464 protein-coding genes, 8 pseudogenes, 8 riboswitches and 2 other annotated features (2 of these 482 cut by a window edge) are annotated in these 461,373 nt (G+C 41.0%); of the genes and pseudogenes, 75 read left to right on the top strand and 397 right to left on the bottom strand.

Going from position 1 to position 461,373, the window contains the following annotated elements; all coding sequences use genetic code 11:
• From NSQ64_RS09300 to NSQ64_RS08720, 117 genes are all read right to left on the bottom strand, one after another.
• On the bottom strand, positions 1-1,168 hold the 5' portion of the coding sequence (locus tag NSQ64_RS09300) for a competence/damage-inducible protein A (RefSeq protein ID WP_159159630.1). The gene continues 83 nt to the left of window position 1, outside the view; 1,168 of the gene's 1,251 nt are visible here — the first part of the coding sequence; it begins with the start codon at positions 1,166-1,168; the stop codon falls past the left edge of the window.
• A gap of 16 nt (positions 1,169-1,184) precedes the next feature.
• Positions 1,185-1,766 (bottom strand): CDP-diacylglycerol--glycerol-3-phosphate 3-phosphatidyltransferase, encoded by a 582-nt coding sequence (gene pgsA / locus NSQ64_RS09295; RefSeq protein ID WP_008358030.1) that lies wholly within the window; start codon positions 1,764-1,766, stop codon positions 1,185-1,187.
• A 75-nt stretch (positions 1,767-1,841) separates the two neighbouring features.
• Entirely contained in the window at positions 1,842-2,753 is a 912-nt protein-coding gene (locus tag NSQ64_RS09290) for a helix-turn-helix domain-containing protein (RefSeq protein WP_178930164.1), read from the bottom strand.
• Positions 2,754-2,776: 23 nt separating this feature from the next.
• The gene (locus tag NSQ64_RS09285) at positions 2,777-3,568 is read right to left on the bottom strand and encodes a DUF3388 domain-containing protein (RefSeq protein WP_039166619.1); all 792 of its coding nucleotides are present in this window, start codon (positions 3,566-3,568) and stop codon (positions 2,777-2,779) included.
• Between the two features lie 131 nt (positions 3,569-3,699).
• On the bottom strand, positions 3,700-3,957 hold the full coding sequence (locus NSQ64_RS09280) for a DUF3243 domain-containing protein (protein ID WP_003211590.1): 258 nt from the start codon (positions 3,955-3,957) through the stop codon (positions 3,700-3,702).
• 72 nt (positions 3,958-4,029) lie between these two features.
• Positions 4,030-4,758: an elongation factor P 5-aminopentanone reductase gene (gene ymfI, locus NSQ64_RS09275; protein ID WP_341016094.1), complete on the bottom strand. Its 729-nt coding sequence runs from the start codon at positions 4,756-4,758 to the stop codon at positions 4,030-4,032.
• Between the two features lie 29 nt (positions 4,759-4,787).
• Positions 4,788-7,907 carry an MMPL family transporter gene (locus NSQ64_RS09270; RefSeq protein WP_341016093.1) on the bottom strand — a complete coding sequence of 1,040 codons (3,120 nt, stop codon included), beginning with the start codon at positions 7,905-7,907 and terminating at the stop codon, positions 4,788-4,790.
• On the bottom strand, positions 7,885-8,361 hold the full coding sequence (locus NSQ64_RS09265; RefSeq protein WP_024720380.1) for a MarR family winged helix-turn-helix transcriptional regulator: 477 nt from the start codon (positions 8,359-8,361) through the stop codon (positions 7,885-7,887). The genes NSQ64_RS09270 and NSQ64_RS09265 overlap by 23 nt, the downstream gene beginning before the upstream one ends.
• A gap of 151 nt (positions 8,362-8,512) precedes the next feature.
• On the bottom strand, positions 8,513-9,805 hold the full coding sequence (gene yfmH / locus NSQ64_RS09260; protein ID WP_024720379.1) for an EF-P 5-aminopentanol modification-associated protein YfmH: 1,293 nt from the start codon (positions 9,803-9,805) through the stop codon (positions 8,513-8,515).
• The gene (gene yfmF, locus NSQ64_RS09255) at positions 9,802-11,082 is read right to left on the bottom strand and encodes an EF-P 5-aminopentanol modification-associated protein YfmF (protein ID WP_268382645.1); all 1,281 of its coding nucleotides are present in this window, start codon (positions 11,080-11,082) and stop codon (positions 9,802-9,804) included. The genes yfmH and yfmF overlap by 4 nt, the downstream gene beginning before the upstream one ends.
• A 145-nt stretch (positions 11,083-11,227) precedes the next feature.
• Positions 11,228-14,344 (bottom strand): MMPL family transporter, encoded by a 3,117-nt coding sequence (locus NSQ64_RS09250; protein ID WP_100325014.1) that lies wholly within the window; start codon positions 14,342-14,344, stop codon positions 11,228-11,230.
• A 319-nt stretch (positions 14,345-14,663) separates the two neighbouring features.
• Positions 14,664-15,893, bottom strand: coding sequence for an MFS transporter (locus NSQ64_RS09245; protein ID WP_227820623.1), 1,230 nt, complete (start codon positions 15,891-15,893; stop codon positions 14,664-14,666).
• A gap of 102 nt (positions 15,894-15,995) precedes the next feature.
• Complete coding sequence (locus NSQ64_RS09240; RefSeq protein ID WP_008344706.1) at positions 15,996-16,721, bottom strand: GntR family transcriptional regulator; 726 nt, start codon at positions 16,719-16,721, stop codon at positions 15,996-15,998.
• 164 nt (positions 16,722-16,885) lie between these two features.
• Positions 16,886-19,261, bottom strand: a complete 2,376-nt coding sequence (locus tag NSQ64_RS09235) for an FtsK/SpoIIIE family DNA translocase (protein ID WP_341016087.1) — start codon at positions 19,259-19,261, stop codon at positions 16,886-16,888.
• A gap of 110 nt (positions 19,262-19,371) precedes the next feature.
• A complete protein-coding gene (locus NSQ64_RS09230) occupies positions 19,372-19,608 on the bottom strand; it encodes a YlzJ-like family protein (RefSeq protein WP_008344712.1) in 237 nt (78 codons plus the stop codon).
• Entirely contained in the window at positions 19,605-20,333 is a 729-nt protein-coding gene (locus tag NSQ64_RS09225; RefSeq protein WP_341016085.1) for a ClpP family protease, read from the bottom strand. The genes NSQ64_RS09230 and NSQ64_RS09225 overlap by 4 nt, the downstream gene beginning before the upstream one ends.
• A gap of 121 nt (positions 20,334-20,454) precedes the next feature.
• The gene (gene rnjB / locus NSQ64_RS09220) at positions 20,455-22,122 is read right to left on the bottom strand and encodes a ribonuclease J2 (protein ID WP_008344715.1); all 1,668 of its coding nucleotides are present in this window, start codon (positions 22,120-22,122) and stop codon (positions 20,455-20,457) included.
• A 171-nt stretch (positions 22,123-22,293) separates the two neighbouring features.
• A complete protein-coding gene (dapA, locus tag NSQ64_RS09215; RefSeq protein WP_268382641.1) occupies positions 22,294-23,160 on the bottom strand; it encodes a 4-hydroxy-tetrahydrodipicolinate synthase in 867 nt (288 codons plus the stop codon).
• Positions 23,161-23,190: 30 nt separating this feature from the next.
• Positions 23,191-24,405: an aspartate kinase gene (gene dapG / locus NSQ64_RS09210; protein WP_019744173.1), complete on the bottom strand. Its 1,215-nt coding sequence runs from the start codon at positions 24,403-24,405 to the stop codon at positions 23,191-23,193.
• A 92-nt stretch (positions 24,406-24,497) separates the two neighbouring features.
• Positions 24,498-25,517 (bottom strand): aspartate-semialdehyde dehydrogenase, encoded by a 1,020-nt coding sequence (asd, locus tag NSQ64_RS09205; RefSeq protein ID WP_017359063.1) that lies wholly within the window; start codon positions 25,515-25,517, stop codon positions 24,498-24,500.
• Positions 25,518-25,656: 139 nt separating this feature from the next.
• Entirely contained in the window at positions 25,657-26,250 is a 594-nt protein-coding gene (gene dpaB / locus NSQ64_RS09200; protein WP_017367267.1) for a dipicolinate synthase subunit B, read from the bottom strand.
• The gene (gene dpaA / locus NSQ64_RS09195) at positions 26,247-27,149 is read right to left on the bottom strand and encodes a dipicolinic acid synthetase subunit A (RefSeq protein WP_017359065.1); all 903 of its coding nucleotides are present in this window, start codon (positions 27,147-27,149) and stop codon (positions 26,247-26,249) included. Before dpaA ends, dpaB begins: the two co-directional genes overlap by 4 nt.
• Before the next feature lie 328 nt (positions 27,150-27,477).
• Positions 27,478-27,750, bottom strand: coding sequence for a YlmC/YmxH family sporulation protein (locus tag NSQ64_RS09190; protein WP_008344726.1), 273 nt, complete (start codon positions 27,748-27,750; stop codon positions 27,478-27,480).
• Positions 27,751-27,819: 69 nt separating this feature from the next.
• Positions 27,820-28,740, bottom strand: coding sequence for an aminoglycoside phosphotransferase family protein (locus NSQ64_RS09185; RefSeq protein ID WP_024720373.1), 921 nt, complete (start codon positions 28,738-28,740; stop codon positions 27,820-27,822).
• Positions 28,741-28,813: 73 nt separating this feature from the next.
• Positions 28,814-30,043 (bottom strand): M16 family metallopeptidase, encoded by a 1,230-nt coding sequence (locus NSQ64_RS09180; protein ID WP_007499520.1) that lies wholly within the window; start codon positions 30,041-30,043, stop codon positions 28,814-28,816.
• A 33-nt stretch (positions 30,044-30,076) separates the two neighbouring features.
• Positions 30,077-31,030, bottom strand: a complete 954-nt coding sequence (locus NSQ64_RS09175) for a polysaccharide deacetylase family protein (protein WP_375830612.1) — start codon at positions 31,028-31,030, stop codon at positions 30,077-30,079.
• Positions 31,031-31,155: 125 nt separating this feature from the next.
• On the bottom strand, positions 31,156-33,273 hold the full coding sequence (gene pnp, locus NSQ64_RS09170; RefSeq protein WP_007499522.1) for a polyribonucleotide nucleotidyltransferase: 2,118 nt from the start codon (positions 33,271-33,273) through the stop codon (positions 31,156-31,158).
• A 183-nt stretch (positions 33,274-33,456) separates the two neighbouring features.
• On the bottom strand, positions 33,457-33,726 hold the full coding sequence (gene rpsO / locus NSQ64_RS09165) for a 30S ribosomal protein S15 (RefSeq protein ID WP_008354438.1): 270 nt from the start codon (positions 33,724-33,726) through the stop codon (positions 33,457-33,459).
• Between the two features lie 155 nt (positions 33,727-33,881).
• Entirely contained in the window at positions 33,882-34,832 is a 951-nt protein-coding gene (gene ribF, locus NSQ64_RS09160; RefSeq protein WP_058337341.1) for a bifunctional riboflavin kinase/FAD synthetase, read from the bottom strand.
• Between the two features lie 18 nt (positions 34,833-34,850).
• Positions 34,851-35,780, bottom strand: a complete 930-nt coding sequence (gene truB, locus NSQ64_RS09155; RefSeq protein WP_024720372.1) for a tRNA pseudouridine(55) synthase TruB — start codon at positions 35,778-35,780, stop codon at positions 34,851-34,853.
• 68 nt (positions 35,781-35,848) lie between these two features.
• Positions 35,849-36,199, bottom strand: coding sequence for a 30S ribosome-binding factor RbfA (rbfA, locus tag NSQ64_RS09150; RefSeq protein ID WP_007499525.1), 351 nt, complete (start codon positions 36,197-36,199; stop codon positions 35,849-35,851).
• A 17-nt stretch (positions 36,200-36,216) separates the two neighbouring features.
• On the bottom strand, positions 36,217-36,495 hold the full coding sequence (locus NSQ64_RS09145; RefSeq protein WP_017359071.1) for a DUF503 domain-containing protein: 279 nt from the start codon (positions 36,493-36,495) through the stop codon (positions 36,217-36,219).
• Positions 36,492-38,612, bottom strand: a complete 2,121-nt coding sequence (gene infB, locus NSQ64_RS09140; protein WP_007499526.1) for a translation initiation factor IF-2 — start codon at positions 38,610-38,612, stop codon at positions 36,492-36,494. The genes NSQ64_RS09145 and infB overlap by 4 nt, the downstream gene beginning before the upstream one ends.
• Before the next feature lie 19 nt (positions 38,613-38,631).
• On the bottom strand, positions 38,632-38,934 hold the full coding sequence (locus NSQ64_RS09135) for a YlxQ family RNA-binding protein (protein WP_007499528.1): 303 nt from the start codon (positions 38,932-38,934) through the stop codon (positions 38,632-38,634).
• Entirely contained in the window at positions 38,927-39,211 is a 285-nt protein-coding gene (gene rnpM / locus NSQ64_RS09130; RefSeq protein ID WP_008344742.1) for an RNase P modulator RnpM, read from the bottom strand. Before rnpM ends, NSQ64_RS09135 begins: the two co-directional genes overlap by 8 nt.
• A 15-nt stretch (positions 39,212-39,226) precedes the next feature.
• Complete coding sequence (gene nusA, locus NSQ64_RS09125) at positions 39,227-40,342, bottom strand: transcription termination factor NusA (protein ID WP_007499530.1); 1,116 nt, start codon at positions 40,340-40,342, stop codon at positions 39,227-39,229.
• A 32-nt stretch (positions 40,343-40,374) separates the two neighbouring features.
• The gene (gene rimP, locus NSQ64_RS09120) at positions 40,375-40,848 is read right to left on the bottom strand and encodes a ribosome maturation factor RimP (RefSeq protein WP_008344744.1); all 474 of its coding nucleotides are present in this window, start codon (positions 40,846-40,848) and stop codon (positions 40,375-40,377) included.
• A gap of 241 nt (positions 40,849-41,089) precedes the next feature.
• On the bottom strand, positions 41,090-42,220 hold the full coding sequence (locus tag NSQ64_RS09115) for a glycoside hydrolase 5 family protein (RefSeq protein WP_341016075.1): 1,131 nt from the start codon (positions 42,218-42,220) through the stop codon (positions 41,090-41,092).
• Positions 42,221-42,243: 23 nt separating this feature from the next.
• Positions 42,244-43,470 (bottom strand): endo-1,4-beta-xylanase, encoded by a 1,227-nt coding sequence (locus tag NSQ64_RS09110; RefSeq protein ID WP_341016073.1) that lies wholly within the window; start codon positions 43,468-43,470, stop codon positions 42,244-42,246.
• A 79-nt stretch (positions 43,471-43,549) separates the two neighbouring features.
• The gene (locus NSQ64_RS09105; protein WP_341016071.1) at positions 43,550-45,658 is read right to left on the bottom strand and encodes a glycoside hydrolase family 48 protein; all 2,109 of its coding nucleotides are present in this window, start codon (positions 45,656-45,658) and stop codon (positions 43,550-43,552) included.
• 17 nt (positions 45,659-45,675) lie between these two features.
• Positions 45,676-47,526: a glycoside hydrolase family 9 protein gene (locus tag NSQ64_RS09100; protein WP_035392050.1), complete on the bottom strand. Its 1,851-nt coding sequence runs from the start codon at positions 47,524-47,526 to the stop codon at positions 45,676-45,678.
• Between the two features lie 420 nt (positions 47,527-47,946).
• Positions 47,947-52,260: a PolC-type DNA polymerase III gene (locus NSQ64_RS09095; protein WP_412055229.1), complete on the bottom strand. Its 4,314-nt coding sequence runs from the start codon at positions 52,258-52,260 to the stop codon at positions 47,947-47,949.
• 75 nt (positions 52,261-52,335) lie between these two features.
• Positions 52,336-54,033: a proline--tRNA ligase gene (locus NSQ64_RS09090; protein WP_024720366.1), complete on the bottom strand. Its 1,698-nt coding sequence runs from the start codon at positions 54,031-54,033 to the stop codon at positions 52,336-52,338.
• Positions 54,034-54,113: 80 nt separating this feature from the next.
• A complete protein-coding gene (rseP, locus tag NSQ64_RS09085; protein WP_007499546.1) occupies positions 54,114-55,379 on the bottom strand; it encodes an RIP metalloprotease RseP in 1,266 nt (421 codons plus the stop codon).
• A 6-nt stretch (positions 55,380-55,385) separates the two neighbouring features.
• On the bottom strand, positions 55,386-56,537 hold the full coding sequence (gene dxr / locus NSQ64_RS09080; RefSeq protein ID WP_017359078.1) for a 1-deoxy-D-xylulose-5-phosphate reductoisomerase: 1,152 nt from the start codon (positions 56,535-56,537) through the stop codon (positions 55,386-55,388).
• Between the two features lie 39 nt (positions 56,538-56,576).
• The gene (locus NSQ64_RS09075; RefSeq protein WP_007499550.1) at positions 56,577-57,371 is read right to left on the bottom strand and encodes a phosphatidate cytidylyltransferase; all 795 of its coding nucleotides are present in this window, start codon (positions 57,369-57,371) and stop codon (positions 56,577-56,579) included.
• 12 nt (positions 57,372-57,383) lie between these two features.
• Positions 57,384-58,166: an isoprenyl transferase gene (locus tag NSQ64_RS09070; protein ID WP_007499552.1), complete on the bottom strand. Its 783-nt coding sequence runs from the start codon at positions 58,164-58,166 to the stop codon at positions 57,384-57,386.
• A gap of 129 nt (positions 58,167-58,295) precedes the next feature.
• Positions 58,296-58,853 carry a ribosome recycling factor gene (frr, locus tag NSQ64_RS09065; protein WP_008344764.1) on the bottom strand — a complete coding sequence of 186 codons (558 nt, stop codon included), beginning with the start codon at positions 58,851-58,853 and terminating at the stop codon, positions 58,296-58,298.
• Position 58,854: 1 nt separating this feature from the next.
• Complete coding sequence (pyrH, locus tag NSQ64_RS09060; protein WP_008344767.1) at positions 58,855-59,577, bottom strand: UMP kinase; 723 nt, start codon at positions 59,575-59,577, stop codon at positions 58,855-58,857.
• Between the two features lie 134 nt (positions 59,578-59,711).
• Complete coding sequence (gene tsf / locus NSQ64_RS09055; RefSeq protein WP_341016065.1) at positions 59,712-60,593, bottom strand: translation elongation factor Ts; 882 nt, start codon at positions 60,591-60,593, stop codon at positions 59,712-59,714.
• A 91-nt stretch (positions 60,594-60,684) separates the two neighbouring features.
• On the bottom strand, positions 60,685-61,419 hold the full coding sequence (rpsB, locus tag NSQ64_RS09050) for a 30S ribosomal protein S2 (protein ID WP_007499561.1): 735 nt from the start codon (positions 61,417-61,419) through the stop codon (positions 60,685-60,687).
• Positions 61,420-61,574: 155 nt separating this feature from the next.
• The gene (locus NSQ64_RS09045) at positions 61,575-62,114 is read right to left on the bottom strand and encodes a hypothetical protein (RefSeq protein WP_045034267.1); all 540 of its coding nucleotides are present in this window, start codon (positions 62,112-62,114) and stop codon (positions 61,575-61,577) included.
• Positions 62,115-62,135: 21 nt separating this feature from the next.
• Positions 62,136-62,903, bottom strand: a complete 768-nt coding sequence (locus NSQ64_RS09040; protein ID WP_007499565.1) for a FliA/WhiG family RNA polymerase sigma factor — start codon at positions 62,901-62,903, stop codon at positions 62,136-62,138.
• Between the two features lie 24 nt (positions 62,904-62,927).
• Positions 62,928-63,428 carry a chemotaxis protein CheD gene (locus NSQ64_RS09035; RefSeq protein WP_007499566.1) on the bottom strand — a complete coding sequence of 167 codons (501 nt, stop codon included), beginning with the start codon at positions 63,426-63,428 and terminating at the stop codon, positions 62,928-62,930.
• Positions 63,428-64,054, bottom strand: coding sequence for a chemotaxis protein CheC (locus NSQ64_RS09030; protein ID WP_007499567.1), 627 nt, complete (start codon positions 64,052-64,054; stop codon positions 63,428-63,430). Before NSQ64_RS09030 ends, NSQ64_RS09035 begins: the two co-directional genes overlap by 1 nt.
• Before the next feature lie 12 nt (positions 64,055-64,066).
• Positions 64,067-64,528, bottom strand: coding sequence for a chemotaxis protein CheW (locus tag NSQ64_RS09025; RefSeq protein WP_045034266.1), 462 nt, complete (start codon positions 64,526-64,528; stop codon positions 64,067-64,069).
• A gap of 24 nt (positions 64,529-64,552) precedes the next feature.
• Positions 64,553-66,580 carry a chemotaxis protein CheA gene (locus tag NSQ64_RS09020; RefSeq protein WP_341016060.1) on the bottom strand — a complete coding sequence of 676 codons (2,028 nt, stop codon included), beginning with the start codon at positions 66,578-66,580 and terminating at the stop codon, positions 64,553-64,555.
• Between the two features lie 5 nt (positions 66,581-66,585).
• Complete coding sequence (locus tag NSQ64_RS09015) at positions 66,586-67,668, bottom strand: protein-glutamate methylesterase/protein-glutamine glutaminase (protein ID WP_008344775.1); 1,083 nt, start codon at positions 67,666-67,668, stop codon at positions 66,586-66,588.
• The gene (locus NSQ64_RS09010; RefSeq protein ID WP_326111780.1) at positions 67,665-68,570 is read right to left on the bottom strand and encodes a MinD/ParA family protein; all 906 of its coding nucleotides are present in this window, start codon (positions 68,568-68,570) and stop codon (positions 67,665-67,667) included. Before NSQ64_RS09010 ends, NSQ64_RS09015 begins: the two co-directional genes overlap by 4 nt.
• Positions 68,567-69,685, bottom strand: a complete 1,119-nt coding sequence (gene flhF / locus NSQ64_RS09005) for a flagellar biosynthesis protein FlhF (RefSeq protein WP_326111778.1) — start codon at positions 69,683-69,685, stop codon at positions 68,567-68,569. The genes NSQ64_RS09010 and flhF overlap by 4 nt, the downstream gene beginning before the upstream one ends.
• Positions 69,685-71,718, bottom strand: a complete 2,034-nt coding sequence (gene flhA / locus NSQ64_RS09000) for a flagellar biosynthesis protein FlhA (protein ID WP_008344782.1) — start codon at positions 71,716-71,718, stop codon at positions 69,685-69,687. The genes flhF and flhA overlap by 1 nt, the downstream gene beginning before the upstream one ends.
• Before the next feature lie 29 nt (positions 71,719-71,747).
• Positions 71,748-72,836, bottom strand: coding sequence for a flagellar biosynthesis protein FlhB (gene flhB, locus NSQ64_RS08995; protein ID WP_041507303.1), 1,089 nt, complete (start codon positions 72,834-72,836; stop codon positions 71,748-71,750).
• Positions 72,833-73,612, bottom strand: a complete 780-nt coding sequence (gene fliR, locus NSQ64_RS08990) for a flagellar biosynthetic protein FliR (RefSeq protein ID WP_007499578.1) — start codon at positions 73,610-73,612, stop codon at positions 72,833-72,835. Before fliR ends, flhB begins: the two co-directional genes overlap by 4 nt.
• A gap of 6 nt (positions 73,613-73,618) precedes the next feature.
• Entirely contained in the window at positions 73,619-73,888 is a 270-nt protein-coding gene (fliQ, locus tag NSQ64_RS08985; RefSeq protein ID WP_003211206.1) for a flagellar biosynthesis protein FliQ, read from the bottom strand.
• 16 nt (positions 73,889-73,904) lie between these two features.
• Positions 73,905-74,570, bottom strand: a complete 666-nt coding sequence (gene fliP, locus NSQ64_RS08980) for a flagellar type III secretion system pore protein FliP (RefSeq protein WP_007499580.1) — start codon at positions 74,568-74,570, stop codon at positions 73,905-73,907.
• On the bottom strand, positions 74,563-75,222 hold the full coding sequence (gene fliZ, locus NSQ64_RS08975) for a flagella biosynthesis regulatory protein FliZ (protein WP_041090515.1): 660 nt from the start codon (positions 75,220-75,222) through the stop codon (positions 74,563-74,565). Before fliZ ends, fliP begins: the two co-directional genes overlap by 8 nt.
• A gap of 18 nt (positions 75,223-75,240) precedes the next feature.
• The gene (locus tag NSQ64_RS08970) at positions 75,241-75,603 is read right to left on the bottom strand and encodes a response regulator (RefSeq protein WP_003212360.1); all 363 of its coding nucleotides are present in this window, start codon (positions 75,601-75,603) and stop codon (positions 75,241-75,243) included.
• A gap of 27 nt (positions 75,604-75,630) precedes the next feature.
• A complete protein-coding gene (gene fliY, locus NSQ64_RS08965; RefSeq protein ID WP_007499588.1) occupies positions 75,631-76,752 on the bottom strand; it encodes a flagellar motor switch phosphatase FliY in 1,122 nt (373 codons plus the stop codon).
• A complete protein-coding gene (gene fliM, locus NSQ64_RS08960) occupies positions 76,742-77,740 on the bottom strand; it encodes a flagellar motor switch protein FliM (RefSeq protein WP_008354483.1) in 999 nt (332 codons plus the stop codon). Before fliM ends, fliY begins: the two co-directional genes overlap by 11 nt.
• 32 nt (positions 77,741-77,772) lie before the next feature.
• A complete protein-coding gene (fliL, locus tag NSQ64_RS08955) occupies positions 77,773-78,201 on the bottom strand; it encodes a flagellar basal body-associated protein FliL (RefSeq protein ID WP_007499592.1) in 429 nt (142 codons plus the stop codon).
• On the bottom strand, positions 78,198-78,413 hold the full coding sequence (locus NSQ64_RS08950) for a flagellar FlbD family protein (RefSeq protein ID WP_008344794.1): 216 nt from the start codon (positions 78,411-78,413) through the stop codon (positions 78,198-78,200). Before NSQ64_RS08950 ends, fliL begins: the two co-directional genes overlap by 4 nt.
• Positions 78,414-78,450: 37 nt before the next feature.
• The gene (gene flgG, locus NSQ64_RS08945) at positions 78,451-79,242 is read right to left on the bottom strand and encodes a flagellar basal body rod protein FlgG (protein ID WP_144665400.1); all 792 of its coding nucleotides are present in this window, start codon (positions 79,240-79,242) and stop codon (positions 78,451-78,453) included.
• Between the two features lie 17 nt (positions 79,243-79,259).
• Positions 79,260-79,706, bottom strand: a complete 447-nt coding sequence (gene flgD / locus NSQ64_RS08940) for a flagellar hook assembly protein FlgD (protein WP_268382625.1) — start codon at positions 79,704-79,706, stop codon at positions 79,260-79,262.
• Entirely contained in the window at positions 79,706-81,019 is a 1,314-nt protein-coding gene (gene fliK, locus NSQ64_RS08935; protein WP_341016054.1) for a flagellar hook-length control protein FliK, read from the bottom strand. Before fliK ends, flgD begins: the two co-directional genes overlap by 1 nt.
• Positions 81,020-81,706 carry a MotE family protein gene (locus tag NSQ64_RS08930; RefSeq protein ID WP_268382621.1) on the bottom strand — a complete coding sequence of 229 codons (687 nt, stop codon included), beginning with the start codon at positions 81,704-81,706 and terminating at the stop codon, positions 81,020-81,022.
• Between the two features lie 12 nt (positions 81,707-81,718).
• On the bottom strand, positions 81,719-82,162 hold the full coding sequence (fliJ, locus tag NSQ64_RS08925; RefSeq protein WP_024720352.1) for a flagellar export protein FliJ: 444 nt from the start codon (positions 82,160-82,162) through the stop codon (positions 81,719-81,721).
• Between the two features lie 8 nt (positions 82,163-82,170).
• Positions 82,171-83,487 (bottom strand): flagellar protein export ATPase FliI, encoded by a 1,317-nt coding sequence (fliI, locus tag NSQ64_RS08920; RefSeq protein WP_008344803.1) that lies wholly within the window; start codon positions 83,485-83,487, stop codon positions 82,171-82,173.
• Entirely contained in the window at positions 83,484-84,248 is a 765-nt protein-coding gene (gene fliH / locus NSQ64_RS08915; protein ID WP_024720351.1) for a flagellar assembly protein FliH, read from the bottom strand. Before fliH ends, fliI begins: the two co-directional genes overlap by 4 nt.
• A complete protein-coding gene (gene fliG, locus NSQ64_RS08910) occupies positions 84,241-85,257 on the bottom strand; it encodes a flagellar motor switch protein FliG (protein ID WP_034281776.1) in 1,017 nt (338 codons plus the stop codon). The genes fliH and fliG overlap by 8 nt, the downstream gene beginning before the upstream one ends.
• 11 nt (positions 85,258-85,268) lie before the next feature.
• Positions 85,269-86,861: a flagellar basal-body MS-ring/collar protein FliF gene (gene fliF / locus NSQ64_RS08905; RefSeq protein WP_268382619.1), complete on the bottom strand. Its 1,593-nt coding sequence runs from the start codon at positions 86,859-86,861 to the stop codon at positions 85,269-85,271.
• Positions 86,862-86,911: 50 nt separating this feature from the next.
• Entirely contained in the window at positions 86,912-87,229 is a 318-nt protein-coding gene (fliE, locus tag NSQ64_RS08900) for a flagellar hook-basal body complex protein FliE (RefSeq protein ID WP_007499609.1), read from the bottom strand.
• 11 nt (positions 87,230-87,240) lie between these two features.
• Positions 87,241-87,693: a flagellar basal body rod protein FlgC gene (gene flgC, locus NSQ64_RS08895; protein WP_024424179.1), complete on the bottom strand. Its 453-nt coding sequence runs from the start codon at positions 87,691-87,693 to the stop codon at positions 87,241-87,243.
• Positions 87,693-88,082, bottom strand: coding sequence for a flagellar basal body rod protein FlgB (gene flgB / locus NSQ64_RS08890; RefSeq protein ID WP_017359092.1), 390 nt, complete (start codon positions 88,080-88,082; stop codon positions 87,693-87,695). The genes flgC and flgB overlap by 1 nt, the downstream gene beginning before the upstream one ends.
• Before the next feature lie 289 nt (positions 88,083-88,371).
• Complete coding sequence (gene codY / locus NSQ64_RS08885) at positions 88,372-89,151, bottom strand: GTP-sensing pleiotropic transcriptional regulator CodY (RefSeq protein ID WP_341016047.1); 780 nt, start codon at positions 89,149-89,151, stop codon at positions 88,372-88,374.
• Positions 89,152-89,185: 34 nt separating this feature from the next.
• The gene (hslU, locus tag NSQ64_RS08880; protein WP_217815754.1) at positions 89,186-90,586 is read right to left on the bottom strand and encodes an HslU--HslV peptidase ATPase subunit; all 1,401 of its coding nucleotides are present in this window, start codon (positions 90,584-90,586) and stop codon (positions 89,186-89,188) included.
• Between the two features lie 16 nt (positions 90,587-90,602).
• Positions 90,603-91,148: an ATP-dependent protease subunit HslV gene (gene hslV / locus NSQ64_RS08875; RefSeq protein ID WP_007499614.1), complete on the bottom strand. Its 546-nt coding sequence runs from the start codon at positions 91,146-91,148 to the stop codon at positions 90,603-90,605.
• A 14-nt stretch (positions 91,149-91,162) separates the two neighbouring features.
• Entirely contained in the window at positions 91,163-92,080 is a 918-nt protein-coding gene (gene xerC, locus NSQ64_RS08870; protein ID WP_341016043.1) for a tyrosine recombinase XerC, read from the bottom strand.
• A 62-nt stretch (positions 92,081-92,142) separates the two neighbouring features.
• A complete protein-coding gene (trmFO, locus tag NSQ64_RS08865) occupies positions 92,143-93,447 on the bottom strand; it encodes an FADH(2)-oxidizing methylenetetrahydrofolate--tRNA-(uracil(54)-C(5))-methyltransferase TrmFO (RefSeq protein ID WP_007499618.1) in 1,305 nt (434 codons plus the stop codon).
• A gap of 70 nt (positions 93,448-93,517) precedes the next feature.
• Positions 93,518-95,593, bottom strand: coding sequence for a type I DNA topoisomerase (topA, locus tag NSQ64_RS08860; RefSeq protein ID WP_008344821.1), 2,076 nt, complete (start codon positions 95,591-95,593; stop codon positions 93,518-93,520).
• Positions 95,594-95,787: 194 nt separating this feature from the next.
• The gene (dprA, locus tag NSQ64_RS08855) at positions 95,788-96,690 is read right to left on the bottom strand and encodes a DNA-processing protein DprA (protein ID WP_041090524.1); all 903 of its coding nucleotides are present in this window, start codon (positions 96,688-96,690) and stop codon (positions 95,788-95,790) included.
• 63 nt (positions 96,691-96,753) lie between these two features.
• A complete protein-coding gene (gene sucD / locus NSQ64_RS08850; protein WP_007499624.1) occupies positions 96,754-97,656 on the bottom strand; it encodes a succinate--CoA ligase subunit alpha in 903 nt (300 codons plus the stop codon).
• Between the two features lie 22 nt (positions 97,657-97,678).
• Entirely contained in the window at positions 97,679-98,839 is a 1,161-nt protein-coding gene (gene sucC / locus NSQ64_RS08845) for an ADP-forming succinate--CoA ligase subunit beta (RefSeq protein WP_008344824.1), read from the bottom strand.
• A 176-nt stretch (positions 98,840-99,015) separates the two neighbouring features.
• On the bottom strand, positions 99,016-99,291 hold the full coding sequence (locus NSQ64_RS08840; RefSeq protein ID WP_008344827.1) for a FlhB-like flagellar biosynthesis protein: 276 nt from the start codon (positions 99,289-99,291) through the stop codon (positions 99,016-99,018).
• Entirely contained in the window at positions 99,288-101,021 is a 1,734-nt protein-coding gene (locus NSQ64_RS08835) for a glycosyltransferase (RefSeq protein ID WP_341016038.1), read from the bottom strand. The genes NSQ64_RS08840 and NSQ64_RS08835 overlap by 4 nt, the downstream gene beginning before the upstream one ends.
• A 28-nt stretch (positions 101,022-101,049) precedes the next feature.
• Positions 101,050-101,814: a ribonuclease HII gene (locus tag NSQ64_RS08830; RefSeq protein WP_024720347.1), complete on the bottom strand. Its 765-nt coding sequence runs from the start codon at positions 101,812-101,814 to the stop codon at positions 101,050-101,052.
• 76 nt (positions 101,815-101,890) lie between these two features.
• Positions 101,891-102,739, bottom strand: a complete 849-nt coding sequence (gene ylqF, locus NSQ64_RS08825) for a ribosome biogenesis GTPase YlqF (RefSeq protein ID WP_268431952.1) — start codon at positions 102,737-102,739, stop codon at positions 101,891-101,893.
• A 90-nt stretch (positions 102,740-102,829) separates the two neighbouring features.
• The gene (gene rplS / locus NSQ64_RS08820) at positions 102,830-103,177 is read right to left on the bottom strand and encodes a 50S ribosomal protein L19 (RefSeq protein WP_008344834.1); all 348 of its coding nucleotides are present in this window, start codon (positions 103,175-103,177) and stop codon (positions 102,830-102,832) included.
• A 137-nt stretch (positions 103,178-103,314) separates the two neighbouring features.
• Positions 103,315-104,049 (bottom strand): tRNA (guanosine(37)-N1)-methyltransferase TrmD, encoded by a 735-nt coding sequence (gene trmD, locus NSQ64_RS08815; RefSeq protein WP_007499635.1) that lies wholly within the window; start codon positions 104,047-104,049, stop codon positions 103,315-103,317.
• Positions 104,046-104,570 carry a ribosome maturation factor RimM gene (rimM, locus tag NSQ64_RS08810; RefSeq protein ID WP_008344836.1) on the bottom strand — a complete coding sequence of 175 codons (525 nt, stop codon included), beginning with the start codon at positions 104,568-104,570 and terminating at the stop codon, positions 104,046-104,048. Before rimM ends, trmD begins: the two co-directional genes overlap by 4 nt.
• An 8-nt stretch (positions 104,571-104,578) precedes the next feature.
• Entirely contained in the window at positions 104,579-104,965 is a 387-nt protein-coding gene (locus NSQ64_RS08805; RefSeq protein WP_341016034.1) for a YlqD family protein, read from the bottom strand.
• Between the two features lie 103 nt (positions 104,966-105,068).
• The gene (locus tag NSQ64_RS08800) at positions 105,069-105,314 is read right to left on the bottom strand and encodes a KH domain-containing protein (protein WP_012009937.1); all 246 of its coding nucleotides are present in this window, start codon (positions 105,312-105,314) and stop codon (positions 105,069-105,071) included.
• Complete coding sequence (rpsP, locus tag NSQ64_RS08795; protein ID WP_003212139.1) at positions 105,314-105,586, bottom strand: 30S ribosomal protein S16; 273 nt, start codon at positions 105,584-105,586, stop codon at positions 105,314-105,316. Before rpsP ends, NSQ64_RS08800 begins: the two co-directional genes overlap by 1 nt.
• Before the next feature lie 105 nt (positions 105,587-105,691).
• Positions 105,692-107,035, bottom strand: coding sequence for a signal recognition particle protein (gene ffh, locus NSQ64_RS08790; RefSeq protein WP_008344842.1), 1,344 nt, complete (start codon positions 107,033-107,035; stop codon positions 105,692-105,694).
• A gap of 13 nt (positions 107,036-107,048) precedes the next feature.
• Positions 107,049-107,381: a putative DNA-binding protein gene (locus NSQ64_RS08785; RefSeq protein ID WP_008344844.1), complete on the bottom strand. Its 333-nt coding sequence runs from the start codon at positions 107,379-107,381 to the stop codon at positions 107,049-107,051.
• Between the two features lie 141 nt (positions 107,382-107,522).
• Positions 107,523-108,509, bottom strand: coding sequence for a signal recognition particle-docking protein FtsY (gene ftsY, locus NSQ64_RS08780; RefSeq protein WP_017359097.1), 987 nt, complete (start codon positions 108,507-108,509; stop codon positions 107,523-107,525).
• Positions 108,510-108,530: 21 nt separating this feature from the next.
• Entirely contained in the window at positions 108,531-112,091 is a 3,561-nt protein-coding gene (smc, locus tag NSQ64_RS08775) for a chromosome segregation protein SMC (RefSeq protein WP_274660266.1), read from the bottom strand.
• Between the two features lie 105 nt (positions 112,092-112,196).
• Positions 112,197-112,940: a ribonuclease III gene (gene rnc, locus NSQ64_RS08770; RefSeq protein WP_017367233.1), complete on the bottom strand. Its 744-nt coding sequence runs from the start codon at positions 112,938-112,940 to the stop codon at positions 112,197-112,199.
• A gap of 184 nt (positions 112,941-113,124) precedes the next feature.
• Positions 113,125-113,358 (bottom strand): acyl carrier protein, encoded by a 234-nt coding sequence (acpP, locus tag NSQ64_RS08765; protein WP_003212028.1) that lies wholly within the window; start codon positions 113,356-113,358, stop codon positions 113,125-113,127.
• Positions 113,359-113,439: 81 nt separating this feature from the next.
• Positions 113,440-114,183: a 3-oxoacyl-[acyl-carrier-protein] reductase gene (fabG, locus tag NSQ64_RS08760; protein WP_168948692.1), complete on the bottom strand. Its 744-nt coding sequence runs from the start codon at positions 114,181-114,183 to the stop codon at positions 113,440-113,442.
• The gene (gene fabD / locus NSQ64_RS08755) at positions 114,183-115,127 is read right to left on the bottom strand and encodes an ACP S-malonyltransferase (protein ID WP_341016026.1); all 945 of its coding nucleotides are present in this window, start codon (positions 115,125-115,127) and stop codon (positions 114,183-114,185) included. The genes fabG and fabD overlap by 1 nt, the downstream gene beginning before the upstream one ends.
• A 15-nt stretch (positions 115,128-115,142) precedes the next feature.
• Positions 115,143-116,141, bottom strand: a complete 999-nt coding sequence (gene plsX, locus NSQ64_RS08750; RefSeq protein ID WP_017359101.1) for a phosphate acyltransferase PlsX — start codon at positions 116,139-116,141, stop codon at positions 115,143-115,145.
• A gap of 15 nt (positions 116,142-116,156) precedes the next feature.
• Entirely contained in the window at positions 116,157-116,723 is a 567-nt protein-coding gene (fapR, locus tag NSQ64_RS08745; protein WP_008344859.1) for a transcription factor FapR, read from the bottom strand.
• Between the two features lie 112 nt (positions 116,724-116,835).
• A complete protein-coding gene (gene recG / locus NSQ64_RS08740) occupies positions 116,836-118,884 on the bottom strand; it encodes an ATP-dependent DNA helicase RecG (RefSeq protein ID WP_008344861.1) in 2,049 nt (682 codons plus the stop codon).
• Complete coding sequence (sdaAA, locus tag NSQ64_RS08735) at positions 118,862-119,764, bottom strand: L-serine ammonia-lyase, iron-sulfur-dependent, subunit alpha (RefSeq protein WP_008354543.1); 903 nt, start codon at positions 119,762-119,764, stop codon at positions 118,862-118,864. Before sdaAA ends, recG begins: the two co-directional genes overlap by 23 nt.
• A 20-nt stretch (positions 119,765-119,784) precedes the next feature.
• On the bottom strand, positions 119,785-120,447 hold the full coding sequence (gene sdaAB / locus NSQ64_RS08730; protein WP_017367229.1) for an L-serine ammonia-lyase, iron-sulfur-dependent subunit beta: 663 nt from the start codon (positions 120,445-120,447) through the stop codon (positions 119,785-119,787).
• Positions 120,448-120,596: 149 nt separating this feature from the next.
• Positions 120,597-122,270 carry a DAK2 domain-containing protein gene (locus NSQ64_RS08725; RefSeq protein WP_341016021.1) on the bottom strand — a complete coding sequence of 558 codons (1,674 nt, stop codon included), beginning with the start codon at positions 122,268-122,270 and terminating at the stop codon, positions 120,597-120,599.
• Between the two features lie 15 nt (positions 122,271-122,285).
• The gene (locus NSQ64_RS08720; protein WP_008344871.1) at positions 122,286-122,648 is read right to left on the bottom strand and encodes an Asp23/Gls24 family envelope stress response protein; all 363 of its coding nucleotides are present in this window, start codon (positions 122,646-122,648) and stop codon (positions 122,286-122,288) included.
• A gap of 271 nt (positions 122,649-122,919) precedes the next feature.
• Here NSQ64_RS08720 and rpmB point away from each other — a divergent pair, with 271 nt between their 5' ends.
• On the top strand, positions 122,920-123,108 hold the full coding sequence (gene rpmB / locus NSQ64_RS08715; RefSeq protein WP_003212514.1) for a 50S ribosomal protein L28: 189 nt from the start codon (positions 122,920-122,922) through the stop codon (positions 123,106-123,108).
• Positions 123,109-123,177: 69 nt separating this feature from the next.
• Here rpmB and spoVM read toward each other — a convergent pair whose 3' ends face one another.
• The 17 genes from spoVM to NSQ64_RS08630 form a co-directional block, all read right to left on the bottom strand.
• Positions 123,178-123,258, bottom strand: coding sequence for a stage V sporulation protein SpoVM (gene spoVM, locus NSQ64_RS08710; RefSeq protein ID WP_008354550.1), 81 nt, complete (start codon positions 123,256-123,258; stop codon positions 123,178-123,180).
• Positions 123,259-123,329: 71 nt separating this feature from the next.
• Positions 123,330-123,974, bottom strand: coding sequence for a thiamine diphosphokinase (locus tag NSQ64_RS08705; RefSeq protein ID WP_047947055.1), 645 nt, complete (start codon positions 123,972-123,974; stop codon positions 123,330-123,332).
• 59 nt (positions 123,975-124,033) lie between these two features.
• Positions 124,034-124,684 (bottom strand): ribulose-phosphate 3-epimerase, encoded by a 651-nt coding sequence (gene rpe / locus NSQ64_RS08700; protein WP_017367226.1) that lies wholly within the window; start codon positions 124,682-124,684, stop codon positions 124,034-124,036.
• Positions 124,685-124,687: 3 nt separating this feature from the next.
• Positions 124,688-125,584 (bottom strand): ribosome small subunit-dependent GTPase A, encoded by an 897-nt coding sequence (rsgA, locus tag NSQ64_RS08695; RefSeq protein WP_017367225.1) that lies wholly within the window; start codon positions 125,582-125,584, stop codon positions 124,688-124,690.
• Positions 125,585-125,596: 12 nt separating this feature from the next.
• Entirely contained in the window at positions 125,597-127,552 is a 1,956-nt protein-coding gene (gene pknB / locus NSQ64_RS08690) for a Stk1 family PASTA domain-containing Ser/Thr kinase (RefSeq protein WP_341016016.1), read from the bottom strand.
• On the bottom strand, positions 127,546-128,316 hold the full coding sequence (locus tag NSQ64_RS08685) for a Stp1/IreP family PP2C-type Ser/Thr phosphatase (RefSeq protein WP_034647887.1): 771 nt from the start codon (positions 128,314-128,316) through the stop codon (positions 127,546-127,548). The genes pknB and NSQ64_RS08685 overlap by 7 nt, the downstream gene beginning before the upstream one ends.
• A gap of 3 nt (positions 128,317-128,319) precedes the next feature.
• Positions 128,320-129,408, bottom strand: a complete 1,089-nt coding sequence (rlmN, locus tag NSQ64_RS08680; protein WP_024720337.1) for a 23S rRNA (adenine(2503)-C(2))-methyltransferase RlmN — start codon at positions 129,406-129,408, stop codon at positions 128,320-128,322.
• Between the two features lie 3 nt (positions 129,409-129,411).
• Entirely contained in the window at positions 129,412-130,755 is a 1,344-nt protein-coding gene (gene rsmB / locus NSQ64_RS08675) for a 16S rRNA (cytosine(967)-C(5))-methyltransferase RsmB (RefSeq protein ID WP_341016012.1), read from the bottom strand.
• Positions 130,742-131,695, bottom strand: coding sequence for a methionyl-tRNA formyltransferase (gene fmt, locus NSQ64_RS08670; RefSeq protein WP_041090553.1), 954 nt, complete (start codon positions 131,693-131,695; stop codon positions 130,742-130,744). Before fmt ends, rsmB begins: the two co-directional genes overlap by 14 nt.
• Before the next feature lie 5 nt (positions 131,696-131,700).
• Positions 131,701-132,183, bottom strand: coding sequence for a peptide deformylase (def, locus tag NSQ64_RS08665; RefSeq protein ID WP_017359337.1), 483 nt, complete (start codon positions 132,181-132,183; stop codon positions 131,701-131,703).
• Positions 132,184-132,198: 15 nt separating this feature from the next.
• Positions 132,199-134,607 carry a primosomal protein N' gene (gene priA / locus NSQ64_RS08660; protein ID WP_047947053.1) on the bottom strand — a complete coding sequence of 803 codons (2,409 nt, stop codon included), beginning with the start codon at positions 134,605-134,607 and terminating at the stop codon, positions 132,199-132,201.
• Entirely contained in the window at positions 134,604-135,821 is a 1,218-nt protein-coding gene (gene coaBC / locus NSQ64_RS08655) for a bifunctional phosphopantothenoylcysteine decarboxylase/phosphopantothenate--cysteine ligase CoaBC (RefSeq protein WP_341016007.1), read from the bottom strand. The genes priA and coaBC overlap by 4 nt, the downstream gene beginning before the upstream one ends.
• A gap of 115 nt (positions 135,822-135,936) precedes the next feature.
• Complete coding sequence (rpoZ, locus tag NSQ64_RS08650; RefSeq protein WP_008344896.1) at positions 135,937-136,140, bottom strand: DNA-directed RNA polymerase subunit omega; 204 nt, start codon at positions 136,138-136,140, stop codon at positions 135,937-135,939.
• Positions 136,141-136,143: 3 nt separating this feature from the next.
• Positions 136,144-136,758 carry a guanylate kinase gene (gmk, locus tag NSQ64_RS08645; RefSeq protein WP_007499680.1) on the bottom strand — a complete coding sequence of 205 codons (615 nt, stop codon included), beginning with the start codon at positions 136,756-136,758 and terminating at the stop codon, positions 136,144-136,146.
• A gap of 9 nt (positions 136,759-136,767) precedes the next feature.
• Positions 136,768-137,037 (bottom strand): extracellular matrix/biofilm regulator RemA, encoded by a 270-nt coding sequence (gene remA / locus NSQ64_RS08640; protein ID WP_008344898.1) that lies wholly within the window; start codon positions 137,035-137,037, stop codon positions 136,768-136,770.
• Positions 137,038-137,113: 76 nt separating this feature from the next.
• A complete protein-coding gene (locus tag NSQ64_RS08635) occupies positions 137,114-137,989 on the bottom strand; it encodes a YicC/YloC family endoribonuclease (RefSeq protein ID WP_178896654.1) in 876 nt (291 codons plus the stop codon).
• Positions 137,990-138,072: 83 nt separating this feature from the next.
• Positions 138,073-140,748 carry a calcium-translocating P-type ATPase, SERCA-type gene (locus NSQ64_RS08630; protein WP_178896655.1) on the bottom strand — a complete coding sequence of 892 codons (2,676 nt, stop codon included), beginning with the start codon at positions 140,746-140,748 and terminating at the stop codon, positions 138,073-138,075.
• A gap of 165 nt (positions 140,749-140,913) precedes the next feature.
• Between NSQ64_RS08630 and NSQ64_RS08625 the strand changes: the two genes are divergently transcribed.
• Complete coding sequence (locus NSQ64_RS08625) at positions 140,914-142,623, top strand: Rqc2 family fibronectin-binding protein (protein WP_327872177.1); 1,710 nt, start codon at positions 140,914-140,916, stop codon at positions 142,621-142,623.
• 31 nt (positions 142,624-142,654) lie between these two features.
• On the opposite strand, the gene NSQ64_RS08620 is transcribed toward NSQ64_RS08625, so the two are convergent.
• From NSQ64_RS08620 to NSQ64_RS08330, 59 genes are all read right to left on the bottom strand, one after another.
• Complete coding sequence (locus NSQ64_RS08620) at positions 142,655-143,158, bottom strand: precorrin-2 dehydrogenase/sirohydrochlorin ferrochelatase family protein (RefSeq protein WP_039166748.1); 504 nt, start codon at positions 143,156-143,158, stop codon at positions 142,655-142,657.
• The gene (locus tag NSQ64_RS08615) at positions 143,139-143,924 is read right to left on the bottom strand and encodes a sirohydrochlorin chelatase (protein ID WP_017367214.1); all 786 of its coding nucleotides are present in this window, start codon (positions 143,922-143,924) and stop codon (positions 143,139-143,141) included. Before NSQ64_RS08615 ends, NSQ64_RS08620 begins: the two co-directional genes overlap by 20 nt.
• Before the next feature lie 76 nt (positions 143,925-144,000).
• Positions 144,001-144,756, bottom strand: a complete 756-nt coding sequence (gene cobA / locus NSQ64_RS08610; protein ID WP_024720329.1) for a uroporphyrinogen-III C-methyltransferase — start codon at positions 144,754-144,756, stop codon at positions 144,001-144,003.
• Between the two features lie 28 nt (positions 144,757-144,784).
• The gene (gene cysC / locus NSQ64_RS08605) at positions 144,785-145,378 is read right to left on the bottom strand and encodes an adenylyl-sulfate kinase (protein ID WP_008344911.1); all 594 of its coding nucleotides are present in this window, start codon (positions 145,376-145,378) and stop codon (positions 144,785-144,787) included.
• Between the two features lie 13 nt (positions 145,379-145,391).
• A complete protein-coding gene (gene sat / locus NSQ64_RS08600) occupies positions 145,392-146,528 on the bottom strand; it encodes a sulfate adenylyltransferase (protein ID WP_045034247.1) in 1,137 nt (378 codons plus the stop codon).
• A 57-nt stretch (positions 146,529-146,585) separates the two neighbouring features.
• Entirely contained in the window at positions 146,586-147,650 is a 1,065-nt protein-coding gene (locus NSQ64_RS08595; protein WP_008344915.1) for an inorganic phosphate transporter, read from the bottom strand.
• 13 nt (positions 147,651-147,663) lie between these two features.
• Positions 147,664-148,365: a phosphoadenylyl-sulfate reductase gene (locus NSQ64_RS08590; protein ID WP_008344917.1), complete on the bottom strand. Its 702-nt coding sequence runs from the start codon at positions 148,363-148,365 to the stop codon at positions 147,664-147,666.
• A gap of 45 nt (positions 148,366-148,410) precedes the next feature.
• Positions 148,411-148,557, bottom strand: a complete 147-nt coding sequence (locus NSQ64_RS08585; protein ID WP_008344920.1) for a YezD family protein — start codon at positions 148,555-148,557, stop codon at positions 148,411-148,413.
• 74 nt (positions 148,558-148,631) lie between these two features.
• Positions 148,632-148,734, bottom strand: a riboswitch (SAM riboswitch).
• Positions 148,735-148,892: 158 nt separating this feature from the next.
• The gene (gene pyrE, locus NSQ64_RS08580) at positions 148,893-149,531 is read right to left on the bottom strand and encodes an orotate phosphoribosyltransferase (protein ID WP_017359346.1); all 639 of its coding nucleotides are present in this window, start codon (positions 149,529-149,531) and stop codon (positions 148,893-148,895) included.
• 7 nt (positions 149,532-149,538) lie between these two features.
• The gene (pyrF, locus tag NSQ64_RS08575; protein WP_024720326.1) at positions 149,539-150,243 is read right to left on the bottom strand and encodes an orotidine-5'-phosphate decarboxylase; all 705 of its coding nucleotides are present in this window, start codon (positions 150,241-150,243) and stop codon (positions 149,539-149,541) included.
• Positions 150,215-151,147 (bottom strand): dihydroorotate dehydrogenase, encoded by a 933-nt coding sequence (locus NSQ64_RS08570; RefSeq protein WP_341015992.1) that lies wholly within the window; start codon positions 151,145-151,147, stop codon positions 150,215-150,217. Before NSQ64_RS08570 ends, pyrF begins: the two co-directional genes overlap by 29 nt.
• A complete protein-coding gene (locus tag NSQ64_RS08565; protein ID WP_171465313.1) occupies positions 151,141-151,917 on the bottom strand; it encodes a dihydroorotate dehydrogenase electron transfer subunit in 777 nt (258 codons plus the stop codon). The genes NSQ64_RS08570 and NSQ64_RS08565 overlap by 7 nt, the downstream gene beginning before the upstream one ends.
• Positions 151,914-155,129, bottom strand: a complete 3,216-nt coding sequence (carB, locus tag NSQ64_RS08560; RefSeq protein ID WP_039166760.1) for a carbamoyl-phosphate synthase (glutamine-hydrolyzing) large subunit — start codon at positions 155,127-155,129, stop codon at positions 151,914-151,916. Before carB ends, NSQ64_RS08565 begins: the two co-directional genes overlap by 4 nt.
• On the bottom strand, positions 155,114-156,208 hold the full coding sequence (locus NSQ64_RS08555) for a carbamoyl phosphate synthase small subunit (RefSeq protein ID WP_326241493.1): 1,095 nt from the start codon (positions 156,206-156,208) through the stop codon (positions 155,114-155,116). Before NSQ64_RS08555 ends, carB begins: the two co-directional genes overlap by 16 nt.
• On the bottom strand, positions 156,205-157,491 hold the full coding sequence (locus NSQ64_RS08550) for a dihydroorotase (RefSeq protein WP_035392124.1): 1,287 nt from the start codon (positions 157,489-157,491) through the stop codon (positions 156,205-156,207). Before NSQ64_RS08550 ends, NSQ64_RS08555 begins: the two co-directional genes overlap by 4 nt.
• Positions 157,475-158,398 carry an aspartate carbamoyltransferase catalytic subunit gene (locus tag NSQ64_RS08545; protein ID WP_017367206.1) on the bottom strand — a complete coding sequence of 308 codons (924 nt, stop codon included), beginning with the start codon at positions 158,396-158,398 and terminating at the stop codon, positions 157,475-157,477. Before NSQ64_RS08545 ends, NSQ64_RS08550 begins: the two co-directional genes overlap by 17 nt.
• 130 nt (positions 158,399-158,528) lie before the next feature.
• Entirely contained in the window at positions 158,529-159,857 is a 1,329-nt protein-coding gene (locus NSQ64_RS08540) for a uracil-xanthine permease family protein (protein ID WP_039166762.1), read from the bottom strand.
• A 155-nt stretch (positions 159,858-160,012) separates the two neighbouring features.
• Complete coding sequence (pyrR, locus tag NSQ64_RS08535) at positions 160,013-160,555, bottom strand: bifunctional pyr operon transcriptional regulator/uracil phosphoribosyltransferase PyrR (protein ID WP_007499718.1); 543 nt, start codon at positions 160,553-160,555, stop codon at positions 160,013-160,015.
• Between the two features lie 170 nt (positions 160,556-160,725).
• Complete coding sequence (locus NSQ64_RS08530; protein ID WP_024720321.1) at positions 160,726-161,640, bottom strand: RluA family pseudouridine synthase; 915 nt, start codon at positions 161,638-161,640, stop codon at positions 160,726-160,728.
• Positions 161,637-162,104, bottom strand: a complete 468-nt coding sequence (lspA, locus tag NSQ64_RS08525) for a signal peptidase II (protein ID WP_008344942.1) — start codon at positions 162,102-162,104, stop codon at positions 161,637-161,639. The genes NSQ64_RS08530 and lspA overlap by 4 nt, the downstream gene beginning before the upstream one ends.
• A gap of 94 nt (positions 162,105-162,198) precedes the next feature.
• Positions 162,199-162,573: a TraR/DksA family transcriptional regulator gene (locus NSQ64_RS08520; RefSeq protein WP_008344944.1), complete on the bottom strand. Its 375-nt coding sequence runs from the start codon at positions 162,571-162,573 to the stop codon at positions 162,199-162,201.
• A 160-nt stretch (positions 162,574-162,733) separates the two neighbouring features.
• Entirely contained in the window at positions 162,734-165,499 is a 2,766-nt protein-coding gene (gene ileS, locus NSQ64_RS08515) for an isoleucine--tRNA ligase (RefSeq protein ID WP_341015983.1), read from the bottom strand.
• Between the two features lie 59 nt (positions 165,500-165,558).
• Positions 165,559-165,796, bottom strand: a binding site (T-box leader).
• A 59-nt stretch (positions 165,797-165,855) separates the two neighbouring features.
• Positions 165,856-166,350, bottom strand: a complete 495-nt coding sequence (locus NSQ64_RS08510; protein WP_008344947.1) for a DivIVA domain-containing protein — start codon at positions 166,348-166,350, stop codon at positions 165,856-165,858.
• A gap of 26 nt (positions 166,351-166,376) precedes the next feature.
• Positions 166,377-167,153 carry a YlmH family RNA-binding protein gene (locus NSQ64_RS08505; RefSeq protein ID WP_017367204.1) on the bottom strand — a complete coding sequence of 259 codons (777 nt, stop codon included), beginning with the start codon at positions 167,151-167,153 and terminating at the stop codon, positions 166,377-166,379.
• Between the two features lie 54 nt (positions 167,154-167,207).
• Positions 167,208-167,489 (bottom strand): YggT family protein, encoded by a 282-nt coding sequence (locus tag NSQ64_RS08500; RefSeq protein WP_024720319.1) that lies wholly within the window; start codon positions 167,487-167,489, stop codon positions 167,208-167,210.
• A gap of 6 nt (positions 167,490-167,495) precedes the next feature.
• Positions 167,496-167,954 carry a cell division protein SepF gene (sepF, locus tag NSQ64_RS08495; protein ID WP_017359354.1) on the bottom strand — a complete coding sequence of 153 codons (459 nt, stop codon included), beginning with the start codon at positions 167,952-167,954 and terminating at the stop codon, positions 167,496-167,498.
• A gap of 1 nt (position 167,955) precedes the next feature.
• Entirely contained in the window at positions 167,956-168,645 is a 690-nt protein-coding gene (locus tag NSQ64_RS08490; protein WP_026050091.1) for a YggS family pyridoxal phosphate-dependent enzyme, read from the bottom strand.
• Positions 168,646-168,651: 6 nt separating this feature from the next.
• Entirely contained in the window at positions 168,652-169,515 is an 864-nt protein-coding gene (gene pgeF, locus NSQ64_RS08485) for a peptidoglycan editing factor PgeF (protein ID WP_035700679.1), read from the bottom strand.
• Between the two features lie 212 nt (positions 169,516-169,727).
• Positions 169,728-169,964 carry a YlmC/YmxH family sporulation protein gene (locus NSQ64_RS08480; protein WP_008344958.1) on the bottom strand — a complete coding sequence of 79 codons (237 nt, stop codon included), beginning with the start codon at positions 169,962-169,964 and terminating at the stop codon, positions 169,728-169,730.
• 79 nt (positions 169,965-170,043) lie between these two features.
• Positions 170,044-170,820: an ABC transporter ATP-binding protein gene (locus NSQ64_RS08475; protein ID WP_327878347.1), complete on the bottom strand. Its 777-nt coding sequence runs from the start codon at positions 170,818-170,820 to the stop codon at positions 170,044-170,046.
• 128 nt (positions 170,821-170,948) lie between these two features.
• Positions 170,949-171,305: a PTS glucitol/sorbitol transporter subunit IIA gene (locus NSQ64_RS08470; protein ID WP_007499733.1), complete on the bottom strand. Its 357-nt coding sequence runs from the start codon at positions 171,303-171,305 to the stop codon at positions 170,949-170,951.
• A gap of 26 nt (positions 171,306-171,331) precedes the next feature.
• Positions 171,332-172,342, bottom strand: coding sequence for a PTS glucitol/sorbitol transporter subunit IIB (gene srlE / locus NSQ64_RS08465; RefSeq protein ID WP_024720315.1), 1,011 nt, complete (start codon positions 172,340-172,342; stop codon positions 171,332-171,334).
• A gap of 13 nt (positions 172,343-172,355) precedes the next feature.
• Positions 172,356-172,886, bottom strand: coding sequence for a PTS glucitol/sorbitol transporter subunit IIC (gene srlA / locus NSQ64_RS08460; RefSeq protein WP_003210918.1), 531 nt, complete (start codon positions 172,884-172,886; stop codon positions 172,356-172,358).
• Positions 172,887-172,903: 17 nt separating this feature from the next.
• Positions 172,904-173,335, bottom strand: coding sequence for a transcriptional regulator GutM (locus NSQ64_RS08455; RefSeq protein WP_008354650.1), 432 nt, complete (start codon positions 173,333-173,335; stop codon positions 172,904-172,906).
• A 12-nt stretch (positions 173,336-173,347) separates the two neighbouring features.
• Positions 173,348-174,592 carry an NAD(P)H-dependent oxidoreductase gene (locus NSQ64_RS08450; RefSeq protein ID WP_007499740.1) on the bottom strand — a complete coding sequence of 415 codons (1,245 nt, stop codon included), beginning with the start codon at positions 174,590-174,592 and terminating at the stop codon, positions 173,348-173,350.
• A 243-nt stretch (positions 174,593-174,835) separates the two neighbouring features.
• Positions 174,836-175,774, bottom strand: coding sequence for a sugar-binding transcriptional regulator (locus NSQ64_RS08445; RefSeq protein WP_212360453.1), 939 nt, complete (start codon positions 175,772-175,774; stop codon positions 174,836-174,838).
• 150 nt (positions 175,775-175,924) lie between these two features.
• Positions 175,925-176,704: an RNA polymerase sporulation sigma factor SigG gene (gene sigG, locus NSQ64_RS08440; RefSeq protein ID WP_003211879.1), complete on the bottom strand. Its 780-nt coding sequence runs from the start codon at positions 176,702-176,704 to the stop codon at positions 175,925-175,927.
• Between the two features lie 143 nt (positions 176,705-176,847).
• On the bottom strand, positions 176,848-177,567 hold the full coding sequence (gene sigE, locus NSQ64_RS08435; RefSeq protein ID WP_007499746.1) for an RNA polymerase sporulation sigma factor SigE: 720 nt from the start codon (positions 177,565-177,567) through the stop codon (positions 176,848-176,850).
• A 59-nt stretch (positions 177,568-177,626) separates the two neighbouring features.
• Positions 177,627-178,556, bottom strand: a complete 930-nt coding sequence (spoIIGA, locus tag NSQ64_RS08430; protein WP_017367198.1) for a sigma-E processing peptidase SpoIIGA — start codon at positions 178,554-178,556, stop codon at positions 177,627-177,629.
• Between the two features lie 249 nt (positions 178,557-178,805).
• Entirely contained in the window at positions 178,806-183,125 is a 4,320-nt protein-coding gene (locus tag NSQ64_RS08425; protein WP_445684641.1) for a S8 family serine peptidase, read from the bottom strand.
• 300 nt (positions 183,126-183,425) lie between these two features.
• On the bottom strand, positions 183,426-184,571 hold the full coding sequence (gene ftsZ, locus NSQ64_RS08420) for a cell division protein FtsZ (RefSeq protein WP_007499752.1): 1,146 nt from the start codon (positions 184,569-184,571) through the stop codon (positions 183,426-183,428).
• A 33-nt stretch (positions 184,572-184,604) separates the two neighbouring features.
• Positions 184,605-185,927, bottom strand: a complete 1,323-nt coding sequence (ftsA, locus tag NSQ64_RS08415) for a cell division protein FtsA (protein WP_007499754.1) — start codon at positions 185,925-185,927, stop codon at positions 184,605-184,607.
• Positions 185,928-186,086: 159 nt separating this feature from the next.
• Positions 186,087-186,455 (bottom strand): small basic family protein, encoded by a 369-nt coding sequence (locus tag NSQ64_RS08410; protein WP_003210988.1) that lies wholly within the window; start codon positions 186,453-186,455, stop codon positions 186,087-186,089.
• A complete protein-coding gene (locus NSQ64_RS08405) occupies positions 186,455-187,180 on the bottom strand; it encodes a DUF881 domain-containing protein (RefSeq protein ID WP_007499758.1) in 726 nt (241 codons plus the stop codon). Before NSQ64_RS08405 ends, NSQ64_RS08410 begins: the two co-directional genes overlap by 1 nt.
• 20 nt (positions 187,181-187,200) lie before the next feature.
• A complete protein-coding gene (locus tag NSQ64_RS08400) occupies positions 187,201-187,890 on the bottom strand; it encodes a DUF881 domain-containing protein (protein WP_046527247.1) in 690 nt (229 codons plus the stop codon).
• Positions 187,887-188,666 (bottom strand): cell division protein FtsQ/DivIB, encoded by a 780-nt coding sequence (locus NSQ64_RS08395; protein ID WP_341015974.1) that lies wholly within the window; start codon positions 188,664-188,666, stop codon positions 187,887-187,889. Before NSQ64_RS08395 ends, NSQ64_RS08400 begins: the two co-directional genes overlap by 4 nt.
• 136 nt (positions 188,667-188,802) lie before the next feature.
• Positions 188,803-189,714 (bottom strand): UDP-N-acetylmuramate dehydrogenase, encoded by a 912-nt coding sequence (gene murB, locus NSQ64_RS08390; protein WP_341015972.1) that lies wholly within the window; start codon positions 189,712-189,714, stop codon positions 188,803-188,805.
• 30 nt (positions 189,715-189,744) lie between these two features.
• Positions 189,745-190,839, bottom strand: a complete 1,095-nt coding sequence (gene murG / locus NSQ64_RS08385; protein ID WP_268382597.1) for an undecaprenyldiphospho-muramoylpentapeptide beta-N-acetylglucosaminyltransferase — start codon at positions 190,837-190,839, stop codon at positions 189,745-189,747.
• 198 nt (positions 190,840-191,037) lie between these two features.
• The gene (spoVE, locus tag NSQ64_RS08380; RefSeq protein WP_039166797.1) at positions 191,038-192,138 is read right to left on the bottom strand and encodes a stage V sporulation protein E; all 1,101 of its coding nucleotides are present in this window, start codon (positions 192,136-192,138) and stop codon (positions 191,038-191,040) included.
• Positions 192,139-192,197: 59 nt separating this feature from the next.
• Positions 192,198-193,544 carry a UDP-N-acetylmuramoyl-L-alanine--D-glutamate ligase gene (gene murD / locus NSQ64_RS08375; RefSeq protein WP_445684655.1) on the bottom strand — a complete coding sequence of 449 codons (1,347 nt, stop codon included), beginning with the start codon at positions 193,542-193,544 and terminating at the stop codon, positions 192,198-192,200.
• Positions 193,545-193,553: 9 nt separating this feature from the next.
• A complete protein-coding gene (gene mraY / locus NSQ64_RS08370; RefSeq protein WP_007499771.1) occupies positions 193,554-194,528 on the bottom strand; it encodes a phospho-N-acetylmuramoyl-pentapeptide-transferase in 975 nt (324 codons plus the stop codon).
• A 136-nt stretch (positions 194,529-194,664) separates the two neighbouring features.
• The gene (locus NSQ64_RS08365; protein ID WP_178930118.1) at positions 194,665-196,140 is read right to left on the bottom strand and encodes a UDP-N-acetylmuramoyl-L-alanyl-D-glutamate--2,6-diaminopimelate ligase; all 1,476 of its coding nucleotides are present in this window, start codon (positions 196,138-196,140) and stop codon (positions 194,665-194,667) included.
• A gap of 211 nt (positions 196,141-196,351) precedes the next feature.
• Positions 196,352-198,271, bottom strand: a complete 1,920-nt coding sequence (locus NSQ64_RS08360; protein ID WP_019743279.1) for a stage V sporulation protein D — start codon at positions 198,269-198,271, stop codon at positions 196,352-196,354.
• 125 nt (positions 198,272-198,396) lie between these two features.
• Positions 198,397-200,547, bottom strand: a complete 2,151-nt coding sequence (locus NSQ64_RS08355) for a penicillin-binding protein (RefSeq protein WP_341018264.1) — start codon at positions 200,545-200,547, stop codon at positions 198,397-198,399.
• Positions 200,548-200,554: 7 nt separating this feature from the next.
• On the bottom strand, positions 200,555-200,902 hold the full coding sequence (gene ftsL, locus NSQ64_RS08350; protein WP_268382595.1) for a cell division protein FtsL: 348 nt from the start codon (positions 200,900-200,902) through the stop codon (positions 200,555-200,557).
• Positions 200,903-200,938: 36 nt separating this feature from the next.
• Positions 200,939-201,871 (bottom strand): 16S rRNA (cytosine(1402)-N(4))-methyltransferase RsmH, encoded by a 933-nt coding sequence (rsmH, locus tag NSQ64_RS08345; RefSeq protein WP_007499781.1) that lies wholly within the window; start codon positions 201,869-201,871, stop codon positions 200,939-200,941.
• Between the two features lie 66 nt (positions 201,872-201,937).
• Positions 201,938-202,369: a division/cell wall cluster transcriptional repressor MraZ gene (mraZ, locus tag NSQ64_RS08340; protein ID WP_003211163.1), complete on the bottom strand. Its 432-nt coding sequence runs from the start codon at positions 202,367-202,369 to the stop codon at positions 201,938-201,940.
• A gap of 128 nt (positions 202,370-202,497) precedes the next feature.
• Positions 202,498-204,117, bottom strand: a complete 1,620-nt coding sequence (bshC, locus tag NSQ64_RS08335; protein WP_337902703.1) for a bacillithiol biosynthesis cysteine-adding enzyme BshC — start codon at positions 204,115-204,117, stop codon at positions 202,498-202,500.
• Positions 204,118-204,182: 65 nt separating this feature from the next.
• Positions 204,183-205,076 carry a 2-dehydropantoate 2-reductase gene (locus NSQ64_RS08330; protein WP_159159609.1) on the bottom strand — a complete coding sequence of 298 codons (894 nt, stop codon included), beginning with the start codon at positions 205,074-205,076 and terminating at the stop codon, positions 204,183-204,185.
• Between the two features lie 210 nt (positions 205,077-205,286).
• On the opposite strand from NSQ64_RS08330, the gene NSQ64_RS08325 reads away from it, so the two are divergent.
• Complete coding sequence (locus NSQ64_RS08325) at positions 205,287-205,766, top strand: N-acetyltransferase (RefSeq protein ID WP_007499784.1); 480 nt, start codon at positions 205,287-205,289, stop codon at positions 205,764-205,766.
• A gap of 53 nt (positions 205,767-205,819) precedes the next feature.
• On the opposite strand, the gene gerR is transcribed toward NSQ64_RS08325, so the two are convergent.
• The 3 genes from gerR to NSQ64_RS08310 form a co-directional block, all read right to left on the bottom strand.
• Positions 205,820-206,359: a sporulation-specific transcriptional regulator GerR gene (gene gerR / locus NSQ64_RS08320; RefSeq protein ID WP_268355678.1), complete on the bottom strand. Its 540-nt coding sequence runs from the start codon at positions 206,357-206,359 to the stop codon at positions 205,820-205,822.
• 138 nt (positions 206,360-206,497) lie between these two features.
• On the bottom strand, positions 206,498-206,671 hold the full coding sequence (gene rpmF / locus NSQ64_RS08315) for a 50S ribosomal protein L32 (protein WP_008354700.1): 174 nt from the start codon (positions 206,669-206,671) through the stop codon (positions 206,498-206,500).
• 21 nt (positions 206,672-206,692) lie between these two features.
• Positions 206,693-207,211 (bottom strand): YceD family protein, encoded by a 519-nt coding sequence (locus tag NSQ64_RS08310; protein ID WP_268355677.1) that lies wholly within the window; start codon positions 207,209-207,211, stop codon positions 206,693-206,695.
• 206 nt (positions 207,212-207,417) lie between these two features.
• On the opposite strand from NSQ64_RS08310, the gene NSQ64_RS08305 reads away from it, so the two are divergent.
• A complete protein-coding gene (locus NSQ64_RS08305) occupies positions 207,418-208,665 on the top strand; it encodes a nucleotidyltransferase (protein WP_445684640.1) in 1,248 nt (415 codons plus the stop codon).
• Positions 208,666-208,697: 32 nt separating this feature from the next.
• On the opposite strand, the gene NSQ64_RS08300 is transcribed toward NSQ64_RS08305, so the two are convergent.
• Complete coding sequence (locus NSQ64_RS08300; protein WP_017359372.1) at positions 208,698-209,726, bottom strand: SepM family pheromone-processing serine protease; 1,029 nt, start codon at positions 209,724-209,726, stop codon at positions 208,698-208,700.
• A 4-nt stretch (positions 209,727-209,730) separates the two neighbouring features.
• Positions 209,731-210,510, bottom strand: a complete 780-nt coding sequence (locus tag NSQ64_RS08295; protein ID WP_017367186.1) for a patatin-like phospholipase family protein — start codon at positions 210,508-210,510, stop codon at positions 209,731-209,733.
• A gap of 156 nt (positions 210,511-210,666) precedes the next feature.
• On the opposite strand from NSQ64_RS08295, the gene ylbJ reads away from it, so the two are divergent.
• Entirely contained in the window at positions 210,667-211,875 is a 1,209-nt protein-coding gene (ylbJ, locus tag NSQ64_RS08290; RefSeq protein WP_039168604.1) for a sporulation integral membrane protein YlbJ, read from the top strand.
• A gap of 13 nt (positions 211,876-211,888) precedes the next feature.
• On the opposite strand, the gene coaD is transcribed toward ylbJ, so the two are convergent.
• From coaD to NSQ64_RS08245, 9 genes are all read right to left on the bottom strand, one after another.
• Positions 211,889-212,371, bottom strand: coding sequence for a pantetheine-phosphate adenylyltransferase (coaD, locus tag NSQ64_RS08285; protein WP_341015953.1), 483 nt, complete (start codon positions 212,369-212,371; stop codon positions 211,889-211,891).
• A gap of 3 nt (positions 212,372-212,374) precedes the next feature.
• A complete protein-coding gene (gene rsmD / locus NSQ64_RS08280) occupies positions 212,375-212,932 on the bottom strand; it encodes a 16S rRNA (guanine(966)-N(2))-methyltransferase RsmD (RefSeq protein ID WP_058337380.1) in 558 nt (185 codons plus the stop codon).
• Between the two features lie 312 nt (positions 212,933-213,244).
• Entirely contained in the window at positions 213,245-213,517 is a 273-nt protein-coding gene (locus NSQ64_RS08275) for a YlbG family protein (RefSeq protein WP_008345023.1), read from the bottom strand.
• Between the two features lie 65 nt (positions 213,518-213,582).
• Entirely contained in the window at positions 213,583-214,032 is a 450-nt protein-coding gene (locus tag NSQ64_RS08270; RefSeq protein ID WP_017359375.1) for a YlbF family regulator, read from the bottom strand.
• Between the two features lie 57 nt (positions 214,033-214,089).
• A complete protein-coding gene (locus tag NSQ64_RS08265; protein WP_007499810.1) occupies positions 214,090-214,497 on the bottom strand; it encodes a hypothetical protein in 408 nt (135 codons plus the stop codon).
• Positions 214,498-214,570: 73 nt separating this feature from the next.
• Positions 214,571-214,819 carry a YlbE-like family protein gene (locus NSQ64_RS08260; RefSeq protein WP_017359376.1) on the bottom strand — a complete coding sequence of 83 codons (249 nt, stop codon included), beginning with the start codon at positions 214,817-214,819 and terminating at the stop codon, positions 214,571-214,573.
• Between the two features lie 19 nt (positions 214,820-214,838).
• The gene (locus NSQ64_RS08255; RefSeq protein WP_341015949.1) at positions 214,839-215,252 is read right to left on the bottom strand and encodes a YlbD family protein; all 414 of its coding nucleotides are present in this window, start codon (positions 215,250-215,252) and stop codon (positions 214,839-214,841) included.
• Between the two features lie 109 nt (positions 215,253-215,361).
• The gene (locus NSQ64_RS08250) at positions 215,362-216,405 is read right to left on the bottom strand and encodes a CAP domain-containing protein (protein ID WP_058337381.1); all 1,044 of its coding nucleotides are present in this window, start codon (positions 216,403-216,405) and stop codon (positions 215,362-215,364) included.
• A gap of 122 nt (positions 216,406-216,527) precedes the next feature.
• Positions 216,528-216,950 carry a CBS domain-containing protein gene (locus NSQ64_RS08245; protein WP_034646433.1) on the bottom strand — a complete coding sequence of 141 codons (423 nt, stop codon included), beginning with the start codon at positions 216,948-216,950 and terminating at the stop codon, positions 216,528-216,530.
• A 161-nt stretch (positions 216,951-217,111) separates the two neighbouring features.
• Between NSQ64_RS08245 and NSQ64_RS08240 the strand changes: the two genes are divergently transcribed.
• Positions 217,112-217,477, top strand: a complete 366-nt coding sequence (locus tag NSQ64_RS08240) for a YugN family protein (RefSeq protein ID WP_008345035.1) — start codon at positions 217,112-217,114, stop codon at positions 217,475-217,477.
• Positions 217,478-217,508: 31 nt separating this feature from the next.
• On the opposite strand, the gene ctaG is transcribed toward NSQ64_RS08240, so the two are convergent.
• The 6 genes from ctaG to cyoE form a co-directional block, all read right to left on the bottom strand.
• Positions 217,509-218,387 carry a cytochrome c oxidase assembly factor CtaG gene (gene ctaG, locus NSQ64_RS08235; RefSeq protein WP_326111703.1) on the bottom strand — a complete coding sequence of 293 codons (879 nt, stop codon included), beginning with the start codon at positions 218,385-218,387 and terminating at the stop codon, positions 217,509-217,511.
• Positions 218,388-218,417: 30 nt separating this feature from the next.
• On the bottom strand, positions 218,418-218,747 hold the full coding sequence (ctaF, locus tag NSQ64_RS08230) for a cytochrome c oxidase subunit IVB (protein WP_003211520.1): 330 nt from the start codon (positions 218,745-218,747) through the stop codon (positions 218,418-218,420).
• A gap of 2 nt (positions 218,748-218,749) precedes the next feature.
• Positions 218,750-219,370, bottom strand: coding sequence for a cytochrome c oxidase subunit III (ctaE, locus tag NSQ64_RS08225; protein WP_007499822.1), 621 nt, complete (start codon positions 219,368-219,370; stop codon positions 218,750-218,752).
• Entirely contained in the window at positions 219,370-221,241 is a 1,872-nt protein-coding gene (ctaD, locus tag NSQ64_RS08220; RefSeq protein ID WP_007499823.1) for a cytochrome c oxidase subunit I, read from the bottom strand. Before ctaD ends, ctaE begins: the two co-directional genes overlap by 1 nt.
• Before the next feature lie 188 nt (positions 221,242-221,429).
• Entirely contained in the window at positions 221,430-222,497 is a 1,068-nt protein-coding gene (gene coxB, locus NSQ64_RS08215) for a cytochrome c oxidase subunit II (protein ID WP_039168612.1), read from the bottom strand.
• A 278-nt stretch (positions 222,498-222,775) separates the two neighbouring features.
• The gene (gene cyoE, locus NSQ64_RS08210) at positions 222,776-223,693 is read right to left on the bottom strand and encodes a heme o synthase (protein ID WP_024720296.1); all 918 of its coding nucleotides are present in this window, start codon (positions 223,691-223,693) and stop codon (positions 222,776-222,778) included.
• Between the two features lie 388 nt (positions 223,694-224,081).
• Here cyoE and NSQ64_RS08205 point away from each other — a divergent pair, with 388 nt between their 5' ends.
• Entirely contained in the window at positions 224,082-225,005 is a 924-nt protein-coding gene (locus tag NSQ64_RS08205) for a COX15/CtaA family protein (protein WP_024720295.1), read from the top strand.
• Between the two features lie 39 nt (positions 225,006-225,044).
• On the opposite strand, the gene NSQ64_RS08200 is transcribed toward NSQ64_RS08205, so the two are convergent.
• From NSQ64_RS08200 to glsA, 5 genes are all read right to left on the bottom strand, one after another.
• Complete coding sequence (locus NSQ64_RS08200; protein WP_268373305.1) at positions 225,045-226,478, bottom strand: cryptochrome/photolyase family protein; 1,434 nt, start codon at positions 226,476-226,478, stop codon at positions 225,045-225,047.
• Positions 226,479-226,777: 299 nt separating this feature from the next.
• Complete coding sequence (gene pyc, locus NSQ64_RS08195; RefSeq protein WP_341015940.1) at positions 226,778-230,224, bottom strand: pyruvate carboxylase; 3,447 nt, start codon at positions 230,222-230,224, stop codon at positions 226,778-226,780.
• 79 nt (positions 230,225-230,303) lie between these two features.
• On the bottom strand, positions 230,304-231,515 hold the full coding sequence (gene ftsW / locus NSQ64_RS08190) for a putative lipid II flippase FtsW (RefSeq protein WP_008345051.1): 1,212 nt from the start codon (positions 231,513-231,515) through the stop codon (positions 230,304-230,306).
• Between the two features lie 210 nt (positions 231,516-231,725).
• Positions 231,726-232,007, bottom strand: coding sequence for a YlaN family protein (locus tag NSQ64_RS08185; protein ID WP_003212509.1), 282 nt, complete (start codon positions 232,005-232,007; stop codon positions 231,726-231,728).
• Between the two features lie 122 nt (positions 232,008-232,129).
• Positions 232,130-233,059, bottom strand: a complete 930-nt coding sequence (glsA, locus tag NSQ64_RS08180; protein ID WP_019743436.1) for a glutaminase A — start codon at positions 233,057-233,059, stop codon at positions 232,130-232,132.
• A gap of 120 nt (positions 233,060-233,179) precedes the next feature.
• Between glsA and NSQ64_RS08175 the strand changes: the two genes are divergently transcribed.
• Positions 233,180-233,662: a hypothetical protein gene (locus NSQ64_RS08175; RefSeq protein ID WP_008345056.1), complete on the top strand. Its 483-nt coding sequence runs from the start codon at positions 233,180-233,182 to the stop codon at positions 233,660-233,662.
• Between the two features lie 15 nt (positions 233,663-233,677).
• Here NSQ64_RS08175 and NSQ64_RS08170 read toward each other — a convergent pair whose 3' ends face one another.
• Entirely contained in the window at positions 233,678-235,000 is a 1,323-nt protein-coding gene (locus NSQ64_RS08170) for a PhoH family protein (protein WP_039168623.1), read from the bottom strand.
• Positions 235,001-235,140: 140 nt separating this feature from the next.
• On the opposite strand from NSQ64_RS08170, the gene NSQ64_RS08165 reads away from it, so the two are divergent.
• Positions 235,141-235,758 carry a YhcN/YlaJ family sporulation lipoprotein gene (locus NSQ64_RS08165; protein WP_045034229.1) on the top strand — a complete coding sequence of 206 codons (618 nt, stop codon included), beginning with the start codon at positions 235,141-235,143 and terminating at the stop codon, positions 235,756-235,758.
• Positions 235,759-236,066: 308 nt separating this feature from the next.
• Positions 236,067-236,297: a YlaI family protein gene (locus NSQ64_RS08160; RefSeq protein WP_008345063.1), complete on the top strand. Its 231-nt coding sequence runs from the start codon at positions 236,067-236,069 to the stop codon at positions 236,295-236,297.
• A gap of 29 nt (positions 236,298-236,326) precedes the next feature.
• Here the strand turns inward: NSQ64_RS08160 and NSQ64_RS08155 are convergent, their stop codons facing one another.
• The gene (locus NSQ64_RS08155) at positions 236,327-236,608 is read right to left on the bottom strand and encodes a YlaH-like family protein (protein WP_045034298.1); all 282 of its coding nucleotides are present in this window, start codon (positions 236,606-236,608) and stop codon (positions 236,327-236,329) included.
• Positions 236,609-236,704: 96 nt separating this feature from the next.
• On the bottom strand, positions 236,705-238,543 hold the full coding sequence (gene typA / locus NSQ64_RS08150) for a translational GTPase TypA (RefSeq protein WP_012009833.1): 1,839 nt from the start codon (positions 238,541-238,543) through the stop codon (positions 236,705-236,707).
• A 113-nt stretch (positions 238,544-238,656) separates the two neighbouring features.
• On the opposite strand from typA, the gene NSQ64_RS08145 reads away from it, so the two are divergent.
• Together NSQ64_RS08145 and NSQ64_RS08140 are read left to right on the top strand one after the other, a co-directional pair.
• Entirely contained in the window at positions 238,657-238,836 is a 180-nt protein-coding gene (locus tag NSQ64_RS08145; protein ID WP_003211596.1) for a DUF5325 family protein, read from the top strand.
• A 273-nt stretch (positions 238,837-239,109) separates the two neighbouring features.
• The gene (locus tag NSQ64_RS08140; protein ID WP_072367717.1) at positions 239,110-239,745 is read left to right on the top strand and encodes a hypothetical protein; all 636 of its coding nucleotides are present in this window, start codon (positions 239,110-239,112) and stop codon (positions 239,743-239,745) included.
• A 43-nt stretch (positions 239,746-239,788) separates the two neighbouring features.
• Here the strand turns inward: NSQ64_RS08140 and NSQ64_RS08135 are convergent, their stop codons facing one another.
• The 6 genes from NSQ64_RS08135 to NSQ64_RS08110 form a co-directional block, all read right to left on the bottom strand.
• Complete coding sequence (locus NSQ64_RS08135) at positions 239,789-240,082, bottom strand: anti-sigma factor family protein (RefSeq protein WP_025207277.1); 294 nt, start codon at positions 240,080-240,082, stop codon at positions 239,789-239,791.
• Positions 240,079-240,597: a sigma-70 family RNA polymerase sigma factor gene (locus NSQ64_RS08130; protein WP_072367728.1), complete on the bottom strand. Its 519-nt coding sequence runs from the start codon at positions 240,595-240,597 to the stop codon at positions 240,079-240,081. The genes NSQ64_RS08135 and NSQ64_RS08130 overlap by 4 nt, the downstream gene beginning before the upstream one ends.
• Positions 240,597-240,860, bottom strand: a complete 264-nt coding sequence (locus NSQ64_RS08125; RefSeq protein WP_327872186.1) for a hypothetical protein — start codon at positions 240,858-240,860, stop codon at positions 240,597-240,599. The genes NSQ64_RS08130 and NSQ64_RS08125 overlap by 1 nt, the downstream gene beginning before the upstream one ends.
• Positions 240,850-242,703, bottom strand: coding sequence for a hypothetical protein (locus NSQ64_RS08120; protein ID WP_341015929.1), 1,854 nt, complete (start codon positions 242,701-242,703; stop codon positions 240,850-240,852). Before NSQ64_RS08120 ends, NSQ64_RS08125 begins: the two co-directional genes overlap by 11 nt.
• Positions 242,704-242,886: 183 nt before the next feature.
• Complete coding sequence (locus NSQ64_RS08115) at positions 242,887-243,693, bottom strand: inositol monophosphatase family protein (RefSeq protein ID WP_039168628.1); 807 nt, start codon at positions 243,691-243,693, stop codon at positions 242,887-242,889.
• A gap of 133 nt (positions 243,694-243,826) precedes the next feature.
• Positions 243,827-244,015 (bottom strand): hypothetical protein, encoded by a 189-nt coding sequence (locus NSQ64_RS08110; RefSeq protein WP_008345085.1) that lies wholly within the window; start codon positions 244,013-244,015, stop codon positions 243,827-243,829.
• A gap of 286 nt (positions 244,016-244,301) precedes the next feature.
• On the opposite strand from NSQ64_RS08110, the gene NSQ64_RS08105 reads away from it, so the two are divergent.
• Positions 244,302-244,937 carry a DUF1054 domain-containing protein gene (locus NSQ64_RS08105; protein ID WP_341015927.1) on the top strand — a complete coding sequence of 212 codons (636 nt, stop codon included), beginning with the start codon at positions 244,302-244,304 and terminating at the stop codon, positions 244,935-244,937.
• A 226-nt stretch (positions 244,938-245,163) separates the two neighbouring features.
• On the opposite strand, the gene NSQ64_RS08100 is transcribed toward NSQ64_RS08105, so the two are convergent.
• On the bottom strand, positions 245,164-245,433 hold the full coding sequence (locus NSQ64_RS08100) for a UPF0223 family protein (RefSeq protein WP_008345089.1): 270 nt from the start codon (positions 245,431-245,433) through the stop codon (positions 245,164-245,166).
• 190 nt (positions 245,434-245,623) lie between these two features.
• Between NSQ64_RS08100 and NSQ64_RS08095 the strand changes: the two genes are divergently transcribed.
• Positions 245,624-247,096 (top strand): aminotransferase class I/II-fold pyridoxal phosphate-dependent enzyme, encoded by a 1,473-nt coding sequence (locus NSQ64_RS08095; RefSeq protein ID WP_341015924.1) that lies wholly within the window; start codon positions 245,624-245,626, stop codon positions 247,094-247,096.
• Positions 247,097-247,139: 43 nt separating this feature from the next.
• On the opposite strand, the gene NSQ64_RS08090 is transcribed toward NSQ64_RS08095, so the two are convergent.
• Positions 247,140-247,259 carry a GapA-binding peptide SR1P gene (locus tag NSQ64_RS08090; protein ID WP_003212464.1) on the bottom strand — a complete coding sequence of 40 codons (120 nt, stop codon included), beginning with the start codon at positions 247,257-247,259 and terminating at the stop codon, positions 247,140-247,142.
• A gap of 316 nt (positions 247,260-247,575) precedes the next feature.
• On the opposite strand from NSQ64_RS08090, the gene NSQ64_RS08085 reads away from it, so the two are divergent.
• Positions 247,576-247,956 carry a hypothetical protein gene (locus NSQ64_RS08085; protein ID WP_223255627.1) on the top strand — a complete coding sequence of 127 codons (381 nt, stop codon included), beginning with the start codon at positions 247,576-247,578 and terminating at the stop codon, positions 247,954-247,956.
• 125 nt (positions 247,957-248,081) lie between these two features.
• Here NSQ64_RS08085 and lpdA (NSQ64_RS08080) read toward each other — a convergent pair whose 3' ends face one another.
• The 5 genes from lpdA (NSQ64_RS08080) to NSQ64_RS08060 form a co-directional block, all read right to left on the bottom strand.
• Entirely contained in the window at positions 248,082-249,494 is a 1,413-nt protein-coding gene (gene lpdA / locus NSQ64_RS08080) for a dihydrolipoyl dehydrogenase (protein ID WP_003211097.1), read from the bottom strand.
• A gap of 4 nt (positions 249,495-249,498) precedes the next feature.
• Positions 249,499-250,842, bottom strand: coding sequence for a dihydrolipoamide acetyltransferase family protein (locus NSQ64_RS08075; protein WP_327878361.1), 1,344 nt, complete (start codon positions 250,840-250,842; stop codon positions 249,499-249,501).
• Positions 250,843-250,950: 108 nt separating this feature from the next.
• Positions 250,951-251,928, bottom strand: a complete 978-nt coding sequence (gene pdhB / locus NSQ64_RS08070) for a pyruvate dehydrogenase complex E1 component subunit beta (RefSeq protein ID WP_007498597.1) — start codon at positions 251,926-251,928, stop codon at positions 250,951-250,953.
• A gap of 3 nt (positions 251,929-251,931) precedes the next feature.
• Positions 251,932-253,047, bottom strand: a complete 1,116-nt coding sequence (pdhA, locus tag NSQ64_RS08065) for a pyruvate dehydrogenase (acetyl-transferring) E1 component subunit alpha (RefSeq protein WP_007498599.1) — start codon at positions 253,045-253,047, stop codon at positions 251,932-251,934.
• A gap of 567 nt (positions 253,048-253,614) precedes the next feature.
• Positions 253,615-254,283 carry a YkyA family protein gene (locus tag NSQ64_RS08060; RefSeq protein WP_041507359.1) on the bottom strand — a complete coding sequence of 223 codons (669 nt, stop codon included), beginning with the start codon at positions 254,281-254,283 and terminating at the stop codon, positions 253,615-253,617.
• A 235-nt stretch (positions 254,284-254,518) separates the two neighbouring features.
• Here NSQ64_RS08060 and NSQ64_RS08055 point away from each other — a divergent pair, with 235 nt between their 5' ends.
• Together NSQ64_RS08055 and def (NSQ64_RS08050) are read left to right on the top strand one after the other, a co-directional pair.
• A complete protein-coding gene (locus NSQ64_RS08055) occupies positions 254,519-254,698 on the top strand; it encodes a YjcZ family sporulation protein (protein WP_026050085.1) in 180 nt (59 codons plus the stop codon).
• 112 nt (positions 254,699-254,810) lie between these two features.
• Positions 254,811-255,368, top strand: a complete 558-nt coding sequence (def, locus tag NSQ64_RS08050) for a peptide deformylase (RefSeq protein WP_008345111.1) — start codon at positions 254,811-254,813, stop codon at positions 255,366-255,368.
• A gap of 38 nt (positions 255,369-255,406) precedes the next feature.
• Here the strand turns inward: def (NSQ64_RS08050) and NSQ64_RS08045 are convergent, their stop codons facing one another.
• The gene (locus NSQ64_RS08045; RefSeq protein WP_024719544.1) at positions 255,407-256,186 is read right to left on the bottom strand and encodes a Cof-type HAD-IIB family hydrolase; all 780 of its coding nucleotides are present in this window, start codon (positions 256,184-256,186) and stop codon (positions 255,407-255,409) included.
• Positions 256,187-256,580: 394 nt separating this feature from the next.
• Between NSQ64_RS08045 and NSQ64_RS08040 the strand changes: the two genes are divergently transcribed.
• On the top strand, positions 256,581-256,790 hold the full coding sequence (locus NSQ64_RS08040; RefSeq protein ID WP_008345114.1) for a DNA-dependent RNA polymerase subunit epsilon: 210 nt from the start codon (positions 256,581-256,583) through the stop codon (positions 256,788-256,790).
• A 5-nt stretch (positions 256,791-256,795) separates the two neighbouring features.
• Positions 256,796-258,463: a ribonuclease J1 gene (gene rnjA, locus NSQ64_RS08035; protein ID WP_012009818.1), complete on the top strand. Its 1,668-nt coding sequence runs from the start codon at positions 256,796-256,798 to the stop codon at positions 258,461-258,463.
• A 99-nt stretch (positions 258,464-258,562) separates the two neighbouring features.
• Here rnjA and ade read toward each other — a convergent pair whose 3' ends face one another.
• The 5 genes from ade to NSQ64_RS08010 all read right to left on the bottom strand — a co-directional run bounded on the left by ade (position 258,563) and on the right by NSQ64_RS08010 (position 263,845).
• Positions 258,563-260,293: an adenine deaminase gene (gene ade / locus NSQ64_RS08030; protein ID WP_341015916.1), complete on the bottom strand. Its 1,731-nt coding sequence runs from the start codon at positions 260,291-260,293 to the stop codon at positions 258,563-258,565.
• 263 nt (positions 260,294-260,556) lie between these two features.
• Positions 260,557-261,225 carry a potassium channel family protein gene (locus tag NSQ64_RS08025; RefSeq protein WP_008345123.1) on the bottom strand — a complete coding sequence of 223 codons (669 nt, stop codon included), beginning with the start codon at positions 261,223-261,225 and terminating at the stop codon, positions 260,557-260,559.
• Between the two features lie 37 nt (positions 261,226-261,262).
• Positions 261,263-262,105 carry a gamma-glutamylcyclotransferase gene (locus NSQ64_RS08020; RefSeq protein ID WP_073413361.1) on the bottom strand — a complete coding sequence of 281 codons (843 nt, stop codon included), beginning with the start codon at positions 262,103-262,105 and terminating at the stop codon, positions 261,263-261,265.
• Between the two features lie 27 nt (positions 262,106-262,132).
• The gene (locus tag NSQ64_RS08015; protein ID WP_341015912.1) at positions 262,133-263,422 is read right to left on the bottom strand and encodes an ATP-binding protein; all 1,290 of its coding nucleotides are present in this window, start codon (positions 263,420-263,422) and stop codon (positions 262,133-262,135) included.
• Positions 263,423-263,566: 144 nt separating this feature from the next.
• Complete coding sequence (locus NSQ64_RS08010) at positions 263,567-263,845, bottom strand: AbrB/MazE/SpoVT family DNA-binding domain-containing protein (protein WP_017359400.1); 279 nt, start codon at positions 263,843-263,845, stop codon at positions 263,567-263,569.
• Between the two features lie 276 nt (positions 263,846-264,121).
• Between NSQ64_RS08010 and mreBH the strand changes: the two genes are divergently transcribed.
• From mreBH to NSQ64_RS07995, 3 genes are all read left to right on the top strand, one after another.
• Entirely contained in the window at positions 264,122-265,129 is a 1,008-nt protein-coding gene (gene mreBH / locus NSQ64_RS08005) for a rod-share determining protein MreBH (RefSeq protein WP_017359401.1), read from the top strand.
• 74 nt (positions 265,130-265,203) lie between these two features.
• A complete protein-coding gene (locus tag NSQ64_RS08000) occupies positions 265,204-265,335 on the top strand; it encodes a protein YkpC (protein ID WP_003210922.1) in 132 nt (43 codons plus the stop codon).
• A 106-nt stretch (positions 265,336-265,441) separates the two neighbouring features.
• On the top strand, positions 265,442-266,674 hold the full coding sequence (locus tag NSQ64_RS07995; protein ID WP_268382290.1) for an aminopeptidase: 1,233 nt from the start codon (positions 265,442-265,444) through the stop codon (positions 266,672-266,674).
• Between the two features lie 40 nt (positions 266,675-266,714).
• On the opposite strand, the gene NSQ64_RS07990 is transcribed toward NSQ64_RS07995, so the two are convergent.
• Positions 266,715-268,334 carry an ABC-F family ATP-binding cassette domain-containing protein gene (locus NSQ64_RS07990; RefSeq protein WP_007498620.1) on the bottom strand — a complete coding sequence of 540 codons (1,620 nt, stop codon included), beginning with the start codon at positions 268,332-268,334 and terminating at the stop codon, positions 266,715-266,717.
• Between the two features lie 144 nt (positions 268,335-268,478).
• On the opposite strand from NSQ64_RS07990, the gene NSQ64_RS07985 reads away from it, so the two are divergent.
• Entirely contained in the window at positions 268,479-268,754 is a 276-nt protein-coding gene (locus tag NSQ64_RS07985; protein ID WP_024719551.1) for a hypothetical protein, read from the top strand.
• Between the two features lie 63 nt (positions 268,755-268,817).
• On the opposite strand, the gene lepB is transcribed toward NSQ64_RS07985, so the two are convergent.
• From lepB to NSQ64_RS07945, 8 genes are all read right to left on the bottom strand, one after another.
• Positions 268,818-269,390, bottom strand: a complete 573-nt coding sequence (gene lepB / locus NSQ64_RS07980; protein WP_034647709.1) for a signal peptidase I — start codon at positions 269,388-269,390, stop codon at positions 268,818-268,820.
• Positions 269,391-269,600: 210 nt separating this feature from the next.
• Complete coding sequence (locus NSQ64_RS07975) at positions 269,601-271,493, bottom strand: PTS fructose transporter subunit IIABC (RefSeq protein ID WP_008345139.1); 1,893 nt, start codon at positions 271,491-271,493, stop codon at positions 269,601-269,603.
• 13 nt (positions 271,494-271,506) lie between these two features.
• On the bottom strand, positions 271,507-272,418 hold the full coding sequence (gene pfkB, locus NSQ64_RS07970) for a 1-phosphofructokinase (protein WP_268356721.1): 912 nt from the start codon (positions 272,416-272,418) through the stop codon (positions 271,507-271,509).
• Entirely contained in the window at positions 272,415-273,170 is a 756-nt protein-coding gene (locus NSQ64_RS07965; RefSeq protein ID WP_138278468.1) for a DeoR/GlpR family DNA-binding transcription regulator, read from the bottom strand. The genes pfkB and NSQ64_RS07965 overlap by 4 nt, the downstream gene beginning before the upstream one ends.
• 335 nt (positions 273,171-273,505) lie before the next feature.
• On the bottom strand, positions 273,506-274,699 hold the full coding sequence (locus NSQ64_RS07960) for an ABC transporter permease (RefSeq protein WP_160757736.1): 1,194 nt from the start codon (positions 274,697-274,699) through the stop codon (positions 273,506-273,508).
• Positions 274,686-275,387 (bottom strand): ABC transporter ATP-binding protein, encoded by a 702-nt coding sequence (locus NSQ64_RS07955; protein ID WP_047946876.1) that lies wholly within the window; start codon positions 275,385-275,387, stop codon positions 274,686-274,688. Before NSQ64_RS07955 ends, NSQ64_RS07960 begins: the two co-directional genes overlap by 14 nt.
• Entirely contained in the window at positions 275,384-276,490 is a 1,107-nt protein-coding gene (locus NSQ64_RS07950; protein WP_173407976.1) for an efflux RND transporter periplasmic adaptor subunit, read from the bottom strand. Before NSQ64_RS07950 ends, NSQ64_RS07955 begins: the two co-directional genes overlap by 4 nt.
• Positions 276,491-276,513: 23 nt before the next feature.
• Positions 276,514-277,131 carry a YIP1 family protein gene (locus tag NSQ64_RS07945; protein ID WP_341015901.1) on the bottom strand — a complete coding sequence of 206 codons (618 nt, stop codon included), beginning with the start codon at positions 277,129-277,131 and terminating at the stop codon, positions 276,514-276,516.
• Between the two features lie 517 nt (positions 277,132-277,648).
• Here NSQ64_RS07945 and NSQ64_RS07940 point away from each other — a divergent pair.
• Entirely contained in the window at positions 277,649-278,026 is a 378-nt protein-coding gene (locus tag NSQ64_RS07940; RefSeq protein ID WP_039168668.1) for a Rok-like winged helix domain-containing protein, read from the top strand.
• Positions 278,027-278,073: 47 nt separating this feature from the next.
• On the opposite strand, the gene moaD is transcribed toward NSQ64_RS07940, so the two are convergent.
• Genes moaD through NSQ64_RS07910 form a run of 6 tightly spaced genes read right to left on the bottom strand, consistent with a single transcriptional unit; the run spans position 278,074 to position 282,204 of the window.
• Complete coding sequence (gene moaD, locus NSQ64_RS07935) at positions 278,074-278,307, bottom strand: molybdopterin converting factor subunit 1 (protein ID WP_008345159.1); 234 nt, start codon at positions 278,305-278,307, stop codon at positions 278,074-278,076.
• The gene (locus NSQ64_RS07930; RefSeq protein WP_212362510.1) at positions 278,300-278,791 is read right to left on the bottom strand and encodes a molybdenum cofactor biosynthesis protein MoaE; all 492 of its coding nucleotides are present in this window, start codon (positions 278,789-278,791) and stop codon (positions 278,300-278,302) included. The genes moaD and NSQ64_RS07930 overlap by 8 nt, the downstream gene beginning before the upstream one ends.
• Complete coding sequence (gene mobB, locus NSQ64_RS07925) at positions 278,784-279,311, bottom strand: molybdopterin-guanine dinucleotide biosynthesis protein B (RefSeq protein ID WP_041507370.1); 528 nt, start codon at positions 279,309-279,311, stop codon at positions 278,784-278,786. The genes NSQ64_RS07930 and mobB overlap by 8 nt, the downstream gene beginning before the upstream one ends.
• Positions 279,293-280,567 (bottom strand): molybdopterin molybdotransferase MoeA, encoded by a 1,275-nt coding sequence (locus NSQ64_RS07920; protein WP_341015894.1) that lies wholly within the window; start codon positions 280,565-280,567, stop codon positions 279,293-279,295. Before NSQ64_RS07920 ends, mobB begins: the two co-directional genes overlap by 19 nt.
• A gap of 9 nt (positions 280,568-280,576) precedes the next feature.
• Entirely contained in the window at positions 280,577-281,593 is a 1,017-nt protein-coding gene (locus NSQ64_RS07915) for a MoeB/ThiF family adenylyltransferase (protein WP_024719562.1), read from the bottom strand.
• 29 nt (positions 281,594-281,622) lie between these two features.
• Entirely contained in the window at positions 281,623-282,204 is a 582-nt protein-coding gene (locus tag NSQ64_RS07910) for a molybdenum cofactor guanylyltransferase (RefSeq protein ID WP_019743805.1), read from the bottom strand.
• Positions 282,205-282,287: 83 nt separating this feature from the next.
• Between NSQ64_RS07910 and NSQ64_RS07905 the strand changes: the two genes are divergently transcribed.
• A complete protein-coding gene (locus tag NSQ64_RS07905) occupies positions 282,288-283,205 on the top strand; it encodes a hypothetical protein (protein ID WP_008345172.1) in 918 nt (305 codons plus the stop codon).
• Between the two features lie 62 nt (positions 283,206-283,267).
• Here NSQ64_RS07905 and NSQ64_RS07900 read toward each other — a convergent pair whose 3' ends face one another.
• The 3 genes from NSQ64_RS07900 to ahpA form a co-directional block, all read right to left on the bottom strand.
• On the bottom strand, positions 283,268-283,849 hold the full coding sequence (locus NSQ64_RS07900; protein WP_007498648.1) for a Rok-like winged helix domain-containing protein: 582 nt from the start codon (positions 283,847-283,849) through the stop codon (positions 283,268-283,270).
• Positions 283,850-284,331: 482 nt separating this feature from the next.
• On the bottom strand, positions 284,332-284,790 hold the full coding sequence (locus NSQ64_RS07895) for a TlpA disulfide reductase family protein (RefSeq protein WP_008345174.1): 459 nt from the start codon (positions 284,788-284,790) through the stop codon (positions 284,332-284,334).
• A 275-nt stretch (positions 284,791-285,065) separates the two neighbouring features.
• Entirely contained in the window at positions 285,066-285,608 is a 543-nt protein-coding gene (gene ahpA, locus NSQ64_RS07890; protein WP_007498654.1) for a biofilm-specific peroxidase AhpA, read from the bottom strand.
• A 271-nt stretch (positions 285,609-285,879) separates the two neighbouring features.
• Here ahpA and NSQ64_RS07885 point away from each other — a divergent pair, with 271 nt between their 5' ends.
• Positions 285,880-286,689, top strand: a complete 810-nt coding sequence (locus NSQ64_RS07885; RefSeq protein ID WP_008347975.1) for a mechanosensitive ion channel family protein — start codon at positions 285,880-285,882, stop codon at positions 286,687-286,689.
• A 22-nt stretch (positions 286,690-286,711) separates the two neighbouring features.
• On the opposite strand, the gene NSQ64_RS07880 is transcribed toward NSQ64_RS07885, so the two are convergent.
• The 15 genes and pseudogenes from NSQ64_RS07880 to fadH form a co-directional block, all read right to left on the bottom strand.
• Positions 286,712-286,954, bottom strand: coding sequence for a YkuS family protein (locus NSQ64_RS07880; RefSeq protein ID WP_003211408.1), 243 nt, complete (start codon positions 286,952-286,954; stop codon positions 286,712-286,714).
• Between the two features lie 50 nt (positions 286,955-287,004).
• Positions 287,005-288,183, bottom strand: a complete 1,179-nt coding sequence (locus NSQ64_RS07875; protein WP_178930102.1) for an N-acetyldiaminopimelate deacetylase — start codon at positions 288,181-288,183, stop codon at positions 287,005-287,007.
• Positions 288,184-288,217: 34 nt separating this feature from the next.
• Positions 288,218-288,928 (bottom strand): 2,3,4,5-tetrahydropyridine-2,6-dicarboxylate N-acetyltransferase, encoded by a 711-nt coding sequence (gene dapD / locus NSQ64_RS07870; RefSeq protein ID WP_008347987.1) that lies wholly within the window; start codon positions 288,926-288,928, stop codon positions 288,218-288,220.
• A 109-nt stretch (positions 288,929-289,037) separates the two neighbouring features.
• Positions 289,038-289,496, bottom strand: a complete 459-nt coding sequence (locus NSQ64_RS07865) for a flavodoxin (RefSeq protein WP_008347989.1) — start codon at positions 289,494-289,496, stop codon at positions 289,038-289,040.
• A gap of 16 nt (positions 289,497-289,512) precedes the next feature.
• Complete coding sequence (locus tag NSQ64_RS07860) at positions 289,513-290,406, bottom strand: hypothetical protein (protein ID WP_047946368.1); 894 nt, start codon at positions 290,404-290,406, stop codon at positions 289,513-289,515.
• Complete coding sequence (locus tag NSQ64_RS07855) at positions 290,396-290,872, bottom strand: flavodoxin (RefSeq protein WP_268382299.1); 477 nt, start codon at positions 290,870-290,872, stop codon at positions 290,396-290,398. The genes NSQ64_RS07860 and NSQ64_RS07855 overlap by 11 nt, the downstream gene beginning before the upstream one ends.
• Positions 290,873-291,072: 200 nt before the next feature.
• Positions 291,073-291,479, bottom strand: a pseudogene (locus tag NSQ64_RS07850) (DUF4275 family protein).
• Between the two features lie 102 nt (positions 291,480-291,581).
• A complete protein-coding gene (locus NSQ64_RS07845; RefSeq protein ID WP_039168691.1) occupies positions 291,582-292,463 on the bottom strand; it encodes a LysR family transcriptional regulator in 882 nt (293 codons plus the stop codon).
• A 96-nt stretch (positions 292,464-292,559) separates the two neighbouring features.
• Entirely contained in the window at positions 292,560-293,003 is a 444-nt protein-coding gene (gene cbpB / locus NSQ64_RS07840) for a cyclic-di-AMP-binding protein CbpB (protein WP_007498671.1), read from the bottom strand.
• Between the two features lie 146 nt (positions 293,004-293,149).
• Positions 293,150-293,341: an antirepressor AbbA gene (abbA, locus tag NSQ64_RS07835; protein WP_008347999.1), complete on the bottom strand. Its 192-nt coding sequence runs from the start codon at positions 293,339-293,341 to the stop codon at positions 293,150-293,152.
• 149 nt (positions 293,342-293,490) lie between these two features.
• Complete coding sequence (locus NSQ64_RS07830; protein WP_024719568.1) at positions 293,491-294,006, bottom strand: ribonuclease H-like YkuK family protein; 516 nt, start codon at positions 294,004-294,006, stop codon at positions 293,491-293,493.
• Between the two features lie 139 nt (positions 294,007-294,145).
• Positions 294,146-294,388, bottom strand: a complete 243-nt coding sequence (locus tag NSQ64_RS07825) for a YkuJ family protein (RefSeq protein WP_003212254.1) — start codon at positions 294,386-294,388, stop codon at positions 294,146-294,148.
• Positions 294,389-294,572: 184 nt separating this feature from the next.
• Positions 294,573-295,469 (bottom strand): manganese catalase family protein, encoded by an 897-nt coding sequence (locus tag NSQ64_RS07820; RefSeq protein WP_019743902.1) that lies wholly within the window; start codon positions 295,467-295,469, stop codon positions 294,573-294,575.
• Between the two features lie 262 nt (positions 295,470-295,731).
• Positions 295,732-296,952: an EAL domain-containing protein gene (locus NSQ64_RS07815; RefSeq protein WP_268373881.1), complete on the bottom strand. Its 1,221-nt coding sequence runs from the start codon at positions 296,950-296,952 to the stop codon at positions 295,732-295,734.
• 64 nt (positions 296,953-297,016) lie between these two features.
• Complete coding sequence (gene fadH, locus NSQ64_RS07810) at positions 297,017-297,781, bottom strand: 2,4-dienoyl-CoA reductase (RefSeq protein ID WP_061418951.1); 765 nt, start codon at positions 297,779-297,781, stop codon at positions 297,017-297,019.
• Positions 297,782-297,920: 139 nt separating this feature from the next.
• On the opposite strand from fadH, the gene NSQ64_RS07805 reads away from it, so the two are divergent.
• The 3 genes from NSQ64_RS07805 to NSQ64_RS07795 all read left to right on the top strand — a co-directional run bounded on the left by NSQ64_RS07805 (position 297,921) and on the right by NSQ64_RS07795 (position 300,783).
• Positions 297,921-298,778, top strand: coding sequence for a metallophosphoesterase (locus NSQ64_RS07805; protein WP_144678868.1), 858 nt, complete (start codon positions 297,921-297,923; stop codon positions 298,776-298,778).
• Positions 298,779-298,934: 156 nt separating this feature from the next.
• The gene (locus NSQ64_RS07800) at positions 298,935-299,432 is read left to right on the top strand and encodes a L,D-transpeptidase family protein (RefSeq protein WP_041507380.1); all 498 of its coding nucleotides are present in this window, start codon (positions 298,935-298,937) and stop codon (positions 299,430-299,432) included.
• A 73-nt stretch (positions 299,433-299,505) separates the two neighbouring features.
• Positions 299,506-300,783, top strand: coding sequence for an MFS transporter (locus NSQ64_RS07795; protein ID WP_268382302.1), 1,278 nt, complete (start codon positions 299,506-299,508; stop codon positions 300,781-300,783).
• Between the two features lie 209 nt (positions 300,784-300,992).
• Here the strand turns inward: NSQ64_RS07795 and NSQ64_RS07790 are convergent, their stop codons facing one another.
• Together NSQ64_RS07790 and NSQ64_RS07785 are read right to left on the bottom strand one after the other, a co-directional pair.
• Positions 300,993-302,348, bottom strand: a complete 1,356-nt coding sequence (locus tag NSQ64_RS07790) for an IS1182 family transposase (protein ID WP_268357090.1) — start codon at positions 302,346-302,348, stop codon at positions 300,993-300,995.
• Positions 302,349-302,472: 124 nt separating this feature from the next.
• Positions 302,473-302,649, bottom strand: coding sequence for a hypothetical protein (locus NSQ64_RS07785; protein WP_268382305.1), 177 nt, complete (start codon positions 302,647-302,649; stop codon positions 302,473-302,475).
• A gap of 165 nt (positions 302,650-302,814) precedes the next feature.
• On the opposite strand from NSQ64_RS07785, the gene NSQ64_RS07780 reads away from it, so the two are divergent.
• Together NSQ64_RS07780 and NSQ64_RS07775 are read left to right on the top strand one after the other, a co-directional pair.
• Positions 302,815-303,030, top strand: a complete 216-nt coding sequence (locus NSQ64_RS07780) for a hypothetical protein (protein WP_268382307.1) — start codon at positions 302,815-302,817, stop codon at positions 303,028-303,030.
• A gap of 474 nt (positions 303,031-303,504) precedes the next feature.
• Entirely contained in the window at positions 303,505-303,729 is a 225-nt protein-coding gene (locus NSQ64_RS07775) for a hypothetical protein (RefSeq protein WP_268382310.1), read from the top strand.
• A 154-nt stretch (positions 303,730-303,883) separates the two neighbouring features.
• On the opposite strand, the pseudogene NSQ64_RS07770 reads toward NSQ64_RS07775, so the two are convergent.
• A pseudogene (locus NSQ64_RS07770) lies at positions 303,884-305,018 on the bottom strand (response regulator aspartate phosphatase).
• 400 nt (positions 305,019-305,418) lie between these two features.
• On the opposite strand from NSQ64_RS07770, the gene NSQ64_RS07765 reads away from it, so the two are divergent.
• Positions 305,419-305,931 carry a hypothetical protein gene (locus tag NSQ64_RS07765; RefSeq protein ID WP_268382311.1) on the top strand — a complete coding sequence of 171 codons (513 nt, stop codon included), beginning with the start codon at positions 305,419-305,421 and terminating at the stop codon, positions 305,929-305,931.
• Between the two features lie 72 nt (positions 305,932-306,003).
• Here NSQ64_RS07765 and NSQ64_RS07760 read toward each other — a convergent pair.
• The 3 genes and pseudogenes from NSQ64_RS07760 to NSQ64_RS07750 form a co-directional block, all read right to left on the bottom strand.
• Positions 306,004-306,453, bottom strand: a pseudogene (locus tag NSQ64_RS07760) (peptidoglycan recognition protein family protein); the annotation flags it as partial.
• A gap of 45 nt (positions 306,454-306,498) precedes the next feature.
• Positions 306,499-306,633 (bottom strand): hypothetical protein, encoded by a 135-nt coding sequence (locus tag NSQ64_RS07755; RefSeq protein ID WP_341015875.1) that lies wholly within the window; start codon positions 306,631-306,633, stop codon positions 306,499-306,501.
• Positions 306,634-306,818: 185 nt separating this feature from the next.
• Positions 306,819-308,021, bottom strand: a complete 1,203-nt coding sequence (locus NSQ64_RS07750; protein ID WP_341015873.1) for a recombinase family protein — start codon at positions 308,019-308,021, stop codon at positions 306,819-306,821.
• Between the two features lie 139 nt (positions 308,022-308,160).
• Between NSQ64_RS07750 and NSQ64_RS07745 the strand changes: the two genes are divergently transcribed.
• The 4 genes from NSQ64_RS07745 (at position 308,161) to NSQ64_RS07730 (ending at position 312,214) form a co-directional block, all read left to right on the top strand.
• On the top strand, positions 308,161-308,994 hold the full coding sequence (locus NSQ64_RS07745; RefSeq protein ID WP_341015871.1) for a hypothetical protein: 834 nt from the start codon (positions 308,161-308,163) through the stop codon (positions 308,992-308,994).
• Positions 308,995-309,185: 191 nt separating this feature from the next.
• A complete protein-coding gene (locus NSQ64_RS07740; protein ID WP_268382322.1) occupies positions 309,186-309,845 on the top strand; it encodes a hypothetical protein in 660 nt (219 codons plus the stop codon).
• Between the two features lie 293 nt (positions 309,846-310,138).
• On the top strand, positions 310,139-311,851 hold the full coding sequence (locus NSQ64_RS07735; protein WP_341015869.1) for a T7SS effector LXG polymorphic toxin: 1,713 nt from the start codon (positions 310,139-310,141) through the stop codon (positions 311,849-311,851).
• Positions 311,852-311,869: 18 nt separating this feature from the next.
• Positions 311,870-312,214: a hypothetical protein gene (locus tag NSQ64_RS07730; protein ID WP_268382325.1), complete on the top strand. Its 345-nt coding sequence runs from the start codon at positions 311,870-311,872 to the stop codon at positions 312,212-312,214.
• Positions 312,215-312,298: 84 nt separating this feature from the next.
• On the opposite strand, the gene NSQ64_RS07725 is transcribed toward NSQ64_RS07730, so the two are convergent.
• From NSQ64_RS07725 to NSQ64_RS07705, 5 genes and pseudogenes are all read right to left on the bottom strand, one after another.
• Complete coding sequence (locus tag NSQ64_RS07725) at positions 312,299-313,108, bottom strand: N-acetylmuramoyl-L-alanine amidase (RefSeq protein WP_268382328.1); 810 nt, start codon at positions 313,106-313,108, stop codon at positions 312,299-312,301.
• Positions 313,109-313,199: 91 nt separating this feature from the next.
• A pseudogene (locus NSQ64_RS07720) lies at positions 313,200-314,358 on the bottom strand (IS3 family transposase).
• A 30-nt stretch (positions 314,359-314,388) separates the two neighbouring features.
• The gene (locus NSQ64_RS07715) at positions 314,389-314,694 is read right to left on the bottom strand and encodes a hypothetical protein (protein ID WP_268382332.1); all 306 of its coding nucleotides are present in this window, start codon (positions 314,692-314,694) and stop codon (positions 314,389-314,391) included.
• A 138-nt stretch (positions 314,695-314,832) separates the two neighbouring features.
• Positions 314,833-315,105, bottom strand: coding sequence for a hypothetical protein (locus tag NSQ64_RS07710; RefSeq protein WP_243173006.1), 273 nt, complete (start codon positions 315,103-315,105; stop codon positions 314,833-314,835).
• On the bottom strand, positions 315,092-315,292 hold the full coding sequence (locus tag NSQ64_RS07705; RefSeq protein WP_243173037.1) for a helix-turn-helix domain-containing protein: 201 nt from the start codon (positions 315,290-315,292) through the stop codon (positions 315,092-315,094). Before NSQ64_RS07705 ends, NSQ64_RS07710 begins: the two co-directional genes overlap by 14 nt.
• Positions 315,293-315,562: 270 nt before the next feature.
• Between NSQ64_RS07705 and NSQ64_RS07700 the strand changes: the two genes are divergently transcribed.
• From NSQ64_RS07700 to NSQ64_RS07685, 4 genes and pseudogenes are all read left to right on the top strand, one after another.
• A complete protein-coding gene (locus NSQ64_RS07700; RefSeq protein WP_106032416.1) occupies positions 315,563-315,868 on the top strand; it encodes a helix-turn-helix domain-containing protein in 306 nt (101 codons plus the stop codon).
• A gap of 12 nt (positions 315,869-315,880) precedes the next feature.
• The gene (locus NSQ64_RS07695; protein ID WP_268382261.1) at positions 315,881-316,354 is read left to right on the top strand and encodes an ImmA/IrrE family metallo-endopeptidase; all 474 of its coding nucleotides are present in this window, start codon (positions 315,881-315,883) and stop codon (positions 316,352-316,354) included.
• 44 nt (positions 316,355-316,398) lie between these two features.
• Positions 316,399-317,555, top strand: a pseudogene (locus NSQ64_RS07690) (tyrosine-type recombinase/integrase).
• A 166-nt stretch (positions 317,556-317,721) separates the two neighbouring features.
• Positions 317,722-318,183 (top strand): YkyB family protein, encoded by a 462-nt coding sequence (locus NSQ64_RS07685; RefSeq protein WP_007498684.1) that lies wholly within the window; start codon positions 317,722-317,724, stop codon positions 318,181-318,183.
• A gap of 237 nt (positions 318,184-318,420) precedes the next feature.
• Here NSQ64_RS07685 and NSQ64_RS07680 read toward each other — a convergent pair whose 3' ends face one another.
• From NSQ64_RS07680 to NSQ64_RS07670, 3 genes are all read right to left on the bottom strand, one after another.
• Positions 318,421-319,329, bottom strand: coding sequence for a chemotaxis protein (locus NSQ64_RS07680; protein ID WP_024719666.1), 909 nt, complete (start codon positions 319,327-319,329; stop codon positions 318,421-318,423).
• 73 nt (positions 319,330-319,402) lie between these two features.
• Positions 319,403-320,713, bottom strand: coding sequence for an MFS transporter (locus tag NSQ64_RS07675; RefSeq protein ID WP_341015859.1), 1,311 nt, complete (start codon positions 320,711-320,713; stop codon positions 319,403-319,405).
• A 125-nt stretch (positions 320,714-320,838) separates the two neighbouring features.
• Positions 320,839-321,378, bottom strand: a complete 540-nt coding sequence (locus NSQ64_RS07670; RefSeq protein ID WP_045035146.1) for an RDD family protein — start codon at positions 321,376-321,378, stop codon at positions 320,839-320,841.
• Positions 321,379-321,678: 300 nt separating this feature from the next.
• Here NSQ64_RS07670 and NSQ64_RS07665 point away from each other — a divergent pair, with 300 nt between their 5' ends.
• Positions 321,679-321,831 (top strand): hypothetical protein, encoded by a 153-nt coding sequence (locus NSQ64_RS07665; RefSeq protein WP_017367142.1) that lies wholly within the window; start codon positions 321,679-321,681, stop codon positions 321,829-321,831.
• Positions 321,832-321,895: 64 nt separating this feature from the next.
• Here the strand turns inward: NSQ64_RS07665 and NSQ64_RS07660 are convergent, their stop codons facing one another.
• Complete coding sequence (locus NSQ64_RS07660; protein WP_017359428.1) at positions 321,896-322,780, bottom strand: cation diffusion facilitator family transporter; 885 nt, start codon at positions 322,778-322,780, stop codon at positions 321,896-321,898.
• A 294-nt stretch (positions 322,781-323,074) separates the two neighbouring features.
• Between NSQ64_RS07660 and NSQ64_RS07655 the strand changes: the two genes are divergently transcribed.
• A complete protein-coding gene (locus tag NSQ64_RS07655; protein ID WP_217967270.1) occupies positions 323,075-324,247 on the top strand; it encodes an aminotransferase A in 1,173 nt (390 codons plus the stop codon).
• A gap of 25 nt (positions 324,248-324,272) precedes the next feature.
• On the opposite strand, the gene NSQ64_RS07650 is transcribed toward NSQ64_RS07655, so the two are convergent.
• Both NSQ64_RS07650 and NSQ64_RS07645 read right to left on the bottom strand, forming a co-directional pair.
• On the bottom strand, positions 324,273-326,099 hold the full coding sequence (locus tag NSQ64_RS07650; RefSeq protein WP_041507383.1) for a PAS domain-containing sensor histidine kinase: 1,827 nt from the start codon (positions 326,097-326,099) through the stop codon (positions 324,273-324,275).
• Between the two features lie 156 nt (positions 326,100-326,255).
• Positions 326,256-328,382: a peptidoglycan D,D-transpeptidase FtsI family protein gene (locus NSQ64_RS07645; RefSeq protein WP_045035143.1), complete on the bottom strand. Its 2,127-nt coding sequence runs from the start codon at positions 328,380-328,382 to the stop codon at positions 326,256-326,258.
• Between the two features lie 336 nt (positions 328,383-328,718).
• Here NSQ64_RS07645 and NSQ64_RS07640 point away from each other — a divergent pair, with 336 nt between their 5' ends.
• Complete coding sequence (locus NSQ64_RS07640; protein WP_341015853.1) at positions 328,719-329,516, top strand: CAP domain-containing protein; 798 nt, start codon at positions 328,719-328,721, stop codon at positions 329,514-329,516.
• Between the two features lie 114 nt (positions 329,517-329,630).
• On the opposite strand, the gene NSQ64_RS07635 is transcribed toward NSQ64_RS07640, so the two are convergent.
• From NSQ64_RS07635 to NSQ64_RS07560, 16 genes are all read right to left on the bottom strand, one after another.
• Entirely contained in the window at positions 329,631-330,503 is an 873-nt protein-coding gene (locus tag NSQ64_RS07635) for an NAD(P)-dependent oxidoreductase (protein WP_341015851.1), read from the bottom strand.
• 13 nt (positions 330,504-330,516) lie between these two features.
• Entirely contained in the window at positions 330,517-331,302 is a 786-nt protein-coding gene (locus NSQ64_RS07630; protein ID WP_341015849.1) for an SDR family oxidoreductase, read from the bottom strand.
• Between the two features lie 76 nt (positions 331,303-331,378).
• Positions 331,379-333,340, bottom strand: a complete 1,962-nt coding sequence (locus tag NSQ64_RS07625; protein WP_268382274.1) for a methyl-accepting chemotaxis protein — start codon at positions 333,338-333,340, stop codon at positions 331,379-331,381.
• Between the two features lie 115 nt (positions 333,341-333,455).
• A complete protein-coding gene (splB, locus tag NSQ64_RS07620) occupies positions 333,456-334,484 on the bottom strand; it encodes a spore photoproduct lyase (protein ID WP_007498710.1) in 1,029 nt (342 codons plus the stop codon).
• Positions 334,485-334,564: 80 nt separating this feature from the next.
• Positions 334,565-334,807, bottom strand: coding sequence for a transcriptional regulator SplA domain-containing protein (locus NSQ64_RS07615; protein ID WP_034646394.1), 243 nt, complete (start codon positions 334,805-334,807; stop codon positions 334,565-334,567).
• A gap of 99 nt (positions 334,808-334,906) precedes the next feature.
• On the bottom strand, positions 334,907-336,625 hold the full coding sequence (gene ptsP, locus NSQ64_RS07610; protein ID WP_008348058.1) for a phosphoenolpyruvate--protein phosphotransferase: 1,719 nt from the start codon (positions 336,623-336,625) through the stop codon (positions 334,907-334,909).
• Positions 336,625-336,891: a phosphocarrier protein HPr gene (locus NSQ64_RS07605; protein WP_003211078.1), complete on the bottom strand. Its 267-nt coding sequence runs from the start codon at positions 336,889-336,891 to the stop codon at positions 336,625-336,627. Before NSQ64_RS07605 ends, ptsP begins: the two co-directional genes overlap by 1 nt.
• Positions 336,892-336,984: 93 nt before the next feature.
• The gene (gene ptsG / locus NSQ64_RS07600) at positions 336,985-339,084 is read right to left on the bottom strand and encodes a glucose-specific PTS transporter subunit IIBC (RefSeq protein WP_024719659.1); all 2,100 of its coding nucleotides are present in this window, start codon (positions 339,082-339,084) and stop codon (positions 336,985-336,987) included.
• Positions 339,085-339,286: 202 nt separating this feature from the next.
• Positions 339,287-340,141, bottom strand: a complete 855-nt coding sequence (gene glcT / locus NSQ64_RS07595) for a glucose PTS transporter transcription antiterminator GlcT (protein ID WP_017359435.1) — start codon at positions 340,139-340,141, stop codon at positions 339,287-339,289.
• 55 nt (positions 340,142-340,196) lie between these two features.
• A complete protein-coding gene (locus tag NSQ64_RS07590; protein ID WP_285527703.1) occupies positions 340,197-341,186 on the bottom strand; it encodes a LacI family DNA-binding transcriptional regulator in 990 nt (329 codons plus the stop codon).
• 292 nt (positions 341,187-341,478) lie between these two features.
• Entirely contained in the window at positions 341,479-342,573 is a 1,095-nt protein-coding gene (locus NSQ64_RS07585; RefSeq protein ID WP_047946009.1) for a M24 family metallopeptidase, read from the bottom strand.
• 104 nt (positions 342,574-342,677) lie between these two features.
• Positions 342,678-344,597, bottom strand: coding sequence for a heavy metal translocating P-type ATPase (locus NSQ64_RS07580; protein WP_047946008.1), 1,920 nt, complete (start codon positions 344,595-344,597; stop codon positions 342,678-342,680).
• 295 nt (positions 344,598-344,892) lie between these two features.
• A complete protein-coding gene (stoA, locus tag NSQ64_RS07575; protein ID WP_216895011.1) occupies positions 344,893-345,381 on the bottom strand; it encodes an endospore biogenesis thiol-disulfide oxidoreductase StoA in 489 nt (162 codons plus the stop codon).
• Between the two features lie 54 nt (positions 345,382-345,435).
• Positions 345,436-346,752 carry a polysaccharide biosynthesis protein gene (locus NSQ64_RS07570; RefSeq protein ID WP_041507392.1) on the bottom strand — a complete coding sequence of 439 codons (1,317 nt, stop codon included), beginning with the start codon at positions 346,750-346,752 and terminating at the stop codon, positions 345,436-345,438.
• Positions 346,753-346,865: 113 nt separating this feature from the next.
• Positions 346,866-347,519, bottom strand: coding sequence for a cell wall hydrolase (locus NSQ64_RS07565; protein WP_045035134.1), 654 nt, complete (start codon positions 347,517-347,519; stop codon positions 346,866-346,868).
• A 306-nt stretch (positions 347,520-347,825) separates the two neighbouring features.
• Positions 347,826-348,020, bottom strand: coding sequence for a hypothetical protein (locus NSQ64_RS07560; RefSeq protein ID WP_008348081.1), 195 nt, complete (start codon positions 348,018-348,020; stop codon positions 347,826-347,828).
• Positions 348,021-348,187: 167 nt separating this feature from the next.
• Here NSQ64_RS07560 and NSQ64_RS07555 point away from each other — a divergent pair, with 167 nt between their 5' ends.
• Positions 348,188-348,376, top strand: a complete 189-nt coding sequence (locus tag NSQ64_RS07555) for a YkvS family protein (RefSeq protein ID WP_003211747.1) — start codon at positions 348,188-348,190, stop codon at positions 348,374-348,376.
• A 124-nt stretch (positions 348,377-348,500) separates the two neighbouring features.
• On the opposite strand, the gene NSQ64_RS07550 is transcribed toward NSQ64_RS07555, so the two are convergent.
• From NSQ64_RS07550 to NSQ64_RS07525, 6 genes are all read right to left on the bottom strand, one after another.
• A complete protein-coding gene (locus NSQ64_RS07550) occupies positions 348,501-348,719 on the bottom strand; it encodes a hypothetical protein (protein ID WP_017367128.1) in 219 nt (72 codons plus the stop codon).
• A 258-nt stretch (positions 348,720-348,977) separates the two neighbouring features.
• Complete coding sequence (queF, locus tag NSQ64_RS07545; RefSeq protein WP_003211403.1) at positions 348,978-349,475, bottom strand: preQ(1) synthase; 498 nt, start codon at positions 349,473-349,475, stop codon at positions 348,978-348,980.
• Positions 349,476-349,490: 15 nt separating this feature from the next.
• The gene (gene queE / locus NSQ64_RS07540; protein WP_341015837.1) at positions 349,491-350,222 is read right to left on the bottom strand and encodes a 7-carboxy-7-deazaguanine synthase QueE; all 732 of its coding nucleotides are present in this window, start codon (positions 350,220-350,222) and stop codon (positions 349,491-349,493) included.
• Complete coding sequence (gene queD / locus NSQ64_RS07535; protein WP_024719651.1) at positions 350,215-350,655, bottom strand: 6-carboxytetrahydropterin synthase QueD; 441 nt, start codon at positions 350,653-350,655, stop codon at positions 350,215-350,217. The genes queE and queD overlap by 8 nt, the downstream gene beginning before the upstream one ends.
• On the bottom strand, positions 350,656-351,312 hold the full coding sequence (gene queC, locus NSQ64_RS07530; RefSeq protein ID WP_268382282.1) for a 7-cyano-7-deazaguanine synthase QueC: 657 nt from the start codon (positions 351,310-351,312) through the stop codon (positions 350,656-350,658).
• Between the two features lie 159 nt (positions 351,313-351,471).
• Positions 351,472-351,516: riboswitch (PreQ1 riboswitch) on the bottom strand.
• Positions 351,517-351,587: 71 nt separating this feature from the next.
• Positions 351,588-352,631 carry a YkvI family membrane protein gene (locus NSQ64_RS07525; protein ID WP_268382284.1) on the bottom strand — a complete coding sequence of 348 codons (1,044 nt, stop codon included), beginning with the start codon at positions 352,629-352,631 and terminating at the stop codon, positions 351,588-351,590.
• Between the two features lie 245 nt (positions 352,632-352,876).
• On the opposite strand from NSQ64_RS07525, the gene NSQ64_RS07520 reads away from it, so the two are divergent.
• The 3 genes from NSQ64_RS07520 to motB all read left to right on the top strand — a co-directional run bounded on the left by NSQ64_RS07520 (position 352,877) and on the right by motB (position 357,099).
• On the top strand, positions 352,877-354,982 hold the full coding sequence (locus NSQ64_RS07520) for an ATP-dependent Clp protease ATP-binding subunit (protein WP_061418800.1): 2,106 nt from the start codon (positions 352,877-352,879) through the stop codon (positions 354,980-354,982).
• A 562-nt stretch (positions 354,983-355,544) separates the two neighbouring features.
• A complete protein-coding gene (gene motA, locus NSQ64_RS07515) occupies positions 355,545-356,339 on the top strand; it encodes a flagellar motor stator protein MotA (protein WP_008346088.1) in 795 nt (264 codons plus the stop codon).
• Complete coding sequence (gene motB / locus NSQ64_RS07510) at positions 356,332-357,099, top strand: flagellar motor protein MotB (RefSeq protein WP_024719648.1); 768 nt, start codon at positions 356,332-356,334, stop codon at positions 357,097-357,099. Before motA ends, motB begins: the two co-directional genes overlap by 8 nt.
• Before the next feature lie 186 nt (positions 357,100-357,285).
• Here the strand turns inward: motB and NSQ64_RS07505 are convergent, their stop codons facing one another.
• Positions 357,286-357,741: a MarR family winged helix-turn-helix transcriptional regulator gene (locus NSQ64_RS07505; RefSeq protein WP_003211701.1), complete on the bottom strand. Its 456-nt coding sequence runs from the start codon at positions 357,739-357,741 to the stop codon at positions 357,286-357,288.
• Positions 357,742-357,945: 204 nt separating this feature from the next.
• On the opposite strand from NSQ64_RS07505, the gene NSQ64_RS07500 reads away from it, so the two are divergent.
• A complete protein-coding gene (locus tag NSQ64_RS07500; RefSeq protein ID WP_007498739.1) occupies positions 357,946-359,445 on the top strand; it encodes an ATP-binding protein in 1,500 nt (499 codons plus the stop codon).
• Positions 359,446-359,496: 51 nt separating this feature from the next.
• Here NSQ64_RS07500 and NSQ64_RS07495 read toward each other — a convergent pair whose 3' ends face one another.
• The 6 genes from NSQ64_RS07495 to NSQ64_RS07470 form a co-directional block, all read right to left on the bottom strand.
• Complete coding sequence (locus NSQ64_RS07495; protein WP_024719647.1) at positions 359,497-359,739, bottom strand: aspartyl-phosphate phosphatase Spo0E family protein; 243 nt, start codon at positions 359,737-359,739, stop codon at positions 359,497-359,499.
• Positions 359,740-360,040: 301 nt separating this feature from the next.
• On the bottom strand, positions 360,041-360,571 hold the full coding sequence (locus tag NSQ64_RS07490) for a 1,2-dihydroxy-3-keto-5-methylthiopentene dioxygenase (protein ID WP_024719646.1): 531 nt from the start codon (positions 360,569-360,571) through the stop codon (positions 360,041-360,043).
• Between the two features lie 16 nt (positions 360,572-360,587).
• A complete protein-coding gene (locus tag NSQ64_RS07485; RefSeq protein ID WP_060832278.1) occupies positions 360,588-361,220 on the bottom strand; it encodes a methylthioribulose 1-phosphate dehydratase in 633 nt (210 codons plus the stop codon).
• Complete coding sequence (locus NSQ64_RS07480) at positions 361,184-361,879, bottom strand: 2-hydroxy-3-keto-5-methylthiopentenyl-1-phosphate phosphatase (RefSeq protein ID WP_017367123.1); 696 nt, start codon at positions 361,877-361,879, stop codon at positions 361,184-361,186. The genes NSQ64_RS07485 and NSQ64_RS07480 overlap by 37 nt, the downstream gene beginning before the upstream one ends.
• Entirely contained in the window at positions 361,880-363,097 is a 1,218-nt protein-coding gene (mtnW, locus tag NSQ64_RS07475; RefSeq protein ID WP_096881331.1) for a 2,3-diketo-5-methylthiopentyl-1-phosphate enolase, read from the bottom strand.
• 99 nt (positions 363,098-363,196) lie between these two features.
• Positions 363,197-363,298: riboswitch (SAM riboswitch) on the bottom strand.
• 44 nt (positions 363,299-363,342) lie between these two features.
• A complete protein-coding gene (locus NSQ64_RS07470) occupies positions 363,343-364,533 on the bottom strand; it encodes a pyridoxal phosphate-dependent aminotransferase (RefSeq protein ID WP_341015825.1) in 1,191 nt (396 codons plus the stop codon).
• 164 nt (positions 364,534-364,697) lie between these two features.
• Positions 364,698-364,855, top strand: a riboswitch (SAM riboswitch).
• Between the two features lie 80 nt (positions 364,856-364,935).
• On the opposite strand from NSQ64_RS07470, the gene mtnK reads away from it, so the two are divergent.
• The gene (mtnK, locus tag NSQ64_RS07465) at positions 364,936-366,129 is read left to right on the top strand and encodes an S-methyl-5-thioribose kinase (protein WP_341015822.1); all 1,194 of its coding nucleotides are present in this window, start codon (positions 364,936-364,938) and stop codon (positions 366,127-366,129) included.
• Positions 366,130-366,135: 6 nt separating this feature from the next.
• A complete protein-coding gene (mtnA, locus tag NSQ64_RS07460) occupies positions 366,136-367,197 on the top strand; it encodes an S-methyl-5-thioribose-1-phosphate isomerase (protein ID WP_138278450.1) in 1,062 nt (353 codons plus the stop codon).
• Between the two features lie 24 nt (positions 367,198-367,221).
• On the opposite strand, the gene NSQ64_RS07455 is transcribed toward mtnA, so the two are convergent.
• The 3 genes from NSQ64_RS07455 to NSQ64_RS07445 all read right to left on the bottom strand — a co-directional run bounded on the left by NSQ64_RS07455 (position 367,222) and on the right by NSQ64_RS07445 (position 370,134).
• Complete coding sequence (locus NSQ64_RS07455) at positions 367,222-367,356, bottom strand: hypothetical protein (RefSeq protein ID WP_285856272.1); 135 nt, start codon at positions 367,354-367,356, stop codon at positions 367,222-367,224.
• An 89-nt stretch (positions 367,357-367,445) separates the two neighbouring features.
• On the bottom strand, positions 367,446-367,937 hold the full coding sequence (locus NSQ64_RS07450) for a methylated-DNA--[protein]-cysteine S-methyltransferase (protein WP_019743074.1): 492 nt from the start codon (positions 367,935-367,937) through the stop codon (positions 367,446-367,448).
• A gap of 1 nt (position 367,938) precedes the next feature.
• Positions 367,939-370,134: a PAS domain-containing sensor histidine kinase gene (locus tag NSQ64_RS07445; protein WP_024719640.1), complete on the bottom strand. Its 2,196-nt coding sequence runs from the start codon at positions 370,132-370,134 to the stop codon at positions 367,939-367,941.
• Between the two features lie 293 nt (positions 370,135-370,427).
• Here NSQ64_RS07445 and NSQ64_RS07440 point away from each other — a divergent pair, with 293 nt between their 5' ends.
• Positions 370,428-371,447 carry an acyltransferase family protein gene (locus tag NSQ64_RS07440; protein WP_341015817.1) on the top strand — a complete coding sequence of 340 codons (1,020 nt, stop codon included), beginning with the start codon at positions 370,428-370,430 and terminating at the stop codon, positions 371,445-371,447.
• 29 nt (positions 371,448-371,476) lie between these two features.
• Here NSQ64_RS07440 and NSQ64_RS07435 read toward each other — a convergent pair whose 3' ends face one another.
• The 5 genes from NSQ64_RS07435 to htpX all read right to left on the bottom strand — a co-directional run bounded on the left by NSQ64_RS07435 (position 371,477) and on the right by htpX (position 374,832).
• Positions 371,477-371,662 (bottom strand): hypothetical protein, encoded by a 186-nt coding sequence (locus NSQ64_RS07435; protein WP_039169158.1) that lies wholly within the window; start codon positions 371,660-371,662, stop codon positions 371,477-371,479.
• Entirely contained in the window at positions 371,655-371,819 is a 165-nt protein-coding gene (locus tag NSQ64_RS07430; RefSeq protein WP_008346124.1) for a hypothetical protein, read from the bottom strand. Before NSQ64_RS07430 ends, NSQ64_RS07435 begins: the two co-directional genes overlap by 8 nt.
• Positions 371,816-372,343 (bottom strand): DUF421 domain-containing protein, encoded by a 528-nt coding sequence (locus NSQ64_RS07425; protein WP_017359458.1) that lies wholly within the window; start codon positions 372,341-372,343, stop codon positions 371,816-371,818. The genes NSQ64_RS07430 and NSQ64_RS07425 overlap by 4 nt, the downstream gene beginning before the upstream one ends.
• Before the next feature lie 99 nt (positions 372,344-372,442).
• A complete protein-coding gene (locus NSQ64_RS07420) occupies positions 372,443-373,789 on the bottom strand; it encodes a TrkH family potassium uptake protein (protein WP_007498761.1) in 1,347 nt (448 codons plus the stop codon).
• 143 nt (positions 373,790-373,932) lie between these two features.
• The gene (gene htpX / locus NSQ64_RS07415; protein ID WP_008346130.1) at positions 373,933-374,832 is read right to left on the bottom strand and encodes a protease HtpX; all 900 of its coding nucleotides are present in this window, start codon (positions 374,830-374,832) and stop codon (positions 373,933-373,935) included.
• A gap of 279 nt (positions 374,833-375,111) precedes the next feature.
• On the opposite strand from htpX, the gene NSQ64_RS07410 reads away from it, so the two are divergent.
• Both NSQ64_RS07410 and NSQ64_RS07405 read left to right on the top strand, forming a co-directional pair.
• Positions 375,112-375,828, top strand: coding sequence for a DUF1836 domain-containing protein (locus tag NSQ64_RS07410; RefSeq protein ID WP_058337426.1), 717 nt, complete (start codon positions 375,112-375,114; stop codon positions 375,826-375,828).
• A 124-nt stretch (positions 375,829-375,952) separates the two neighbouring features.
• Positions 375,953-376,147 (top strand): alpha/beta-type small acid-soluble spore protein, encoded by a 195-nt coding sequence (locus NSQ64_RS07405; RefSeq protein WP_008346135.1) that lies wholly within the window; start codon positions 375,953-375,955, stop codon positions 376,145-376,147.
• 39 nt (positions 376,148-376,186) lie between these two features.
• Here the strand turns inward: NSQ64_RS07405 and NSQ64_RS07400 are convergent, their stop codons facing one another.
• The 4 genes from NSQ64_RS07400 to NSQ64_RS07385 form a co-directional block, all read right to left on the bottom strand.
• Positions 376,187-377,380: an anti-sigma factor domain-containing protein gene (locus NSQ64_RS07400; RefSeq protein ID WP_058337427.1), complete on the bottom strand. Its 1,194-nt coding sequence runs from the start codon at positions 377,378-377,380 to the stop codon at positions 376,187-376,189.
• A complete protein-coding gene (gene sigI / locus NSQ64_RS07395) occupies positions 377,377-378,132 on the bottom strand; it encodes an RNA polymerase sigma factor SigI (protein ID WP_008346139.1) in 756 nt (251 codons plus the stop codon). Before sigI ends, NSQ64_RS07400 begins: the two co-directional genes overlap by 4 nt.
• Positions 378,133-378,347: 215 nt before the next feature.
• Positions 378,348-379,139 (bottom strand): TerC family protein, encoded by a 792-nt coding sequence (locus NSQ64_RS07390; RefSeq protein ID WP_024719637.1) that lies wholly within the window; start codon positions 379,137-379,139, stop codon positions 378,348-378,350.
• Positions 379,140-379,171: 32 nt separating this feature from the next.
• Positions 379,172-379,342: riboswitch (yybP-ykoY riboswitch) on the bottom strand.
• Positions 379,343-379,420: 78 nt separating this feature from the next.
• On the bottom strand, positions 379,421-380,035 hold the full coding sequence (locus tag NSQ64_RS07385; RefSeq protein WP_072367680.1) for a DedA family protein: 615 nt from the start codon (positions 380,033-380,035) through the stop codon (positions 379,421-379,423).
• Between the two features lie 248 nt (positions 380,036-380,283).
• Between NSQ64_RS07385 and NSQ64_RS07380 the strand changes: the two genes are divergently transcribed.
• Complete coding sequence (locus NSQ64_RS07380; RefSeq protein WP_058337428.1) at positions 380,284-382,707, top strand: EAL domain-containing protein; 2,424 nt, start codon at positions 380,284-380,286, stop codon at positions 382,705-382,707.
• Between the two features lie 30 nt (positions 382,708-382,737).
• On the opposite strand, the gene NSQ64_RS07375 is transcribed toward NSQ64_RS07380, so the two are convergent.
• The 3 genes from NSQ64_RS07375 to NSQ64_RS07365 all read right to left on the bottom strand — a co-directional run bounded on the left by NSQ64_RS07375 (position 382,738) and on the right by NSQ64_RS07365 (position 383,917).
• Entirely contained in the window at positions 382,738-383,202 is a 465-nt protein-coding gene (locus NSQ64_RS07375) for a MarR family winged helix-turn-helix transcriptional regulator (RefSeq protein ID WP_088004396.1), read from the bottom strand.
• 356 nt (positions 383,203-383,558) lie between these two features.
• Positions 383,559-383,723: a hypothetical protein gene (locus NSQ64_RS07370; RefSeq protein ID WP_008346148.1), complete on the bottom strand. Its 165-nt coding sequence runs from the start codon at positions 383,721-383,723 to the stop codon at positions 383,559-383,561.
• 38 nt (positions 383,724-383,761) lie between these two features.
• The gene (locus NSQ64_RS07365) at positions 383,762-383,917 is read right to left on the bottom strand and encodes a hypothetical protein (RefSeq protein WP_008346151.1); all 156 of its coding nucleotides are present in this window, start codon (positions 383,915-383,917) and stop codon (positions 383,762-383,764) included.
• Positions 383,918-384,109: 192 nt separating this feature from the next.
• Here NSQ64_RS07365 and NSQ64_RS07360 point away from each other — a divergent pair, with 192 nt between their 5' ends.
• Positions 384,110-384,439: a MerR family transcriptional regulator gene (locus NSQ64_RS07360; RefSeq protein WP_007498778.1), complete on the top strand. Its 330-nt coding sequence runs from the start codon at positions 384,110-384,112 to the stop codon at positions 384,437-384,439.
• A 258-nt stretch (positions 384,440-384,697) separates the two neighbouring features.
• Here NSQ64_RS07360 and NSQ64_RS07355 read toward each other — a convergent pair whose 3' ends face one another.
• Complete coding sequence (locus NSQ64_RS07355; RefSeq protein WP_081105410.1) at positions 384,698-385,060, bottom strand: cupin domain-containing protein; 363 nt, start codon at positions 385,058-385,060, stop codon at positions 384,698-384,700.
• A 208-nt stretch (positions 385,061-385,268) separates the two neighbouring features.
• On the opposite strand from NSQ64_RS07355, the gene NSQ64_RS07350 reads away from it, so the two are divergent.
• Positions 385,269-386,132, top strand: coding sequence for a LysR family transcriptional regulator (locus tag NSQ64_RS07350; protein ID WP_039170301.1), 864 nt, complete (start codon positions 385,269-385,271; stop codon positions 386,130-386,132).
• A gap of 145 nt (positions 386,133-386,277) precedes the next feature.
• Here NSQ64_RS07350 and NSQ64_RS07345 read toward each other — a convergent pair whose 3' ends face one another.
• From NSQ64_RS07345 to NSQ64_RS07305, 9 genes are all read right to left on the bottom strand, one after another.
• Positions 386,278-386,676 (bottom strand): hypothetical protein, encoded by a 399-nt coding sequence (locus tag NSQ64_RS07345; protein WP_058337429.1) that lies wholly within the window; start codon positions 386,674-386,676, stop codon positions 386,278-386,280.
• A gap of 101 nt (positions 386,677-386,777) precedes the next feature.
• Complete coding sequence (mgtE, locus tag NSQ64_RS07340; protein WP_007498785.1) at positions 386,778-388,136, bottom strand: magnesium transporter; 1,359 nt, start codon at positions 388,134-388,136, stop codon at positions 386,778-386,780.
• Positions 388,137-388,343: 207 nt separating this feature from the next.
• A riboswitch (M-box (ykoK) riboswitch) is annotated at positions 388,344-388,507 on the bottom strand.
• Positions 388,508-388,638: 131 nt separating this feature from the next.
• Positions 388,639-388,782, bottom strand: a complete 144-nt coding sequence (locus tag NSQ64_RS07335; protein WP_008346168.1) for a hypothetical protein — start codon at positions 388,780-388,782, stop codon at positions 388,639-388,641.
• A gap of 174 nt (positions 388,783-388,956) precedes the next feature.
• Positions 388,957-389,475 (bottom strand): PepSY domain-containing protein, encoded by a 519-nt coding sequence (locus NSQ64_RS07330; protein ID WP_008346169.1) that lies wholly within the window; start codon positions 389,473-389,475, stop codon positions 388,957-388,959.
• 93 nt (positions 389,476-389,568) lie between these two features.
• Positions 389,569-390,258: a PepSY domain-containing protein gene (locus tag NSQ64_RS07325; protein ID WP_047945988.1), complete on the bottom strand. Its 690-nt coding sequence runs from the start codon at positions 390,256-390,258 to the stop codon at positions 389,569-389,571.
• Positions 390,259-390,324: 66 nt separating this feature from the next.
• Positions 390,325-391,674, bottom strand: a complete 1,350-nt coding sequence (locus NSQ64_RS07320; protein WP_024719631.1) for a sensor histidine kinase — start codon at positions 391,672-391,674, stop codon at positions 390,325-390,327.
• Positions 391,675-391,677: 3 nt separating this feature from the next.
• The gene (locus tag NSQ64_RS07315; RefSeq protein ID WP_019743445.1) at positions 391,678-392,364 is read right to left on the bottom strand and encodes a response regulator transcription factor; all 687 of its coding nucleotides are present in this window, start codon (positions 392,362-392,364) and stop codon (positions 391,678-391,680) included.
• A gap of 199 nt (positions 392,365-392,563) precedes the next feature.
• Positions 392,564-392,767: a helix-turn-helix transcriptional regulator gene (locus tag NSQ64_RS07310; RefSeq protein WP_008346178.1), complete on the bottom strand. Its 204-nt coding sequence runs from the start codon at positions 392,765-392,767 to the stop codon at positions 392,564-392,566.
• Between the two features lies 1 nt (position 392,768).
• On the bottom strand, positions 392,769-393,071 hold the full coding sequence (locus tag NSQ64_RS07305; RefSeq protein ID WP_041092341.1) for a hypothetical protein: 303 nt from the start codon (positions 393,069-393,071) through the stop codon (positions 392,769-392,771).
• A gap of 460 nt (positions 393,072-393,531) precedes the next feature.
• Here NSQ64_RS07305 and NSQ64_RS07300 point away from each other — a divergent pair, with 460 nt between their 5' ends.
• The 3 genes from NSQ64_RS07300 to NSQ64_RS07290 all read left to right on the top strand — a co-directional run bounded on the left by NSQ64_RS07300 (position 393,532) and on the right by NSQ64_RS07290 (position 397,853).
• Positions 393,532-394,491 (top strand): S8 family peptidase, encoded by a 960-nt coding sequence (locus NSQ64_RS07300; protein ID WP_007498796.1) that lies wholly within the window; start codon positions 393,532-393,534, stop codon positions 394,489-394,491.
• Positions 394,492-394,603: 112 nt separating this feature from the next.
• Positions 394,604-394,796, top strand: a riboswitch (cobalamin riboswitch).
• Positions 394,797-394,952: 156 nt separating this feature from the next.
• A complete protein-coding gene (gene metE, locus NSQ64_RS07295) occupies positions 394,953-397,241 on the top strand; it encodes a 5-methyltetrahydropteroyltriglutamate--homocysteine S-methyltransferase (protein WP_024719629.1) in 2,289 nt (762 codons plus the stop codon).
• A 141-nt stretch (positions 397,242-397,382) separates the two neighbouring features.
• Complete coding sequence (locus NSQ64_RS07290) at positions 397,383-397,853, top strand: nucleoside deaminase (RefSeq protein ID WP_008346184.1); 471 nt, start codon at positions 397,383-397,385, stop codon at positions 397,851-397,853.
• Between the two features lie 72 nt (positions 397,854-397,925).
• Here NSQ64_RS07290 and NSQ64_RS07285 read toward each other — a convergent pair whose 3' ends face one another.
• On the bottom strand, positions 397,926-398,345 hold the full coding sequence (locus NSQ64_RS07285; RefSeq protein ID WP_008346186.1) for an organic hydroperoxide resistance protein: 420 nt from the start codon (positions 398,343-398,345) through the stop codon (positions 397,926-397,928).
• Positions 398,346-398,506: 161 nt separating this feature from the next.
• Between NSQ64_RS07285 and NSQ64_RS07280 the strand changes: the two genes are divergently transcribed.
• Complete coding sequence (locus NSQ64_RS07280) at positions 398,507-398,953, top strand: MarR family winged helix-turn-helix transcriptional regulator (protein ID WP_008346188.1); 447 nt, start codon at positions 398,507-398,509, stop codon at positions 398,951-398,953.
• 34 nt (positions 398,954-398,987) lie between these two features.
• Here NSQ64_RS07280 and NSQ64_RS07275 read toward each other — a convergent pair whose 3' ends face one another.
• The 6 genes from NSQ64_RS07275 to purU form a co-directional block, all read right to left on the bottom strand.
• Positions 398,988-399,416, bottom strand: coding sequence for an organic hydroperoxide resistance protein (locus tag NSQ64_RS07275; RefSeq protein WP_341015801.1), 429 nt, complete (start codon positions 399,414-399,416; stop codon positions 398,988-398,990).
• Between the two features lie 176 nt (positions 399,417-399,592).
• Positions 399,593-399,727, bottom strand: a complete 135-nt coding sequence (locus NSQ64_RS07270; protein ID WP_008346190.1) for a hypothetical protein — start codon at positions 399,725-399,727, stop codon at positions 399,593-399,595.
• A complete protein-coding gene (locus tag NSQ64_RS07265) occupies positions 399,717-400,853 on the bottom strand; it encodes a Rap family tetratricopeptide repeat protein (protein WP_024719625.1) in 1,137 nt (378 codons plus the stop codon). Before NSQ64_RS07265 ends, NSQ64_RS07270 begins: the two co-directional genes overlap by 11 nt.
• Before the next feature lie 125 nt (positions 400,854-400,978).
• Positions 400,979-402,226, bottom strand: coding sequence for a glutamate-5-semialdehyde dehydrogenase (locus NSQ64_RS07260; protein WP_041092333.1), 1,248 nt, complete (start codon positions 402,224-402,226; stop codon positions 400,979-400,981).
• 12 nt (positions 402,227-402,238) lie between these two features.
• Positions 402,239-403,336 (bottom strand): glutamate 5-kinase, encoded by a 1,098-nt coding sequence (proB, locus tag NSQ64_RS07255; protein WP_138278441.1) that lies wholly within the window; start codon positions 403,334-403,336, stop codon positions 402,239-402,241.
• Between the two features lie 56 nt (positions 403,337-403,392).
• Positions 403,393-403,612 (bottom strand) — a binding site (T-box leader).
• A 43-nt stretch (positions 403,613-403,655) separates the two neighbouring features.
• On the bottom strand, positions 403,656-404,558 hold the full coding sequence (purU, locus tag NSQ64_RS07250; RefSeq protein ID WP_341015797.1) for a formyltetrahydrofolate deformylase: 903 nt from the start codon (positions 404,556-404,558) through the stop codon (positions 403,656-403,658).
• Between the two features lie 163 nt (positions 404,559-404,721).
• Here purU and NSQ64_RS07245 point away from each other — a divergent pair, with 163 nt between their 5' ends.
• The gene (locus NSQ64_RS07245; protein ID WP_341015795.1) at positions 404,722-404,907 is read left to right on the top strand and encodes a hypothetical protein; all 186 of its coding nucleotides are present in this window, start codon (positions 404,722-404,724) and stop codon (positions 404,905-404,907) included.
• A 33-nt stretch (positions 404,908-404,940) separates the two neighbouring features.
• Here NSQ64_RS07245 and NSQ64_RS07240 read toward each other — a convergent pair whose 3' ends face one another.
• On the bottom strand, positions 404,941-405,255 hold the full coding sequence (locus NSQ64_RS07240; protein ID WP_017367096.1) for a DMT family transporter: 315 nt from the start codon (positions 405,253-405,255) through the stop codon (positions 404,941-404,943).
• A complete protein-coding gene (locus tag NSQ64_RS07235) occupies positions 405,252-405,581 on the bottom strand; it encodes a DMT family transporter (protein ID WP_024719620.1) in 330 nt (109 codons plus the stop codon). The genes NSQ64_RS07240 and NSQ64_RS07235 overlap by 4 nt, the downstream gene beginning before the upstream one ends.
• Before the next feature lie 66 nt (positions 405,582-405,647).
• Positions 405,648-405,757: riboswitch (guanidine-I (ykkC/yxkD leader) on the bottom strand.
• 199 nt (positions 405,758-405,956) lie between these two features.
• On the opposite strand from NSQ64_RS07235, the gene NSQ64_RS07230 reads away from it, so the two are divergent.
• Positions 405,957-407,000, top strand: a complete 1,044-nt coding sequence (locus NSQ64_RS07230; protein WP_341015792.1) for a bifunctional transcriptional activator/DNA repair enzyme AdaA — start codon at positions 405,957-405,959, stop codon at positions 406,998-407,000.
• An 18-nt stretch (positions 407,001-407,018) separates the two neighbouring features.
• Here NSQ64_RS07230 and NSQ64_RS07225 read toward each other — a convergent pair whose 3' ends face one another.
• The 5 genes from NSQ64_RS07225 to NSQ64_RS07205 form a co-directional block, all read right to left on the bottom strand.
• Entirely contained in the window at positions 407,019-407,564 is a 546-nt protein-coding gene (locus tag NSQ64_RS07225; protein ID WP_341015789.1) for a GNAT family N-acetyltransferase, read from the bottom strand.
• A gap of 16 nt (positions 407,565-407,580) precedes the next feature.
• Entirely contained in the window at positions 407,581-408,069 is a 489-nt protein-coding gene (locus NSQ64_RS07220) for a small multi-drug export protein (RefSeq protein WP_007498817.1), read from the bottom strand.
• Positions 408,070-408,179: 110 nt separating this feature from the next.
• A complete protein-coding gene (locus NSQ64_RS07215) occupies positions 408,180-408,932 on the bottom strand; it encodes an HAAS domain-containing protein (protein WP_142154844.1) in 753 nt (250 codons plus the stop codon).
• Positions 408,933-408,936: 4 nt separating this feature from the next.
• Positions 408,937-409,263 carry a PadR family transcriptional regulator gene (locus NSQ64_RS07210; RefSeq protein WP_045034946.1) on the bottom strand — a complete coding sequence of 109 codons (327 nt, stop codon included), beginning with the start codon at positions 409,261-409,263 and terminating at the stop codon, positions 408,937-408,939.
• Between the two features lie 114 nt (positions 409,264-409,377).
• Positions 409,378-409,899, bottom strand: coding sequence for an acyl-CoA thioesterase (locus NSQ64_RS07205; protein WP_008346212.1), 522 nt, complete (start codon positions 409,897-409,899; stop codon positions 409,378-409,380).
• 179 nt (positions 409,900-410,078) lie between these two features.
• Between NSQ64_RS07205 and NSQ64_RS07200 the strand changes: the two genes are divergently transcribed.
• Positions 410,079-410,939 carry a dimethylarginine dimethylaminohydrolase family protein gene (locus NSQ64_RS07200; protein ID WP_341015781.1) on the top strand — a complete coding sequence of 287 codons (861 nt, stop codon included), beginning with the start codon at positions 410,079-410,081 and terminating at the stop codon, positions 410,937-410,939.
• 61 nt (positions 410,940-411,000) lie between these two features.
• Here the strand turns inward: NSQ64_RS07200 and NSQ64_RS07195 are convergent, their stop codons facing one another.
• The 10 genes from NSQ64_RS07195 to proG all read right to left on the bottom strand — a co-directional run bounded on the left by NSQ64_RS07195 (position 411,001) and on the right by proG (position 421,396).
• On the bottom strand, positions 411,001-411,969 hold the full coding sequence (locus NSQ64_RS07195) for an ABC transporter ATP-binding protein (RefSeq protein ID WP_035700468.1): 969 nt from the start codon (positions 411,967-411,969) through the stop codon (positions 411,001-411,003).
• Positions 411,959-412,876 (bottom strand): C40 family peptidase, encoded by a 918-nt coding sequence (locus NSQ64_RS07190; protein ID WP_341015778.1) that lies wholly within the window; start codon positions 412,874-412,876, stop codon positions 411,959-411,961. Before NSQ64_RS07190 ends, NSQ64_RS07195 begins: the two co-directional genes overlap by 11 nt.
• Positions 412,876-413,955 carry a dipeptide epimerase gene (locus tag NSQ64_RS07185; RefSeq protein WP_341015775.1) on the bottom strand — a complete coding sequence of 360 codons (1,080 nt, stop codon included), beginning with the start codon at positions 413,953-413,955 and terminating at the stop codon, positions 412,876-412,878. Before NSQ64_RS07185 ends, NSQ64_RS07190 begins: the two co-directional genes overlap by 1 nt.
• Positions 413,952-414,893 carry a S66 peptidase family protein gene (locus NSQ64_RS07180; RefSeq protein WP_341015773.1) on the bottom strand — a complete coding sequence of 314 codons (942 nt, stop codon included), beginning with the start codon at positions 414,891-414,893 and terminating at the stop codon, positions 413,952-413,954. Before NSQ64_RS07180 ends, NSQ64_RS07185 begins: the two co-directional genes overlap by 4 nt.
• Positions 414,894-415,007: 114 nt before the next feature.
• Positions 415,008-416,627, bottom strand: coding sequence for a peptide ABC transporter substrate-binding protein (locus tag NSQ64_RS07175; RefSeq protein WP_341015770.1), 1,620 nt, complete (start codon positions 416,625-416,627; stop codon positions 415,008-415,010).
• Positions 416,624-417,637 carry an ABC transporter ATP-binding protein gene (locus NSQ64_RS07170; protein WP_007498841.1) on the bottom strand — a complete coding sequence of 338 codons (1,014 nt, stop codon included), beginning with the start codon at positions 417,635-417,637 and terminating at the stop codon, positions 416,624-416,626. Before NSQ64_RS07170 ends, NSQ64_RS07175 begins: the two co-directional genes overlap by 4 nt.
• A 7-nt stretch (positions 417,638-417,644) precedes the next feature.
• Complete coding sequence (locus tag NSQ64_RS07165; protein ID WP_024719611.1) at positions 417,645-418,607, bottom strand: ABC transporter permease; 963 nt, start codon at positions 418,605-418,607, stop codon at positions 417,645-417,647.
• Positions 418,604-419,539 carry an ABC transporter permease gene (locus NSQ64_RS07160; RefSeq protein WP_048001639.1) on the bottom strand — a complete coding sequence of 312 codons (936 nt, stop codon included), beginning with the start codon at positions 419,537-419,539 and terminating at the stop codon, positions 418,604-418,606. The genes NSQ64_RS07165 and NSQ64_RS07160 overlap by 4 nt, the downstream gene beginning before the upstream one ends.
• Positions 419,540-419,557: 18 nt before the next feature.
• Complete coding sequence (locus tag NSQ64_RS07155) at positions 419,558-420,382, bottom strand: M55 family metallopeptidase (protein ID WP_061418779.1); 825 nt, start codon at positions 420,380-420,382, stop codon at positions 419,558-419,560.
• Positions 420,383-420,571: 189 nt separating this feature from the next.
• A complete protein-coding gene (proG, locus tag NSQ64_RS07150; RefSeq protein WP_061418776.1) occupies positions 420,572-421,396 on the bottom strand; it encodes a pyrroline-5-carboxylate reductase ProG in 825 nt (274 codons plus the stop codon).
• A 169-nt stretch (positions 421,397-421,565) separates the two neighbouring features.
• Here proG and NSQ64_RS07145 point away from each other — a divergent pair, with 169 nt between their 5' ends.
• Positions 421,566-422,885 (top strand): S1C family serine protease, encoded by a 1,320-nt coding sequence (locus tag NSQ64_RS07145; RefSeq protein ID WP_047945973.1) that lies wholly within the window; start codon positions 421,566-421,568, stop codon positions 422,883-422,885.
• 241 nt (positions 422,886-423,126) lie between these two features.
• Here the strand turns inward: NSQ64_RS07145 and NSQ64_RS07140 are convergent, their stop codons facing one another.
• Entirely contained in the window at positions 423,127-424,077 is a 951-nt protein-coding gene (locus NSQ64_RS07140) for a ring-cleaving dioxygenase (protein ID WP_025207212.1), read from the bottom strand.
• Between the two features lie 329 nt (positions 424,078-424,406).
• Between NSQ64_RS07140 and NSQ64_RS07135 the strand changes: the two genes are divergently transcribed.
• Positions 424,407-425,732 (top strand): APC family permease, encoded by a 1,326-nt coding sequence (locus NSQ64_RS07135; protein WP_341015765.1) that lies wholly within the window; start codon positions 424,407-424,409, stop codon positions 425,730-425,732.
• Between the two features lie 13 nt (positions 425,733-425,745).
• Here NSQ64_RS07135 and NSQ64_RS07130 read toward each other — a convergent pair whose 3' ends face one another.
• The 18 genes from NSQ64_RS07130 to ggt all read right to left on the bottom strand — a co-directional run bounded on the left by NSQ64_RS07130 (position 425,746) and on the right by ggt (position 443,082).
• Positions 425,746-426,075, bottom strand: a complete 330-nt coding sequence (locus NSQ64_RS07130; protein WP_024719605.1) for a hypothetical protein — start codon at positions 426,073-426,075, stop codon at positions 425,746-425,748.
• 63 nt (positions 426,076-426,138) lie between these two features.
• A complete protein-coding gene (locus NSQ64_RS07125; RefSeq protein ID WP_007498849.1) occupies positions 426,139-427,095 on the bottom strand; it encodes a sugar-binding transcriptional regulator in 957 nt (318 codons plus the stop codon).
• A 92-nt stretch (positions 427,096-427,187) separates the two neighbouring features.
• Positions 427,188-427,973 carry an SDR family NAD(P)-dependent oxidoreductase gene (locus NSQ64_RS07120; RefSeq protein ID WP_072367659.1) on the bottom strand — a complete coding sequence of 262 codons (786 nt, stop codon included), beginning with the start codon at positions 427,971-427,973 and terminating at the stop codon, positions 427,188-427,190.
• Complete coding sequence (locus NSQ64_RS07115; protein ID WP_335352669.1) at positions 427,951-428,646, bottom strand: SDR family NAD(P)-dependent oxidoreductase; 696 nt, start codon at positions 428,644-428,646, stop codon at positions 427,951-427,953. Before NSQ64_RS07115 ends, NSQ64_RS07120 begins: the two co-directional genes overlap by 23 nt.
• 31 nt (positions 428,647-428,677) lie before the next feature.
• The gene (gene lpdA / locus NSQ64_RS07110; RefSeq protein ID WP_096881316.1) at positions 428,678-430,060 is read right to left on the bottom strand and encodes a dihydrolipoyl dehydrogenase; all 1,383 of its coding nucleotides are present in this window, start codon (positions 430,058-430,060) and stop codon (positions 428,678-428,680) included.
• Positions 430,061-430,072: 12 nt separating this feature from the next.
• Positions 430,073-431,395, bottom strand: coding sequence for a dihydrolipoamide acetyltransferase family protein (locus tag NSQ64_RS07105; RefSeq protein WP_144678895.1), 1,323 nt, complete (start codon positions 431,393-431,395; stop codon positions 430,073-430,075).
• A 17-nt stretch (positions 431,396-431,412) separates the two neighbouring features.
• Complete coding sequence (locus NSQ64_RS07100; RefSeq protein ID WP_026050078.1) at positions 431,413-432,393, bottom strand: alpha-ketoacid dehydrogenase subunit beta; 981 nt, start codon at positions 432,391-432,393, stop codon at positions 431,413-431,415.
• A gap of 31 nt (positions 432,394-432,424) precedes the next feature.
• Positions 432,425-433,408 carry a pyruvate dehydrogenase (acetyl-transferring) E1 component subunit alpha gene (gene pdhA / locus NSQ64_RS07095; protein WP_048001645.1) on the bottom strand — a complete coding sequence of 328 codons (984 nt, stop codon included), beginning with the start codon at positions 433,406-433,408 and terminating at the stop codon, positions 432,425-432,427.
• Between the two features lie 179 nt (positions 433,409-433,587).
• Positions 433,588-434,619 (bottom strand): alcohol dehydrogenase catalytic domain-containing protein, encoded by a 1,032-nt coding sequence (locus NSQ64_RS07090; protein WP_017367078.1) that lies wholly within the window; start codon positions 434,617-434,619, stop codon positions 433,588-433,590.
• Entirely contained in the window at positions 434,616-435,062 is a 447-nt protein-coding gene (locus NSQ64_RS07085) for a hypothetical protein (protein WP_008346260.1), read from the bottom strand. Before NSQ64_RS07085 ends, NSQ64_RS07090 begins: the two co-directional genes overlap by 4 nt.
• 62 nt (positions 435,063-435,124) lie before the next feature.
• Positions 435,125-435,403: a PTS sugar transporter subunit IIB gene (locus NSQ64_RS07080; protein WP_017367077.1), complete on the bottom strand. Its 279-nt coding sequence runs from the start codon at positions 435,401-435,403 to the stop codon at positions 435,125-435,127.
• Between the two features lie 19 nt (positions 435,404-435,422).
• Positions 435,423-436,796, bottom strand: coding sequence for a PTS galactitol transporter subunit IIC (locus NSQ64_RS07075; RefSeq protein ID WP_035700436.1), 1,374 nt, complete (start codon positions 436,794-436,796; stop codon positions 435,423-435,425).
• Between the two features lie 50 nt (positions 436,797-436,846).
• Positions 436,847-437,314 (bottom strand): PTS sugar transporter subunit IIA, encoded by a 468-nt coding sequence (locus tag NSQ64_RS07070; protein WP_008346265.1) that lies wholly within the window; start codon positions 437,312-437,314, stop codon positions 436,847-436,849.
• A gap of 240 nt (positions 437,315-437,554) precedes the next feature.
• On the bottom strand, positions 437,555-438,286 hold the full coding sequence (locus tag NSQ64_RS07065; RefSeq protein ID WP_268381671.1) for a sulfate/molybdate ABC transporter ATP-binding protein: 732 nt from the start codon (positions 438,284-438,286) through the stop codon (positions 437,555-437,557).
• 15 nt (positions 438,287-438,301) lie between these two features.
• Positions 438,302-439,171, bottom strand: a complete 870-nt coding sequence (gene cysW / locus NSQ64_RS07060) for a sulfate ABC transporter permease subunit CysW (RefSeq protein WP_041507422.1) — start codon at positions 439,169-439,171, stop codon at positions 438,302-438,304.
• 5 nt (positions 439,172-439,176) lie between these two features.
• Positions 439,177-440,022 (bottom strand): sulfate ABC transporter permease subunit CysT, encoded by an 846-nt coding sequence (gene cysT, locus NSQ64_RS07055; protein WP_144666491.1) that lies wholly within the window; start codon positions 440,020-440,022, stop codon positions 439,177-439,179.
• Between the two features lie 11 nt (positions 440,023-440,033).
• On the bottom strand, positions 440,034-441,065 hold the full coding sequence (locus tag NSQ64_RS07050; RefSeq protein ID WP_045034931.1) for a sulfate ABC transporter substrate-binding protein: 1,032 nt from the start codon (positions 441,063-441,065) through the stop codon (positions 440,034-440,036).
• Positions 441,066-441,327: 262 nt separating this feature from the next.
• Positions 441,328-443,082: a gamma-glutamyltransferase gene (gene ggt / locus NSQ64_RS07045; RefSeq protein WP_035700423.1), complete on the bottom strand. Its 1,755-nt coding sequence runs from the start codon at positions 443,080-443,082 to the stop codon at positions 441,328-441,330.
• A 228-nt stretch (positions 443,083-443,310) separates the two neighbouring features.
• On the opposite strand from ggt, the gene NSQ64_RS07040 reads away from it, so the two are divergent.
• The 6 genes from NSQ64_RS07040 (at position 443,311) to NSQ64_RS07015 (ending at position 446,900) form a co-directional block, all read left to right on the top strand.
• Positions 443,311-443,769 carry an ASCH domain-containing protein gene (locus tag NSQ64_RS07040; RefSeq protein ID WP_073414248.1) on the top strand — a complete coding sequence of 153 codons (459 nt, stop codon included), beginning with the start codon at positions 443,311-443,313 and terminating at the stop codon, positions 443,767-443,769.
• A 206-nt stretch (positions 443,770-443,975) separates the two neighbouring features.
• Positions 443,976-444,593, top strand: coding sequence for a DUF47 domain-containing protein (locus NSQ64_RS07035; protein ID WP_017359157.1), 618 nt, complete (start codon positions 443,976-443,978; stop codon positions 444,591-444,593).
• A gap of 15 nt (positions 444,594-444,608) precedes the next feature.
• The gene (locus NSQ64_RS07030) at positions 444,609-445,607 is read left to right on the top strand and encodes an inorganic phosphate transporter (RefSeq protein WP_017359158.1); all 999 of its coding nucleotides are present in this window, start codon (positions 444,609-444,611) and stop codon (positions 445,605-445,607) included.
• Positions 445,608-445,753: 146 nt separating this feature from the next.
• Positions 445,754-446,524 (top strand): type II toxin-antitoxin system SpoIISA family toxin, encoded by a 771-nt coding sequence (locus NSQ64_RS07025; protein ID WP_017359599.1) that lies wholly within the window; start codon positions 445,754-445,756, stop codon positions 446,522-446,524.
• Positions 446,493-446,669: a type II toxin-antitoxin system SpoIISB family antitoxin gene (locus NSQ64_RS07020; protein ID WP_281215410.1), complete on the top strand. Its 177-nt coding sequence runs from the start codon at positions 446,493-446,495 to the stop codon at positions 446,667-446,669. The genes NSQ64_RS07025 and NSQ64_RS07020 overlap by 32 nt, the downstream gene beginning before the upstream one ends.
• A gap of 99 nt (positions 446,670-446,768) precedes the next feature.
• Positions 446,769-446,900: a hypothetical protein gene (locus NSQ64_RS07015; RefSeq protein WP_255290884.1), complete on the top strand. Its 132-nt coding sequence runs from the start codon at positions 446,769-446,771 to the stop codon at positions 446,898-446,900.
• On the opposite strand, the pseudogene NSQ64_RS07010 reads toward NSQ64_RS07015, so the two are convergent.
• Positions 446,889-447,700, bottom strand: a pseudogene (locus tag NSQ64_RS07010) (N-acetylmuramoyl-L-alanine amidase). The gene NSQ64_RS07015 and the pseudogene NSQ64_RS07010 overlap by 12 nt on opposite strands.
• 311 nt (positions 447,701-448,011) lie before the next feature.
• On the opposite strand from NSQ64_RS07010, the pseudogene NSQ64_RS07005 reads away from it, so the two are divergent.
• A pseudogene (locus NSQ64_RS07005) lies at positions 448,012-448,595 on the top strand (ImmA/IrrE family metallo-endopeptidase).
• On the opposite strand, the gene NSQ64_RS07000 reads toward NSQ64_RS07005, so the two are convergent.
• Positions 448,586-449,209, bottom strand: coding sequence for a poly-gamma-glutamate hydrolase family protein (locus NSQ64_RS07000; protein WP_024719586.1), 624 nt, complete (start codon positions 449,207-449,209; stop codon positions 448,586-448,588). The pseudogene NSQ64_RS07005 and the gene NSQ64_RS07000 sit on opposite strands and share 10 nt — an antisense overlap.
• A 244-nt stretch (positions 449,210-449,453) precedes the next feature.
• Here NSQ64_RS07000 and NSQ64_RS06995 point away from each other — a divergent pair, with 244 nt between their 5' ends.
• Positions 449,454-449,825: a DUF5412 domain-containing protein gene (locus NSQ64_RS06995; protein WP_144740398.1), complete on the top strand. Its 372-nt coding sequence runs from the start codon at positions 449,454-449,456 to the stop codon at positions 449,823-449,825.
• Positions 449,826-449,864: 39 nt separating this feature from the next.
• Here NSQ64_RS06995 and NSQ64_RS06990 read toward each other — a convergent pair whose 3' ends face one another.
• Positions 449,865-450,689 (bottom strand): methyl-accepting chemotaxis protein, encoded by an 825-nt coding sequence (locus NSQ64_RS06990; RefSeq protein ID WP_019743472.1) that lies wholly within the window; start codon positions 450,687-450,689, stop codon positions 449,865-449,867.
• Between the two features lie 221 nt (positions 450,690-450,910).
• On the opposite strand from NSQ64_RS06990, the gene NSQ64_RS06985 reads away from it, so the two are divergent.
• Positions 450,911-452,380 carry an NAD(P)/FAD-dependent oxidoreductase gene (locus NSQ64_RS06985; RefSeq protein WP_341015753.1) on the top strand — a complete coding sequence of 490 codons (1,470 nt, stop codon included), beginning with the start codon at positions 450,911-450,913 and terminating at the stop codon, positions 452,378-452,380.
• A 32-nt stretch (positions 452,381-452,412) separates the two neighbouring features.
• On the opposite strand, the gene hag (NSQ64_RS06980) is transcribed toward NSQ64_RS06985, so the two are convergent.
• The 4 genes and pseudogenes from hag (NSQ64_RS06980) to NSQ64_RS06955 all read right to left on the bottom strand — a co-directional run bounded on the left by hag (NSQ64_RS06980) (position 452,413) and on the right by NSQ64_RS06955 (position 456,665).
• Positions 452,413-453,234, bottom strand: a complete 822-nt coding sequence (gene hag / locus NSQ64_RS06980) for a flagellin Hag (RefSeq protein WP_024719584.1) — start codon at positions 453,232-453,234, stop codon at positions 452,413-452,415.
• A 287-nt stretch (positions 453,235-453,521) separates the two neighbouring features.
• Entirely contained in the window at positions 453,522-454,427 is a 906-nt protein-coding gene (gene hag, locus NSQ64_RS06975) for a flagellin Hag (RefSeq protein WP_341015750.1), read from the bottom strand.
• Positions 454,428-454,652: 225 nt separating this feature from the next.
• Positions 454,653-455,990 (bottom strand): annotated as a pseudogene (locus NSQ64_RS20960) (Kelch repeat-containing protein).
• A gap of 60 nt (positions 455,991-456,050) precedes the next feature.
• Positions 456,051-456,665: a TetR/AcrR family transcriptional regulator gene (locus NSQ64_RS06955; RefSeq protein WP_259254711.1), complete on the bottom strand. Its 615-nt coding sequence runs from the start codon at positions 456,663-456,665 to the stop codon at positions 456,051-456,053.
• A 214-nt stretch (positions 456,666-456,879) separates the two neighbouring features.
• On the opposite strand from NSQ64_RS06955, the gene NSQ64_RS06950 reads away from it, so the two are divergent.
• Positions 456,880-457,992 carry an NAD(P)-dependent alcohol dehydrogenase gene (locus NSQ64_RS06950; RefSeq protein ID WP_007498906.1) on the top strand — a complete coding sequence of 371 codons (1,113 nt, stop codon included), beginning with the start codon at positions 456,880-456,882 and terminating at the stop codon, positions 457,990-457,992.
• A 77-nt stretch (positions 457,993-458,069) separates the two neighbouring features.
• On the opposite strand, the gene alr is transcribed toward NSQ64_RS06950, so the two are convergent.
• The 3 genes from alr to NSQ64_RS06935 form a co-directional block, all read right to left on the bottom strand.
• Entirely contained in the window at positions 458,070-459,251 is a 1,182-nt protein-coding gene (gene alr, locus NSQ64_RS06945) for an alanine racemase (RefSeq protein ID WP_341015738.1), read from the bottom strand.
• Between the two features lie 340 nt (positions 459,252-459,591).
• Entirely contained in the window at positions 459,592-459,894 is a 303-nt protein-coding gene (locus NSQ64_RS06940; RefSeq protein WP_052472189.1) for a hypothetical protein, read from the bottom strand.
• A gap of 1,097 nt (positions 459,895-460,991) precedes the next feature.
• Positions 460,992-461,373, bottom strand: partial view of a GNAT family N-acetyltransferase gene (locus tag NSQ64_RS06935; RefSeq protein WP_341018254.1) — the 3' portion only. The gene runs 38 nt beyond the window's last position; 382 of the gene's 420 nt are visible here — the last part of the coding sequence; its start codon lies off the right edge, out of view — the gene reads right to left on this strand; it ends in the stop codon at positions 460,992-460,994.

Raw genomic sequence — 461,373 nt, 5'->3', positions numbered from 1 at the left:
ACATCCATTCAAACACGTCTGTCTGGTCTTTTGTCGATAGCCCGATAAATACTTTTCCAACCGGCTGTCCTTCGTGTGGTTCAGGACCTGCCACACCTGTAAAGCTAATACCGATATCGCTTCCCGTCAGTTTTCTAACGCCTTCTGCGAGCTCTAACGCACACTCTTTGCTGACAGCACCATGAGAAGACAATGTTTCTTCACGGCAGCCCAGCACTTGCTGCTTGACTTGATTTGTGTAACAAACCACACTGCCGTTTAAAATGGATGATGCCCCTTCGAGATCTGTCAGCCACTCTGAAAACATACCACCAGTCAGGCTTTCAGCCGCTGCTACTGTTTTCCCGTGTTCATGCAAGGCCTTTGAAGCTTCAAAGGCAAGAGATGTATTACCATATCCGTAGAAGTACTCGCCGACCCGTTCTAAAATTTGTGCTTCTGTTTCTTTTAACAGACGCTCTGTTTCTTTTTCATCCTCATGCTTGGCTGTCAGCCTTAGCGTCACTTCCCCGTCAGCTGCAAGCGGTGCAATCGTTGGATTGGTCTGTGCATCAATTAAATCTTCAAGATCTGTTTCCAGCTGAGATTCACCGATGCCAAAGAAACGCAAGACAACAGACACGATTTTTTCCTTTAGGCCGAGTTTTTCAGAAATAAGCGGCTTCGCTTCGTTTTCAAACATCGGGTGCAATTCACTTGGCGGTCCAGGGAGCAGAATGTAAAACGTATCTCCCTCTTGTATAAACATACCAGGTGCCATTCCGAAACGGTTTACGAGCACATCAGATCCCTCTAGAACGAGCGCCTGTTTACGGTTGTTCGGCGACATATCACGTCCGGTTTTACGGAAGTATTCTTGAATAGACTCAAATGCTTCTTCATTTAGCACAAGCTCTTTACCGAGCGTACTCGCAATGGTTTCTTTTGTTAAATCGTCTTTCGTTGGTCCAAGACCACCTGAGAAGATAATAAAATTCGATCTTTCCTGTGCCACTTGAATGGCCCTTTTTAAACGCTCTGGATTGTCACCAACTGCTGTGTGGTAATAAACATTCACACCAATTTCAGCTAGTTGTTTGCTGATGAATTGTGCATTCGTATTCGTAATTTGCCCTAGCAAAAGTTCGGAACCGACTGCAATAATTTCTGCTTTTCTCTCTGACTTCAAAGCGTACACGTCCTTTTTAGTTAGAATTCTTTAAGGCTTCCCAGTTTTTCGCAAAGTAATCCCATCCTGAGACAACAGTGAAGAACACCGCTACCCACATGGCAAGATCACCAAATGGGAATGATACAAGTTCAAACGGCAGGTTATGCAAAAGAAGTGCCGAAATCGCAATGATTTGCGCCCACGTCTTCACTTTTCCAAGCATATTGGCTGCGACCACTTCACCGCCTCCAGCTAAGACAAGCCTTAGGCCCGTTACAGCAAATTCACGGCTAATGATCACAATTGCCATCCATGCCGGTGTGAGATTGTATTGAACAAGTATAATTAAAGCCGCTGAAACAAGCAATTTATCTGCAAGCGGATCTAAAAATTTACCAAAGTTTGTGACTAAATTGAGCTTACGTGCATAGTAACCATCAATCCAGTCGGTTGTCGAAGCGACAATAAACAAGATCGCTCCAACAAGGTGAGTGACTTCGATGCTGACGTCACCAAAGCGCGCAACACCCCAATCTAATGGAGCAAGCATAATGATCATAAAAACAGGGATCAAGGCGATCCTAGAAAGAGTTATTTTATTCGGTAAGTTAAACATGAATTTCAATCCTCCAATAAGCCATTTTTTTATGTATATATAATAGTAGGAACAAAAGAAAAGTCATCTACTTGCTTAAGATGACTTTTCCTTTCCTTTATTCACAATCACAATGTTTTGTGTCATGGTGTTTTTAGGGTCTAATTCGTACTTCAGCGTTTCGTCATTGACTTTGATATCGATTCCTGTTGCATTTCCTAAGCGGATATCGACTTGGGAAAGATCAGTTAAGTCTGTTTTAAACGATTCGCCATCTTTCAATTCACCCATCTTCAGCACTTTTCCAGATTCGTCTCTCACACGAAGCCATGAAGCTTGTGAGGCAGAAATGGTTAGCTCCATCTCTTCTGCACCTGATACTTCATACGTTGTCGTAGAACCCTCTGTATTCGTCGCCTTCAAAGAAACATCTTCATCGTCTTTAGATGAATCCTTTGAGGAATCGTCTTTTTCAGATGATTTTTCTTGATCATCTGACGAAGCTTTTTCCTTTTTCTTTTGATCCTTTGCAAGCGATGAATCCTCAGACACTTCGTATTTTGATTCTGATTGCTGAGGAGCCGCCTGATTATTTTTCTGTCCGCTATCATGATTAACCGCTTGAACGATCACATAAATGATAGCGATCACCACAAGGATCCCTCCAATGATTAAAATCGTCGGAAGCAGCTCCAGTACCTTTGAGGCAGGCTTTGGCAGCTCTCTTTGCGGTTTAATATTTGATAATTTATCAGACACTTCATCGTTATACGTACTTGGTACATCTTTACGAAACTCTTCGAACAATTGTTCAGGATTCAGTCCAACGGCTTCGGCATATTGTTTAATAAACGCTCTGACGTAAAATTTACCTGGAATGATATCATAATTTCCTTGTTCTATTGCTAGCAAATAGCGCTTTTGGATTTTGGTTGCCGCCATCAGATCCTCCAGCGACATCCCTTTTTCCTCTCTGGCCTCAACGAGCCGTTTTCCCAATTCAGTCAAAACAAACACCTACCATTACCATATTAAAAATCGAAGCCAGAAAAACCAGAATGATCAAACACTTGTGGTTCTTCAGCGTGCTCGTATGTAATTTCTTCGTCTGCACTATTACGCAATTCAATGATGTAGTCGAAATCATCCATTGTATATTCTGAATTTTGAATAAAGATATCTGGATGCTCTACAACCTTTGTAGCAGGCAGTCTCATAATTTCTCTTAAAAGCTGCAAGTGCTTTTCAGAACCTCTTCTTGTCGACACAATCCCATCAATAATAAAGACGTTATCTGGGCTGTATTCATCTGCAATCAGCTGACTGCGAATGGTCTGTTTCAAAAGAGTAGACGATACAAACAGCCATCTCTTACTTGCACATACACTTGAAGCAACAATTGATTCTGTTTTTCCAACCCGCGGCATTCCGCGAATTCCAATCAATTTATGTCCTTCTTTTTTAAATAATTCAGCCATAAAATCAACAAGTAGACCCAGCTCGTCCCTTTCAAAACGGAACGTCTTTTTGTCATCCGCATCACGCTGAATGTATCTTCCATGACGAACAGCTAAACGGTCACGAAGTTTTGGCTGTCTTAGTTTCGTTACTTTTATCGTTTCCATTGTATTTAAAATTGATTCAAGCCGCTTAATTTGTTCTGTGTGGTCACATCGAAGAAGCATGCCGCGTCTTGATACATCAACACCATTAATTGTCACAATATTAATTGAAAGCATCCCCATTAAAGAAGAAATGTCTCCTAAAAGTCCGGGACGGTTCACCTGTATCTCATATTCAAAATACCATTCGAGCTTTGCCAAATGATATTACCCCCTTCATTGTGGCAAATTTTTACCTTCCTTTATCATAAAGCATTTTCACATTTTTAGAAAGCACAATGTTGTGAAACAGTTAAAATAAAAAGAGAGGCACAAACGACCCCTCTTTTTGTTTAGTGCGAGCTATTATTTTCAACCAGTTTGACCATCATATTGGCAATTGCGCGCTGCTCATCTTCTGATGCGACGCTCCAAAGGTCAGCAAGTACTCTTTCTTGCTCATTCTTTGCTTCAACTTCATTAGCCAGGTATCCGCCAATTTCATACGCAAGGTTATTGATAGTATCATCTTTTAAGCCTTTATCCTGCGCATGATTTAAACGGTCTCCTAAAAAGTTTTTCCAATGGTCCCAGTTCTCAAGTACTGACATGTCGATTCCTCCATTCGAAAAGATGAATTACAGCCATAGCTTTTGTCATGGAGTGACGAATTATACACGTTTTTAACAGTACCAGCCGCCATTAACGGATAAAATTTGACCTGTCATATAACTTGACTGCTTTGAGGCGAGAAACCAAATGACATCGGCTATCTCTTCAGGTGCGGCAAGACGGCCGAGCGGAATCTCCTCTTCCATCATCGCAAGGTCTTCTTGTGTGAAGCTTTTCATCATATCAGTTTGAACAGCACCTGGTGAGACTGCATTTGCTCTAATTCCACTTGGGGCAAGCTCTTTGGCAAGCCCTTTAATGAAAGCATTTTGAGCACCCTTGACCATACTATACAGTACTTCACACGAGGCACCCGTTTCACCCCATATCGAGCTAACTGCAATAATACGACCTGACTTTTTTTGGATCATGGCAGGCAAAATAGATTGGGTAAGCTCATATGGACTTGTCACATGAAGCTGCACCATGCTGGCTAAAATTTCTTTTTCAGTATCTGTCACTAAACCAACATGACTCTTTCCGCTATTTAAAACAAGAATATCTGGATCAAGCGGCAGGCGGCTGACAAGCTCTGCTGCTCCGCCTGTTTTCGCTAAATCAGCTTGAACGACGTGCGTTTCTACTTGATATGTTTCTTTGAGATCAGCGGAAAGACGACTAGCCGCTTGTTCATTTTGATGATAATGGAGCATCAGATGGCAGCCTTCTTGGGCAAGCTTTTTGGCTGTCGCCTGCCCAATTCCGCCACTGGCACCAGTAATCAGTGCCCAACGACTCATACTTTGTTCCTACTTTCTTTATGGAATCCTTATTCTTTTCGTTTAAATGGGAACCAATTCGCTGATCCGAACAATTTGACCATCACAGGTACGAACAATGGTAGCACAACGAGTGCATACAATAAAAGCCCTGTGAGAACAAGTGTTGCAATCTGTAGGAGTGACAATACACCTGATGGCAGCATCGCTGCAAATGTTCCTGCCAAAATGACGGCAGCAGACATAATAACAGATCCCATATTTTTCATTGATTCAGTCATGGCAAACTGAATGTCTTTCGTTTTGTATTCATTGAACCGTTCCATTAAGAAAATCGAATAATCGACTCCTAGTGCCATTAAGATGACAAAGCCAAAGAATGGAACAGCCCAGTTGATGCCCGGATATCCGAAGAAATGGGTGAAAATAAATTCTGTTACACCAATAGCGGTAAAGTACGTTAAAATCAGCGATCCAACTAAGTAAAGCGGCATCACGAGAGAACGGAAGAGAATCACTAGTATTAAGAAAATACCGATCATCATGTAAAAAACCGTCTTATTGAAGTCTTGGTCTGACAGCTGTTTTAAATCAGCGTTCATACTTGATACACCAGATACGCCAAATGAAACATCTTTTAAGTTTGTTTCAGGAAGTGCACGTTTGACGGAAGCCTCTACTTGTTTAATCGTTTTCATGGCGTCGTTTCCATATGGATTGTCTTCTAAGATGACGTCAATCTTTGTCATCTTGCGGTCATCAGACATATAGGAATCGAACACTTGCTTGAAAGCTTTGTTTTTCAGGACATCTTTTGGAATAAACCAACCGGCCATGTCTTGATCTGGTGCGTTTTTCAGTTCATCTAAGTAGTCTCCTGCACCCATTAAGCCGTTTGAAATTTTCTCAAGTCCGTCGACACTTTTGTTTAGACCATCTGTCAGCTTGGTCAGATCGTCACCAAAGCCGCCAATTTTTTCTTTCATTTGTTTTTGACCATTAATGATGTCGCCGGCTCCATTTGCAAGTTTAGGCATACTATCAGCTAACTGCCCTTGGCCTTTAGACGTTTGATCTAGCCCGTTTTCAATGGCTTCTAAGCCAGCAATCAGCTCATCAATTTGATTTGTAAACACTTTTTGCTGCTCTGAAGCTTTTGCGATAAAAGCATCTGCTGCTTCAAGCTGTTTTTTTGCTTCTTTTGCTTGTTTTGCATAGCTGTCAGCCTGTTTGGCTCCTTCTTGCAAGGTAGTAGAAAGTTCCTTATATGAAGCTTTGATGGCTTGATATGATTGGTTTTCTTTCACTTGCGGAATTTGCTGCTCAAGTGTACTAAACTGTTTATTCGCTTGACTGATCAAAGCTTTCACATCCGCTGCGGCAGAGGATGACGTATCGACTTGTGCCAATGCTGCTTTTAATTCTTTGGAAATGCTTTTATACAGTGCCACTTGCTGATTCACTTGTGCGACTTGATCTGTTAATTCTTTTTTCGCACCCTTTATTCTTTCTTTAATTTCAGAAACACCTTTTTTGTTTTGATCGATATAGGTTTGCAGTTCTCTCATCGATTTTTCGACGTTTTGAATACCTGATTTTACGGATTCGGTTCCAGAAATCAATTTGTTAATGCCTTTTCCAGATGATTTAATTTGTGGTGTTTGATCCTCGATTGATTTACTCATGGTTGTAAGAGCATCTTGGATCTTTTTCAACCCTTCGTTACTTTTATCAAGCCCGCTATTTAGCTCTTTGGCTTGAGATTTCACGTACAGATCATTCAGTCCTTTTCCAACAGGGCGTGTCGCACTTCTTACTTTACTCACGCCATCTGTTTGTTCAATCGCACGACTGAGTTTTTCAACAGCAATCAGACCTTCGTTATTGTCTAAAAGATCGGATGATTTCACGACAACGGTTGCTGGAAGGGCTTCACCTGGTCCAAATTTGTCAGAGATCGTATTAAATGCATTGACGGATTCGTATTTATTGCCGATTTCGTCTAGGTTGTTATATGAAAGTGTTCCTTTATACATAAGAATCGCTGGAAGGGTAATAATTGCAACGATTAGCAAGCTGAGAAATGGTTTCTTAAATGAAAAACGACCGGCTGTTTCCCACATTTTCGATTGCGGGTGGGCAATATCGCCTTTGATTGGCCAAAATAACACTTTTCCTAAAACCGCCATAAAGAATGGAACGACAGTGAGCAGTGCCACAATTAACACGGCGACACCAACCGCCACGGCGACAGCTGATTTATACAGTTGGAATTGGGCTAAACCGATACACGTAAAACCAATGAGGACAGCAATTCCGCTGAATAAAACGGTTTTACCTGCCGTCTTATATGTTGTAATAATCGCCTCAATCTTATCTTTTCCGTGAGATAGTTCTTCTTTAAACCGGCTTAGCAACAGGATGCAGTAGTCGGTTCCAATCCCAAACATGATGGCGACCATAAAAATTTGGGTAAAGGTCGAGAGCGGAAAATCAACATACTTTACTAGGTAAGCCACAATGGATTGGCTGACCAAATAGGAAAGCGCCACAGCCACTAAAGGAACGAACGGTGCCACTGCGGATCTAAAGACAAGCACAAGAACAATTAAAATAAACCCTATTGTAATGAATTCTGTTTTTTTCAGACCTTCTTGTGAGCTTGTGATGACATCATCGTCGATTAGCGGCTGCCCTGTCATTTCAAATTTCAGGTTCAGGCTCTTAAGCTTTTCATTGACTCTTTCTTTAAAATCGGATGCTTTGATTTTGTTCGAGTCGTATGTAACTGGAACAAGAAGTGTTGTTTGATCTTTAGAGAGCATCTGTTTTTTGATATCTTTGTTTGCATCAAAATAAGAAGTGATGTCTTCAACATGGAGATCTTGATCCTTTTCTAAAATCTCCATCGCTTTCTTTAAAGAGGCTTCTCTTTCTTTGACGATATCCTTTCCTTGAAAGACAATGACGATCGATTTTTCCGTATCCCCATTTTCAGACATGTTCTTTAATAATTGATCGGCGTAGGAAGAGGGATAACCATCTGGAACAGAAATCTGCCCTTTTTCTTTTGTTAATTGCGCCATATTAGGAGCGGTGATTAATAATACAGCCGCTAGTACGACCCAAAGGATCGTGATCAGCCATCTACCCTTTATGATTGCTCTCATTACTATGTTGTGCCTCCTCTTCGATGATAATTTGATAAATCTTTTCATATGTTTGAATAAATGATTCTATTTCTTTTTCATCAAATTTTTCTAAATATGACCGAACAAGATCCTGAAGCTGCTTTTCCATTCGGCTGACCACTTCTTTTCCTTCGGGTGTCACATAAAGATGAACGTTTCTTCGATCAGCTTGATCATGCTCTCGATAAATATAATCTTTATTAAAAAGACGATTGGTCATGGATGTCACAGCACTTTTGTTGACATTACATTCGATGGCAAGGTCTGTTGATGTACATCCTGGGTGTAAATTGATGTATCGAAGCGAGTAATATTGATCAAGTGTCAGTTCTTTATCGAGCTTTTCCGTGATCATACTCGATACTTTTTTCTCCATCATGAGATAGACGTCCGCATATCTCTGGATGAGCTGGGCAATTTTATTTTGTACCATTTGCTGCTCCTTTAGTTTGATTGTTTAACTATTAAAGAGTTTAACTAAATCCTCAAACAATTGTCAAACAATATCTTCGCATATAAAGCGCTTTCTTTAGCTGGACACAAAAAAGACAAACTCTTATACGTTGAGTTTGTCTTTTTTTCATTTATTTTGCTTTCGGTACGACTTTAAAAACTGACATTCTTTCTTCATCAATTTCTTCGTCTAAGATTTGCTGAATATCTGTTAATTGGATTTGCTCCAGTACTGGCACGACATCAAATAAGCTCATTTCTAAGAATGCGTATCGAGTGAATTGATTGGCGATGTACTCCGGGGAGTTCATTGCTTTTAAAAAGCTGCCAATTTTTTTCTTGCGAGCAAGTTCAATCTTTTCTTCTGTGATCAGGCTTTTTGCTTGAAGAAGCGTTTCTTTTAATTCATCTGCGAGTTGATCAGGGTCATTTGTATCTCCACCAACTGAAGTGAAGCCAAAACCGCCTTCTTCCGTATAATCGTAGCTGAAGGTCTCATCAATTAAGCCTTTTTCATACATCTGTTCATATTGTAAGGAGCTTTTACCAAACAGCGTCTCTAAAATGAGATTCATTCCGAGCTCATGTTTTAACAGTTCATTGCCTTTTTTATGAGGATTCTTTGTTTTTAATCCAAACATACATTTTGAGCCTTGTACGTTCATTGGAAGTTCGTATTCTTTTCGGTACACACCTTCAGGCTCATTGATGTCTTTTCGTTTGATCTCTGGCTGGTCTGTAAATGGCTTTTTCGCCTGATTCGCTCGAACTTGATCTAATATTTGCTTCGGATCAACGGGACCGACAACAAATAGAAGCATATTGCTTGGGTGATAGAACGTTTCATAGCATTCATACAAATGATCTTTTGTAATCGGAGCGATGCTTTCTACTGTTCCAGCTATATCAATTCTCACAGGATGCTCTTGATATAGATTTTCAATCAAACCGAAGAATAAACGCCAGTCGGGATTGTCATCATACATGTTAATCTCTTGACCAATGATGCCCTTTTCTTTTTCGACTGTTTTTTCAGTAAAATAAGGTTCTTGCACAAAATCAATGAGTGTCTCAAGGTTTTGTTCGACATTTGAGGTGCTTGAGAATAAGTAAGCTGTTCTCGTAAATGTCGTAAAAGCATTTGCGGATGCTCCTTGTTTACTAAATGTATGAAACACATCTCCATCTTCTTTTTCAAACAGCTTGTGCTCTAAGAAATGGGCAATTCCATCAGGCACTCGGATCATGTCTTCTTTGCCAAGCGGCACAAATTCATTGTCGACAGAGCCGTATTTTGTTGTAAAGGTTGCATAGGTTTTGTTAAACCCTTGCTTTGGCAGTACATAGACGTCAAGTCCGCTCTCCATTTTTTCGTGATAGACCGTTTCTTGCAGCTGGTCGAATTGAATTGTTTTCACTGTCATGAAGCACCCTCCGTTCCTTTAAGAAAATAGGTCGTATCCCATTCGATTTTTTGACCCACTTTGATGATGTCCTCTTTTGTCACTCTGTCTAACGCTTCTAAAAAGGAATCGAGGCTCTCCCCTGTTGGCACGACGGCATGCTGATATAAGTATTCCGCTGTTCCATAAGACGTATCAATGGTTTCGAGTAGCTGATTTTTGACGACAGCCTTTGTCTGTTCAATTGCTTCATCAGAAAAATCGCCTTTTTGCATGGCATCAAATTGTTCTTTGATGATGTCTACTGCCTGCTGATAGTTGCCGACTTCAATTCCTGACATGACCATCATCAAACCTTTAAAGCTCTCAAGTCTAGAGACAGCATAGTACGCAAGACTTGCTTTTTCCCGCACATTGATAAATAGCTTTGAATGAGAGAAGCCGCCGAATATGCCATTAAATAAATGCAGCGCCGGATAATCTTCATCTGCTATCGTTGTATGTGTGCGAAAGCCAATGTTCAGCTTTCCTTGTTTTACGTCCTCTTCATCAATGACTTCTTTTGGCTCTATTTGTGATCTTGATGATTCGGTATTTTGTTTGACTGGCTCTCTTTCACTTGTTTTAAAGTATTGCGAGACCATTCGATTGATGTCTTGTTCATCAACGTCTCCCACAACATAGAGATCCAGCTGGTTGGACTTAAGTGCATGTTCGTATGCTTTAAAGAGCGCTTCTGCCGTAATCGCTTCGACGTCTTCCATTTCACCATTAACGTGCAGTGCATATGGCTCACCTTTACACATTTCCTGTACAAGTCTTAAGTTTGAATAGCGCATTTTGTCATCATAAACGGCTTGAATGCGCTGTTTCAATGTTCGTTTTTCTTGCTCAACGTACAATTCATGAAATAATCCGTTTTCCACGTACGGGTGGAATAATAGTTCAGAAAGTAAGGCAATCCCTTTTTCTAGTAAAGGGGTTTGATCCTTTAAATATTTTTCATTCGCCATTTCTAGACGGAAGGTAATGATGTGATTTTCACCTTTTTTCGCCATGTCTGCGGAAACGGTCGCCCCATAGAGCTCGTCGAAATAAGCACGAAGCTCTCCCGTTTTCGGCATTTTTTCTGTTCCTCTTAAAAGCACATGCGGGAAAAGGGAACGCATGGTGACGTCATCTTTGGATAAAGGCGCAAGCATTTTAAAAAGGATCGTCACGGTTTTAAATTTTTCTGTTTTGACAATATGAGTATGAAGACCAGGTGTATCAAATGTCTTCTCTTGTAAGTACGTCATGAGAAACCTCCTTTGTTCATCCTATTTATTATGTATTAGAACATAGCTGATATATACGTGAAACAGCCATTTAATAGTCATTATATCAATCAGAGGAAAGGATAGGAAATAAAAACGCCTCTGCTAAAAGCAGAGACGCAGGTTGTTATTTCATTCTAAACGGCCACCAATTCCATTTTCCAAAGATGCGAACCATGACCGGGATAAAGAGTGGTAGAACAACAAAAGCATATAATAAAAGTCCAATGAGTACGACCGTTGCAATTTCAACTAATGACAATACACCCGAGGGCAGCATCGCAGCAAAAGTACCCGCTAAAATAGCAACTGCTGAAATAATGACGGACCCCATATTTCTCATCGCTGATATCATGGATGCTTGAACATGCTCTCCCTTCCATTCATTAAAACGATCCATCAGGAAGATCGAATAATCAATGCCGAGGGTCACAAGGATCACAAAGCTGAAAAATGGAACAGCCCAGCTGACACCATCGTAGCCAAAGAATGTTTTGAAAATCCATTCTGTTAAGCCAATGGATGTAAAATACGTTAATATGAGTGAAAGTGTTAAGTATATTGGCATGACGATTGACCTTAGTAATAAAACTAAAATAATAAAGATACCAATTAACATGAAAATAACCGTTCTGATAAAGTCACCGTCTGACGTTTCTTTTAAGTCAACATTTAAACTGGAGATACCAGATACACCGTAATTGGCATTTTTCAAACCACTTACAGGTAAATATTGATCAAGGGTTTCTTCGATTTTTGCTACACCTTTCATTGCTTCATTGCTGTATGGATTTACATTTAAAATTACTTCAAAGGTTGTTAATTTGCGATCTGGGGACATATACGTATTAAATATTTTCTTAAACTCATGGCGTTTCAATACTTCTTCTGGTATAAACCAGCCCGTTACTTCTTCATCTGGTGCTTCCTGAAGCTGTTTTAAGTAGCTGTCTGCCTCGGTAAAGCCGCTTTTTACTTGCTCAAGTCCGGAAATACTTTCATCTAATCCATCTGTTAATAGTGATAGTTTAGATGATAGCTGGTTAAACCCTTTTTTCACGGCTTTTTGGCCATCTGTCAGCTGATCTGCGCCATCTTCAATTTTAGGCATTTCTTTGATGAGCTGTTTTTGGCCTTTATTCGTTTCATCAAGACCATCATAAATTTGATCTAGACCTGTCATCAGCGCCTTTACTTGTTGTTTGATTTCTTTTTGCTTGCTTGAGAACGTTTGAATGACTTGATCTGCTTTCTTGATCTTTTGTTTAAAGGCAGATGCTTCCTCTTCATAGACACTCATTTGCTCTCCAGCTTGATCGAGCATTCCTTTTGTGTCTTTGAATACTTTTTTGATTTCTTTATATTCATTCATGTCTTTGATTTCTGGAAGCCGGTTTTCAAGCCCTTCAAATGATACGTTTTCATAGGATTGTTTCACTTTTTTAATCGTTGTCATCAGCTGCTCATTTGATGTTGCGTGACCTTCCAGTGTGCTTACGACTCGTTCAAGATCTTGAATCATGGTTTCACTTCTGCGGTATTCTTGCTCTAATTCTTTTTTCGCTTGTTTGATTTCAGTGCGAATGGTTCCTACGCCCTCTTTACTGCGCCTCACACCATCCTCTAAAGAAATGAGTGATTTCCTCACTTCTCCGATACCGCCTTTGATGGCTTTTGTCCCATCAATCAATTGATCAATCCCTTTAGCGGATTCTTCAATTTTTGGTTTTTGTTTGAGAAGCGCTAAGTTTGTTTCGGTCAAGCCATCTGTAATTTTCCCGATGCCCTCGTGACCTTTCCCGAGCTCTCCTCCCAGCTCTTTCGCTTGAGAGGTAACGTAGAGCTGACTTAACCCGTCTCCGACTGGGCGAGTGACACTGCGAACCGCTTTCACTTCCTCAATGTCATTTAACTTACGGGTCAGTTTTTCAATCATGACAATCTTTTCTTGATTATCGAGCTCATTGTCACTTTCGACAAGCACATTCAGCGGCAGCGCTTCACCAAAGCCAAATTGCTCAGATATCGTATTAAATGCAGACACTGACTCATACTTTGTCCCAATCTCATTTAAACTATTATAAGAAAGAGTGCCGTCATACATCAGAATCGGAGGAACAGTGATGAGTGCAACTACACCTAAGCTGATGAGCGGTCTTTTAAATGAAAAGCGCCCAGCCCATTCCCAAATCTTACTTTGTGGATGACGAATGTTTTCTCTTTTAGACGGCCAAAAAAGGGATTTTCCGAAAACCGACATAAAAAAGGGAACGATTGTGACAAGTGCAATGAGCAGAATGCCAACGCCTACGGCAACGCTGACGGCTGATTGGTACAATTGGAATTTTGCGAAACCAATACTTGAGAAGCCGACTAACACAGCTAAGCCGCTGAAAAAGACTGTTTTCCCTGCACATTGATACGTGATGATAATCGATTCTTTGACATCACGCCCCTGACCAATCTCCTCTTTAAAACGGCTTAAAAGTAATATACAATAATCCGTTCCTATACCGAACATAATAGCTACCATAAAAATCTGAGTGAAATTAGAAATAGGAAATGGTGTATATTCTACGAGAAAAGCCACAATACACCGGCTGACAGCATAAGAAATGCCAATCGTAATAAGCGGAACAACAGGTGCCAGTATCGATCTGAATACAATTATTAAAATAAAGAAAATAAAAATCATCGTGATAAGTTCAGTTTTCTTCAGACCTTGTTGAGAGCTTTTAATGACATCTGAGTCCACAAATTTTTGACCTGTCATTTCATATGAGACGTTGTAGGGCTTTAAAACTTCCTCAATTCGTTCTTTAACCTTCACAGCTTTTGTTTCGTAGTGGTCGAATTTGAATGGAACAAGAAGTGTACTTTTATCCTTTGATAAAAGTTGTTTTTGAATGTCACGATCTACATGAAAATACGAAGTAATTCCGTCAATGTGGAGTTCTGGGGCATGTGTCATGAGTGCAGCTAAAGCCTTTTTTAATTCCTGCTCTTTGGCAGGGAACAAATGTTGTTCGGAGAATACAATCACACCAGTATCTTTTTTCCCATTATGATCTGAAAGCTTATCCAATAAGTGAAGTGCCTCAGCTGTTGGTGTCCCCTCTGGAACCTTTAACTGCCCTTTTTCTCTTGTTAATTCCTCTAAATCGGGCGCAGTAATAAACAGAATCACAGCTGTTATCATCCACACCATTAATACAATCCATCTTGCTTTAATTATTTGCAACATAGCTGCTTCAAGCTCCTTCTAGTTCATCAATCAATTTGCTGTTTTTGAGCGTGTCTGAAGTGCTGACTTCGTCTCCTTCAACGTGCTAATGGCAGGATGACCTATTCAATTGTCCTTTCGTGTTGAAGAAACGCATATCCATCATCAGCCACGAGCTCAATTTCTGCCTTAAAACAAAGACAGAAAATGAATGTTTTTGAACACCTCCTATTTGGGATAATTTAAAAGATATTACTATACATTAGTTTAACTATCAAAATTTTACATGTCAATTTATAAAAAAGAAAAAAGATGGCAAAATACCGTCTTTTTTCTATGTTTAAACCGTTTTCAATTGTTCACTTTCATCCTTTTCATCTGGCTGGATGAAAAAGAGGACCAAAAATAATGAAATGAGACTACATATGGTCGATAGAATAAAAACGATGGCGTCTCCTTTATCCATAAGAAATGCGTAAATTGGAGGTCCTAAAGCAACACCGATAAAACGCATGCTGCTATAAAATGACGTAATGGTTCCGCACTGCTCTTTTTCAATCCCTTCTGTTATCAACGCATCAAGTGCTGGAAGCACAATGCCAATCCCTACGCCGCCAATACTTAAGCAGACAAACAACACGTAAAAACTGTGATTCCACCATAAAAATATATACGAAAGTGATAAAAGAGCCATACCAACGATGAGAAATATCCTCATTTTCCCCTTTTCTTTCCCGATTGTTTTCCCCGCAATATACGAGCTGATTGATAAGAAAAGGAGCGGGATACTTAGCAGCAAGCCTTTTTTGACACCCGTTATTTGATACGCTGCCTCTAGGTTATCTGATAAATAAAAGAGCACGCCAAAAAGAAGAAACATAATAAAACCACCAATAGCAAAAATGGCATAAAGCCAGCGTCCCTCATGTTTAAAAATCGTCTTTGTTGATTTTAAAAACTCTTTAAATGTAGGCGGATCTTCCTCTTTCTTTGCGGATTCAACCATAAACAGAACCATCACAAAACTGATGATTGAAAAGAATGGAATGAACCAAAACGGCACAAACCAAAACCAAGAAGCGAGAAGTGCCCCAATAATAGGACTGAGTACCTTTCCAGCTGTATTAGAAGTTTCAATTGCTCCAAGTCCCGCACTTACCTCTTCATCATCGTGAAACAAATCGCCAATAAACGGCATAACGACAGGTGCTGCCCCGGCTGAGCCAACTCCTTGAAGGACCCTGCCAAATAGAATCCACATGTACGGTTCTTTCATGATGGTTGAGGCAACAGCTGCAACAGCTCCTCCAAGCCCTGCGATTAAAAGACAAGGCAAAAGCACCTTTTTCCGCCCAATTCGGTCAGATAAATAACCGGCAATCGGAATACACAAAATCGCCACAACGGAGTATACCGTAATAATGAGTGACACTTGAAAGGAAGTGATTGAGAGTTTCTTTTCTATCTCTGGTAATACGGGTATTAGCATCGAGTTCCCAAGCGTCATGATTAGAGGCACTGATGATAATGCAATAATATTCTTTTTACTGACTGTTTTCTCGCCCAACATCATTCACCCAATTCTATATACTGTTACGTATTAGTGTGGCACGTTTCACGGGTTTTATGTATAGACAAACAAAAAGCAACCGCCTATGGAAGCGACTGCTTTTTAAAATCGTTTACGTATGACATGAAAGCTGAATTTATCCGCTCGAAAATAATTGAGCGAGTATAAGACCGGCTGATCGTCTTGATCATAGTGCATTTGTTTCAGTAAGAGTAACGCTGTTTCTGGGTCACATTCTAATATCGGTGAAACCTGATCGTGATAACCAATCGGTTCGATGTCTGCCACTGCATATTTAATTCCGCTGTGCGGTTCTCTGCCAAACAGCTCAAAAAGCGATTCTTCCTCATGAGTAAAAGAAGCGGGAAGATGTTTAACCGGAATTTTATCTAAACAATAGACGACTGGCTGTCCATCTGCTGTTCGAACGCGTTCCATTGAAAAAACCTTCTCGGATTCATCACACTGAAAACGAATGACATCATTCTCCGTCGGCTCCCCTTCTTGTGAGGACAAAAAGATGGTACCTGGTGTCATATTGACCTGTTCAATCATTTTTGTAACACTTGTCAGCTGTTCAATGCCAGTAGAAAAAAGCGGTCTTGAGTTGACGAAAGTCCCCACACCATGCCTTCTTATTAAATATTTCTCTTCTTCTAATATACGAAGGGCTTCACGAAGGGTCGCTCTGCTCACGCCTAAAAGCTTTGAGAGCTCAAATTCAGAAGGTAGCTTTTCTTTTTCGGCATATACGCCTGTTTGAATATCTTCTTTAATACGGTCAATCACTTTCAAATATAAATGGCGATTGTCTGTTTTGGTCGACATGTTTTCCCTCCGTCTAATCAATGCAAATGATAAGATGAGAAATCTCTATTCCGAGATAAGATGAACATAACTATATCATGTTTTTGCAAATAAATAAATAGTCTGACATCCAGTTAACATAATCAATATATTGTTAACTTTATGTTAGGAAAGCTCTCTTCGAATTATGAAGAGAGCTCGTCATGTTGTTCTTTTGAGAGGAGGACTTCTCTCGGTTTACTTCCTTCATATGGTCCGACAACCCCGCGCTCTTCCATTGCGTCAATAAGACGTGCAGCACGAGTATAACCGATGCGGAACCTCCTTTGCAGCATAGAAACAGAGGCCGTCTGCATACCAATGATCAGTTCAACTGCTTCATCATATAAGTCGTCGTCCACAGCCCCAAGCTGATCTTGCGTTTCTTCACTTGGGATCATTTCATCTTGATATTGTGCTTTTTGCTGTGTGATGACATGATCAACGACATGTTCCACTTCTTCATCTGATAAAAAGGCGCCTTGTACACGAACTGGTTTGTTCGCACCGACCGGTAAGAACAACATATCCCCTCTGCCCAACAATTTTTCTGCGCCTCCCATATCAAGAATGGTCCTTGAATCGGTTTGTGACGATACGCTAAATGCAATACGGGATGGAATATTGGCTTTAATGACACCAGTAATGACATCAACCGAAGGTCTCTGTGTGGCGATAATTAAATGAATCCCTGCAGCACGTGCCATTTGAGAAAGCCTTGTAATGGAATCTTCCACATCAGAGGAAGCAACCATCATTAAATCAGCAAGCTCGTCTACAATGACGACAATATAAGGGAGTTCTGGCTGCTTCGCCTCTTCTGATTGATTCATTCGTTTAATGTAATCATTGTACCCTTCAATATTTCTTGTACCCGTATGAGAAAACAATTCATAACGGCGCTCCATTTCACTAACCACTTTTTTAAGTGCCTGTGAGGCTTTTTTAGGATCGGTTACAACTGGAGCCAACAGATGCGGGATGCCGTTATAAACATTTAATTCAACCATTTTCGGGTCAATCATCATCATCTTCACTTCATGAGGTTTTGCTCTCATGAGAATACTTGTGATAATGCCATTGATACATACGCTTTTTCCGCTTCCTGTCGAGCCAGCCACAAGTAAATGCGGCATTTTGTTCATTTCAGCCAGCACAGCTTCACCAGAAATATTTCGGCCCAGTCCGATGAGTAGCTTGGCATTTGGGCGGTCATTTTGTTTCGATTCTAAAACCTCTTTTAAAGAAACCATCGCAATTTCTGCGTTGGGAACTTCAATTCCGATGGCGGATTTACCAGGAATCGGCGCCTCAATTCGAATGTCTTTTGCTGCTAATGCAAGGGCTAAATCATCACTCAAGTTGACGATCTTACTTACCTTCACGCCGACATCAGGGTATACTTCATATTTTGTGACGGCCGGACCTAAATGAACTTGTGTCACTTTTGCTTTTACACCAAAGCTTTGGAAGGTCTTTTCAAGCTTTCTTGCATTTTCATAAATATTCTTCTTATCTGTTTGCTGACCTGAATGCTGCGGTTCAGCTAAAATATCAAGCGATGGCAGCTCATAATCCTTATTTTCAAGCTCCGTAAACGTCATAGGCGGAGCTTCTTTCGGTTCATCCCCTGTATCATGAGACGGAGTGCCTTGTACAGTTTCTTGAAGAGGATCTGGCTCTTTGACCGGCTGATCTTTTTGAACCGGCGGTGTGAGCATGTCATCTCTATCAGCAAAACTTGAGATAATCGGCTGACGATTGTCAGAAGCCTGCTCTTCTTCCTCGATCAAGATATGATCATGATCTTCTTCGGCCTCTTCTTGCAAGCGTGAACGTTTTTTCTTTTCACTTGTTCTCTGCGCAGGTGCATTCTTTTTCGCCTGCCTTATGCCTTTCATATCTTCAATAAATGCTTTCCACTGCTTCACCAAAAATTGTGATACAGGTAGCGTCACTTTTTTGACCATTTCTTGCAGTGACCGGTTTGTGATCAGAACAATGCCGATCAGCATTAGCACAATGGCCATGATTTGAGATCCTGCTTGTGCAAACAAGAAATAGGAGGCCGCAAATAATACAGCACCGATCATACCGCCTCCTAAATCGGGCGAGCCTGTCTCACCTTTCATATCCATTAAGAATAACTCAAACGTATTTCTGATTACACTTTGAGAGCCTATCACGCCTGCAGCTGAAAGATGCTGAAAAAGCTTCACATGGGACAAAAGCAAGATACTCGCAATGATGCAGTATAAACCTGCTTTTCTTCTTGTCAGTAAATCAGGAATTTGTTTTTTCCAAAAAATCGTTACACCAAAAAGAAATAATCCGATAAGGCAGAGAATAAACCATTCACCTGCAAAGAATCGGAATAGATGTACAAAGGTTTGTCCAACTACACCTAGCTGTAAAATGGCAATGATCGCTATGGCAATACAGACTAACCCATTTAGTTCATATTTCAGTTTTAGCTGTTTATTTTGTTTTTTTCTTGTTTTACGTTTTCTCTTTTTCGCCATACTCATCACCTTACTACAAAAGAAAATATAACCTACGAAAAGATCAGAAAGAAAGCAGCCTGGTTTTGGCTGCATCTTGTTGTAAGTTTTCCCTTTATTATAGCATAGAATCATTCATATGAGTCGGTTTGATTGGTGCCTAAATGTAACTTCAATCGCTTACCTGGTGCAAGCTCCTGATTCAAAAAATCCATTGGATTCGTACTCATTACTTGAACGATTTCCGCTTCATCTTCTTTCATTTCAACCATCACTGGCACGCCCTGAATGTTTACCTGCTGGAGTTTGCGTTCTCCTTGTTCCTCAGCGTAAATGGCTTCATAAGGCATAGGTGTATATAAAATCATTGGATCAGCCCCTCGTTTTGTGCTGTCCGTTCTCCAATGAGCTCGTTCAGCTTTTTAATCGCTTGTCCAACGCCGCCTACTTCATGCATCAACCCGTATTCCGCCGCCTCATGGCCAACGACATTTGTCCCGATGTCTCTTGTTAGATTGCCTTTAGAGAACATAAGCTCTTTAAATTTCTCTTCTGTAATGTTTGAGTGACTCGTGACAAAATTTATGACTCTTTCCTGCATTTTATCTAAGTATTCAAAGGTTTGCGGAACACCGATGACTAGACCGGTTAAGCGTACAGGGTGAATGGTCATCGTTGCTGTTTCGGCAATGTATGAATAATCACACGATACGGCGATTGGGACCCCAATAGAGTGGCCGCCGCCAAGCACAATGGATACAGTCGGTTTGGATAAAGAAGCGAGCATTTCTGCAATAGCTAGTCCTGCTTCTACATCGCCGCCCACTGTATTTAAAATGATTAGAAGCCCTTCAATTTTTGGGTTTTGTTCAACTGCTACGATTTGTGGAATGACATGTTCGTATTTGGTTGTTTTATTTTGTGGCGGCAGCTGCATGTGCCCTTCAATTTGTCCAATAATAGTCAGGCAATGTATGTTTGTATCTTGTGACAACTGCGGGACGGCTGTTTCACCAAGCTGTTGTATTTTGCTCATAATGCTATCTTTTTCTTCTGGTTTTCGCTCAGGCTGCTGTTCATTCTGTTCGTCCATTTGTCTCCATCCTTTCCTAAAAACTCTCCTCCTATTATGAACAAGATCGTCACATTCCATCCGCATTCATCATGTCACATCAAAAAAGCCCAAAGAGCTTGTGCTCTTTGGACTTTTCTCATCACACTTCCATAATAATTGGAATGATCATTGGCTTACGTTTTGTTTTTTCATATAGGAATTGATTTAGTACATCGCGCATGGATTGTTTCAGTGTTGACCATTCAACAATTGAGTTTTCCGTTTGCTCTTTCACAATCCCTTTGACCATTTCTGTTGCTTTCACAATCAGCTCTTCGGATTCTCTCACATAAACAAATCCTCTTGTGATGATCTCAGGTCCAGAAATTAATTGTTTCTTTTGTTTATCGAGCGTAATGACCACAATTAAGATGCCATCTTGAGACAATAGTCGTCTATCACGCAAGACAATATTCCCAATATCACCAACACCAAGACCGTCGATCAAAATGTTCCCTTGATGTACTTTTTCACCGATTTTGACGTTTTGACCTCTAAATTCCACAACATCCCCTTTATCAATTAAGAAAATGTCGCTTCGTTTCATGCCCACTTCTTCAGCAATACGAGAATGTGCTTTTTGCATGCGATATTCGCCGTTTACTGGAATTAAATACTTTGGCTTCAGTAAGTTCAGCATGAGCTTTAACTCTTCTTGACAGCCATGTCCAGATACATGCACACGTTTTTGAGCAAAAATCACTTGTGCTCCGCTTCTTGTAAGGAAATCCACCGTTTTTGAATAGGTGAGTTCTTGTCCTGGAAGAGGTGTAGACGCAATCACAACCGTGTCATCTTTTTCAATATGAAGCTGTTTGTGATTTTGTTTCGCCATTTTTGTTAAAGCAGCGAGAGGCTCACCGTGGCTTCCTGCTGTGAGAATGACCACACTGTTTTTCGCCATTTTTTTCACTTCTTGGACTGGAACAAATAATTCTTCGTCTGCTGTCACATAACCAAGTTTGATCGCAAGCTGAAGCGTTGTCATCATATTTTTCCCTGCTACTGCAAGCTTACGGCCATTTTGGTTTGTGGCATTAATGATTTGCTGTACACGATTAATATTTGATGAAGATACAGCGACAATCACACGATTTTCAGCATTGTACATCGCATTTGAGATTTCGTCTTGGACGAGCGCCTCAGAAGGTGTATAGCCTGGTTTTTCAGCATTTGCACTGTCTGAAAGAAGTGCTAAAACGCCATTGTTTCCAATTTTCGCAATCTCTCCGATGTCACAGGCTTGGTTAAGCGCTGGGGTTTGATCAAATTTAAAATCACCTGTGCATACGATTGAACCAAGAGATGTTTTGAAGCTGATTCCGACTGAATCAGGAATACTGTGATTCGTTCTAAAGAACGATACCTTTGTTGTTTCAAATGTAATGACTGACTTTGCATGAACCTCTCGCAAATCAGCTTTTTGATTGAAGCCGTATTGCTTTAACTTTTCTCGAAGTAACGCAAGGGTCAGCTTCGTGCCGTAAACTGGTACAGACAATTTGCTTAAGCAATGGAATACGCCTCCGATTGCTTCATCATGTCCGTGGGTAAGAAAAATTGCTTTCACCCGATCAGCTCGTTCTGTTAAATAAGAGATATCAGGAATGACCACGTCAATGCCTAGCATTTCGTTTTCTGGATGCATGAGTCCTGCATCTACAACATATATGTCGGAATCAATCTCAATGACATATAAGTTTTTCCCGATTTCTCCAACGCCTCCCAGTGCAATAATTCTTACGTTCTCTGTATTTTTCTTTTTCAAAATTCTTATCCTCCTAGTCTCAAGCCCGTCCATCATCGCTTAATGCTATTATAACTGAATCTAATTTTAGAAAACAAGATGAAGTCACATTTTAAGAAAGTGTTTATGTATAAAAAACGGTCATACTCAGGGACATCTGAGAATGACCGCTTACGAATTTTTTTGTTTTGATCAGCTGTTTAATACGCTGCTTAAATTCAGTCTCTCTTCTTCTGATAAAGGTAAAAGCGGGAGTCGAACGGATCCGACATCTAATCCTTTCAGCTGAAGAGCTGTTTTGACAGGCGTTGGATTTGGCGCTGAGAACAGCTGGTTCATAATCGGCACCAGCTTTTGATGAATCAATGCCGCATTCGCTGTTTGTCCTGAAGCGTAGCTTTTTAGCATTTGCTGCATATCAAGGCCTACGATATGAGAAGCCACAGAGACGACCCCTTTTGCACCAACCGCAACCGCAGGAAGCGTTAGGCTGTCGTCACCAGAGTAAACGTCAAAATCTTCTGGTGTCTCTGCAATGATTTTTGTCATGGCATCTAGATCACCGCTTGCTTCTTTGATTGCGACAATGTTCGGTATTTGCGCAAGCTTAATCGTTGTTTCTGGTGCTAATGAAGCAACCGTTCTTCCTGGTACATTGTAAAGCATGACAGGAAGAGATGTAGACTCGGCAATTGCTTTAAAGTGTGCATACATGCCTTCCTGTGATGGCTTGTTGTAGTAAGGTACGACAAGCATCACTGCATCAACGCCCGATTCTTCTGCTTTTTTCGTTAGTTTAATAGACGCATTTGTGTTATTACTGCCTGTTCCTGCAATGATTTTACAACGACCATTTGCTAATTTCACCGATTGCTGAAAAAGAGCGACTTTTTCTTCAGTCGATAAAGTTGGCGATTCGCCTGTTGTCCCTGCAACGACTAAAGAGTCACTGCCGTTTTTTAACAAGTAATCAATGAGAATTGATAGCTTTTGGAAATCAATGTTGCCCTTTTTATCAAAAGGTGTAATCATAGCTGTTGCGATATTTCCGAAATTCATTTTTTTCACCTCATCATGATTCAATCACATTTATCTTGAAAGTTCAAACACTTCATGAAGGGCATTAACAGCCGCTCTCATGTTTTCTTCGTTCACTAACACCCAAATCGTCGTATGACTGTCAGCGGACTGTAAGATCGGAATATTTTGCTCAGATAGTGCAGATACAATTTTAGATGTGACACCTGGTACACCCATAATGCCTGCTCCAACAGCTGATACCTTTGCACAGTTTGTCGTGACAATCGGCGTATAGCCCAGATCTTTTAGGATCGCCGTTGCTTTTTCAGTCATTGCACCTGTCACCGTATAGACGATTTCGCTCGGTGTAATGTTGAAGAAATCGACACTGATTTGGGCATTTGCCATTGCTTTAAAGACTTCTGTTTGTACGCTGTACTGTCCCTCTTTAGCTGGGACTTTGATTTGTGTGACATCATTGACATGTGCAATACCCGTAATCAGGCGGTCGTACACATCATGACTCATTTTATCTGAGTAGTGTGATGTCACGAGTGTGCCCTCATCATCAGAGTATGTTGAACGGACCCTCATTGGTACTTTTGCTTGCATGGCAATTTCAACAGCTCTAGGGTGAATGACTTTTGCCCCTTGGTATGCGAGGTTACAAATTTCTGTGTATGTCACGACTCTCAGTGGTTTTGCATTTTCTACGATACGTGGATCTGCTGTCATGACCCCTTCTACATCTGTAAAAATATCGATGAAATCTGCCTGCAATGCAGCGCCTAACGCAGCAGCTGACGTATCACTGCCGCCTCGTCCGATTGTTGTCACGTCTCCATTTTTTGCAGCGCCTTGGAATCCAGCAACGACAACCACATCATGCTCTGAAAGTGCCGCCTCAAGACGTTCACACTTCATGTCAATAATTTTCGCATTTGTATGTTCTTTATCTGTCACAAAGCCTGCCTGTGATCCTGTCATCGCAACAGCCTTTAGCCCGTTTTCATTCAGCATACTTGAAAAAACAACAGCTGAAATATTTTCTCCGCAAGACACGAGTAAATCTTTTTCTCGGTTTGTCATATGCTGCGCATTGCCGTAAAGCAGACCAAGTAGCGTATCTGTCGCATAAGGATCGCCTTTTCGTCCCATCGCAGACACGACAACGACCGATTTATAGCCTTTCTCTTTTGCAGATAGGATATGTGCAAGTGCCCTTTTTCTCCCTTGATCATCTTTGACAGATGTACCGCCAAATTTTTGGACAATTATTTTCACTGTTTTCACTCCAAGTTCATTCTGACGTAACAGAAGAGAGCAGGCGAAAGATGCCTAACTCTCTTCTATTCGTCCTCATCATCCATTGAATGTTAAACTAATTTTAATGCTCGTAAGCTTTCTGCAATTTGAACGGAGTTCCATGCAGCGCCTTTTAGCAGGTTATCAGATACAATCCACATATGGAAGCCATTTGGACGATCCAAATCCTTCCGAATGCGGCCGACAAATACGTCGTTTTTACCAACAGCATCTGCAGGCATTGGATAAATTTGCTGAGACGGATCATCTTGTAATGTGATGCCTGGTGCATCTTTTAGGATGGACTTGACGTCATCAACCGTTGCGTCATTTGATTCAAGTTCAACGTAAACCGATTCTGAATGACCCGTTTCAATTGGCAGTCTCACACATGTTGCCGCTACTTCTAGCTCTGGCAAGTGCATGATTTTTTTCGTTTCATTGATCATTTTCATTTCTTCAAATGTATAGCCATTGTCTTGGAATTTATCAATTTGCGGAATCGCATTAAAGGCAATTTGATAAGGCATGACTTCTGGTTTCACATCTTCTTTATTTAAAATGGCTTGCGACTGGCTGTACAGTTCGTCAATGGCTTCATGTCCTGCACCTGATACTGCTTGGTAAGTAGACACAATGACTTTTTTCATGCCATACGCTTGACGAAGCGGTTCTAGCGCCGCCACCATTTGAATCGTTGAACAGTTAGGGTTTGCAATGATCCCTTGATGGTCATGCAAATCTTTTTCGTTTACCTCTGGTACGACAAGAGGGGTATTTTCGTCCATACGAAAAGCACTTGTATTATCGACAACAATTGCACCTCGTTTGACCGCTTCAGGAGCTAGCGCTTTGGAAACATTTCCTCCCGCACTGAATAGTGCAATATTGACCCCTTCAAAGCTTTCAGGTGTTGCTTCTTGAACGGTATACTCTTGACCTCTGAATGTCACTTTTGTTCCAGCAGAACGTTTTGAGGATAGTAGAGTAAGTGTATCCATTTCAAAATCTCTGTCAGCTAGTGTTTTTAACATTTGTTGACCGACAGCTCCAGTCGCTCCAACTACAGCTACATGCAATCCTCTTCCCATCAGTAAAACTCCTTCCGACCCATCCATGATTCTTTTCTTTCGGATGGCCATCCTATGACTTTTTACATTTTATTTTACCATAGAAAAGCAAGGCTTGAAGTACCTTTTTTGAATCTTTCATGATTTTCTAGTGAATCTATTATTCGTTTGATCCAATTAAAATGGGCTGAATTTGTCTATGCTCGAGCGCCTCTTCTACTGTTTTCGTCAGTAGATCCATATGCGCTACCATGGAAGTCGGTTTTTTGAATGGATCATCTTGGCCGAATGGAATAAAGAAAATGTTCTTTGTCGACATGAGTCTCATGAGATTTGTACCATTTAAACCTAATGCATCATTGGTGGAAATGCCTAAAACGACAGGGCGATGATTACGAATGGTCGCCTTAGCAGCCATTAAGACTGGACTGTCTGTCAGTGCATTTGCAAATTTCGCCATTGAATTGCCTGTTAAAGGCGCAATGACCATACAATCAAGTGGAAGTTTTGGTCCAAGCGGCTCTGCTTTGACGATTGAGTCAATCGCTTGAAATCCTGTCAGCTTCTCAATCCGCTCAATCCAGTCCGCTCCTTCTCCGAATCTCGTATTCGTATTTTGCACCGTATATGACACGACAGGACGCACTTCTGCCCCTTCTTTCACGAGTGATTCGATTTGCGGAAAAACGGCTTCGTACGTGCAGTGAGAACCTGTTAAACCAAAGCCGATTCTTTTCCCTTTTAGTGTAGTCATGATTCCATCCCCCTTTTTTCCTCCGCAAGTTCACATAAGAGACCAGAAAGCACTTTTGCAATGATCTGCCCGGCTGTCTTTGGTGCCACAATCCCTGGAAGTCCTGGTGCAAGAAGCGCCTTCACTCCATGCTTTTGTGCAAAGTCAAAGTCTGTTCCACCTGGGCGGGAGGCGATATCCAAAATGAGTGTCTTTGGTGTCATGCTGACGATGACAGATGAATCTAATACTAAGCTTGGAATCGTATTAATGATGATGTCGACATCCGTTACTTCATCTTTTAAACGGTCCATTGAAAATGGATCAAGTCCCATCTCAAAGGCTCGCGCTAAATGGGCTGTATCCGCAGCACCAACTTTCACTTCCGCACCTAGCGCCCGAAATGTGCGGGCAATGGTGAGCCCTGTTCGACCAAGTCCGAGAACAGCGACATGTGACCCATGAATCGTATAGTCCGTTTGCTGAATGGCCATCATGATAATCCCTTCAACTGTTGGAATAGAGTTATATATGGCAATATCATCTCGCTCAAACAGCTTCACAAGCTTCCGGTTCACCTGCTTTGCCATATTGTCTAAGTACATATTAGAAATACCTGAGTACAAGGTACAATGTGCAGGGGTTCTTTCTAAATATTTAGCTTCTAGCACGACCTTCTCATTTGAAAAAACGGTGGCAACGACCCCTTCGTCTGTAGCACCTGATACCGGAAGGATCATACTATCCACTTGTTCAAATGGAAGCTCTGACATTTTCAGCTTTTCAGCACCAATAAATCCATGATCCAGCTGATCAAATCCGACCAAAAACACTTTGGCATGCTGCTGTGACAGCTTGCGAATGATTTCAAGCTGCCTAGCATCTCCCCCGATCACCGCAACCGTTAAACCGCTCAACATACTGACCGTTCACCTTCTTTATTTAAAAAAGTCTGTAATATTTTCCGAATCTCCCTTTCAGCATATGAGGAGAGGATTCAGCCTGTGAACAAATCGGGGAGAGAAAAGAAAAAGAGCACCCATTTATTGTGGGTGCCCTTTCAAATCATGGACAAAGAGCTAAAACGATCTTGATTTTAGCCCTTTGTCTTTTTTTCAGCGTGATAGAAAACCTTTGCAGCCCTAGGAAGGACGAGTACTGGCGCGGAGCGAATTTGACATTCGTGAGCACCAGCACGCAGGACTGATAAAGAATGCGAGAGTTTGTCTACACGCTGAGAGCACCCTTTTATGATGGGTGCTCTTTTTCTCCGTGCGGCTGAAGTTCTTCAGGCACATCGAGAATGATCATATCTGATCCTATTTTTTGAATGTGATTCCACGGAACGCGGATGTCATTTCCTTGTTTTCGAAAGCCAAACCATTTGACGGAAGGTATGATGAGTGCTGTAATTTGACCGTCCTGTTCATTTATTTCAAGGTCGGTTTGTCCAAGCACGCCAAGCCGCTCCGCTCTTTTAATATCGACGATCTCTTTTCCTGACAGCTCACTCAGCCTCAAAATCGCATCACTCCCCTTCCATATCATATATGCAGCAGGGAGGGGGAATAGACCGTCCCGTTCTACACGTCACGAATGAAGCCAATCTGTATACCAAACTGGCGTCAGTTGAGTAAAACGCTTATGGTCTGTCAGCATTCTCTCCACTCGATTCACCATGTCTTTTACATGCCCCGGGTCATAGGATAACGTCCAAACAATAGAAGAAAAACAGCTCATGGCTGTATAGATGGAAAAAAGAAGCCAAAAATCATGTGTTGTCTGCGTACTTAAATAGGCATCCAATTGCCCGGCTGAAAATGGAATGCTTCTTTCTCGACTAAATAAAGACAGTTTATAAAAGTCATGAATCGGATCGCCCCAGTCGGATTGATCAAAGTCGATCGCCCCAGCATATTGATGACGCTGTATAATGATATTCCCTAAATGAAAATCATCATGCTGGAACTGGTTTGGCCTCCCTTTTACCGCATCAGCATGTGACTGAATAAAATCTAATACGAACTGATCATGGGAAAAGGTCACTCCGCTTGATTGATAGGCATGTACATACCGTTCATGTTTCGCTAATACCTTCTTATCCCAGGGGGCTGCATAAAAAGGGGCATCGCATGTATGCATGATACTCAAGTCTCTGCCTGCCCGCCTTCCGATTTCATACTGCTCTTCTTCTGTGAGCAGATGAATGGATGCTCTAGCAATCTCTCCTTCGATAAATGGAAAAATACGAAAGGTACAGTTTTGTTCAGCACTCACTCCGACCTCCATCACTTCAGAACAAATAACGCCTCGATTTTTTAACTTCTGCTGAATGGACGCTTTCTTTTTCAAACTGGAATATTTCTGAATGTCTGATAGCTTGAGTACTAGCTTTTCACTAGGCGTTATGACCAAAAAGGTGCGGTCTCCCGAAAATCCAGATGTCATCGGCTGGAAAGAGATGGCTTGTTTAAGAAGCGGAGATAGCTGTTTCAGTTTTTCGTGTTTCATGAACGCAGGGCCCCTTTCTTCTTGGTATACAATAAACGGCAGACCTCTTGAGAAGTCTGCCGTGTTGTTTACATTATGATGGCTGATCACCCGTTGGACTAATAAGCGAGAGAGCATAATCTTCTGTAAAGATTCTTTTCGATAAATTGTTCACGCCGTCTAATGAGACGCGATTGATTTCATCAATAATTTCATCAAGCGTACGATGTTTGCCAAGGAGTAATTCATTTTTACCATTTCGGCTCATCTTGCTGTTTGTGCTTTCAAGACTAAGCATGAGGTTGCCTTTCATTTGCTCCTTAGAGTTTTCAAGTTCTTTCTGCGTAATTCCCTCACGTTTTAAGACGTCTAATGTTTGTAAGATGGTTTCAGATAGCAGATTTAGCTGCTTCGCTCCAGTTCCACCATAGATCGTCAGCATTCCGTTATCTGCAAATGAACTATGATAGCTGAATACAGAATACGCAAGTCCTTTATCTTCTCTTACATCTTGGAACAACCGGCTGCTCATGCTACCGCCTAGAACATTATTTAAGACGATTAAGTCATAGATGCCCTGATCTCCAGCAGGAAGTCCGTTAAAGCCCATGCAAAGATGCGCCTGTTCTGTTTCCTTTTTGCGTGTCAGTTTGTCATAGTGGAATTGCGGGGCTTCGACAGGCTGCTTTTTCCCCTTTCCTTCATACGAGCCAAATAATGTTTCGACCTCACGAATGAAGGTGTCATCGACGTTCCCTGCTACAGAGATGACGACGCGATCCGGCGTATAGAATTCGTCCATATATTTTCTAAGGGAATCTCCGTTAAAAGTAGAGAGTGTTTCCTCTGTCCCTAAAATCGGATAACCTAATGAATGATCACCGTAAATAGCTTTGCTTAACAAATCATGAACGATGTCATCAGGAGTATCTTCATACATTTTAATTTCTTCATAGACCACATTTTTTTCTTTCTTCAGCTCTTCTTCGTCAAAAGCAGAGTTGAAAAACATGTCACTCAACACATCGAGGGCATACCCAGCATGTGAATCAAGTACCTTTGCATAATAGCAAGTATATTCTTTTGACGTAAAGGCATTCACTTGACCACCAATGCGGTCAAAGGATTCTGCGATATCACGTGCAGATCTCGTCTTTGTTCCTTTAAAGAACATATGCTCTAAAAAGTGTGAGATCCCATTTACTTCTGGTGTCTCATGTCTAGAACCTGTTCCAATCCAGACGCCAATTGCGACAGACCTTACAGTGGGATTGTTTTCAAGTACAATTCTTACTCCGTTTTGGCATGTATACGTTTTGACCAAGTTTTGCTCCTCCTATTCAACAAACAGATCGCATCACGGATGTCTTTTTTCACTTAGGAGGTCAGAAACCGTTCCTAATTCATATCCTCTTTCTTTGATTTGAGTGATAAGTGCGTCAAGACTTCTCGCTGTTGCGTCTGTTGGATGCATTAATATCATCGCCCCATTGTGAATTTTCCCAAGCACTCGTTTTTGTAATACAGCTGGTGATGGTTTTTGCCAGTCGATCGTGTCTACTGTCCACATAATGGTTTCCATTCCTTCTTGTTTCGCAAGCTTTACTGTTTCTTCTTTAAAGCTGCCACTTGGAGGCGCAAACCATATCGGTTTTTTTCCAAGGGATTCTTCAATTTGGCGATTTGTTTTAATCATCTGCTCTAATGCTCGTTCTCTTGTCAGTGTGCGCATATCCGGGTGATTGTATGAATGATTTCCAATTTCATGACCATCTGCCACGATTTTTTTAGCAAGGTCTGGACTGTTTTTCACCCATTTGCCTTCTAAGAAAAAGGTTGCCTTCACTTGATGCTTTTCTAGTGTATTCAACATCTTTGTTAAATGCTCGTCGCCCCAAGCTACATTGATCAGGAATGCATTCATCTTTTTGTCTGGATGTCCCTTATAGATAGGTTCAGCACCAAGTTCATGTAAATGGACAGATGGTTTTGTTTCTTTAAAAACAAGCAGCTTTTCATTAAAAGAGCCCTGTTTTTTCATTTTTTCGTAAGAAGCATCGATATCGACTGTCTGTCCGTTTAAACCAGGCATCTTTTTCCACACTTTATCAATCTTAGCATTTTGCGGCTTCTCTTCATAGTCAGAAGACTTCGATTCGATCTCTTGATACAGAATATCTTTTGAAACAGATGCTACCTCGGCGTGCTCTTTCATTGAATTCATATATGTAACAGCAGCCGGCTGCTTCATCGTTTGATATGACACGAGCAGTAAAAATACAAACACAAAGAATGGTATCGTTTTTTTCAATGGTTGTCCCTCCCCTTTACCACAAATTATGATGGGGAGAAACAAGCTAGAACTATTGTTGCGCGCAAGAAAAGAAAGAAGCCTGGCACGGATACCTGGCTTCTAACACATTTTATTTGTTCTCATTAAGACTGCTTTTCTTCTTTTTCCTTTTCTTCACGTAAAACAGCTTTACGAGAAAGGTTCACACGGCCTTGTTTATCGATCTCAGTGACTTTGACGAGTAGCTCGTCACCAATCTTCACGACATCTTCTACTTTGCCAACACGTTCAAGTGCAAGCTCAGAAATATGAACAAGTCCATCTTTGCCGCTGAAGATTTCAAGGAAGGCACCGAATTTTTCAATTCGTTTTACTTTACCTAAGTAAAGTTGGCCAACTTCAACTTCTCTGACAAGATCTTCAATGATTTTTTTAGCTTTTTGATTCATGTCTTCTTCAGTAGAAGAGATAAAGATTGTACCGTCTTGTTCAATATCAATTTTCACACCGGTATCTTCAATGATTTTATTGATTTGTTTACCGCTTGGTCCAATGACATCGCGAATTTTATCTGGATTGATTGTCATCGTTAAGATTTTTGGTGCATAACGTGACAATTCTCCTCTAGAAGCTGGAATCGTTGACAGCATGCTATCTAAAATTTCCATTCTTCCTTTTTTCGCTTGTTGAAGTGCTTCTTCTAAAATGTCTTTTGATAGACCATCGATTTTGATGTCCATTTGAAGCGCTGTTACACCTTTAGATGTACCTGCTACTTTAAAGTCCATATCTCCAAGTGCATCTTCCATTCCTTGAATGTCTGTCAGCACTGTGTAGTATTCACCAGATTTAACAAGTCCCATTGCAATCCCTGCAACTGGTGCTTTAATTGGAACACCTGCATCCATCATCGCAAGTGTGCTCGCACAAATACTTGCTTGTGAAGTAGAACCGTTTGATTCTAACACCTCAGACACAAGGCGAACCGTATAAGGGAAATCTTTTTCAGATGGAATGACTGGCTCTAATGCACGTTCGCCTAGCGCACCATGTCCAATCTCACGACGGCCTGGACCACGCATTGGACCGGTCTCACCAACACTGAATTGCGGGAAGTTATAATGGTGCATGAATCGCTTAGACTCTTCAACACCAAGACCATCAAGAATCTGTACATCACCAAGTGCACCTAATGTACAAATACTGAGTGCCTGTGTTTGGCCTCTTGTAAACAATCCTGAACCGTGCGTTCTTGGAAGAAGTCCTACTTCTGAAGAAAGTGGACGGATTTGATCGACGCCGCGTCCATCTGGACGTACCTTCTCTTCAGTAATAAGGCGGCGAACTTCGTTTTTCACAAGCTTATTTAAGACATCCTTCGCTTGTTTAATCGTTGCTTCGTCACGCTCTTCTTCTTCAAATTTTTGAACGACAGCTTTTTTCACAGCACTGATGGCATCTTCACGAGCATGCTTCTCATGTACTTGAATCGCTTTCAGTAGATCCGCTTCAGCAAGTTGTTTTACTTCCTCTGCTAATGCTTGATCGACTTCATATAAAGGAATATCGATTTTTTCTTTACCGACAGCTTTCACAATTTCTTCTTGGAATTCGATTAAGCGTTTGATCTCTTGATGGCCGTACATGATGGCTTCAAGCATTGTTTCTTCTGGTACTTCATCAGCACCAGCCTCTACCATGTTGATTGCATCTTTTGTTCCAGCTACAACAAGGTTGATATCGCTTTGTTCAAGCTGCTCAACATTTGGGTTGATGATGAGTTTTCCATCTACTCGTCCTACTGTCACGCCAGCGATTGGTCCCTCAAATGGAATGTCAGACACACATAAAGCTAAAGATGAGCCAAACATTGCAGCCATTTCAGATGAACAATCTTGATCCACACTCATGACAATACTAATGACTTGTACTTCATTTCTAAATCCGTCTGCAAATAGTGGACGGATCGGTCTGTCAATTAAGCGGCTCGCAAGGATTGCTTTTTCACTTGGGCGGCCTTCTCTTTTAATGAAACCACCAGGAATTTTACCAACTGCATATAATCTTTCTTCGTAGTTTACAGTGAGCGGGAAAAAATCAAGTGGTTTTGGTTCTTTAGAAGCTGTTGCTGAGCTAAGCACAGCCGTATCTCCGTAGCGTACGAGAACCGCTCCGTTTGCTTGCTTTGCAAGCTGGCCAGTTTCAACTGTCAGTTGACGTCCAGCCCAGTCTATGGTGAAGACTTGTTTCTCTTGTCCCATTCTGAGATAAACTCCTCTCTTGTCGTAAAGTTTTTAGGTTATTTCTTATTATGAACAAAATGATTTTCACATATCAATGTGAAAGCTGTATGTAGAAGGGTTTTTGCCATTCTTTCAACATTTTAACCATAAAATATTAGTGATTATACGATAAAAAAGCGGGAATCCTCCCGCTTTTTACGATTATCGACGTAAGCCTAGTTTGTTAATTAACTCACGGTAACGAGTTACGTCTTTATTACGTAGATACGTAAGAAGATTACGACGTCTACCTACCATTTTCAAAAGACCGCGACGTGAGTGGTGATCTTTCTTATGAGTACGTAAATGCTCGTTCAAGTTGTTAATTGATTCTGTTAGGACAGCGATCTGAACTTCTGGAGATCCAGTATCAGATTCGTGTGTTTTGAACTCATTAATTAATTGAGTTTTACGCTCTTGAGTAATAGCCATCCTGTTTCACCTCCAAATCATGTTAGCCCCATCTACCTCGCAACCGTCGGTGAAGTCGGCCTGCCAAGTAAGTGGTTTTAAAGCTACAGGAATTATCATACTAAAAATATGCCGATTTTGCAAATGATAGAGCGGTTTTTCTGCGATTTTTTTGTTTAATGAAGATGATCTTGAAAAAACTGAATCGCTTCTTCTTTATCTTGACTAATTTGAGCCGTTAATTCTTGGATACCGTTAAATTTTTGTTCACTGCGAATCCGTTTGTACCACTGTAATTTAATCGGTTCACCATAAATTTCTTCGTTAAAATCAAAAAGGTTCACTTCAATCGCAGGCTGATCAGGACGTTTTTCATAAAATGTTGGTTTGTAGCCAACGTTACAAACACCGTCATACACCTTGCCTTTCACTTCCGCTCTCACTGCATATACGCCTGTTGGCGGGATGATGTATTCAGCAGATAAACCAACATTGGCGGTTGGAAAGCCAATCGTGCGTCCTCGTTTATCTCCATGAATCACAATGCCGCGCAGCTGATACGGTTTCCCTAAAAGCTCACTCACATATTCAACGTCTCCATTTTTCAATGCGGAACGTATAAGGGTCGAGCTGACTTTCCGGTCTTGGTTGGAAAGCTTAGGTACAATGGTCGCAGCAATCCGCCCTTTCCCGTATTCGTCAAACGTTTCCATTGTGCCTGCACCAAACCGGCCGAAGGTAAAATCGAAACCAGCGACTGCATGCTTCACATTCAGTTCGTCCAAATATTGATCGACAAACTCTTGAGGAGACAGTGCGGCAAAGCTTTCGCTGAATTGCACAATGTATAAGTAGTCAGCACCTAATTGTTCGATAAAATCAATCTTATCTTCAAGCGGTGTGATTAAGTCTTTTGGTTCACGTGCTTTTTGCAGAACATGTGATGGATGCGGATGAAAAGTCATGACAGCTAGAGCTAAACCCTCTTTTTCCGCAATGTTTTTCGCTACATCAATCACTTTTTGGTGTCCGAGGTGAACACCGTCAAAATACCCTAAAGCCATCACAGACGGGACTTGATCCTTTTGATTCAATGTATGTGGGTGTGAAATATGTATAGTCTTCACGAGATGGTCACCTTTTCTTTAAGATTGCTTGTCCTGTGATAAAATCTTCGCCGGCTTCATCAGGTTCTGTTTGGTCGGGTGCTTCATATAAATCGCCATACAACGGCCTGAAGGAGCAAAGACAGCGACACGATCTTCCTCTGCAAAATGAGCAAATTCATCAGGCATAGGTAGGACTGCACCGTTTTCCACTTTACTTGCTAATGTATCATTTATCTCCCATTTCGGCAAATGATTGAGCGCACGCTCGATCGGCACAAGATGTTCCTCAACCGTTCCTTCCTCGCTGATCTCCCGCAACTCATCAAGAGTGATACATTCATCTAACGTAAAGTCACCAGATCCTATGCGAATGAGGTGAGACATGTGGGCTGGAAACCCGAGTTTTTTTCCGATATCGACGGCTAACGTTCTCACATATGTGCCTTTTGAACACAGTACGGTGAATCTAAAGGATACCTTTCCATTTTCAAATGTGACAGGTGTTGTCCGCTCGATGCGATGAATGGTAATTTCACGGCTTGGACGTTCAATTTCAATGCCTTGCCTTGCATATTCATAGAGCTTTTTTCCGCCAATTTTGACAGCAGAAAACATGGGGGGAATCTGTTCAATGGTTCCTTCAAATTGTTTCAACGCAGCATCAATGTCATCTTCTGACATCGGTACCGGCACCTTTTTTTCTTCTACTACTTCACCTGTTTGGTCTTCTGTTGTTGTAGAAAATCCAATGGTGATTTCCGCATCATACGTTTTCGATTTATCTGTTAAGTACTCCACAATTTTTGTCGCTCGTCCAATACAAATAGGCAGAACACCTGAAACCTCTGGATCGAGTGTCCCTGTATGTCCCACTTTTTTTGTGTGTAAAATCTTTCTCACTTTAAACACACAGTCGTGAGAGGTCATGCCTCTTTCTTTATGTAATAAAAGAACACCGTTTTGCACCTGCGTTCTCTCCTTTCATAAACGATGAAAAAGGACAGACGATCATCGCCTATCCTTATTTCAACGTCTTATTCGTGATCTTTTGTGTTTAGTTCAGCAATCAGGCTTTCAATTCGGTTACCGTAATCTACAGACTCATCGAATTCAAAGTGAAGCTCTGGTGTTTTGCGAAGTCTGATTCGATTGCCAATTTCAGAGCGGATATACCCTTTCGCCTTTGCAAGGCCTTTTAAGGTTTCCTCTCTTTTCTTCTCGTCGCCAAGAACAGAAATATAGACTTTGGCAATTTGCAAATCACCGGATACTTCAACATCCGTTACAGTCAAAAAGCCGATTCTTGGATCTTTTAGCTTTCTGCCAAGGATGTCGCCTAATTCTTTTTTCATTTGCTCACCCACACGGGTTGCTCTCATACTCATGATCTTATCACCTCTAGTTAAAACCACTCAGTTTTCGTGATCGTTCGTTCAATTTCCGGAAAAGAATCAATAAAGCTTAACACACGCTGAAGTTCCTTTTCCACTTGAACCCGGGAGGAGGAAATGACGGCGATTCCGATCGAAGTACGCTGCCATGTATCCTGATAGTCCATTTCAGCAATGGTCACATTGAATTTATGGCGCGTTCTTGTCATGATACGCTGCAGAACCGCACGTTTTTCCTTCAGTGAGGATGCATCATAGATCATACACTCACACTCGGTATAACCGATCATTTTCTTTCGATTTCTTGCATAACGAATGATTCCATGACATCACCTTCACGGATATCATTGTATTTCTTAATGGTAATACCACATTCATAGCCTTGTGAAACTTCTTTCACATCGTCTTTGAATCGTTTTAATACGTCGACTTCACCTTCAAAGATAACGACGCCATCACGAATTAAGCGGATACCACTGTCTCTAGTAATGGTACCTTCAGTGACATAGCCACCAGCAATTGTACCGATTTTTGATACTTTGAACGTTTGACGAACTTCAACTTGACCGATGACTTTTTCTTCATATTCAGGGTCAAGCATCCCTTTCATCGCAGCTTCAATTTCATCGATGACTTTGTAGATGATGCGGTGTAAGCGGATATCTACGTTTTCTGTTTCAGCTGTGCTCTTCGCATTGCCATCAGGACGTACGTTAAATCCGATCACAATCGCATTAGAAGCACTTGCTAAAATGATATCAGATTCTGTAATCGCTCCAACACCCGTATGGATGATTTTCACTTTGACGCCTTCTACTTCAATTTTTTGAAGAGCTGCCGTCAGTGCTTCAGCAGAACCTTGTACGTCTGCTTTTACGATTAAGTTGATATCTTTCACATCACCTTGTTTGATTTGCTCAAATAGGTCATCGAGAGATAATTTCGCTTTGTCTGAACGCTGTTCATCAAGTTGTTTAGACGCACGCGCCTCACCGACTTGACGAGCTGTTTTTTCATCTTTGAATACGAGGAACTGATCCCCTGCATGCGGTACATCATTTAAACCAGTGATTTCAACAGGTGTAGATGGTCCTGCTGTTTTCACGCGGCGTCCGATGTCATTGACCATTGCACGTACACGGCCAAATGTATTTCCGACAACGATTGGGTCACCTACTTGAAGTGTACCTGTTTGAACAAGAAGGGTTGCAACAGAACCTCTTCCTTTATCAAGCTCAGCCTCGATCACAGTTCCTTTTGCCGCACGATTTGGGTTGGCTTTTAGTTCTGCTACTTCGCTGACAAGAAGGATCATTTCGATCAATTCATCAATACCTTCACCTGTTTTCGCAGATAGTGGAACGAAAATCGTTTCGCCGCCCCAAGCCTCAGGTACAAGACCATGCTCAGTTAACTCCTGCATCACACGGTCAGGGTTCGCTGTTGGTTTGTCAATTTTATTGACAGCCACAATGATTGGCACCTCTGCCGCTTTTGCGTGGTTGATCGCTTCAATCGTTTGCGGCATGACACCGTCATCTGCTGCAACGACCAAGATCGTCGTATCTGTTACTTCAGCACCACGTGCTCGCATCGTAGTGAAAGCTGCGTGTCCTGGTGTATCAAGGAACGTGATTTTCTTACCGTTTTCTTCAATTTGGTATGCACCAATATGCTGCGTAATTCCACCCGCTTCGCCTTCAACAACTTTCGTTTTACGAATGCTGTCAAGAAGCGTTGTTTTCCCGTGGTCAACGTGTCCCATGATCGTTACTACTGGAGGGCGTACTTGCATATCTTCTTCTTTATCTTCAACTTCATACTTTTCAAGTTCAGTTTCTTCTAAAATGATCACTTCTTCTACTGGAACACCATATTCAGAAGCAATTAATTCGACTGTATCTTTGTCGAGCTCTTGGTTGATCGTAGCCATGACACCAAGCATCATCAGTTTTTTGATGATTTCAGCAGTTTCTTTGCCAAGCTCGTCAGCAAGCTGGCCGACTGTCATTGAATTTGTAAATTCAATTTTTTCAGGAAGCTCTTTTTTCGGCTTCACAGGTCTTGCTTGCTGATGCTGCGCCTTGTTGTTGCCGCCGCGTTTATTTTTGTTTTTGTTTTGGTTGTTGTTTTTTTTGTTTTTATTAAATTGATTATTCTGCACGTCATTCTTCTTTCTATCATTGTTTTTGTTAGATGATTGTTTTTTTTGTTCTGCGGGTTTCTCGTTAGCTGTCTCTTTTGCTTTGGCTTTTTTATAGATAGCGTCTAGCTTTTTCACAGTGTCGTCTTCAAGCGTCGCCATGTGGTTGTTCACTTCCACGTTCATATCCTTAAGCGCTGCTATAATATCTTTACTTGAAACATCTATGGCTTTTGCGTATTCATATACTCTCACTTTAGCCATTCGTTCACCCCCAAATAAATTAATCGAGCAAGCTTATGAGCTTCTTAGCGAAGCCTTGGTCAGTGACAGCGACAACTACGCGAGCTTCCTTCCCAATAGAACGTCCGAGAACGGAACGGTCTTCAACTTTTCTAACCGGAACATTGTAAAATTTGCATTTGTCAGATACCTTTTTCTCTGTGTTGGATGAGGCATCTGCTGCAAGAAGAACCAGCTTAGCACGCGCATGTCTAATTTCTTTGATCACCAGATCTTCTCCTGACACGACTTTACGAGCTCGATTTGCTAGACCAAGCAAAGGATACCATTCAGATTCAGTCATTAGGTTTTTTCACCTTTTCAGCTAGTTCTAGTAATTCTTCAAAAATGTGTTCGTCAATCTGTGTCTGAAATTGCTGCTGTAAACTACGTTTGTTCTTCGCCGCAAGAATGGTTTCTTTATCGAGAGAAAGGTAAGCGCCGCGCCCGTTCATTTTTCCGGTTGCGTCAACAGACACTTCACCTTCTTTTGAACGAACAACGCGAATCAGTTCTTTCTTTGGTTTCATTTCTCCCGTCACGACGCATTTTCTAAGCGGGATTTTTTTTCGGCTTTTCACCTTTTATATCACCTCTTATTCGTCAGATTCCTCAGCTACTGGTTCAGCCTCTAAGAAAAGAGATTCAGAGTCTTCAGTTCTTGGGAAAATACCGAGTTCTCTTGCATCTGTTTCGCTTTTAATGTCAATCTTCCAGCTCGTTAGTTTCGCTGCAAGACGCGCATTTTGACCTCTTTTGCCAATGGCTAATGACAGCTGATAATCAGGGACAATGACAGTTGTCGCCTTATCTTCTTCATTTACAATGACATCAAGAACTTTTGATGGACTTAACGCATTGGCAACAAATTCAACCGGGTCATTAGACCAATGAACAATGTCAATTTTTTCGCCTTTCAGCTCATTGACAATTGCTTGTACACGCTGACCTTTAGGTCCAACACAAGAACCAACTGGATCAACATCAGGATCATCTGTACGAACAGATATTTTAGAACGGTCCCCTGCTTCTCTAGCGACAGATTTAAGCTCTACAGTACCATCATAAATTTCTGGCACTTCGATTTCAAATAAACGCTTTAAAAGACCTGGGTGTGTTCTTGATACATAAATTTGTGGTCCTTTTGTTGTTTTTTCTACTTTCGTAATGAACACTTTAATGCGGTCATGTGGTTTGTAGTCCTCATTTGGCATTTGTTCGTTGACCGGAAGAAGGGCTTCGATTTTGCCAAGTGACACGTAAATGAATTTACTGTCAATTCGCTGAACGATTCCCGTCATGATGTCTTCCTCACGATCGATAAATTCAGTGTAAATCACACCTCGCTCTGCTTCTCTCACTCGCTGCGTCACGACTTGTTTCGCTGTCTGAGCTGCAATGCGTCCGAAATCTTTTGGTGTGACTTCAATTTCAACCACGTCACCAACCATGTAATTTGGGTTGATATTTGCTGCATCATCTACAGAGATTTCAAGACGAGAATCATACACTTCATCTACAACATCTTTTCTTGCGAATACGCGAATCGTTCCCGTTTCACGGTTTAAATCAACACGCACATTTTGTGCTTGGTTAAAATTACGCTTGTATGCAGAAATGAGTGCAGCTTCTATCGCTTCAATAATAATTTCTTTACTAATGCCCTTCTCTTTCTCAAGAACAGTCAGGGCATCTAACAACTCACTACTCATTTTTATGGTTCCCCCTTATATCAATGAAAAGGTTAATTGAACGAAACTGCTAATCTTGCGTTAGCAATTTTTTCATATGGAATATTGATCTCTTTCTTTCTTGTCTTGATCTTCACTGTCACTGTTGCAATCTCACCATCAAAGCTTGTAAGCTCACCTTCAAATGCCTTTTCACCATCAATTGGTTCGTATGTTTTCATGAAAACATTTTTTCCAAGTGCTTTTTCAAAATCAGCTTTTTTCTTTAATGGGCGCTCCGCTCCAGGAGAGGACACTTCAAGAAAGTAGTTTTGGCTAATTGGATCTGCCTCATCAAGCTTTTCGCTCAAGGCTTCGCTCACTTTGGCACACTCCTCGATATCGACGCCTTTGTCAGAGTCAATAAATACGCGAAGGAACCAGTTTTGACCCTCTTTGACAAATTCAACATCAACGAGTTCAAGCTGTAAGCCATCTAAAATTGGCTGTACCATGTCGCTTACGATGTCCACTACTTTTTTGCTCATTCTCTTCCTCCTTGTGCTTTCGATAAACGCTCTTATCAATCATTCTGCATAAAAACCCTGCTTTATTGTGAGCAGGGGGAGCAGAAAACGGATGAATAATGTCGAGACAAAAATTGCCTGTTCAATACAAAAGAGCGGGTTTCCCCACTCTTGTCTCGGTAATCGTTAGCATTTCCATAAAAACTATACCATATCCAATTTTTTTATGCAAATGAAGTTCCTTATAAACAGGCATTCTTCATCAGTTCTTTCCATTCATTCTTTTGGCGTGTTCACGAATGATTCCTGCCTCCCGGCTCTCCTTTAAAACTCGAAAACCGTCATAATCCGGGTAGAGGGAATCATCGTCTTGAATGCTTGTTAAAATCCAAAATTGGCTACCTGCGCCTCCGAGCTGTTCAATTGTCTTCAGCCAGCTATCATATACATCAGGACGGGCTACTTGATTTTGATAGCCAAACTCTTCTAATACAACAGGTTTGCCAATTGCGTTTCCTCGGGTGATATGATCTTTTATCCATTTCACTCCCCATGCAGCAGACTGATTCCAGTGATCCGGGTATAAATGATAGGTTCCATAATCAATATGAGGGAGAGCAGTCAAACGATCCCAATCAACACCTTCTCCCCCACTGTAAAACCAATCGTCATGACCTGTCATGCGAAAGAACCCTTCGTCTCCTACTGCAACAAGGTGATTCGAGTCAATTGATTTGATCCATGCACTCATTTCATCTGCCCAGTTTACTAGTATATCTCCCGGAGGGTCTGACTGAGCGCGCGGCTCATTGGCGAGCTCCCATGTCATGATAGCAGGATCATCTTTATATTGAACACCTGAGTACGTATTGGTTCTCTCTAATACATAGCGCACATAGTTTTTGTAAGCTGTTTTAATCCGAGAATCTGTATAAAAGTGATCATGTGATCCTGCCTGAAACCACTTCACATATTGATTCATCCCGCCAAAGTCATCCCAATTGTTCACGAGTGGGATGACCAGCTTGATTCCTTCCTGCCCTGCTTTATAAATCGCATAGTCTAGTTTTTGAAAACCGGATTCTTCATAAACACCTGGACGAGATTGTAAGACTGAGTTTTCTTGAGGGGTACCATCGTGAAATCCCCAAATACGAATAACCTTTAAATCCATTGCCTTCATATCGTCAAAAACAGCATCTACCATCTTTTTTGATTTGTAATGGAAATAATAATTATTTGTGCCAGCAAAGTAAAATGGGTGGTTGTTCAATACAAAATGTGTACCAGATGTTTGCACATAGGAGGAGGCCTTTACGGTCAGAGTGAACCAACCCGCCCATAAAGTGATCAGCAGCATAAAACAAGCCACCCGTTGAACCCATTTTTTCATTCCATTTTCCTCCTCACAATCTCTTATTCTACTGATACGATAATATCTAGTTGAAGCGGTGTTTGTTTAGTTGAATCAAGTTCAATCGTCTGCTGCTGCAACATTTTACTTTCTTCACCAATTCGAACCTCATACGTCCCGTGAAACGCTGGACATGTCACTTGGCCATTCGCATCTGTTTTTTCCACTCTTTGTGTCGTCCATTCCTGTAGTAGCTTTTCATAACGCCTGCCTGCTTCATTTAACGACCAATCATGATTCACGATGGCTGCGTGCTCACCTCTCCAATGAGCACCCGCCCAAAATCCCCACATCAGCACACCTTTTACGGCTGGATGACTAAAGGCAACCCGATATAAAGCTTCTAAGTTATCCGCTCGTCTATTGGCATCCGGATGAACAGAGTCATACTCTGTCACCCATATCGGCAGACCAAGCTCAGCAAGCACATCTAGTCTTTGTTTTACAACGACTGGATCCACTCGATCTTCAAAGTGACCTTGAACTCCAATGGCCTCAACTGGTGCCCCCAACTGACGAAGTTCATTGATATGTGCTTTATATGCGTGATGTTCGCCGTATGAGATTACATTATAATCATTGACAAACAGCAAGGCTTGAGGATCAATTTTTTTCGTTTCTTCATACATCCATTTCCAAATCTGTTTCCCAAACCGGTCTTTAAAAAATGAACCATGCATCATTTCGTTGTTTACATCCCAATGACGGAATTTCCCTTTGAAATGATTCCCTGCATGCTCAAGCCGCCTTTTCATGGCTTCATATACTTCGTGATTCGGTAACGACTTCAGCCAGTTTGGATTCGCATCCTCTACCTCCCAAAATAAGGCGTGCCCCCTCACTGGAATTTGGTGTCTATTGGCAAAATTCAGCATGGCATCTGCTTTTTCGTAGGTTATTTTCCCTCTTTCAGGCTCATTTGCATACCATTTCGCCTCATTTTCAAACACAGCCCAATTAAAATGTTGAACAAAAAAATCAGCATACGTTTGATTGAATAGTACTTGGTCATTCATTGCTGAACCAAATGCAAATTCATGTCTGATTTGTTTTATTTCCACCTCTATTCCGGCAACTGGCTTTTGTTCCTTATTGATGACGTTTATGACAAGCTCTCTTTGTCTATGTTGTAAGATTCGATTATTTGCTTCTTTTCTCCAGCTTTGATTTTCTTGTTCCTGTGATTCGCCATTCGATGAATGATTCATAAATTCTTTCTTATTAACCATGATGACATCACCTTTGCTTTCATTTCATTTATCTCATGAGGAGACCGCCGACTAAAAAAGCCGGCAGCTTTACTACGTTCTATTCGTTTATGAGACGATGGTATTCTGCATAAGCCGTAGCCATATCAACTTGCGACCAGAAACGGTGATAGGTGAAACTTGGCGCTCCGTTTTCCCATTTGCCTGTTGCTTCATTAAAAGATGATTGATATTTACTCTCCAGGGCTGACCAAGCTGGGTCTTGCTTGATTTTCGGACGAAGATCTGCAAAGCTCGTATACACTCCGTTACCTCCTCGCTGCGGGTCAGAAGGAATGGTGCTGGAACCAGGGATCTGATTTCCTTGACCAAATGTTCCGTTCCAGCCATTTGGGAAGTACACTTCTTTTTTAAAGAAACGGTGGTAGTCTTCTCTGTCTTCCTCTGTCACAATCCCTACACCATCATTGTAATTCCAAGCAACCTCAAGAAGCTGTGCCGCTGTCTCTTTTGCTCTTATGCCAAGTGCTGTGTAGTTTCCTGTCTCTTTCTGTGTTGCAGCAGCAAAGAATGTGAGTGCTTTGATTAGACTGCCCAGTACACCAGTATCTTGAGTAGGATCTTTTGTAACTGCCGTTAAATTTGGATTACCTGTTGCAGATTGGAACCCGCTCCAAGTGTCAGGCTGACCGCTCCATTCTATATTCCCAGGAATCCAAAACTCTCCCGGTGCACTCGTCGTAGCAACAGCAACATTGGTCCCCCCTAGAATCCTTTGACCCTGACCATCTAAAAAATACCCATCTTGATCCGACACAGGACGCGTGCCAATAAAAATATAATCTAGTGAATAGTTGACCCATTTTGTGATGACAGATTTGGTCATTTGGAAATTTTCAGATGTTTTGTCGCCATCTTTTGCAAAGATATAATAAAGCTCTGCTACACGCTCAATCGGCCATGCTTGCATTCCAAACCAGTTATTGGACGGAGGATCATGGTAAACAGGCGCATCTTCATAAGCCATATCATAAAATGTACTTCTTCCTGCTGGATAAGCGCTATAGTCTCCATTCCAGCTGTTGGTAGCACCTCCTGCAATCGCTCCCTCTTTTGATTGAAGCCAGACGTAAAATTCAAGCTGTCTCTTTAACGTCTTTTCCCAATCACTTGCAGCAGTCGGTGACGCTGGCTTTAAGCCTCCCTTATCTGAGGATAAAGCGTAAGCAGCGACTGGATTTTGATACCCTTGATGACAATGGCTCGCACCGATACGCCATGACCAATTTGCATATTCGCCAAGTCCCCCGCCCCAAGAGGTATACCATGCCATTAAGTGATGACATGCACTTTTTCCATTCCCAGGATACGGATTACCTTGCTTGCCGCTTCCAATTGTTTGAAAATATTTATCATACATTCCGTAGCGAAGGAAATCACCCATCTTTTTCGCTTTATTAAGATAGGCTGACCCATTATAGCCAAGTTCCTTTGCCCAATACATTGCCTGTATTGCACGCGCATCAGCATCCGTCGCATTTGTGTAGCGCCACTGGGCGGCTGGCGCTTGATTTTCTTTTGTGAACAAGCTCATGAAACCTTCATTGGGCTTTCCGGCTGTTTTATCATCTTGTGATGGATGAGGGATGGCCTCCCATACGGATTCTTGCGGACCCCGCTGGAATGTGTTTACATATGCGGCTGTATGTGATGGGTTGAGCAAATTCCCATATTCATACCAGTTGTCTACATCAAGAAGCCAGTGCATTAAATACGTTTCATTCGTTCCGTAAGTTGACCTCAGTTCTTGATCAATTGGATCTTGACCAGCAGGGCGAGCACCCGTCAACTGGCTCGGATATTGATCTGGATATGGTTTTTCTGAAGCGTATGTGGCTGGGCTGGATGGATTGTAAGAACTCATATGCGGCTGTTCGTCATGTCCATCTTCGTTTACTGGAATGATAAACTTCTCCATATTATCCCAAGCCGCTTCTAGTTTGCTCCAATCGCCTGTGTAGTGACCATACAATGCTTCAAGCCATAACCAATAGCTGTAAGCTTCTGAAGTTGTCATATGCCCGTAATCAGGTGCCTCACAAATGAGTGTCTCAACGGAATGATACGGAATGCCTTCTTTTGAAAAATATCCATTCGTCTCGTTTTTCATTTGATGATAAAGTGTTAAAAACCGTTCTTTATTTGTCATGTCCTCACCCTTTATATTTATTTATTCGGAAGCGTACCAAATACTAAATCACCTTGATCAAAAACAGGAATTCTCGCTGTTTTTTGCATATTAGATGTTAATCCTTGAAAGGAATAATCATTTGAGGCATCCCATATATTCGCACCATTTGGCGCAGATAACCGGAACTGTATTTCCTTCTTATGAAGCGATTCGCCTCCTGGAAAAATAGCTACGCCAGTAAAATCGATTTCTGTAAAATAGATATGGGATGATGCGTCATACACCGTTAACGGAGATAAGGAAGCGCCTTCATTGTAGACAGCTGTCACTTGGATATCTTTATCAGTGAATCCCTTCGCAAATATCTCGCTTAGATTGACATAATATCTAAAAGAAAGTGATTGACTACTTCTGGCCGGCCAGCCTGAACGATTGTATAGAATGGCTTTGATCTGAGTAGATGTTGTATCGTTACTCATGACAGCTGCCTCTACAAAAAACTCATCTTCCACTTTTTCTTTAGGCGGAAAATTCGGCAGCTTTGACTGCCCCTGACCAAACAGCTGCACCATTTTGGCTACATTTCCAGTAAAGGCGGCATTATAGTCTGTTGCTACCTCGTTTGATACATAGTCAGAGATGTCATCGGTATACTGATCCTGTGCATTAGGCCCACCAACAAGCGCTCCATAAAGCGTGTGCCGATGAGAAGAAGGAGTTGTCAGCTGATTAGACCATGAGCCATGTGCAGTTCGATGGTGTGGATGCATCGGCGGATTTTTGCCAAACCCAACGACATAGCTTCTATTTTGCGGATTATCCCCTAACATATAGTGTGTTTGCCTGATCGCAAACGTTTGGTATCGATTCTTTTTTTCTTGATCAGAGACCCAATCTGCGTACACAAACGCTAAAAATGCAGCATTTGCTGTATAACGAAGTGAACCCCATTGATCTAACCACGCTAGTCCGCCAGGCGTATAAGTGATTCTTTCTACTTTTCCATTTTGAACAAAACCCGTCGACCAGTAATCGAGATTACGCTCCGTCGATTCGATAAACCTTTTCTCCTTTGTGATTCTCGCAAGTAAAATTTGCGAAGCAAAAAAGGTATTGTCCCACGACATCGTAAACGTATAGTCCCAATCCTTCGGCCATTCTTCTACTGCTTTTAGTGCTTTGTTTAAATAGGTCTGGTCATTTGTCGCCAAGTAGAGCCATATTCCACCCCAAATGAGCTCATCAATATAGCCGCTCCAAGAGTTATAAAATGGCTGCGCATTGGTGACACAATCTGTATACTCACCGCGATATTGGTCAGCAAATGCATAAAGCTGTTTTGCATGGGTGAGAAGCTTTGCTGCATAAGGCGCATCAGTTTCTTTAAAAATAATTGAACCTGCTGCTAAAGCGGCTGCGGTTTGGGCAGCTACTTCTGTTCCTGGACAATGTTCATCAATTTTAAATGCCGGCCGGTTCATCGGCATCACTTCTGCTGGACCCCACCAGCCATGATCCGCGTTCCCATCGCCTACTTGTGCCCAAAATTCATTTGGACCTGTATGGGCTTTCAAAAAATAATCGGTTGCCCACTTGATTTGATCTAACATATCATCAAGCAGCTCTGCCTCTTCGTAAGCTTCTCGGTACTCATAGACTGTCCATGCAAGCACGGCTGCCGAGTAAGCCATCGGAAGTCCGAACTTCACATGATCACCAGCATCGTACCAGCCGCCTGTTAAATCATGACCAACATCTTTCCCATCCTCTAGTCCAGAATCCCCTCGCCAGTTAAGACGATTGCTTTCAGGAAGCTTTCCGGAACGCTGGGCTTCGTAAAACAAAATGGATTTTTGAAGCACCTCTACATAGTTGTAATCTGACATGTACCTACTTCTCACCCCTTCTTTTTTCTTAAACGTGAAACATTGAACAAGAAATGACCACCTCCTTGTCATTCCGTTCGTGTTTTGTACAGTGTTGAAAAGAATCAAGCGTGTTTCAAAAATGTGCATAGTAAACAGCCATCAGCTTGACGCTCACCGAGGGTTTTCTCCTGATTCTTCATGTGACTGTACCCAAAATGATCATATGTCGTATGAGAACATTTCAGACGGCTAAATTCTCTTTTTTGCTCTATTTGGGTAGAAAGAATGACATACAATCTCTTCTCTCAAAACACGACGTTAAATCAAGATATATGAACAAACAAGAAAATAATTCCAGTTAAAATATTTAGTTAACATAATAATATTATTGTATATACAAAAAAGAACGCCCTTTAAGGGCGCTCTTCATTTTTCACATTAGAACAAAGAAAGCTGGTTTTGATCAGGAAGTGCTTCTAAACAGCCTTGACGATCCAAATACTCAAGGATGGTCTTAGACACTTTTCCTCGTTTTTGTAAATCTTCTTTTGAAAGGAATTCACCATCTTGGCGTGCGCGTACAATATTTAACGCAACGTTTGTTCCAAGTCCAGGGATGGAGTTGAATGGCGGGATTAACCCGTCTCCATCAATGATAAACTCAGTGGCACTTGATCGGTATAGGTCTACTTTTTTAAAGTGATAGCCTCTTTCACACATTTCAAGTGCAAGCTCTAGTACAGTTAATAGGTTCTTCTCTTTCGGTGATGCATCAAGACCTTTTGAGTTAATATCGTCCATGACTGCTCGAATCGCATTCGATCCTTTTGTCATCGTTTCGATATCAAAATCATCAGCACGAACGGTAAAATAAGCCGCATAGTACAGAAGTGCATGGTGCACCTTGAAATAAGCAATCCGAACAGCCATTAATACATAAGCAGCCGCGTGGGCTTTAGGGAACATGTATTTAATCTTTTTACAAGAATCAATGTACCAGTTCGGTACGTTATTATTCTTCATTTCTTCTTCCCATTCAGGAGGAAGTCCCTTCCCTTTACGAACAGATTCCATGATTTTAAAGGCAAGTGACGGCTCTAAACCTTGATAAATCAGATATACCATAATATCATCACGACAGCCAATCACTTCGCTTAGTTCACACGTTTTATTATGAATCAGCTCTTGGGCGTTGCCGAGCCATACATCTGTACCGTGAGATAGACCAGAGATCTGAACAAGCTCCGAGAAGGTGGTCGGTTTTGTATCCTCAAGCATCTGACGAACAAATCTTGTGCCAAACTCTGGGATCCCAAGTGTTCCCGTTTTACATCCAATTTGTTCTTCTTTGACACCGAGAGGTTCCGTTCCTTGGAAGATTTTCATGACCTCAGGATCATCTGTCGGAATCGTTTTTGGATCAATTCCGCTCAAGTCCTGAAGCATCCGAATGACCGTTGGATCATCGTGTCCAAGAATATCTAGTTTCAGCAAGTTATCATGGATTGAATGGAAATCAAAATGCGTCGTTTTCCAATCAGAACCTGTCGCATCTGCTGGATATTGTATTGGTGAGAAATCGTAAATGTCCATATAATCCGGCACGACGATAATACCGCCTGGATGTTGGCCTGTTGTCCGTTTGACGCCCGTACAGCCCTGTACGAGCCGGTCAATTTCAGCACCTCTCATATGAAGGTTATGATCTCCTGCGTAGCCTTTCACATAACCATATGCCGTTTTTTCTGCAACGGTACCGATTGTACCTGCACGGTATACATACTCTTCACCAAACAGCTCTTTCGTATAGTTATGGGCAATCGGCTGATATTCTCCTGAGAAGTTCAAGTCGATATCAGGCACTTTATCTCCTTTAAAACCTAAGAACGTTTCAAACGGAATATCGTGTCCGTCTTTTTTATACGGCGTCCCGCATTCAGGACAGTCTTTATCAGGAAGGTCAAATCCTGAGCCAACCGATCCGTCATTAAAGAACTCAGAGTGCTTGCAACTTGGACATACATAGTGCGGTGCAAGCGGGTTTACTTCTGTAATCTCTGTTAATGTCGCAACGAGAGATGAACCAACTGATCCCCTTGAACCAACTAGATATCCATCATCAAGTGATTTCTTAACAAGCTTATGAGAAATTAAATAAATAACAGCGAAACCGTGACCAATAATACTCTTTAATTCTTTCTCAATCCGGTCTTCTACAATTTTCGGTAAATCGTCACCGTAGATGCTGCGAGCCATGTTATAGCTCATTTCCCGAATTTCTTCATCTGCACCTTCGATTTTTGGTGTATAAAGATCGTCTTTGATTGGTTTAATACTTTCGACCATCTCAGATACTTTTTGCGTATTCGTCACGACAATCTCTTTCGCCTTCTCGTCTCCAAGGAAAGAGAATGCTTCTAGCATTTCATCAGTTGTTCTAAAATGAACTTTTGGCAGTTCATGACGATTAAGCGGATTCGCCCCGCCTTGTGATGAAATTAAGATTTTGCGATAAATTTTGTCTTCTGGATGCAGGTAGTGCACATTTCCAGTCGCCACGACTGGTTTATTCAGTTTTTCACCAAGTTTCACAATGTTTGTGATGATCTCTTTTAATGCACGGTCATCCCGAACAAGCTCCAGCTGGAGTAAATGCTGATACACTTCTGGCGGATGAACTTCTAAATAGTCGTAAAATGCGGCAATGTCTTCTACCTCATCAGGTGACTTCTGCATCATCCCTTCAAACACTTCACCCTTATCACAAGCAGACCCAACAATTAAACCTTCTCGATATTTCTCAAGCTGTGAGCGAGGGATACGCGGCACGCGGTAGAAATAATGAATATGAGAAAGTGAAACAAGCTTAAATAAATTCTTTAGACCCGTCTCATTTTGTGCAATCACGGTTGCATGGTAAGGACGTGAGCGCTGATACGCATTGGACTGTCCCATGTTTTCATTCAATTGATCGTGGTAAGCAATCTCTTTTTCAGCCGCATCTTTTAGCATCTTCAGCATGAGGTAACCAGTTGCTTCTGCATCATAAATCGCCCGGTGATGCTGCGTGAGTTCAATATCGAACTTTTTACACAGGGTGTTCAGCCGGTGATTTTTAAATTCAGGATAAAGGAATCGGCCGAGTTCTAGTGTATCAATGACAGGGTTTGACGCTTTATCTGTTTTTAACAGTCGCTTATATGCTGCATTTAAAAAGCCCATATCAAAGCTCGCATTGTGAGCAACAAGGATATCTTGTCCAATCCACTCTTTGAAATCTCGAACAACATCGACCACATCTGGTGCATCTCTCACCATATCGTCCGTGATACCGGTTAGTTCAATGGTTGTTGCTGATAACGGATGATGAGGGTTTGCAAATGCCTCAAAGCGGTCAATGATTTCCCCGCCTTTGATTTTCACAGCTGCAAGCTCAATGATCGTATCATACACAGCAGAGAGTCCCGTTGTCTCAACATCAAATACGACAAACGTCGCATCTTCTAACAAGCGGTGCTCTGGATTATACGCAATCGGTACCCCGTCATCGACTAAATTGATTTCCACCCCGTACATCATTTTGATGCCATGCTTTTTACTTGCTGCATACGCATCTGGAAAGGATTGTACAACGGCGTGATCTGTCAGGGCAATGGCCTCATGCCCCCATTTTTTTGCTTGTTCAACAAGTCTACCGATGCCAGTGACAGCATCCATCTGGCTCATTGGCGAATGCAAATGAAGCTCAACACGCTTTTCTCCCTCTGGTGCAGTATCTTCTTTCAGCTGAGGTTTCATTTCATTGACGTCATTTGCGATCATGACAAGATCTCTCACAAACGTATCGTTTTGAATGCTTCCTCTTGCTTTGACCCACATCCCTTTTTTCAAGGATTTCATGAGCTGGGCATCTTCTTTTTCTCTCGCAAACATTTTGATCAAAATACTATTCGTATAATCGGTAATTTTAAAGATACAAAGGGTTCTGCCGCTTTTTAGTTCGCGCGTTTCTGCATCAAACACATACCCTTGGACGGTGATTCGTCTTTCTTCGTCCATAATACTATCAAGCGTACGTATTTCTTCATTGTCTTTGATTTGATAGCCAATCATCAGAGGACCAGAAGGGGCTTCCTCTTGATCCTCACTTTCCTTCTTCTCCATCTCAACAAGGGCTTGCATGGCTCTTTCTTGATCTTCAGCAAGTTTTTGTTCTCTGAACTTCTGAATCTCTTGATCTGATACAAAAATTTCTGTATCAAATTGAAGTTCTGGAAAACCAACTTGTTTAAATGCAGCCTGAAGCATTGGGCTATATTTCTTCTTGATGGCCAGAGCCTCAGTTTCGCTTTTTGTTTTGATGATGATCTTATGTCCAGACAGCGCTGGTTTTTGCTGTTGAAGCAAGCTGATGATTGGGGGAGAAATTCCTTGAAGCTCTTCCACACAATGTGACCAATACGATTGAACGAGCTCTTCAGATATGTGCGGATCATTGACTTCAATCGTACAAGTGACTTGTGCGATATGAGAAAATGCATTTGTCAACCTGCTTAAAAACATTGCATATACTTTGTAAGGCAAAAGCGCCTTAAATTTAAAATGGAAATGCCACGTTTTTGCCGCCTTATGCACCGTCAATTTGACGATCTCGCCTTCTTCAAAGTAACGGCTGAGGTCATCATCTGTCATTTGAATCTGATTGAGTAATATATGAAATTGCCGCCGGGTAATCGGTAATTGTTCATCCAAGACAGGACCCTCCTTTTGCAAATCAGAAAGGTACCTCTTTTTTGCAGGAGGTACCTTCATTTTTTTGTTCGTTTTTTATGCTTGGCGTATAAATGAAATCAGTTCATCAACAGATACTTCGTGTGATTCACCTGATTTTCTGAATTTCACTTCGACAATACCTTCTTCTGAACGTTTCCCGCAGCTAATGCGAATTGGCAGTCCAATTAAGTCACTGTCGGCAAATTTGACGCCTGCACGCTCTTGGCGGTCATCGAAAAGGACTTCATAACCCTCTTCCTGTAAACGCTCATACAGCGTTTCAGCCAGTTCCTTTTGTGCATCGTTTTTCATATTTAAGGCAAGTAGATGAAGATCATATGGTGCAACTGTTTCTGGCCAAATAATCCCCTTATCATCATGATGCTGTTCAACAATCGCAGAAAGGGTTCTAGAAATTCCGATGCCATAGCATCCCATGATCATTGGCTGCGCACGTCCATTTTCATCGAGGTATGTTGCATCCATTGCCTCTGAATAACGTGTGCCTAGCTTAAAGACTTGTCCTACTTCAATTCCTTTTGCGAACTGGATTGTGCCTTCACCATCTGGAGAAACGTCTCCTTCTTGAATCAAGCGAAGATCTGTGTATTCCTTCACTGACAGATCACGAGCAGGATTAACATTGACATAGTGATAATCCGATTCATTTGCACCTGCAACTGCATTTGTCATTCCTTTTACAGCGTGGTCTGCATAAATCGTTACTTCCGCTTCAAGCTTCACTGGTCCAACAAATCCTGGTTCTGTTCCGATCACGTCTAGTACTTCCTCACGTGAAGCAAGCTCTACAAGCTGTGCTCCAACTAAGTTTTTCACTTTCACATCATTTACTTCATGATCGCCTCTTGTCAGGACAAGTACATACGCATCGTCCGCTTTAAACAAGACAGATTTGATACATGTAGAAGGAGCCACTTCTAAGAATGACGCAACATCTTGTATCGTCTTCACCTGCGGCGTGTGTACTTTCTCAAGTTCTTTGAAGTCCGCAGGGTTTGCTTCTTCTCCGTGATACACAGCCTCAGCCATTTCAATGTTCGCAGCGTAGGAAGATGTGTCAGAGTATGCGATTGTATCTTCTCCTACTTCTGACAGTGCCATAAACTCATGTGTATCTTTTCCTCCCATTGCCCCAGAATCGGCAATGACGGGTCTAAAGTTAAGACCTACTTTTGAAAAGACATTCGAGTAAGCTGTAAACATTTTGTTGTATGTGTCATCAAGGCTCTCTGGTGAAGAGTGGAATGAATAGGCGTCCTTCATAATAAATTCACGTCCGCGCAATAACCCAAAGCGAGGTCTTTGTTCATCACGGAATTTAGATTGGATTTGATAAAGTGTCAAAGGAAGCTTTTTATACGATTTGACTTCACTGCGTACGAGTGATGTGATCACTTCTTCGTGTGTTGGGCCAAGTGCAAACTCGCGGCCGTGGCGATCTTTCATACGCATGAGTTCTGGACCGTATGTATACCATCTTCCTGACTCTTGCCACATTTCTGCTTGCTGCAGCACTGGCATTAACAGCTCAGCTGCACCCGCCTTTTCCATTTCCTTGCGAACAATGGCTTGAATGTGCTGAATCACTTTATGTGCTAGCGGCAGATAATGATAGATACCGCTCGTGTTTTGTCTAATAAATCCAGCTCTTACTAATAGCTGATGACTTTTTGCCTCAGCATCTGCCGGCACCTCTCGAAGAGTTGGAATGAAAGTCAGGGATTGTCTCATGTCGTTACACCTCATTTAAGAAATAGGACTTCTCACAAAAACTCTTGTTTCCCAGAATGAGAAACAAGAGACATTGGTTTTTATAAAAATAATCGCTGGATGTCATTCCATGTCACTACTAGCATTAATAGCATGAGGAACGCAACACCAATGAAGACAACAAGTGCCTCTTTCTCACGATTAATTGGTTTGCCGCGAATGGCTTCAACGAATAGGAAAAGTAATCTTCCTCCGTCTAATGCAGGAATCGGTAATAAATTCACGATTCCTAAGTTGATACTAAGAAACGCAGCAAACTGCATTAATGTTAACACACCTTGTTTCGCTACTTCTCCTGTCATATCATATATTCCAACAGGACCTGCAAGCATATCTAATGAAAATTGTCCTGTGACAATCTTTTGCAAGTTCGTTAAGATGAGACCTGCTGTTGATATCACTGTCGTTCCTGAGGATGAGATGACTTTGAGAAAGCCATTTTCCGTTGGCGGGTAAGAGCCAAAACGGCCAATGGTTTTTCCTTCGGCCTTCACAGCTTCTGGTACAACTTGGATGGTGCTTTCTTTGCCGTCTCGATCAATGACGACATTCATTTTTTTATCTGGGTTCTTTTGAACCGTTTGAACAACGTCTGTCCAAGAATTCATTTTATCCCCATTAATTGAAACGATATGATCTCCCTGCATAAGCCCAGCTTGCGCTGCCCGGCCGTCTTTTGTCAGCTTACCAAGTACAGGATCATCCACGGTTACACCTTGAATAAATCCTAAAGCTACTAGAATCACATATGCCAGGATAAAGTTCATAATCGGTCCAGCTGCAATGGCTTTAATACGCTGCCATACTGTTTTTGAACCAAACTGACGGTTGTATGGCGCAATTTGAATTTCTTCACCATCTGCAATATAGAAGCTTGTTTGGCTTACATTGTAGCCAGTCAGAATGTCTTCATTTCCAGCCTCATATCCTGAAATTCTCATCGCATGATCTAAATCAATTTGTTCAACTTCAATGACAAGTGCATCAGGATATTTTTCTTTATCATTTAAAATGATTTTTTCTACTTCATTTTGCTCATTGAATAAGAGCCCCACTGTATGACCCGGTTTAATTTCAATGACTTCAGGGTCTTCTCCAGCCATTTTAACAAATCCGCCGATTGGCAGAAGTCTGATGGTATAGACAGTTTCTTTTCGTTTAAAGGAGAAAATCTTCGGTCCAAAACCAATTGCGAACTCGCGGCATAAAATGCCTGCGCGCTGCGCCATAATTAAATGGCCAAGCTCGTGGAAAAAAACGAGCGTTCCAAAAATAATAATAAACGCAATCACTGTATTCACGAACATACCACCTTATGCGAGGATTGATTGAACAAAGTCTCGTGTATCTTTGTCCACTTCATGGATATCTTGCAAACTAGGCGTTGAAATCACATGATGTCTGTTCAGTGCCTTTTCAATCAATTCTTCAATTTGCAGGAACGTTACTTTGCCTTTTAAAAATGCATCAACAGCTATTTCATTTGCTGCATTAAGCACAGTAGGCATTGTCCCTCCTATTTTACCTGATTCATAAGCAAAATGTAAGCAGCGATACCTGTCAAAATCCGCTTTTTGGAAATTTAATTGTCCAATCTCCCAAAGGTTTAATGATTTCGCTTCTTTTAATGGCGCTCTATCAGGATAAGTGAGCGCGTATTGAATCGGAACCCTCATGTCAGGTGTACCTAACTGAGCCATGACACTTTTGTCATGGAATTCCACCATGGAATGGATGATGCTCTCTTTATGTAACAGCACATCAATTTGATCGTATGGGATATCAAACAGCCAATGCGCCTCAATCACCTCAAGCCCCTTATTCATCATGGTCGCTGAATCGATCGTGATTTTTGCGCCCATGGACCAGTTCGGATGATTCAGCGCTTCTTCTACCGTTACACCTTCAAGCTCCGTGCGTTTTTTATCTCGGAAACTGCCGCCTGAAGCTGTGACGATTAAGCGTTCAATGTTTTTAGCTTGTTCACCTTGCAGGGATTGAAAAATAGCGGAGTGTTCACTATCGACAGGAAGTAAAGGCACATCATACTTTTTGGCGTACTCTTTTACTATATGACCAGCTGTCACAAGTGTTTCCTTATTTGCAAGTGCGATCGTCTTTTTTTGTTCAATGGCTTTTAATGTCGGCACAAGTCCGACACTTCCTACCAGTGCATTGACCACAACATCCACTGCATCATAGGTCGCTGCTTCGATGTTTGCTTCATCACCCGCAGCCATTTTGACATCGTATTGAAATGAATGACCTTTTAACGTGCGATAGGTCGCTTCGTCTACACATCCAACAAATTCAGGCTGAAATTGTTCAATGATAGGGATGGCCTTGTCTATATTTCTGCCAAACGTCATCGCTTTCAACTTGAATTTGTCTGGATGCTGCCTGATCACATCTAATGTTTGTTCTCCAATTGATCCTGTTGCGCCTAATAGCGAAATATATTTCAAATTGCCACTCCTTCTCTCGTTCAATTAGTTTCTATGAGGTTAGCTAGCAAACGTGGCCAGCAATAAATATAAAAACGGCAGAACGAATAAAAAGCTGTCAAACCTGTCCAAAATTCCGCCATGACCTGGGAGGATTGTCCCTGAATCCTTCACATGGTAATGACGCTTTAAAGCAGATTCCACAAGGTCGCCAAGCTGTCCAAAAATACTGAGCAAAAGAGTAATAAACATAACAAGCAGATATGATGGCAAAAATCCTGTAACCGCCTGGAACACAAGTGACAGCACGACCGCTGTGACGATTCCGCCGATAAATCCTTCTACTGTTTTGTTTGGGCTGATCTCTGGCCAAAGCTTTCGTTTCCCCATAGATTTCCCAATAAAATAGGCACCTGAGTCAGTGGACCAAATAATCACCGCTGCGAAGAAGATCGCACTCATGCCATACAAGCCTCTAATTTGAATAAAATAATAGAAACTAACGCCAATATATAATGTGGCTAATATAACAAAAGCAACCTCATCGAATGTGAAAGAGTTTTTGCTCAGAACTGTATAAGTTAAAAGGATTAAGACTGCAAATAAAGCAATCTGCATTTTTGATGCGTCTACGTTCGGGAAGAAGCTATTTTCTCCGCCCATTAAAAGCCAAAGCAATATTAAGCTGACAATGCCAGGAAAGCTGAAAATCGAAATCTTTTTCATTCTAAGAAGCTCAAAGAGAGCGACACTTCCCATTAAATAAATCAGCAGGGTAAATGGCATTTGTCCATAAATCACTGCAAGTAAAAACACTGCAGCTGCCAGAACACCCGTCAAAATTCTTTGTTTCATCTGCACCACCCTCTAAATTCCACCGAACCTCCGGCCGCGGCGCTGGTACTCTCCGATAGCGCCTATGAGATGCTCATCAGAAAAGTCAGGCCAAAGCACATCCGTAAAGACAAACTCGCTGTATGCAATTTGCCAAAGCATAAAGTTGCTTAATCTAATTTCTCCACTCGTACGAATAAGCAAATCCGGATCTTGAAGAGATTCTGTCATTAAATAAGCTGAAAACATCTCTTCTGTGATGTCTTCTGCTCGAAGCTTGCCTTCTTTGACTTTTTCAGAAATTTGTCTGCATGCAGAAATAATTTCTGTCCGTCCTCCATAATTGAGCGCAAAATTTAAAATGAGTCCGTCATTATTCGCCGTACTCTTTACTGCGTTCTCTACCGCTTTTTTCGTATGCTGCGGGAGGCCGTCTGGATCACCTGTTAAACGTACACGGACATTTTCCTCGATGAGTTCAGGCAGATAGATGTTTAGAAACTCTTCAGGAAGCTTCATTAAAAAGTCTACTTCTAATTTTGGACGTTTCCAATTTTCTGTAGAGAAAGCATACAAAGTCAGCACTTTGACATTCAGCTCATTTGCAAGCTTGGTCATGCGCTTGACAACTTTCATTCCTTCATGATGTCCTGCTACCCGTGGAAGCGCACGTTTCTTCGCCCATCTTCCATTCCCATCCATGATAATGGCGATATGTTCAGGAATTTCTCCATTTAATATGTCTTCTTTTGTCAGGCTTTCTAAGTTGGAAGCTGCTGTTTGCTGATTCTTCCAATTTTTGAGTATATTGAGCATGAGATTCCTCCATCACCCAAAAAGGTTGCGTTCCCGCTAATAATATAGTCCTCAACAGTATTAACAAAAAAACCCCCTGTAAACATGAAGAGGGTCTTTTCACTATTATCTATTGTACATAGTTTTTTCTTAAACTTCCATGATTTCTTTTTCTTTATCTTTTGTCACTTCATCAATTTTAGCGACATATTCATCTGTCAATTTTTGAACATCCTCTGTAGATGATCTTAATTCATCTTCAGTGATCTCCCCATTTTTCTCTAGCTTTTTCAATTCATCGTTTGCATCACGACGAACGTTACGAACAGCTACTTTTGCTTCTTCTGAGTATTTTCTCACAACTTTTACAAGTTCTTTACGTCTTTCTTCTGTTAGTGCTGGGATCGCAATACGGATCACGTTTCCGTCACTTGTTGGTGTGATACCAAGATCAGACTTTTGGATCGCCTTTTCGATATCACCGATCGCTGTTTTATCGTAAGGTGTGATAATCAGCATACGTGCTTCTGGCACTGTAATTGACGCAATTTGGTTTAGTGGTGTTTGCGCACCATAGTAATCCACTGTTACTTTGTCTAAAAGGGAAGCATTAGCTCTGCCCGCACGGACAGTTGCTAGTTCACGTCCGTATGCTTGAACGGCTTTTTCCATTTTTTCTTTTGTTTGGTTCAACACTTCTTTTGACACGTTATTTCCCCCTCACGATCGTTCCGATTGATTCGCCATTGACGGCACGTTTAATATTTCCTTCTTCCATAATAGAGAAGACGATTAATGGAATGTCATTGTCCATACATAATGAGGACGCAGTAGAATCCATTACAGCAAGCCCTTCTTTTAGTACATCAAGATATGAAAGCTTATCATATTTTACTGCATCCGCATCTGTACGAGGATCAGCACTGTAGACACCGTCTACATTGTTTTTCGCCATTAAAATGACATCTGCTTCAATTTCAGCTGCACGAAGTGCTGCTGTTGTATCAGTAGAGAAATAAGGGTTACCAGTACCTGCAGCAAAAATCACGACACGTTTCTTCTCAAGGTGACGGATCGCTTTTCTTCTTATGTATGGCTCTGCAACCTGTCTCATTTCGATAGAGGTTTGTACTCTAGACTGAATGCCAAGCGTTTCTAGGCTGTCTTGTAATGCCAATGAATTCATCACTGTTGCAAGCATTCCCATATAGTCTGCTGTTGCCCGGTCCATTCCTAAGTCACTGCCTGTCTTACCACGCCAAAGGTTTCCTCCGCCTACAACGACTGCAACTTCAACATCAAGTTCTGCAATTTCTTTTACTTGCTTTGCAATTGATTGAATGACAGTTGGGTTAATTCCATTTCCAGCATCACCAGCTAGTGCTTCTCCACTTAGCTTCAGTACAATGCGATTATATTTCGGTTTGCTCATGATAACCTCCAAGTGTAAACTATACCGTCTCTTATTATGCGTAAGAAACCGTCTTTTGTAAATCAATATCCTCTAAAAAATAGGGAACACAGTGCTTGTGCTCCCTAAAAAAGCCCCAGAGAGCTTTTCAAACATTATTTTTTCACTTGGCTCATGACTTCTTCAGCAAAGTTGTCTTGACGCTTTTCGATACCTTCGCCCACTTCATAGCGAACATAAGTTTGAACAGTTGCGTTTTTCGCACCTACAACTTGTTTCACTTTTTCATCTGGGTTTTTAACGAATGCTTGGTCAAGTAAGCAAATTTCTTCGAAGAATTTGTTTAGACGGCCTTCTACCATTTTAGCAACGATATTTTCAGGCTTTCCTTCTTGAAGCGCTTGTTGTGTTAATACTTCACGCTCACGGTTTGCTTCTTCTTCAGACACTTGGTCACGAGAAATGTATTTAGGGTTTACAGCAGCAACGTGCATTGCGATGTCTCTCGCAAGCTCTTCATCAGTTGTTCCGTTAAGAACCGCTAATACACCGATGCGTCCGCCCATGTGTAAGTAAGAACCGAATGCAGCGTTATCTTCTTTTGTGATGACTGAGAAACGGCGCAGCGTAATTTTTTCTCCGATTTTCGCAATTGCAGAAGTAATATGTTCTTCAACTGTTGAACCATTTTCCATTTTAGAAGCATGTGCTTCTTCAATTGTTGCAGGTTTCGCAACAAGTAAATGATCAGCAAGTTCGTTAAGAAGATTTTGGAATCCTTCGTTTTTCGCAACGAAATCAGTCTCAGAGTTCACTTCTAGGATAACACCAGTGTTGCCGTCAGTTTTAATAAGAGTTAATCCTTCTGCCGCAATACGGTCTGCTTTTTTCGCAGCTTTTGCGATCCCTTTTTCTCTTAGAAGATCGATTGCTTTGTCGATGTCACCATCAGTTTCTGTTAACGCTTTTTTACAGTCCATCATACCTGCACCAGTTTTTTGACGCAGTTCTTTTACTAATTGAGCAGTAATTGCCATTTTACATTTCCTCCTTCTATGTTAAAACACGGATTACTAGGTGAAAAAAAGGTGATAAAAGGCAGTTCCCTCTTATCACCTTTTGAATAGGTTACGCAGTTGTTGTTTCAGTTTCTGTCGTTTCTTCTACAACAGCTTCTTCTTCGCCTTGTTTAGACTCAAGAATCGCATCTGCCATTTTAGCAGTTAGAAGTTTTACAGCACGGATTGCATCATCGTTTGCAGGGATCACAACATCAATTTCGTCTGGATCACAGTTTGTGTCAACGATACCGATAATTGGGATATTCAATTTACGAGCTTCTGCAACTGCAATACGCTCTTTACGAGGGTCGATAATGAAAAGTGCATCTGGAAGACCCTTCATGTCTTTGATTCCGCCTAGGAATTTTTCAAGACGTTCTAATTCTTTTTTCAGTTGAACGACTTCTTTCTTAGGAAGAACTTCGAACGTACCGTTTTCTTGCATTTTTTCAATATCTTTTAAACGTTTGATACGTTTTTGGATTGTTTCAAAGTTTGTTAACGTTCCACCAAGCCAGCGTTGGTTTACATAGAACATACCAGAACGGATTGCTTCTTCTTTCACTGAATCTTGTGCTTGCTTTTTCGTACCAACGAAAAGGATTTTTCCTCCGTCAGCAGCAAGGTTTTTCGTGAAGTTGTAAGCTTCCTCTACTTTTTTCACCGTTTTTTGAAGATCGATGATGTAGATACCGTTACGCTCTGTAAAGATGTAACGCTTCATTTTTGGGTTCCAACGGCGTGTTTGGTGACCGAAGTGAACACCAGCTTCTAGCAATTGTTTCATAGAAATAACTGACATGTTGTTGCCTCCTAATATAATGGTTTTTTTTCCTCCGCTTAAGTCATGTTCACATAAAACTGCGCCACGGCAGCACCTTCATACGAATCATTAAGCGTGTGTATTTAACACCAAGAAATAATATAACACATGATGGACTGACAATCAAGAATCCTTTACAGCTTTCCGCTAAATTTTAATAAAAGCTCGATTTCTGTCTTGCCCGTTTTTAATTCTTTCGCTATTTCTTCTAATGATAGCCCTTGATCATATAAGGCCTTTACTTGATCCTCAAATGTTTCTTCTCTTTCACTTTCAGAAGGCGCAGAAGCTTCTGTTTCGAGACTTGAAACGGGTTCGTTTACCTTCTCTTCCTGCACCTCAACTTCGCTAAGGAGAGCCGACAGGTGCTCTGGAACTGGATCTTCACTTTCTACCGATTGCTGGGATTCAATTGGTGGTTGTGGCTGCTTTGGTGTCTGAAGATCCGATTTCAGCTCTTCAGCAGAAAAATCAGGGGAAGTGGCTGCAGCTTTTGATAGTTTTTCATTCTCTTCTTTGACTTCCATCAAAAATGCAGCCAGGGTATTTTCCGTTTCTTCTAAAAGCTCTCGCTGCTTTTGTTCTGTTGCCTTCAGCGAATTCATTCTCGTGTATAAAATGATCACAAAATAAATAAGTGCAGCATGAAGCATAAAGCTAATCAGCCATAGCATATTTTTTCACTCACTAACTCTTTAAGATTGAATGGCTTTATCAAGCAGATGCTTAAGCTTGAACAATGCCTTTGAATGAATTTGCGAAATGCGGGAGGTCGATAAATTAAGCACTTGACCAATTTCCGTTAACGTCAATTCCTCTTTATAGAAAAGACTAATCACAAGCTTTTCTTTTTCCGAAAGCTCTGTCATTTTTTCGGCAAGCTGTTCAATTAATTCATCTTTCAGCATTTTTTCTTCAGGTGTCACAGTCTTTTCGTCGCGAATCATGACTTGAACGTTTTCTCCGTCTTCTTGATCATGCAGCTTCTCATCAATCGAGAGCAAATTCGCAAAGAACCCTTCATTCATCGTTGTGACCACATCTTGTTCACTCATGCCGAGTTCTTCAGCAACCTCTGTTGGTGTCACATTTCGTAAATATCGCTGTTCAAGCTTTTCAATTGCCGCTTCTACTTTTTTTGTTTTTTCTCTTGATGTACGAGGCAGCCAGTCCTCTTTACGAAGACCGTCGATGATGGCCCCGCGAATTCTGAAGGATGCATATGTATCAAACTTCAGATCTCTTCCGGGGTCAAATTTTTCAAGGGCATCATATAAACCGAGCATCCCTAGACTGATCAAGTCTTCTTTGTGCACTGACTTCGGGAGACCGATGGAAATTCTTCCAACATGATATGTGACGAGCGGCATATAGCGGCGCATAAGATCATCTCCAGCAGCTGGGTCCTTCCACTCTTTCCATCTAGCCCATAGCGCCTGATCTTCGTAATTTAAGGATTGCATCTTTCTCCCCCTATACTTCCTTAGTTATATCTTCATAATGCCTTGTTTCACAGTGCGGATCTCAAGTTCTGTTGTAAGCGGATCGAATTCAATCGTGCGTCCATTGTTTCCGCCCGTGTCCTCACTAATGATCGGGATATGATGAAGAGACAGATGTTCTTTCACAGCTGATACATTTCTAGGTCCAATTCTCATCAGATCATTGGTTGACTTAAATTTAAACATTTCTGCGCCGCCAGCAAGCTTCGCTTTTAGCGCATGTTTGCGCGCTCCTTCTTTTAAGAGCAGATCAATTGTATGCTTGACACCTGTATCTGCATACTTAGCCAGGTTCTCTACCGCTCCTTTTGAAAGAGAGGAGTCTGGAAGCATGACATGGACAAGTCCTGCCAGTTTTTTTTCTTGGTCAAAAAGGACAAGTCCTACGCAAGAACCGAGACCGGATGTCCGAATACGGTCCGGTGTTTTCACAAGCTGAACATCCGCTATACCAACCTTTACAACTGCCGGAATCTGCACGTTCATTATAGGTTACCTAATGCTTTGAACAGTTTTTCAAACGATTCAAAGTCTGGTAATAGAAACATATTTCCTTTCAGCTCTTGCTGATTTTGATCATCAAAAATCGATGTATCAATCACAATCGCCTGATCGCCGAGAGGGCTAAACTGCATTAATCCTTCACTAATGACAGCCCCGAACATGTCGAGCGTGACATCTGGAACACTTGGATGAAGCTGCAGTTTTGTTAAATCGGCAAGTGCTGATAAATAAGAGCCTGCTAAAATATTTCCTAGCTCATGAAGCGCTGATGTTCCTAGCATGTGTTCATGAATCGTATCAATATCAAATGCTGGGTCCTGAACAAGCTCTCTTACAAATTGTTCAGCTTGTTCAAACGGCATAATGAAAAAGATTGAACCGGTAAGATCACCCTCCATTCGCAAAAAGATACTGGCAACTGGAAGGTCTGCTCCACCAAAGAAATCCATTAAATCTTCAAACGAGAGAACTTTGACAAAAGGAACAGCCATATCAATTTTGCGATTCAATAGGCTGGCAAGAGCAGACGCTGCATGGCCTGCTCCGATATTCCCAACCTCACTTAAAATATCTAGCTGTTCATCTTTAATTTCATTGAAAATGCTCATTTCACATCCCCCTTAATGAACAGGTGCATCTTGCACGCTCTTGTCGAGGACCGCACCAGCATGAATGATATTGAATAGACGCTGATCATGCTTAATAATTCCTGTCACCCATGACAGTCCTTCTTTTTCAGCTGAATCAGTAGAAGTTTCTACCTCTTCCTGATGAACAGTAATGACATCATTTGCTTCATCAACGATCCAGCCGACTTCAATGTCACCAACTTGTACAATAATCATTCTTGTTTCGTCTGTAATCTCGTTGTCAGTTGATCCAAGTCTCACTCTAAGATCAATGACAGGTGTCACGACACCGCGTAGATTAATGACACCGCATATATAAGGGGCAACGCCAGGAACTCTTGTCGGCTGCTGCCATTTTTCAATGGACTTTACTTCTGATACTGAAATGGCGTATTCTTTTTTGTTTACGATAAACACAATCATCTTTTCGCCAGTTTTGATATCTGTACTCATTTCAGACCGCTCCTCTATTGTTTTTTACTTAATCAGTGCATTACAGTCAACGATGAGTGCAACCTGACCGTCACCTAAGATTGTTGCGCCTGATATCGCAAATACGTTTGGTAGGTAATCTCCAAGCGATTTCAATACAACCTCTTGCTGACCGATAAACGAATCGACCACAAATGCTGTTAGCTTGTCTCCTTTACGGACAACAATAATGTGCAGTTCTTCTTCTAAATCATTCGCATTTGGTACGTTGAACTGTTTCTTCAAGTACACAACCGGTACGATAAATCCGCGGAAATCAATGACTTCACGATCATGCGTTTGAAGGATGTCACTCTTCTTAATGACAGCCGTTTCTATAATAGAAGAAATCGGAATAGCAAATGTTTCTTCCTCTAGTTTCACAAGAAGTACGGAAATGATCGATAATGTGAGTGGAAGCTGAATTGAGAACAGTGAGCCTTGACCTTCTGTTGAGTTAATACTCACAGAACCACCTAATGATTCCAGCTTGTTTTTCACAACGTCAAGACCTACACCTCGGCCCGAGATATCAGAAATCGTATCAGCTGTAGAGAACCCTGCTGCAAAGATCAATGAATCAATTTGGTGATCTTCAAGCGTTTCCGCTTCTCTTTCTGTAATAACCCCGCGCTCTAATGCTTTCTCAAGGACCTTTTTACGGTTAATCCCGCCGCCATCATCTTCGACTTCAATGAAGACATGGTTTCCGCTATGATATGCTTTTAAAAGAACAGTTCCTTTTTCTGGTTTGCCTTTTTTCACACGTTCTTCTGGTGATTCAATCCCGTGATCGAGACTGTTTCTAAGTAAGTGTAAGAGCGGATCGCCAATTTCATCGATCACTGTTCGATCAAGCTCTGTCTCAGCACCTTCAATGATCAGTTCAATTTTCTTATTGAGCTCTTTCGTCAATTGACGAATCATACGTGGGAATCTGTTAAACACCGTTTCTACAGGCACCATTCTCATGTTCAAGATGATCGATTGCAGGTCTCCAGAAATACGGGACATTCTTTCCACTGTATCCGTGAGTTCGTTGTTTTCAAGTTCTTTGGCAATTTGTTCTAAACGTCCTCTATCAATGACAAGCTCTTCAAACAGGTTCATAAGTGAATCCAGACGATCGATGTTGACACGGATCGTTTTCGTTCCGCCAGCAGCTGCACCGTTATTGCCATTTGCTTTTGGCGCATCGTTTGCTGGCGCTTTAGCAGCAGGAGCTGCGGCTTCTTCATTTTTCTGCTCAGGTTTCTCTGCTTTTGTTTCAGCCTGAGCCACTTCTTCAAAGGCAGAGACTTCAGAAATCTCCACTTGTTCAACCTCTGAGATCGCTGTCACGATTTTTTTCACTTCTTCCATCGGCTGTTTCGATAAGTAAGAAATGCTGAATTCAGATTCAAAATCTTCTGATTCTAAAAGTTCTGCATTCGGAACCGTTTTGACAACTTCTCCTGCTTCGTTCAGTCTTTCAAAAATCATATAGACACGAACGGCTTTTAATAAGCATGCGTCACTTAATGTCACGTTCAGCTCATAACATTTAAAGCCTTGTTCTCTCGCTTCATCAAGAACTGTTCGTTCAAATTCGTTATAGTCTAGGTCGCTTGCAGCTGATGATGCTTCAGCAGTCTCAACGGCAGAGGCTGTTTCTGCATGGCTTCCTGTCACATCTAGTTTTTTACTAATCTCCGTGACATCACGTTTTCCATCCCCGCCCTCTGCAATCGATTGAACCATTGCTTCAAGGTGATCGAGTGCTTCAAACATCGTATCCATTGATTCAGGAGTGACAATCATTTGTTCGTTTCTGATGGCATCAAACATGTTTTCTAAATGATGTGTTAATTGAGCCATATCATCAAAGCCCATCGTTGCACTCATGCCTTTCAGTGTATGAGCGGCTCTGAATATATCATTCACTAGCTGCAAGTCTGTTGGGTTCTTTTCTAATTCAAGAAGTTTTTCATTACAAGTTTGTAAGTGTTCTCTGCTTTCATCTAAAAAGATATCTAAGTATTGGTTTACATCCAACGTGTTCACGCCCTCTCTTTTTTCATGGAGCTTATAATTGCATGTGCGATGTCATCCACATGCCTTGTTTCATGTGCAAGGCCTGCTTTAATGACTGATTTAGGCATTCCGAAAACAACACATGATTCTTCTTTTTCTGCAATGACTTTTGTATGACCGCTTGCGACCATTTTTTTGACACCTTCTGTGCCATCACTACCCATTCCTGTCATAATGACAGCGATTTTCTCGTAACCTTTTATGTTGCTGATGGATTCAAATAAATAGTTAACAGAAGGTTTGTGACGGCTGTCAGTGTCTTCTGGGGACAGCCTGATCACTAAAGCTGCCCCTTGTTCATGAAGTGACATATTCAATCCACCAGGAGCTATGTAAGCCACTCCATTTTTAGCGATGTCTCCATCTTGAGCTTCTTTGATCGTAATTTGTGATAAATGATCTAATCTAGTAGCCAGCGATGCCGTAAATCCTGCCGGCATATGCTGCACAATCAAAATCGGCGCCTCTATGTCTTTTGGCAGCTTCGTTACGACTCGTTGAAGCGCCCTAGGCCCTCCCGTAGAAGTTCCGATTGAAATAATCTTTCGGAGTGATGAACCGCTTCTTACTTCTTGCAGGCGGGGAGCGGCCGCTGGAATTGGACTTGGCGGCTTCATGAACGGCTTAGGAGAAACTTGTTTCTCAGTACGTTTTCTCGACAGGCCTGCCGCAAGTACCCGCTCTACAATTTGACCTCTTACTTTGTGTAAATCGAGCGAAATACTTCCTGAAGGCTTTGTCACAAAGTCAAAAGCACCGAGTTCTAAGCAATGGATGGTTAATTCCTTCCCTTGCTTCGTCTGGCTTGACACCATAATTACAGCAAGGTCGTGTTCAGCCAGAATTTGTTTTAATGCTTCTGTTCCATTTAGAACAGGCATTTCCACATCAAGTGTGACAACATCTGGATTCAATTCCTTAATCCGCTTTAAGGCATCTTCTCCATTTCGCGCCGTTCCGACGACTTCAATTTCTTGCTCGGCACTTAGGAAATCACTGATGAGTTTTCTCATAAAAGCCGAGTCATCTACTACAAGCACTCTAATCATGAGTCCACCTTCCTCCTTTTAAAAAAAGAGGACAACTTATCTATAAACGTATGCTGCTCTCTCCGTGCCTCTCTTATCTGCTGATGATACAGTGTTTCAGCCAGCATTTTAATGGTTTTACTTAGCCTTGAATGAGGCTGCTTCATATAAAATGGAATTTGTTCAGTGACTGCTTTAGGAACAGCAGGATCATCAGGCACCGCCCCAGCAAACACAAGCTTTCGGTGTAGAAAGGATGTCACCACTCCTGCTAATTTCCGGTACGTTTCAGACCCTTCTGACGGGGTTTTACACCGGTTGACGATGATTTGAACAGACTGTTCAAACTGATGAATGGCTAAGTGCTTAATTGCGCTGTAGGCATCCATGATGGATGTTGGTTCTGGCGTTGTCACAACGACCACCTCTCCTGCCGATAAGACAAAAGGGAGTTGATCTTTTGACAAGCCTGCACCCATATCAAAGAATATACAATCAAAGTCATTCAATATTTTCTCCATCTCTTCTAAAAAGAACGACCATTGATCTTTGTCTAAAGAAAACAGCTGCTCAAGCCCGCTTCCGCCAGAAATGTAATACAGATTTTCCGTTCCTTTTGTCATAGCCGCTTGGAAGGATTTTTTTCTAACAAGCACGTCTAATATAGAGCTGGTCGATGTTTTCCCTAGTAAAATATCAATATTCCCCATGCCAAAGTCGAGGTCGATGATGAGCACTTGCTTGCCCGTACTTGCGATAGACAGTGCCATATTCAGCGTCAAATTCGATTTACCTACTCCGCCTTTACCGCTCATGACAGCAATGGTTTTCGCCTGTCCATTCGCATGAAGAGAGTTCGGTACAATCAGTTGATTCTGCTGAACAAGCTTTCTTAAACCTTCGGCTTGGTCAGGCTTCATCATTGTAAGACCATCCTTGTCAAATCAAGGGGGGAACTCTCAAGAATATCCTCAGGTACATTTTGACCATTTGTTAAAAACCCGAGCCCGATTTGAGATTCTGCAATGATTTGAAAGATCGTTCCCATCGTGTCTGTTTCATCAACTTTTGTAAAAATAAATTGATCGATTGGAACGTGTTCAAAACGTTTGACCATGGCTTTCATATCTTGATATTTCGATGTCGCACTCATGACGAGAAAACTTTGAATGCTTTCATCAAATGGAATGATATCTGTCAGCTCTTTGATGTACGCCTCTTCTTTAAAGTTACGGCCTGCTGTATCGATGAAAATATGATCATAGTCTCTAAAGGTCTGCTGTGCTTTCACAAAGTCCTCTCTTGAATAACAAACCTCAAGAGGTGCATTCAGCAGTTCAGCATATGTTTTTAGTTGTTCAATCGCTGCAATCCGGTACGTATCTGTTGTGATAAAAGCAATTTTCTTTTGCTGCTGAATAGCCGTTTTCGCAGCCAGCTTTGCAATCGTTGTCGTTTTACCAGCACCAGTTGAACCAAACAGCACAATGTATTTCGAACGAATCATCGGCTCATCAGAAGTGTGAGCCGGCAGCATCCCTGTGAGTAGTTTTTCAAGTTCTTTTTCAATCTGCTCTTCTTTCACAGCACCTTTTGTTAAAAGACCCTTTAAGCACTCATCTCGAATCTCAGCATCAAGACCTTGATCCTTTAGCTTTTGATCCATTTTCATGAGAGAATCCGGCAAGATCCCTGCATGGCGTTCGTTTCTTGCATATTCTATAGGCTGAGAATGAGAAGGCGCTGCTTTGACTGCTTGAGCAGCAGCCGGCAGCTCTTGTGTAAGGTGTTGAGTCTGCTCCTTTTTCGGTAACACTGGGATAGGCGCAGCTGCTGGTTGTAATCCTTTGCCGGCTCTTTCTTCAAAATCTTGATCCAGCACTGCAATCACTTCGACCATTTGCTGTTTCTTTAAACCGAACAGCTTTCGTTTGACAACGGTTTTCGAATTTAATATGACGGCATCTTTCCCAAGCTGCTGCCTGATTTGAATCGTTGCCTCCTGCATAGAATTCGCTGTGATTTTTTTCATTTTCATTAGATATCCACCACTCCGATGCTCTGTACTTCCACATTTGCTTCTAGTTCGTTATAAGATAGTACCGGTAAATCTGGGAAATATCTTTCTAACAACTGTTTGACGTACATTCTTATAGGAGGTGAGCATAATAGAACCGGCGTTTCCTGACGAAGCGAAAGCTGTTCAATTTCTCTCGCCACTGATTGAATCACACTTTCAGAGGATTCTGGATCTAACGATAAGTAGTTCCCATGCTCTGTTTGCTGCACGCTGTCTGCAATCACCTTTTCGACTCGGCCTGAGCATGTCACGACTTTCAGTGATTCATTTTCTCTTGCATACTGTGCAGTAATCTGTCTTGCAAGTGCCTGTCTAACATACTCTGTTAGCAAGTCTGTATCAGTCGTTAATTTTCCGTAGTCTGCAAGGGTCTCAAAAATGGTCACAAGGTTTCGAATGGAGACCTTTTCTTTCAGAAGTTTTGCAAGTACTTTTTGGATATCTCCGACTGCTAGTGGATTCGGTGTTACCTCATCTACTAGAACTGGATAACTTTCTTTCAGATGATCGATTAATTGCTTCGTTTCTTGGCGTCCAAGCAGTTCATGGGTGTTTTGTCTAATCTTCTCTGTGATGTGGGTAGACACAACAGATGCTGGATCGACCACTGTATACCCAAGCATTTCAGCCTGATCTTTTTCTGCTTCTGATATCCATTTTGCCGGCAGACCAAAGGATGGTTCGATTGTTTCAATTCCTTCAATCGGATCATCATCAGGCGTTGGAGACATCGCTAAGTAATGATCGAGCAGCAGCTCTCCTTTTGCCACTTCGTTCCCTTTTATTTTGAGCCTGTATTCATTCGGGTTCAGCGCAATGTTGTCTCGAATACGGACAACTGGAATGACAAGACCTAGTTCAAGAGCAAGCTGCCTTCTGATCATGACAATTCGGTCTAGCAGGTCTCCGCCTTGATTGGCATCTGCAAGCGGGATCAACCCGTAGCCAAATTCAAATTCAATGGCATCCATTTGCAGGAGATGAATGACGCTTTCTGGACTTTTCATCTCTTCTACCTCTGCCTGTTCTTCCAGTACTTCTTCAATCTCTTCTTGATCCTGTTTGTTTTTCGACATCATGTAGGCACCGAGTGCAAGTAAACCTGCGATCGGCCCTGTCAAAAGTACGCCAATTGGCGTAAACAATCCAAGCAGGAAGATCGTACCTGCTGTGACGTAAAGCATGGCAGGGAAGGCAAAGAGCTGACCCGTAATGTCTGAACCAAGGTTTCCGTTAGAAGCCGCTCTCGTGACAACAATCCCTGTCGCTGTTGAAATAAGAAGTGCAGGAATTTGCGACACGATTCCGTCCCCTACTGTTAAAAGAGTAAAGTGGGAAGCTGATTCTTGAATCGACATTCCTTGCTGAATCATCCCAATAATGATGCCAAAAATAATATTGATAATAACGATGATAATACCTGCGATGGCATCCCCTTTAACGAACTTACTTGCACCATCCATCGCACCATAAAAGTCTGCTTCTCTGGCTACTTTTTCACGGCGGTTTCTAGCTTCACTTTCTGTCAGCATTCCTGCATTCAAATCTGCGTCAATACTCATCTGTTTACCTGGCATCGCATCGAGTGTAAATCTGGCCGCAACCTCTGATACACGCTCTGCCCCTTTGGTGATGACAATAAACTGAATGATGATCAGAATAAGGAAGACAACCAGACCAACGAGTATATTGCCCCCAACAACAAATGATCCAAACGTTTCTACAACCTTACCAGCATCGCCAGTTGATAAAATAGAACGGGTTGTAGAGATGTTAAGCCCTAAACGAAACAGTGTTAAGAGCAAAAGCAAAGATGGAAAAATGGAAAATTGCAGTGGTTCTTGCATGTTCATTGTGGTGAGAAGCACGATAAGCGCAAGAGAAATATTAATAATGATTAAAATACTTAATAGGATGGGCGGAAACGGTATGACCAGCATCGCCACGATTAAAATAACACTGAATAAAACAGATAAATCTCTTGCTGACATGCCTGTTCTCTCCTTTTAAAACCAAAAATTCATAAAATCTTTTGTTTCGTTTTATATACGTAAGCCAAAATTTCTGCGATCGCCTTAAAATACTCTTCCGGCACCGCTTGGTCGATATCCACTTGATCATAGAGGGCGCGGGCGAGTGGCCGGTTCTCTACAGTCATGACATCATGTTCTTTCGCAATTGTTCTAATTTTCAAAGCCAAAATATCTGTTCCCTTTGCTACAACATAGGGCGCGTCCATCTTTTCTTCGTCATATTTCAAGGCAATTGCGTAGTGGGTCGGGTTTGTAATGATGACGTCCGCTTTTGGGACTTCCTGCATCATCCGTCTCATGGCCATTTCCCTTTGCCGCTGTTTAATTTTTGATTTTATGAGCGGGTCACCCTCTGATTTTTTATACTCATCTTTGATGTCTTGTTTAGACATCCGTAAGTTTTTTTCATAATCAAATTTCTGATACATGTAATCAAGCCCTGCTAAGATCATGAGAGCACCTGCTGCATATAGACCCATAATCAAGGTCATATTTGCCACGAAATGAAGAGTTTCCTCTGCTGTTAATAAAGGAAGCCTCAGGATATCGTCAAAGTGCATCCAAAGTGCAATAAATGTCGCAAAACCAATTAAACCAATTTTCAAAATGGATTTTAATAGCTCTACGAGGGCTCGAATACTGTATATTCGTTTAAACCCTTTGATTGGATCGAGTTTTTCTAATTTCGGTTTGATTACTTCTGTCGAAAAGAGAAAGCCAACCTGCAAATAGTTACTAATGATCCCTGCCAGCATACCAACACCAAGGATTGGCATGAGGAGGAGTCCTGTTTCCTGAAGCAATTCCACAAATAGTTGATGAATATTAGATGTGCTAACCTTCATTAGCATCGTTGTTGAATAAAAACGTTCAATGAGCGCAATAATACGCTCTTTCATAAAAGGCCCAATAAAAAAGAATGATAAAAAGATTAGTAGAAATGAGATGGCTGTATTGACGTCGGTACTTTTGGCAACCTGCCCTTTTTTACGTGAATCCCGTCTCTTTTTCGGTGTTGCTTTTTCTGTTTTTTCACCTGCGAAAAATTGCAAGTCGAGTCTAAGTCTTGTCGTCATGACGAACCACCGACCAATGCTAAGAAATTCCTCATGGTGAGCACAATCGTTTCAAATGTATTTTGGACGACCCCGAAGATGACACCCATACAAATGATGATCATAATAAAACTCACGCCCATTTTAATGGGCAGTCCAACGACAAATACGTTCATTTGCGGAACTGTACGTGCCACAATTCCTAATGCCAAATCGACTAAAAACAAACTAGCCACAACAGGTGCTGAGATTTGAAAGGCTATGATGAACATTTGGTTGAAGCTCTTTGCAATAAAGTAAGCAAAGGATTCACTGCCGAAGTTCAGCGCATACTGATCAACTTGAATATATTGAAAACTGTAATAGATTCCATCAAGTAGTAAATGATGTGCATTTGTTGCCAGCATCAGTAGCAAGGTCACCGTATAAAAAAACTGCCCCATCAGCGGCGTTTGCGCCCCTGTTTGTGGATCAATAATATTGGCGATTGCAAAACCCATTTGAAAATCGATGAATGAGCCGGCAATTTGAACTGCGGACACCATGATATATGCAATCAGTCCAAGCAGAAGTCCGACCATTGCTTCTTTCACGGCAAGCATCATATAAAGACCGTCGATATCGAGTGCTGGCGGTTCTTTAATGGTGCTAAAACTAATGACAGCCAAAAACAGTGAAAAACCAACTCTGTGAACTGCTGGTATCGTTCGATGCGCTAATAGCGGCACTGTCACGAAAAAAGCGGTGATCCGAATGAAAACGAGAAGAAAGGCAGGAAATAATTCTATGATTGACATCTCTGATTAACCTGCAAATCGATCTAAATTCGAGAACAGCTCTGTTGTAAATGACACAATTGTTGAAAGCATCCACGGACCAAACACAACAAGTCCAATGAGCACTGCAACAATTTTTGGAATGAACGCAAGCGTCTGTTCTTGGATTTGGGTTGTCGCCTGAAACACACTGACAATTAGTCCCACGATTAGTGCGAGCGCTAGAAGCGGCCCGCTGACAAGTAATACAACATACACTGATCTTTCAGCCATCGTAATGACAAATTCTGAACTCATGTTTTAAGCACCTACTCTAAAAGCTTTGCAGCAAAGATTTAACAATCAAATACCATCCATCAACTAATACAAATAACAATATTTTGAAAGGGAGCGATATCATAACCGGCGGAAGCATCATCATCCCCATCGACATCAGGACACTTGCGACCACCATGTCAATAATTAAAAATGGAATAAAGATCATAAAACCAATTTGAAATGCCGTCTTTAATTCTGAAATTGCAAACGCTGGTACCATCGCCGTTAAGGGAATATCTTTAATCGATTCAGGGGTATCCATTTTTGCGTAACTAAGAAATAAAGCCAAATCTTTCTGTCTCGTATGTTTACTCATAAACTCTTTAATTGGCACTTCGGCTTTTTCATAGGCCTGATTTAACGTAATATCATCATTTAAAAGCGGCGTGAGTGCCTCTTTATTAATCTCTGAGAACGTGGGTGCCATAATAAAAAATGTGAGAAACAAAGCAAGTCCTACAAGCACTTGGTTTGGCGGCATTGAGTTGGTTGCAAGTGATGTTCTGACAAACGAAAGAACAATCACAATCCGTGTAAAACAGGTCATTAAAATAAGAATGCCTGGTGCAACTGAAAATACAGTTAACAATAAAAGAAGACGGACAGATGTGCTAATATTCCCTGCGCCACTGGAATTAAATAAATCGATAAACTCATTCATTTTGTTTCGGGCCTTTCTTTCTGACTTCTGATTGGGTCTTTTTCAATTCGGCTAGCTGCGCCTTTAAATTGGCTGAAAAAGAAGAAGTGGTCGGCTGATCGTGTTTCTTCACTTGCGATGTTAATTTTTGCATCATTTTCGGTAAGTCAGTCTTACTTTCCATCGCTTCTTCGTATTGTTTCACAATCGCTTCGCATTCTTGTTCATCATCGATTTCTTTTAGCAGTTGGATTGAGTCTGCTACTCCGACAACTAATACTCGTTTGCCCACTTTGATCAGCTGAACTGAACGATTTTGACCAACCGTCGTTCCGCCAATATTTTCAACATAGCGAAATGGCTTGAGTAAGCGGTTTTGCTTTCCAACAAATCTCACCAATCCGTAAATGAGCAGGATGACAAAAAGTAAGGCACCAATCATTTTGACAAAATCCATAATGGAGACAGAAGAAGAGGGAACTTCTTCTGCCGGATTCGTTTGATTGTCAGTGGTTTTCTTTTCTGTATCCTTTTTGCTTTCTTTCTCATCTTTGATCCAGTCATTCACCATGCCATTTTCAGGATCTTTTGTTTCAGCAAACAGTGAGGCTGGCTGCGCTGTCAAGAAAAGCATAAAACTGATCATTGCTATACATATCAAACGTTTTTTCAACAAGTCTTACACCCTTTTTTAGCCTAACGTTTTATTAATTGCTTCAAGTACACGGTCTGCCTGGAATGGCTTCACGATAAAGTCTTTTGCACCTGCTTGAATGGCATCAATAACCATTGATTGTTGTCCCATCGCTGAGCACATAATGATTTTTGCAGAAGCATCGATTTGTTTAATTTCTTTTAATGCTGTGATCCCGTCCATTTCTGGCATTGTGATATCCATTGTGACTAGATCAGGAGATGTTTCTTTAAATTTTTCAACAGCTTGTGCGCCGTTTTCTGCTTCTCCTACTACATCAAATCCGTTTTTTACAAGAATATCCTTAATCATCATTCTCATGAATGCTGCATCATCTACGATTAATACCTTAGTAGCCATTTACTTATTCTCTCCCTATATGTTTGTTTATTTTAAATTAGAAAGTCTTTCTGACTGACTTAAAATGTCAGTCACACGTACACCAAAGTTCTCATCAATGACAACAACTTCTCCTTTGGCGACGATTCGTTTGTTGACCAGAATGTCGACTGGCTCACCTGCAAGTTTGTCCAGTTCAATGATACTTCCAGCGGAAAGTTCAAGTACTTCTTTCACACTGCGCTGCGTTCTTCCAAGCTCCACTGTAATGGAAAGTGGAATATCCATCAGCATATCAAGATTACCGAGCTGACTTGTTGTATGCTGAGGCTCACTAAATGCCTCAAATTCAACTGGCGCCACATTGACAGGTTCTGCCGGCTTTGGCTTCGCCTGTCTTTTCGGCGGTGCCGATTGTTGCATAGGAGCAGATTGTGCTTGCGGAGCAGCCTGCTGTGGTTCAGGTGCACTCTGAGGTGCTTCTTGAACCGGCTCTTCTTCCGCTGGGTCTGTTAATTCTGCAATCAAATCTTTCGCAAACGTAATAGGGTAAAGCTGCATAATATTTGAATCTATGAGTTCACCTATTGTTAATCTAAAGGACACTTTGACAAGCATCTCTTCAGCTGGAATGCGGTCTGTGCCTTCTCCTTCTTTCACATCAAGCAACTCAACGCGAGGCGGAGAAATATCAATCTTTTTATTAAAGACTGTTGACATGGACGTCGCTGCTGAACCCATCATTTGGTTCATCGCTTCTTGTACTGCACTTAAGTGAATTTCACTTAACGACGGGTCAGCATTTGTTCCATCTCCGCCCATCATTAAATCCGCAATGACTGCCGCATCGGTTTGCTGGATGACAAGCAGGTTACTAGCGCTGAAGCCTTCCGTATAATTCACTTCAATCGCGACATACGGATGAGGAAATTCCTCATTCAGCTTGCTTTTTTGAATCACTGTGACAGTTGGAGTTGTAATCTCCACTTTTTGACTTAATAGGGTTGAAAGTGCTGTTGCAGAGCTTCCAAATGATATATTTCCGATTTCCCCAATGGCATCTTGTTCCATTGCAGAAAGGAGTGTATCAGGCTCTATATCGTCATTGCTGCCTCCTTTAAGGAGCGCATCGATTTCATCTTGTGATAATTTACTTCCGTTATTCTCCATCTTCTTCACCTCTTATGTCGTGATCTAGAATTTGAATCGCCTGTTTCCGATTCACGCGGCCGGCCTGTCCCAAGAATTTCGGTTTATTTCCGACCATAACAGTAAGAGGCGCATTTACTGGTTTGTCCAAGGCAATACAATCACCAATTTCCAAATTCAAAAACTCTTCCACCGTCATTTCCGATTGTCCAAGCTCTGCGACTACCGGTATTTTCGCCGTCATAATCCGTTTTTCAATGGCCTTTGTTTCTTCTTGTTTCGGTTCATTTCGTTCAGATTGCATCCAGTAGTGTACAGACAGCTTCGGAATAATAGGCTCTAATACTACGTGAGGAATACAGAGGTTAATAACCCCGCTTACCTCACCAATTTGTGTATTAAGAGAAATGACGACAACTGTTTCGTTTGGTGACACCATTTGAACAAACTGGGGATTTACCTCGAAATCTGCCATTTCTGGCTCGATGTCGGTTATGGACTGCCACGCTTCTCTGTAGTTTTCCAAAGCTCCCTCAAACATGTTTGAGATAATCTTTGTTTCGATTTCTGTCAGTGATTCTGTCTTATTATGACTAATGCCAATCCCACCCATCAGCCTATCCATCATGGCATAGCCAATCGTTGGGTTCACTTCAAGCATGATTCTTCCTTCAAGCGGGCTGACGTAAAATAAGTTTAATAATGTCATATTAGGAATCGAACGAATAAATTCTTCATATGGCACTTGGTCAACCGAGCTGACAGAAATTTGAATATATGATCTTAGCTGCGCTGAAAAGTGTGTGGTAAGCAGTCTAGCGAAGTTATCATGAATTCTTGTTAAACTTCGAATCTGGTCTTTTGAAAAGCGCAGTGCACGTTTAAAGTCGTACACTTTCACTTTTTTCGTCGTTTCTTCTTTTTTCAGCTCTTCTGCATCCATTTCGCCTGTTGATATGGCGGATAATAATGCATCGATCTCATTCTGGGAAAGCACTTCTCCTGACATTTCTTCACCTCCATCGTGTCAATTAATCGCCTCTATTGCAGATTAAAGGAGGTTATATAAACTTCTTTCACCTTGCCATCTTGCAAATAGTTATTCACTTTGTTTTTGACCTGTGTTTTAAAATGTTCTCTGCCTTTTTTGCCATCAAGTTCATCTGCATTCGTGTCTGATAAAATGTCGATCACAGCATCTTTCACTTGGAAGCTTCTTTTTTCAAGCTCTTCTTTGGCTTTTTCTGAATCTGTTTCAATATTTAGTACAAGTTTAACCGCATTTCCTTCAGATTTTAAATTGGTCACAATCTCAGGAATTTCAACAGAAGCTTTTACGACTTCATCTGCTGTTGGCTCTTTTTCTGCTTTTGCTTCGTCTGACCCATTCACCAGAAAGACAATACCTGCTCCAATTCCGACGATAGCAATAATCATGATTAGCATTACTACGACTAATTTCTTCTTCATTCAAACTCCTCTATTCCTTGATTCAATGAAATGACTTGGATTTTTCTATAGAAAGAAATGATTTTCTCCTGAAGCTGCTCTTCATCTTCTTTCACAACGAATTTCTTTCCATTGGCGAGTGTAATGGTCGTGTCTGGAAAGCTTTCGATTTGCTCGATATGGAGAGCGTTGAGCATAAATCCTTTGCCATTTAATCTTGTCACTTCAATCATATTAAGCAGAGAAGCGATAAACCGCTCCCCCTACCTCCTATCGTTTCAGATTCACAAGTTCTTGCAGAATTTCATCAGATGTTGTGATCGTCTTTGCATTCGATTGGAATCCACGCTGTGCGATAATCATTTCTGTAAACTCGTCTGTTAAATCAACGTTTGACATTTCAAGTTTACCTGTTTGGACGACGCCCGTTCCTTGTTCACCTGGTACGATTGGATTACTTGGAGCACCTGAGCTTAACGTTTGGCGGTAAAGGTTGTCACCAACTTTGTCTAGCCCTCCTGCGTTACGGAAAGATACGAGTGATATTTGACCAACGGTTCTTGATACATTGTTTTCAACAACCGAAATCGTACCATCTGGACCAACACTTACACTTGAAACTTCGTCTGGAATCGTTATCTTTTGTCCATTCATTCCAAGTAGATAATTTCCATCAGGGGTGACTAAGCTTCCCTCTGAATCAGTGCGGAAATTTCCTGTTCTTGTATAAAGAACTTCTCCTTGAACTTCAATACGGAAAAACCCATCTCCATTGATATAGAAGTCGTAAGGTTCATTTGTATTTTGAGAAGATCCCGCTGACATGATTTTATCGATTGAAGATAAAGATGACCCTAAACCAATTTGCTTTGAGTTGATTGAACCAGAGTTGTTCGTTGGCCCACCAGAACTTCCAATGGTTTGGCTGACCATATCTTTAAAAGTGATACGGCTTTTTTTGTATCCGTGTGTGTTGACGTTGGCTACGTTGTTGGCTACAACATCTAATTTTGATTGGAAGTTTTTCATTCCACTAATTCCTGAGTAAAGTGAGCGTAACATTTATTTTCCTCCTCGAATTACTTCGTTTTTTCTCCAACTGCTGTAACATCCCAAGGGCTGATTTTCGTTCCATCTTCTAAATACAGGAAGTATTCATTGTTTATGTTTTTAACAGATTTCACAGTGCCTGATATATCTTTATCATCCAATTTGCCCGATACTTCTTTACCGATCCACCCTACATACGTCGTAAACGGATCTTGGTGTGCAACAAATGTAGACATGAGCTGATTCAGCTTGGTGATAGAATCGTTCATATTGGTTTGCTGTTCTAAAGATGAAAATGTCGCAAGCTGTGTGACAAACTCACGGTCATCTAGTGGGTTTGTTGGATCTTGGTTTTGAAGCTGCGTGAGCAATATTTTCAAGAATTGATCTTTGCCTAGCGTATCTGTTTTCTTTTCTGCTTTTGAAGAAGTGTCTGTTTGTGCGACTGTTCTATTCATAGCATCAACCGTTGCCATTAGATCTCCTCCTCTTCTTCTTCTGATCCAACAAGCGCATCAAGTACATCTTGGAATTCAGCTTCCTGTTCATCAGGCTGCTGGAAACTTTGTCCTTTTGATGGCTGCTGCTTGCCTTCCTCATTAAATTGTCCAAAAGACGGCTGATCATTTGACTGAAGCGGTATATGGAAACGGTCAACTTGAACCGACATATTCGGTAGCGCCTGCTTGAGCTGCGGCAGATGATGCTCAAGCAGCTCTTTTGCTGCTTGCGTTGAAGCTGTAATTTTACTCGCATACATCCCGTTTTGTTTCGTTAGCTGGATGGTAATAAACCCTAGATTTTCTGGATTTAATCGTACGGTAAACCGTCCGCTTGAATTGCCAAATGGTGTGAACTTCATTTGTTTCCACGTATTTAAAATCTGCTGATCAACCGTACCTGGCTTTTCGTCAGTTGTTTGCGTCTGCTGCACAGGAGCAGCTGATTGCAGTTGGAAGAACTGTTTATGCCCTGGAAGCAGCGTATGGGTGATTGTTTTTTCAGAAGCAAGTGCCGTAGTGCCTTGACCTTTGGTGACTTCTTTTTTCATAAGCCATTCAAGTGAGGCAGCACCTTTTGCTGGAGATGAGAAGGAAGATTCTTGCCTTGGAGCAACCATTTCTTTTAACTCTCCTAAGGAAATTTTCCACTCTTTTTCTGACCCTTTCGCATTCGCCATCATATGATCGATTAACTGATTAAAGTGTTTCAGCTCGCTTTGCGACATATTATTCAGCTTAGGTGCCGATCCTTGCGAGAAGAACTGCTCTTTTACTTGTTGAATGAGCTTTTCATCTGCTCCGTTTTTCGTTAGAAACTTGATGAAATCTTCACCTTTTGCTTGGATATCCTGTACAAGTTTTGCATCAAAGCTCACCGGCTGCTGATTCAGTATTTGATATAAGAAAAAGTGGACTTGTATGAGCTGTTCACTATGTTCAGCAACTGGCTTCTCATCCTGATCGCCATAGATCACCGATTCCATCTTTTGAAATAGCTCTTCAAGTGACTTTAAGTCAGCCCCCTCAAGCTTTTGCCCTTGCAGCGCCTGAAGTGCCGCAAGAAGATCTCCATCTATTCCTTCTTCAGGTGATTGCATCCATATTTCAATGATTTGCATCGCATCATTCATGGATAGATTGGTTTCCGCTGGCGCTGGACCACTTTGAATACCTGCGCCATTTAACAATTGTTTAAACAGTCCACGAGCAGATACTGCCCCCTCTCCCTTTAGTCCCGAGAGACCTTGGGAAGATTGCTGTAAGGCTCCAATGTCCAATAGCTTCACTTATTGTCCACCTCCATTTTCACTTTCTTCTTTTTTGGCAAGCTCCTTCGTGAACGTTGCTGCCTTCTGAGGTGTCAGTTTTGCTAATATGTCCGTCAGTTTATTTTTACTCAGCTCTTCAAGGATCTTCAAAGCTTCTTTATCACTTAGCTCTGATAGAATTTTGGCAGATTTCCCTGCATCCATGCTTTCATAGATGCTGGCGACCTTTCCTTTTGATTGCTGATTAGAAGATGCTGACGAATCAGTTGAAGATCCTGATGCGTTACTACTTGATGATGTACTGTTTGATGAACTGTCACTTGCTGACGTGTTCTCTTTATCAGATGTTTTTTCAAGTGAATTGATTTTTTGATTCAATCGTTTAATCTCTTCATCACTTGTCTTCAAGTCTTTTTGAGCAATTTCAAGTTCATTCTCTTGTTCTTTAATCGTCTTTTTCAACGCTTTCAACTCTGTATCACGTTGATCGTTATTTGAAGATGACGTTTTTGATGTGTCATCTGATCCAACCAAGCTGCTAATCCCTGGAATGTTTTGGAGCGGTTTCTTTAGATCATAACCTGCCATATAAAGGATTGTGCCCGTTACAATCACAAGCACAACCAATGGGATAATGACAATAAACAAGATCCATTGAAATTTACCGCCGCCGCTTGATTCCTTTGTTTTTTCCTTCTTAGGCATTCATCTCGACTCCTAATGTCCTTGAAACATGAATTGGCTGATAGAGATATCATCCATTTCTTTCATTTCAATTGCCTTATGTTCAAGGGAGAACTTTTCAAATTGCTTTTCTTTCATTTTTTCAAACTTTTTAAACTCAATATTTTTTTCTGTTAAATCAGATTGTTTTTCATTCATTTGATGGCGTTTCATGATCACAAGCTGCTGATAATGATGAATGGTGTTATCTAAATTCGTCACAAATTGCTGATAATGACGCATTTCTTGAACACTCATCCCACTTCTCAGCTTTTCTTCTTTGCTCTTTTCCATTAGCTCTTTTTTACTCATATTTTCATAGAGTTTTTCAGCGGCTTGCTCAAATGCCGAAACGGATTGTTGATACGCTGCGAGTGATTTGTCTTTTTCACTTTCTTTCAATTCTAAGAGCTTTTGAAATTTGTATTGATATCTCACTGTTTTTGTCAATCCTCTCTATTCATCAAACTGAGCAATATCCTCACGCTGTCTTCAATCGATACAGCCTCTTCAACATCCTGCTTCAAAAATGAAATCAGTTGTGGGTAAGCTTGCATGGCCTCATCAATATCTTTAGAGGAGCCTTTTTTATATGCTCCAATGTTAATGAGGTCTTCAGCGTTTTGATATGTGGATAAAAGCTGGCGGAACCGGTTAGCCGCTTCCTTGTGATCATGACTTGCGATATTACTCATGACACGACTGATACTTTTCAGAATATTGACAGCTGGAAACTGTCCTTTGTTGGCCAGTGCACGATCAAGTACTATGTGGCCATCTAAAATCCCCCGCACTGTATCAGCGATTGGCTCATTCATATCGTCACCATCAACAAGCACTGTGTAAAACGCTGTGATGGAACCAAGTTGATTTGTACCAGTTCGTTCTAGCAATTTTGGCAGTATAGCGAACACTGAAGGCGTATATCCTTTTGTTGTTGGCGGTTCACCGGTTGCAAGTCCTATTTCGCGCTGTGCCATGGCGACCCTTGTGACAGAATCCATCATAAACATGACATTTTTGCCTCTGTCTCTGAAATATTCGGCAATAGCTGTTGCAGTATAGGCTGCTTTTAATCTTGTCAGTGCGGGCTGATCTGAAGTTGCGACAACAACAATCGAACGCTTCAGTCCTTCAGCTCCTAAATCTTTTTCGATAAACTCGCGAACTTCACGTCCACGCTCTCCAACAAGTGCAATGACATTGAGATCCGCTTCTGTCTGCTTGGCAATCATCCCCATCAAGGTACTTTTACCAACACCGCTTCCCGCGAATATGCCAATTCTTTGACCAGTGCCGACTGTGAGCAAGCTGTCAATCACTCTGACACCAACGCCCATTTTTTCACGAATAGGCGGTCTGTCCATCGGGTTTGGAGGAGATTGTTCTGTTGAGACAGGTGCAAGTCCTTTAGGAAGCATGCTGCCGTCCAGTGGATCACCGAAGGCATCAACAACCTGCCCGATTAAACCAGTTCCTACTTTGACCTTTAACGACTCACCTGTTGCTTCAACAAGACTGCCTGGTGAGATGTTAGAGGCTTCTACGTAGGGCATGAGCAAAATGTTTTCATCTTTAAAGCCAACGACTTCTGCTTTGATTGGATGATTCTTACTCCCTTTTTTGTGAATAAGACATACATCACCGATTGAGCTTTCTGGCCCCTTGGACTCAATCATCAGTCCAACAACTCGATTGACTTTACCAAAACGTTTGTAAGGATCGGCGGTTTCAATCGTTTCTTTTAGCACATCTATGTTCATTTGTGATCACCTGAATCAATGACTTCTAATAACTTTTCTTTTAACTGATTCATTTGGGTATCAACACTCGCTTCCACTTTTCCAAAGCTTGTTTCGACGTAACAAGTACCTTTTGGTGCTTTTTCATCCGAGTAAATTGCAAGATGTGTATTCTTTTGAAGGATTCTATTTAATTCGTCTTTATATTCCATCACATGTTCGTAATGTGCAGGGTCGACATAGATGGAAATATCGTCATATTCCTTCACTTCTGAAACGACCTGCTTCACTAGCGTTAAAAATTGTTCTTTTGTGTCCTCAGCTGCATTCCATACTCGTTTAGCGAGCTCAAACGCAAGTTCGACAATTTCTTCAGCAGAGCTTTCGATTTTTGCTTCATAGTCCTGCTTTGCAAGGCTGACAATGTCATTCGCTTGATCAAGAATCGATTGATACTGTAAATTCGCATCTGCTTCGCCCTTTTGAAAACCATCTTGATATCCTGTTTGTTTCGCTTCTTCAATGAGCTGTACTCTTTCTGCTTCAAAATCAGCTCGCCGCTGATTGATTTCAGCCATTGTTTGTTCCAGCTCACGATTTGCTTGTTCTAAAATACGGCTTGCTTCATCTTGTGCATCACTTAATACAAGCTGAGATGCTTCTGTCTCGTTGACAAGCTCTTCTTCGTGATGTTCTCTTTTGAATTCCACTTGCTGCAAGGGAATGGTTTGACGGCCTTGTTCAGGAATAACAGATGTTTCATGTTTGATAATCCTAGACAATGATATCGTCTCCTCCACCTCGAGCTATGACGATTTCTCCAGCCTCTTCAAGTCGTCTTACGATGCTGACAATACGAGTCTGTGCTTCCTCGACATCTCTAAGCCGGACAGGTCCCATAAACTCCATTTCTTCTTTGAACGTTTCGACCATACGTTGCGACATGTTGCGGAAGACAATTTCTTTGACTTCTTCGCTTGCCACTTTGAGTGCAAGTAGTAAATCGTCATTTTCAACATCTCGAATCACACGCTGAATGGCTCTGCTATCAAGAGTAACAATGTCTTCAAAGACAAACATACGTTTCTTAATTTCATCAGCAAGCTCAGGATCTTGAATTTCCAGTGTATCTAAAATGGTTTTCTCCGTTGCACGGTCTACACCATTCAGTACTTCGACTACCGCTTCGACTCCGCCCGTTTGGGTATAATCTTGCGTAAAGGTTGAAGAAAGCTTTTGTTCAAGAATACGTTCCACCTCATTGATGATCTCTGGAGATGTGCGATCCATTAAAGCAATTCTTCTTGCAACCTCAGTTTGTACTTCCTCGCCTAACTCAGATAAAATCTGTCCAGCCTGTACTGGATCTAAGTAGGAAAGAATGAGCGCAATGGTTTGTGGATGCTCATGCTGGATAAAGTTTAAAATTTGCTCTGGGTCAGCCTTTCTCGCAAAATCAAATGGTTTCACTTGAAGTGAGGATGTTAAGCGATTTAAGATGCTGTCCGCTTTGTCCTCACCAAGCGCTTTTTCAAGCACTTGTCTTGCGTACATAAGGCCGCCTTGTGATATGTAGTCCTGCGCGATGGCAATGCTGTGAAACTCTTCGATGACTTCATCTTTTTTAGCAGTATCTACACTTCGTACATTGGAAATTTCTAATGTTAATTTTTCTATTTCGTCTTCAGACAGATGTTTGTATACAGATGCTGACACGTCTAGCCCTAAGGAAATCATTAGGATTGCTGCTTTTTGTCTGCCTGTTAGTCGATTTGGATCTTTTCTCGACATGTGTATTCCTCCTAATCCTCGGACAGCCAGCTGCGTAGCAATTTAGCAAAGTCTTCTGGTTTATCTTTTGCCATTTTTTCAAGCTGATTTTTTCTCACCATTTCTTCTGTTTCTGGTTCAGTATCGATATCAGGAACATGAATTGGTGTACGTTCATCAAACTCAAACTCTTCTTCCTCATCTTTTCTCCGCTTACGTACGAGAAGAATGATGAGAGCGATAATGGCGAGTAGTAGCACACCGCCAACAATATAAACCCAAATTGGAATATTGTTTGAAGGGTTTTCTGCTGCCGTTTGCTGTTTACCGTCTAATTTTGATACAGATAAAACGATTTTGTTATCTAAGTCAGCTTGAGTGAGCGCTTGACCGTTTGTGTATTCTTTATCAATCGATGTACTAATGATGGTTGATAGAATTTTTTTGATATCATCCTGCCTTTCAGCAGTTAATGAATTCGGATCGTTTGCAGTAGGCGGTTCAACCAGTGCCTGAATGCCAACGTCTCTGATTTTATAAGGACTTTCTTTGATATCTTTATGAATGCGGTTGACTTCATAATTGATACGATCTTCGCTCTTTTCGTAATCTCCGCTTCCGTTCGTTCCATCGGCGCCTTGATAATTTGTGACATCATCGTCACCTGTTCCAGCGGTGCCTCCAGCTGCTGCGCCATTGCCTGAATAAGTTTCAGCAATCTTTTCAGCGCTGACAGCAATTCCTTGCATGTTTTCTTGATCAACTGGTTCGACAAGATCTTCTTTTCTTTTTTCTTCAGTAAAATCAATGTCTGTAGTGACCGATACGGCAACTTTCTCTTGACCCATCATCGTTCCAAGCAGCTGTTGAATTTTTCGTTGAAGATTCTTTTCAATCTCCTCTTTTTTCTGCTGCTGTGCATCCATTCCACTTGCATAGGAATCTGAGCTGTTGTTTAAGTCATAGTAGTTGGAATCTTGGTCCATAATGACAATGTTTTCTGTTTTTAAATTAGGCACACTTTTTGAAATAAGATGATAAAGGCCTTTTACTTGTTGCTGAGTAAGCGTGTAGCCTGGTTGAACTTGCAGCACAATTGATGCTGATGCATTACTTTGCTCTTCTCCAACAAAAACGGAATCTTTTGGCAGGTTAATCATAACCTTTGAATCTTTAATCCCATCAATCGTGTTGATCAGATTGGATAGTTCTGTCTGAGTTGCGTCTACTTTCAGAACATCAAATTCATTATCTGTTAAACCGAAGCCGGAATTGTTCGCAAAGAAGGAGTAATCAATATTCCCCGTTTTAGGAAGTCCTTCTGATGCAAGTGTTACTTTTAAAGTGTCTGCTTGCTTTTCTGGAACTAAAATCGTCGTTCCGTTATTTGCAAGTTCCGATTTAACGTTTTTGCCATCCAGTTCCTGTTTGATTTGTCCTGCTTCTGCCTCAGACAAATCTCTAAACAACGGAACCATTTTTTCAGAAGAAGCAAAGATGCTAACAACCGTAATAATGATTGCTAGGGCAGCTACGCCGCCAATCATGAGTATTTTTTGTAATTTTGATCGATTTCGCCAAAACTCAACTGTTTTTGTTCTTAATTGCATTAAAGTACGATTCATCTTAACCCCCGGTCATTCCATTCAGTCTATTTTTTGTCCACCAGCACCTCCTACATCTGCATTCTCATAATCTCTTGGTACGCTTCGACTGCTTTATTCCGAAACTCGGTTGCAGCTGTGAGTGTCACACTCGCTTTTTGTGAAGCAATCATGACTTCATCGAGATTGACATCTTTCCCTTGTGCGAGAGCATTCGTATACTGGTCTGATTTCAGCTGTGATTGATTTAATGCCTCAATGGAATTCTTCAGCACATCAGAGAAATTCGTTTGACTTTTAGGTGCAGCCGCCTGTACAGACGATGCATTCGTCAATTCACTTGCTTGCTGAGCGGTTTGAAGCTGGAAAGGAGATATTGCGTTAACCAATTCTTTTCACCTTACTTTCCTATTTCTAAAGCTTTCATCAGCATGCTTTTATTCGCATTCAGCGCCGTCACGTTTGCTTCATATGATCTTGAGCTGCTGATGAGATCAACCATTTCCTTTAATGGATCAACGTTTGGTGTTTGAACATATCCATTTTCATTGGCATCGGGATTTGTAGGATCATATTGAAGGTTGAATGGAGTTTCGTCTTCAGTAATTTTTGTTACTTTGACGCCGTTTCCTAATTTGCCGCTCGAATTCATGCTTGAGTTCAATATAGATGAAAATGATTCACCTGACGGCTGTAATGTGACGAGCTTGCGTCTATAAGGCTCCCAATTGCCATCAACCTGTTTAGCTCTTGTTGTATCCATATTCGCAAGGTTAGAGGATACAACGTCCATTCTGAGCCTCTGTGCTGTTAATGCTGAGGCCGAAGCGTTCACGCCTGAAAAAATCGACATCACTTACCTCCTGTCAAAACTGTTTTAAGAGAATTGAACTTTCCGCTCATTCTTTCAACCAACGCATTATACTGAATTTGGTTTTTAGCAAGTTCACTCATCTCTTGATCAATATCGACATTATTTCCGTTTTCTTGATAAGAAGTACGGTTACTCGAAACAACTGAATAATTAGACCCTGTTTTAGAAAAATCAATGTGACCTTGGTATGTTTTTTTAGCATCTAATTTGATTGACGCATCATTTAGCATGTCGTGGAATGCAACTTTTTTAGACTTGTAGTTCGGTGTGTCTATATTCGCGATATTATTGCTTATGACTTTTTGCTTAACATTCGCTCTACCCAAGGCATTCTCAAGGTTACTTATCGTTCCAGAAAATATATCCAAAACCATATACCTCCAATCATATGTATTTCATTCCATTTAATCATGTCGAGATTTGTAAAACCATATGTTCATTGTAAGAAATAATAGGATTAAAGTCTATGATGTAATTGTAAAAAAAACTCGTAATATATATCTATTTTACGAGTAGGCATAAAGACCTAGATTCAAAGCACTACAGAATTGTAAGGGGTTTCTTGGGAAAAAGAGTGTCATTTTTCGGACAAATCCTCTTTTTTCATACAAAAAACCCCTTTTCAACATTTATTTCGGCCGAAAAGGGGTTTTCTGATTAGTGAGATTTTAAATTTTCAAGTTCAATTAAAAATTTATTGTTTAATACTTTGATGTATGTTCCCTTCATTCCAAGAGAACGTGATTCAATAACGCCTGCACTTTCTAACTTACGCAGTGCGTTTACGATCACTGAACGAGTGATTCCTACACGGTCAGCAATCTTACTTGCCACAAGCAGCCCTTCGTTTCCATCAAGTTCTTCAAAGATATGCTCAATCGCTTCAAGCTCACTATATGAAAGAGAGCTGATCGCCATTTGAACAACCGCTTTACTTCTTGCTTCTTCTTCAATTTCTTCCGCTTTCTCGCGAAGAATCTCCATCCCTACAACTGTTGCGCCGTATTCAGCAAGAATTAAATCATCATCTGTGAATGTATCTTGCAAACGAGAAAGGATTAACGTCCCTAAGCGATCTCCGCCTCCGATGATTGGCACAATCGTTGTCAAACCTGATTGGAATAAATCACGGTTCTCAATCGGGAAAGCTGTATACTCACTGTTGATGTCAAGATTTGAAGATGTTTCAGGGATGTTGAATAGACTCTTTGTATATTCTTCAGGGAACTGACGATCTTCCAACATTTTTTTCATACGTGCATTTTCAATCTGCTGGTTAATGGAGTAGCCAAGAAGTTTCCCTCTTCTGCTTAATACGAAAATGTTTGAATCAATGACATCTCTCAATGTTTCTGCCATTTCTTTGAAATTAACCGGCTTCCCCGCTGCATCTTGCAGCATCGAGTTAATAATCCTTGTTTTTTGTAGTAACGCCATAATAATGATCCTCCTAGATTACTTTATTCATTTGTTAAAGTATAAATTGACTTAAGTCTTTATTATTTGCAATCTTTCCTAGCTTCTCTTCTACATACTGAGGGGTAATGGTCACTGTTTCCATCGTAATATCAGGCGCCTCAAATGAGAGCTCTTCTAGCAGCTTCTCAAGTATGGTGTGAAGCCTTCTTGCACCGATGTTATCCGTCTCCTGATTGACGTGATAAGCCACTTCGGCAATCTTATGAATAGCATCGTCAGAAAATTCAAGAGATATACCTTCTGTTTCAAGTAGAGCCTTATATTGCTTTAATAACGCGTTATCTGGTTCCGTTAAGATTTTCACAAAGTCTTCTATACTTAATTTATCTAATTCTACACGGATTGGGAAGCGTCCTTGAAGCTCTGGAATCAAATCCGAGGGTTTCGCCATATGAAAAGCGCCTGCTGCTACAAATAGAACATGATCTGTTTTCACAGCCCCATACTTCGTCATCACAGTGGAACCTTCTACAATCGGTAAAATATCACGTTGAACCCCTTCACGAGAAACATCTGCAGACGATGCACCACCGCTTTTGGCAATTTTATCGATCTCATCGATAAAGATTATTCCTTGCTGTTCTGCTTTTTGCACGGCTTCCTGACCGACTTCATCCATATCAATCAGTTTTGAAGCTTCCTCAGCAGTTAACGCTTTTCTCGCTTCTCTGACGGTCAGCTTTCTGCGTTTTTTCTTTTTAGGCATGAGATTGCTAAGCGCATCCTGCATGTTCATACCCATTTGCTCCATACCCGAGCCTTGAAGCATATCAAACATGGAAGGCTGCTGCTCTTCAACTTCAATCGTGACGTAATGGTCTTCAAGTTCACCCATCGCCAGCTGGTGCGCAATGCGTTTTCTCGTCGACTCAAGCTCTACTTCTTCACTTGAGTGATCTCGATCACTTTCATCAGCATCAGAACCACCAAACAGCATCTCAAAAGGATTTTTCATAGACTGACTTTTTTTCTTTCCAGGAACAAGTAGATGAACAAGCCGTTTGTTTGCTTGTTTTTCCGCTTCTTCTTGAACATCCTTCATTTTTTCTTCTTTGACTAGTCTGATTGCTGTTTCCACTAAATCTCTGACCATTGATTCTACGTCACGTCCGACATATCCAACTTCAGTAAACTTCGTCGCTTCCACTTTAATGAAAGGTGCACCAGAAATCCTTGCAATTCTGCGGGCAATTTCTGTTTTCCCCACACCTGTCGGACCAATCATTAAGATGTTTTTAGGAACGACTTCATCCTTTAGCTTATCATGTAAAAGACTTCTTCTGTAACGGTTTCTTAAAGCCACCGCCACTGCTTTTTTCGCATCAAGCTGACCAATAATGTACTGATCGAGCTTTTCAACTATCTCTCTTGGGGTGAACGGCTTTTTCTCCATACGTCTCATGTCCTTTCTATTCAAGCTCTTCTAAAGTGATTTGATCGTTCGTGTAGACACAGATTTCTCCGGCCGTTTCAAGAGCCGCCTTTGCAATCTCTCGAGCTGAGAGATGGTCACCTGCATGTTTTTTGAGTGCTCTCCCGGCGCTAAGCGCGTAGTTACCGCCTGATCCGATAGCCAAAATGCCATCGTCTGGCTCGATGACCTCTCCTGTTCCAGATACGAGCAGGATGCTTTCTTTATTCATGACGATCAGCATGGCCTCAAGCTGTCTGAGCATCTTGTCACTTCGCCATTCTTTCGCCAGTTCTACAGCTGCTCGTTTTAGGTTACCACCGTATTCTTCAAGCTTCGTTTCAAACTTCTCAAAGAGTGTAAATGCATCTGCAACTGAACCAGCAAAACCTGCGAGTACTTTGCCTCCGAAAAGACGGCGCACTTTTTTTGCTGTGTGTTTCATGACGACAGCCTGCCCAAAAGTGACTTGACCGTCTCCAGCCATCGCACTTTTTCCTTTATGTTGAACGGCAAAGATTGTGGTTGCATGAAATGATGACATGAAAAAACCTCCTTTTAGGATCGTTTAAAAGCCCTTGGGTGATGAGACATGTACGTTTTTCTTAAAGAATCTTTTGATACATGCGTGTACACCTGTGTTGATGATAAATTTGAGTGACCGAGAAGTTCTTGAACACTTCTTAAATCCGCTCCCTCGTTTAAAAGATGCGTAGCAAAGGTGTGCCTTAACATGTGAGGATGGATATGTAATGTGCCAGACGCCTTTTTCATTAATTCAGTTAGAATGAATCGAACGCCTCTGTCTGTAAGAGGAGCTCCGCGCTGATTCAAAAACACATGTGAATCAGCACGATCCTTTCCCTTCACTTTCAGCTTCTGCCTTCCATCCTCTAAATATGTGGAGAGCGCTTCATGTGCATAAGAGCCGAAAGGTACATACCGTTGTTTGCTGCCTTTCCCATGAACAAGCACTGTATCCATCGATAAATCAAGATCAGATTCTTTTAATGAACATAACTCACTGACCCTCATACCTGTTGCATAAAGAAGTTCTAAAATGGCTTGATTTCTTTGACCAGGCGGTGTATTTACATCAGAAACTGTAAATAGCTCTTTTAGCTCCTCTTCATACAAAAATGAAGGAATTCGCTTATCCTGCTTTGGTAAGCTAACGAGTAAAAAAGGATTTTCTTTCACAAGCTGTTCTCTTAATAAAAATTTATAAAAGCTGCGAAGTGCAGAGACTTTCTTACTAATCGTTCTTCTTGTAAGGCCTTTTTCATAAGCTTCTGTTAAATAAATTCTCGTATCTTGATAGGATACCTCTTCAAAACCGTCTATTCCTTGAATGTTCATAAATCTGACAAACTCTTCAATCGCCTCAGTATAACCCGAGATCGTTAAAGCTGAATAGTTCTTTTCAATCTGCAAATATTCAATGAATAAGTGGACAAGACGCTGTTTATCTGTCATTTTTACACCTCTTTAAGGCTTTTAAATGGTATCACATATCTTGCTTCCCGTGCAATGTTTTACTACAGAGATTTCGAAATAGTTTGAATAGTTTCGATTGCGCGTTTAGCGTACTCTGCATAGCGCTCTTGTTTGTTTTTAATTCGAACGCCAAGATCTTTCAGCAAGCCAAAGTTTGCATTCATCGGCTGGAAGCTTTTCTTGTTTGTTGATGTGATGTAGTAAGCCATACTGCCAATCGCTGTTTCTTCTGGAAGTGTCACAAGCTCTTCTCCTTTAACAAAACGAGCTGCGTTGATTCCAGCCACTAGTCCTGAAGCCGCGGACTCAACATATCCTTCAACACCAGTCATTTGTCCGGCAAAGAATAAGTCGTCTCTATTTTTAAATTGATATGTCGGTTTTAGAAGGCTTGGCGAATTAATAAATGTATTACGGTGCATCACACCATAGCGAACAATCTCTGCCTCTTCAAGACCTGGGATCAAACGGAATACTTCCTTTTGATCGCCCCATTTTAGATGTGTTTGGAACCCAACAATATTATATAAAGTACCTGCTGCATCATCCTGTCTTAATTGAACAACAGCGTAAGGTCTTTTCCCTGTTTTTGGATCTTCAAGTCCAACTGGTTTCATCGGGCCAAACAACATGGTTTTTTTCCCTCTTTTGGCCATGACTTCAATGGGCATACAGCCTTCGAAGAAGATTTCTTTTTCGAACTCTTTTAACGGCACAGTTTCAGCAGAAATGAGCGCCTCATAAAAACGATCGAATTCTTCTTCTGTCATCGGACAGTTTAAATAAGCTGCTTCCCCTTTATCATAACGTGATTTCAAGTACACTTTATCCATATCGATGCTGTCTTTCTCGAGGATCGGCGCTGCTGCATCGTAGAAATATAAATACTCTTCACCTGTTAAGGATTTTAATTCTTTTGAAAGTGCTTCTGATGTTAGAGGACCCGTTGCGATAATCGTCGGACCTTCTGGAATGCTTTGCACTTCTTCTTGAAAGACCGTCACATTCGGGTGATTTTTCACGCGGTCTGTGACGTTAGCTGCAAATTCATGACGATCTACTGCAAGCGCTCCACCAGCAGGAACCGAGCTTTCATCTGCTGCTGCGATGATTGCTGAGTCTAAATGACGCATTTCTTCCTTTAGTACACCTACTGCGTTTGTTAAAGCGTTCGCACGCAATGAGTTACTGCATACGAGCTCCGCAAATTTATCAGTGTGGTGAGCTGGTGTTTGTTTAACAGGTCTCATTTCATACAGATGAACTTTAATTCCGCGCTTGGCAATTTGCCATGCCGCTTCACTTCCTGCTAAACCTGCTCCGATCACATTTACAAATTGACTCATTGTACAACTCTCCTATTTCGTAAGTTCTATTTGATGACATAAAAAAGCAGGTGAACAAGGCTGCTCACCGCTATTTTTGTTGTTCCTCTTTATAATCACAGTTCACACATTGAACTTGAATGCCTTTTTTCAGCTTTTTCTCTACAAGCATATTTTCGCATTTTGGACACTTTCTTTCAATTGGTTTGTCCCAAGACACGAATTCACACTCTGGAAAACGATCGCAACCGTAAAAAATGCGGCGCTTCTTAGATTTCCGTTCAACGATATTTCCTTCGTGACAAGTCGGGCATTTGACACCAATATCTTTGACAATTGGTTTTGTGTTACGGCAGTCAGGGAAATTAGAGCATGCCATGAACTTACCGTATCTCCCCATTTTGTACACCATTGGATGACCACACTCTTCGCAATCAACTCCGGCGTATTCAGGCTCGATCTCAACTTCCTGCATCTCTGCTTCTGCTTTTTCTACCCGTTTTGCAAAATCTTGATAGAAACTGTCGATAATGCGTACCCATTCAATCGTACCTTCTTCAACGCTATCAAGTTCTTTTTCCATTTTCGCAGTAAATTCTACGTTAATGATTTCAGGGAAGAATTCAATAATTAAGTTGAGCACAATCTCTCCAAGCTCTGTTGGAATAAACCGTTTGTTATCAAGTGCCACGTAGCCGCGCTTTTGAATGGTATCTAATGTTGGTGCATACGTCGATGGGCGGCCGATACCTAGCTCTTCAAGGGTTTTGACAAGTCTTGCCTCAGTGTAGCGTGGAGGCGGCTGCGTAAAGTGCTGCTCTGGTTCAATATCTTTTGAAAGAACGGTATCTCCCTCTTTCAGATCAGGAAGCATTTTGTCCTTTTCTTCTAACTGGTCGTCCTTCCCTTCAACATATACTTTCATAAATCCAGGGAATTTCACCTTACTCCCATTTGCACGGAAAGTAAGCCCGTTATTTTCAAGATCCACACTCATTGTATCAAGAACAGCTGGTGCCATTTGGCTTGCCACAAAACGTTCCCAAATCAATTTATAAAGACGAAGCTGATCTCTGCTTAGCACGTGTTTGACATCTGCTGGTTTTCTTAGCGTAGAAGTCGGACGGATGGCTTCGTGAGCATCCTGTGCATTTTCGTTCTTTTTGGCAGTACGTTTTGTTGTATTCAAGAAATTCTTGCCGTACGTTTGATCAATGAAAGCAGATACTTCTTCAATTGCCGTATTGGAAATACGTGTTGAGTCCGTTCTCATATATGTAATGAGACCTACTGTACCTTCTTTACCAAGATCAATTCCTTCATATAATTGCTGTGCAATCATCATCGTTTTCTTCGCACGGAAGTTTAGTTTTCTCGCTGCCTCTTGTTGTAAGGTAGATGTTGTAAACGGAACAGCTGGGTTGCGTTTACGTTCTTTTTTCGTCACTTTTTCAACAGAAAACTTGCTTCCTTTTAATTTCGAAAGGATTTCTTTTACATCTTCTTTTGTTTTTAGCGGATGTTTTTTGCCATTTACGCCAAAGAAACTCGCTTCAAAGCTTTCTTTCCCTTTTAGGAAGGTGCCATCAATTGTCCAGTATTCTTCTGGTTTGAATTCATTAATTTCATTCTCGCGGTCAATAATCAGGCGGAGTGCAACTGATTGAACACGACCGGCGCTTAAGCCCTTTTTGACTTTCTTCCATAAAATTGGGCTGATTTTATATCCAACGAGACGATCTAAGATTCGTCTTGCCTGCTGCGCATCAACCAAGTCCATATCGATCATACGTGGATGTTTAAAGGAATCTTTAATTGCATCTTTTGTAATCTCGTTAAAGACAACGCGGCAATCTGAAGAGAGGTCAAGGTCAAGGCTGTGGGCTAAATGCCAAGCAATCGCTTCTCCCTCTCTGTCGGGGTCAGCTGCGAGATATACTTTTTTTGCTTTTTTCGCTGCTGTTTTTAATTCTTTTAAGACTGGACCTTTTCCTCGAATCGTAATATATCTCGGTTCGAAGTCATGCTCAGTGTCAACACCAAGCTGACTTTTCGGTAAATCCCTTACGTGCCCCATTGAAGCCTTTACTTTATACTTTTTTCCTAAATAACGCTCAATCGTTTTCGCCTTTGCTGGCGACTCAACGATGACTAAATAATCAGCCATACTCAAAATCCCCCTTAAGAGGTGTTCTCTCTTTATCCATTTCACAAATTTATATTTATGTTAATTGCACCTATCTAACAGGCAATCGTTAAAAATTCTTTATGATGAACATCATTATAAACACGAAAAACAAAGTGTAAACTTAAATCCTCACTATTATTAAATATTCCGATGTCTTTTGTCAAACGATATTTTTATGGGAGTTCAGTATATTGAACACCACTCAAGGAGAATTCCTCTAAAATATCCTTCGTTGAATGAACAAGCTTGGCACCTTGCTGAATCAGTCTAGCTGGACCTATAGAATTAGAATCAAAGATCGATCCTGCAACAGCAAACACTTCTTTTCCTTGCTCTAATGCCTGATAGGCTGTAATAAGCGAACCGCTCTTTTCTTTGCACTGGACCACGATGGTTCCTCTTGTCAGGGCACTAATTAATCGGTTTCTCATTGGAAAATGCCATTTTTCTGGTTTGATATAAGGCGGATGCTCTGACAACAGTAAATGATGTTCTCCCATATATTGAGCCATTTGCACATGTTCTTTTGGATATACATGTTGAAAGCCGCCAGCTACAACACCAATCGTTTTTCCTTTTTTTCTTATGCACTCTTTGTGTGCAAGTCCATCAATTCCTTTTGCTAAACCACTCACAATCATCCAATCTTCCTCTACAAGTTCTCCAACAATTTTCTTCACGCACGCTTCTCCATAAGAGGATGGCACTCGTGTACCTACTACACCTAAACTTTTTTCTTCATTTAAATAGGTAACGTTTCCTTTAAGGAATAATACTGGGGGAGGATCATAAATGTGTTTTAGTGAGCTGGGATATAAAGGTGATGTGATGGGAATCATGTGAATATTTTGCTTTAAATAGGCTTGAACGATGTGTTGAAAAATGGGGAATTCATTTTCTTCAGCTTGTTGTAAGCGGGTAAAGTCGATCTTTTGTAATGATCGATCCTGTTTGAAATGATGTGTTTCTTCATTTATATATAGCTCAGGATCGACTTTCCACCATTTTGTTAACAAAGAGGGTGAGATGAGGCCTTTTAAGCGGTGAAAAATCATTCTTTCGGACACGTTGTACATACCATTCCTCCAGTTTAAGATAGAAAGAAGAAGACTTGTCAAAGAACAAGTCTTCTTGTGTCATTAATGCGTTTTACAAGCTTCGAAGAGATTCTTCTCTTTTAACACTTTAATTAAGGTTTCTCCCATGACAGATGGTGTCTCTGCCACTTCAATTCCACATTCACGCATTGTTTTTACTTTTTCATCAGCAGTTCCTTTACCACCAGAAATAATGGCACCAGCATGTCCCATACGTTTTCCTGGAGGCGCTGTTTTACCGCCAATAAAGCCAACAACCGGCTTGGTCATATTTGCTTTTACCCATTCAGCTGCTTCTTCTTCAGCAGTACCACCGATTTCACCAATCATGATCACAGCATGCGTTTCAGGATCTTCATTGAAGGCTTTTAATACATCAATAAAGTTCGTGCCATTGACAGGGTCTCCGCCAATTCCTACAGCTGTTGATTGACCAACACCAGCCTCTGAAAGCTGATGTACCGCTTCATATGTAAGCGTTCCAGAACGAGACACAACACCAACATGACCTTTTTTATGAATGTAGCCAGGCATGATGCCAATTTTACATTCTTCAGGTGTAATCACGCCAGGACAGTTCGGTCCAACAAGTCTTGTCTTCTTACCTTCCATATAGCGTTTCACTTTAACCATATCCAGAACTGGAATGTGTTCTGTGATACAAATCACTAGATCCACTTCTGCATCAACAGCCTCTAAAATGGCGTCTGCTGCAAATGGTGCTGGTACATAGATAACAGAAGCATTTGCTCCAGTTGTCTGTACTGCTTCAGATACAGTATTAAATACAGGAACTCCCTCTACTTCAGTTCCACCTTTTCCAGGTGTGACACCGCCAACGATATTTGTTCCATACTCAATCATTTGTTTTGTATGGAATAATGCGGTTGAACCGGTAATCCCCTGAACAATTACTCTCGTATTTTTATTAATAAATACACTCATTTAGGTTCCCTGCCTTTCTGCTCTACTTGACTAAAGATACGATCTTTTCTGCCCCGTCAGCCATAGACTCAGCAGAAGTGATATTTAAGCCTGAATCACTCAGGATTTTCTTCCCTAATTCAACGTTTGTTCCTTCAAGACGTACAACGAGTGGTAATGTTAAGCCGACTTGTTTCGTCGCTTCAACAACACCTTCTGCGATGACATCACATTTCATGATGCCGCCAAAAATGTTCACGAAAATCCCTTTGACATTTTGATCAGATAAGATGATTTTAAATGCTTCCGTTACTTTTTCAGCAGTTGCACCGCCGCCAACATCAAGGAAGTTTGCAGGGTCCCCGCCGTAATGCTTGATGATATCCATTGTAGACATCGCAAGGCCTGCTCCATTCACCATACAGCCAATATTCCCATCTAGAGAAATGTAGCTTAGGTCATATTTAGATGCTTCAATCTCTTTTGGATCTTCTTCATCAAGGTCACGGTATTCTAATATATCTTTTTGTCTATATAAGGCATTGCTATCAAAGTTTAATTTTGCATCAAGTGCCATGACTTTTCCATCACCTGTTACAACAAGAGGATTTATCTCGGCAATTGAACAATCCTTTTCAATAAACGCATTGTAAAGGCTTGTCATAAACTTAACAGCTTGACCAACTAATTTTGTTGGAATATTAATTTTAAACGCAACTTCTCTCGCCTGATAGGCTTGAAGACCAATCGCTGGGTCGATGACCACTTTCACGATTTTTTCTGGCGTTTTTTCTGCTACTTCTTCAATTTCAGTACCGCCTTCTTCAGAAGCCATCAAAACAATTCTTGATGTCGCTCTATCCAAAACGAGTCCTACATAGTACTCTTTTTGAATATCGCAGCCTTCTTCAATAAGTAAGCGTTTTATTTCGCGCCCTTCAGGCCCTGTTTGATGTGTGACAAGTGTCTTGCCGAGCAATTCCTCTGCAAACCCTTTCACTTCATCTTTTGTTTTTGCAATTTTTACCCCACCTGCTTTACCACGGCCGCCTGCATGAATCTGTGCTTTTACGACATATACAGAGCTTCCTAGCTCTTCTGATGCTTTCACTGCTTCATCAGGTGTAAATGCTACTTTACCATTTGGAACTGAAACCCCATATTTTCTTAGGATTTCTTTTCCTTGGTACTCATGGATATTCATTTCCCATCCTCCCAACATATGTAGAAACAAAAATTATAAAATAGACTGCGCTTTCATTTTAAAGAATAAAAAAGAGAATGTCTAGGGTTCTATGTAAAATCGTAAAATCCTTCTAAACATTCAAACTTTTATTTTATTAAAAATATAAATTTTTCAGTCAAAACACTTATTTTACCTTATTTTTTCATTTTTTGATCCAATCGATAGATAAATGAAAATATTTCTGCTACAGTATCGTATAACGCTTCTGGGATTTCCTCATCGAGCGTTAAGTGGCGCATCAGTTCTACTAAATTACGGTCTTCTTGGATAGGGACGCCAGCTTTTTGAGCTTCTTCAATAATATGATCAGCCACATAGCCGCTGCCTGTTGCAACGACTTTTGGCGCTTTTTGTTTTTCTTCATCATAGTGTAGAGCGACCGCTCTTCTAAGCGGTTTTGAATCTTTCATACTCGTAAGTCCAGCCCTTTCTCGCTGATTTTATGAAAGTGTTCATCTAGAAAGTCAGACGGATCAATTGGCTCTTCTCTCTTTTTCGCTGTAATCCCCGTTAAACTATACCCTAGGGCATTTAAATTCTCTCGAACAGCTGGAATCATTGGATTAATGGTCCCTTGCAGTTCGTGAGCCGTCTCGACTGTAATTGACATCACTTTTTGCTGAATCGTACAGTCTATTAACGTTTCTTCTAAGTTCTCCATGTTTAAATAAAACATTAAACGGCACTGAGAAATATCAATAGAGCCATCTTTTTTCTTATGCCCTTTTAGAATAAAGGTTAAATCTTGAACACTATGTTTTGAGAAAAGAGGGTAAGAAACCATCATTTGACTAACTGTTTGGTTTTCCTGATGCACTAGTAACTGCCCATTTAATCTATGGAATAATTGATCCACTTCTTTTTTTACGGGTTCCGGAACATCAGCTTGCCTTGCATCATTTAAAACCATCTTTAATTGGTGAAGCTCTTGGCTTTTGACATCTTGGCTGCCCTTTTCGAGTAATTTCAGCATCCCAATTTCATCTCGTACACCTATCGCTTTTTTCATCGTCATCAGTAAATCAAGTACATCAGTTTTATTGCTTAATGCTGGTTCAGTCTGCTGAATGACCTTTGCCAATGCGTTCGCCTCTGTTTTTGAAAGAAACGGAAATTCCCTTTGAAGCACGGCTGCCTTTGCGTCAGCCTGTGGCCCTGCCTGCTGGACTGCTTGAACCAGTGATGTGAGTTGTTTTACATCAAGCTGCTGCTGTCCGTCTGTGCCTTGCTTTGTGATGCTTGTCAGAATGCGTTCTATTTGCTGAAGCGGGAGCTGTTTTGGACTTAATAATTGCTGCACGCTGTTCTGATTCACTGTATCCACCTGTCGCCCTTGTATAGCGGCGGGCTGGCTCTGCTTTGTTTGCTGAGCCGGATTGACATGAGGCTGCATCTGCTGCAAGCTTTCCCCTTGCTTCGTTTGACCTTCTTTTGCTCCTAGAAGCACCGATAAGAGCTTTTCTGCATGAACAGTTGTCTCAGCATTTACAACCGTACGAACGGCCTGTGTAAGAGCCTGTGTGGCTTCTGATTGCTTCGGAAGCTGTGTTAATCGATCTAGCAGTGCTGTCACATCCTGATGAAGTGCAGTTGGGGATTTCATCGCTAATATTGATTGGAGCACTCCTTGCTGAATCGGCAAATCTTTCTTTAAAGCAAAAAGAAGTGCTTGCAGGCCTTTTTTGATATCCGCGCCTTGAAGTTGTTCAATCCATTTTACTGCCGTTTTTAACTCTGCTTCGTTGATGACCGGTTTTTCTTTTAAAAAGGCTGTAGCTGTTAACATTTGTTCAAGTCCATTTTTAAGCGACAGACCTTCTAGTAGTTTAGCTGCGGCATCCTTTAATGTTTTAGGATCTTGGTCAAATTGCTGAACAGGTCTTAATTTACTCAGACTGCCTCCACCTTCTTGTTCTAATTGGAACCAGTAGAAAGAATCGGCTTTTAGCTGAGCCGCTAGCTGCGCTTTTATTTTGGTCGAACCTATTTGAACAAGTGCTGTATCATCCCCAAGCATTTTCAGTACTTTGCCGAGAATGAGCCGGTGAATATTTTCCTTTCCTTCCGTGTTAAGCGGAACAGATTCTGCTGTATTCAGCCGACTATTCAGTGCAGTATGTATATCTTCAACTCTTGTCATCACAGGCAGCCTCCTTGTGTCAAAATATTTATGAAATAACAGATTTCACTGGTGCAAATGATAACCGGTGGATAGGTGTGGCGCCATGTGTTTGAATGGCAGCCAGGTGCTCTTTCGTTCCATACCCTTTATGTTTTTCAAATTGATACTCAGGGTACTGGCGTCCATACTCTTCCATCATTTTGTCCCTTGTCACTTTGGCAATACATGCACCAGCTGCGATGGATGCGCTTTTAGCATCTCCTTTGATGATATTCTCCTGTTGAGTAGGAAGCGGGAGCGTCATCGCATCTATGAGTAGATAATCAGGTGTGTGAGTGAGCTGCTTTACAGCCTTCACCATCGCCAGTCTTGATGCTTCGTATATATTTATTTCGTCAATCGTTGCCGCATCAACAATGCCGATGCCGATGTCGAGTGCTTCCTTTTGAATGAGCTCATAATAGGTCATTCTTTTTTTCTCAGATAGCTGTTTTGAATCATTTAAACCGAGTAGGACGGTATCCTCTTTTAATATCACAGCTGCCGCAACAACTGGGCCAGCCAGTGGTCCTCTTCCTGCTTCATCTATGCCTGCAATACAATTGTATCCTTGCGCTCTTGCTTTGGTTTCAAATTGCAGCATTTGCTTCCATGCTGCATGCAGTTCTTGCTGCTTTTCTCTCTCTTTGTTCCATTTGTCCATCAGCTTATGGACACTTTTTCTTGTATCGTCTTTCAATAGTTCACGAATGTATGACTCGTCGTCAGCATGTTGTTCTATTAATTCTTTTATTTGTTTGACCGTGTACATTGGCTTTTCCGCAGCCTCCTTCTTTATATCGGCAGTTTTTCGCAAAAAATAAAGACCCGCATGAGCTGCGTGTCTTTTAGCTTTCAGGCTTCTCAAAAGTGAGGGGACCAAATTTTTCCGTTCGAATATCCCGAATAATGATTTCGGTCGTTTTGTCGTAATTAATGAATCCTCCACTCATCAGACAGCCGCGTTTTGTGCCAATGGCATCAAACAGCTCAACTGTATCTTCAGGTATTTCTGCTAAATCATAGCGTTTTTTTAACCGCTCTGGATAGTACTCTTCTAAAAAGCGGAGCGCATACACTGCGACATCCTGCAAGTTGATGATAGAGTCTTTAATCGCTCCAGTGACGGCCAGCCTAAGACCTACTTGTTCATCTTCAAATTTCGGCCAGAGAATTCCGGGGGTATCGAGCAGTTCAAGTTCTTTTCCTACCTTCACCCATTGCTGTGACGTCGTAATACCAGGTCGATCTCCTGTTTTCGCAATATTTTTCTTTGCCAACCGATTGATCAGCGTTGATTTGCCGACATTGGGAATTCCGATAATCAAAGCTCGAATGGCACGCGGCTTAACACCTTTTGCTTTCATTCGATCGAACTTTTCTTTTAAGATTTCTTTTGATGTCGTAATGATTTGATTTAACCCTTGCCCATCGACAGAATTAATGGCAAGCGACCGTACACCTTGCGCTTCAAAGTGTGCCTGCCACTCTTTTGTCATACGAGGATCTGCTTTATCTGCTTTGTTCAAAAGCATAATTTTCGGTTTGTTTTGGAGGATTTCTTCAATCATTGGGTTTCTAGAGGACATCGGAATTCTTGCATCGGTTAATTCAAATACGATGTCGATGAGCTTTAATTTTTCTGTGACTTCCCGTCTTGCTTTTGCCATATGGCCTGGAAACCATTGAATTGTCATATGTGCACCTTCTCTCTTCTAACGGTTGTCTCTATACATTGTACAAAAAAAGAGCCTGTTACAGGTAACAAGCTCTTTCCTTTGATATCATTATCGTCTGATTTCTTTGATACGAGCCGCTTTACCGCGAAGTTCACGTAGGTAGTAAAGTTTCGCACGACGTACCTTACCGTGACGTACAACTTCGATCTTAGCGATTTTTGGTGTGTGTACAGGGAATGTACGCTCAACGCCTACACCGTAAGAGATCTTACGAACTGTGAAAGTTTCGCTGATTCCACCACCACGACGCTTAATTACAACACCTTCAAAGATCTGGATACGCTCACGAGTACCCTCGACAACTTTCACGTGTACACGTAAAGTGTCACCAGGACGGAACGCAGGAAGATCAGTGCGTAATTGTTCTTTTGTGATTTCTTCAATCAATTGTTGCATCGTTTTCAACTCCTTCCAACAGATGCTCATGTCCTCTTTCTTCATTGCAGCGGAACATCGTTTTCAAACTTGAATCGGCAAGCCGTCCAAGTCACAAGTAGTATCATACCACACCTGTATACCTTGTGCAATACAATCTAGTCATTATGAAGCTGCCAAAGCCATCTTTTTTCTTCATCCGTTAATGTTTTGCAAGAATCGATCAAATCTGGCCGTCTTGTATAGGTTCGCTTCAACGATTCTTTACGCCGCCACTCTTCAATTTTGGCATGATTTCCAGAGAGAAGCACATCTGGTACTTTCAATCCTTTATAATCAGCTGGTCTTGTATAGTGCGGATGCTCAAGCAGACCTGTACTAAATGAATCTTCGATATGAGACGCTTCTTTTCCAAGCACATGAGGCAAAAGCCTGACCACACTGTCTGCAATCATCATCGCCGGCAGCTCTCCGCCTGTGAGAACGAAATCCCCGATTGAGATTTCATCTGTGACAAGATGCTCCCTGATGCGCTCATCGTAGCCTTCATAGTGGCCGCAAATGAACATAAGATGCTCTTCTTTTGCAAGCTCTTCTGCTTTCTTTTGTGTATATCTTTCTCCTTGAGGACAGACAAGAATAATGCGGGGCTTCTTGTTTGCTTTTTTCGTTAAATCTTCTACCGCATCAAATACAGGCTGTGCTTTCAGAACCATGCCAGCACCGCCGCCATACGGATAGTCATCCACTGTTTTATGTTTATGATCGGAATACTCCCTAAAATTCACGACATCAAATGAGACCGCATCTTTTTCCTGAGCTTTTTTTAAGATCGATGAGTGAAGCACTCCTTCAAACATTTCAGGAAACAGTGTTAAAAAGTCAATTTTCATTCGTCAATGAGTCCTTCCATCACTTCAATGTGTACTTTCTTGGATGAAATATCAACTGTTTTGACGACAGATGGAATATAAGGGATGAGGGCATCTTTTTTGCCTTTTCTTCCAACCACCCATACATCATTTGCCCCTGGCGTTAAAACTTCTTTGATTTGACCAATCAGTTTGTCCTCTTCATCATATACTTCACAGCCGATGATTTCGTGGAAATAGAATTCCCCTTCATCTAATGAACCAAGATGTTCTTTTTCTACTTTTAAAATCGACTCTTTTAATTGCTCAGCTTCATTTAATGAACCGACTTCTTCAAATGTCAGTAAATCAAATTGTTTGTGCTGTCTATGTGATGCGACAGTCACTTTTAGCGGTTCTTTTTGATTTTGTTTGAAAATATAAAGGACGCTGCCTTTTTTGTAGCGTTCTTCTGGGAAATCAGTCTTTGACACAACACGTACTTCTCCGCGCACTCCATGTGTATTGACGATCTTTCCGACATTCAACCATTCTAGCTCCATGTTCTCAATCACCCCTGACGTATTTCCACAATAGTGCCGTCTTTCACGACGATGACATTGTCTTGCATTTTGTCATCCCATTTTTCACCTATTTTTACTTCAATCAGCGCATCCACTTCTGTTTCTTTCATTTCACTGCCAAGAGGCAAGATATGCAGCTGCTCGACTTGAAAATCAATTTGCCTCATTTTCTCTTGTCTTTTTTCAATGGCTTTTTGAAATTGAGGGATGGCTTCTTGCTGATGTGGTTCTTTTTCATGCTTTTTTAGTTGAAAATATAGTTGATTGCACTCACGTTCTAGTCTTTCTTTTTTCTCCAAAAAAGTCGTTAACAGTTTGTCCTTACTGCTTTCAGTTAATACTTGCATGACGGTGACATGTTGAATGATCTGCATCTTCCTTTTTGTCCCCCTATCCGAAGGCATTTGTCCTCTACAGTATAACGAAAAATAGATTTAAACGTGTAAAAAAAGGGGAGGTCCTAAGCCCTCTCCCTTTTTAGTCAGCAATCTCAAGTTGAACTTTCTTAGAAGACTCTGCACTTGCTGCAAACATGACTGTTCGTATCGCTTTAGCTGTACGTCCCTGCTTTCCGATCACTTTTCCGGTATCTTCAGCATTGACAGACAGTGTGTAAATGACCTGCTCATCTTTTTCTAATGAAGATACGTGAATATCTTCAGGGAAATCAACAAGTGGCTCGACGATGGACACAATCAATTCTTCCAAGGACAGCTCATTCATTATTTGCTGTTTTTCGCATTATGAAATTTTTCAAGAATTCCTTGGCTTGAGAAAAGGTTACGAACTGTATCAGATGGTTTCGCACCATTTTGAAGCCATTTAAGCGCTAATTCTTCGTTGATTTTCACCTCAGCTGGTGATAACACTGGATTGTATGTTCCAACTGTTTCGATGAAACGACCGTCACGTGGTGAACGAGAATCTGCTACAACAATACGATAGAAAGGAGATCTTTTTGATCCCATACGTTTTAAACGAATTTTTACTGCCATTTTACTAGCACCTCCGAAAATATTTCAACAAGATAGTATATTAACAATGATAAAAGGGTTTGTAAAGTGTTTTTTCTTAACAACGGTTTTATCATGTATAACCAATTACATAAATGGTAATTTAAAGCCGCCTTTTTTCTTTCCTTTGGACATATTGGTCATTTGCTTCATCATCTTTTTCATTTCGTCAAATTGTTTTAAAAGGCGATTGACTTCCTGTACAGATGTTCCGCTTCCTTTTGCAATCCGTTTTCTTCGGCTTGCATTGATGACCTCTGGCTGTTCTTTTTCTTCGGTCGTCATTGATTTAATGATCGCTTCGATGTGATTGAGCTGCTTTTCGTCTACTTGGACGTTTTTGAGCCCTTTCATTTTACCGGCTCCCGGCATCATTTGGATCAGTTCATCAAGTGGACCCATGTTGCGAACCTGCCCAAGCTGCTCGAGGAAATCATCGAGCGTGAAGCTCATTGTCCGCATTTTTTGTTCAAGCTCTTTCGCTTTATCTTGGTCAACGTTTGCTTGTGCTTTTTCAATAAGCGTGAGCACATCTCCCATGCCAAGAATTCTCGATGCCATCCGCTCTGGATGGAATGGTTCAATTGCATCAAGCTTTTCACCTAGTGCGGCGAATTTAATTGGCGTATTTGTGACTGCACGAATTGATAGTGCTGCCCCGCCTCGCGTATCACCGTCTAGTTTTGTCAGAACGACACCTGTTAAACCAAGCTGTTCATTAAAGCTTTTTGCGACATTGACAGCATCTTGACCAGTCATCGAGTCAACAACGAGGAAAATCTCTTCTGGATTTGCGACTTCTTTTACTTTCTGAAGTTCATCCATTAAGTCTTCATCAATATGAAGACGTCCTGCTGTATCTAAAATGACATAATCATGATGTTCTTCTTTCGCTTTTTCAATTGCCTGTTTGGCAATTTCGACAGGACTAACTTGATCACCTAATGAGAATACGGGCATATCAAGCTGTTTCCCAAGCGTTTGAAGCTGCTGGATCGCTGCTGGTCTGTAAATATCAGCGGCCACCATCATCGGCTTGCGATTATGTTTTTTGCGAAGTAAGTTGGCAAGCTTTCCAGTTGTGGTCGTTTTACCTGCCCCTTGAAGACCAACCATCATAATGACAGTTGGAGATTTTTTCGCTACAGCGATTTTACTCTCTTCCCCGCCCATTAATTCAGTGAGTTCTTCTTTTACAACTTTAATGACCTGTTGTCCTGGGGTAAGACTTTGCATGACCTCTTGTCCAACTGCCCGCTCGCTTACTTTTTTCACAAAGTCTTTGACTACTTTAAAATTGACGTCAGCTTCAAGAAGGGCAAGGCGTACCTCGCGCATCATTTCTTTTACATCTTGCTCTGACACTTTTCCTTTGCCGCGGATTTTTGAAATCGTCTGCTGCAGTCGGTCGGCTAATCCTTCAAATGCCATACTGTGCCGCCTCCTAATCTAATTTCTCAAGCGATTCAATTAAAGCTTCTGCTTCTTCCTTTTGCGCGGAATCTGCTACAAGCTCTCTCATTTTTGTGAGAAGTTCTTTACGCTCTTTAAATTTCTTAAACAAGAGCAGCTTTTCTTCATATTGTTCAAGCATCGCTTCAGTCCGTTTAATATTATCATAAACAGCCTGTCTTGATACTTCATATTCATCCGCAATTTCACCGAGGGAAAAATCGTCTAGGTAGTAAAGCGACATGTAGCTCTTTTGTTTTGCGGTCAACAACGATTGATAGAAATCAAACAAGTAGTTCATTCTCGTTGTCTTTTCAAGCGTCATGGGCTCTCTCCCCTTTGTTAAGTTCATTCCCTTTACAACAACTAAGTTTACACGGTTCTGATCTATGTGTCAAGTTTTTATCTTGTCACTTCCTGCGGCGATATTTAAATAAAAAAGCCGGCAGTTTTGCCGGCTTTTTGATTAGTCTTCTTGATCAATCATGTCTGAGAATAATCCGTACACATACGATTCAGCATCGAACTCTTGCAGATCGTCTACTTTTTCACCTAATCCGACAAGTTTTACAGGGATGTTGAGCTCATTGCGAATGGCAAGAACAATCCCGCCTTTTGCAGTACCGTCAAGCTTTGTTAAAGCGATACCTGTCACGTTTGTCGCTTTAGAAAATTCCTTCGCTTGCGCCATCGCATTTTGACCTGTTGTCGCATCAAGGGCAAGCAGTACTTCGTGCGGTGCATCGGGCACTTCGCGTTCAATGACTCTCTTGACCTTCTCTAGCTCTTTCATCAAGTTGACTTTGTTTTGCAGTCTGCCTGCTGTATCACAGATCAAGACATCTGCTTTTTTGGCTTTAGCTGATTGAACGGCATCATAGATGACCGCTGCCGGGTCAGAGCCTGCTGTTTGTTTAACGACAGGAACACCAGAGCGCTCGCCCCATACTTCAAGCTGCTCAATCGCCCCCGCACGGAACGTATCACCTGCTGCTAAAATGACGGATTTCCCTTCATTTTTTAGCTTGTTTGCCAGCTTACCAATGGTTGTGGTTTTACCGACACCGTTCACGCCTACGAATAAAATAATATTTAAACGGCCGTCTTCAATGTTCAGTTCAGAAATTTGTTCCTCACCACTATTGTAAATCTCCACGAGTTTTTCAGAGATGACTGCTTGTACTTCACTTGGGTCTTGAATGTTTCTTAATTTCACTTCTTTTTTCAGCTCATCAATCAGTTCCATCACAGTCGTGAAACCAACATCCGCACCGATTAACACTTCTTCTAGTTCTTCAAAAAAGTCTTCATCCACTTTACGATAGCGAGAAATGAGTTCATTTACTTTTCCCTGAAATGAATTTCTCGTTTTTTCAAGTCCATCTTTAAACTTTTCTGATACTGAATCGGTTTGCTGCGTAAATTTTTCTTTTAATTTCTTAAAAAAGCTCATTGGTTCAAAAACCTCCTTTAATTACTGGACAAGCTCTTTCGTTTCCTCTAGTTTGACAGATACCAGTTTTGAGACACCTGACTCCTGCATCGTGACACCGTACAGAACATCTGCTTCTTCCATGGTTCCTTTTCGGTGTGTAATCACAATGAACTGTGTTTCTTGGCTGTATTTCTTTAAATACTGGGCAAAGCGGAACACATTCGCTTCATCAAGTGCCGCTTCTACCTCATCTAGCACACAGAATGGAACTGGTCTCACTTTTAAGATCGAGAATAATAAAGCGATGGCTGTTAATGCTCTTTCTCCGCCTGAAAGTAGGCTTAGATTTTGCAGCTTTTTCCCCGGCGGCTGCGCCACAATATCGACACCTGAGTTTAGTAAATCGTTTGGATCTGTCAACTTAAGGTCTGCTCTTCCTCCGCCAAATAATGCTTGGAAAACAGATTCAAAATGCCCGCGGATTTGAGAGAATGTCTCAGAGAAACGTTTCGTCATCTCCTGATCCATTTCTTCAATGACTTGGAATAACGTATTTTTCGCTTCTGTCAGATCATTGCGTTGTTCAGTTAAGAAGAGAAAACGTTCATTCACACGTTCATACTCGTCAATGCTGCCTAAGTTCACTGTTCCAAGCTCTTCAATGGCTAGTTTGATCAATTTCACGCGTTTTCTTGCTTCATCCGGCGATAGCGTCAGATGATACATTTCTTTTGCTCCTTCAAACGAAAGGGCATACTCTTCGTTTAAATAGGCGATGAGGTTATCAAGTTCAACTTCCATGCGGCCAAGCTTGATTTCTTCATCTTTTAAGCTTGTCGTGAGCTGTTTATACAGGCGTTTTTGCTCTTTCAGTTCACGTTCAGCGAATTCTAATGTTTCAGAAAGAGCCAGGCGCTGTTTGCGTCGCTCTGAGATAAGCGCTGTCGTTTTGTTTTTATGTTCCAGTTTCTCTTTTGCCGCTTCTTCCAGTTGTTCGGCGCCGCTTGAGCTGGATGACATTTCACTTGTTAAGAGGGACAAATCTTCTTTTGTTTCCGTCAGCGTCTTTTCAGCCTCTTCTAATTCAGCCGTTAAGCTCGAAAGTTTTTCTTGTTCATTTGCTAAAGACTGCTCTTTTTTGGCAAGCGAGATTTTCAGCTCTGTTAATTCGGAAGAAATGGTTTCTTTCGTTGAGCTTTGGGTCTGCTTCCGTTTTGTTAACGTGTTGATCTCTTCGTCAAGAGAGGTCAGTTTCTCACCTATAGATGTTTCAAGGGCTGCCTGCTCTTTATCCTTGCTCGCAAGTTCGCTAGAGCGTTGCTGCAACTCTGCTTTTTCTTGATCATAGAGCTCTAGATGAGCGTTAATATTTTTTTCAGCTACTTGCAGTTCATATAATGTCCCTTTTAACTCTTGCTGCTTTTCTCGAAGCATTTCGCCGCGCTGACGCAATTCATTTAATTGGACTTCGCTTTCGGCAATCGATTGCTTCGTTTCTTTTGTTTCTTTTTCAAGGATCGTTGTTTTTTCTTCCATTTCAACGAGCTGCTTTGTTAATGTTTCAATCTCTCGGTTTCTGGACAGGAGAGAATTGTTCTTTTTCTTTACGCCTCCCCCAGTCATTGAACCGCCTGGGTTCACCACGTCCCCATCAAGGGTCACGATACGATAACGATGTCCTAGCATTTTCGCTAGCTCGTTGGCACCTTTTAAGTCTTGAACAATCAGGACCGTTCCAAGCAAATTCCGAATGACTTTTTCATACTTTTCGTCAAAGGAAACGAGCTGACTCGCCACGCCGATAAATGCGTCATGCTGCTCAGCTGTTTGAATATCTCTGAACTGAATGGTTCGTTCTTTGATGACGTTCATCGGCAGGAAGGTCGCACGCCCAAAGGAATGCTGCTTTAAGTATCCAATGGCCTGTCTGGCAGCCGCTTCATTTTCAGTAACGACATGCTGCGTGGCTGCGCCAAGTGCAATTTCAATCGCTGTTTCATGTTGCTGCTCTGTTTGAATCAGCTCTGCAATCGCCCCGTGAATACCACCTAACCGATCCTTTGCCTTTAAAACCTCTTTCACTCCTTGGAAAAATCCTGAGAAGTCTTCCTGCATGGATTCAAGCATTTCTTTTTTAGATTTTGCCTGCTGTACATATTGATAGGCTTGGTAAAGAGCCGTTTCTTTTTTCTCGTATTGACGTTTCATCTGCTCTAGCTTTTGTTCCGCTTCTCTAAAGCGTTTCACCTGAGCCAAAATGTCTTCTTCTCGTTCTGAAAGTTGCTTCTCGGCTTCTGTTTTCTTTTCCTTCACAGATACCCGTTCTTCGATATGTTTCTGATTATTTTGCGTTAACCGCTCTAGCTGCAAGGCTGCTTGGCGCTGCTGTTCTTCTAGTAATTTACGTTCGTTTCGGATAGAAGCTTGCTCGTTTAATAGGTCAAAATAATCGCTTTTCAGCTGTTCAATTTGCCCTTCCACATCTTCACTATGAAGAGACAGCTGATGCTGTTTTGTTTTCACTTCATCTTTTAGCTGCTGCACTTCTGTTTGCAGGCTGTCACGTGTGACTTTCTGCTGTTCAATCTTTTCCGTTAACAACGCCTGTTTTTCGGTTAAACGCACGAGCGTGTCTTCTAGCTGCCCTTGGTTAGCGGCCGCATTTTTTTTCCGTTCTTTTAGAACTTCTTTTTTCCCTTCAAGCTTTTCTAGTTCTTCACTTGTGAAAAGGAGGACTTCTTGGAGGTCATGAATCGAATCGTCAAGCGCCTGAATACGGTCTCTCGATTCTTCGATTTTGGCTTCCTTCGCTTGAATGTCTGTGGACTGCTTCATTTCATCTTGTTTGAACCGCTCGACAGCTTCACCAAGTGTTGTCCATTTTTTGTGCAGTGCTTCAATATCATGGACGGTGAGAGCAATTTCTACATTTTCAAGTTCTTCTTTCTTTTGCAGATAGTCTTTTGCAATAGATGCCTGCATTCTTAGTGGTTCTACTTGATCTTCTAGTTCATGCAGAATATCTTCTACCCGGTTTAAGTTGTCCTGCGTTTCAAACAGTTTATTCTCGGCTTTTTTCTTTCTTGTTTTATATTTCAGGACACCAGCTGCTTCTTCAAAGATGCTACGTCTTTCTTCAGCTTTACTCGATAGAATCTCTTCTACCTTACCTTGGCTGATGATCGAAAAAGCTTCTTTTCCAAGACCTGAATCCATGAAAAGATCAATAATATCCTTTAAGCGGACAGATTGATTGTTAATGAGAAATTCACTTTCTCCAGAACGATAGACTCTTCTTGTCACACTGACTTCGTGAAAATCGATCGGCAAAAAGTGATCTTCGTTATCGAGCGTTAATGTCACTTCTGCTAAGTTGACTCGTTTTCTTGAGTCACTTCCTGCAAAAATGATGTCTTCCATTTTTCCTCCGCGGAGGCTTTTTGCTGATTGCTCTCCAAGTACCCAGCGGATCGCATCAGTAATATTACTTTTGCCGCTTCCGTTTGGTCCAACAACAGCTGTAACCCCTTTGACAAAGTCTACAGTCACCCGCTGTGCGAAAGATTTGAATCCTATCACGTCTAAACGTTTGAGGAACATGAGAGTGATCCTCCTTATGTATTTAAAGTACTATTATCTTACCATATGAACTGAAAAAAGATGATGGAAAACAGAGTGAAATCCCCCTGAATCACGAGGGGGATTTTATTGGTTCATATGATGTTTCTGTAATTTAGCAAGTGCTTCCTGTGCAGCATGCTGTTCTGCTTCTTTTTTTGAACGGCCATTTCCAATTCCGAGCACTTCTCCTCTAAGGGATACATTGGCTTCAAATTCCCGGTTATGTGCTGGGCCTTTTTCATGCAGGATTCGGTATTCAAGTACACCTTTTCCATCTCGCTGAACAAATTCTTGAAGCTGGCTTTTAAAGTCCATGACATGTGAGAATGCCCCGTCATTAATTTTCGGGTACACATAGGCTTCTAGGAATCGTTCAACAGGCTCAAGTCCTTGATCTAAATAAAGCGCTCCGATAAACGCCTCAAATACATCTGCTAAGAGTGCCGGACGCTTTCTGCCGCCTGTCATTTCTTCCCCTTTTCCTAAAAGAACAAGGTCTCCGAAGGACAGCTCATGTGCTAATGACACAAGTGATGGCTCACATACGATCGCCGCTCTCAATTTTGTTAAATCTCCCTCGCTCATGGCTGGATACTTTGCAAATAAGAACTGTGAGATCGTCAATTCTAAAACAGCGTCCCCTAAAAATTCAAGTCTTTCATTATCCTCATAAGGTTTTTTCCGATGCTCATTCACATAAGAGGAATGTGTAAAGGCTTGATAGAGTAGTTTTTCATTTTTAAAGTGTACAGAAATGCGCTGCTGAAATTCTCTGAATTGCTCTAGTTTTTTGCTCTGTTTCTGTTTGTCTTTATAGTGTTTTGGCATAGCAACCTCCAGGTAGGCGTCATCGCCTTTAAGGATACTGATTATATGGAGTCTCTCTTTCTACATGCAAGGAAACCGTGCTCCTTAGCATCTGAAAAAGGCTGACAATTGATCAGCTGAATATGTTGAAACTAACATAAATTTTCAAAGTCCCGCCATGAAAATAGACGGGACTTTGTTACGCTTATTGCTGGCTATTTATGTAGTTCACAGCGTCACCGACTGTTGCAATTTTTTCAGCATCTTCGTCAGAAATTTCCATATCGAACTCATCTTCAAGTTCCATAACTAGCTCAACTACATCAAGGGAATCAGCGCCTAAATCTTCTTTAAATGAAGCTTCCATTTTCACGTCAGCCTCATCAACGCCAAGGCGGTCTACAATAATTTTTGATACACGCTCTAATACGTCTGCCATTGCCTTTCACCTCCCCTCAAAGTATTATAGTTGATTCGTTTTTAAAAAACTAGAGAAAACGTAACGAAATTTTGATATTTCTTAGGACATAACCATTCCGCCATCTACTTGGATGGTTTGGCCTGTAATATAACCTGCTCCTTCTGAAGCTAAAAAGACAACAACGTTGCTTATATCTTCAGGCGCACCAAAGCGTGCGAGCGGGATTTGCTTAAGCATTTCTGTTTGAACATTCTCATCAAGCTTGTCAGTCATATCAGTAGAAATAAAGCCTGGTGCTACGGCATTGACTGTAATATGACGGCTTGCCAGCTCTTTCGCTGTTGTTTTCGTTAAACCGATCACACCTGCTTTTGCTGCAACATAGTTTGCTTGTCCAGGGTTTCCGCAAACGCCGACAACAGATGCTACATTGATGATTCTTCCGCTGCGCTGTTTCATCATTTGACGTGTCACAGCTTTTGTACAGTTGAAGACACCTTTTAAGTTTATGTTAATGACATCATCCCATTCATTTTCTTTCATTCTCATGAGCAGGTTGTCCTTTGTAATTCCAGCATTATTCACAAGAATGTCGATTGAACCAAATGTATCAACGGCTTGTTTCATTAATGCCTGTACTTCTTCTGCATTTGACACATCCGCTTTGACAGAAAAAGCCTGCTGGCCAAGTGCTTTGATCTCATCTACGACTTCATTTGCTTTTGCTTCGTTGCCTGAATAGTTCACCACAACATTGGCACCTTTTTTCGCCAAATCGATCGCAATCGAACGACCAATACCGCGAGATGCACCTGTGACAACGGCTGTTTTATTTGTAAGCATCAAGAATCCCCCTTGAGTGTTTGAATGGCTGCTTCAATTGTTTCTTGATCTGATACGGAAATGGTCGTCAGGCGGCGATTGACTTTTTTCACAAGACCTGAGAGCACTTTACCAGGACCAATTTCAATAAATGTTGTCACGCCTAAGTCAATCAGGCGTTCTACACTTTCTTCAAATCGAACAGGAGAATACAATTGTTCAATCAGCTTCGTTTCAATTTCATTACGTGATGTCACGATGTCTGCTGTTACGTTTGAAATCACTGGCGTCGCGGCATCAGAAATGTCTAATTTAGATAATACATCTGTGAATTTTTCAGCTGCTGGTTTCATTAATGCAGAATGGAAAGGTCCACTCACTTCAAGTGGAATTGCACGTTTTGCGCCCTTTTCTTTCGCTTTCTCTGATGCAAGTTCCACACCTTTTGCTGTACCAGAGATGACGATTTGGCCCGGACAGTTTAAGTTCGCAAGTTCTACAAGATGACCGCTTTCTGTCACTTCTTTTGTCACTTCTACAAGTGCTGCTTGCTCTAAGCCAAGAATCGCCGCCATTGCGCCTTCTCCTGCTGGAACGGCTTCATTCATTAATTCGCCGCGCTTTCTCACTGCGAAAACGGCATCTTTAAACGAAAGAGCTCCCGCTGCAACAAGGGCTGTATATTCACCCAGGCTGTGCCCTGCTGCATAATCTGCTTTGATTCCGCTCTCTTCAAATTTCTTTAAGATCGCGATGCTTGTCGTTAAAAGAGCTGGCTGTGCATTATATGTCAGCGTCAGTTCTTCTGCATCTCCTTCAAAAATCATTGAAGATAAATCAAAACCAAGGGTCTGATCTGCTTCTTCAAACACAGCTTTAGATGCTGCTTCTTGGTCAAATAAATCTTTTCCCATGCCAATTTTTTGAGAGCCTTGGCCTGGGAATAAAAAAGCAATTTTACTCATGCTGCTCTACCTCCATTACGACTCATTCGTGTCTTCTTTTTGAACTTCTTGATGAATGATAGCTGAAACGTCTTTTTTAACGATGTCGCGCGCCTGACGAATGGCATGAAAAATCGCATTTTCATCAGAGGAACCATGCGCTTTAATAACGGGTGCTTTCAAACCAAATAATGCGGCACCACCATATTCGGAGTAATCCATTTTAGATTTCATCTGCATTAATTTTGGCTTCATCATACCTGCTGCTATTTTAGCTGTGAAGCTGGATGTTAAGGTTTCTTTCAGCATTTTAAAAACAGAAAGGGCTGTGCCTTCGATCGTTTTAAGGGCGATATTCCCCGTGAAACCATCTGTGACAACGACATCAGCTACACCCTCTAATAAATCACGCGATTCTACATTTCCTACGAAATTCAAATCTGATGCTTTTAATAATTCAAAGGTTTTTTTCGTTAAATCGTTGCCTTTTTTATCTTCTGTCCCGACATTTAAAAGTCCAACGCGTGGATTGCTCTTCGGGAAGACATGCTCTGCGTAAATAGATCCCATCATGGCATATTGCACAAGATGCTCTGGCTTTGCATCAACGTTTGCGCCGACATCCAATAATAAGAACCCGCTGCCATCAAGTGTTGGCAACGTCGGAGCAAGTGCTGGTCTGTCAATGCCATCAATTCTGCCTACGATAAATAGGCCTGCTGTCATGAGTGCCCCAGTATTTCCAGCTGAAATACAGGCATCTGCTCTTCCTTCTGAAACTTCCTGCGCCATTTTCACCATAGAAGAATCCTTTTTACGTCTCACTGCACGCACTGGTTCATCCGTTGGTTCAATGACTTCTTTTGCATCTAAGATCGTGATGCGTTCATGATTTGTTATGTATGATTTGATCTTGCTTTCATCGCCGACTAGTGTAATCTCGATATCTGAAAATGCTTCTAAGCTTTTTTGCACACCGTCAATAATGGCTTTAGGGGCATGATCTCCCCCCATTGCATCGACTGCAATTCTCATGTTATGTGCCACCTTTTACTTTTGTTTTGAGCGATACATGACGAAATCGCCTGAGAAGACAACTTCCTCACCTACATAGCTGTTTACTTCAACTACCGTTCTGCCTTTTTCTTTATCATGTGAGGCAACTTTGGCTTTTGAGACGACTCTTTCGCCTTGTTTGACCTGCCTTGTAAACTTAATATTTGCTTTTGCTGTCAAAGCCAGTTCATCGTCGATGACGGCTACTGCCAGCGAATTTGCCTGGGCAAAAAGATGATGTCCCCTGGCAATTTGGTTACGGCTGAATACATGCTCTTTTCTTACTTCAAAAATGGAAATCGCTTGATCATCAAGCTCTACATCAATCATTTCTCCAATAACTTCATCCAGCGGAAGAGACTTCACTTCATCCTCTAATGTCTTTTCGGCCACGTGCTTAATTCGTTCGCGTAATTCAGGGATTGACAGCTCCAAACGGTCAAGACGAACTGTTTGAATGCTTACACCGAACTTACTTGCCAATTCTTCATCAGTAATGAACGGAGTCGAGCTGATCGTTTGCTGGAGAAGCCTTTGTCGTTCTTTTTTATTTAGTTTCATATGCAGACACCATCCGTACATTTATGACTAGGTACTAATAGTAGTATATAATCTCATAGATGATAAATCAATCCTTGTTTCAAAAAGACAAGAAAATTCCTCCAGCACTTGATCAGCTCAATTTATCTCCGCCAAGCACACCGCTGTCTACGAGTGTTTGCCTAAGTTCTTTGTATTCAGGGTCTGTCCAAAAGGCTTCAGACTGCACGAGCTCTGCCGCATCTTTTCTAGCGGTTTCAAGCGCTCTATAGTCATGAACCATATCTGCCACTTTAAATTCAGGCATTCCGCTTTGTTTCTTGCCAAAGAAGTCGCCAGGGCCTCTTAGTTCTAAGTCCTTTTCAGACAGTTCAAAGCCATCTGTTGTTTCAGACATGATCCGCATGCGCTCTTTACCGGTCTCTGATTTAGGGTCCGCCATTAAAATACAAAAAGATTGATGCTCTCCGCGTCCGACCCGGCCTCTTAACTGATGAAGCTGTGACAGTCCAAAACGGTCCGCATCATAAATGACCATGATGGTCGCATTTGGCACGTTGACTCCAACTTCAACAACTGTCGTTGACACAAGGATTTGCACTTCATTGGAAGTGAAATCTCTCATCACTTGATCTTTTTCATCACTTGCAAGTTTCCCGTGCATTAAGCCGATCGACCATTTTCCGCGATACGCCTCTGTCAGCATGCTGTGAACATCAATCGCATTTTGGACATCCAGTTTGTCTGATTCTTCTATAAGTGGACAAATAATATACGCTTGTCTGCCTTTTCTCAGCTCTTTATCAACAAAAGCAAGAATCCGCTCAAGCATGTCATGCTTCACCCAATACGTTTCAATCTGCTTTCGGCCGGCTGGCAGCTCATCAATGACAGAGACGTCCATTTCTCCAAATACTGTGATGGCAAGCGTTCTTGGAATCGGCGTTGCGGTCATAAACAAAACATCTGGGTCCTGCCCTTTGCTTCGCAGTTTTTTCCGCTGTTCCACGCCGAACCTGTGCTGTTCATCTGTAATAACAAGACCAAGCTGCTGAAATTCCACTTCGTCCTGGATAAGGGCATGCGTGCCGACTAAAATATCAATATCTCCCTCTTTCAGACGTTCAAGCAGTTCTCTGCGGCGCTTTCCTTTCACTGAACTCGTCAAAAGAGCAATATTTAGCCCCCATTTTTCAAATAGCTGATACAGTGAATCGGCATGCTGTTCAGCCAAGATTTCAGTTGGCACCATCAGCGCACCTTGAAAGCCGGATAAATGGGCGGCATAAAGGGCAATTGCCGCTACAGCTGTTTTCCCCGATCCAACATCACCTTGAAGAAGCCGGTTCATCCGGTACGGGGATGCCATATCTGACATAATTTCATCCAGCACTCTTGATTGTGCTTTTGTCAGCGGGAACGGCAGGCTATGAACAAACTCAAAGACCGCCTCTTTTGAGAACGGATGCTGGATGCCTGATGTTTTTTCTCGTTCTTTTTTTCTGATCGCCTGCATTTTCAGCTGGAAGATGAGAAATTCCTCGTACACGAAGCGTCGTCTTGCTTGCTTGAGCGAGTCTCTCGTTTCAGGGAGATGAATGGTTTTTAGTGCTTCTTGATAAGACATGAGTTTATAAGCAGCTACAAGCTGCTTTGGCAGTGGATCTTCTGCATGGTCTACATAGAGTGACAACGCTTGTTTTACAAATCGTCTCATCATTTTCACGGTTACATTTTCTTTGACCGAATAAACAGGTTCTATACTGCCATCTTGTTCGTGTGTTCCTTTTTTAAATTCCTGAACCATAATGGATTGCCGGTTTTTATCCCACTTGCCTGTGACGGATACCGTATCGCCTAAAGCAAGACTTCTTTTTAAATAGGGGCGATTGAAGCATATGGCTGTAATCAAAAAACGACCGACAAGCAGCCTGAATGTCAGCCTGCTTCGTTTTTTTCCATAATAGGTGAGAACGGGCTCACTGTGCACTTTTCCTTCAACTGTGACACGTTCGTCATGCCTGACTTCTTCTAAGTTGCGAAGCTCATAGTCGTCATATCGATAAGGAAAGTAGCCGAGTAAATCGGCTACTGTGTAGATTCCAAGTTCATTTAGGGTTTTTTCTGTTTCTTCTCCAATCCCTTTCAAGGCAGAGATCTTATCTTGCAGTTTCTGTATCACGAGATGAGGTCACACCTCCGAAAATCTTCTTTTCAAGCTCCCTTGCTGTCGGTGTTGCAGCAAGTCCGCCTTGTGCAGTCTCACGAAGAGCGGTTGGCATCGTTTGACCAATTTTGTACATCGCATCAATGACTTCATCACAAGGGATGCGGCTTGTAATGCCGGCAAGTGCCATATCTGCTGCAATCATCGCATTAGAAGCGCCCATTGCGTTTCGTTTCACACATGGCACTTCCACAAGTCCTGCGACTGGATCGCAAACAAGACCTAGCATATTTTTTAGGGTGATGGCCATGGCTTCAGCGGATTGCTGCGGCGTACCGCCTGCCATTTCTACAATGGCTGCTGCTGCCATACCTGATGCAGATCCTACTTCTGCCTGACAGCCGCCTGCTGCACCAGAGATACTTGCGTTATTGGCGACAACAAAACCAAATGCACCAGATGTAAATAGGAATCTGACCATTTGTTCCTTTGTTGGCTTTAATGTTTCTTTCACCGCAAAGAGCGTTCCTGGCACAACACCTGCTGAGCCAGCTGTAGGCGTTGCACAGATCGTTCCCATTGCTGCGTTCACTTCATTTGTTGCCACTGCCTTACTGACAGCATCTAAAATGGTATGACCAGACAATGTTTTGCCTGATGCGATATATGCTTGAAGTTTCACCGCATCCCCGCCTGTTAAACCAGATAATGATTTCACACCTTTCAGTCCGTTTTCAACGGCCTGTTCCATCACTTCTAGGTTGCGGTACATCTGCGAGAAAATGTCTTCACGTGACTTCCCTGTCACTTCCATTTCTTGAGTAATCATAATTTCTGAAATGGAGGTATTCCGTTCTTCTGTTAGCTGCACGAGTTCTTTGACGTTTTTAAACATCATACATAACCTCCTTGTTGTTACTCTGCAATTTGTGTGACTTGAATAATGTTTGGCAGCGTCTCAAGCTCTGTTAAAACCGCTGGATCAATATTCTGATCCACTTCAATCGTCATGAGTGCTTCTTGCCCGACCTCTTTACGTGCCACTTCCATATGACCAATGTTGATGGCGAATTTCGCTAACACATTGGCAACTGCTGCAATCGTCCCATAACGGTCGTTATGAACCACAAGAATGGCCGGGTGATTCCCTGAGAGTCTCAGTTCAAAGCCATTTAATTCTGTGATTTCAATTTTACCTCCGCCAATGGAAATCCCGATTAATTCAAGGCTTCCATTCGCATCTGAAATTTCTACTTTTGCTGTATTCGGATGCGCTGGCACCGCATCTTCTTCTTTAAACTCAATGTCGATTTCTTTGCTTTTTGCAATATCGATCGCTGTTTTAATTCGTTCATCAAATGTATCAAAGTCAAGAACACCGCCGATAATGGCTACATCTGTCCCGTGCCCTTTATACGTATCTTTAAAAGAGCCATAAAACGATACAGTAATTCGTTTCGGTTCTCTTCCGAACAAGCTGCGAGCCACTCTTCCAATACGAGCCGCACCCGCCGTGTGCGAACTTGATGGACCAATCATGACGGGTCCAATAATATCAAACACACTTCTAAATTTCATAGGTCTTCCCCTCTCATCACCAATCACAGATTGGTTTGTTACTCCCTTTAGACTAATGGATTCATTCGATTCCCGCAACTCATTTCACCGATGAACACATAGTAAAAAAATGCAAAAGAAGAAGAAGGGCTTCATGTGCCCTTCTTTCTTTATTCAACAGCCAAAATATATGAATAAAGCGGCTGTTTTCCATCGTGGACTTCAACTTCTACATCTTCAAATGTTTCTTCAATATATGCTTCTAAAGCTTCCATCTCATCAGATGATGCATCTTCCCCTTTGATGATTGTGACAATCTCATCATCTTCTGTCACCATTTGGGTCAAAAGCTCTTTTGCTGCATCTAATTGATTTTTAGCTGTTAAGGTGATTTTTCCATTGTATAGGCCCATATAATCGCCTTTGGCAATGTCGATCCCATCAATTTGGGTATCTCTCACTGCAAAGGTAATTTGGCCGCTTTTCACATGATCAATCGCTTCTAACATCGCTGCTTCATTGTCTTCATTTGAAGCTGCTTCATTTAGAGAAAGAAGTGCCGACATTCCTTGAGGAACGGTCTTTGTCGGAATAACAACGACCTCACGACTTGAGACAGTTGCCGCCTGTTTAGCTGCCATGACAATATTAGAATTATTAGGTAAGATAAAGACGGTTTCGGCATGAATGCTATCAATTGCTTTGACAATGTCTTCTGTGCTCGGATTCATTGTCTGTCCGCCTTCAATGACGACGGATGCTCCGATACTTTTAAACAAGTCAGCAATCCCTTCTCCCATTGCGACACTCACTACTCCAAAACGCTGTTTTTCAGCAGCTGTTGCTTTTGGTGCAGCAAGCGAGTGATCTTTTTCTTCATTGACGATCGAGCTATGCTGCTCTCTCATGTTTTCAATTTTCATATTAATTAAGCTGCCGTAGCGCTGTGCATATGATAAGACATCTCCTGGCTGCTCTGCATGAATATGAACTTTTGCAAGCGTATCATCAGATACCACAAGAAGTGAATCTCCGAATTCGCTTAATTCTTCTCTGAAGGCATTTTCGTCAAAGGACTGTTTGTCTTCTTCGAATTTCACCATAAATTCTGTACAATAGCCAAATTCAATATCTTCTGTGTTCATATGGCTTTGTGCACTTTTATGATGCTCTGCACTCACTAATTCTTTTAATGTTGGCAAAGAGGCCGTTTTAGGAGGAAGCTCTTCTCCTCTTAATGAAGCAAGGAAACCTTCATATACACAAAGAAGTCCTTTACCGCCGCTATCTACAACGCCGACTTCTTTTAAAACAGGAAGGAGATCTGGCGTGCGGTCAAGTGATGCTCTTGCTTCCTCAATCGTTAATTCAAGCACACGATCGATTTGGTCTTCTGTTGCTGAAACAGCAACCGCTTTCTTTGCTGCGTCTTTTGCAACCGTTAAGATGGTTCCTTCAATCGGTTTCATGACGGCTTTATATGCTGTATCAACGCCGGCCTGCAAGGCAAGCGCAAATTCTTTTGCGTCAATTGTTTCTTTTTGTTCTATATTTTTGCTGAAACCTCTGAAGAGCTGAGACAGGATCACACCTGAGTTTCCTCTTGCCCCCATTAACAGCCCTTTTGACAGAGCCACCCCGACCTTACCAATGTGATCGGTATTTGTTTCTTCAACTGCTTTTGCCCCTGAAGTCATTGACAAATTCATATTTGTCCCCGTGTCTCCGTCTGGCACTGGAAAAACATTTAACGCATCAACAATTTGTGCGTTTTGAGAAAGATGGTGAGCACCTGCAAGAATCATTTTTGCAAATGAGCGGCCACCCAGATTTCTAATAGACAATATATTTCCTCCTTACTACGGGTTCGTAACTTTTACTCCTTGTACATAAATGTTGACTGAGTCAACTGAAAGTCCAATCGTGTGATGAATCGTATATTTGACTTTCGTTTGAACATTATGTGCGACTTCTGATATTTTTGTACCGTAGCTGACGATGATGTACATATCAATATGAATGCGATCTTCTTTTTGACGCACAAGAACACCCCGGCTGAAGTTCTCTTTGCGGAGAATATCCGTCAAGCCGTCCTTTATTTGATTTTTGGACGCCATGCCAACAATACCATAGCAATCGATCGCAGCGCCTCCTGCCACCATTGCAATGACTTCATTTGATATATCAATTTGTCCGTATTTCGTTCTAAGTTCAATGGACACATTGGTTCCCCCTTTTTGAGAAATTGCCCTGAGTTATCACTATTTTACTATAAGACCCTTCTTTTTAAAAGAAATCATTCAATCCGACCCAATCCTACTTATACTATAGCCTTGATTTTTTATCAAGATGTCAAGGTATTTTTCTTGAAAGAGGAGTAAACAATCCTTGCAAACCCCTTGAAGCTGTGGTAAATTATTAAAGTATCTTGAGGCATCTCTAAGTACGTATATGAAGAATATGATGATGTTTTCGCAGTTAGGAGGGAAACAAATGGCACGTAAATGCGTTATTACAGGCAGAAAAACAAAAGCTGGGAACAACCGTTCTCACGCAATGAACTCTACAAAACGTACATGGGGCGCGAACCTTCAAAAAGTTCGTATTCTAGTGGACGGTAAGCCTAAAAGAGTATATGTATCAGCTCGAGCTTTGAAATCTGGTAAAGTTGAGCGTGTATAAGCAAGAGTAAACGCCTGCTACATTTAACTGTAGCAGGCGTTTTTATGTGGAAATAAAGGAGATTACTCATTAATCTTTCTTAAATGAACCAAGCATCGCACGGACAATGCCGCCAAGAAATCTAGGCAGTTTGATTGTATAAAATTTCATTTTGTCCCCCTCCTAAAAGTACCGCTTGCAGCACAATTGAGCTTAATCAGCCATCCACATTGATAGGTTGGTCAATCTTTGCTTCTTACCATTATTAATATGCCTTCATGAAAAGAAAAAGTACCATTTGAGTGGATGAGTTCGTTACTAATACATAGTGTGGAACCAGGCTCAATATGACAATTTTTCAGAGGATATTTGAAACCTTTTAATGTCAGCTTTTCAACCGATGTACCGAAGGGCAAAAACGACACATATTTTTTATCCGAGTCTTGTTTGATTTCGTATGTACCAGGTCCAAACATTTGAATGATATTTTGTTTATCTACAAGGGTCATGCTCTGTTTGTGCTGAATGCCTTTGTAAAGGAGATGGATATTCCCAAGAAAATGATCTGCTCTTCCGCCTGTGATGCCGTAAATTTGAATATGTGCTGGATTCTGACGCAAAGACCAGTTCAGCGCAAGTTCTAAATCCGTTTCATCTTTCTCTGCCTGAAATAAATTGAGTGCAGGCAATTTCTTTTTCAGTTCATGAAGCTCTTCTTCTGTCACACTATCAAAATCACCAAATGCTCTGTCAGGTACAATGCCATGCTCTAGTAAGAAAAGGGTCCCCCGATCTACGCCGACCCAGAGAATGTCCTCCTCAGATGCTTCATGATCAAGCGGCGGGATGTACGCAAAAGGACCGCCGGCTACGATATGTATGTGCATGATTACGCTCCTCTCCATTGAAAAAGAACCAAAGATCACAATGACTTTGGTTCCTTTTCTTATGCTTCTCGAATGGCCTGAATGGCCGCCGCGCGGTCATCTTTCCCATATACCGCTGAGCCGGCAACAAGTAGATTAGCGCCTGCTTCTTTGCAGCTCTTTGCTGTCTCTACATTGACACCGCCATCTATTTCAATGAGTAAATCAGTTAAGCCTTTTTGTTCACTAAGTGTCTTTACTTCTTTTACCTTTGAGAGAACAGATGGAATAAACGCCTGTCCGCCAAAACCAGGGTTCACCGTCATGAATAAGACTAGGTCAACATCCTCTAATACATGCGCGATTTGAGAAACGGGTGTGTGCGGGTTTAAAACAACCCCTGCTTTGACACCTTGTTCTTTTATATGCTGAATCGTGCGATGTAAGTGTGGACACGCCTCGACATGAACAGAAATAATATCAGCGCCCGCTTTTGCAAATGCAGGGATATACTGGTCTGGCTGCTCAATCATTAAGTGAACATCGAGCGGCAGCTTTGTATGCGGCCTGATCGCCTCCACTACATTTGGTCCAAATGTCATATTCGGTACAAAATGACCGTCCATCACATCAATATGAATATAATCCGCTCCACCTTGTTCCACATCACGGATATCTTTCTCCAGATTGGCAAAATCGGCTGATAAAATGGATGGGGCAATATAAACCATGACTTAGTACCTCGGCTTTCTATCTTTAATTTCAGTTAAAAACTCTAAATAATGCTGATAGCGATACTCTCTGATGCGATCGTGTTCTACTGCCTCTTTTACCGCACATCCAGGCTCTTTTACGTGCAAACAGCCCCTGAATTTACATTCTGCACTCTTCTCTCTGATTTCTAAGAAATAGAGCCCTAAATCTTCCGCTTCGATACCTGTAAATTCAAGCGAGCTGAATCCTGGTGTATCAGCAATGAGCCCTTCAGCCGTTCGAATGAGTTCCACATGTCTTGTTGTATGTTTCCCCCTGCCAAGATGGGAGGAAATATCATTTGTTTTCAGTGCTAAATCAGGACTCATCGCATTTAAGAGAGAAGACTTCCCTACACCTGATTGACCTGCAAATACAGTAATCTTGTGATGGAAATGCGGGGTCAGCTTTTCAATTCCATCCCCTTCGATCGTCGATGTTAAATGAACGTCGTATCCAATTTGGCGATAGTCTTCTGCATAGGCTTGAATCGTTTCTCGCTCTTGCTCTGTTTTCAGCAAGTCCATTTTTGTGATGCAGATAATCGGTTCAATCTGGCTCTCTTCAACAAGCACTAGGAATCTGTCTAAAAGCGATGTACTAAAGGTCGGCTCTGCTGCTGAGAAAACGAGCACCGCTTGATCAACGTTGCTAATAGGCGGCCGAATCAGCTCATTGGTCCGCTCTTTTACTTCCAGCAAATAGCCTTCCTTATCGTTATCTGCTTGATAGACGACATAATCTCCAACAAGAGGGGTTATTTTGTTTTTACGAAAAATCCCTCTCGCTCTACACTGAATTACTTTGCCACTTTCTAGAGACTCATCCAGCACATAATAAAATCCGCTTAATGCTTTAATAATTTTGCCCTCAGGCATAAAGTCCCTCCTTTATTCATCATCAGGGTATTCAATCGTTTTGGAGCTCACTACTTTATCATCCACTGTCACCTGATAGTATCCTTTTTGACCAGGTTCTATCTTAAATTTAATCGTTCGCTCAGTGGGCGCAGTGATTTTAAAGGTTTCATATAAATCAGAAATGCTATGTTCTGCGTCATCAATAGATATTTGAACATTCATTTCTTGTCCTTCTGTTTCTGGTTCATACGGGATCGCAATCTTTTCAGTCACCGTTTTAGCCGGTTTCTCTTTTGGGCCAAGAGAGAACGTAACTTTAACCGTATCACCAGGTTTAACAGCTGTCCCCGCTCCCGGTTCCTGCTTCATGACCTCACCTTTTGGCACATCGTCAGAATATGCTTCTTTTTCATCTAGCTTTAGTCCATTATCCTCTAGATAATTTGATGCGGCCTGTTTACTATACGTCGTTAAATCCCGTAAGGTAATATCGGCAGGGCCTATACTGACGGTCAATGTGACTTCTTCATCTGCTGCGACAAGTTCTGTATTCGCAGAAGGTTTCTGTTCCATGACAATGCCTGATTCTGTGTCATTATCATTCACTTCCTCCACAACAACCTGTTTAAACCCTTTTTTCTCTAATAGTTCTTTTGCTTTCTCGACCTTTTCACCTGTTACATCAGGTAATTCGGTTTTTTCTTTACCTGTACTTTGATAAAGCTGAATTTCTGTCCCTTCTTTTACCTTTGTTCCGATTTTCGGGTCTGTTTTGACAACCAGCCCTTTTTCAATCTTCTCGTCGGCAATATCAATGGGTTCAGAAGCGACGGTAAACCCGGCTTTCTTCAAGGTGTCTTCCGCTTTTTCAACCGTCATGCCAGAAACATCGGTCACCTCTACATCCTTTGGAAAGAGTAATCCTGGGAATACCGTGATCGCTAAAATGGTCGCAGCCGTCAAAATAAATAAGATCGACGCTACAATCCACGGCCATTTTTTCCGTTTTTTCTTCGGCTTTTGTTTCTCTTTTTTCTTTGGTTTTTGAACCGGGTGGACGGCTGTTTTTTCATTGTCTTGATCGACTTGATGATCTTTTATAATAGGAATGGCTTTTGTTGCTTCATGATCTTCTTCAATGACAAAGCGCTTTTCTTTTAGTCTTGCAGGGTCAAAAGCCGTTTTTAAGTCTTTTTGCATTTCAGATGCATCTTCGTATCGATAGAATGGATCTTTGGCCATCGATTTTAAAATGATGTTCTCCACGCTTTGCGGAACAGAAGGATTCCATCTTCTCACAGATGGCGGCTCTGATTGCAAATGCTTCAGTGCGACACTGACAGCGGATTCTCCTTCAAATGGCATGCGTCCTGAAATCAGCTCATAAAGAACAATACCAAGTGAATAAATGTCTGACTTTTTCGTTGCAAGACCGCCGCGCGCTTGCTCTGGGGACAAATAATGCACGGAGCCAAGAACAGAATTCGTATGGGTAATGGTCGCTGAGCTAAGCGCCATGGCAATGCCAAAATCAGTGACTTTGATATTCCCCAAGTTGTCTATTAATATATTGTGAGGCTTAATGTCTCGATGGACGAGCTGTTTCGCATGGGCTTCTTCCATCGCCGCAACGACTTGCTCCATGATGCGAACGGCTTCTTTTGGATGAAGCGGTCCATTTGCGTGTATGTATTCCTTCAGCGTCATCCCCTCGACATATTCCATGACAATATAATAAATGTCATCTTCTTCCCCTACATCGTAGATACTGACAATATTCGGATGATCTAAGCTGGCTGCTGATTGCGCTTCTCTCCGGAACCGTCTAATAAAATCATCATCGCTTGCAAAGTCAAACCGTAAAATTTTAATCGCCACTTCGCGATCTAAAATCATATCCTCCGCTAAATAAACGTTGGCCATTCCGCCTCCGCCTATGGCACGAAGAATTTGATAACGGCCGCTGATCCTTTTTCCGATCAACACTTGCTGTCACCCTCCTCTGTTTGGGAGGAGATTTCTAACAGTACTGCTGTAATGTTATCTTCACCGCCGTTGTCATTCGCTGTTTGAACTAACTCTGTTACTTTTTCATCTGGTGCGGTTGTTTGCGATAAAATCTGAATCAAATGTTCTTCTTCTACTTTATTCGATAATCCGTCTGAGCAAAGCAAAATTTGATCTCCTGGATCCACTTCAAAAGTTCGTGCATCAATTTGAACGTGTTTATCCGTTCCTAACGCTTTGGTTAGCACATTTTTTCTTGGATGATATTCTGCATCCGCTTTTGAAATCTCTCCTGTTTTCACTAACTCATTCACTAGTGAGTGATCATCTGTTAATTGGGTCAGCGCGCCTTCTCTTAGCAAGTAGCAGCGGCTGTCACCAATATGGGCAATTGTGACCGTTTGCAAATGAACGAGCGCACAAACGATAGTCGTCCCCATTCCTTGGCATTCCTCATTGTTTTTCGCATGTTCGTATACTTGGTCATTAATGTCGCTAATTTTTGAGATTAACCAATTTTCTTGATCGGCTGGTTTATTTGGAATTGAAGATGTTTCTTGCCAGTATTCTTTTAAAGAAGAAACTGCCATCTTGCTGGCTACATCACCAGCAAGATGACCTCCCATTCCATCTGCTACAACAGCTAGAAGTGTGTCTTCTTTTGCTTCAAAAATACCTGCATCATCTTCATTATGCTGACGGACTTTTCCTGTATCGGTTTGAAAGGCTGCCCTTATCAACATTCGTCACCTCGTCTCTTCCTGACGCTCCTTCGCTCTTAGCTGACCGCAAGCAGCATCAATATCATGGCCTTGCTCTCGTCTAATCGTTACGTTTACGCCTCGTTCTTTCAGCGTTTTTTCAAATAGGAAGATTTGTTCTCTTGGTGTTCTCACGTAATCTCTTTCTGGTACATAGTTCACCGGGATGAGGTTTACATGGCATTTGATTCCTTTTAATAAATCAGCAAGTTCTTCTGCGTGATGGACTTGATCATTGACTCCGCCAAACAGACCGTATTCAAAGCTCACGCGTCTGCCTGTTTTTTGAATGTAGTATTCAATAGCTTCCATTAATTTTGGCAGCTTGTATGCCTTATTGATTGGCATGAGGCGGCTTCGAATTTCAGTATTTGGTGCGTGCAGGGAGACAGCAAAGTTGATTTGCATTTGCTCATCCGCAAATTGATAAATCTTTGGAATGATCCCGCTCGTCGAAACCGTAATATGACGTGCTCCAATATTTAAGCCGTTGTCATGGTTAATGATTTTAAGGAATGCAAGCATTTCATCAAAGTTATCAAACGGTTCGCCAATTCCCATGATGACAACTGAGCTGACGCGTTCATCTGTTTCGTCAAGCGCCTGTTGTACTTTCAATACTTGGGCCACAATTTCTCCCGCCTCAAGGTTACGTTTCAAACCACCAAGTGTAGATGCACAGAATGTACAACCAATCCGGCAGCCAACCTGTGTTGTGACGCAGACAGAGTTGCCGTATTCGTGGCGCATTAGCACGGTTTCAATGGTATAGCCATCGTGTAATTCAAATAAGAACTTGATCGTTCCATCTTGAGATGTTTGTTTGATCACTGTTTTTAAAGTCGTGATGGCGAATTGATCTTTTAATTTTTCTCTTAATTCCTTTGATAGGTTAGACATTTCATCAAAGGATGTGACGCGTTTTTCATAAAGCCACTCAAAAATTTGTGTTGCACGGAAAGGCTTTTCGCCTTGTTCCTTTAACCAGTCTTTGATTTCATTTAGCTCAAACGAGTAGATCGACGGCATGTCTGTTTTCAGTTCTTTTCTTACTTTTTGTTTTTGTTCTGTCATTTTTTATCCCTTCTTTCTCATGCTGCAAATAAAGAAACCATCTGTTCCGAAATAATGAGGAAGTATTTGTAGACTTCCGTTTTGAACAAACGGAGCAACCTGCTCAGGCAGCCGTTCATTAAGAGATAGATCGGGTTCGAAGTCTTGGTGTTCTTGTAAAAACGCATGAATCACTTGTTGATTTTCTGTTGGATCCATTGTACATGTACTATATACAAGGGTTCCGCCTGGCTTTAGCAGCTGGGCTGTTTCATGCAAGATCGATTGCTGAATTGTCGCAAGTCTTGCTGAGTCTTCCGAGGACTTTGTATATTTCATATCTGGTTTTCGTCTGATGACGCCAAAACCTGAACATGGTGCATCAATAAGAATACGGTCAAACGAAGCATCATCATAATGGTCGGATGCTTTTCTTGCATCAAGCGCTTTTGCCTCAATATGCGTTAAGTTCAGACGCTTTGCCGCCTGTTTGATCAGTTTTACTTTGTGCTCATGTAAATCAAGAGACACAATGTTCCCCTCATCGTTCATTCGCTCTGCAATATGTGTTGATTTACCACCAGGGGCGGCACAGGCATCAAGCACCATTTCTCCCGGCTGAGGGTCCAGCGCTCTTGCGACAAGCATGGAGCTTTCATCTTGGATCGTGACAAAGCCCTCTTGAAAGAAAGGAGTGGATACGATAGATCCTTTCATGAGTTTGAGTGCATCCTCAGAGAGATCGCCGAGCTCTGTCTCAATTCCTGCATCCATGAGTTCTTGCTGCAGTGCAGTGCGGTTTTTTTTCATTTGATTGACACGCAATGTCTGCTTTGGCGGGACTAAATGAATACGGCACATGCTTTCTGCTGCTTCAAAACCGTACGCCTCCACCCATTCTTGTACGAGCCACAATGGATGGCTTGTCTCAACCGATAGCCGCTTGACCGGATCTTTGATCGCATCAAATGATGGCACGCCTTCTCTTTGCACAGAACGAAGAACGCCGTTGACTAGTGAAGAAATACCTTTATGTCCGCGCTTTTTCGTTAGTTCCACTGCTTCGTGGATGGCTGCACGATCTGGAATTTTTTCAAGATAAACCATCTGATAAAGAGACATCCGCAAAAGTTGCATCACCCAAGGAGCCAGTTTTTGCGGTTTTTTCACAAAGGGTGTGAGCATATAATCAAGTGCCAGCTTGTTTTGCAGTGTACCGTATACAAGTTCTGTTAATAGCGGTTTGTCTTGATCGGAGAGTTCTTTCTCTTTCATCACTGACTGCAAAAGCAAGTTACTGTAGGCTTGATTTTGTTCGAGTTTGATCAAAGCGTCTAGTGCTACTTCTCTCACATTACTTTTCTTCATTGATTAGCCCTAATTTCTGTCCAATTTCGATATTTGCGCCTCTTAAGAAGTCTTCACCGCTCATTTTTTTCTTTCCAGCGGGCTGTACACTCGTTAATAAAAGGCCTAGCTGATTTCCTGTTCCAACGACTGGTCCTTCTTTTTGAAGCTCAATCACTTTCCCAGGTTCTTCTGGTGCTTGAAGCGGAACTTTTTTCGCTTCCCATACTTTTAAGTTAGCACCGTTCCATTCAGTATAGGCAACTGGCCATGGATTTAAGCCGCGAACTTGGTTGTAAAGCTCTTCTCCTGGCTTGGTCCAGTCTAACCTTTCCTGCTCCCGCTTAATATTTGGTGCATACGTTGCTGCCTCTTCATTTTGCGGAATTGGCGAGATAGACCTGCTTAACACATTTGGAACTGTGTCTTTTAATAAGGCCGCACCAGCCACACTTAATTTATCGTGCAGTGTTCCGACGTTGTCTAATTCATCAATTTCTACTTCTACTTTGCTAATCATGTCACCTGCATCAAGCTTTTCTACCATATACATGATCGTCACGCCTGTTTTCTTTTTGCCTTGCAGGATCGCATAATGGATCGGTGCACCGCCTCTTAGTTCTGGCAGCAGTGAAGCATGAACGTTGATACAGCCAAATTCAGGTTCATCAAGTAATCTTTTTGGCAAAATTTGTCCGAATGCTGCTGTTACGATCAAATCTGGCTTTAACGCAAGCACTTTATCAATTTCTTCATCAAGACGTACCTTTTCAGGCTGTAAAACTGGAATGCCGTGTTTTAAGGCTTCTACTTTTACAGGAGGCGGCGTGAGCACTCGTTTTCTGCCTTTCGGGCGATCTGGCTGTGTGACGACCCCGACAACTTCGTATCCTTCTGTTATAAGTGTTTGCAGCACAGGTACTGAGAAATCAGGGGTTCCCATAAATACGATACGTGCCATTTTCTTCACCCTTCCATTTCCGCAAGTTCTTTTTCTGTATACGTTTGAATGATCTTCGACGTGAATAATACGCCGTCTAAGTGATCAATTTCATGCAATAAAGCTCTTGCTAAAAATCCTTCTGCTTCTATTGTAAATGGTTTGCCTTTCTTATCAAAGGCTTTCACCTTCACATAATTTGGTCTTTCAACCGTTCCGTACAAAGATGGAAAGCTCAGGCAGCCTTCAATGTCTGTCTGGCTCCCTTCCACTTCAAGAATCTCAGGATTTACTAAGTCAATCCTCCCAGAATCTTCTCCGATATCGACCACGGCGATTCTTTTTGAGATGCCGATTTGTGGTGCGGCTAGGCCGACTCCATCTAGTTCAAGCATTGTATCATACATATCATCCAGCAGTTTTTTCAGTTTTTTATCGAATGTATCAACAAGCTCTGTTTGTTGTTCAAGCACGTCTGCAGGATGTAAGACTATCGGTTTGATTGCCACGAAAAGACCTCCGTTTTACATCATCATATATGGATTCATATCGATTGATATCATCAACTGTTTTTGTTCCATTTCTTTTTGATAATGATCTTGTATTTTTCGTAATAAACTTGCCAGTTCATTTTCCCTTTTGTATTTTATCACGCATTGATATCGATATCTATCTTTGATCTTAGCGATCGGAGAAGCAGCAGGACCGAGAATTCTTGTATTCGGTGCACAATTCATTTTCAGGAACTGAACAATTTTGTCTGTGACATGCGCTGCCTTTGTCACTTCTTCATGTGATACAGTCACCATCGCCAAAAAATAAAATGGCGGATAGGACTGATGACGACGGTGCAACATCTCCTGCTCATAAAAGGCTTCATAATCATGCTGTTTGGTTAATTCAATACTATAATGCGAAGGTGTATATGATTGAATAATGACTGACCCCGCTTTTTCATGACGTCCCGCACGTCCGCTTACTTGTGTAAGAAGCTGAAACGTTTTTTCACTTGAACGAAAATCAGGGATGTGAAGAGACGTATCCGCACTAAGGACACCGACAAGTGTAACATCTGGGAAGTCTAATCCTTTTGCAATCATTTGCGTCCCAAGCAGAATGTCTGCTTCTTTATTACCAAAGGACGTGAGAAGCTTTTCGTGTGCGCCTTTCCGAGAGGTTGTATCTACATCCATTCGGATGACCCTTGCTTCTGGCAATACCTTCGTCAGCTCTTCTTCCACACGCTGCGTGCCTGTACCAAAATAGCGAATATGCTCACTATGGCATTCTGGACATTCTGCAGGTACAGGAGCTTCGTGACCGCAGTAATGGCACTTCAGCCGTTTTTGAAAGCGGTGATAAGTGAGAGATATCTCACAATGAGGACATTGTTCCACATATCCGCAATCCCGGCACATCACAAAGGATGAATAACCTCTTTTATTGAGAAATAAAACCGCCTGCTCTTTCCTTTCAAGTACTTCTTTTAACCTGAGCATTAATTCTTCTGAGAACATGGAGCGGTTGCCGTTTCTTAATTCTTCTCTCATATCAATTAACGAAACGTGCGGCAGCTGCTGCTGATTGACGCGCCGTTTGAGCGTCAGCAGTGTATACACACCCTTTTTCGCACGCGCATATGACTCAAGTGAAGGCGTTGCACTGCCTAATACAACCGGACATTGGTGCCGCCCTGCTCGTTCAATGGCCACATCTTTCGCATGATACCGAGGCATTTCTTCTTGTTTATATGAAGATTCGTGTTCTTCATCTATAATGATCATTCCTAAATTCTCAAACGGGGCAAAAACAGCCGATCTTGCGCCAACGACAAGTTTGACTTCCTTGCGGTGGATTTTCCGCCATTCATCGTATTTTTCCCCAGTCGATAAGCCGCTATGAAGGACAGCCACATTGGAGCCGAAGCGCTCTTTAAAACGCTGGACCATTTGAGGCGTTAATGAAATTTCAGGAACTAGGACGATCGCTTCTTTTCCCTTTTGGAGGACATGATCAATCGTCTGTAAATAAATTTCGGTTTTACCGCTTCCTGTGACCCCGTGCAGTAAAAACGTTTCATGTTTTTCATCGCTCACTGCTTGATGAATGGGTTTTGCCGCTTCTGCTTGCTCTGTTGTGAGATCAAGAGGAGTAGATGGTGTAAACTCCCTATCCCGATAAGGATCTCGATAAATCTCTTCATAGCTTTCTGTTAACAGGCCTTCTTGAATCAAAGCTTTTATCGTTTGAGAACTAGCACCTGTTTGCTGCTGCAAATCTTTTGCTAAAAACGTCGTTTCATTCGCTTGAAATAAAAAGGTAAGCAGCGCCTTCTGTTTCACCGCATTTTTCTTTAACTGCTTCTGTTTTTCTTCAAGTTTTTCTTTCGTAACTGCTACCTGAAGTGTCCGCACCTTTTTCTTTCCGGATTTTTGTGAGACGTGATATCTGACTTCTAGATGGCCTTTTTGGACATGCTTTTGAATAGGCTTCAGCTGTTCAGGCGGAATGTCAGCGTAAAGGATGCTCTCTTGCTGACCGAAAAGCTCTTTCAATGACTGCGGAAGTTCCTCAGCTGATAACACCTGAATTTCTTTTTCATATTTGGCTTTCATCGCTGCTGGAAGCATCGATTGAAGCGCCGTAATATGATAGGACAATGTTTTTTCCGTCAGCCAGTGGGAAAGCTCCAATAGCTCATCTGTCAGAACAGGAGATAAATCAAATAAATCGACAATGTCCTTGATGTTTCCTGACTGTACGTCTGTTTCTTCTTTGATTTTTGTCACAAACCCTTGAATCTTCCTTGGGCCAAAAGGAACCACTACCCTCATACCAGCCTTGACAAGGCCTTTAAAGCGGTCTGGCACACGATAGTCAAATGGCCTGTCAATGGCTTTCGTTGTGACATCGACGATCACTTCAGCAATCATGCTCGATCACGCTCTTTTGGCAGCAGCTGCTTTGCCTCCTGTAAGATTTCAAAGGCAAGATCTTTTTTGCTCATCATTGGCAGCTCTTTTTTTGTTCCGTCTGCTTTGATCAATGCTGCGACATTTGTATCTGTGCCAAAGCCTGCGCCCTCTGCTGCAACATTGTTCGCGACAATCATATCTAAATGCTTGGATTCGATTTTCTTTTTCGCATAGTATTCAACATCCTGCGTCTCAGCTGCAAAGCCGACTAGCACCTGATGTTCTTTTCTTTTCCCAAGCTCTTTTAAAATATCTTTCGTCCGCTTAAATTCAACCGCTAGTTCACCGTCTTGTTTTTTCATTTTATGAGAATACGTCGTGACAGGCGTATAATCGGCAACGGCTGCTGATTTTATCACTATATCTGCTGACTCGTACACCTCTAACGCTGCTTGATACATCTCCTCAGCCGATTCCACTTGCACTACATCCACATGCTCAGGTGCAGTTAACGAAACAGGTCCTGAAATGAGCGTGACATCAGCCCCCATTTGCTCGGCAGCTTCTGCAATGGCATAGCCCATTTTCCCAGAAGATCGATTTGAAAGGAAACGAACAGGGTCGATCACTTCTCGTGTAGGACCAGCTGTGACCACGACTTTTTTGCCTGAAAGCGGCAAGCTGGTTGGCTCATCAAAAAACGCACGGATGTGTTCAACAATTTTTTCAGGCTCCTCTAAGCGTCCTTTTCCAATGTAGCCGCATGCTAAATAGCCTTCACTTGGCTCTATAAACCGGTAGCCGTCTCCATATAAAGTGCGGATGTTTCGCTTGACAGCTGGATGGTCATACATGTGCACATTCATAGCCGGTGCAACCCATACAGGAGCTGTTGAAGCAAGCAAGGTCGTTGTGAGCATATCATCAGCAAGTCCTGCGGCCATTTTACCAATGGTATGTGCTGTTGCAGGGGCAACAAGAATGAGATCGGCCCAGTCAGCTACATCAATATGCGCTATGACTTTTGGATTATTTTCTTTAAATGTATCCACATACACCTCATGCCGAGATAGGGCTTGAAAGGTGAGCGGAGACACAAACTCACGGGCAGATTCTGTCATAATCACTCTTACGTTTGCGCCTGCCTGTACGAGTTTACTAGTGAGTGCAGCTGCTTTATATACGGCGATTCCTCCGCTGACGCCGAGTAAAATATTTTTTGACTGTAACATTTGTTTGTCCCCCTTAACGGCCTTTTTCACAAATTCGTCTACAATTCAAAAAAGTCAAAACCAATCATAGTTTTGACTTTTTTGAACGTATCGTATCTGCATAGCAGAAGCGATGTTATTCTTGCTCTTCTTTTTCAAATGTCAAAAGACCAGCATCGATTTCTTCAAGAGCTTTCCCTACAAATTTGTAGGATTTTGTGTTTTCGATTTGTTGATCTTGATGGATTTGCATTTCACGTGCACGGCGTGCAGACACTGTGACAAGTGTATATTTTGAGTCAAGTTTGTTCATCAATGAGTCAATTGAAGGATCTAACATGGTTTATTCTACCCCCAGCATTTTTTTATATCTTGGTGCGACTCTGTCTCTTCGCAGGTGCTCTGCAAGGACGATCGCTTTAATTCTTTCACATGCAAGCTCGACATCGTCGTTTTCAACGACATAGTCATAAGCATCCATCATTTCAATTTCTTCTTTTGCAGCAGCCATTCGGTTACGAATGAGATCCTCAGATTCTGTCCCGCGTGTAATAATGCGGTTTTGAAGTTCTGAAAGACTTGGCGGTGCAAGGAAAATAAAGAGACCTTCCGGGAATGCTTCTCTTACTTGAAGTGCACCTTGCACTTCGATTTCAAGGAAAACATCTTTTCCTTCGCTCAATGTTTGTTCTACATAGTCAACAGGCGTGCCGTAGTAATTCCCGACATATTCTGCCCATTCTAACAGCTTTTTGTTTTCAATCATATGTTCAAATTCTTCCCTGGTTTTAAAGAAATAATCAACACCATTTCTTTCACCTTCACGCGGTTTGCGGGTTGTCACAGAAATAGAGTATTCAAATTTCGTATCTTCCTGGGAGAAAATGGCTTGTCTGACCGTTCCTTTTCCAACTCCCGAAGGTCCAGAGAGAACGATTAAAAGTCCTCTTTCTTTCATAATGGCGTATTACCCCTGCCCTTCATCTATGATTTCTTCTTTTACAGAAAGTCTTTGCGCGACAGTCTCAGGCTGAACGGCAGATAAGATGACATGGTCACTGTCCATAATGACAACAGCACGGGTTCTTCTTCCGTATGTCGCATCAATGAGCATGCCTCGATCTCTTGCGTCTTGTATCATTCGTTTAATCGGTGCTGATTCCGGACTGACGATCGAAATCATCCGATTCGCTGAAATGATGTTTCCAAATCCGATATTGATCAACTTTATGGTCATCTTCTTTCGTCCCCCTGTAATATAAACGTCTCTAGTCTCGCCGAAAGAGACGCACTGTAAACAGCATACACAATGACTATTCTATATTTTGCACTTGTTCTTTTATTTTTTCAATAGCGCTTTTCATTTCAACCACCAGCTTTGTTAAATGGTGATGGTTTGCTTTTGATCCAATCGTGTTCACTTCACGGTTGAGCTCCTGTACAAGAAAGTCAAGCTTTCGTCCGGCAGCGCCGCCTTGCGTCAAAATTTGCTGAAACTGCTGAAAATGACTTTTCAGCCTGGTAATCTCTTCTGTAATGTCACAGCGATCAGCAAAGATGGCCGCTTCTGTGGTCAGCCTACTCTCTTCAAGCGCCTCTCCGATCCATTCTTGCAATCTTTGATTCAATCGTTCTTTGTACTGACTCACAACCTCTGGTGCAAACACTTTGATTTCTTCTGTAAATGCCTCGAGTTCAGACAGCCTGAGTTCACAGTCTTTTTGAAGTGATGTTCCCTCCCGCTCTCTCATAAAGCAAAGCTCCTTGACAGCTTCTTCACAAGTGTCTATCAGCAAATGCTCCAGCTGCTCATTTCGGCTGACTGACTCTTCCACCTGAACAGCCTGTTCCAGCTTCAGTAAGTCATGTGCATGCTGAATACCTGAAATATGATAGCGGTCCTCAAGGTCTTTTGCGGCTTTCATATATTCATCAAGCAGCGGCCAGTCAATCTGTAAAGACCGGCTTGCAAGTTTACCGCCTTCAATCGTAACAAACAGCTCAATTCGACCGCGCTGCACGTGACGAAGAATGATTTTTTTTAATGTATCTTCGAAATATAAAAGCGGCCTCGGCAAACGGGCATGAACCTCTTTAAAACGGTGATTGACCGATTTTAGCTCAACTGACACTGTCAGTTCTCCATCCGTTTTACTCGCTTGGCCGAATCCCGTCATACTGCGTATCATGTGAAAACACCCAATTCTTTCATATTAATAAAATGAAAAAGGTAATAGCAGACACTATTACCTCAAAATTATACCATAACCAATTATTTTTTTCTTGTCAAAAGTGATCCTGCCAGTAAAAAAGTTGGCAATGCAGACATACCGATGATCAGAAGCCAATCGACTGGTGCGACCGCCACCGTTTTGAAAATTGGCTGAAGCGGCGGATAATAAATGACCACAAGCATCAGCAGCAGGGAAGACACAACAGCGCCGATCAAGTACATATTCCCAAATGGATTGCGTTCAAAAATAGACCGTTCACTGCGGCAGTCAAACACATGAATGAGCTGCGCCAAAACGAGTGTGCTGAATGCAACCGTCTGCGCATATTGAAGATTGTTCGGATCACGGTGATACACAAACATAAAGGCTAACAAAGTGGCAATCCCGATCAGAAACCCTCTTGATATGACCTTCCAACCAAGCCCTCTTGCAAAAATCCCCTCTTTCATGTTCCGCGGCTTTCTCTTCATGACATCGCCTTCTGGTTTATCCATTCCAAGTGCCATAGCCGGCAAGCCGTCTGTGACAAGGTTTACCCACAAAATTTGAATTGGAACGAGAGGCAATGGAAGCGCAAGAAGCATCGCAAACAGCATGACCAAAATCTCTCCCACATTCGATGCCAGCAAATAGCGGACAAATTTGCGAATGTTTTCATAAATATTCCGGCCCTCTTTAATAGCGGATTTAATGGTCGCAAAGTTGTCATCAAGCAAAATAAGAGAAGAAGCTTCTTTGGCAACGTCTGTTCCGGTAATCCCCATGGATATGCCGATATCCGCCTGTTTAATCGCTGGCGCATCATTCACCCCATCACCTGTCATCGCGACAATATGGCCATTTTTTTGATAGGCCTTCACAATTCTCAGTTTATGCTCAGGTGATACACGGGCAAAGACGTACACATCTTCTGCTGTTTGCTCCAGCTCTTTGTCGCTTAGCTGATCCAGAGCTTTTCCATCAAGCACCTTTCCTTGCTTCGGTAAGAGACTTAAATCTTTAGCGATCGCTTTAGCCGTTTCTACGTGATCGCCTGTAATCATCACTGTTTTAATGCCAGCATCCCGGCATTCTTTAATCGCTCGTCTCACTTCAGGACGAGGTGGATCAATCATGCCCTCTAGACCGATAAATGTGAGGCCAGTTTCTGCCTGCTGAACAGAGGTGATTTTTTCTGTCAGGCTTACTTTTTTATATGCAATCGCAATGGTTCTAAGCGCTTGTCTTGCTAAACCTTGAATGGCAGCTTCTGTTTCTTGCCGGTGGGCCTTTGAAAATGAGGCGGTGCGTCCGCCGTGCATCATATGACTTGAACGGTTCATCAGCACATCTGGCGCCCCTTTGGCAATGACATACCGCTCCTTCTGATTCGTTTCCACGACGACTGACATCATTTTTCTTTCAGAGTCAAAAGGGAATTCCTCCACCACACGAAATCCCGCTTCGATGAATTGCTCTGTAAAACCCGCTTTACGCGCAGCGGTTAGAAGTGCTCCTTCTGTCGGATCACCATCAAGTCTCATCTCTCCGTCTTTTTCAACGATGGTCGATGTATTACAAAGTGCTCCGTATAATAGCACCTTTTGCAGGCTTGGATGTTTGTCTACATGGACAAGTTCTCCGTTTAAGGTAAAATCACCTGACGGCTCGTACCCCGTGCCAGAAATATTCCATGTTTTCCCCTCTGCCCATACATGTGTCACTGTCATTTTATTTTGTGTCATTGTGCCTGTTTTATCTGAGCAAATAATCGAGGCGCAGCCGAGTGTTTCCACAGCCGGCAGCTTTCTGACAATGGATTTTTGTTTAATCATCCGCTGCACACCTAGGGAAAGTGCGACAGTGACGATCGCCGGCAGTCCTTCTGGAATCGCAGCAACAGCGAGAGATACACCCGCTAAGAACATATGATACAAATCATGACCTTGCACCACACCAAGAACAACCACAAGCACAGTTAAAAATAATGCAGCAACAATTAAAATTTTCCCCAGCTGCTCAAGGCGTCTTTGCAGCGGTGTTTCCATATTACCTGCTGAATCCAGCATACCAGCAATTTGTCCCATCGCCGTATTCATCCCTGTACCAATGACAACCCCTACACCGCTTCCCCTCGTGACAAGCGTCCCCATAAAGGCCATGTTCGTCAAATCTCCAAGTGAGACATGATCTCGCGAGAGCGGACTCGCATGTTTGACCGCTGGGATGGACTCTCCAGTGAGGGCAGATTCTTCGATTTCCAAACTCTTTGTTTCTAGTAATCTGATATCTGCCCCAATTCGGTCCCCGCTTGAAAACTTCACAATATCTCCCGGCACGAGGTGCTTTGACGGGATCTTGACCCATTCATTGTTTCTCCTTGCATAGACATGCGGCGTTGATAATTCCTTTAGTGCTTGGAGGGACTTTTCCGCACGGCGTTCCTGATAAAAGCCAAGCACACCATTTATCAGCACAATCGCCACAATCGCCACAGCATCAATGTATTCACCTAAAAAAGCAGAAATAATCGTTGCCGCAAGCAGGATTAACACCATAAAGTCTTTAAATTGCGCTAAAAAAATAACGAACGCCGACACCTTTTTCCCTTCCTGTAATTCATTTGGCCCATGCTTTTCAAGCCGCTTTTGCACATCTTTGTCTGACAGTCCGTCACCTATCGATGTATTCATTGTTTTTAATAAATCGGTTTGGTTCAGTTCATGCCAATTCATTTGACCTCGTCCACTCCTCTTTTGTTCTCTCTCTTATGCAGTGTTCTATAAGCCAGTTTATTCAGACTCGTCCTAAATCATGCTATAATAATAAGACTGCCTAAAGAACGAGAAAACGTAAGGTTCTTTCAGTAGATTTGTGTGAAAGAAGAGGGTGTATCCAACATGTCATTTGACGGCATTTTTACATACGGTATGACAAATGAATTGCAAGAAACATTAACTGGCGGAAGAATTTCGAAAATACATCAGCCATACAAGCATGAGCTGATTTTTCATATCCGGTCAAAGGGGAAGAATCATAAACTTCTTTTATCCGCTCACCCGAGCTATGCAAGGGTACAGCTCACTGAGCACCATGATGATAATCCGAGCGAACCGCCAATGTTTTGTATGCTTCTCAGAAAACATCTTGAGGGTGGGTTCATTGAACGTTTTGAACAAATTGGGTTAGATCGGGTGATCGTGCTGCACGTGCGAAGCCGAAATGAAATTGGCGATGAACAAACCCGTAAGCTGTATATTGAAATTATGGGCAGGCACAGCAACTTAATTCTCGTGGAGGACGAAACGGAGCAGATCATTGACGGACTGAAACATCTTTCTCCATCTGTGAACAGCTATCGAACGGTGCTGCCCGGACATCAATATCTTCTGCCGCCGGCACAGCAAAAGCTGAATCCTTTTGACGTGACGAAGGAAGATATTTTAAAGCATTTACGTTTTCAAGAAGGGAAAATCGCCAATCAAATTGTCGATACATTCTCTGGGGTTTCTCCGCTGTTTGCTAAGGAAGCTGTCCACAGGGCCGGTCTTGCCAATCAGGAAACGATTCCAAGTACATTGCTCGAGATGTTTCAGCTCATTCAGGCGCATTCTTTTACCCCTCAGCTCACGAGAAAAGATGGGAAAGAGTATTTTTATTTATTAGAACTTCAGCACGTCGATGGTGACATGAAGACGTTTGATTCTCTTAGTGAGCTACTTGACCGTTTTTATTTCGGAAAAGCTGAAAGAGACAGAGTCAAACAGCAGGCGGCTGACCTTGAACGTTTTGTTGCGAATGAAAAAAAGAAAAATGAAAACAAGCTGAAAAAACTAAAAAGAACGCTTGAAGAATCTCAAAATGCGCATAAGTATCAGCTTTATGGTGAATTGCTTACTGCCAATATATATGCGATTAAAAAAGGGGATAAAGAAGCGACTGTTATCAATTATTATGATGAAGAAGGCGGAGAGATCACGATCCCGCTCAAAACAAACAAAACCCCTTCTGAAAATGCACAAGCGTATTTTACAAAATACCAAAAGGCAAAAAATGCAGTAGAGGCCGTAAATGAACAAATCAAGCGAACACATGAAGAAATTGTTTATTTTGACGAGCTGATCCAGCAGCTGTCCTCTGCCTCACCAAAAGATTTAGAGGAAATAAGAGAAGAACTGGTGGAAGGAAAATATTTGCGTCCCAAACAAAAACGCAACGCCAAAAAGAAAAAACCATCGGCCATTCAGCTTGAAGCATATGAATCTTCTCAAGGTGTTCCGATTCTCGTTGGAAAAAACAACAAGCAAAACGAATATTTGACCACAAAGGCGGCAGCTCGTGATGACATTTGGCTGCACACAAAGGATATTCCTGGATCACATGTCGTCATTCGTCACAAAGCGCCTGATGAACAAACCTTGCTTGAAGCGGCACAAATTGCTGCCTACTTCTCGAAGGCAAAAGAATCAAGCTCCGTCCCTGTCGATTATACGAAAATCCGGCATGTAAAAAAACCAAACGGAGCAAAACCGGGCTTTGTCACGTATGATCAGCAGCAAACATTATTTGTGACGCCTGATGAGGATGTTGTCCTAAAGCTGAGAAAATAAAAAAGAGCCGATTAAATCTTTAGATGAGATTTTATCGGCTTTTTCTTTGTCTTTTTTTTCTTTCTATATAGAGCTCATCCAGTGCATCTACATCCTCTTGTTCAAGCAAGGTCTCAATGGCCGCAGCCAGCTGTTTAGTGCGGGCTGGGCTTGCACCACTCGTAGATATGGAGATTGTTACTTTTCCTGCCCTTACAACCTTTGGCACAATCACATTGCCTAGCTCTGACTGGCTCACACAGTTGACGAGCTGATGAGGAAGCGCTGATTGCGTCATCCACTCGTTTACTGAAGGATCGTCTGTAGCAGCGACAATTAAAAATGCATCCTTTACATCTTCCGCATCCACTTTCTTTTTCTTCCAAGTCAGCTGATATGTCTCAATGAGATTCGCCATTTCATCACAAATGTCAGGGCTCACAATGGTTATGCTGCATGGCTCCATGCATAGCGCACTCGTCCTTCTAGCCGCAATCCTTCCACCGCCGGCAATTAGCACATGTTTATTGGTTAGATCAAGATGAACTGGAAGCATGGCTTTCTCCTTGAAAACGAAACGCATCCTCTTTGTTTAAGATGGTTTCCTGCACACGTTCAATATAAGCTGCTTTTACATGGGGATGAAACCCAATATATCGGCAGACACGGACATCTCGCAGCCGCTCTCTCGCCTGATTCGCTTCACTCTCAATCTCTTTCATTAAAATGCCGGTAAATAAAAGATAAGGCACGAGATAGACAGGCGTATCATCATCTACTGTTAACTGTGCTAAGACGTCACGATAATTCGGTTCACACGCTGTAATAAAACACGGAAAAACCTCTGCACAAGGCAACATGCTTCGGACATCATCTGCAATGCCAAACACATCCCGCTTTACATCTGGATCAGAGCTTCCACGGCCAATTAAGAGAATTTTTGCGTGCTCTCCCTTGTATCCTGCTTCTTCAATCCTTGCGATAACCGCTTTCGTGACTTCTTGGTTCACGCCTATAGGTCTTCCATATGTCACCTTCACTTGTGGGAAACGTTTTTGTACTTTCACAATCTCATCTGGAATATCTGATTTGGCATGCATGGCAGTTAAAAGGAGGAGCGGGACGATCGCAATGTGGGTTGCTCCTTTTTGTACACAAGTCTCAAACCCTTCTTCGATTGAAGGGTCCGTCAACTCTAAAAAACAAATTTCTTGGATATCTGCTTCGACTAACGGCATACAGCTTTTCATAAAAGAAATGGCTTTATCCTGTGCTTCTTTTACCCTGCTTCCATGCCCAACATAAAGGACAGCTTGTTTCATTTGACTCCTCCTTGCGACCTTAGTTTTATTCAGACGAAAAGACACGATGTCTACACGTGTCTTTTCACCTTTGTTCTCATTTCTCAATCAGTGCTGGTTCAAACCAGTTCAACTTTTGATGAAAGTGAACGACATCTCCTACCACAATTAAACTTGGGTGCTCGATCCCTTCTTTTTCAACCGTTTTAGATAGTGTCGCCACCGTGCAGCAAGTCGTCTTTTGCCTTGTGGTCGTTCCCCAGTGAATAAACGCAGCTGGGGTTTCAGGATTCCGCCCATTTTTCAAAAGCAGCCGCTGGACTCTTTCCACGTTTTTGACGCCCATGTAAATGACAAGGGTATCAATCCCCGTCGCCAGCGCTTCCCACTTTTCTTCAAAATGTTCATCCTTTTGATAATGCCCTGTCACAAACGCAACATTTGAGCTGAATTCTCGGTGCGTGACTGGAATGCCTGCATAAGCAGCCGCTGCAATGCCAGAAGTAATCCCCGGGACAACTTCATACGGAATACCATGCTCAGCTAAGCATTCGATTTCTTCACCGCCACGGCCAAATACAAAGGGATCACCGCCTTTTAGACGAACGACTATGTTCCCTTCCTTCGCATGAGCAACAAGCGCTTCATTAATCGCTTCCTGTCTCATCGTATGATGATTCGGCAGTTTGCCGCAATAGATCAACTCCGCCTCCGGTTTGGCATGGGCAAGAATCTCTTGATTGACAAGACGATCATATAAAATGACATCTGCCTGCTGTATTGCCTTATGGGCCTTTAGCGTAATTAAGTCTGGGTCACCCGGTCCGGCACCAACAATGTATACTTTCCCCATCTTGCTTTCTCCCCCTGCCATCAGGCGATTATTTCGTTTTATCCTTTACATAATCAACAAGGCGCTGTTTTGACTCCTCGCGTGATAATTCACCTGTATCTAGGACGAGCTCAGGCGCAGCTGGCTCTTCGTATGGTGAATCGATTCCCGTGAAAAATGGAATTTCGCCGTTTCTTGCTTTTTTATATAATCCCTTTGGATCACGCTCTTCACACACGTTCAGATCACATTTCACAAACACTTCGTGAAATTCTCCGTCTTCGACTAACTGTCTTACGATTTGGCGGTCTTCTTGAAATGGTGAAATAAAAGCAGTAATAACAATCGTTCCTTGCTCAACAAATAATTTCGCCACTTCACCGATGCGCCGAATGTTCTCTTTTCTGTCGTCATCTGAAAAGCCTAAGTCTTTATTGAGTCCATGGCGTACGTTATCGCCATCAAGGACTGTCACTTGGTACCCCTGTTCAAACAGCTCTCGAGCCGCTGCGTTGGCGATCGTCGATTTACCTGAACCGCTTAGACCTGTCAGCCAAATGATCCCGCTTGTATGGTTGTTTTTCTGTTGATATTCTTTTTTAGTAATAGATGAATCATGCCACACGATATGTTCGTTGCTCATGTCATATCCTCCTTTAAGATACCGTCGTTTTTAATCCTTCGATTAATGTTTCAATGACTTCTTTTCGGCTGAACGTGCTCGGTGGTAATTCACCATTTCTCAGCATCGTTCTGACCTTTGTACCTGAGAGAATGACATGTTCGCTTTTATCATGTGGGCATGTTTTCGGTGTTGCCATGGCTTCACATGTATTGCAGTAAAAGCTGTGCTCAAATTTTAATGGTGTGATCCCAATTTCTTCGCTTGTAAATTGTTCAAATAGCTCCTGCGCTTCGTATGTGCCGTAATAATCACCAACACCTGCATGATCTCTGCCGACAATAAAATGTGTACAGCCATAATTTTTACGCACAAGCGCATGAAAAATGGCTTCTTTTGGTCCAGCATAACGCATGGCAGCAGGAAAAACACCTAAAAAGACGCGGTCTTTCGGGTAATAACCGTTCAGTAATACTTGATAGCTTTTCATTCTTACATCTGCTGGAATATCATCAGATTTTGTTTCACCAACAAGTGGATTTAGAAATAGACCATCCACTGTTTCCAGTGCTGTCTTTTGAATGTATTCATGCGCACGATGGACTGGGTTTCTCGTTTGGAAACCGACAATGGTTTTCCAGCCGTTTTCTTTAAACTGTTTTCTTGTTTCTTCTGGCTCATACGTAAATTGCGGGAAAGGTTTTTCGCTGCGTTTCGTCAGTGTAATTTTACCACCAATATACGTATCACCGCGTTCAAATAATTTTTTCACGCCTGGGTGATTGCGGTCATCTGTTTTATACACATTCACTGCTTCTTTTTCCTTATCAGGTGTGTATTGATCTTCCACCTCAATGACCCCGTATACTGTTCCATTATACGATAGACGAACAATGTCACCTTGATTGATCTCCGCTGCTTTTTCCTTTGTGACAGGCAAAGTAATCGGAAGAGACCAAACGACACCACTTGCTAGTCGCATACTGCTGACAACTGCTTCATAATCAGCTTTCGTTAAAAACCCTTCAATTGGACTATACCCGCCAATTGCGATGAGTTCAAGGTCTGCAAAAGAGATGGCATCCAGCTCAATTTCTTTCGCAGCTGTGCTTAGATCAAATTCTTCATTTACTCGATTAATTAATACGCCACCATGTGGTGTTAAACTCATTTGTTCATCTTCCTCTCAATGTTCATATTTATTAGATGTTAATAGTCGGATTTATATTTAAATCCCGCCGCCCTGTTCATGAATCGAGCTGCTCTCATTTTTAACTGCCTTCATAAGACTCAGTGCACCTAGTGAAGCAAGCAGTACACTCATCATGATAAAGATAGAGTAATAGTCTCCTTTTAAGAAAAGGCTTACCAACAAATAAGATAGACTAAGTGATAAGAAAGGTGACACAACCCATACCTTCAGCATTTTTTTCACAACATGTTTATGAAAAATGTTCGGTCCACCCTTTGCCATACCAAGCCCAATAATGGACGAGGAGGTAATTTGAGTAAGGGGAACAGGGAGTCCGAATATAGAGCTGACGATGACAAGTCCTGCACCGGTGCTCGATAATAGAATGCCTTCACCCGTTTGATAGCGTGTAATTTTCTTTCCGTTTGTTTCTAGTACCCTTCTTCCTAGAAGCAGCGCCCCAATGGCCACAAAGATTCCGCCGTAAAGGGTTCCTTGCCCGACTGATAAAACACCTGACGCGACAAGCGGGCCGACCGCATTGGCGACATTGTTCATGCCGGCTGAAAACGCTTCTAAAAACCCACTGATAATCAAAACAACAGATAAGATCAATGTACCTTTTTTGGATAATGTCCGTTTAGGGAACAATCTGATGATTTTGACAACAGCAAAGGTAAAAACAAAGGCAACAATCGGAATAATCACCCAAAAAGAGACAATGACTAAGATCGATTTCACATACAGCACTTTATATGCGGCTGCCACACCGACCACAGCTCCTACTGTGACCTCACTTGTGGATAAAGGAATGGCCAAGAGATTCGCTATGAAAAGTGATAATGCGGCCGAGCCAATGATGATACACACAATTTCAAGTGTGATGACAGATTCAGGCATAATCCCGGAGCTGATCGTTTTGACGACCTCACCGCCGCCAATCACTGAACCTGCTAATATTCCAACTGCACAAACGCTGAGCGCGTATATTGGCTTTTTGATCGCACCTGAACCATATGCGATGCCCATCGAAGCGGCTGCTCCGCTTGCGCCAATATTTAAAGCAAAGAATAAGCTAAATAAAATTGCGGCGATTTCCATACATTATGCTCCCTTACTCATGTAATCCGCACTCAGTCTTTGCTGTCCCTGACCATCTTCCAGAACGCAAATCATCAGCAGTAAATGCCGGCTGTGTACAAGGTGCACACCCGATGCTTGGATATCCTTGGTCATGCAGCGGATTATAAGTAAGATCCTCTCTAGACGCATATCTCCATATGTCCTTCCACGTCCAGTGGATGAGCGGACATACTTTGACTGATTGGAATTTTTCATCCTTATTTAAGAAGTTCGTACCTGCTCGTTTAGGCGACTGCTCTCTTCTTAAACCAGACAGCCATGCCGGATAGCCAGATAGTGCCTCTTGCAATGGAATGACCTTTCTCATATGGCAGCAGCTTTGAGGATTCGTTTCCCATAATTTATCACCATGCTGCTCATTCTGCTCTTCCACCGTCAGCTCAGGTGTTTTCAGCACGATGTCTAAACCAGGATATCTTTCCTTAACTGCATCAATGGTGTCGTATGTTTCCTTGAAATGCAGACCTGTATCTAAAAAGACAATTCTTGCATCTTTTTTTACTTTCGCAATAAGATCGATCAGGACAATGCCTTCAATGCCAAAACTGCATGCATAAACGAGCTGATCACCATAGTGGCCGTACGCCCATTTCAGCACAGATAGGGCCCCTTTATACAAATCGTCCTCTTGAAATGTAATGGACGGCTCTTGCCAATTTTCATAAGTTAACATTGTTTCTCCCCTTCCGGAGTACTGCTTCTATTGCTATTCTCCGCACTACTTTAATCTGATTTTTTCATTTTTTTCCACTTGAATCACTTGACCGTCCTGAACGATCAACGTAATTGAACCGAATTTCATATCCCCAATCAGCTCTTGCATATGCTTCACTAAGTCCTCATCCTGGTTTTGTTTCAGTTCCATCTCCTCTTCCTCCTCACCGTTAAAATAAAAAAACTTTCTTTCAGTCCGAAAGAAAGATGAGGAAGCTCACGATTTCCTTATCTTTCAAAATAGAATCATTTTGCAGGAAGTAGCACCTTGCAAATCGCAGGTTGCCGGGCTTCATCGGGCCAGTCCCTCCACCTCTCTGGATAAGAGTTTTAATTTGTATTAAATATTAACACAATTCAAACAAAAGTCAACCCGACTTTATTGATAGGATTAGTTTTTATTTAAATTTGAGTCTATTTTACTATTTTTAACCAAATAAAAAGCTGTGCAGTGCAGCACAGCTTTTTTAAAACAAGACAAGCTTTTTAGACCGTTTCTTCCATCCAAGATTCAGACGAAGGATCCTGTCTCCAGCGTTTTAGTTTATTCATAGCAGAAGGCTCAATTGCTTTTAGCTCAAGTGCCACTTCTGTCAGTGTGTCATAGTCTGTCAGCGTGACATAGGGAATGTTTTTCTCTTGAAAAGCCGCAGCTGCTTTTGGCAGTCCATAAGTGAAGATCGCAACAACTCCGAGTACGTCACAGCCTTCTTCTTCTAGAGCAGCCACAACTTCAAGAACGCTGCCTCCAGTTGAGATGAGGTCTTCTACGACAACCACCTTTTGTCCAGGTGATACGGCTCCTTCAATTTGATTTCCTTTTCCGTGTGCTTTTGGTTTACTTCTTACATAACACATCGGTACATTCAGACGATCAGCTGCTAATGCCGCATGAGGAATGCCAGCTGTAGCTGTACCTGCGACAACTTCCGCTCCTTCAAAATGAGTGAGAATCAAGTCTTTTAAACCTTCCGCAATGTCCCCTCTGACCTCAGGATAAGACAAGGTGAGGCGATTGTCACAGTAAATCGGTGATTTGATACCGCTCGCCCATGTAAATGGTTCGTCTGGTTTTAAAGAGACAGCTTTGATTTGTAATAAATGCTTCGCGATTTTCGTTTTCATCCGGCAGTCACTCCCACTCTTTCAAAATTTGTTGATAAGCTTCCACTGGGTTTGTGGCTTTTGTGATCGATCTTCCCACAACAATCTGTGAAACACCCTGTTCTTTGGCAAAGGCAGGTGTCGCCACACGCTTTTGGTCATCCGTTTGATCATTTGGTAAGCGAATTCCTGGTGTCACAGTGAGAAAGGAAGGAGAGATTTGTTCATGAAGCTGTTTTGATTCATGAACAGAGCACACCACACCATCAAGTCCACTTTCATATGCCAATTGTCCATAATGAAGCACAGCCTCTTGCAATGGGCGGTCAATTAGTAATTCTTTTTTCATCGTATCTTCTGACGTGCTTGTCAGCTGGGTCACTGCAATAATGCCTGGGCGATTTTGCCCAGCGGGGGTTCCGCTTTCAAGCCCCTCTATGGCCGCCTGCATCATTCTTTTCCCGCCGGCTGCATGCACATTCACCAAATCAACACCAAGTGCAGCAAGCCTGTTCATCGCTTTTTGCACAGTTGTTGGAATGTCATGAAGCTTCAGATCAAGGAAAATACGGCAATTTTTTTCTTTCAGTGCATCAATAATGGCAGGACCTTCTTGGTAAAACAGCTCCATGCCGACCTTTACGAATAATGGAGTGCCTTCAAAACGATCTATAAAGGCGTGCGCCTCCTGTCCTGACGGAAAATCAAGCGCGATGATGGGCAAGTGCTTCATGTTTCCAGCTCCTTCCGATGCATTCCTCTACAGATGAATACCCATAAGCCGCTAACACATTCGGCAGTTCATCAATGATTTCCGGGCAAATAAATGGGTTCACAAAATTGGCTGTCCCAACAGCTACCGCACTTGCGCCAGCTAGTAAAAATTCAAGTACATCTTCAGCGCTTTGCACCCCGCCCATTCCAATAATCGGAATAGAAACGGCCTGACTGACCTCATGCACCATTCGGATGGCAACAGGTTTTACAGCAGGACCTGATAATCCGCCTGTTTTATTGGCAAGAATGGGTTTGCCTGTTTTTAAATCTAAACGCATCCCAATCAAGGTATTGATCATGGTGAGTCCATCCGCTCCAGCCGATTCAATCGCTTTAGCAATCTCAACGATATTGGCTACATTAGGTGACAGTTTCACATAAACAGGAACGGAGGAAACTTCCTTAACAGCTTTTGTCAATGTAGCCGCCATTTCTGGATCGGTCCCAAAGGCAATTCCGCCTGTTTTCACATTCGGACACGAGATATTCAGTTCAAGGGCGTGAACATTGCTTGCTTGACTAATTTGCTTTGCTACTTCAACATAATCATCAACTTGTGATCCAGCAACATTGGCAATAATAGGGGTATCGAACTGCTCAAGCCAAGGTAATTCATGTTCAAGCACGCCTTTTAGACCTGGATTTTGGAGACCAATCGCATTCAGCATACCGGCTCCTGTCTCAGCTACCCTCGGTGTCGGGTTGCCAAATCTCGGTTCAAAGGTCGTGGCTTTAATCATGATGCCACCCAGCAAGGAAAGGTCATATAATGATGCGAATTCTTTTCCAAATCCAAAACAGCCTGATGCAGGAATGATTGGATTTTTTAAAGATAAGCCGGGTAATTCGATGTTTAGCATGATAGCGCCACCTCCTCCGCTTTAAAAACAGGTCCATCCAGACAAACTTTAACGTACGGTTTCTCGTGCTGATCGGTATGACAGACACAAGCAAAGCATGCACCGATTCCGCAGCCCATTCGTTCTTCCATTGAAATATAGACAGGCTTATCGGGATAAGAGTCTTTTAGTGCTTTTAACATAGGTGTCGGTCCACAGGAAAGCAAGACATCAAAGTCCAGCTCATTCTCTTCAATGACATTTGTCACGAAACCTTTCGAACCATATGTCCCATCAACGGTTGCGATAAACGTATCTCCGAGTGCTTGAAACTTCTCCTCATAAAATACATCCTTTTTCGATTGAAAACCGAGAACATGTTTTACGATGACGCCTTTTTTCGTTAACCGCTTAGACAGTTCATATAGCGGAGGCACACCGATTCCTCCACCGACTAATAATGCGGTCTGTCCGGCCTGAACGACTGAAGGGTCATAGCCGTTTCCAAGCGGTCCTAACACATCGACTGATTCTCCCGCCCGCTTTTGGGAAAGGAGCTTTGTGCCCTCTCCCTCTGCGCGGTAAATGATGGTTGCTTCTTGCTTTTCGGCATGAATATCGGCAATACTGATCGGTCTTCTCAGCAGCGGTGTCATGGATTCACTGACCTTTATATGAAGAAACTGTCCAGCTGTTTGAAAGGATTCAACAAGATCACCCTTTAATGTCATTTCGTAAATATGATCAGCGATCTCTCGGTTCGAGACGACCGTCAAGTATGCTTTTTTCATATCGTTACTGTCACCTCAGCATTCGTTTTCACTTCTGGCATTTCATCTGCTCTAAATGTCATGCTCTCTAGCACTCTTAAAATCGCTTCCGCTGTATCTAGTGACGTTAAGCAAGCGACACCATTTTCAACAGATTCACGTCTAATTCTAAAGCCGTCTCTTGCCGGCTGTTTTCCTTTTGTTAAGGTGTTGATGACAAATTGGGCTTCACCATTTCGAATGACATCCAGCAGATTCTTTCCTTCTTCTCCTATTTTGCCGACAACACTTGATGGAATGGAGGCTTGTTTTAAGTAATTCGCTGTTCCTTCTGTTGCTAAAATATGATAGCCGATGGAATGGAATCTTCTTGCAATCTCAAGTCCTTCTTCTTTATCTTTATCAGCCACTGTCAGGAGAACCGTTCCGTCTTTTGGAATTTGAATGCCTGATGCAATCAATCCTTTGTAGAGGGCTTTTTCGATTGTGACATCTTTCCCCATGACTTCACCTGTTGATTTCATTTCAGGCCCTAGTGTAATATCTACTCTTCTTAGTTTTGCAAAAGAGAAGACTGGAACTTTAACATATACGCCTTCTTGCTCAACATGAAGCCCTTCTTGGTAGCCATAGTTTTTCAGTTTTTCTCCTAAAATAACCTTTGTAGCTAAGTTCGCCATTGGAATGCCTGTAATTTTACTTAAGAATGGGACAGTCCGGCTTGAACGCGGATTCACTTCAAGTACATACACTTCACCTTTTGATAGTACAAATTGAATGTTCAAAAGCCCAATGATGTTAAGGCCTTTTGCGAGTTTAATCGTGTATTCTGCGATTTTCGCTTTGATGTCCTCAGACAAAGTTTGCGGCGGGTAGACCGCAATGGAGTCTCCAGAGTGAACGCCGGCTCTTTCAATGTGTTCCATAATGCCTGGTATGACAACCGTTTCTCCGTCAGACACAGCATCTACTTCAATTTCTTTTCCTGTCAAATACTTGTCAATGAGCACTGGATGCTGCGGATTGACTTTCACCGCATTCTCCATGTAGTGAAGTAGCTCAGCTTCTTGATACACAATTTCCATTGCACGGCCGCCTAATACATAGGAAGGACGGACAAGCACGGGGTAACCGATTTGATTCGCAATCGCTACTGCCTCTGGCACAGACGTTGCTGTCTTACCATTTGGCTGCGGCACGCCGAGTGTTTCTAATGTTTGTTCAAACTTGTCACGGTTTTCCGCACGGTCAAGGTCTTCAAGCGAAGTTCCAAGAATCTTAACCCCTCTATTTGATAATTCATCTGCTAAGTTAATCGCTGTTTGTCCGCCAAACTGAACAACGACACCTTCTGGTTGTTCAAGGTCGATGATGTGCATCACATCTTCTACAGTGAGTGGTTCAAAGTAGAGCTTATCTGAAATACTAAAGTCTGTTGAGACGGTTTCAGGGTTGTTGTTAATAATAATGGCTTCATAGCCTGCTTGTTTGATTGCCCACACTGAATGAACGGTCGCATAATCGAATTCAACCCCTTGTCCGATTCTGATTGGACCTGAGCCTAGCACGATGACACTTTTCTTATCTGTTCGTTCGGATTCATTTTCATCTTCATATGTGCTGTAGAAATACGGTGTTTCTGATTCAAATTCTGCCGCACATGTGTCCACCATCTTATACACAGGAACGATGCCTGCTTCTGTTCTTAGGTTATAGACATCTGCCTCATTCATATTCCATTCGCGGCTAATATAAATATCTGAGAAACCTTTTTCTTTCGCTTCTTTTAAAACGTCTACATTGCCTTTGTTTTCTTTTAGTGTCTTTTCAAAAGCGATGATGCCTTCCAGTTTATGAAGGAAGAAATAATCAATTTTCGAGAATTCATGAATCTGTTCGACAGTATAGCCTCTTCTTAGCGCCTCAGCGATATAAAACAGACGCTCATCTCCTGCTTTGATAATCCGCTTTTCAAGCACTTCGTTTGTAATGTCCGCTTCGTCTTTTAATTCAATGTGATGCACATCCGCTTCAAGTGAACGCACAGCCTTTAAAAGAGACTCTTCTAATGTGCGGCCAATCGCCATGACTTCACCCGTTGCTTTCATTTGTGTTCCAAGTCGTCTGTTGGCAGATTCAAATTTATCGAAAGGCCAGCGCGGGATTTTTGAAACAATATAGTCAAGTGCTGGCTCGAACGCTGCATATGTTTTGCCTGTGACTGGGTTCATCATTTCATCAAGTGTTAGGCCGACTGCGATTTTCGCTGCAAGTTTTGCAATTGGATATCCAGTTGCTTTAGACGCAAGAGCAGAAGAACGGCTCACGCGCGGGTTTACTTCGATAATATAGTATTGGAAGCTGTCTGGGTCAATCGCCAGCTGTACGTTACATCCGCCTTCAATGCCAAGTGCACGGATCAGCTTGAGTGACACATTACGAAGCAGCTGATATTCACGATCACTTAGCGTTTGACTTGGTGCCACAACGATACTGTCGCCTGTGTGGATGCCGACAGGATCAAAGTTTTCCATGTTACAAACCACAATGGCATGATCTCCGCTGTCACGCATGACCTCATATTCAATTTCTTTAAAGCCTGCGATACTTTTTTCAAGCAAACATTGTGTCACCGGACTTAACTTCAGTCCATTCTCGACGATTTCTTTTAATTCTTGCTCATTTGTACAAATTCCGCCGCCTGTTCCGCCTAGTGTATAGGCTGGTCTAACAATGACCGGGAAACCGATTTGATCTGTGAATGCCATCGCTTCTTCAAGGTTATGGATGATTTCACTTTCTGGTACAGGTTCATTTAATTCATTCATTAGATTACGGAATAAATCTCTGTCCTCTGCTTTTTGAATAGCTGACAGCTTGGTGCCTAGTACTTCAACACCGCATTCAGCGAGTACACCAAGATCTGATAATTCAACAGCAAGGTTCAATCCAGTTTGTCCGCCAAGTGTCGGCAAAATCGCATCAGGACGTTCTTTTCGAATGATTCGTGTTAAAAATTCTGGTGTCAGTGGTTCGATGTATACCTTATCGGCCATTTCTGTATCCGTCATGATCGTCGCAGGGTTAGAGTTCACAAGAACGACTTCATAGCCCTCTTCTTTTAGCGCTAAGCAAGCTTGTGTGCCTGCATAGTCAAACTCCGCTGCCTGACCGATGATGATTGGACCTGAACCGATCACTAAAATCTTTTTGATATCTACGCGTTTTGGCATACTTCTTCCCCTTCTTTCTCAGTTGTATGAATCATGTCCATGAACTCGTCAAATAAGTAGTTCGCATCTTCTGGACCCGGTGATGCTTCTGGGTGATACTGGACAGTGAATGCTGGTGCTTCTTTATGTTTTAATCCTTCAATGGTATTGTCATTTAGCGCAATATGTGTGACTTCAAGCACGTCTTCATTAATGGCGCTAACCGTGTAGCCATGGTTTTGAGACGTCAAGGTTACCTTGCCAGTTGCTAGTTCTTTGACTGGATGATTGGATCCTCTATGCCCAAATTTCATTTTTTCTGTACTTGCGCCGCACGCAAGCGCGAATAACTGGTGTCCTAGGCAGATACCAAAGAGTGGTACCTTTCCAATCAGCTGCTGAATCATTTCAACCGCTTCTGGCACATCGACTGGATCCCCAGGTCCGTTTGAAAGCATGATGCCATCTGGTTTTAACTGTAATACTTCATCTGCCGTGATATTGTATGGCACCACAATGACATCACAATCTCGCTTATTGAGTTCGCGCAAAATGCCATGCTTCATGCCGAAATCGACAAGCACAATTCTTTTGCCTCTTCCTGGACTTGGATACGCATTTTTCACAGATACTTGGCTTACTTGATCTGTTGGTAGCTGCATTGTTTGAAGGCGGCTCAAAACGTCTTCTACTTGTTCATCCGGTCCTGCAAAAGCTCCTCTTAATGTACCTGCACTTCGAATCATGCGCGTGAGCTTGCGTGTATCAATGCCGCTAAGACCCGGGATCTTTTTCATTTTTAAATACTCATCAAGTGAGTATGAAGAACGCCAGTTTGAAGGCTTTTCACAAAGCTCTTTCACGATCAGCCCTTTCACAAACGGTGTGATCGATTCAAAATCATCACGGTTAATGCCGTAGTTGCCGATCAGCGGGTAAGTGAGTGTGACAATTTGTCCGCAGTACGAGGGGTCAGACAATATCTCTTGATAGCCCGTCATCCCTGTGTTAAAGACGACTTCTCCGACTGACGGTTCTAAGCTGCCAAAGCCTGTTCCTTCGAATACTGTTCCGTTTTCTAGCACTAAGCGTCTCTTCATTTTACTAGTCTCCCCTCTTCATAAACGACTTTCCCAGATGCAAGTGTCATGACCGGCCATCCTGATACAGTCAATTTGTCAAACGGTGTATTTTGTCCTTTAGATAAGAAGCTTTTTTTGTCAATTGCCATTTCTTTGTTTAAATCAATCAGTGTGATATCAGCGATTTGACCTTCTTCCAGCTTTCCGTATGGAAGAGCAAAGGCTTCTGCTGGTTTGATGGTCATATAATCAACAAGTTCTTTTAATGTCCATTCCCCTGTTTTCACAAAACGTGTGTACAGAAGCGGGAACGCTGTTTCAAGTCCGACAATCCCAAATGGTGCCCTCTGCATCGTTTCGTTCTTTTCTTCTTCTGTATGCGGTGCATGGTCTGTGGCAATAAAATCAATCGTGCCATCTAAAAGTCCCTCGATCAGTGCCTCGCGATCTTCTGCTCCTCTGAGCGGCGGATTCATTTTATAGTTTGTGTCAAGACCTGGAATGTCTGCATCACATAAGAGAAGGTGATGTGGAGAGACCTCAGCCGTCACACGAATGCCTGCTTTTTTTGCATCGCGTACCACTCGGACGGATTCCTTTGTACTGATATGACATACATGATAATGACAATTCGCTGCTTCTGCTAAGAGGACATCTCTTGCAATATGCACCGATTCACAAATTGACGGTATCCCGTTTAACCCATTTGCTTTTGAAAAGTCTCCTTCATGAACGCATCCTCCATAAATGAGTGAGTTATCTTCACAGTGCGCCACTATGGCTTGATCAAGGCTTGCTGCCTTTTTCATTGCTTCGTACATCATGCCTGCGGTTTGAATACCAACACCGTCATCCGTAAAGGCAAATGCGCCCGCTTCTTTTAACGCTGCAAAGTCTGTCATCTCTTCGCCAATTTGTCTCGTCGTGATGGAAGCGTATGGCAGTACTCTTACAGAGGAGGTCTCTTTGATTCGATTCATCAGCCATTCCATTTGTTCTTTTGTATCTGGAACTGGTCGTGTATTCGGCATTGCTGCAATGGTCGTATACCCGCCTCTTGCTGCTGCCTTAGAACCTGTTTCAATGGTTTCTTTTTTCTCGCCGCCTGGCTCTCTTAAATGCACATGCAGATCAATCAAACCTGGTGATACAAATAGCCCTGCTGCATCAATGACTTCTTCTCCGTCTTCTCTTTCTAAGTGACCCATTGCTTGAATCACTTTTCCTTCTACCCTAATATCCTGCTGCACTCTTTCCCCTGTGCTTGTTAAGATAAAACCGTTTTTAATGAGATATGACATAGACAGAATCTCTCCCTTTTTGATGTAGTCTGCTATTTTGAAAAGCTCTTTTTAACACAGCCATTCGGATATACACACCATTTTCCATTTGTTTAAAAATCCTTGACTGTTTTGACTCTACTAATGAATCATCTATTTCAACACCTCTATTTACTGGTGCTGGATGCATAATAATCGCTCTTTCTTTCATTTTGCTTGCCCTGTCTACTGTTAATCCATAAGTAGATAAGTAACCCTCATTGCCCATCTTTTCTGAGTGCCTTTCATGCTGAATTCTCAGCAGCATCACCACGTCAGACCGCTTCATGGCTTCGTCCACTTCGACATACGTTCCATGAGGATTTTGTTCATCTTGGAAGGATGCTGGTCCTGAAAAGAGCACTGTCGCTCCTAGTCTTGCGAGGACTTCAGCATTGGACCTTGCCACCCTGCTATGTTTGATATCACCATGAATCGAGATCGTTAAGCCTTCAAAACCGCCAAACTCTTCGAAGATCGTCATCAAATCCAGCAATGATTGTGTAGGATGCTGTCCGCAGCCATCTCCAGCATTAATGATTGGAATCCCGACCTTCCCAATCAGCTCTTTGTAATATTCGTCGGTACTGTCTCTGATGACACATGCCTTGACTCCGATGGATTCAAGTGTTTTCACTGTATCGTAAAGGGTCTCTCCCTTTTGAACAGAGGTACTTGCTGCGTCTAGGTTCAGCACATTCATTCCAAGTTTCTTCTCTGCCACCTCAAAGCTAAAACGCGTTCTTGTACTTGGTTCAAAGAAGAGGTTCGCTACAAACTCACCTGCTAAACCATGTTCCTGTTTCCCTTTTTTCAATGCACATGCTTCTTCAATCAGCTGTAAAATTTCTTCCTTTGACAAGCTGCTCATTGTCGATAAATCATTCATTTTTTCTGCCCCCTCTAGTTTTTCATCACTTTCAGGTTCAAAAAAACCCTAAGCCTCGGCAGCTTAGGGTTCTCCAAAAGAAGCAGGGGTGCTTTCGCACGTTCTGCTCCGTTTAGAACCCTTGTCAGCCTCACTGGACTTCTTTTAAAAGGTTTTCGGTATTCGATTCATTTGACTCATCATCTTCTGCCTTCTGATGCGGCAGAATCATGTTTAACAGGACGCCAGTAATGGCAGCGAGTGCCATTCCTGACAGCGTCAGATTGATTTGTTTCACCTCAATGAATGCCCCGCCAATTCCAATGACTAAGATGACTGATGCGATAATGAGATTGCGCTTTTCTTCAAAGTTCACTTTATGATCAATCAGGATTCGCAGTCCGCTTGAGGCTATGATTCCAAAGAGCAGGAACGAAACGCCCCCCATAACCGCGGACGGTACTGTACTGATTAATGCTGAAATTTTCCCAACAAAGCCGAAGCAGATCGCAAACACAGCTGCTCCGCCGATGACGAAGATACTGAACACTCTTGTGATCGCAAGGACGCCAATGTTCTCTCCATAAGTCGTTGTTGGAGGTCCGCCGATGAGTGAAGCGAAGATTGTCGCCGCACTGTCTCCTAAAATGGAGCGATGAAGACCTGGCTTTTTAATAAAATCTTGTCCAACAACTTTGCTTAACACGACTTGATGGCCGATGTGCTCAGACATCGTCACAAAGGCAACCGGCACCATCACTGTGAGAATGCTTAAGGTCACAGCAGGTGTATAGTCGACAAATGGCACAACAAAGTCTGGTACAGCAAACCATTTTGCGTCAATAACCGGCTGGAAGTTCACAATGCCTTGTGTTAAAGCAAAAAGGTAGCCGCTGATAATGCCGATTAAGACTGGAATCAAGCTAAGGAATCCTCTTAGGAAGATCATACTAATAATGGTGACAGCGAGCGTGAAGCCTGCAACCATTAAGTGCTTCAGGCTGTAAACAAGCTCCTTTGCATTTGGATCCACGTACATCGCCATGTTAACAGCTGTTCCAGCGAGTCCGAGTCCGATGACCATAATGACGGGGCCTACAACGACAGGCGGCAGAAGCTTCATTAACCAGCCTGTGCCGAGCCATTTGATAAATAATGCGATGAGTGCATATGCCACACCCGCCATAAAGGCACCTACCATTGCGGCTCCAGGGCCGCCGGTGGCTTTTACATTCAAGATAGGGGCGATAAAGGCAAAGGACGATCCAAGATACGCCGGAATCTGTCCTCTTGTGATGATTAAGTACACAATGGTTCCAACCCCGCTTGAGATGAGCGCAACGGCTGGGCTCATCTCAATGATCTTTGGTACAAGAATGGTTGCACCAAACATGGCAAACAAGTGCTGCAGGCTGAGTGACAGCCATGTGAACGGTTTTGGGATATCTCGAATGCCTAAATTGGCTTTTTGCTGACTCATGATTTTCCTCCTAGATGTGTCCTTTTTCATTAAAAAAGCCTCTTTGCGAGTATGCGCAAAGAGGCCTAGAAAAACCGTACACGTCACTTTAGTCGTGTGCTCGGTGTCTCTGTTATTGCCCTCTTTGCAAACTCTCTGGAATGCATTTAAAAAGGTTATTTTTCATATATAGCGACAAGGTCGTTTTGATCTACTTCATTAAGCTGAACCATGACTGTCTCTGCTTTTGATGTCGGGATGTTTTTTCCGATATAATCTGCCCGAATCGGCAGCTCCCGGTGTCCCCGGTCGACTAGAACAGCCAGCTGAATGGAAGATGGTCTTCCTACATCCACAAGCGCATCCATAGCTGCTCTCACCGTTCTGCCTGTGAACAGCACATCATCCACGACAATGAGTGTTTTGTCATTAATGTCAGCTGGAATGTCTGCACCCTTGACAAGCGGGTCTTGATTCTCTGTCTTTTTTGTCAGGTCATCACGGTATAGCGTAATATCCAGTTCACCCACAGTCACGGGGTTTCCTTCTATTTGCTCGATGCGCTCTGCAAGGCGCTTTGCAAGATGAATACCTCTTGTCTTGATCCCGGCCAGGATGACATCCTTCATCCCTTTGTTGCGCTCAATCATTTCATGTGCAATACGGGTAAGCGCTCGTCTTATCGCTTGTTCATCAAGAATAACTGCTTTTTGTTCCATCTTTTACACCTCTTTTTGACAAATAAAAAGCCCCTTCTGCAAAGGGCAGAGAGGGGCGCTCATTTGTGCATACTCGTGCACAAATTGATCCGTTATCCTTCTCAGCCTCTCTGGACTGTTTTAAAGAATCTCAATTTCTTCGTTTATTATTTCAAAAAAAGAACGGCCTGTCAATCGTTATTTCTTAATGAATCGATAAAAGCTTGCATATCAGCTGGAATTGGAGCTGTAAACTCCATATATTCTCCTGTTCTAGGGTGATCAAATCCTAACACGCCTGCATGCAGCAGTTGTCCATTGAAATCAACAGTTTTTCTCGGGCCATATTTTGGATCTCCGGCAAGAGGATAGCCAATGTATTTCATATGAACACGAATTTGGTGGGTTCTTCCTGTTTCAAGGCGGCATTCTACAACGGTAAAGTCTTTAAAACGCTCCATCACATCAAAATGAGTGACCGCCTGCTTTGCATTTTCTTTTGTGACCGTCATGCTTTGGCGATCTTTTTTGTCTCGACCAATTGGAGCATCAATCGTTCCAGTATCATGCTGAATGATGCCATGAACAACGGCTGTGTATTTTCTAGTGACCGTTTTCGCCACCAGCTGATTGACGAGTGATTCATGAGCCATATCATTTTTTGCGACCATTAAAAGCCCTGACGTATCTTTATCAATCCGGTGGACAATTCCTGGTCTCATCACACCATTAATGCCTGACAAATCATTGCAATGAGCCATGAGGCCATTAACAAGAGTACCTGTCACATGTCCTGGTGCTGGATGAACGACCATTCCTCTTGGTTTATTGACCACTAGTACATCTTCATCCTCATAATAAATATCAAGATCCATTGATTCCGCTTCTACATCTAGTGCTTCTGGATCTGGAATCTCTACTTTGATTTGATCTCCAGCTTGTACTTTGTAATTGGCCTTCACTTGTTTTCCATTTACTTCGATGAGCCCATCTTTCACCCACTGCTGGACTTGGGTTCTTGACCATTCTGGTTCAGTTGTGCTTAAAAATTTATCAAGCCGTTCACTCGTTTGTTCTTCTGAAACGGCAATGTTTACTTGATTCATGTAGTTGACTCCTTATTTTTCTTTCCATCTAACAGCATTTGAATAAAGAGCAGAATGACCCCCACACATAGAGAGGAATCTGCGATATTAAAGATTGGATAATGATAATCCCCAAATACGAAATGAGCAAAATCAACCACTTCTTGACGGAAAATACGGTCAATAAAGTTTCCAATTGCTCCGCCAAGCATTAAGGCAAGCGCTACGCCAAGTAGCTTGTCCTTTTGTCCATGTTTTTGCAAATAATAAACAATTCCTGCAATAACAACGAGTGTGATCACATAGAAAAACCACATTTGTCCTTGGAGAATCCCCCATGCGGCTCCTGAATTTCGGTGGGATGTGATGTAAAAGAAGCCATCAATCACAGGAATAGAATCACCGAGCATCATATGTTTGACAATGAGCCATTTTGTTAATTGATCTAAACAAATTATCACGAATGCGATTATGTAATAGAACACACACGTTCCTCCATCTTCATACTTTGGTCTTTATGCATTTTATCAAGAAAACAGGATGGAGTAAAGAAACTTTAGTTGACAGACAAAAACCTCCCTACATGTGGAAGGCTTCAAAATGAGAATCGTTTGATTCATAAGGATAAGGGGTGAATGCTTTTTTCTCGTATTGCTTATGATATAAAAAGTCGTCAGTCGTACGAGCAGTCGGAAGAATACTCATTTGTTCAATAGGCATTGTATGCCCTGTCGCCTCGCATATGCCATAAGTTCCTTGTTCAATTTTTGCAATCGCGAGCGAAACATCTTGCAGTTCTTCTTTAATGTGATAAAGAAGCGTGGTCGTTTTTGCTTGATCGAACGTGACATGTTCAGCGGGTGAACGCAATGATGCATATTCAAACAGTTTCGATTGCAGTTCTTCTCTCATTTGAAGGAGTTCCATGTAAATCGTCTCTAGATCGCCATTCATGTCGCTGTTTCAACTCCTGCCCTGTCGTGATAATCATATTGTTGCCCCGCCTGTTCACTTTAAAGCCATAAGATTTTTCCTTTCGTTCTAAACGCTGTCATTTTCTCTATATCAAAAACGCCCCGCTATATGCGGGGCGCTAGTTGGTGATATCACGCTGTTAATTCTGGTAATATTTCTCCACGATTTCAGCATTTTTGAGCGACAATGTTGGGTATTTTGGATTTGCGCCAACATCTTTTGAAATAATGCGGGAACGTTCGCACAGTTCGCCTTCTGCTTTTTGAACAACAATACGTCCTGATGTGTATTCAGGCGCTGATGCGTCTGCATGCTTCTCATCTTCTACTGTTAACTCAGAAATGATAAAGAGCTGCTTCACATCTTCTTTAATGGATGCAAGAAGGTTTTTCACTTCCTCTGTTGCATAAAGGGTCACACTCGCTTCAAGTGAACGTCCGATGACTTTCTCATTACGCGCAATTTCCAGCGCTTTTAGCACATCGTCACGTACTTCCATAAAGCGGTCAAACTTCACTTCTGTCGCTTCTGCTTGAGGAACAGCTACACCTTCTGGCATATCTGTTAACTGAACACTTGGCTCTTCAACAAAGCTTAAGTGGCTCCATAGTTCATCTGCTGTATGCGGAAGAATTGGTGCTGTTAGCTTCACTAACGCCATTAATGTTTCATAGAAAACCGTTTGCATGCTGCGGCGGTCTGGATGATCCGCATGCTCAATGTATACCACATCTTTTGCAAAATCGAGATAGAAAGAGCTAAGCTCAATCGTACAGAAGTTGTGGATGGCATGATAGACAACCGCAAATTCGTAATCATCATAAGCTTTTTTCACTTTATCAATCAATTTGTTTAATTTGATTAAGATATACTGATCCACTTCGCGAAGCTCTTCGACTGGTACTGCATTGACTGCTGGATCAAAGTCAAACAGGTTACCATGCAAGAAGCGGAACGTGTTACGGATTTTACGATAAACTTCTGCGACTTGTTTTAAAATGTCGTCAGACACTGGATGATCGGCTTGATAGTTGACAGAAGATACCCAAAGTCTAAGAATCTCCGCACCAAGCTGCTTCGCCACTTTCGTCGGATCAATCGTATTGCCTAATGATTTACTCATCTTGCGTCCTTCTTTATCAAGCGTAAAGCCATGGCTGAGAACACCTTTATATGGCGCTTTTCCAGTGACTGCAACTGCTGTAGATAAAGATGAGTTAAACCAGCCGCGATATTGATCAGAACCTTCAAGGTAAAGGTCTGCCGGACGAACCAGGTCATCTCGTTCTTCTAATACCGCTTGGTGAGAAGAACCAGAATCAAACCATACATCCATGATATCTTGCTCTTTTGTAAATTCACCGTTCGGGCTGCCTGGATGTGTAAAGCCTTCAGGCAATAATTCTTTTGCTTCTTTTTCAAACCAAATATTCGAGCCATGTTCTCTAAATAATTGAGAGACGTGCTGAATCGTTTCATCTGTGATGATTGACTCACCATTTTCAGCATAGAAGACTGGGATTGGAACGCCCCATACACGCTGTCTTGAAATGCACCAGTCACCTCTGTCACGCACCATATTGAACAGGCGCGTTTCGCCCCAAGCTGGAACCCATTTCGTTTCTTTAATATTATCTAATAGTGCTTCTCTGAAATCTTTAATGGAAGCAAACCACTGAGCAGTTGCACGATAAATTGTTGGTTTTTTCGTTCTCCAGTCATGCGGATAGGAGTGCGTGATAAAGTCGAGCTTTTTCAATGCGCCTTTTGCTTCAAGCTGTTCTGTGATGGCTTTATTGGCATCCTCGTAGAATAGTCCTTCAAAACCAGGTGCTTCTTCTGTCATCACACCTTTTTCATCTACTGGACATAACACATCAAGACCGTACTTCATACTTACGATAAAGTCATCTTCCCCGTGACCTGGCGCTGTGTGAACACAGCCTGTTCCTGCATCTGTTGTGACGTGATCGCCAAGCATCACAAGAGAATCTCTATCGTAAATTGGATGTGCTGCAACGACCTTATCTAATTCTTTACCTTTTAAGGTTTTCACAACTTCGTACTCTTCAAAGCCAAGTGTTTTTGCCACTTGTTCAACTAGCTCAGATGCGATGACATATCGCTCAGCACCCACTTGAAGCACACTGTACTCTAGGTTTGGATGTACACAAATGCCAAGGTTTGCAGGAAGTGTCCAAGGTGTTGTTGTCCAGATGATGAACTGCTCGCCGTTTTCAAGTACGCCTTTGCCATCTTTCACTTTAAATGATACGTAAATCGATGGTGAACGTTTGTCCTTGTATTCAATTTCTGCTTCAGCAAGTGCTGATTCACTTGATGGAGACCAGTTAACAGGCTTAAGACCTTTGTAAATATAGCCTCTTTTCGCCATTTCACCAAAGACAAGAATTTGCTGCGCTTCGTATTCAGGCTTCAATGTCACATATGGATTATCCCAGTCTGCTCTTACGCCCAAACGTTTAAACTGATTGCGCTGACCTTCGATTTGTTTCCATGCATACTCCTCACATAGTTTACGGAATTCTGCTGTCGACATTTCTTTGCGTTTGACTTTTTTATTTTTCGTAAGGGCTGTTTCAATCGGTAAGCCATGTGTATCCCAGCCCGGTACGTACGGTGCATGGAATCCATTCATTGATTTAAAACGGACAATAAAATCTTTGAGGATTTTATTGAGTGCGTGCCCCATATGAATGTCACCATTCGCATATGGAGGTCCATCATGCAAAATAAAGGTCGGGCGTCCTTTTGTCCGCTCTAAAACCATTTGATAGATGTCTTTTTCTGCCCACTCCTCTTGGATTTCAGGCTCTTTGTTCGGCAAGTTCCCTCTCATCGGGAATTCTGTTTTTGGCATTAATAAGGTGTCTTTGTAGTTCATACCTATTCCTCCACATGCAAATTCGTATTAAAAAACAATAAAAAAAGCCCTCTCATCCCATAAGGGACGAGAAGGCTTGTCTCGCGGTACCACCCTTTTAGACAAGCGCTTTGAAACTGCCGCTTATCCACTCTAAAATCGTAACGTGATCAGACGCCTTTTCTTACTCATACATTTCAGAAAAGGAACTAAAGGGGTGATCTCATTGCAGCGTTTCGTAATGTCAGGCTTCCACCGTCCCTGATTCGCTTTATTACGCATGTAACCGCTGCGAGTGTCCCTTTCAAACGTTTATCTCTTGTTAATTTATGATGGTATTATATGCAACATGAGCACGTCATGTCAAGGTGATGCGCTTATTCTTTTTCGTCAAAGACAGCGTCAACTTCATATTCCAGCAAATGATCCCAATCATCATTTTTCAGAAGATCAAGCTGAGCTTCGATGAGCATTTGGAAACGAGTTCTAAAGACTTTCGACTGTTTCTTGAGCTCTTCGATTTCCATTGCAATCTTTCTTGATTTTGATAACGCTTCGTTGATAATACGGTCTGCATTTTTCTCAGCTTCACGAATGATCAATTTCGCTTCTTTATCAGAATGACGCTTCACGTCTTCTGCTGCTTCTTGCGCCACAAGAATGGATTTGTTTAATGTTTCTTCAATTGTTGCAAAATGGCCTAGTCTTTCATCAAGCTCGTTGACTTTGTCTTCAAGCTCGTTCTTTTTGCGAAGTACGATCTCGTAATCTTTACGTACTTGGCTTAAAAACTCATTTACTTCATCTTCGTCATAGCCGCGAAAACTTTTTGTGAACGTTTTATTATGAATATCATTAGGTGTTAATGGCACTCTTGCCACCTCCAGATTCAAATTCGTTATGTCAGAAGCTCAAATGTTACTTTGAATTTATCTTTTTTCGTCTTCCCATCAATTGTTTTTAAGCTAAAGCGGCCAAATCCCCTGACAGAGAGCTGATCACCTTCACCAATTGTAAAGGAAGGGTCTTCAGTGACTTTCCAGTTTACTTTGACAAGACCATTTTTGACCAAAAGCTGTGCTTTTTGCCGAGACTGACGGCTGACAGCAGCACATACAGCGTCAAGCCGCAGTGAAGAAATCGTATCTTCTTTGATATCGGTTTTGCTGATGACTGGCTGAAGATCTGCCTTGCTGATTTCCTCTAATGAAACAGATGCTCTGCCGACATGCGTCAGCTGAGCCCGAACAAAATCGGCAACATCGCTTGTACAAATAAATTGCACGTTGTCCTCTGAAAACAACAAATCACCGAATTTTTGACGCTTCAGGCCTGTCCCAATGAGCGAACCGAGAAGGTTGGGGTGTTCTATAGAAATAAACTTTTTCGCATAGTTCACCTGAAAATAAGTCAGTTCAAAATCCTGTATGGTCGGTGCTAAATAGTCAGGATAGATCAAAGCCCTTTTCCGCTCTGCTTCCTCATACCCGCCAAAAAACATGAGACCCAGTTCATCAGAATGCTGAATCACGGACTGGGTAATGAACTGCTCACGCGGATCAAGAAAGTCTGTTAATTTCATTCGATATTGATCGAGTGCGATGTTTTTCCAGCCTAATACTTGGTCGACAAATGGCTGTTCGTCTTTTCTAAAATGTTGATAAATATCGCTCATTTTGTTCCCCTTTTATGTAAAAGAGCCTGGCAGATGCCAAGCCCGGCAGCCTGTTTACATGAATCGTACAATCATATTATAAAGACCAGTTAGTCCATACAATGATGCGAAACGAATCACAAGCAATGCCACAATTGGCGAGATGTCTATCATGCCAATTGGCGGAATAATTTTACGGAATGGTTCTAAATACGGTTCGCAAATGTTTGTCAAGAAGCGACCAATCGCTGTTTCTCTTGCAGATGGTACCCATGACATAAAGATGTAAATAATGATCGCGAATGAGTAAATCGTTAATACAGTCTGTAGAAACTGGAAAATGTAATATAGAGTCACTTTGGTTTACCACCTCTGAGGTTCTTCCTCTGTCAATAGCTCTGATATTGTGCCAGATACATCCACATTATCAGGAGTGCAGAGGAATATATTCGAGCCAATACGCTGAATGTCTCCACCGATTGCATAAACCGTTCCGCTTAAGAAGTCGATGATTCGCTTTGCTTGATCGTGCTGAATGCGCTGCAAATTGACGACGACTGCACGCCGATTTTTAATATGATCTGCAATCTCCTGTGCCTCTGCATAAACACGCGGCTCACTTAACACCACTTTAGAGGATTTTTGCACGCTTTGCAAGCTGACGACATTTTGTTTTCCTGCCTGAGGACGCTCTTGAAATGCCGCTTTATCTTTTGTGTTTTTTTCTTCTTGTGCTGGTTCTCTTTCTTCATCAATATATTCGTACTCATACTCTTCATCATCGAGTGTGAAGAAGCTTTTAAACTTATTTTTTATGCTCATGTCACGCACCTCCTGTTTCATTTCCAACAAGTGAAGAGCCAATCCGAACAAATGTCGCACCTTCTTCAATTGCGATTTCAAAATCGTTTGACATGCCCATCGATAAATGCTGACAAGGTGCATTTACTTGGTTCAGTTGTTTTACCTCTTGTTGAAGGCTTTTTAATGTTTTAAAACAGTTTCGTATCACCGTGTGATCATCTGTAAATGGAGCCATCGTCATGAGTCCAGCAATTTCAATATGTTTGAAATCAGCCAGCTGTTTGACAAATGGAATCACGTCTTCGCTTTGTAAGCCGTGTTTTGACTCCTCAAGTGATGTGTTCACCTGTACAAAACAGCGAACCGTGTGATCCGCTCTTTTTTCAATTTCATTCGCAAGAGACATTCTGTCTAGCGAATGTAAGTAGTCAATGGTCTGAATGACAGATTTCACTTTTCGCGTCTGTAAACTGCCGATGAAGTGCCAGCTAATGTTTTCATCGGTTATGGCTGCCTGTTTTTCAAGTAACCCTTGGTCACGATTTTCACCAAAGTGCAAAATTCCGGCATCCTTGGCTTCTAATGCTCGTTCAATCGAGACATACTTTGTGACAGCGACAACCGATACATCGTCTGGATGTCTACCTGCTCTTTTACATGCTTCGTTTATTTGTTCATTTATTTGTCTGAGATTCTCTCGTACATTCAATTGCACTTATGCCTCCTTAAACCCGACAAAAGACATCATACGTCCTGTTTTCCCTTGATCACGCCGGTGTGAGAAGAAATGCTGCTCATTGCAACTTGTGCACATCGAACTGACATGTATGTTTTCTTCTTTTAATCCTGCATGAAGTAATACGTTTTTGTTTAGTGTTTTTAAGTCAATTTTGTATTGTCCTTGTGACATCTCGGAATACACATCCTCTGTTGAAAAAGGAAGCTGTTTCACTTGATCTATGACAACATCATCTACTATGTAGCAGCAGCTGCCAATGGATGGTCCAATGACGACTTGTATATGATCGGCATCAGCGCCTTCTTGGCGAACCCATGCATCAACCATGTTGGCGCCAATTTGTTTGACGGTTCCTTTCCAGCCGGCATGAGCCGTTCCAATCAGCCCAGATTGCGGAGCTAGAAAATAAAGCGGAACACAGTCAGCGAAACAAAGAGCGAGCATGATGTTTGGTTCAGAGGTGTATAAACCATCTGTTCTAGAGAGCGCTTCATCATACTGAAGACTTCCTCTTCCCTTTTGTTCCTTCGTGACTTTCATGATGCGATCCTCGTGTGTTTGGTCAGCAAACACCCAATTAGAGAGCGGCACAGCAGTAGCATCTGCAATGACTTGACGATTCATTTGGACACTAGAAGCATCATCTCCTACATGGAGTCCAGTGTTCATTGATTGATATGGAGAAAGACTAAAGCCGCCATTTTTTGTCGTAAAACCGGCCAATATCTCTTTTCCAGAACATGTCATGTTCGTCCAATCATGAATCAGCATTGCATAAGGTGATTTCTGCTGAAAGGGGTCATATTTGTCTATCAAAGCTGCCTCCCACCTTTCATTCATCTCTCTTTATATCGCTCCTATTTTACCACAAGACCTGCTAAGACAGTTAGTGGGATTCATTAAATATTACACTCAAATGTGCCCTTTCTACAGGTTTTTTTTCAAATTGATATGAAAACGTAATCTTTTTACCCGAAAAAGACATTGATTGCTGAGAATGGAGAGCTTGTTTTAAGGAAAATTTGATCTATTAGTTGAGGAATTTACACAAATTAAGAAGACAAACGGACAAGTATCACATCTTCGCCAATTTTTACTATATTTCGCCACGGGACAATCATTTCCTCTTCTTTTCCGAAAAATCCCATCATTTTACCTGTACCGCCAATGATAATCGCTTGTATTTTACCGCTCGTGACATTGATATCGATGTCTCCAATAGTACCTAATTTTTTTCCGCTGGACACATCGACGACATCTTTGATTTGGAATTCAGAAATACTGATCATCTGTCCTTCCCCGCCTTTCGTTTTCTACTATAATATGTATGATGGAAAAGCAGGGAAGCAGACCAATAGTTTCTCTTATCTACAATTTACTTAAGTGAGGGCGGCCGTTTTGCCACATGACTTCGACTGGACATTCAAAAAAGGAAGAAAGCAAGTCACTTGTCATCATCTGATTTGTCTCCCCTTTATGAAAAACAGTACCTTCTTTTAATAATAAGGTGTGCTGAAAAATCGGGAGAATCTCTTCTGCATGGTGGGTCGTATAGAGCAATGTGGGCGCATCTGGTTTTGATGCAATCAATGAGATCGTCTCTAGCACCTGTTCTCTTGCTAAAAAATCAAGACCCGTCACAGGTTCATCTAATATTAGGAGCTTCGGATCATTCATTAAAGCTCTTGCGATGAGCACTTTTTGTTTCTCTCCTTGCGAGAGGGTTTCATACGTGCGATTGGCATATTGAAACGAGCCAAATGTTTTTAATAAATCAATCGCCTTCTCTCTTATCTCATCTGTCGGTGTTTCATAAAGTCCGATGGAAGCAAATGCCCCGCTCAAAACAATTTCAAATGCATTGTCATCTCTGTGCAGCTTCTTTTCAAGACCAGCAGAGATGAGACCAATTTTCTTCCTTAGTTTTTCACCAAGCGCTTCCTTGCCAAACACATGGCCTAACACCGTCATCTCACCTGACGTTGGAAAATAATATGAGCAAAGCATATTTAATAAAGCCGTTTTCCCAGCACCATTTAAACCATAAAGCACCCAGTGTTCCTGGTTTTTCACCTGCCAGTCAATAGAACGAAGCAGCCATTTTCCATTTCGTTTTAAAGAAACATCCTTCAAGTCAAGCGACACGATCTTTTCCCCCTGAATAAAAATTCTGAATATACAAATAATAACGTCTACAGCATATCGCAAATGTTTCAATCAGTAAACCTAACGCAAAAAAGCTGCTCCCTATAAGGAACAGCTTTTTTCCATGGTTACGAAATTTCAATTCGTACGCCTTCTTTAATATCAGGAAACGTATGTGGGGATGCAAAGACAGCTCCCGGTAATACATCATCAAACGGCTCTTGGAAGTAGATCGAAATATGGCCGAGTTCCTTAAAGTTGTCATTTGCTTTATTGCCTAAAGCAGTAATGGTATAAGTTTGGTCGCCCACTTGAATCGTTCCGCCTAATTTCAACGGCTCTTCTTCTAAGTGTTCAAACTCATGAATGACAGACATATCTCTTAATTCCTGCGGCGCTGCTGGTCCAAATAAAACAATCAGCTTATCTTCTTTAAACTGCGGGACTAAGATCCCAATTTCTTTTACGACAGATTGTGTTACCATGTATCTCGATTCCTCCTTTAATACGTTTAATACATACCGAAGCTGGCAACGTATGCGATCACAACAGATAGAACGCCTGTAATGAGACGGCTATACAAAACAGCTGGTACCCCATATTGTACCGTTTCCGGCTTCGCTTCACCAAGTGATAGCCCCACCGGGATAAAGTCACACCCTACTTGACCGTTGATCGCAAACAGTGCTGGAAGAGCAAATTGAGGCGGAATGTTTCCTAGTGCAATTTGACTACCAATCAGTACACCGATGACTTGTGCGATGACTGCCCCAGGTCCTAAGACAGGCGATAGGAACGGTAAGGTACAGACAACAACGAGCAGTAAGAGCCCCCATAAAGATCCTGCCAAAGGTGAAAGGAAATGGGCAATCAGATCACCGATTTTTGTATAATTGATAATTCCAATTAACATACTGACAAAGGCCATGAATGGAATAATGTTTTTAAGGAGCATATCAACAGAATCACGACCAGCTTGATAGAATGTGCCGGTTACTTTTCCGATTCCTCTTGAGAATCTCATGAGGAAATTCCCTTTTTCTTGACGCTCGATATTTTCCTCTTTCAGTTTTGAATAGGTTTCTTTGAAATTCTCTTTGTCAATTGGGCCGCTGCTTTCTTGACCTTCTACATTCCCTTCACTATCAGATGCTTCAGCAAAGGAAATATCTTTTTCTGTGACACCTGATACGAAGATATCCTCTGTAATGTGTTTTGCAAGCGGTCCAGAAGGAGAGGATGCCAGCACATCGACAGTAGGAATGCGTTTCATTGGATAAAGCCCAATTCGCGCTGTTCCTCCGCAGTCAATGACAACACACATCATTTCATCTTCTGGTATAGAATTTTTAAAGCCATCACATGCTTCTGTCCCTGTCATTTCTGCAATTTTTCGTGCAACTGGGTGAATGCCTCCTCCTGTAATGGAAACGACCTTTCTTCTTTTACCGGTTGGTTCAAGCTCTAATCCTTTTCCCCATCCGCCAGCACCTTTTGCAACAAATACTTTGTGGTTTGTCATGTCTAACCCTCCCCTATTGTGAATTCGCTTTCATTTTTCCTGCTAAGTACTTTGTGATCCATTCCGTAATGATTCCGCGAAGTAAAATGACAACGATCCCGACTAAGAAGTAACGAACAGCCAGCTCTGACATAGAGTATCCAGCTTCTTTAATCCCGTTCGCAATTCCTAAGTAGACAAACAGTTCTCCTGCGTTGGCATACGGGAACAGCGATGTCACCGGATGAACAAATGAAACAGCTGAATCATAGAATGCTGGTTTTTGTTTTTCAGGTAAGAAGCGGCCAAACGTATAAGCCATTGGGTTTGTCAAAATAAGAACGGATAAGATCGGCATTAACGTATAGCGCAAAATGGTATATTTCGCTGCAAACTGAATCGCTCTATTCACTCGCTCTTCTCCAATAAACTTCATGACAGCATAAGTGAAAGTAAGTAACACAACAAGCGTTGGAACGATACCTGTAACAAGACCCATGAACTGCTTTCCGCCGGCTTCAAACATCCCGATAAAGTGCTCTCCAAACCATTGAATCCATTCCATGTTTCATCTCCCCTTTCTTAGTTCACATTTGTTATATTTTTTTTAGAAATCGAGACAAGCGCCTGCTCCGCTGCCATGGAGAGTGCTTGCATGACAGCTGGTCCCCTTTTGCGCTTTTTCAATGTTTGTTTCATCATGTGATGCTCATCAAGCACAGCCCCCACATGTTTTCCTTCATAGGAAGGCAGTTCCTTAAATTTAGACAAAATCGAGACGCCACCCAGCACATGACACTTTTGAATGATGTATGATTCATCGACAATGATGAGCGCAATGGCTCCAGGACCAAATTTGCGCCGCTCCATTCCTGAAAACAAGTGATAGCCTTGTTTCCCTTTATAGTCGTCAATCAGTGAATCCATGCTCTTGCGGTAGTACTTGATTTGAATAAACGATAAACCATACTGCACAATCAAAATGATACAAAGTACGATTGCTAATTTTTCCATAGCCTCACGTCCTTATGATTGAAATAAGTGATCTTGTAATGAACGCAGCTTCCAGACCGTTGTGCTTGCATCAAGTTCTACATCATCATGAGATAGGAATTGCCCCAATTTGATATCTTTTTTCGCTACCACTTTTCCGCTGATTAAGCCAATTGGGATGTGGCCGTTCGCTTTCATGTCTTGATGTGTTTCAAGTACACCTCTTACGGAGTATCCGCCAATACCATCAAGTGTTTCTCCTGCTTTAATATCTCTTTTCGCCACAGCGACAGTTTCTGATACTGGTACACCAATTGGATGGATTGAAGAATCGTGTTGTAAGACTGCTTTTGCGATCGTCACTGGTGTTTCAAGACTTGCTAAGTGGAAAGGACGATACAGTGTGTAGTGAGGACCTTTTCCAACTTTTAAGTAGCGAAGTTCTTCATCTACTGGCTCAAGATCACTCTTGACGATGACAAAGACACCTGGTGCAAGTCCGTTTACATATTCAACGACTCCGAAGTTATCCAGTACGCCGCCTTGCTGTTTTTGATTTAATTTATCTGCTACATTTTCTAAATTCGCTTCTACTCCATGCATGCCGACTTTATCAGGCAAAAGTCCTGTTGCATTACTTAATAGGTTCATTTCTGCCATCGTTTTTGTTCCGTCTTGGAATGCTGCCAGCATGTGGGCACTCATATGTTTACTATCTGCTTCAGCTTTACACGTATCTGGGTTTGCTTCTGGGAAGAATGGGTTGTTCTTACCTTTCCCAGCAACCAATACTTCAAGCCCCATTGTTTTTGCAAATTCGTATAGTTCTAGCGTTGCTGCTGGTTCATCTCCAGCTGATCCAGAGTAAACAAGTCCTGCATTCGTGAATAATTTATGCATGACCAAGCCGATCGTAATATCGACTTCTACATTTAAAAGAACGAGATGTTTTTTTGAATTAAGCGCTTCCAAAGAAATGTTTGCTCCGACCTCTGGAACACCTGTTGCATCCACAACGACTTCCACAGAATCTGATTGAATCACTTCTCTGTAATCATTTGTGACGACCATTTGATGTGGTTTCGCATGTTGCTTGTAAAAATTCGCTGCTTTCTCAGCTGCACTAAGATGAATATCACAAACACCTGCGACAATCATGCCTGGAATTTTAGAAATTTGTGAAATGAGTCCAAACCCCATTTGACCTGCCCCGATAATCCCAACTTTGATTGGATCTCCGCTGCGTTCTCGTGCTAACAATTGTTGATAAATTGACATCTAAATCATCCTTTCAGGTTTTCTTGCTTCACAATAGATTGCTAGAAAAATAATCTGAAACTTTTAACAAATGTTATAAAAATTAACAAAAATCTGTTTCTTGTAACATTTGTTATTTTATTTATCATTTGTTATGAACTTAGTTTATATGATGTGTCAACTTTGTGTCAAGATAAAATCGATAAAATTCTCAATCTTTTTGAGTCTAAAGACTCAAAAAAACTACCTAATCGGCTTAGGTAGTTACTTTAATAGGGCATCTCCGGTTTGTTCATCTGTAATTAACACATGAATTAATCCACCTTCTAACGCTGCCCTGATCGCTTCAATTTTCTCTTTTCCTCCAGCGACACCAATCACAAGAGGGATCTCTTTCAGTTTTAGAGGACTGATCCCCATCACCCGGTCGTTCCACGGATGCGGATACACTTCACCTTTATGATCAATAAAGTTATAACAAATGTCACCCGCGACATCTTTCGCTTGCAGGATATCTTCCTCACCACTTGTCATATAGGATTTCACCATCGTTGAATGTTGCGGAACCCCGCCTATTCCTACGACCGCGATATTTGATGATTCTCCTAATTCAATGACTTTTTTGATCGACGGCTGTCTAATGAGTACATCTTTCGCTTCTTTCGTATCAAGCATGACAGGCACATGTAAAAACTCACATTTGGATTTGAGTGCTTCTGAGCATCTTCCAATAATATAGTTGGCATGAATATCAACATCTTCATTTCCGACGCCTCCTACAAGCGGAACAAATGTCACAGATGGAAAATGCTGAACAGACGTAAGCGCTTTCGCCATTTCATGCAAGGTTGTCCCTGATGAAAAACCGATGACTTGTCCATCCTTCATGACTTTTAATAAAAAGCCCGCAGCCGCAGCTCCTATTCGACTTTTTGTTGTTTCTTGACTGAGAGATTCCACACACACGACTTCTCGCAGCCCGTATTTTCGCTCTATTTTTCTTTCTAACGAACCATATTGTTGATTTACTTCATCATGAATAATGATTTCCACGATTCCTGCTTCACGTGCTTTTGCCAAATATTTCGATATGAGCGAACGGCTAACCCCAACAGCTTCTGCAATTTTAGATTGAGTGGCGCCTTCTTCATAGTACATATGCGCAACCTTAATGAGCAGCCTTCTTTCATCATGGAATGTCATAATAACCCTTCTTTCCGCTTCTCTATTCCCTCACAAATGATATTTTAAATAACATTTGTTAAAAACAGATTAAATGAAAAAAATAACAGAGTCAATACTACAGATGGGTTCTCTAAAAAGAATGAAAAAAGCCGCACATTAGCGGCGGCTTTAAAAAATATTTTTATTCATTTGTTTGATTGCTGCTTTTTCAAGCCTTGATACTTGTGCTTGAGAAATGCCGATTTCTTCTGCCACTTCCATTTGTGTTTTACCTTGGAAGAAGCGTTTGCGAAGAATCATTTTTTCTCGATCATTCAATCTGCGCATTCCCTCTTTTAAGGCCAATTCTTCTACCCATTGTGTATCTTTGTTCCGTTCATCACTAATTTGATCCATTACATAAATCGGATCTCCTCCGTCATTATAAATCGGTTCAAACAAAGAAACAGGATCTTGAATGGCATCTAGGGCAAAAACAATTTCCTCATGAGGGACTTCTAACACTTTGGCAATGTCTTCTGCCGTTGGTTCCTTGCTTGTCTCACTAATTAGTCTCTCACGAACTTGAAGCGCCTTATAGGCAATATCTCTTAGTGAACGAGACACCCGGATAGGGTTGTTATCGCGCAAGTATCGACGGATTTCTCCTATGATCATAGGGACCGCATAAGTTGAAAATCTGACATTGTGGCTTAAATCAAAATTATCAATTGATTTCATTAATCCGATACAGCCTACTTGGAAGAGATCATCAACATACTCGCCTCTGTTGTTAAAACGCTGAATCACACTTAAAACCAACCGCAAATTGCCATTGACTAGCTTTTCTCTTGCTGTATCGTCACCTTCATCTTGCAGCTGTCTGAATAATTTTCTCATCTCGTCGTTTTTCAGAACAGGCAGTTTGGAGGTGTCGACTCCGCAGATTTCCACTTTATTTCTGGACACTTTTTTCCCTCCCTACAGGAGCTGTTGTACAAAGTTCAGTATCTCCGTGGGATGGAAAAATATGCACGGTCTATGACGAGAAATATGTGAAAAAATGGTGATCCCTTTGACAGTACAGGGATAAAGCTTTCAAAAAATTTTTTTTAGACCATCTTATTAAATTCTTTTTGCAATCGTTTAATAATTCTTTTTTCGAGCCTTGAAATATAGGACTGAGAAATACCAAGCATGTCGGCAACATCTTTTTGGGTCTTTTCTTCACCGCCAACTAAACCGAATCTCAGTTCCATGATCTGTTTTTCACGATCGTTTAATTGTTCTAACGCTTTTTTCAGTAATTTTTTATCGACATTTGCTTCAATATCCCGGGTGATAATATCATCATCTGTCCCAAGAACATCTGATAAAAGCAATTCATTGCCGTCCCAGTCGATGTTAAGCGGTTCATCAAAGGATACTTCTGAACGGATTTTATTATTTCGGCGCAAATACATCAAAATTTCATTTTCAATACATCTAGACGCATATGTGGCCAGTTTGATCTTTTTTTCTGGATTAAACGTATTTACTGCCTTGATGAGTCCTATCGTTCCGATACTAATCAAATCCTCAATGTTAATGCCTGTGTTTTCAAATTTTCTTGCGATATAAACGACCAATCGCAAGTTTCTTTCGATCAAAATGGCTCTTGCTGTTTGATCCCCTTTAGGTAATTTAACGAGCAATTCTTGTTCTTCATCCTTTGATAATGGCGGAGGCAGTGCCTCACTTCCACCAATATAATAAATCTCATCACTCTTTAGCCCTAGCTTCATGAGGAGTTTATACCAGTAGTAAGTGAGTTTAAATTTTAATTTTTTCATCTTCTTCTCCCTTCTAAATGTCCAGTTGACTTCGTAAGATAAAAGACATCACAAAAAAACTACGACACCCCTTGTATCATTTTTCCGTCTAACATCTCTGGATGAATGATGGATTGAAATTCCTGATCTGCTGATAATCCGCTTAGACTCATCCCAACAAAACACTTCGCTGGCTGGATCATATGCGTTTTTGTATAAAGGACGACCGTATCTGGTTTAAAGCATAGTAGAAACCCGTGGTCATGACCGACTGCACGATACGGAACGAGTCTTAAACGATCAAGCAGCGGAAAATGGTCATCAAGCTTTTGCATCACTTCAACAGGATGAAACTGTTTCATTTTTTCTATAAATGGCTCTCCGAAAATAGATGTGAGCTGATCGAGCTGGACGATCATGACAGGTGTTTTCGTCAATGGATCATACAGCTGATTTCCAGAATCGACCAGACCATTTAAGCGGATCGTTTCTCCTTGAATGTGTATCTCCACAAGTACTTGTTCGTCATATTGTCTTTTTTTCGCACCAACCTCTCCTAATCGTTTCTTTGAAAACAGCCAAATGGCCGGAAAGCCAGTGAGAACAAAAAGCCAGCTAATGGGATCACCAAATCCATCATTTTGTGAAATAAGCAGTCCATCTTGAATGACTGTATTTGTCTGCAAAAACGAATGAACCCCGATCATGCCCCCTCCCATCAAAAATGTGACAAAGTAAAAAGCAAACAGGTTTTGAAAAAAGGAACGAAATCTTTGAAAGCCAAAGGTTCCAAGCACGATCAAGACAGAAAAAAGCAGTTTGCCTAAAGGGTGCGACACAATCATTGCAAATGGCGTAAAGAGCAAGAGAACAATGCTCGATCCAATGAGAGCTCCTAACATATATCGCCTTTTTTTCACTTGTCGTTTGAGAATAAATGCCGTGAGTAAGAGCAGCAATAGATCAAAACAAAAGTTTAACAGCCAAATGACATCTAAATAAATGACCACCTTCTGCTCCTTTCATCTGAAACAAAGAATCAAAAGCAGTACTTGCACTTGTTTGTACCAGTATAAAACAGTCATCGGATGGAAGTCTGTCAATTCTTGTAGGGGATGATAGAGAACTTTTGGTGGATTGTTATCGTTTTTGTCGACGTATGAGACAGAAAGAACATCCGAATGATTTGTTGGACAAGTGTCTCCTCTATCCATTGCACAAAAAAAGACACGCTCCGAAGAGTCGTGTCTTTTTCGCTGTCATTCTTTCTCATTGATGGTGAGTGTTCCTTCTGCCTTCTGTCTTGTGACATTTCCATAATCATCTTTGACAATGACTTCAATCACTGCACCTTTTGCTTTTGCAATAGATGTCGCCGTCCAGTAGCCTTCATACGTTCCCGGTGCTACTTCACGAATCGGCAGTTCGGTTGTGTTTTGAAGTTTTGATCTAGCATTTGTCAGCGGCATATGAAGAACAAAGGTGGCATCTAGCTTTTCCCTGCTTTTAAATGAAATCTTAACCGATTCACCTGATGATAGATTCATATTATCTTTTGGCGTTAATTCAGAAATAACAGGTGCATCATATTGAACATCGATGTCGACCTTTTTAGTCGTTTTGTTTCCAGCTGCATCTTTTGCTGTCACTTTGATTGTATTTTTCCCGTTCTCAAGCAGCACCCTTGCAGAATATGCCCCATCCTTTACAGTCGCTTTTTTTCCATTGACTGTGACTTGATCTAGATAATCATCCGCTACTTTCCCTTCCACCGTGAGTGATTCTCTATTAAACTTGTCGCCTTTTTTCGGTGTATCAATGGTCAACGTCGGTGCTGTTTGATCGATGATCACCTTGACTGGCTTGGAATGTTTTGTTGAGCCTTTATCCGTTACAGTCGCCGCCGTGAAGACATGCTCTCCACTTGGAACAGATACATTTTCTTTGAAAGTACCCGACTCATCTGATTTGACGTTGGCCACCTCTTCATCATTCTGATAAATGGCCACATCGAGACCCGGAGAGGCTGTGCCTTCAATCGTCAATTCACCTTGATTTGTAATGGTTCCTTCCTTTGGAGAAGTGATTTCTGGTACATCTGCTTCATAGTTTACGAGCGCACGAATCATATAATTCCCCTCTTCTTTCGGAGAAGGAGAAAAAGCACCGCTCGTCAGCTGCCAGCTTCTTTCAGCATTAGGGCCATCTTCATCTGTGGCAAGTCCCGGAGATTCGGTATTCTTTTTCGTTTGAATATAAACAAGATAGAAATCTCCATCCACTGTAATGGCTTGATCTTCTAAATCTACTTTTGTCCATTCACCATTACGCAGCGCATTTGCTTTTAAAGGTCCTGCGATTTTCTCACCTGGTGCGCCACCCTTCCCAGAAGCATCATATACTTCAACAGCAAATTCATCGCCTCCAGGAGCTGGCCATTCTGATGTCCAAAACCGGAAAAGACCACCTGTGACTTGTGCTTGTTTCTTTCCTTTTTCTAATGAAAACTTTACAGCCCAGCCATTGCCAGGATCGTAGAAAGCCCGTGCATTTTCAGCCGTTCCATCATCGTAGCCAATCTCTCCCGGAAAACCGATAAAAGGCTCAAGTTTCACTGACTTTTCAAGTGGCTTTTCCGTCACATCCGCTGTAAACGTATAGCCTTTAAACCCCTTTGCAAAAATTTTGACTGTATAGACACCGCTTAATGCCTCTAGAGAAAATTCACCGGATTCATCTGTTTTCACCGGCTCAATTTTTGCGTCCTCCACAAGATAAACAGTTGCATTCTTCACCTTTTCACCAGTTGTTTCATTGACGACCGTGCCGGAGATCGTTCGTTTCTCTAGCGGCTGTAAGGAGAAATTCGCTTCTGCTGTTTCTTTTGATGCCACTTTGACTTTTTGGGACCGTGATTCAAAGCCGTAAGCTTCCGCTTTCACTGTCCATTCTCCTGCTCCTTGAGACAGCTGATATTTCCCTGTCGCTTCATCGGTGGAAGTTGATTTTCCGCTTTCTAGAACACTGATTTGCGCTTTCATTGGAAGAGCTTGAATAGATGGAGCATCATGACTGTTTTGCTTTTGAATGTGTACATGTTTATTTTTTACTTTAGCAGGCTTTGCCTTTTTTGGATCAACTGATTTCTTATTCTGGCTTGTGGATTTTTCTTTTTTGATCACACCTAGCTGGTTCTTAGCTTGTTGAGACAAAGCCTCATCTGTGATTTTCACATCATCTAAATAAAAGCCATCTTTTGTGACACTGCCATCTGTTCTTATCTGAAACAGGACTCTCACTTTTTGACCTTTATAAGCAGATAAATCAACCTCGCCTGCTGTCCACGCATTTGTTTTCCCCGTATAAGCTGTCGCTTGAACGGCGTCTTCACCCTCTGGCTGTACATAGACATGCACATAATCATAATTGGCTTCGAGATCATGCCAGTATTGATATTGCAGGTAGGAAGAACCTGAATCTGGTACAGCAATGAGCGGCATAGACAAATTGGCATCCGTTTTATTTTCATAAGGACTGTCTAAATTGGTGGCATAGACATGTTCCCCGCTAAATGCTTGTTTTGGACCTGTGGACGGTTTTCCCCACTGCCACGGATCTTTTGTTCCACCACTGAACCATCCACTTGGCCATGCTTCAAAATCTTGTGAGTAGCCAGTGGTGATGGATGTTTTAATTGGAAGTGTATAAGAATCTGATGCCGCTTCATTTTCTCCAAAATCTTTCACAATCCATCGGTACGTCACGTTTTCCCCCTCAAGTTCAGGGAGCTGTACCGTATAGGTTCCTTTTAAATGATTTCCATCCGTGCGGTTGGCTTGCAATGTCTCCCATTCACCTTGATCTACTCGGTAAGTCAAAGAAACATTTGCCACTGCTATCTCATCTTCTGCAGTGATGGTCAATGGGGTTGGCGTTGCAGCAAAAATTTCATTAGGACCTTTATGTGAAAAAACAGGTGGTTCTGTATCTTCTCCCTCTTTTGTCACCTGGCCTTCAATCGTACCGATTCCATTGGTTAAAGCCGTAATCGCCTCTCTTGCATCAACTAACCCTGCCCCATAGCCGTTGTTAGGGGATTCAGGAAATTGCTGATCTGTCAGTGGTTTCGCTGTCTCAATGAGAATTTGCTGAATTTCATCAACAGAAAGGTCTGATTGCACTTGGCGAAGAAGAAGAACAACAGCTGAGACATGCGGACCTGCCATCGATGTACCATTCCATCCATCCTCATATCCTTTTCCCGGGATCGAAGAACGAATGTTTACTCCCGGAGCAGCAATATCTGGTTTCATTACGCCATATGGAGAAGGACCCTGAAGGGAGAAAGACCCTAACTTGTTGTCATGATCTGTTGCGCCTGTAGCAAAGGCTTCTTGATAGTTAGCGGGATTTGCAATCGAACCCGCGCCGCCTGGATTGAATAAGTCGGTATTACCGGCTGAAAATTCTGGAAAGATGTCTGCTGCTCTCCAAGCATTCACTACATCTTTATACCAATCATCAAGACCTGGCCCACCGCCCCACGAATTATTCACAACATCAGGTGCCTTTTCTGGGTGAGGATTTCCGTTACGATCTTTCGGTGCTAAAATCCACTCACCGGCATCTAACAGATCAGCATCTGTACCGCCATCTTCTGAAAAAGCTTTCACTGCAATCCATTCTGCTCCCGGTGCGACCCCAATTTGATTCTTTCCATCTGGCTCAGAACCAACCATTGTGCCTGTCACATGGGTCCCGTGCTCCAAGTCATCATAAGGGACTTCAGAGCCTGTCGTGGCATCATACCAATTCAGTTCATGAGATGGTTCGTTCGGACGAGCAGGATCAAACCCGCGGTATTTTTCTTTTAGCGCAGGATGATCCCATTCGACACCAGTATCAATACTTGCCACAACGGTTCCAGTCCCGTCATAGCCTAAATCCCACGCTTCTGGTGCATGCACCTGAGCAATATTCCATTCAACTCCATCTACTGCTTTGATTTGTTTGTTTGGCTTAGCATGCTTCAAATCAACAGGACGATGAAGTTGACGTGTTTCATTCGGCAGCACTTGAGCTACTTCTGGAAAAGAAGCAACCTTTTCCATCACTTCTTTTGTTGCCGTCACAGCTAGACCATTCACAATATAGTAGGAATGAATATCTTTCACTTGCTTATTCTTTTTTTCCTTTTGTAAATACGCTAGGAGCGCTTGCTGCGTTTCATCAGATGTTGCTCTCAGCTCAGATACAACGGCTGATCTTTTTGTGTACTGCGTTTTAGCCGCGGTTAATTTTTGTTTTTTTGCTTTTGATACAGCTTCTTTTGCTACTTTTTGTACATTCGTTTGTTCCTTCATTTTGACTAAGAAGGTCACCTTATCTTCCTTTTGAAACTGCTTCTTTAATCTCGAAGAAATCTTGGCTTTTGTTGTCTTAGAGGAAACGGCTTCCTCCTGATATGAGGTAGAAGTCGATTTTGCTTGAACCATCCCAAAGCTTGTCATCGTTAAAGTACCAATCACCAAAAGACTCATGAAACGATAGACGGCGGTTTTGCGAAACTTCACTTTCAATAAAATCCCTCCTCCTCAAATGGTCAAACAGTGTGTATCCTGCCCCTCCCCCTTCTTTTTGATCATGACAAGTTTCATGGTGTTCTCATTAATGTAGTCAAATAAAGTTCAACATTTTGTCGTTTTTTGTAAAGGAAATGAAAAATGATTCTTTTGACTTAAAAGACTCAAACCAAAACACATACGATAGTTCCAAATAACACGCAGAAACAAGACTTTTATATCAATCAGACGCAGGATCTTCTCACCGTGCAGACATAAAAAAACCCCTTCCAAAGGAAGGGGATGAATCGTGCCTGCTTATCGTTTGTTGCGGTTACGTAAGAACGTTGGGATATCCAATGTATCATCACTTGACTGTGTATTTTGTCTTGGTTGTGATGATGTTTGCTGATGTTCCTCACGTTTTACTTCACGCTTTTGTGGAATGGATTGATTTTGCTTTAATCCTTGTCCTAATGGATTTCTTTGAGGTTTTGTCACTTCCGGTTCTTGCTCAATAAAACCGGTTGCGATGACTGTGACCACAATTTCATCCTTCAAGTTATCATTAATGACAGATCCAAAGATCATGTTGACATCTTCATCAGAGGCTGATGCAACAATATCCGCTGCTTCTTGTACCTCATAAAGACTAAGGTTCGTACCACCAGTAATATTCATGATAACACCTTGTGCTCCATCAATCGCTGTTTCAAGAAGTGGTGAAGAAATGGCTTTTTTCGCTGCTTCAGCAGCACGGTTTTCGCCTGTTGCGACACCAATTCCCATAAGAGCTGAACCTTTGTTAGACATGATCGTTTTCACGTCAGCAAAGTCAAGGTTAATTAAACCTGGTGTTGCAATGAGATCTGAGATCCCTTGAACACCTTGTCTTAACACGTTATCTGCTGCACGGAATGCTTCAAGCATTGGCGTGTTTTTATCGACAATTTCAAGCAGGCGATCGTTTGGAATCACGATTAACGTATCAACTGCTTCTTTCATAGAAGCAATCCCTTCAACTGCTTGAAGCTGACGCTTTCTTCCTTCAAATGTGAAAGGACGAGTCACAACTCCAACTGTCAAGGCTCCAGAATCTTTTGCGATTTTCGCAATGACAGGTGCAGCACCCGTACCAGTTCCACCGCCCATACCGGCTGTCACAAAGACCATGTCAGCGCCTTTTAGGACTTCTTCAATTTGTTCTTTGCTTTCTTCAGCAGCTTTTTTACCGACTTCAGGATTCGCACCTGCTCCAAGCCCTCTTGTCAGCTTAGCGCCGATTTGCATTTTTGTTTCTGCTTTTGATAAGTTTAACGCCTGTGCATCTGTATTCACTGCAATAAAATCGACACCCTGTACGTCATTTTCAATCATTCGGTTGACAGCGTTATTTCCGCCGCCACCTACACCGATTACTTTAATTGATGCTAGGCCGTCTATATTTGTTTCAAACTCCAACATGCTGAATCCTCCTAATCCGTCGAAAATCTAGTTCTATTCCCAGAACATATTAAATAGTTTTTTCATTTTGCCCGGTTTTTTATTTGTCTCTTGTTGCGCTTTTTGTTTCACTTTCGGTCTTGGCTGAGCTTCTTTTACTTGTGGTGTAGAAGAAACCGGCTCCATGGACGCGCCTACTTCATGAAATGCTTCATCCGGCATTTGGAATCCAACCTGTCTGCCCTGAATCTTTGCATTGCGATAAGCAAAATGGATCAGGCCCACTCCTGTCATATATTGAGGTTCCCTGACCCCAATATAATTAGGACTTGCGATTCTTACATTGTTTTGTAAGACCGTTTGTGCCAGAGAAAGGATACCTGGTATAGCTGCCTGTCCACCTGTTAGAACGAATCCGCCAGGCAAATCATGGACACCCATATTGCGTAATTCCTCTGCCACAAAAAGCAGAATCTCTTCCAATCGTGCTTCAATGATATTGGCTGCTTCAAGTTGTGTATACGTCTGTTTTTGGTCCGTACCGATGACGGAAACTTCAAATGTCTCCTCAGACGATGCCTCATCATAGAATGCATGCCCAAATTGCTTTTTGATTCGTTCAGCTTCTTCAGTGGAAGTTCTAAGTCCTATAGACAAATCTTTTGTAATGTTCTCTCCGCCCAATGGGATACTGTGAGTAGAATAGAGATGCCCGTTTTCAAATACGGATATCGTAGTAGAGCCGCCGCCAATATCGACAAGAGCTACCCCTAGATTTTTTTCATCTTTCGATAACGCCGCTGAACCCGATGCGAGTGGCTGCAAGCAAATATCCATAATTTCAATACCAGCCCGCTCTACACATCGGAGCCAGTTATGTAGAATCGTTTTAGAACCAGTGATTAACGATCCATCCACTTCTAGCCGTACACCTAGCATTTTTTTCGGATCTGTGATCTCATCTCTTCCGTCGACGATAAATTGTCTCGGAATTACGTCTACTACGAGATGTTCTTGCGGAATAGATACTACCTGTGCAGCATCCAAGACACGTCTCACATCTTCAGCATGTATTTCTTTATTTTCACTAGACACTGCGACAACGCCGCTCGTATTCTGAATATGAATGTGGTTTCCGTTAATTCCGACTATCGCCTTTTGTAAAGGAAAACCTACCATTCTCTCAGCCTGTTCAAATGCTTGTCTAATAGAATGAACTGTTTCATCTATATCAACAATCGATCCTTTTTTTAACCCCTCTGAAGGGACATTTCCAACACCTATAATGTTAAGCGAATCATCCGCCATTTCTCCGACGATGACTTTTATATTGGATGTACCGATGTCAAGGCTGACGTAAATTTCATTGTTGTTCATTCTATGGCACCTCCTCACATATCAATACTTTCTATTCTATTATTTGCTGAACAACAATACAATGAATGTGTTTTTACAAGTGTGTAACAAAACTTAAAAAATCAACATTTTTTATTAGGATTACTGAAAATATTCGTTACATCATATGTATATCCTTTTTTATGACTCACTTTTTTTCTTTTTTTCTCTAGAAATTGTCCATTTTGTTAGTAGAATTCTTCGAATAACGGCGATATTTTGAAACAATCTAACACCGAATGCAAACATTCCGACTAAATACAAGTCTACACCAAGATGGACGCCCAGAAAAGCTAAACTTATTGCGAGTATAATATTAAAGAAGAAACCTGATACAAACACTAGTTCATCGTATGCCCCTTGCAGATGTGCTCTGATTCCACCAATCAATGTATCAAGCGCAGCAAGTACGGCGAGGGAAAGATAGTTAGAATACTCATTCGGTATCGTAAAATTCGTTAAGAAACCGATCGCAACTCCTATGATTAAACCAAGTACAGGAAGCCACATTAAGATTTTCCCTCCTTTACATCGTCAAGAGGCTTCAATTCATTTAATTGAATTGTACCGTCAAATGCTTTTAAATGAATTTTTTTCTTCGGCGGTCTAATACTCAAACTGAAATTTTCCTGAGCAAACAAATCACCAATATCTGATACATTTAAACGGCTGTATAATTTATCGGCCTGCTCGCTGACCATCTTAATCGTGACTGTATCACCATCTATGCTGTAACCATCCATTTTCGTCGTACCATTAATATCTCGAATAACACTGGTGTTAATCACCCGGTGTTCATTAATGGAAATATGTTTTGCCCCAAACATATTGGCTTCGTTGATTAATTTTTTTAGAAGATCAGGTGGTATATTTTTGACTTCTTCTCCGGTAAGTTCCTTAGAAAAAAGCTGAGTAATTTCTATTTCAACTCCTTCACCCGTTACCTCTGTAAAACCAGCCTTTTCTTTCAAATCCTTCAACGTTTTTGTTAATTGTGCTTCTTTTGATTGATCTTCTTGGTTGCCATACTTTTTTAGCATTTCATCATATTTATCAATTTCTTTCAATAAATCCAGTTCTTTACTTTTAGATGCAGATAAATCCTCTCTTAATTCCCAAACGTCTCGAGTATCGCGAACTTTAGGCTTTTGTAGAGAGTTAAACTGGATGGAGACCATGATGCCAAATATGACCATCAGGACTGTCAAACTAAGTAATGGCTTCTTTTTCCTCAACACCACTCACCTTTTCACATTTAATCTTTGTTTCTTAGAAGAGGATTCATACGAATATCCTTCTTTTCAATCGTCATGGAAATATGATCACTTGTCAGCTGATCAACCACCCCGCCTGCAATGTTTAATGCAGGAATTAAAACAGCTGGATCTCCAATAGCAGAAATGACAAATGGTGCTGGATGTTGAACACCATCAACCGTGACGACTGGACCGTTACAATGTATGTATGATTGGTGTGTGATTCTTTGTCCGTTTATAGCTACAGCAGATGCCCCTGATATAAATAGTTCGTTTATCACATGGAAAATGTGGCTCTCATGCACAATGTAATTATTGACATTTTGTCCACTCGGGATATAAGATGCATCTTCAAGAGATACTTTGACCCCTTTCCCTTTTACACCTATTTCTCCTGTAAACATTCTGTATTTCTCAACATCTTCTAAAACATTAAAATACTGCTCTTTTTCATTTTTCAAACCAAACTCTGTTGCTTGGACCTTTGATTGAAGACGATAAAGTTCTTTTTCAAGTTTTTGATTCGCCTTTTCTTGCTTTGTTAGCTGACTTTTCAAAGAATATTCTTTTTTCCATTGTTCTGTTCGATTGACATCTGCTCGATGCTGCTTCGTATATTGGTATGAAAAAGAAATCAGAAATCCAAGAACAAGCATTACAATTGAGAATATGACGGTTTTGCCTCTCAACGTTCATCTTCCTTTTTCTTAGATTTAAAAGCTTCAAAATATGTGGCTACTTCCATATGAATCGTACCTTTCTCAGAGGACGAAAGCTCTTTGACAATGGCAGGGTACGTCGTCATTTTATCTGCGAATGTTTTAATTGATGCAATAACGGTGTTTCCATCATTCATATAAAATTTAACGAGCCACTGATTGGAGCTAGTCGGTACGTAATATATTTCTGAGATTAGTTCCTGAATAGAAGCCGGCAGTTGATTCAGAGCTTTCACTGTTTGCTTCAATTTCTCTTTATTGTCCCAATCGACAAAAATAGGTCCTGCGTGACTTGGCGTTACTTCATCTGGCAAAGCCGTCCCGTTTTCAAGAAGCTCATAATAAAAATGTCCCTTTTGCAGATACGCAATATTTGCATACTCTTTGACAGCAATACTGACCTTATTAGGGAAATGTTTTTTGATACTGACACTTTTAATCAACTTATTTTGCTTTATATGGTCTGCTGTTATATCTTTATTTAAATTCCAAAACTCTGTCTCGCCTTCTTTAATTTGCGAAAGTTTAACGAGCTGTTTTGTTGGTACATGTTCATTACCAGTAATGGTTAAAGAAGAAATTTTACTGATTGGTGTTTGCAAATAGACAATAATTAAAACCATGATAAAAAACAGCAAAATAAAAGAGATTAATCTCCGATTCGCTTTCTGCTTCCTTTGTTCTTTAATTTTAGGGATTCGCTCTTCTATATTGACGATCTTTTCATTTTCATGATCAGGCCGCATATATACTCTTCACCTCATTCAAAGCTGCTTGTCCGCACCTTTGGATCATTCTTTATCTCATATTGATTAGAAAACAAACGGCATGAAAAAATGCCGTTTGTTTTCCTGTGATACCATCATTCATAAGTAGTAGCCTTTAATTTGCTTCACCAATAATTTCTACTTCTGTATGCATCTCTACATTGTAGTCATCTTTGATTTTCTTTTGAATGTACTGAATTAAGTCGAGCACATCTTGAGCCTTCGCCCCACCAGCATTGACAATAAAGTTTCCGTGCATATCAGAAATTCTAGCGCCGCCAATCTGATATCCTTTTAAATTCGCCTTTTCTACAAGCTGTCCTGCATATTCAGGTAATGGATTTCGGAAAATACTGCCGGCGCATGGTTTATTATACGGTTGTGTTTCCTTGCGATAATCTTTATTTTGCTGCATTTTCTTTGTGATTTTCTCACGTTCGTCCTGTTTAAGCTTGAACACTGCTTCGAGAACAATTCCAGGTCGTTCCTTTTGAAGCACAGAAGTTCGATAGCTAAAGTTCATTTGCTCATTAGTTAACCACTCGATCGTTCCATCTTCAAATAAGACTCTCGCTTTCACAAGAATCTTGCTAATGTCAGATCCATGTGCCCCTGCGTTCATATAAACAGCGCCACCAATAGATCCTGGAATACCAGCTGCGAATTCCAATCCTGACAGCCCCTGCTTACTAAGAGACGTCGCGAGTCTTACAACTGAATAGCCTCCACCAACTGTAATTTCTTCATCATTGACAGTTAAGTGATCAAGCCCAGTGCCCAGCTTTAAAACGACCCCGCGAATTCCTTTATCAAGGACAAGTAAATTGGATCCTCTTCCAATGACCGTCCATTGAGTATCATGTTTTTTCACCTGATCCATAATTGTTTTGACAGCATCGACATCTTTAGGGATGACTAATAGATCGGCCGGTCCGCCTATTTTCATTGTCGTATGATTTGCAAGCGGTTCATTTTCAAGTACTTTACCAACTTGCGCTTCTAATAATTCATTCTTCAAGTTCTCCATATTACCCTCCGCCTTACCTCATATCATTCATCATGAAGTCGTAATTTCTTTTAACACATTATATAAACGTATGGCCGCATCTGGTACTCCGAGTTCTTTTGTTAAACGGCTCATTTGATGTAGTTTCTCGTCATTACCAGCAATTTCATCAATTGCATGAAGCAAGCGATCTCCAGAAAGCTCTGATTCTCTTAAAACGATCGCAGCATCATGTTTTTCAAGTGATCTTGCGTTAATTTCTTGATGATTTGCGGTCACGTATGGACTTGGAATGAAGATGGTCGGAATTCCAAGTGCCGTCACTTCAGCAATCGTTGTGGCTCCAGCTCTTGCAACAATGACATCAATTGATTTTAAATACTCCGGCATTTGATGCAAGAAAGGCTTTGTGATCATATTCGGTGCTTCACCTTTTTCTTTTAATTCGTTCAGCACTTTTTCATAATGAACCTCACCTGTAATATATAAAAGCTGATAGTTCTTTGCCTTTAATTCATCTTGCATGTCAATCACTGCTCGATTGATTGGGGCTGCACCTCTGCTCCCACCAAAAATGAGAACCGTTTTTTTCTTCTCATCCAGCCCAAACTCTTTAAGAGATTTTCCCTCTTTAATAGAGACGACTTCAGAGGCTCTTGGGTTTCCCGTAAAAACAACCTTTTCTGAAGGAAAGTGTTCCTTTGCTTCTTCAAAACAGATGGCTACTTTATTCACATACCGTGCCAGAAACTTATTTGTGATGCCTGGCAGGCTATTTTGTTCGTGAATGATCGTCGGGATTTTTAGCTTAGACGCAGCATAAACAACAGGACCACACACATAACCACCTGTTCCAATAACAGCATCCGGCTTAAATTCTTTTAAATAAGATTTACTTTTTTGGACGCCCTTTAGAAACCTCATCACTGTTTTTACATTATCAAAGGAAAGCTTTCTTTTAAAACCTGAAATTTCAATTGATTTAAAAGGGATATTTTCTCTTTCTACAATTTTCTTTTCAAGCCCATTCTCAGTGCCAATATATAAAAATTCCACATCAGGATGCAGTCTTTTCACTTCTTTAATAAAAGCTAGAGCAGGATAAATATGCCCGCCTGTTCCGCCTCCACTAATAACTATACGCATTATACCATTTCCCCTCAATTTTTTTCTGCTCTGAACAAAGTATAAACCCTGTTTTAAACAACAGGGCTCCGTCAAAACCTGTAAAGAAGAGTCGATCATCATGTTTTCGAAACAAAAACTGCCATTTTCACTCTTCAAATCATTTTTTCATACTTTTGCAAAATAAAAGTCTATATGGTTTCATGAACTATCAGCACATTAATATCTAGCATACCTGCTTACATTCAAAAGTACGCCAATTGCCATCAGCATTAATGTCAGTGATGAACCGCCATAACTTATGAATGGGAGTGTGATGCCCGTCACAGGGATGAGACCAGTGACAACTGCGATATTAATCATTACTTGAATGGCAACCATTGAGATGATGCCCACTGCCAAGAAACTTCCATATAAATCTGGTGCACCGAGGGCTATTCTAATGCCTCTCCACAATAGAACACTAAAGAGCAGCAAAATGAGTGATCCACCTATAAATCCAAGTTCTTCAGACAATATAGCAAAGATAAAGTCTGTTTGAGGCTCAGGCAAATAGAAGAATTTTTGTCTACTCTGACCTAGCCCCATTCCAAACAGACCGCCTGGACCGACAGCGTATAAGGATTGAATAATTTGAAACCCGCTACCAAGTGGATCCTCCCAAGGATTTAAATAAGATGTAATTCGTTTTATTCGATAGGGTGCTGATAAGACAAGTGCGGCAAATCCGCTAAGCCCTAAAAGACCGAGAAAGATAAAGTGAGCGATTCTCGCACCTGAAACAAATATCATAATAATACAGGTTCCAACCATAACCGTTCCTGTACCTAGGTCCGGCTGCAGCATAATGATGGCAAATGCGGAAAACACAATGCCTAGTGCTGGGGCGAAACCTTTACGAAAGGATGTGATATTCTTTTGTTTTTCAGATAAGAATTTTGCAAGAAACGCAATCATCGCAAGCTTCATAAATTCAGATGGCTGAATACTAAACGCACCGACACCAATCCAGCTTCTTGAACCATTTCTCTCCATACCGATACCAGGAATCAAGACAAGCACGAGTAGGAGAAAACACACTGCAATCAGTATCTTTGACCAAGTCCGCCACGTCCAATAATCGACCCGCATAATGAAAAACATTGCGATAACTCCGATTCCGGCAAACAAAAGCTGTCTTTTTGCAAAATAAAACGAATCATCAAATTTATACGATGCCCAGACAGCACTTGCGCTGTACACCATAATTAAACCAATCGTCAATAAAAGTAACGTAATGACAACAAGCAAAAAATCCGGAGAAGTTTTCTTATTCGTCAAGAGACCGACACCCCAAGCATAATTTCATTTGGGCTGTCAGTCATATGAGAGACAAGCCCTTATTTAAGCATATGCACGGCGTTTACAAACATGTCTCCTCGTTCTTCAAATGTTTTATGCTGATCCCAGCTTGCACAAGCTGGAGACAATAAAATCACGTCTTCTTCTTCAGATATGCTAAACGCCGCAGGTACTGCTTGTTCAACATTATCGACATGTTTTACGTGATGTATTCCCAGCTCTTCACCAAGCTTCACAAACTTAGGCGCAGTCTCACCAAATGTAATTATTCCTTTTACATTCTTCATAAAAGGTTTTAATTCATCAAATTCATTGCCACGATCCAGTCCACCTGCTAGTAAAATGGTCGGCCGCTTGAAGGCAGACAAAGCTTTACTTGTTGCCAGTATATTGGTCGCTTTACTGTCATTATAAAATTTTCTATTTTGAATCGTCTCCACAAATTGCAAACGATGCTTCACTCCACTAAATGTAGTAAGAACTTGCGCAATCGCTTCGTTTGAGCAGCCTGCATTTTTTACAACGCAAATAGCTGCTAGAATATTTTCTTGGTTATGCTCACCAGGAAGAACAACATCCTTGAGGTCAATGACATGTTCATTCATATAGTAGATGGCACCATCTTTAATAAACGCTCCATGTGCTACCGGCTCTTTAACTGAGAAAAACACTTTTTGCGCTTTCGACTCTTCTGCTAGTTTAACAACAGATGGATCATCTAGGTTAACCACAGCTATGTCATCTTCTTGTTGATGTGCATACACTTTCTGTTTTGCTTTTTCGTATTCTTCACGCGTGTGATGATAGTCTAAATGTGCGTCAAAAATATTTAATATTAAGCTGATTTTAGGTCTGAATTCAACGGTTCCCATTAACTGAAATGAAGAGAGCTCAGTTACGATCCATTCATCGCCCGCTGCACGCGCAGCAACTTCACTTGCGACCGTTCCGATATTGCCTGCTACCAATGTTTTTTGGCTGTCTTTTTTCAACATTTCATAAATCAAAGTGGTCGTGGTCGTTTTTCCATTTGATCCGGTAATCCCAATAAAAGGAGATGAGGTCAAATGATACGCCAATTCTATTTCAGTCCAAACTGGAATTTTTCGGCGAAGCGCCTCTTGAACCATCACATTCTCATAAGGAATTCCAGGGTTCTTAATTAAAATCGTAATTTCTTTATCGTCGAACATACGAAGAGGATGACTGCCACAAATGACATCAATCCCCTTTTCAGAAAGTAACTGAGCAGGCTCGTTTTCTTCAAAAGCTTTTTGGTCATTGACCGTCACGTTTATTCCGTGTTCGTGAAGAATTGAGGCTGCCGCATATCCGCTTTTTGCAAGGCCTAGTACTAGTACATGTTCGTCTTTTAACATTTGCATCCTATTCAATTATAACCACACCTCGATGTAAATTCCTAAAACAGCAAGCAATAAACCAGCTGTCCAGAAGGTGACAACTACTCTCCACTCAGACCAGCCAACTAACTCATAGTGGTGGTGAAGCGGGCTCATCTTAAAGATTCTTTTTCCAGTTGTTTTGAAGGAGATGACTTGAAGGATAACGGATAACGTTTCAACAACAAATACTCCTCCAATAATGACGAGTAAAATCTCAAGTTTCGTTAAAATGGCAATGGCCACTATGGCACCGCCTAAAGCAAGCGATCCCGTATCACCCATAAATACTTTTGCAGGATGCGCATTAAAGACAAGGAACCCAAGGACAGCGCCTGCTACTGCTACCGAAAAGATCGCCACATCATACTGAGATTGATTCCAAGCCAATATAGCAAAAGCTCCGAATGCAATAGCAGCTGTTCCAGATAATAAACCATCAAGTCCATCCGTAAGGTTTACCGCATTAGAACCACCGACAAGCATGAAAACGACGAGGATAAAGTATGCCCATCCTAAGTCAAAGCTGACATCTGTTCCTGGAATGCGAATAGTCGTTGCAAACTCATAATAATGGAAGACTGCATAGAAAATCACAGCAATCACAATTTGCCCGATCAGTTTTTGTTTCGATGTTAAGCCAAGATTTCGTTTCATCGCTACTTTAATATAATCATCTAAAAATCCTAATAATCCGTAGCCAAGGGTGACAAATAACAATAAAAACATTTCTGGACTAATCTCAGAGAATTTGTTAATCATCACGATCGTTGTAATTGTAATAGAAAAGATAATCATAATTCCACCCATTGTTGGGGTACCAGATTTCTTTTGGTGAGACTGAGGTCCTTCTTCTCTAATACTTTGACCAAATTTAAGCCTTCTTAAAAACGGAATAAAAATCGGGGATAAAAGAACACTGATTAAAAATCCCATTATGATTGTAAACAATATCACCTGTTCAAGCATTGTTCTTTACTCCTTCCGAATTTCCAAAGCCGTTTTCCATTAGAAAATAGCATTCATTATTATGATATTCATTCGTGTCTTTCGTATGTTGTTTTTGTACAAAATGCTTCATTTCATTACACTCTTTTCATCATTTTTAAGATTTGTTTAGATCTAAAATAGCGTCCGCTGCCACCTTGGCATCATCAAAGTCATAGACTTGATCACCAATGATTTGGTACGTCTCATGGCCTTTTCCAGCTATTAAGACTGTATCGCCCTTTTTTGCATTAGCAATGGCAAAAAAGATGGCCTGTTTCCGGTTCACAAAGCTGTGATAATAGGCGTTTGGCACGCCATTTTCCATGTCTTTCAAAATGGCTGATGGATCTTCACTTCTTGGATTATCTGATGTGAAAACAGGCTCATCTGCATATTTCACAGCGATTTGGGCCATCTGAGGGCGCTTGGTTTTATCACGGTCGCCCCCGCAGCCAACTACACAGAAAATTCTACCTTCTGTTAATTCTCTACACGTAGTCAGTACATTTTCTAAACTGTCAGGTGTGTGCGCATAATCAACGATGACTGGGAAGTCTTGATCAAAATTCACAAGTTCGAATCTTCCTTTGACTCCCTCAAGTTCTTCAATGGCACTAACGATCGTTTCAAACGTTAAGCCTGATACAATTCCTACTGATACAGCTGCTAGAATGTTATACACATTGAATTTCCCAATAAGGGCAACCGTCACGTTTTTTGTGCCGATTGGGGTGATCAAATCAAATTGTGTTCCCTTTGGTTTGATTTGAATGTTCTTTGCCATTACATCTGATTCTTGCTCTAAGCCATACGTCATAATTTCAGCAGCTGTGACTTTTTCAAAATAATTAGACGCTTCATCATCTGCATTTAAAATGGCATGCTTCGGCTTATCGTGCTGAAAGGCACTTCCGAGCTGGGAAAAGAGTAAGCTTTTTGCATGTTTATATTCTTCCATTGTGTTGTGGTAGTCCAGATGATCTTGGGTAAGATTTGTAAAGACGGCAATATCATAATCACATCCATGAACACGCCCAAGATGCAAAGCATGTGATGACACTTCCATAATGGCCGTATCTACGTCTTGATCAAGCATCTGCTTAAAGGTCTTCTGAAGGGTGACACTCTCAGGTGTTGTGTTTTTCACTTCGAGAATTTCATCGTTTACCTTCATATACATCGTACCGATTAAACCTGTTTTTTTATCGGCTTTTCTCATGATTTGCTCAATCATGTGTGTTGTGGACGTTTTCCCGTTCGTTCCTGTAATACCAATTAGATTGAGTTTATGAGTTGGCTGTTCGTAAAAAGCATCTGCCATTCTTGCAAGTGCTCTTTGAGAGTGTTTTACAATAATGACTGGTACATCTGTTATGTGAAGTGGGTGTTCTGCTACAATCGCTGCAGCCCCGCTTTTCACAGCTTTTTCAGCGTAATCATGTCCATCTACTGTATAGCCTTTTATACAGACAAAAAGACTCCCTTTTTTCACTTCTCTTGAATCCATTTCAATGGAAGTAATCTCCGGATTTTCGTTTATCAGTTCACTGTTTTCACTTTTAAAGTATGTAAGGAGTTCTTGTAATTTCATTTCATATCAAACCTCTCAAATTCGTTCACGTGCATGTCTTGTAAAAAAAACACACAGTCTATATTTTATCGTAAAAAAAAGGATACATCCAGCGTATTCCTTAAGTTTCTCTTGGAAAAAACACACTTTATGCTCTTTTTTTAAAGCGGCCCTTCACTTTCAACAAAAAGAGGCAGCCGAATGAGTGCGGCTACCCTCTGTTCATTCTTTATTATTCATCATTTAAGTATAATCGGATCGTGGAACCTTCTTTGACCTTTGTGCCGGCAGCAGGCGATTGCTTCACCACTTTACTGCCAGTTCCTGAAGCATCAATCTTTAAATTAATCAGGAGTGATTCAAGGTCAGAAACAGATCCTCCTACAAGATTCGGTACCTCAATGGTTTTTGTGTCCAGCCATTGGTACTTCTTTTCAATTTGTCCTTTTCTTTTTTTCACGCCCATTTCAGGCAGACTGTCTCGCATAATATGGCCCACAATAGGTGCTGCTACTGTCCCACCAAATTGAATCGTGCCTTTTGGGTTATCTACTGCTACATATACAACAATGCTTGGATCATCCGCAGGTGCAAACCCGATAAATGACACAATGTGGTTATTTTCCATGTACTTTCCGTCTTTTACTTTCTGTGCTGTTCCTGTTTTTCCGCCCACCCGATATCCTTCAACGAATGCATTCCGGCCAGTTCCTTGAGCGACTACACTTTCAAGGGCATACCTGATTTCTTTAGACGTCTCCGCTGAAATGACTTTCTTCTTGGCAATTGGTGATTGCTTTTTCACCACCTCTTTTGTAATTGGATCGATCCATTCTTTTGCAATATACGGCGTGTAAAGCGTTCCTCCATTTACTGCGGCTGCCACTGCAGCTACTTGTTGAATCGGCGTAACAGATACACCTTGACCAAAGGCTGTTGTTGCCTGTTCTACAGGACCAACACGATCAAGCGGGAACAAAATTCCTCTACCTTCTCCTTGAAGGTCGATGCCTGTCTTTTGACCAAAGCCGAAATTTTTAATATAAGAAAATAATTTATCTTTTCCAAGACGGTCGCCTAGCTCGACGAATCCTGGGTTACAAGAGTTTTGTACCACTTCTAGAAACGACTGTGATCCATGTCCTCCCTTTTTCCAGCATCTGAGCCTTGCGCCATCCACTGTCACAGATCCGCTGTCAAAAAATTGATCACGTTTTAAATTTACTTTATTTTCTTCCAGAGCAGCTGCCAGTGTAATGATTTTAAACGTCGATCCTGGCTCATATGTGCTCCACACCGGTAAGTTTCGGTTAAATACTTTTGAATCAACTGATTGATAGTCAGCCGGATCAAAGTCAGGTCTGCTCGACATTCCCAGCACCTCACCATTTTTCGGATTCATGGCAATGGCAATCATGCCATCTGGGTTATATTTTGCCTGAGCATTGTCTAGTTCTCGTTCGATGATGGTTTGCACTTTTGAATCAACTGTTAATTTCATATCAAGCCCATCTTTAGGCGGTGTATAATCATCTGCTTCATCTGGCATTTTCTGCCCTTTTGCATCAGAATAAAATTTCACAGAGCCTTTTTCACCTTTTAGGTCATCATCATAGTACGCTTCTAGCCCAAGTAAGCCTTGATTATCAATTCCAGCAAAACCTAATACATGAGATAAGAAACTTCCAAACGGGTAATGTCTGATGCTGTCTTCTGCTACATAGACTCCATCTAAATCAAGTTCTCTGACTTCTTTTGCTTTTTCATGAGATACTTTTCTCCCCTCTGGGGAAATTCGTTCTATAGACGTTTTCTTGGTGACATGCTTGTACGCTTTCTCCTCAGACATATTCAGTACTGCAGCTAATTTTTTGCTTGTTTCTGCTGGGTCTTTCACCTGCCGCGGCACGACTAAAATAGAGGGAGCACTTTTGTTCGTCGCAAGCTCCACCCCATTTCGGTCCAAAATATCTCCTCGTTCTGGTTCAAATGGGAGGTTACGGCTCCATGAATCTTTCGCTAAACTTGTCAGCTTCTCGCCCATAATAAACTGCACATATCCTAATCTAGTATCTATGATGAAAAAAATGATCACCCCAAACAGCAGCACGAAAAGCAATCGTTTTCTCACTGTTACACTTGACACTCGCACGCCCGGTTCACTCCTTACATATGGCTTGTTTTCATCATATGCAGGCTCGTCTTTTTATAGAACGATCTCGTCCATCGCTCAAGCAAAAGAAAAAAACCTAGCAAATGATTTGCTAGGTTTTCAAGTTAATTTGGACTTTTGAAGGTCACTGTGACGACTTTATCTGAAATCTCCGCTCCACTTTTCACGCTTTGTTTGACAGCATATCCCTGTCCATTTGTTTCAATATGCACACCTGAAATAGACGCATATTGAAGAACTTCCCTTCTGGACCAGCCTGTCATATCAGGCATTTTAATGGTTTTCCCTGCTGTTTTCAAAAAGACTTTCTGGCTTTCAGAGAATTCAGAGCCCGCACTTGGCCATTGGCGTTTAATGGATAGACCGTCACCAATGACAACAGGTGATAACTTTTTGTTTTTTGCTTCTGTTTCTGCCTGTTTCACTTCTAAATCTAGGAATGACGGCATTGTTTCTTGTTTTATTTTCTGTTTGCCAGATTTTATATCGTCTGTTTTTGTTGGTGCGATATTTAAATAGAGCAAACTATTTTTCATCACAGGGTTAAAGATTTCTGAAACAGGGGCAGAGCCTGTTTGTGTTTCAGATAGCTGAGGCTGTTGGACAGCCACATAAACGAGCAGCTTCGGATCATCTTTTGGTGCCATTCCCATAAATGAAAAGACGTAATCGTTTCTCCCTTGAAGGTAGCCGCCAGCACCGCCAATTTGTCCTGTACCCGTTTTCCCAGCGACATCAAAACCTTTGATTTGGTATGGCTGTCCAGTGCCAATTTTTGAGGAAACGACCTCACCTAAAATGTCACGGACTTGCTTCGCTGTATCAGAAGAAATTGGTTTTCCTGCTACTGTTGGTTCGTGCTGTAAAATTGTTTTGTTTGTGTTCGGGTCTGTAATATGATCGATTACATATGGCTTCATCATCGTTCCACCGTTTGCAATGGCTGTCGCCGCTTCAATTTGCTGAATTGGGGTAATCGCGGACGCCTGACCATAAGCAGTCGATGCTTTGTCATATTCGTATCTGAAATTGATTTTACTAGACGCTTCGTTCGGCAAGTCTATGCCTGTTTTGTCATAGAAATGGAATTTTTGCAAGTATTGTTCGTAGCGTGTGAAACCTAACTTTTCTTTTGCCAGTTTCGCAAAAGCTACGTTTGAAGAACGTAGCACACCTTCATGAAAATCAATTTTTCCCCAGCCATTTCCGTTGTTATGGTCTCTTACAAGACCGCCGCCTACTTTATAAGTACCAGACTGATACTTGTCACTGTCTTGGTACACTCCTTCTTGGATAGCAGCAGCAAGTGTAAAAATTTTCATCGTTGAACCTGGTTCAAATGCGTAAGAAATGACATCGTTGTTATAATTCGTAATGTCGAGTTCATTTAAATTAAAGCTTGGCCGCTGTCCCATTGCAAGAACTCTTCCCGTTTTCGGATCAACGACTGTCGCAATGATTTTCTTCGGCTTATATTTTTTAGCGACCTGCGTCATACTTTCTTCAAGAAATGCTTGAATTTTTTGGTCGATGGTCAGTGTGACGTTTTTCCCATCTTTCGGGGCAACGATGTCTTCTTTACTATTCGGAAGTGCCCATCCGCTTCTGTCGCTGTTATACGTTACATAGCCATCTTTTTCTTTTAAATATTTATTCAGAGCCTTTTCTAGACCCATTGCGCCTGACATGTCCTTGGTGGCTTCATCTAATCTAGCATAACCGATTAAGTTCGAAGCGAACATGCCGTTTGGATAATACCTCTTTGTATCTTTTTCAAAGGCGATCCCAGGAAGTTTTAGCTTTTCAATTTTTTCCTTAGTTGAAAAACTAATATCCTTTCCGGCTTTACCAAACTCGACTTGGAATGCATCTTTTGTATTCAGACGCTTTAAAATTTCACTCTCAGTCATATCAATGACTTTTGACAGCTCTTTTGCTGTCTTTTCTTTGTCAACGACATGCATCGGATGCTTTGGATCGACCGTCATTTTCTTGCTCATGATCGCAATCAGTTTATACACAGATGTATCTTCCGCAATCACATTTCCGTTTCTGTCTAAAATGGACCCTCTTTTGGCTTCAAGTGTTTTTTTCGATTGATATTGTTCATTGGCTTTTGCAGCTAACACTTGTCCATCGACGGTTCCCGTAATCTGAATATAAATAAAACGTGCAAGGATGATAAAGAAAAACAGGGCGAAGCAAATACTCGCAATTGCCGCGCCTCTGTTCATCATTTTATTCTTTTTAGGCATCGCCATGTTAATCGACCTTCTTAACATCTTTCGATATGCTTAAGCCTGCTTTTTTAGCGGCTTTAATGATTCTCTCTGGTTCACTTAGTAAATCTTTTTCCTTTTGCAGTTCAGTGATCTTTTTCGATTCCAAAGACACTTGCTGTTCTAGTTTCTGCACTTCGATATTTGCGTGATAAACAGCAAAGGCTTTAGAAATGATGAGGATCGAGCTGCACATGAGAGCCATGACAAACATGACAAGTAAGATTTTTTCACCAAGTGTAATAGAACCTCTTCTTCTAATCACAACCGATTGACCTTGTTGCTCGGTTTGATGTTGCTTTACTTCTCTTTGGTAAGCCAAATTACTCATAAGAAACCTCCTTTTTATCATCATCTATGGTGTCGTTTACTTTTTTTCTGCAATTCGGAGCTTCGCTGAACGGGCACGGTTGTTATATTCCAGCTCTTGTTCTGATGCAACGATTGGTTTTCTCGTGATCAGCTTCAGTTTTGGTTCAAGTCCTTCTGGAATTACTGGCAGTCCGTGCGGAAGTTCTGGAAGAGAAGACATTTCTTTAAATGTACTTTTACAAATCCGATCTTCAAGTGAATGGAATGTAATGACAGAAATTCTCCCCTTCGGATTGAGTAACTCTATTGCTTGTTCTAGTGCTTCTTCAAATACTTTCAATTCATCATTTACGGCAATTCGGATCGCTTGAAATACTCTTTTCGCTGGATGTCCGCCTTTTCGTCTTGCGGGTGCGGGAATTCCTTCTTTAATAATGTCGACAAGCTCTCCTGTTGTTTCAATTGGCGCCTTTTTTCTGGCTTCTTCAATTTTGCGTGCGATTTGCTTGCTGAACTTTTCTTCCCCATATTTGTAGAAAATCCGAACTAGATCTTCAAATGGCCATTCATTCACCACTTGTTTTGCCGACAAAGCAGCGGTTTGATCCATTCGCATGTCAAGAGGTGCATCATGGTGATAACTAAAGCCTCTCTCTGGTGTGTCAAGCTGAGGTGATGAAACCCCAAGATCAAAAATCACACCGTCTACGCTTGTAATTCCTTGTTCATTCAGACGTTCTTTTAAATATCGGAAGTTGCTTTTTATGAAAAGAATGTTCGCTTTAACATGTGCGAGCTTCTCTCGTGCATGATCCAGTGCAGCATCGTCTTGGTCAAACCCAATCAATGTACCTTTTTCTGATAATTGAGATAGTAAATATGAGCTATGACCTGCGCCGCCTAGCGTGCAGTCCACATATGTACCGTCTTCTTTGACGTTTAAACCGTCAACTGTTTCTTTTAATAATACTGTCTCATGTTGAAACATGATGATATGGTCCCACCTTTTTCAAATAGAAATGAATGTGTAGAAAGCTTGCTGCACAAGGGATTATTATATATCAAATCCAATCATGTTTTCAGCAATTTCAGCAAAAGAATCTTCTTGCTCTTCTGTATATTGTTCCCAGATCGACTTACTCCACAACTCAATTCGATTTGAAACGCCGATGACCACACATTCTTTTTCGAGTTTTGCATATTGGAGTAGGTTGGATGCGATGTTAATGCGCCCCTGCTTGTCCAGATCACATTCAACTGCGCCGGAGAAGAAGAACCGGGTAAACGCACGTGCATCTTTTTTCGTTAGCGGCAGTGCTTTGAGTTTCTCTTCAATTAGTTTCCACTCACTCATAGGGTAGCCAAATAAACATTGATCAAGCCCTCTCGTCAGCACAAACTGTTCTCCGAGACCGTCTCTAAATTTAGCAGGGATGATCATGCGCCCTTTTGTATCAATCGTATGTTGGTATTCACCCATGAACATGATCATCAGAGCCCCACTTTCTCACCTATACTCTCCACTATCCACCACTTCTCTCCACAAAACTTATTTTACACTGTTTCTACATAAAAAAAAACCCTGAACTAGTCAGGGTTCATTAAAACTTTATTTCAAAGTTTGACAATTTGTTGCTTGTTTTGAAATGAAAATGGCAGATTTTTGAACGTTTTGAAGAATTCTGGACCATATTTGTTTAAAAAGTACATGATATTCCAAATTCTTTCTTGTGGTGCTTCGAGTGGTTTTAAACTATTTTCAATCCGTTCAAAATCTCGAAGGATGTATCCTTCCTTCTCTTCCACACGCTTTGCAACCTTCTGATAAATAAATTGAAGCTGGTCTTCTATAAATTTGGCATTTTTATCTAATAGCTGTTCAAAGCTTGGTTCGATCTCTAGCGCTTCTTGTCTCATGGCCTCGTGAACATTCGCTAATTCACGTTTGGCATGTTGAACCGATTGAACGAAGCTGTCTGGAAGACTTTGCTGAAAGTGCGCATCCTTCTTTTCTTTCACGCCTTTTGTCAGCACTTCTTCAACTGACAATTCTCTTATCGGCAGCTTCTTATCAATATGCCGTTCAAGAATGGTGACGTGCAATCTTGGAAGAACGGGTGCCATTTTGACATCGAAGTACTCGAAGATGCCTTTCAGCTCACCCCAATAGTTCACTTCACCGTGTCCAGCCATAAAAGCAAGCGTTGGAAGAAGGGTTTCCTGCATCAATGGACGGGTCACCACATTATTGCTAAACCGCTCTGGGTGCTCCTCGACTTCCTGCAAAAGCTCATCTTTTGTCCAAGTAAGCCCCACTTCAGATATAGAAAATTGGCCATTCTCTTGTTCAATGAGGAAACGCTCATCATCATATTCGTAAAACAAGTTGGCTTGATGGTCACCAGCTTCAATAATCGGCTGATACCCCGCTTGTTCCATGGCAGCTTGCGTGTTATTTAAGTGAGCCACGATCGCATCACTCGACTCCACAATTTGCTTGAATAACGTACGTTCAAGTGGCTTCACGCCGAAGTCTCCTGAATTCAATAACAGCAGTCCATCTTCTTCAAATAGATCGCAAACAATCCACTCAAAGAAATCAGTAAACGTTTCTGATTTGCGTAAACATCGAAGAAGCTGATCAAACAAGTCATTTGTGTAAGCAGATTCCTCATAGGTTGAAAATACATCACGAAGCCATCTCTCTGTTTTCTCTTGGTGGAGAGGTGTTCTTTTCGCAGCTGTTTTTTTCACATGATGTAATGGAAGCTTTTGTTTGACTGGGCCTTTTTCGCCAGACGTGTACACAAAGTTAATTTCGTCTACGTCGTGATCTTCACCCGCTACCCAAAAGACCGGAATAACAGGAACGCCAAGCTCTGATTCTTTTTCTTTGGCAAACTGAATAATGGAAATGATTTTATGTATGGTATAAAGCGGACCTGTTAAGAGGCCTGCCTGCTGTCCTCCAACCACCATGACGCTCCGTTCATCACGGATCTTCTCAATATTCTCACGCATGGCAGCCGAATCAAATTTTGCATGATATGCGCTCATATAATCCGCTAAAGCCTCGCGCGGGAAGCTCCTTTCCATGAGATCGTCGTATCTCTTTTTCCATGTGTGCTCAGAATGTATATCATAATCAAAAAAAGCAGTCATCTCTTTTTTTTCTTCTATATAATCACGTATGAATAAATTCTGACTTCGGATGGAAAGTTCAGTCAATTGCATGTTTAGAACTTCCTTTCTTCAATAAATAGTTAGTTTCCCGAAAAAAGTATAGCATGTAAATGAGCTCACTCAAAAGATTTTGTTTGCTTTTTTTCCAATACTTCCAAGCTTCTATTCAAGAAAGTGAGGAATGGCGGCGTCATCCCTTGACCTTGAGCTTTTTTTAAAAGGTAGCCAATGATTGCTTTTCTTTCAGTTTGGCGGCCTTTGACGATATCTTGCAGCATCGACGATTGATTGGCAGCCGTTTGATGGCAAATTGATTTCACATGAGCCCATAGACGATCTTTCTCAAGCAACCCTAGAATGGAAACCGCTTCTTCAAATGCACATGTCATCATATGTTCATATGACGGGTTCGATACCAATTCCCCATTATTCACATGTAATAAAGCCGTCAACGGATTAATACACACATTGACGAGCAGTTTTTCCTCCAGTACTTTCTTCCATTCATCTGTATAAACCATTTGAAAATCGACCGTTGATAGTTCACTACCCATAGGTTCTTTTTCCTCATGCAGAAATGCTCCCCACTTGATGACACCAATTCCTGTATGGTTTACTGCGCGATCAGACACCTTCATTGCGCCATGCTCTACTACACCAATATATAACTGATGTGCCGTTTTCCAGTTCTTTAAATCGACGAGGTGGGCCATTCCGTTCTGCAAAAATAAGATCCGATGACGAGGCAGTCCCGATAATTCCCCTAGAACATCTTGCAGATGATGATACTTCACTGTCACAATCAGCAAATCAAATATTCCTTTGACCCCCGTATCGGCCCCAACAGCTGATTGAATGGTTTCCCCTCTTACCATTCGTTCGATGCCTAATGCTCGAATTTCTTCTGCCTGCTGTTTTCTTCTTGTAAAGACGGTGATGTCATGATGCTCTGATAAATAACTGGCACAAAGCAGACCAATCGCACCACCGCCAATGATTCCAATTTTCAATTGCCGCACTTCCTTTTTTCTGTTTACTTCATGTTATCAACCATTTTACCAGTTTAGTGCTACGATGCAAAAAGCAGATAACGCGCTATGATTGAATTTTTTTAATTAAAAAACTATAATAATAAGTGTAAAAACTTTTTTAGGCGGATGGGATGAAAACGCCTTCAATGACATCACTGTCGACATTATGTGTGTAAGGGGGAAGATCACATGACACAAGTAAAACGTCTTCTGATTAACTACAAAACATTAGAGGAATTTAAACAATTTAAGGAATATGGCATACAAGAACTTTCCATGCTTGAAGACCTAGAAAGTAATATGATTGAAAATGACAGCAACTCTCCATTTTATGGGATTTACTTTGGAGATAAGCTTGTGGCACGTATGAGCCTCTATCAAGTAGATGGCTCGACGACGACGTATTTTGACCATAATCATGATTATCTAGAGCTGTGGAAGCTAGAAGTGTTGCCAGGATATCAACGTAAAGGATACGGCGAAGCACTTGTTGATTTCGCAAAATCTTTTGGCCTTCCAATTCGAACGAATCCACGCGTCAAATCCGCTGGTTTTTGGGATAAAATGGGCTTTGAAGCGGTGAAATATGATATGGAACGCGATAAAGGAGAAAACCCACTCATTTGGGAGCCTGCACATATTCAAAAGAACACAGGTGAGTCCGCTTAATCATTTTAATCATTAAGAAAACGCCCCTCTTTCCATCTATGAGGGGCGTTTTCTTATTTTGCGTAATCTTTTAAGCTGATATTCTGTTTGACTCTTTCAACAATACCAATAAGTGCCCGGTAATCTTCTTCTGTCATTTTTAATTGACGTTTCAGCTGTTCATTTTCTTCGGTGAGTGATTTTAATTGCTGCTGTGCATCTTTAAGCTCCTCCCGTAAATAAGCTGGACCAGATGGTTCTTTCTCAAGCTGCTCTAGAAACCGAATTACTTCTCGAAGCGTCAGTTCAGTCTGATCAGAAGATGCCTTCTCTTCTATGGTGAACGCATGCTGCGGTAAACCCGAAGAATGGATACCAATTTTTTTACGCAGTTCTTTTCGCTGTTTTTTGGCAAGCTCAATGCCTGCCTGGTACTGCTTTCTGACGTAAGAATTCCACCTGAATCCACATGCTGCTGCTGTTCTTGACAATGCTTTTCCAACCTCTTCAAATGCTGAAAGCTGGGTACCCCCATCTCGGATATGCCTTAAAACAACTTCTGCTAAAAGTAAATCTTCATCTTGTGTCCATGCGTCCTGCCGTGTAATCGTCAACTCATCATCCCCCCTGAATCTGAATACCACATCATATGCGCTTACTAGAGTAGATAGACTATTTGCAGGAGAGAAACCTAAAAAATAGATCAATAAAAAAACGCAAGGGAAGATTCCCTCACGTTTTTTTATCAAGCATTAGTTGCTTTTTACGTCTTTGCCTTTGTATGTTCCGCAAGATTTGCAGACACGATGAGAAATTTTCATTTCACCGCATTCTGGGCAAGCTACCATACCAGGTACTTGTAGTTTGAAATGCGTACGACGCAATCTTTTTTTCATTTTAGAAGTTCTTCTAAAAGGTACAGCCATTATTCCCACCTCCTTAAAGAGTTAAGATTCATTATTTTCTTCTAAGAGCTTCTTCAAGCCTTCCAGACGAGGATCAATTCGGTTTTGATGTGCATCTTCCGAAATGACCGCCCAGTCATTCCCTTCCTGTGGTGCAGCACCTTTTACGTCAGCTTGGTCGCAAAAGATTTGCATGGGCACTTCAAGAAGAATTTCTTCCTTGACTATAGGCGTTAAGTCGATGATATCGTCTTCTACAACAGATACGTCTTCATCTTCTATATCGTCTGTCTTATGAAGTACAAATAGTTCTTTTGTTGAAATCGCAAATGGATAATTTACATCAACAAGCGTTCTTGAACAAGGCAATGTCATTTCACCTGTGATGGTTAAATCAAATGCGACTTGCTTTGATTCGATCACTCCAGTCCCATTCACCTCTACTGGTGAAATACGACGTATATCTGAATGAAGGCTAGTAAGTTCATTTAAGTCAACCGTCTCATGAAAATCGAAGCTGTTTTTAGCTTTTTGATGTAACTGATAAACTGTCCATTTCAATTGTATCACCTCTAAGAGCAACAAACATGATTATAGCTTTCATCATGCTATTTGTCAATATTTTTTCTTTACAGTCCTTCATGATGTCAAAGGGCTGTTTGACATCAGTTCTCGGAATGCCTACACTGAAAAAAATGGTCTTCATTTTTCCCTTATGCTACTGTAGCACAGACCATTTAACCATAGCAAGAAAGGCGGAACATCTATTGAAAGCAGTGGGAGTCGTTGTCGAGTACAATCCATTTCATTATGGGCATGCCTATCATGTGAATCAGGCGAAAAAACAAACCTCCTCAGATGTTGCCATTGCCATCATGAGCGGTTCTTTCCTCCAGCGCGGGGAGCCTGCCATCGTCTCAAAATGGGCACGTACAAAAATGGCACTGCAAAACGGCGTAGACATTGTGTGTGAGCTTCCATACATATATGCCGTACAAAAGGCAGAAACCTTCGCCAATGGCGCTGTGTCCATCCTCGATGCATTAAAATGCCATTCTCTTTTTTTCGGCAGTGAGGATGGAGAAATCAACGCATTTGAGCGCACAGCACACGCTTGGCATGAAAAAAAGGCAGAGATTGATCTTTTAACAAAAGAAAAGGTGAAAGAAGGTCTTAGTTATCCCGCAGCAGCAGCAGGTGCGTTTCAAGAGGCCATTCATTCTGAACACTTACTGGATTTGTCCAAACCAAATAACATTTTAGGCTTTCATTATGTTAAAGCCATCTTAGAGAGAGCTCCTCACATGCAGCCTTTTACGTCTCAAAGAATTGCATCTGATTATCATGATGAAGAACTGCCTGACAACCAAAAAATCGCAAGCGCCACAAGTATCCGAAAAGCTTTAAAAGAACAGAGCTCATTTCAAGCAGTCACGCCCTACCTCCCAGACGCTACTTTAAAGCAATTACACGACTATCATTCTTCATATGGTCTTTTACATACGCAAGAAGCCTATTTTCGCTTTCTGAAACATGTTTTTCATACAATGGATACGAGTGAATTAGAGGGCATCTATGAAATTGAAGAAGGCATTGAACACCGCATGCAAAAAGCCATGACACATGCATCTTCCTACGAGGAGTATCTATCACTTGTCAAAACAAAACGATATACGTGGACAAGGTTACAGCGGATGAATACGCATCTATTAATGAACGTGAAGAAAAAGACGATGCACGAGCTGCTTGAAGAGAAAAAAGCGCCCTATATTCGTTTACTTGGAATGACAAGGAAAGGACAACAGTACTTGTCTCTTGTAAAAAAAGAGTTGGATGTACCACTTGTGAGTAAACTGTCTTCCTTTTCACATCCCGCCCTTGATCTTGATATTCGGGCTTCAAGGGTGTTCAGCCTTCCCATCTCTGAACCCATGCAAACAGAATTAACAAAAGCAGAGTTTAAAACATCACCGATTCGATATGATGAAGAGAGCGGACTCTTTTCATCTCGATAGAAAAAAGCAGCCTGATTGCAGGCTGCTCTTTTTTATGATGCTTTCTCTTTTAATTTGTTTAAATAGTTTAGTGCGTCCTGCATGGTATCCACAGGAACGATTTTCATATCACTTTTAATATCTTTTGCTGTTTTGACTGCATTTTTGTAATCAGAGTTTGGGTCACCTTTATCATTCGGTGCAAAGAAGATGTCTTTTCCTGCTTTGTCTGCTGCAACAACCTTTTGATCAATTCCGCCAATCGGTCCGACTGTACCATCTGCATCAATCGTTCCAGTTCCTGCGATCGCATAGCCATGTGTTTCATCTTCTTTTGTCAGCTGATTGTAAATTTCAAGTGACATCATTAAACCAGCCGATGGACCGCCGATGTTTTCAATATCCACTTTCACAGAAGGAGACACTTTCACATGACGGTCTGTAAATAATGATACGCCAATTCCCACTCGTTTTGGCTCTTCTTTAAATGGTTTTAACGTCACGTTCTGCGTGATTTCTTTGCCATTACGTTCAAGTACAAAACGGACAGTCGTGCCTGCTTTTTTACTGCTGATATACGAAACCATTTTATCTGCTGACTCATATGTATGGCCGTCGACGCTTTTGATCTTATCGCCCACTTCAATCTTCCCATATGCAGGCATTCCTTTCATCACATAGCTCGCATATACCCCATTAAACGTATAATCTACTTTTTTCCCTGCTTTTGTATAAGCGGCAATCATCGCATTTTCTTGAGAACTTTTCATGAGCTGCAGCTGCCGTTTCATATAATCCTCATCAGACTCTCCGTCCGCTTTAATATTTTCTTCTGGAACGATTTCGTCATACTTGTTCATTTTTGCAAGCAAATACGTATATGGATTGGCTGGACCTACTTTAATGGTCATAAGAGAAAAGCTGCCCTTCTCGCCATATCCTCCGTCTACTTGAATGTGTGGCGCAATTTCTGTTGCATCACCTGGCTTTGTGACGTAATAGGGCAGTTTCACAAAAGTTAAGCCAAATAAGACTAGAACAACAGCAAAAAAGCTGAGCCAGCGAATATTTAATTTTTTCATTCGATTAACACTCCCATTTATCAATGACATCTTTCAGTTTTCCTTTTAGTTGGTCGGCGGCGAGTTCACCTGCTTCAATCATTTCTTGAACCTGTGTAAACGCACTAGAGCTAAAGGTCTCGAGCTTCGGCCGAATCATGAGATCTGCATGAATGGTTTGGTGACGAACCAATTCATTTTGAAGGATGTCCAAACTTTGCATAATGACATCCGATAATCTCGTTGCCTTTTCTGTTTTTTTCACCCTTGATACATCAGAGGCGATAATGAGATCCGCCCCCATTTCTTTGAGAACAGAAACAGGAATGCGGTCCACTACCGCTCCATCCACCAATTGCCTGCCGCCTATTTCATGCGGAACAAACACACCCGGAATGCTAATGCTTGCCCTGACTGCTTGTGAGACAGATCCTTCTTTGAACACAACCTTCTCCCCTGTCTGAAGGTCACAGGCGACAATCGCAAGAGGCACGCGCATTTCTTCAATATTCTTCCCATATGTAAACGTGTGAATCAGCTGCAAAATTCGATTTCCTTTTAACAGACCGATTTTTGGCAGTGTATAGTCAGCATAATACTTTCTTCTGAAGACAAGTGCAAGTTTTTTCATTTTTTCTACGTCTTGTCCTGCTGCATAAAAGCTCCCCACAAGAGCACCAATACTGCTTCCTGCGATCATATCCACCTGAATTCCTTGTTTCTCAAGACTAGATAAAACCCCGATATGCGCCATCCCTCTGGCACCCCCGGAGCCCAGCGCAAGCCCGATAATCGGTCGTTTCATGAATCCACCCTCCTCTTTCTATGCATATATACGAATCTATAGGTCTAAACATGCCCCTTCTCATCGTATAGTAATAGAAGACAGGCTCGGCTAGCATCTCTTTTTCTTTAATCACGAGCTCGCCAATAGATTATAACGGCAAGGGGCGACATCTCCATGAAAAAATGGAACACTCTGTTCATCGCTGCTTTTTTTATCTTTTTAACAGCCACTGTGATTACACATCCACAAGCCTCTTTGCAAGCATCGAAAAATGGACTTGCAATGTGGTGGGAAGTGGTTTTTCCATCGCTGCTACCTTTTTTTATTTTGTCCGAGCTATTAATCAGTTTCGGAATTGTCAGATTTGTCGGCGTATTATTAGAGCCATTTATGCGGCCTATCTTTCGGGTGCCTGGTGTCGGGGGATTTGTGCTGGCGATGGGAATGGCCTCTGGTTTTCCTTCTGGCGCTAAATTGACGACAAGACTTCGGCAGGAAGGACAGCTGACAAGAATTGAAGCAGAACGCCTTGTGTCGTTTACCAATTCTTCAAACCCTTTGTTCATTTTTGGAGCAGTGGCTGTAGGATTTTTTCATCACCCAGCTTTAGGCATTGTGTTAGCCTGTGCACATTATTTAGGAAATCTCGCGGTTGGGGTGACGATGCGCGGATATAAAGCACGTCATGATGCGCACCTCAGAAGCCGAAAAGGATTTTTATTGCCTCCAATTCGAGAAGCATTCAGCGCTCTTCATACGGCAAGACTTGCAGAGAAAAGACCACTTGGCCAAATATTAAGTGACGCTGTCATGTCATCTGTTCAAACGCTCTTTATGATTGGCGGCTTTATCATTTTATTTTCTGTCTTTAGTCAAATGCTCGCTGTCGTTCATGTAACAGATCTTCTCTCTATCGGGATCGGCTCTATACTGAAAACGATGCACCTTCCGCCGGAATTAGATCTAGCCATGATTGCGGGTCTATTTGAAATCACATTAGGAAGTCAGCTCACAGGGTCACAAGAGGTTTCCCTGCTCGCTAAAACAATTGTGGTCAGCTTTATTTTAGGATTTAGCGGATTCTCCGTTCAAGCTCAGGTAGCCGGCATTTTGGCAGCAACCGATATACGCTTTAAACCGTTTTTCTTCGCCCGTTTACTTCACGGTATTTACGCAGCCGTCTTTGCCTTTTTGTTATTCAAACCCCTTTATGTCTCTAAAGCAGACATGGCGCTTCCAGCAGGGGCATTTGAAACAAGCGAGCAAGTCGTGATGTTTAGCAGCGTGTTATGGAATCAACTTGTATCTGCTGGTCCTCTCATCACCTTGTTCAGTCTGATCGTGTATATTGCGCTCTATTATCAGAAATTAAAAAATGGATGAGTGCACAATGCACTCATCCATTAAATTTTTCTTTCAGCGCAGCTTCGACCTCTTGCGGTACAAGCTCTTTGACTGATCCATGATATTTCGCTACTTCTTTAACAATGCTTGAACTTAAGAAGGAGTATTGATTATTCGTCATCATAAAGAACGTTTCAATGTCATCATTCAACACTTTGTTCATTGATGTCCCTTGCATCTCGTATTCAAAGTCCGTCACCGCTCTAAGTCCGCGTAAAATGACTTTCGCCTCTTTTTGTTTCGCATAATCAACGAGCAGTCCATGAAAGGATTCCACTTTGATATTTGGTAGCTCCTTTGTTGCTTGACGAATGAGTTCACATCGCTCTTCAACAGTAAACAACGGCTTTTTTGACGAATTATTGAGGACGCACACATATAATTCATCAAAAATCTTCGCCCCTCTTTTGATAATATCCAAATGGCCCAATGTGACTGGATCGAAGCTACCCGGACAAACGGCTATATTCCCCATGCTTTAATTTCCCCGCTTTCTATAGATCGTAATGCCAGTCATTCCGTACATTTCCTGCCTTGAGATATGCAGCTGTCCTGCTTCCTCTGGCAGTGTCACATCTTTATCATGCTCACACACAATGACGCCATCATCTGCTAATAAGGAATGCTCATCAATCGTATCAAGAAGTGTTTTCAACTTTTGATCTTTATACGGCGGATCAAGGAAGATGGCTTGAAAAGATTCTTCTCGCTTCACTACAGCGGCGAGTGCACGGTTTGCATCATTTCGAAACACTTCACTTTGATCCATCAGCGACAATTGATTCAAGTTACCTTTAATCGTCTGAATCGCCTTCATATCTCGATCCACAAATATACAATGATCGAATCCTCTAGAAAGCGCTTCAATACCTAAACCACCACTTCCAGCAAATAAATCAAGGGCCCATCCCCCATCAAAATACGGTCCAATCATATTAAAAATGGATTCTTTTACTTTATCTGTTGTTGGTCTTGTTGATTGGCCGGGTACGGCTTTCAGCGTGCGGCCTTTTTTTGTTCCAGAAATCACTCTCATTTTTCCACCACTTTTTCTGCTTGCATCTATTGAATATTGTTTGATGACAAAAAATTCAACATTATCTTACCATATCCACTCCACATGGGACAATGCACTGAATTCCATTCATTTTCTATGTATAGATCACAAAAGAGAGGGTCATACTACTGTTAACAGCATCTGATGTGGTGCTGTTGCCAACCGCGGAGAAGACTTACGTTTCCCCATAAGTTCTTCCTCCGGTTTCTCCTCTCCCTTTGCCTTCTCCTTAATGAATCATTAAGAATAGAAGGACCCCGCGGGTGATGCCGCGGGGATTTTTTTGTGTCTTTAAAAGCCCACCTTATAATCATACTCTTTTGCTTTGTCCAATTTCGATTCGTACTCTAATTTAATAAAAGGTTTATAGGAAGGCTCAACACGTTTTACAAATGGCAATGAACTGAGCTTTGCCATGTGGCGCTCAAGATCATTCATATCACAATAAATCACTGCATATTTCATTTTCCTTGAAATATAGTGAACATTCCCAAATTTCCTTAGCGCTTTTGACTGCTTTAACGAATGCAGCCAAACGACCATCCCTTGACGTTTGGTATCCATCTTTTCACCTGCCGCTTTTCAATTCTTTCCGTTCATTATGTAAAAGACGAGACGTTCAAGTCTCGTCAAGATACTTTACAGCCACAGCTGCCTCCTGATCCACAGCCACCGCCGCATGATGATAGACCATCAAAATATGGGTTCCCTGTTGGAACTTTAATATATGCTGATACAGCTTGACCGATTTCAATACTAATCTCATCTAAGATGGATTGAATCGCTGTTTCTGCTTTTTTGAAATCAACCACTGTATCGTGAAGATCTAGCTTTCTTTTGACCTCACGCATTTCTTTTGAGATCGTTCTATAGTCCGGATGGTATTTGCCGAACCGCTGCACATCTTCATATTGCTCTTTTACTTTTGTAAAATGGGCAATAATTTGTTGGGCTTCTTCGTCTTGCTGGAGACGCTTAAAGCAGTTGCGGTAATGTTCAGCCTCCTCCGACTGAAGAATCATGGCAGCCAATTGATTTGCTTCCTCTTGGAGCTCCACGAATTCGATTGTCGCATACATAAATGTTGCACCTCCAATTCATAGTTTACCACGAAACCTATGGATCAGAAAATGCTTTTACGTGACAAATACATCCCACGTCTCTCTTTTCTGCTTATATTCAGGGTGACGAGAATTTAGCACAACGGTCATTTTATGCTTTCCTTTTGAAAGGTGCTTGACCACAAACGCCGCAGTATACTCATTGCCTGCCCGTTTCCCGTCTACATACACAGTAAAATACCCCGCCTTCTTATCCTTTTTCAGTGGTGAAGGTTCAAGGTGAAAATCTTGAAGTGTACTTTCTATATACACAACAGATCCTTGCACTTTGTATTTTAAAAAGCCTTGCTGCTTCATTTCACTTTGCGTCTGCTGCATGACTGGTACTGCTGGTTCTTGCCTAGTTACTTGCTCTTGATCATGTTGACTTTGACATCCGGTGAGAAGAAAAAGCAATGCGCATATTGACAGCATCCATTTCATGTTCTGATTCTCCTTTCGTCTACTTTCATAGGATGCTCATGAAATAGACATCTTAATCAACTCAAAAAAAGCCTCACCCGGCTCCATTTTGATTGCGCATTGCTTGGAACATCTGGATCATCATTTCAGCCATTTGGACACTATTGCTCAACTGGCTCACACGATGAGGAATGGTTTTTTCGTAAAAGTTCATTTTATCTAATTCAAACGAAGTGACATTTTCAGGATGCCGCGTTAACTGTCTATACCAGAGTGGGCGCTGCCTGATGAATTTGATTCGATCCTCTTCGGCCATGACAAACTCTTGTACTTCTCTCCGCACCAAAAGCATCCCCTTTCAATTAATCTTTCCTGAAGGAGAATGGGTGCTGGCTGCCTCCAGATGAACCCTTCTTTGAGCCATTTGATGAAAATTGACCGAGTAAGCTTTGTAAAGAGGAAATAGACTGGCTCATTTTATTAATTTGTTCATTCATTTGATCAGCGTCCATTTTTTTCACTGCAGAAACCATTTTAGACATAAAATCTGCTTTTCCCGGTTCACTTTGCTTAACGGCTTTTTCTTCTTTTGCTTCTTCCGTTTGTGTTTGCCGGTAAGGAGACCACATGTCATCTTCCTCACCAAACATGACCCAATTCTCGTATAAACTTTGCCAGCTTTTTTCTTGCGTCTGCACTTCTTGAATTAATTTCGGATGGCGTCTGACGAACTGTTTAAATTCATCAATGGATGTTTGCTTTTGCTTATTTGTCATATCCTCACCCCCCATACAAATGCCTACTATACTATATACATCTGGGTCTATTTTGGTGAGCCCTTTTCATAAAAAAACAGCCGCCATCTGTGCGCAGCTGTTTAGAGGATTAAGACGTTTTCTTAATGAAGTTTTGTGTATAATACTTTTCTTTCACACCAACGCCAAGGTGCGTGTAATCTTGATTTAACAATGCCTTCCGGTGACCTTCGCTATTCAGCCAACCTTCTACAGCTGCAGGGCCATCAACATAATTATACGCAATGTTTTCCCCCGCAAGCTGAAATGCGACCTCGCCTCTTTCTAACCGGTCTTTCAGCGTGCCGTATTTTTTAGATTCATGGGAGAAATAATGATTATCCTTCATGTCCTCACTATGCATGAATGCCACTTCAGAGGTTTCATCGTCCCACTTTAAGGTCGGCAGTTTGTACTTATGGCGGATAATATTGGTCATATCAAAAATTTGTTTTTGACTCGACGCTTCAATATCCTTCCACTTTTCGCCTGATATCGCCTCAGGTTCAATTAATTGACCTCGATAAACGACTTCATACGGCTTTTGTTTGACAAATGTATCTGCATTAAAGGCTCGAATGCTCGAAAGAGTGCTTTCAAACTTATCCATGTAGAGCTGGACATACACATCATCTCCCACTTTCACCGTCGGCCTGGTATTCATATCATCTTCTGAGAATTCAAAGCGATATGAATTTCCCTCGTCCTCTACATGAATGTAAGGAGCGATTTGTGTTTTTTTAAACACTTCACTTGTGGCTTGACCGATTTTAAACGGCTCAACATTCAGCCCATCCCCTGTCGCAAACAAGGTCACCACTTTACTGTCCTTTACCCCTACTTGAATATAGTGTTTCTTCGATTGATTGTATATCCACCAGTCATAATCATATGCGGAAGGATCAATGCGATCTGGTTCCCCTAGCTGTTTAAGCACTTCGTTTGAAGACTTCCCCATAAAGGACATGAGACCTTTTTTCGGAATGTTGATCGGCTTATCGCTAGATGTTTCTTCATTAGACACCTTCGGCTCATTGCTGTTTTCTTTTTCTGGTGAAGATCCATATTGAATAAACAGAACGTACGTTCCAGATATAATCAGGAGGATGAAGAGTGTTTTCAGCACAGTTTTCAAATAAACACCTCCGTTAAATTGGCAAGGTACAAAAAGTACCTTCTACTGTCATTTAAACAAAACTTGCTCCATTTATCAACGACAATACAGCCTATTTAACACGAATTTAAAATATGCCCCTCCTAATGAAGAAATCCTTGGCCATGATCCTGGTCTTGTTGAGAGATTTCCGTCAGAGCATCACCTGCACGATCGTTTGATAAATCTTCAACTGATAAATCCCCAAGGGCTACGATTCCTGTGAGTGCCCCGTTTTTGACAACCGGGATACGGCGGAGCTGATGTTCTGACATCAACCGGACAATTTCTTCTAGGGTTGCATCTTCTTCAGCTGTCAAAACTTCCTTCGTCATGATGGCACCAACCTCTTGTGAGTTCGGCTTTTTCTCAGCAATACCTCTAAGTACAAGGTCGCGGTCTGTGACAATACCAACAAGCTGATCTCCGTCGACTACTGGAATGGCACCAATGTCAGCATCTTTCATTTTGACTGCCGCTTCATACGCATTGTCGTCCTTTTGCAACGTCACTACTTTTTTCGTCATGATATCTTTGATTTTTTTCGTTTTCACGTTGATTCCTCCATCCGTTATTTTCTTTATTACTGTAACCAGCTTATAAAAGAACATACCCTTCACAGTTGAAAGTTTAACGCTTTCATACTATGATTGTCAGTAAAGGGAATTTTTATAAGGAGGGGTTTTGGGTGAAGTTTGAAGGTACGGGGATTGAAAAGGTATCAGCTGACTTAAATAAATTGGATTTCATTATGGAAAGTGAAGGATTTGTACGAGCCGATCAATGGGATTATGAGCGTGTGACGTACGACAGGAAGTATAACATGGTAGAGGGGACGTTTTACTTACGGATCTCTGGCTACGCCACTGAGGGAGATGTCGGCTCCAAAAAAGCACACATCCAGCTGCTGACACCTTTACTTGGAAAACACTATTATCCGCATGGTGTTGAATATGGAGAAGGCGAAGATTTCCCTAAATCTCTTATTCAATCCAGCAAAAAAACACTGAACCAATTGAAAGAAAAACTAGAAGCGATAACTGCTGAAGCATAAAAAGCACAGCCCCTGCGGCTGTGCTTTTCATTTATTCATATTTCGGAATGAGCGCATCTGGTACGGCATCTTTCGCTCTTTCTTTTCTCGCCCAGTCAAAGAAGACAACAGCAAGAATCGATCCGTATACAATCTCCTGAATGATTTTCATCAAAATAGCACCTAGCTGCTGATCTTCTAGCAGCGGCAATGTATGAAACATGTCAGGTCCCGTAAGCGCAAGACCAGCAAGCATATCACTCGGTACGCATAGGTGCAGTGCTTGTATCCATGCGCCGGCATCTGAATAAGTGGCATAGATAGGCGCTTCACTAAACATAATGAGTGCGCAGGCAGGTGTCATTAAAATCCCATCTGCCATAATATATCCAAGCTTTAAAATGCCTGTAATCTGCGGCTGACTTTGCACTTTATGGACAAGCGGCCACCACATGAAAAAGGCAGCGATAAAAATGACAACCGTCATCAATGCGTGATAAAACGGATCTGTTTTGACAAAATCGAACACAAGCGGAATATGATACAGCGAAAACAACCCGTTAAATCCGAGCAAGGCAATCAACGGCTTAGAAAACAAGCGGAAAATCGGCTGAATACCCCGTGTTTGAATGATCCGCTCCCAAATCGCCGCAGGTACACCTGTAATAAGAAGGGGCGGGATGACCAAATAGAGCACTGCCATTTGCGCCATATGTGCACTGAACATAATATGCCCCATTAAATCAATCGGGCTCCCCTTCACTGCATAAAGCAACACAAGCCCCGTGAGAAACAGCGTTTTCTCTTTCACCGTCGCACGGTGCTTCCCCTTCGTCACGAGAAGCAGATAAAAAGCGGCTGCTGCTACAATACATGTCAAATAGTAAGGACTCCATAATGCACGAAATCCAAATATCTCTAAGTTTTCCATTGCTGCGCCTCCTTCAAGGGCAAAGCGAGCTTACCACCAAATAATGGTCAAAAAGGCTAAAACGGTAATAAACGCGACAAACACACCTGAGTAAAGAAACAACGCGGGTGTTTCATGCCCTTTTTGGTTCATGTGCATAAAATAATAAAGCTGAAAAGCGACCTGAATCACTGCAAGCAGTAAAATAAAAGGGACAGCGAACCAATTTCCGACGTCTTCAGAGGCGATTGTTAAAAAGGCAACAAATGTTAAACCAATCATCAAGCCGAAAGAAATGAGCTGATGCTTCATTTCTTCGGCATTTTTCTTTTTCCGATAGACAAGATCGACTTTGGACTGATTTGTGTTTTTATTTCCCATTCTTATCCCACCATTCCCATTAAATATACAACGGTAAAGATGAAGACCCACACAACATCAATGAAGTGCCAATAAAGGCTTGCCACATAATATTTTGGTGCATTGTATAAATCGAGTCCGCGTCTCATATTCCGAATCATCAGAGCGGTGATCCAGCAAAGTCCAAATGCGACGTGAGCCCCGTGTGTTCCAACAAGCGTATAGAAGGAAGAGCCAAGTGCAGAGCTCGTAATGGTAAATTCATACGCATGCACATAATGATAAAACTCATAAATTTCTACCCCTAAAAATCCAGCACCTAAAAGAACGGTTACACCTAGCCAAAGCTGCATTTTTTTAAAGGCAAAGTTTTTCATATGATACATAGCATACACACTCGTTAAACTGCTCGTTAACAGAAGCATTGTGGCAATAAAGACAAGTGTGAGGTCAAACATTTCAGTTGTTGTTGCACCGCCTGCATTTGAATTTTTCAGCGCCAAATAAGTGGCAAACAAAGATGCAAACAGGACCGTTTCTCCCCCAAGAAACAACCAGAACCCGACGAACTTATTCTTTCCTTCTAACGTGGCTTTCTCAGGAGAAGCCGGAAAGGTTTCCGCTGTCATTTTTTGTGGTTCCATTATGCTTTCACCCCTTTGTCATCGTCATCCGTCAAATCTTCTTTGTGAATATGGTATCCATGATCATCTTTAAGAGAGCGAACGAGCATGGTCGCAAACGTGATGCCAAGACCAATGAAGATCACCGGTAGACCCCAGCTGTGTTCTTGACGATACATAAAACCAAACGCTGACACAAATAGACCGAATGAGATAATGATAGGCAAGATGGAATTATTCGGCATGTGAATATCATCGAGCGGTTCAGATGCTGTCATTCCTTTTTTACCATCCATTTTCTCAATCCATAATGGATCAAGTCCCCGCACAAGAGGCAGCTGCTTAAAGTTATATTCTGGGGGAGGTGAAGATACTGCCCATTCAAGCGTTCTTCCATCTCCCCAAGGATCGCCCGATACACGCTCCCCTTTTGCTGTCGTCCAGATGATATTAATCAGCATGATGACAACTGCTACAAACATGAACAGTGCCCCAATCGTACTCACCAAGTTCCCAAGGTCTAGACCCTGACCTGGCAAGAATGTAAAGACTCGGCGCGGCATGCCCCAAAGACCGAGAAAATGCTGGATAAAGAACGTTAAATGGAAACCGACGAAAAACAGCACAAAGCCAATTTTCCCAAGCTTCTCATTCAGTATTTTCCCAAACATCTTCGGCCACCAATAATGCACACCTGCTAAAATACCGAAGACCACACCACCGATAATGACATAGTGGAAATGCGCCACAACGAAGTACGTGTCATGGAACTGATAATCCGCTGCTGCTGCTGCAAGCATGACGCCGGTTACACCGCCAAGTAAGAATGACGGAATGAACGCAACTGAATATAGCATCGGCGTTGTAAACTTCACATTACCGCCCCATATGGTGAGCAACCAGTTAAATACTTTAATTCCAGTTGGCACCGCAATCGCCATTGTGGCAACGGCAAAGATCGCATTGGCAATTGGACCAAGTCCTGTTGTGAACATGTGATGCGCCCACACCATGAATCCAAGGAAACCAATTAATACAGTCGCAAACACCATGGACGAATAACCAAACAATCTTTTTCTTGCAAACACTGGAATGATCTCAGAGAAAATCCCAAATGCCGGCAAAATCAAGATATACACTTCTGGGTGTCCAAAAATCCAGAACAAATGCTCCCAGATGATTGTATTTCCTCCGAGCTCTGGATTAAAAAAGCTCGTATCAAACATTCGATCAAGCATCAGCATCGCAAGCCCTGCTGTCAGCGGCGGGAATGCGAATAAAATTAGTGCAGATGCCACAAACGTCGTCCAGGTAAAGAGCGGCATTCTCATATACGTCATACCTGGCGCTCTCATATTAATAATCGTTGCAAGAAAGTTGATTCCGGCAATTAGCGTACCAATACCCGCTATCTGCAACCCTAAAATATAGAAATCCATGCCGTGCCCTTCTGAATTCAGCGTGAGCGACGCATAGGCAGTCCAACCTGCATCAGGTGCTCCGCCCATAAACCATCCAAGGTTTAAGAAAATACCTCCGAAAAAGAACAGCCAAAAACCAAGTGAATTCACAAATGGAAACGCTACGTCACGTGCACCAATTTGAATGGGTACAACCGCATTCATTAATGCAAATAAAAGCGGCATTGCTGCAAGGAAAATCATCGTTGTTCCATGCATCGTCATGACTTCATTGTAAAACCCTGCACTCACAAAATCATTTTCAGGGATGGCTAGCTGAATACGGATAATCATCGCTTCCAGGCCACCAATTAAAAAGAAAAATCCCCCTGCCACTAAATATAGTATGGCAATTTTTTTGTGGTCAACCGTCGTTAAGTAATCCCATAAGACAGCGCCAAACCCCCGCTTTTTAGCTATTGTACTCACCATGAAATCCCCCTCTTATCTCCCATTTGCCCCTTTTCATATCAATGTCTATCTTCACGTTCTAAAAACAGACTATATCTGACAGATGACTTATTCTTGGATGTAGAGACTTATTCGGGAGCTCTTAACAAAAACTTCACATAGATCGTATACCCTTTTGAATGTGCGCAACTTCAAGCTGCTCAAGGCATTTACTGTATTTTAAGACCTTTTAAATACTCGTAGAGTGCATCTGCTTCTGAGTCATTTAGTTTAGGGTACGTCCCTGTCATCTTATTACCTGGTTTAAAGCTCTCTGGATCTTTCAGCCAGGCTTTGACATTTTCTTTGTTCATGTCTTTAATTCCAGCTACTTTTGTCCGCTCTCCGAAGGTTGCAAGGTTTGGTGCAGTCCTTGCCGCCTCTGGTCGTTCATCTCCAGGCTCTACCGCATGACAGCTTAAACAGTTTTTCTCTTTAAAGAGTTTTTCACCCTCAAGGGCTAGATCTGACGTAGATGCAGGCTTCTTATAATCTGTCATCTTTTTCGTCCAGCCTAAAAACTCATCTTGAGAAAGCGTTTTAACTTTAAAGTCCATTAAAGCATGTGATGGACCGCAAAGCTCTGCACATTTCCCATAGAAATATTCTCCAGCATCTTTCGTTCGTTTTGAGTCAAATGTTAAATAAAACTTGTTCTCGTTGTCTGTATTTGTATCAATTTTACCCCCAGCTGATGGAATCCAGAATGAGTGTTTCACATCAGATGCTTTCAGCTTAAAATAAACCTTTTGATCAGTTGGAACAATCAATTCCTGACTTGTCACAATCCCATAATCAGGGTATTCAAATTCCCACCAATATAAGCTGGCTCTTACATTCACTACAAGTGTCTTTTCAGGATCTCGTTTTTTCTTATCCATGGCGCTTGTATCCCCTAGCTCAAGCGTGTATGCCACAACAGGTACAACGAGAATAATGAGTAGAAGTATCGGAATCGCTGTCCACGTAATTTCGAGGTTACGGTTCCCTTCTACCTGTTTAGGAATCGTATCTTCTCCCACTTTAGAACGTTTGAATTTAATGATGACGTAAAAGAAAATGATCGATACAACAATAACGACAAGAACCATAATAAGTGTACTCAGTACCGTTAGGAAAAACTGTTTATCTGCTACTTCCCCAACTGGCTTGAGTGTTGATAAGTATGGTTCACCGCAGCCCGCCAAAACGAGCGTCAGTAAGAGAAACAGTGAATAAACACGCCATTTTCTTATCATAATTTGTCCCAACCCCTTTTGCTTGATCTCCTTTGCCTTTCGCTTTTACCTCTTATTTATAAAATCACCTTTCACCCATCCATAACCCCCGCCTCTTATAAAAGCACTTACATTTCCTCTTTTCATAAAAAAATGATGTTTTTACTCAAAATACCATCTATGTATAAACAGAAAGCCGCCTAAATAGAACTGAATATCAGGCGGCTTTCATAGTTGTAAGAAAATGTTGTGTTATAAGATATAGCCATTGTTTTGATGTGATCAAAGTGTATTTCACTCTAGAATAGTGTAATAATAATCATCGCAACGAAAAAGATCGTTAAGTAGTTTAATGAATAAACGAACATGAGTGTTGACCACTTCATGATATCTTTCATTTTAAAGCCCATAAGACCAATGACGAGCCATCCAATGTTCAGCAATGTGCCAAGTGCGACAATTGGCCATCCTAATCCACCTAAGAAAAATGGAAGCGGAAGAAGACATGCTGTCCAAATGATGATTTGGCGTTTTGTGACTTCAAAGCCGTAAACAACAGGCAGCATTGGAATACCTGCTTTGCGGTAATCTTCCGTTTTCTTAATCGCAAGTGATAAGAAATGCGGAATTTGCCAGATGAACATAATCATAAACAGGACCCAAGCCGTTGTGTCGATGGTGCCTGTAACAGCTGTCCAGCCAATTAATGGCGGAACCGCACCAGATACACTCCCAATGACTGTATTAATGGTGTAATGGCGTTTAGACCACATCGTGTATAGAACTGCATAAGTAAAGACACCGATAAATCCAATCACTGCTGATGTAACAGTTGTCATCAGAAGCATAATCAGTCCAAGTACAACAAGCAGAATACCAAATGCATACGCTTGACCTGGCTGAACTTTACCTGTCACCGTCGGTCTTGTTTTTGTTCTTTCCATTAGTATATCAATATCACGGTCAAACGCATTATTAATGGCGCATGAACCGGCAATAATAAGAGAAGAACCAATCATTGTTAACAGCACAATATCAAGATTCCCAAGGAAACTCATACCTGTAAAATAAAAAGCAAGCCACATTCCAGTAAATGTTGTAATGAAATTGGAATTGACGATGCCCATTTTAATAAGAGCAAGAAAATCTTTTAAAGCGGTTGTTTCTTCTATTTGTCCATGAATAGCTGCTTCCGCGGCTGTTTTGGAATTTGCCAATGTGTATAACCTCCCTTGCCCAAACCTTCAAACGAACGAATAAAACGTAAAATCGTTACAACTCTATCATACAAGATAAAGAGCTGTAAAAAAACATCCTATTAAATAATAAACGACAAACTTGAAGTTATTTGTGAACTTTTCGTGAATTTATTAGGATGTGCGTTTCAGAAGGCGGTGCAAAATGAAATATTCTCTCTCTATTTCTATCAGACTGTCAAAGAAAGATCAAGCACTCTAAATCTGTAAACTTTGTGAACTAACATATCATTTTTTTGTGAACTTTGGTCATTATGAATTGCAACAGAACACGCATTTGGCTTAAACTTGAGAGCATGTGAGGTTTTCATTTAGATCAGAAGTTATTTAGAGAAGGTGAAATCATTTGATGAAATTTGCTTTAAGGTTATTGAGCGTTGTCACAACATTTGTGATGCTGATCGTTCTGATTGGCGGTGCGCTTGTGACAAAAACTGGCTCCGGTCTTGGCTGCGGCAGACAATGGCCCCTTTGCCACGGTCGTTTCTTTCCAGAAATGAACCCTGCTTCCATTATCGAATGGAGCCACCGCATGTCAACAGGAGTTTCCACCATTCTTGTATTGGCACTGGCGGTCTTATGCTGGAAAAAAATCAGTCCAGTATTCCGTGAAACCAAATTTTTGGTCATCATGTCCATTATATTCTTACTGCTTCAAGCACTGTTAGGGGCACTCGCCGTTGTGTTTGGTTCTAACGCACTTGTCATGGCACTGCACTTCGGTATTTCACTGATTTCTTTTGCTTCCGTTTTACTGCTGGCACTGCTTGTGTTTGAAGCCACCAGATCTGAAACAAAGCTTGTGAAGCCGCTTCATATCGGCAAAAGAATGCAGTTCCATATTTATGGGTTGATCACATATACGTATATTGTGGTGTATACGGGCGCCTATGTGAGACATACAAAATCAAGTCTTGCATGCTCTGTCTTCCCATTTTGTTCAAAAGACGGCGCACTTCCAGCGTATTTTAATCAATGGGTTCAAATGTCTCACCGAGCAGCAGCCCTTCTTTTATTCGTTTGGATATTTGTTGCGATGTTCCATGCCCTTAAACATTATAAAGAACAAAAGCAGCTGTATTATGGATGGATCATCTCAGCCATTCTGATTACACTTCAAGCGATCTCTGGTGTCATGTCTGTTTATTCTCAGCTCGCACTCGGTTATGCGCTTGCTCATTCATTCTTTATTTCTTGTTTGTTTGGGGTACTATGCTACTTCTGCTTACTCATTGCCCGGTTTAAATATGAAAATAGAGAGCCTTTCAGATAAACATACAATCCCCCTTTCATCCGAAAAGGGGGATTTCTTTTATGTTTGTTTCGCTTCTTCAAATAGCGAAATGGCTTTTTTTCGTCTTTCTTGATGATCGACTGTAGGCAGAGGATATGTATCCCCCAGCACACATCCCGATTTCATTTGCTCATCTATCGGCATTTTACTCGGTTCATGAATCCATTTTTCATTCACATGCTTTAGTTCTGGTACATACCTTCTAATATATTCTCCGCTTGGGTCAAATCGTTTCGACTGGGTCGTTGGGTTAAAAATACGGAAGTAAGGAACAGCATCCGTTCCGACAGAGGCTGCCCACTGAAATCCTCCAATATTCGAAGCCTCGTCATAGTCGACAAGTTTTCTCGCAAAATACGCTTCGCCCATTCTCCAATCGATGAGATAATCTTTTGTCAGGAATGAAGCCGTCACCATTCTCAAACGGTTATGCATCCAGCCTTCTTCATTTAACTGTCTCATCCCAGCGTCAACGAGCGGGAAGCCTGTTTGTCCTTTACACCAAGCTTCAAAAAGTGTCTCATCATCATTCCATTTTATATGTTGAAAGGAGGAGTTGATTTCTTTTTCTTTCATCTCTGGATAATGCGCAAAGATCATATGATAAAAATCGCGCCACGCTAGCTCTTTCATAAATGTTTCCTTGCCCTCATCTTCAAAAAGTTCTTCCTCATTGACCGCATGAAAGATTGTGCGAATAGAAATGGTCCCAGTTTTTAAAAACCGAGACAGCTTGCTCGTCCCAAAAACAGACGGAATATCTCGTTTCTCGTGATAACGTGTCAATCTTTCTTGAATAAAGCCGCTTAGCGTGCTCATCGCTTTGTCTGATCCAATCTGATCGAATTTCCTTGTACATTTCTTGATGATGTCCCTTAGTTTCGCATCTCCCTTTTCAGAAAGTGACTCATCACAAATCGTATGCTCACTGCTCAGAAATGATTTGTCAACTTTTATCACAGACTGCTTCTCCTGCTTCCGCCACGCTTGGTAGTATGGAGTAAACACTTGATAATGAGAACCATCCGCTTTTAAAATATCTCTCGCCCCATGCAGATGCGTATCTTGCCACTTTGACACATGAATGCCCTTTTCTTCTAAGAAACGGGTCACTTGCTCATCACGTGTTTGACCATTTCCTACTTCGTCCTCATTAAAAAAGACCGCATTGATGTCATAAGCATCCAGGAGCTTTTGAAAAGCGGACAAAATATCATCATGAATGAGATGAACATACATGTGAGATTCTCTTGCTTCCTTGACGAAATTGGCCAAGTTTTGAAAGAAATGTTCGTTGTTCAAATCCAGTTCCATTTCTGTAAAAAATGGATCTAGATGATAAAAAGCAAATAATCGGTACTGATGTTTTTTTGCATATGTAATCGCTTTTGATAAGGCGATATGATCATCCAATCGCATATCTCGGCGAAACCAAATCACGACAATTTCCACTCTTTCTTCACCTCATTCTATAGTGTAATCACTCTAGCGGGCGGCTGCACATTTTAATGCGCTCAAAAAAAGACACATCGCAGTGGATGTGTCTTGGATTGTTGACAAAGGGCTAAAATGCTCTTTATTTTAGCCCTTTGTCTTCTTTTCAGCGTGATAGAAAGCCCTTGAAGTCTAGGAAGAACGAGTACTGGAGCGGAGCGAATGTGACATTCGTGAGCACCAGCACGCAGGACTGACAAAGAATGCAAGGGTTTGTCTATACGCTGAGACACATCGCAGTGGATGTGTCTCACTCATTATTCAGGCTTTAAGACAATCAACAGATCTCCAGTTTGAATCCCTTCTCCATTCGTGACATGAATTTCATCCACGACTGCTGAGAACGGTGCTTGTACCGTCGTTTCCATTTTCATCGCTTCATTGATCATCAAGTGCTCACCTTGAGAAATTTTCTGTCCTTTTTCAACAAGCACTTTGATCACAGTGCCTGGCATCGATGCCGCAATGTGATTTGGATTTGAGCGATCTGCCTTCATTTTTTCTTGAACGGAGGATTTGATGCTTTCATCCTTAATGACCACTTCACGCGGCTGTCCATTCAGTTCAAAGTAAAGCACTCTTGTAGCGTCCGGATTCGGTTCTCCAATGGACACGAGTTTGACAATGAGGGTTTTCCCTTTTTCAATTTCCACCTCAATTTCTTCACCAAGTCTCATGCCGTAGAAGAAGGTAGGTGTGTCAAGAACAGAGATATCTCCATAGCTTTCTGCTGTTTGAACAAATTCAGAAAAGACTTTCGGGTATAAAGCATATGCAATGGCATCTTGTTCTGTCAACGTCAGATCATGTGATTCTTTGAACTGCTTTTTGATCTCTTCAAAGTCCACAGGCTTCAGTTTCTCACCTGGTCTGACAGTAAGCGGCTCCTCCCCTTTTAAAATCAGCTTTTGCAGCTTTTCTGGGAATCCGCCATGAGGCTGCCCTAAATAACCTTTAAACAATTCAACAACCGAATCTGGGAAATCCAGTGTTGCTCCTTTTTCATAAACATCCTCTTCTGTCAGATCGTTTTGCACCATATAAAGTGCCATATCTCCGACCACTTTAGAAGACGGTGTTACCTTCACGATATCACCAAACATGTCATTTACACGTCTGTACATTTCTTTTACTTCATTCCAGCGTTCGCCAAGGCCGACACCTTTCGCCTGCTGCTGCAGGTTACTATACTGACCGCCAGGCATTTCATGCTCATAAATTTCTGTATGCGGTGAATTCATTCCGCTTTCAAACTCATGGTAATATTTTCTGACGGAATCCCAATATTGAGAAAGACGTTCAACCGCTTGAACATTCATTTCCGGCTTTCTTTCATGTCCGTCTAAAGCATAATATAATGAGCTCGCACTTGGTTGTGATGTGAGCCCTGCCATAGAGCTGACAGCAACATCAACAATATCAACACCTGCATCAATCGCTCTTGCATAGGTGAAGAGTCCATTTCCACTCGTATCGTGTGTATGAAGATAAATTGGAATCGTGAGCTCGTCTTTTAGAGCCGATACAAGCTCATAAGCCGCTTGCGGTTTTAATAATCCCGCCATATCTTTAATGCCTAAAATATGAGCGCCTGCGGATTCAAGCTCCTTCGCAAGAGAGACATAATATTTCAAATCATATTTCGGACGTGATGGATCAAGAATATCACCTGTATAACAAATCGCTGCCTCTGCCACTTTGCCGGATTCACGAACAGAATCAATGGCAAGCGTCATGCCTTTGACCCAGTTTAAACTGTCGAAAATACGGAAGACGTCAATGCCTGCCTCTGCCGATTCCTTTACAAATGCTTTAATCACATTATCCGCATAGTTTGTATATCCAACAGCGTTTGATGATCTTAATAGCATTTGGAACAAAGTGTTTGGCACTTCTTGACGAAGCTCTTTCAATCTTTCCCAAGGATCTTCTTTCAAGAAACGATATGCCACATCAAATGTAGCGCCGCCCCACATTTCCATACTGAATAACTCTGGCCATAAACCTGCTGTTGGCTGAGCAACTTTCTTTAAGTCGTGTGTTCTAAAGCGTGTTGCAAGCAGGGATTGATGTGCGTCTCTAAAGGTTGTATCCGTTAAGAGTACACCGCTTTGCTCTTTCACCCAATTGGCGAGCCCCTCAGGTCCATGCTTGTCTAACAATTGTTTTGTTCCAGAAGGTATCGTTTCATGGACAGCAAGTTTCGGCACATTTGGTTGATCAAAATGAGGCTTCTTATTTTCCGAAATACCAGGGAACCCATTAATGGTAACGTTACCAATATAAGTAAGCATTTTCGTTCCGCGGTCTTTTTGCTTAGGGAAGTTAAATAGCTCAGGTGTTGAATCAATAAACGATGTATCATATTCCCCTCTTAGAAACTTCTCGTGCTTTGCAACGTTTTCAAGAAACGGAATATTTGTTTTAATACCGCGAATCCTGAATTCTTGTAAATTTCGGACCATTTTAGCCGCAGCTTGATCAAATGTAAGTGCCCAAGTTGACAGCTTGACCAACAGTGAATCGTAATAAGGTGTAATCACCGCACCTTGGAAGCTGTTCCCTGTATCAAGACGTACACCAAAACCACCGCCTGAACGGTAAGCCATGATTTTTCCTGTATCTGGCATAAAATCATTCAAAGGATCTTCTGTTGTGACCCTTGATTGAATGGCAAATCCATGTGTAAAGATATCTTCTTGTTTTGGTATCCCTACTTCTTTGCTGTGAAGGTCATGTCCTTTTGCGACAAGAATTTGGGTTTGGACGATATCGACACCTGTGATCATTTCTGTGATCGTGTGTTCCACCTGGACCCTAGGATTGACTTCAATAAAATAAAACTCGCCATTTGCCACTAGGAATTCTACAGTCCCTGCATTGATATACGATACATTCTGGGCCAGCTGAACAGCCGCTTCACAGATGTCTTCACGTAATTGATTAGAAAGAGACACACTTGGTGCAACCTCAATGACTTTTTGATGACGCCTTTGAACAGAGCAGTCACGCTCGTATAAATGAATGATATTGCCGTGATTGTCTCCAATCACCTGCACTTCAATATGTTTCGGATTTTCAATCAGCTTTTCAACATATACTTCGTCATTTCCAAAAGCCGCTTTCGCCTCTGACTTTGCACGGTCATAGGCTTCGTTCAGCTCCTCTTTTGATCTGACAATCCGCATACCTCGGCCGCCGCCTCCAAGTGAAGCTTTAATAATAAACGGGTAACCGTATTCTTCACCGAATTTTTCGACTTCTTTGACCGAATCAACTGGCCCGTCACTTCCTGGAATGACTGGAATTCCAGCTTTTTTCGCTTCATCTCTCGCTTTTACTTTATCTCCAAACATATCTAAATGTTGAGAAGTTGGGCCGATGAATTGGATGCCTTCCTCTTCGCATCGTCTTGCAAAATGAATGTTTTCAGATAAAAATCCGTATCCTGGATGAATCGCATCCACGTCATTTCGTTTTGCAATTTCGATGATCCCCTCGATATCAAGGTAGGCATCAATCGGCTTTTTCCCTTCTCCAACTAGATATGCTTCATCGGCTTTATAGCGATGATAAGAGCCCGAGTCTTCTTTGGAGTAAATGGCCACTGTACGTAAGTTGAGCTCCGTACAGGCCCTAAAGACTCTGATAGCGATTTCCCCTCTGTTTGCAACTAGAACCTTTTGAATTGTTCTCTGTGACATTCTCACTCCTCCATATCCCTTAAAATTTTATATGTACTCTATAATAAAGGAAGAAATGAAAACTGTACACTTTTGTTTTCTAAAGATTCAAAGTTTTCTGCAATCCATTTTTTTGAATCGATGGTTTGCTGATTGATTTTTTCTTTTTATAACGCTCTTTATATTCAGTAAACATGCTGATATTCAGCAATATTCCCATACATCCACTCAGTAAAATGATAGAGGATCCCCCGTAGCTGATAAACGGAAGTGTGACCCCAGTGATCGGAATGAGGCCTGAAACACCGCCCAAATTAATACACGTTTGGATGGCAATCATTGAAGAAATTCCTATTGCAAGCAAACTTCCAAACGGATCTTCACACTTTCTCGCAATGTAAAAACCTTTCACAACAATAAAGCCAAGGAGAGCAAGGACAAAAAATACACCGAAAAAACCAAGCTCTTCCGAGATAATTGCCATGATAAAATCTGTATGTGGTTCTGGAAGGTATCCATACTTTTGTACACTCTCTCCAAGACCAAGCCCAAAAAAGCCGCCTGACCCAATCGCATAATATGAATTAATCAATTGATGCCCAGAAGCGCCTGCGTCTTTAAATGGATCTTGGAAACTCTCAAAACGTCCAAGACGATTCTGCGTGAAAATTTTATCCCAAAAAAGAATAATAAACGGTGTCACAACAACCATCACCGCACTAAATAAAGCGAGCAGCTTGGCCAGCGTTTTACCGCTAAACCCTGAGCATAAAATCATCGCAAGGGCAATCATACCAATGATAAAAGCTGTCCCATAGTCTGGCTGCAAAATAATAAATCCGCATAGGATGGAGACAACCACAATTGGAGGTGTAACCCCTCTTAAAATATGGTCAATATAATGCTGCTTCTTTGCATAGACAGCAGCAAGATAAATGATGACAACGATCTTCACGAATTCCGCTGGCTGAAGACTAAAAGGTCCAAATTTGATCCAACTTCTAGCATTCCCTGCAATGTGACCGCCAAAGTACACATAAATGAGAGAAAACACAGATAGCAAAAGCATCACAATTTGGAATCTTTTATTTAAGAGCAGCTGATACGGAATGAGGGCTGTAAAAATCAAGATGACCGCCCCAACAATCATAAATAAAAGCTGTTTCTTGAAAAAATTATCTGGCGCAGCATCATATCTGATCACAGATGTAATCATACTTGAGCTATACACCATCACCAAGCCGAATGCGCTAATTAATATAATAGCGAACAATAATGAGTAGTCATACGATTTTAGCATTCTCTTTAACATATAATCCTCTTCCTAACGTCTATTTCTACTGCTTGATATTCTCTTCTCTTAGCTGTTCTTATTCTACTACATTTTCTCCGTTTGATCCCGTTTTACCTCTTTATATTGTTCGTCTTTCATGAGACAATCAAGTCCGTTTGGCATCAATCAAAATAAAAAGGCGGACAAAAAAACTCAAACTTATGTTGTGGAAGTTTGAGTTTTCAATCATTATTTTTTTGTGAACGCATCATGAAGTGCGGATAGTTCTCTCTCAAGTTTATCGAGTAGTTTTTTGCCTTCATGTTGATCAACTAATCCAAGCCGGACAGCGAAATCAATTTCTCTCGATAATCCGAACATTTGAGTATCTAAAACCTCTTCATAAAGAGGACATTGCGGCATCGTTAAGTTGTCCATTTGCACTTGGATCAATTTTAAAATTTTATCTGCATCCAATTTTAATAAAGCCAGTGCTTTTTGCCGATGATCGACTAAAATTTCTGACGCCAAAAGTATCCCTCCGTTCCCCAGGCGAGTACCTAATTCTTCTATTTATCATAAAGCGAAACGCCCAAAATTGCAAGCAGATTTGTACAGTTCGCTCTGTAAAAATAAAAAGAAGCCATTCGTCATTAAAAGATACTCATCTCATATTTTTCACTCATGAGCTCAAGCAGCTTAATACCCGCAATACTATTCCCTTTTTCATCCAAAGCAGGCCCAAATATACCTATCCCAAAGTCGTATGGCGCCGCCCCCATAATTCCGCCTGAAACACCACTTTTAGCAGGGATTCCGATATTGATCGCAAATTCCCCGCTCGCATTGTACATACCGCATGTGACCATAAACGTTTTACAAATTCTAGCAACATCTTTCGAAAGGATTTGCTTTCCTGTCTCTGGATGCCTGCCATCTAATGAAAAAACACACGCGATCTTCGCCAAATCCAAGCTATTCATCATGACGGCGCACTGCTTCGTATAGACATCCATCACCTCTTCTACATTCCCTTTAATGATATGATATTGCTTCATATAATAGCACATTGCGCGGTTAATCATTGATGTTTCAAATTCGGATGCAGCGGTTTCTTTGCAATATGTAATGGTGGTGTCATTGGCAAGCTCTCTAATAAAACCAAGCAGCCGGTTCAGCTGATCTTGCGGCGTTGCCCCTCTTATTAAACTTGTAACGGCAAGCGCTCCTGCATTAATCATTGGGTTAAGCGGCTTATTGGGGCTTGCAGTCTCTAGTTTAATCATCGAATTAAACGGGTCGCCAGTCGGTTCTTGTCCAACATATTGAAACACTTTTTTCGGTCCTTCTTCTGAGAGCACGAGCGCCAGGGCTAATACTTTTGAAATACTTTGCAGGGTGAATCGTTTATCAACATCTCCCGCTGAGTGGCACGTATTACTCACATGATAAACAGCGACAGATAAATCCGATTGATCCGCTTTACCGAGTGCCGGAATATAGGATGCTACCTTTCCATTTTTGGCCACCTTTTTTGCCTCTTCTACAAATCGCTGAAGCTCTTCATTGTCACGACATGCCATGCCCAAAATCCTCCCTATTTTTCGTCTAATCGTAGTGTGTACAAGGAAGTGCATGTTTATGAAAGTGACAAAGCGGGCGAAAACTTCTATAATTTATGTTGGAAAGGGGTTGTCTTGAACATGAGCATTATTCAAATCAAGGGGAACGTACAATACAAGATCACCATTGATCCGAGTGTATGGATTTTTGATGACCGTAAATTTTTAATGGATTCATTTTTTGAGAAAAGTGCAGCAAATGAAGAGCAGCAGCTAGATCAGGAACTCGATCAAGAGCGGGTCATAAGAGAAGGTCAAACACTTCCACCCACATTAAAAACAGAGAAAAAGTACGAAAAAGAAAGGCTTGTCACAGGCAGCTTCGGGATGAAACTTGGCGACATGATAAAAAATGCAGAACCGCTCGAACAAGCGGAGACGTGTGAATTTGTCACAGAAACAGAAACAATTGCTGTTCCGCTCTCTAAGGCGATGGATAGCATTGCCCATTTCAGCCAAAATGGAAAGCCTATAACAGAAGAAGGACCAATCCACGTTTATTTCGAGGATCAGTCCAACATCACTCAGCCGATTAAAGGCGTCAAAGAGTTAATCATTACATAAGATGACGGGTCTGGACTATAATAAATCAGCTGCAAGCTGTGCAAGTCCAGACCTTTCTCCTTTGACAAGCTTGACATGTCCAGATATTTGCTGCCCTTTGAAACGCTCAATGACATATGTGAGCCCATTATTTAAGCTGTCTAAATAAGGGTGATCAATCTGCTCTGGGTCTCCCATGAGCACAATTTTACTTCCCTCACCAACCCGCGTTAATAATGTTTTTACTTCGTGTTTTGTTAAATTTTGCGCCTCATCGATAATGATAAATTGATCAGGGATACTTCTCCCGCGAATATACGTTAAAGCTTCCACTTGAATTGAACCGATGCCCGCTAGTATCGCATCGAGTTCACCAGGTTTTTTTGTGTTAAATAAAAATTCTAGGTTGTCATAGATCGGCTGCATCCACGGTCTGAGTTTCTCTTCTTTTTCGCCTGGCAAATACCCTAAGTCCTTACCAACAGGAACAATGGAGCGGGCCACGATGAGCTTTTTAAACATGCCGAGATCCTCTGTCTGCATTAATCCAGCAGCAAGTGCAAGCAGTGTCTTTCCTGTTCCCGCTTTTCCGATAAGTGTCACAAGCGGAATATCGCGGCGTAAAAGTAACTCAAGCGCCATCGTTTGCTGGACATTTTTTGGGCGAATTCCCCAAATATGTTCTTGGTCATAAATAAGCCGTTTCACATGCTCTGCTTTTTGATCAAGCATCCCCAAAGCAGAACCACCTTCATTTCCCTTCATAATGATAAATTGATGAGGGTTTAATGGCGCCTGGGTGACGTCTTTTATCGGTAACTGATTTTGCTTATAAAATGTATTCAGCTGCTCAGTCGGAATATAGAGCTCGTGATAGCCGTTATCAATGTCTTCATTTTGTAGCACTCGATCGCTTAAGAAATCCTCTGCTTGCAGACCAATGGCATCCGCCTTTACTCGCACTAGGACATCTTTGCTGACCAAAATAACAGGCCGGCCATCCGGTTTTGTTTCTTCCTCTAAGCTCAAATTCTTCGCAACAGCCAAAATCCGGTTATCGTTTGTTTTTTCGATGAAAATTTCTTGAAGTTCATGGAAAGAGCGATGATTCAGCTCAATACGCAGCGTTCCTTTTGACTCCAGCGTAATTTTTTCATGCAGTTTCCCTTTCGATCTCAACCCGTCGATTAAACGTGAGACACGTCGTGCATTTTGCCCAACCTCGTCCATATATCTCTTCTTCGAGTCTACTTCTTCTAACACTACGGCCGGAATCACGACCTCGTTGTCTTCAAATGAAAAGATTGAATTCGGATCCTGTAATAACACATTTGTGTCTAATACATAAATTTTACTCAGGTCCTTCGCCTCCTGATCGGGGTTTCATTCATCCTTGTCTTTCCAAAAACGATTGTTAAAATATATGTTTTCATGAATAAAGTTAGAAGGTTAATTCAACAATAAAATAAATCATGTAGTTTGTGAAGGAGGGAATACACATGCGACTATTTTTGACGATATTCATGGTTCAAACCATTCTTTTATTAGGCGCTTGCCAACATCAAGAGAAGCCTTTGGCACAAGAACATCAAGACGGAAACAAGCATTTAGTAAGAGTATCAGACTCATCCAAGAAAAACACTGACAAAGCCCGCCCATCAACAGATGTGGCAAAGCATCTAGTGAATGTGACTGAGCATGTAGCAGATGTAAATGACGCAACAGCGATCGTCATCGGCAAGTATGCTGTCGTCGGCATTGATGTAAAAGATGATTTAGATAGAAGCAAAGTTGAAACCATTAAATATTCAGTCGCCAAAGCACTGAAAAATGACCCAGAAGGTGCGAATGCTGTTGTCGTCGCTGACCCTGATACAGTGAGCCGTTTAAAGGAAATGGGCAAAGAAATACAAGCTGGCAGGCCAGTAAGTGGAATTATGGACGAATTAGCAGCTATTGTGGGACGTGTTATGCCAGAAATGCCTCGAAATGAAATCGACCGTAACGAAATAGATCCGACAAATGATCCGAATCATCAGCTCAAACAACAAGATCAAAAGCAATTAGAAAAAAACCAAAATGATCAATCAAACCATCATATGAATCAGAAGAAATAATGAGAACGGCTTATATCTCTTGTGATATAAGCATCAGATTGTTGACAAAGGGCTCAAATGAACTTTATTTTGGCTCTTTGTCTTCTTTTCAGCGTGATAGAAAACCTTTGCAGTCTAGGAAGGACGAGCATCGGCGCGGAGCGAATTTGACATTCGTGAGCACCGAAGCGCAGGACTGACACCGAATGTGAGGGTTTGTCTACACGCTGCGGCTTATATCTCTTGTGATATAAGCCTTTTTTATGCTGATTTTAAGTGGCTCAAAAAACATGCTATAATGAAGGCATGACCAAAGTGAGGTGAAAATGATGAGAGTGAAGTGCTCATTATGTGAAAAGCTTGAAACCATTAATGATGATACACTTGTTGCTAAACGGTTAAGAAATCGACCGATTCATACATATATGTGCGATGACTGCCAGGAAAGAATTAAAGTAAAGACAGAGGCACGCATCAAAACTGGCAGATTCTCTCTTTATCAAGATCCTGCGACGAAAGAGAAAAAGAAGAAAAAAGGAAAAAAAGAACAGAAGACATAAAAAAGACCTGACACAAGTTCAGGTCTTTTTTACGTACTTACTGTTCCTTCTTTTTTCGCACGATGCAGCCGTATTTTATAAATAATCAAAATGACAGCTGCCACAACCAGGCCTTCTGCGACTGGCAAGAAGATACCTAGAAATGTGAGAAACGTGCAGCCAAAAATCAAAAACAAATAAATGACAAGTGCTTTTAAAATCGGTAAACGTCTAGCAAAGCCGAGTTTAAAAACAATAATCGCTAAAACAAGGATGGTGCCATATAGGAGCCACATCCCTGTTTGCGGATTTTCATCGACACGAAACAGCATCGCGAAAAAGGATAGATTCTCACTTACTTCCTGATCATTCAAAAAGATTCCCTCCCCTTATCTTTCAGGGTTCTATCTTTTTAATTCTTCATGGAATTAAGATAATCCTGCTAGCTTTTTCTTCTTCGCAGCTTTCTCACGTTCGTTTTTATCTAAAATTTTCTTTCTTAAACGGATCGATTCCGGTGTAACCTCACAGTATTCGTCCTCATTCAAGTACTCAAGAGATTCCTCAAGTGACATAATACGTGGTTTTTTCATGCTCACCGTTTGATCTTTCGTCGCTGAACGCACGTTTGTTTGTTGTTTCATACGACTTACGTTGACAACAAGATCGTTCTCACGGTTATGCTCACCAACAATCATTCCTTGGTATACTTCAACACCCGGCTCAACGAAAATCACACCGCGCTCTTCAACGCCCTGGATTCCGTAAGCAGTCGCTTTACCTGTTTCCATTGAAACAAGTACACCTTGACGGCGTCCGCCAACTTGACCAGACTGCATCGGCTGGTAGCTGTCAAACGTATGGTTCAAAATACCAAAACCACGAGTTAATGAAAGAAATTCAGTTGTATATCCGATTAAACCACGTGATGGCACTGTAAAGATCAGGCGAACTTGACCATTACCATTATTGATCATGTCAATCATTTCACCTTTTCTTGCGCCCATTGATTCCATGATAGAGCCAGTGTGCTCTTCTGGTACATCAATTTGAACGCGCTCAACAGGCTCACATCGAACACCGTCAACTTCTTTTACAATAACTTCTGGCTTCGATACTTGCAGTTCAAATCCTTCACGTCTCATATTCTCAATCAGAATGGATAAGTGAAGCTCACCGCGTCCTGATACGACCCAAGCATCAGGTGAATCCGTTGGATCTACACGAAGACTTACGTCTGTTTGAAGCTGCTGTTCTAAACGCTCTTCAATTTTACGTGACGTCACGTATTTTCCTTCACGACCTGCAAATGGGCTGTTGTTCACAACAAATGTCATTTGAAGTGTCGGCTCATCAATACGCAGGATCGGCAAAGCCTCTTGGTGTTCTACCGGGCAGACTGTTTCTCCTACGTTGATGTCTTCCATACCAGATACTGCAACAAGATCTCCAGCTTTCGCTTCATTGATTTCCACTCGTTTTAACCCTTGGAAACCAAAAATCTTCGTCACGCGGAATTGTTTTACACTGCCATCCACTTTCATTAGAGCAACTTGCTGTCCTACTTGCATCGTTCCTCTAAATACACGGCCAATTCCAATTCTTCCAACATAATCATTGTAATCAAGTAGCGCCACTTGGAATTGAAGCGGCTCTTCATGGTTGTCGACTGGGCATGGGATATGGTTGACAATCGCTTCAAACAACGATTCCATGTTTTCATCTTGCTTACTAGCATCGTTACTTGCTGTACCATTGATTGCTGATGCATATACAACTGGGAATTCAAGCTGTTCTTCTGTTGCATCCAATTCAATGAACAAGTCAATGACTTCATCGACTACTTCAGCTGGACGAGCAAAGTCACGGTCAATTTTATTGACAACAACAATTGGTGTTAAGTTTTGCTCAAGTGCTTTTTTTAGCACGAATCGTGTTTGAGGCATACAACCTTCATATGCATCCACAACGAGAAGTACACCATCTACCATTTTCATGATACGCTCAACTTCACCACCGAAATCGGCGTGTCCTGGTGTATCTAAAATATTAATGCGTGTATCTTTATAATGGATCGCAGTATTTTTAGCTAAGATCGTAATACCGCGCTCTCGCTCTAAATCATTTGAATCCATGGCTCTCTCAGCGATATTTTCATTCGCACGGAAAGTACCAGCTTGATGGAGCAATTGGTCAACAAGCGTCGTTTTACCATGGTCAACGTGGGCAATAATTGCGATGTTGCGAAGGTCTTTTCGAAGTTTCACATTTTCATCTCCTAAAATAATTAGATAACTTTCATATTATATCACAATCCCCTTTAAATGCCGATCGTTTTTCTGTAAACTTATATTAACTCTAAAAAAAGGGATGGAGACAAATGAAACAAATCAAATGGCTTCTATTATTATGTGCATTACTTGCGGTTGTCAGTATGGCGTTTATTGGGGTAACTCTTGCAGAAAAAAACGTGCTGGGTATTTGTCTAAGTATTGTGTTCGCCATGATTTTCATGGGTACAGGATTTACATTAAAACGAAAATTAAACGTACAATCATAAAATTTATGAAAAGCCTTTTACATTTTACATGTAGAAGGCTTTTATTTTAGGTAAAAACAAGACCAACCACCTATGTAATCCTAATGATTCAACTAAAAAATTCATATAGTGTTGGCAAATCTAAGCAATCTGAACTCTTCCATTTTTCGACAAGAACTTTTATAGTTCTCCAAAATCAAACACAAAGTTACATTTTTCCTATTCTTCCACAAAGTTTCTCATGGTATGCTGTTCTTGCAACAAAATTTAACAGAAAAGGGAGAGAAAAGAAGCATGAAGAAGTTTTTGAGCAAATCGCTCAGCTCTGTTGTATTTTTCGCTTTAGCTATCATTTTTACTTTCACAACAGTAGCTCCTGGGCAAGCAAGTGCTGCAACTTTCAAAGGGATTCCTTTTGAGCAGCAACAAATTATTAAAGAATTATTGGAGAAAAACGAGCGTGTCATCAACATTCTCATCAATTCATTTGTTGAGGAAGACAACAACTACACATTTGATGTGAAAAAAGCTGTTGAGCTCGGTTTGACTGAAGAAGAAGCGGCGACTGCTGAGAAATTCTTAGATCGCGCAGCTGTTCTTACAATCGTTTTCAGTGAAAGCATCTCTAAAAACGAAAAAGGGAAATTGGTTTTTGATGCAGCGAAAGCTGTTGAACTTGGTCTTACTAAAGAAGAAGCAACTAAATTCGAAAAGCTTTTCAAATCAGTGATCAGAATTGCTGATCTTGCTGGTGATGCACTTGTTCTAGACAAAAAAGGAAACGTTGTAATTGATTCTAAAATCGCTAAAGGTCTTGGATTCAGCTCTACTGAATTACTTGTTTTCAACCAATTGCTTAAGAAAATTCCTCAAGAGCAATTAAAAACATTCTATGATGCAGTTCAAATTGCTAAAGAAAAATTGAACTAAGCTCAAAAACCCCCATCCGGTTCATCCAGATGGGGGTTCTTTCTTATATCCAATAGATCAAGAGCATGATGAGATAGACGATACTAAAAACGATACTTGCCCGTAATAACAGTTTTCCATAGTAGCGCTTTTCAAACTTTCTTTTTTCTTCTTTTTCATCTATGAACGGTATGAAATCTGTTGACTTTGCAATAGAGACTGGTTCTTTCATTTCTTCATATAGATGAAGGCATTTTTTGCATGAACGTAAGTGCTCATTCACTAATTGATTTGTTTCTTCACTCGTGTCCCCTTCTATATAAAGTGGTAATAGTTCTTCAATCAAATAACAGTTCATTTGTTGAACTCCTCACAATGTAGCTTTCGTTTCAGCTCTAATCTTGCTCGATGAAGGGTTGTCTTTACTTTAGATAAAGTCCAATTCAAAATTTCCGCTACTTCTTCATACGATAATTCCTGAATATCTCTTAAAATGAGGACTTCTCGGTAAGAATCCTTCAATTGATTGATATGGCTCCACAGCCTTTGAATATCCGTTTGAGTTTCTAAATGCTCTTCAGGTGTCATGAATATCTGCTGCTCTAAAAAGTCAGCTTTTTCTACATCCGTAAAAGTTCGTTTTACTTTTCGGCGATAGTCGTTGACAAATGTATGATAAGCAATGGTGTAAAGCCATGTTTTAATGCTTGAATGTCCTTTAAAAGAGGATAATCCATGCAGTGCCTTGATAAATACATCCTGCGCAAGATCCTTGGCTGTTTCGACATTTCCCGTTCTGCGATATAAATATTTGGTGATTTCCTGAAAATATTCTTCATATATTTTTTCAATTTGATTGGTCGGTCTAGACATCAAAAATAAAACCACACAGTCATCCAAATTGATAAAACGATAAAAAAGAAGTATAACGAAGAAATAAACCACTTCATGCGTTTTAATTCGTGATAATCGCTCTGATCCTCAGTGTGTGCAGGAGCAAACTCGTTTCCCTTAACAGAATGCTGAAACTGCTTTTCATGCGTCTTCATCCAGTTAGAAGCCTCTTCTCCAAGCTCCCCTTCCTGATACAATTCATATAAGTCTTGAAAGATGGCTTGTTTTTCTTTATCTGTCAAAACGTTGCACCTCTTTTGTTCGTCCATTTACTTCATATATTTTCCGCTCATTCGATCCGAAGGTTTGAATGATCACAAACCACGAAATGCTCATTTTCCCCTCTTTGTCGATCATTCTCACCGGCTTGATTTGTTTTTTATAGATGGCATAAGGTTCATACTTTTTGAGAACTTGCTGATAGACTTCATCACGTTCTTGATTCGATACCGTATGCGATAAAGAAGAGTCTGATTGCCAATTCAACTCAATTCCATCGGCATCTCTCGTCACATGAAGTAAATTTGATGATCCGTGAAAAGTATATTGTTTGTGTTCACGAGTTCCTGTTTCTATCTTCACGTCTTTTGACTGTTCCCCTATCAATTCCAACAAATCTTCGTCACTGATATTTCCTTTTTTCTGTTGAAGAATCGCTTTTGATAGCTGTATTTTCAGCAATTCTTTCGTTGAACCATTAAACAGAAATTCAGATTGATCGGCTGTCTTTACCGCCACTTCATGCTGCCATTCAAAATAAAAAGCATCAACGTCTGTGATCTGGTAAGCTGGGGGCTGTAAATTTAACTTTTTATAAATACGATTTATTTTCGTTTTCATTTCTTTGTTTGTTAAATTGATCCCGTCTACATCCTTCAATTGAAAGATGGCGTTCCCATATTGCGCTTGTCGAAGCGTCTCTTTTTTCCAGGTGGCAAACGCTAAGCTCTCATGCTCATTCTGAGACATTTTTGGCAAAAGAAGAACGCTTGTCTCCCCGTCTTCTTTTTCAATCACTACACGGATGCGGTCTAGATCAACGGAACGGCCGCTTCTTTCAAAAAATTCAATGGTTTTTTCCCTATATTCTTTATCGGTCAAATGCTGACCCTTTGCGCGACCATGATAAAAATAGCTGTTTAATTCACCTGTAAACGCAGAAACATTCACTTCATACTGATCGGCTGCAAACACGTAGTTATCAGAGATCGGCTGTTTAATAGTCGTTGAATATAATGTAGTGTCCGCTGGTACAAACTTTGAAGCGAATGCTTTTGCACTTGCTTCAGATAAAGGGCGATATTCTTCTGAAAAAGTATCTGTCAGTTCCGTTTTAGTAAATTGAAACATGATATGTGGGAGATTTAGGACCGGGTTTAGCATTAGCATAAAAAAGACGACAATTCCCCAAGCACCCCACTGTCTCAACTTCACCTTGTTTTGTAGTAACGCACATAACAAATGTAATGTCATAAAGCTTCCTGCGGCCGCTACTAAAATCACAATGGATTTAAACGAAGATTGCAGCTCATGCTTCGAGATAGAAGGATAAAAAATATACAGCAGCGCAGCGAAAATCAGGCCATAGAAAAACAGCAATTCTTTCCACTTCTGATGCCAAAACAAACGAAAGAATAGGTGAAGTACCAAAGCGGCAAAGCCAATCATAAGCAAAATGATCATCAAATTTCTCCATACCAGCTCCGTATCACCGCTGAGAAAGAACTTTTTGCTTTCAACTAACACAATAAATACCGTTTGACATAAAGGCAGAAGTAACACAGATAAATCAAATGCAAAAAACATGCCCCTATTTTTTAAATAAGGAAGAGAAATCACATAGAAAAGTGATGCAAGCAAGACATATCCATAGATGAGAAATTGCATGAAATCTGTCAGCACTTCAAATGTTTCGATCGTATGCTGTCTAGCTAGCACTTGGTGGATCATCTCAAGTGTCATACTCCCTAGCAGAACTACTCTTAATACGATTCCAGCATAAAATACATAACTACTCTTCTTTTCTTTCCATATGGGAAGTGTAATAAAAAGGACAAATAGTCCAAGCACACACCATTGAATCATGTGGATACTGTACTCATTTAAAATAAAAAACCTTTCAAAATGGAGGGATAAATCACTAAACAAATCAAACATCGCTACACAATCCTTTACTTCAAATTAAGGCCTCGTTCGTATAGACATTTGACTTGTCAAAAAGTTTCATCAAATACAAAAAATCACTTCATTCTCATGAAGTGATGTTGTTTATTTTTTATTTCCGCTTCCCTTTATGTAATCATGCAAGATTTTTTCACAGACGGATCGATTTCCAGCAACAATGCTATTTTTCTCTAGAAACGTCAAGCGTTCTCCGTGAATATTCGAGTAAACAGCGCCTACCTCATCAAGTAACACACATCCAGCCGCATAATCCCAAGGCGCTAGCCTTAACGTGACATATGCGTCGCTTCTTCCGCTTGCAATATAAGCTAGTTCAAGTGCAGCTGACCCAATCGTTCGTGTTCCTCTCACATCGCGTACGAGACGTGCAAACGGTTTAGCGTCAAAATGGGGGCTTTCAATCGCCCATGTTGGGTTAATGCCGACAATGGCTTTTTCAATGGCGACATCTTTTAAAGGCGGGAGTAAGGTATCGTTCATATACGCCCCTTCTCCTTTGACTGCATGATAGAGCTCGTCATGGATGACGTCATAAATAAGACCGATTTTCCCTACACCATGTTCAAATATCCCAATTGAAATGGCAAAATTTCGTTTTTGATGGATAAAGTTCATGGTGCCATCAATTGGATCAATGATCCATACTATCCCGTCAAGAGATGTCACTTCTTCCCCTTGACCCTCTTCTCCTAAAATATGATGATCTGAAAATGTCGACTGTATCTTTTCAATGAAGAAACGTTCTGTTTCTTTATCGATGTTTGTGACAAGATCATTTGGATTTGATTTTGTTTCAATTGATAGACCTTCCTGCATGGATGCTTTAATGCGGCTACCCGCTTCTTTTACCCAAAGCTTTGCAAGTCGGTCAATTTCCACCCAGTTTGTCATCGGACTGTAAACCTCTTTTCTATGTAGTACCTATTTGTATTAGCATACTGATATTATGTACGTAAAAGCAAGAAAAAAGCAGCTTCATACAAAAACGAACCGATGAATTGGTTCGTTTTTACCTCACCTTGTTTTACCCTTGAAGCTGCTCCCATTCTTTTCTTAGGCGCTCAAGCTTTCGTTTGCTGCGTTCTACCTGGATATCATCTTTTTGCTCGATGGCTTCATGAAGCGTAGAAAGCTCATAATCAACCTCTAATCTCCACACAGCGATGCGATTCTTCTTCTCTTGTCTATACCCATGCTTCACGATTTGCTTCACTGGTCAACGCCCCTTCCAGAGAATGATTCATTCCTTGTCAGTTTTCATTGATAAAAATACAATCGATAAGAGAAATGGTTCTTGCTTATATCGTATGAAGCGATCGCATAACCGCAACGACATTCTGAAAATTGTGTTTTTACCTATTTGTTATGTACCACAAAATCGAAGTTTTTAAACGCCGAACCAAGATCCCTGCTATCTTTCTCTTTAAAGTGCATCTTTTTTTGAGCTTGACCCAAGCTATGATAAAATATGATCAGCGAAAAGATACAGGAGGCATAACATGAGTGAAATGCGTTTTAGAGATGAAGATTTTGAAACATTCACAGTAGACGGTTTAGATGAACGTATGACCGTATTAAAAGAGAGAGTCCGTCCAAAGCTTGAAGCACTTGGTGAACATTTTGCACCGCTTCTTTCTTCTATTACAGGTGACGAAATGTTTGTCCACGTGGCAAAACATGCAAGAAGATCAGTCAACCCGCCAAATGACACTTGGGTGGCTTTCGCTAACAGTAAGCGTGGGTATAAAAAGCTCCCTCATTTTCAAATTGGGCTTTGGAAAACTCATGTATTTGTATGGTTTGCGCTCATTTATGAATCTCCAGTGAAAGGTGAATATGGGCAACTATTCGAAAAAGAGCTGGACACGATCCAAAAGAAAATACCGCAAAACTTTGTTTGGTCTAAGGATCATATGAAACCGGACGTCCTCCGCCACAGCGAACTTGATGCTGAACAGCTGAGAACACTATTTGAACGTGTTCAAACAGTCAAAAAGGCCGAACTCCTTTGCGGCATCCAGCTTCCTAGAGAAGAAGTTGTTCAAATGAATAATGAAGAATTCTTATCGAAAATTGAAGATGCCTTCCGCACAGTAACTTATCTATACCGCTTTACACAAAAAGAATCTGTATAAAAAAACGAGCCTATGTTGGCTCGTTTCAGAATGTTGACAAAGGGCTAAAATGAACTTTATTTTAGCCCTTTGTCTTCTTTTCAGCGTGATAGAAAACCTTTGCAGTCTAGGAAGGATGAGCACTGGAGCGGAGCGAATTTGTCATTCGTGAGCACCAGCGCGCAGGACTGACAACGAATGCGAGGGTTTGTCTACACGCTGAAACGAGCCTATATTGGCTCGTTTTTCACATCCGTATCATAGCTGTTTCTTCAGCCTCTCTTGCACTTTTTACTGTGCGATAAGGGGAATACCCACTTCCCTTTTCAAACGCCGCACAATGCGTCTTTTCTTCTGCTTTTGATGGTACAACTTCTTTAAATCGTTTATAAGCCTCTAGTAATGCTTGTTTCGCAATTCCTGTTTCATAGGCTTTTTCAACGGCTTGAAAAAATGAAATGACCGCCATCTTTTCTTCAGTTGTCCAGTCGACGTCCATTGGATATTGATATTCCATTTACTTGTCCCTCACTTTAATCCACATTTCTTATTTGAACTTTTATTATAGCATCTGTTTGATCAGAATCCGATTGATTTTATGCTTTACATTCCGATCAGTTCATAATATAATTCTTTTGTTTTATGCAATGAAATCTGTTGTTATTGGGATAATAATAGCAGGTATTTCGATGAAGGTGGGAAAGCAATTGTCACAACATGATACACCCTTATACACTGGACTAAAAAAACACGCTTCAACCAATCCAGTCCAATTTCACATTCCAGGCCATAAAAAAGGAGCCGGAATGGATCCTGAATTTAGAGCATTCATTGGAGACAATGCATTAAGCATTGACCTTATTAATATAGAACCTCTTGATGATTTACATTCGCCTCGAGGAATGATCAAAGAAGCACAGGAGCTTGCAGCAGAAGCATTTGGTGCCGACCATACGTTTTTCTCTATACAAGGAACAAGCGGTGCGATCATGACAATGGTGATGACCGTCTGTGGCCCTGGAGACAAAATTATTGTTCCTCGTAATGTCCATAAGTCGATTATGTCTGCTATTGTATTTTCTGGTGCAGTACCTGTTTTTATTCACCCGGAAATTGACAAAGAGCTTGGCATCTCTCATGGCATCACGCCAGAGTCAGCTAAAAGAGCGCTGACTAAACATCCAGATGCGAAAGGGCTGCTTGTAATTAACCCAACGTATTTTGGCATTTCAGCTGATTTAAAAACCATTGTAGAGATTGCTCATTCATATGACGTACCTGTTCTAGTAGATGAGGCACATGGTGTGCATATTCATTTTCACGATAAGCTTCCATTGTCTGCGATGCAGGCGGGAGCTGATATGGCAGCAACAAGTGTGCATAAACTTGGCGGCTCTCTCACCCAAAGCTCGATTTTAAATATAAAAGAAGGACTTGTTTCAAAGGATCGAGTACAATCTATTTTAAGCATGCTGACAACTACGTCTACTTCTTATTTGCTTTTAGCCTCCCTGGATGTCGCTAGAAAGCGATTAGCGACTGAAGGAAAGGCACTTGCAGATGAAGCCATTCGATTAGCTGAATCAGCAAGAACTCGTTTAAACGAAATTGAAGGTATTACTTGTATTGGTCAAGAAATTCTCGGTTCACCTTCTACTTACGATTATGACCCAACAAAATTAATCATCTCCATTAAAGACCTTGGACTGAATGGCCATGATGTGGAGAAATGGCTAAGAGAAAGCTACCGAATTGAAGTAGAGCTCTCTGACCTATACAACATTTTATGTATCGTGACGCCTGGCGATTGTGATGAGACGATTGATACGCTTGTAACGGCTATGAAGGAAATTGCGGCCACCTCTGCACGTCAAGGCGGCAAACAAGCCGTAACAGAAGTGTTACTGCCTGAGATCCCTTCGCTTGCGATGACGCCGCGTGACGCTTTTTACGCAACAACGGAAGTCATTCCATTTAAAGAAGCGGCTGGCCGGATCATTGCAGAATTTGTCATGGTTTATCCGCCTGGTATTCCTATTTTTATACCAGGAGAAATCATCACAGAAGAAAATATCTCCTATATCTTTAAAAATATCGAAATCGGTCTTCCTGTTCAAGGACCTGAAGATTCCACACTAAATATGATTCGTGTCATTAAAGAACAAAAAGCCATTTTATAAAAAAGAAACATGCAGCCCCAATTGGAGCTGCATGCTTTTTTATTTATTCAGAGGCTTCATCACAGCAATGACAGTGACCACATGTTCCATAAAGTGTTGTCACTTTTTCATTTTCAAATTGATCAATGGTTTCATTGCAATCTTGACAAATAATTGTACCCACGTACATTCCCCTTTTCTTTACTCAGAGTTTGAAAGCGTTTAATCTATTTCATATTTCTATAATATGATGTCACATTTAAGTTGTCAACGGTTAATTGTATGACACAATTAATCATTTTTTATAAAAATATGTTTTTTTCTCATCATATTGAGGAAACGTTTCAAATGTATTTTGCTTCATATCAATTCTGTAACAATTGAGTAACAATCGAAAATTGTCAAAAAGGACGTGATAAACTAGAGTGACTAACAGGGAACTGGCTCCTAAAAATGTTGGTACAACCCCAAAGGATTTTGAGGTGAATAGATTGAATTTTATGAGGACCCTTCTCATTATATTCCCTATGCTCTTTGTACTTAGTTCATGCTCATTTGCGTATATCATACCGAATCAGACAGACCAGGTCAGTCATATTCAAAAGCCGAGAATTCTCTTTTTTACTGATGCAGAAAATCTTGATAAAGAAAGTCCTTATTATGACGCAGTGCTCGATTTAAAAAATGAATATCCGAAGGAAATGTCCAAGATGATTGTCAAAGAAGATCGTAAAGGCTGGAAAAATGAAGTAGACGAACTGCCGGCTATTTTACTTGTCAATAATGAAAAGGTCATTGTGAAGGTGGAAGGTAATGTCCGAAGTAAAGAGGATATCTTATCACCCATATGCCAAGCATTAGATCGAGTGAATACAAATTAACGGTTCGACTTTGCACTTATATATCCATATGAAAAAAGCCCTCAGCTCATGAGGGCTTTTCGTTTTCAGCGAGGTTTCACATACATAAAAAAACCCTCTCCATGTGGAGAGGGTTTCAACGTTCATTATTTTACGATATGGATTGGGCTTCCGATTGCTACTTCAGCCGTTTCCATTGTGATTTCACCTAAAGTTGGGTGAGCGTGAATTGTCATTGCGATATCTTCAGCTGTCACACCAGCTTCAATTGCAAGGCTAAGCTCTGAAATCATATCAGAAGCACCAACACCTGCGATTTGTGCACCGATAACTAGACCATCCTCTTTACGAGTGATCATTTTCATGAAGCCATCAGTTGCATCAAGAGAAAGTGCACGTCCGTTCGCTGCGAATGGGAATTTCGCTGCAACGATGTCGATTCCTTCTTCTTTTGCTTCTGCTTCAGTGTATCCAACAGTTGCAAGTTCTGGCTCAGAGAATACAACAGCAGGAATACCAAGGTAATCAATTTCAGCTGGCTCTCCAGCGATTGCTTCAGCAGCAATTTTACCTTCGTAAGAAGCTTTGTGTGCAAGTGGTGGTCCATCAACGATGTCACCAATTGCATAGATGTTTGAAACGCTTGTACGGCATTGTTTGTCAGTTTTGACAACTCCGCGGTCTGTCAATTCAACACCAACTTGCTCAAGACCAAGCTCATCTGTGTTTGGACGACGACCAACAGTCACAAGTACGTAGTCAGCATCGACAGTTTTTTCTTCACCTTTTACTTCGAAAGTAACAGTGACACCGTCAGATTTTTCTTCAACGCCTTTTGCAAGAGCGTTTGTGTGAATTTCAACGTTTCCTTTTTTCTTCAGGTTACGTTTCACTAATGAGCTCATTTGCTTTTCAAAACCTGGAAGGATTTCGTCTCCACCTTCAAGGATGACAACTTCTGTTCCAAAGTTCGCATAAGCAGTACCAAGCTCAGTACCGATGTATCCACCACCGATGACAACTAACTTTTTAGGTACTTCTTTAAGCGCTAAAGCACCAGTTGAGTTAATCACGCGGTCTGTGTATTTAAATGTAGGCAATTCGATTGGACGAGATCCAGTTGCAAGAATTGCATTTTTAAATGTATAAGTCTGCGCTGAATTTTCATCCATGACACGTACAGAGTTGCTGTCTACGAAATAAGCTTCACCTTTGACGATGTCTACTTTATTTCCTTTTAGAAGACCTTGAACTCCACCTGTTAATTTGTTTACAACAGAAGCTTTCCACTCTTGAACTTTTGTGAAATCAACTGTTACGTTTTCAGCTTTGATACCCATGTCTTCAGAATGCTTTGCATTCTCGAAACGATGTCCAGCATTGATCAATGCTTTTGAAGGGATACAGCCGACGTTTAGACATACGCCGCCAAGTGTTCCTTTTTCAACGATTGTTACTTTTTGTCCTAGCTGTGCAGCACGAATAGCAGCTACATATCCACCAGGACCTGCACCGATGACAAGAGTATCTGTTTCGATTGGGAAATCTCCTACTACCATGAATTTACGCCTCCATTAAAATTAATTGTGGATCATTCAATAAACGCTTGATGTGGTTAAGGGCATTTTGCGCAGTAGCTCCATCAATCATACGGTGGTCAAAGCTTAGGGAAAGAGCTAAGACTGGAGCTGCAACGATTTCGCCATCACGAACAACCGCTTTTTCAGCGATACGGCCAATACCAAGGATCGCTACTTCTGGGTGGTTGATGACTGGAGTAAACCATTGTCCACCAGCAGAACCGATGTTTGTGATTGTGCAAGATGCACCCTTCATTTCAGCTGGAGCCAATTTACCATCACGTGCTTTTGTTGCAAGCTCGTTGATTTCGTTAGATACTTCGAAAATCGCTTTGCGATCTGCATTTTTCACAACTGGAACAAGCAAGCCTTTTTCAGTATCAGCTGCAATTCCGATGTTGTAGTAATGCTTTTGAACAACTTCATCTGTTTTATCATCGATAGAAGTGTTAAGTACTGGGTACTTTTTCAAAGCAGAAGTTAGAGCTTTTACAACGTAAGGCAAGTAAGTTAACTTGATTCCTTGATCAGCTGCAACTTGTTTGAATTGTTTACGATGTGCAACAAGGTTTGTTACATCAACTTCATCCATTAATGTTACGTGTGGAGCTGTGTGCTTAGAGTTCACCATTGCTTTCGCGATCGCTTTGCGGATTCCGCTCATTTTCTCGCGAGTTTCTGGGAATTCTCCTTCTAGAACTGGAGCTGCTGCCGCTTTTGGAGCCGCTTCTTCTTTCGCACTTTCAGCTGCTTGAGGTGCTGCTGCTTGAGTTGCTGCAGAACCGCCATTAAGGAAGCTGTCGATATCTTCTTTTAGCACGCGGCCATTTTTACCAGTACCTGCAACTTTGTAAATTTCAACGCCTTTTTCACGCGCATATTTACGTACAGATGGCATAGCAATAACGCGTTTGTTAGGATCAGCATCTACTTGCTCTTGTGCACCAGCACCAGTTGCTGCTGCCGCTTCTTCTTGAGCAACTTCTTTCTTTTCAGGCTCGTTACCAGCTTCAGCAGTACCTTGTACTTGAGCTTCAGTTTTCGCTTCGCCTTCTTCTTCGCTGCCTTTAAATTGAAGATTTTCGTAACCAGGTGCATCAAACGTAATGATTGTTTGTCCTACAGTTGCAACTGTTCCCTCTTCAACTTTTAATTCTAATACTTTTCCTTTAACAGGTGAAGGAATTTCTACAACTGCTTTATCATTTTGTACCTCTGCTAAAACGTCATCTTCATTGATTTCGTCGTTTGGTTTTACAAACCACTTAACGATCTCACCTTCGTGGATACCTTCTCCGATGTCCGGAAGTTTAAATTCAAATGCCACTGTTTTTCGCCTCCTAGATTATGTTAAACCCTTGTTCTGTCAACATTACACGGTCATGTAATTGATAAAGGGGAAGAGAAATAAATTCTTTTCCCCTCTGTCATTTAATTAAAATTCAAGAACTTTCTTAGCTGTTTCAAGCACGTCTTTATGGTTTGGAAGCCATACGCTCTCAGCTTGAGAGAAAGCAAATACAGTATCAGGTGCAGCTACACGAAGTACTGGTGCTTCTAGGCTAAGAATTGCTCTATCATTGATTTCAGCTACTACGTTTGCTGCAATACCAGCTTGTTTTTGTGCTTCTTGAACAACGATCGCACGGCCTGTTTTTTCAACAGAAGCGATGATTGTTTCAATATCAAGCGGGCTCACTGTACGAAGGTCAACGACCTCAGCAGAAACGCCTTCTTTTTCAAGTTCTTCAGCAGCTTTAAGTGATTCGTGAACCATTGCACCGTAAGTGATGATTGAAAGGTCAGAACCTTCACGTTTCACGTCAGCTTTACCGATTTCAATTGTGTACTCTTCTTCAGGAACTTCCTGACGGAAAGAACGATAAAGTTTCATATGCTCAAGGAATACAACCGGATCGTTGTCACGGATTGCAGAAATTAAAAGTCCTTTTGCATCGTAAGGTGTTGAAGGAATAACAACCTTGATACCAGGCTGTTGTGCAATAAGACCTTCTAAGCTGTCAGCGTGAAGCTCAGGTGTGTGAACTCCTCCGCCAAATGGAGAACGGATTGTCACTGGAGAATGCCAGCGTCCACCAGAACGGTAACGCATACGAGCCATTTGTCCAGAAACAGAATCTAATACTTCGTAAACGAATCCGAAGAATTGAATTTCCATTACTGGGCGGAATTCTTGTAGTCCAAGGCCAATTGCAAGACCGCCAATACCAGATTCAGCAAGTGGAGTATCGAATACACGATCCTCACCAAACTCTTTTTGCAATCCTTCAGTCGCACGGAATACGCCGCCGTTTTTACCAACGTCTTCTCCGAAAACAAGAACGTTTTCGTCATTTTTCAGTTCTGTGCGTAACGCATCAGTGATCGCTTGAATCAATGTCATTTGCGCCATGGCTTACTTCGACTCCTTCTGTTTGTAGATTTCAAGCTGTTCAACCAAGTTAAATGGTTTCACATCGTACATGTTTTCAATCAAATCAGTGACTTTCTGCTTAGGCTGTTCGTCAGCTTCTTTGATTGCTTGTTTGATTTGTTCTTTTGCATCTTCGATGACTTTATTCTCTTCTTCTTCAGACCAAAGGCCTTTGTTTTCCAAGAATTTGCGGTAGCGTACCAATGGATCTTTTTGCTCCCACTCATTTTCATCTTCTTTTGTACGATATCTTGTTGGATCGTCACCAGCCATTGTATGTGGGCCGTAACGGAATGTAAGAGTTTCAATTAATGTTGGACCTTCACCATTTACAGCACGCTCACGAGCTTCAGCAGTCGCTGCATATACAGCTAATGCATCCATACCGTCAACTTGTACGCCTACGATACCAGCTGCAGCTGCTTTTTGTGCAATCGTTTGTGCAGCAGATTGCTTTTCAACAGGTGTAGAGATCGCATATCTGTTGTTTTGGACAACAAAAATCGCTGGCGCTTTGTAAGCCCCTGCAAAGTTAATACCTTCGTAGAAATCACCTTGTGAAGCTCCACCATCACCAGTGTAAGTGATTGCAACAGCATTTTTACCGCGCTTTTTCAAACCAAGAGCTACACCAGCAGCTTGAATGATTTGTGCACCGATAATAATTTGCGGAGAAAGTGCATTCACATCTTCAGGCATTTGGTTTCCAACAAAGTGTCCACGAGAGAACAAGAATGCTTTTGTTAGTGGAAGACCATGCCAGATTAATTGTGGTACATCACGATATCCTGGAAGAATGAAATCTTCTTTCTCAAGTGCAAAGTGAGTTGCAAGCTGAGAAGCTTCTTGTCCAGCTGTTGGCGCATAGAAGCCAAGACGTCCTTGACGGTTCAATGAAATTGAACGTTGATCTAATACACGTGTAAACACCATACGGCGCATTAATTCTTTTAATTGGTCATCTGAAAGATCTGGCATTGCCGCTTCGTTTACGACTTCGCCTTTTTCGTTTAAAATTTGGAACGTTTCAAACTGCTTTTTGATGGCATCGAATTGCTTTTTGCTATCAACAATTGCTTTTTTTGTTTTTGCAGCCATTCTAAAGTCACCTCTTCCTTTCTTTTAACAGTCAATTTGTCGTGAATCCATTTATACATACAGATATAGGATAACCCAAAATGCTCATATGACTCCTGTATATAATAGCCACAAAGATCATTGTCGAAACATTGGATGATCGCTTGCTTTTGAGTTTTTCTAACTGTATTAACGATAGTTCACAAAAAACTAATACAACTTCTGTTAACAAGGAATAGTTTACAACAAGAAAAATAGTCCGTCAATTGATTTAACGGCTTTATTTAAATAAATGTATTCGCTTTACTTTTTATGGTGACCTGTATCAATCTGTTTAATCAACAGCACAAACTGTACTAGTATAGAGTGGATCACTGTACTACAATAGCACATGTTTGTTTTTGTCGAAAAATAAAAAAAGAGCTATTTTCAGCTCTTTTGATCGTGATGGACAAAGGGCCAAAATGAACTTCATTTTAACCCCTTCTCTTCTTTTCAGTTTGACATCTTGGAAAAACGAGTAACGACACGCAGGCACTTTGTGAGTAGCAGCGATAAACAGAACTAGCAAATATGCAAGTACTGTTTTTAGCTATTTTGTGATTCTTTCTGAGCTGTTTTGTATAAAGCTTGTTTATATTCGTTCAATTGATCTGTATATTGATTGAACTTCTTGCTTTCTTTTCTAACTTTACTATAGGAACGATTGACTGTTTTCAGTTTGGATTTCAGTTCGGCGTATCCTAAGTCTTTTCTTTTTAAGGATTCATACAAGTGCTTGTCTTGTTTCAACGCCTTTTGATACTCACGGTAAAGCTGATCATACGATGCATATCTTTTTTCAATTGATTTGACTGTTTGTTCTGCTTTGTCTTTTACTTCTGCATCTTTTATCTGTCCAGCGAATTCCTTTACAGATTGAAATTCTTTTTTCGATTGATCCATGCTGTCTTTTTCTGTTTTTAAATGTTCTTCACGCTTTTCTGCCGATGCTAATGCTTGATCAGACAAGTTTGAGACGGTTTTTGTGTGGTCTTTTGTTGTTTGAATCATTTTTTTATACAACTGCTGCTCTTTTTTTTCATAGCTTTGCAGTGCGCCTTGTTCTTTTTCAAAGGATGCTTCTTTTTCGCTCATTTTTGTCATGGCATCTTGCATCTCATAAAGCGGATTTTGACCTCCGCAGCCCGCAAGCAAGAGGGTGCATATCCCCGCTAAAGTTGCACCTGCTTTTATTCTTCTTTTCATCTGTTTCAATTACAAGGTCCCCCTTTACATCTCCACATACCACTATAATTTTTCAGGGAGGTTGTGACAAGGAAAGAGGATGGTTTTTTGAGGGGAAAGAAGATTTTTTTCATGCTCTAGGCTCATGACTATACAAATAGTGCATTCATACATAGTTTATATTACACGCTTCGCCTTCACTTATGAGAGGCCGAGTGTATTTCCAAAGGAGGTCAAAAGTATGTCTAATTATAGTCATGGAAGTATGTATGGTGGATACGGCGGTTACGGTTATGGATACGGCGGCGGTTGTTGCTATCCAAGTTATGGTGGTGGATACGGTTGCGGTTACGGTGGTGGACGTACATTCGCTTTAATCGTCGTCCTATTCATTCTATTGATCATTGTTGGCGCAGCATTCTTAGGCGGCGGTGGCTGCTGCTAATGGCTGAATAAGCCTCTGACCGGTCTCATACGACCGGTCTTCTTTATTTCATTGCATATGTTGTGTATCATTTTATATACTTTACATACAAAGGAAATAGGAGTGAAGTTTTGTGATTACCATGGATGATATCGTACGAGACGGGCATCCCGTCTTAAGACAAACAGCTGAAGCGGTCGAACTCCCGCCAACAGAAGAAGAAAAACAGCAATTAGCTGACATGATTGAATTTGTCAAAAACAGTCAGGATGCAGACATTGCTGAAAAATATGAACTTAGACCCGGTGTTGGCCTAGCAGCTCCGCAAATCAATATCAGTAAACGAATGATCGCTGTTCACTGTGAAGACGAGGGCGGAGAACTTTACAGCTATGCATTATTCAATCCTCGCATTGTTAGCCATTCAGTCAAAAGAGCTTATTTAGCTACTGGAGAAGGCTGTTTATCTGTTGATGAAGCCATCCCTGGATTCGTCCCGCGCTATGAAAAAATCAGAGTGAAAGGTACAACGCTTGAAGGTGAAGACATTGACATTCGCCTAAAAGGGTTTCCGGCCATCGTTTTTCAGCATGAAATTGACCACTTAAATGGCATTATGTTTTATGATCATATTCAAAAAGATCATCCATTCGCCGAGCCAGACAACGCGGTTGCGATCGGCAGATCATAATATAAAAACAAGACCCGTCCATCAGCGGGTCTTGTTTTTTATTCATCAATAAGGCCTAATTCAGTCACAGCGTGGAATATGCCATCCTCATCTACAGGTTTGGTGACAAAGTCAGCTAATGTTTTTAATTCATTGACTGCATTCCCCATCGCAACGCCTGTTCCAACAAATGAAATCATTTCTCGATCGTTCAGCCCGTCACCGAAGGCAATTGTGTCCTTTTGATCGTACGGAAGTCTTTCAATGACTCGTTTAATTCCTTCAGCCTTTGATCCACCTTTTGGCAGGACATCAGTAGACAGCTCATGCCACCTGACGAGATCAATTTCTTCACGGAACGCTTCATATAGATGTTCCTCTTCTGCTTTACAAAATAACAGCATTTGATAAATGACGTTTTCTTTAAAGAATGACAAATCATGCTCGGGATGCTCTGTTTTTAAAGTGCCAATCCCTTCATGGATAAATGGATGGTTCGGCACAGACGCCTTCATCGTCTTCTCTCCCATGAAAACAAGCGGATGATCATGTTGATCCGCTGTTTCATAAATTTTATCCATCAGCTCTTGCTTAAGCGGATTGCCGTAAATGACTTCTCCTTCGTACATGACATACTGACCGTTATAAGCAATAAATGAGTCAAGCCCTATTTCTTCTAAAATAGGCTGGATGAGAAAAGGCGAACGGCCAGATGCAATGAAGAGATGATGCCCTTTTTCTTTTAATAAACGAACAGCTCGCTTCGTTGATTCAGGTATTTTTTTATCATGGTCATATAAAGTACCGTCGATATCAAAGAAGATGACTTTTTTATTCATATCTCGTCTCCTGTCTCTTGTTATGTATACCCTCTCCCCTTCATCATACAGAAAGATCTTCACTGACGAAACCACTTCCTCTTAAAACGCCCATTTCCCACATATAACCATGTAACATTAAGTGGAAACATCATATAATACAAGTATATAGAGAGAGCGGAACAAATGGCTGAATGAGACTCATACCGAAAGGAGGCGATCCGCGATGCTTCGTCGTCTGCGCAAGAAAATTCGAAGACAATGGAAGGACATGCTTCGTAAAAAATCGATTGCTTAAAAGGATCTTCCGCACATTTGCTGAAGGTCCTTTTTTCTCTGAGACTTTTCTTATGCGCGTTTTTTTAATATAATAGAATAAGCGAGTGTAACATACGGTATTTAAGGAGAGATTTGGATGATATATAAGGTATTTTTTCAGGCAAGTACGACTGAGGTACCTGTGAGAGAACACACAGATTCACTATACGTTGAAGCGGTTTCTGAAAGAGACGTACGCGATAAGTTGAAAAAACATAACTACAATATTGAATTCATTCAGCCTGTAGACGGTGCTTTTTTAGACTATGAACGAGAAAGTGAAAATTTTAAAGTATTGGAGCTATGAGAGGAATGAAATTTGTAAAAAACGATCAGGCGGCAGTTTTTGCGCTCGGCGGATTAGGCGAGATCGGTAAAAACACGTATGGCGTTCAATTTCAAGATGAAATCATTTTGATTGATGCTGGTATTAAGTTCCCTGAAGATGAACTTCTAGGAATTGATTACGTCATCCCTGACTATACGTATTTAGTTAAAAACGAAGATAAAATCAAAGGTCTTTTTATTACTCATGGACATGAAGACCACATCGGCGGTATCCCTTATCTTCTCAAGCAAGTGAATATTCCAGTTTACGGAGGCAAACTCGCAATCGGCCTACTTCGTAACAAATTGGAAGAGCATGGTCTATTAAGACAGACCAAACTTCACATCTTTGAAGAAGAAGATACGATCAAATTTAGAAAAACAGCTGTGTCTTTCTTTAGAACAACACACAGTATTCCAGATTCTTATGGAATTGTCGTGAAGACACCTCCTGGTAACATCGTACATACAGGTGATTTCAAGTTTGACTTTACGCCTGTTGGCGAGCCTGCCAACTTAACAAAAATGGCTGAAATCGGGAAAGAAGGCGTTCTATGTCTTTTATCCGATAGTACAAACAGTGAAATTCCAGAATTTACGATGTCTGAAAGACGCGTAGGTGAAAGCATTGATGACATTTTTAGAAAAGTCGACGGCCGTATCATCTTTGCTACGTTTGCTTCAAACATTCACAGACTTCAGCAAGTGATCGAGTCCGCTGTTGCCAACGGTCGAAAAGTTGCGGTGTTTGGACGAAGTATGGAGTCTGCTATTGATATTGGACAAGATCTTGGCTACATTAAATGTCCAAAAAACACGTTCATTGAACACAATGAAATCAACCGTCTACCAGCAAACAAAGTAACCATTCTTTGTACTGGTAGTCAGGGCGAACCGATGGCCGCTCTTTCTCGTATTGCCAACGGTACGCACCGCCAGATTTCAATTAACCCTGGAGACACTGTTGTCTTCTCATCTTCACCGATCCCAGGTAACAATATTAGCGTAAGCCGTACCATTAACCAGCTTTATCGTGCTGGTGCTGAAGTCATTCATGGCTCACTCAATAATATTCATACCTCTGGACACGGCGGGCAGGAAGAACAAAAGCTGATGCTCCGTTTAATTAAACCTAAATTCTTCATGCCGATTCACGGTGAATACCGCATGCAAAAAACGCATATTAAACTTGCGAATGATTGCGGAATCCCTGAGGAAAACTGCTTTATCATGGATAACGGTGAAGTACTTGCACTGAAAGGTGACGAAGCAAGTGTCGCTGGCAAAATTCCATCAGGCAACGTGTATATCGACGGTAGCGGTATTGGTGATATCGGGAATATCGTCTTAAGAGACCGCCGCATTCTTTCAGAAGAAGGTCTTGTCATTGTAGTCGTCAGCATGGACATGAAAGAATTCAAAATCTCTGCAGGTCCTGATTTAATCTCAAGAGGTTTTGTCTACATGAGAGAATCTGGAGACCTCATTAATGACGCGCAAGATCTCATTTCAAAGCATCTTGAAAAAGTAATGGAACGTAAGACGACTCAATGGTCAGAAATTAAGAACGAGATTACTGACACTCTTGCTCCTTTCCTTTATGAAAAAACAAGACGCCGCCCAATGATCTTACCGATTATTATGGAAGTGTAATGACGTACAAAGAGACACAGCCAATTGGCTGTGTCTCTTTTTTATACGCAATAAAAAAACCCGCATATCTGTACGATACGTGCGGGTTCAGTCATTGTTTTACGATTGAATCGGGAGATGCTGAAAACTTCTCACATCAAACAATCCTTGTGTTGTCATTTTCACATCAGGAATGACTGGCAGTGCCAAGAAGGATAATGTCAAAAACGGATTAAAGTCTAAGACAAAGCCTGTTTCCTTTAAAGCATCATGGAGTGCATGAAGGCTTTCATTGACCGTATGTGCAGGTTGATCTGATAATAAACCGGAAATCGGTAATGGAAGCGTATGAAGAACTTCTCCGTCTTTGACAACAGTCAAACCGCCCCCTGCTTCTTTTAACGTCTCAATGGCTTTGATCATATCAGCATCATTTGTTCCAACGGCAATTAAGTTATGCGAGTCATGGGCAACTGTTGTTGCAATCGCCCCCTCTTTTAAGCCGAAACCGCTGACGACCCCTATCCCAATTTCAGATAGACCTTTGTGGCGTTCGACAAGTACTATTTTTAATACATCTCGATCAATATCACTCGTAAATTGTCCATCGCTTCCAGAAGGAGATATTTGTTCTAATTGCGTTTCAAGCTGATTCGGTATAATGCGAATGACATTCATCTTTTGATGATCTGTTATAGGCAGCGTTAGATCTTTCTCTTGAACGTCCACTGCATGTACCGATTGCATGAGCGAAGAATTTGGCGTGATCTTGTCGACACTTGGCAAATATTCTCCATGTTCAGAGACCAATTCTCCTGCGATAAAGACGCTTGTAATTCCTACCTCATGTAAGTCAGAAATGAGCATAAAGTCCGCGTCAAAGCCTGGTGCAATTGCTCCCTTTGTTTTGAGACCGAAGCACTCCGCTGCGTTTAAACTTCCCATTTGATATGCTAAAAAGGGGTCCAATCCTTCTTGTATCGACATCCGTACTTGTTCATCAATACTTCCTTGAGCCATTAAATCATCTAAATGTTTATCATCCGTACAAAAGAAAAAGCGTCTCGCATTCTTCTCATTGACAGCAGGTAATACGTTTTTCACGTTTTTAGCAACAGAGCCTTCTCTCAGCATGACATACATGCCTCTTTTGACACGTTCAAGGGCATCTTGAGCTGTTGTCACCTCATGATCCGTTTGGACATTAGCTGTTCGGTACACATTAATTAATCGGTCCGTTAATCCTGCTAGATGGCCATCAATGAGTTTATGTTCATGTTGAGCATCAAGCAGTTTTTGAAGCATATCTTCTTCCGCTTGTTCCACCGCGACATAATCCATCACTTCGGCAAGACCAAGCACTTCTTTCTCCTGATAAAGAGGCTTTAAATCTTTTGCTTTTAGTGTAGCACCTGATCGTTCAAAGCTGACTGCCGGTACACAGGATGGCAGCATGAAATATATATTTAAAGCAGCTTTTCTCGCTTCTTCGAGCATAAAACGGATACCTGCAACACCGGATACATTGGCAATTTCATGCGGGTCTGTTACAACAGTTGTCACACCGTGAGGAACGACAGCTTTGGAAAATTCAGCAGGAGTCACCATCGAGGATTCGATATGAACGTGGCCGTCAATGAAACCGGGAACAAGCATTTGACCTGTTGCATCCAGCTCCTGTTCTCCTTCATACTCCCCAATTCCTACAATTTTTCCATTTTCAACAGCGACATCAGCGTCTATCCATTCCTGGTTAAACACGTCCATAACCTTCGCATGTTTAATCACTAGGGCTGCTTTTTTTCTCTTTGCAGCTACCTCAATTTGATGTCTGAAAAGCTCCTTATCCAACGACACTGCCTCCTCCGAGTAAACAATATAATGTTTCTTATCGTAAACGAATCTGTTTGCCCAGTCAATGACATTTAGAGAAAATCAACCATATCAAAAGATTGATTTTTATTTCTGAATAGTGATAATTGGCTGAAAAATAACCATGTTCTATTTTGCTGTTCTTTTAGATAGTAAACGGCTCTTTTCCACTTTGTTCTCTCCCCCAATGTCCGCCCCATATGTACACTTCTAAAGCAAAAAAACACCCCTTCTCGGAGTGTTTAATAGTCGTTCTGCATTTCCCGTTTTTCAAAGCGCCCGATATCTGCCACTGCCCCAATGACAATGAGGATATCTTCTTTTTGAATCATTTCATCTGCGAGCGGTGAAACGATCACTTCTTTCCCGCGCTTAATTGCTACGATATTGATCCCGTACCTTGCACGAATGTCGAGATCTAACAAAGAGTGCCCAGCGAGTCTGCTGTTGGCGACGATTTCAATGAGGCTGTACTCATCTGACAGCTCTAAATAATCAAGCACGTTGTTAGAGATAATTTTATGTGCAATCCGTCTGCCCATGTCTCGTTCAGGATGGACAATACGGTCCGCACCAATTTTATTCAAAACCTTTTCATGGTAGTCATTTTGAGCTTTCACTGTGACCATTTTGACACCAAGTTCTTTCAGCATAATCGTTGTTAAAATACTCGCCTGAATATTTTCACCTATCGCCACGATCACATGATCAAAATTGCGAATACCTAGGTTTTTTAGGACAGATTCGTCCGTCGAATCACCAATCACGGCATGTGATGCAATTTTAGCATATTCGTTCACACGATCTTCATTCATATCCATGGCCATGACTTCAAGTCCTTCTTCGCTTAGCGCCTTGCAGATACTTCCGCCGAAGCGCCCAAGACCAATGACTGCATATTCCTTTTTCATGTTCAGACTCCTTTTATATCACTTACCATGCATTTTACTACGGTTTCATTAATGAATCCATATGTGACCGTATTTTTTTACGGAATGCTTCACTTAAGTAAAGGTCTGCTCCTTTTTCGATTTCACTGCGATAATGACCAGGAGGCGCAATTTCTTCGCTCTTTTTTAAAACGAGAAACGTTAAGCAGTCCTCATACACTTGATCACCTACTGTGACATCGACAAATGCTGGACGATAAGTTCCTTCATTTACACCTTCTCGTTTGTACAAATAACGAATGGCATCAAAAGGTACTTCATATAGAACACCCTCTGTTTCTCCGCCGTCTTCTACCATATCTGCTCTTGATCCATCAGGGCGCACCAATGTAAACCTTGTGGTAAAACGATCAAGTGTGCCGCCGCCGATGATTTGTTTGAAATAATGTTCCACTTTCGCAAGCTTAAACCTTGCATCATCCATACAGGATCCATAGGCAAAATAATAGAAGGAAGACGGTTTGCGCTCCCATAGTTGATATGACTTCCAGCAGCCGCTTTCAATCTCCTTCAGGCTCGATGCCTTCTGCTTACATATTGTATAAGCAACGGCTGACCTTGGCCCCTGGTCTGTCATAACCTCTATCTCCTGCTGGTCATACCCTTCCTCTAGCTCATCTATCTTATGCAGCGTTTCACCACTGACCTCATACAATTCTCCATATACTGTATTTTGTTCCGAGACAACACACACAGGGTAACCCTCACCTGTATCGTACAGTCTCCCTTTTATCCAAGCAGATGCTGCTAATGGACTGCTTTCTTTCATCAATGTCTCGTGATACTTTTCGTGCTTTAAAAGTGTCCCATACACAAATAACGTCTTTGTCTCTTTCGTCATCACACATCACATCCTCTCACCTTGCTACTATCTACTTTTTTGATACACAGGTAAGTAAATATCAAAAGCCGTCCCTTTGCTGAGCTCGCTCTTTACATCCATTCTTCCATGGTGATCTTTTAAGATCGTCGCACAGATCGTTAAACCAAGTCCTGTACCTTCTTTTTTAGTCGAAAAGAAAGGATCATATATTTTCAGAATGTCCTCTTCGGACATTCCTTTTCCTTCATCTTGAATCGTGATTTTCCATTCATTCATCACTTTTTCTGTTGATATGTATATATTGCCGCCTTCAGGCATCGCCTCGATCGCATTTTTGATTAAGTTAATGAACAGCTGCTTCATTTGATTGGCGTCTGCTAATATCGTGCCAGCATCCTGCTTTTTAAATGGCTGTTTGAGATCAATATTTGAAAGAACGGCATTTGTCTTTAATAAGGTAATCACCTGCTCTAGCAAATCATGGAGCTGTACTTCTTGAAATTGAACCGATTGAGGTTTTGCTAAGACAAGCAGCTCACTTAAAACAAAATCAATGCGTTTAATTTCAGAAAAGATGATATCAAAATAATCGGTTCTTTCAGGATATTGCGTTTTCATCAGCTGCAAAAATCCATTGACTGAGGTGAGCGGATTTCTGACTTCATGGGCAATGCCAGCGGCTATTTGTCCTGCAACAGCCAGCTTTTGTGCCTGCATTTGCAATTGCTGATTTGATCTTTCAAGTTCAAGCTTTGCCTGCTTTTGTTTCGTGATATCTGCAACCGTTCCAATACCTCCAGTAAACTGGTGCTGTTCATCGAAATAAAGCTTATAATGCACATCTCCCCATACCTTTTTTCCTTCTTTATGGAGAAGCTGCAGCTCCACCCGCCCCTCATCCTTATGCTCTTTGATCACAGACAACAAATGCTGAACGACATGCTCTTCTTGATCAAAGTACTGATTGTACATCGTACCTAGACACTCCTCTACGTCGTAACCCGTCATTTGTTTCCATGCTTGATTTAAAAAAATGATTTCACCTTTTTCATTGGTTTCAAAAACGATTTCTTGCAAGTTATCTGTTATTCGATTCAGCCGCTCTGTCAGTTCGTGTGCTTCTTTTTCTCGTTTATTCAAATCTGATACAAGCAAATTCAACCGGTCCACATAGCCTGAGATGGTCCAAATACCGGCCAAAACAACGACTGTAAAGGCTAGATCGAGCGGCCAATTAATGTGATAGCCGCTAAGATAATAAAAGAAATCCCAGCTCAAAATTAATATAAATGCAAGAACGGATAACAGGATCCGTACTTGATATGTTTTGTTCAAATAATTCCACCTGCCGCCCTGAGATTCTTTGTCAATTGTACCATTTTCCACTTATTTTTTGAGGGAGATGCGGCATTTTTAAGGAACTTTTTTAGAAAAAATAGCCTGCTCTCAGCACAATGGGAGAGAACAGGCTATTTTTATTTACTGCTGAAGGGCTTCTTGAAGCTCTTTTAGCAGTAGTTCTGCGCCTTCAGCGCTTAATGTAATTTGACCATTTCCATACTCGTGGTTCTCAGAAGTAATCTCACCAGTCATCAGGCAGACGCCCTCTGGCTGATATTTTTTCAAGACGATTTTATCTCCATCTATAAAAAATTCCATACTGTCTTTAATAGCGATATCAAGTGCTCTTCTCAATTCGATTGGCATCACAATACGCCCTAGTTCATCTACTTTTCTTACAACTCCGATAGATTTCAATTTCGTTCCCTCTTTCTTTCATTAGCTCAAGATCAATCTGTTTTTCACCAATTGATATATCGTAGACGTAAGGGATTCTTAAAAGGTTTCTCCTGCATAAAAATTTTTTTCAAAATCGAAAAACCAAAGGGAAAATTTATTGTGATTGTCAAAATGAGACTTGAATTTTACAGATTCATTTCAAGGTGATCACAAACCCCCACAAATGACCTCAACCCTCTGAACTTTTAAATGTAAAATTGTTTAAAACAGCAAAAATAGAGATTGGGTGAAAACATGTTTCAAAATGCCGAAATTGGAATTGATTTAGGAACAGCTAACATATTGGTTTACAGTAAAAATAAAGGAATTATTCTCAATGAACCATCCGTTGTGGCAGTAGATACGGAAACAAAAACTGTCCTTGCAGTGGGGTCAGAAGCAAAAGAGATGATTGGGAAAACACCTGGAAAAATTGTAGCGATCCGTCCGATGAAAGATGGTGTCATCGCTGATTATGATATGACAACCGATTTACTCAAACAAATTATGAAAAAAGCAGGAAAAAATATTGGGTTTACCTTTAGAAAGCCGACCGTGGTTGTTTGTACACCATCAGGTTCAACAGCTGTCGAACGCCGCGCGATCAGCGATGCTGTCAAAAATTGCGGAGCAAAACATGTGCATTTAATTGAAGAACCCGTCGCAGCTGCAATCGGTGCTGATCTCCCGGTGGACGAGCCTGTTGCCAACGTCGTTGTAGATATTGGCGGAGGAACGACAGAGGTAGCGATCATTTCATTTGGCGGAGTTGTCTCTTGCCACTCGATCCGAATTGGCGGAGATCAACTGGATGAAGATATCATTACTTTTGTGAGAAAGAAATACAATTTACTGATCGGTGAACGGACAGCTGAGCAGGTAAAAATGGAAATTGGTTATGGACTCATTGAACACGAACCTGAGTCATTAGAAGTTCGTGGACGCGACCTTGTCACAGGTCTTCCAAAAACAATTACACTTGAATCAACAGAAATTCAAGGTGCTATGCGAGAATCACTTCTTCATATTTTAGAGGCGATTCGGGCTACATTAGAAGACAGCCCTCCAGAACTGAGTGGTGATATCGTAGATCGCGGCGTCATTCTAACTGGCGGTGGTGCACTATTAAACGGCATTCAAGAATGGCTCTCTCAAGAAATTGTCGTCCCAGTTCATATCGCAGCAAATCCTCTTGAATCTGTCGCAATTGGAACAGGTCGTTCATTAGAAGTAATCGACAAATTGCAAAAAACATTAAAATAATCTTCATGTTCTACTTCTTTTTTCATCATTTCGATCATATCGTGATGAATGGATAAACGTGAAGGAGGAAGAACATGTTGCTTGATTTAGGTAAACGGGTCGTTGTCACAGTCATTTTAACCGGTATTATTTTAGGAGGAATGAGCCTGTCGTTTTCACATATGCCCCCTTCTAATGCACAGCCTGTGAAACAACTGAACCGCTAAAAAAGCCGCACGAAAGCGGCTTTTTTATTTTGCTTCGGGACGGCTCCCCATTTTCCTTTTCGGTCTTAAATCTGATATGATGAACATGACTAAAGGAGGGTTTTTTATGAGTTCATTCGAAAAACAACTAGATCAATATGCAAAAACCATCGTTGAAGTAGGTGTAAATGTTCAAAGTGGTCAAGAAGTGGTCGTATCTGCGTTCACTGAATCTGTAGACCTTGTCCGCCTTGTGGCAAAACACGCATATGAGCGCGGAGCGAAAAACGTACATATCCGCTGGAGTGATGGTGTTCTGACCCGTTTAAAATATGAACATGCCCCACAAGATGTGTTTGAGCAATTTCCAGAATGGGAAGCACAGATGATGGAAACCATCGCAAAACGTGGCGGTGCTTTTATTACGATCTTGTCAGAAAGCCCTGATCTTCTAAGTGGCATTGACTCGAAAAAAATTGCTTCACAGCAAAAAGCTGCAGGTTCAGCACTTCATACATATCGTCAATACGTTCAATCTGACAAAGTTGCATGGACAGTCGTCGGGGCTGCATCAAAAGATTGGGCGAAAAAGATTTTCCCTGAGCATGCAGATGAAGAAGCTGTTGCATTATTATGGGATCAAATCTTTAAAGTCGCCCGCGCTGATCAGCCAGATCCTGTTGAAGCGTGGAAAAAGCATGATGAATCACTAAATGAAAAAGTAAAAGTATTAAATGAACGTCACTACCACAAGCTGCACTATGAAGCTCCAGGTACAGATTTAACGATTGAACTTCCAGAGCAGCATATTTGGGTAGGTGCTGGCAGCGTAAGTGAACGCGGCGTATCATTCATGGCCAATATGCCGACAGAAGAGGTCTTTACCGTACCTAAAAAAGATGGTGTAAACGGGACTGTCTCTAGCACTAAGCCACTTAGTTATGCAGGAAACATTATCGATGAATTTACGTTAACCTTTGAAAATGGGCGTATTGTAGATGTGAAAGCCAAAGAGGGCGAAGGCATTTTAACCTCTCTCGTTGAAACAGATGAAGGCTCACATTATCTAGGTGAGGTTGCCCTTGTACCAGATGATTCACCAATTTCTAACTCAAATATCCTCTATTACAATACACTTTACGATGAAAATGCATCCAATCACCTTGCCATCGGCAGCGGTTATGCATTTAATATCGAAGGCGGTAAAGAGATGAAACGTGAGGAACTAGACGCAGCTGGTGTGAACAGCAGTATTACACACGTCGATTTCATGATTGGTTCAAAGGAAATGAATATTGATGGGATCACAAAAGATGGTAAACGTGAACCGATTTTCCGAAATGGAAATTGGGCTTTTTAAAGAAAAAAGACATCCTCATGTGGATGTCTTTTCTTTATGTTTATGCATACAGCTCTTGTAGTCTTTTTTGAATTTCTTGATCTGATAAGAACTCATCATAAGTTGTTTGTTTATCAACGATGCCATTTGGCGTCACTTCGATAATCCGGTTTGCAACTGTTTCAACAAACTGATGGTCATGAGATGAGAAGAGCATAGCCCCTTTAAAGCTCATTAGACCGTTATTCAGCGCTGTGATGGACTCTAGGTCTAAATGGTTCGTCGGCTCGTCTAACAGCAAAATATTCGCTCCAGACAGCATCATTTTTGATAACATACAACGAACCTTTTCTCCACCTGATAAGACGCTTGCTTTTTTCTTCACTTCTTCCCCAGAGAAAAGCATACGGCCTAAGAAACCACGCAGGAAGCTTTCACTTTGATCATTAGGAGAATATTGACGAAGCCAATCAACAAGATCTAAATCGCTTCCTTCAAAATATTCACTGTTGTCTTTAGGGAAAAAGGCTTGAGATGTTGTCACGCCCCATTTAAACGTCCCGCTGTCTGGCTCCATTTCACCAGCAAGGATTTTAAATAAAGTAGAAACAGCAAGCTCATTACGGCTTAAGAACGCAATTTTATCCTCACGATTCATAATAAAGCTGACGTTATCCAGTACTTTTACACCGTCAATCGTTTTTGATAGACCTTCTACTTGAAGGACGTCATTTCCGATTTCACGCTCTGGCGCAAAATGAACATAAGGATATTTACGAGAAGATGGTTTAATGTCATCTAGCGAAATCTTATCAAGCAATTTCTTTCTTGATGTCGCTTGCTTCGATTTAGATGCGTTCGCACTGAACCGAGCAACGAATTCTTGAAGCTGCTTAATTTGTTCTTCTTTTTTCTTGTTGGCATCCTGGCTGAGTTTTAATGCCAGCTGGCTTGATTCATACCAGAAATCATAGTTTCCGACATACACTTGAATTTTTCCAAAGTCAAGGTCTGCAATATGCGTACATACTTTGTTTAAGAAATGACGGTCATGCGATACGACGATGACGGTATTCTCAAAGTTAATGAGGAACTCTTCTAGCCACTGGATCGCTTGTAAGTCCAAGTGGTTCGTTGGCTCATCGAGAAGTAGAACGTCAGGTTTACCGAATAAAGCTTGTGCTAACAATACTTTTACCTTTTCAGATCCGCCAAGCTCAGACATTTTCTTCGATTGTAGGCTCTCTGGAATGCCAAGACCTTTTAATAGGATCGCAGCTTCACTTTCCGCTTCCCATCCGTTTAACTCAGCAAACTCACCTTCAAGCTCTGCTGCACGAATCCCGTCTTCATCTGAGAAATCAGGTTTCATATAAATCGCATCTTTTTCCTGCATCACATCATATAGACGTTTGTGACCCATGATGACGACTTTTAACACTTCAAACTCTTCGTATTCAAAGTGGTTCTGTTTTAAAATCGCTAAACGTTCACCAGGACTCATATGAACATCGCCCGTTTGAGCTTCAATTTCTCCAGAAAGAATCTTTAAGAACGTTGATTTACCAGCTCCATTGGCACCAATTAGTCCGTAGCAGTTGCCAGGAGTGAACTTAATATTTACTTCTTCAAATAATTTACGATCAGCAAATCGCAAACTAACATTATTCACTGCAATCATTTATTAATCCTCCATCACTCATTCATCAATATGAAGTATAACATGAATAACGATTGATAGAAACGTCTCTCGCTAAGAACAAAGGCTTTTTGTCCAATATGGTATAATAAGTGGGAATGTTTTTATTGAAGGAGTTCGGGCGATTTGAGATTACTCACACTCATGGAATACTGTTTATTGATTTTCTTTATGGGCATTTATTTATCGGCGACTGGCTTTAATGCAAGAGACTTTGGCCTTTATATTGGACTTGTCCTCATTTACACACTGGTCCATATCTTTTCAAAACGGTTTTTACAAAAGCGCGGAAAAGACAATGTGAAAATTGGATTATTCCGTTCTGTTGTGGCGATTACTGGGTCCGTTTTCGCTTCTGTTTTGGCCATTGTCATCATTGTCACGATGCTCACACCAAATTAAAAACGACCCTACATGAAGGGTCGTCCATTCAAGCACCTTTCTTACGCATTGAGAAAGGTGTATTTATTGTGTTTGTCGAATATCGCCAAATGGGAAGAAAACAAATTCTGATGTGCCGACAATCCGATCCTTTTCAATGAGTCCGAGTCCATTTCGACTGTCCATAGAATTCAGTCTGTTGTCACCCATAACAAAGTAATCGTTTTTCGGTACTTTCACTGGACCAAAATCTCCTGTTAAATGTACCTCATACTCTTTGGCATGCGCCTTGTTCTCTTTTAAATAAGGCTCATCTACTTTTTTACCATTAATGTAAAGCGTATCATCCTTCATTTCAATCGTGTCGCCTGGAAGGCCGATCAATCGTTTGACATAATGAATTTTCTGACCGTCTTTTCCATTAATAATCACGATGTCACCACGTTTGACTCCACCAAGATAGTTGATGGTTTTGTTAACAAACAGCTTTTCTCCATCATGAAGGGTTGGTTCCATTGACTCTCCTTCCACCACATACGGCTCAAAAATAAACGTACGGATGATGAGGACGAGGGCAAGTGCAATTAAAATGGCTTTGATCCATTCAAACAGAGAACTTTTCTTCTCTTTTTTGGCTTGTTTCCCATCAGATTGAATGTCATTTTCGTTTTGTTTGTTTTCTTCGTTCAAAATACTGCTTCCTCCTAAGACTTTCTGCTAAAAGACTTGAAACGCGAATTGAATAACTTTACTTTATCACATGTCATTTAAAAATTCACAAGACAACCATTCAATTAGATATTTTTTCCTAATTTGCTGATGATTAAACAAAAAGAAGCACCGCTTTTCACGATGCTTCTTTTCAAATTAAGCTTCTTGTCGGACTGGTTTTTTTAGAATTCCGAGAAGTAGCGCTGTAACAATGGCACCGATTAAGATGCTGATGATGTAAAGAACTGGATGGTTTGTTACCCAGAAAACGAATAGTCCGCCGTGCGGTGCAGGAAGCGTCACTCTAAAGAATTCTGTTAATCCACCTGCAACTGCTGCACCAATCACAGCTGAAGGAATGACGCGCAGAGGATCTGCCGCTGCAAACGGGATCGCCCCTTCCGTAATGAACGCAGCTCCCATGAAGTAACATGTAATACCTGCTTCGCGGTCACGTTTAGAGAATTTGTTTCTAAAGATCGTTGTCGCTAGGGCAATTCCTAGAGGCGGCACCATTCCACCTGCCATAATCGCAGCATGCGGTGCATAGTTGCCAGCAGCAATCATCGCAAGACCAAATGTGTAGGCCGCTTTGTTAATCGGACCACCCATATCAATGGCCATCATACCAGCTAAAATAATCCCCATTAATACAAGGTTTCCAGTACCAAGTGATTCAAGCCAGTGTGTTAATCCGTCCATGACCATTTTAACAGGTGTGTTGACGATGTAATGCATGATAATCCCTGTAAAGAAAATACCGAACAATGGATAGAGCAGAACTGGTTTAATACCATCGAGCGACTGTGGTACAAAAGTGAATACTTTTTTGAGCAGCACCACGATGTAACCAGCAAGGAAACCAGCAATCAATCCGCCTAAGAATCCAGCTCCTGCTGCAGAGGCCATGAATCCGCCAACCATACCTGGTGCGAAACCTGGACGGTCTGCAATACTCATTGCGATAAATCCAGCTAATACAGCAACGATTAAGGCAAGCGCATTATCTCCGCCAATTCCTTTTAATACAGCTGCAAATGAATTGAAAGAAGGATCTTTAGGATCAGCTGAGTTAATTCCCCAGAAGAATGAAATCGCAACGAGGATACCGCCCCCAACAACAAACGGAAGCATGTTGCTTACACCGCTCATTAAGTGCTTATAGAATCCACTTCTTCCCTTACCTGACGATTCATTTTCATCTTTTGAAGAACTGCCGCCTGAACCTTTATAAATCGGCGCATCTTGATTGATGGCTTTTTCGATCAATTCTTGCGGACGGCGAATTCCAGCTGTCACAGGTACTTCAATGACATGTTTGCCTTTAAAGCGTTCCATTTCAACTTGTTTATCAGCTGCCACAATAATAGCTGGCGCTTCTTCAATTTCTTTTGCTGTCAGGGCATGTTTAATTCCACTAGAGCCGTTTGTCTCAACTTTAATGTCAACGCCCATTTCTTTTGCTTTTTCTTTCAAAGCATCTGCGGCCATAAATGTATGCGCGATGCCTGTTGGACAAGCTGTCACCGCTAAAATTTTAGCAGGTTTTCCCGGTGCAGCCGGTTCCTCTTTGACTTCCTCTTCTTCTTCATCGTCTTTATCATGTGTATTGATAATTTCAATGATTTCATCTTCAGTAGCCGCTTCAAGAAGCTGCTTTCGGATCTCTTCACGCATGAGAAGTGTGGATAAACGAGAAAGAGCTTCTAAATGCGTGTTGTTTGCGCCTTCAGTTGCTGCAATCATAAAGACAAGATGACTTGGCTGTCCGTCTAATGATTCATAATCTACACCAGCTGTTGAACGGCCAAATGCAATGGCAGGTTCTTTCACACTTGCTGTTTTCGCATGAGGAATCGCAATTCCTTCTCCGATTCCCGTAGAGCTTTGTTTTTCACGATTAACAACAGCTGCTTTGTAGCCTTCTTTATCATTTAATTTACCAGCTGTATCTAATACAGTGACCAGTTCTTCAATAACGGCTTCTTTTTGCTGGCTGTCTAATTGAAGCTTAATCGTATGCTTCGTGAGTAGTTCTGTAATTTTCATGATGACTCCTCCTTTAAATGCGTGTGACTTTTACTTGTGGCAATAATGTATCGACAAGCTCTTTTGTTCCAAGTTCCTCAGAAAATGCTGTAGCACTTCCTGATGTGACGCCAAGCTTAAATGATTCTTCTATGGAAAGGCCTTTAGAAACGCCAGCTAAGAATCCTGCAACCACTGAATCCCCTGCACCAACTGAGTTGATCAACTTGCCTTTTGGAACATTAGATTGAAAGACCCCTTCCTTACTGAATAAGAGAGCCCCGTCTCCAGCCATAGATACAATGACATGTTCAGCACCTTGTTCCAACAGCTTTTTCCCATAAGGAATGGCTTCTTCTGCAGATGAAATACTGGTTTCAAACATTTCACCTAACTCATGATGGTTTGGTTTCATTAAGAATGGTTTCAGATCTGCTGCTTTTTTTAAGGCTTCTCCAGAAATATCAAGTACTACTCTTACCCCTTGCTTCGCACATACTTCAGCAATGCGCTCATATGTGTTATGAGGCAGTGAAGAAGGAATGCTGCCTGCTAATACAACGACATCGCCTTCTGTTAATGAAGTGAATTGGGATAAAAACGAATCGAACTGTGCTTCAGTAATACTTGGACCGAGCCCGTTGATTTCCGTTTCTTCGCCTGTTTTTAGTTTCACATTGATACGTGTATCTTCTGGCACCTCATGAAAGGCTGTTTGTAATTGTTCGTTTTGTAAAAAGTCTTGAATATATTTGCCCGTAAAACCGCCAATGAATCCAAGTGCTTGTGATTCAACACCGTGCCGTTTTAAAAGCCTTGAGACATTGATTCCTTTACCACCTGGATATTTTTTGTCATAGGTTGAACGATTTAAACCGCCGACCGCAAAATCCTCCACGTGCACGATGTAATCAACTGATGGGTTTAAAGTAACTGTATAAATCATGTTTTCACTACCTTTATAACCGTTTTTTCATGGTAATTATCGAATGAATCCTCTTTTGCGTCGTTTGTGATAATGGTGGCTTCCTGTAAACTAGCAAAGGCTGAAAACGATATTTCGCCAAACTTTGAGGCATCTGTTAAGATGTAGGTTTTTTTTGCCTGCTTCATGGCTCTTTTTTTAATGAGCGCTTCTTCTGGATCAGGTGTTGTAAACCCTGCCTCGGGATGAATGCCGTTCGTCCCAACAAAGCTTTTGTCAAAACGGTAATTTTCCATAGCTGTCAAAGCTGCGGCTCCCACCATGGCTCCTGTTCGATGTTTCACTGATCCGCCTATCAGGTAAAAAGAAATGCCTTTTCTCATGAGTGCTTCAATGTGCATGACACCATTTGTCACCACCACGATATCTTGATCTGGATCGATAAAGTCAATCATTTGCTGTGTTGTCGTACCAGCATCTAAGTAAATACAATCGCCTTGTTTTAAAAGTGATGCAGCTGCCTCTGCAATCAATGACTTTTCATGAAGGTTTTTGGCAGATTTCTCAAACACATCTGGCTCAAGACGAATACTAGATATTTTAGCAGCTCCTCCGTGAACTCTTTTAAGAAAACCTTTTTCTTCGAGGGCTGACAAATCTCTTCTAATTGTAGATTCAGACGCATCCGTCATAATCGTTAAGTCCTGTATTTTGATGACATCGTTTTCTTCTAAATAGTCGATAATGAGTTGATGTCTTTCTGGTGTTAGCATTGAAAACACCCCCTTTTGAAAACGTATTCATTTTGCGCGCACCTTTATTGTAATCGCTTTTTTCAACATTATCAATACAAAACAATCAAATACATTCAATAACTATCAAAATCTTTCACAATGGTCATCTTACCTTTATATGTACCATTTGTAAACTGAAAAATATGTGACATTGAGAAGAAAGTCATGATATTAGCATTTCTATCATTTTTCATTTCATTCAATTGAACGAAAAAAAGCCTTTATGCGTTTTGCATAAAGGCTTCAGGTGCGGAAAAGCAGGCAACATATCTCGTTCTACCTTCTTGTCAGCACCTTGAACGTTAACTTTAGGATTATTCATATCTAAGTGATTCAATAGGATCGAGCCTCGCTGCTTTATTGGCAGGAATCAGTCCAAAAATAATACCAATGAGCATACTAAATAGGACGCCTCCACATACGATCTGCCACGATACAAGAGAAGGCCACCCTGCAAACAGTGACACAAGTGAAGCACCTCCTAAGCCAAGCGCGATTCCAAGTAACCCACCGATCAGTGTAAGGACGACAGACTCAATTAAAAACTGAACGAGTATTTGAGTCCTAGTTGCCCCAAGTGCCTTTCGAATTCCGATTTCTCTTGTTCTTTCTGTGACTGATACGAGCATAATATTCATGACACCAATGCCGCCGACAAGTAATGAGATACCAGCAATTGAGCCAATGATTGTTGTCATGACAGACGTAATCTGACCAATGCCTGCTGCAATCTCTTCCAGATTGATCATTTCGTAAGCATCGTCTGTATGGTGATTTTTATTTAATCGTGCAGCCGCACTCTTTCCTACTTCTTTCATTTGATCAGCATGTGCGACTTGAATAGACAACTTATCATATTCTTTCACACCAAATGCAGTTGTCAGCATTGCAAAAGGGACATATATTTCATTCATATCAAATGAAAACAGCCCTTCCTGTTTTGCTAAAACTCCGATCACCTCAACCGGCTGTCCATTCATCCAAATCAACTCGCCTACTGCCTTCTCTCCATTAAACAATTCTTTTTGTATCCCTTCTGAAATAACAGCTGCCCTTCTTCCGCTCCTAAAATCGATTTCACGTAAGTCCTGTCCTTCTGCTATATGTAATGAATGTACATTCGTGTAGCCTTCATTAATCCCATTGACCGTTGCATCTATTGTTGTATCTTGGAACCTTAATTGCATGCCTTGTGCCGTAGAGGAGGCAACCTGTTTAACCCCATTCAATGCTTGAACACTTTGAATGTCTTCTTCAGTAAATGTGGCTTCAAATAACGCATTCGGATTCGCATTTAACTCCTCATCAGAGGGTGTATAGGTCATATCAATGGTATTGTTTGGCCCTGAAATTGATTCTTTCAGCATTTGCTCGCCGCCTTGACCGATGGCAACGACTGCAATCACCGAGCCAACCCCAATAATAATGCCAAGCATCGTTAAAATAGACCGCAATTTATGAGCTAGGACAGAATTCAGCGCTATTTTGATATTTTCAAAGAGTTTCATTCATTGTGTCTCCTTGTATCAATCTATCTTGAGCGAGGCGTCCATCTCTTACAACGACTATCCGGTTTGTATACGCAGCTATTTCTTCTTCATGAGTAACGAGCACAACCGTTGTTCCTTCCTCATTGAGCTTTGTAAACTGTTCCATAATCGAGCCGCTCGTTTTTGAATCAAGAGCGCCTGTTGGTTCATCTGCCAAGATGAGCTCCGGCTCATTGACAATCGCACGTGCGATGGCTACTCTTTGCTTTTGACCCCCTGACAACTCGTTTGGCATATGCTTCATTCGATCTGCCAAACCAACCTTTTCAAGTGCCATTTCCGCACGCTCTTTTCTTTCCTTTTGACTGATACCAGCGTAAATCATCGGAAGTTCAACATTTCGCCTCGCATTTAATCTAGGCAGTAAATAAAATTGTTGAAAAACAAAACCAATGGATCGATTTCGAATCACTGCCAGTTCTTGATCCTTTGCTGCCGACAGCTCCATACCTTGAAAATGGTACTGTCCGGAGGTCGGGTGGTCCAGACAGCCAATGATATTCATTAACGTTGATTTTCCAGAGCCGGACGGGCCCATAATGGACATATACTCGCCTTTACCAATGACGAGGTCCACTTCACTTAATACATCAAATGTCTCCTCAGCGACTTCGTAGCTTTTTGTCACGTTTGAAAGCTGAATCATTCAGCATTCACTTCCATTCCGTCATACATATCATCTGATGGCTCTGCAATGATTTGATCTTCTTTTGTTAAACCTTTCGTCACTTCAAGATCTTGACCTGACGTTTCACCTAATGTCACTTTTACTTTCTTCAGTGCATTCTTTTCAACAACATAAACGTATGAACCATCTTTGTCTTTTTTCACAGCTGTTTCAGGAATTGTGTGCACTTGACGCTTGTCCGTTTCAATTTCCATGATCATTTTAAAGCCTGGTTTTGCATCCGGCTTTTTCCCTTTTATTTCAATTTCGACTGGATATTGTACGGTTTGATCACTAGCAGCTGTTTCTGCTGTTGACTGGGCAGGCACAGCGCCCACTTTTTTCACCACTCCTTGCCAACTCTTTCCGCGAATGACATCAGACGTTACCTTTACTTTTTGTTTCTTTTTGACTTTCATAGCATCATACTCACTGATTAAGCCTCGTACAATCATTTTTTTCTCATTGCCAATATGGATTAACGGCTGTCTCTCTTCTAGCTTCCCTGCGCCAGCATCTTGCTCGATGGAGATGACTGTTCCTTCAATTTTGCTATGTATCGTTAAATCTTCTATTTGTGCCTTTACTTTTTCTTGGTTAAGCTCCGCTTGTTTTTGCTCTAATTCAGCAGCTTTGAGTTCGAGTTCAAGCTGATCTCGCTCGTTTTTCGAATCAGAGCCCGCCTTTTTTCCCTGATTTTCATCTAATGAATTGAGTCTATTTTGTAATTGTTCAAGCTTTAGTGTACTTGATTCAGCCGCAAGTGCTTGCTGCTGTTCTTCAAGCTCCAGTTCCTTATTTTCATATGTAAGGAGCGGTGTTCCAGCTTTCACTTTTTCTCCTTCTTTCACAGCGATATGATTCAGGCTTCCCTTCTCCTCTTCTGTATAAATAAATTGCTCCTCCGAGAATGAAAGTGTTCCAGGCGTCATCACCTTAGAGGTTATTTCTTTTGATGCAAGTTGGACTGTTTTAAATGATGCCGTAGATGCAGGCTTTGATTGGTTTTTTGCAATATTAAATCCAATAAATAGACCAATCACAATAATAATAATGGATCCGATGATGATTTTCTTTCTCATAAAAACATTCTACCTCCAGCTTACTACATGTTGATGGTGATCGTAGTTCCTATATATTGAAAAATTAAAGATAATACATAAAAGACACTCACAATAATCCAAGATATTCTTGGCGAAATGCGGCCGACCTTGATCAATAAAAAGCCTGTTAAAACAAGATTCCAGATCACAAAAAGGTCAATATTTCCTAACACAGCATGCCATGAACCAGACATTCGAATGAATGCGTTTAATGAGGTAATAGTGATATCTTTTGGCACATGAAACATGATGATCGCTAAATGAGAAATGATCGTACCAATGATCGTAATAGGTGTGATATAAAGCACACCTGAAAATAGCTGCTGAAACGTTGCATCACCTTTTGCTAAAAAGACGATGAACTTGTATACGGCAGTATTAATGACAATCCCAATGACCAAACCAATGAGCGTGATCACATAAACGAAAGGGATTGGTAAAATTAAATCTGCCCACATTCCTTCATTCACTAGCTGAGACAAATAAGTGACAACAACTGTTAATACAAGCACACATGATAAAGGCCACCAAACGAATGGCTGCTCCCACACTCTTTTTAAATGCTCTGATGGTCTTGTGCTTACGCCTATAATTGTGGGTTTTTGCGTTGTTTCTTTCATCAAATGTCATCCTCTCCATGTGCTGTAAGTATGGAAACGTTTTTTCATACTCTTGTTGTTTCTATTTTATCAAAAGATTGCCAATAAGTGATAGATCATTTGATTTTCTTATTTTCATAGTGATAGGATTGAATCTATTATTCTATTTTCATGAACGACATCCTTCAAATGATACTTGGACCGACCATATTCATATGAAAAAATCATGATTTTACTGACTGAAAAACATTTTATGAAGTAAACAACATGTCTTTCGGAATAAATATCCTTTTCCTTTGGATTCAGATGGTCTCAGTTAGACACAACAATTTTTTGTTAAAATATTCCTAGTAATTTCAATGAATCCCGGCTTTATAGGACTATGTTTAGCGCCTTTTATAGAACAGATGAGCCTTTAGTAACAATACTTTCATATTAAAAAAATAAAAATAAAAGGATTTTACTTGATCAAATGTTATTTTTTCATATAATGTAAAATAGAGGTAGGTTAAATGATAGTGGAAATGGAGTCAAGTGAATGTTAAGAGAAAAATTGAAACTGCAATTGATTTTACTTTATGAAAAGGAACAAGAAGCATGGCAATACTTTCGAAAGGAAAGAGAACTGATTTATCATGAGCTTAAATTACTTGATATGAAAGAGAGCAGACCTTCTAATGACAAAATATACTACGCAGCAAGGTGTGTAGATATTATTAAAGAAAAAAAGGGAAGCATTGTGAGCACAAAAGAATTAAAAGAACAGCTTCAAGCACGAACAGATTTCAATGTGAGACGAATCAGCGAATTGTATGATCTCATTCAACAGCTCGATCCTCACATTTCTAAAGCACGCCGGGGATGTTTTATTTACGAAGATCATACCCAAGTACCTCTACAATCTTTTCACACATAAAAAAATTGGTTACAGCCGCCGGCCATAACCAAGTCCTCTAATATCTATTATCCACCACTTACAGGAGGAATGAGTGCAACAGTGTCCCCGCTACGCACTTCAGCATTTCCCCTCGTATATATTTCGTTGACTGCAACCATCACGTTTTGTGCAGTATCAACACCATATACCTCCTGTAATTCTATTTTAATCTCATCAACCGTTGTTTGATCTTTTTGAATGATGATTTGTTGTTTACCGGCCTTCTCAGCAAGGCCGGCGAACAATAATACGCTAATCATGCCGCTTCCCTTCTTTCTCGTTAAGTTGGAGAGTACTAGGTTTTCCTTCCGGGTATGAAACGGTTTCAAGCTGATCACCTATCCAAGCCTCTCCATCTTCCCAGTATTCCTTTTTCCAAATAGGAACGATTTCCTTTATTCGTTCAATCGCATATTCATTGGCTTCGTATGCAGCTTTCCGATGAGGTGATGAAACAGCTATTGCCACTGCAATGTCACATATCTCAAGAGTGCCAATACGATGCACAATAGCAGCTTCTGTATCGGGCCAGCGTTTTTTAATTTCTTGTCCAATTTGACTCAACATATTTTCCGCCATTGGTATGTATGCTTCATATGTTAAATGCAGCGTTTTTTTGCCATTTGTCCATTCTCTTACCGTGCCTATGAATGTCGTAATGGCTCCCGCTTTGCGTCTTGTGACATGCTGAATCAATTCATTCACATCAATTGGCTCTTTTGTGATGTTAAAAAGTTCATTCATACGAGGCTTCCCCCTTCAATAAATTAAAAGCAAATGTGATCCCGCGCTTATCAAATGCTGAAAACACAGGAAACGGGTATTTCTCAGTGAATTGTATTTCTTTATTGAAATAAATGGCTGCTTGTATATGAGAAAGTGTTGAAAGATCAATGAGTTCCTGTTCGTCTTTGACACACAGGATTTTGCGGTAAGGCGCCTGTTTGTATCCTTCGATCAAGACGGCATCTAAAGGAAGATGCTGACACATATTAAGTAGTTGTGCGAATGTCATGTGCCCTATGAAAAAGTGACATTCACCTTCTCCCTCCACACCTGCGGCAAATGCCCCCGCTTGAACATATCGATCCGTATCTTTTTGTTTGAACAGACGGTCTGGCTTTCCACCATGTCCGTGATGTTTGAAGCAGCCTAGCTTCATTTCTTCTTCATCCGCCAGCTGACATAATTTTTCGATCAGCGTCGTTTTACCACTATTTTGATAGCCCACGACTTGTAGAATGTTTAATTTGTCATCCAACATGGAGCACCGCCTTCGTGGTGAAATAGCAGAACGCTGACCTGGTCACCTGCACTAAACCCTCTTGTTCCTCCGGGCAATACAATGAAACAATCAGCATGAGCAATAGATGTCACCGCACTAGATTTATCAAGACCTGTTGGCGTCACACTTAGCTGACTGCCAGTAAAATGAAGTGATGCTCTAACAAATCGTGTGAACGGATTGGCTTTTGGAAAATCATGTGTCAGCTTCGCCTCAGCAAAAACAGGAAATGGATTTTCTTTCAAACACCATTTATAAATGATCGGTTTGACAAATAGTTCAAAGCCAACAAAACAGGCAGCCGGATTTCCTGACAGCCCATAAAGCAATTGACCATTTGGCAACGCAGCAACGGTCGTCACACTTCCAGGTCTCATGGCGACTTTATTAAACAACACATCTGCACCAAGTTTTTCATAAATAGCAGGTAAAAAGTCAAAATCACCTACCGATACACCACCTGTTGTGATGAGCATATCAACTTTGCTTAAGGCTGCTTTTACTGCTTCATAGCTTTGATCAAAATCATCGGATACACCGCCTAAATCAAGCGGTTCTCCTCCAGCTTCAAGAACCTGAGCGTACACCATACTTAGGTTACTATTTCTAATTTTACCGTCCACCATGGCATCACTTACTTGTAGGAGCTCGGTACCTGTTGAGATGATACCGATCACCGGTTTTTTGACGACTGGCACAACCGCATACCCGAAAGTTGCCAATATCGCCGTCACGCCTGGGGTAACTTTTGAGCCTTTTTTGATCATGACGTTCCCTTTGAGGGTCTCTTCTCCTTGCCGAGAAATATTGTCTCCCTTTTTCAGAGGTCTTTTAAGTGACATCATTGATTTGCCGTCTTTTTTAAACGTTTTCGTCAATTCGAGCATGATCACAACATTTGCTCCTTTTGGAATCTTCGCTCCTGTCATGATGCGAATCGCTTGAAAAGGGCCGATCGTTTTTGCAGAAACAATACCTGCCCCTATATGATCAATGACCTCAAATTCAACCGGATGCTCGCTCGATGCATCCTTTGTATCTTCTGCTCGAAGTGCAAAACCATCATACGGAGAACGATCAAAGGCAGGAACATCGTGATCTGCTAAAATATCCTCTGCAATCCATCTTCCAAGGCTGTTCTTTAAAGGAACCCATTCGACTTGTCCATGTTTTTGAAATTGGTGGACTTTCTTTACTGCCTCTTCTACTGGAATTGGCTGTCGTCTTTCCATCACTTCTCACTCCTATATGCCTAGCAGTCTTGCTAGTAATGAATTGGCTACTTTTTCATCATTTGTCCCATGGATTAATACACGTCCTCCTTTAAAACAAACGATACGGTGTCTTTCATAGCGTATATGAATTAAAAAATCGTTCACTTCCACCTCACAAATAGAGGACAGACGCTCTTTTACATGCTGAAATGAAAGGTTTTCTAAATCCTTCGATATGATTTGAACGGTGTCACGTCCGCAAAGAACCGCTGTTTTTTTGCGCTGTTCCTGTAAATATGGATACGTTCTATTTGTGCCGCAAGAAGGACAACTTTCCTGCTTCGTACGAGATACATCCATTTTAAACGAAGACGACTGCCACAAATCAAACGTGACAAACTTTCGCTCCATTTGCTCTTCGTGCCCTGTTAAATATTTTAATGCCTCTGTTTGCTGATAAGCCGACACCATTTGGACAGCAGGAGAAATAATACCAGCTGTATCACATGTCAAACCCCCAACAGGCATTGAGGTAAACACACAGGATAAGCAAGGTGTTTTGCCCGGCAAAATGGTCATATACATTCCCTGACTGCTCACACAGGCACCGTAAATCCAAGGCGTATTTGTTTCTAAGGATAAATCATTCATCACCATTCTTGTCTCAAAATTATCAGTCGCATCAATGACGATATTTGCTTTTCGGAATAAAGGTCTTAACAGCTCTACTCCTGCATCTTCAATAAGAGCGTGAATGGTCACTTCATGGTTGATCTCTTGGAGACGTTTTTTAGCTGCTGCCGCTTTTGGCACATGCATCTTTGCATCGTATTCAGTGTACAGCTGCTGCCGCTGTAAATTTGAGAATTCGACATAATCACGATCTACAATCGTCAAAGTACCAATTCCTGAACGGACAAGCCCTTCAGCAGACGCTGTTCCAAGTGCACCAGCTCCAACAATAAGGACATGACTTTCGGCAAGCGCAGACTGCCCTTTTTCCCCTACCGGAGTGAACAAGATTTGCCTTGAATATCGCTCGTTCAATATTGTTCTCTCCTCCTCGTTTTTATGTATCATATCATACCGTTTTCAGGTAAATCGCTTCTTTTATTGATATTGTGAAATTCATTTGGTGCCACGTTCAGTTCGTCGGCTGGAACAACCTGGACGTGAAGTTTTTGTAATAAGTCTTTGATAGCTAATTGATTCTCTTTTAAGCACGCAGAAATAAACGGAAGGCTGCGGCGGTGATAAAGCGCAAATAACGGCTGTAATCTTTCCTGCACCATCGGGACCACAGCATCTACATGCTCATGGCAATAAGAAGATAAAGCGACGGCTGTCTCTTTTCGTATGAATGGCATATCACATGCCGTCACTAAATACCACTCTGCTTCTTGCTTTTGCATAGCGGTATATATGCCTGCAAGCGGGCCATATCCACGCACCTGTTCATCATCTAACCAAACAGCTTGTTCCCCTCTTGCTTTGAAAAAAGGCAGAAGCTTCGGGTGACTGATGATGATGGTTTCCCCTTTCAAAAGTTGCTCTTTCACATGTTCATATAGTGGTTTCCCCTGATAGACATGACTTGCCTTTGGCTCTCCAAAACGCCTAGAAGCACCTCCGGCTAGTATCACATTCACTATTCTCATCATCTCATCCCCTTTGATATGGTTGTTCTAATCGCACTCATTTCGCATACTTTATTGATAACATGAATAAGGAGGGTCTACCTATGAACCGGCGCCATGCTTCTCCCCTATTCCATGATCTGTCTCAAGAGAATCTATTTTTAAAAGCTGAAACGGCCAAATATCAACAGATGATTTCAGATTTACAGTCCACATATACGTATGCTAAAAACAAGAAGCTATCTCAAGAATATCATGAGATGAAAAAGGATTTCACTCAATTAAAACAACAATTGGATGAAATGACCATTGACCAGGACGAAGCATCATCTAAAATACAGGATCTCTCTTATAGCAAATCGGAACTATTACATAAAATCGTCCTTCTTCATGAAATGCTGCAAAAGGAAACCTATCATAGACGAAAAGAAACAGAGGAAAAGCACCGATTGCATTTGAAGGTTGTAAAATATAAGGAAATGTCTCAGCAACTACAGGAGCGATTACTAGACCAAGATAAACAGCTTGCAAAAGAGGAGAAAAAAGGAAATACTTTATCCGCTGTGATTGAAAAACTGCAACAAACTCTAGGCGATAAAAACGCAGAGCTTCATTTATTACAAGAAGGCGTGCGGCATCTACAGGAGCGTTTTTATGAAACACAAGAAAAATTACTGCAAATCGAAAAAGCAAAAGAAGCCATTTTTTATGAAACACTCACGAGCTACCAAAAACAGTTAGCCGAAAGCGAGGAATGGATCGCTTCTCATTTTGCTGATATCGACCAGTCAGCCCAAACAAATGCCGAGCCGTTCTCACAAGACCCTATTTTGCAAACAACCGAAGAAATAGGACCGATTTTGAAGAAACTAAACGAACAAGTAGAAACGCTCCAGGCAAAAGTTGATGCGGTGCAGCGGAGTGGAGAGGTCATGACAGTGAAGATCGATGGATTTAAAAAACAGCGCGACAACATGCCCAAAGAACGAAAGATTGTCTATACAGTTGATCAAAAAAAGTGATCAGTTCATCACGTACGCAAGAAAAAACTGCTGGCATTTACGCCCAGCAGTTTCTTTTTTATTTATTCGTCTTCTGTTTGAATGTCGCCTTCTAAAATATACTGTCCGCGATAAGGTTTCTTCACTTCTGGGTACATTTTAATTAAGCTTTGCATAAACGTTGTCATATTTGGAATTTCAAGACCGCTCTCTTTTTCAATCTCTTTTTGAAGTTCAGAGCTTTTAATCGCCGCATTATGACGCTTTAATGTTTTGATTGCAGCTTCACGAAGCTTAGCTGCCTTTGATCCAGGTCTAGCTGTGCCTCTTCTGCGTCTTGTAGATCCTTCAGGAATACCTACAGGTGCACCATTTAGCTGACCTGTTCCTAAAGATGATGTAACGTTTGACTGCGTTTGCGCAGGCTGATTGTAGCTTCTCATTTCTTGTGCAGCCAGCTCAGCTAATACAGGCAACGAATCCGTTTTTCTCTCTGTACGCACTTCTTTTTTTGTATCTGTGACGAGACCTGTACCTTGACGGTCTAATTCTCTTAGTTTTGCGTAAATCGCATCTCGTTCAATTTGATATTCACGGATGACCTTTACTTCTGCTTCATTTAATTGTTCCAATCGTAAACGTAACGCTTCCCTCTCATTAAACAATGGATTTCCCCCTCATCATATAAAAAATATTCTATAGTAAATATTAGATTAGAAAACTAATTTTATCAACTATTTTTTTATCATTTTACAGTTTGCTATCAGATAGGTATTTCCAACTAAAATTTTGCCAAAGAAGAAAAATCGGCACCCATTTCATTGCCACTATAGGCTTTTGACTACCTTTAAAATATTGTAAAAATTTTGAATAAATGCTTATACTACTTGATTTATATAGTTATTTACCAAACTGAAATTTCTTTTGTGCAAAAACGTTCTGAATAGTAAAAAGTTAAAATCTTTACATTTTCATTTCAAAACGAAAATGTAAATAGGTCATAATACCTTTTTGTTTCAGGAAATTTTTTTAATGAAATCCCTCATTTTCTCTTTTCTTAGGCATTCCACCTACAATCATATTCATACAGTGCAATATGTCTCCTGTTTTTCCCCATGAAAAAACCCCCATTCATGGGGGGGAAATCCTATTCTGCAGCCTTTTCAGACTCAGAAAGGACTCGATTGACACGTTTTTCAAGCATTTTCATACCGCTGCCGCCAGCTTGGAAGTGGCGTAAAGCACCTGTTTTATCGAATACATAGTAAGCTGGTACATATTCGTTCTCAAATGCTTCTGTTAATTTATGGTCGCTGTCTACAAAGATTGGCTGTGTGATTTCATGCTCATTTGCAACCTCTTTGATTTTTTCTAGATCTAGGTCATCCTCTGAACGTGGCATATGAACTGCGATCACGTTTAGTTGATCCTTGTATTCATCACGGAATTGGTTCACTTGCGGCATCGCCTCTTTACAAAGGTGACAGCTAACTGACCAGAAGTGGATCAATGTTGGTTTATCACCAATTAATTCTTCTCTTGTTACTTCTCCATTTAACCATTCTTTTGCACCAGTTAGTTCTGGCATTGGTTGACGTAATTTCATTTTGAAGCGCCTCCATTCATTGTATGTCTCGAAACAAAAAGGTCTAACATCAGTTAGACCCCAGCATGTAGACAAACCCTCGCATTCTTTGTCAGTCCTGCGTGCTGGTGCTCACGAATGTCACATTCGCTTCGCGCCAGTACTCGTCCTTCCTAGACTACAAAGGTTTTCTATCACGCTGAAAAGAAGACAAAGGGCTAAAATAAACAACATTTTAGCCCTTTGTCAACAATCTGAAGGTCTAACATCAGTTAGACTGTTTCTTCAACTATCAATTAAAGTGTTTTTTGACCAGGCTTCCAGTTCGCTGGGCAAAGTCCACCAGTTTGTAATGCTTGAAGAACACGTAGTGTCTCATCTACATCACGACCGATATTGTTGTGGAATACTGTTTGATATTGAAGTTCGCCTTCTGGGTTAATGATGAATAGACCACGAAGTGCAATTCCTTCTTCTTCAATTAAAACACCGTATTCTCTAGATACTGTGTGGTTTGTGTCAGCAGCTAGTGGATATTTTAATTCTCCAAGACCATTGTCTTTACGATCTGTGTTGATCCAAGCAAGATGCGTATGGATTGTATCAGTAGATACACCAATGATTTCAGCATCTAAATCTTCAAACTCATCATAACGATCGCTCATTGCTGTAATTTCAGTTGGACAAACAAAAGTGAAATCCATTGGATAGAAGAAAAGAACTGTCCATTTGTCATTCTTGATGTTTTCCTCTAAACTCACTTTACCAAATTCCTTATTAGCAAGTACTGCTTCCATTTCAAAACGTGGAGCTTGTTTTCCTACAAAACGCTCTGCCATATGTAAATCCCTCCAAAAATAATATCTTTATACAGACTTCTTAGCTGTATATAAAATGAGAATCAATAGGTTAAATTCTCATTTAGTTAATAACTTCACAAATATAATTATAATACTTAAGCGATTTTTAGTCAATATTAATTAATAATAAATTTAATTAACGATTTGTCACAATCTCTCGCTCCAACTATTAAAAGTTTAACATGACTTGCATAAGGGAACAAATGATTAGCTTCTCATTTCGCACATACATAGAAAGGTTTTGAAGATCATGAAAGCACTTGAACAAGTAGATTGGGTTTCCATCATCATGAATATCAGTATGATTTTGCTAAAACTCATTGCTATTTTTGTGATTTATTTTATCATCAGAGCGATTGGAAATAAGATGATTAAGCGTGCCTATTCAGCATTCTCTGAGAAGCACGATGTCTCTTTATCACGAGCTCAAACGCTGCAAAGTCTTACCTTAAATATTTTCGCCTACTTGCTGATTTTTATTCTAGTTGTGATGATCCTCGACTTATTTCATTATAACCCAACCGCCTTGCTGGCTGGTGCAGGTGTTGTAGGACTTGCCATTGGATTTGGCGCTCAAGGATTAGTGAGTGATATTGTGACAGGCTTCTTCATACTGCTGGAAAAACAATTTGATGTCGGCGAGTATATAACGGTTGCTGGTTTCGATGGGATCGTTGAACAAATTGGACTGAGAACAACACAGCTTAGAAGCTTTGACGGCACTCTTCATTTCATTCCGAACCGAAGTATACTTAATGTAAGCAATCATTCACGAGGGACGATGCAGGCACTCGTTGATATCGAATTATCCCCAGATGAAAATGTGGATCAGATGATCACCACTTTGCAAGCAGCCTGTGATGAAGTTCGTGAGAGCATGCCGCAAATCATCGAAGGTCCTCAAGTCGTTGGAGTGGAATCATTTGGCTCCTCATCCCTCGTCCTTCGTATCATTGCAAAAACTGAAACGATGGAGCAGTGGCGTGTCGAACGAATTCTGCGCAAAAAAATGAAAGAAGCACTCGATCTAGCCAAAGAGCAAAAAGAACCAGGATCATAAAATCCTGGTTCTTTTGTTTGTTTTATTGAACACGCTGTTCTACTTCTTGACAAATTTCATCAGCCGTCATACCTGACGCTGTAATGACAGATGCCTTTGTCGTTGTGTCTGAAATGCCAAGAACATTTGAATCTAGTCCTGTGACCACATAGCAGTCACACTGATCCATTTGCTGTTCATTTTGAATACGTACGACATCATACCCTTTTTGCTTCAAAAGCTCTTCTACATCGGATAAAGATGGTTCTACACCAATTCTTGTCATAATCAAGAACACCTCCTGTACATAAGGTGTACAGGAGGTCATTTGATTATTCATTCACCTGCTTGCTTTTTAAAATAAGCCGTCATAACGTTCACAGCTGTTTCAATCGCATTTTCGTCAGGAGTGAGCTTGGCATGGTGCAGACCATATTCTGAATCTACCCCTAGCCAAAACATGAACCCAGGGTATTTTTTCAGCATGTAGCCGAAATCTTCTCCTGTCATCGCTTCTCTGCATTCAATGACATTCGCAAGCCCTTCTTCGGCTACATATGTCATAAATTCCTCTGTCAAATCCTTTGAATTGTCCACTTCGTAATAAGATGAAGGGTATCGAACTGTCGCCTTGCATTCGTAACCAATTTCAATTCCCTTTGCGAGTGCTTCAATTCGTTTTCTCACCTTTTCCATAGACTCTGGCGAGAGCGTGCGAATGGTTCCATCCAGCTTTGCATGCTGCGCAATGATATTTTGAGCAGTGCCACCTGTAATCGTACCAACTGTAATGACGGCACTATCAAGAGGGTCCACATTACGTGAAATCACTGATTGCAGCTGCCCTACTAGTGCACTTGCAGCCACTACCATATCATTTGCTAAATGAGGGTATGCGGCATGCCCGCCTTTTCCTTCAAGATCGATCACAAGCTCACTCGTATTAGCAAATAATAGGCCCGGCTTTGTTGCAATCGTGCCGACTGGATATTCAGGTGCAATATGCAGCGCTGTAATAAAGTCTGGCGTCCACTTTTTTAGAACATCACTTGCAAGCATTGGTTCAGCACCGCCTGGCCCTTCTTCTGCCGGTTGGAAAATAAATAGCAGATCTTCTTTGATTGGCTGATGCACGAAATGATCAATGATACCAAGAGCAATGGTCATATGAAGATCATGTCCACATGCATGCATGTTGCCCTCATGTACCGATTGAAATGGGTAGCCCGTTTCTTCAGGGATAGATAATCCGTCCATATCTGCACGATACGCAAAGACGCGCGTAGGATTTGTCCCTTTTACTTTCACAAAAAGTCCAGTCCGCCATGTTTCCATCTCGATTCGATCTGTTGGGTACGATTCGAGATGCTTGATGAGGTAAGCTTGTGTTTTAAATTCCTTAAAACCAAGCTCAGGAATTTGGTGTAAATCTCTTCGAATGGATATTAATTGCTCACGATTTAACAAGTGAACTCGCTTCCTTTCCTCTATACGAATAAGACGTGGATATATCATCCACGTCTATGTCTTCAGCTGCGAATTGTGTCAATTAAAGCTGACGCAGTTCTTGTTTGATTTCAGTTTTACCTTTTGTTTTTTCATCAATGTCTTTGATTTTCTTTGCAGGTGTACCTGCTACAACCGTGTAAGGCTCGACATCGTTCACAACGATCGCTCCAGCTGCTACAACTGCACCTTTTCCAATTGTTACACCTTCTAAAACAACAGCGTTTGCACCGATGACAACATCATCTTCTACTACAACTGGCTTAGCAGAAGGCGGCTCAATAACACCTGCAAGAACAGATCCCGCACCGATATGACAGTTCTTACCTACTGTCGCACGGCCGCCAAGAACAACGTTCATATCAATCATCGTACCTTCACCGATGACTGAACCGATATTAATAGAAGCACCCATCATGATGACTGCATTATCGCCAATTTCCACTTGATCACGAATGATTGCACCTGGCTCAATACGTGCTTTGATGTTTTTCAAATCCAACATAGGAATCGCAGAGTTACGACGGTCATTTTCCACGACAACATCTTCAATTTTGTCTTTGTTTGATGCTAGAGCTTCTTGAATTTCGCTCCACTCACCGAAGACAACACCAGTGTTACCTGTGATAAATGTTTTTGCATGTTCACCAAATTCAATACCTTCTAAGTCCCCTTTAATGTAGACTTTAACAGGTGTTGATTTTGTACTATTTTGAATAAATGAAATAATTTCATTAGCGTCCATTTGTTTCATGTATGTATGTCCTCCTCTTAATTTATACTTCATTACTGTACCAAAGGAGAGTTTTAATGACAAGTGAAAGAATTGTCTGCGCCTTGGCAAATAAAACAAGCGGGCCTCTTTATCCCGCTTCTTGCTGGTGAAGATGAACAAATTGTCTACCAAAAGAAATCAATTCCTCTTCCTCGTTTCCTTCTGGATTCAGCTCTATTTTGATGGATGGTAGGACGATATCACCGCCCAGCTCCTTCACTTTTTCTTCAATTAAATCCACAGCTCCACAAAAATGTTCATAAGATGTATCTCCAGAACCGAATACAGCAAATGCTTTACCCGTCAAATCAAGCTCTTCCATTTCTTCATATAGATCAATAAAATCATCTGGAAGATCACCATCTCCCCAAGTATATGCACCTAACAGAATGTGCGAGTAATCATGAAGAAGTTCAGCATCAATATCCATCGCTTCATGCCGGTCCACGCTAGCACCAGCTTCCTTTAATCCTTTTTCGATTAAATCAGCCATTGCTTCTGTATTTCCTGACATTGTGGCATACACCAATAAAACTTTTTTCGTCACTTTTTCTTCCTCCTTATTAATGAATCAGTGCAGGTTCCTCATAAGGCCTGACAAACTTACTTTCATATAAACCCGCACAGAAAAAATTCTCCTTTTGATTGGCGACACGAAAACCGTGCCCTTTGATCGTATCAAACCACTTGAGCTCTTTTTGCTCTATATCAAGCTGATACACCTTAGAAAATCCATGCTCGTCCTGTGAGGTGGTCACGTACACAATGCCGTTATCCTCTGACACATCCAAAAATGATTCCTCTCGCGCAAAAGCTTGTGATTGAATATCATGCAGCATATTTGTATGTAAGTCTAAAATTTGAACAGATCCTCTTTTCCCTTTTTTAGAGCCCAACGCACAGACAAGGAGGTGTTCCCCGCAAAGCAGCATAGAAGCAGTCATTCGGTGCTCTTCTCTGTTTAGGAGAAAAACCTGTTCACTTTGGAAGTCATACACCCATATTCCTCCATGCACCTCATGAATCTGTGTTCCAATATAAAGATAATCGCCGGCTACACATAATGAGCGAATCACAGGGGGCTGATTTACATGAGCAAATGGCTTCATAATTTCCCAGGAAATTCCGAAATCGGTTGACACATAAATACTATGCTTTCCATGTGCGCATACAAACCCATCTTTGCGTCCTGTAATAGACCAAACAACTGCATTTGTCGGAAAAGATGATAGCGCCCACGTATGGCCCTCATCTCCTGATCGTATGACAGTTCCATTTTCACCAACACCGAACAAATACGGACCAATATAACTGATAGCGTGGATTTTATGCTTGAGCTTAAAAAGCTGCTGCCATCCGCCCTCCACACTGTAATGAAAAATACCTTCTCGTTTGACAGCAACAAAGTAGCCGCCACTTTTAGACGCAGCAACAGCTGTCGCACCTTTATGAAACATGATTTTCAACTCTTTTCTCAGACAATGATGCCCACGTTAAAAAGCTCGTTGCAAACTCCTCACAGCACGCCACATCTTCATCTGTATCTGGCGCAAGTTCCATTTTCAATGTTTCAGGAAATACGGCTGCACCTGTCGATTTCAGCATGTCATGAAAGGTATGAACAGCCTCGCAAAACTTCGGATAACTGTAATCGCCTGATCCAAATACCGCCGCTTTGATGTGACTAAGTTCAAGTGCTGAGACCTCTTCATAAAAATCTTCAGCTTCATAAGGTAAATCACCGTCACCCCATGTATAAGAGCCGATCATGACATAATCGTATGAAGAAAGATCTTCTGCACTTGTGTCGTCAAATTCCATCATCTCTGTCTCTATCCCTTTTCCTTCAAGCGTTTGTTTTAAGATCGTTGCCATATCTTCCGTATTGCCAGACATACTCGCAAATGCAATTAGTGCTTTCATCTATTGGTCACCTCATCTAAATGATAATCATTTTCAATTATTATATGTACACTTTAAATGATAATGATTTTCATTGTCAAATGTTTTATGAAAAGGTGCTGTTCAAAATACACATGACGTACATCAATAAAACCGCTCATTCCAATTGGAAGGCGGCTTTAACTGATCATCACTCTATCTCTTTGTGATTTACTCTTTTTTTATTTCTGAATAAAATATGGACCGCAATCGGATTCGTGCGTCATCACAAATGTCCAATTTTCTTCCCAATCCATGACATACAGATCGCTATAGTCCATGTGTCCGTCTGTATACGGCAATTCCTTCACTGACAGGTCAGCAGCGTTTTCAAACAGATACGCTTCTTGAGTAAATTGATAAAAAATAGTACATGTATGCTTCGATTGCTGATGAAAGGCGTTTATCGCTGCCTCTTTTTCAAGGCATTCAACTTTTCCCCAGCTGCATAAGTGCCATAGGAAGCCATCCATCCAATCTCTTTTTGTTCTTCTAAAGAAAGATGACTTGCAAAACGTCCACGCCATCTCTCGCGTAAATAAGTTCCCCACTTCGGTATATCCATCTTCTTTTTTTGTTGATTTCTCATCATTTCTTCCAGCTTTCTGCTTTTTCAGTATGAAACAGATAAATCTATTAGAAACCTAATCAAACCACTTATCCTAAAAAGCACCTCCTCTTCCAGAAGTACTTACACTGCCTCACTTTCAAGCATTTCTTTCACCACACCAACAAATGCTTGAACTTGTTTTAACTGAAAAGAGGCTTCATATCCTAACAGCCACGTGTCACGTCCGATTTGCTCTCCATTTGCGTCTACGAGCGGGGTTTTGTGTACGCTTTTCTCATGATCATATAAGGTGACCGAAGGCAAAATGGCGTAGCCGATACCGTGATAGGCCATTTGTTTACATGTCTCAATCTGGTCCACAAGAATCGTCTGTTTTGGCGACACTTTAAACTTTTGATGCCACCAGTGCTGAATTTCTTGATAATAGGTGCTATCACTTTTAAATTGAATAAACGGGCGTTCTGTCTCAATTAACTCATCCACGTCCTTGATGACAGAATCGACTAAATATAAATGATCGGTCATTAAGTATTCCTTTGTGCCCTTCCAATCAGGATTCCCGCGAATGATGCCAATGTGGACATGGTCTTCATACAGACTTTTAAGCATCTCACTGCTCCAGCCTGTCACAAGAGATACTTTGGCATTTGGGTATTTCTCGACATACCGCTTCAGCACCTTTGGCAGCCAGTGCTGACCAATAATGGACGCAACGGCAAGCTTGAGTGTACCGTGAATTTCTCCTTCAAGCTCGTCAATTCTCTCTCGCACTCGATCCTGCTCAGTCGTGACCTCTTTGGCGAATTGAATAATCTGTTCGCCAGCTGAAGTGACTGTCAAACCTTTTTGTGAACGAAAAAAGATTTTGGTTCCCCACTCTTTTTCAATCGTTTGCAGCCTTTGAGATAAGGCAGGCTGAGAGACAAAGAGCCGCTCTGAAGCCTTTCTCATATTCAATTCCTCACTAAGTACAACAAGCATATGTAACTCTTGAAGCTGCATGAACGCCCTCCTTCTCTTGATAAGTTTTTCTTATTTTATATAGTCATTATATAAATAATAGCTTATGAAGGCAAAAAAAATAAGCTGGGCTGCAGCTCATTTTTTTGCGGAATGAATGACTTCATTTAAGCGCTTTAATACAACACGCCGAGTGAAAATTCCTTCGAATACTTGCTCTTCATTTTCCACACAAACAAATCCATTATTCGTCACAGCGTGAACGCCTTTTAAAACAGGATCCGTCGTTTTCAGTCTTGGAATATCTGATAGCATGACCTCTTCTACCTTCAATTGATCGAGCTTTTCAAATTCAATTCGTTCTAAGCCAAAGATTTTATCCATGATCATATTTGTTCCAATTAACCCATGAAGGTGATAAGAAGCATCCAGAACAGGTATGGCTGTATATCCTGTTTTTGTCAGGACCAATAGGGCGTGCTCAAGATTATTTCCAATTTGAACGTGTGCCACTTTATCTGCATCAATCATATGCTCAGCTACTGTTGACTCAAGTAATTGAGCCGGTTCTATCTCTATCATGTTTCTTCGACCCCTTTTCTCTCAATCATCAATCATACATTCCCCTTTAACATTAAGCATAAACTAAAACGAATTTTGTCGAAAGATTTTTTTCTGCATAAAAAAGATACTCAGCGTAGAGTATCTAATAGAATGTTCAATCGATATTAATTCTCAAACCTTACTCTGTCATACAATGTGATCAATTTCTTATACGTATTGTCGTCGACATTTTTTGTTCCACATTCTATATCATTGATCTCACTGCTTAGTAATTCGACAGCATATTCCTGATTCAGTAATACGTTTAATAATAGCTTTTTCTCTTCTTCATTAAAACGATTTTCGATGACGCTCATTCAACATCAGGCCCCCTGTTTCATATATGCTTTTATATTGATTAGCAGGCGTTTGAATGTCTGCTTCCTCTCTATACAGCTAGAATAAGGAACTAGAATCGAATCGTCAACCGCACGTTTCGACAACGTTTGGAGAAAAATGACGGAATTTATTTTGTGTATCGATTGGCGTAGCAAAATGCTGCGTATGAGTCGGGTTTTATTTTTGCTTCAATTCCCATGGCTGTGATCATTCCGGTCATTTCCTGGATCAGCTCTTTTGTACTTCCTTTTTTGCCAATATCTAGATGGACTTCAAAACGAAGGTCTGCCCCTTCCTCAGCAAACGGAAGAAGCAAATCCATCAGTTCTGTTAAAGGTCCCTCAAGGATGTCTGCACATACCTTTTGGCTAAACGCTGTCTCTAATGAAATTTTTTCTCTAAGACTTTGTACAGGCCGATTCAACACTTGCTGCGTGAGACAGCCCCAAGCTCCTTTGCCGATCCGGTGAAGATGAATTGCAGTCATAAATCTTGTGACATTCTGATTGACCTGAGAGTCCGTACCAATTGATAGTACATAAACAGATCTCGGGTCTTTCTGAATAAAGTCTTTCATTCTCATGACAACATCAGAAAACGCTAAATGCTCTTCAGAAAGATTAAAGAAAAAAGAATCACTCACAGAAAGGAACTCCTTTTCAATGGTCTCTTATCCGAATATTGCACTGAATGATCATCTTCCATTTGTTCATCACTTATGAAGTGTATGCTTCCGCAATCAACGAAGGAATTCTTAGAAAAAACATTTCATACGATTCAGCTTAGGATTGTAGAAGCTCAAAAATCTCAATCGAAATCATATCAATGTTGTCAAATGGGAAAGTGTTTGGCTTATCCCCTTGTTGAAAAACAGTCAATTCAAACGTTTGATTCTTTTCGAAATACTTAACACTACAGATTTTCTCACCGTTCACTTCGAAATAACGCTGTGCCGGCTCGTTTGCAGCTTCTGCTGTCTCTTGAAGACTTTGCAGCCTTGTAATGATACCCATTAATTGTGACATTCTAAAAAAAGACTCCTTTCAAAAAAACAACTCAAGATGAACCCGTATTGATTATACACAAGTCCTACAAAGCATCATACCATAAAGTGTTCTCAGATGATATTTTTCCTCTTGAATTCAAAAAAAGAAAAAGAATCTGTTTTTTTATTTTGAGTCTTTTTTCTTTTCTCATGCATCTTGTTTTTTATAAACCGGCCGATCTCATCAGGCGTTTTGCAATTTCGTCAAAATCTTCTTTCGAAATACCTGGAGCAAACTCTTCCGGCAAATCTCTATAATCTGGCACGGGTGCACCTTTTGGCGTGCCCTCAATAACTGTCAGCGGCTTTCCATCAATCGGATGGTTTCCTTTCCAAATTTGATTGATATCCTTATAATCCGTATCACTAAATGTATACAGTTTTGTATGAATATTCTGATCTTCAAACTTTCTTGCAGAGTCAAAGTATTTATTGTCGAGATTTGGAATTGGCAGCATCTTCCCAACATCTACCCCTGTCGCTACCTCAAGGGCTTTTGCATACGCCACAACATGAACGCCGCCTCTGACAAGTAAATAACCGATCATTTCTCTTGCCGTAGGGTGATCCGTCATTTCATATACACGCATTTTATGCGTGCGAGCTCCGCACTCTAGGAAGAAGTTATGAAGAAGATCCAGAATCAGATTACCACTTGAGAACACATTCTCACCCGTCCACGGCTTTGCCATGGAGTCAAACGGATAGCCTGTTTGTGCCGTTTGGATAAAATGCTGCGTATTTCGTTTATCAACAGCCGCTTTCATCGGGGTCGTATCTGGATCGCCCCCATGGGTGGTTCCCGTAATCATGAGATTGACTGCAGTTGTCACAAGCTCTACATGACCGAATTCTTCAGCTGTAATACTTGATACAAGATCATAAAATGGTTTGAGCTTTCGTTTCCCTCTAAAGTTAAACGATTGAAACATGTAGTTGTTTAATGTGGACATTTCACCAAATTTTCCGCCGAGTAATTCTTGCACAGCCGCTGCACCATTTGCATCTGGGTGATCTGGCATTGGTAAATCAATCAGCAGCCGCTTGTCACGTTTGATCATGACTTTTCCCTCCTACTGTCTAACTATCATCATTTAAGGTGTATGGATGAATTGGGATGTCCTATGCATGAAGGGAATGATTGGCGCACAAAAAAAAACTTGGCGGGGGTAGCGCCAAGTTTTTTGGATCTTGATCTGATAGAGGGGTTGGGGAACAGAGAGTAGCTTCTCTCTATAACTAAATGATAATGATTATCAGTTTCATTGTCAACCATTTTTTCTATCTTTTTTCTAATAAAAAAAACAGCCATGACGGCTGCTTTTAAATTAATCCTTCCTGCTCATATAGATAAGCATACGGAAGATCTACAAACAAATACACGTCTCCCTCTAGCGGATAAGAAAACGTACGTATTCGTTCTCCAGTTTCTAAATCACTGTAGATATCGCTAAAAAATCCTTTTCCGCTAATTCTCATTTGAAGAATATTTGCTAGAAAATAAGGGCGCCAGCTCCAGTTTTTCTCTATATACTCTGGCTGAAACAGCCATTCTTTCTCTTTCTTAAATACGTTTCCAGTGATTTGAAACCCTTCTTCATTACACATATAAATGCGAAAGCTGCAATCGGTTAGTTCAAGTGCCAGTTTTTGTATAAGTTCATCATTTGTGCTGCATGATTTTTTTAACGTACTGACGGCGTGATGAATTCGCTTATAAAAGGTTTCAGAATGTTCATAGACAGCTTGGAGTTTCTTTTTCTCATGGGCAATGAATTGTTGAAATTCTTCTTTAAGCTGCTCTTTTCGTTTGTTACGGTCAATTAATTGTGCGGCAGGCTCGTGAAGGTAGAAGCCTTGAAAATATCTTCCGCCATTTCTCCATGCATATTGCAGCTGAAAATTCGCTTCAATGTCTTCATAGATTAAAGCCGCTCCTATTTTTCTTGCAAGAAGTGAAATGCTGTATAACACATATTCATAGGAAGGAGATGGAGACGAAGCCCTTAAAGCCTGAAGATCTATTTTTAATAGATCAGGTGAAAGCAGAGCAATCCGGTCAAGATTGCTGCTTTCTTTTCCTATATTAGATACGGCGATTTTGATCCCATATGTACGATAATACGTTAACGTATGGTAAAGCTGTTCAATGTCGCCGCTAAACGTATGTTCAGTAATTTCAATGACAAACCGGTTAAGCTGAATACCCCTTGCTTCATATTCTTTTAAAAGTTCTAAGAAACTTTCGCCATGATCAAGCATGAGGACATTCGCATCATGATTAATAAAGATGAGCAAATCTTCATCTGCGGTCGTGAAGAGATCAAGCGCTTGACTTAATACTCTGTGATCTACTTCCAATTTATATTCGTCAGGAATAGATGAATCCGTAAAGAAGGAGCCTAGACTAACTGTTCCCGACTCAAGCTTCATTCTTCCAAGAATCTCATAGCCTATCACTTTTTGTTCCTCCGCACTGAAGATCGCTTGATAGTGCGGGAAAACATCTTCAATATTCGTTAAAATATCCAATGGATCGACCATTTTCATCACCTGCTTCTCTCTTTGTGTGATTATACCATATCAAAAGCAGGTCTTACACGGTCATTCAAAATGGTGATTGGTTGAGCCATTGCCCCCCATCCATCGTGATACAATCTCCATTAATATAAGATGCATGCTCAGATAATAAGAAACTCGCAAGTTCTGCAATTTCTTCTGGTGTGCCAAGTCTACCGAGCGGAACACTATCTAATGTTCTTTGGGCAGCCTCTTCAGATTCCCACAGTTTATCTGCACCACCTGTTCTTTCAATGGGTCCCGGCGCAATGGCATTTACGCGAATCCGATATTGCTTTCCCCATTCCACAGCAAGCGTTCGGGTAAGCGACAGTACGCCTGCTTTTGCGGCTGCTGAATGCGCTACACCAACACCAGCCCCCCATGCATATGTGGCGACCATGTTGATCATACTTCCGCTTTTCTTTTGACGAATCCAATAGTTGCCCACTGCATGGCTGCAAAAAAAGGTGCCATTTAGCACAATATCAATGACCGCTTTCCAGCCGTTAGGAGACAGTTTTTCTGCTGGAACTAAAAAGTTGCCTGCCGCGTTATTAATAAGTGCATCCACATCACCAAATGTATCTACCGCAAACTTCACCATTTGATCAGCATCTTCTGGATGTCGCACGTCCATTGGAAAATAAGCGATCGAACCACCTTGCTGTTTGATTTCATTTGCCGTTGTTTCAAGGGTCTCTTCTGTTCTTCCAGTAATCACAACATTCCAGCCCCCGAGTGCCAAATGAGTCGCCATCGCCTTTCCCATTCCGCTTGATCCTCCTGTGACAATCACTGTTTGCTTCGTCATTTGTTCTCCCCCTTTGTGTGTTTTGAATGACTATTCATTCATTATCCATCTATCATATCATGATTTCCCCTCCATACACCATATGGGAGATTCATCAAAAATCATGCTATACTTAATTTTATTTTTAAAGGAGTCTTATATGAAGCAACTTTCCCGTAGGCAGTTTTTAAAAGGAGCAGCTGGTGCGAGTATTCTCGGACTTTTGGCGACCACATCCGGTTATGGCTATGCTCGGTACATTGAGCCGCGCATGATCGACACCGTATCACTCACCATTCATGATGCTCAGCTACCGGCTTCTTTTGACCAATTTAAAATTGCGCAATTTAGTGACGTTCATTTAAGTGATACATTTTCGGCAAAAGATTTAGAGACTGTTGTCCAAAAGATCAACGCTGCATCTCCAGATCTCATTGTGTTTACAGGTGACCTTGTTGATTTTGAAGCATCGATTGAAGAACATGAAAAAGCCAAAGCCTCTTTGTCTAAGCTTGATGCTCCGTTTGGAAAGTTTGCCATATGCGGAAATCATGACTACGGACCCTTTGGCATTGATGTATATGAAGAAACGATGAAAGCTTGCGGTTTTACATTATGTAAAAATGAAGTGTTTCACTTAGAAAAAGAAGGCGGACGCATACAGATCGCTACACTGGATGATCTCATGATGAGTATGCCTGATTACCATTTCATCAAACGAGAAGTCTCTTCTGATCTCTTTACGTTATTGCTTGTGCATGAGCCTGATGCCGCACTAGAACTTGAAACAACACCTATTAACTTGCAGCTTTCTGGGCATACGCATGGCGGTCAAATACAGCTTCCTTTCTATGGACCGATTCTCACAGCACCTTTTGGGCGTATATATGTCGAAGGCTTATACGGTAGCTATCAGCACCGTATCTATGTCAACCGCGGGCTTGGGACAACTAGACTGCCGCTTCGGTTTTTAGCCAAACCTGAAATCACTTTTTTCACCTTAACATCTCACGTGTAAAGAGAAGCCAAATCACCTTTTCCTGCATATGTATAAACAAAGATCATTCTCATGACAAATGTTAGGAGAAACCTTACTGGGCCTGATCCCGTCCATATAGTATATGTGAGGCGGGGATCATGGCTTCTTTTATTTGAGTAAAAGGAGTGTACTTTCGTGCTGCGATACACGGTAAAAAGTGGAGAAACACTTGCTTCTATAGCACTTGATTTTCGAACAACGACAGATGATTTAAAGGCTGCAAATCCGTCACTTCAAGCCCGCGAGCCAGAACAAAATGAAGTCATCATCATCCCTGGATTACCGGATCCTAACACGATCCCTTACCGCATATCTGTGTCAATTTCAGCGAAACGTCTCGTGCTGTTTTCTGGATCACAGCTCTTGCGCTCATACCCGATTGCAACCGGCAGAATATTAAACATGACACCGACAGGTTCTTATTATATTGTCAACAGACAGCCAAACCCAGGAGGTCCCTTTGGCGCCTATTGGCTGAGCCTTTCAAAAATTCATTACGGCATCCATGGAACGAATAACCCGTCTTCAATTGGTAAAGCTGTGTCTAGAGGGTGCATTCGCATGTACAATCAGAATGTCATCGAACTTGCTTCAATTGTTCCAAATGGAACACCTGTGACCATTAGCCAGTAGGAGAAATTAATTGTACGAATGGTTAAAATTTTATATGATAGAAAGTGGGATCTTCAGGTTAAGGAGCGTATTTATGGATATTTTTAAAAACAGAAATTTTGTTCGTCTCTTTTTTGCAGCACTTGCCTCGCAAATGGGGACAACAGTAGGCAATATGGCGTTTGCCTTTTATTTGCTCGACCATTTTAGTCATCAGCCCGCTTACGCCACTTTAGCAGAGTTAATGTATTCACTGCCTACGATCTTTGTCTTTTTTATGGTCGGTGTGGTCGCAGACCGTTTTGATCGTAAAAAAGTCGCAGAGAATTGTGATTGGATACGAGCTGGGCTGACGATCGTTTTATTTATCGTCATTTATTTTAATTCACTGCCGCTTATTTTCTTGATCTTGTTTATACGAAGTGCCATTACGAAGTTCTTCTATCCAGCTGAAGCCTCTCTCGTTCAGGCCATTTTAAATAAAGATCAATATGCAAAGGCTGCTAGTTTAAATCAGATGCTGTTTAGTTTGTTTATGGTATTTGGTGTTGGAATTGGTGCCATTATGTATAAAACGATTGGACTTCACGGTGCCATTACCATTGATTTGGTCAGTTTTATTATTTCCGGTATTCTCATTCGATCATGCAATATTCCAATTGAAGCACGTCAGCCTAATGGACAAGCAGGCTGGAAAGGCATGACCGTTAAAACATCTCTAAAAGATTTTAAAGAAGGCATTCTCTATATTTTAAAAAATAAATTATTGGCTTCTTTAATTTTTGGCTTTTTTGTTTTTGGTCTTGTGAATGGCGCATTTGCCGTTCTTCCGATGTTTACAATGAAATACGGTCTTTCACCGGACCATTTTGAACTGCATACATCCTTTTTTACGATCGCAATCGGTGCCGGACTTCTAGTTGGAAGCATACTTGGCTCTATTCTTGCGAAAAAGGTAAAGATGCAATATCTCATGTCGATTCCAATTCTAGTTGCAGGTATTTTAATTTTTGTCCTTGGTTCTACCCATACATTATGGTTATTTTATGTCACATCATTTGTCATTGGTACATGTATTGGTCCAGTCAACATTGTCATTGGAGGCTGGCTCCCAAGAATTGTTCACCCTCGTCTGATGGGACGCGTATCAGGGTGGGTTGATCCGCTCACCATGTTTGCACAATCATTGACGCTAGGTTTAATTGCCGTGTTATTTCCAAAGCTCATCACCAATGTTTCTTACATTTATTACGGAATGGGTATTATTATTTTACTCGTCTTCCTTTTTTACTTCATTACACTGCCAAAGTTCAGCAGAGAAGCTGCTGACTTAGATGTACAGCGTGAATTAAAAGGTCAAGGAGTACAATAGATGAAGCAAAAAGGGCTAAAATAATGTTTATTTTAGCCCTTTTTCTTCTTTTCAGCGTGATAGAAAACCTTTGCAGTCTAAGATGGACTAGTAATGGCGCGGAGCGAAATTCACATTCGTGAGCACCAGCACACAGAACTGACAAACCCCACCTTTACTTCAAGTAAAGGTGGGGTTTTCACTTAATTTAATAAAATTGATCAGTTACCTTACGTTGGACTAGGTCCTTTCCATGTCCAGTTTGCTAATTTCTTAAGATTCATGGCAGCGAAAGTAAGCATCGCCTGCATCGAAACTTTTTTCAATCCTCGAAGTTTCGTCCATCGCATTCCATGCTTTTCTTTTGCATCCGCAAAAACGCGTTCAATCGTTTCTTTCCGTTTTGCATAGATGTTCTTATTCATTTCAGTGAGTCTCAGATGGTCTGCTTCGTCTAGGTAGTCCTGCCAAATATGTCGGTGAATCTGTTTGGTGTGATTTTGACTTTGTGTACAGTTATCTAGAAACGAGCAGGATTTACATACCTCTGAATCGGACGCATATTGCTTATATCCCTCTCTAGTCGTTGTACGATAAGAAAGAATTTGCCCGTTTGGGCAAATGTAACAATCAAAATGTGCGTCATATACGTATTCATTCTTTTTCAAGTAACCAGCTTTTGTTCTCGGGCGGGTGTAAGGCATGACAGGTCTTATCTCTTGATCCATTAAAAACTTGGCGATATATGGTGTTTTATATCCAGCATCAACTGCGACTACATTGGGTTTTCCGACTTTCTTTGTCACCTTTGATACGAGTGAATCTAACATACGACTATCATGAACATTTCCACCAGTGACCAGTGATCCTAAAATAAATCCTTTTGAATCACAAGCCGTATGAAATGAATAAGCAAATAATTTTTCACGTTCATCCTTTACATAGTAGCCACTCTCTGGGTCAGTTGTACTGACCTTGATTTCTTTTTTCTCTTTCTTATTCTGTAGGGGTAACGGCTTTTTTCCATGTTCCTCACGATCAACATTGATCTCCTCATGAAGCTGATTTTGATAACTTCTCGTTTCTACTCGAACAATTTTCTTTTCAAGTTTTTTCTTATTGGCGTTTGCTTTTACATGAGTTGAATCAATGAAAGCGATAGATGGATCAACGAGACCTTTTTTCATCGCTTCTCTTAAGATTCGATAAAAAATTTGTTCGAATAAATCTGTATCATGAAAGCGTCTCACGTAGTTCTTACCGAAAGTAGAAAAGTGCGGAATTTTCTCCGAAAATCCATATCCAATAAACCAACGATAAGCCACATTAGTTTCAATTTCTTTAATGGTTTGACGCATAGAGCGAATGCCAAATAGGTATTGGATCAAAACCATTTTAATAAGAACAACGGGATCCACACTTGGTCTGCCGTTATCAGAACTATAATGATCTTTGACAAGATCATACACGAAATCAAAATCGATCGCTTGATCAATTTTTCGTACAAGATGATCTTCAGGCACTAATTCATCTAAGGCCACTACTTCTAATTGATTTCTTCTTTCTTCTTCACGTTTCGATAACATGTTCATCCCCCACAGAAATGTGTTATTACCCTTATTATACAAAAAAGCTTGTAGACTTTGTCTACAAGCTGAGGACTTTCTTCTATAGAAAGTCCTTTTTTCATGGCAGTAACATAAACGACGCTTATTTTTTCTGCTCATCGAAATGATTTGAAGCAAAATGAACGATTCTATCGACTGTATAAATGCTAATAAATAAGATAAGAAAAAGAAGAAAAGGATGAATCGGCTGATCATCTACCATGTACACAATGCCTCCAACGACAAAAGCGATCAATAAAGGCGTTAAAATATCTTTCAATCTAAACCGTCCTTTCTGTTCTCATTGACTTTGCTCTTCTTATCTTATAACAAATTTTTCTTTTTATGAACTAAAAGGGATGTGTATAAATGCAACATTTTTAATAAAAATTCTTTACAATATTGGAATTTTTATAGTAATATAGTCAGATTGGAGGTGAGGGGTATGCTAAAAAGCTATTATTTTATTCATTCAAAAAATGAACATGGACAATATGTTGTACATACAGAAGACTGCGCATTTTTAGGTGATGCAGCAAGCCGTACGTTGATTGGTCTGCACATGAACAGTGAAAGCGCCATGGATGAAGCCAAAAAAATGACGAGTGAAACTGATTTTAACGGCTGTTTTTACTGTGCTTATTCTAGCCATACGAAATAGTCCATGTTTTCAAGCCATATGTTCGACTTTGATTGTCTTGCATATGGTAGATTTTACACGATGAACCATCTATACATTGATAAACTACCCATTGATTCAAATAGGTAGTTATCTTGTTATGATAGTTCACTTTGTATACATTTCACTACATCCTCTAATGATCGAAAACAAACGATCCTTTAACTTATGCACCCCTACTGCATCTTCTACCAATGCTCAGCCAATTCCTACCACTTGAATATTTAACATAATGGTATTCTTTTTATCTAAAACAGCGAGACATTCATCATAAAAGTGATAGAAAGATGTGTCGACCTCTTCAAATTTCAGCAAGGTTTCAACATCATGATTTTTGGCTATTTTAAATAATAACCATGTAATCTTATTGCTTTTTACAATAAGTCTATTTGCAATTTACTAATAATAATCCAACACATTACCAAACATACGTTCCAAGTAAATTAAAGTATTGATATGACTGACTTTCTCCTAATTCACAAAAATTCCACCTTTGATCTTGAGAGGAAGCTATACAGGATCATCTATAATATGAGCAGGTTTCGGAAAAACCCCACAATTGAGGACTTAAAAATAAAAACAGGTAAAGACGAACAATCTATACGAAAAGCCGTTAAAAATCTTATGTCAAGAAATGAATTGACATGGGATAAGGAAAAGAAGGAATGGCGGTTCAAATAAAAAAGAAGCCCCCGAAAAGGGCTTTTTTTAATGGAATTTATCATAACCGATACTTGATGTGTGTCCTCTGATAGCTTCTTCATGGTTTTGTGAAAAGGCGAAATAACCAAGCGTGCTCAAAGTGCCAATAACGATAAGGGTCGCTACTACTGACTTAAATTTCATAAAGGCAATCGCTCCTTTTAATTAATTTTTGGAAGAAAAGAATCTTCTCGTAAAAGTTCGACGCCCGATCCTTATCTCCTACTGAATTATACTTTCTTGCTGCATCTTTCGATAATTCTTCAAGAATTGCGTACATGCCTTTTTTGCTCAAATAATCAATATCACTATGAACTTTATCATAATCTTCATTTACATAAAGCGCCTGATAGAATGTGAACACTTTAAGCATTACATCATCATTTAATTTTTCAGCCAACTCTATTCCCTGGTTGAGGGCGTACAAACCGAGATCATTGTCATTATTGTGAAAATACGATCTTGCTAGCATAATCAAGGGATCGAGAATTCTGTTCAAGTGTTCATATCCTTGTTCCTTAAAACTTGTCACTGATTCTTTAAAGTATTTTGTTGCATTATCTAAATCTTCGGAATGGAAATGGCTTAATCCTAAATTATATAGAGCCGAGCCTCTTAATCTTTTAGTCGTACTATCTACTGATTTTTCTAAGGCTTTTTCGAAATGAGGCATTGCTTTTTCGGGGCATCCCATATCAATATAATTCAGTCCGATGATGAAGGAGCATTGAATTTCTCTAATTGTATAGGTGTCTTTTTCTCTATAGCATTCTATGGCTTTCGCTATGTGGTGCATAGACATGTGGGTTTGTTTCATGTGGTAATAGATTTCAGCCATTTTGTAATTGAACTCGGCACGCTCAATATCGTCACTAACTAGAGAAAGTTTTTTTTTCAGCACGTTTATAAAATGTAATAGCGTTCAAATAGTTATAATTCTCAAATTCATACATACCGTGGAAGAAGTTAAAATAGTATTCAAGTAATCCCGTTAGCTTCTCTTGTTCCCTTTTTATTTCCAAAGTTAGTTTCTTGAAATCAGCACGCTCATGACCATCTTTCAACGGATCAAGATAATCAAGCATGAGTTTGTGTCTAAACTCCATTAAAGAGTAATATAAAAGTATATCTTGGTTTTCTTCCATGCGGTCTAACGAGTCTTTTATATCCTCTTTATAAGCCTCCGCATCCGCTACGTTAAACCTTTGAATATGATAATACCATTCGTTGATTTTAACGCCTACGTGTGACGATAGAACTTTCTCCATTCCATCTAACCTCCCTATATCATCCCTGCATTTACATATAATAACATGACTATTTATTTTTAACACCGCAAAATTCACGCAATTTAGACATTGATCAATACATTATTATTGATCATTTTTGCGGTCGTAACGCTTAAAGACATGATTACATATTGTAACTGTCGAATATATCCCTATAAAAACGAGTAAAGCAATATATATATCATTTAAACGATTATCAGCAAAATAAACGATAGTTCCGACTACAGTCGCAACCAATACAGTTGTAATGAGGTCTTTCATCCAGATCAATCAACCTTTCAATATATTTTCTACATTTTATTACAAAAAAGGTGGTAATCAAACAATAAACTGCTTATAATAGGTAATGTATTACAATATTACTAGAAAGAGGGTTAATATGAAAATTTACAAAAGTTTATCTATTGCCGCTATGTCTCTTGTTTTAACGTTTTCTGTAAGCGCTCCCGTTTTTGCTGACGAGAAGGTTCAGACTCCAATTGAACATACCGACCAAGCCTCTTATTCAGTATTGGATGATAACATCTTGAAATCGGAAGTAGAAACTCAAGCTAGTTGGGACGGTCAATTTAAATCAGATTATACCATTCCGTCCCATATTGTTGCAGCTGCTGCAAGTGCTGGTGCATATAAAATTTCTCAATATATGATGGGCACATTGAATGTAAGTGGTGCGGCTGCGGCTGCATTAACTGGTATGATTACAAATTACATCTCAACAAAAGGCAAAATTAGACTTGTTTCGACTGAAAAATATCGTTGGATTAAGAGATATACTAAAGCTGAATACCAAGCAACCACAAAAATATATGTTAATGGCAAATATAAAACAACTAAATCAAAGAAATGGATTTCTGAAGTAGATAACAATATTGATAGCTTAGATAAATAATAAAACAAAAAGCCCCTATCCATTAAGGACAGGGGCTAACTTAATTTTCTATAGACGTACGACTATAGGTTTTTATTTTAATAGCTTTTCGAGCTTTGCTTTAGTCTTCGGACCATAGATGCCGTCGACGGCAAGACCATGCATCAATTGGAATCGTTTGACCGCATTTGCTGTTTTTGGCCCATAGTAGCCGTCTATTCCATTGTTTTTGGCTCCCTTTTCAGGATAGAAATATACAGCAGCCAATGCCTCCTGCAATGCTTTTACTCCAGCGCCCTTTGTCAAAGGCTTGGTTACTTTAATAATGCCAAATGGTAAGTTAAATGACTTTTTAGACGTGCTTTTCTTTGGCTTGGATGACGTATTTTTGACAGGTGTCGCTTTCGTCGGCTTCGCTGTTGCCTTTTTACTCGTATGAGCGGTTGCAATACCTGCCTTGAAGCTGTCCCAACGATTAAGCAGCTTGCGGGGACATTCTTTCCCGCTCCAATGCTTATGCGGCACAACGTTTGCTAATGGAATCCCTTTGTTATGCATACCTTTTACAAATGAGTATAACTTACAGGATCATTTAAATCTATAATGAAAATTCATTTTCCCGTTTGGATGGATAACAATATGATCAATGAGCTTATCAAACACATGCTTCAAATCGTTCTCTTTGTCTTCAAGCTCTCGTAGAACCGCCTGCATTTCCATCATTGAACTTTTCTCATCATGAACCTGCTGTAAGGAAAAAAAACTCTGTTCAAACTTAACAATTTTAGCTTGAATGTCATTTCTCTTCATTTGAAATTCTGATTTGGTAATCATTTGATCTTCTAAATAAAGTTCAAGCAACCTTTTATTTTTCGCTTCTAGCGATTTCAACTCTGCTTTTATAGACTTTATTTGTTTTTCTTTTTGCTCAAATGCATTTTTTTGTAGTCGTGTGATATATCCCTAGAGAATTCAATGAGATTTTCAATAACTAAATCTCGGACCTCTTCATAAGTGACGGGAACATGGTTCACACAGCCTTCGGGACCAGATCTCCTGTAATTACTGCATTTAACATATTTCCAATATGTTTTCTCTCCGTTTTTTTTAGCTCTGCTGGTTTGGATAATGACCATATTAGATCCGCATTTCCCGCAAATAAGCAGCTGTCTAAGCGCATTCCACGGTGTGAATTTAGTTTTTTTATTAACTGTTGGTTTATTATTTGCTCTCTCCCACTCTTCTCTTGAGACAATCGGCGGGCAAAAGTCTTCATAAATGTTCCATTTTTCAGGTGGATTTCTTATAAATTTTTTTCTACCATCAACTTTGATCGTGGTATGTCTATTAGCAATGTGCACACCACAATAAATTGGGTTTTTTAATATGGTTTGAACTGTTGTAAGCTGCCAATTTTTTGTTGTTCTAGGAGGAGGTATTTCACCAATTTTGCACTTTTCTTGCAATGCATATGTAACTCTTTTCTGACCTAGCCCCTCGTTGTTATAAAGGTGGAAAATCATCCTAATTACTTGAGCTTCACTTTCGTTAATTACAAGGTGTTTACCATCTTTCATGTAACCGTAGGGTACTCGACCAGAATGTTCACCACGCCTTGCTTTTGCTGCAAGTACACCACTTATATTGACTGACATAGACTTAGGTAACTGCTCCGCAAACAGAGCAGACATTTCAAATTTCATTGACGCCTTACTCTCGTACAGAGAGTCATAATCTTCTTCGAGTGTAACGACACGAACCCCATTAGACACTAGAATCTCACTGATGTATAACGCATCTTTTAAATCACGGGCAAGACGTGTGATGGACTTAAAAATCACCATTTTTATTTCTTTCTTTTCTGCCAATGAAAAAATGTATTTCATTGCTGCCCTATCTTCAAGAACAGTACCACTAATACCATCATCTAACAAAACAGAACGGTCATCCCATTCATAATTATGTTGCTCGATCCAGTACCTGCAAACGTCGATCTGGTTTTCTTTAGAACTTATTTGTTCATCTCTGTCCGTTGAAACCCTTGTATATATTTTATAAGGGTAGTCGTCATATTTAATGATTTCACCAACTGCTTCTTTGCGAAAGTGCATGCAACACACCCCAATTATTTGTTTTTCTTAAAAATTATAACATCTATATTGAAGATTTCGTTGAAAATCATTCACAAACCCCTCTATTGTTATATAATGGTTATTGATTCAAAAAGTACCTATCCTTAGGGGGAACCAAATGTATATTTTCATTTCAATATTCGCTGGTCTAATGGTTATAGGAATTGGTTTTGGCCTTCTCTTATTAATTTTCCCGAAATCAAGAAGAGCAGGTAAGAACATATTTTTTTCTTCTCTTCTTATATTATTATCTATATCATTTTTGAATTCATTTGTTTGGAAATACGAAGGTCACAAAATTTCATCAATAACTCCTAAAGAATACAAACAATTAAAAGAAGGAATGACACCAGAAGAAGTTAAAAAAATCGTTGGTGGTTCCGCTATGTCAGAAGAAATAGATGGTGATAATGATTTTAATTGGGGATACGAAGGAGAAAATGGAATTGAAAATGATTCGTCAGCTCGCTTATATTTCGAAGATGACCAGCTAAGCTTTAAAATTGAAAATGGTTTGCTGACAAAACACAATGAAACAGATTCCGAAGAAACATACGAGTCAGAAGCAGCAGATGAAAAAGATGAATTAGAATCTTTGAAGAGTGATGCTGAATATGAAATTGAATCTATTATAGAAGATAATTACACTACTGCTTCAATTGAAAAAATTGAAATTAATGAAGATATGGGATCGGATGAGCAAAATAAATTAATTGCTCTTGTTCACTTGTCATTTGATGCAAAAAATTCTGCTCAAACATCTTATAATATGGTGGAAATGTATAGTGATGACTTGGCTGCAAACATTGGCAAAGATAATGATACAGTCAATCAGATAGCTGTATTTTGCAAAGTTCCTTATATAGATGAAGAAGAAACAGTTGCTAAATTCTCGTATGAACGTTCAGGGGAACAAATGAAAATTACCGATAAAGTATCTTCTTTAAAGTGACCCTTCAAGTTAAAAGGGTTTCATTCATTATAACCGAACTTACATTCCCTAAATGAAAAAATATAAGATGAGTGGAACTTTTAAAACGTTACAAGTAAGATGATAAATGTGGTATTATTACAATACTTTATTATGATAATAAATAAAATACATTGAGTTTTTGGTGAAATAAAACAAACGGGAGGTAACTTATGAATAAAATATACGAATCGAAAATATGGAGAAATATAAGTTTTTATAAGACGTTACACTTTATAGTTTACACTTGGATTTTGACTACCATTTTTAATAATATTGCTGATAAAGAATTAACCAAATTCTTGAATGCTAATAATGAAACAATATATACATACAACTATTCGTTTGGTGCCACCCGTCTGATACTTGTGATTCCCGCAGCATTACTTGGTTTATTTATTGTAATAGTGTTGGTCAAAATAAGAGATAGACTTTTCCCGAAATTAAATACACTTAAGGCAATAGGGTTCATACTAAAATTAATCAAATTATTATGGAAAGCTTTACTATACGTAGGTATCGCTACAATATCTCTGATAATCTGGATTGCGGCTTTCTTGTCTAATAGTGGGGGGAGTACTTCTTCTGTCGGAGGTAGTTATAGGAAAGCTTCTGTCGGAGGTTCGAATAATTCGAATAGTAGAGAGAAATTAAAAAAGGAAGCAGAATGGAAAGCAAGACAATTGCAAAAGGAAGCTGATTACGCATATAAACATGCGGGCAAACAAGCCCAATATAATATCAATTCGTCTCATTTTGACAGCAAACTCAATAGAGCAAATGCAAAACAACATGAAGCTAATAAAGCAGCAAAGAGAGCGCGAAATTTATAATTATGTTTTCATCAAGCACTTTAATATTAATCTGTTAAAAGACCACCTTGCTATAGGGTGGTCTTTTAACAGATTTTTAAATTTTATGGAGATTTTAATTATAAGAGTAGTCTTTCTTTATTTGTGAAAACACACACCTTCAAACTCTTCCACACTCGTTATTTGAACATCTAGTCTTTATCACCTATGTAAATTGTATCATTTTCACGGAAGTTCAGTATTTATCCCCCAATCAATCTCCGTATAATGGTAAAATCGCTAATGATTGTAACCAAGCATTAAAGGAGAACGCCATGAAAACGTTAGATGTTCAGGCTTTGCATCATGGAATTGATCAAACTCTGACACAGTTAAAACAACAATCACAACATATGAAATCCCTTGAAAGTCAAATCAATCAAATCATTTCACTGGATGGCGCACTAAAGGGGGAAGCAGGAGAATCGATTCGAGCCTTTTATGCAGAGTGTCATATCCCTTTTTTGCAATTCTTTCAAGTCACGATTGAAGAATACAGCGCCGCACTCAAAAAGATAAAGAATGCACTTCATGCATTTGAATCAAATGAAAATGGTTTTATCTCACAATCGTTTCTCGAACATGAGCTTGATCAAGGGTTAAAAAATGCCGAACGAGCCGTATCTGATATCGTGTCAGATGTGAGCAGCGCCCTCGGCAAAGTCAGCCATATTATTGATTTACCAAGTGTGGACGAGTCTGCTTTTCAAGCAAGCTATCAAAAAGCATGGATGAACATCTCAAAAACCATCGGAACGCTCCATGCCTTTGACCAAGAACAGGCCAGTGCTTTGAATGAAACCAAAACCTCCATCCAAACAATGAAGGAATACATAGACACTCTAGGCACGATGTTCACTGGTCCGAAAATTGAGATCACCAGCTATCAAAAAGGCTTCATTCTCAAAGATGAGGAAGACAAAAAGATCAGCAGCAGCATCAGCGGATTGAATAAAAAAATAGACAATCCCGACGAAACTCCGATGATGGTCATGCTCAAGAAGCTGAATGATAAAGAGCGATCGAATGTGGATACGGTTGTTGGCAATGAGACCCGCCAAAACATCCACAGAGAAGTAAAAACAAACGATCCAACGCTTACCCCATTGCAAAAAGAAGCCTTAAACAGAAAAAACCGGATTTATGGAGACATCCGGGTCATCAATGATAAACTATACAATGTAAAAGGCATCAAAAAACTCAAAGAATTCGATATCGCAGATGAAGTTGTCACAGACCCATCAGCCATTGATTACATTGGCGGGCGGTATACCGTTTACGCCAATAAACAAATCATCCGAACGTATATCGTAAACGGTAAAGTAAGGATCGAAGAAGTCGACAACATCCCAGAAAGCCGAAGCAACGGGAACGCTGAAGTACTTGACTCGGCATTTGAAGGAACTCCTTTGGAAGCTCTGGGCTACATAAACTTAGGCAGCGCTTCACGAACTTTAGGAAAAAAAGCAATTAAAAAAATTGAAAAAACTTTGAAGAATGAGGTAAAAGATGTTAAGAAAGTGATTACTGAAAGGAGCAGATCGCTTGATCTAAAGGAACACCCCACAAAAACAAAACAGTTCAGCTCGAAAAAAATGAAAGAACTAAAAAACAAGATTGACAATCGTACAATTACAAAACAAGAATACCAAGACTATATCTGGAATAAAAAATTTGCTAAAAAACGCAAAGCCGGTGTTACAGAATTTTGGGATATGGAAGCAGAGCGAATAATGAAAGGGCAACCTACAACTAGAAATTGGAATGAAAAACAGGTTCAAGATATATTGTCAGGTAAAGTCCCTAAATATGCCGGTAAGCCTATGGCTGGACATCATACTTATAGTGCATCTAAATATCCTCATTTATCTGATAAAGGTGAAATTATTTACCCAGCTACTTTTAAAGAACATTTTTATGGATGGCACGGGGGTAACTGGAGAAACAGCAAACCTGGTGAACCGATAAAATCTATTAAAGATTTCTAAGGAATGGAGTCGAATTTTATGAGCTCAAATAAAATTGATGTAAAAATACTGAATGGTGAAAATACAAACAGTTTTATTTCAATAATTAGAAAATATGGTGGAGAACCGATTGGCGAGATAAAGAAGAAAATAAGCGAAGGTCATTCTATACTAACTTGTTATTATGTTGATGATCCAGATAAACTAACGTCTCTGTTAAGTGTTATCAAAGCATTAGAACAAAAAGGAGCCGAGTTGGAAATAGTACAAAAAATCCAGGATTCAAGTAGAGTCATAGATCTTAATATTATTAAGAACTTGATCGATAGAAACAGACTGATAGAAGAACAAATACAGGAATATGATGATAATATGGAGGATTAATAATACCTGATAAAGCCATGAGAATTTAAAGTAAAAGGATGAATAACAAAGGAAAGCCCCTCCAACAAGGAAGGGCTTTTCATTTCACTTTTGTTTTACCTGAACGTATTTTGGGGCAGCAGTGATATAAAATCCTGATTTAAGTTTATACATTTTTGATCCGTTTACTGTCACGGTCTTACCGATTGTAAAAGCCTCTCCTGGCTTTACTTTTTTATGCTTTGCCGTCCAATTCGGCTTATCATAGACCCATAGCCATCCATCAGCATTCGGCTTCACCACAGCCATTTTAACGCCTTTTGCCGCTGGTTTATTAGTTGGCTTTGTTTTATTTGAAGAAGAAACCTTTTTTAAACCAACAGCTGCAGCAATACCTTCCGCATGACCCTCGGCCAACAAATTCAGAAAAGCATCTTGTTTCAGCAGCGCAGCATCTTCTTTACGATCAATAAAAAGGTTCTCTGTCAAAATGGCTGGCATTTTTGTTTCTCGCAATGCCGCAAAGTTTCCGAATTTGGTCCCGCGGTTTGCTGCTTTTGCTTTGATTTTTTTATAAATCACATCATGTACAATTTTTTGCTGCTTGCCAGTGCTGGACATTGCAGATAGTTTATTAAAACGAAACGTTTCAAAGCCTGTACCACCACCTGCATTGATATGAATAGACGCAAAATAATCAGCTCCCCAATTATTAGCTAGTCTAGCTCTTTGAGACAGATCAATATAAACATCAGTTGATCGTGTGAGCTTAACGGATGCCCCATACACCTTTTCAAGAATCGCTTTAGTTTTCTTAGCGATCTTTAATACAAGATCCTTCTCTTTCAGACCATTTTCTGCTGCGCCCGGATCGTGCCCACCGTGTCCCGGATCAAGCATAATTTTCTTTGTCATATTCAATCTCTCCATTCATTTGTTTTTATATAGAAAAAAGCCGCCGATTACGGGACTGACCCCCGTTTTTGAGACAGGAATCAAAACACCTTTATGAAACAGCCAATTGCCGATAGTTTATCGGTGATTGGTTGTTTAGTTTAGTTTCGTTTGAATACGAATGTTGTTATAATAATAAATGTATTCTTTGACAGTGCGTTCTACGATGGTGGTCGTAGTGCGATCAATCCTGTGAAGATAGAACGTTTCAGACTTTAGTGAGGAATGAAACGATTCGATGGAGGCATTATCAGCGGGCGTCCCTTTACGGGACATGCTCATGGTAATGCCTTTTATATGAACAGCTTTCTGATACTCGTAAGATGTATACACAGAACCTTGATCGCTATGTAACACGCAATTCTCAGGAAGTGCTGGGAGCTGATTAAGTGTGTTTAAGATAAAGTCTGTGTCCTGCTTATCACCAATTGTAAAAGCAATCACTTCTCCATTATATAAATCCAATATACTGGAAAGGTACAATTGTTTCTGTCCATAAGGCAAATACGTGATGTCCGTGACTAGTTTTTCAAGAGGGCGATCAGACTGAAAATTCCGATCCAGTATATTACCAGCCACGGCATAGGGCTGCCCATTCTTCTTACGCTTTTTCATTTTAACCCGGCATTGCCACTGGTTTTTCTGCATGATACGTTGAACAGTTTTATGGTTAATACGCATTCCCATTTTTAGTATGGCTGTGATTTTCCGATAACCATATCGATATTTGTGCTTTCGGCACAACGTGCCGACCTGTTTCTCTAGTTGTCTTTTAGGATGATTCTGAGTCAGATTCTTTTTCCATCTATAATACGAAGTGCGTGAGATGCCTAAATGGACACAGATGTCCAGTACCGTCATCGTTTTGCACAATTCATCTACCAGTTTGATTGACGTTTCCTTATCAACTTCCTTTCCAATTCGTTGTACTTTTTTAAAACCTCATTCTGTTGACTCAAATAGCGATTTTCTGCCTGAAGTCTCTCTAATTCTGAAGAGTACTCGGGACCCTTTCCATAGGTATATTGTTTTCCAACAGGTTGTTCGAACCTGTGTGTATCCCCAGTTTTATGCCATCTCACCCATGTCTGAACCTGCGTCTTATTCTTGATATTCAATTCCTGCATGATCTCTTTCATAGGTACGCCTGCCAATCTCATTTCTACAGCCTTCTGTTTGACTTCAGCCGGATAACTCACTCTTGTCCCCATAGAAAAAACACCTCCATGTTTTATTTCGGATCACAACGATCCGTTTTCAAACTTGAAGGTGTTTTTTATTTGTCTCATCTTAGGGGGGCAGTCCCTGTAATAGGGTTCTTCTCTTACTAGCTCCCTGGTGAGCGCTGCCCTGTATCTATTAAATTGATCAGTGCTTTTTGCTTTAATATAAAATCGTGCATTACCCGTACGAAAGGTTGGTGACGGTTTTAATTCCTCCCGATAGATAATAGGATGCTTCTCTATATACGCTTCGAGTGCTTTTTTAGTCATTTTCCATACCTTCACCGGACCAGGCGCATATGGATTTTTTGTATTTTTGTCCATTTTCATTTCCTCCTATCGAATAATGTTATTGATCAATTTATTCAAAGTTCACCCCTCTATAAGAAAGAGTGACCTTTCACTAATACGAGTTGCAGCGGATTTAAAAATTCCTTAAATTGCGTCTGTCCACGCTTTTATTTACCATTCATCCATAATTTGTTTCATGACTTCTTTTGATTCTTCATAGAACCAAAACCGCTTCCCTCTTTCCTTGCGTCTCTCAAGAAGTTTCATTCTTGGATCATGTAAAAATTCATTCTCTAAAAAGCTTTTACTCATGCAAGTTCTTTTTGCCATTTGTTCTATGTCCCAAGTGAACAAAACTTCTTCAAGTGCTGCTTCTAGTTGCTGATAAATATAATTGCGAATTTCATCTTGATTAACATCCACATCAAAATTAACTATCGCCAAGCCAAGACGCTCCTTTCTTCTCTACAATTTGAACGATTTTTTCTCTCACTTTCTTACCTTGACGCTTTCCTAATAAAATGTCAGATAGGTATGCGTTTGAGATATTTAATTGTTTGGCTAATTCTTTTTGCTGCATGTCGTTCATGATTAGCCACGTTTTAATTTTCTTTCCGAAGTCGGCTTGCATCATTAAAACCTTCTTTCAATGTTTTTTGTGCTAATTATTTAGCTTTTCGTTGACCAAAATTAGGATATATGCTAATATCTAGGCATAGCGAAATAAGCATACAAATTTAGCCTTTTGCGTTGGGGAACGTGGTTTTAGGCTATAGTTTGTCGTGTCTCGATAGCTGAATAAATAGCTTATGAACACAGCTTAATAGACTATATGCTATTTTCTAAACACAAATTAGCATAAAGTTTATTTCAGTCATAAGCTAACCTAAGGATGGTTGATATGACAATAGTTGAGAAAATAAAAAAGTTAGCTAATGAACGTAAAATAACTTTAGCAGAATTAGAAAGAAGAACTAACTTATCAAACGGAACAATTAGAAGATGGGATGATAAAACACCCGGCGTTGATAAGGTGAAAAAAGTCGCTGATTATTTTGATGTCTCAATTGACTATCTTTTAGGAAGGGTTGAGTCTCCTATTGAAACCGTCGCAGCGCACCATGATGGCGAAGAATGGACAACCGAAGAATTAGAAGAAATAGAAAAATTTCTCCAATTTATTAAATCTAAGAGAGAACAAAATTGAGGTGCAGCATCATTGGACTACCATTCTTTATTACAAAGTGCGACAGCAAGCGGAATCGACGTTTACAAAAAAGTATTATCACTCAAAACTAAAGGCTTATACGGTGATAATGTGATATGGATCAATCGAACATTATCTAGTGTTGAGAAAACATGTACTCTTGCTGAAGAACTCCGTCATCACTTTACTACTTACGGAAATATACTCGATCAAACGAAACTTAAAAACAGGAAGCAGGAATTACGAGCACGAGATTGGGGATATAAGTTGTTGTTCCCCCTGGAAAGATTAATTGATGCACAAAAAGAAGGGATAAGAAATCGTTTTGAATTAGCTGAATACTTGAATGTAACTGAACAATTCCTTGAAGATGCTCTAAAAAGATATAAGGAGAGATATGGCTTATATAAACAAGTGGGAAAGCATACTATTTGTTTCGAGCCTTTAGGAGTCATTGAAAATTTTGAGGAGGTGATGCCTAAATAAACGCCCCTTTTAATGCGTCTGTCCACGTGGAAAGGGCTGATAAAATGAAGATGGAAAAAAGCAATAAAGATGATCATTTGTTTTATTATTTTAATGCTAAAAATGAAAAACGGTGGTGTTATCGATACCGTTATTATGATGAATTTGGTAAGCGTCGTGAAGCCTCAAAACAAGGTTTCAAAAGTGAAAGCGAAGCCTATAGAATGCTTTTAAAGGTTAAATCTTCTATATTAGATGGAGAGATTAAAGAAATAGAAAGTACAAATTTAACTATTTCTAAGTGGTTTGATATTTGGATGGAGACAAACCGAGATCAATGGAAAACTCCTACTATCAAAGCGAGGGTTTTCACGATAGAGAACCACATAAAACCTTTGTTGGGAAATATAAAGATCAATAACCTAGACGCAGCAACATATAAGAAGAAGTTTATAAATAAGTTATTAGACAAATTAACTCCCAGTACGGTTCATGCGTACCATACAATCTTCAAAATCGGAATTAATGCTGCTGTCGAAAACGAAATAATAAAGAAAAACCGCTTTAAAAAGGTGAAAATAAGAAAAGACAATCCAAGCACTCTGATTGTCGATAATTTTTATACTGCTGAACAATTAAGCATTTTTCTGGAAGGCGCTCAAGCGCTTAAAAGTATTTCACATTATACTGCACTTCTCATACTTGCAAGTACAGGTATGCGTAAGGGTGAAGCGTTAGGTCTAACATGGAAAGACATTGATTTTAACAAATTCAGAATCACAATAAACAAAACCCGTGATTATGATGGTTTACGCCCCCCAAAAACTAATAATAGTTACCGCACTATAAAAGTCGGGGGGAAAGTAATAAACCAATTAAAATTATATCAAAAATGGTGTAAAGAATTAAAGCTTTCCTTTGGTCAACCTCTAAAAGAAGAAGATTTCATATTAATCAGTCGGACAAGTGGAAAACCTATATCACCTAACTCACTTAATTATGCTGTAAATACTGTCGCTGATAATCAAAAACTAAAAAAATAACTGTTCATGGTTTAAGGCATACTCATGCGACTATACTTATAAGCAAAAGAATTCCAGTCAAAGTAATAGCTGATCGTCTTGGGAACAGCCCTCAAATGATTAATGATATCTATAGCCATACTTTTGAAGAATTAGAAATAGAATCAGTTGAAGTTTTTGAAGAGGCTATGAATTTATAATTTGGGGGATGTTTTTGGGGGGGATTCTAAAACAATCAATTTTTAATCCCCTCTAATCCCTTTATACCAAAGGTTTTCTTTTTACAATAAGACTATTTGCAATTTACTAATAAAAACGTATAATTTATACTAAGCACAGGAAGACGAAAGACAAAGGAGAGAAAAAATGGACGATTATGCTCATACTAAAGACATAGAACCTACAGCAGAAAACATCGCAAAAGCCATTTATACTGTTAACCGCCATGCTAAAACCGCACCAAATCCCAAGTTTCTTTATCTTTTGAAAAAACGTGCGCTGCAAAAACTATTGCAAGAAGGTAAAGGAAGAAAAGTGGGCCTACATTTCTCTAACAATCCCAGATATAGTCAACAACAGTCCGACGTGCTGATTGAAATCGGAGATTATTATTTTCATCTGCCACCAACTAAAGAAGACTTCGAATTTTTGCCACACTTAGGAAATTTAAATCAATCATATCGCAATCCAAAAGCGAATATGTCATTAAATCGAGCAAAACAAATACTTCAAACGTATGTCGGTTTAAAAGAAAAACCTGCCGCCACAAAACAAAAATCACATTATACAAAACCCGTCTTCAAACGGCTCGGGGAAAGTTATTTTTAAACAGAAAAAACCACTCAAAGCGAGTGGTTTTTCATATTATGGACAAAGGGCTAAAATGTTGTTTATTTTAGCTCTTTGTCTTCTTTTCAGCGTGATAGAAAACCTTTGCAGTCTTGGAAGGACAGCTACTTGTGCGGAGCGAATTTGACATTCGTGAGCACCAGCACGCAGGACTGACAAAGAATGCGAGGGTTTGTCTACACGCTGAAAAACCACTCAAAGCGAGTGGTTTTTTCTTTATATAATAAAATGATCTACCTTTTCAATCAACTGATGAATTTCTGGTTTACTAATTTGATCATCTGCACCGATGGTTTCCCCTTTATGACGCAGATCGTCCGTAATTAATGAAGAGAAAATGAGAATTGGAATGGACTGTGTTAAAGGATTGTCCTTCAGCAGCTTTGTTAATCGATGTCCATCCATTTTTGGCATTTCTATATCCGTAATAATCATATCAATTTCTTCTGTCACACTGATGCCTTTACTGACAAGATCCATGACATGGTCATATGCTTGTTTCCCATCTTCAAAGGTTACAATGTTTTTATAGCCTGCCTCGGTTAATTCATTTGTTAATAAGCGCATGAGAAGCGGAGAATCTTCAACAACATACAGCTTCTTCCCTGTTCTTCTCTCGTCTTTCTCACCGTCAAACATATGATATGTGTCTACGCCAGATGCGGATTCAATATCATAAATGATTTTTTCGTAATCTGGAAGGAAAATCATTTTCTCGTCAAGCTTGATGATCCCTGTTAAATGACGGTCCATTCCTTGATTGAGTGCAGTTGGTTTTTCAATCTCTTCCCAGCTGACGCGGTGAATTTGCGATACCGTTCCTGTATGGAACACAAATTTCCGTTGGTTGAATTCAGTCACAATGTATTTCTCTTGTTCTGACTGATCTGACTCGACATTAAAAAAGGAAAATAGATTGATGACTGGTAAAATCTCGCCTCGTAAACTAATCATCCCTTCTACATCTTGGTGAGAGTGCGGTATAACTGTCACCTCAACTGGCTGAATAATTTCTCTTACTTTCATGACGTTAATGCCGAATTGATTTGAACCAATTTCAAACTTCACAATTTCCAATTCATTAGTACCAGAGTCAAGTAAAATTTCTTGTTTGTTTAAAGCCACGGAAATCCCTCTATTCTTCAATATAAGATTGTACTTTTTATATCGGCAGCATGGGTAAAAAGTTGACGTTTCTTTACGCTTTCTCTCGCACGAATTGATGAATCACAAGTCCTATGGCTGCAAGGATGAGCAAAGACCCTAATGCAAGACGGCTTGCGAGATTCCCATGTGCTGCAAACAGCAGTGTGACGGAGCCATAAATGATGGGACCAACAATTGAAGACACCTTTCCCGAAAACGCAAAGAGACCAAAAAATTGCCCTCGTTTTTCTTTAGGTGTCAGCTCAATAATGAGGATTCGTGATGATCCCCAGCTTGCACCAAGTGAAATTCCGAATAGACTGCCTGCTACCCAGAAGACCCATTCAGTTGTCGCTGTCACAGCTAGAATGAGCGCCACAATTAAAATGACATACACGACTGTAATCGAGCGCTTTGCACCGATGGCCTTTGTGACATATCCGAATAGAAACGAGCCAATGATACTTGAAATTGTGGACACGAGATACAGCAAAATAAATTGACCTGCCGTAAAGCCAATGATAATTTTTGCATAAACAGCCATCATCGCAATCGCTGTCTGCAACGCATCATTCATAAAAAAGAAAGCGATCATAAAAATAAAAGCCGGTTTGTACTGCTTCATCTCTTTAAACGTACGAATAATCTCTTTATACCCGCTGAAAAAAGACGCCTTTTTCTCTTGCTGCGGGAAAGGTTGAGGATCTTTTATAATAAAGAGAAAGGGAAGAAAAAAGAGAAAGAATAAAAGGGCTGTCGGAATAAATGCTTCATGAAACTGGTCATTTCCTACAAGTAAATAAACAGAAAGGCCGACAAGTGTACCTAAATAGCCGACAGCAATACCGAATCCAGAAATGAGGGGGATTTCATCCTTTGTCCCAAGATCGGGCAAAATGGTGTCATAAAAAACAAGACTAGAGTGATAGAAAAATTTGGCGATGACGAACAAGGTAACCACCACCAATAAGGAGACAGGAAGACCAAACCATTCGCTTGAGAAATCAATCCCAGCAAAGATCCCCATCATAAAGGTACAGGCAATACAAATCAGGGTAAACACCGTGATATACCGCTTCTTTTTCCCTGTACGATCAATCAGCACACCGTATAAAGGCGTAAAAATGACGAGGAAAAAGCTTGCAAGTGCGTTCGCATAAGAAATAAATGTACTGGCGATTTGATCCATCCTCGCACTGTCGCCTATCGTCTCCTGCAAGTAAAATGGGAAGAAAATGGTGATCATATTCGATGAAAATATCGTATTTGCAAAATCATACAATGCCCAGGCCAAAACAGGTGCGGTGAAAAAGAGCCCGAAGCTTGCCCCTTTTTTTTGAACGGTCATTTTCCCTCTTTTCAATAGATTGACTCCCTTCTCTGCTTTTATTTTCACTATCATTCTACTTTATGTGACGTTTCCCTCTTCCATACAAGCAATCTATACAAAAAGCACCCCTTACTATTTAGCAGAGGTGCTTCTTTTCATTATTTCTTTACGACAATGGTACTTGCAATCAAATCGTGAAGTGCTTGTTTTTTTTCTGTGAAAAACGCAATGATGTAGCCAATACATAAGATTGGAGACAAAAAGCCTTTTGCAAAAAAGCGGCCTGTCGCGCGCCCGAATGTTATTTTTCCACCCGTTACTTTTGTCACTTTGATTCCAAGAGCCATTTTGCCAAGAGTTCCTTGAAGCTTTGATGATTCCATGATCGCATAATACAGCCAAGTCACCGCGATACCGACTAAAATCGTTACGCCATAGAAAAAGATAAAGCCCATTATGACTGCCCATTCTTCATCCGTGATCACCGTTGAAGAATAGTAATAGCTATCATCATACATTAAAAATGCCGCCTCAGGGCTTGAGACAAAAAAGAGTGTTGCGAGAATAAATACAATGAATGAAAATGGTACACTAATAATGACACCGTCTAAAAGATGAGCAAGAAAACGATAACCTACACCAGCTAGTTCAGGATGTTTTTCTTCTTGAATAGGTGCTTCTGACATGTTTGTTTCCATCCTATTTCTCCTTTATTATGTATGTTTTCTATAAATTTCTTATAATCATTCGTTATTATATCTTATGAATATCGCAAGATCAATGGAGCTTTACATTTTTACATGAATTTTAGATCATTTTTCAATGATGATTTATGTGATTAAATACTGAAAATTCACAGAAATTATGGCACATCTAGTTCTTTCAACGCCTGATTTTTTAACATTTTGTGATATTTTTGTCTCATTTCGATTCTTCTGTTGACAATCACGTTTCACATGGTACAATAGTCAAGGATTTTTTAAAGAAAGGTGTTCATGATGGGAACTGTCGTACTATTAAAGAACAACGAAATGACTGTGATTGAAGATATTTGCGAAGCTGATTTTTTAGATATGAAACATGGTTTATCTAATGAAGATGCTGCTTATATCTCTTGGTATGAAGATTACGATACTGCTTATGGATATTGATTTCATTTCATAGATGAAGCGTAAAAAAAGGCGATACAACCTTCAAAGAGGTGGTATCGCCTTTTTACGTTTGTGTGCTTCTTTCACTTTCAGGTTCTACATGAATAAAGATTTGTGCATGCGGAAACGCCTGCTGAATGTTCTCTTCAATTCGATCACATAATTGGTGAACATCTTCAATGGTTGTTTTTCCATGTACAATCAAATGAAAATCAATATATTCTTCAGCACCGGATCGTCTTGTTCGAAAGTCATGATATTCAATGAATTCTTGACTGAATGTTTGAATGATGGCCTCTATCGCTTGTTCTTCTTCCGGGGTTAACCGGGCGTCGACAAGCGGCGGGAAGGCTTCCTTCATGAGTTTAAATGCTTCACGCATAATATAGAGCGCTAGCACCATTCCAATAATCGGATCGAGGAAATACCAGTCCGTTAATGCAACAAGCAATAAACTAATGGCGACTCCTAGTGACGTAAACACATCTGTTAAAAGATGCAGTGCATTCGATTTCATGGCAACAGAATGTACTCGCTCTGCCTCTTTGTTCACAACTCTCGACACAACAAAATTGATAAGTGCGCCGATCAGCATGACCACAATACCAAGTACCGGCAGTTTAACAGGCTCAGGATGCATTAATTTATGAACACACTCATAAATGATCCATATCCCAGCAACAAAAATTAACAAAGTTTCAATCGTTCCAGAAATATTCTCAACTTTCCCATGTCCATAAGGATGTTTTGAATCTGCCGGCTTTCTTGAAATACGAACAGAGATAAATGCAATAAAAGAGGCCATTAAATCGAGAAAAGAGTGAATGGCTTCTGATAAAACCGCAACAGATCCAGTTAACACCCCTACAATGATTTTAAGGACCACAACAAACGTATTACTCATGACGGATAAAAAGGCTATTTTCGATGTCTTTGCTGATTGATCCATCTATTATCGTCCTCCTTCAGGAGATCGTATGCCTGTGAAAGCAATTCCCATGACTTGATTCTCTCGTTCTTTCAGTTTATACCGTTTTGCCTTATTCTAATCATCTTAAGCAGAGCTGTATTTTCCGAGCAGGTTACGCTATAATAAATGTTACTCTTTCTTCATATATCACTCATGCTGTGATGGATAGGAGAATAGACTACATATAACGATATCCGAAGCCTTTCCGCAGGTGACATTTATGCAGTGAATGGTAAAATAGGATAAAAACATAAATTTTTAAGGTGATGAGAAATGGAGCATTTGCTGAATCCAAGAGTTAAGGATATTGAAATTTCAGGCATTCGAACATTTTCAAATCTCGTATCTTCATATGAGGATGTCGTTTCATTGACCATAGGTCAGCCCGATTTTTATACGCCGCATCATGTCAAAACAGCTGCCAAAACAGCCATTGACGAGAATTTCACCTCGTATACTCATAATGCTGGATTTTTAGAGCTAAGACAAGCGATCCAGCAATACATCAAAAAGAAAGTCCATCTTGATTATGATGCAGAGACAGAAATCATTGTGACAACAGGTGCGAGTCAAGCAATTGATGCTGCGTTTCGAACCATTTTGACTGAAGGCGATGAGGTCATCCTGCCCGGCCCTGTGTACCCTGGCTATGAACCGATCATTCGGATGTGCGGTGCGGTGCCCGTGCATATCGACACAACAAATGCCGGTTTTAAATTAAACGCCAAGCTGATTGAAGATGCATTAACGGAAAAGACAAAGTGTGTTGTCCTTCCATACCCTTCAAATCCAACTGGGGTCACGCTATTAGAAGAAGAATTGAAAGAAATTGCACAGCTTCTTGAAGGAAAGGATATTTTTATTCTATCTGATGAAATTTATAGTGAGCTGACATTTGATCGTCCACATCATTCCATTGCTTCTTTCTTAAAGGAACAGACGATTGTCATCAATGGACTGTCAAAATCTCATAGCATGACCGGATGGAGAATCGGCTTTTTATTAGCTTCCGCTCCTATTGCTAAACATGTATTAAAAGTACATCAATATAACGTCTCTTGTGCCTCGGCTATCTCACAAAAGGCGGCACTTGAAGCAGTGACAAATGGTGTGGATGATGCACTGATCATGAGAGAGCAATATAAGAAAAGACTCGACTATGTATATGATCGACTCATTTCTATGGGGCTTCCGGTCATTAAGCCTTCCGGCGCTTTTTATATTTTCCCTTCCATTGAATCGTTTGGGATGAGTTCATTTGATTTTTGCATGGAGTTGTTAGAAAGTACAAGACTTGCGGTCGTACCTGGTTCTGCTTTCTCTTCACTCGGAGAAGGATATGTGCGCCTTTCCTATGCATATTCACTTGAAACGTTAAAAGAAGGACTTGACCGTCTCGAACAATTTGTTCTTGAAAAGCGTTCCATACAATCAATAGACGGATGAAACAACGGCTCTCTTGCCGTTGTTTTTATTTTGCGGGAAACATGATGTGAAACACAGTCCCTTTCTCTGGGTCGCTATCTACCCGGATGGTTCCGTTGTGATTTTCTAAAATATTAAATGTCACCATGAGCCCAAGTCCTGTTCCCTTTTCTTTTGTTGTTAAAAAAGGTTCGCCGATCCGCTTCATGACCGATTCAGGAATACCAATTCCTTCATCTCTAATCGTGACAAGTATCCCTTCTTTTTCGGCTTTGGCGGTAATGTCTACCTTCCCTCCGTCCGGCATGGATTCGACGGCATTTTTGATTAAATTGATAAACACCTGCTTCAGCTGGTTTTGATCCCCATTCATCAGGAGATCCTCCTCGATATCACTTGTGTTCATCAAAATTCCATTTAAGTTGGCCTGTGTTTCTAGCAGAGCGGTGACTTCGCTAATGATTTTTTTCAAATCAAGCGTCTGCATGGATGCTGTTTGCTGCGGCTTTGCAAGCATTAGTAGCTCACTTAAGATGATTTCAATCCGGCTCAGCTCAGAGAAGACAATTTCAAAATATTGATCCCGGTCTTTTGTTTTTGGTTTAATGAGCTGTAAAAAGCCCTTAATCGCCGTCAGTGGATTCCTTATTTCGTGTGCAATACCTGCTGCCAATTGACCTGCGATTGATAATTTTTCAGAGCGCAGCATGAGTTCTTCTGTCTGTTTTCGTTCAGATATATCTCTTAAAATAATTTGAACGGCTGTTTCACCAAAAAATGTGGTAGGGATACAAACCATTTCTGTATAAATCAACCGGTGTTTAAACGTATGGCAGCTCATCGTCACAATCTCAGAATCTGATGCTCTTTCGATTATACGTGATAAGCTCTTTTTGACTTTTTGTTGATCACATGAATGGATTTGATGAAAGATATCTTTTCCGATTAATTTATCGTAATGTTCGGCTTCAAATAATTTAATACCTGATTCATTCATAAATACCCATTTATGATCGTGGATGACGGCAATGGTATCAATAGAATTTTGGATAAGCAGCTGATACCGCTCTCTACTTTTTTGAAGAACGGTTTGAAATTTTTTACGGGAAGAGATGTCCACTAATAGTAAAAGTTCTGCCCGTTGATTTTGATAAATTGCCGGAGATGACTTCACTTCAATATGAATCATGCTCCCGTCTTTCCTTTTCCATATTTGTTCAATCATTCCGACTGGAAGGCCTTGCTGCAGTCTTTTGATTCGGCTTCTCACAATGTCATGGTACTCCTCGGCAATAAAATCAAACGCAGACTTGCCGATCATTTCATCTTTTGTACATACACCCATTAATTGCAGCATCGCATCGTTGGCATACACAATTTTCCCAAGCGCCGTAATACATAACGGATTTGGCAGCATGGCAATCAGATTTTCAGCTTCACTGACATCTTGGAAAGCCGGTAGACTGCCTAACGACTGTTCTGACACTTCTGTTGGTTGAAATGCTGCTTTTTGAGGCTCTGTATTCATTACCCTCATTTTCAGGATCATTTCTCTACTTAAATCGTTGTCTAACCCATCACAAGCAACAAAATCAATGCTTGCTTCTACCCATACAGCTGTAAGATCACTTCTAAGCAGTCTAAAGTGGCAAATCTCTAGCATGTGCTGATTATAGAAATAACTTTCGACGAGAAATTGATCTTCGGTATGAACAAAGTCTTTCAAAAAACACCCTAGTAAATCCTTTTGTTCATAGAGCAAAAGCTGCTTACAATTGGAAGAAATGTAGAGAAAGCGGCCATTAGAAGAAAGAACGGCATGTAAATCAATATTCGAGTACAGCTGATTCGAATCTTTCATTTTTTGTTCCATCGTCGTCCGACCCTCCTTTAATTTTTTTAGGGTTGTCCTTAGTTTGATGTATAAAAAGGATTCGCTAGAAAAACCGTATTTTCCTCCCAATCTCGTGTGAAACGTCCATATTTTCAGCAAAAAGGGAGCACTTTCTCTTGCTGTGCTCCCTGCTGTTTATTGCTTTTCATATTTCTTTTGTAATTCAACGTACTTATCAACAATTTTACTTGGAATGGTTTTAATGACAGGATCTTTATCTGATACATACGGTGTGACGACACTAAATGCCACTTTCGGATTGGAAGAAGGATAATATCCTCCAAAGGTTAAATTGTACGTGGCATTCCCCCACCAGCTCCGGTTGGCACCATAGTAGAAGGTTTGGGCTGTACCCGTTTTCCCTGCGACATCATGCTGACCGAACCGGCCAGCTGCAGTCCCGCCTGTTGATGTGACCATTTTTAGTCCCATTTTGACGCGGTCGATATCTGCTTTCGAGTTGTTAATGGTGTTCAGCACCTTCGGCTCATATTTCTTCACAACAGGACCTACTTCTTCCTTATTCGTTGGGAAGTGAACACTTTTCACCACTCTTGGCTGAATACGGTTACCTCCATTTGCGATGGTCGACATGTATTGTGCGACTTGAAGTGGTGTATACGTGTCATACTGGCCAATCGCTTCATCAAGTAAGAGTCCGCCGACTGTCTTAGGATGCGTCTGCATTCCGCTTGATTCTTGCGGCAAATCGATGCCTGTTTTTACGCCAAGACCGAATTGAGCATAGTAGTTTCTCATTTTTTGTAAGTGTTCAGGTCTTGCCGGTAACGGGCCATCCTTTTGATAGGTGATCCCTGCCATTCTCATCGCCACTTGGAACATGTAGACATTGGAACTTTTTTGGAGTGCCTGAAGGTCGTTAACCCATCCAAGAACTTTGTAAGACTGTTTTGGCTTTCCTCCACTTCCCGCAAAATACAGCGGTGTATCCATATAGGATTGGTTGTGTGACATGCCATCTTGATAACCAGAGAGGACAGTAGCTCCTTTGACAACAGAGCCCATTTCATACTGTGTCGTAAATGTTCCGATCGCATAATCTGTGACGTCTCTTCCGTCCATTTTCTTCCCTGACATTGCGAGAACATCACCTGTGTTAGGGTCCATCATCACAACAAAGGCACGGTCCATCATATAGTTTCTTGCACTAGCGGATCTTAGCTCTGATTCAACGATTTTGTCGACTTCCTTTTGCAGCTCCATATCAAATGTGAGTGCAAGGTCAAGTCCTCTTCGTCCTTCTGTCCGCTTGATTTCATCAAGCAGTTTGCCGCCGACCTGTGTATATTGAACAGTTGCTTTTTCTGGATTGAGAAAATCTTCATATTGATATTCTAAATAACTTTTTCCTACTCGGTCATTTCTCGAGTAACCTCTTGCCATATAGTAATCTTCACGCTCTTTTATAATGCCTTGCTCTGGGGTGGTGACACCGCCAAGGACATTATAGAGGGTTTTTTCATACGGATATTTCCTTGTCCAGTCATTGATGACATTTACACCAGGCAGTTCATCAAGATGCTCTGATACAAGTGAGATCTCTTCGTATGTCAAACTTACGGATGATGTCTGTTTTGATTCTTTTGTTTCATCAAGCAGCGCAACTTTTTCGTCCCCTTTTTTCTCTTCGTTCGGGTCCATTGCTTTCACGATTTGAGGTTCAAAGGCATATCCGCCTGTAAACCTGCGATAGATCGCTGCAACTGCTTTTTCCTCTGCATCTTTTTCGATCGCCTTGATTTCTTTCTTAGGCACACGCTCTACTTGAAGTGGATAGACATCTTTTGCTTTAAGATTCTTTTGCTCTGCTTTTGAAATGAGCTTATCCGCTTCTTTCGGATGGCTGGCCAGCCAAAAATCTCGAATGTCACGCTCTCTCAAAAAATCTGTATCCATTTTTATATAAGTCGCAAGTTTTCTTGCTACTTTAATCTTATCCTCCGCTTTCACACCGCTTTCTGATGTATAAACGATGGCAGGTACGCTTTCGTTATCAACAACGACTCTTCCTCTCGCGTCATACATTTTTCCTCTTGGAGACGGGTATGATGCTGTTTTGACCTCAGTTCGGTTGGCTTGCTTTTTATAATCCTCACCATTGACGATTTGCAGCACACCGAGCTTGATGACAAGTCCAGCAAATAAACTAAATACAGCGAAGAAAAAGAGATTAATTCTCCAGGCGTTCCGGCGCTTCATTTTTTTCTGCTCGGCAGCACCTTGATGCTGTTTCTCTCCCACTTATGTAGCTCCTCTCATCCTTTCAATCTTTTACAATTACCACTCATTATTGTAACACTTTTGTAATAGTTGTTACAGCGAAACAAGTGAAAAAAAGCTGTCAATCCCTATTCTGCAAAAAAATATACTAACACTTTAAAATATTGGTATGTTTATGTCGTTTTCTTTAAATAGAAAGATTCTCCATTCATTGATATAAGGAGATTCTTTCTATGACTTTAACAAAAATGACAAATGGGCGTTGTCAATGGAGGATGCTGGTACGTTTATAACAAAAAGTCCATGTTATGATTTTCTGTGAGAAAACAAAACAAAGATTTTAGGAGGAGTTACAAAATGAAAAAGAAATCATTCATTTTTTCAGCGCTGACAGCTGCTGCATTGATCACGTTCACTGGAGGGCATTCAGCTGATGCGAAAGAGCTTAACCTGAAACAAGTCATAAACGTACAGCATCAAGCCATTGATCTTCATACATTAGCTGCAAAATTACATATCTCTTCAGATGTAAATAAGCTAAGCACTTCAAATCAAAAAGAGATCGAAGCTCTATTAAACAAGCTGATCAAAAGTGGTCAACCTGTTACTGGAACAAAAGTGGTGAAAGAAGTAAACAAAGCAAAAAATGAGCAAAAACAAGAATCAATGAAAAAACCAGCTGCTTCTAAACCAAGCACACCAGCAAAAGAAAACACAACGAACAACAGCTCAAAATCTGATCAAAAAGACACAACTGCAACAAAAGCAGACAGCAGCTTAAATGCATTTGAACAAGAAGTGGTTGAGCTGACAAATAAAGAGCGTGCAAAACAAGGCTTAAAAGCTCTTTCTGTTGATTCTAAATTAAGCAAATCTGCTCGCGCTAAATCACAAGATATGAAAGATAAAAACTATTTCTCTCATACAAGCCCAACTTACGGATCTCCATTTGATCAAATGAAGCAATTTGGTATCACGTACAAAACAGCAGGTGAAAACATTGCGCAAGGTCAAAGATCACCTCAAGAAGTAGTAACAGCTTGGATGAACAGTGAAGGTCACAGAGCGAACATTTTAAACAAAAACTATACTCATATCGGTGTAGGTTATGTGAAATCTGGTAACTACTGGACGCAGCAATTCATCGGAAAATAAGATCAAAAAAACCTGTCTCTATTTGGGACAGGTTTTTAGTTTGTCTTCTTTTTTCAGCAATGTGAGGGCTTGTTTACACGCTACAAACTGTTCCACGTAGGCGGAGCAGTTTTTTTATTTCACCCATAATTTATAGATGCTTTGTGTTCCGCTGTTTTCTTCACCCTGTTCGCTGAGCTTTTCATATAATGACTTCGCTAGTGACAGGCCTGGCATCTCTTCTCCCATCAGCTCTGCTTCTTCAAGTGCAATGCTCATATCCTTAATAAAATGCTTCACATAAAATCCTGGCTCGAAATCACCTTTCAGCATTCTTGGTGCAAGGTTTGACAAAGACCAGCTGCCGGCTGCTCCTGTTGTGATACTTTTAAGTACCTGCTCTGGATCAAGTCCTGATTTTTCCGCATAAGCCATTGCCTCAGCCACACCTACCATCCCTGCTGCGATAGCAATTTGGTTACACATTTTTGTATGCTGACCACTTCCTGCAGGTCCTTGATATTGAATATTTTCGCCCATTTGCTGAAATAGCGGCAGGCACGCTTCATAGGCTGCTTTTTCTCCGCCAATCATAATGGCAAGCGTGCCGTTTTGGGCTCCAACGTCTCCGCCAGAGACCGGCGCATCTAATGCAAATAGTCCTTTTTCCTTCGCTTTCGCTTCAATTTCTTTTGCCAGCTGAGGTTTCGATGTGGTCATATCAATGAGGTATGTACCAGGCGCAGCATGTTCCAAGAGTCCATCTTCTCCTAAATAGACTTCTTCTACATCTGATGGATACCCGACCATTGTGATGACGGCATCTGCCTCCTTTGCGATCTCCTTTACGGTCGATTTCCAAAGAGCACCTTTTTGAACCAATGTGTCCGCCTTTGCTTTTGTTCTTGTATAAACGAGAACTTCGTAGCCAGCATCCATTAAATGCCCTGCCATACTACGTCCCATTACACCGATTCCAATAAAACCAACTGTTTTGATTTGTGCCATCAAGAATTCCTCCTTATAGAGACTTTGTCAATCCACCATCAATGATGAGGGTTTGACCTGTCATATATGAATTGGCTTCAGATAAAAGAAAAGCCGCATATGCTGCAAATTCCTCTGGCTGTCCGTAACGGCCCAGCGGAATCATACGTTCAGCTTGTGCTTTGATCTCTTCAACCGATTGTTGCTCCTCTTGTGCACGGTGTTTGTCCAACTGTTTCACGCGCTCTGTTTCAATTTTCCCCGGGGCTAAGGTATTGATCAAAATGCCATCTTTGGCAAGCTCCTGGGCAGCTGTTTTTGTCCAGCCGGTAATGGCCGGTCTAAATGTATTCGACAGCATCAAGCCTGGGATCGGTTCTTTGACCGACATAGATGCAATATTTAACACTCGTGCACCTTGTTTTTTTAAATACGGCAAGGCTTCTTTTAATAACCGAATATAGCTGAGTAAATGAAGCTGAAATGATTCCATCCAATCTTCATCTGTTAAGGTTTCAAGTGTTCCTGTTTGAGGACCGCCTGTATTGTTCACTAGTATATCAAGACGTTTTTCATCACCTGCTGCTGCGACGACAAGCGCTTTAATTTGCTTGGCATCAGATACATCACATACTTGATACGTCAGCTTCCCTTTTACAAGCGGGGATAATTCTTTGACCGCTTCTTGCAGCGTGTGCTCATGTCTTCCCGAGAGCATCACATCTGCTCCCTCTTTTGCAAGATGAAAGGCAATGGCTTTACCGATACCTTGACTGCTTGCTGCGACCAATGCTTTTTTTCCAGATAGATTAACATGCATGTTGGCACCCTCCTCTGTTCATATTTTATCATACAAAAAGAACCTTGCTCACATGGCAAGGTTCTTTTCTGCAAGATTATAGTTTAAACCGATTGACTGCCTGACGCAGTGCCTGACTTGATTCGTTCAACATTTCTGTTGAAGTTTTCGTTCTTTCTAAAGCTTGTACTTGTTCGTCTGTGGAAGCATGTACTTCCTCAGCTGAAGCGGCGGATTCTTGTGAAATGGCCGCAATACTTTGAATGGAATCATTCATTTTCTGCTGTTCTTCAGTCATTTCATTGATTTGTGTATGAATGCTGTCAATGGAGCCGACAAGTGCCTGCATTTCCATTGTGATACTGCTGAGTGCCTCACCTGTTGAATTGATGGCATCACCTTGTTCTTCATTCATTTTGCTTGCTGCTGTCATCGCTTCAGCTGCCTTTTTCGATTCATCTTGAATGAGTTTTACGGTTTCACTAATATGTTTCGTTGATTCTGCAGATTGTTCAGCCAGCTTTCTGACTTCTTCTGCAACAACAGCAAATCCTCTTCCGCTTTCTCCTGCTCTCGCTGCTTCAATACTTGCATTCAGTGCGAGTAAATTCGTTTGATCTGAGATTTCAGAGATCGCTGTTACGACGTTTTCAATATTTTTTGTTTTATGCTCAAGGTCAAGCAGCATTTGCTCTACCTTCTTCGATTCTTCATTCGCTTGTGTTGATTTTTGGACGAGCAGACCAAGAGCATCAAGTCCTCTATAGCTTGCATCTTCCGATGATTTTGAGTTGGTTTGCATTTGCGTGGCAAGCTCACCCATATGACGAACTTTTTCATACAAATGCTCTGATTTTTCATTAATGGTTTCCGCTTCTGATGCTTGTTTCGTCGCTCCTACAGCGACCTCTTGAATAGCCGTTGCAATCTGTTCACTAGACAGCAAGGTCTCGTTTGAAATTTGGGTCACTTCATCCGTTGATTTCACAACCTGATCTGAAGACTCTTTCACTTTTTCAATTAAATCCCTGATGCCTTCAGTCATTTGATTAAAGCTTTTCGTCAGGAACCCTATCTCATCCTGAGACTTCGACTCAAGCGAGCTGGTTAAATCGCCTTCAGACACTTTACGAACATGCTCGATGAGGCGTTTAATTGGTGTTGTAATGCTTCTAGCCAATAAGTAGCTTAGAATCATGGCAAGTATAATGGCAATGACAGAAATAATGATACTTGTCTGATTCATTTGTTCAGTGATCCAAAGAAGTTTCTTTTTCTCGAAGCTCACACCGATCGTCCAGTTTGCCTCTTTAATTTTTGAGATGACGGTCAGCTGTTTGTCATCATCAATACCCGAGTTGTCGATCGCTTTTTTCACAGAAGCGACTTTTGAGATATTTTTTCCTTGCTCTGTTGGATGTGCCAAAATGGTCCCTGTGCCGTCAACTAAGAAAGCCGTTCCCATATAAGGAATCTTTTGTTCATTTATATAAGACTGGATGGAAGCCAGTTTCAAGTCAAGTCCAGCGACACCGACTACTTTCCCGTTTCGTACGATCGCCTTTGTGGCTGAAACGACCATTTCATTTGTTGCTTTATCAATGTACGGATCTGTCCATAGGACGTCGTCAGGCTTTTCAGCCGCTTGAATATACCAGTCTCGTTTAGACGGATCATACCCTTCTCCAAAATCGGACTCCGGGAAAGCGAACATTTTACCATCACTTGTTCCTATATAGGCAAGCGAGATGAGTTCATCCTGCTCCTGCAATCCTTTTAATTCATCGTTTTCAAATGCCAATGTCTGCTTTGTTTGTTTCTGTGCAAAATCTTCAGTAAGTGTACTTGTTGCCAATTTGTTAATCGTATCACCGTAATTCTCAAGCTTTAGTGCTATGATGTCTCTCATGCTTTCTGCCGTTGCTGCTGTCGTTGTTTTCGCATCTCGTTCAATCAGTGGTCTTAATACTAAATTGGAACCCACTTGAACTGCGACAACGGTTAAAATTAAAATAACTGAGATGAAAACAGCTATTCTCACTTGAAGTTTCTTAAACATCTCATCACCCCTACATCCTACTTTCGCATCTTAATGTGTATATCGGCAAAATTGGTACCGCATTCAATAGTTGTAAGAAAATTTAAATAGAAAAAACAAGCCATAATGACTTGTTTTAAGTAAAATATTCAATTTTTGCAGACGGAAAGTACTGTTCGATATATGATTCTAATGTCTGTCTAAGTTCTTGTTCTTCATCTTTTTGATAGATATATTTTCCAATTCCATATCTACCCCACTTATATCTTCTCTTTTCTTCATCTAGTTCTAGTTTTGTTTTTGGATAGTTTTTTTGGATGACACGCTTCGCCGGTTTTGTAAAACGGTGCTGAATCATTTCAAAGGTGATATCTTGTCTCACTTCTTCAGGGAGAGCTGCATCGAGTTTTTCAAATAGGACTTTATAGCCCTCTTGCCACCCTTCATGAATGTAAATAGGGGCAATAATAAAGCCAAGTGGATAGCCTGCTTTTGCTACCTTTACAGCCGCTTCAATCCGCTGATCGAGTGGTGATGTTCCAGGTTCGAAATATTTAATGACATAATCGGCATTGATACTAAAGCGGAATCTTGTTCGTCCATTGTGTTTTGCATCTAACAAATGGTCTACATGATGAAATTTCGTAACAAAGCGTAGTTTGCCAAGATCGGTTTGACCAAAGTATTCAATCGCTCGTTTGAGTGTGTGAGTCAAATGGTCAATTCCGACGATATCAGATGTACACGAGGCTTCAAATCGCGTGATATCAGGCGCACGCTCGTTCATGTACTGTTCAGCCTGATCTAAGATCTCTTCTACATTGACATATGTGCGAATGTACGGCTTACTCCCCATAGTCGTTTGCAGGTAGCAATAATGGCAATGCCCCATGCATCCTGTCGCAAACGGAATGGCATACTCTGCAGATGGTTTAGATGTATCAAATTTTAAGGTTTTTCTCACGCCGATAACGAGCGTCGACTTTGCATTACGGTACTTTTGCAAATCATTTTTCCCCGGAATATTTCTCACTTGGTTGTGTGAGGTTGTTTCTCTAATTTCAATTCCCATGCCTTCAAACTTTTCTTTCAGCTCTTGTCCTAATGGGTACTCTAGCGCCCGAGGTTCAATATACACAAGCTGGGGAACGAACGGTTTGATCATATTTAGCACATCCTTACCTTATAGGTTCATATCGTTACTTTAACCTCTCAGGATGGCTTCTATCCTTTCTAAAATCTCCCTTATTCAAACAGATCTTGATAAAGGGCTTCTGCTTCTTCGTATGTTGGAAATACGGCATCATCAGGGGCTAATGGGTGATATGTTTCAAGTAGAAATAGCGCAAGCTCTTGCTCATTGTAAGGGTGTGAAACGATTTCCGCTTCTTTAATTTGTGCGACATTGGCTGCATGTGGATTTCGATAAATCACATATACTTGATCACCCGGCTTATAGTTAGAGAAAGACAAACTGGTCACCTCCATTTTTTTATTTTAGGATGCCCTTCTCTGCAAGCGATATGACTGATTATGATAAAATTCGACAAAAAAACCAGACAGTTTGACCTGTCTGGTTTACATCACCTAGTTATGTTGAAACGTTTTTTTCACGAAATCAACCACTTCTTCAGTTGTGCTCAGTGATAAGATATGCTCTTTAAATGATGCAGCTTCTTCCTTAGAAAGCTTGCTTAACTGCGTTCTTGCTGGAAGAATCGATGTTGCGCTCATTGAAAATTCATCTAATCCTAATCCAAGTAGGAGCGGGATTGCGATTTCATCTCCTGCCATCTCACCGCACATGCCAACCCATTTACCTTCTTTATGCGCTGCTTCAATCACAAGCGTTATGAGGCGTAAAATAGCTGGATTGTATGGCTGGTAAAGATAAGACACTCGTTCGTTCATTCGATCAGCAGCCATTGTGTATTGAATCAAATCATTTGTTCCAATACTGAAGAAATCTACTTCTTTTGCAAATTGATCTGCGATAACAGCTGTTGATGGAATTTCTACCATCATTCCGATTTCAATGGAATCAGATACTTCTGTACCAGCAGCAACCAATGCTTCTTTTTCTTCAAGTAAAATAGCTTTTGCTTCTCTAAATTCTGATAACGTCGCGATCATAGGGAACATGATTTTCAAGTTTCCATATGTACTTGCACGAAGTAACGCGCGTAGCTGTGTTCTGAAAATCTCCTGCTCTTCAAGGCAAAGGCGGATCGCTCTATAGCCAAGGAACGGGTTCATTTCTTTTGGAAGCTGCAAGTAAGGAAGTTCTTTATCGCCACCAATATCTAGTGTGCGGACAACCACAGCTTTGCCTTCCATCTTCTCTAAAACGGTTTTATACGCATCGAACTGCTCTTCTTCTGTTGGGAGCTGATCTCTGCCCATGTATAAAAATTCTGTACGGTACAATCCAACTGCTTCGCCGCCATTTTCAAGTACACCTTTCACATCTTCAGGTGTTCCGATATTTGCAGCTAGCTCTACGTGAACGCCGTCTTTTGTGACCGTTGGCTGGTCAACAAGTTTCGCCCATTCCGCTTTTTGAGCTAAGTAGTCTTCATGCTTTTTTTGATACGCTTTCACTTCATCTTCAGAAGGCTGAATGATGACGTCTCCGCTAATACCATCAACAATGATCAGATCATTGTTTTTCACCGTTTTTGTTGCTTCTTTTGTTCCAACAACGGCTGGAATCTCCATTGATCTTGCCATAATTGCTGAGTGAGAAGTACGACCACCGATATCTGTCGCAAAACCTTTGACGAATTGTCTGTTCAGCTGAGCTGTATCAGAAGGTGTTAAATCTTCAGCAATGATAATGACTTCTTCAGAAATCATACTTGGGTTTGGAATGTCAACGCCTAGCAAATGACCAGTGACACGTTTTGTAACGTCGCGAATATCCGCTGCACGTTCTTTCATGTATTCATTGTCCATTGCTTCAAACATTGTAACAAACATTGTTGCTGTTTCTTTTAAAGCAAATTCAGCATTTACTTTATCCGATGTGATTTTATCCTTCACTGGGTTGAGCAGCTCTGGATCACTTAACACAAGAAGGTGTGCAGAAAAAATATCCGCTTTATCTTGGCCAAGTTCTTTTAGCGCATGTTCTTTAATTGCTTCAAGTTCTTGCTTTGAAACATGAATTGCTTCTTCAAAGCGTTTCACTTCTGTCTCTGGATCATTGATGTCTTTTTGGTGAACTGTTAAATCTGGTTCTTCTAGACGATATGCTTTTGCAATCGCAACGCCTGCTGAAGCACCGATTCCTTTCAGTTGTTGCATTACTCGCCTAGGCCTTCACTTTTCATTGTGTCTTTTAGCGCAGCAAGTGCATCATTTTCATCAGAACCAGAAGCAGAGATTGTGATTGTAGCACCTTTCGCAATTCCTAGAGACATTACACCCATAATAGATTTCAGGTTCACTGTTTTACCATTATATTCTAAGTTGATATCAGCATCATATTTACTAGCAGTTTGTACAAGAACTGTTGCAGGACGTGCATGAATTCCAGAATCTGCAGTTACTTTGAATGTTTGTTGAGCCATTTTTATCAATCTCCTTTTTATACATTTCATACATCCACAATATTATATCATACTGCCGAGCTTGTCATCTAACAAGAACGGCAGTTATGAAAATTATTTTGAAATTTTCATGATGTTTTCTTGGCCAGCTTTGATTTCACCGGATTCTTGAAGGTCAATAAATTGTCCTTCACTTAAGTTTGTAAATACAATTGGTGTCATTAAAGATGGTACTTCTGACTTAATTTTATCAATATCAACCTCTAAAAGTTTTTGACCGATTTCTACTTGGTCTCCCTCTTGTACAAATGCTTCAAATCCTTCTCCTTTGAGGCTGACTGTATCAATCCCAAAGTGAATCAAGATTTCAAGTCCACCATCAGACTGGAGGCCGATGGCGTGTTTTGTTGGGAACACATTTAAGATTTTTCCTCTTACTGGTGAAACCACTGTTCCCTCTTTTGGCAAGATAGCAAAACCGTCACCCATCATTTTCCCTGAGAATACTTGATCTGGCACATCTGTAATTGGATGCAGCTCCCCTGTAATTGGTGAAGCAAACGTTTCTTCCCCTTGTTCGTTTTGAAGCGGTTTTGCAATGACTTCTTCAACCTGCTGGCTGACTTCTTCTTTTGCAGAAGGGTCTTTCGCTGGTCGAGGTGTGCGCCCTGCAATAATGTCCTGCATTTGTGTTTTTAAATTATCAGAGCGTGGTCCAAAGATGGCCTGGATGTTATTCCCTACTTCAAGGACACCTGAAGCGCCAAGCTTTTTCAAGCGGTCTTTATCCACTTTTTTCTGATCATTTACAGTGACACGTAAACGCGTAATACAAGCATCTAGGTGTTTAATGTTTTCTTGGTCACCCATTGCTTCAAGAATTTCATAAGGTAAGTCATCGCCTTTTCCAGATTGAGCGCTGCTTGCACCGTCAGCTGCTTCATCTTCTCGTCCTGGCGTTTTCAGATTAAACTTGCGAATCGCAAATCTGAATCCGAAGTAGTAAATGACAGCCAGTACGAGACCGACTGGAATAACAAGCCACCAAGCGGTTCTATTCGGCAGGATACCAAATAGGAAGAAGTCGATTAACCCTCCTGAGAAGGTCATCCCGATTTTCACGTTTAGAATATCCATTATCATAAAGGATAATCCAGCGAATACACAGTGAATCGCAAATAATATCGGTGCAACAAACAAGAATGAGAATTCAAGCGGTTCAGTGATCCCTGTTAGGAAAGAAGTAAGGGCCGCTGACCCCATAATTCCTGCTACAAGTTTTTTATTCTTAGGTTTTGCTTCATGGTAAATCGCAAGTGCTGCTGCTGGAAGTCCAAACATCATGAACGGATATTTCCCTGTCATGAATGTCCCGGCTGTCAGCTGAACACCATCTTTGATTTGCGCCATGAAAATACGCTGGTCACCACGGATAATATCTCCTGATAAGCTCTTATAGCTAAAAAATTCATACCAGAATGGTGCGTAGAATATGTGGTGCAGACCAAACGGAATTAATGAGCGTTCAATGACACCGAATACAAAGGCAGCTAGCGGCTCATTCGCTGCAAGCAGTCCAGTTGAAAATGAGTTCAATGCACCTTGGATTGGCGGCCAAATGACGAGCATCAAAAGCCCTAAAATAAGTGCTGAAATCGACGTAACGATTGGAACAAAACGCTTACCAGCAAAGAAGCCAAGATATTGCGGGAGCTCAATTTTGTAAAATTTATTAAACATATAAGCGGCTAATACCCCGACAATAATCCCGCCAAACACGCCGGTAGACAAGGTCGGTATGCCGAGCATATTCACATACGCTGGATGACTTTCCTTAAAGAACTTAGCCAATTTGATTGAATCGGATGGAATGGAACCGTTGGCCATTAATACGGCACTCATCGTTACGTTCATGACAAGGTAACCGATGATCGCGGCAATCCCTGCCACACCGTCTCCATTGGCAAGACCGATGGCAACCCCTACAGCAAATAGGAGCGGAAGATTCGAGAAGACAATATTCCCCGCATTCTCCATAACACTAGCAACAAGCTGAATTGTATCATTGCTTAAAAATTGAGCGACATCAATCAGCTGCGGATTTTGCATCGCATTTCCGAGTGCTAGTAAAATACCAGCAGCAGGAAGGATCGCAACTGGAAGCATAAGTGCTCGTCCAATTTTTTGCAACACACCAAAAAGTGATTTAAACACTGGTTGAACCTCCTTTTGTTTTCGCTTACAACATGCATTTCAATTACACACTGACGTACATTTCATAATTAACCGTTTACATTTCACTTTCAGAACACAAAAAAGGCATGGTGATATAAGGTTGCGCAAATAACAGGATCTTATCCTGTATTTACCTTAAGTCACTCATGCCTGATCGAATCAGTTACACGTTTCAAGGAAACTATGAAATTTTATTCGTCAATCTGTACAGGTGAAGTGTCAAATAGACAGCTTCGGCATCTTGTACAGGTTTTTTCAATGCATGTTGCAAAATTTTGATCATTTTCCAAGCAGTATTGTAGCATAAAGGATATTCATTTTTCAATAGATGAAGCAACTTTTCTGGCTCCTCTAATGATTCTTCCCGTTTAATACGCTCAATCGAAAACGTAATATGGCGCAGTAAGCGTAAATAATGAATACTTTCTCTATCTACTTTCATATGAAATGCATCTTCTATGACTTGGACCATTTGTGTCATGAGCTGCGAATGACGGTTGACCTCAGATAAAGGCCGGTTCGTTAAAGCAGAGTGAATGTGGAGCGCAATAAACCCAATCTCTCCTTCGGGCAGCTTTGTTTCAACATCTGGCCGCGCATTTATCAGTTCCACGACTTCCTTTGCGACCTCGTATTCTTTCGGGTATAAGGATTTCGTTTCAAGCATAAAAGGATTGGTGATATCATAGCCTTGCTTAACTCGCTTAAAACTAAAGGCAATATGATCTGTCAGTGCAATATGAATATGCTCATTTAAACGATGCCCCATTTTTTCTCGTATATGATAAATGACGTCATTGGCAAGCTCAATCATGTCCTCATTAATGTGGTGCAGCAATTGTTTGTATTCTGTTTGCTCTTTTGTATTCTTTAACACAAACATTTTCTCAAATGCCGCTTGATCGAGAACGTCACCCGATTTTTTCCCAAAGCCGATCCCTTTATCAATCAGGACCACTTCGCCTAAAGAAGGGTGTTTTGCGATGATGACATTATTATTTAACGCTTTATCAACGGTGAAGGATTCCATGAACATCCCCACCTCCTTCTTATTCAATCCTTCTTATCGTACAAAACAGATGAAACGTGCGTCAACGATTGTTTTTCAAAATAGTCGTTGTGCGCTCAACGAGTCGATATGAAAGCACCCTTTTTTCTGGTGCCTCACCTTGTAACACTCGATTAAACAAGTCAAATGCTTCCTGTCCCATTTGTTTGAGGGGAATATCTATACTAGAAATCCCCAATGCTTCACTCAATTGATCGTTTTGAAAGCCAAGTATGGCTGGTGATTCTCCAACGTTTATTTGGTGACGCTGTGCTTCTAGTAAAAAACCTGCTGAGACATCATCGTTCGTAATCAGTAAGGCTGTCGGACGATTTTTCATCTCTTTCCATTCTGTAAATAATTGCTTGCCATCAAAAATGGTCAGTTTTCCTTCAATGACCCAGTCCTCATCAATGTCCTGCCCAAGCGACTGCATCATTTCTTGATAAGTCTGAATGCGAACTTGGCTATTCTCCCCTTCTGTTCTAGCAAGAACGATTGCGATTCGCTCATGACCGCATGCCGCTAAGTGTTCAAGCCCTTCCTTAAAAGCCTGATCATGCGCAATCGATACCGATGAACATGTATCATGCGGAGTAGGATGACAAAAGATAATAGGACCAGATTCCTGCCACTTTAAAATTTCTCGATCACTTAACGCATTTGAGCAAAAGATTAAACCATCCACACGCTGCTCTTTTAAGCTCATTAATGCTTCTTTTTCCTTTAATGGGTCATATCCTGTTTGAAACAAGGCAAAATGCATTCCGCACTCCTGTGCTTTCTCTGCAATCCCTGTGACAATTCCGCTGAAATAGGAGTGATCAATTGTCGGAAGTACAATTCCAAGCATATTGGAATAGCCCTTTGCTAAATGCACTGCCTGAATATTCCGTGTATATTTGAGCTCTTTCATCGCACTAAGTACGCGCTCTCGCTTTTCTTCTTTGACATAAGGATGATCATTCATCACTCGTGATACGGTGGTAACCGATACACCCGCTCTTTTCGCAATATCCCTTATGTTAGGCATTTTTTCTCCTACTTTCTCTTGATATGGTAAGCGTTTCATACTTTAAGATGTATGTGAGCTGAACAAATCACTGGGTGGAAAGGGGAATTCAAGATGGGTATTATCATATGGATCATATTATGTTTGACTATTTTGTTTTCTGCTCGATTCGCACTACATCCTTTAGGAAAAGAACATAAAATCAAGCCGTTTCAATCAATTGATGATTTTTTTGTTGATAAGGATCGCAAAGAGTGACAAAAAAATCACGATGACGCTCCCAATACTTGGACGTTCATCGTGATTTTTTTCATTACTTGATGATCGTCAACTCTTTTGGATAATTGGTTAAGGTGACTGGGCCATCTTTTGTAATGAGAACATCGTCTTCAATTCTAACCCCGCCGACTCCTGGTACATAAATACCCGGCTCGATCGTATAGACCATCCCTTCTTTTAGAAGGTCATCATTTGCTTGACTCATAGAAGGGAACTCATGAACAGAAACCCCGAGTCCATGCCCTAGACGGTGCGGGAAGTATTCGCCATATCCTGCTTCTGCGATCAGCCCTCTTGCTTTTAAGTCAAGGTCACCAATTCTCACACCCGGCTGGCTCATATCAAGTGCTGCCAATTCGGCTTTCAAGACGGTGTTGTAAATATCCTTTTGTTGTTCAGACGCTTCTTGATAGATGAAGGTTCTTGTAATATCTGAACAATAGCCATCCACAATCACGCCGAGGTCAAATAAAACAAAATCACCTTTTTTCAAGGCTGCCTGCCCCGGATTTCCATGAGGTTCTCCTGATTTTTCTCCGAATAGTACCATGGTTGAAAAGGACATGCCCTGAATGCCTTTTTTCTTCAGTTCATATTCGATGACAGCAAGAACTTCGGTTTCCGTCACCCCTTCTTTTAGGGCATGAACCCCAATTTTGACGCCTTCGTCTGCCAATTGAGCAGCTTTTTTCAATGTTTCAATTTCAGCTTCGTCTTTAATTAGTCTTAGCTGATTGAGCACATCTTCTGCCCGGACGAATGTTTCTGCCCCAGTGACAGCTTGAAGCTGCTCTGCTCTTTGCAAAGGAATGGATTCTTTTTCAATCGCTAGGCGAGTCGCTTTTACTCCTCGTTTTTCTAGTGCCTTTTGTATGAAATCAAAGGGGTTTTCATGGTCTTCATATCCAATGATATCTCCAGCCCATCCCGCATTTTTTGCTTGCTCAACTTCCATCTTAGGCAAAATGAAAAATGGATCTGCTTCCTCAAAAACAAACAGCCCCATCACTCTTTCATGCGGCTCTGTGAAGTATCCAGATAGATAGAATACATTCTCCTTTGTATGTATAAATGCACCTTGAATGTCTTTTTTCTTAAGCCAAGAAGACAAGTTTTTCATTCGATTCATCGTGATCCTCCTCACACGTTTGACTACTGATCTATTGTATCAGTTTTCACTGTATTTCGCACAAAAGCGCACTGACCTAAAGCCAGTGCGCTTTTGTGATTTGCTTAAGAAGCACGAAGCAAACGAAGTCCGTTTAAAATAACCAAAATCGTACTGCCTTCATGCCCAATGACACCAAAAGGTAAATCAAGAACTTGTAAGAAATTCGCACAGATTAACAAACAAATAACTGTTAATGAAAAGATGATGTTTTGTTTAATGATTCGGTTCATCTTTCTTGAAAGACGGATCATCTTTGTTAGATTGTTTAAGTTATTTTTCATTAAAATGAGATCTGCTGTTTCTAAAGCAACATCTGTGCCTCCGCCCATTGCGACGCCAACATCTGCTGTGGCGAGTGCCGGTGCATCATTGATTCCATCTCCGACCATAATGATCGAATCACCTTGTTTTTTCAGTTGATTGACTTCATGTACCTTTTCATCTGGAAGACATTCAGCGACAACGGTTTGGATGCCTGCTTCCTCTGCAATCGCTTCAGCTGTTTTTTGCTGATCCCCTGTGAGCATGACGGTTTGGATGCCTAAATCATTTAGCTCCTGAATCATTTTTTTGGCCTCAGGTCTGATTTGATCCTTCAAACCGAGACAGCCGACGACTTCTTGATTTTTTTGAACATAGACAACTGTATATCCTTTGGATGAAAGAACATCACCATTCTCTTCAATGTCACGGTCCATTGCAGCTTTTCCGGCAAAATCTTTCTTCCCAATCCGCCATGTGTCCTCATTTAATTGTGCTTCCACACCAAAACCTGATGTTTCTTCAATGGTTACGTGGGCTGCCCGCTCTGTATGATGCTCTTTTGCCATATCAGAAATGGCTTTAGCTAATGGATGGTTTGACTGACTTTCAATTTGATAGAGTGCATGATAAAAGGTCGATTCATCTTGCCCTTTTGCCAAGACCACTTTTTCAACAGCTGGTTTTCCACTTGTAATCGTACCCGTTTTATCAAATGCAATCATCGTACTTGTGCCCAGTTTTTCTAAAAAGACACTTCCTTTTACAAGCATACCGTTTCTTGCACCGTTTGAGATGAGTGAAAGAGCTGCTGGCATAATTGAGGCAACAAGTGCACAAGGCGAGGCAACTACCATAAACACCATCGCACGGTAAAACGTTTCACTCATGCTCCAGCCAAGTACAAAATGAGGCAGGAACATTAAAATCGCCACAGTGATGAGCACACCTTTTACATAGGCACCTTCAAATTTTTCAATAAATGCTTGGCTTGGCGATACACTTTCTTGTGCAGATTCCACCAGCTTAATGATTTTATGAAAAAGTGTTTCTTCATTATGTTTTGTTACTTCTACTGTTAATGAACCATTTAAATTCACTGTTCCTGCAAACACATCTTCCCCTTGCCCTTTTTCCTGAGGCACCGATTCACCCGTTAAGGCAGATTCGTCTACACTTGTTCTTCCGCTCATGATCACACCATCTGCTGCAATTCGTTCGCCCGCTTTGATTAAAATACGGTCGCCTGGCGTAAGTGAAGAAGCAGCGATTTGGATGGTGGTGCCATCTTCTTCAATTAAAGTGGCTTCATCTGGAGCGATACTCATTAAGGCCGTTAAGTCTTTTTTACTTTTATTTGACGTATACGTTTCTAGCGCACCGCTGAGCGAAAAAATAAAAATTAAAATGGCGCCCTCTGCCCAGTAGCCAATGATCGCTGAGCCTATCGCAGCAAATATCATTAAAAGTTCTACATTTAATGTCTTGGATGAAATGGTTTCTTCAATTCCTTCCTTTGCCTTTGCAAAACCACCAATAACAAAAGCAAGAATGAAAAGAGGAATACTCCACATCGTTTCATCCTTTAGAAACCATCCAATCAAGATGAGAATCCCCGAAATGCCTGCTGCGATTAATTCCCCGTGCTGTGCCCATTTTTGAAAGAGCGAGTTGGATCCCTTTTGATCTGTCGTTTGATAAAGTGCTGTATTCTCATTCATGATTACTTTCTCCTCTCTAATTGATAATTATTTTCACATTATCAATCGTTGCCCGTTCCGTTTATCATCTATATTTTCTGCTATTTCAAGCTTTTTATAGGTCTGTAACTCATTATAACAGGTTCTGATCAATTTTCAATTAATAATTATTATAATTTCTTTTTGATAATAATTATCATTATTAGTGTCCGACATTTCTTCCTCTTTCTGAGCACATTTTATTCATCTGAAAGGTAATTGAACACAAAAAAGAACCAACGGATCGCCCATTGGTTCTTTACAGAAAGCTTGTGTTCTACGAATTTGTCCACTCTTTGATTTGTTTTTTCGTCAGCGGACCTACATGGTTTTTGACCACTTCACCCTTTTCATTGATGAAAAAAGTCGTCGGGATCGTAATGATTTGGTATTTCTTCATCATTTCACCGTGCTCATCGAGAACGATCGGAAATGTAAACTTTCTGTCTTTCACAAATTGGGCAACTGCATGCTTGCTTTGCTCAGCACCAAGTAAATTCACAGTCAGTATGTCTACATCACTTTGATTTTCTTTCACGATCTGTTCAAAGGCTGGCAGCTCCATTTTGCAGGACGGGCACCACGTTGTCCAAAAATGCAGAATGGTCCGCTTTCCTTTCACCGGGATCACCTGCGTTTCACCTGTTAATGTAGAAGCTTCTATCCTCGGCGCCATTACAGGCTCTTTTGCTTCAGCCTCTATGTTCATCAGAAATAAAAGAAGGGTCATCATGAGAAGACTGGCGGGTAGATATTTACGATTCATCAGCATCTTCCTTCCTGATTTTCCTATAGCTTGCCCGCTAGCTGCACATGACATTCAAGCTTTTTTCAATGTAAGAAACATGGAGACGCCGAGTTCCTTGCAAATCGTCGCATAATGGAGAGCCGTTAATAGCAGCATCCCCGTGTTCATTCCTAAGATAACGCCCATCATATTTAAGGATTCAATGGACCCTAGGAAATACACCATAGAGAACGACACCACGTGCACCCATATATTATGTAGGAACACATCTTTAATGAGACCCATACCGATTAAACACGCTTGAAACGGCATCACGAACAGGTGGCATAAGAAATAAGGCCAGAGGAGCTGCAAGTAGACGGCTGCTTGAGGTGAGTCAAAAAAGAGCTGCGTGAGCGGATAAGCGAAATAATACATGATCATCACCGCTGGCACCCCATAGCCAAACGTAATGAGAATCGCTTGTCTGACACGTTTTTTCACGAGATCATACTGCCCCAAGGCATAGGCTTCTGATACATTCGGAATCATCACAATCATAATGGAATGAGCGATAAACGCCGGAAAAAAACCAATCGACATCGCTACGCCAGCAAGCATTCCGTAATGATCAACAGCAAGCGTACCAGAAATGCCCGCTGCAACGAGGGCTCCTTTGATTAAAAACGGTTCAACCGCATTAGCAATGGCATGAAAGATACGCATACCTGTTGTCGGGATGGAGACTGCTAACAAACGTTTTCTGACGTCAATCCCTCTTAACTCAACCGATCTGACATTCACAGCATTTTTCGCCATGACGTATTGGGAATATAAATAGATAAAGACGACGAGATCACTTGCAACAATCACACCAATCGCGATAAGCACCGCTGTTTCAATATCAAACGAATACCAATGAAAAAACAAAAATAAACAGATAAGCTGGATCGTTTTTTTCAGCATATTGGCTAGAGCAATTCTGCCCATTTGCTGCTTGCCCATAAAATAGCCGCGTGCAATGGACGTAAATGCGATGATTGGAATAAGTGACAGAACCAAGCCCTTCATCAGCGGATGATACGATTGAAATACAGGAATGAAAGGCAGTACAATGGCTGCTATTGTCGTTGTTGTGCATGTCACCACAAGCGTCATTTTAAATGCATGGCGAAGCATACTTTTATGAAGCCGCTCATGCGATTCTGCAATGAATTTAGAAATGGAGACTGGCAGCTCTAAGCTGGCGATCACAAGAACAAGCATGATGATGGGAAGGATGCTCATATATAAACCCATTCCATGTTCTCCAAGCTCTCTCGCTAAAATCATATTGACTAAAAACTCGATACACTCAGCAATGAAAGCTGCGACAGATAGCAGAATGACCCCTTTTACAAATCGATTCATGTAGCCTCCCCTTGTCTAAAAGCAAATTCTTTTCACATTCTATGAGACAAGTCCTGAAAATATTTTAATAATTGAAGACAAAAAAACAGCGACTGATTGATCGCTGCTTTTCTTTACACTGCAAACACGTGACGGCCAATGCGTTCTACAATTTTACGAGAACGAATCCAGTTATCTGTCGCCGTTTTTGGATTATAAAAATAAATCGCCTTTGTTGTTCTGTCATCTTCTTTGACAACCTGCTTCACAGCTTTTACGGAATCCTGGTCTGCCTTATCATTGATACTTCCATTTGATACGGGCTGGAAGGCATTTCGCTGATAAATCACGCCTCTGACACTGTCAGGAAAAGAGCGGTGTTCTACGCGGTTTAAGACGACGCTTGCTACAGCTTTTTTCCCTGCGTAAGATTCACCTTTTGCTTCAGCATGTACCAACCGAGAAAGCAAGTCCATTTCTTCATTAGAATAGTGTGATTGATTTCTTGAGCTTGCTGGCTTTGCCGTTTCCTTTTTCTTCGGCTTCGGTTTTGATGCCTTTTCCTCTGTTGATGTGCTTAGCATTTTCACTTTCGGCTGATGTTTCTCCTCTGAAAACGCAGGAATCACGGTATGCTTATTATCTTGATCTATATATGAAAGCTGATGCTTTTCAGGTGCTTGTTCAAGTTTCTGACTTAATGTGCCCTCTTGCTCTTGTATATTGTCCATCTTGATCGCTGAGATGAGCATAAGGATGGCAAAAAGAGCTGTATGAATTTTGATCATTCGCCTCATTCCTCCCTTAATTAATGTAGGCCGTAAGATACTTGTCCACTCTAACAAGAGCTTCTTCTATTTTCACGCACAAAGATTTTCATGCCTGTCCAAATTCCGTCATTAAATGGCATGTCCTAGTTGAAATACGCATGAACTGGTAATGTAAGCGTTTAATATAGTCTCTTTTTAGCCTATAATCATCCTTATGCTCCTGATTATGGGTTATTACATTTTCTTTTCATATGTATCAAGCTGGTTTGAAGTGTGACAAAAGAACCAAAATAAAAAGCTTTTTCTCATGAATGAGAAAAAGCTTTAGCTTCTTGCTTCTTTAAGATATTCAAAAATAACATCTCCACCATGCTTGGCGATTCCGCGAAAATGTTTAAAATCATCTTGATTGACCAATACAGAACGAAATGTTAAAAAATCATCCTTTTGAATGGTCACTTGTTTTTCAGTACCATTCCGTAATGATTCTAGTATTGTGTTGATGTGTTCTTCAGTCAAAAAAATCGCTCCTTTTCAGCCTTGATCAAATATTAAATATACCATTCGTTTTCAAAGCGTACAACGAAAACGAAAGAAAAACGTCTTTATCCTTTACATTGGTATGAAAATATTGCAAAATACTTTTTAATAGGGAATGAAATCTGTTTTTAAAGGAGAGGGATCGGTTGAAGATTGCAAAAATTGGGAATGTGATCGAATTTAGAAATGGTTTAACAGGTGTAGTTGAAAAAGTGAATGAAAACTCTGTTATTGTGGATGTCACCATTATGGACAACTATAGAGATTTAGAACTGGATTCACTAACAGTCGTTAATCATAAAAACTATAAAATCATCAAAGACTCCGTACATTAATTTGCAATCCTCAATTCAGACTACCGTTACATAAAGATATACACAGCAAAGCTGACTCGTGTCACAGCTCTGTTCTCTTTTGACAATCACATATGAAAAAGGCTGACTACCATATAAAGTGGCGTCAGTCTTTTTGCGCGTGAAAGGTTTGCATTTCCGCTTTTGTTTTGTACATATCAACTTCTTCAGGTGTTATCACGCCTTTATCAATTAAAAGGGCGATCACTCCAAGTAATGTGGAGGCACTCCATTTATATCGTTCTTTGTTTTGATGTTCAAGCATCTGAAGCTCTTCCCTTAATTCCATTAGCAGCTTCTCTGTTTTGTCTTCTTTGTTTGCCAACACAAACGCCTCCATTTTCATTCGCTCGTTTCAATTTTATCTTAAAGTAAATATATGAAGAATAAAAGCATGATACACCTTTACAAACATACGTTCTGTCGTGTATACTATACATACGAGCTGGTAGCCCCCAGCCGTCCTAGCAAGTTCTATTCCTATTGGTATGAGAAGAGTGACATGACTCTTCTCTTTTTTTATGTGAAATCATAATCTATTCCATAAAAAAAGACATGTCATCCACATGTCTTTTTTTATTTATTAGCGATTATCAATCGTTTCTGGATACATATCGTGATTCATCATACGATACGATGCCATCTCTTCATACTTTGTCCCAGGTTTTCCGTAGTTCGTATACGGATCAATTGAAATACCGCCTCTTGGTGTAAATTTGCCCCATACTTCAATATATCTTGGGTCCATTAATTCAATGAGGTCGTTCATGATAATATTCATACAATCCTCATGGAAGTCACCGTGGTTACGGAAGCTGAACAAATATAATTTTAATGATTTACTTTCGACCATGATTTCATTTGGGATGTAGCTGATATACACGGTCGCAAAATCTGGCTGCCCTGTTTGCGGGCAAAGTGATGTGAATTCTGGGCAGTTGAATTTCACAAAATAATCTCTATTCGTATGTTTATTCGGGAACGTTTCAAGCACTTGTGGTGCATAGTCAAACAAGTAATTGGTCCCCTGGTTTCCTAGTAAAGTGACACCTTCTAATTCTTCTGGTTTTCTTGTCGTCATTTTGTTTCTTCCTTTCTATACGCCTCGTTTATTTCCCCACAATAGCGTGTGCAGTTGTGGTAAGACTCTCACACGATTCAAATCAGGGTCTTTCGCTACTTGATCTACAAGCATTTCGTATTTCTTTAATAAGTGCGTCAATAGGTACGCATCATCAGCTGTTGTTGTATCATCATTTCCCACCTGCAAATAAAAGGGGAGTTCTGGGTATTTCGCATGAACATCCTTTGCATAGGCTAGATCAAGATCATCAAAGATCACGACCTTCAGGCTTGCATGTTGCAATCTGTTTCCATTTTTCAATTCATCTATGATACGTGTAAGTTTCGTAAATTCTGTTTTCATATTTGAACTTGGTGGTTTTGGAGAAATGGTTAAATCATCTATCTTCAAAAACCAATCTTGATACTTCGTTCCCTGCGTTTCAAGCGCCGTATCAATTCCTTCTTCATGCAATAAATCAATAAGTGATTCCATTTGTTTTAAAAGCGCAGGATTCCCACCTGAAATGGTGACATGAGAAAAAGCCTTTCCACCTATTCTCTTCAGCTCTTTTACAATGTCCTCTGCCTGAAGCCACTGAATATCATGCTTAGCTGATCCATCCCATGTAAAAGATGAATCACACCAGCTGCAAGAGTAGTCACAGCCAGCCGTTCTGACAAACATGGTTTTTTGGCCAATGACCATTCCTTCTCCTTGAATGGTTGGACCAAAGATTTCTAAGACAGGAATCGCTTTAGTCATTGAGCTCAACTCGTTTCGGACGGTAAATGCAGTAGCTTGTTGGTGTCTCTCTGACAAAAACTTGAACACATACTGGTTTGTTCGCTAAAGTCGTTAAATATGCGGCCACTTTATCATACACAGTCTTTGCGACAACCTCAGTGGTTGGCATCGCATATGGATCATTCGATGAGAATTCTTCATGGTCATTGAGCAGTGTATGGTCGTACTGTCCATGAATGAGTTTTTTTAGCGTGCTAAAATTCACAAGGAAACCTGAATCATCTAGATGATCTCCTGCAATCGTAATGTTAATCGTATACGTATGACCATGTACACGGCTACAAGCGCCAGCATCTTCTCTCGGGATAAAATGGGCTGCCGATACATGCATATCTTTATTCAATTCAAACGAAAATGGATGATTCGTCTGTGGATAGATTTGAGAAAGCATTTAGTTCGCCTCCTTCATGTCCATATAAGTGTCATAGCCATTTTTCCGAAGCTTACATGCAGGACATTCCCCGCAGCCATCAGAAATGATGCCATTATAGCAAGTGAGTGTTTCATTTTTCACAAAATCTAGCGCATTCAGTTCATCAGCCAGCTTCCACGTTTGAGCTTTATTCAGCCACATGAGCGGCGTATGGATGACAAATGGTTTTTCCATTGCCAAATTCACCGTGACGTTACAAGATTTCACAAACTCATCTCGGCAATCTGGGTAGCCGCTAAAGTCTGTCTCGCACACACCCGTGATAATATGACGTGCTCCAATTTGATACGCAAGAATGGATGCAAAGGATAAGAAAACTAAGTTTCTCCCCGGAACAAATGTGGAAGGCAGTTCTCCTTCTTTTTCTTCAATATCAATGTCATCTCTTGTTAAGGCATTGGGTGCAAGCTGATTTAAAAGAGACATATCTAATAGATGATTTTTCACACCTAGCTTGTCAGCAATTCTTTTGGCGACATCAATTTCTTCTTGATGACGCTGATTATAATGAAAGGTTACCGTTTCAACCTCTTTAAATTGTTGAAGTGCCCATAGTAAACATGTCGTACTGTCCTGTCCCCCGCTAAAGACAACAACCGCTTTTTCATTTTTCATTTTTCCTTTTCCTCCTTTTGCAGACCCGTACCTCCGCACAAAGCTGCATCTGAAAGGTTCATGAAAACCCCTATTTTTCTCAAAAGAAAAGACACCTTTACATGTGTATGAGGTGTCCCAGCCATAAAAAATAAAAAATGCCACATCCAAGGATACGGCAAGTCCTTAGTTTTTTATAGAGGGTTTTGCTAGAACCTCTCCCGTTTTCACGGATTTTTGTTCAATTTTCACAGAGGATAGTGTACCACATAATTGGTGTACAAGCTATCCCTTCTTTACTTATCACGTGATGCAGGCACTTTTTTCAGACAAAGAAAGAGGATAAAAAAGATACTGACATAGCCAAAAACAGGGTAAACCGTTGAAATGAGTGTGCCGTATCCAATTTTACTGATGACATAACAGCAAAGCAGAATAAAGGATATCGTATACATACTGTTCAATCGGATATACGCCCTCACCTGTCTTTCGAGACCGTATAAATTCCCTATAACGGATGTAAAGACTTCACCAAAGATCACGAATAAATAGATGAGATGAATGGAGTTTGCGACTTGATACACCACTTGGGCCATCGGAATATCATACGCTTCCAGCATTTCTAATGAAGAAAGGGATAAAAAGCAGGCGAGCAGAATGAGTGTCAGCATCAGACCTCCAAGCACCGCTCCCCTTTTTATGACGGCTTCGGATGTCATTTCGTTTGCAACCGGCACTAATACGGCTTGAGACAGCGCTAAATTAAATGCACCATATGAAATCGCAGACAACATCCATTCGCCCTCTCCCATTTGCAGCCCCAGAACGTGGCTTTCACCGCTACTAAACACAAATGAGTCTAGAAACACAATCAGCGAAAAGAAAATCAGCATGGGAACGACAAGTACATTGACACCAAATAACCCTTTTGAACCTTTAAAAAGGACAATGACACTTAAAATAATCGTTAAAAAAATACCATATTCTTTTGAGATGCCAAGTTGTTCTTCAAAAATAGCGCCTGCTCCAGAAATCATCACTGACGTCACACCTAGTAATATAAAAAACATGACGATGTTAATATATCGACTCGCAGCAACTCCAAATAAAAACCGATTCATATCTTGATAAGACTCCGCTTCAATTCGTTTGGAAATAAGCATCATTTTTGCGCCAAGGCCGGTAAAAATAACACCGCTAATCAAAATCCCGATCAATCCAATCCAGCCAAAACGAACAAAAAATTCTACAATTTCTTTTCCTGTCGCAAACCCAGCTCCAACCACTGTTCCTACATATACAAAGGCAAGCTGAAAAGCGGATTCATTTGAACGTTTCATATGACCCCTCCGCACCCATCACTTTCGATTGTCTCTTTTTTATCCTATGAGACAAGTTCCTTGAAAAGAAGGACAAACCATGATTAAATGCAAAAAAGGATTTTTCATTCAGCTATGAGCAAAACGGTTGAAAGTCAAAATAGGTCAAAGTATACTATAGTCAAAGATGGTCAAACAACAGACCATTTTATTTAACATTCATTGGTCAAATAAAGTCAAACTTTATTTTAAGGAGGTCATGGCTCATGCGTTGTCAACATTGTCAAGTAAATGAAGCAACTATTCGCCTGAATATGCAAGTAAATTCGTCCCGTAGCCAAATGGTTTTATGTGAAGACTGCTATACCTCTTTGATGGAACAGTCAAAAATGAAAATGGGTCCTAACCTGTTCGGAGGCGGTTCATTCTTCTCTGAGCAAGCAGGACATGCGACGAGCCAAGAGCGGCCTAAACAAAAAGGCTTACTCGATGAGCTTGGCCGGAACTTAACGGATGGCGCACATGCTGGTTTAATCGATCCTGTCATTGGCCGTGATGAAGAAGTCACAAGAGTCATTGAGATTTTAAATAGAAGAAATAAAAACAATCCTGTCCTCATTGGTGAACCTGGTGTTGGTAAAACGGCCATAGCCGAAGGACTAGCACTAAAAATTGCAAATGGAGATGTACCAAATAAATTAAAGAACAAACAAGTTTATTTATTAGATGTCTCTTCACTTGTGGCAAACACAGGTATACGTGGTCAATTTGAAGAACGGATGAAGCAATTGATCAAAGAATTGCAAAGCCGTAAAAATATCATCTTATTCGTTGATGAAATTCATCTTCTTGTAGGCGCAGGCTCTGCCGAAGGATCAATGGATGCCGGAAACATTTTGAAACCAGCTCTAGCTCGAGGGGAACTGCAGCTAGTAGGTGCGACAACATTAAAAGAGTATCGTCAGATTGAAAAAGATGCTGCCCTTGAACGCAGGTTCCAGCCTGTCATCGTTGATGAGCCAACACAGGATGAAGCATTCGAGATCTTAAAAGGCATTCAGGATAAGTATGAAGCCTATCATGGCGTCACCTATTCTGACGAAGCCATTAAAGCGTGTGTTCAATTATCTTCGCGGTATATTCAAGACCGCCACTTGCCAGATAAAGCCATTGATTTAATGGATGAAGCAGGTTCAAAAGCGAATCTTTCCATTGATGCAGCAAGTGAAGATGAATTAACAAACCGTCTTGCGCAAATTGCCGCTGAAAAACAAGCTGCTTTAAATGAAGAACGATATGAAAAAGCAGCGAAGCTTCGAGACGAAGAAGAAGCGATTGAAGCGAGATTGCAAAACAAAACAAATGACAAAGAACATGTCGTCACAGCTGAGGACATTCAGTCGATTGTAGAACAAAAAACAGGTATCCCTGTCGGCAAACTACAAGCAGACGAACAAACAAAAATGAAAGAAATTGATGTCCGCTTAAAAGCCCGCGTCATTGGTCAGGAACATGCGGTTGAAAAAGTGGCGAAAGCCGTAAAAAGAAGCAGAGCCGGCTTAAAATCAAAACATAGACCAACTGGCTCCTTCCTATTCGTTGGGCCAACAGGCGTCGGGAAAACCGAATTGTCTAAAACATTAGCGGAAGAATTATTTGGCTCAAAAGAAGCGATCATTCGTTTAGATATGAGTGAATACATGGAGAAACACTCCGTGTCCAAAATCATCGGTTCTCCTCCTGGTTACGTTGGACATGATGAAGCCGGACAGCTCACGGAAAAGGTTCGCAGAAAACCATACAGCATCATTTTGCTCGATGAAATCGAAAAAGCGCACCCTGATGTCCAGCATATGTTCCTTCAAATCATGGAAGATGGTCGTCTAACAGACAGCCAAGGCAGAACCGTCAGCTTTAAAGACACAGTCATCATTATGACAAGTAACGCTGGCAGCACAGATAAAAAAGCGGTCAAAGTCGGATTCCAGTCTGAACAAGAAGAAGCCATCGAAGAACAATCATTGATTGATTCGCTGAGCGCTTATTTCAAACCGGAATTCTTGAACCGTTTTGACAGCATCATTCAGTTTGATTCATTAGATAAAGACGATTTAGTCAAAATTGTGGATCTTCTGCTCAAAGATTTGTCAGAGCAGTTAAAAGAACAAAATCTAACTGTTCACGTCACAAACGAAGCGAAAGAAAAAATCGCTGAACTTGGTTATCATCCAGCATTTGGGGCTCGTCCGTTACGAAGAACGATTCAAGAGCATGTTGAGGATCAAATGACGGATATCTTGCTTGAAGAAGAACAACTTACTGGATTTACAGTCGATGTTGAACATGACGAAATTGTTGTGAAAAAGAGCTAAGTACATCCTAAGGAGGATCTTCAGCTCCATCATGTTGAAGTGTCTAAATTCCATCTGAGCGCCGACGCTCCCCCGCCTCTTTTCCTTTACGATAAAAGAAAAAGAGGTGGATCACATGGATCACATGATCAATTGGAACTACGATTTGATCAAAATCATACATGAAGAAAAATTAAAAGAATTGCTCTTAGATGAAACAGCTCAAAAAAGATGAAGTTTCCAGATTGTTGACAAAGGGCTAAAATGAACTTGATTTTAGCCCTTTGTCTTCTTTTCAGCGTGATAGAAAACCTTTGCAGTCTAGGAAGGACAGCTACTTGTGCGGAGCGAATTTGGCATTCGTGAGCACCAGAGCGCAGGACTGACACCGAATGCGAGGGTTTGTCTACACGCTGAAAACTCCCTTTTATATGAGGGAGTTTCTTTTTTTACGGCTTTCAGAAAGCGCTTTCGTCAAAATTTCTTCACATAAACTGTCTTAATTTTATATTCTGACTAAAACCCTTCTAGAAGACACCGATATTAACTATAGAAAAAGATAGTTAAAGGATTTGGTGAGATAATGGACAAAACATCGTTAATTGGTATTATTTTAGCATTTATTGCACTGAGTGTCGGTATGGTTTTGAAAGGTGTGAGTCTAACCGCTCTTATCAACCCGGCGGCTATATTGATCATTGTGGTTGGGACAATTTCAGCTGTTGTCATTGCCTTCCCATCTAGTGAAATTAAGAAAACACCAAAATTATTCGGCAAAATTTTCAAAGATAGCAAACTTCCAACGATACAAGAAATGATTCCTCTATTTTCAAACTGGGCACAAATTGCTCGTCGTGAAGGTCTTTTGGCATTAGAGGCAAATCTTGAGGAAGTCGATGACGATTTTCTAAAGAACGGCTTAAGCATGGCAGTTGACGGTCAAAGTGCTGAATTTATTCGCGACGTCTTAACTGAAGAAGTCGATGCCATGTCGGAGAGACATCAGTCAGGCGCATTAATCTTTACACAAGCTGGTACATACGCTCCGACTCTAGGGGTACTTGGTGCCGTTGTCGGACTTATTGCCGCACTTGCAAACATGGGAGACATTGAAGCACTTGGACATGCGATTAGTGCTGCCTTCGTCGCCACACTGCTTGGGATTTTTACAGGGTATGTGTTGTGGCATCCATTTGCCAACAAGCTGAAGCGTAAATCTAAGGAAGAAGTAAAGCTTCGTCTCATTATGATTGAAGGGATTCTTTCTGTCCTTGAAGGCCAGTCTCCAAAGGTCATTGAACAAAAACTTCTGATGTACTTACCAGCAAAAGAACGTGCAAATCTTGTCATTGAAGAAGGAGAAAAACAGAATGGCTAGGAAACGTAAAAAACATGATCATGAAGACCATGTAGATGAGTCTTGGCTGATCCCTTACGCCGATCTTCTTACGCTTCTTCTCGCCCTCTTCATTGTGCTGTTTGCATCTAGCTCCATTGATGCGGCAAAATATGAACAGATGGCTAAATCGTTTAATGTTGTCTTTACTGGCGGCACTGGCGTAATGGACCAATCAAGCATGCAGAGCACCGAAGAAACAGAAAACAGCAATCAAACCAAAAAATCAGCAGAAGATGAAGAAGAAGAAGCAAAAGCGAAAGCTCGTGACCAAGCGGTATTAACAAAGGTTAAAAAGCAAGTAGATTCATTCATTGCGGATAAAAAACTTGGTTCTAAGCTTGAAACAAAGCTGACGGATGAAGGTCTGCTTATTACAATTGAAGACAGCATCTTCTTTGATTCTGGGCGAGCGGTGATCCGCTCGCAGGATGTTCCGTTAGCCAAAGAAATATCCAAGCTGCTCGTCATTAACCCTGCTCGTGACATCGTCATTAGCGGACATACAGATAACGTTCCGATTCGGAATTCTGAATTTGAATCCAACTGGTATTTAAGCGCCATTCGTGCGGTCAACTTTTTAAATATTCTCCTTGAAAACAGCAACCTAGACCAAGAGAACTTTAGCACAAAAGGTTACGGTGAATTTAAACCGATTGCCTCTAACGATACCGCAGAAGGCAGAAGTAAAAACAGACGCGTCGAAGTTCTTATTTTGCCAATTGAGAAAAAAGCAAAATAAATAGGAAGCCAGCAGCTTCCTTTCAGATCATGACAAAGGGCTAAAATGATGTTTATTTTAGCCCTTTGTCTTTCTTATGAGCGCGATTGAAAGCGCTTGTCGTTTATCGGTGCGCAGGACTGACACCATATGCGAGGATTAGTCTACATACTAAAAAGGAAGCCACCGGCTTCCTTTTTTATGTGTTTATTCTTTATGATCATATAAATGCTTGGCACGCAGTCCTACATGTTTGAGCATATCGATGCAGGCATCCTTTTCCTCTTCACTAAGCACACTGATCATCTCGTGAATCTCTTTTGCATGATCTGGGAAGATGTCATCAAGTAAAGCTCTTCCCTGCTCCGTAATATGTGCAAATGTCACCCTGCGGTCTTCTGCACAAGCTTTCCGGCTAAGGAGTTCTTTTTTCTCCAATTTATCAACCACATACGTGATGCTTCCGCTTGCGAGTAAGATCTTATCACCTATTTGCTGAAGCGGCTGATCACCTTTATGATACAGCAATTCTAATACAGCAAATTCAGTCGGATTCAGACCGTGCTTCACAATATGTTTGTTCATGTGGTGATTAATGGAGCGATAGGCACGTGATAGTACAATAAATAATTTCAAAGATTTCTCAACATTATGATTTTCCATTTTTTATCATCCTTTATGAAATGCAACCCACTAATGTGACATTAATAAACAATAAGTAAAATGTCAACATGTTGAACCATTTTTAGCATGAAAAAGAGACCAGAACGAATCACCTAATTTTTTAAAAATCTCACAAGTCATCGTAATAAAGATAGGTTCAATGCTATAATAAGTCTATTAGGTAATACGTTGGAGCGATGAATCATGAGTATACTGAAAGGGTTTTGGAAGAAGATCAAGCTTTACCTTATTTTGGTCGTGATTCCAACCCTCATCATTAGTTATTTTATCTACGAAAAAGAAACTGAGAAAATTGATGTAAAAAACAAACAAACAGCTACACTTATGTTAAATATTCACAAAAACCAAATGAATTATTTAATCAGTGAAACAGAAGCAAGATTAACTTCCCTTGCCATGGGATTTGACCAGCCGCTTGAAGCGAAAAGAGTACAAAACATCCTAGAGAAAATCTATAAACAAGAACCTCGTTTTTCAGGCCTGTATCTCCTAGACCAAAAAGGAAATGTCACAGCCAGCACCACACCATTAAAGGAAAAAATCAACCTGTCATTTAGAGATTACTTTAAACGTATTCAAGTCACAAAACAGACCGTCATTACAGATAACTATGTAAGCCGCATTACTAAGCAGCGGATTCTCTCCATTTGTGTCCCTGTTTTGAATGAGAACGACGAAGTCACGGATGTGCTAGTCGCTGCGATTCAAATTGATTATTTAAGAAATATTATGAATGTATTAAACCCAGAGCTTCATTTTAAGATGCTGAATCAAAATGGAGACGTTGTGTTTACAAGTGGTCCACAGCCAGCATCTGAAAGTGATAGCACCGTGTCTACATATTTAGATGAAAACAGCTGGAAGCTGGAGGTTTTTCCGCAGCGTGCGACAACAAGTGAAGTACTGTCTGTGATGCTGTTTCCTTTATCCAGTGCATTTATTCTCTTAAATATCTTATTCACACTCGTCCAATATATCATTTTAAGACGACAAACCCAGCAGGAACGCCACCAAAATGAAGCACAAAAGCTTGAACTCATTGGAACACTTGCGGCAAGTACAGCGCATGAAATTCGCAATCCATTAACAGGCATTAGCGGGTTTATTCAACTTTTGCAAAAGAAGTATCGTTCAGAAGAGGATCAGCTTTATTTTTCTGTCATCGAGGAAGAAATTAAACGGATTAACCAAATCGTCAGTGAGTTTCTTGTGCTAGGAAAACCAACGGCTGAAAAGTGGCAAAATAATTCTGTGAAGGAAATTGTGAGTGAGATCATGCCAATTGTATTTTCTGAGGCGAACCTTTATAATGTCGAGGTTGATTTGCAAATCAATACCATTCAAGATGTTGGCGTGTATTGCACGAAGGATCACATTAAACAAGTGGTATTGAATGTAGCGAAAAACTCGTTAGAAGCGATGCCAAATGGCGGTCATTTGAAGATTGTCATTGAGGCTGAAAAAGAACAGGTCATCATAAAAGTGAAAGATACAGGTGAAGGTATACCAGAAGAGATGCTGAAACATATCTTCCTCCCTTTTATTACGTCGAAGGAAAAAGGAACAGGTCTTGGGCTTGTTGTGTGTAAACGAATCATTTCGATGTATGGGGGGACAATCGATATCGAGAGCGAAGTGAACAAAGGAACAACCGTAATCATCATGCTCCCTTCTGCACACTAATAGCTGAAGCATTCATCCGGTTTTGCTAATGGCAAGACCGGTTTTTTGATGTCAATAAGAAGGACGATTGACAGAAAGGAGACTCATTTGTGATACAAGATCATGAAAGGAAGCAACAGATTGTTGTTCATGAAAAAGAAGAGACTGATACTCATTCATCAGGTTGTCCAGTTCTTGACTATATTTAATTGTCGTCTCACCTGTATAGCCTTCTACTTGAGCAGCTTCTACCATTTGTCTTCTCTTTTCATCAATTGACATTAATAACTGTTCTTTCCGTACATAAATATTCATGATCTCAGCTCCCGCTATGAATTCGTCTGTCTACGCTCTAAATGATCCGACACCAAAATTATACTTTATTTGTAAATTAAATTAAATATGCTTATTTTATTTAATTTTTTACAGCCTAAAGACCTTTTACCCAATGAATTCTGGGGGTAAACTTCAAAATTGGACAGGACTGACACATTGATTAAACAGAATTTTATCCTATGCAGAAGACCAAAATCAACTATTTTCTCTCTCATTTTATGTCTATTTTCCTAAAAAAAAGCTGATCTTCCGCCTCATGCGAAATGATCAGCTCCCACTATTAAACCGTTTCTTCTTCGTAAATTGGCACCCAGCCCTCAGTTGTGACAAATATGCGAACTGCGACGACTTGACGATCTTCTTGAAGTGTAAAGTAGTGACGAATATTCGGGGGCACAGAAATTAAATCACCTGGATTCAGTCTCACATCAAAAAAGACGCCGTCTTTGCCTTGAATGGCAAAGATTCCATGACCGCTCACGATAAATCTGACTTCATCATCCGTATGATGATGCTCACGTTTAAAGTTTTGAAGCAGTTCATCCAGGTTAGGAGTCGCATCTGATAATGAAATCACATCCTGCGCTTTGTATCCTCTTCGCTCGGAAATACTCTTTATTTCCTCTTGAAACACAGTTAAAATTTCTTCCTTTTCATCATCTGTTAAATCGTACTTTTCTGATAACTGTTTTGGTAGTTTTTCAATATCCCAATGTTCATAAATGACCCCTTGCTGTTCTAAATACGCCTGAACCTCTTGTTCGTTCTCAAGTAACGTGTTCTCTTCATTATGAATGTAAATGGTCGCCATGTGTGTTTCCTCCTTTTTATTTAACAAGCTGCTTTTGATAAAGCGCTACTTTCAAATGATAGGTAAATAAAAATTCATAAGCCTCTAAGACTCGTTTGGCTTCAAATGCGGTTTTCCCCCAAACGGTGATGCCATGATTACGAATGAGTACAGCACCAGCATCGTCCGTCAGGTGCACTGCAAATTGCTCTGCAAGGTGCGGAATATGAGCTGGGTTTTCAATAATAGGAACAGCAACTTCTGCATCCTCTTCCCAATAACCAAGCGCTTTAATGATTTCATTACCTTTAAAACGAATTTCTCCTTTATCGCCATACAGCTCAGAAATGACATTGTTATCGATCGTGTGGACGTGAAGACAACATCCTGCTTTCGTCCGCTCATAAACGTATGTGTGAAGCAGTGTTTCAGCTGATGGCCTGAGCGGCTCATTCGGATGAACCGGCTGACCTGCTGCATCAACAAGAACAAAATCTTCATCGGTTTCTTTTCGTTTATCTTTGCCGCTTGCCGTCACCAAAAACGTGATGGGATCATCCGACACTTTTATCGATAAATTGCCGCTTGTTCCGTAAAACCAGTCTCTTTGTGCCAATTCACGTTTGACGTCTGCTAGTTCCTTCCAGCGTTTACTCTTCTCGTCTGCCATTCCTTCACTTCCTTTATTTGATCAAATTGCGCTTTTAGATCAACAAATGTTTCATACTCTTTATGTACGAGCCCTAGCTCTTTACATTCGTTCAGTAAATAATCACGCGCAAACGTGAGATCCGCATGTTTCGCTGCCTCAATATCAGTCACTGAATCACCAATCATGATAATAAAATCATCTTCCTGCGTCAGCTCTCGAATAATGGAAGGCTTGCAGCAGCCACAGCCATTTTGGCATTCTGAATCACAGGCATGCGGCCATTCAATTTGAATATGATCTTCTTTAAATGATGCATGGTTACAATAAATATTCTCTTGTTCGACAATCCCTTCAAGGATAGGATAGACAAAAAAGTCCATACCGCCGCTGAGTACATAGAAAGGAATGTCTGCTTTTTTGACATCATCGACAAACTGTTCAAATCCTTCACGAATCTCTGTATCCTCTAAAATAAATGACCGAATGGCTTCTTTCTGATCACTCGTCAGTAACTGAAACATCTGCCCGACGCCTTCTTGGATCGTGATCTCTTTTGCTAGAACACCATCCTTCCATTTCGTCCATTCTTTCGGAGCAAACTGCTTCATGATGCGAATGATATTATCATTTTTCGTAATCGTGCCATCAAAATCACAACATACAATTGGTTTTTTCATTTATTCTGCTACCCTTCCCCAAAGATCAAGTGCTGCTTGTAAGTCTTGACAAGTTGATGCTTTTTCTTCGATAGACTCTTTTTTGACAACCGCATCAATGATCGAACGAAAGGCTTTCCCTCCTCCAATTGCTCCCCGCGGATGTCCGTGAATCCCCCCGCCTGCATTAATGACATGATCAAGTCCAAAATCTTTGACTAAGATCGGCACCATTCCCGGGTGAATGCCTGCTGAAGGGACAGGAAATGTTTGTTGAACTGTATCCTCTTTCACACATGCTTCGAAAATGCCAATGGCATCTTTTTTCGGAAGGGCGACTGATCCATAAGGAGAGGGAAAAAGACTTAAATCAGCGCCAGCATATCGATTTAATTTGCCTAAAAGAAGAGAATGCGAGAATCCATAGTCTGGAGATGATGTCATTGCACCGCTCACTGCCGGATGTGCCATGATCGGCAATGGGATCTCTGGATCTTCAGCCAAGCTTTGCATGACATCAAGTCCATAGGCAAAAACATTGAATAAAAGCGCATCAGCCCCGAGTTCGGCTGCCTTTCTTGCTCGATCTTTCAAATCAAAAGTTCTACCAGTTAAATTAACAGCATAAAGCGTGCGATGTCCTGTCTCTTCATATGTTTCTTTTAATATCTTTTTTCCTTCCTTGATTCGATCTTCAAAAGGGGCTAATGGGCTTTCAAATAAAATCTCATCATCTTTGATGAAGTCTACTCCACCTAAAGCCTGTAAGTGGAGCTGTTCTTTTAAATCCTCCATATCACGACCGATCACGCCTTTAAATATACTCATCAATAGCGGCCGATCAAACACGCCTACTTTCTTTCGTATCCCCTCAATGCCAAATACCGGTCCTGGCAGACAGCTTTTAAACCTTTCCGAAAATTCGATATCGACGAGCTTTACTTTCCCATCCAGTGAAAGCTTTCCAAAAATCGTCGTCAACACCGCTGGTATATCAGCTGAAAAGTTCGCCTCAGGATAAGCAATGGTCACCTCTGTTTGATACAGACCACCATTTGCGGGAGACTGTTCTTTTACGCTCACCACACGGCCTTTATGTTTTTTCAGCTGCTCCTTTTTGAGCTGCGGCAAGTCCGTCCATGACCCGACCGTTAACCCAAGTGCGATCTGCTCTGCTTTTCGGTCTATTTGTTCATCCTCTCGATGTGTTAGTACGTATGTTGCCAGTAGTTCACTCACTAGGAATCCCCTTTCGATTGCGTCCTGTATATGGTCAATAAAAAAACCTCTTTAAGTGCTTGATCAGCGCGTTAAAGAGGTTTCGTCTCATTCATCCGAATCTTATCTCTCAGCGCTTGCTGCAAGAATTAGCACCGTGCTTCATGGAAGTCGGTTGCCGGGCTTCATTGGGCTAGTCCCTCTGCCTACTCTTGATAAGAATATTCAATTTTCTTAAATATTGCCTGAATTATCGCACCATTTTTTTACGTTGTCAATGGCTTTTTTTCAAATAACTGCAAGGCAGCGATACGATCAGCTGCTTCCTTTAGCCGCTCCTCACTTGTTAAAAGTCCGACTCTGACGTAGCCTTCACCGTGAGCACCAAAGCCATTCCCGGGTGCCACAACAACATGTGCTTTTTCTAATAATACATCAGAAAAAGTTTCCGATGTATACCCTTCAGGCACCTTTAACCAAGCAAAAAACGAGCCCTTTGGCGCACTGACGTCCCAGCCAATCTCTTTGCATGCAGCAATCCAAGTGTTTCGTCTTTTTTCGTACCGATCATTTTGTACTTGTACGCACGTTTGATCGCTTAAAAGTGCTTCTGCTGCTGCATCTTGAGTTGCTTTAAACAGTGACACAAACAGGTGATCCTGATAAAGCTCAATGGCTTCGATAACAGAGGCATTCCCTGCTGCAAAACCGACTCTCCAACCAGCCATATTATACGTTTTGGACAATGTATAGATTTCAATACCTGTCTCTTTTGCTCCGTCTATTTGCAGGAAACTAAGGGGCTTTTCGCCGTCAAATCCTATGCCGCCATATGCAAAATCATGGACAACACACATCTTATTTTCACTCGCAAACGCAACAGTATCTTCAAAAAATGTCCGGGTTGCAGTCGCACCAGTCGGATTATTTGGGTAATTTAAGTACATCAATTTTGCTTGATTCTTATCCTTCTCTGACAATTTGTGGTAGTCAGGTAAAAAATCATTTTGTTCAAGAAGAGGCATTGTGACCATGCGAGCTCCGGCAAGCACAGCGCCTGACCAGTAATCAGGATAGCCCGGATCTGGAACAAGCAGCGTATCACCTGGATTCAGTAAACATTGCGGCAATTCGACTAGTCCCGCTTTCCCTCCAAATAAGATGGCAATCTCTGTCTTTGGGTCAAGCGTGACACCATATTCTCTTTCATAAAAAGTAGCTGCAGCTTTTTTTAGTTTCGCTGTCCCGCGGAATGAGGAGTATTGATGATTTTCAGGTTTTGCTACCGCTTCCTGCATCGCTTTCACAATATGTGGAGGAGTGGGCTGATCAGGATTTCCTTGACCTAAATTAATCACATCTGCCCCTTCCTGCACTTTTTTCTGTACTTTTTGTACAAGCGACGCAAAAAATTGTTTCGGTAAATGTTTCAATACATCCGATTGCTGGAATTCCATTTTTTCACCTTCTATTCAAGTTACGTGACAATACAATCACTGTAATGGATTGTTTTATGAATTGTAAAGCAATTTTGAAAAAAGATTGACATGTGAACTGCAGCTCTGATAATATCTAGAATTAAGAAATGCAAGCAGACATGAAACAATTACATATTGATTTCTCTTATCGAGAGTTGGGCGAGGGATTTGGCCTTTTGACCCCAACAGCAACCGACCGTTAATACCACTGTGAAGTGGGGCGCAGCAAGTACAGCGCCAAGACAATTGTCTTATAGGGCACGGTGCTAATTCCATCAGACGTATGTGCTGAGAGATAAGAGAGGCTTCGAGCATACACGCCATCAAGCCTCTTTCTCTCAGGAGAAAGAGGCTTTTTTATATGATTTGGAGGGGAAACAATTGGTTACACTTACGGCATCATATGAAGAATTAACAGAAAGTTCGGCAGTTGCACTTGCCATTAGACTTGGATTGATTCAGGAGAGCAGTCATTTAACATGCACTGAAATCGGTGACGGAAATTTAAATTACGTCTTTCATATTTATGATCACAAACAAGCAAAAGGACTGATTATCAAGCAGGCCCTTCCTTACGCAAAAGTCGTTGGAGAAAGCTGGCCGCTGACATTAGATCGTGCAAGAATTGAAAGTGCAGCACTCATCAAGCAATCAGAGTATGCACCACATCTCGTACCAACCGTCTATTATTCGGATACAGCTCTTGCTGTCACAGCAATGGAAGATCTATCACACCTTGAAATCGTCAGAAAAGGGCTAATTGCCGGAAAACATTATCCGTATTTATCAGATCATGTCGGAGAATTTTTAGGCAAAACACTATTTTACACGTCTGACTTTGCCACAAATCCTAAAATCAAAAAACAATTCGTGAAGCAGTTTACGAACCCTGATCTTTGTGACATTACAGAAAAACTCGTCTTCACAGATCCTTTCTTTGACAGCGAAACGAATGACTTCGAAGAGGAATTAAGAGAAGAAGCACAAGCACTATGGGCTGATCTTGAACTGCAAGCAAAAGCAGCCGAATTGAAACGGATCTTCTTAACCTCTGCTGAAACACTGGTACATGGAGATCTTCATACAGGCAGTATTTTTGCAAACGAAACGGAAACGAAAATCATTGATCCAGAGTTCGCTTTTTACGGTCCTTTCGGATTCGATATCGGTCACTTTATTGCCAATCTGTTCATAAATGCTTTATCTCATGAGAATGAGCAGGATCAGCAGCACCTTTTTGATCATGTCGTCAATGTGTGGACAACATTCAAAGAAGTGTTCACAAAAGCATGGAAAGAAGACAGTATTGAAGCGTTTAGTGTATCGGACAGCTTTTTAGAAACAACGTTTGACCGTATTTTAAAAGAAGCCACCGGCTTTGCTGGCTGTGAGCTTGTTCGCCGAACCATCGGTCTTGCGCATGCGGCTGATCTCGATGCGATTCCATCACATTCTAGAAGGCTTCAGCAGAAAAAAGCAGCACTTACACTAGGAAAAACATTGATCAAACAATATCAAGCAGTGGAAACAGCGTCTGACCTCGTCGCATTATTCCAGCAAACTGTAAAGGAGTGACGAGTTTTGTCTAAAGAATTTGAAGTTCCCCGTTCCGTCGAATGGGAAGAAAACCGTATCAACATTTTGAATCAGCAAAAATTACCCGCTGAAACCGTGTTTGAGCATTTATATACAAAAGAAGATGTGTATGATGCCATTGTGACACTAAAAGTACGCGGAGCACCTGCTATTGGCATTACAGCGGCTTTTGGGCTCGCACTCAGTGCACAAGAGATTGATACAGAAGACATTGATCTCTTTAAGCGAGAAGTCGCTCGCCTGAAAGAATATTTAAACAGTGCTCGTCCAACCGCTGTGAATCTTGCCTGGGCATTAGACCGGCTTTATCAGCGCATTGAGCGTGCTGCTTCGGTGAATGCAGCCAAAACTGATCTTGTCCATGAAGCCATTCAAATTCAAATCGAAGATGAAGAAACATGCCGGCAAATCGGTCAAAATGCTCTTCAGCTCTTTAAATCTGGTGATCGAATTATGACCATTTGCAACGCAGGCTCCATTGCCACAAGCCGGTACGGAACAGCGCTTGCACCCTTTTATTTAGCGAAAAAGAAAAACCTCGATCTTCACATTTACGCATGTGAAACACGTCCTGTCCTTCAAGGCGCTCGTCTGACGACATGGGAATTGATGCAGGGTGGCGTAGATGTGACGCTTATCACGGATAATATGGCAGCCCATACGATGAAAGAAAAACAAATTTCTGCCGTTATTGTTGGTGCAGATCGAATCGCTAGAAACGGTGATACAGCAAATAAAATTGGAACGTTAAGTCTGGCTATTTTAGCTAAACACTTTCAAATTCCATTTTTTGTGGCTGCGCCTCTTTCGACCTTTGATGTGTCAACTCAGGATGGGTCAGATATTCCGATTGAAGAACGCGACCCACAGGAAGTAAAGGAATTAAACGGCATCCAAATTGCGCCTCCTGACGTGCAGGTATTTAACCCTGCCTTTGATGTGACTCCTCACCACCTCATTTCTGGAATCATTACAGAAAAAGGCATTATCACTTCCAACTATACAGAAGAGATTGATGCACTATTCACCGAAAGCGCGCCACTTTAATCAAACAAAAGCGCGGGGTTCTTATCATTTAAGAGCACCGCGCTTTTTTGTTTTGTTCGTTTTTGCTAATATTTCTTTTTTCTGTTCTTCTGTCAACACGTTCATTTTGACACATAGTGATGTGACGGCGTACATTTTATCTTTTTTGCCCCATAACATGTTAGCAGCCTCCTTTTTCCCTAGACCAACTTTTTTAGCTTAATAAAAGGATATGTCGCTCACTAAACATTTGGAACAGGTCAATTCATTTATTTTTGAACAAATGGGATGCCTTCTAATTCTAACAAGATCGCTTTCATCCCTGTCTTCGTCCCTGCATAACCAGTCAGAGTCCTGTCTTTTCCAATGACCCGGTGACACGGGATAAAAATTGGTAATGCATTGCGTCTATTAGCCTGTCCAATGGCTCTGACAGCCTTTGGATTGCCGATCGCTTCTGCAATATCAGCATAGCTTTTTGATTCACCATACGGAATAGTAGAAAGTGCCTCCCACACTTGCTCTTGAAACGGAGAGCCTGCTTGCTTGAGCGGGAGATCGAACACTTTCCGATCGCCCTTAAAATATTCATCCAGCTGTTTTTTCGCTTCTTTTAATACAGGCGTGTCTTCTTGTTTAAAACGGTCTCTCTGTTTTTTGACCAAAAACGATTCATCATCAAACTTCACTTCAATGATGGCACCATCTTTCTCTAGTATGTATAATGCCCCGATTGGTGCGGTATAGACTGTATAATACACATTAAAGCTCCCCTTCTTGTTTCTGCTGCCGGAGTGGAAGCGTGAGATGGAACACTGTTCCGACCCCTTCTTCACTCTCTACCTCAATGGTTCCTTGATGCTCTTCAATAATTTTATAACTAACCATTAACCCAAGTCCAGTGCCTCTTTCTTTTGTTGTATAAAATGGTTCTCCGAGACGCTTTAGTTTATCCTCTGTCATGCCGCAGCCTTCATCACGAAGAGAAATCACAATGTGCTCCTCCCCCTTCCTTTGAATGCTCACGTATACATTTCCTTTCTGAGGCATTACTTCAATCGCATTTTTTAAAATGTTAATAAAGACTTGCTTCAATTGATTTTGTTCACAGTAGATGAGCGGAATATCATCGAGCACATCTAAATGCATTTGTACATTGCCAAGATTGGCCTGTGCATGAAGAAGGTCCATCGTGTCTTTGACAATTTGCACGACATTTTTTTCTTCATAGATGATGGCCTGCGGTTTCGCTAAAATCAAAAATTCTGTAATGATGGATTCGATTCTTTTTAGCTCCGATGTGATGACATTAAAATAGAGCGAATACTCCCCTTCAATGTTTCCTTTGAGCAGTTGAATGAAACCTTTTAAAGCCGTCATTGGATTTCTAATTTCATGGGCAATTCCAGCGGCAAGCTCTCCGACAACATGAAGCGTATCCGATTTTCTTACCCGCTCCTCTAATTCCTTGCGCTCAGTCACATCTCTAAAGATGGCCAAATTCATGTTATGAATAATATTTCGTTTAAAAGAAAACTCCAAAATACGTTGATCTGGATGGTTCAGCACAAATGGAACTTCATTGTCCATCTCATCTAATGACATCGCCTGAGCTGGCTGTGCCAAATTTTCAATTTGATATGGCGCAAGGATATGAAAAAGGTTCATTTCCGTTAAGTGATCATCTTTGAGGCCAAGCAGTTCACTTGCGGATGGATTCACATCAATAATCCGGTATTGATTATCGAAAAGAACAATGCCATCCATAGAACCATTAAATACTTTACGGAATTTGAGCTCACTTTCTCGCAGCTCCTCTTCCATTCGCTTTCTGTCACTGACATTCCGTAGAATGGTTAAGTGCTGCCCTTCTAATACCGCATGCTTAGAGGTGAACTCAAGCTCCTTGAATTGGCCATTCGCCATTCTAAAGAGGAGTTCTTCTCTGATTTCAAGATTCCTGATATACCGTCTTCTTGTCGGCCGGTATCTGCGATCAGATTTGACTAGAAAATCCATGAGTTTCTTGCCAATCAGCTGATGCATCGGTAATTCAAAAATTCGGCAGGCTGATTCATTTGCCCTGACAATTTCTCCATCATCCGCCCAAATGATGATGGCATCCATCGCATTTTCGAATATTTCTCTAAAACGCTCTTCACTTTTTAGCAGCTTTTCTTCCATTAATCTTTTTTCTGTAATATCACGCATGATGGACATGTAAAAACCACTCATCACATTGGATGTGATGGTCAGTTCGAATAATTTGTGCTGCCCAGATTGAAGGGTAACAGGAAGTTCTCCCTTTGCTTTCCCTGTTTCTTTCAATGAAGTTAAGAGCTGCTGGAGCGCTGGAAGGTTTTCTTCTTCAACAAATTCATTTAAGTAGCGGTCTGTTAAATCTGTTTTTTGAAGTTCAAAGCTCTGGCAAAAAGAGTGATTGGCGTCAATCATACAACCATCCTGATCAAAAATGACCATACCGTCAATCGCTCGATCAAATAAATCTTTAAACAGCTGCTCATTCATCGAACGTTCTCGCTCTAATATTTTCTTTGAAGAAATATCACGCATGACGACAATATATTGTTGATTCACCACGTCGTGCTCCGCCACAAATTCAATATATTTTGTCTCTCCATTTTCAAGTTGAATGGAGATCTCTCTTTTTAACGTTCCTTTTCGAAAAAAAATCTCAAGCGAGCAGTCAATTTTGTTTTTCGGGATGCCGTATAGGAAATCTAGAACGGATTTATTGAGGAGGTCTTCTTTCGGTGTTTGTACAAGCCTGCATGTCGCTTCATTGGCTTGGATAATGTTGAGGTGCTGATCAAATATAAAAATCGCATCTAACGTCTTATTTAACAGCATTTTGTGCTGTATCAATTCATTTCGCAAATATTCGTTCTCTTTTTCTAATTTTCTGATATTTTTCGCACCATCGAGCGTTTCAGTCATTCTCTTACACTCCTTTTCCAGCCTCATTCCTCTACAATATTTCTACAAGATTTTCATTGTTCCTTCATTCGACTCATAAAAAAAGAGAACTTTTTACACGAGGCTTGCTTCATTTGTTTCATTTGGATGACACGATTGTATAACGATTCTCTTTTCTTACGCTTCTTTTACAACCGTTCTACAATTTCACATCAAATAGCGAAATGAGCCAATTTGTATTTTAAAATGGGGCAAATGAGGGAACAGTGCACTTAGAACGTTTATGTTCGAAAAGAAGCAGGAAAGGTGATGTTATGACGTCAACGAGAGACAGTTATTTTGATAATGCAAAATTTCTTCTGATTTTTCTAGTTGTTTTTGGTCATTTGTTACGGTCATTCATACATGATAATGACTGGATACTCTACTTATATAAATTTATTTATACATTCCATATGCCCGCTTTTATATTGGTGTCTGGCTTCTTTGCCAAAGGTTTTAGAAAACCAGGTTTTATGAAAAAAGTCGCAGTTAAGCTGATCATCCCATATTTGATTTTTCAGATCATCTATTCTGTGTATTATTATTTCTTACAGGATCAAAGCATCTCTAACTTAAATCCGATTGATCCGCAATGGTCTTTATGGTTTTTAATCAGTTTATTCTTTTGGAACTTACTACTCATTCCTTTTTCAAAACTGCCATTCCACTGGGCAATGATCGTCAGTTTATCGATGGCGTTACTTGTCGGTTATGTGGACAGCATTAGCGATACGCTCAGCCTATCTCGTACGTTTGTCTTTTTGCCGATGTTTTTAGCTGGCTTTTATTTAAAAAAGCAGCACTTTGAATTTATCCGAACAAGCAAAGGGAAACTGACTGCACTTCTTGTACTGATGGCCGTGTTCATGTTTTGCTATTTTTATGAATTCGATTATTCCTTTTTATTTGGGTCACAATCGTACGCTTCTCTTGGAGATGAAGGACTCATTGCAGCTATGAAACGAATGGCATGGTATTTACTTGCATTTGCTGCTACCTTTAGTTTCTTTGCATTAGTCCCTACACGCCGGTTCTTCTTTACCAAATGGGGCACAAGAACGTTATATGTCTATTTACTTCATGGCTTTGTGATTAAGCTTTTAAGAACGACTTGGTTTGATGATTGGGCTCTAAATACGGCAAGTGTATTGATTCTATTGCTGCTTACGGTCCTCTTAACCTTTACCTTATCTAGCACATTTGTTAAAACTGTTGCACAACCAGTCATCGAGCTCAAAATGACCAGTCTGATGCGAACCATTACTGGCAGACAAAACAGTTATATTAAATAGAAAAAACGATCTCTCAGGATCGTTTTTTTCTATTTATTTTTGTTTTTCTGTTCAGTGTGACATTCATCGTTTTTTTTAGGCTTCATTAAGGTATCAATCCATTTACTGCTGTTTATATCTCCCAGCTCGCTGCCAAACTCCTCTTCCAAGATATCGGGGTTCATCGGTTTTTTATGGTCTTTCATATCTTTACTTTTCACATGTTTTTTAGTCACGAGATGCTCCCCCCTGTTTACCTTGATGAGAATTTCGGTTCGCTTGGCGGTCTTCTGATTGCTCGTCAAATTGTGTTTGTCCTTGATCGTGTGCCATGCTTTCTGTAGGCGTCATATTATTTGTGAGTGCTTCATTTTTTGCTGTTTTTCTTTTCATTTGTCATCATTCCTTTTTAACATGTTTAGTTCTTCGCTCAATTGATCAAACAGCTCTTTCATTTGTTTGACTGTCACTGGTTTTTCCTCAGGCTTTAACTCATATCCAATTTGCCCATTCGCTTCTAGCGTTGCTTTTTTGAGACTGCTGATGTCTGTGATGCCCTGCTGCTTTAAGCGCATTTTGAATTGGTCCCTTGTCAGTCGCGTTTTTTTTAGCTTGTGATCAAGCATTTCTCCATCCTCTAAAATCACCACAGACTTCCCTGAAACCAATTTTTCAAAAAAATCAAATTGGATCGACAGCTTTTCCATAATCACAAGCGCCACAATAAAAATGGCGGCCGCATAAATGGTTTCAAGTAAATTATGCTCAATAAAGGGTTGGATAATAATCGATCCAATCGAAATCATGATGACTGTCTGTTGAACCGTTAATTGACTAATGGATTTAGGCCCTGCTATTCTCAGCAGCAAAGTACCAACGAGCAGCATTACAATTGCTTTCCATAACACATCCAGCACGTCTCTTTCACCTCTTACCTATAGATTGCGAACATCCTTTGTGATTTAGCCAGTTATATAATGGAAATAAAAAAAACCAGCATTCAGTAGGAATGCTGGTTAGCCGATGATCACACGCTCTTTCGGATAATGATAATTCGCTTCACTTTCCCGGCGGCCAATTAAATACAAGAAGCTTGGAATTCCAATCCGTCCTATAAACATGACCACCATAATAATACACTTACCAAATACGGACAAGTCAGACGTAATTCCGAGCGACAGTCCTGTTGTTCCGAAGGCAGAACAAACTTCAAATAAAGTTTCAAGAAGTGTATGATGGTCTGATAAAGTTAACAGAAACGTAGCACCAAACACTAAAATAAAGGCCATCATCGTCACCATGAGGGATTTATTAATATCCGCTTGATGAAGCTCTCTTTTAAAGATTTTAATGGACTTATTTCCTCTCGCAAAATGAAACAAAGCAAGTAAATTAAGGGCAAACGTGGTTGTCCGAATTCCGCCCCCTACCGAGCTTGGAGATGCCCCGATAAACATCAACAAACATAAAAATAACAGTGTCGGCTCTGTCAATTGCGTAATATCTAATGTCGAAAGCCCGCCACTTCTGGTGGCTGTTGATTGAAACAAAGAATAAAACAAGATTTCATGCCAGCTCTTCCCTAGAAAAGTAAACCGGGCTTCAAGTGCATAAATCCCAATTGCCCCAACGACAACAAGGAGGCCAAACGTGATTGTTGTAATTTTCGTAAACAATGAAAACGATGCATGTTTTCGGTCTTGATTGAATAAATAATCCTTTACTTCGACAAGTACCGGAAAGCCAATAGCACCAAAAATGATGAGCAGCATCGTGATAAATTGGACGAAATAGTCATCTTTATAAGGAATTAACGAATTCCCTGTAATATCAAAGCCTCCATTGGTTGTGGCACTGATACTAGAGAAAAATCCGTGTAAAAAAGCGCCTTGCACATCGTAATACTTTAGAAAATACATACTTAAAATCAGACCGCCTACAAACTCAATCAGCAAGATTAAATATAAGACCTGCTTCATGAGTTTTACAATACCTGATAAGTTGCTCTGGTTTTGGTCTGCCATAATTAATTTTCTTTCTTTAATGCCGATCCTTTTTCGCATAACCAGCCAGACGAATGTACCAAGGGTCATAATGCCGATACCGCCGATTTGCAAAACAAATGCAAGGATCCACATCCCGGTCACACTAAATGTTTGTGACGTATCGACAACAGTCAGACCCGTGACACTGACAGCACTCACAGCTGTAAACAGCGCATCAATAAATGTCCATTTGACTCCTTCTTGGTGAGCCACTGGTAGACTGAGTAGAATGAACGACACAGTCACAGCAAGAAAATAATAAAGGGCAATCAACTGAAAAGCCGACAGCCGGTCGATTAGTTTTTTCATTGGATTCATGGTTATTCCTTCTTTTATCTTTCTTTTCGAATACTATATCATTTTAATGAAAAGGAAGAAGATTTTAAAGGTATTTTGTGCTTTATTTACTTTTTCATCAAAAAGAAAAAGACATCCTTACGCAGAATGTCTTTTGATCTTTCTTATTTTGCTTCTAGTCTTCTAATTCTTTCGTTTAAATCAGGGTGTGTTGAGAAAAGAGAAGCTTTTCTTTTACCACTGATTTTCAGTGTAGCAACAGCTGCTTGATCATCATCTTTAATTCTTGACGTATACGCCTCTAGTGAACGAAGCGCATGAATCATTTTATCTTTTCCTGCAAGGTCCGCACCGCCGCGGTCTGCATGGAATTCACGATGTCTAGAGTAAGCAAATACGACAAGGCTTCCTAAGATAGAGAAAATAATTTGGAAGACGATCACAGCGATAAAGTGAACAATCGGCACAAGCTCTTCACGTGGAACGAAACGGCTTGCGATCCATGCCGCAATTCTTGAAAGGAAGACAACAAACGTGTTGACGATTCCTTGAAGTAACGTCATTGTAACCATGTCACCGTTCGCTACGTGAGCGACTTCGTGAGCGATAACCCCTTCAACTGCTGCATCATCCATTTCATGAAGCAATCCAGTTGATACGGCAACAAGCGATCTTCTTTTAGAAGGACCTGTCGCAAATGCATTTACTTCAGATGATTGGTAAATACCGACCTCAGGCATTTTAGAAAGGCCTGCTGCTCTTGATAGTCTGTGAACGCGGTCAACAAGCTGCTGCTCATCATATGTTAATGAATCCTTTTCTGGATTTAACACACGCACACCCATCATCATTTTTGCCATCCAGCGAGACATCGCTAGTGACATAAACGAGCCTACAAAACCAACAACTGCACTGAATACAAGAAGATAAAGGATATTAAGTCTTCCGTCTGCTCCTATATAAGAACCAACACCAGTTGCTGCACTAATAACCGATAGGACAATACCAATCGTAGTGATAACAAGAATGTTCGTTAATATAAACAGAAATATTCTTTTACCCATACATAACCTCCGCTGTCATATTAAGTTCATTTGAACTTATTAATAAAATTATAAAAATAAACGTCTCAAATTGCAAGGAAAAAGGAATCGTTTTCTATGTTTATCATACTGGCTAAAACCTCGTCATTTCAATGATTACGCTACTTGCATCCGCAAACAAGTGAACAAATTGTGACGCATCGGTCCTATTTTAGTTTATTTTGCATTTTCATTAAAAAGAGATTATGATGTTGAATTAGATCAATAATCACGTTTTTGACGTACAAAATGAGGTGGAACATGGTGACTTTTAAATTAACGAGAATTGACATGACGAGACTTCTGTATTCTCTAAAAGGCGAGGGAGATCTGACTCCGCTTCAGCTTTTGAATTTATCTGTAAAAAGCGATAAGGAACATGAATATGATGAATTAAAAATCCCTTCTTTTTTTGAAAAACTCGAACGGCGCAAGCAAAAATCAGAGCACGGGCTTTCAACGAACGAAATCGTTGAGCTTGGCAACTTGTGTGAACTGACTTCTCTTAAATCAACAGCCATTCAAAACTGGATCAAGCGCGATATTAAAGATATGATTGGCCATCCAGAGCTTGGCAAGAAGTACTCCATTGATCAAGTCGTTATTTTATTAATTGTCCGGGATTTAAAATCAGTATTTGATTTTGATGCTATTCGTACGATTTTATCTGCCTTATTTAATACGATCACAGATCGAACGGATGATATTATCAGCCCCATCCGTTTTTATGAAGCATATGCGCACGTCCTTGATTTTATTTATCACCATACACATTTTCCATTAAAGGAAACGAATTTACGAGAAATGACAGAAGAGCAGACGGACAAGCTACACGAAGAGTTTACAGAATTGACGAAGCCGCAATGGCATTTGATTAAAGGCATTATCAGTTCTACCGTTTTCTCCGTTTTCACTTCTCACTTGCAAAGCACAGCGCAAGAAATGATGTTGAATACGCTTCAGCTGAAAAAGGCTTAAAACTGAGCCCGAGGTGACCTTCATCACCTCGGCTTTTTTGTGCAGCAATTGCCAGCATAATTGCAGGCTGTTTTTTTCAAAATAAGAAGGCGCAACAAACATGAGGTGAAAGGAGGAATATGTGATGGCAAACCGAAATCAACTTCTTGTTCCTGGAGTAGAACAAGCTTTAGATCAATTTAAATACGAGATCGCTCAAGAATTTGGCGTGAATCTCGGTTCAGATACAGTCGCACGTTCAAACGGTTCTGTTGGCGGCGAGATGACAAAAAGACTCGTACAGCAGGCGCAATCTCAAATGGGCCATTCAACTAAATAAAGACATGGTGAAATACGCCGGATCTATTCTGGCGTTTTTTTACTGTTCATATATAGGCTCATCCCGGTTTTCACGGTATGAGGGCGATGTGTTTTTTCCTTTTTGTTTGACGCCATCTCTGTTACGTTCGCCGTACGGACGATTCTGACCACTGTCGTTTTTTTTTACATGCTTTTCAGCATCACCACGTGATGTGCCGTTTGGATGTTTTTTTTCATCTGGATCAGTTGAGTGATTTTTTTTTTGCTCTTTGTCTTTTTCAAAAGAGCGATCCTTTTCTTCTTTTCCCTTTTTCTCTTTGTTGTCAAGATTAGGGCTTGTTTGGTGAGGCTTTTGAACAGCTCCTTGCTCTTCCCTCTCAACTTCCTTCTGCTCTTTGTCTTCGCCTTCAGGAGCCTCTTTATCCGGCTGCATCTCATCGCTATCGTCTGTCTTTATGTCTTCTTTTTTGTCTTCGTCTTTTTGATCTTCATCAGCATTTTTCGGCTCTTCTTCTTTGACAGCCTCGTCATCTGCTGGATCTTCATCATCTTTTTTAACGTCCTCTTGTTCGTTGTCTTGCATTTCTTGATTTCTAATATAAGTTCCTGTTGAAATGCCTGCTTTTTGTGCCTTTTCTCTTGTTTCCAGGTCACCTTCCACAGTTTCCAGCTTATAATTGCGCTTTTGATATTCCCCCGAGATGGTGCTGATTTTACTTTTTACGTTTGTTTTGTATGTATGATCCTGCTTGTTTTCATAAACAGTTGAAATATAAATGCTTTTAGAGTGGTTCACGTATCCTTTTTTATCACAATCATCGATGATTTCCTGCACGACTTTGGTCATGTCGTTTTTTTCTAAATCTTTCATACTGGCCAGTACTTGCTTCGCATCTTTATTCAGCGGAGTGACACCGATCACTTGATAGTTGTGATCGAGTTTCAGCTCAAAGCTTGGGTTAATGTCAATCGTCATATATGCATATGCTTTTTGACTTGAGAAAGATGGCATCATAGTGAAAATCACGACAATAATTGCTGCAATTGATAGAATTCCTGCATTTAACGGACGTAAACGAAGCAGGTCAAAAAAACCGGCTCTTTTTCTTTCGAGACGTGATTCATTCGGAAACGTCACTTCTTGACCGATTTCATAGTCTTGCTGTTCATACTTTGTCCGCAGAAATTGTCCATCAGGGGTCAGCAGTGTGACATATTTTTTGTTTTTCTCTACTATAATGCCTCTTCTCATGAATTAAGCACCCCTTTAAGGTAATCTTTCAAATACACATAATCACCTGTCATAATGATCGCCATCGCAATAATATATTTTCTATTTCTCTCAATCGTTTTGCGGCTGACTTCCACTAGCTTTTCCAGCTGTTTGACTGGCAATTGTTTTTTCTGAAATAAAATGGTTCTCAGTTCATCGTGCTTAACGAGTGTATGGGCCACTTTAATGGCATTTTGTCTCGCATCCGCATGCTTTGGTGAATGCTCAAGCAGCTCTTGAAACGTAAGACCATATACTTTCAATCGTTCTTTAAAATGTTCAATCTCTTCTCTTCTATGTTCTTGTTCAATTAAACGCCTATATTCATTTGCAGAAAGCTCTGCTTCAATCATGCTTTGTGAGTATTCGCCATTCTCACTTTCTTGAAGGTCCATTTGAACAGTTGGCGCGTTTCTTGCTTCTTTTCGAATATAGTCGATTACTTTTCTTTTAATAATTAACTCCGCAAATGCAAGGAGTGAGTTGCCTTTTTCGGCAGAGTATTTTTCTATCGCTTCATTAAAGGCAATTAAGCCTACGCTGAATTCATCATCTTTTTCATCTATATATCGTTTACAAACGGATGAAACCGTCTTAGCGACAAATGGTTTGTATTGCTCTATTAATGCATTTTGCAGCTCGGTATCACCCTGTTGGATGTTGATTGCCGACTGCTCTAATGTTTGCTTTTTCTTTCCCTTTTTAAACAAAAGGCTAAGCAATGGTTTCACCTCAGTTCTCCCTATATTACTCATTTATGATAGCTAATTTATGAGGGAAGCGCAAAGGAAGAAATGAGGAATTCATTTCCTGTTACTCAATTGTGACATGTATTTCTTTATCTACTTTACAACGTTTCGTTTAAAAGCAAAGAAATAAGGGGGTATCCCCCCCTTTTTTGTAATATACGTGTTATGAAAATGAAATGATATTTCTTTCAAAAAACCTACTCTTCTAGCCGAATCTCTTGTTTTTCCTCGTTTTGCTGGCCGCCTTTTCTTGATGGACTTGATAGAAACCAACCAAATGCTGCAATCGCGAGAAGGACCGTCCAGAAAATAATTTTCCATAATGTTGAATGAATGAAATGAGAGGACACGACCCCAATAGCTGGATGAGAAAGTGTATAGAGCGTCAGCTTCACGCCAACCCATCCGACAATGACAAATGCTGCTGTTTCTAGGCTTGGTCTCGTTTTAAGCAGTTTCACAAATACAGTCGCCGCAAACCTCATGATCACTAGACCAATGATACCGCCTAATAGAATGACAATAAATTGACCGCCATCAAGCCCGCCAATTTGTGGAAGGTTTGTTGCTGGCAGAGTCACAGCTAATGCAACGGCTGCTAAAATAGAATCTACTGCAAATGCAATGTCAGCCAGCTCAACTTTTACGACGGTTGCCCAAAAGCCGCTTTGTTTCATGTTTGTGTCTGCTTCCTTTTTCTTAAATACGTGCGATTTTAAAATATGGTGAATTGAAATATAAAGAAGATAAATTGCGCCAATGGCTTGAACTTGCCACACATCTACTAAAAACGAAATAAGAAAAAGAGAACCAAATCGCATGACAAATGCTCCCGCAAGTCCGTAAAACAATGCCTTTTTTCTTTGTTTTTCAGGAAGGTGTTTGACCATCACAGCCATAACCAGCGCATTATCAGCCGCTAAAATCCCTTCTAACCCAATCAATACGAGAAGAACCCACCCGTACTCTAAAATAATTGCTGCATCCATCATCATTCCTCCTTATTTTTTATCTATTGTCCCACAACAGACAAAGGCTTATGAATGCAAAAAAGACCTTTGCCTGTAATGGCAAAGGTCTTGCTAGACATGTGATATGTAAATCATGCCAACAAAGCCGATGGAATGAGATTCCATGTAATGACGACTTTGTTTCCGGTGATAACCGGACGCTACTCCCCTTTGGTGGGATTAAGAATATTTAGATTACTTATATCATAATCAACAGATCCCGGATTGTCAACAGGTGACTTTTCATCTTCACCCGCTGATTAAGCCGTTGGTGTTTCTGTTTTTCTTTTTCTTCGTTTGAGCCACACGTAGACAACAAACAACAAGAGCACACCAATACCAATCGGCAATACATATGGTTCTATAATGGTTCCAACCTCTTGCCAGTTCTCTCCAAGGACAAATCCTAAATACACGTACACAAATGTAATCGGCGTAATCGCCAAAAACGTATACAGGCAAAAAACCCACACATTCATCTTCGCAATCCCACACGGAATGGAAATAAGGGTTCTGACCCCTGGAATAAACCGGCCGCTAAACGCAACAAATCCGCCATGCTTTTCAAAAAAAGCATCCGATTTATCAAGTGACTCAGGTTTAACAAAGAAATACTTCCCATATTTATTTAAAAAGGGTCTCCCTCCATAACGCCCTAACCAGTACAAGGTCAAGGGGCCTGCCACACCACCAATAGAACCGGCAGCCACAACACCAATGAAGGCCATGTCCCCTTTTGAAACCCAGTAACCTGCAAGAGGCAACACCACTTCAGCAGGAACAAATTCAATGCATAATGCAAGAAAGATGCCGAAGTACGACAAATTCTTAAAGGCATCAGCTAATGAAATAATAAAATCTTCGATGTTTATCAATCCCTTTCACACATAATCAGTTTGAGAGGCTATGCTTGCAAATCGTACCGTGCCACCTATTAAACGATTAAAAAACCAAAAATGATTCACTTTTCTTCGTTTTTTTACATTAAATTTGATTTTACTATAAAAAATGTTCAAAAAAAATGCTGAATGCCCTTTTTAAGTAAAGGAAAAGTGAACACAGGCGCCACTTGATCCGATATATTAAGTATATGTCTGTTTTTAGATACAGGAGGTTTTCTTACATGACACATTTAACAGGAAGCTACAACGGATGGCTTGTCTTTCTGTCAGTCGCTGTCGCCGCTGTCGCCTCCTACTCAGCTCTTCAATTAGCCAGCCGGGTGATCCAGTCGAGCGGCGCAAAGAAAAGAGTATGGTTGATCGTTGGTGCGATGATCATGGGGATGGGAATATGGTCAATGCATTTTATTGGCATGATGGCGTTTCATCTACGCTCTGGTATCACATATGAAACACCCTTACTCATTTTATCGATTTTGGCCTCTTTTATCGGTTCTTTCATTGCTTTTTCAATATGTATTCAGCAGCAACTTTCCACAAGGCGACTTTTGATTAGTTCGATCACGATGGGCTCAGCTATTTGCAGCATGCACTACCTCGGATTGGAATCAATGGCAAATGTCACCATCAGCTATGACCCTGTTCTCTTTTTTCTTTCGTTCTTTATTGGTGCGCTCGCTTCATTCTTTTCATTACACCTTTTTTTCCGGCTCCATCGCTCTGAGAAAAGGCGGGAAGATCAGCTGTTAAAAATAGCGGGTGCACTGATGATGGGCGGTGCTGTTGCAGGCATGCATTACACTGGCATGGCGTCTTCGACGATGTTTTTTCATTCAGATGGTCAGGTCGCTGCGGGTGGTTCTCTTGAAATGTCACCATTTAGCCTGTCCATTTTCATCGGTCTGATGACGCTTATCGTCCAATCACTCATGATTTTCGGCGCCTATATTGATCAACGGATTATGTCACAATCAGATCAGCTAAAAGAAAATGAACAGCGGTTCCAATCACTGATCAAACATAATATAGATGGTATTATCGTGTTATCTGTTGATCGAAAAGTGATATCTGCGAATGACCCAGGCAAACACATTTTGAAAATGTGCAATTCCTGGATTGGTGATGATGTGAGTCAATACGTCATGCCGACTGAGATGTGGGAAGACTTTATTTATCAATCAAAAAAAGCAATTACGCGTGAAGCAGAACTGAAAGCAGCAGATCGTTTTTATTATTATCATGTTACATACATACCCGTACACGTCAACCATACACTTGACAGCATTTATCTCGTTTTAAAAGATTTAACCCAGCAGAAGATTGCTGAAAAAGAAATTCATGTGATGGCACATTATGATGCATTAACTGAACTTCCGAACCGTCGTCACGGAATTAATCATTTAAATGATGTATTATCCGCTCAAGAAGAGACAAAAACGTCAACGGCAGTTCTTTTTCTTGATTTAAATCGGTTTAAAATTATTAATGATGCCCTTGGTCATAACATAGGCGATCTGCTGTTGAAAGCCGCCGCAAACAGACTAACCAAATGTTTGCCTGACAATGGCTTTATTGCAAGAATTGGCGGGGATGAATTTTTAATGATCTTTCCTCACATGGAGCATAACACACATAAAATTGAACAGCTTTTGAAAAACATCATTCGCCAATTTGAACGTCCTTTTTTCATTCAAAACCATCAGCTCATTACATCCATTAGTATTGGAATCGCCATCTCTCCGCAAAACGGTAAGAATGGTATGGAATTGATGAGAAAAGCAGATATGGCCATGTATTTATCAAAGAAACATAAACAAAGCCGCTATGAATTCTTTACTGAATCTATGGAGAGATTGAGTGAGGACAGACTCAATCGCGAACTGGAGCTACGAGATGCCATTCAAAGAAAGCAGTTTGTGCTTCATTATCAGCCGCAAATCAGCGCCAAAACAAGACAGATGACAGGTGTTGAAGCCCTTTTGAGAATGAAAGCACCAGACGGTTCTCTAAAATCACCAGAGGCTTTCATTGAACTTGCTGAAGAATCGGGCCTGATTATCGATATTGGAAGGTGGGTCATTGACACAGCATGTAAGCAGGCAAAATTGTGGTATGACAAGCAATTGAAAATCCCTGTAGCGGTCAATTTATCTGCTAAGCAGTTTAACTCTGAAGACTTAATTGATTTGATCAAGCTAACGCTAAAAAAATACGACCTTCAACCATCACTTCTTGAGCTTGAAGTGACAGAAAGCATGACAATGGACAACATCAAGCAGTCAAAACAGGTACTGACATCTCTAAAACAACTTGGCGTCCGTATTAGTATTGATGATTTTGGTACAGGCCACAGCTCTTTAAGCTATTTGAAGGATTTGCCGATTCACCGCCTGAAAATTGATAAATCATTTATCGAGGATATTTTGAGCGATTCAAAGTCTGAGCAAATCACAGGGGCTATTATTGCAATGGGGCACCAGCTATCTCTAGAAGTCATTGCTGAAGGTGTTGAAACTTTTGCACAAGCGCAACTTTTATCTGCGCAGGGCTGTGACGATCTACAAGGCTTTTATTATGCCAAGCCACTTCCAGCTAGTGACATTGAAAAATTTATCGCCTATCCTGCTCATCAGCTGGATACATAAAAAAGGTGCCAACCATGGCACCTTTTCGTTTTATCTAAATAACAAATGCTGACTGTGAATACCTGCTTTTTTCAGCAGACTAATTAATTGCTCCTGTTCTTCACGCGAAAGACCAGAAAACGCCCGCGCAATTCGAAGAGAATGGATTGGATAAATTTTATCCAAATAACTGCGCCCTTTATCTGTTAAATGGGCATAAACTGACCGCTTATCCTTTGGGTCCTGTTCTCTTTCAATGAAACCATTTCGTTCTAACTTGTCAATTACGTACGTAACATTCCCGCTGACAAGCAGGAGTCTTGAGCCGATTTGCTGAAGTTTTTGAGCACCTCTCGTATACAGTAATTCGAGAACGGCAAATTCAGTTGGATTGAATCCATGCTCCTTGCTGTCTCTAATACTGTGTTCGGAAACGCTTTTAAATGCCCTTGCAAAAACTTTGTAAAGCGTCATTGAACGTTCTACTTCTTCTTCATTAAACGATAGTCTCATCACATATCTACCTCTTATAATATTTTTTTAACTTCAAGGCTTTCTTGCGGTGCAGTTGGAGCCTTTCGTAAAAAATAGAAGTACGTTTTTGAAAACCCTTTCAACCACATAAGTGACTCCATTCGTGTTATGTATAAGATTTCGATATAAACTTTTAAAATCCTTCTTATTTTTCACAATCATCTCGAAAAAAAGCTTTTCCAGCAAACCATCATGTTACGACAAATTTTAACATAATCTGTAAAGGCTCTATATTTTCTTACATTTGATTCGTCAAATTTCTACAAAATCCAATATTGCTATAATATTAAACACAAAAAAAAGAACCCTTCATGTGACAACGCACATGATAAGGGATGTTAAAGATAGCGATCTGTTTTGTTGAAAAAGAAATGATACTCTTTTTTTAAGTCACTAATTGTCATGTTCTTGGTCATATCAGGGCTATACACCCCAAGTGAGCAAAGCTGCTTCGTATAATAATGTCTTTCTTTCGCTAAAGCTTCTTTTAATATACGCCGCATGACTTCTCCCCTCCTATCAATGGATATGGATCGGGTGCTTATGAGGACTTTTTATACAAATCATTTTGTACGGCTCTAAGAAGAGCATGTGCATTCTGACCTGCAGCCTGCATGAACTGCTCCAGCAGTTCATCCCTCTTCACATCTAATGCGATGATTTCTTTTGCCATACGGATGATCTGTGTTTTCTCCATCAAGTGCGCCTCCTCCTTATTTTTTCTTTTTCTTATCATATGTTCACGTGATATGATTTGCACTTTATATGTTAATTTTCCTTCCATTGTTTTTCGTTTTTTTCATTTTTGTGTTATATTATCTAACAAACATTAGGTTTTTTTACTGACTGTTCGATATAATATGAAGAAAAGACTTGCAGGGGTGAGGATATGACGCAGGAAGATGTATCTTATAAAGATAAAAAAGTCATTTCAATTGGGATTGTCAGTGAATTAACAGGACTTTCCGTCAGGCAAATCCGATATTATGAGGAACGTAAACTCATCTACCCCCAGCGCTCAACAAGAGGCACACGGAAATATTCTTTTTCTGATGTAGAACGTTTAATGGATATCGCCAATAAACGGGAAGATGGTGTGCAGACAGCGGAAATTTTAAAAGACATGAAGAAAAAAGAACAGGCATTAAAAAGCGGACAATATAAGAAAAAAATGCTGGAAGGACAGATCAACGCGCACTTCCGGTACAAGAATCGATGAACTAAATAACAATCGCTTACTCGGCAAAATAGACTTAGCATCTGATCGTCCTGAATATGAATCGATGAAAGCACGAACTGACCCAAAGACCGATTCTTGCTGAAGAGTCTATTTCAGGTAGCGAAAGCAAATGCGTTACAGCTCATCTTGAATCATTGAAGCAACAAAACGAGGCAGCAATTGCAGCCTCGTTATTAGCTAAAACAACCATTCAACTATTTATCCCCTAAAGTACTTGATCTTTAACGATTTAGTTTTTCAAATTTGTTCAGGAATCGAAACAGTTCGTTCATTGAGCACATTCCCCGTGTTTAGCGTCGTTTTGGGTTCTATTAAGAGCAAGTGAACTTCTTCTTCAGCAATTGGCTGATGTTCAACTCCTTTTGGAATCACAAGAAATTCCCCTTCATGAAGCGTTATTTCCCTATCCCTAAAACGGATGACTAGATTGCCTTTCCACACAAAGAACATTTCATCCTCATCATCATGGTGATGCCAAATGAATTCACCCTTCATTTTCACCATTTTCATGTATGAGTCGTTCAACTCTCCACCTATTCTAGGATTCCAATAATCATTTATTTGCGAAAATTTTTCTTCGATATTTACCTTTGAAATCAATCGATTCCCCTCCTTATTAAATGGAAACGTCTGTTTTAGTTGCCACAGCTAAAAAATTCTCATTTTCTCCTCTCGATCAGATAAAAGGGACGCCACAATGAGCATCAACCTCTTCTATCATTTAGTTTACATACTTCTTTGGATCACGTAAAATCAAAAAATAGCATATAGATCATCATAATTTGTGATGCAAAAAAGGAGAGTTAGTTTGGATATTAAATCTTTGGAAGTATTTAAAGCCGTTGCCATTGAACAAAGCATCACAAAAGCTGCTCAAAAATTAAATTATGTGCAGTCCAATGTCACCGCAAGAATCCAACGTCTTGAACAAGAGTTAGGTGTACCTCTTCTCTATCGATATCATAAGAAAATATCTTTAACGCCTGCAGGACGTGAACTGCTGCCCTATGTAAATAAATTACTATACGATTACGAAGAAGCGATAGAAGCAGTAAAGCTTTCCTCTACTCCGCGGGGATCTTTACACATTGGATCTATAGAGTCCACCGCATCTACAAGATTGCCCAGCATTTTCACAGAATATCACAAAAAATTTCCACAAGTAGAATTGAGCTTGTATATGGCACCTACAGTCGACCAAGTTAGCGCTATCCTCAACTACAAAGTAGACAGCGCGTTAGTAGATGGGCCAATTCTTCATCCAGAAATCATCGAGTATCCTGTATTGGAAGAATCCCTCGTTCTCATTACAAGCTACTCCACGGAGCAATTCCAGGTAGAATCTATTTTACATGAGCCGTTGCTCTCGTCATTCGCCCATTGTATTTATTTAGGACGATGGCAAAAGTGGCTAGAGAACAACGGCTATCCTCCTATGAAGGTCATGGAATATGGTACGTTAGAGGGCGTCCTTAAATGTGTTGAAAGCGGGCTGGGAGTGACTATATTACCAAAATCTATGGTTGAATCTCGGGGGGAAGGCAAATTTACCTGTCATCCATTACCGGAACCACATCGGATCGTGCCCACTGTGTTGATCAGGCGACGTGATTCGTACATGACCAGTGCTCTGTCACAATTTATGGAGTTAATAGGCATTACGAATATGTGATCTGAGACAAATCATTGTTTTCATTTATAAGATCATGTGTGTTAAAAAAAGAGGATAGATAGAGCGACATTCTTTCAGCTCTTCTATCCTTTTACATTATCTCAACTTATGCCTGATTTATCATAAAGCATATGAACGATACTTTTTATTTAGATGAAGCGTCAGTTCCTTCAATAACCCCTACAAAGTCAATTCGTACGCCGCCTTTTTCAGGATCTTCTTTCACCCGAAAGGCAAGCGCCTTTTTTTCTCCAGTGTTTACATCTTTATAATTTGCATGAAAGACATGGATGCTGGCTTCTTCCAATTGAAAATCTTCATAAGAAAGCGTCTCAATTCCCCATTCCTTTTTCGATTTAAGAATGTCACTTGGGCTTGGGACTGCGCCTTCGACATAGACATTGTCCATTTTTCGTTTATTTCCTTCAGTTATCGCTTCAAGCATATGCTCTGATGCCACAAGTCTTCTGTCTTTCCCCTCGTCTTCTCTTGAACATGCACTTAGCAAAACAATGCACATGAAAATGAATAAAAACTTCTTCATTTTTTTCTCCCACCTTCTCCTTAAAATGTAAAGGATGGAAGCGCTATATGCAATCTTTATTCAAAAAAGACTGTAAAACGTTACATTTTACAGTCTTTTGACTACATCAGTGTATGAAGAAATGCTGTTGCAATTCCAAAATAGATGAGTAAGGATAAAATATCATTCAATGTTGTAATCAGCGGTCCAGATGCAATGGCTGGGTCGACGTTTAATCTGTGTAAAATAATCGGCACGACCGTACCTGCCATTGTCCCAATAATCAGTGTTGCAAGAAGCGAGGAACCAACAACAAAACCTAAAATCATATTGCCCTGCCATACCATGGCAACGACCGTAATAATGATTGAACAAACAATCCCAATATAAATACTTGTTCTCAGCTCTCTGAAAATCAAGCGCATAATGGTTTTTTTCGTTAATTCCTCTTTTGACAATCCTCTAATGACAACCGCTAGAGACTGTGTCCCTGTATTCCCTGTCATACCTGCAATCATCGGCATGAAGAATGCTAAAGCAACGACTTGCTGCAAGGTATCTTCAAAATAATTTAAGATACTGCCTGAAATCAGCCCAATGAATAGAAGCAAAATGAGCCATGGAAGACGGCGGTATGCCGCCACAAATGCCGGTGTGTCGAACGTGATATCTTTACCAGAGGCAGCAAACTTTTCATAGTCTTCTCCTGCCTCTTGAATCACAACATCAATGATATCATCGACTGTCACAATTCCGACTAAGACATTGTTCTCTTCTACAACAGGGATGGCAAGGAAATCATATCGCTCAATGAGTTTTGCGATTTCTTCCTGGTCTTGAAAGGCACCAACGGCAATGACTCTTGTAAACATAAGATCCTGCACTTTTTCATCCGGTTCACCTAAAATAAGATCCCTGTATGAGAGTACCCCTACAAGCTGTTTTTGATCATTTATGACATATAAGTAGTTGATCGATTCTGCAATTTCAGCAAAGCTTTTCAGCTTCACCACGGCATCCTGAACCGTATAATGCTGCGGAATCCAAACGTACCGATTGGTCATGATCCGGCCTGCTGTCTCAGCAGGGTAATTCATGAGAAGCTGGACGGCCTTGGATTCCTCTGCTTCCATGTTAGATAAAAGCTGATCCTTCAGCTCATCCTCCATCTCATCAAACAAGTTGGCTAGATCATCGTTATCCATTTTGTTTGTGACGAAGGTGGCTTTGTCTTTCCCTACTTTTTCAAGAACAATCTCTTGATATTCCCGCTCCAGTTCACCCATCATTTCCGTCACGTCATCGACTGTTAAAAAGCTGAGAAAGCGGCCGCGGTGTTTTTCTGGAAGCTCCTTGAATAAGTAGGCCATATCATAAGGCTGAAGTTCTTCCATAATGTTTTTAAATTCTTTACGTTTTCCATCTCTTAGTAAAATAATGATGCGTAAAATGAGTTCATCGTACGTAATGTTCTGTATCATCGCTGTTACCTCCCCAAAATCAGGAGATACCCGAATCCCTTAGATTGTGCGGGGGTCAGGATCTCCTCTATCTGATGCGTCAATCTGATCTTTTGACATACTCTCTATGTGTCTCGAATCGGGATGATCCATCCCCACACCTCCTTTTCTCATAAAAAAGCACCTTCAACCGAATGAAGGCGCTTTGTAAGCATGACAAATAAACACTTGCTCCTTCAATCGTAGAGCTTTAGCACTGTATGGCATAGGATTCATCCAGCTGCATTAAAAATCACCTTATGTCGATGATTCCTGTTGACCCATTGGCGTCTTTGGACATTTTTGGGCAGCAGCGTATCTCCATACAGGAGCCTCACCTAACGAAGTCTCATATTGTTGACACACTGAGATTACAGAAAAAGCGCAATGATGTCAATAAGCAAGATGCCAAGTTTCCTGATGTATTCGCTTACTTTTCAAAAAAAGAGCGATAGACAAGTTGACCATCGCCCTTTCACGTCTTCTATTCCTCTTCCGGCTGATTCATATCCTCTTGGGAGAGGAGATGAAAAGAATCATGCAAAAACAAAGCATATCCTTCTCCATCAGGATGGGGAACATATTCCGCACGATCCATCGTCTGTTCTTCTTCTTTTTTCTTCATCATATTCTCTCGCCTCCTTCCCAGTAGTTTGTCCCAATGAAAAAACCTTACACATAAAAGTGTAAGGTTCAGCATGTGCGTGCTGGTGCTCACGAATGTCAAATTCGCCCCGCACCAGTACTCGTCCTTCCTAGGGCTGCAAAGGTTTTCTATCACGCTCAAAGGTTCATTTATAGCTTAATCGTCCCATTCTTGCTTGAGGATTTTGCCTGTTTTAGCGGAAATCTCAAAATCAACTTCTTCACCGCTTGGTGTCGTAATTTCAATTTCATACAAGTACACACCATTTTCTTTATCTAATTCTGAATCTGTGACTGTTCCTTTTACTTTTGCAAGGGCAATTTGTTCAGCCTGTTTTTTGGTGATTTTTACATTTTGTTTCTTTTCTTTGACTGGATCATTGAGCGCTTTGCCTGTTTTGGCATCGACATATACTTTATATTCAAAGCCGCCTTTTTTAATCTCGACCTCATATACCCATTTTCCTTTTTTACGCTCAAGATCTACATCATCTACATAGCCTTTCACAACTTTTAATGCTGCTTTTTCAGCCTGTTTCTTTGAGACAAATGAAGATTTCTTTTGCACCACTTGTTCGGCATTTGCCGTTTGATTTGTATTTTGCGCTTGAAGGGTGAAACCACCTGCGACAAGGGCTCCTGTGAATGCTGTAGCTACTAGTACTTTTTTTATCATGTTTAACTCCTCCTCTGTTTGATTTCTCCTTTATCTTAAAAAAACAAGATGATAAAGGAAGGAAAGGAACATGAGAAAATCATGAGAAAATGATTAGTTTTCGTACGTAATGCCTTCAATATCTCCTGTATAGGCATTCACTAATACCTCTGCCTCTCTTCCATCCGGCAAATCGAGCTCTACCTCAAACACGAGCATTCCGCTAAAAGTTTCAAGATCTGCATCATCCACTGTGCCGCCCACTTCTTTTACGGCAATCTGAATGGCTTCTTCTACCGTTATTTTTGTCAGCTTCTTTTCTTTAGAGGTTGGCTGTTTCTTTTCTGCTTCAATCACCTTGAACGTGTCTTTCTCAACATCCACTTGATACAGTTCTTTTTTTGATTGAATCGTAAAGATAAAGCGATCCGATTTTTCTTTCTTTTGAATCACGGTACCCTTCACTTTTTTCACTGCCACTTCTTCTGCTTGGAGTTCGGCATTTTTCTCATTTGGTTTTTGATAGCTCTTTAACTGTTTCATCTCTTTCATTTGACCGCTTGAGGAAGATGCAATGATTTGATAGATGCCATTTGAATTTTCAAGCGTCAATGTATAGTCCTGTTTATGATTGATCAGATCAATATTTGTGATGTTTCCATTGTAGTCTTTTGCGATGATTTTTTTAATGTCTGCTTCGCTTAATATTTTTTGGTCAATGGTTTGAATCATGAGCATTGCAAAAGCCACAAGAATGAAAAGACATCCTGCGAGCGTAAGCAGCATTTTCATTTTTTTAGACATGCAGCGCCTCCTTCCTATTTCCTATTTTATAAGGAGGAAATGAGAAATTGATGAGAAAAGACCTACTTATTTCTGAAAAAGAATGGTCATCACGGTTCCTTCACCGATACGGCTGTCTACCTTTAGCTCAGCCCCATGCTCTTCAGCAATTTGCTTCGCAATTGACAGGCCAAGTCCAGTCCCGCCCGTCTCACTGTTTCTCGCTTCATCCACACGGAAAAAGCGGTCAAAGATTTTCGGCAGATCCTCTTCTTTTATGCCAATTCCTTTGTCAACAACCGAAATAAACGGTTTCTCTCCTGCTCGTCCGCAGTTCACATCAACTGGCTCTGCACTATATTTAACCGCATTATCAATCAAGATGGTCAAAAGCTGTTTGATCTTCTCTTCGTCTCCTTCAGCAATCACAGGCTGATCTGTTTGTACATGAGTAAGGATGGTTCGATTGGTTGCCACTTCAAGTGTATGACCAACTTGGCTGCACAAATGACCAAGATCAACCGGCTTCATGTCCAAGTAAAGCGGCTGCCCATTTTTCGCCAGTGTGAGTAGTTGATCTGTCAGCCTTTTCATTTTTTTTGCCTCATCATGAATGGCTTGAGAGGATTCTTCTACGACCTCTGGCCGGCTTTGCCCCCAGCGTTTTAGTAAATTGCTGTAGCTCATGATGACGGTAATGGGTGTTTTCAATTCATGAGAAGCATCGTGCAAAAATTGCTGCTCTTTCTCATAATGTTTCTCGAGAATTTCGGCCATTTCATTAAAGGTTTGACCCATTTGATACAGTTCATCCTTTGAATCGCCTGTTAATTCAATTCGTTTAAATGCCTTTTCTCTCATACTTGCTTTCATCGTATTGGTCATTCGACTAATTGGGCGGACAATTTGTTTTGTTAAAATGTGGCCTGCAAAATAAGAAAGCACAATAAACAAAACGCCAGTAGCGATTAAAATCATTTTTAATAACGCCAAGTTCTCTTCTGTATTTTCAATTTCTTCATATACTTGCAGCGACACAATGTCCCCATTTGTCCAAATGACAGGGATAGCCGCGAACGCAATCATATGCTTATTGTATTCTTGAATTTCTGCTGTCTGACCAGATTCGTATGTAAAAGGAAGTGAGCTAAACGTAGATTCCTTCGTGACGGTCAGCTTTGATTCACCTTTCTCTGTGACGACACGGATCATACCATTTTGAGGCAGATACGCTTTCAGAAGCTCTGAAGATGGAAGTCCCTCTTCTTCTGACTTCTTTAGTGCAATAGCAATATTTTCAGCTACTTCCGACAGTCTGGACATATCTTTTTGCGTCAAGGTCATCGAAAAAATAAAATAAATCGCTGTATGAAACAGCAGCACCATTAAAAACAAGGACAACGATGTATAAAGCTGGATCTTATTTTTTAATCTCATGCTTTATCCTTTCATCACATAACCCACACCTCTCACTGTGTGAATCAATTGTTTTTCAAACGGGTAATCGATTTTTTTTCTTAAATAGCGAATATAGACATCAACCACATTCGTGTCACCAAAATAATCAAAACCCCAAACAGCTGTTAAAAGCTGATCTCTTGTGAGCACTTGCTGCTGATGTTTCAATAAATGAACAAGCAAGTCATATTCTCTCGGTGTCAGCTCAAGCGTCTGATCGCCTCTTTGAATTTCTCTTGTTTTCTCATTCACCGTTAAATCTGCAATACTTAGCTCAATTTCCTTTTCCTCTTGCGCATTGTGATTGAACCTCAGCTGTGCACGAATTCGCGCTAATAATTCTTCTATATCAAAGGGTTTTGTAATATAATCGTTTGCCCCAAGATCAAGACCGCTGACCTTATCGGGAACACTTCCTCTTGCGGTAATCAAAATGATCGGTGTTGCCGTATTTGTCTTTCGAACCCTTCTAAGCACTTCAAGTCCGCTTAATTCTGGAAGCATGACATCTAGAAGCACTAAATCAAAACTCTCCTCCTCGAGTGCCTGGAGTCCTTTCATCCCTGTATCTTGGACTGTGACCTCATATCCTTCATATTCAAGTTCTAATGACAGCACTCTTGCAATTTTCTTTTCATCTTCTACCACGAGTATCTTCCCTTTGTTCATCTCTATCTCTCCTATCTGAAAGGCAAGCTTGTCTTTCCATTATTATATGTTGCCTTTCTCCATTGGAACAGTCACAATCTTCATATCTTATTTTTCATGAAAGAGGAATTGTTATGTAATATGGTTGATTTTTATTTTCAGCTGATCCTTGCACATTACACAAATCAACAAAAAAAGCCTCTTTTCTGAGGCTGGTCCCTTACTTCTTTTTAGGTTGACTGACAAAAAGCTCATCTACAGTCGTATTCAAAACAGAGGCGATGTCAAAGGCTAATTGTAAAGTAGGGTCATACTTATCGTTTTCAATGGCATTGATGGTTTGTCTCGAGACCTTACACCGTTTAGCAAGTTCTTCTTGGGATAATTTAATGGATTTCCTTAGTTCTCTTATATGATTTTGCAATTTAATCACCATATTTTTTTCTGTATATGAGTAATGTAACTAAATATATGACCGAAATCACAGTTAGGAACATGATGGGAGAAATCCCAAACCCCTTATCAGAATTGTTCCCTTGGGTCGTTAAAAATATGGACTCTGCGACTTCTAATAAAAGCATACCAATGACCACCATAAATGCATACGATTGAGCTTTTGAGTAGATAAATCTCTTTCTTTCATCACCCTTTTGAATCATAGGCGCGATAAAAATGAACAGTCCGACCACTAATAAGATGACTGAATACACAACTTTGACAACATCCAACGGTTAGTCCCCTCCCAATCAAAATGTCAAATACTTTTTACATTTCAATCATATCATCCGCTTAAAAAATGTCAAATACTTTTTACATTTTATATTCCTTCGATCATTATAATGAAAAAACAATTATCTGCACATGCCATGTACCATTTTCTTTTCTGTCATCCTCTATCTCTTTATATGATTGTTTTTCCGATCTGCCTTTTTTAGTTCTTTTCACCCATTTTCATCTGTACAGGTGCAAGCTCACTATGCAACATTTCATTCTTTTTCATATGATACTAAGAGTTTTCCTCAAAAGGTGACTTCTTTCGGCAAGATATGAGGAGAACTGCACAATAAATAATTATTTGATTATTTGAAAAATTATTACAATTGACCCTTTCCGATCAAACATTTGTTTTATACAATAACATTACGCAACCTGAATCTACTTTGAAAACAAAATAAGGAGGGCTTTCTTATGAAAGGTGAAATTCGCTTAATTCCGTATGAAGTAAAAGCCAATGTGATGGAAGCGAAAGAGACGCCGGAAAGTATTCAGGAGATTAAAGCACCCGAACTTTGGTCAAGTGGCTTCAAAGGAAAAGGCATAACCATTGCTGTCCTTGATACAGGTTGCGACACGGAGCATCCCGATTTAAAAGATCAGATTATCGGAGGAAAAAACTTTACCGATGATGACAATGGCGATGCTGAGAATGTAAAAGACTACAACGGGCATGGTACCCATGTCTCAGGAACGATTGCAGCAACGGATCAAAATGGCGGCATTTTAGGTGTTGCGCCTGAAGCCAAGCTGTTGATCGTGAAAGTTCTTGGAGGGAAAAATGGCAGCGGGAAATACGAATGGATTATCAATGGCATTAACTATGCGGTTGAACAGAAGGTTGATATTATTTCCATGTCTCTCGGTGGGCCAAGCAATGAACCAGAACTGCAAAAGGCCATCCAACATGCGGTAAGCAGCGGTGTGCTTGTTGTCTGCGCAGCAGGAAATGAAGGTGACGGAGACGAGCGTACTGAAGAGTTCTCCTACCCAGCTGCATACAACGAGGTCATTGCCGTCGGCTCTGTCTCTCTTGCAAGAGAATCCTCTGAATTCTCCAATGCGAATAAAGAAATCGACCTCGTCGCTCCAGGTGAAGACATTTTATCCACTCTCCCTAACCATAAATACGGAAGACTAACAGGCACTTCCATGGCTGCCCCTCATGTGAGCGGTGCACTCGCCATTATTAAAAATGCCGAAGAAGAAGCGTTCCAGCGTAAGCTGACAGAACCTGAGGTATATGCTCAGCTCGTACGAAGAACCCTTCCGCTAAAACAATCGAAAACCCTTGTAGGAAACGGGTTTTTATATTTAACTGCACCAGATGTGCTTCTTGAGAAAACATTGGAAGCAGAACTTTTGTCTCTATAGGTACATGTTAGGTCCTGAGAAAAGATAGAATTTTCTCAGGATTTTTTTAATTAAAATTATTCAAAATTTACTTTGACGAAATGAAGTGAACGTTATATAATCGAACACAATAAATTCATAGTTTGAGAGTCGGTAATTCGATCACACGTCGAATTTTAATTGGGAAGACCGGTGAAAATCCGGCGCGGTCCCGCCACTGTAAGTGAGGAGAGCTTTTCGTTAATCATCCACTGTCGTGAAGATGGGAAGGATGAAAAGCTTGCAGATTCACTAGCCAGGATACCAGCCGCTCTATCACATCAAACCCCCTACGGTTGATAGGAGATGTCGGAAAAGCGTTCGTCATTGATACTTACGCCTTCTTTCGCACACACATTTTGTCTTTTTAAACCAGACATTTGCCCTCATCAATCTTGACCATGAGTGTGAGTGTCTTTTTATATTTAGAGGAGGAATTGGAATTGACAATTGTTAAAACAAGTAATCTAGGTTTTCCGCGAATTGGTTTAAACAGAGAATGGAAAAAAGCACTTGAGTCTTATTGGAAAGGTCAAACTGACCGAGAAACCCTCTTAAGCACACTCGATGAACAATTTTTAGCCGCTATTAAAACTCAAATTGATCAACAAATTGACGTTGTTCCTTCTGGGGACTTCACCTTCTACGATCACGTGCTGGATACTGCCGTTATGTTCAATTGGATTCCAGAGCGCTTCCGCAGCTTGAAAGACCCGCTAGATACATACTTTGCGATGGCAAGAGGAACAAAAGATGCTGTCTCAAGTGAAATGACAAAATGGTTTAATACAAACTATCACTACATCGTTCCAGAATACGAAAAAAGCACAGAATTCAAACTCACACATAACAAACCGCTTGAAGCATACGAAAAGGTGAAAAGAGCGTTTGGTGTTGAAACAAAACCTGTCGTTCTTGGTCTTTATACATTTGTTTCTCTTTCTAAAGGCTATGAAGCCAATGAAGTGAAAGAGATTCAGCAACGCCTAGTGCCGCTTTATACTCAGTTGTTAAAAGAGCTTGAAGAAGCCGGTGTAAAATGGGTTCAAATTGATGAGCCTGCTTTAGTCACAGCTTCAAGTGAAGACGTGAAAGCAGTAAAAGCCATCTATCAAACGATTAAAGAAGCTGTACCTGCCTTAAACGTTCTCCTTCAAACATACTTTGACTCAGTAGATGCCTATGAAGAGCTTGTGACGTATCCTGTTGAAGCCATCGGTCTTGATTTTGTCCATGATCAAGGACGAAACCTTGAACAATTGAAAAAACACGGCTTCCCAAAAGATAAAATTTTAGCAGCCGGTATCATTGACGGCAGAAATATTTGGAGATCAGATCTAGGAGAAAGATTATCGTTTATTTCTGAAGTGATTGCTGATGTTCAGCCGAAAGAAGTATGGCTGCAGCCTTCAAGCAGCCTGCTACATGTCCCAGTTGCAAAACATCCGAGCGAACAGCTTGAAGAAAAACTATTAAACGGACTTTCTTATGCCACTGAAAAGCTGGCTGAATTAACGCTATTAAAAGAAGGCTTATCAAAAGGAGCGGCTGCCATTGATGCAGACATCCATGCAGCAAATGAAGCACTTCTGACGTTAAAAGAATTCGCGAAAGGAACGAATGCGGACCTGACAGCAGAGCGCAACAGCCTTTCATCAAAAGATTTTAAACGTCCAGTTGCTTTTGAAGAACGACTACGCATTCAAAATGAATCTCTTGAACTGCCGCTTCTTCCAACCACAACAATCGGAAGCTTCCCTCAGTCAGCTGAGGTGCGCAGTGCTCGTCAAAAATGGCGCAAAAATGAGTGGACAGATGCAGAGTATGATGAATTTATTAAAAAAGAAACAAAAAGATGGATTGATATTCAAGAAGAGATTGGCCTAGATGTACTCGTTCATGGAGAATTTGAACGTACAGACATGGTTGAATACTTCGGTGAAAAACTCGCTGGATTTGCCTTTACAAAATTCGCTTGGGTTCAATCTTATGGATCACGCTGCGTGAAGCCGCCGATCATTTATGGAGATGTAGAATTTACAGAGCCAATGACAGTGAAAGAAACGGTTTACGCTCAAAGCTTAACAGAGAAAAAAGTCAAAGGAATGCTGACAGGGCCTGTCACGATCTTAAACTGGTCTTTCCCAAGAACAGATATCTCTCGTAAAGACATTGCCTTCCAAATCGCTTTTGCTTTACGTAAAGAGGTAGAAGCGTTAGAAGCAGCGGGTATTCAAGTGATTCAAGTGGATGAACCTGCGCTAAGAGAAGGTCTTCCTTTAAAAGAGAGTGATTGGGCAGCATACTTAAACTGGGCAGCAGAGTCATTCCGTCTATCGACATCGTCTGTTCAAAATGAAACGCAAATTCATACACATATGTGCTACAGCAACTTCGAGGATATTGTTGATACGATTGAAGACCTTGATGCAGACGTGATTACGATTGAGCATTCACGTAGTCATGGCGGGTTCCTCGATTATTTAGAAAAACACCCGTATTTGAAAGGTCTTGGACTTGGGGTATATGACATCCACAGCCCGCGCGTTCCATCTGTTGAAGAAATGAGTAAAATCATTGATGATGCACTGAACGTATGTCCGACAGATCGCTTCTGGGTCAACCCTGACTGTGGACTGAAAACAAGACAAGAACCTGAAACCATTGCTGCTTTGAAAAACATGGTGACAGCTGCTGAAGTCGCTCGTAAAAAGCTAGCGCAGCACGCATAATGGACTCACTCTTCCCCTGCTGAACATTTGGCAGGGGTTTTTATGCGCAAATTGTCCTGTTCGATCTCCTCCTCCAATGATTCCTTTTCTATCATGATTCGTTTATACTAGAGAAGTCAGTCGAACAAAGGGAGGAAGACAATGAATCACGAAGCTTTTTTACAACGCGCAATTGATCTTGCAGTAGAAGGAGTAAATAGTGGCACAGGCGGTCCTTTTGGAGCGGTCATTGTCAAAGACGGTCAGATTATTGCAGAGGGAAGCAACAATGTCACAACGAGTAATGATCCAACTGCACATGCAGAAGTGACAGCTATTCGAAAGGCGTGCCAAACACTACATACATACCAATTAGAAGACTGTATTTTGTATACAAGTTGTGAGCCTTGTCCAATGTGTCTTGGTGCTATCTATTGGGCTAGACCAAAGGCCGTATATTTTGCCGCTGGACACAAGGATGCAGCGACTTCTGGTTTTGATGACTCCTTTATTTATGAAGAAATCAATAAAGAATACGAATCAAGAAACATTCCATTTTACCAGCTGACCCTTCAAAAAACCCTTGCTCCATTTGAAGCATGGGACACATACGACAAAAAGAAAGAATATTAAAAAAGACACCTGCTCCACAGCAGGTGTCAGTAGATGCTTGAGAAAGGGCTAAATTTTAGCCCTTTTTTCTTTTCATGATTCCGCCACTTCGAGCTCTACTTCGATGTTTCCTCTTGTTGCTTTTGAATATGGACAGAATTCATGTGCAGCCTCAACAAGCTCTTTCGCTTTGTCGTGGTCGAGCCCTTTAGCGGAAACAATCAGCTTCACGCCAAGTTTAAAACCGCCATCACTTTCATCTTTTAATAGACTGACATGTCCTTCTACTTCTGATTCAATTTCGACACCTTGCTTCTTGGCGACTTGTTCAAGCGCCCCTCCGAAGCAGGCCGCATAACCCGCTGCAAATAATTGTTCAGGATTCGTACCAGTTTCTCCATCTTTCTTTGCGTTTGGCATCACAATGTTGTGGTCAAGCACACCATCATCAGAACGAACATGTCCTGCTCTTCCGTGCTGTGCTTTTACTTTTGCAGTAAATAATGGTTTCATCTTGATCTCCTCCTTCTTCTACTTATACCTTTCACGTTCTATTCGTTGCTCAAACATTTATGGCACATTGAAGAATTTTTCATTTTTAGTCTGTATTTATTTTAAAAAGGAAGAAAATCTTATACAATGATAAGTATGACAAAAAATAGTTGGTGACAGATATGACAAATGAATTTGAACATATGAAGCTGGAAAATCAGCTTTGTTTCTTGTTATATGCAAGTTCAAGAGAAATGACGAAGCAATATAAACCATTATTAGAAGAGTTAAATATCACATACCCGCAATATTTGGCACTGCTTTTGTTATGGGAGCATGGGACATTAAATGTGAAAACAATGGGAGAGCTTTTATATTTAGACTCCGGTACACTCACACCTATGCTAAAACGAATGGAACAAAATGGACTCATCATCCGTGAACGTTCAAAAGAGGATGAGCGTTCGGTCCAAATTCGTTTAACAGAATACGGAGAAGCTTTACAAGAGAAGGCCACTTCGATTCCATTTCAAATGCTGTCTGGAACAGGCAGATCAGAAGAAGAGCTGAAAACACTTCGCGCTTCTTTACATGAGCTTCTGCAAAAATTAACACAATCAAAAGGCTGAGGGAATATTCCCTCAGCCTTTTTTTTGATGTCTATTATTGAGCGACAGCTACTAATTCTACTTCAATGTTTCCTTGCGTTGCTTTTGAGTATGGGCAAACGCCGTGTGCTTTATGAACAAGTTCATCAAGTGCAGATTGCTCAATTCCAGTTCCTTTTACTTCTAATTTGACACCTAGTTTGAAACCGCCTTCTGAACTGTCTTTGATTAAGCTTACATGTGCCGTTACTTCACTTTCAAAACGGATACGCTCTTGTCTTGCGACCATTTGAAGAGCTGAATCAAAACATGCAGAATAGCCCGCTGCGAATAATTGCTCTGGATTCGTTGCTTTCTCAAGCTTTTTCGCTCTTGGCGTTCCTGGCATTGCTACATCATGCTCTAGTACACCATCTGTTGAAACAACCTTACCTTCTCTTCCTCCTACAGCTGATACCGTTGCAGTAAATAAAACTTCTGACATGAATATAACCCTCTTTCGCTCTATTAATATTTTCTACAATTGAATTGTACACAATTTAAATTCAAGAGTCAACGAAAAACACTCACTTTCATCTTTCCTCCATTTTTTATTTTTATGAATGTGCAACCTACGATGATTGAAGCGGTCAATAAAAAAAGCCCTTTAAAAAGGGCTTTTTAGATCGTGATATGCTGCGGATTCGGTTTTTCTAGCGTATGGTTTCTGTTATCGGGGTCGGCATTAGGTGATGTGATCCATAATGCCAAGATCGTAATGCTTGTACAGACGACTGCCCATTTTTTAAAATTCATATAAACAATCCCCTCTCTGAATATAGATACGAGCATGTTCCGCTTCCCCATAGAACATGGAAGATTTTTCATAATCCTCCATTTCATTATAATACTTTGCGGTGTCTAAAGCCAGCTCTTCTATATCTGGATATGCATAGGAAGATTCTAAAAAATGGAAAATCCGTTTAATATGCTCTGCATCTTGTCGTAAGTACAACGCTTCTAAAAAAATGGTCTTCTGAATATGAATGTCATCCTGCAGAGCTTCTGCTCGTTTCATACATTCTTCTCTGTAATATAATGCTTCATCGTTTTTACCTTGTTTGTATAAGATCTGAGCGGCTGTATAAAGAGGGTCTATCGATCGACGAAGATGATCAGATTGGTTTTGATCAAATAATGAGATGGATTCTTTCATTAAGTCGAGTGCGCGGTTCAAGTCTCCCATTCTGTAATAACTGTTGCCCATATTAAACAAAGAAGAAGCAATAAAACGCACATTCTGAAAGTCTCTTGATCTTGCAAGTGCTCTTTCGAGATGTGGCAATGCCTTTTCATGCCTTCTCATATCATCATAATTACCGGCTACAATAAATTCACACTGAATGGTACGAAGCGCATATAGTTCGTGCTGAATATAGACATCCAGCGCTAGTTTGGCATGGTGCATCGAAATGTGTGTTTGTTTCATGTGATAATATATTTCTGACATTTTAAAATGAAATTCTGCACGTTCAATATCGTCGGATACAAAAGAAAGCTTGTGCTCTGCCTTTTGATAGGACGATATGGCAGCAATGTACTCTCTCCGGCCGAACTCATACATGCCTCTGAAGAAATGATAGTAATATTCAAGCATGCCTGTGACATGCGTTTGATGCTCATCTATTTCTTTCGAAAGCTCGGAAAAGTTGGCGCGAAGCTTTCCTTCCTTTAATGGCTTTAAATAATCGAGCATGACCTCATGCCTGAATTCCATTAAAGAAAAATAGAGAAGCAAATTCTGATCTTCTTCCATTGAATCAAGAGAGGTGCGAATTTCCTGCTTTAACTGTTCTGCTTGTTCTGAATCAAATCTGCGGATTAATTCATACCACTTGTTGATTTTCACTCCAATATCCGAAGAGGGAATGATTTTCGCCATACGTTGCCTTCTCCAATCTTCTCAAAATATAAAACATTACCATATTTTATCATACTTGACCGGAGAAATACAAAAATGAAAGGAAAAAGAGAGCCTTGTGCGATAAGACTCTCTTTTTGGATGGGTTATTCTCTTATTTGTCCTTGACCACGAATGACAAATTTTTCAGAGGTTAGGGCTGGCAGACCCATTGGTCCTCTAGCATGCAATTTTTGTGTGCTAATGCCGATTTCCGCTCCGTAGCCAAATTCAAAGCCATCTGTAAACCGGGTAGATGCATTATGATATACAGCGGCAGCATCAACGGCTGTTAAGAAAAGTGCCGCATGCTGCTCGTTTTCCGTAATGATCGCTTCAGAATGCTTAGAGCTATACATTTGAATATGCTGTATCGCCTCTTCCATGGTCTTGACTGTTTTAATACTGACAATCGGCGCTAAAAATTCCGTTTCAAAATCAGTGGTCGTCGCTAATGTGGCACTAGGTGCAAGTGCACATACTGCTTCATCGCCCCGTATTTCTACACCATGTGTCTGAAGTGCTTCAAAAAGCGAAGCGCCATGTTCTTTTGCCCATGTTTCATGAATGACAATGCTCTCAATGGCATTACAAACAGATGGCCTTTGTGTTTTCGCATTCAGAACAATTTGTTCAGCCATTTCTTTTTGGGCTGTTTCATCAATGTAAATATGACAATTCCCTGCACCCGTCTCAAGTACTGGAACAGTAGACTCTCTCACAACAAGATCAATTAAATGTTTCCCGCCGCGTGGAATAAGGACATCTAGATAGTCATTTAAAGTGAACAGGGTTTTAGCCGTCTCACGGCCTGTATCTTCAATCAATTGTACACTGTCTACGGGAATATCCGTTGGTTGCAGCGCTTCATGAATGACTTTCACAATCGCTTTATTACTATGAATGGCCGATGAACTTCCTCGAAGAATCACAGCATTTCCAGTTTTCAAGCAAAGAGTGGCCGCATCGACTGTCACGTTTGGTCTTGCTTCGTAAATCATCCCAACCGTTCCAAGAGGCACACGTACTTTTTCAATGAGAAGCCCGTTTTCTTTTTGAATGGTCTCTAATGTTTCACCAATTGGGTCTTTGAGCTGAATGAGTTGATGCGTAGCGTCTGCAATCGCTTCAATTCTCTCTTCTGTTAATGTAATTCTGTCGATCACAGATGGCGTGAACTCTTTGTCTATAGCCGCCTGAACATCTTTTTGGTTTTCGGCAATTAAATAAGCTGAAGATGCTTTTAATGCTTTTGCAATAGCATCTAATGCAGCATTCTTTTGTTCAGTCGTTTTTAATAGCAGCTGATCTTTGGCTGCGCTTGCCTTTTTTGCTTTTTCTAGAACTTCATTCATCGTTTTCCCTCCTCAGTTTTGTACGTGCTGAACCCAGTGATCTCGGTGAATGACTTCAGGTTTTTCATGAGAAAGCTCATGACTTCGCATCCCTTTAATGCCAAGAAGCTCATCTGAATCATACAATGTTTGTCCTTTACCGACTAATCCGTTTGGACCAACAACTTCGACGACCTCTCCTTTAGAAAATTCACCAGCTACATCAATGACACCAGCTGGAAGAAGACTCCTTCCATTATGCAAAATCGCCGCCTCTGCCCCCGCATCAATCATGATCTTTCCAGAGACTGGTGAGTGGAATTGAATCCATTGGCGACGGTTATTGACTGATGATAAGTCTTGTTCACCAATATATGTGCCGTCCCCTTGACCAGCGAGAATGTGAAGAAGCTTGTCTTCCCCTGTACCTGTGCCAATGAAGACTTTAACGCCAAGGGAGAGAGCTGTTTGTGCAGCTGAAAGCTTAGATTTCATCCCGCCTGTTCCAACCTTTGAACCCGTACTCTTCGCATATGAGAACAATTCATCTGAAATGTGAGTCAGCACATCAAACCGCTTCGCATCAGGATTCTCACTTGGATTGGCATCATAAATTCCGTTGATATCTGTTAAAATGATCAATTGGTCTGCATGAATTAAGCCACTGACAAGTGCTGATAACATGTCATTATCACCAAAGGTAAGCTCCTCGATGGACACAGAATCATTTTCATTAATGATCGGTAAAATTTTTCTTTCGAGCAGTTCCATCATCGTTGCGTAAGCATTTCGATATCTTGTACGATCTGAAAAGTCATTACGTGTTAAAAGCATTTGTGCAGGCGTCATCTGAAACTGTGAAAATAGTTCTGTGTATTTCTGCATTAACAAGCCTTGACCTACGGCAGCAGCAGCCTGCTTCCCTTTTAAGGTCACAGGTCTTGACGGATATCCTAAACTGCCAAATCCCGCCGCAACGGCACCTGACGAAATGAGAATGATTTCATGCCCTGCCTCTTTTAGCTTTGCGATGGCTTTGACATGATCCTGCATTTTGTGTTCATCAATGGCACCCTTTTGCTCTGTTAATGAACTGCTACCAATTTTTATGACGATCCTTTGCTTTTTCATCATTGATTCCCTCCGCTATACCTTTCACCACATAAAAAATCCCTTTTTCTCCTTATGTAAAGGACGAAAAAGGGATTTTCCGTGGTACCACCTTCATTGAATAAGCATACGTCTGCTTATTCCACTCAACTCCTGTAACGCCAGGCATGCGCTTAGATTTTTCCTCTAAGGCTCAAAGGGTAGGTTCAGCAGCTGTCTGCGGCAAATGTTTCAGCATGTCATTTGCTCTCTTTTACACAGCAGGTCCTGCTTACTATTCCTTCTCAACGCTCGTTAATTTTTTTATATTATCACCAATTGCTTCAGAAAAGTCAAGCGGTCAATTAAACACAATCGTTTTATTCTCATGAACAATGATTCGATCTTCCAGATGCCATTTGACAGCTCGGGCAAGCACGCTGCGCTCAATCGTGCGGCCAATATTTTTTAATGCCTCTGCATCATCTCTATGATCTACCCGCTCAATATCCTGTTCAATGATTGGCCCTTCGTCTAAATCATTTGTCACGTAATGAGAAGTCGCACCAATCAGTTTAACCCCTCGCTCATATGCACGCTTGTAAGGGTTAGCCCCTATAAAAGCCGGCAGGAAGGAATGATGAATATTAATGATTTTGTTCGGGTGCTGTTCGATAAAGGCTGGCGTCAAAATTTGCATATATCTAGCAAGCACAACCGCATCAATATCATATTCTTCTAATAATGCAAGCTGCTGTTTTTCTGCATCTTGGCGAATGTCTTTATTTGCCTTCACGAAGTGGAATGGAATGCCGAGTGCTTCGACTGTATCTTGTGCCGTTTCATGATTGCTGATGACAACCGCTATTTCAGCCATTAAATTACCGCTTTGCCATTCCCATAAAAGTTCATGTAAACAATGAAGCTCTTTGGACACAAAGATCGCCAGCTTTTTCAGATCACTTGCACGCGACATGCTCCACGTCATGTGAAATGATTGCGCAATTGGCTCAAAGCTGCTTTTCAGTTGATCTAAGTTGGCCGAGATGTCTTTCCAATCAAATTCAATTCTTAAAAAGAACCGGCCGCTCTCATGATCTGTTGTGTATTGACTAGATTCAATGATGTTTGCTCCATGTTCAAATAAAAAAGTAGAAACAGCTGACACAATACCAGGCTGATCCGGGCAGCTGACTAAAAGCCTTCCTTTTTGCTCATGCTTTTGTCTGTGTAATTCAAGTTTCTCTGTAATCAATGTTCTCATGTCTTATGACCTCATTTACGTTTTTCATTCTAATGAAATATTATACTGGACTGGAAAGAGAAAAAGCAATTAAGCGGCGTATTTTTTATTGAATATTCATTCAATTCTGCACCTGGCGTGATATAATATGAATAGACCTTTTATCACAAAAGGAGTGATGGAGATGAAAAGCATGACTTTGTTTGGTAAAGTGAGCTTTTGGCTCGGCATCGTATGTCTAATCACGGGCATTTATCTATTTATGACCGGAGAAAGACTCATTCCTTTACTTACATTTGGTGTATGTTTTCTGCTTGTGGGTCAGCTTTACCGCAAAAATGAAAACGATTCCAATCATCATTCGATGTAGAAAAAAGGCTGGCACATGTTTGCCAGCCTTTTCTTATTCAATGATTTTCAACCCGACCGCTGCTGATAAAATGAGTGCGATAAAGAAAATACGTTTTGCGTCTTTCGACTCACCATAAAACAGCATCCCAACAATCGCTCCTCCAGCTGCTCCGATTCCTGTCCAAATCGCATACGCCGTTCCCATCGGAATTGTATTCATCGCAAGAGACAGCATCAAAAAGGATAGCGAAAATCCAGCTGCTATGAAGAAAATCCATTTGACATGGCGATCTTTCTGGAATTGATTCATCATGGTGACACAAAGCATTTCTAAGATGCCTGCCCCAATGAGTAAAAGCCAGCTCACGATTCAGCCTCCCCTTTCTTTTCACCTGTGGTCAATTTGAGTCCTAATACACCGCTTAAAAGCACCATGATCAAAAGTAATTTTACTAGCTGTACCGGTTCACCCATGACCATCCCTACTATGACCGTACCGGCTGTTCCAAGTCCGGTGAAAACGGCGTAAAGTGTGCCAACTGGAAGTACAGTCGTGGCTTTCAGGAGTAAATAAAAGCTGACAACAATACAAACGATGGTTGCACTCCATTCCAATATAGAGCCAGCATATTTCAACCCCATCACCCAGCCGACTTCAAATACGGCTGCAATCAAAACATTTCCCCATTTCATTCAATCTCTTCCTTTCTTACCGATTCCAAGCAATAAAAAAAGCCCGGAAATCGATCGTTTGATCAAATCTCCCGGGCTTTTATCCCTCCGTGTCCATACGGTCTATTGTCTAGACCCTATGTGTTTTCTCTCGGTCCAGACTGCGCTGCCCGCACGGAACCCTAGAAAACCAATTCATGATAATCAGATCTAGCGTAGAGCCGATTCTGTATGAAAAAGTGTATCACACCCTGATATGCCGGTCTACCACTTTGCTTTTTCCCTTCAAATATACTTGTTCATTTTTCGAAAGAAAGTGGATGAAAGCGAAGTATACTAAATGTTAGAAAGAGGAACGACCACATCACTGATATAATAAAACAAGAGGTGGATCAAATGATGATGACCGACGAACAAAAACACGAATTTTATCAAGCACTTGTTGATAAGAATCCGCAATATGATGGCACGTTTTTTGCTGGTATTAAAACAACCGGCATCTTCTGCCATGCCACGTGCACTGCTAGAAAACCAAAATATGAGAACTGCGAGTTTTTCTTTACAGCAGAGGAGGCACTGCTTGCAGGGTATCGGCCGTGTAAGCGATGCACGCCTTTAACATATCCTAACAGCATTCCAGAAGAAGTCAAAACACTTGTATCAGCAGTTGAAGAGAGTCCTGAGAAACGGTGGAAAGAAGAAGATTTTCGCCAATTAGGGATTCACTCTGCAACAGCTCGGAGAAAATTCAAAGAAATCTATGGAATGACCTTTGTTCAATATGCTAGATCACGCCGAATGGGGCTAGCGTTTAAAGAGATTCTCAACGGAAAAAAAGTCATTGATCAGCAAGTCACCTTCGGTTATGAGTCTTCCAGTGCCTTCAATGATGCCTTTACGAAAATCATGGGAAATCCACCCAAAAAGGCGCAAGTCAATATTTTGCATGCGAATTTTATTTCTACCCCGATTGGGCGGATGATGAGCATTTCAGATGCAACCCATGTGTATTTGCTTGAATTTATGGACAGGCGAGGATTAGAAAAAGAAATTGAGAACATCAGAAAAAAACATCATGCCCGTATTTTAGTTGGAGAAACAAACGTCCATAAACAATTAGCAAAGGAACTGGCCTTATATTTTGAAAAGAAACTCACGCAGTTTACTGTGCCACTTGCTATACATGGCACCCCTTTTCAGAAAAGGGTATGGGATCTTCTATTACAGATTCCGCTAGGCGAAACGAGATCGTATCGAGATCTTGCCATCATGCTTGGCGATCCCCATTTGGTTCGGGCAGTTGGAAATGCAAATGGTGCCAATCAGTTGGCCATCATCATTCCTTGTCATCGAGTCATTCAAACAAGCGGTGAACTTGGCGGATATGGCGGGGGAATCGAACGAAAGAAATATTTACTTCAGTTAGAACAGCGTCTATAAAAGAAAAAGCGGCTCTCCTTATGATTCAAGCGAGCCGCTTTTTCCGTCACGAGTAACACTGTAAACATCAATCATTTGATCCCATTTTGAAATGGTTTTTTCTTTTTTCATCCCCATTTTCATTGCGACCTTGACTGACGCTTCATTGTCAGGGCGAATTAAGCTGACCATTCGCCTCACCTTCATTTCGTCAAAACCATACGCAAGACAGCCTTTTGCAGCCTCAACAGCATATCCTTTTCCCCATGCCGATCTCTTTAGCATATAGCCAATTTCAAGCTCTGTTTGTCCTTCGACGTTTTGGAGAACAATTCCGCTTTGTCCAAGTGGTTCTTTCGTTTCTTTTTCTTCAATGATCCACAGGGATGTATGGTACGTGCGGTCATTCTTTTGATTCCAAGCAATCCACTCTTTTGTCTGCTTTTCATCCTTTATTGAAGGATAGTACTTCATGACTTCTTCATCTTGGAATAGCTTTTCATATAAAAAAGATGCATCGTGTTCATCCATTGTTCTCAGTCTGAGGCGCTCTGTTTCAAGCACGATCCGTGTTTGATGTGTCATTTGTTATCCCCCCTGCTTACTTGCTAAAAATATCTCCGAACAACCCATTTGAATCTGGGGCAAAGTAATGGAACCCCGCACCCGTTAAACTAGCAGCTAATGCGGTCCACATGATTAAACTGACCGTCATCCACACAGTGACTTGTTTTCTTTTCGTCCCGAAGCTCATACACATAAAAGCCGCTAAATGACTGCCAATGATAAAAGGACCAATAAGTGCCAGACCAGGGAGACCGTACCGTTCCCAAACCTTTCTGGCTTTCAGCTGTTTTTTCTCTCCTTTTTCATCATGTTTCTCCTCTTTCCTCTTCAGCCACCACGCTTTAAATCGGTCCACGAAGACGATGAGTAGCAAGACGGTAAGAAAGTTGCCGACGAATCCAATAACTGCCGTTGTCACAGGATGCAGACCACTTAAAATCCCCAGCGGAACGACACCAACCACTTCAAAGAAAGGTAAAGCAGCCAATATAAAAACGAGTACATACCCCCATACAATATCCAATCACAGAACCCCTTTTCATTTTTGTCCTCTTCTCATTGTAAAGAAAAATGTGATCCCATATCTACATTTTTTTAGAAAAAGAAAAACACATCGCAAGTGATGTGCTCTATCTACATTAAATGTTCATTTTTCTTGTTTGTTTTCTGTAAAAAAGCGATTGTGAGCAAGACTAAAATCACAATGGATACCAGACTTGTGAAAAGAAGCATCAGAGGTGATGTCCATCCAAGCCATTCGAATAGGAGTTGCGGTCCAAAGAAGATCACCGGAATGAGCGACACCATATTGGCTTTTAAAATGGCATTCAATAAGACAATACACAGCAGCAACAGAAGAATGACGCCCCATCTTTGGCTCGAGGTCAACACAAGTAAAGGAGTACCAAGTTTTTGGTCCAATAATTTCACTGTGATCAAGGCTGTCATCTGAAAAACACCTAATATCCAAAAGTAAAAGAATGCCCTCCTGCTTGTTTGAAAGGCAGAAGCTCTAAACATCACAATGGTCATGATCACATTGGCCACTATGATTAGTGGATAACCAATGAGTGCATACCAAGAATACGATAAACTTTGACTGATGGCATCTGCTAACATCATGTAAAAAAGAGATCCAATTAAAAAAGCACTGACAAACGGAACCCAGTCTTTATGATTTCTAGAAAGCTCTTTCGCTAGCTCGTCAGCAAAGCCCCGTGGATCTCCGCCAAATACATCTTCCCCTGTTTTCCCATCTTTCTCAGCTTCGACAGCATGTGTCGTTAATTCATCCATCACTTCGTCGATCTCGTCCTGATTTTTCCCTTTTGATATGAGATAGAGTTGCAGCTCTAATAAGATGTGTCTCGTTTCTTTTGTTACCATCTTCTCACTTCCCTTTATGTAATAATCGCTCTACATTCCCTGACAGCTCATTCCATCGCATGGTAAAATCCGTCAGCGCTTCTTCGCCTCTTTGTGTGAGCGTATAGTATTTCCTTTTCGGCCCACTCGCCGATACTTTTGTGGACGTATGAACCAGCTGTTCTTTTTGCATGCGCAGCAAGATCGGATAAATACTGCCTTCACTAATTTGATCAAACCCATAGTGCGCAAGCTTCTTTGTCATTTCATAGCCATAAATTTCACCTTCAGAAATAATCGACAGTAGGCATCCCTCTAGAATTCCTTTTAGCATTTGTGTTGATTGTGTCATCATCGATCCTCCGCTTTCAGTACCTTGCATGACAAGATAGTTTGATCTTACCACACACTATCTTGTCATGCAAGATACCGGCTCAGAAAAAAATCACCGCTTAAAGGGTGATTTTTACGCCCAAGGCTTATCCGTCCCAAGTGCGTCAGCCAAAGCTTTACTATGCTTTCGGCGGCTTTTTCTTTCCTCTGCCCGCTGCTTCGCTGTTTGATGAAGCATGATTTCTTCCTCTGTTTCCGGCATGACTTGTGGAACTCGTTTTGGCTTCCCGTTTTCATCAAGCGAGACAAAGGTAAGAAATGAAGTTGCTGCGAGTCTGCGCTCTCCAGACATCAAGTTTTCCTTAATGACTTTGACGAATACTTCCATAGAAGATGTGCCGACCCATGTCACATAAGATTCTAAGCAGACGGACTCTTTCTGTCCAATCGGCTCTAAAAAATCAACTGAATCCATTGATGCGGTGACTGTTTCACTACGGCTGTGTCTTGCTGCCGAGATGGAAGCAATGTCATCTATATAACTCATTAATTTCCCGCCAAATAACGTTTGGTGGTTATTCGTATCGAGGGGGAATACCCTGCTGGTTTTCACAACTTTTGATTCCTTGCAGTATTTGAAATTTTCTTCACTCATCGTCATAGCTCCTTCTTGCTGTTTTCGTTGATGCGGAACGACTTTTATTAAACACTATTCTATTAGGTTTGTCTAAACTTTTTGCTTTAGTCTCTCATGAGAGATTTTCTTTCGGAAATGTTTCAACATTTACTAGAAGGAGGAATAATATAACTATCGATAAACAAGGAGGCCCTTTGATGGATTCTATGAAATCAGAGAAAGTGTATAAAACGCCGCAATGTATGAGTGAATATGATGATTTACAAGAAGTCCTCTTATGCAGTCCAATTTATATGGAAATTAAACAGATCATCAATGAAACCCAAAAGCATTTTGCAAGAGAAAATATTTCTCAAATCAAAGCCCTCACGCAGCATAAGCAATTCATCCAAACGCTGAAAAACCATCATGTCCGGCCTGTCCTTCTTCCTGCAAATGAACGTTTCCCTGAACAAGTCTTCACTCGGGATGTTGGGTTTACAATTGGACAGACTTTATTTGTTTCAAACATGGCAGCCCCTGTCAGACAAGGAGAAGAACATTCCTTAAAAGAGTGGGCACAGACAAAAGGATGGACAACCATCACGCTGGATGATGGAACGATTGAAGGCGGCGATGTGCTTGTAGACCAAACCCGGGTATTTGTGGGGATCAGCAAAAGAACAAATCTAGCCGCCATCCAGCAGCTCAAAAAAGAACTGCCGAATCACGACATCATTCCTATTCATCTTCCTTCTCACATTTTGCATCTTGATTGTGTGATGAATATTCTTTCTCATCATGAGATCTTGATTTACCCTGAAGCTTTTACGGAAAAGGATCTTCATATGCTCAAAAAGCATTATGATCTCATTGAAATAAGTGAGCAAGAGCAGTTCACACTTGGACCAAATGTGTTGTCCATTGGTCAGAAAAAAGTCATCAGCTTACCAATCAACCAAGAAACAAATGCTGCATTAACAGCCCACGGCTACACCGTCATTGAAGTAGATTTTTCAGAAATCATTAAATCCGGCGGCTCTTTTAGATGCTGTACATTACCTATTAGGCGTTCATAAAAGCCAAAAAGCCAGCTTGTCTACTCGCTGGCTTTTTAAATGCTTACCTTCTTCCCTCTATCTATTTCCTATCATATAAATGACAGGCCACTTCATGCCCTTCTTCGACTGCTTGTAATACTGGCTTTTTGTCCGCACATACATCCATTGCAGCAGGACATCTTGTCCGAAATACGCAGCCGCTTGGCGGATTCACTGGACTTGGAATTTCTCCCTTTAAAATAAACCGCTTGCGTTTATCTTCCACATCAGGATCTGGAATCGGGATAGCAGACAGCAATGCTTGTGTATATGGATGAAGCGGTGTTTTATATAAAGCATCACTGCTAGTCATCTCCACGAGATGTCCTAAGTACATGACACCGATTCGATCGCTAATATATTTAACCATCGATAAATCATGGGCAATAAATAAAAACGTCAATCCTTCTTCTTTTTGCAGTTTTTTCAGCAAATTCACGACCTGAGCTTGAACGGATACATCTAGTGCAGAAATCGGCTCATCTGCCACGATAAACTTTGGCGATAAGGCGAGTGCTCTAGCAATCCCTATTCTTTGCCTCTGACCTCCGCTGAATTCGTGAGGATAGCGTGTAGCAAAATCATGACTTAGCCCCACCGCTTCAAGCAGTTCCTTCACGCGCTCGATCCTTTTCTTTTGACTGCCATACAATTGATGGATCTCCATCGGTTCTAGCATAATATCTTTTACAGAGAGCCTAGGATTTAAAGAAGAATACGGATCTTGAAACACCATTTGAATTTGTCTATTGAAATCAAATGATTCTCGGTTCGATAAGTGATGGAGACTTTTCCCTTCATACAAAGCCTCACCTTCTGTCGGGTCATAAAGCCGCATGAGCACTTTTCCAAGTGTAGATTTACCGCAGCCTGACTCACCAACAAGACCAAAGGTTTCGCCTTGTTTCAGCTGAAAGGTGACACCATCTAATGCTTTTAACGTTCTTCCTTTCGATAGATGAAAATGCTTTTTTAAGTTGTTGACTTGCAGAAGTGGTTCACTTCCCATCACATCTCCCCCTCTCAGCTTTCAAATACCGCCTTGTTCCTGCCCATTCCTGTTCGTATGAAGTACCAGAAAGAGAAAGGAGTTCAATCTGTCTGCCCGTTTTAGGTGAGTGAAGCATCATGCCATCTCCAGCATACATCCCTACATGGCGAACTGCTCCCTTCCCATTGTCATTGGCAAAAAACATGAGATCACCTGGCGCCAAATGGTTTGATGCGACTGGAGTTCCTTGAACTGCTTGGTCACTTGCGTCTCTCGGTAATAAACATCCACACGCTTTGTACATGCTGTAAACAAAACCCGAACAGTCGTAGCCATAGCTGCTCATGCCGCCCCACAAATATGACAGTCCAATAAATTGTTTTCCTATAGCTAAGACATCCTTACCGCTCATAGAAGAAGGTGATGAAGCACGGCGCACATCTTCTTTTTTGATTTCTCTTCTTCCTACTGGAGTCAGAACATCAAAGGAATCGCTCATTTCTTCAACAGGTGCTAGTTCTGTTAAAAAACTAACCTCCATATCCGGTGTTCCGTTTTGATATAAAACCGCTTTTTTCTGACAAACAATCAAGGGACTAGCAGGTGGTTCACTCTCTGATACTTCATTTAATTGCTCTACAGGGATATAACCTGGATAGCCTTGCGGGTGTTTCCGGCTTGCCTGCTGAGGGATGACAACTTTCATCCAGCCATCTGTCTCCTCCAGCCCAATGACTCGTTCGCCAAGCAGTACTTGGGTTTGAATAAGGTTTTCTTCACATAAGGCCAATTTCTGTTCATATGTTTGCTCATCAATCCATTCTTTGATCTGGACGGAACTTTGAAGAACGTGTCGATCCATTTCTCTCGGCGACTGCGGTGCTGTCCATATATTTGCGACTGGAACCTTTGATTGATATAACATCATAAGACCCCTTTCACTCTTTGAATGCCTAACCCATGATGCGGTGGAAAGAGAATATCTTTTCCTTGATAGATAATTCCTCCGTCTATTAAGTCCTCTTTTAGCATAAGCGGCGCATCAAAATCGTAACGGGTAATATTCGGTTGGCTTGCAGCAAGATGAGCGGCTGCGGTAATCCCTAGTTTTGACTCGATCATACTGCCAACCATGCACTTGACGCCGTATGCTTCTGCTAAACTATTGATTTTCAGCGCTTTTTTGATACCGCCTGTTTTCATTAATTTTAAGTTGATGAGATCACAGCTTCTCGTTTCTAACACCTTGATGGCATCATGGAGGCTAAAAATACTTTCATCTGCCATAATTAATGTGTCTGTTGCTTCCGTCACCCGGCGCAGACCCTCGATGTCTTCTTTAGGCACTGGCTGCTCGACTAGTTCAATATCGAGTGTCTCCATTTTTCGAATGGCGACAATCGCTTCCTTCCATGTCCAGCCTTGGTTGGCGTCAAGCCTGATTTGAATATCCGGCCCGACTTTTTCTCGAATCCGTTTGATCCGCTGAATATCCGTATCTATATCATCTTTTCCCACTTTGATCTTTAAGGTACGAAAGCCTTCAGCTGCATATTGCTTCGCATCCTCTGCCATTTCTAGCGGACGGTTGACACTAACCGTGTAATCCGTTTCCAGCTGATTACGATAACCACCAAGATATTGATAAAGCGGCAGGCCAGCCTGCTTCGCTAAACCATCGTAAATCGCCATATCTATTGCAGCCTTTGCACTCGTGTTTCCTACAAGTACACGGTCGATCGCTGAAAAGATTTGTTCATATTGTGACAATGAGGCCCCAATCAAGATCGGCCTCATCACAGCGCAAATAGCATAGTCGATGCTTTCCAGTGTTTCACCTGTAATGACCGATGTCGGCACTGCCTCTCCATAGCTGACATCACCTTGATCATAGGTGATGATCACAATAAGAGATGCGGCGTCATACACCGTTCTTAATGCTGTTTTGAAAGGCTTCTTTAGCGGTACACTCGTTCTGCATGTGCGAACATCTACGATTTTCATTTGATCGCCTCTTTCGCTGCAACACCTGGGGAAATATGCAGTTTTTTCCCTGTAGCATCTAATGTAGCCTGCACGCCGATTGGAATGGCGAAGTTTGGAGAGGAATGACCGATCCGAAATCCGCCAAGTGCAGGTTTCTGTTGCGGGACAATATACGTCTCCCATAACTGATCCAGCGTTAACGACTGCTCTTTCTTTTTCGGCTCACATTGATGAAAATCACCAATGATAAATCCCGCCGCATCATGTAATTTTCCTGCAGATGCTAAGTGCTGCATCATTCGATCGATTTTATATGGTTCTTCGTCAATATCTTCTATCAATAAAAGCTTCCCCTTTGTATCAATTTCAAAAGGTGTACCAAGTGTCGTGACAATAAGGGCAAGATTTCCTCCGGTGATTTCGCCTGAAGCCGTGCCATGATAAAAAGTGTGAAGAGGTGACAGATGGTTCGTATACGAAAAGGCTTTTGGAGTGAATAGCTGTAAAAAGGTATCCTTTGTATACGGATGAACCTCTTCAAGTCCCACATCAGAGGAGAGCATTGGACCATGAAAGGTGACAAGACCCGTCTGCTGCTGAATGGCTGTATGTAAAAATGTAATATCACTGTATCCCCAAAAGATTTTTGGGTTCCGGCGAATCAAGTCATAATCAATGGCTTCTGCAATTCTTCCTGTTCCGTATCCTCCGCAAGCACAAATCACTGCCTTCACATCTGGATCTTGAAACATGTGATGAATATCTTCCACTCGTTCATGATCATGAGCTGCTAAATAACCATACCGGGAGTTGATATACTTCCCCTTTTTCACCTTTAGCCCTAAGCTTTCTAAAAAAGAAATACCTTTTGCTAATTTCAGCTCGTCAGGCGGGCTTGCTGGTGCAATGATTCCCACTGTATCTCCTGTTTGAAGTGCCACTGGCAGATGGTTCATGCCAATCCCCTCTTTCTCTTCGTTTCTTTCAATCTATGGGCATCTTCTTCATAACATGAACAAATAAAGGAACAGACGCTTTTTACAAAGCGTCCCGTTCTCTCATTTTTTCATTTACTCTCCATCTACCTGTGCCCATTTCAAATCAATGTAACCAACAGGATGGCGGACAATGCCCTTTACGCCTTCTTTTTGTAAATAGACTTGGTTATAAAAATGAATGGGAATGATCGGTGCTTCTTCCATCAGAAGTGCCTCGGCATCATGCAGCATACGATTTCTCTTTTGTTCATCTGCTTCTTGACTCGCCTTTTTGATCAGCTGATCATACGTATCATTTGACCAACCTGTCCGGTTCATCGAATTTCCTGTTTGGAAGCTCTCTAAGAAATTGATAGGGTCTGCATAGTCAGCTAGAAATGAACTTTGCGAGAATTGGAATTTGAGTGCCTTTTGATCTTCTGCAAACACATTTGCTTCCATGTTTGCAAGCTTCACATCTACCCCTAGCGCTTCTTTTAATTGCTGCTGAATGGCTTCTGCTTTTTTCTTATTTTCAGGCTTTGTACTATATGTTAATGTGACGGGCGGCAGCTTTGAATAGTTCTCTTCCTTCAACCCTTTTTCTAATAGTTTTACAGCTTCACTCGTATCATGTTTGACAAGATCGCCGCCAGCTTCTCTGAAATCTTCACCCTTTGAATCTAAAATTCCTGGTGAAACGAAGGCACGTGCTGGCTTCTCTTCATTTTTCGTCACATACTCTACAATATCCTGAGGATTGATCGCCATTTGAAAGGCTTTGCGAATGTTCTTATTTTGAAAAGGCTCCATGTTGACATTTAGACGATAAAAAAACAGCCCTGCTTGATCCTCAATTTGCACATCTTTGCTTTTTAACAGGTCTTCACTTTGTTCTGCCGGAACGAAGGCCGTATCTAAATCTCCTGATTGATACATTTGATAATCTGTGTTTCGATCACTGATCATGAGCCATTTCACTTGGTCTAGCTTGACCGTTTGTTTGTCCCAATACGTGTCACTTTTTTCCATTGTAAAGCTTTCATCATGCTTCCACTCTGTCAGCTTAAACGGTCCATTGCCGACAAAGGTTTTCGCATCCTTGGCCCAGTTCGGGTCCTTTTCCGCTACCTTCTCATTCACTGGGAAAAAGGCAGGGTTTGCCGTCATATTTAAGAAAGATTTCTGCGGGTATGCTAGCTTGACCTCTAGCGTTTGATCATTAACAGCCTTGACTTTTACATCTTCTTTCTTCCCTTTTCCGCTGTTAAACGCTTCGCCCCCTTCAATCATATAAGCTAAGAATGCCGCAGAAGAGCCCGTCTTTGGATCTAGCAGCCGCTTCCACGCATATTCAAAGTCACTTGCTTTGACTGGATCACCATTTGACCATTTAATCCCATCCCTTAAATGGAACGTGTACGTTTTTCCGTCCTTTGAGATGTCCCATTTTTCCGCCATGGCAGCAGATGGTTCGTGCTTCTCATTCAGTCTCGTTAATCCTTCCATTAAGTTATTGAGCCCTTGCCAGGACACATTATTAAAACCAATGGGCGGATCAAATGATGTCGGTTCGTTTTCGTTATTTAATGTTAAAACTTTCTCTTCACCCTTGCTTGAAGATCCTTTGCCTGCTTGCTCATTGGCTGTACATCCTGCAAGCAGCATCACTGTGATAAAGCACATACTGAGAATCCAACCTGTTTTTCTCATGAAAAACTCCCCCTTTGTGTTGAAGATAAAACCGTTTGCTTCGCTCGTTCATCTTGAAGCCAACAATGTACTGCATGTGTAGGTGAACGCTGCGTTTCATGCGGCATAATATGATCACACACTTTCATCGCAGACGGACATCGATCGGTATATGGACAACCTTTTGGCGGAGCAAATAAATCTGGCGGGCTTCCTTCAATAGGAATGAGTTCATCTTTCATATCCAGCCTTGGAACGGATTGCAGTAGCCCTTTTGTATAGGGATGCTGTGGACTGTAAAAGATATCTCGCCTTGTCCCAACTTCAACGATTTTCCCCCCGTACATGACAGCCACTCGATCAGCGACTTGTGCTACGACCCCTAGGTCATGTGTGATTAAAATAATCGTCACGCCTGTTTTTTTCTGAATCTCTTTAAATAGTTCTAAAATCTGCGCCTGTATGGTGACATCTAGTGCAGTTGTCGGTTCATCTGCAATCAGCACCTTCGGCTCACAAATAAGAGCCATTGCAATCATGAGCCGCTGCCTCATGCCACCGCTGAATTGATGCGGATATTGCTTCAGCCTCTCTTTCGGCTGCGGAATCCCCACCAAATCAAGCATACGAAGCGCCTCTTCTTTCACTTCTTTTTTTGTCAGCTTCTGATGCACTTTTGCAGCCTCCATCAGCTGATCTCCAATTGTCAGCGTCGGGTTGAGTGCCGTCATAGGATCTTGAAAAATCATGGAGATATCGACACCACGTATGCTGCGCATGTCTTTTTCAGATAATGACAGCAAGTTGCGATCACGAAACCAAATTTCCCCTTGATCGACTTGTGCGCTGTATGCAGGGAGAAGCCGCATGATACTTTGAGACGTCACACTTTTTCCGCAGCCTGATTCTCCGACAATGGCGAGGGTTTCTTTTTCATACACATCCACATTCACCCCGCGTACCGCTTGAACAGAACCGCCATATGTCCGAAAGCTAACATGCAGATCGATAATCCGAAGCATTTTTTTCATCACGCCATCACCTCTTCATCTTCGGATCAAGCGCATCTTGCAAGCCATCACCTAAATTATTAAAGCAAAACATCGTCAGCGAAATAAAAAATGCCGGAAAGAATAAACGCCACCAGTGACCATTATCTGATAGCACTGTCGGCAAGGCATCATTGGCCATCACACCCCAGCTTGCAAACGGCGCTTGAATGCCTAAACCGAGAAAACTTAAGAATGCTTCAGCAAAAATCGCTGTCGGTACAGTTAGCGTCATCTGGACAATAATCGGTCCCATCGTATTCGGCAGTAAATTTCTGCGGATGATGCGCAAACTTTTTGCGCCAAAGGTTTTCGAGGCAAGGACATATTCTTGGCTTTTCAGCTGAAGGACTTGACCTCTCACGATTCTTGCCATCCCAATCCATCCTGTGACAGTGAGCGCCACAATAATAGTGACAAGCCCAGGCCCCATCAGAACCATCAATAAAATGACGACGAGTAAATACGGCAGACCGTAAAGCACCTCGACGATCCGCATCATGACATGGTCATACTTCCCGCCTTTATAGCCTGCAATACCGCCATAGATGACACCGATTGCAAAATCAATGAGAGCGGCCATCACGCCCACAAATAATGAAATGCGTGCGCCGTACCAAGTACGTGTAAACACATCACGTCCAAGTTCATCTGTTCCAAACCAGTGAGCAGCTGACGGTGGCAAGTTTTGCATGGAAAGCCGCTGTTCTGTCACACTATTCGGTGCAAGGAGTGGGCCTAATACAGCCATGACGAAAAGAAAAATCAGCACCGATAAACTAAACATAGCGAGTTTATTTTGTTTTAACCGTCGCCAAGTATCTGCCCAATACGAAAGTGAGGGTCTTTTAATGGCATGGACTTCAGATGTCTTTTGTTCTTTAGGAGCAAACCATTCATCTGGCACTTCATGCGCTTGATTCGTTTGATCATGCTGAAGGTGTATACTCATGCCTTTCCTCCTTTCTGATGCAGCTGGATCCTTGGATCAAGCAGACGATATGTCACATCTACAATGAAAAGAAGGGTGATTAAGATGATGCTGTAAAAAACAGTGGTTCCCATGATGACAGGATAGTCACGGTTGTTAATACTCTCGACAAAGTATTTTCCCATTCCAGGGATCGCAAATATTTTTTCAATCACAAAACTGCCTGTTAAAATACTTGCGACAAGTGTGCCAAGGATCGTGACAACAGGTAAAAGTGCATTCCGCAGGGCATGTTTAAACACAATTTTATAAGGAGAAAGTCCTTTCGCTTTTGCAGTTCGAATATAGTCCTGCGACAGCACTTCAATCATGCTCGATCTCGTTAACCGGGCAATGATAGCCATTGGACCTACCGCCAGTGCAATGGTAGGAAGCACCATATGCATTGGACTTGTCCACATCGCTGTAGGAAAGAGCTTTACATTCACAGCAAGCTGCTGAATTAACAAGGTAGCAAAGATAAAGTTTGGTATGGATATACCGAAAACAGCAATCGTCATGGCGATATAATCAATCAAGCCATTATGCCGGAGGGCAGCCATGATTCCGAGCAAGATGCCGGAGATGACAGCAATCAAAATAGAGATAAGACCAAGTTCTAATGAGACTGGAAAACCTCTCGCCAATAAATCATTGACACTTTCAGAAGGCTTTTTAATGGAAGGACCAAAATCAAAAGTAACGATGGATTTTAAATAGATCATATATTGAACATAGAGTGGTTCGTCTAAGTGATAGTAGCTTTCGAGGTTTCGCTGGACAGTTTCGTTTGTATTTCGTTCTTCATTGAAGGGCGATCCTGGGATGACCTTCATTAAAATAAACGTTAACGTCGTAATCGTTAAAATCGTGGCAATCATCGCAATCAAACGCTTGAGCAAAAAGCTGGTCATCTGCCGTCTCCCCCTCGCTTAACAAAATGTTGTACGTGCGGCAAGCTCTGTCATGACAAGCATCGCTTGGTAGGCCTCTAATATATTCTCTGCTTGATACGTCACCGTTGTTGTCCCTTCGATGATGGCCGTACCCGGCATTAAATTCGCCCATTCGGCTTGTCCATAATTGGCAAACTCAATCTTCAGCAGCGGCTGATCAGGAGGCGTCAGCGGCTTGATGTGATGAATCTCTTTCATTGCGACTTCCACTTGCTGAGAGATTAGTTGGTTGACTTTGGCAGGAGTAAGACATTTCACAGCAGATCTTGAAATGGTTTCTTTCACCGCCACTGTTTTCACGCCAGGCATTAACTTTTCGGCTTCAAGTGCCGCTTGATCGTCTCCGCATACAAGAATGACTGGAACACCATAATAGCCTGCGACATACGCATTAAAGCCCATTTCACCAACTGGATGATCATTTATGTAAAAATGTCTGACACCAAAAATCATACTGTGAGACATCACACCTTTCATTGATGCCCTCGCATGGTAGCCTAAAAAAACAGCGGCATCATACGTTTGATCTAATCCTTGGACCATTGAATAAGGCTTTACATCGCCTGATATGAGAGATGCTTCCTCATGCAAATCTTCAATCAACAGATTATTCATTTTAGAATGGCTATCATTCACTAAAATCTCGGTCGCCCCATGTGTAAGAAGAGCTTCTACACAGGCGTTCACTTCACCTGTCATGATTTTTCTCCCGCGCTCATAATTGTGCTGGCGGCTATCAACAAATGTATGATCAGCTAGACCAGTAATTCCCTCCATATCGACTGATACATAGAGCTTCATCCCCATCCCCCTTTAATTAAACTTAAAATTTGTGTATATTTTTCTAAATTTTCTAAAAAATTATATGAGAACTTGATTGATTTTTCAATACAATGTCTGAAAATAAGGAAATTAGACTCAGGTAATACAGGTCAAAAGAATTGATGCGAAAGGATTTATTTTACAGAAAAAACACCACTAGCTATGTCTTTAGTGGTGTTTGTCTGCTTCATCGATTTGCGATTTTAGCTGCGCATATTTTTTCATCGTTTGTGTAAACAAGTCATCGAACATTTGCGGTGCCTGCTGCTGGATGACTGCAGCGCCTTCTCCTGTAATCCCGCCTTTTGTTGCGACCCTATTCACCGTTTCAGCAAATGTCAGTCCGTGTTCAACAAGAACTTGTCCTGTACCGAGCAGCGCATATGTTAAAAATTCATAGGCTTCTTCTAAAGAAAGCTCACTATTCCGAACAGCGGCTCTCGCCATTTCTTCAAAGATTGCTGCAATAAAGCCCGGAGAAGAGCTTGTCAAATTACTCGCCGCATCAAACCGGTCCTCTTCCACTTCCCTGACGATACTAAAAGCTGAAAGCAGCCGGTGGAGTCGTTCTTGTGCCTCCTGTCCAGCAGTTTCACCATGCGCCACAAGGGATACACCCGTCCCTACGGCTGATGTCAAAGTGGGAATGTATCTAGAAACCGGCTGATTCGTATGTTGCATTAATTTGTCTAACGTGACAGCCGCTGCCACTGATACGATATGAAGAGATGTCTTTGCGGGGCTCAGCTGATCTAATACGTCAAGTACAGCAAGCGGTGGTACACAAACAAACACGACATCACATGATGCAGAGATGTCATCTAAAGAGCAAATGTTGACATGCTGGTTCTTCTCTTTCAGCTGTTGCAGCCGCTCCGTTTCACTTCTTGTATGGATCATAAACTGACTGGCATGAAGTACTCCTTTGTCCAGCCATTTTTGTACCATCATATCTGCCATGCTTCCATATCCAATGATTCCAATAGTCTCCACAGTTTAATCTCCTCTATTTTGCTTAGATTCACTACTTATTTTAACAATTTCCCACAATGTTTTCATTTTTATCCCACACTTTTTTCTTACGATAAAGTCAGTATCCACCACATACGGTCAATCACCTTAAACACATACATGTAAAAATCGATGAAAGAGAGTGATCTTGATGACACATCACAAAGATGAAAAACACACTTCTTATGAATTACAAACCATTGAACAGCCGAAAAAAAAGCAGAAGAAGCCAAGTGGCTGGCTGAAGCCATTTGTCAGCGGGATTGTAGGAGGTACGTTAGCGTTAGGTGTTTACGTTCTAACTCCATATGCTCAGCATTCAGAAAATAGTTCAACTGATTCGTCAACGAAAACAGCCGCTGTATCGACAAATGATACAAGTACAAATTCGTCAAAAACAACAGCGTCACAAACATCGAATTCGACCAGCAGTATTTCAAGTATGGTCGAAAACGTATCACCAGCCATCGTCGGCATTACAAACTATCAAACACAAAGTCAAACAACCACAGATTTTGGCGATATGAACACACCTTTTGATGGATCACAGCAAAATCAAAACAGCAGCAGTCAAGAACAAGAAAGCGGTACCGGATCAGGGGTTATTTTCAAAAAATCCGGCAGTAAAGCCTATGTATTAACAAACAACCATGTGATTGAAGGAGCAAATAAATTAACAGTCTCCTTGCATAATGGCAAGACGGTAGCAGGAAAAGTGGTCGGTTCTGATCCGCTGACTGATCTTGCTGTCGTGGAAATTAGCAGCAGCGGCGTTACAAAAGTCGCTGAACTTGGAGACTCCTCATCCCTTCGTGCAGGAGAAACCGTCATCGCAATCGGAAACCCGCTTGGTGAAGATTTATCAAGAACAGTGACACAAGGAATTGTCAGCGGTGTCGATCGAACAGTTTCTATGGATACATCAGCTGGCGAAAGCAGTATTAATGTCATTCAAACAGATGCCGCCATTAACCCCGGTAACAGCGGCGGACCGCTTTTAACAACAGACGGAAAGGTTGTGGGGATCACCAGTATGAAAATTTCTGAAACAGGTGTGGAAGGTATCGGGTTTGCGCTCCCAATCAATGATGTCAAACCAATTGCAGAGCAGCTTCTCACAAAAGGAAAAATCGAACGACCTTATATCGGTATCAGCATGCTGGATCTCGAACAAGTACCAGATGCTTATCAGAAGGAAACGCTTGGACTGACAAGCAGTCAGCTGGATAAAGGCGTGTACGTAAAAGAAATCGCTGCTGGCTCACCTGCTGCAAAAGCTGGATTAAAGGCAGAGGATGTCATCACCGCCATCAATGGCAAAAAAGTGACAACCGGCAGTGAATTACGCCACGAGCTTTACACGAATGCAAAAGTAGGAGATACCATCAGCATCACACTCGTTCGTAATGGAAAAGAAGAAACAAAACAAGTGACATTAACACAATCTGAATCAAAGCAAGTCAGTTCTTAACGAAAAAAGCAGCTCATAAAAATTGAGCTACTCAGCGTGTAGACAAACCCTCGCATTCTTTGTCAGTCCTGCGCGCTGGTACTCACGAATGTCAAATTCGCTCCGTAAAAGTAGCTGTCCTTCCTTGACTGCAAAGATTTCTATCACACTGAAAAGAAGACAAAGGGCTAAAATAAAGTTCATTTTAGCCCTTTGTCAACAATCTAAGCAGCTCATAAAAATTGAGCTGCTTTTTTCATGTTCACTTGATTGGGACCAATCTTTGTTCAATTTCTGCTCGTTTGTGCTCTAAAAATGGTGGAAGTGCTAATTGATCACCAAGTTCATCCACGCTTTCATCCACTGTAAATCCCGGACCGTCTGTTGAGATTTCAAACAAAATGCCGTTTGGCTCTCTAAAATATAGGGCTTTAAAATAAAAACGTTCTACAACACCAGAGTTGGTGAAACCGGCTTTGGCTATTTTATCATGCCATTTTTCAAGCTCTTCTGCGTCCGCTACACGAAAAGCTACGTGATGAACACTCCCTCTACCAGATCGCTCAGCAGGTCCTTCTGCTTTTTCAATGACATGAATCTCTGTTCCAGCTCCGCCTTGTCCTGATTCAAAAATCGTCACGATTTCCCCATCATTTGATTGTTCACGTGCTTTTTCTGTGAAACCAAGGATGCTCGTTAACACACTGATCGTTTTATCTGCTTCTGCGACTGTTAATTCTACTGGTCCCAAACCTCTGATCGCAAAATCAGCAGGAATCTCATCATGCACTGGCGGCTTCGCTCCATCTTGCACGCTTGGTTCTACAGTCAAAAACAGCTGCTGCCCTTCTGGATCTGTAAATTTCAAAGCAGGTCTGCCACCTCTTAAAGAAGCTGTTTCTTTCTTTACACCTTTTTCTTCAAAGCGCTTTTCCCAAAAGGTGAGTGCTTCTTCTGAAGTGACAATCAAACCTGTGCGTGAGATCGCATTTGTTCCGTCCAGCCGGCGGGCGAGCATCGGTATTTCAAAAAACGTCAGCTCTGTACCAGGTGAGGCGACTTCATCTCCATAAAATAGATGATACATCGATGGATCATCTTGATTGACTGTTTTTTTTACCAGTTTTAAGCCAAGGATTTGGCGGTAGAAATCAACGTTTTTCTGAGCATTTGCTGTTAGTGCTGATACGTGGTGAATCCCATTTATTTTCATTGTGTTCACTCCTATTATAAAATATCTCGAATTCAAGATAATATCCTTATGAATAAAATAGGTCATTTTAGAAGAAAAGTCAACCATTCGACTGCATCTTTATTGGATGTTCGGTTTTCGCCCATTAAATTAACATTACATCAAAAATATTCTTATATTGTTCGCTTTTAAGATAACATTCATCCTAATATCTCCAATAAATGAACACTTTTAAATACAAATACGAAAATCAGAAAATTTTTTTAATTCTTGTTTTCCTAAAATCGTATTACAATGAACAAAATACATGTCACAGTAACGTACGAAAGTGATGCAGGAGGTCGTGTGTAATGAACAAAGAACAACCAGCGTTAAAACAAGACATCGGCTTATTTTTTGCCCTATCTCTTGTCATCGGAACAATTATTGGATCTGGCGTTTTTATGAAGCCTGGCAACGTCCTTTCTTATTCAGGAAGCTCAGACATCGCCTTATTCGCATGGCTGTTAGGCGGGATCTTAACCCTTGCAGGCGGACTCACAGTCGCTGAAATTGGTACGCAAATCCCACGTACTGGTGGTTTATATGCCTATCTTGAAGAAGTATACGGTGAATTTTGGGGCTACTTATGTGGCTGGGTGCAAATTATTATTTACGGACCAGCGATTATTGGTGCTCTTGGTCTTTATTTTGGTTCATTATTAGCTAATTTATTTTCTCTTTCTTCTTTATGGGCTACAACGATTGGCATTATCACCGTTCTTTTTTTATGTGTGATCAACATCATGGGAACGAAATACGGTGGCTTTGTCCAAGGACTGACCACGATCGGAAAGCTTGTTCCAATTGCAGCAATTATTGTGTTTGGCTTATGGAAAGGAAATGAACATATTTTCACAGCCGTCAATGAGAGTATTGCACAAATGAACTTCGGTGCAGCAATTTTGGCGACATTATTTGCCTATGATGGCTGGATTTTGCTTGCAGCGCTTGGCGGTGAAATGAAAAATCCAGAGAAACTGCTTCCTCGCGCGATGGCAGGCGGTATTTTAATTGTCACAGCATGTTATCTCTTTATTAACATCGCCCTTTTGCATGTGTTACCAGCTGATCAAATCGTTCAACTAGGTGAAAATGCAACAAGCACAGCTGCTACAATGCTCTTTGGTCCAATTGGCGGTAAAATTATTAGTATCGGAATCATCATTAGTATCTTTGGCTGTTTGAATGGAAAGGTTCTTTCGTTCCCGCGTGTCATTTTTGCGATGGCAGAACGAAAACAAATTCCATTTGCCAAAGCCATTTCACGCATTCATCCTACTTTTCAAACACCTTGGATCGCTGTATTTGTACAGATTTTGATTGCCATTGTGTTTATGATCGTCAGTAATCCCGAGAAGCTGTCAGAAGTTTCGATTTTCATGATTTACATCTTTTATGTGATGGCCTTTTTCGCTGTCTTTAAGCTAAGAAAACAAAACAGGGGAATGAAGCGCGCTTATAGCGTACCACTTTACCCGCTCACACCGATCATTGCAATTATCGGCTCTTTCTTTGTCTTAATCAGCACCATGATCACCGATTGGCAAAGCTGCCTGATCTCCATGCTGATCGGCATTGCTGGACTGCCGATTTATTACTACATGAAAAAAACACAAAATAAAGCAGAGCGCTAAGACAGCCTCTGCTTTATTTTTTATATTGCTTAATGACCTTATAAGATTCGTTTAAATATCTCATCAGCCGGTATGGCTTACTTAAAACCCGGATGGGGAGTCTTGAAATAAATCCATTCAGATTCGCCTTATACTCCTGCGTCATCCGCTTCGGCTTTGTGGCAATTTTTTCATACACTTCTTTGTAAAATTCCTTCATGATGTCGACTTGCACACTGATCTTCTGATGACACTCTGTACACTCAACGCTTTTCATCTGATCATTCACATAAACGATGCTGTGGAGGGTCTCTTCTTGGCACCGAGTACAGTGTAGGTTTGCTTCCATTTCGGTTTGCTTCAAGATACACAGCTCCTTTCTCGTTTGATGTTGCTCTTTTTATACAATACGATGGCTGTCAGCTGTTTATTGGACAGATGCTTCCTTTAAAATAGCTGCCGCAGTCAATTCATCGGTGACGAGCACCTGAATAAAGCCGCCGTTTAAAGCCCCTAAAATACTTTCAGCCTTATGGGTTCCTTCCACAACTGCGATGACTTTTTTCACGCTCTTTAATTGTTCTAACGATAATCCAATCACCTTTTGGTTCAGCTCATCTTGGACTGGTTTCCCTTCCCCGTCAAAGAAACGAAAACCAATATCACCAACAGCTCCTGATTGCCTTAAACCAGACAAATCCTCTTCTTTTAAATAACCGACTGTTTTCAATGTAGAGCCTTTATGCGGATTCCCAATACCGATCAGGGCAATATCAACATTTCTGCCTTCTTCAAGCACAGCTTCTATGTCCTGCATCGCCATCAGCCGCTCTTTTAATTCTTCTGTTTCTAAAATCGCAGGTGCATATAAATAGGAGCACGTACCATTCATCTTCTTTGCCAGCTCATATGCCAGCTGATTCGCGTGAATGTCGACCGCCTGCCTGCCCATTCCGCCCTCTAAAGGAATGACTTTGACATCGTTTCTTCGCTCAAATGGATATTCCTTCACTAGCTCGGCAAGTGTGGTTCCCCATGAAATACCGATTTTCTCAGCGCCTTTCATGTTTTTAGAAAGATAATAGGCGCCCGCTTGACCGACTGCCCGTTTGACCATCTCAGACATTGTCCCGACACTTGGGACAACGACAGCATCCGTTAATTGAAAGGTCGTTTCCAGCTGCTTTTCAAGTTCCACTGTATGAATACTTTCGTCTTTAATGTACACTTCAACGATTCCCACATCTTTTGCTTTTTGTAAGAGCTTTGAAATGACTGGTCTTGAGACATTGAGCTTTTTTGCAATCTCCTGCTGCGTCCACCCGTCTGTATAATAAAGATGAGCAACCTTGACGAGCTGTCGTCTTTCTTCCCAATTCAGCATGTGACATCATCCTTTTAATATACTATGATTACCAGTATACCAAACATTCGTTTCTAATTGGAACAATTGTTATGAAAATAAAAAAAGAGCGATTAACTCTCCGCTCTTTTTCCCTCGCTATATTTAGGCTGATACGTTCTCCCGCCATCTAATAAGAGTATCTGTCCGTGCAAATAGCTTCCCTCGTCACTTGCGAGAAATAAAGTGACTCCAGCAATATCTTCTGGTTTTCCTAATCTCCCGATAGGAATAAGTGATCGAAGCTGACTTTTCTCAAGCTCAGTCGGATAGAGCGTATCAAGCATCTGAGATTCAATGACGCGCGGTGCAATGACATTGATGCGGACATGATGGGAACCCAATTCCTTTACAAGCGAACGCATGAGACCAAATGCCCCGGCTTTTGACGCGTAATACTGGATGCCGCCGCCAGAGCCTGTTATCGCAGATCCTGATCCAATAATGACAACGCTGCCTTCTTTCCGCTCACATAAATAGGGTGCTAATGCTTTGATGCAGTAGAAAAGACCATATAGATTCACAGCCAGTGTCTTTTTCCAAAGTGAAAAATCAACCTCTAAAAAAGGAAGGGATTTCGTCATTCCTGCTGAATAGACAAGATGCCCAATGCCACCCAGCTCTTTTTCAGCTGCTGACGCCATTTGCTGAACACTTTCCCACGATGAAACGTCAGCTTGGAACGTCAGCAGCTGAGGATGCTGTTGTTTTAAAAGCGAAAGTCCCTGTTCATCTATATCTGACACAGCTACACGATGCCCTTCTTTTAAAAAACGCTGAGCAATTTCTTTGCCGATTCCTTGGGCGCCACCTACGATGAGAACTGGTTTTTGTTGATTAGCCAGCGCTCTCACCCCCATCGAGCATAATCGCTGCTCCATCTGTAAATGCACCGTACGACGTACTTAAGAAAACCGTCATATGAGCCACCGTCTCCTTGATTTGCTCTTTGTCAGGAAGCAAATGGAGAGGCGGCGGAAGTAGTGCCAATACCCGGATGCCTTTGTCTTTAAATTCGCGCGCTAATCCTTTTGTCATGGCATTCAACATACTATTTGATGTAGCATGTGAGATCCCGCCATCACCTGTTATGCTGCCTGATGAGGAAATATTAATGATGCAGCCCTGCTTCTGATCCATCATATGCCACACAGCGGCTTGACTGGAAAGAAAGACTGTATTTACGGATCTTTCCACTTCATCGACCCATATCTCAGGACTTACGTCATCAATCTCCTCATCTGCTTTTTGCTCGGCTTGATTGACTAAAATATCAAGCTTGCCGCATGTATCGATGACTTGTCTTAGCATAAGCGTAGCATCACGCGGTGTCTCAAGCGGATTGATGACAACAGTCGATTGGCCGCCTAATTTTTCAATGTCTTCGCTTATCGACTTTGCTTTTGATTCATCACGAAAAGCGTGTATGAAAACATGTGCACCTGCCTGGGCCAAAGCTAGGCAGATGGCTTCTCCAAATCCATCTGTGCTATCTGTCACAAGTGCCACTTTCTGATGAAGCTGGACGTGCACACGGATCTCCTCCCTATCCCTTGTTTGGCATTTATTTTCTCAGCTTACTCACAATATCAAGAGCTGCTTCATAAAAGCCTTCTGAGATGGTTGGATGCGGATGAATCATTTTGGCCATCTCTTCAGCTGTTCCTTCTAAATACATAAATGAAGAAGCCTCTGATATCATCTCCGTTACGTGCGGACCAACCATTGTAGCGCCAATGACTTCACCATATACGGTATCGTACACGAGTTTAATAAAACCGGTTTGAACACCTGCTGCCAACGCTTTTCCACTTGCAGCTAAATCAAATCGCTCTGCCCGTACGTTCAGCCCTTTGGCTTTTGCCTCTTTCTCAGTCAGTCCCACACTCGCTACTTCTGGCAATGTATAAATACATCTAGGAACGATGTCGTGATTCATTTTTTCAGGCTCGCCGCATATATTGCTAACCGCAACAGCTGCCTCTGCCATCGCCGCATGAGCGAGCTGATAGCCGCCGGCTACATCTCCAATTGCATATACACCTTCAACACTTGTCTTCATCTCGTCGTTTACTTTAATAAAAGGACCATCCAGCTGAAGATCAAGCTGACTGACAGCAGAGACATTTGGTCTTCTTCCGACGCAAACTAGCAGTCTTTCAGCCGTAAAGATGTGCGTCTCTCCTTTATCGTCTGTCGCATGAATCGCTTTGACTCCTTCACTTTCTGTTACCTCTGTCACCGTCGTTTTCTTTGCGATATGGATGCCTTTTTTCTTCAATTCTTTTTCTAGTAATTTCGACGCTTCTTCATCTTCCTGCGGAATAATCGACGGAGCGGCTTCTATAATGGTGACTTTTGATTGGAGACTCTGGAAGATGCATGCCAGCTCAAGACCAATTACACCCCCGCCAATAATGACGACAGATGCAGGAATATCTGGGATGTCAAAGATCGTATCACTTGTGTCAAATTGAATCTCTTTGAGCCCTGGAATAGGCGGAATAGCAGGTGATGAGCCAGTGGCAATGATCAGCTCTTTTGTTTCAATCGTTTCTGATCCATCTTGTTTTTCAATGTCAATACGATTTTTTGTCACAGCTGTGCCTCTGCCGTTATATACATCAATCTTTCCTTGCTTTAATAAAAAGGCGATTCCGCCCCTGAGTTTTTCGATGACATCATCTTTACGTTTTCTCATTTTATCGAAGGAAAGAACCATCTCACCTGTTTCGATTCCCCAGCTTTTTGCTTTCTCAATGGATTCAATGACTTCTGCATGTTTGAGCAGTGTCTTTGAAGGGATACAGCCTCGATTTAAACAAGTCCCCCCTAGAAAATCCTCTTCAATCAATGCAACTTTGTGTCCACGTTCAGCGGCTTGAAGGGCGGCAGTGTATCCGCCAGGCCCTCCGCCAATGACTGTCAGATCATACGTTTTTGTCATCCGATTCATCTCCTACATTAGCAATTCAAATGGTTGTTCAAGCACTTTTTTAAGGTCTGTTAAAAAGGCTGCTGCTGGTGCACCATCTACCACTCGATGATCAAATGATAAACTGACGCCCATCATTGGCCGCACCTGAATTTCTCCATCGATCACTACAGGTTTTTCTTGAATGCGTCCAACACCTAAAATCGCCACTTCCGGCTGATTAATAATTGGGGTAAACGTGTCAATGGCATACATCCCTAAGTTACTAATGGTAAATGTAGACCCCTTCAACTGGTCTGGCAGCAGCTTTTGATCGCGTGCATTTCGACCAATTTCTTTTGCTTCTTTTGTGAGCTGTTTCAGCCCTTTTTGATTTGCATGAGAGATGACCGGAACCATTAAGCCGTCTTTCACAGCAACCGCAAGACCAATGTGCACATCCTCATGGAAATGGAGCTCATTTTGTTCAAACGTCATATTGATTTGCGGATGGCGCGTGAGGACACTGCTGACCGCATGGATGATGATTTCTGTAAACGACAATCTGTAGCCTGTCTCTTTTTCAATCGCTGGGAGCAGCTGTTTGCGCACTTCTTTTGCTTTTGTCATATCAATTTCACTTGTTAATGTGACGTGCGGCGCTGTAAAGGCACTTTGTGACATGCGATCTGCGATCACTTTTCTCATCCCGGCTAGTTTTTGTGTTCTCACTGGAGCAGCCTCTGCCTTTTGTGCGCCTGCTGCTGTCACATCACTCTTCATGATTTTTCCGTGAGCGCCAGAACCAGCAACATTCGCTAAGTCGATTCCTTCACGAGCAGCCATTTTTCCTGCAAGTGGTGATACGCGCTGGCCTTCCTCGTTCGTGTGAAGGGCCGCTTCGACATCCCGTTTTTGAATTCTGCCTTTTGGTCCTGTACCAGATACTTCGTGAATGGCTACTTGGTGATCTTTTGCCGTTTTTCTCGCTGCAGGTGTTGCGCGTACTTTCTCACCCACCGCTGGTTCAACTTCAGTCGAAACAGATGGTTCAGATGGTGATGACGTTCCGCTGTCTTCAGAAGATGCTTCTTCTGACTGCGCTGGCGGCTCGCTCGGTACCTGCTCATTAGCCTCTCCGATATATCCAATGACAGCATTAACTGGAATCTGATCATCTGCTTCGTAATATTTCTTTAGAAAAACGCCATCATCATAGGCTTCAACCTCGATATTGATTTTGTCTGTCATAATCTCAAATAGAGGCTCACCGATTTCAACCGAATCTCCTTCTTCTTTAAACCATTGAAGCAAGGTACCGATCTCCATCGTACTGCTTAGCTTCGGCATAAATATCTCTTTTGGCATGATCTTCTCCCCTTTACTTAAGAGCGCACGAGCTCTTTTGCTGCTTCAATAATATCTGGCACTTGTGGAATGACTGCTTTTTCCAGCGTTGGGTTGTACGGTATTGGGACGGCAAGACCGCCAAGTCGTTTAATAGGTGCATCTAAATAGTCGAAGGCTTCACTTTCCGCTATCATACTGGCAATCTCTCCGCCGTAGCCGCCTCGTTTCACTGCCTCATGCACAACGATACATTTGCCTGTTTTTTTCACAGATTCAATAATGGTTTCTTCATCTAATGGGACAAGCGTTCTCGGATCAATGATCTCGACATCGATTCCTTCCGCTTCTAGTTCCTTCGCTGCTTCAAGCGCTTTGTGCACCATAATGGCTGTTGCGACAATTGTGACGTCCTTTCCGCTTCTCTTCACATCCGCTTTCCCTAAAGGAATCGAATACTGCTCTTCTGGTACTTCACCGATTGTTTTATATAAAAGCTTGTGTTCATAGAAAATGACAGGGTTGTCATCATCCATTGCTGCTTTTAAAAGTCCTTTTGCATCATAAGCTGTTGAAGGCTGAACCACCTTTAGTCCAGGAATATGAGCCATCCACGCTTCTAAGCTTTGGGAGTGCTGCGCTGCGGCACCTGTCCCAGAACCTGCTGGTGTTCTGACAACAAGCGGCACCTTCCCTTTTCCGCCAAACATGTAACGTGTTTTCGCTGCTTGGTTTACAAGCTGATCCATTGCAATTGTAATAAAGTCAGAGAATTGTAGTTCTAAAATCGGACGCATCCCTGTCAAAGCCGCTCCGACTGCGCCTCCTGCGATGGCAGCCTCTGAAATCGGCGTATTGCGGACGCGTTCTGGACCGAATTCCTCGATCATCCCGCGCGTGACACCAAATGCGCCACCGTATACGCCGATATCTTCACCTAAAATGAAGACATCTTGATTTTTTCTCATTTCCTGACTCATTGCTTCTCGAACGGCTTCTAAATATGAAATCTCTCTCATTGTCGTGTTTGTCAAGTGATTCCCCTCCTAATTAGGCGTATACATCCTCTAATAGTGTGTCAATTGATGGTTCTTTACTATTTTTCGCAAATTCAACAGATGCCTCGATCTCTTGTTTCGCTTCTTCTTGTAAACGAGCAGCCTGCTCTTCTGTCAGAACATCTAGCTCCATTAAGAGTGACTTAAAGCGTTTAATTCCGTCTTTTTGTCTCCATTCTGTCTCTTCTTCACGTGTACGGTATTTTTTCGCATCACTCTTAGAGTGACCCTTCCAGCGATACGTTTTCATTTCAATGAGTGATGGACCTTCTCCAGCTCTTGCACGGCTGACCGCTTCATCTACTGTGTTCATAATCTCAACCATGTCATTTCCATCAATCGATTTTCCTGGGATTCCATAGCTTTCTGCTCTTGTTGAGATGTCTTCAATGTTGATCATTTCTTTCACAGGACCAGACATGCCGTATTGGTTGTTTTCACAAATAAACACAACAGGTAAATCCCAAATGGAAGCAAGATTCAGCGCTTCATGGAAGCTGCCTTCATTTGTGGCGCCGTCTCCGAAGAAACAAAGGACCACAAAGCCTTCCTTTTTCATCTTGGACGTGAGCGCCGCACCTGTTGCAAGCGGAATACCGCCGCCAACAATCCCATTTGCCCCAAGGTTTCCTTTTTCTAAGTCGGCAATATGCATGGAACCGCCTTTTCCTTTGCAGTAACCTGTTTCACGTCCGAACAGTTCAGCCATCATTTTATTGACCTCTGCACCTTTTGCAATACAGTGACCATGTCCGCGGTGTGTACTGACAATCTTATCTTCATCCTTTAACACAGCAATAGATCCAACAGCCGATGCTTCCTGTCCAACACATAAATGGGTCGTTCCATGGATTAATCCTTTAGCAAAGAATTGATCGACCTTTTCATCAAAATATCTTACTAACCACATTTGTTTATATAAATCTGCTAATTTCTCATGACTAATCTGTTCAGGCAAAGTGATTTGTTTTTGCATTTCTTCTCTCCCCTTTACATTTGTTCTTATGTGTTACATTTGTAATTATCATACGTTTAACTCTCATTGAAGTCAAGCATTTCCGTTTATTTTTTAAGCGTTTTCATTTTTTTCAGAAAAAAAGAGAAAGGCAAAGCCCTTTTCCAAAGACCTTCTCTTTCTCTCCATCTCGCACATTCTCATTCATCTGGATACATCATGATTTTGACGCTTTCACCTTCTGGATGCCTAGCGCATTCTATCGCCTGACGAAGCTGACTTAATGGATATCGATGCGTCACCATTTTTTCTGTATGAACGACTTTTGCTTTTAAGAGCTCTAGCGCTTCACGATAATGGTATGGATGCGAGGAATAAGCTCCAACTACTTTCACTTCATCATGGAAAAAACGTTCTGCTGGAATGGAGACATCCCCTTTCGGAAAGTGAGCAAAGACCAAAATCGTTCCGCCTCTTGCGACAGCTTGAAATGCTTCTTTTAAAAGCGCACTACTACCCACAGAAATAATGACAAGGTCCGCTCCCTTTCCATCTGTTTCTTTCATGACGCGGTTTTCTACTGGCTCAGATGCTGGATGAAAAGCGACGTCCGCCCCAAGATTTCTTGCTTGAAGGAGCCTGTTCTCATTTACGTCTGTGATCATCACTTTTCCAGCCAAATAATATTTGGCAAGCTGTAATTGAATGCAGCCAATTTGCCCCGCTCCAAGAATCAAGACCGAATCTCCAGGATGAACGGGCGCCCTTTCAAAGCCGTGAAGACAGCAGGCAACCGGTTCGACCATCGCTCCTTGTTCATATGAGACGTCATGTGGGAGCTTGCCCATTGTATGCTTAACATGTAAAGCGGGAACACGAATATATTCCGAAAAACCGCCCGGCTCTACATTTGTGGCTGCAAATTGCGGGCACATTGTATAAAATCCTCTTTGACAAAAGTCACAAGTAAAACAAGGGACATGATGCGCTACATACACCCTGTCTCCCGTTTGAACATGTGTAACGTGACGGCCTGTTTCGATAATGTCACCAGCGATTTCATGCCCTAGCACTGTGCCAGGAGGTACCGTCTCATGTGTCGCTTTATAAATATCCGTCCCGCATAACCCGCAGGCACGCATTTTTAATAATACTTCGTCGTCACCAATGGCTGGCCGCTTCCGCTCCTCGTAACGAATGTCCTCTGAAGAATAAAAGACAGCTGATTTCATTTAGCCGCATCCTCCTTTTCATCACATGTCGCAAGACTCTGCAAGGATTGAACGAGCTGCTTGTACTCACTCATCTCACTTGAAATCCAGTAGCGTCCGCCAAATATTCGCGCAGGTCCCACTCTGACATATACTTTCCCGATATGAGGATATGGTTTTAAAAACAATTTTCCTTTAATATCGGACACGGCGTATGTGTGCCACCTGCCAAAAGCACCTATTTTCAGCTCATCTTCACTAATCATGATATTCGTTGGCTGATTCAGGCCAGTGATGCTAGAAAGCATAAGGATAGGCAGCGTATAGACACCTAACACAGCTAATGGCTCAGGTCCTGCCGACATCAACGTATAAAGAGACCAGAGAAAAAACACACATATTAACAAGGCCGGAAGGAAAATAGAAAACATGGCAGACGTTCGGCTATAAGCATGCTGCTGCATGAGAGCTCCCCCTTTCAAATGACATGGAAGGAGCTTTCGCAGCTCCTCCACGCAATCATCGTTCACTTAATATGATCGATAATTTTTTCAATATCATCTTCAATGCCAAATCCCGTTAAAAAAGATAACGTTTGAATCACAGGCGTTCCTTTTGTATCACTAACAGGCGTTGTCGTCACAATTAAATCAGCACCCTCCGCTTTCTGCGGAACCTCAGATGCCTTACACTGTTCAACGATGACATCGTATCCTTTTTCCTTTAATGTCTCTTCTACCTTTTTTGCCACAACCGTTGACGTCGCAACTGCCGTTCCGCAAGATACTAATATTTTTTTTGCCATGAGAATCCCTCCAGCTCGTTTATTGATCTTTCTGATCTAAGCCCATTTCTTTTGCATACTGCTTTTTAATATCATTTCGCACCCAGTACCAAAGAAGCGCATATGCCAGTGCACAGATAATCGCTGCAATGAAGTAAGGATTGCTCGGATCAAGAAGTCTCACCATGATCCAAGGAATGACGTGTGAACCAAGATCGATACCAGAGATCATATTTGCCCCTTCTGGGAAGTCGAAACCAACTGCTTTCCCCATTGTTGTGGCGAGTGGTGCAAGGTTCGTTGCAATGAAGAAAACAATCATTAAGGTAAAAATACTGTTAATGAGGCCGCGAATAATATTCCCACGAGCGGCTGCTACTGCCCATACCACTGTAAATGGCAGAACCGATAAGTCTGCAAACGGCAGCATACCATTGTATGGAAGGACGACAGCGAGCAAAATGGTGATTGGCACCATCAAAAGGGCTACAGCCATATTCGCTGGATGACCAATGACAATCGCTGTATCCAAACCAATATAGACATTTTTTCCAGGGAAACGCTTTTGAATATAAGAACGAGCACCCTCAGAGATTGGAATAAGTCCTTCCATTAATAAAGCAACCATTCTTGGCATTAACACAAGCACTGCAGCCATTTGAATTCCAAGGGTCATGACACCTTTTGCATCATAGCCCCCAAGAAGACCAATAATGATACCAAGTATAAGACCCATCACAAGCGGTTCACCAAAGATGCCAAAACGTTTTTTCAAAGTTTCTGGATCCGCATGAATTTTGTTTAGACCAGGGATTTTATCAATCACGCGGTTTGACGCATACATGAGCGGAGCGAAGTTGACCGTTTCAGCATGAGCCATCGATACGCCTTTTAATCCGAAATGGTGTTCAATCGTCGGTGCCGTCCAATCGGCGAGTTTTAGAGTAATCGCAGAAACAATTAAACCAACGGCAAGAGCTAAGAACATATTATGATAAGCGTAGTAAGTAACAGAAGCAGCGAAAATCAAATGCCAGAAATTCCAAATATCCACATTCAATGTTTTCGTAAAGTTAACAGACAGCAAAATGACATTTAACAAGAGCACAAGAGGAATCATCAAAGGGGCAACAGGTGTACCAAATGAAATGGCGGCTCCAATCGGCCAACCGACATCTAAAATATCAAGCTTTAATCCAAGGGAATTGACCATGGCTTTGGCTGCTGGTCCAAGACCGCTTACAAGTAAATTAATGACAAGATTGACCCCGACAAATCCAATTCCGATGGTAATACCTGCACGGAAGGATTTTTTAAATCCTTGCCTTAAAATCATACCGAATAACGTCATAATAATTGGGAGCATAATTGTTGGCCCTAAGTCTAAGATGAAATCGACGGCTTGCTTGATCATACATCCACCTCCTGATTTTAAATAAAGCGCTTACATTATGTCTTGAATAACTATTGGTTTAATTCTTTTTGAAGTACATCAACGGCTTCTTCATACGATGTCATGTGAGATAAACTTGTCATTACTTCTTCTTTTCTGAAAAGCGTCATCAGTTTCTCTAACATCACGAGCTGCTTACTAGGTTCAGAGATTGCCAGAACGAACACAATTTTGGCTTGAACTGTCTCATGAGGGCTTCCCATCTTATGAAAAATAACAGGTTCCTTTAATGTCGCTACACTGATCGCCGGTTTGTTTACATGTTCAGGATCTGTATGGGGAATGGCTACCCCAAAGGTCGCAAGAGGAAGACCGGTCGGATATGTTTTTTCTCTTTCAAGCACTGCTGGTAAAAAGCTCGATTTAATATACCCTCCAGTTTCTAACCTTTCTGCTAAATAGGCAGTCACCTCCTCACTTGAAGATGCTTCGTACTGCAGCTCAATCAGCTGTTGATCTAACTCAAACAAGCTGTTCAAACAACCACCCCTTTCATTTGGTATAAATATGAACACATGTAACAAATAGAATGAACATTTTAAAATAGAACCTTTTGTAAAGCGCTTACAAACAGACGTTTTATAAAATGTTCAATACTGTTACCTTTGTAAAGATATTATAATATTCGAAATTATAAGTCAATGTTCCTAGGAAAATTTTTATAAAAAAAGATGCAGCTTTTTGCCGCATCTCTTTCATTACATCACATCAACTTCTTGTTAAATATGGCTTCCTATATCTAAAAATTCAGCTACAAAAAGGTTGTCTGTCTGCTCTGTCATTTCTTTTTTTGTGCCGATTTTTTCGATTCTGCCCTCATTCATCACCACAACACGATCAGCGATATCAAACGCTTCTTCTTGATCATGCGTCACAAAGATGATCGTCATTTGAAATTCTTGATGAACTTTTTTCAGCCAATGTCTTAAGTCTTTTCTCACCTTTGAATCTAGTGCACCAAAAGGTTCATCTAAGAGAAGAGCTTTCGGTTTAACGGCTAGAGCACGTGCAAGTGCTACACGCTGCTTTTGTCCACCTGACAGCTGCTCTGGATAACGATGTTCATACTGCGTTAATTGAACGACTTTCAGCAGCTCATGCACTCGCTCTTTGATGTCTTTTTTAGGCAACCTTTCTCCTCTAGGTTTCATCTTCAATCCATAAGCCACATTATCAAATACCGTCATATTTCGAAAAAGCGCATATTGCTGAAAGACAAAACCAATTTGCCGTTTTCGCACTGGAATATAAGTATAATCCTGTTCTCCAAATAAGATCTGTCCAGTATTCGCATCATCAAGCCCTGCAATAATTCTTAATAAAGTCGTCTTACCTGACCCAGACGGTCCAAGTAAGGAAATCAATTCCCCATTTCCGATCGTCAAATCCACGTTTTGCAAAACCTTCGTCTGCCCAAATTGCTTTGATATTTGTTTCACTGTAATCCCCAAGGCTGATCCCTCCATTTATTTTGAACGCTTGCCAAGCCTATGATCTCTCTGCTGAATGATCTGCTTGATGATTAATGTGATGACCGCAACAAACGCCATGAGAGAGGCCACAGCAAAAGCCGCTTGGAATTGATACTCGTTGTATAGAATTTCTATATGAAGCGGCATCGTATTCGTCATTCCGCGGATATGACCGGATACAACCGACACTGCACCAAATTCACCAATTGCCCTAGCCCCTGCTAAAATGGCGCCGTAAAAAAGGGCCCATTTTATATTTGGAAGTGTCACAAGGAAAAAGGTCTTCCACCCACTGGCACCAAGCGTAAGCGATGCTTCTTCCTCATGAATGCCTTCATTTTGCATAAACGGAATTAACTCTCTCGCAACAAAAGGAAATGTCACAAAGATGGTCGCAAGAATCATCCCCGGTACAGAGTAAATCACTTTCCATCCATTTGCTAAAAGCCACGGTCCTAAAAGTCCATTTGAACCAAATAAAAGTACAAATACAAGTCCTGCAATGACAGGTGACACCGCAAACGGAAGATCAATGACAGTCGTTAACAAACGTTTTCCCGGGAAATGAAATTTTGTGATGAGCCAAGCAGCACTGACCCCAAAAATCATTTGAAGCGGCAATGTGATCATCACAATGAAAACAGTCAATTTAATTGCCGCAAGCGTGTCTGGATGTGAGATGGCAAGAAGATAAGAACTCCATCCTTTCTCAAAAGCCTTTGAAAACACAGCAATCAACGGCATGAGTAAAAACAAAATCAAAAAAGCATACACCACACCAATCAACATACTCTTCACCGCTTTTGATTCCGTCACAGGACTCCTGTACTTGATGCGGTGCTCTTTAAGAAGCTCCCTTTCCAATCATCTCACCTCACTTCCACTTGTTTTTTCCGCTCGACAAACCACTGCAATCCGTGAATCAATAACAAAATGACAAATGATAAGAGCAGCATGAAACAGGCAATGGCTGCGGCACCTTGATAATCATACTGCTCAAGCTTTGACATGATCATCAGTGGTGTAATCTCTGTTTTAAACGGGATATTTCCCGCTATAAACACAACGGAGCCATATTCACCGAGTGCTCTTGCAAATGCAAGAGAAAATCCAGTCAGCACCGCTGGAAACAAGGCAGGCAGCAGTACATGAAAAAAGGTCTGTTTTCTTGTAGCACCAAGTATAGCTGCGGCCTCTTCCACTTCCTGCTCAAGCCCCTCAATGACCGGTTGAACCGTTCTTACGACAAATGGAACGCCAATAAAAATCAGTGCCAAAATAATACCGAGCGGGGTGTATGCCACCTTCACATGCAAAAATTGCCCAATCCACCCATTCGGAGAATAAAGAGTCGTCAAAGCGATGCCAGCCACTGCCGTTGGAAGAGCAAACGGCAAATCGATGAGGGCATCCAGGATGTTCTTTCCTGGAAACGAGTACCGCGTGAGAACCCATGCGATCAGTACACCGAAACCTGCATTGATGAGTGCAGCTGCAAAAGAAGTCGTAACCGTAAGCTGCAGCGACTTTAGCACCCGCGCATCACTAAAGACATTCCAAATTCCTTCTGCTCCTAATGAAGCCGTCCAAATAAATACCATAGATAAAGGAATCACGACAATCGCACTGACATAAACAAGTGTCACTCCGAGACTCAGCCCGAATCCAGGCAATACACGTTTTCTTTTATTGGCGGCAGCATAGCCTTTCTTCATCACGTCGCCCCCTATTTTTGTCCGCTATATATTTGATCAAATAATCCGCCATCATCAAAAAATCTTTTCTGCGCCTTTCGCCATCCGCCAAATGCCTGATCAATGGTCACCATATCAATCTCTTTAAATTGATCTTTATATTTGTTTAGCACTTCTTGATTTCTTGGTCGATAATAGTTTTTCGCCGCAATTTCCTGTCCTTTTTTAGAATACAAATAATCTAAATAAGCCTTTGCCACTTTCTCTGTTCCTTTTCGTTTCACATTTTGGTCGACAACGGCAACGGGCGGCTCTGCTAGAATACTAATGGAGGGACTGACAATCTCAAATTTGTCTTTGCCTAATTCATGCAGTGTCAAATAGGCTTCATTTTCCCAAGCAATTAACACGTCACCAAGACCGCGCTCGACAAAAGTTGTTGTGGCGCCACGAGCACCTGAATCGAGCACCTCGACATGCTCATATAACTTTTTCACAAAATCCTTCGTTTTTTCTTCATCCCCATGAAAGGTTTTATCGGCATATGCCCATGCGGCTAAATAATTCCATCTTGCACCGCCTGACGTTTTTGGATTTGGTGTGATGATAGATACACCTGGCTGAATCAAGTCATCCCAGTCTTTAATTTTTTTGGGGTTTCCTTTCTTCACAAGAAACACAATAGTAGACGTATAAGGTGTGGACTGATTCGGAAATTCTTTTTGCCAATCCTTTGAAAGTAGCCCTCGATCTGCAATGGCATCAATGTCGTACCCAAGAGCAAGTGTAGCCACGTCTGCTTCGAGTCCATCAATAATCGATCTCCCCTGCTTACCTGACCCTCCATGAGACTGCTGTATTGTCACATCCTCACCGGTTTTGTCTTTCCAATAAGTCTGAAAGGCTTGATTGTATTCCTGATACAATTCACGTGTAGGATCGTATGACACATTCAACAGCTCAACCTTTCCCTTTTGATTTGAGGCTTCATTCGCATTTGAGCATGCAGCACTTGTGATGATGAAAAGTGTCATCGCAATAGAAATCCATATCCATTTTTTCATGTTATCCGCTCCCTTTCACATTGAATAGTGACACCAACCTTGCCGTTTTCAGTTCTATACGCAAAAAAGGCCCTCAGCGATTGAAGTACAAAAAAGTCCTGTACGTCAATGCCAAGAGCCTTCGGTTGTCCGATCAGCTATGTATGATTGATGTTAGTCTATATATTATTCAAACTATTCACAGGTGTCAACTGTGTTTTTATTTTAATGAAAACTAAAAAGAAACGCCTTCTTGATGAGGCGCTTCTTTTCCCGGGAAATGCTATTGATCTGCAGCTACCTTTAGATTGACACCTACAGCAGTTCCATTTCTCGTTGAATCAGCTACTCCAGTAAATGTCCCTGCTTTTCGATCAATCAGTAAAGCTTGCACATTCCCTATATCAATAGGGGAACTGCCAAACTGGTGACCCATATCATTTAACTTTGTTCTTACATCTAGAGGGACACCTACTTCATAACGATACGAAGTTAAGCTGTTTGTGTAGATTCTTGGCTCTTCTACCGCATCCTGAAGCTCCATGTCATATTCAAGTAAATTGAGAATCGTCTGTGAAACAGAAGCAATGATCGTCGTTCCACCAGGAGACCCAACAGTCATGACAGGCTCTCCATCTTTAAAAATGATCGTCGGAGTCATACTTGATAACGGACGTTTATTGGGCTGGACTTCATTTGCCCCGCCAGGTCTTGCATCAAAATCAGTCAGTTCATTATTTAAGAAAAATCCATACTCTGGAACAAGTATCCCTGTACCAAATAATTGTTCAATGGTTGTTGTAAATGACACAACATTTCCCCACTGATCTGCAACAGTAAAATGGGTCGTCTCACCAATGGTTTTATCTTCTGGCTGAGGAACAATTGGGGATGGATTTTTCTCATCCTCATATGCCCAAGGATCTCCTTCTTTCGGGCTGCGATTCATTTGATCTAATTGAATGAGAGAGGCTCTTTCTGAAATGTAATCATCGTCTAGTAGTCCTTTTAGTGGAACATCTACGAATTCGGGGTCGCCGGCATATGCGGCTCTGTCAGCATAGGAGAGGTGCATTGTTTCAGCAAGCAGCTGATATTTTTCGAATGATTTGGGGTCATACTGAGACAGGTTAAAATGGTCAAGTATTTTGAGAATTTGTAGCATAAACACCCCGCCTGAGCTTGGTGGAGGCATGCTTGCAAGCTGATATCCTTTATAGTCTCCCCAGATTGGCTTGTCAGTCTTGACTTCATAACGTTTGATATCTTTTGAAGTCATCGTCCCGCCAAAATCTTGAACTGTATTTGCAAGTGCCTTTGCTACTTTTCCTTCATAAAACGCTTTGCTTCCTTTTTTCGCAATGAGTTTAAATGTTTTTGCAAGACCTGGCTGGACAAGCAGATCTCCTTCTTCGAGCGGCTGATCATTTGGAAGAAAAATTGGCGCTGCGGCCGTTTTTTTCAATTTTCCTTGGTGATCATCAATCGCATTTGCCAAGACAGAATCAATTTCAAAACCATCTTCTGCAAGTTGAATGGAGGGCTCAATCAATTCCTTCATAGAACGAGTACCCCACTTATCTAATGCAGCTTCAAGACCTTTTACAGTCCCTGGAACACCTACCGCATTTCCATGTGTAGATCGCTCAGCAAACGGAATCACTTTTCCATCATCTGTTAAAAACATGTCAGGTGTTGCGCCCTGTGGTGCTCGCTCTCTGCTATTGATGATGGATGTTTCCTTTGTCTTCCCATCATAAACCATCATAAATCCGCCGCCGCCAATTCCAGACATCATTGGCTCTGTTACGTTAAGTGCGTACTGAATGGCAACAGCAGCATCCACTGCGTTCCCACCTTTTTTCAATACGTCAGCACCAATCTCCGATGCAAGCGGATGTGCAGTAGCCACCATACCATCTTTGCCAACAGCTACTTTATTCCCATGCGTTTCGTTTGCAGTGACTTGGCTGACCGGCAGGAAAAACGAGAAAACAAACAGACATATGGACAAAACAGTTAGAGAAATGCGTTTCATGAACAACACCCCTTCCATATTCTTACTTTGACCTTACCGACTTCTTGACCAGAATACAATAGATTATTCTAAAATTTCAAAATTTTTCATTCTATCATCCTATATCTGCCAAACAAAACACATGTTTTCAAAACATATGACATGCACATCTCGTAGTAATAAAGACATACGTTTTCCAAGTTTGAAACTTCACGATATAATAAACTCATAACAAAGGGGGGAAAAAGAATGAACCACAAAAGCACTTTATTTTGGGAATCTTATTGGGAAGAAAAATCAGAAAAAACTCCTGATCACGCCTCTGTTTCTGCTTGGGCATTTGGTGCAAATCCAGATCACTTGCTTGACCTTGTACAACAAGGAAAAAAAACAGCCACTTGTTCTGGATACCTTTTTTACGAAAAAGAACAAGAGCCTCTTCCAAAACCCGGTCAATATGCGGTCATTTTGGACAGCCAAGAGGAACCAAAAGCCATCATAGAGATCACACAAGTAGATATCATGCCAATGAATGAAGTTCCTGAATCATTTGCAAAAGCAGAAGGTGAAGGCGATCTTTCATATGACTATTGGTACAAAGAACATGAAGAATTTTTCACAGAAGCCCTTAAGCCGTACGGATTAACATTTAAGGAAGATATGCTCCTTGTTTGTGAGCGATTTAAGCTTGTTTATTCAGCTTCTTAACTTTTAAGCGGTGCCAAAAATGGTCCGCTTTTTTGCTTTCTTTTCCCCTTTCTGAAAAAGGTGAGTTGAGATCACATCTTTAGGTCAGAATAAGATCAAATAGAAAAAGTGAAGAAATTTTCGACTACACCTGTTTTTTTTCGACAAAAGAATATATAATTATTTGATGTGTGCATTGTCTCATTTATACAATGGAGGGTTTTTACATGTTAAAAAGGAAAAAAGACAAGTTTTCCGTCTTGTTAACGGAAATTGCTAAAAATTTAGATGAAACTGCTGAGTATTTTGTTAGCTATAAAGTAACAAATCAAACCACTCTGAAAGAATTTTCTGACACATTGAAGGAATATGAGACAAAAGGTGATAATCATGTTCATACCATGATTAAAGAGCTGAACAAAGCCTTTATTACACCGATTGAACGTGAAGACATTCTTCAATTGACGAATAGCCTCGACGATGTTTTAGACGGCATTGAGCATTTTTCAGCAACTTTAGAAATTTATTCAATTACAAGCTCTGACGAACATATCGACAAATTCAGCCACTACATCAGAGAATGTGCGAAAGAAATTTTAACGACTATTGAATTACTGGCTGATAATCGCTTGAAAGATATTCATCCGCACGCAATCAAAATTAAAGAGATTGAGCATAATTGTGACAATCTTCACCGCAAATCACTAAAGAACTTGTTTGGAAAAGAAACAGATCCAATTAAGGTCATTCAATACAAAGAAATTTACGAAACACTTGAAGAAATCGCAGATTCCTGTCAAAGTGTTGCCAACAATCTAGAAACAATCATTATGAAGAATGCGTAACGGGGTTAGTTAAACATGGATACATTACTCATCCTTACCATACTTATTGTCATTTGTGCACTTGCTTTTGATTTCATTAACGGATTCCACGATACAGCAAATGCCATTGCTACTTCTGTTTCAACAAAGGCGTTAAAGCCTAGACATGCTATTATTATGGCAGCGTTTATGAACTTCTTAGGAGCAATGACATTTACAGGTGTGGCAAAGTCCATTACAAAAGACATCGCAGATCCTTTTACACTTCAAAACGGATCTGTCGTCATTTTGGCTGCTTTAATTGCAGCCATTACCTGGAACTTGCTTACTTGGTATTACGGGATTCCGAGTAGTTCTTCACACGCACTGATCGGGTCAATTGCAGGAGCTGTTATTGCCTCTGCTGGTTTTGGCGCTTTAAACTATTCGGGATTCATTAAAATCATTCAAGCACTATTGCTTTCACCTATCCTGGCTTTTGTTTTGGGATATATCGTGTATACCATTATCAAAATTATATTCCGAAACAACAATCTCGCAAAAACAAATAAACAATTCCGACGTGTTCAAATTTTAACGGCTGCACTGCAATCGTATACCCACGGAACAAACGATGCGCAAAAAGCGATGGGAATTATTACGATGGCTTTAATTGCAGGTAATTTGCATACAACAGACGACATTCCTTTCTGGGTACAATTCTCTTGTGCGCTTGCAATGGGACTAGGTACGTCTATTGGCGGCTGGAAGATTATTAAAACAGTCGGCGGTAAAATCATGAAGATTCGTCCAGTAAACGGAGTATCTGCAGACTTAACGGGTGCAGCTATTATCTTCGGTGCAACATTTATTCACTTACCGGTTAGTACCACTCACGTGATCTCATCTTCTATTCTAGGTGTAGGTTCTGCACATAGAGTAAAAGGAGTTAACTGGGGTACGGCAAAACGTATGCTTGTCACTTGGGTGATCACATTACCGATTTCGGGAACTCTAGGGGCACTTATATACTTTGTGTTAAATGCGATTCTTTAATTTAAAAGACCTGTCTAACAGGTCTTTTTTATTTGTTTGCATCCTCAAATGGTCTTTTTCTGCAAGCCATTTTTTCATGAAGCAGGGTTTCCAAACATATCCATAGAAATAAATTAAGTATCCATCTGTCTATGGGAGAGAAGAACATGCTATTATTTTTTCAATTGACTGTTTGGTTATTGCTAGGTGCTCTTGCTGTATATGTATTTGCGGTATGGCGCTTTGAACAAAAAGTAAAAGAAAAGATGTTTGCGATTCGTAAAACGTGGTATTGGATTTATGTAGCGGGTGCTGTTGTGTACTGGACAAATGACCCTGCTTCAATCTTCACCGATTGGATGCACTACCTGATTATTGCTGTTTTTTTCGCATTAACTGATGCCTTTATTTTCCTCAGCTCCTATATAAAAAAACTCGGAAATCATGAACTTGAAACCGACACCCATCAACTCCTAGAACAAAATAACGACCTGCTTCATTCTTACCTCAATAAACTAAAAACGTACCAATACCTATTGAAAAACGAACCGATCCATGTATATTATGGAAGTATAGAAGCATATATAGAGGGAATTGAACGACTGATCTATTCTTTTGCAGAAAAAATGAATATTCAAGCAGTTCTTTGTCCTTATGATACGCAGGAGCAAAAAGATGACCTGCTGCGGACACTTGATCAGAGAGCGCTCATTCAAGCAAAGCTTGACAGGCAGGAAGTGTATTACGATGATTTCGGCAAATTGGTTCTCATCCCGTTTTCAGTAGCGGATGCACACTTTGTGATTAAGCTGACCTCTGAGGAAATTGTCACTGAATTCGACTATTTATTAATGACTTCACTTACAACGATTTATGACCTAATCTTGCCTGATGAAGAGGAAGGTGATGAAGATGGAACACGCACTTCAAGGGGATAATAACAATCGCAAGAAAAACCCATTTAAGATTTTAAAGAAAAAGCGCTATATTAGTATGGCTGATTACAAAGTAAGTCCCCATACGGAGCGTATTTTCAAAAAGAATGAACAGCTCCTAGATGAGTATAAAAATAAAAAAGCTTGATTACACTAAAGGACGCGGAACTTCATCCGCGTCCTACTTCCGTTTTCACATTTACTTGCATACAATAAAACCAACTGCTGCAACGATTGAGGTGCCAATATGAAAAAGAAACTTAAACAATTGAGGTATGTTCAGTTTGCTGAATTTAAGCCATCCCCTTATGTCTGCCGATTACATGAAAAAAGTGAAGCCGTCATTCAAGCGGCCAAAAAGAAAGACTCACTGATTTAATAGTTGAAGCAACTTCACTTTTGTTTTAGGACCGTATACTCCATCACTTGTTAGACCATTCATCAGTTGAAATCGCGCGACGGCATTGGCTGTTTTTTCCCCATAAACGCCATCAATGCCCTTATCTACAGCTGTTTTGTCAGGATAAAAATACACAGCAGCAAGCGCTTTTTGGACGAGACGTACATGCTCCCCTTTTGTCAGAGGTGATGTCACCTTTAACACCGCATCCGGCAGTTCATAACTGAGCTTTTCTTCTGCATGATAAATCTTGAGAACTTGTCCAACTCGAATCATGTTCGGGTCACTAATCTGATTCCATGTCTGTAAATCACTCACTGTGACACCATGGGCTTTGGCAATACTCGTTAGCGTATCCCCGCTTTTCACCACATATGTGATAACCGTTTCCGGATCACCTGCAGTCTCAATTCCTCTTTTAAATTCATCCCATGTAGCAAGCAGCAGACGTGGGCATGTTTGACAGCTTGTTGAAAGTTTCCATCCTCATTTTCACAAATTTCAATGCCAATCGATTTTCGGTTGCCATCTCCATGTCCATCCCCAGCATGCCATCCATTTTCATTTAAAGGGAGATGCTGAAAAATTTCCTTGTCATCCACTGTAAAGTGCCAGCTTACCTCTGTTGTTGAGCGTTTGACATATGCCGCGTGACTTTTTGCGTCAGCTCCCTTAGATGTATTGGCTGTGTTATGCACAGTTACATAAAGCGGCGTCATAGCATATCCTGGCCGATTTCCGTTTCCAACTGGAATACATTCTTGATAAATTTGTACCATGTTTTGCACTCCTTTTTGTTAAATTGATGTTTGATCTTGCTCATCAATCGGTGGCAAACGTAAGACAAATTTGTTTGTTTTCGTCATAAGACTATGGTAAAATTTGAATTCAATCGCCGTTTTATCTTTATAAAAAATAAAAAAACAGAATAAAAAACAGGAAAAACTTCCAATTTTCTTTGATTTTATGTTAAAATTGTTAAAAACAAGCCGATATAAAAAGTAAGCGATAGCTTTATTAGCCATTTAGTCCTATATGGACTTTTCTTTCACGGCAAAAATAGAACATACGTTTGTATGAAGGTTTTGAAATGACTTATTTTTTAACCCATTTAGAAGAAGATATTAAACGGTTATACACTCAACTGCAAATAAGCGGTCCTGCCTATGTAGACATGCATAGGATCGCCGCTGAATTTCATGTATGGGTACACTACGAGGATACTGGCAGCATGATGATCAAACATCAAGGTCTTTACAGTATTATTTTAAACAGAGCCTTATCGTCAGAAGAACAGTGGCAGGATTTCGCCCACGAGCTTTGTCATGTGCGAAGCATACAGGCAACCACTTTGACATGCACAAGCTCTTTCGAGAACTGCAAGAGTTTCAAGCAAAACAATTCATGTATCACTTTTGTGTTCCGACTTTTATGCTGCTGCAAATGACGCTCCCAAACCTTAGGCAGCAAGCCATTTTGCATATTGCTCAAACATTTCATGTCACTCGGGATTTTGCTGAAAAACGGCTTGCTCTATTTGAACAGCGAAGAGCCGGCATTCAATTTCAAAAAGAATTCACTTCTTATTTAATGAGAGCAGGCAAGGTCGCAGAAAATGAAGCTGCGTATCAAACAAAAGCGTCTGCACACGTGACGTCAGAAGTTTATTCATAAAGGCTTAACACTTGTTTCAGTACATTTGTGTATTGATAAAATTGTTCGGTTTGTGTATCACGCCTACGGCTCCGCCTAAAGTCTTGAAAGAAAGCTCTTCTCTGAGCTTGGCTAATTTCAATTTGAACACTTTTTCCTGTGAGGCATTGATTATTAATATTTTGAGGATGTGTTCCAGCAAATTGATCCGATTCAGATAAAAGTAAGGCATGGAAGCCATTTTGTGTGAGATACTTCACTGTTTCAGCAGCTTTTTCCCTGTCGGTACCGCCAACTAAAGTTTGTAGGACGTCTGTTTCTCCATAGCCGTGGAGTGCAAACGTATAATGATGTGTATGCACTTGAGAAAGACAAATCGGCTCATCAAAACGTGTGCTCGTAATATGAAGAACATGATTGCCTTTCACTTTAAGGCCCTCGAATAAATACATAGAATAATCGGTTGCTACTTCATGGACCAGCTCGCTCACGCCAGATTCAATTCCTCCCGCATGAGGTGACAGGACGAGAAGCTGATCCCCTTTCCGCTGATGAAGAATCTGATAGTCGATCCCTTTTCTTTCATGAGCGGAAAGCTCTTCATAATTTTGATACGTATCTATGATTTGATTCATTCCATCTGCCCCATTTCTCTATATGAGCATAAGTCTACTGATCGCAAATTCTTTTGTAAAGTGTTTTCGAATAACCAGTGTGATCTGAATGCATCCTTAAATTTTCCTTATCTTTACGGGCTAGCTGTTGAATGTTGAGAAAAAATGACCGATAATTGAAATGAATAGAACTTTTGGACTATATGAATCTTTTTGTAATCTCTCTCATATATTAGAATATTGCGATCTACACCTGGAGGAATTCATGTTTAAAAAGAAAACCACCATCATCCTTGCCATCTTATGTCTTAGCTTCGCCGGAATTATTTACTGGAAATGCTTCTCTCTTCAAGGCGTGTCTCACGGCACATTCATTCGCTCGATATCATCACCTGATGGAACCTATACCATTAACACATATCGACATAGCGGAGGAAAGCTAAAAGAGAATGCGGTCAGAGCAGAAATTGAAAACAAACTCACCCACCACAAAAAAACAATCTACTGGAATTACCCTGATAAAGATCCTCTGATCAAATGGGAAAATGCACAGCTCGTTCAAATTGGACATGAGTTTTTAAATGTGGTCAAAGGTGAAACATACGATTATCGCTTTGATCAGAAAAATAGAAAATAACGAGCCAGCAAAAAAACGAACCCTTTTTGGATTCGTTTTTTACGTTGACATCACCTTTTGCATAAATTCTTTCATTTCTTTGCTAACCGTCGTCAACCGATCTACAATTTCACTAAACTCCGTCACTAATAAAGCCTGTTCTGAAGATGACCCTTTCATATGGCCCATACTCTCAAGTAATGTATGTATATTAGAGGAAATCCCTTGCAATGAGCTTTCTATGTTTTCTGTTGCACGTGAGGTTTCGCTTGAGAGCTTTTGAACCTCGCTCGCTACCACACTAAAACCCGCTCCCTCTTTCCCTGCCCTGGCTGCTTCAATTGAAGCATTCAATCCTAGCAAACTCGTTTGTTTAGAGATACCTTTGATCATTTTTGTAATATCTGAAGTTTTTTTCGAGCTTTCAAGTGTTTGCTGTGTTTGGAATGTCATTTCCTCACTTGTCGCAGAGAGCTCTTCTGAATGAGCCGCCACCACATGCACTTTTTCTTGAATACTTTGAATGATGTCGTTCAATGACTCCATATACGCCTCAAGCTCTATTTGATTTTTAAGCGGAAAACCTAAAGCGATTGCACCAATGACTTGTTGATTTTCATCGAAAATCGGCAATCCCATTGCATTTAAAGGCGTCCCATACACCGATTCAGGTACAAATGTACTTGATGTTTCGCCTCTAAGCGCATTTTTCATATTCTGATCATCTGGTTTAATGGGATCTCCTGTCCGTATTTGAAAATCCACATCTTTTGATGGCAAATACAGCAAGAATTTTTCTCGATCAATGACCCCCATCGTCACTTCATCTTTTAAAATCTTCATCATATAAGGTGCTGCGGTTACAATACTCTGTAGTATATCCATTCCCTCTACCCCCTTAATGTATTTATCGGTCATTCCTCTTAAATTTGATTATTATTTTTTAAAAATAATGATCAAGATTGAAGTTTTTTTCATATTTACGAGTAAAAAGTATGCCAATTCCTTTCTATATTCAAGAAAACGAGAATTTGCTATACTTAGAAAATCAACATATGATGAAATGGTCATGTAACCATTTTATATATTCACTGGAGGCGCATGTTGTGACACAACCCATGAAGTATGAGCGGGCGATCGTCATCGGAGGCGGAATAACGGGAATGCTCGCTGCAAAGGTTTTATCAAGTTTTTACCTTGAAGTATTGATCATTGAAAAGGACGAATTGCCAGACGCTCCTGAAAATCGTCTTGGCACGCCTCAAGCTTTTCATCCACATAGAATGCTACCACTAGGCAAACAAATAGTGGAACGTCTATTTCCTGGTTATACAAAAGAATTACTCGAAATGGGCGCGTACAACACATGGCATCAGACATCTCGCTTTATGACAAAAGATGGCGAGTTAGTACTCACCGATACTGAAGAAACAGCTGTCACACGACGTGCCATGCTAGAGTGGGTGCTGATGCAAAGAATGTTACGTGAGGAACGTGTTCAATTTTTAGAAAAACATGAAGCGATCGCTCTTCTTTTTGAAGAAGAAACGACTAAAGTGAGTGGATTACAGGTCAAAGATCGGAGGATAAAGCCTGGAATCATCAACAAAATAAGTGCGGACTTAGTCATTGATACGTCTGGAAGAATGTCTAAATTGCCCAAATGGCTGAAAAGCGCAGGACGAACCTTGCCGCAGACAGATGAGCTAATCGTGTCTCTTGGCTATAGCACAAGATACTACCAAATACCACCTGAGGCACCGAACCTAGAACCAATGGTCATCGTTGGACAGCCAAATAAAAAAATTCCAACAGGACTGTTTGAACGTGTAGATCATGATTTAGCAGCGGTTCTTCTCTCTGCAGCTGGCGGCTCTCATTATCCAACAACGGACGCTGATCAGTTTGATGTAGAGACCGCTAAGCTGACCAATCCCTCTATAGCAGAAGCCATCACTCATTTAATTCCCTATACGAAACCAAAAGGATTTAGAGTTCCGGCTTGTGTCAGAAACCACTATGAACAAATGGAAGATTGGCCAAGCGGCTTATTGGTCATGGGTGATGCCTTATGCACATTAGATCCAATACATGGTCAGGGAATGACAAAGGCAGCTCTTGAGGCACAGACACTTGAGCGTATGCTCAAACAAGCACAAGAAGATGGGCTTATTTCTTTTGAACGGCATACCTTACAACAAATGCAGCACGCCAATGAGCTTGGCTGGTGGCTTTGTGCAATTGCGGATATGGCTTGGGAAGGCGTTGAATTAAAAGGAACCCCCATTCCCTATTTAACATTTGTGCAAGAATTTTTAAATCATTATGTACAATATGCCGTTCAAACAAAACAACCTAAATGCCTTGAGGCGTATCATCGTATGCATTCATTCTTAATAGAACCGAGAAAAATCATCAACCTAGAGCAGCTGCAAGACATGATTCAAGCTGACTTCACTGGTGATGTCGGCCACTGGTGGCAGAGGTGGGATCAAAAGAATGATGAATTAAATCGAGCTTTCTTCTATGAAGCTGTTCCAGACTTTCAATTACATCAATTGCTAAAATCAAACTAACATAAAAAAAGCCCCTCAACGGGGGCTTTTAATTAACGTAATAATTGAAGTACGTTTTGTGGCTGTTGGTTCGCCTGTGCAAGCATTGCTTGAGAAGCTTGAGAAAGAATGTTGTTCTTCGTGAACTCACTCATTTCTTTCGCCATATCAACGTCACGAATACGAGACTCAGCAGCTGTTAAGTTTTCAGCAGAAGCGCTAAGGTTGTTGATTGTGTGCTCTAGACGGTTTTGGACTGCACCAAGTGATGAACGTTGTTTAGATACAGCGCCGATTGCCGCATCGATTTTTTCAATTTCAGTATCGAAATTGAAGCCATCAACACTTACATCAATATCTTTAACTGTTAATGTTTCTGCATCCATTTTACCAATTTCAACAATAATATGTTGTTCCTTGTTCGCACCAATTTGGAATTGGAATCCGTCTGTAACATCTCCATTTAAAAGGTTCTTTCCGTTAAATGCTGTGCGGCTTGAGATACCATCAATCTCTTCAACAAGTGCTTTAATCTCATCTTGAATCGCCGTTAAATCCTCAGTCTGCTGTGTACCTACGTTACCCGCTTGAACTGTCAATTCACGCATACGTTGAAGAATCGCATGTGTTTCAGTTAATGCACCTTCAGCTGTTTGAATAAGAGAAATACCATCTTGTGCGTTTTTAGATGCCATTTCTAATCCGCGGATTTGTCCACGCATTTTTTCAGAGATTGCAAGACCCGCTGCGTCATCTCCTGCACGATTGATACGAAGTCCAGAAGAAAGCTTCTCCATGTTCTTTTGCCCTGCTCCATTATTTGCAGACAAACGGTTCAGTGTGTTAAGTGCTGCGATATTGTGGTTAATTCTCATATTAAATGACCTCCATGTGTTTGAACCAATTAGACATCCATGTCCAAAAGTTCTAAATTAGAATTTTTTTGTAAGCCTTACAATCCATTTATCGAACTTTAATGGAATATGTTTAACAAAAAAGGAATAAATAAGGAAAAAGTCTTATTCATTATGATCGTTTCGCTAGAGTATGACAAATTTAAAGGTCATTTTTCATGATTTATCAGAGGGATTTAAGAATCATAAGACTGGAGAAAATGCGAAGAAAAAAGAGCATAAAAAAAGCCCCATCAAGGGGCCTTTCATTAACGTAGTAATTGAAGTACGTTTTGTGGCTGTTGGTTCGCTTGTGCAAGCATTGCTTGAGACGCTTGAGAAAGAATGTTGTTCTTAGTGAACTCACTCATTTCTTTCGCCATGTCAACGTCACGGATACGAGACTCAGCAGCTGTTAAGTTTTCACCAGAAGCACCAAGGTTGTTGATTGTGTGCTCTAGACGGTTTTGAACTGCACCAAGTTTAGAACGTTGATCTGAAACTTGTTTAATAGCACCATCAACGATGTCTAATTGTTGATCAAATGTAAGAGTTGGTGCAGCATCAGAAAATTGTTTTACATCAAGGTTAGATATAGCTTGACCAGCTACAAGATCGCCAGTAGTATCATCAATAGCACCTAGAGCATCAGAAGACATTGCTTCGATGTTAACATCTAATTTTTGTGCTTTGTTTGCACCAATTTGGAAAGTTAGAGTAGCTTTACCGTCAGCGAAATCGCCATTCAACAATTTTTTACCGTTAAATTCTGTACGGTCAGAGATACCATTCTTGTCAGATCCGTTACCAATTTCTTGAACTAGGTTAGCAATTTCTTCTTGGATAGCGCCCAGGTCTGTATCGTCTTGTGTTCCAGTGTTTCCAGCTTGAACAACAAGCTCACGTACACGTTGAAGGATTGAGTGAGTTTCAGTCAATGCACCTTCAGCTATTTGAATAAGAGAGATACCGTCTTGCGCGTTTTTAGTAGCCATTTCTAATCCGCGGATTTGTCCACGCATTTTTTCAGAGATTGCAAGACCTGCTGCGTCATCTCCTGCACGGTTGATTTTAAGACCAGAAGAAAGTTTCTCCATGTTCTTTTGGCTTGCACCGTTGTTTGCAGATAAACGGTTTAATGTGTTAAGTGCTGCGATATTGTGGTTAATTCTCATTTCCTATTACCTCCATGTAAGTGGGACCTGACAGACGTCCTTGTCTGAAAAAAGTCCTTTATTCTAGGGCTTAACAACCCTGACAATTTTATTATCGGACGTGGTTATAGGATGTTTAGCAGATTTTTAAAAAAATATCGTGTTTTTTTATGATCTTCATCCTAATTTTAACAATTAGGCAAAATATAAAAAGCTGCTAATCTATTATCAGCAGCTTTCATTTTATCAATATTGCTTGATATCAAACATTAAGATATTTTGGTACACGACATAATCTTTCTTACTTGTGAAAGGTCCTTTATTGTGTTCATTATTGATCTCATAAAAGTTCATTCCGATTCCAAAGCTTCTTTCTTTACACCAGTTAAGAAAATCGTTGATTTCTTTCATTGAGAGCAGTAATCCTTTTGTAACCCATTGATTCATGGTAATGGAAAGTATACCTTTCGCAGTTTCTTCTCCTGGTTTTGTTCCATCTTGGTCTTTCGGCTCTTCTGTTGTGCCATCACCTGGCTTTGTCCCATCTTGATCCTTTGGGTCTTCTTCTATCCCATCATCCGGCTTTGTTTCATCCTCAGTCACTTGTAAGTCTTTTAATGAAATAGAAATCACTGATCTGTAATCACTTTTTACAGAAAGATTTCTCATACTATAAGAGTAGTCACGTCCGCCAATGACATATAATTGATCATCAACAATTGTTGCAACAGCTGATACTCTTCCTTCTGGCAATTCATAAGCTGAATTTTTAAATTGACCATCCTGTGGATTGAAAATCTGAACTTTGTTTACCATATTTTTTCTAATTATCACCATATAATTGCCCACCAATAATAAAGAACTTACCGTTGTAAGTTTCATAGGAGGGTTCATATGTATAAGATGTCAATTGAACATCGATAAGCCTCTTCCAAGTATCTGTTGCAATATCATACTGAAACAAATTCTTTTCTCTACTATGACCGATCGAATTTTCGCCACCTGCAACATATATTTTTCCGTCAATTTCAGAAATGTCTCTCCCATTTCGAGAAGTCAAAACTGATGAATTCAGATTCTTCCATTCACCAGTAGTTTTATTGTAACAATAGACATTATTCGTATAAGTATTTCTTGAAGATACAATATATATATTCTCTTCCACCGCAACTGCGTGCAAAGTTCCCTTATTGTATAATTTAGGTACAGTATCCCTAGGTATTTGAATTGGTTCTTCAGCCCACTGATCAAGTTCTGTATCATATATATCAATTGTGTTATAAGCTGTTTTTGTCTCTTCGTTTATTCCACCTATTAGATATATTTTCTTACCTACTGTAGCATATGTACCGCCTGTTCTATTTCTCGGCATGCTCGTTTTTTCTTCCCAGATATCTTTCTTAGGGTCATACATAAATGTTTGATTATTTAACTTATTTTTTCACTTGCTCCACCAAATAAATAAATCTTTCCATCAACTACTCCTACACCAGCATTAATACATTCTTCCGGTAAGTCCGCTCGCTTCGTCCAACCATTTGTCTCAGCTGCATGAGCTTTTAACGGATGAATTGTGACCATCATAAATTCAGAGTGCACTTATTTCTATTAATATCATTCTACATATATCAATTTTATATGACATTACCTTTTCATAATCGCTTCTTCATCTTTCAATTGAATCATAAGTGAGGATTGAATATATAATAAATTGATAATGCGGCGTGCCATTTCTGAGGGAGATGCATTGTAGTCATTTCTGATCCATTCAATGATAAAACCAAAGATGCCGTATGAACGATACTGGACAAAATAACTGTCGTTGATTTCTTCATACTGATCACTCACAAATGACATTCTATTTTGGAAGATATATTGTATCTTCTTAAGCAATTGTTCTTGTATGTAGGGAATTCGGTCTTCCATCACTAATAAATCATAATAGTCGCGATTTTCGACGATATATTGAAATACATCGGTGCCCTCTGGTTTCATGCGAGTTAAATCCAACAGTGGATTTTCACGAGTTGGCTTACAAAATTCATATTCGAAATCTACCATTTCTCGGTGAATAACATCTGCTGCTAATTCATCTTTACTTTCATAATGCACATAAAACGTCGTCCGATTATAGTTTGCCTTTTCCACAATATCCTTCACTTTTACATGCGAATATCCTTTTTCTTTTACTAGTATTTTGAATGTTTGACGAAGTGTTTCTTTTGTTCGCTCAACACGGCGATCCTCTTTTTTGATCATGGGCCCCTCCTTTAGACACTTTTTAAAAAATGTTGATTAGAGATACATAAATTCATTTGTGTTGAAAACCTATACAAAAAAGATTTTTTGCTGATTGAAACGAAAAATCTTTCGTCCTACAATCAACTTAGTCATAAAGAAATGAATTTTTTGTGACATTTGATCTAACCTTTCTTCAGAATATCATACTATACAAAAAGTGAGGGCACATGATATGGAAATTCAAGCGATGGTCACAACAAATGAAAAAGATTTCGAGAAACAAACATTATTACTAGATGATCCAAAAGCAGATGAAGTGCTTGTCAAAATCGTTGCATCTGGCGTTTGTCATACGGATGCCACAGTATTAGATGGTACGCTTCCTGTCCCACGTCCTGCTTTATTAGGACATGAAGGCTCTGGCATTGTCGTAAAAGCAGGTTCTAATGTCACAACCGTTCAAGAAGGAGACCACGTTGTACTTGGTTTCGCTTATTGCGGTCATTGCCATAATTGTCTTGACGGGAACGCTGGTGGATGTGAAAACATGATTCCACTGAATTTTTCTGGTCGTAATAAACATAATGAAACGCCTATCCATACACATGATCATCAAGATGTATCACAATTTTTTGGTCAATCGTCATTTGGTACATATGCAACGGTTGATGAGAAAAATGTGGTGAAAGTAGACAAAGAAACTGATTTACGTTATTTAGGACCATTCGGCTGCGGCTTAATGACTGGGAGCGGTACTGTCTTAAATTCACTTGCTCCAGCTCCAGGTACAAGCTTTGTTGTGTTCGGTACAGGCGCTGTTGGTTTAAGTGGGTTAATGGCAGCAAAAATTGCAGGCTGTGATCCGATTATTGCCGTTGATATCCATGATAGCCGCCTTGAGCTAGCAAAAGAATTAGGTGCAACACATGTCATCAACAGTAAACATGAGAACCCAGCTGAAAAAGTGAAGGAAATCACAGAAGGAAAAGGGGCACATTACTCATTTGAAACAACTGGAGTACCAGAAGTCACGCTAGCTGCCCTTCACTGCCTGCGTGTCAAAGGAACTTGTGCAACAGTAGCAGTAGGAAAGCGCGATTTAACGTTTAATGTGACCAATGATCTCATGCTCAATGCGCTCACTTTAAAAGGTGTGATAGAAGGCGATGCCGTTCCTCAACTATTCATTCCTAAACTAGTCAAGTTCTTTAAAAATGGACAATTCCCAGTTGAGAAACTAGCAAAATTCTACGAATTAGAAGAGATTGAACAAGCTTTTGAAGATTCTAAAAATGGATCTACGATTAAACCAATTCTTATTTTAGATAAAGAGTATCGAGCTTAAGCCGAAATAAGACGTGAAACTCAAAATCCCCCTTGCCATATAAAGGGGCTTTTTGCAATTTCATGCTGTCCTTACTTTCACACATACATCACCGGCGTCGATATTTTAATAATCTTCCCGCCTCGACGATAAAACCTTGGAACACGGCGGCTTAATGTTGCAATGACTTCATAGTTAATCGTATTGAGCATTTCAGCAATTTCATCAACAGAAATTTCTCCGCCCTTTTGACGGCCATAAATGACGACTTCCTCGCCTTGCTTTGCTTTCATCTCTCCTAAGCTGATCATCGTCATATCCATTGTGACTCGGCCCGCAATTGGCATTCGTTCTCCGCGGAAAAGCATAAACCCTCGATTGGATAAAGCACGTGAGTACCCATCTGCATAACCAATCGGTATGGTCGCAATGACTTCGTCAGGCTTTGCCACATAGGTTGCCCCATAGCTGACCGTCCTAGGTTTTGTGACCATTTCTTTTACAAAAGCAATTCTTGCCTTTAAGCTTAGTGCTGGTTCCAATTGAACAGCGTCTAAGCTTTGAATATATTGCGATGGATACAATCCATAAAGTCCGACACCAAGCCGGATCATATCGGCGCTAAATTCAGGAAACGCAATCGAAGCAGCTGTATTGTTCATATGTACGGTTGGCAGTTTGATCCCTTCTTCTTTCAAAAACCGAAGAAAATCAATGAAGATGCTGTGCTGCAGCAACGTGAAATCAGGGTCAGGCTCATCCGCAGTGGAGAAATGCGTAAATATTCCATCCCACCTCAGGTTTTCACTCTTTTCAAGCGCCTTCACCACCGCTAACAGCTCTTCCTTTGTCCGTACACCTAATCGCCCCATCCCCGTGTCAACATTGACATGAATCCCAAGCCGGCGCTGGCTTTCTTCTTCCGCTAAGATCTCATTTGCTTGAGCAATCCAGTCTTCTCGAAGGCCGGAGAGATCAATTCTCCAGGCTGCGGCCCTTTTCACACAGTCGAGCGGTGTAAATCCAAGCACAAGAATAGGTGCTTCTATTTTTGCTCTTCGCAATACAATCCCTTCTTCTAAGCTAGCAACTGCAAGTTCTGTCGCACCGCTTTCTAGTGCCTGCCGCGCTACCTCCACTGAACCGTGTCCATAAGCATTCGCCTTCACGACAGCCATGATCTTACTTTTTCTTGGAATATGCGCTTGAATCGCTTCGATATTCCTTTTTATCGCATCAAGATTGACTTCGATCCAGACTTCCCGGCAGAGTTTTTTCATTTATCGTTCCTCCTCACAAAATGAGTGATTCTTATATCATTGTTCACTTTAACGTCTAGTCTATCTTTATTCATTTTTGAGTAAAACATTCAACCACAATGACTGTATCTCGACTTTGTTTTAGGCTGTTTATTAATATAAGAAAAAACATCACCCAGCAAAAGGCTGAATGATGTTTTTTCTTATTTGAGGATAACATTTTCTGTACGTCTTCAAATGAGAATGGTGTTAGCAATTTCATTGCATAAATCGATGATTCCCCTAGAAATCCCCCCTTGATTTAATACCAATGCATTCCAGCTATTAGGTTTATTAACACATGGCCGAAAATCTTTTATATTTAACCAGTGAACGTTACACTTTCAATTTTGTTCACATCTATCAAACTAGTGGCAGTACCTCCACCCGATGTTGGGTCATTAAAAAATACAATGCCCGTCGTTTGGTCATAAGTAACAAAACTACCCGGTCCATACAAATAACCTGAATCACCGACGATATCGAGAGCAGTACCTGGTGTAAGTCCGGCAAAAAGTCCATTAAATTTAGATGAACTTGTGGTAGGTGATTGGTTATGACCAAAACCTACACTTTGCGAGATGTTTAAACCAAGAGCCGATAAATCCTGTGTTATATTTACCACGATAATGCCTCCTTCTCTCTAATTTAATCTTGTATTCTGTACAGTCTATTCTCATCGAAATTTTTTGAATGAGCTTATAGTGGAGTTTTATGAAGAAAAATGAGACACGGAGGACTTTTTCATAAATAACAGTACGGTTTTCCAATCGATTTCATACGCAAAACAAATAGCTGTTTTTGTTCAAAATTTGGAGTATATCTTGAATGTCTGATTCATACTGGCTACACTCATTATTGATTTCGATTATCATTTTTAGCGATAAAAACATTGATAAAAGTGACAATTAAATAGAATACAGTTCCAAAAAACATACCGTTTAACAAGCTGATAACCAACATCTTACTTATTAAGACTACATAATAAGACGCCGCTGTCCCTGGAAACACAGCCATATTGAAAAGACTAATCATAAACGTTAAAGCAAAAAATATTGTGGAGACCCTTTGAAACATTTTTGATTTGAACATAGCCATTTTCATCACTCCTATGTATGATTTAAAAGAAATTTTCTCCTTATATGTACAATATATTTCATGATCAATACGACATTCATTACACATTTCATGATGCAAATGGATCTATATCATAGTTGTTCTAAAAAATGCCAATATGAGTATTCAATCAGCTCCATAGATAAAAAAAGCCCTTCACAGGGGATTTTTTAATTTAAGCAGAAAAACCAACCCTTGCCGTATAACCTCTCCTAGCTTCATCATGACTTGTTGTCACTTCAGATGTAAAATAACCAACAACACTTATGACACTGATCATCACGAACACTACCGATAAAGTTCTAAATTTCATATAGACAGTCCCTCTGCTTTACTTGTCTTGAAATGCTCGGATCGAGTCATTAAAGTGAACAATATTATCAAGCATCGATTTGATTACTTCTTTATACGCCTCGACATCAAGTACATTAAATCTTTGAATATGATAATACCATTCATTGATAAGCCGACATGAGATGAAAGTACTTCCTCCATCAGCCCTTTTCCCTATAATGACATATTTTATGAATTTTTTCGACACCAAAAACAAACTGCAAAAAACCCCTTGCAAAGGGGCTAAACCATAAAAAGTAGTGTCTATTATCTTTATTCATACACAAGAACCCAGTATTCCGCCCCTGGTTCTCCTTCTTCTACCACTGCCTTCCATCCTCTTTTTTGATAGAACGACAAAGCCTTGTGATTTTCAGAAACACATTTGAGGGTGACCGGTGTTCCCAGTACTTCTACAGCATGTTTAAGTAAAAGATCTCCAGCCCCTTGACCAGCTCCATCTGGATGGACAAACAAAAGATGAATAAAACGATCTGGTACGTAAAGTGAGATGAAACCAAGGATTTTATTGTTTTTCTCGACTAAAAAGATTTGTTCCTCTTTCGTATCCTGATCGAAATCGTGCAGATTTATTTCTTCCGTATGGAGCCAGTGAAAACTTTGCCGACGGGACTCGAAATAAATGTCTCTTAAT

Origin of the sequence: Bacillus sp. FSL W8-0183 (assembly GCF_038006825.1) — a bacterium.
In the GTDB taxonomy this organism is placed as follows: domain Bacteria; phylum Bacillota; class Bacilli; order Bacillales; family Bacillaceae; genus Bacillus; species Bacillus altitudinis.
This window is presented reverse-complemented; position numbering and strand designations above follow the sequence as displayed.

What these genes read in the sequence shown, in the direction of transcription:
- pgsA (WP_008358030.1), bottom strand. Translation starts at nt 1,766, where the DNA reads ATGTTTAACTTACCGAATAAAATAACTCTTTCTAGGATCGCCTTGATC.
- NSQ64_RS09280 (WP_003211590.1), bottom strand. Translation starts at nt 3,957, where the DNA reads ATGTCAGTACTTGAGAACTGGGACCATTGGAAAAACTTTTTAGGAGAC.
- ymfI (WP_341016094.1), bottom strand. Translation starts at nt 4,758, where the DNA reads ATGAGTCGTTGGGCACTGATTACTGGTGCCAGTGGCGGAATTGGGCAG.
- NSQ64_RS09270 (WP_341016093.1), bottom strand. Translation starts at nt 7,907, where the DNA reads ATGAGAGCAATCATAAAGGGTAGATGGCTGATCACGATCCTTTGGGTC.
- NSQ64_RS09265 (WP_024720380.1), bottom strand. Translation starts at nt 8,361, where the DNA reads ATGGTACAAAATAAAATTGCCCAGCTCATCCAGAGATATGCGGACGTC.
- yfmH (WP_024720379.1), bottom strand. Translation starts at nt 9,805, where the DNA reads ATGACAGTGAAAACAATTCAATTCGACCAGCTGCAAGAAACGGTCTAT.
- yfmF (WP_268382645.1), bottom strand. Translation starts at nt 11,082, where the DNA reads ATGACGTACTTACAAGAGAAGACATTTGATACACCTGGTCTTCATACT.
- NSQ64_RS09250 (WP_100325014.1), bottom strand. Translation starts at nt 14,344, where the DNA reads ATGTTGCAAATAATTAAAGCAAGATGGATTGTATTAATGGTGTGGATG.
- NSQ64_RS09245 (WP_227820623.1), bottom strand. Translation starts at nt 15,893, where the DNA reads ATGTTGGGCGAGAAAACAGTCAGTAAAAAGAATATTATTGCATTATCA.
- NSQ64_RS09240 (WP_008344706.1), bottom strand. Translation starts at nt 16,721, where the DNA reads ATGTCGACCAAAACAGACAATCGCCATTTATATTTGAAAGTGATTGAC.
- NSQ64_RS09235 (WP_341016087.1), bottom strand. Translation starts at nt 19,261, where the DNA reads ATGGCGAAAAAGAGAAAACGTAAAACAAGAAAAAAACAAAATAAACAG.
- NSQ64_RS09230 (WP_008344712.1), bottom strand. Translation starts at nt 19,608, where the DNA reads ATGATTTTATATACACCTATGCCTTATGAAGCCATTTACGCTGAGGAA.
- NSQ64_RS09225 (WP_341016085.1), bottom strand. Translation starts at nt 20,333, where the DNA reads ATGGACGAACAGAATGAACAGCAGCCTGAGCGAAAACCAGAAGAAAAA.
- dapA (WP_268382641.1), bottom strand. Translation starts at nt 23,160, where the DNA reads ATGAATTTCGGAAATATCGCAACAGCTATGATTACACCTTTTGATAAA.
- asd (WP_017359063.1), bottom strand. Translation starts at nt 25,517, where the DNA reads ATGGGAAGAGGATTGCATGTAGCTGTAGTTGGAGCGACTGGAGCTGTC.
- dpaB (WP_017367267.1), bottom strand. Translation starts at nt 26,250, where the DNA reads ATGACTACACTAAAAGGGAAAAGAATCGGCTTTGGTTTAACAGGTTCT.
- dpaA (WP_017359065.1), bottom strand. Translation starts at nt 27,149, where the DNA reads ATGTTGAGCGGTTTAACGGTTGCGGTGATCGGGGGAGATGCTAGGCAG.
- NSQ64_RS09185 (WP_024720373.1), bottom strand. Translation starts at nt 28,740, where the DNA reads ATGAAACACGAAAAACTGAAACAGCTATCTCCGCTTCTTAAACAAGCC.
- pnp (WP_007499522.1), bottom strand. Translation starts at nt 33,273, where the DNA reads ATGGGACAAGAGAAACAAGTCTTCACCATAGACTGGGCTGGACGTCAA.
- rpsO (WP_008354438.1), bottom strand. Translation starts at nt 33,726, where the DNA reads ATGGCTATTACTCAAGAGCGTAAAACTCAATTAATTAATGAGTTCAAA.
- rbfA (WP_007499525.1), bottom strand. Translation starts at nt 36,199, where the DNA reads ATGAGTATGAGAGCAACCCGTGTGGGTGAGCAAATGAAAAAAGAATTA.
- NSQ64_RS09145 (WP_017359071.1), bottom strand. Translation starts at nt 36,495, where the DNA reads ATGATCGGTTATACCGAGTGTGAGTGTATGATCTATGATGCATCCTCA.
- infB (WP_007499526.1), bottom strand. Translation starts at nt 38,612, where the DNA reads ATGGCTAAAGTGAGAGTATATGAATACGCAAAAGCCATAGATGTTTCA.
- NSQ64_RS09135 (WP_007499528.1), bottom strand. Translation starts at nt 38,934, where the DNA reads ATGACTGAATCTGAATGGTATCCTTTGCTTGGTCTAGCAAATCGAGCT.
- nusA (WP_007499530.1), bottom strand. Translation starts at nt 40,342, where the DNA reads ATGAGTAGTGAGTTGTTAGATGCCCTGACTGTTCTTGAGAAAGAGAAG.
- rimP (WP_008344744.1), bottom strand. Translation starts at nt 40,848, where the DNA reads ATGAGCAAAAAAGTAGTGGACATCGTAAGCGACATGGTACAGCCAATT.
- NSQ64_RS09115 (WP_341016075.1), bottom strand. Translation starts at nt 42,220, where the DNA reads ATGAAAAAATGGGTTCAACGGGTGGCTTGTTTTATGCTGCTGATCACT.
- NSQ64_RS09110 (WP_341016073.1), bottom strand. Translation starts at nt 43,470, where the DNA reads ATGGTTAATAAGAAAGAATTTATGAATCATTCATCGAATGGCGAATCA.
- NSQ64_RS09105 (WP_341016071.1), bottom strand. Translation starts at nt 45,658, where the DNA reads ATGACAAATAAAGAACGGTTTTTAACACTTTATCATCAAATGAAAAAC.
- NSQ64_RS09100 (WP_035392050.1), bottom strand. Translation starts at nt 47,526, where the DNA reads ATGTCAGATTACAACTATGTAGAGGTGCTTCAAAAATCCATTTTGTTT.
- NSQ64_RS09090 (WP_024720366.1), bottom strand. Translation starts at nt 54,033, where the DNA reads ATGAGACAATCCCTGACTTTCATTCCAACTCTTCGAGAGGTGCCGGCA.
- rseP (WP_007499546.1), bottom strand. Translation starts at nt 55,379, where the DNA reads ATGTTCGTGAATACAGTGATTGCGTTTATTATTATTTTTGGAACGCTC.
- NSQ64_RS09075 (WP_007499550.1), bottom strand. Translation starts at nt 57,371, where the DNA reads ATGAAACAAAGAATTTTGACGGGTGTTCTGGCAGCTGCAGTGTTTTTA.
- NSQ64_RS09070 (WP_007499552.1), bottom strand. Translation starts at nt 58,166, where the DNA reads ATGCTCAATATACTCAAAAATTGGAAGAATCAGCAAACAGCAGCTTCC.
- pyrH (WP_008344767.1), bottom strand. Translation starts at nt 59,577, where the DNA reads ATGAGCAAACCGAAATATAATCGCATTGTACTGAAGCTAAGTGGAGAA.
- tsf (WP_341016065.1), bottom strand. Translation starts at nt 60,593, where the DNA reads ATGGCAATTACTGCTCAATTAGTAAAAGAACTGCGTCAAAAAACTGGT.
- rpsB (WP_007499561.1), bottom strand. Translation starts at nt 61,419, where the DNA reads ATGTCAGTTATTTCTATGAAACAATTGCTAGAAGCTGGTGTTCACTTC.
- NSQ64_RS09045 (WP_045034267.1), bottom strand. Translation starts at nt 62,114, where the DNA reads ATGCTATGGCTGATTAGCTTTATGCTTCATGCTGCACTTATTTATTTT.
- NSQ64_RS09040 (WP_007499565.1), bottom strand. Translation starts at nt 62,903, where the DNA reads ATGCAATCCTTAAATTACGAAGATCAGGCGCTATGGGCTAGATGGAAA.
- NSQ64_RS09035 (WP_007499566.1), bottom strand. Translation starts at nt 63,428, where the DNA reads ATGAACGTGCAGATTCCGGCAGTTGTAAAGGTTGGTATAGCGGATGTT.
- NSQ64_RS09030 (WP_007499567.1), bottom strand. Translation starts at nt 64,054, where the DNA reads ATGAGCATTTTCAATGAAATTAAAGATGAACAGCTAGATATTTTAAGT.
- NSQ64_RS09025 (WP_045034266.1), bottom strand. Translation starts at nt 64,528, where the DNA reads ATGAGTACAGATATCAAAACTGGCGAAAAGATGATTGTGTTTATCGTA.
- NSQ64_RS09015 (WP_008344775.1), bottom strand. Translation starts at nt 67,668, where the DNA reads ATGATTAGAGTGCTTGTAGTAGATGACTCGGCTTTTATGAGAAAACTC.
- NSQ64_RS09010 (WP_326111780.1), bottom strand. Translation starts at nt 68,570, where the DNA reads ATGATGAAGCCTGACCAAGCCGAAGGTTTAAGAAAGCTTGTTCAGCAG.
- flhF (WP_326111778.1), bottom strand. Translation starts at nt 69,685, where the DNA reads ATGAAAATGAAAAAAATCACAGCGAATTCTATGCAGGAGGCAACGATT.
- flhA (WP_008344782.1), bottom strand. Translation starts at nt 71,718, where the DNA reads ATGTCAGCAAGAGATTTATCTGTTTTATTCAGTGTTATTTTAATCGTG.
- flhB (WP_041507303.1), bottom strand. Translation starts at nt 72,836, where the DNA reads ATGACGACAAGACTTAGACTCGACTTGCAATTTTTCGCAGGTGAAAAA.
- fliR (WP_007499578.1), bottom strand. Translation starts at nt 73,612, where the DNA reads ATGTCAATCATAGAATTATTTCCTGCCTTTCTTCTCGTTTTCATTCGG.
- fliQ (WP_003211206.1), bottom strand. Translation starts at nt 73,888, where the DNA reads ATGAGTTCAGAATTTGTCATTACGATGGCTGAAAGATCAGTGTATGTT.
- fliP (WP_007499580.1), bottom strand. Translation starts at nt 74,570, where the DNA reads ATGAATGAGTTTATCGATTTATTTAATTCCAGTGGCGCAGGGAATATT.
- NSQ64_RS08970 (WP_003212360.1), bottom strand. Translation starts at nt 75,603, where the DNA reads ATGGCTACTAAGGTATTAATCGTAGATGATGCAGCATTCATGAGAATG.
- fliY (WP_007499588.1), bottom strand. Translation starts at nt 76,752, where the DNA reads ATGGAGAATAACGGAAGTAAATTATCACAAGATGAAATCGATGCGCTC.
- fliM (WP_008354483.1), bottom strand. Translation starts at nt 77,740, where the DNA reads ATGTCAGGAGAAGTGCTTTCCCAGAATGAGATCGATGCATTATTATCC.
- fliL (WP_007499592.1), bottom strand. Translation starts at nt 78,201, where the DNA reads ATGAAGAAGAAATTAGTCGTAGTAATGCTAATCATGATTATTGCTATC.
- NSQ64_RS08950 (WP_008344794.1), bottom strand. Translation starts at nt 78,413, where the DNA reads ATGATTGAAGTGACAAGATTAAATGGCAAAGGATTTATGCTCAACGCT.
- flgG (WP_144665400.1), bottom strand. Translation starts at nt 79,242, where the DNA reads ATGTTACGCTCACTTTACTCAGGAATTAGTGGAATGAAAAACTTCCAA.
- flgD (WP_268382625.1), bottom strand. Translation starts at nt 79,706, where the DNA reads ATGGCAACGGTTGATGCTATGAATAGAACAGTCGCACAAACAGACACT.
- NSQ64_RS08930 (WP_268382621.1), bottom strand. Translation starts at nt 81,706, where the DNA reads ATGCCTAAGAAGGAAAAAACAAAGGAATCAAGCGGCGGCGGTAAATTT.
- fliI (WP_008344803.1), bottom strand. Translation starts at nt 83,487, where the DNA reads ATGAACATAGATGTGCTAAAAGAAACGATTGAAACCGCCGATCCTTAC.
- fliG (WP_034281776.1), bottom strand. Translation starts at nt 85,257, where the DNA reads ATGTCGAGAAAAGATCCAAATCGACTAACAGGCAGACAAAAAGCAGCA.
- fliF (WP_268382619.1), bottom strand. Translation starts at nt 86,861, where the DNA reads ATGAATCGTACTTTAATGCAATTAAGAACAAAAACAGTTGAGTTTTGG.
- flgC (WP_024424179.1), bottom strand. Translation starts at nt 87,693, where the DNA reads ATGTCGATTTTTTCAGGCGTGAACGCTTCGGCCTCAGCATTAACAGCA.
- codY (WP_341016047.1), bottom strand. Translation starts at nt 89,151, where the DNA reads ATGGCGTTACTACAAAAAACAAGGATTATTAACTCGATGCTGCAAGAT.
- hslU (WP_217815754.1), bottom strand. Translation starts at nt 90,586, where the DNA reads ATGGAGAAAAAGCCGTTCACCCCAAGAGAGATAGTTGAAAAGCTCGAT.
- hslV (WP_007499614.1), bottom strand. Translation starts at nt 91,148, where the DNA reads ATGTCATCATTTCATGCAACCACAATCTTTGCCGTTCAACATAAAGGA.
- xerC (WP_341016043.1), bottom strand. Translation starts at nt 92,080, where the DNA reads ATGACAGATAAACAGCGTCTTGTCCACTTATTCATTGAATATTTGCAG.
- trmFO (WP_007499618.1), bottom strand. Translation starts at nt 93,447, where the DNA reads ATGAGTCAATTTGTAAATGTGATCGGAGCAGGTTTAGCAGGAAGTGAA.
- topA (WP_008344821.1), bottom strand. Translation starts at nt 95,593, where the DNA reads ATGGCTGATTATTTAGTCATCGTTGAGTCGCCAGCAAAGGCGAAAACG.
- dprA (WP_041090524.1), bottom strand. Translation starts at nt 96,690, where the DNA reads ATGTACAACGTGTCCGAAAGAATGATTTTTCACCGCTTAAAAGGCCTC.
- sucD (WP_007499624.1), bottom strand. Translation starts at nt 97,656, where the DNA reads ATGAGTGTATTTATTAATAAAAATACGAGAGTAATTGTTCAGGGGATT.
- sucC (WP_008344824.1), bottom strand. Translation starts at nt 98,839, where the DNA reads ATGAATATCCATGAGTACCAAGGAAAAGAAATCCTAAGAAAATATGGG.
- NSQ64_RS08840 (WP_008344827.1), bottom strand. Translation starts at nt 99,291, where the DNA reads ATGAAAGATTCAAAACCGCTTAGAAGAGCGGTCGCTCTACACTATGAT.
- NSQ64_RS08835 (WP_341016038.1), bottom strand. Translation starts at nt 101,021, where the DNA reads ATGACAAGAGTTGAAGATATACATACTGCACTGAATAGTCGGCTGAAT.
- NSQ64_RS08830 (WP_024720347.1), bottom strand. Translation starts at nt 101,814, where the DNA reads ATGTACACGGTCAAACAAATAAAAGAATTAATAGAACAACATGCTGAC.
- ylqF (WP_268431952.1), bottom strand. Translation starts at nt 102,739, where the DNA reads ATGACAATTCAATGGTTTCCAGGCCATATGGCAAAAGCAAGACGGGAA.
- rplS (WP_008344834.1), bottom strand. Translation starts at nt 103,177, where the DNA reads ATGCAACAATTGATTGAAGAAATCACAAAAGAACAATTACGCACTGAT.
- trmD (WP_007499635.1), bottom strand. Translation starts at nt 104,049, where the DNA reads ATGAAAATTGACTTTTTAACACTGTTTCCTGAAATGTTTGAAGGAGTG.
- rimM (WP_008344836.1), bottom strand. Translation starts at nt 104,570, where the DNA reads ATGGAGCTAGAATGGTTGAATGTCGGAAAGATCGTCAATACACATGGA.
- NSQ64_RS08805 (WP_341016034.1), bottom strand. Translation starts at nt 104,965, where the DNA reads ATGCAGATCATTCAACATGTCACCGTCATGCAAGTATTAACTGAAAGC.
- NSQ64_RS08800 (WP_012009937.1), bottom strand. Translation starts at nt 105,314, where the DNA reads ATGAATGAGCTGTCCTTGGAAGAATTGATTGTGTCCATCGTCGAGCCA.
- rpsP (WP_003212139.1), bottom strand. Translation starts at nt 105,586, where the DNA reads ATGGCAGTAAAAATTCGTTTAAAACGTATGGGATCAAAAAGATCTCCT.
- ffh (WP_008344842.1), bottom strand. Translation starts at nt 107,035, where the DNA reads ATGGCATTTGAAGGATTAGCCGACCGACTGCAGCAGACGATTTCAAAA.
- NSQ64_RS08785 (WP_008344844.1), bottom strand. Translation starts at nt 107,381, where the DNA reads ATGACGCTTGAAAAGACAACGAGAATGAACTACTTGTTTGATTTCTAT.
- ftsY (WP_017359097.1), bottom strand. Translation starts at nt 108,509, where the DNA reads ATGAGCTTTTTTAAGAAATTAAAAGAAAAATTTACGCAGCAAACCGAT.
- smc (WP_274660266.1), bottom strand. Translation starts at nt 112,091, where the DNA reads ATGTTCCTCAAACGTTTAGACGTGATAGGATTCAAATCTTTCGCACAG.
- rnc (WP_017367233.1), bottom strand. Translation starts at nt 112,940, where the DNA reads ATGCCAAAACACTATAAAGACAAACAGAAACAGAGCAAAAAACTAGAG.
- acpP (WP_003212028.1), bottom strand. Translation starts at nt 113,358, where the DNA reads ATGGCAGACGTATTAGAGCGTGTATCAAAAATTATTGTAGACCGCCTT.
- fabG (WP_168948692.1), bottom strand. Translation starts at nt 114,183, where the DNA reads ATGCTTACAAATAAAACAGCCGTTGTCACAGGTGCATCTCGCGGTATT.
- fabD (WP_341016026.1), bottom strand. Translation starts at nt 115,127, where the DNA reads ATGAGTAAAATTGCTTTTTTATTCCCAGGCCAAGGCTCTCAAAAAATT.
- plsX (WP_017359101.1), bottom strand. Translation starts at nt 116,141, where the DNA reads ATGAGAATTGCAGTCGATGCAATGGGGGGAGATCATGCCCCTAAAGCC.
- fapR (WP_008344859.1), bottom strand. Translation starts at nt 116,723, where the DNA reads ATGAAACTAAATAAAAAAGAACGACAAAGGCTTCTCCAGCAAACGATC.
- sdaAA (WP_008354543.1), bottom strand. Translation starts at nt 119,764, where the DNA reads ATGTTTAAAAACGTCAAAGAACTCGTGCAGCTAACAGAAGAACGGAAT.
- sdaAB (WP_017367229.1), bottom strand. Translation starts at nt 120,447, where the DNA reads ATGAAATTTAGAAGTGTGTTTGATATTATTGGACCCGTCATGATTGGT.
- rpmB (WP_003212514.1), top strand. Translation starts at nt 122,920, where the DNA reads ATGGCACGTAAATGCGTTATTACAGGCAGAAAAACAAAAGCTGGGAAC.
- spoVM (WP_008354550.1), bottom strand. Translation starts at nt 123,258, where the DNA reads ATGAAATTTTATACAATCAAACTGCCTAGATTTCTTGGCGGCATTGTC.
- NSQ64_RS08705 (WP_047947055.1), bottom strand. Translation starts at nt 123,974, where the DNA reads ATGCACATACATATCGTAGCCGGCGGTCCTTTTGCGTACATCCCGCCG.
- rpe (WP_017367226.1), bottom strand. Translation starts at nt 124,684, where the DNA reads ATGGTTTATATTGCCCCATCCATTTTATCAGCCGATTTTGCCAATCTG.
- rsgA (WP_017367225.1), bottom strand. Translation starts at nt 125,584, where the DNA reads ATGCCTGAGGGCAAAATTATTAAAGCATTAAGCGGATTTTATTATGTG.
- NSQ64_RS08685 (WP_034647887.1), bottom strand. Translation starts at nt 128,316, where the DNA reads ATGTTGATAAGGGCAGCCTTTCAAACCGATACAGGAAAAGTCCGTCAG.
- rlmN (WP_024720337.1), bottom strand. Translation starts at nt 129,408, where the DNA reads ATGACAGAACAAAAACAAAAAGTAAGAAAAGAACTGAAAACAGACATG.
- rsmB (WP_341016012.1), bottom strand. Translation starts at nt 130,755, where the DNA reads ATGAAGAAAAGTAATGTGAGAGAAGTAGCACTAGACGCTTTGATCAAA.
- fmt (WP_041090553.1), bottom strand. Translation starts at nt 131,695, where the DNA reads ATGGCACGTATCGTATTTATGGGAACCCCTGATTTCTCAGTACCTGTG.
- priA (WP_047947053.1), bottom strand. Translation starts at nt 134,607, where the DNA reads ATGATTGCTGAAGTGATCGTCGATGTCACAACGAAAGCCATTGACAGG.
- coaBC (WP_341016007.1), bottom strand. Translation starts at nt 135,821, where the DNA reads ATGTTACAGTCAAAAAATATTTTACTCGGCGTCAGCGGAGGAATCGCC.
- rpoZ (WP_008344896.1), bottom strand. Translation starts at nt 136,140, where the DNA reads ATGTTAGATCCTTCAATTGACTCATTGATGAACAAACTTGACTCAAAA.
- gmk (WP_007499680.1), bottom strand. Translation starts at nt 136,758, where the DNA reads ATGAAAGAAAGAGGACTTTTAATCGTTCTCTCTGGACCTTCGGGAGTT.
- remA (WP_008344898.1), bottom strand. Translation starts at nt 137,037, where the DNA reads ATGACCATAAAGTTGATCAATATCGGATTTGGAAACATCATTTCAGCG.
- NSQ64_RS08635 (WP_178896654.1), bottom strand. Translation starts at nt 137,989, where the DNA reads ATGATACGCAGTATGACGGGATTCGGCCAAGCGAGTAAAACGGATGGA.
- NSQ64_RS08630 (WP_178896655.1), bottom strand. Translation starts at nt 140,748, where the DNA reads ATGAATTGGCATGAACTGAACCAAACCGATTTATTAAAAACAATGAAT.
- NSQ64_RS08625 (WP_327872177.1), top strand. Translation starts at nt 140,914, where the DNA reads ATGTCATTTGACGGCATTTTTACATACGGTATGACAAATGAATTGCAA.
- NSQ64_RS08620 (WP_039166748.1), bottom strand. Translation starts at nt 143,158, where the DNA reads ATGCTTCCAGTTCATCTTGATCTAACCAATAAACATGTGCTAATTGCC.
- NSQ64_RS08615 (WP_017367214.1), bottom strand. Translation starts at nt 143,924, where the DNA reads ATGAAACAAGCTGTCCTTTATGTTGGGCATGGAAGCAGGGTAAAAGAA.
- cobA (WP_024720329.1), bottom strand. Translation starts at nt 144,756, where the DNA reads ATGGGGAAAGTATACATTGTTGGTGCCGGACCGGGTGACCCAGACTTA.
- cysC (WP_008344911.1), bottom strand. Translation starts at nt 145,378, where the DNA reads ATGAGCAACGAACATATCGTGTGGCATGATTCATCTATTACTAAAAAA.
- sat (WP_045034247.1), bottom strand. Translation starts at nt 146,528, where the DNA reads ATGAGTTTAACACCACATGGTGGCGTATTAATTAATCGAGTAAATGAA.
- NSQ64_RS08595 (WP_008344915.1), bottom strand. Translation starts at nt 147,650, where the DNA reads ATGGAAATCGCCGCAATTTTATTTAGCTTATTCTTTGCTTTAAATATT.
- NSQ64_RS08590 (WP_008344917.1), bottom strand. Translation starts at nt 148,365, where the DNA reads ATGTTAACTTATGAAAATTGGCAAGAGCCGTCCATTACATTTCAAGAG.
- NSQ64_RS08585 (WP_008344920.1), bottom strand. Translation starts at nt 148,557, where the DNA reads ATGGAACTGAAACAAAACCAGGATGAGGACTTAGTGAAGCATATGCAA.
- pyrE (WP_017359346.1), bottom strand. Translation starts at nt 149,531, where the DNA reads ATGAAAACGAAAATCGCGAAGCATTTATTACAAATCAAAGCTGTCTCT.
- pyrF (WP_024720326.1), bottom strand. Translation starts at nt 150,243, where the DNA reads ATGAAGCACTTGCCCATCATCGCGCTTGATTTTCCGTCAGGACAGGAG.
- NSQ64_RS08570 (WP_341015992.1), bottom strand. Translation starts at nt 151,147, where the DNA reads ATGCTAAACATCGAATTACCCGGCTTATCTTTAAAAAATCCAATCATT.
- NSQ64_RS08565 (WP_171465313.1), bottom strand. Translation starts at nt 151,917, where the DNA reads ATGAAAAAAGCATACTTGACGGTCGTCTCGAACCGAGAGATCGCTGAT.
- carB (WP_039166760.1), bottom strand. Translation starts at nt 155,129, where the DNA reads ATGCCAAAACGCGTAGATATCAAAAAGATTTTAGTGATCGGTTCAGGT.
- NSQ64_RS08555 (WP_326241493.1), bottom strand. Translation starts at nt 156,208, where the DNA reads ATGAAGAGACGCTTAGTGCTAGAAAACGGAACAGTATTCGAAGGAACA.
- NSQ64_RS08550 (WP_035392124.1), bottom strand. Translation starts at nt 157,491, where the DNA reads ATGTCATATCTCATTAAAAACGGTTTTATCTTAACAAGCACAGGGGAA.
- NSQ64_RS08545 (WP_017367206.1), bottom strand. Translation starts at nt 158,398, where the DNA reads ATGAATGATTTATCGACAATGAGCAGCTTGTCAAAGGAAGAAATTTTA.
- NSQ64_RS08540 (WP_039166762.1), bottom strand. Translation starts at nt 159,857, where the DNA reads ATGAGTCAGCAAAAAGCCAATTTAGGCATTCGAGATATCCCAAAACCG.
- pyrR (WP_007499718.1), bottom strand. Translation starts at nt 160,555, where the DNA reads ATGGAACAAAAAGCAGTTATTCTTGATGAACAAGCGATAAGACGAGCG.
- NSQ64_RS08530 (WP_024720321.1), bottom strand. Translation starts at nt 161,640, where the DNA reads ATGAATCAAGTAAACATTGCCGTTTCAGAAGAACAAACGAGTGAACGG.
- NSQ64_RS08520 (WP_008344944.1), bottom strand. Translation starts at nt 162,573, where the DNA reads ATGAATGGCGATCTAGAGACGATTTACATGGAACTCCTTCAAATGAGA.
- ileS (WP_341015983.1), bottom strand. Translation starts at nt 165,499, where the DNA reads ATGAACTACAAAGACACCTTATTAATGCCAAAAACAGAATTCCCGATG.
- NSQ64_RS08505 (WP_017367204.1), bottom strand. Translation starts at nt 167,153, where the DNA reads ATGAGCGATATTTATCAACATTTTAGAAAAGACGAACAGCCATTTGTC.
- sepF (WP_017359354.1), bottom strand. Translation starts at nt 167,954, where the DNA reads ATGAGCATAAAAAATAAGTTTAAAAGCTTCTTCACACTCGATGATGAA.
- pgeF (WP_035700679.1), bottom strand. Translation starts at nt 169,515, where the DNA reads ATGAATGAAAGGTGGGAGGCAGCTTTGATAGACAAATATGACCCCTTT.
- NSQ64_RS08480 (WP_008344958.1), bottom strand. Translation starts at nt 169,964, where the DNA reads ATGATCAGTATTTCTGAATTCCAAATCAAAGATGTCGTCGATGTGTCC.
- NSQ64_RS08470 (WP_007499733.1), bottom strand. Translation starts at nt 171,305, where the DNA reads ATGGTAACACAATCTGTCGTAAAAGAAATTGGGATCTTAGTCCCGCAG.
- srlE (WP_024720315.1), bottom strand. Translation starts at nt 172,342, where the DNA reads ATGACAAACCACAAAGTATTTGTTGCAAAAGGTGCTGGCGGATGGGGA.
- srlA (WP_003210918.1), bottom strand. Translation starts at nt 172,886, where the DNA reads ATGGAATGGATTCAATGGTTTGGAGAGCACTTTATCGGGATGTTTGAA.
- NSQ64_RS08455 (WP_008354650.1), bottom strand. Translation starts at nt 173,335, where the DNA reads ATGGAAAAATTAGCAATCGTACTTTGTATCATTTTGATTGTGCAGTAT.
- NSQ64_RS08450 (WP_007499740.1), bottom strand. Translation starts at nt 174,592, where the DNA reads ATGTCAATTTATCAACAATTGTTAGCACGAGAACGCAGCGGAGATCCA.
- NSQ64_RS08445 (WP_212360453.1), bottom strand. Translation starts at nt 175,774, where the DNA reads ATGACATTCCATGATGAAAGAAGGCTGCTCATTAAGGTTGCGCATATG.
- sigE (WP_007499746.1), bottom strand. Translation starts at nt 177,567, where the DNA reads ATGAAAAAATTAAAATTTAAACTCACTTACTACTGGTATAAACTCCTC.
- ftsZ (WP_007499752.1), bottom strand. Translation starts at nt 184,571, where the DNA reads ATGTTGGAGTTTGAAACAAATATAGACGGCCTAGCATCAATTAAAGTA.
- ftsA (WP_007499754.1), bottom strand. Translation starts at nt 185,927, where the DNA reads ATGAACAACAATGAAATTTACGTCAGCCTTGACATCGGTACATCCAAT.
- NSQ64_RS08410 (WP_003210988.1), bottom strand. Translation starts at nt 186,455, where the DNA reads ATGTGGCTTCCTGTACTTGGTTTAATCATAGGAGTTGCGATCGGTTTC.
- NSQ64_RS08395 (WP_341015974.1), bottom strand. Translation starts at nt 188,666, where the DNA reads ATGCGGCCTGATCATGAAAATGAAAAGATCGTCAATATAGAAGAGCGA.
- murB (WP_341015972.1), bottom strand. Translation starts at nt 189,714, where the DNA reads ATGGAGAACTTGAAGAATGAATTATTAGAAGCGCAAGTTGGTAAAGTA.
- murG (WP_268382597.1), bottom strand. Translation starts at nt 190,839, where the DNA reads ATGCGTATAGTTATTAGTGGAGGCGGAACAGGCGGGCATATTTATCCT.
- murD (WP_445684655.1), bottom strand. Translation starts at nt 193,544, where the DNA reads ATGCAAATGTTAAAAGACGAACATGTACTAGTACTAGGCCTTGCAAAA.
- mraY (WP_007499771.1), bottom strand. Translation starts at nt 194,528, where the DNA reads ATGCTTGAACAGGTGATATTGTTTACAATCATAATGGGATTTTTAATC.
- NSQ64_RS08365 (WP_178930118.1), bottom strand. Translation starts at nt 196,140, where the DNA reads ATGAAATTACAAGAACTCCTTACATACTTTAAAAGTGAAAACAGTGAA.
- NSQ64_RS08355 (WP_341018264.1), bottom strand. Translation starts at nt 200,547, where the DNA reads ATGCCTAAAAAGAATAAAATGATGAACAGAGGCGCGGCAATTGCGAGT.
- ftsL (WP_268382595.1), bottom strand. Translation starts at nt 200,902, where the DNA reads ATGAGTAATTTGGCTTACCAAAGAGAAGTAAAGCAACATCAAACCGAG.
- rsmH (WP_007499781.1), bottom strand. Translation starts at nt 201,871, where the DNA reads ATGTTTCAACATGAGACAGTATTATTAAAAGAAACAGTTGACGGTTTA.
- mraZ (WP_003211163.1), bottom strand. Translation starts at nt 202,369, where the DNA reads ATGTTCATGGGTGAATACCAACATACGATTGATACAAAAGGGCGCATG.
- bshC (WP_337902703.1), bottom strand. Translation starts at nt 204,117, where the DNA reads ATGCAATTGACTGAACTTTCCATCCGAAGTCAGAATTTATTCATACGT.
- NSQ64_RS08325 (WP_007499784.1), top strand. Translation starts at nt 205,287, where the DNA reads ATGACACAAGTAAAACGTCTTCTGATTAACTACAAAACATTAGAGGAA.
- rpmF (WP_008354700.1), bottom strand. Translation starts at nt 206,671, where the DNA reads ATGGCTGTACCTTTTAGAAGAACTTCTAAAATGAAAAAAAGATTGCGT.
- NSQ64_RS08300 (WP_017359372.1), bottom strand. Translation starts at nt 209,726, where the DNA reads ATGAAAAAATTAAATATTCGCTGGCTCAGCTTTTTTGCTGTTGTTCTA.
- NSQ64_RS08295 (WP_017367186.1), bottom strand. Translation starts at nt 210,510, where the DNA reads ATGAAACGACCGATTATCGGGCTTGCGCTGGGCTCCGGGGGTGCCAGA.
- ylbJ (WP_039168604.1), top strand. Translation starts at nt 210,667, where the DNA reads ATGAAAAAATGGAACACTCTGTTCATCGCTGCTTTTTTTATCTTTTTA.
- coaD (WP_341015953.1), bottom strand. Translation starts at nt 212,371, where the DNA reads ATGGGGAATATAGCCGTTTGTCCGGGTAGCTTCGATCCAGTCACATTG.
- rsmD (WP_058337380.1), bottom strand. Translation starts at nt 212,932, where the DNA reads ATGAGAGTGATTTCTGGAACAAAAAAAGGCCGCACGCTGAAAGCCGTA.
- NSQ64_RS08275 (WP_008345023.1), bottom strand. Translation starts at nt 213,517, where the DNA reads ATGGATACCAAACGTCAAGGGATGGTCGTTTGGCTGCATTCGTTAAAG.
- NSQ64_RS08270 (WP_017359375.1), bottom strand. Translation starts at nt 214,032, where the DNA reads ATGTATGCGACAATCGAATTCGTGGAGCTCCAAGAGGAAGCAAATCAA.
- NSQ64_RS08265 (WP_007499810.1), bottom strand. Translation starts at nt 214,497, where the DNA reads ATGAAATGGATGCTGTCAATATGCGCATTGCTTTTTCTTCTCACCGGA.
- NSQ64_RS08255 (WP_341015949.1), bottom strand. Translation starts at nt 215,252, where the DNA reads ATGACAAATAAGCAAAAGCAAACATCCATTGATGAATTTAAACAGTTC.
- NSQ64_RS08245 (WP_034646433.1), bottom strand. Translation starts at nt 216,950, where the DNA reads ATGACGAAAAAAGTAGTGACGTTGCAAAAGGACGACAATGCGTATGAA.
- ctaG (WP_326111703.1), bottom strand. Translation starts at nt 218,387, where the DNA reads ATGGAAAACTTAGAGATATTTGGATTTCGTGCATTATGGAGTCCTTAC.
- ctaF (WP_003211520.1), bottom strand. Translation starts at nt 218,747, where the DNA reads ATGGGAAATAAAAACACAAATCAGTCCAAAGTCGATCTTGTCTATCGG.
- ctaE (WP_007499822.1), bottom strand. Translation starts at nt 219,370, where the DNA reads ATGGAACCACAAAAAATGACAGCGGAAACCTTTCCGGCTTCTCCTGAG.
- ctaD (WP_007499823.1), bottom strand. Translation starts at nt 221,241, where the DNA reads ATGGTGAGTACAATAGCTAAAAAGCGGGGGTTTGGCGCTGTCTTATGG.
- coxB (WP_039168612.1), bottom strand. Translation starts at nt 222,497, where the DNA reads ATGATAAGAAAATGGCGTGTTTATTCACTGTTTCTCTTACTGACGCTC.
- NSQ64_RS08205 (WP_024720295.1), top strand. Translation starts at nt 224,082, where the DNA reads ATGAAATTTGCTTTAAGGTTATTGAGCGTTGTCACAACATTTGTGATG.
- pyc (WP_341015940.1), bottom strand. Translation starts at nt 230,224, where the DNA reads ATGTCACAGAGAACAATTCAAAAGGTTCTAGTTGCAAACAGAGGGGAA.
- ftsW (WP_008345051.1), bottom strand. Translation starts at nt 231,515, where the DNA reads ATGTTAAAGAGAATGCTAAAATCGTATGACTACTCATTATTGTTCGCT.
- glsA (WP_019743436.1), bottom strand. Translation starts at nt 233,059, where the DNA reads ATGGCATGTCGTGACAATGAAGAGCTTCAGCGATTTGTAGAAGAGGCA.
- NSQ64_RS08175 (WP_008345056.1), top strand. Translation starts at nt 233,180, where the DNA reads ATGAGCATTATTCAAATCAAGGGGAACGTACAATACAAGATCACCATT.
- NSQ64_RS08165 (WP_045034229.1), top strand. Translation starts at nt 235,141, where the DNA reads ATGCGACTATTTTTGACGATATTCATGGTTCAAACCATTCTTTTATTA.
- NSQ64_RS08160 (WP_008345063.1), top strand. Translation starts at nt 236,067, where the DNA reads ATGAGAGTGAAGTGCTCATTATGTGAAAAGCTTGAAACCATTAATGAT.
- NSQ64_RS08155 (WP_045034298.1), bottom strand. Translation starts at nt 236,608, where the DNA reads ATGCTGTTTCGTGTCGATGAAAATCCGCAAACAGGGATGTGGCTCCTA.
- NSQ64_RS08145 (WP_003211596.1), top strand. Translation starts at nt 238,657, where the DNA reads ATGAAACAAATCAAATGGCTTCTATTATTATGTGCATTACTTGCGGTT.
- NSQ64_RS08140 (WP_072367717.1), top strand. Translation starts at nt 239,110, where the DNA reads ATGAAGAAGTTTTTGAGCAAATCGCTCAGCTCTGTTGTATTTTTCGCT.
- NSQ64_RS08135 (WP_025207277.1), bottom strand. Translation starts at nt 240,082, where the DNA reads ATGAACTGTTATTTGATTGAAGAACTATTACCACTTTATATAGAAGGG.
- NSQ64_RS08130 (WP_072367728.1), bottom strand. Translation starts at nt 240,597, where the DNA reads ATGTCTAGACCGACCAATCAAATTGAAAAAATATATGAAGAATATTTT.
- NSQ64_RS08120 (WP_341015929.1), bottom strand. Translation starts at nt 242,703, where the DNA reads ATGATTCAATGGTGTGTGCTTGGACTATTTGTCCTTTTTATTACACTT.
- NSQ64_RS08115 (WP_039168628.1), bottom strand. Translation starts at nt 243,693, where the DNA reads ATGACAAACTGGGTGGAAATTGACCGACTTGCAAAGCTTTGGGTAAAA.
- NSQ64_RS08105 (WP_341015927.1), top strand. Translation starts at nt 244,302, where the DNA reads ATGAGTGAAATGCGTTTTAGAGATGAAGATTTTGAAACATTCACAGTA.
- NSQ64_RS08100 (WP_008345089.1), bottom strand. Translation starts at nt 245,433, where the DNA reads ATGGAATATCAATATCCAATGGACGTCGACTGGACAACTGAAGAAAAG.
- NSQ64_RS08085 (WP_223255627.1), top strand. Translation starts at nt 247,576, where the DNA reads ATGAGGACCCTTCTCATTATATTCCCTATGCTCTTTGTACTTAGTTCA.
- lpdA (WP_003211097.1), bottom strand. Translation starts at nt 249,494, where the DNA reads ATGGTAGTAGGAGATTTCCCAATCGAAACAGATACTCTTGTCATCGGT.
- pdhB (WP_007498597.1), bottom strand. Translation starts at nt 251,928, where the DNA reads ATGGCGCAAATGACATTGATTCAAGCGATCACTGATGCGTTACGCACA.
- pdhA (WP_007498599.1), bottom strand. Translation starts at nt 253,047, where the DNA reads ATGGCTGCAAAAACAAAAAAAGCAATTGTTGATAGCAAAAAGCAATTC.
- NSQ64_RS08055 (WP_026050085.1), top strand. Translation starts at nt 254,519, where the DNA reads ATGTATGGTGGATACGGCGGTTACGGTTATGGATACGGCGGCGGTTGT.
- NSQ64_RS08045 (WP_024719544.1), bottom strand. Translation starts at nt 256,186, where the DNA reads ATGAATAAAAAAGTCATCTTCTTTGATATCGACGGTACTTTATATGAC.
- NSQ64_RS08040 (WP_008345114.1), top strand. Translation starts at nt 256,581, where the DNA reads ATGATATATAAGGTATTTTTTCAGGCAAGTACGACTGAGGTACCTGTG.
- rnjA (WP_012009818.1), top strand. Translation starts at nt 256,796, where the DNA reads ATGAAATTTGTAAAAAACGATCAGGCGGCAGTTTTTGCGCTCGGCGGA.
- NSQ64_RS08025 (WP_008345123.1), bottom strand. Translation starts at nt 261,225, where the DNA reads ATGAAAAAGGAATATGCAGTCATTGGTCTTGGGCGCTTCGGCGGAAGT.
- NSQ64_RS08020 (WP_073413361.1), bottom strand. Translation starts at nt 262,105, where the DNA reads ATGACGAAAGAGACAAAGACGTTATTTGTGTATGGGACACTTTTAAAG.
- mreBH (WP_017359401.1), top strand. Translation starts at nt 264,122, where the DNA reads ATGTTTCAAAATGCCGAAATTGGAATTGATTTAGGAACAGCTAACATA.
- NSQ64_RS08000 (WP_003210922.1), top strand. Translation starts at nt 265,204, where the DNA reads ATGTTGCTTGATTTAGGTAAACGGGTCGTTGTCACAGTCATTTTAACC.
- NSQ64_RS07995 (WP_268382290.1), top strand. Translation starts at nt 265,442, where the DNA reads ATGAGTTCATTCGAAAAACAACTAGATCAATATGCAAAAACCATCGTT.
- NSQ64_RS07990 (WP_007498620.1), bottom strand. Translation starts at nt 268,334, where the DNA reads ATGATTGCAGTGAATAATGTTAGTTTGCGATTTGCTGATCGTAAATTA.
- NSQ64_RS07975 (WP_008345139.1), bottom strand. Translation starts at nt 271,493, where the DNA reads ATGAAAATTACAGAACTACTCACGAAGCATACGATTAAGCTTCAATTA.
- pfkB (WP_268356721.1), bottom strand. Translation starts at nt 272,418, where the DNA reads ATGATTTATACAGTTACTTTAAACCCATCAGTTGATTACATCGTGCAC.
- NSQ64_RS07965 (WP_138278468.1), bottom strand. Translation starts at nt 273,170, where the DNA reads ATGCTAACACCAGAAAGACATCAACTCATTATCGACTATTTAGAAGAA.
- NSQ64_RS07960 (WP_160757736.1), bottom strand. Translation starts at nt 274,699, where the DNA reads ATGAAACTCTTTGAAAATATCAAAATAGCGCTGAATTCTGTCCTAGCT.
- NSQ64_RS07955 (WP_047946876.1), bottom strand. Translation starts at nt 275,387, where the DNA reads ATGATTCAGCTTTCAAACGTGACAAAAAGCTACGAAGTCGCTGAGGAG.
- NSQ64_RS07950 (WP_173407976.1), bottom strand. Translation starts at nt 276,490, where the DNA reads ATGAGAAAGAAAATCATCATCGGATCCATTATTATTATTGTGATTGGT.
- NSQ64_RS07945 (WP_341015901.1), bottom strand. Translation starts at nt 277,131, where the DNA reads ATGAAAGAAACAACGCAAAAACCCACAATTATAGGCGTAAGCACAAGA.
- NSQ64_RS07940 (WP_039168668.1), top strand. Translation starts at nt 277,649, where the DNA reads ATGTTAAGAGAAAAATTGAAACTGCAATTGATTTTACTTTATGAAAAG.
- moaD (WP_008345159.1), bottom strand. Translation starts at nt 278,307, where the DNA reads ATGATTAGCGTATTATTGTTCGCCGGCCTTGCTGAGAAGGCCGGTAAA.
- NSQ64_RS07930 (WP_212362510.1), bottom strand. Translation starts at nt 278,791, where the DNA reads ATGAATGAACTTTTTAACATCACAAAAGAGCCAATTGATGTGAATGAA.
- mobB (WP_041507370.1), bottom strand. Translation starts at nt 279,311, where the DNA reads ATGTTGGATGACAAATTAAACATTCTACAAGTCGTGGGCTATCAAAAT.
- NSQ64_RS07910 (WP_019743805.1), bottom strand. Translation starts at nt 282,204, where the DNA reads ATGAGAATAGTGAATGTGATACTAGCCGGAGGTGCTTCTAGGCGTTTT.
- NSQ64_RS07905 (WP_008345172.1), top strand. Translation starts at nt 282,288, where the DNA reads ATGAACCGGCGCCATGCTTCTCCCCTATTCCATGATCTGTCTCAAGAG.
- NSQ64_RS07895 (WP_008345174.1), bottom strand. Translation starts at nt 284,790, where the DNA reads ATGAAATTACGTCAACCAATGCCAGAACTAACTGGTGCAAAAGAATGG.
- ahpA (WP_007498654.1), bottom strand. Translation starts at nt 285,608, where the DNA reads ATGGCAGAGCGTTTTGTAGGAAAACAAGCTCCACGTTTTGAAATGGAA.
- NSQ64_RS07885 (WP_008347975.1), top strand. Translation starts at nt 285,880, where the DNA reads ATGAAAGCACTTGAACAAGTAGATTGGGTTTCCATCATCATGAATATC.
- NSQ64_RS07880 (WP_003211408.1), bottom strand. Translation starts at nt 286,954, where the DNA reads ATGACAAGAATTGGTGTAGAACCATCTTTATCCGATGTAGAAGAGCTT.
- NSQ64_RS07875 (WP_178930102.1), bottom strand. Translation starts at nt 288,183, where the DNA reads ATGATATATCCACGTCTTATTCGTATAGAGGAAAGGAAGCGAGTTCAC.
- dapD (WP_008347987.1), bottom strand. Translation starts at nt 288,928, where the DNA reads ATGAAACAAATGGACGCTAATGAAATTATTTCATTTATTCAAAATAGT.
- NSQ64_RS07860 (WP_047946368.1), bottom strand. Translation starts at nt 290,406, where the DNA reads ATGTTTCATAAAGGTGCGACAGCTGTTGCTGCGTCTAAAAGTGGCGGC.
- NSQ64_RS07855 (WP_268382299.1), bottom strand. Translation starts at nt 290,872, where the DNA reads ATGAAAGCACTAATTGCATTTGCGAGTATGTCTGGCAATACGGAAGAT.
- NSQ64_RS07845 (WP_039168691.1), bottom strand. Translation starts at nt 292,463, where the DNA reads ATGCAGCTTCAAGAGTTACATATGCTTGTTGTACTTAGTGAGGAATTG.
- cbpB (WP_007498671.1), bottom strand. Translation starts at nt 293,003, where the DNA reads ATGATAGAGATAGAACCGGCTCAATTACTTGAGTCAACAGTAGCTGAG.
- abbA (WP_008347999.1), bottom strand. Translation starts at nt 293,341, where the DNA reads ATGAGCGTCATCGAAAATCGTTTTAATGAAGAAGAGAAAAAGCTATTA.
- NSQ64_RS07825 (WP_003212254.1), bottom strand. Translation starts at nt 294,388, where the DNA reads ATGTCACAATTAATGGGTATCATTACAAGGCTGCAAAGTCTTCAAGAG.
- NSQ64_RS07820 (WP_019743902.1), bottom strand. Translation starts at nt 295,469, where the DNA reads ATGATCAAACGTGACAAGCGGCTGCTGATTGATTTACCAATGCCAGAT.
- NSQ64_RS07815 (WP_268373881.1), bottom strand. Translation starts at nt 296,952, where the DNA reads ATGGTCGATCCATTGGATATTTTAACGAATATTGAAGATGTTTTCCCG.
- fadH (WP_061418951.1), bottom strand. Translation starts at nt 297,781, where the DNA reads ATGACGAAGCAAACAGTGATTGTCACAGGAGGATCAAGCGGAATGGGA.
- NSQ64_RS07805 (WP_144678868.1), top strand. Translation starts at nt 297,921, where the DNA reads ATGAAGCAACTTTCCCGTAGGCAGTTTTTAAAAGGAGCAGCTGGTGCG.
- NSQ64_RS07795 (WP_268382302.1), top strand. Translation starts at nt 299,506, where the DNA reads ATGGATATTTTTAAAAACAGAAATTTTGTTCGTCTCTTTTTTGCAGCA.
- NSQ64_RS07790 (WP_268357090.1), bottom strand. Translation starts at nt 302,348, where the DNA reads ATGTTATCGAAACGTGAAGAAGAAAGAAGAAATCAATTAGAAGTAGTG.
- NSQ64_RS07780 (WP_268382307.1), top strand. Translation starts at nt 302,815, where the DNA reads ATGCTAAAAAGCTATTATTTTATTCATTCAAAAAATGAACATGGACAA.
- NSQ64_RS07775 (WP_268382310.1), top strand. Translation starts at nt 303,505, where the DNA reads ATGACTGACTTTCTCCTAATTCACAAAAATTCCACCTTTGATCTTGAG.
- NSQ64_RS07765 (WP_268382311.1), top strand. Translation starts at nt 305,419, where the DNA reads ATGAAAATTTACAAAAGTTTATCTATTGCCGCTATGTCTCTTGTTTTA.
- NSQ64_RS07755 (WP_341015875.1), bottom strand. Translation starts at nt 306,633, where the DNA reads ATGATGGAAATGCAGGCGGTTCTACGAGAGCTTGAAGACAAAGAGAAC.
- NSQ64_RS07750 (WP_341015873.1), bottom strand. Translation starts at nt 308,021, where the DNA reads ATGCACTTTCGCAAAGAAGCAGTTGGTGAAATCATTAAATATGACGAC.
- NSQ64_RS07745 (WP_341015871.1), top strand. Translation starts at nt 308,161, where the DNA reads ATGTATATTTTCATTTCAATATTCGCTGGTCTAATGGTTATAGGAATT.
- NSQ64_RS07740 (WP_268382322.1), top strand. Translation starts at nt 309,186, where the DNA reads ATGAATAAAATATACGAATCGAAAATATGGAGAAATATAAGTTTTTAT.
- NSQ64_RS07735 (WP_341015869.1), top strand. Translation starts at nt 310,139, where the DNA reads ATGAAAACGTTAGATGTTCAGGCTTTGCATCATGGAATTGATCAAACT.
- NSQ64_RS07730 (WP_268382325.1), top strand. Translation starts at nt 311,870, where the DNA reads ATGAGCTCAAATAAAATTGATGTAAAAATACTGAATGGTGAAAATACA.
- NSQ64_RS07725 (WP_268382328.1), bottom strand. Translation starts at nt 313,108, where the DNA reads ATGACAAAGAAAATTATGCTTGATCCGGGACACGGTGGGCACGATCCG.
- NSQ64_RS07715 (WP_268382332.1), bottom strand. Translation starts at nt 314,694, where the DNA reads ATGGACAAAAATACAAAAAATCCATATGCGCCTGGTCCGGTGAAGGTA.
- NSQ64_RS07705 (WP_243173037.1), bottom strand. Translation starts at nt 315,292, where the DNA reads ATGCAAGCCGACTTCGGAAAGAAAATTAAAACGTGGCTAATCATGAAC.
- NSQ64_RS07700 (WP_106032416.1), top strand. Translation starts at nt 315,563, where the DNA reads ATGACAATAGTTGAGAAAATAAAAAAGTTAGCTAATGAACGTAAAATA.
- NSQ64_RS07685 (WP_007498684.1), top strand. Translation starts at nt 317,722, where the DNA reads ATGGACGATTATGCTCATACTAAAGACATAGAACCTACAGCAGAAAAC.
- NSQ64_RS07670 (WP_045035146.1), bottom strand. Translation starts at nt 321,378, where the DNA reads ATGGAAACAAACATGTCAGAAGCACCTATTCAAGAAGAAAAACATCCT.
- NSQ64_RS07665 (WP_017367142.1), top strand. Translation starts at nt 321,679, where the DNA reads ATGGGAACTGTCGTACTATTAAAGAACAACGAAATGACTGTGATTGAA.
- NSQ64_RS07660 (WP_017359428.1), bottom strand. Translation starts at nt 322,780, where the DNA reads ATGGATCAATCAGCAAAGACATCGAAAATAGCCTTTTTATCCGTCATG.
- NSQ64_RS07655 (WP_217967270.1), top strand. Translation starts at nt 323,075, where the DNA reads ATGGAGCATTTGCTGAATCCAAGAGTTAAGGATATTGAAATTTCAGGC.
- NSQ64_RS07650 (WP_041507383.1), bottom strand. Translation starts at nt 326,099, where the DNA reads ATGGAACAAAAAATGAAAGATTCGAATCAGCTGTACTCGAATATTGAT.
- NSQ64_RS07640 (WP_341015853.1), top strand. Translation starts at nt 328,719, where the DNA reads ATGAAAAAGAAATCATTCATTTTTTCAGCGCTGACAGCTGCTGCATTG.
- NSQ64_RS07635 (WP_341015851.1), bottom strand. Translation starts at nt 330,503, where the DNA reads ATGGCACAAATCAAAACAGTTGGTTTTATTGGAATCGGTGTAATGGGA.
- NSQ64_RS07630 (WP_341015849.1), bottom strand. Translation starts at nt 331,302, where the DNA reads ATGCATGTTAATCTATCTGGAAAAAAAGCATTGGTCGCAGCAAGCAGT.
- NSQ64_RS07625 (WP_268382274.1), bottom strand. Translation starts at nt 333,340, where the DNA reads ATGTTTAAGAAACTTCAAGTGAGAATAGCTGTTTTCATCTCAGTTATT.
- splB (WP_007498710.1), bottom strand. Translation starts at nt 334,484, where the DNA reads ATGATCAAACCGTTCGTTCCCCAGCTTGTGTATATTGAACCTCGGGCG.
- NSQ64_RS07615 (WP_034646394.1), bottom strand. Translation starts at nt 334,807, where the DNA reads ATGGAGGTGACCAGTTTGTCTTTCTCTAACTATAAGCCGGGTGATCAA.
- ptsP (WP_008348058.1), bottom strand. Translation starts at nt 336,625, where the DNA reads ATGCAACAACTGAAAGGAATCGGTGCTTCAGCAGGCGTTGCGATTGCA.
- NSQ64_RS07605 (WP_003211078.1), bottom strand. Translation starts at nt 336,891, where the DNA reads ATGGCTCAACAAACATTCAAAGTAACTGCAGATTCTGGAATTCATGCA.
- glcT (WP_017359435.1), bottom strand. Translation starts at nt 340,141, where the DNA reads ATGTTCATGGAATCCTTCACCGTTGATAAAGCGTTAAATAATAATGTC.
- NSQ64_RS07590 (WP_285527703.1), bottom strand. Translation starts at nt 341,186, where the DNA reads ATGCCTAACATAAGGGATATTGCGAAAAGAGCGGGTGTATCGGTTACC.
- NSQ64_RS07585 (WP_047946009.1), bottom strand. Translation starts at nt 342,573, where the DNA reads ATGAATCGAATGAAAAACTTGTCTTCTTGGCTTAAGAAAAAAGACATT.
- NSQ64_RS07580 (WP_047946008.1), bottom strand. Translation starts at nt 344,597, where the DNA reads ATGAATGAGAATACAGCACTTTATCAAACGACAGATCAAAAGGGATCC.
- stoA (WP_216895011.1), bottom strand. Translation starts at nt 345,381, where the DNA reads ATGAATCGTAAATATCTACCCGCCAGTCTTCTCATGATGACCCTTCTT.
- NSQ64_RS07570 (WP_041507392.1), bottom strand. Translation starts at nt 346,752, where the DNA reads ATGAATCGATTTGTAAAAGGGGTCATTCTGCTATCTGTCGCAGCTTTC.
- NSQ64_RS07565 (WP_045035134.1), bottom strand. Translation starts at nt 347,519, where the DNA reads ATGATCAAAATTCATACAGCTCTTTTTGCCATCCTTATGCTCATCTCA.
- queF (WP_003211403.1), bottom strand. Translation starts at nt 349,475, where the DNA reads ATGACGACAAGAAAACCAGAAGAATTAGAAGGTGTCACTTTACTAGGA.
- queE (WP_341015837.1), bottom strand. Translation starts at nt 350,222, where the DNA reads ATGACTAAAGCGATTCCTGTCTTAGAAATCTTTGGTCCAACCATTCAA.
- queD (WP_024719651.1), bottom strand. Translation starts at nt 350,655, where the DNA reads ATGCTTTCTCAAATCTATCCACAGACGAATCATCCATTTTCGTTTGAA.
- queC (WP_268382282.1), bottom strand. Translation starts at nt 351,312, where the DNA reads ATGAAAAATGAAAAAGCGGTTGTTGTCTTTAGCGGGGGACAGGACAGT.
- NSQ64_RS07525 (WP_268382284.1), bottom strand. Translation starts at nt 352,631, where the DNA reads ATGAAACGTTCAAATGAATCCGCTTTTCAGCTTGCCTTTGTATATGTA.
- NSQ64_RS07520 (WP_061418800.1), top strand. Translation starts at nt 352,877, where the DNA reads ATGCGTTGTCAACATTGTCAAGTAAATGAAGCAACTATTCGCCTGAAT.
- motA (WP_008346088.1), top strand. Translation starts at nt 355,545, where the DNA reads ATGGACAAAACATCGTTAATTGGTATTATTTTAGCATTTATTGCACTG.
- motB (WP_024719648.1), top strand. Translation starts at nt 356,332, where the DNA reads ATGGCTAGGAAACGTAAAAAACATGATCATGAAGACCATGTAGATGAG.
- NSQ64_RS07505 (WP_003211701.1), bottom strand. Translation starts at nt 357,741, where the DNA reads ATGGAAAATCATAATGTTGAGAAATCTTTGAAATTATTTATTGTACTA.
- NSQ64_RS07500 (WP_007498739.1), top strand. Translation starts at nt 357,946, where the DNA reads ATGAGTATACTGAAAGGGTTTTGGAAGAAGATCAAGCTTTACCTTATT.
- NSQ64_RS07495 (WP_024719647.1), bottom strand. Translation starts at nt 359,739, where the DNA reads ATGAATATTTATGTACGGAAAGAACAGTTATTAATGTCAATTGATGAA.
- NSQ64_RS07490 (WP_024719646.1), bottom strand. Translation starts at nt 360,571, where the DNA reads ATGGCGACCATTTACATTCATAATGAAGAGAACACGTTACTTGAGAAC.
- NSQ64_RS07485 (WP_060832278.1), bottom strand. Translation starts at nt 361,220, where the DNA reads ATGGCAGACGAGAAGAGTAAACGCTGGAAGGAACTAGCAGACGTCAAA.
- NSQ64_RS07480 (WP_017367123.1), bottom strand. Translation starts at nt 361,879, where the DNA reads ATGAAAAAACCAATTGTATGTTGTGATTTTGATGGCACGATTACGAAA.
- NSQ64_RS07470 (WP_341015825.1), bottom strand. Translation starts at nt 364,533, where the DNA reads ATGGAATTCCAGCAATCGGATGTATTGAAACATTTACCGAAACAATTT.
- NSQ64_RS07455 (WP_285856272.1), bottom strand. Translation starts at nt 367,356, where the DNA reads ATGTTATGGGGCAAAAAAGATAAAATGTACGCCGTCACATCACTATGT.
- NSQ64_RS07445 (WP_024719640.1), bottom strand. Translation starts at nt 370,134, where the DNA reads ATGACTGAAACGCTCGATGGTGCGAAAAATATCAGAAAATTAGAAAAA.
- NSQ64_RS07440 (WP_341015817.1), top strand. Translation starts at nt 370,428, where the DNA reads ATGACGTCAACGAGAGACAGTTATTTTGATAATGCAAAATTTCTTCTG.
- NSQ64_RS07430 (WP_008346124.1), bottom strand. Translation starts at nt 371,819, where the DNA reads ATGAAAAGAAAAACAGCAAAAAATGAAGCACTCACAAATAATATGACG.
- NSQ64_RS07420 (WP_007498761.1), bottom strand. Translation starts at nt 373,789, where the DNA reads ATGAATCCAATGAAAAAACTAATCGACCGGCTGTCGGCTTTTCAGTTG.
- htpX (WP_008346130.1), bottom strand. Translation starts at nt 374,832, where the DNA reads ATGGGTAAAAGAATATTTCTGTTTATATTAACGAACATTCTTGTTATC.
- NSQ64_RS07410 (WP_058337426.1), top strand. Translation starts at nt 375,112, where the DNA reads ATGGTGACTTTTAAATTAACGAGAATTGACATGACGAGACTTCTGTAT.
- NSQ64_RS07405 (WP_008346135.1), top strand. Translation starts at nt 375,953, where the DNA reads ATGGCAAACCGAAATCAACTTCTTGTTCCTGGAGTAGAACAAGCTTTA.
- NSQ64_RS07400 (WP_058337427.1), bottom strand. Translation starts at nt 377,380, where the DNA reads ATGAGAAGAGGCATTATAGTAGAGAAAAACAAAAAATATGTCACACTG.
- NSQ64_RS07390 (WP_024719637.1), bottom strand. Translation starts at nt 379,139, where the DNA reads ATGGATGCAGCAATTATTTTAGAGTACGGGTGGGTTCTTCTCGTATTG.
- NSQ64_RS07380 (WP_058337428.1), top strand. Translation starts at nt 380,284, where the DNA reads ATGACACATTTAACAGGAAGCTACAACGGATGGCTTGTCTTTCTGTCA.
- NSQ64_RS07370 (WP_008346148.1), bottom strand. Translation starts at nt 383,723, where the DNA reads ATGCGGCGTATATTAAAAGAAGCTTTAGCGAAAGAAAGACATTATTAT.
- NSQ64_RS07365 (WP_008346151.1), bottom strand. Translation starts at nt 383,917, where the DNA reads ATGGAGAAAACACAGATCATCCGTATGGCAAAAGAAATCATCGCATTA.
- NSQ64_RS07360 (WP_007498778.1), top strand. Translation starts at nt 384,110, where the DNA reads ATGACGCAGGAAGATGTATCTTATAAAGATAAAAAAGTCATTTCAATT.
- NSQ64_RS07345 (WP_058337429.1), bottom strand. Translation starts at nt 386,676, where the DNA reads ATGAAGAAGTTTTTATTCATTTTCATGTGCATTGTTTTGCTAAGTGCA.
- mgtE (WP_007498785.1), bottom strand. Translation starts at nt 388,136, where the DNA reads ATGATACAGAACATTACGTACGATGAACTCATTTTACGCATCATTATT.
- NSQ64_RS07335 (WP_008346168.1), bottom strand. Translation starts at nt 388,782, where the DNA reads ATGATGAAGAAAAAAGAAGAAGAACAGACGATGGATCGTGCGGAATAT.
- NSQ64_RS07330 (WP_008346169.1), bottom strand. Translation starts at nt 389,475, where the DNA reads ATGATAAAAAAAGTACTAGTAGCTACAGCATTCACAGGAGCCCTTGTC.
- NSQ64_RS07325 (WP_047945988.1), bottom strand. Translation starts at nt 390,258, where the DNA reads ATGTCTAAAAAAATGAAAATGCTGCTTACGCTCGCAGGATGTCTTTTC.
- NSQ64_RS07320 (WP_024719631.1), bottom strand. Translation starts at nt 391,674, where the DNA reads ATGAGATTAAAAAATAAGATCCAGCTTTATACATCGTTGTCCTTGTTT.
- NSQ64_RS07315 (WP_019743445.1), bottom strand. Translation starts at nt 392,364, where the DNA reads ATGAACAAAGGGAAGATACTCGTGGTAGAAGATGAAAAGAAAATTGCA.
- NSQ64_RS07300 (WP_007498796.1), top strand. Translation starts at nt 393,532, where the DNA reads ATGAAAGGTGAAATTCGCTTAATTCCGTATGAAGTAAAAGCCAATGTG.
- NSQ64_RS07290 (WP_008346184.1), top strand. Translation starts at nt 397,383, where the DNA reads ATGAATCACGAAGCTTTTTTACAACGCGCAATTGATCTTGCAGTAGAA.
- NSQ64_RS07285 (WP_008346186.1), bottom strand. Translation starts at nt 398,345, where the DNA reads ATGAAACCATTATTTACTGCAAAAGTAAAAGCACAGCACGGAAGAGCA.
- NSQ64_RS07280 (WP_008346188.1), top strand. Translation starts at nt 398,507, where the DNA reads ATGACAAATGAATTTGAACATATGAAGCTGGAAAATCAGCTTTGTTTC.
- NSQ64_RS07275 (WP_341015801.1), bottom strand. Translation starts at nt 399,416, where the DNA reads ATGTCAGAAGTTTTATTTACTGCAACGGTATCAGCTGTAGGAGGAAGA.
- NSQ64_RS07270 (WP_008346190.1), bottom strand. Translation starts at nt 399,727, where the DNA reads ATGAATTTTAAAAAATGGGCAGTCGTCTGTACAAGCATTACGATCTTG.
- NSQ64_RS07265 (WP_024719625.1), bottom strand. Translation starts at nt 400,853, where the DNA reads ATGGCGAAAATCATTCCCTCTTCGGATATTGGAGTGAAAATCAACAAG.
- NSQ64_RS07260 (WP_041092333.1), bottom strand. Translation starts at nt 402,226, where the DNA reads ATGAATGAAGTTCTAGAAAAAGCAAAAAAGGCAAGCGCAGCCAAAGAT.
- proB (WP_138278441.1), bottom strand. Translation starts at nt 403,336, where the DNA reads ATGAAAAAGCAAAGGATCGTCATAAAAATTGGTAGCAGTTCATTAACA.
- purU (WP_341015797.1), bottom strand. Translation starts at nt 404,558, where the DNA reads ATGAGAACATTGATTACAGAGAAACTTGAATTACACAGACAAAAGCAT.
- NSQ64_RS07245 (WP_341015795.1), top strand. Translation starts at nt 404,722, where the DNA reads ATGAAAAGCATGACTTTGTTTGGTAAAGTGAGCTTTTGGCTCGGCATC.
- NSQ64_RS07235 (WP_024719620.1), bottom strand. Translation starts at nt 405,581, where the DNA reads ATGAAATGGGGAAATGTTTTGATTGCAGCCGTATTTGAAGTCGGCTGG.
- NSQ64_RS07230 (WP_341015792.1), top strand. Translation starts at nt 405,957, where the DNA reads ATGATGATGACCGACGAACAAAAACACGAATTTTATCAAGCACTTGTT.
- NSQ64_RS07225 (WP_341015789.1), bottom strand. Translation starts at nt 407,564, where the DNA reads ATGACACATCAAACACGGATCGTGCTTGAAACAGAGCGCCTCAGACTG.
- NSQ64_RS07215 (WP_142154844.1), bottom strand. Translation starts at nt 408,932, where the DNA reads ATGGTAACAAAAGAAACGAGACACATCTTATTAGAGCTGCAACTCTAT.
- NSQ64_RS07210 (WP_045034946.1), bottom strand. Translation starts at nt 409,263, where the DNA reads ATGACACAATCAACACAAATGCTAAAAGGAATTCTAGAGGGATGCCTA.
- NSQ64_RS07205 (WP_008346212.1), bottom strand. Translation starts at nt 409,899, where the DNA reads ATGAGTGAAGAAAATTTCAAATACTGCAAGGAATCAAAAGTTGTGAAA.
- NSQ64_RS07200 (WP_341015781.1), top strand. Translation starts at nt 410,079, where the DNA reads ATGGATTCTATGAAATCAGAGAAAGTGTATAAAACGCCGCAATGTATG.
- NSQ64_RS07195 (WP_035700468.1), bottom strand. Translation starts at nt 411,969, where the DNA reads ATGGGAAGTGAACCACTTCTGCAAGTCAACAACTTAAAAAAGCATTTT.
- NSQ64_RS07190 (WP_341015778.1), bottom strand. Translation starts at nt 412,876, where the DNA reads ATGTTATATCAATCAAAGGTTCCAGTCGCAAATATATGGACAGCACCG.
- NSQ64_RS07185 (WP_341015775.1), bottom strand. Translation starts at nt 413,955, where the DNA reads ATGAAAATCGTAGATGTTCGCACATGCAGAACGAGTGTACCGCTAAAG.
- NSQ64_RS07180 (WP_341015773.1), bottom strand. Translation starts at nt 414,893, where the DNA reads ATGAACCATCTGCCAGTGGCACTTCAAACAGGAGATACAGTGGGAATC.
- NSQ64_RS07175 (WP_341015770.1), bottom strand. Translation starts at nt 416,627, where the DNA reads ATGAGAAAAACAGGTTGGATTCTCAGTATGTGCTTTATCACAGTGATG.
- NSQ64_RS07170 (WP_007498841.1), bottom strand. Translation starts at nt 417,637, where the DNA reads ATGAAAAAAATGCTTCGGATTATCGATCTGCATGTTAGCTTTCGGACA.
- NSQ64_RS07165 (WP_024719611.1), bottom strand. Translation starts at nt 418,607, where the DNA reads ATGAGTATACACCTTCAGCATGATCAAACGAATCAAGCGCATGAAGTG.
- NSQ64_RS07160 (WP_048001639.1), bottom strand. Translation starts at nt 419,539, where the DNA reads ATGACCAGCTTTTTGCTCAAGCGTTTGATTGCGATGATTGCCACGATT.
- NSQ64_RS07155 (WP_061418779.1), bottom strand. Translation starts at nt 420,382, where the DNA reads ATGAAGCTCTATGTATCAGTCGATATGGAGGGAATTACTGGTCTAGCT.
- NSQ64_RS07145 (WP_047945973.1), top strand. Translation starts at nt 421,566, where the DNA reads ATGACACATCACAAAGATGAAAAACACACTTCTTATGAATTACAAACC.
- NSQ64_RS07140 (WP_025207212.1), bottom strand. Translation starts at nt 424,077, where the DNA reads ATGAAAATAAATGGGATTCACCACGTATCAGCACTAACAGCAAATGCT.
- NSQ64_RS07135 (WP_341015765.1), top strand. Translation starts at nt 424,407, where the DNA reads ATGAACAAAGAACAACCAGCGTTAAAACAAGACATCGGCTTATTTTTT.
- NSQ64_RS07125 (WP_007498849.1), bottom strand. Translation starts at nt 427,095, where the DNA reads ATGCTGAATTGGGAAGAAAGACGACAGCTCGTCAAGGTTGCTCATCTT.
- NSQ64_RS07120 (WP_072367659.1), bottom strand. Translation starts at nt 427,973, where the DNA reads ATGGGGGTGAGAGCGCTGGCTAATCAACAAAAACCAGTTCTCATCGTA.
- lpdA (WP_096881316.1), bottom strand. Translation starts at nt 430,060, where the DNA reads ATGACAAAAACGTATGATCTGACAGTCATTGGCGGAGGGCCTGGCGGA.
- NSQ64_RS07105 (WP_144678895.1), bottom strand. Translation starts at nt 431,395, where the DNA reads ATGCCAAAAGAGATATTTATGCCGAAGCTAAGCAGTACGATGGAGATC.
- NSQ64_RS07100 (WP_026050078.1), bottom strand. Translation starts at nt 432,393, where the DNA reads ATGAGAGAGATTTCATATTTAGAAGCCGTTCGAGAAGCAATGAGTCAG.
- pdhA (WP_048001645.1), bottom strand. Translation starts at nt 433,408, where the DNA reads ATGCAAAAACAAATCACTTTGCCTGAACAGATTAGTCATGAGAAATTA.
- NSQ64_RS07090 (WP_017367078.1), bottom strand. Translation starts at nt 434,619, where the DNA reads ATGAAATCAGCTGTCTTTTATTCTTCAGAGGACATTCGTTACGAGGAG.
- NSQ64_RS07085 (WP_008346260.1), bottom strand. Translation starts at nt 435,062, where the DNA reads ATGCAGCAGCATGCTTATAGCCGAACGTCTGCCATGTTTTCTATTTTC.
- NSQ64_RS07080 (WP_017367077.1), bottom strand. Translation starts at nt 435,403, where the DNA reads ATGGCAAAAAAAATATTAGTATCTTGCGGAACGGCAGTTGCGACGTCA.
- NSQ64_RS07075 (WP_035700436.1), bottom strand. Translation starts at nt 436,796, where the DNA reads ATGATCAAGCAAGCCGTCGATTTCATCTTAGACTTAGGGCCAACAATT.
- cysT (WP_144666491.1), bottom strand. Translation starts at nt 440,022, where the DNA reads ATGAAGAAAGGCTATGCTGCCGCCAATAAAAGAAAACGTGTATTGCCT.
- NSQ64_RS07050 (WP_045034931.1), bottom strand. Translation starts at nt 441,065, where the DNA reads ATGAAAAAATGGATATGGATTTCTATTGCGATGACACTTTTCATCATC.
- ggt (WP_035700423.1), bottom strand. Translation starts at nt 443,082, where the DNA reads ATGAAACGCATTTCTCTAACTGTTTTGTCCATATGTCTGTTTGTTTTC.
- NSQ64_RS07040 (WP_073414248.1), top strand. Translation starts at nt 443,311, where the DNA reads ATGAACCACAAAAGCACTTTATTTTGGGAATCTTATTGGGAAGAAAAA.
- NSQ64_RS07035 (WP_017359157.1), top strand. Translation starts at nt 443,976, where the DNA reads ATGTTAAAAAGGAAAAAAGACAAGTTTTCCGTCTTGTTAACGGAAATT.
- NSQ64_RS07030 (WP_017359158.1), top strand. Translation starts at nt 444,609, where the DNA reads ATGGATACATTACTCATCCTTACCATACTTATTGTCATTTGTGCACTT.
- NSQ64_RS07025 (WP_017359599.1), top strand. Translation starts at nt 445,754, where the DNA reads ATGCTATTATTTTTTCAATTGACTGTTTGGTTATTGCTAGGTGCTCTT.
- NSQ64_RS07020 (WP_281215410.1), top strand. Translation starts at nt 446,493, where the DNA reads ATGAAGATGGAACACGCACTTCAAGGGGATAATAACAATCGCAAGAAA.
- NSQ64_RS07015 (WP_255290884.1), top strand. Translation starts at nt 446,769, where the DNA reads ATGAAAAAGAAACTTAAACAATTGAGGTATGTTCAGTTTGCTGAATTT.
- NSQ64_RS07000 (WP_024719586.1), bottom strand. Translation starts at nt 449,209, where the DNA reads ATGAATCAAATCATAGATACGTATCAAAATTATGAAGAGCTTTCCGCT.
- NSQ64_RS06995 (WP_144740398.1), top strand. Translation starts at nt 449,454, where the DNA reads ATGTTTAAAAAGAAAACCACCATCATCCTTGCCATCTTATGTCTTAGC.
- NSQ64_RS06990 (WP_019743472.1), bottom strand. Translation starts at nt 450,689, where the DNA reads ATGGATATACTACAGAGTATTGTAACCGCAGCACCTTATATGATGAAG.
- hag (WP_024719584.1), bottom strand. Translation starts at nt 453,234, where the DNA reads ATGAGAATTAACCACAATATCGCAGCACTTAACACACTGAACCGTTTG.
- hag (WP_341015750.1), bottom strand. Translation starts at nt 454,427, where the DNA reads ATGAGAATTAACCACAATATCGCAGCACTTAACACATTAAACCGTTTA.
- NSQ64_RS06955 (WP_259254711.1), bottom strand. Translation starts at nt 456,665, where the DNA reads ATGATCAAAAAAGAGGATCGCCGTGTTGAGCGAACAAAAGAAACACTT.
- NSQ64_RS06950 (WP_007498906.1), top strand. Translation starts at nt 456,880, where the DNA reads ATGGAAATTCAAGCGATGGTCACAACAAATGAAAAAGATTTCGAGAAA.
- alr (WP_341015738.1), bottom strand. Translation starts at nt 459,251, where the DNA reads ATGAAAAAACTCTGCCGGGAAGTCTGGATCGAAGTCAATCTTGATGCG.